We start from the raw sequence: 457,562 nt of genomic DNA on the forward strand, positions 1-457,562 counted from the left end.
GCGGCGAGCGCGGTGACCGCCGCCGCCCACGGCGCCAGTCGGGCCGCGCCCCGCCGGGTCACCACGAAGACGACTGCCAACAGCCCGGCGGACTCGGCCAGCCCCCAGCTGCCGCCGACCAGAAGTCCTCTGCCCGAGCTGAGCACCGTGATACCGAAGGTGACGGCCAGCGAGGCGGTGCCGAGCAGGAGCGCCGCGACGGGCAATGCTCGCGACCCCTGCCGGTGCACGGGCAGCCAGACCGGCACGGTCGCCACCGCGAGCCCCGTGCGCACCACCAGAAGCAGGGCGAACGTCGGGCTCATGCCGGTGAACAGGCCGAAGCGCAGGTCGAAGAGGCCCAGCAGACCCAGCGCCGCCAGGCCCGCGAGCTGGCCCAGCCGTACCCACCATGTCGAGAAAGCCGCCGCGCTCATGGTGACCCAGCGTAGCCAGGTGGCGGGAGCGGTAGATCGGCCGAAAGGCAGACCCGGCGGCGGCGATACCCGGCCCCGGGCCGATGTGCCCACCGGTTGACGGCGGCGACGCTTCCCGGGTCACATCGCAGCCACTGGAGGAACAATGACAACCCACGCCCCGCCGCAAACCAGCCACGCGGCGGTCGCCGCGGTCGACCTGGTGAAGGTGTACGGCAGCGGTGACACCGCGGTCCGTGCGCTGGACGGGGTCTCGGTCGGCTTCGGCCGGGCCGAGTTCACCGCGATCATGGGCTCGTCCGGGTCCGGCAAGTCGACCCTCATGCACTGTCTCGCCGGCCTGGACACGGCCACCTCCGGTCGCGTCCTGCTCGGCGGCACGGACCTCACCGGTCAGTCGGACCGGACGCTGACCCGGGTACGCCGCGACCGGATCGGGTTCGTCTTCCAGTCGTTCAACCTGCTGCCGCAGCTCACGGCCGCGCAGAACATCACCCTGCCGCTGGACCTCGCCGGCCGGGAGCCCGACGGTCACCTGCTGGAGCACCTGGTGCGGGTGCTGGGCCTCGGTGACCGTCTGGGCCACCGGCCCAGCGAACTGTCCGGTGGCCAGCAGCAGCGGGTGGCGCTGGCGCGGGCGCTGGTGTCGCGTCCCGAGGTGGTCTTCGCCGACGAGCCGACCGGCAACCTGGACTCCCGCTCCGGGGCGGAGGTGCTCACCATCCTGCGCGACTCGGTCCGCGACCTCGGCCAGACCGTCGTCATGGTCACCCACGACCCGATCGCCGCCGCGTACGCCGACCGGGTGGTGCTGCTCGCCGACGGCCGGGTGGCCGGCGAGATCGACAAGCCGGACCAGGGCTCCGTGACCGACGCGCTGCGCGATCTGGCGGCCGGCGCGTGAGGGCGACCGTGCTGCGTACCCAGGTGAGCGTCGCCGCCCGCCGCCCCGGCCGGCTGATCCTGACCGGCCTGGCCATCCTGGTCGCGGCGTTCGTCGTCTTCGGCACGGTGCTCGTGCAGGAGATCACCGAACGGACCGTGCGGGACAACCTCAGCGGCACCCCGGCCGCCACCGACCTGGTGATCGGTGACCCGGAGCAGCCGTCACCCACCGCGGCGCAGCTGCAACGCGTCCGCGCCCTGACCGGGGTGGCCGAGGCGGTCGGCCGGTCGGAGATCGGGGTCTCACTCGGCGAGGGTTACCTCAACCTGCGGGCCGACCCGGGCAGTGGCCCACTGGCCACGGTCCGCGTGATCCGGGGCAGCTATCCGACGCGACCCGGGGAGATCGCGATCACCCCGCGTACCGCCGAACGACTCGGACTCGCGGTCGGCACCGCGACCAGCGGGACGGGCGGCGAGCTGACCGCGCCCACCCAACTCACCGTCACCGGCGTGGTCGAGACCGGCTCCGACGGCGGCTCCGACGCGTACGCCCCGGACAACGTCGTGACGGCGTGGGCGCACCTGAACACCGTGGAGCGCATCGACGTACGGGTGACACCCGGCACGTCGCCGGAGTCCGTCCGCGAGGCGGTGACCGCGCTGGTCGGCGCCACGCAGCCGGTGCGCTCCGGCGCCGAGGTGCGCCAGACCGAGGCCAACGCGGCCGCCGAGCAGGTCGGGAGACTCTTCGTCCTGGTCGGCGTGTTCGTCGCGATCGCGGTCATCGCCGCGGCGCTGGTGGTCACCTCGACCTTCCGCATCGTCTTCGCGCAGCGCATGCGGCAGCTCGCGCTGCTGCGGGCGGTCGGCGCGGGGCGGGGCACCCTGGTGGGGGCGTTGACCGCCGAGGGAGCCCTGACCGGGCTGGTCGCCGGCGTGGTCGGTGTCGCCGGCGCACTCGCCCTCGGGTACGCCCTGCCGGCGGTGCTGCGGGCCTCCGGCCGGGCGGTCTCGTCGCCCGGCCTGCCGCTGACCGCGGCCGTCGCGGTGGTGGCCGGCGCCGTCATGATCACCGTCCTGGCCGTGCTGGCCCCGGCGCTCTCCGCCGCGCGGGTCTCCCCGCTGGAGGCGCTGCGTACGGCGAGCACCACCGCCGGCCGGCGCGGCGTCGGCGTCCCGCGTCTGGTGTGCGGGCTGCTGCTGGCCGCGGGCGCGGTGCTCGCCGCCGTCGCGACGATCCGCCAGCTGCCCACGCCGGAGCAGGAGTCCTACGACCCGACGATGCCCCTGCTCCTGCTGGTCGGGTCCGGCGCGCTGGCGTTCTTCGCGCTGGTGGCCCTCGGGCCGCTGCTGGTACGTCCGGTGCTGGCCGTCCTGGGCTGGCCGTTGAGGCAGCTCGGCCCGCACGGGCGGCTGGCGGTCGGCGGGGTCGGCGGGACGCCTCGTCGGGCCGCGGCGGTGTCCGTCGTGGTCGCGCTGGGCGTGACCCTGATCTCCGGGGTGGTCATCGGGGGCGCGTCGATGCGGGTCCTCGCCGACCGTGAGATGGCGCTCTCGGCGCCGACCGACTTCGAGGTCACCACCAGCGACGGGACGCTGCCGGCGGCGGTGGTGACCGGCGCGGAGGTGGCACAGGCACTCGACCGGGTGGTGCCGTACCGGCGCGTCGCCGACGTCACGGTGCTGCGTGGCACCGACCGGCTCGGTGACGTCGAGTCCGGTTACCCGACGAACGACCTCGACGTGGCGGCGTTGCCGACCACCGGTGACCTGGACGTGGCCCAGGGCAGCCTGGCCGACCGTGGGCCCGGCCGGATCGTGCTGAACAGCTGGGTGGCCCGGGACACCGGACTGCGGGCCGGCGACACCGCCACCCTCGCCCGCGCCACGGGCAGGGTCGACGTGCGGGTGGCCGCGGTGCTGCCCGGCGACGGCCCGCTGCACGCCGGCATCCTCGTCGACCCGGCCGACCTCGACCGGCTCGGCGTGCCGGCGGCGTACACCGGTCTGCTGGCCGACGCGGCCGATGCCGGCGAGGACGGCCGCACCGCCGGGGTACGCGCGCTGCGGCAGGCGATCGGCGGCAGCGAGGGGGTGGGGCTCGCGGTGCTCGCCGACGAACGCGACCGCAACGACGCGCTGTTGAGCACCCTGGTCTGGATCGCGGTCGGCCTGGTCGGTCTCACCGTGCTGATCGCGGTCGTCGGGGTCGGCTCCACCACCGCGCTCTCGGTCGTGGAGCGGGTACGCGAGTCCGGCCTGCTCCGCGCCATCGGCCTGTCCCGGGCCGGCCTGCGCACCATGCTGACCGCCGAGTCCGGCCTGTACGGGGTGATCGGTGCGACCATCGGTCTGCTCCTCGGCGTCCCGTACGCCTGGTTGGCGGTCCAGACGCTCGGGATCGACGCACCGTTGACCGTGCCGGTGCCGCCGCTGGTCGGGCTGTTCGTGGCGCTTGTCGCGTTGACCGCGCTGGCCGGGGTTCTGCCGGCGCGGCGGGCGTCCCGGGTCAGCCCGGTGGTGGCGCTGGGGCTCGACGGCTGACCCCGCACCGTGGGTCGGCGTCGAGGACGGCGCCGACCCACGGTGGCCGAGGCCCCGGGTGAGGCTGCCACCGCAGGGCCAGGAGGGCGCGGCCTCGCCGAGCTGGTAGCGGGAGTGGAAGCCGAGCGCCTGCCGCAGCCGCAATGTCTTCGCCGCCACGAATGCCGTTACGGGTGCATGGACGCGCCCTTGAGCACCTTGTCCACCACGGTGCGCCCCGCGTGCAGAGCCAGCCCCACCAGGTCCAGCTTGTCCCGGCCGACCGCCTGCACGGCGGCGCGGTTGTCCCGGTCGTTGCCGGTGGCGAACAGCTCGGACGTGAAGACCGCGAGCCGCAGCCCACGGGCGAGCGCACGCGAGTGCGCGCCGGCCAGCGTCGCCCGGTCGCCGGCGAACACCAGCACCGGCTGGCGGAACATCGGCAGATACCCGGTGCCGTCCGCGTCGCGGTACTCCTCACCCAGCAGCTCCGGCTCGGCGTTCGCGATGCCACTGACCAGGAAGGCCGTGACGTTCAGCCGCTGCCAGCCGGCCAGGTCGTTACGGAGCAGTACGGCGATCTTGGTGGGAAAGCGGATCGGTTCGGTCATGGCGTCGAGCCTGCCCGCCCCGACACCGACCGGTCTTGTACGTTCTCAGCGTGGCCACCCGCCCGGCCGGCTCCCAGGTCAGCGCCTGGCGACCCGCCGTCGCCGGGGTCGCCGAGGTCTTCCACGCCCATTTCGTGGACCACGCGTACCCGCGGCACGTCCACGACGTGTGGACGCTACTGATCGTCGACGACGGCGCGGTCCGTTTCGACCTCGACCGGCACCGGCACGGCGCGCTGCGCACATCGGTCACGCTGCTGCCGCCGTACGTGCCGCACGACGGCCGCTCCGCCACGGCGAACGGTTTCCGCAAGCGGGTCCTGTACCTCGACACCTCGGCGCTCGACGCCGCGTTGGTCGGCCGGGCGGTCGACCAACCGGACCTGGCCGATCCGCGCCTACGAGACCGGATCCACCACCTGCATCAGGCGCTCGGCGACGCGGGGGACGAGTTCGAGGCGGAGAGCCGGCTCGCGCTCATCCTGGACCGACTGCGCCAGCAACTCGGCGCGCGTGCCCCGGCCGGTGTCCCGCCGCCCGCGCGTGGCCTCGCGGTCCGACTCCGGGAGCTGCTGGACGCCCGGACCGTCGAGGGTGTCACCCTGCGCGAGGCCGCCGAGCTGCTGCACGCCCACCCGACGCACCTGGTCCGGGCGTTCAGCCACCTGCACGGGCTGCCGCCGCACGCGTACCTGACCGGTCGGCGGGTCGAGCTGGCCCGTCGCCTGCTCCTCGCGGGGCAGCGTCCCGCCGAGGTCGCCGCGGCCGCCGGGTTCTTCGACCAGGCGCACCTGACCCGTCACTTCCGGCGGTATCTGGGCGTCAGCCCGGCCCGCTACCCGGCCCGGAGCTGATCGGCGGTCAGACGAGCTGGCCGCCGATGACGGCGACGAGCGCGGCGGCCCGCGAGCCGCGCCCGTCGCGGGGTGTACGCCGCGTGCAGGTGTGCCACGAGCAGGCGACTCCGGGTGCAGCTGCCGTGCCGTTGGGTCGGTGAACCAGCGGTGGTGCGCGCTGTGCGCCAACCCGCTGTACCGGGTCTCGTCACCGAGCAGGGCAATGGTCGGCGCGGTCTGCGCCAGGGTTTCGCCGAGGTGGTTCACCACCTGGGCCGGGGTGTCGTGCATCCGGTCGAGGATCCGCATCATTCCCCAGGTTCACGTGGTCGGCCCGCACCGCGTGGCGCGGAACGGCGTGGCCGGTGGTTCTGCTGGCTGATCGCCACCCCGACGAGCGGCTGTAAATGGACGGCCGTTCGGATGCGCCACCGGACGGTCACGAAATCCGGCGGCGAATCGTCACAACTGGCGGTTAGTCTTCCTCGGCGCGTCGTCGTCCTGGTACGCCGCGCCCCGCGCCTGGTCGGCGCGGCATCGCCGCCACCGCCCACCATCGGCCGGCTCAAACGACTTCAGGAGAGTTTGTGACACAGCAATCCGTCGCGACATCGGACAAACTCGACGCCGCAGTGCTCAAGGTGGCCGGCGTCGTGGTCCTCGGCGCGATCATGTCGATCCTCGACGTGACGGTGGTCAGCGTGGCGCTGCCCACATTCCAGACTGAGTTCGACGCGTCCTACGCCCGCGTCGCGTGGACGATGACCGGCTACACCCTCGCCCTGGCCACCGTGATCCCGCTCAGCGGCTGGGCGGCCGACCGGTTCGGCACCAAACGTCTCTACATGGTGGCGTTGGCGCTGTTCACGATCGGGTCCGGTCTCTGCGCCACCGCCGACAGCATCGGCGAGCTGATCGGCTACCGCGTGTTGCAGGGCCTCGGCGGCGGCATGCTCATGCCGCTGGGCATGACCATCATGACCCGCGCGGCCGGGCCGCACCGGATCGGCCGACTGATGGCCGTCCTCGGCATTCCGATGCTGCTCGGCCCGATCGGCGGCCCGATCCTCGGCGGCTGGCTGATCGACACCGCGAGCTGGCACTGGATCTTCCTGATCAACCTGCCGATCGGTGTCGTCGCGCTGATCTACGCGCAGTTCGCGCTGCCGAAGGACGCGCCCGAGCCGTCCGAGTCGTTCGACTTCGTCGGTATGCTCATGCTCTCGCCGGGTCTCGCCCTGTTCCTCTACGGCGTCTCGTCGCTGCCGGAGGCGGGCACGTTCGCCGAGGCGAAGGTGTGGGCGCCGATGCTGGTCGGCGGCGCGCTGGTGGTGGCGTTCGTGCTCTACTCGTTCAAGCCCCGGCACCCGCTGCTCGACCTGCGGCTGTTCCGCAACCGCAGTCTGACCATCGCCTCGCTGACGCTGTTCGTGTTCATCATCGCGTTCATGGGCGCCGGCCTGCTGTTCCCGAGCTACTTCCTGCAGGTGCGCGGCGAGTCGACGTTGGCCGCCGGCCTGCTGATGGCCCCGCAGGGCATCGGCGCGATGATCACCATGCCGATCGCCGGCACGCTGGCCGACCGGGTGCCGATCGGGCGTACCGTGCCGTTCGCGCTGGGGCTCATCGTCGTCGGTTTCTTCGGGTTCACCCAGGTCGACCCGCAGACCTCGTACTGGCTGCTCGGCGGGTCGCTGTTCGTGATGGGTCTGGGCATGGGCGGCACGATGATGCCGATCATGACCTCCGCGCTGCGGACGTTGCAGGCCCAGGAGGTGGCCCGTGGCTCGACGCTGGTCAACATCCTCCAGCAGATCGGCGGGTCGGTCGGCGCCGCCGTGATGTCGGTGATCCTCACCAACGAGCTGAACGGCTCCCGGCCGATCCCCGGCCTGGTGGACGAGAGTGGCAAGCCGGTCACCGAGGCCGGGCTGGCCATCGCCTCCCAGCAGCGTCCGGAGCTGCTCCAGCAGATGCCGGTCGACCCGTCGATCATCGAGCGCGGGCTCGACTTCGCCGCCAAGTCGTTCGCCACCACGTTCTGGGTCGCGTTCGCGCTGGTCGTGCTCACGTTCATCCCGGCCGCCCTGCTGCCGCGCCGACGTCAGCCGGCGCAGCTCGACGACCAGCAGGGCGAGCAGGTCAAGACGCCGGTCGTCATCCACTGAGTACGCCGCCGCCGCGCTCGGCGTCCCTACGGGGAGTCGAGCGCGGCGGCGGATACGGCGTCAGCGCAACGGACCGTCGCCCGGCCCGTTCGGGTCGTCGACCAGGTGGACCGCCGCTTCCTCCGCGCTGGCGGCGCCCGCGTCGATCCCGGCGTCCCACGCCACCGAGTCGGCCTCGTCGTCCTCGCGGACACCCTCGTCGTACGCGACGAGACGGCCCGCGCGGCCCTCGGCCTCGTACCCCCGGCGGGTCAGCTCGTCCTCGTCGTCGCCGCCCTCGGCGTACGGGTCGATGTCCGGTTCCTCCTGGGCGAGGTACTGGTCCAGGGACTCCCCGGCCCGCTCCTCGGCGGGGGTGGTGCCGAACCGGTTCGCCGCCGTCCAGTGGTCCTCGGCGACGATGCCGGTGTCGAGGGGGTCGCCGACCCCGTCATCCAGGGTGTCGGAGGCGTCCAGGACGCCATCGTCCTCGGCCACGTTCCACTCGTCGACGGAATCCATCCGCTCGGTCTGGCTCACGGCGGTCTCTCCTTCGTCACGGCGCAGCGAAGTGCCAAGCCTATGACCACTCAACGTCGCCGCACCCCGAGGGCTGCCCGCTGTGACGAACGGACCTCGGGGCGCGGCGCGCGGGCGGGTCAGCGGGTCAGCAACTCCACCACGGCCTCGGTGAACTCCGCCGGCTGCTCGACGTGCGCGAAGTGCCCGCTCTCCTCCAGCACCACCAGGTGCGAGTCCTTGAGGCCCGCGTGCAGTTCCTCGGCGTAGCGGGGGCCGCAGATGAAGTCGTGCGCGCCCACGATCACCACGGCCGGCGCGGTGATCTCACCGAGCCTGTCCCGCACGTCGAACGGCGTGGGGTCGTTCGAACGGGCCGGCGTCATCCAGACCCGTACGGCCGCCTGGAGTGGGGCGAACTCGGCCTGCCGACCCCAGAAGTCCGCGAAGTACACCGGGATGGCGGCGCGCAGGGCGGTCGCCAGGGCCTCGTCGTCGGCGGCGACACCGTAGCGTTCGAAAGCGTGCGGGACGTCCGTCGCCTCCGGCCGGTCGGGGTGCCGCTGCGGGTACGCGGCGAGGTTGGCCATCGCCTCGGCCCAGAACTCGGCGCCGGTGACGGGTGAGGTGTCGTACAGGACGAGGCCGGCGACCCGGTCCGGGTGGTCCAGCGCGTACCGCTGGACGACGAAACCGCCGTGCGAGTGGCCCAGGAGGTACACCCGGGGCTCGCCGAGGTGCTCGACCACCGCGTCGAGGAACCGGACATACGTCGCGAGACGGTAGTCGTCGGGGTTGTCGAGCCGCCCCGAGGCACCCGTGCCGACCGGCTCGACGTACACCATCGTGAAGTGTTCCTCGAGGCCGGGCGTCCGCAGGTAGGCCCACTCGATGCCGGGGCCGCCGGAGTGCGCCACGCACACCGGGCCGGTGCCCGCGACGTGGTAGACCTGCCGGACACCGTCGACGGTGAAGGTGTGCGCACCCGGGCTGAGCGTGCCGACGTCGTGGCTGGTGGAACCCATGTGCTATCTCCCGATCCGTGGACCCGCGCGCCGTGTGTCGCCGCGCGACTGGTGACTGACACGGACCAGATGCGCGGGTCGGTCGCGAAGTTCGCTCGGTCCGGAAACTTTTCTCAGACCAGCGCCGGAACGGGGTGGAAGAGGGTGAACCGGCCCACCCGTCCGCCGCGCAGTTGCTGCAACCACAGGGCCGCGGGTGGGCAGTGCTCCGGATCGTGGGGCGGGCTGATCAGGTCGGTCTCCCAGATCAGCACGTCGCCGCTGGCCACCACGTTGCGCAGCCGCTGGCGTACCCCGGCTTCCAGGTCGCTGGTCATGCCGCCGATCGCCAGGTCGGGGCCTCCGCGCCGGCGGCCCGGCACGATCATCTCGGCGTCCGGCCACCAACTCTCCCGCACGACCCGGTCGAAGTCGCCCCGCATCGCCGTGGCGATCATGTCGCGGCCCTCCCGCCAGCGGGCGGCGTTGACCGCGCCGAGGTCGGTGTGCGCCGCGGTGGCCGAGGCCCGGAGGCCGCCGGCGAGCGTGCGACGGGCGTGGCTGAGGCGGCTGCGGACGGTGCCGACCGGCACGCCGCACACGGCGGCGATCTGGTCGTACGAGGAGGCGTCGCTGAAGTACCGCAGCAGGGTGACCAGCCGGTCGGGCTCGGACAGTCGGTCGATGGCGTGCCACACCCAGTCACGCAGGACGCCCTGGTCCAGTGCCTCCTCCGGGGTGGGGGTGGCGGCGGGCAGGGTGAACCACTCCGGTTCGGCGACCGGGAACGGCCGGGGGCCACGCAGCGTCATCCGGGCGTTGTTGCGGACGATGGTGCGCAGCCACGGGCCGACCGCCGCCGGGTCGCGGACCTCACCGATGCGCCGCAGCGCCACCACCATGGCGTCCTGCACCGCATCCTCGGCGTCCGGGCCGTAGCCGAGCATGCTCAACGCGACGGCCCGCATCCCGGCCTCGTGACGGGCCAGCAGCACGCCCAGCGCCCCCGCGTCTCCGGCCTGCGCGAGCAGTACCAGATCGGCGTCACCGTGCGTCACGCGCGGTTCCTCCCAGAATCGACGTCGTGGGGATCCGGCGCCCTCATCAAGCGTACGGCGGTCACGCAGCCGCTCCACGTCGCGCCGGCTGTCCCACCCCGGTCGTAGCGTGCCCGCCGTGTCGCCATCGCCTGAGCCAGGATGAGGGGGTGGACATCGAACCGGTCGACCACGAGCCCCGGCAGGCGTTCCCCTGGTCGCTTCTGCGCCAGCGCTGGGAGGACCTCACCTTCCTGCACTGGGCCGTCGCCCCGGAACTCGTCGCACCGCTGCTGCCCGCCGGAACACGCCCGGACACGCTGGGCGGCGTCAGTTACGTCGGGCTGATCGGCTTCCGGATGGTGCGGTTGGGCTTCGGTCGCGGCCCCGGGGTGCCCTACCTCGGCACCTTCTGGGAGACCAACGTCCGGCTCTACTCGGTCGACGACACCGGCCGGCGGGCGGTCGTGTTCCGCTCGCTCGACGCGTCCCGCCTCGTGCCGGTGCTGGTGGCGCGGGTGACGTTGGGTCTGCCGTACCTCTGGTCGTCGATGCGCCTGGACCGCGACGGTGACCGCCGTACCTACCGGTGCCGGCGGCGCTGGCCCGGCCCGGCCGGTACGACGAGCCGGATGACCGTGCGGGTGGGGGAGCGGATCGACGACCCGACACCCCTTGAGCACTTCGTCACCGCCCGGTGGGGGCTGCACACCCGGGCGTACGGGCGCACGCTGCACCTGCCGAACTGGCATCCGCGCTGGCCGCTGCACCGGGCCGAGGTGCTGCACCTGGACGACGAGTTGGTCGCCGCCGCCGGTCTGCCGGCGCCGGTCGACCCGCCGGTCAGCGTGCTGTACTCGCCCGGTGTCGGGGTGCGGTTCGGTACGCCGGTGGCGGCCCGGCGCGGCGGCGCCGGGCCGCCGGCGCCTCAGTAGCGGCTTCCCTCGGGCGCGGGCAGCGCGTCCAGGTCGGCCAGGTCCTCCGCGGCGAGCCGCACGTCGCCGGCCGCGCAGTTGTCCACCAGGTACTTCGGGGTCTTGGTGCCGGGGATCGGTATGACGTGGGGGCCCTGGGCGACGACCCACGCGAGGGCGACCTGCGCGGGGCTGAGGCCCGCCCGGTCGGCGATCTCGCGGACCCGGGCCACGATGGCCAGGTTGGCCCGCAACGCGTCCTGTTGGAAACGCGGCAGGCCACGGCGGAAGTCGTCGGCGGGCAGGTCGTCAAACGAGGTGAACCGGCCGGTGAGGAACCCGCGGCCCAGCGGCGAGAACGGCAGGAAGGCGATGCCCTGCTCGGCGCAGTACGGCAGCACCTCGGTCAACGGGTCGCGGGTCCACAGCGACAACTCGGACTGCACCGACGCCACCGGGTGCACCGCCTGGGCTCGCACGATCTGGGTCACCGTCACCTCGGACAGCCCGATCTGCCGTGCCTTGCCCGCCTTCACGACCTCCGCCATCGCACCCCAGGACTCCTCGATGGGCACCTCCGGGTCGACCCGGTGCAACTGGTAGAGGTCGACGTGGTCGGTGCCGAGCCGCCGCAGGCTGGCGTCGATCGCCGCACGAATGTGCTCCGGGCGGCCGTTGTTGCCGATCGTGGGGGAGTTGCCGGGGCCACCGGTGGACGCGGTGGCCACCAGGCCGGCCTTCGTCGCCAGGACGGCCCGCTCCCGTCGCCCGCCGGCCAGCGCCCGCCCGACCAGTTCCTCATTGGTGTACGGCCCGTACACGTCCGACGTGTCGATCAGGGTGGCGCCCAGATCGAGGGCCTGGTGGATGACCGAGATCGAGGTGTCGTCGTCGCGGGGGCCACTGATGTCGTATCCGTGGGTCATGCCCATGCACCCGAGACCGATGACGCCAACCTCGGGGCCGGTGCTGCCCAGCGTGGTGCTTCGCATGCACCCCACGCTACGCCGGATCGCGAGAAGGCCGGCGCGGCCGGAATGCACGCAGGGTCACGGCCCCGTAGGGTCCGTCGTGGTGACGACTGTCGCTGCCTGCGACCGGAAGGAGCCGCGACATGGCGAGCAAACTGGTGGTGGGGACGTTCCTGTCCCTGGACGGTGTGATGCAGGGCCCCGGCGGGCCCGGCGGGGCTGCGGCTGACCGGGTCGCGCACCACCAAGGCGGGTGTCGTCTACGCCGCGTACGAGGTGGCGGGCCAGCCCGCCTACGGCACCGTCCTGTAGGAGTCGCGCTTGATCCGCGTTCGTGAGTTCGTCTGGTCCGACTACAACCGCGTCGTGGCTCTGTGGACCGCCACCGGACGGGGCGTGCTGCCCCGCGCCGAGCTGACCACCACACTGACGCGGGATCCGCAGCTCTTCCTGGTCGCCGACGTGGACGCCACCGTCGCGGCGGTGGTGCTGGGCACCTACGACGGCCGCCGGGGGATGATCCTGCGGCTGGCCGTCGACCCGGCGTACCGCCGTCGCGGCATCGCCACCCTGCTGGTCGCCGAGTTGGAGCGGCGGTTTGCCGCCCTCGGTTGCCCACGGGTGAACCTGCTGGTGCTGCCGGAGGACACGGCCGCGCTCCGGTTCTGGCAGGCGCTGGGCTACGCGCCCCAGCCCGACGTTCTCTGCACGAAGCCGATGGGTGGTTCGCCGGACCTGTCGCGAGGGGTGGCTCCGGCTTCGACCATGGGGTGAGGGCCGGGCGCACCGGTCCCAGCGACGAGCCGACACGGCACACCGACAAGGAGCGGATCGATGACGAAGGTGACGACCCGGGCGACGATGTCGTTGGACGGCTACATCGCGGACGCGTCCCACGGTGGCTTCGAGTACCTCCTCCAGTGGTACGAGGGCGGCGACGTCGAGACGCCGACGGCCAACCCCGAGTTGACGTTCCGGACGTCCGCCGCGAGCGCCCGGCACCTGCGCGACTTCACCGAGCGGACCGGCGCGCTGGTCGTCGGCCGGCGGCTGTTCGACATGACCAATGGGTGGGGTGGTCGGCATCCGCTGGACGTGCCCGTCGTGGTTGCCACGCACCGCGTGCCCGAGGGTTGGGAGCCGGAGAGCGACTCCTTCGTCTTTGTCACCGACGGCATCGAGAGCGCCGTTGACCGGGCCAGGGCGATCGCCGGTGCCAAGGAGGTCGGTGTCAATGGCGGCACCATCGCGGCGCAGGTCGTCGAGTCCGGCCTGCTCGACGAGGTGCACGTCGACCTCGTCCCGGTGGTGCTCGGTGCCGGCATCCCGCTCTTCGCCCGCCTGAAGATCGCGCCACTGCAGCTGGAGGGCCCGATCAGCGTCGTCGAGGGCGTCGGCGTCACCCACCTGGCCTACCGGATACGCCCATCGGCCTGAGCACCCGGGAAATGCCCCGCTCGGCGTGGGCCGGGATGGGCCGCCGGTCGCCCTAGAATCGATGACGTTCACTGTCTGCGGCGGCGGTGTCGCGGATGGCTGGCACGGAGGGCGGTGCGGGACGTGGGACCGGACGAGCGGGGCAAGCTGTTCGAGCAGGCACGGGAGCTGTCGCGGCGGCAGGCCACCTGGGCGGAGGCGGACCGCGTGTGGGGGCGGGTGATCGACGCCTACCGGCGGGCGGTGGACGGCCCGGGGCAGCCGGACCGCCGCGACCAGCAGCAGTTGGCGCGGGCGTTGTGGCGGCACGGGATGCTGCTGTCCGCGCGCGGCCGGGCCGGGCAGGGCATGGCGCCGGGCGGTGAGGCGGTCGCCATCTTCGAGCGGGTGTACGACGCGGTGGCGGCCGAGGGTGGCAACGTGGCCGCCCCACCCCGCGACGACGCGCTCGCCGAACTGATCACCGCGTTGGTGGACCTCGCAGAGGTCGCGTTCGCCGCCGGTCAGCCCGCCACGCGCAGAGAGTTGCTGGACCGGGCGGTGGCGGTGGGTCTGACCGCCGTCGGCGCTCCGCCGTCGGCCGGGCCCCGCACCCGGGAGGCGATGGGGACGGCGTACCACAACCAGGCGACCGCCTTGCTGCACCGCCACCTCACCCGGCCGTCGTCGGTCGACGGCGTCCGGGAGGCGACCCTCGCCGCGTCACGGGCCTGCGAGCTGCGTCAGGCGTTGCTCGACCCGGCGCGTCCGCTCAGCCTGTGGGAGATGGCGAACACCTACGGGGTGTACGCGCGGTGCCTAGCGATGATCGGCGACACCGATCGCGCCGCCGTGGTGCTGGCGCTGGGCAACCGACTTGTCGAGTTGCTGGGGCCGGCGGCCGAGCAGCCCGCCCAGAACCTGCGCGTGGCCGCCGAGTTGCTGGGCCGGGAAGAGGCCGCCGCCGGTTCGCGGCGCTTCCGGTGGCGGCGGCGCTGACCTGGCTGCCTACACCCGACCCGGCGTCGGGCCCTCGCCCTGATCCGACCCCTGCCGGTGGTCCGCGACGTCGATCCGCATGACCACGCGGCGCAGGGTCGGATGGCTGACCTCGGTGAACCCGGCCTCCTCGAAGACCTGCCGGACCCCGACGTGAGCCTCACCCCAGGTGATCTGCTTGCCGGCCTCGGCGGGCATCGGGTACGCCTCCAGTGACCGGGCGCCACGCTCCCGCGCGAAGTCGACCGCGGCGCGGGCCAGAGGATACGTGAGGCCGCGCCCCCGGTAGCCCTTGCGGACCACCAGGCAGGTCACCGCCCAGACGCCGTCGTCGTCCTTGTCCTCGTCGCGGCCGAGCCAGGGCACCCGTTGGTTGCGCAGCTTCGGGTACGCCGTCGATTGTGCCTCATCGAGAGCACGCCGCTCCAGGCTCCGCCGTGTCGCTGAGCAGTGCGGGCAGAACGGTGCGTCACCTTAACGCGCCGGAAACACCCCCGGTACCAACCCTGGGAACGCTCGTCGGACAGTCGAGACACCGACACGCGAACCGGGGTGACCATGGCCGACAACACCACGAACGCGCCGACGTTCGACGGGGCGCTGGGCCGGTCCGGCAACGGCCTGGCACTGCCCGCACCCCGCCCCAACCCGGCCCCGTCGCTGGACGACGGCGACCCGGCGGACCTGGCCACGATCGGCGTGGAGGAGGAGTTCCACGTCGTCGACCTGCACACCCGGGAGTTGGTGCCCCGCGCCGGGGAACTGCTCGACCGGCTGCCGGCGACCTCGTTCACCGCCGAACTGCACCGCAGCGTGGTGGAGACCAACACCGCGGTCTGCCGCACCTTGGACGAGATCCGCGCCGAGCTGACCCGGCTGCGCCAGGCTGCCGTCGCAGTCGCCGACCGGGCCGGGTTGGGCATCGTGGCGGCCGGCACGGTGCCGCTGCGCGCCGACGGCGACCCGAGCGTCACCCCCACCTCCCGCTACCGGCGGATGCTCGACGAATACCAGATGCTCGCCCGGGAGCAGTTGATCTGCGGCGCGCAGGTGCACGTCGGGGTGTCCGACCGGGACCTGGCGGTGGCCGTCACCCGCCGCGTCCAACCGTGGCTGCCGGTCCTGCTCGCCCTGTCCACCAGCTCGCCGTACTGGATGGGGCAGGACAGCGGCTACGCCAGCGTCCGGTCGCTGGTCTGGCAGCGCTGGCCCACGGCCGGCGACCCGGGCGAGGTGACCAGCGCGGCGGACCACGAGGCACTGGTCGCCGAGCTGATCTCCTCCGAGACCATCACCGACCCGGCCATGATCTACTTCGATGTCCGGCCGTCGGCCCACGTGCCCACCGTGGAACTGCGGATCACCGACGCCAACGCCGACGTGGAGACCATCGTCCTGCTCACCGGCCTGTTCCGGGCAATCGTGCGCCGGGAGGTCGCCGCGCTGCGCGCCGGCGTGGAGCGCACCGCCGTCCGACCGCCGGTGCTGCGCGCCGCCGTGTGGCGGGCCGCCCGCTCCGGGCTGGAAGGCGACCTGCTCGACCTGCCCCGCTCGGCCCGACCGGTGCCGGCCGCCGAGGCGGTCCGCCGGCTGGTGACCGACCTGCGCCCGCAGCTGGAGGCGACCGGCGACTGGGAGCAGATCCGGGACCTGACCGAGTACGCGCTGCGGCGTGGCAGCTCCGCCGCACGGCAGCGGCGGGCGTACGAGCGGCGCGGCCGGCTGGCCGACGTGGTCGACCTGCTCCTCGACGAGACCCGGGGACGCATCCAGGGGCCACTGCCCGGAGCGCCACCCGCGCCGGCCCTGCCCACGTACACCGGCTCCGCCGACGAGGTCTTCGGCCCGGCCGGGCCGGAGCCCGCGTACCGTCCGCTGCTGGCCGCCCTGCGCGGCCTCGGCGCCGGTGGCCTGCGTCAACGCGAGCACGACCGGGACGAGGAGCAGCGCGCACGGGGGGTGACGTTCAGCGTGGCCGGCGAGGCGAGCACCCGACTCTTCCCGGTCGACCTGGTGCCCCGGGTGGTGCCCGCCGCCGACTGGCGGGCGCTGCGCGCCGGCCTCGTGCAGCGCGCCCGGGCCCTCGACGCCTTCCTGCGCGACGTCTACGCCGACCGGGCCGCGGTCGCCGACGGCGTGGTGCCGGCCTGGGTGGTGGAATCCTCGCCCGGGCTGCGCCCCACCGGGGCGCTCATGGGCCGGCGGACCACCCGTGCCCAGGTGTCCGGAACTGATCTCGTCCGTGATCCCGTCGGCGGCTGGTACGTCCTGGAGGACAACCTGCGGGTGCCCTCGGGCATCGGCTACGCGGTGCAGAACCGGCGGTTGACCCGCACGGTGCTGCCCGAGCTGCCGGTGCCCGAGGACCTGCTGCCCGCCGACGAGACGCCCGCGATGCTGTACCGGGCGCTGGTCGCCGCCGCGCCGGCCGCCGCCGATGACCCCGCCGTGGTGGTGCTCAGCAGTGGCTCGGGCGATCCCGCCTGGTTCGAGCACCGGCTGCTCGCCGACGAGATGGGCGTGCCGCTGACCGAGAGCAGCGACCTGCTGGTCTCCGAGGGTCGCGTCCACCTGGTCCGGGAGGGCCGCCGCAGTCAGGTCGACGTGATCTACCTGCGGATGGACGAGGAGGCCCTGCTGCACGCGCCGGGCGCCGACGGGGTGCCCCTGGGCTGGCCGCTGCTCGCGGCGGTGCACGCCGGACGGCTGACCCTGGCGAACGCGCTGGGCAACGGTGTCGGCGACGACAAGGCCCTGTACGCGTACGTGCCCCGGCTGATCGAGTACTACCTGGGGGAGAAGGCCCTGCTTCCGGACGTGCCGACATACCTGTGCGGGTTGCCCGAGCAGCGGGCCGAGGTGCTCGGCCGGCTCGACGAGCTGGTGCTCAAGCCGGTCGACGGGTACGGCGGCGACCGGGTGGTGATCGGCCCCCGGGCCGAGGCGGAGGAGTTGGACGCCGTCCGCGAGCAGATCCTCGCCGCCCCACACCGGTGGATCGCCCAGGAGATGGTGGCGCTCACCACGCACCCGGTCTTCGACGGCACGGCGCTCGCCCCCCGCCACGTGGACCTGCGGGCCTTCGTCTTCCTCGGCGAGACCGCCGAGGTGGCGCCGGTGGCGCTGACCCGCGTCGCGCCGGCCGGCAGCATGATCGTCAACTCGTCGCGCGGCGGTGGGTCGAAGGACACCTGGCTGCTCGGCGGAGACGATCCGACGTCGCCGTAACCCACGCTTGACCCACACGTCATCGGGGCGCAACCCGGTCCGCCAAACCTGGACCGGTCAGCGGCCCGAGCGGACCCGAGCCGATGAGAGGTGCGTGCCATGTGCGGTATCGGAGGCGAGTTCCGCCTCGACGGGGCGCCACCGGACATGGCGGCCGTCGAGCGGATGTTGCCCGCCCTGGCCTCCCGCGGCCCGGACGGCGAGGGGCGGTGGCAACACGGCCCGGCGGCGCTGGTGCACCGCCGGCTGCGCATCATCGACCTGTCCGACGCGGGCGCCCAGCCGATGGTCGACCCCGAGCTGGGTCTCGCCCTGGTCTTCAACGGCTGCATCTACAACTACCGCGAGCTGCGCGACGAGCTGACCGCCGCCGGCTACTCCTTCCGGTCCACCTCGGACACCGAGGTGATCCTCAAGGCGTACCACCGGTGGGGGACGGCCTGCGTCGAGCGGTTCTACGGGATGTTCGCCTTCGCGCTCGTCGAGCTGGCAACGAACACGCTGGTGCTGGCCCGCGACCGGCTCGGCATCAAACCGCTCTACCTCGCCGAGGGGCCGGGCCGGATCCGCTTCGCCTCGACCCTGCCGGCGCTGCTCGCCGCCGGTGACGTCGACACCGACCTCGATCCGGTGGCGCTGCACCACTACATGAGCTTCCACTCGGTGGTGCCGCCGCCGCGCACCATCCTCGCCGGGGTCCGCAAACTCCCGCCCGCCACCGTGCGGGTGGTCACCGCCGACGGCCGGAGCACCGACACCGTGTACTGGCGGCCGGAGTTCACCCGCGCCGCCGCCGAGCCGATGTCCGCCGGCGAGTGGCAGGAACGGATCATGACGGCGCTGCGCACCGCCGTACGCCGGCGCATGGTCGCCGACGTACCGGTCGGTGTGCTGCTCTCCGGCGGCATCGACTCCAGCCTGATCGTCGCCCTGCTGGCCGAGCAGGGCCAGACCGGTCTGGCCACCTTCAGCATCGGGTTCGAGGCGGCGGCGGGGGAGAGCGGCGACGAGTTCCACTACTCCGACCTGGTGGCCCGCCAGTTCGGCACCGACCACCAGCAGATCCGCATCGGTGCGGCCCGGTTCGTGCCCGCCGTGCACGAGGCCATCGCGGCGATGAGCGAACCGATGGTCAGCCACGACTGCGTCGCCTTCCACCTGCTCTCCGAGGAGGTATCGCAGCGGATCACGGTGGTGCAGTCCGGGCAGGGCGCCGACGAGATCTTCGCCGGCTACGACTGGTACCCGCCGATGGCGAACGTCGCACGCGAGGACGCCGTCGAGGCGTACGCCCGGGTGTTCTTCGACCGTCGCCACGACGCGCTCGCCGGGCACCTGGCGCCGGAGTGGATGCTCGATCATGACGCCAGCCTGGAGTTCGTCGCGGCGCACTTCGGCGCACCCGGCGCGGACACCGCCCTCGACGCGGCGTTGCGCCAGGACAGCCTGGTGATGCTGGTCGACGACCCGGTCAAGCGGGTCGACAACATGACGATGGCCTGGGGGCTGGAGGCCCGCGTGCCGTTCCTCGACCACGAGGTCGTCGAGCTGGCGGCCGCCTGTCCGCCGGCGCTGAAGCTGGCCCACGGCGGCAAGGGCGTGCTGAAGGCCGCGAGCCGCGGCATCGTGCCCGACGAGGTGATCGACCGGCCGAAGGGCTACTTCCCGGTGCCCGCCATCCGGCACCTCTCCGGGCCGCTGCTCGACGACGTCCGCGACGCGTTGACGGCCCAGCCGGCCCGTGAGCGGGGCCTGTTCCGCAAGGACTACCTGGAGGAGTTGCTGGACGCGCCGAATGCCCGGCGGACCACGTTGGGCTCCAACGCGCTCTGGCAGCTTGGGCTGCTGGAGCTCTGGTTGCAGCGGATCGGGGTTTAGATGACCGTACGGACCGAGGTGCCGCGTACCACCCGTCGGGCCCGACCCGCCGGCCGCCGGACGGCACCGTCACCGCTGCCTGCCGGCGAGGACTTCGCGCCCGCCCCCTCCCCGGACGCCCGCCGGGTGGCGTTCCTCTCCGACCGGGCCGGGACGCCCGGCGTCTGGGTCCACGAGGTCGGCGCGGGCGCGGCCGTCGCGCTGCCCACCGGCACCGAACCGGTGCTGCGGGTGAGCTGGTCCCCGGACGGGCAGTGGCTGGCCTGCGTCATCGCACCGGGCGGCGCGCCCCGCACCGAGCTGTGGGTGCTGCGTCCGGACGGCACCGGGCGTCGTCAGGTCGCCGGGTTCGGTCGCCGCAGCGCGACGATGTCCGGCTGGCTGCCCGGCGGCGCGGTCCTGGCGGTCACCGAGACCGGCGAGCGGGGCACGGCCGTCCTGATCGACGCGGGCACCGGGCACCGGCGGGTGCTCGCCGAGGGTGACCTGCTCACCCTGCTCGACGTCACCCCGGACGCCGGCACCGCCCTGCTGCGCCGCGGCCCGCGCAACGCCCGCTGGCTGGAACTGCTCGACGTGGCCACCGGGGATCGGCGTCGGCTGCTGCCGGACACCGGTCGGGGCAGCACCGACCAGGGTTGGTTCGGCCCCGACGCGACGAGCGTGCTGGCCCGCACCGACGCGTTCTCCGAACTGGCCGCGCTGGTGCGGGTGGACCTGACCCGACCGGAGCGGACGCCGGCCCGGCTCGCCGGGCGGCCGGACGCCGAGCTGGAGCACGCCGCCGCGAGCGCCGACGGGCGCCGCGCCGCGCTGCTGTGGAACACCTACGGCGGCCGCAGCGAGGTGAGCCTGCTCGACCTGGCCAGCGGTGTGCAGCGGGCCGTCGCCGCCCCGGGCGAGGTGCTCGACGACGCGGTCTTCGCCGCTGGCGGTGACCTGCTCTGCCTCACCGCGCAGGGTCCGGTGCAGCCCCGCGAGGTGTGGCTGGTCGACCCGACGAGCGGGGCGCTACGCCCGCTGCGACCGGACACCGGCGACGCGCGTACGGGCGGCGGCGGTGTCGCGCCGCAACTCGTCGACCTGCGCGCCCGCGACGGGTTGCCGCTGTCCGGGTGGCTCTACCGCCCGGCCGGGCCGGGTCCCTGGCCGACCGCGATCAGCCTGCACGGCGGTCCGGAGGCGCAGGAACGACCGTCCTACAATCCGCTGTTCCAGGCTCTCGTCGCGCAGGGCGTCGCGGTGTTCGCGCCGAACGTGCGGGGCTCGTCGGGCTTCGGTCGGTCCTTCGTGGCCGCCGACAACCTCGCCGGCCGGTACGGGGCCATCGCCGACGTGGCGGCGTGCGCCGACCACCTGGTCGACAGCGGCGTCGCCCGCCCCGGCCAGCTCGGTTGCCTCGGCCGCTCCTACGGCGGCTACCTGGTCCTTTCGGTGCTGGTGAACTTCCCCGGGTTGTTCGCCGCCGGGGTGGCCGAGTGCGGCATCTCCGACTTCCACACCTTCTTCGCCGGCACCGAGCCGTGGATCGCCGCCGCCGCCGTCAGCAAGTACGGCGACCCGGTGCGCGACGCCGAACTGCTGCGCGACCTGTCACCGATGACCCACCTCGACCGACTCGACGTGCCGGTGCTGCTCATCCACGGCGCCAACGACACCAACGTTCCGGCGGGCGAGTCGGCGCAGGTGGCGCAGGCACTCGCCGCCCGCGACGCCCCGTACGGGCACCTGGTGCTGGCCGGCGAGGGGCACGACTTCCTGGGCCGCGACAACGCCGAGGCAGCGCGTACGGCCACCACCGCCTGGCTCACCCGGCACCTCGCCGCGACCACGACCGCCGTCGGCTGAGGCGTTATCCTGCGCCGGTGGACGTCATGGCGCAGGGCGAGCGGTTGGCCGCCGACCTGGGCGATCGGCTCGCCGAGCTGACCTTCGTCGACCTGGACACCGACGAGGTCACCGCGCGGGTCATCGACGAGGTGGCGCGGTGGGCGCAGGCGCAGGGCTGGCGGGTCTACCGGCGCGCACCCAGCGTCGTGCCGTTGCCGCCGCCCATGGAGCAGCGGCACTCGGTCCTCGACGTGGCGTGCGCCCGCCCGGACGGGCCGCCGGTGGTGGTGGAGGTCGACCACACCGACCGGGCCCGTACCGTGCAGAAGTTGACCGCGGAGGCGGACGCCGGCCGGATACCGATCTGGGTGCGGTGGGGCGTCGGGCGTTTCACCGCCCCGCCGCCGCCGGTGCGGATGGTGACCGTCGAGGTGACCCGGCGCGCCGGTCCGGCGGGGCGCGGGCGGCTGCACAGCCGCACCAGCGAGCGCCCCGCGCCGGAGCACTCGGCCGCCGGCGGCACCGTCGCCACGCCGGCACTGCCGATCCCGCTGACCGAGCCGCGTAAGGGCACCTGAAGCGAATCGTAAGCGGGCGCCGGCAGAGTTCTGGGTGTCACCGGAGAACACGACCGACACCCAGGAGATTCCGATGCGCAAGCTCATCAACTCGACCTACATCACCCTCGACGGCGTCATCGAGAACCCGATGTGGACCGCGCCGTACTTCGACGAGGAGGCCATGAGCCTCGCCGGCGAGCAGACCGACGAGGCGGACGCGATGCTGATGGGCCGGGCCACCTACGACGGCATGTCCGTCGCCTGGCCGCAGCAGGACGAGAGCGACTCGACCACCGGCGCGGCGTACTTCAACAACGTCAAGAAGTACGTCGCCTCGACCACCCTCACCAACCCCACCTGGAACAACACGGAGGTGCTCCAGGGCGACCTGGTCGAGGCGGTCACCGCGCTCAAGGCCCAGGAGGGCCGGAACATCATCCAGTACGGCTTCGGCTCGGTCACCGCCCAGCTGATCACCGCGGGCCTGGTGGACGAGGTCCGGTTCTGGATCCACCCCGTGCTGGAGGGCGCGGCGAGCCTGACGATGCCGCTGACCGACTTCAAGGCGTCGTTCGACCTGGTCGACACCCGGGTGCACAAGAGTGGCGTGATCGTCGCCTCGTACCGGCCGAAGACGGCCGCCTGAGCACGGTTCAGAGCTGGGCCCGGGCCTCGCCCGGGCCCAGCTTCGTGCCCTCGGCGACCAGCGCCTCGAAGCGGTCCCGCCCGAGCGTCGCCCGTACGCGTTCGGTCACCCGATCGGTCTCGTCGCGTTCGGCCGGGGAGGCCGGGGCGTCAAGGGTCAGCCGTGCGGCGGCCGCCGCACCGAGCAGCCGGGCGGCGGCCTCCGGCGAGCGCACCGCCGACGCCATCCCCTCCAGGGCGCCGATCCCGTCCCGGGGGGAGGCCATCGCCTCGGCGGCCTCGTACGCCTCGACGTGCAGGGCGAGCGCGGCGTCCGGGTCGCCGCCCTGCTCGACGGCGTACCCCAGCTCCACCAGGATCATCGGCAGGTAGAGCGCGGGCTGCGTCTCGCCGCGCCCCCGCTCGGCGAGGCGGGTGAGGTGGGTGACGGCCAGGTCGAGCTTGCCGTCGTGGCGGGCGGCGAACCCGAGGCCCATCTCGGCGAAGACCAGCGCGCCCGGCGCGTCCTGCTCCACCGCCAGCCGGTACGCGCGCTCGGCCAACTCCCGCCCCTGCGGATAGTCGCGGGTCTGCACCGCCAGCCAGGCCAGCCAGGACAACTCGGTGCACACCTGCGGCCACAGCGCCAGTTCCTCGGCCCAGCGCAGCCCTTCGCGGTGCAGGGCGACCGCGCGCTCGTGCTCGCCGCGCATCTCGGCCAGCCCACCCACCCACTCAGTCGCCTGGAGCCGGCCCCACCGGTCACCGATGTCGGCGAACAGCGCGGCACTGCGCGTCGAGGCGTACTCCAGGGTGGTCTGGTCCCCGGCGGCGTGCGCGAGCATGGCCCGGGAGGCGAGCACCGCCGCCTCGGTCCAGACGTCGGCGGGAGCGCTGGGCAGCAGCTCCGCGGCCAGGGCCAGCTCGCTGTGCCCGATCACCGCGTTCGCCGCGAACCAGGCGCCTCGTCCGTCCGGGTCGGGGGCCAGCGCGGCGCGGACCTCGGCGGGCACGACCGGGTCGCCGCGCAGCAGCGCGAAGCCGACCCGCCACGGCGCCGCCCGGGACTCCTGCGTCCCGTCGCCGGGCATCGCGAGGGCCCGGCGGGCCTCGGTGAGCCGGCCGCGCAGGTACCAGTACCAGCTCAGCGCGACGGCCAGGCGCAGCCCGCCGCCGTGGACCAGCGCGGAGCGCAGGTTCGCCGTCTCCGCGTCCAGCAGCGCCAGCCATCGCTGCTGCTCGGGGCCGCGCAGCTCGGGATCGGCGCGCTCGGCCAGCTCGGTGTAGTACGCGGCGTGCCGCGCCCGGACCTCGTCGGCGTCGCCCAGGCGGTCGAGGCAGAACGCGGCGACCGATTCCAGCAGCCGGTAGCGCGACCCCTCGCCGGTGTCGTCCAGCACCACAAGCGACCGGTCCACCAGCCGGGCGAGGGCGTCCAGGTCGGTCCCGCAGACCCGTTCGGCGGCCTCCGGCGTGGCGCCATCGCTGAACACCGCCAGCCGGGCGAGCACCATCCGGTCGGCCTCGTCCAACAGGTCCCAACTCCAGCCGATCACCGCGGTGAGCGTCCGTTGTCGCGTCGGCACGTCCCGCTGCGATGTGCTGAGCAGCCGGAACCGGTCGTCGAGCCGGTCCACCACGCCCCGCAGACCCAGCGCGCGGACCCGCGTCGCGGCCAGCTCCAACGCCAGCGGCAGGCCGTCGAGGCGGCGGCACAGCTGCGCCACCGCGGGCGCGGTCCGCCCGTCGAGGCGAAAACCGCGCTGCTGCGCGGCGGCGCGCGCGGCGAACAACCGCGCCGCCGCCGAGCGCCGGACCGTGTCCAGGTCACCGCCGTCCGGCACGGTCAGCGGGGGTACCTCCCAGAGCAGCTCGCCGGTCAGGCCGAGCGGTTCCCGGCTGGTGGCCAGCACGCTCACCTCGGGCGCGTCGCGCAGCAGCCGGGCGACCAGCGCGGCCACCGGCTCGATGACGTGTTCGCAGTTGTCCAGCACCAGCAGCAGGTGTCGGTGCCGCAGCGCAGCGACGAGACGGTCCGCCGCCGACAGACTCGTGCCGGCGGCCTCGCGGGCATCCAGCGCACCGAGCACCTGCTCACCGACGCGGGGATCACCGGCCGGCAGCGGCGCCAGCTCGACGAGCTGGATGCCGTCCGGGAAGGACTGCGTACGGGCCGCCTCGGTGGCCAGCCGCGTCTTGCCCACACCGCCCGGCCCGACGAGCGTGACCAGCCGCTGCCGGGGCAGCAGGGCCCGCAGCTCGGTCAGCGCCTCGGCCCGCCCGACCAGCTCGTCGAGCTGGGCCGGCAGACTGTTGCGGATGAGCGCGGCCTTCGGCGGCGCGCTCAGGCCGGCGTCCTGTTCGAGGATCCTGCGGTGCAGGGCGACCAGCTCCGGACCGGGGTCGAGCCCCATCTCCTCGGCGAGCCGGTCACGCAGGTCGGCGTAGCTGTCCAGTGCCTCGGACTGGCGGCCGGCCGCGTACAGCGCGCGCAACTGCACCGCCCGCAGGCCCTCCCGCAGCGGGTGCCGGGCGACCAGCTCGGCCAGGTCGGCGGCGACCAGGTCGTGTTCACCCCGGGACACCCGCGCCTCGGCCAGCCGCTCGTGCACGGCGAGACGCTGCTCGGCCAGTCGGGTCGCCTCGGCGCGGACGAACTCGGCGTCCGCCACGTCGGCGTACGCCTCACCACGCCACAGCGCGAGGGCGTCGGTCAACCGGTCGACGTCGGTGCTGCGGGTCAGCTCGGCGAACCGGTCCGCGTCGACGGCGTCGGCCCGCAGCAGGTAGCCGGGCGGCCGGGACTCGACCAGCTCGCGGGCACCCGGCTCGGCGTCGTTGAGCGCCTTGCGCAACTGGGACACCCGCACCTGCAAGGCGCCGGCCGGGTTGGCGGGGGAGTCGTCACCCCACAGGTCGTCGATGAGGCGGTCGGCCGACACCACCTGGTTGCGGTTGGTCAGCAGGTCGGCCAGCAGCGCGCGAACCTTGGTGCCGGGCACCACCACCGGCTCGCCGGCGTCCGTGGTCACGGCGAGCGGCCCGAGCACCCCGAACTGCACGGCGGACATCCTATCGCCGGTAAGGCGACCTGAAGAGGACCGTAAGCGCGTCGGCGCAGCGTGGGGGCATGGACATCTATCACGAAGCGCACGGCAATGCTGAGGGTCGCCCGCTGGTGCTGATCCACGGCGCGCTCTCCGGCATCGGCACCTCGTTCGGCACGATCCTGCCGTTCCTGGCGAAGACCCGGCGGGTGATCGCCGTCGAGTTGCAGGCCCACGGCCACACCCCCGACGTAGACCGTCCACTGACCGTGGAGCACTTCGCCGCCGACGTCGTCGAGCTGCTCGACCGGCTCGGCGTCGCGCGCGCGGACGTGTACGGCTGGAGCATGGGCGCGGCGGTCGCGCTGCGCCTCGGCACCCACCACGCCGACCGGGTGGGTCGCCTCGTGCTCGCCTCGGTGAGTTTCGACGACGACGGCCTGCACCCCGGACTGCTCGACGGGATCCAGGATCTGCAACCGGAGCACCTGCACGGCTCCGAGTTCCACGAGGAGTACCTGCGGACCGCGCCGGACCCGGCGGGCTGGGCCAACCTGGTCACGAAGATGAAGGTGCTGGACGCGAACCTGCCGCGCTGGACACCCGAGCAGATCCGCGCTCTGGCCGCGCCCACCATGATCGTGCTGGCCGACGCGGACATCATCCAGCCCGAGCACGCGGTACGGATGTTCCGGCTGCTCGGCGGCGCGGTGCCCGGCGACCTGACCGGTCTGCCGTCCTGCCGGTTGGCCGTCCTGCCCGGCACCACGCACACGTCGGTCCCGCAGCGCGCCGACTGGCTGGCCCCAATGATCGACGAGTTCCTAACCGACCTGTAGCGCCCACCCCACCCCGCCCCGCCCTCACACCGCGTCGATCATGGACTTGTGGTGGCCGTTTTGGCAACGAAAGGCCGTTTCGTACACCACCACAACTCCATGATCGACGAAGCGGGGAGGGATTCGGGTGCACGCCTTGCGTGCCGGGTTCGGAGGGTGTTTCGCGGATGGTTGCTTGGGGCAATCAACGGGTTGACGACATCCCCTCCTGAAGGACGGCTTTCGTGGAAATTACCGGCTTCTTCGCCGCCATCATCATCGGACTGGTCGTCGGCGTGCTGGGCCGGCTGGTCGTGCCGGGCAAGCAGAACATCCCGATCTGGCTGACACTGGCCATCGGTGTGGTCGCGGCGATCCTCGGCACGCTCGTCGCCAGCGCCGTCGGCGTCGACGACACCAGCGGGATCGACTGGATCGAGCTGATCCTGCAGGTTGCCTTCGCCGCCGTCGGCGTGGCGATCGTCGCCGGCACCTACGGCCGCCGTTCGGTGCGCTGACCCCGCCACACCATCGCCGAGGCCTGCACTCCGGAGGAGGGCGGGCCTCGGCGCAACGTCGGGCCACAGTGGACCGGTCGGTGACGCGGCTACCGTGCACTGATGGATGCGCCCCGGCTCGACGACAGTCTGTTGGAGTTCGCGATCGGCCTGTCCGAACGCGCGGGCAGCCTGGCCGCCGAGCGGTTCTTCGCGGCGGACTTCGCGCCCGCGATCAAGGCGGACGGGACCGAGGTGACCGAGGCTGACCTCGCCGTCGAGGCGCTGATCCGCGGTGAGCTGACAGACCGGTTCCCCGCCGACGGGATATACGGAGAGGAGGCCGGCGCCACGGCTGGCACGTCGGGCAGGCGCTGGGTCATCGACCCGATTGACGGCACCAGGTATTTCGCCTACCGCATCCCCATCTTCGGTACGAACCTCGCCCTCGAAGACCAGCACGGCGTGGCTCTCGCCGTGATCAACCAGCCGGTGGCCCGGCAGATCATCTACGCGGGCCGTGGCCGGGGTTGCCGGGTCCGTACGGACGGCACCGTTGTGGCGCCGGTGCCGGACTGAGCCGAAGTTCGCCGTCCGTGGTCATGGCGCGCGACCGGCTCAGCGGGTAGAAACATGTCAACCCCTTCGGCGCGACCCACCTTCGGCCGCAGGGATCAGAGAGCGCTCTCACCGCCCCAGCTGTGCCGGGAGTACGCCGCCGGCCAGCGGAGAGGACGAACCGCATGACAACCCCGTCCCGTCGTATCCTCATCCTCGCCCTTCTGGTGACCACCGCCGTCACGACGACCAGCACGGCGGCCACCGCCGGCCGCCCCACGTACGGCGCACCCGACTTCGGCCCGAACGTGACGATCTTCGACCCGACGATGCCGGTCGGCGAGATCCAGCAGACCCTCGACGCCGCGCACGCCCGGCAGGTCGACAACGAGATGGGCACCGAGCGGCACGCCTACCTGTTCAAGCCGGGCTCCTACGGCACGGCCGAGCAGCCGTTGCAGGCCAAGGTGGGCTACTACACCGAGGTCTCCGGTCTGGGTGCCTCGCCCACCGACGTCACCGTCACCGGCAAGCTCGAGGTCTACAACCGGTGCCTGGCCGACGGCGGCACCGGCAACTGCCTCGCGCTGGTCAACTTCTGGCGCACGCTGTCCAACCTCTCGCTCACCATCAACGCCGCCGGCCAGGACGGCTGCCGGTCGTCGGCGAACTTCTGGGCGGTGTCCCAGGCGGTGTCGATGCGCCGGCTGGACATCAACGGCGGTGGGCTGTCGCTGATGGACTACTGCACCGCCGGCCCGCAGTACGCCAGCGGCGGGTTCATCGCCGACTCCCGGCTGCCGGCCACCACCAACGGCTCGCAGCAGCAGTGGCTGACCCGCAACAGCGAGGTCGCCGGCTGGTCCAACGCGGTGTGGAACCAGGTCTTCGCCGGCGTCGAGGGCGCACCGGACGACGCGACGTTCCCCGACCCGCCGTACACCACCCTGGAGGCGACCCCGGTCAGCCGGGAGAAGCCGTACCTCTTCGTCGACGACAAGGGCCGCTACAACGTGCGGGTGCCCGCCGCCCAGCGCGACAGCCGGGGCGTCTCCTGGGCCGACGGCATCACCCCGGGGCGGACCATTCCGATCGGTGACTTCTTCATCGCCAAGCCCTCCGATCCGGTGCGCGTCATCAACAGCCAACTGGCGCGCGGCAAGCACCTGCTGCTCACTCCCGGCACGTACGACATCGCCCGCAGCATCGAGGTGCGCCGGCCCGACACCGTCGTGCTCGGCATCGGGCACGCGACGCTCACCGCGGTCGACGGCGCCATCCCGCTGGACGTTGCCGGTGTCCCCGGTGTGATCGTCGCCGGCGTCACGATCGACGCGGGCCTCGTCGAATCGCCGGTGCTGCTGCGGGTGGGGCGCCAGCACGGCCGCGACGCGAGCAGCCCCACCAACCCGACCACGCTGTCCGACGTGTACTTCCGGGTCGGCGGCCCGCACATCGGCCGGACGAACACCGCCCTGGAGGTCAACAGCGACAACGTGCTCATCGACCACACCTGGGTGTGGCGCGGTGACCACGGCGTGGAGGGCTTCACCGAGGGCGTCAACGGTGACACCGACCGCTGGCGCACCAACACCGGTCGCTACGGCGCCGTCATCAACGGCGACCACGTGACCGCCACCGGCCTGTTCGTCGAGCACTTCCAGCGGTACAACACGGTCTGGAACGGCGAGCACGGCACCACCATCCTCTACCAGAACGAGCTGCCGTACGACCCGCCGACGCAGGCCGACTGGATGAACGGCCCGGTCGAGGGCTGGGCCGGGTACAAGGTCGGTGACCGGGTGCGCCACCACACCCTGTACGGCGGTGGGGTCTACGTCTTCAACCAGAACAACCCGTCGATCCACACCGAGAACGGCTTCGAGGTCCCGAACCGACCGGGTGTGCGGCTGCACCACATCATGACCGTCAACCTCAGCGCCGGCACGATCGACCACGTGGTCAACGGCGTCGGCGAGGCGGCCGACATGACCAAGGTGGGCGTACCGGTCTACCTCGCGCAGTACCCGACGCCGTAACGGGCGGGCGTACCGGGCGGGGGTCGGAGCCGGCATGGCTCCGGCCCCCGCCGACCGTTGTCGGGGTGGCTGGAGAAAGCGCGTCCATGGCCTTGAATTCCTATCGTCCTGATAGGAAAATCGGGGAATGCCGGTCGGTCCGTTCCTCACCTCCCGTCGGGTCGTGGACCTGATGCGGGTCGCCTCCGAGCTCTGTCCGGGCTCGGCGACGACCGACTGAGCGCCGTCGCCACCCGCATCCCCATCCGGCGTCGCCGGCTCGCGGCGCCGACCCGTGGCCCATCCGGTCACCACCCGCGCGCGCCCGCGTCCCACGCTCCGCAACCGGTCCGGCACGGCCGGACCGGTCCATCCCCCTGGAGGTACGCCATGAGCACCGACCCGTCACCGCCCACCCCGGAGACCGCCGGCGAGTCCCGCCTCGCGTTCAACGAGGACTGGTTGGCGACCATTCTCGGCCTCGCCCTGCTCGCCCTGGTCCTGCTCGGTGCCATCCCCGCCGGGCTGGTGCCCTGATGACCACGGACGCGACCCGAGCCGACGACCCGACCCGAGCCACGGATTCGACCCGAGCCGACGGCCGGACCCGTACCGCCGACACGCCCGTCGATGCCGCCGGCCCGACGCCGGAGAGCGGGCCGCCGACGACCGTCGACCCGGCCGGTCCCACCAGGACGGCACGCCACGGCGCGTTCTGGGCCTGGACCGCCCTGGGCCTGCTGGTCGTGCTCGGTCTCGCGGCGCTCACCCGCTACCTGGAGCAGAACGTCCCGACGTGGGCCGAGGGCACCGCCGTGGAGGACATCGGGGCCGCCATCGAGTACCCGGTCTACGCGATCCTGCTCGGCCTGCTCGGCAACGCCGCCGTCACGCTGCTCGGGTGGCGCGACCGGATCGCCGCCGCCTTCCGGACCGAGTTCTTCATCAAGACCGGCCTGGTGCTGCTCGGGGCGTCGATCAACCTGGCCGTCATCGCCAGCGCCGCCGGCCCGGCCATCGCCCAGGCGATCCTGCTGATCAGCGGGGTCTTCCTGTTCACCTGGTGGCTGGCCGGCAGGTTCGGGCTCGACGACAAGCTGCGGGCGTTGCTCGCCTCGGCGGTGTCGATCTGCGGTGTCAGCGCGGCGATCGCCGCCGCGGGGGCCGTCCGGGCGCGCCGGGAGCAGTTGGCGTACACGGCGAGTCTGGTCATCGTCTTCGCGTTGCCGTCCATCTTCATCCTGCCCTGGCTGGCCGACGTGTTCGGGCTCTCCGACGCGGTGGCCGGCGCCTGGATCGGCGGCAACATCGACACCACGGCCGCGGTCACCGCCGCCGGGGCGCTCGCCGGCGAGGAGGCGCTCCAGATCGCCAGCATCGTCAAGGTCACCCAGAACGCGTTGATGGGCGTGGTGGCGGTGGCGCTCACCGCGTACTTCACCCTGCGGGTGGAGCGGCGGCCCGGCGCCGCCCGACCGGGTCTCGGCGAGCTGTGGACGCGGTTTCCCAAGTTCGTCCTGGGCTTCATCGCCGCCTCGGTGATCGCCACCTGGTACCTCGACGCGGCGGGCGCGGACGGCAAGGCCACCATCGCCATCGTCAACGACCTGCGCGTCTGGTTCCTCATCCTGGCCTTCGTCAGCATCGGCCTGGAGGTCCGGGTGGCATCGCTGCGGGAGGCCGGCTGGCGGCCCGTGGCGGTCTTCGCCAGCGCCACCGTGTTCAACCTGGCGCTGGCACTCGGCCTGGCGTCCCTGCTGTTCCGCAACTTCTCGGCCTGACCGGCGGACGCCGGTACGTGCTTCAGCAATGTGCCGCACCGTGTGGAGAGGGCCCCGATCGAGGCCGGGCCCTCTCCACACACGTTCAGCCCAGGGTGCGCGTCACGCGTCGATCGTGGCGCGGGACCGGCGGGACATCAGCCGTGCCGTTGTGCCGGCGATGACCATGACGAGGCCGGTGCCGAGGAACCACCAGAGGTTGGCGGCGCTGTCGCCGGTGACGGGCAGGGTTGGGCTGGCCGTGGGTGCCGGCGGGGGCTGAGTGGGGTCACCGGTCGGGGGCGCCGTCGGTTGGGTCGGTGACGGTGTGGGCTGCGTCGGCGTGGCGGTCGGCGTCGGCGAGGACTGCAGAGGACGCTCGCAGCGGGCCTCGGCCAGGATGACGGAGCCGACGGGAATGTCCAGCAGCGGTCCACCCACGATGGTGCCGGTGAGCCTGATGGTGGCCTGCACAGCGATGGCCGTGGCGCCATCGGCGGTGGTTGTCTCCACGTTGGTGAGCGTGACGTTCAGGCTGGCGCCCGTCAGGCCGGGGACCGTGACGGCGGCGCTGGCCGTGACGCCGGGGGTGTTCGGTAGTAGCTCGACCGGCTCGCCGAACAGTTCCAGCCCGACGAAGGTGGTGTCGGCGGTCTGGGCGCCGACCTGGGGGCAGTTGACCGCCGCCGTGATCACGTCGGCGTCGATCACCGATGTGCCGAGGATGCCCAGCGCGAGGTCGGCGATTTCGGCATTGGCTGAGGAGGCCGTGTCGCCACGAGTGGCGCTGACCTCCACAACGGTGCCGGAGGCGGTGACCCCCAGAGCACCGGGGATGGTGATCGCCAGGGCGGTGTCGCTGTCCGTACCACCGCCCGCCGGGGCCGTCGCGGTGCCAATGACGGCTCCGGCGGTGATCACCGGAACGCCGAGTACCGACGCGGACAGGTCCACCACGACTCCCCGAGCGCTGGCGTCACCGGGTGCCGCAGCAGCCGGGCCTCCTCCGGATAGGAGCATCACTCCCGCGGTCGCCACCGCGACCGCTCCAGTAGCTGCAAGTCGCTGGGAAAATCTCACGTTGTCGCCTCTGCTCAGTCAGCCCCTTCTCGACCGTCGAGAAGGCAACGCCGAGGCTATGTCCGTTTAGTTTCGGATGGGATGGTATCGCCGAAAAAAGCAAGGGCTCGAGCGGTGCTCGCGATTCACAAGCCCACCTTTTCGAAATCTTGACTAAAAATTCCATTGATCAGTATGACTCTTGCGGGGCGGCGACCACTGCTGCCACGATGGCCGTCAATGCCTTCCGTCCCGAAGGAGTGGTCCCCATGGCGGTCTCCCGCCGCACATTCGTCACGTCGGTGCTGGCGTCCTCCGCCCTCGCCGCCGCCTCCACCACCAGACTCCTCGCCAGCCCCGCGCACGCCGCCAGTCCTCCCGGGGACGTGGTCGGCAAGGTGACGGTCGGCTACCAGGGCTGGTTCAGCGCCCCCGGCGACTCCGCGCCGATCGGCGGCTGGTGGCACTGGAGCCGCGACCGTTTCCAGCCGCCCTCGCCCGCCAACACCACCATCGTGTCCTGGCCGGACATGCGGGAGTACACGCGCAGCTATCCCACCGCGTACCCCAACCTCGGCAACGGCTCGCCGGCCACCCTCTTCTCGTCCTACGACCAGCAGACGGTGGACACCCACTTCCGGTGGATGCAGGAGTACGGCTGCGACACCGCCGCGCTGCAACGGTTCAACCCGATGGGCGACGAGGGACCGACCCGCGACGCCATGACGCAGAAGGTCCGCTCGGCCGCCGAACGCTACGGCCGCAAGTTCTACATCATGTACGACGTCACCGACTGGCTGTCCATGCAGTCGGAGATCAAGACCGACTGGACGACGAAGATGTCCGCGCACACCGCGTCGAGCGCGTACGCCCGGCAGAACGGCAAGCCGGTCGTCTGCATCTGGGGCTTCGGCTTCAGCGAACCCAGCCGGCCCTTCACCCCCGGGCCCTGCCTGGAGGTCGTCAACTGGTTCAAGGCGCAGGGCTGCTACGTCATCGGTGGCGTGCCCACCTGGTGGCGCCAGGGCATCGAGGACTCCAGGCCCGGCTTCCTCGACGTCTACCACGCGTTCCACGCGATCTCGCCGTGGATGGTCTACCGGGCCAGAACCGTCGAGGAGCTGGACTCGTACTACAACAACGTCAACATCGGCGACATGGCCGACTGCGCCGCGCGCGGCATCGACTACCTGCCCTGCGTGATGCCCGGTGACCTCGCCGGTGGGCACCGCAAGCACGGCGACTTCTACTGGCGGCACATCTACAACATGGTCCGGCTCGGCTCGCAGGGCCTCTACGTGTCCATGTTCGACGAGTACAACGAGGGCAACCAGATCGCCAAGACGTCCGAGACCCAGGCCACCACCCCGGCCGGTGCGAACATCCGGGCGCTGGACGAGGACGGCGTGGCCTGCTCCGCCGACTACTACCTGCGGATCACCGGCGACGGCGGCCGGATGCTCAAGGGGCAGCTCGCCCTCACCCCCGTCCGCCCCACACCGCCGATGGTCGGGACCCCGCCCCCGACCGGTGGCAACCTCGCTGCCGGACGGGCCGCCTCGGCGAGCAGTCAGAACGGCCCGTTCCCGGCGTCGAACGCGGTCGACTCCGATGCCAACAGCTACTGGGAGAGCGGCGGCGGCGCGTTCCCGCACTGGTGGCAGGTCGACCTCGGCGCCAGCCACCCGGTCAACCGGCTCGTGCTGCGACTGCCGTCCGGCTGGGGCGCGCGTACCCAGACCATCACCGTGCAGGGCAGCGTCGACGGCAGTTCCTTCTCCACCATCGCCGGGGCCTCCGCGTTCACCTTCGACCCGGCGACCGGCAACACCGTCACCCGCGCGCTGACGACCACCACGGCCCGCCACATCCGGCTGAGCATCGCCGGCAACACCGGCTGGCCGGCGGGCCAGCTCGCCCAGGTCGAGGTGTACGCCGCCGGCGGCACCACGGACAACCCGCCGACCGCGCCGAGCGGCCTCACGGCGACCGGCCGTACGGCGAGCAGCGTGTCCCTGGCCTGGACGGCGTCCACCGACGACAACGGCGTGACCGGCTACCAGGTACGCCAGGGCGGCACTGTGGTCGCCACCGCCACCGGCACCACGGCGACCGTGAGTGGGCTCAGCGCGTCCACCTCGTACACCTTCACCGTCACCGCACGCGACGCCGCGGGCAACACCTCGGCGGCCTCGAACGCGGTCACCGTCACCACCGACGCCCCGGCCAACAGCGACCTCGCCCGGGGGCGATCCACCAGCGAGAGCAGCCACGTCCAGAGCTACGGGTCGGGCAACGTCGTGGACGGCGACGCGAACAGCTACTGGGAGAGCGCCAACAACGCGTTCCCCCAGTGGGTCCAGGTCGACCTGGGCGCGACCCGCACGGTCGGGCGGGTGGTGCTGAAGCTGCCGCCGTCGTCGGCCTGGGCCACCCGGACGCAGACCATCGCCGTGCAGGGCAGCACCGACGGAGGCAGCTTCGGCACGCTGGTCGGTTCGGCGGGGCGGACGTTCGACCCGTCGACGGGCAACCAGGTGGCGCTGACCTTCAGCGCCGCGCAGACCCGCTACGTGCGGATCACCGTGACGGGTAACACCGGCTGGCCGGCCGGTCAGGTGTCGACCCTGGAGGTGTACGGCAGCTGACCGCTTGTGGGGGCGGCCGCCGGACGCCGACCGGCGGCCGCCCATCCCACCGCGCTCTCAGCTGGTGGGCGGCAGGCAGGCAACGGCTGGCCCGATGTCCTCAACATTACTGGCGGAAGCTACTGGCCCAGCAGCTCATTGACCGCCCGGTGGGTGCGTTCCTCGTTGGCCGATACGGGCCCGCCGGGTCACCTGCTTCAATTCCACCCGGCCCGCCGCGCCCGAGCAGCACGAGTAGCCCTCATCTGAAGCTCGTTCGCTGGCGTCATCGAAGTGACCTGGACGGAGGTCCCGCGCGGGCGAGCGGCCTGTCGCTGCGAGCGATGTGCTAGGTCGGACCACAAGGCCGGGAGTACCGTCGATGGTTGCAGGACTGGCGGCTGCCGCTATTGCCGCCGTCAAGCCGTGAGGTAGGAGTGCTGCCATGCCCCCACGCGCGACCACACTCGTTGACCCACGTTTTCCGACTGAGCTGCGGCGACTCCGGGAAGCACGGGGACTGTCGCTGCGGCAACTTGCCGCCGCTGTCAACCACGGCAAGAGCCTTATTCATCAACTGGAGGCTGGGCAGACGAAGCCGACGGTCGACGTGACGGTTCGGCTCGACGACGCGTTGCACGCAAACGGCGTGTTGGCGGCGCTGGTCGTCGAAGCGCCGCAGGGTGGCGATCGTCTGGCCTATGTGCGGGCGCATCAAGGGCGGGCCGATCGCGCCACAGCAGATGCGCTCGCCGGTCTCCTCGCGGGCTACCGTCGGTTGGAGGATGCCATCGGATCAGGGCCGATCATGCGGCCGGTACGGGATCACCTCGGTACCGTGACCAGCCTGCTGAGGGACGCTCCCGACGACGTGCGCCCTCGGATGGTCGATCTGGCCGGGCAGTGGGCACAGTTCGCGGGCTGGCTCAGTATCGCGCGGGGCGAGGAGCGTGCCGCCACGGTGTGGAACGCGAGGGCGTTGCAGTGGGCCAGCGAGGCCGGCAACGCGGATCTGGTCGCCACCGTCGTGTCGTTTCAGGGGTATCAGGCCGAGTGCCGACGTGATCTCCCGACCATGATTCGGCTTTCGCGGGAGTCGAGAAGGGATCACACGGTGACTGCCGCTCTGCGGGCGTATTGCGCAGGGCAAGAGGCGAGGGGTCTTGCCATGGCCGGTGCGGAGTCAACTGCGGTGCTCGGGTGTCTTTCGGAGGCGTCGGACCTGTCGGCGCAGGCTGCGGAGGAACCGTTGTCTCCGTGGGGCTACTGGTACACGCCGTCGTTCTTCGCCATCCAGCAGGGCAGTGTGTTGCGGCATCTCGGTGCAACGGACAGCCGTGCCAACGACCGAGCGCTGGGATTGCTGATGGCCGGCGTCGCCGGCGTCAACGAGGAGGCCAACGGCGCGGAGTGGCACGGTCACAACCTGATCCACCTGGCCGTTGCCCAGGCGCAGGCTGGAGACACCGCGGCGGCTCGCGAGACGCTGGCGATGGCAGACGCAATCGCCATAGCCACCGCATCCCAAGACCTCGCTCACAAAGTCATCGAAGCCGTCCATCTGCTTGGGCTGTCCGCTACGCCGTAACGGACGCGCTTCGCCTGGTCAGCCACCCATTGTCGCGCCGACGATGACCGTGGGTGACGGCGATAAGAGCTGTTCGGAGACCTACGTCGCGCCCACTGCCTGACGGAGGTGGCATGCGCGGCGATGGGACGGCGAGCAAGGGTGAGCAGGCCGAGGCGGCCGAGCGGGAGGCTGCCAAGCAGCGCCTCCTGGCGCAAGCCGAGGCGGAGCGCGTACCGGTGGAGGACACGACCCGCGCGGTCCCGGACCGGCGGTGGCGGCGTGACCAGCGATGACCTTCCGATCGGCCGCCGCGTGGCGAGCTGGCGGGTGCGGCGGTCGATGACGCAGCAGCAGCTCGCCGACCGGCTGCGCAGGTCGAAGAGCTGGGTGGACAAGGTCGAGCGGGGTGTGCGTGCCCTGGACCGGTACTCGGTGATCCAGGATCTGGCCGAGGTGCTGCGGATCGACCCGGAGGTGCTGCTCGGCCAGCAGTCGCAGAAGACGCCGGTCGGTGCTCTCGACGGGATGGACGACATCCGGGCCGCTCTCGCCCGCTACGACACCCCGGAAGTCACGCAGCAGACGGCGGAAGAGGTGAGACGGCAGGTCGGATACGCCTGGCTGACCTACCAGCATGCGCACTACGCGCAGTTGGTGCGGGTGTTGCCGAGTCTGCTCGATGTCGTGCAGGGCGTAAGGGCACTGGAGTTGCGGGTGCAGACATACCGGCTCGCCTCCGCGTTGCTGGTCAAACTCGGTGAGGCCGACCTCGGGTGGCTGAGCGCCGATCGAGCGATGGCAGTGGCGGGTGACGATCCGCCTCTCGCGGCGACAGCGGCTATCTCCGTCGGCCAGGCGCTGCGCGCGTCGGGCCGCGACTGCCTCGCCCTGGCCGCGACGCTCGCCGCCGCGAACCGCATCCTCCCGGCCGACCGACGTGGCCCCATTCCGGGTCGGTGATCATGAGGTTGACGGGCCGTGGAGAGATCAAATGACCCGTCAACCTCATGATCACCAAGGCGCGGGTGCGGGTGGGGGTGGGAGGGCTTGGGGGTTGGGGGCGGGGGAGTGGGCCGTGGGCGGGACGTTGCTGGTGCAGGCTGCGCTGGCTGCCGCCGGATGTGGCGAGCATCGTCGCGCCGAGGAGTTGGCCGACCGGGCTGCGGGCATCGCCACCGGCTTGCGGGGGTACGACGATGAGTACCGCACCAGCTTCGGGTCGGTCGCCGTCGAGCTGACGCGGGTGCTGTTGGCAGCGCAGCGGGGTGACGCGAGCGAGGCGGTGCGACGGCATGTAAGCGTCGTTCGGCGGGAGGCGTGGCGACGGCTGCCGGCCGAGTATCGGGGCGCGTACCTGGTGGACGTCGCGCGGGCGTACCTGCACGTGGGGGACCTGCGCGGCGCGGCTCGCGCCCTGGTCGACGCGGACAGCGTCGCGCCCGCCGAGGTCCGGTGGCGGCCGTTGGCGCGTACTCTCATCGCCGATGTAGCCCGCGCGAACCCGGCGCCGGCCGGCGTGGCGCGACTGGCGACGCTGGTTGGCCTCACCCGCTGACGGACGCGCCCCGGCGCAGGTCGTCTGCCGGGTTGATGGTGCGCACCGGGTCCGGGACCGAGCCGCGCCGTCGCCACTCGCGCGGGTAGCCCAGCGAGACCTCCTCGAACCGCACCCCGTCGTAGAACGTGGTGCGCGGGATGTGCAGGTGCCCGTAGACCACGGTCGACGCACCGAAACGCAGGTGCCAGTCGCGGGTGCGTACGGTGCCGCACCACTGGGCGAACTGCGGATACCACAGCACGTCGGTGGGCTCCCGCACCAGCGGGTAGTGGTTGACCAGCACGGTCGGCAGGGCCGGATCACGCTCGGCCAACCGACGCTCGGTCTCGGCGATCCGGGCGTCGCACCACGCCTCGCGGCTCGGGTACGGGTCGGGGTGCAGCAGCGCCTCGTCCGTGCACACCACTCCGGCCGCGTACGCCAGGTCCAGCGACTCCTGCTTCGTGCTCGCCTCGGGCATCCGGAACGTGTAGTCGTACAGCACGAACAGCGGGACGATGGTGGCCGGCCCGCCGTCGCCGTCCCACACCGGGTACGGATCCTCCGGGGTGACCACCCCCAGCCGCCGGCACATCCCCACCAGCTCCCGGTAGCGCGCCTCGCCGCGCAGCTCCACCGGGTCGCCCGGCGGCGTCCACAGCTCGTGGTTGCCCGGCGCCCAGACGACCTTCGCGAACCGGCTGCTCAACAGCCCGAGCGCCCATTCGATGTCGGCGTACCGATCGGCCACGTCGCCGGCCACGAGCAGCCAGTCGCCGTCGTGCTCCGGACGCAGTTCCTGAAGGAACGCGCGGTTCTCCGGATGACTGATGTGCAGGTCGCTGACGGCCCGCAGCCGGGGCGGAAGACTCACGCTCAGAGGTTAGGCCGTCGTCGCCCGGTAGGGACACCCTCTGTCCTGCCGTATCGCCGCGCCAACGGGCGTCGTCAGCAGAACCACCCGTCCTGCACCCAGCCGCGCCGGTTGATGTACCCGTAGGCGAAACCGTAGACGTAGCCGCCGCTGCGCGGACCCTCGACGAGGAACGTCTGACCCTGGTAAAGGGTGCCCATCCAGGCGCCGTTGGGCTGGGTGCGGACGAACAGGTCGCTCGCGCACACCGTCTCCCGCTCGCCGAGCGTGCCGTTGGCCGCCTGCGCCGGGGTCGGCAGGGCGAGCGTCGCGGCGAGGACTCCGGCCAGTAGGCCGGTGGTCACCCGGGTGCTCCGCCGGCTCACCATGAGTCGTACCCGCCGATGCACTCGGCGCGGAGGTAACCCCAGTCGTTCGGGCCGAAGTCGAAGGACGCCGCCCACCCGTTGTAGACCGGGTGCGCGCCCGGCGTGTGGCCGATCTTGTTGCCGTATTCGAGGGTGCGTTTCAGGCCGGTGGGGCCGCCGGCTGAGTCGTAGTTGGCGTAGAAGCTGGCGCTCTGGCAGACCACGATGGCGTGCCGTGGCACCACCGGGTCGGCCTGGGCCGGCGTGGCGCCCAGGGCGGCGGTGGCCGCTCCGGTGGCCAACACAGCGATCCCGGTGCGGATTGGACGGGGCATGCCCACCTCCGAGGTGCCGAAACTTTCCTACCGCCAACCCTACCGACGAGGTCGATAAATGTCGATGGTACTGGCGTGGCTGGCCTGGGACCGGGCGACGTCGGCAGCCCGCATATCCGGCAACCCGACGGGAAAGCGCGTGGCGTTCGACAGCCCGAAACCGGAGCAGGAGACAAACATGCCTTTCATCACCGTGGGGACGGAAAACTCCGCGCCCATCGACCTGTACTACGAGGATCACGGATCCGGCAAGCCGGTGGTGCTGATCCACGGCTTCCCGTTCAACGGGGCGACCTGGGAAAAGGTGACCAACCAGCTGCTCAACGCCGGATACCGGACGATCACCTACGATCGGCGTGGGTACGGCAACTCCGCCCAGCCGACGTTCGGGTACGACTACAACACGTTCGCCGCGGATCTCGACGTGCTGATGACCGAACTGGACCTGCGCGACGCGACCCTGGTCGGTCACTCGATGGGCACCGGCGAGGTCATCCGCTACCTGGGCAACTACGGATCGCAGCGGGTCAGTCGGGCGGTGCTGCTCAGTCCGTTGCAACCGATGCTGGCCAAGGCCCCGGACAACCCGGAGGGCGTGGACACGAGCCTCTTCAAGGGCTTCCAGCAGGCCATCATCAAGGACCGCTTCGCCTACGTGACCCAGTTCTGCGACGCGTTCTTCAACTACAGCGAGAACAAGGGCAAGCTGGTCAGCGAGGAGGCGTACCGGGCGCACTGGCAGATTGGTGCGATGGCCTCCGCGAAGGGCACCCACGACAGCGTGGACGCCTGGCAGGAGGACTTCCGCCCCGACCTGCCGAAGGTCGATGTGCCGCTGCTGATCGTGCAGGGTGACAAGGACAACGTGCTGCCCTACCCGGTGACCGGCCAGCGGCTCGGGCCGATGATGCCCACCGGCCAGCTGATCACGCTCAAGGGCGCTCCGCACGGCATCCCGTGGACGCACGCCGACGACGTCAACAAGGCGATCATGGACTTCATGAAGCAGCCGGCGAAGGCTCGCGCCTGACCCGTACCGGTAGCCGATCGGACGCCAGCGCCGTGCGGCGCTGCGACACCCGGCCCACGGTTCGCACCGGGGCCGGGTGTCGCCGGCTGTCAGGCCCGGCGGGCCACCACCGCGCCGTTGGCCCCGGGCGCGTCGAACGGCACGGTACGCACGTCCACGAAACCGGCGTCGCTGAGCCAGGCCGCGTACTCGGCGCCCGAGTAGTTCCGCCCTCCCTCGGTTTCGACGAGCATGTTCATGCCCATCAGCGCCGCCTCCGGCGGCCCGGTGCGCTCGTCGTTGAGCAGCAGCTCGCAGACGACGATCGCCCCGCCCGGTGGCAGCGCCGCGTGGCAACGGGCCAACAGCGCCCGGTTCGTCGGCTCGTCCCAGTCGTGCAGGATCATGCTGAGCAGGATGACGTCGTGCCCGTCCGGTAGTGCCGGGTCGACGAGGAAGTCACCGGCTACCGCGTCGACCCGACCGGACAGCCCGGCCTCCGCGATCCGCTCCCGAGCGCGGACGCAGACGTGCGGCAGGTCCAGGACGGTCGCCCGCAGTTCGGGCAGCCGCCGACAGAACTCGATCGGGAACGCGCCGGCCCCGCCGCCGACGTCGAGCAGCCGGCGGTGCGCCGAGAAGTCGTACGCGTCGGCCAGCGCGCTGGCGGTGAAGCTGGACGTGGAGAACATCGCGTCCCAGAACTGCGCCAACATCTCCGGGTCGGCGGTGTCGAACATCGACTGTTGGGATTCCGGGTCCCAGGTCAGCGGCCGATCCGTGCGCAGGGCCTCGCCGATGCGGTGCCAGGGCAGGTAGGTGCGCAGATCCGAGTAGCGCACCTGCGCACCGAAGTAGTACGGGCGACCCTCGACCAGGAACTGCTCGGCCAACTCGGAGTTGCGGTAGCCGTCGCCGGCCTTCTCCAACAGGCCGAGCGAGGCACTGGCGGCCATCAACAGGTCCGCGGGCCGGTCGGGCAGCCCGAATTCGGCGGCGACCTCCTCGACGGTGATCGTCCGTCCGCCGGCCAACCTGGTGAACAGGCCGAGTTCGACGCCGACGGCGAGAGTCTTGAACCCCCACACACCGGCGACCAGGCGCATGAGAGGAGTCGGAGTGATCATGCCGACATGGAAGCACAGACCTGGACCGTCCACAGAGGCGTGTCCCATCTGCCAGCGGACGGTCGCTCACCATGGTGACCCCGTCGGGTGATTGCGTGACAGTGCGCAGCGCTGCGGCCATCAGAGCGTCGAGGTCTTCGATGCCACCGCATTCGGCCCAGCGTACGATCGCCGCGGTCGCCGTCGCGATACAGGCACCGGTGGCGACCGATACCTCGAACTCGTTGTCGTCGTCGGCGAGCGCGTCGACGATGTAGCGCTGTGTCTGGTACTGCCCGTCCCACATCCGCGACCACAGTCAGGCCCGGATCAGCGTCACCAACCCGGCGGCCACCAGTACGCCAGCCCAGAGCCGATCCACGTTGAACCACGCCCGACGCAGCACCCCGACCCCGAGCACCTGGTAGACCAGCATCGCCACGGCCAGGGCGGTGCCGAGCATCGCCACGGTGTGCACCCCGGCCGCGGCGAGCCCGGACAGCGCACCCACCGGGGCGGCGGCCAGGTGCCCGGAGTGGCCTCCGGGCACCGGCTCGGCCACCAGCACCGGCAGCAGCATCAGCCCCGCGCCGTGCGCCGACGACATGAGGAAGGACCAGCCGGCGAGCTGCGCCGCGGACAGCCGCATCCCCGCCCAACGGAAGTGTCGCTCCGAGAGCAGGCGCCACAGGCCGAACGCGACCAGCAGCACCCCGCCGACCACCGCGAGGGCGGTGCTCGCCGTCACCGACCGGGTCGCCGTGACCAGGGCGGCGATGATCCCGACCGAGGCGAGATGCCCGGCCGCGATCGGTGGCAGCGCGTGCAGCAGGGCCGCCCGGCTGCGCTCCTGCAGGCCCCGGGCCACCGCGAACAGCCAACCCATCGCCGGGTTCAGGCCGTGGAACGCGCCGAGCGCCGCGAGTGTCGCGAGGGTGGAGACGGTCACGGAAAGCAGTACGAGTCGGAGGACGCGTCCCCACCCTGCAACCGGGTCTGGTGCACCCGCAGGCCCCGGAACTCGTCCCCGTGCGGGAAGAACCTCTCATCGGGGCGGAGCCCGCCGGCCTCGACGTCCACGTCGAGCTTCGCCAGCCAGGCGCCCACCCCGTCGGGGTAGAACTGGTCGTCCCACGCGCCGTACAGCGAGTTGCTGACGTAGACCCGCCGCCCGTCCCGACTCACCTCCACCATCTGCGGGCCGCCGGCCAACGCCTCGTCCGGCGCGGACGGGTGCGCCGTCCGGCGGACGATCCCGCCGAGGTGCACCGAGCCCGTCTGCACCGGGTGCAGCGGGTCGGTGACGTCGTACTGGCGCAGCTCTCCCGTGTCCCAGCAGGAGACGTAGAGAAAGCGGTCGTCGACCGACAGGTCGATGTCGGTCACCAGCGGCGGCACCGCCCCGAACGGCTTGAGCAGGTCGGGCAGGTCCGCCGGATCGGCCGGTTCGGCTGGGATGTCGATCACCTTGGTGACCGCCCAGGCGTCGCCGTCGCGGTGCCACAGCCAGATCGACGCGGACAGGTCCTCGACGCTGATCACGACCCCCACGAACCCGTACGACTTCGACGGGTCGTGCGGCGGGCGCAGCTCCAACGGCATCTGGTACTGATCGCCGAGATCGACCCGCTGGACGTGCCGGCGTTTGGCGAGATCCCAGAAGTGGATGGCGTGCCCGTAACGGCGGCCCAGCAGCAGCTCACCGAGGATGCCGTCCTCGGTGGGTCGTCCGCCGCGGCCCTGCCGGTGGCGGTGCGGCACAGCGACGTCTACCTCACCTGGGGCGAGCCGCCGGCCCTGGTCGCCGACAAGCTGGACCGGGTCCGCGCGCTTGCCGCCGAGGCCGAACGCGAACTGCGCTTCGGCATCCGGCTGCACGTCATCGCCCGGGACACCGCCGAGCAGGCGTGGACGCAGGCGCGCCGCCTGCTCGACGGCATCGCCGAGGCCGACATCCGGGCGGTCCAGGAGGGGCTGCGGCGCAGCGAGTCCGAGGGGCAGCGCCGGATGCTCGACCTGCACGGCGGCTCCCGCGACGGGCTGGAGGTCGCGCCGAACCTGTGGGCCGGGGTCGGGCTGGTGCGGGGCGGAGCCGGCACCGCCCTCGTCGGCAGCCACGCGGAGGTCGCCGACCGGATCGCCGAGTACCACGCGCTCGGCATCGACGAGTTCATCCTCTCCGGCTATCCACACCTGGAGGAGGCGTACTGGTTCGGCGAGGGTGTGCTGCCGATCCTGCGGGACCGAGGGCTGTGGCGGCACCCCGACGGCCCGCAGGGCACGGCGAACCAGGTCGACGTCCCGTTCGCCGGCACACCGACGCCTCGCCCGCGACACGCATCCGTGATCGTCGGCAGCTGAGCTACTCGACACGCCGCCCGCAGCGCTGCTGAGCTGCCAACGATCGCCGCATCGGCTCCTAGGCGGGTCGGCCGGCCATCCGCCGGCCGATCCGCCGCCCGGCGAGGCTCACCAGGGCGCTGCCGACCGCGCCGGCTCGCGATGTCCAGGAAGACACCACCGGCGGGGGAGCCCATCCCGACCAGCACCAGAATCGCCCCGACCGCCCACAGGCCGCTGTCGTCGGTCCCTGCGGCCCGCCACGACCACACCGCCGTGAACGCCACCGTCATCACCGGCGCCACCAGCCACGGGCTGAGCCGCGTCCCGGCGAGCGCGGCCAGCAGCACGAGCGTCACCACACAGCCGACCACCTGCCACGGCTCGTACGGGCCGCTGCTCGCACCGGTCTGCGCGTCGACCGTGTACCGGGTGTCCCAGCCCAGCCAGAGGATCCACGCCCCGACCGTGGCAGCCGCCAGGAACAGAACACCGAGCAGTGCGCGCGTACCCCTCGTCGCCGTCATCCGGCGATCATCCCTCGCGTTTCCGCGTACCGGAATGGGGGCCGGCCTGTTGCCCCGGCCGGCGGCGATCCTCTACGGTCTGCTCAAGCGGTGGGCGGTGCGGTCCGCATCCGACCGGACACCGCCGGGTGCTCGTCGCGCGGGCCGGGATGGTGGAGTCCCGGGACGCCCCGTCGGCGGCGAGCCCGGCGGTCGTGTGACTCCAGCTCGTACCCCGGGTGATGCTGCCCGGCGCGGCTCCGTGCGGAGCCGACGGCGAGCCGGGCACGCCGATCCCCACCGGGAGAGCCCGTGTTCCTCAGCCCGCACGAGCAGGACCGCCTGCTCGTCCACGTCGCGGCCGATGTCGCCCGCGCCCGCCGCGCGCGCGGCCTGCGCCTCAACTACCCCGAAGCCGTCGCGGTGATCACCGCCTTCCTGCTCGAAGGTGCCCGCGACGGCCGGTCCGTGGTCGACCTCATGTCGGCCGGCCGGGCCGTGCTCGGCCGCGACGACGTCCAGGACGGCATCCCCGAGCTGCTGAGGGAGGTGCAGGTGGAGGCGACGTTCCCGGACGGCACCAAGCTGGTGACGGTGCACCACCCGATCCCGTGATCCCGGGGGAGATCCTGCCGGCCGCCGACCCCGTCGAGATCAACGTGGGTCGGCCGGTCACGACCCTGGTCGTGGTCAACACCGCCGACCGGCCGGTGCAGGTGGGTTCGCACTACCACTTCGCCGAGACCAACCCGGCGCTGTCGTTCGACCGGGTCGCCGCCCGGGGGCAGCGCCTCGCGGTGCCGGCGGGCACCTCGGTGCGGTTCGAGCCGGGGGTCAGCCGCAGCGTGGACCTCGTACCGCTCGGTGGCGTACGCATCGTGCCGGGGCTGCGCGGGGAGTGCGCCGGCCCACTGGACGACGCGCCGACGGCCGACGGGCCGGCGCGGTGAGCGCCGTGCGGCGCGACCGCTACATCGACCTGTACGGGCCCACCACCGGTGACCGGATCCGGCTGGCCGACACCAACCTGCTCATCGAGGTCGAGACCGACCACTGCGTGGGTGGCGACGAGGTCGTCTTCGGCGGCGGGAAGGTGATCCGCGAGTCGATGGGGCAGTCCCGCGCCACCCGCGCCGAGGGGGCGCTGGACACCGTCATCACCGGCGCCGTGGTGCTCGACCACTGGGGCGTGGTCAAGGCCGACGTGGGGCTGCGCGACGGACGGATCGTGGCCCTGGGCCGCGCCGGCAACCCGGACACCATGCCCGGTGTCCACCCCGACCTGGTCATCGGCCCGGCCACCGAGGTGATCGCCGGCAACGGTCGGATCCTCACCGCCGGGGCGGTCGACACCCACGTGCACTTCATCTGCCCGCAGATCGTCACCGAGGCGCTGGCCAGCGGCATCACCACCCTGGTCGGCGGCGGCACCGGGCCGGCCGAGGGGACGCGGGCCACCACGGTCACCCCGAACGCCTGGCACCTGGCCCGCATGCACGAGGCGCTGGACACCCTGCCGGTGAACGTGCTGCTGCTCGGCAAGGGCAACACCGTGTCCAGCGAGGCGCTGTGGGAGCAGTTGCGCGCCGGTGCGGGCGGTTTCAAGCTGCACGAGGACTGGGGCACCACGCCGGCGGCGATCGACGCGTGCCTGCGGGTGGCCGACGCGTCCGGCGTCCAGGTGTCGATCCACACCGACACCCTCAACGAGGCCGGTTTCGTGGCCGACACCCTGCGCGCGATCGGCGGCCGGGCCATCCACTCGTACCACACCGAGGGGGCCGGTGGCGGGCACGCGCCGGACATCATCACGGTGGCCAGCGAACCGAACGTGCTCCCGTCGTCGACGAACCCGACCCGGCCCTACACCGCCAACACCCTCGCCGAGCACCTGGACATGCTGATGGTCTGCCACCACCTCAACCCGTCCGTGCCGGAGGACCTGGCCTTCGCCGAGAGCCGGATCCGACCGTCCACCATGGCCGCCGAGGACCTGCTGCACGACCTCGGCGCGATCTCCATCATCGGCTCCGACGCGCAGGCGATGGGCCGGGTCGGCGAGGTGATCCTGCGGACCTGGCAGAGCGCCCACGTGATGAAGGACCGGGTGGGCGCGCTGCCGGGCGACGGGGCCGCCGACAACCACCGGGCCCGGCGGTACGTGGCGAAGTACACGATCTGCGCGGCGATGGCCAACGGGCTGGAACGGGAGATCGGCTCGGTCGAGCCGGGCAAGCTCGCCGACCTGGTGCTCTGGGATCCGGCGTTCTTCGGCGTACGACCGCACCTGGTGCTCAAGGGCGGGATGATCGCGTACGCCCAGATGGGTGACGCGAACGCGTCGATCCCCACACCGCAGCCGATGCTGCCGCGCCCGATGTTCGGCGCGTACGGCGCCGCGGCGGCCGCGACCAGCCTGGCGTTCGTGGCGCCGGCGGCCCTGGACGCCGGGCTGCGCCTAGACGTGCGACGGCGGGTGGTGCCGGTGAGCGACGTGCGGTCGCGGGGCAAGGCCGACCTGCCGGAGAACAACGCGATGCCGCGGATCGAGGTGGACCCGGACACGTTCACCGTCCGGATCGACGGCCGGGTGGTGGAACCGGATCCGGTGACCTGGCTGCCGATGGCCCAGCGGTACTTCCTCTTCTGATGGCGGCGTCCAGCCTGCTCCTGCTACTGGCCGACGGGCGTTTCCCGGCCGGCGCGCACGCCCACTCCGGCGGCCTGGAGGCGGCCGTCGCCGCCGGCCGGGTCACCGACCTGGCGTCGTTGGAGGCGTTCCTGGTCGGCCGGCTGGCCACCGCCGGGCTGGTCGGCGCGGCGTTCGCGGCGGCGGCGCACCGGGCGGCGGTCGCCGGTGCCGTCGACCCGGCCGACCCGGCCCGGTCCGCCGCACGATCGCGCGCGCTGGCCCGGCTCGACGCCGAACTGGATGCCCGGACGGCCGCACCGACCCTGCGGGCGGTCTCCCGTCGGCAGGGCCGTGCCCTGCTGCGCGCGGGGCGGGAGATCTGGCCGCACGCCCCGTTCGGCGACCTGCCCACCGGGCCCGGGGGAGCACACCAGCCGCTGGTGCTCGGATTGCTCTGCGCGGCCGCCGGGCTGAGCCGCACCGAGACCGCCACGGTCTCCGCGTACGCGACGGTGACCGGTGCGGCCAGTGCCGGCGTACGCCTGCTCGGCCTCGACCCGTACCGGGTCCAGGCCCTGCTGGTCGGGCTCGCCGACGCCTGCGACGGCACCGCCGCCGACGCGGCCCGGGCCGCCGACGACCCTCCGGAGCGGCTCCCGGCCGCCGCCGCTCCGCTCGCCGACATCCATGCCGAAGTTCATGCCACCTGGGAGGTGCGTCTCTTTGCGTCCTGACACTGTTGTGCCGACCGCTGTGCCCACGACCGACCCGACCCCACCGCCAACGCCCGCTCTGCCGCACGACGAGAGCGTTCCGCACACCCATCCGGAGCCGGGGGTGGACCCGCATCCGCCGCTGGCGCGGGCTGGCCGGGCGCTGCGGGTCGGCATCGGCGGCCCGGTCGGGTCCGGCAAGACCGCCCTGGTGGCGGCGCTCTGTCGGGCCTTCGCCGGTGAGTTGCGGCTCGGGGTGGTGACCAACGACATCTACACGACCGAGGACGCCGATTTCCTGCGGCGGGCCGGCGTGCTGGACCCCGCCCGGATCCGCGCCGTGGAGACCGGCTGCTGCCCGCACACCGCCATCCGCGACGACATCGGCGCCAACCTGGACGCCGTGGACGAGCTGGCCGAGACGGTCGGCCCGCTGGACCTGGTGCTGGTGGAGAGCGGCGGGGACAACCTCACCGCGACCTTCAGTCGAGGTCTGGTCGACCGGCAGATCTTCGTGGTCGACGTCGCGGGCGGGGACAAGGTGCCCCGCAAGGGCGGGCCGGGGGTCACCGCCGCCGACCTGCTCGTGATCAACAAGACTGACCTGGCCCCCATGGTCGGCGCCGACCTGGGGGTGATGGACCGGGACGCGCGCGCCCGGCGCGGTGACCTGCCGACCATCTTCCTGTCCATCGTGGCCGATCCGACGGCTGGTCGCGTCGCGGAGTGGATCCGGCAGGAGCTGGCTCACCACGCCGCCCTGCATCCGCTCGTCGCGCCGCACGGCCCGGCCTGATGCGGGCACTCGCCCGGCTGGTGGCCCGCGCCGACGGTCAGGGCGGCACGGTCCTGGTGGAGCTGCACGGTGAGACGCCGCTGTTGCTGCGCCAGACGCCGAGCGAGGGTGGTGTCGCCACGGTGCACGTCGTCGGCGGGGCGGCCGGCCCGCTCGCCGGCGACGACCTGCGGCTGGACATCGAGGTGGGGCCGGGGGCCGCCGTCCGGGTGCACTCCGTCGCCGCGTCGGTGGCCCTCCCCGGCCGGCCCGGCGCCGTGTCGCGGATGGCGGTGCGGGCCGTGGTGCACGGCGGGGCGGCGCTGCACTGGCTGCCCGAGCAGCTGGTGGCGGCGGCCGGCTGCGCACACCTCGCCGAGTCGCGCGTCGAGCTGGCCGCCGGGGCGAGCCTGCGCTGGCGTGACGAGCTGATCTGCGGCCGGTACGGCGAGGCGCCCGGCGGCGCGGTCGTGCACACCCAGGTCGACTACGCGGGCCGGCCGCTGCTGCGCCAGTCCCTGGCCGTGGGACCGCACGCGCCGGGCTGGGCCGGACCTGCGGTGCTCGGCGGCGCGCCGGCCACCGGGTCGCTGCTGGTGGTCGACCCGTCCCGGTCCCCCGAAGCGGCGACGGCCGACGGCAGCGTCGCCCGGCTGCCGCTGGCCGGCGGTCCGGCGACACTGTGGACCGCCACCGCCCCCGACGCGCACACCTTGCGCGCCCACCTCACCGTCTAGGAAGCCATCCTGCTGGTCTGGCGTGGTGCTGGGCGCTGGCCTCGGCCACCCGCGCCGCACGTGCGGCGGGTCTTGCTGTCGAGCGTGTTGGTCTGGCGTGGTGCTGGGCGCTGGCCTCGGCCACCCGCGCCGCACGTGCGGCGGGCAATGCTGTCGAGCGTGATGCCTGTGAGTCATCAAGATGACTCACAGGCATCACGCTCGAGGTCCAAGGTCGCGCCGGGAGACCCGGGAGACCCGGGCGGCAGGTCAGCGCTTTGGACCGACCGCGTCGGCGTGCCCCCGTTGGCGGGCCGGGTCGAGCCGAGCGATCAGGTTGTCGAGCTGAACGACGAGGTCAGCGGCCTGGGGCACACCCAACTCGGCGAGGCTGGCCCGGACCCGCTCGTCCAGGCGGGCGTGCTCGCGGCGGCCCCGAGCGGTCAGGTACGCGCGGATCCGTCGACGGTCGAGCGGATCGATCCGGCGGAACACGAGGTTACGGTCGACGAGCTGGTCGACCAGCTTGGTGAGGGTGCCCGGTGGCAACGACGCCTCGGCGGACACTTCGCTCATCGGGTGGCCCTGCCCGTCGGCGAGCAGGCACAGCACCCGCCACGCCTCGATGGTCAGCCCGTCGTCGGCCAGTACGACGCCCAGACGGCGGGAGAGCAGCCGTTCGGCGCGGGTGAGCGAGCGCAGCAGGTCGGCTGGCGCCCCGGGCACGTCTGACATGGAACTCCCTGGTCCGGTGGCGCTGTCATCGTAGCGAGTCGTCCCGGTCCGTGGTGAGCTCTGGTCTTCCGTCGTGGGCCGGGCAATCATGTGCTCATGTCCGAGCCGGCACCCCCGTGGCTCACCGTCGACCGGGCCGTGGTCAGCATCGCGCTGGTCTACCCGATGCGGGGGCCGGCGGGGATGTTCGGGCCCACCTGCGAGCTCTGCGCCCAGCTCGCGGTCGAGGAGATCAACCGGTGTGGCGGGGTGCTCGGCCGGGAGGTACGCCTCGTGCCGGTCGACGGCGGCGCCCCACCCGCCGAGGTCGCCGCGCAGGTCGAGGCGCTGGTGTCGGTCGGGGCCGTGCAGGGGGTGACCGGCTGGCACATCTCCTCGGTGCGGCAGGCGCTGGCCCCCCGGGTGGCGCACCGCGTGCCGTACGTCTACACGGCCCTGTACGAGGGTGGTGAGCGTACCGAGGGGGTCTATCTGACCAGCGAGACGCCGGACGCCCAGCTGTGGCCGGCGATGCGGCTGCTCGCCGGGGAGCAGGCGGTGCGTCGCTGGTTCGTGGTCGGCAACGACTACGTGTGGCCCCGGCGTACGGCCCGGGCCGCCCAGCGGTACGCGCTGCGCGGCGGTGGACGGGTGGTGGGTCAGGCGTTCCTGCCGTTGGAGACGCACGACTTCGACGAGGTGTTGGGCCGCATCGAGCGCAGCGAGGCCGATGCCGTGGTGATGCTCCTGGTCGGCGCGGACGCGGTGCGGTTCAACCGGGCGTTCGCCCGCAGTGGTCTGGACCAGCGGTGTCTGCGGCTGAGCACGCTGATGGACGAGAACATGCTGCTGGCCAGCGGTGTCGGCGCGACCCGTCGGCTGTACAGCACGGCCGGTTTCTTCGCCGGCCTGGTGACCCAGGAGAACCTCGACTTCCACGGCGAGTTCGCCCGCCGGTTCGGGGTGGAGGCGCCGCCCCTGGGCAGCCTGGGAGAGTCCTGCTACGAGGGCGTCATGCTGCTCGCCGCGCTGATCGGGCAGGCCCGCACGCTCGACGTACGGGCGATCGAGACGGCGGCGGACACCGTGGCGTACCACGGGCCGCGCGGGCGGTTGCGGCTACGGCGCCGGCACGTGCGGCAGCGCATCTACCTCGCCGAGGCCGACGGGCTCGACTTCACGGTGCTCGCGCAGCTCTGAGGAGCGGCCCGGTGGGTCGGACCCTTGACAGCCGCACCCGACGCGGCCCTAAGATACTTCCTGCGTGAAGTATCTGCCCTCCGGGTCGGATGCGACCAATGCGCGTCCATGGTCGGCGAAATCGTTCGCCGACCATTGTGGTGGCAATTTTCCCCGAGATTTCTCCAACGGTCGGCACCGTCTATCCGCGACGGTGTCGGCCGTTCTTGGTGTGCGCGTCGCGGTGGTGCGGGAAACAGTCAATTAAGGACCGGGAAACACGAGCGCAATGATGTCGGTCGACGCTTTGCCTGCCCGTATCCGATGCGATGCCCGGGCGGCGTCCACCCGTCGACCCCGGCATCGCCACATCCGCTCCACCGGACCGCACCGACCGTCCAAACGTCACGCGAGTGCACCGCAGGGAGAATAGATGTCACTGTTCCGGGGCCGCCGCATCCTGGCGGGTGCCATGACCCTCATCGCCGCGGCCGCGATGACCGCGTGCGGCAGCAAGACCACCGACGAGAGCGGCGCCGCCGGCGTCAGCGCCGACGTCTCCGGCGACACCGTCAAGGTGGGCCTGCTCAACTCGCTCTCGGGCACCATGGCGATCAGCGAGGTCACCGTCCGCGACTCCATCATGCTCGCCGTCGAGGAGATCAACGCGGCCGGCGGAGTGCTCGGCAAGAAGATCCAGCCGGTCGGTGAGGACGGCGCCTCGGACTGGCCCACCTTCGCGGAGAAGGCCGAGAAACTCATCTCCGAGGATCGGGTGGCCGCCGTCTTCGGCTGCTGGACGTCGGCCAGTCGCAAGGCCGTCAAGCCGGTGTTCGAGAAGAACAAGGCGCTGCTGTTCTATCCCGTGCAGTACGAGGGTCTGGAACAGTCGCCCTACATCTTCTACACCGGAGCGACGACCAACCAGCAGATCGTTCCCGGGCTTGACTACCTCAAGTCGCAGGGCGTGAAATCGGTCTATCTCGTCGGCAGCGACTACGTCTTTCCCCGTACCGCCAACAAAATCATCAAGGCGTATGCGGCGGCGAACGGGATGACCGTGTCGGGTGAGGATTACGCGCCGCTCGGCTCCACCGAGTTCGGCACGATCGTCAACAAGGTCAAATCGTCCGGCGCCGACGCGGTGTTCAACACGCTCAACGGCGACAGCAACGTGGCCTTCTTCAAGGAGTACAAGTCGGCCGGGCTGACCGCCGCCGCGATGCCGGTGGTGTCGGTGTCGATCGCCGAGGAGGAGGTCAAGGGCATCGGTACCCAGTACCTGGAGGGCCAGCTGACCGCCTGGAACTACTACCAGACCACCCCGGGCGCGGCGAACTCGAAGTTCGTGGCCGCGTACAAGGCGAAGTACGGCGCGGACAAGCCGACCAGCGACCCGATGGAGGCTGCCTACGTCGGCGTGTACCTGTGGAAGGCGATGGTCGAGAAGGCCGGCGCCTTCGACGTGGAGAAGGTCCGCGCCGCCTCCGACAGGATCACCTTCGACGCGCCGGAGGGCCTGGTCACCGTCGACGGCAAGACCCAGCACATCGCCAAGACCGCCCGGATCGGCAAGATCGGCGCGGACGGCCTCATCACCGAGGTGTGGAACTCCGGCAAGCCGGTCGAGCCGGACCCGTACCTCAAGACCTATCCGTGGGCGAGCGGCCTGAGCTGACGACGCCGGCCCGGGCGGGGCGCGTCGCCGCGCGGCCCGCCCGGGTCACCCGACCAGCAGTTCGGAGTACCCACCGTGACAGTCCTCTTCGGTCAACTCTTCACCGGTATCAGCATCGGCGCGGTGCTGCTGCTCATCGCGCTCGGCCTCGCGCTGACCTTCGGCCAGATGAACGTGATCAACATGGCGCACGGTGAGTTCATCATGGCCGGCGCGTACACCACGTACGTCCTGCAACAGAGCATCACCGGGGCCGGCCTGTCGCTGGTGGTGGCGCTGCCGGTGGCGTTCGTGGTCGCCGGCGCGATGGGTGTGCTGCTGGAGATCCTGCTCATCCGCCGGCTCTACGCCCGACCGCTGGACACCCTGCTGGTCACCTGGGGTGTGTCGCTGATGCTGCAACAACTCGCCCGGGACATCTTCGGCAGCCCGAACGTGCAGACCCGCGCGCCGGAGATCCTCACCGGCAACGTGGCGCTGCCCGGCGGGCTGACCATCGCCAACAACCGCTTGTTCATCCTGGCCCTGGCGTTGGCCGCCGTCGCGGCGCTCACCCTGGCGCTGCGGCTCACCCCGCTCGGGCGCCGCATCCGCGCGGTGGTGCAGAACCGCGACCTCGCCGCGGTGTCCGGCATCGCCACCTCCCGGGTCGACCGGACGACGTTCTTCGTCGGCTCGGGCCTGGCCGGGCTCGCCGGGGTGGCGCTCACCCTGCTCGGCCCGATCGGCCCGACCATGGGCACCAACCTCATCATCGACGCCTTCCTGGTCGTCGTGGTCGGCGGGATCGGCCAGCTCAAGGGCAGTGTGATCGTCGCCTTCGCCCTCGGCGTGCTCCAGGCCACCGGGGAGTACCTCACCACCCTCAGCGTCGCCAAGGTGATCGTGTTCGTGGCGATCGTCGCGTTCCTCCAGTGGCGGCCACAGGGCCTGTTCACGCTGCGGACCAGGAGCCTCGCATGACCGCCGTCACCCCCGCGCCGCCCGGCACCGCCGTCGACCCGGCGCCCGCCGGCGCCCTACCACCGGGCCGGTCACCGGGCCGCTCGCGGCTGCGGACGGCGGCTGGCTTCGCGTTCGGCGCGGCCCTGCTGTTCGCCGTGGCGCCGCTCGTGCTGTCGGACTTCCGGTTGGCCCTGCTCGCCAAGTACCTCTGCGTCGCCATGGTGGCGGTCGGCATCGGGATCGCCTGGGGTCGGGGCGGCATGCTCACCCTCGGCCAGGGCGTCTTCTTCGGCCTCGGCGGCTACGCGATGGCCATGCACCTCAAGCTCGCCGACGCGGGTCCGGGTGGGATGCCCGACTTCATGCAGCTGTACGGGCAACTCGACGAACTGCCCCTGTGGTGGCGTCCGTTCGCCAGCCCCTGGTTCGCGCTGCCCGCCACGGTGCTGCTGCCGATGGCGGTCGCGTTCGGGCTGGGCTCGCTGGTGTTCCGCCGCCGGGTGCGGGGCGCGTACTTCGCCATCCTCAGCCAGGCCCTCGCGGCCGCGATGGTGATCCTGCTGATCGGGCAGCAGGGCACCACGGGCGGCACCAACGGGCTCACCGACATCAAGGGCTTCTTCGGGTACGACCTGGACGACCCGGTCAACCAGCGGATGGTGTACTTCATCATCGCCGGGACGCTGCTGGCGTTGCTCGCGCTGACCCGTCAACTCATCCACAGCCGCTACGGGGAACTGCTGGTGGCGGTCCGCGACGGTGAGGAACGGGTCCGCTTCCTCGGCTACGACCCGGCGACGGTCAAACTCGTCGCATACGTCGTCGCGGCGGGTATGGCGGGGCTGGCCGGGGCGCTGTTCGTGCCGGCGGTGGGCATCATCTCGCCCGCGTTGATCGGCATCGTCCCGTCGATCGAGTTCGTCATCGGGGTCGCGGTGGGCGGCCGGGCGACCCTGCTCGGCCCGGTGCTCGGCGCGGTGGCGGTGGCCTGGGCGCGTACCGCCCTCTCCGAACGTTTTCCCGGCACCTGGACGTACCTGCAGGGGTTGCTCTTCGTGGTCGTGGTGGCGTTCCTTCCCGGCGGCCTGGCGTCGCTGTGGGCGTTGGCCCGCCGCCGTGACGACGGCGCGGAACCGGCCCCGCGCGGGTGGTCGGTGCTGGGTCGACGACGTGCCGGGCGGACGGAGGTGCCGGCGGCATGAGCGACGGGCGGCTGGACGGGTTGTCCGTCCGGGACGTACGGGTCAGCTTCGACGGCTTCACCGCCGTCGACGGCGTCTCGCTGGAGGTGCCCGCCGGTGACATCCGGTTCCTGATCGGGCCGAACGGCGCCGGCAAGACCACCCTGGTCGACGCGATCACCGGCCTGGTCCGGGCCACCGGCTCGGTCCGGTTCGGTGACGAGGAACTGCTCGGCCGTGCGGTGCACCGGATCAGCAGGCTGGGCATCGGGCGCACCTTCCAGACGTCGTCGGTCTTCGAGGAGCTGTCGGTGCTGCAGAACCTCGACATCGCGGCGGGTGCCCGGCGCGGCTGGGCGACGCTGGCCCGCCGCCGTCGGGGCATCCCCGACGAGGTGGCCGCCGCGTTGGAGACCATCGGGCTGGCCGGGCGCGCCGAGCATCTCGCCGGGACGCTCGCGCACGGCCAGAAACAGTGGCTGGAGATCGGCATGCTGCTGGTGCAGGACGCGCGGCTGCTGCTGCTCGACGAGCCGGTCGCCGGGATGAGCCATGAGGAACGCGACGCCACCGGCGCTCTGCTGGAGACGGTGAGCCGGGACCGCACGGTCGTGGTGATCGAGCACGACATGGACTTCCTGCGCCGGTTCGCGCGCAGCGTCACGGTGCTGCACGCCGGGCGGGTGCTCAGCGAGGGCACGGTGGCGCAGGTCCAGGCGGACCCGCGTGTGCAGGAGGTCTACCTTGGCCACCCGGTCGACGCCGGGTCGGCCCCCACCGGCCGGGAGGCATGATGCTGACGCTGCGCGGGGTGCACGCCGGGTACGGGCGCTCCCGGGTGCTGCACGGGGTGGACCTCGCCGTCCCGCCCGACGGGGTGGCCGCCGTGCTGGGGCACAACGGCGCCGGCAAGAGCACCCTGCTGCGGGTCGCCGCCGGCCTGCTGCGTCCGAGCGCCGGCACGGTCGAGCTGGACGGCGAGGACGTCACCCGCCTCGGCCCGCACGAGCGGGTGGCGCGGGGGATGGCGTACGTCCCGCAGGGTCAGCAGTGCTTCCCGCACCTGACCGCGGCGGAGAACCTGCGGCTGGTCGCCGACGGCCGCCGCGACGGGGCGGTGGCCACGGCGGAGGCGCTGGACCTGTTCCCGGCGCTGCGTCCGCTGCTGCGGCGTCGGGCCGGGCTGCTCTCCGGCGGTCAGCGCCAGCAACTGGCCATCGCCCGCGCGCTGATCACCCGGCCGAGGCTGCTGATGCTCGACGAGCCGACCGAGGGCATCCAGCCGTCGGTGGTCGCCGAGATCCAGGAGCGCATCGTCGAGCTGACCCGGCAGACCGGGTTCGGTGTGCTGCTCGTCGAGCAACACCTGGGCTTCGCGCTGCGGGTGGCGGACCGCTACCACGTGCTGGAGTCCGGCCGGGTCACCTCGCACGGCGACGGGGGTGTCACGGCGGAACGGGAGGTCCGGGCGGCCCTGGCGGTCTGAGCTCGCCCCGTCGCCGCTCAGGTCGTCGGCGCGGGACCGGTCGAGTCGCGGACGACCAGCAGGTGCCCGGTGGGGCGGCGGCGGGGGCGCGCCGAGCGGGGCTTGAGGGCCAGGGCGAGCGCGGTGCGGCCCATCTCGGTCATCGGCAGCCGGATGGTGGTGAGGCTGGGGGCGAGGTCGGCGGCCACCGAGACGTCGTCGAAGCCGACGACCGACATCCGTGTCGGCACCGGCACGCGGCGGGATCGCAGTGTCGACAGCACGCCCATGGCCATCGCGTCGTTGAGGGCGATGATCGCGGTGGTTTCCGGGTGCTCGTTGAGGATCTGCTCGGTGGCCGCCCGCCCGCCTCCCCGGGTGAAGTCGCCGTGCACGACGGCCAGGTCGGCGGCGGGCAGCCCGCGCAGCCGTACGGCCGACGCCACACCGGCGAGCCGGTCGGCGACGGTGGTGAGACCGGCGCTGCCCGCGGCGACCGCGATCCGTCGGTGCCCGAGATCCATCAGGTGCTGGGCGAGCGCGAAACCGCCGGCCTCGTTGTCCGGCAGGACGGCGTCGACGCCGAGCGCGTGCCGTCCGATGGCGGCGACCCGGCCGCCGTGCTCCTGGAACGCCGCCAGCTCGGCGCGGGCCTCGGCCTCCACCCGCGGGTCGTCGTACCCCGAGCCGCCGATCAGGATGATGCCGACCCGCTGGGCGATGAGGTGACGAAGCTGTTGCAGCTCGTAGCCGGGGTCGCGGCCGGACTGGCAGATCTGCACGAGCAGTCCCTGTTCGGCGGCGAGGTGGATGACGCCGGCGGCGATCTCGGAGAAGTAGGGGTCGTCGACCTGGTGGACGATCAGTCCGACCGTGGAGCTGGCGCCCCCGGCCAGGGTGCGGGCGTACGGGTTGGCGACGTAGCCCAGCTCGCGGGCGATCCGCCGGATCCGGTCGGCCACCTCGGCGCTGACCCCGTCGCGGCCGGCGAGGGCACGGGAGGCGGTCGCCAACGAGACGGCGGCGTGTTCGGCCACGTCCACGAGGCGCGGCCGTTGGCTGGCCCTCGGCATCCGCAACTCCCCGGAAACATCCATGTCACCTGATCTATTGCCAGTGACGTTCATCGAAGCCTAGGGTACGTAAGCGCTTACGTAAGCGCTTACGTAGCCGGCACCGCCGTGCCACGAAACGAGGTGAACGCGATGTCCAGGGCCAGACGAGCCGCCGTCGCCACCGTCTCCCTGCTGGCGATCGGCGCGCTGACCGGCGCCGGCGCGCCGCCGGCGCAGGCGGATCGGAGCATCTCGCACGACGTCCACCCGGCCCTGCGAGCGCACCTGGTGGCCGCGTACGACTTCGACCACCCGGTGCCCGGCGACCCCGCGCTGGAGCGCGACCAGGGCCGCTCCGGCACCGAGATCGAACTGATCAACGGTGGCGCCGCCATGCGGGTGCCGGACCGCGCCTACCGGGGCAGCCGCAACGCGGTGCAGACCCGGCAGGTCGACCCGGCGGTCGCCGGCAACGACGACTGGAAGGCCGGCACCTGGTCGGCCAGCGGAGTACGCACGCTGCGCGCGTTCAGCGCCACCGGCGGCACCACCGTGATGGGCTGGTTCAAGCTGAACATGGACAGCCCGCTGCCCAACTCCACCACCGCCGACCCGGACGACCGGTACAACGCGATCGGCCTGGCCGGGGTGCTGACCGGCGACTCGGACGGTCACGGCGTCCGCGCCCTGCTGGAGCTGATCGACGTCGACGGGGACCTGCGCCTCGTCGCGCTCGGCCGACGCCTCGACGGCGGCAACTCGCAGACCTTCGCCGCGAGCCGGGACTGGCGGGAGCTGCTGCCGGCAGGGGAGTGGGTGCACCTCGCCGCCACCTTCGACTTCGGCACCGGCGCGCTCGCCCTCTACCGCGACGGCGAACCGGTGGACGGCTTCTACACCCGCACCGACGACCCCTGGCTCGTGTCGGGGCCCGGCCCGCACGTGACCACCGCCTCCGACCCCCGGGGCATCAAGATCGGCGGGAGCTTTCCGCAGGACACGCTGGAGCGCAACCCGTGCGACTGCCGCATGGACGGCCTGATGTTCCTCGACAGCGTGGTCTCCGCGAACGACGTGCGGAGGCAGTACCGCCACCTGGCCCGCTGACCACCCTCGGCACCGTCCCACCGAGAAGGAGACACGCGTGCGCACCCTGCACCGCCGCGCCGGCAGAATCCGCCGGCCCGCCCTGAGGGCCGGCCTCACCGCCCTCGTGCTGGTCCTGTCCACCCTGGTCGCCACACCCGCCCGGGCCGCCGACGCGGTCTACGACCCGATCCCCGAGATGCCGGTCCAGTCCCGCCTCGGGCTGGTCCTCAGTGAGTACGCCAGCTTCCCGCAGTCGTACCCCACTCCGGCGCCGACCGATCAGCGGCTCATGCGTACCGCCCGGATCAACACGGTCATGGAGCTGCCCGACGGCTCCGGCCGGCGGGCGGTGCCCGACCTGAACGGCAACCTGTACCTGGTCGAGAACGGCGTGCCGCACGTCTACCTGGACGTGGCGGCGACGTTCGCGCCGCGGTTCTTCTCCGGCCGTGGTCTCGGCCAGGGCTTCGGGTACGTCGCGTTCCATCCGGAGTTCGGCGTCAACGGCCGGTTCTACACCATCCACACCGAGTTGGCGTCGGCGACGACCACCGTGCCGGACTACGCCCAGCCCGGCACCGTCTACCACGGCGTCATCACCGAGTGGACGGCCACCGACCCGGGCGCCGCCACCTTCGCCGGCACCCGCCGGGAGGTGCTGCGCATCGGCTTCGGCGGCCAGGTGCACGGCATCCAGGAGATCAACTTCAACCCGACGGCGAAGCGCCACGACCGCGACTACGGCCTGCTCTACCTCGCCGTCGGCGACGGTGGCCTGGGCGCGCGCAACACCGACCCGCAGAACCTCGGCCTGCCGCACGGCAAGCTGCTGCGGATCGACCCCCGGGGCAGCAACTCCACCAACGGCCGGTACGGCATCCCGGCCACCAACCCGTTCGTCGGCCGGACCGGGGCACTCGGCGAGATCTACGCCGTGGGCTTCCGCGACCCGCACCGGTTCAGCTGGGACCGGACGACCGGCCGGATGTACCTCGGGCACATCGGTGAACACGCCGTCGAGGCGATCTACGATGTCCGTGCCGGCGACAACTTCGGCTGGAGCGAGCGCGAGGGGTCCTTCGTGTTCGACAGGACGGCCACCAACCCGTGCGACCGGCTGTTCCCGCTGCCCGCCGACGACGAGCGGTACGGCTACACGTACCCCGTCGCCGCGTACGACCACGACCCCGCCGCGGACTGGAACTGCACCGCGGACGTCGGCGTCGCGGTGGCCGGCGGGTTCGTCTACCGGGGACGCGCGCTGCCCGCGCTGCGCGGCAAGTACGTCTTCGGTGACCTGGTCGACGGCCGGGTGCTCTACACCGAGGCGAACGAGATGCGCCGCGGCCGGGGTCTGGCCCCGATCCACCAGCTCGCGCTGTTCGGCGCGGCGGGTGGCCCGGTGCGGATGCGCGACCTCTCCGGCCCTGGCGCTCCGGGCGATCCCAACCGGGTCGACCTGCGCTTCGGCACCGACGCCGCCGGCGAGCTGTACCTCGTCGCCAAGGCCAACGGGAAGATCTGGAAGGTCACCGGCACGCGGGTCGTCGCCGACGGCGACGTCGGGAACACCACTCTGCGCCGTACCGCCGGGGCCTCGAACTGGGCGCCGGTCACGCCGGCCAAGTGGCAGTTCACCCGCGACGAGGTCATCCTCGCCGAGGCCGGGGAGAGCCGGCCGGGTCCGCGCCGGCCATTCGAGTACGCGGTGCTGACCGCCGGCCCGGCCTGGTCGTCGGTGCAGGTCGACGCCCGGGTACGCCTCGACACTCCGGTGGAGGTGACCAACCGGGACGTGATCATCGTCTTCGGGTGGCGCTCGGACACCGAGTTCTACTACGCCCACCTCTCCACCGACAACACGATCTACCCGCACAACGGCATCTTCAAGGTCAACAACGCCGACCGGGAACGCATCGACCACCAGTGGAACGGCCGGTCCCGTGGCGCCAACCCGGCGATCACCGATGCCGACTGGCACCGAGTCCGGGTGGTGCACCTGCCGGCCACCGGGGAGATCGCGGTCTACGTCGACGGGCACCGCGACCCGCTGATGACGGCGAAGGACACCACCTTCGGCTCCGGGCGGGTGGGCTTCGGCTCGTTCGACAACGTGGGTCGACTGCGGCACCTGACCGTCACCGGCACCCCGGCCTGAGCGCCGTGACGGTGCGACGGCGGCCCCCTTGTCGCCGTCGCACCGTCGTGCGCCCTCAGCGCGCCGCGCCGACTCGGCCCGCGCGGGGCCGTCCGGTTCGTAGAATCCCTGCCATGCCGGAGATCGTCGAGTTGCTGGCCTCGCCCGTGCACCGCTTCCTGGGCCGGCCCGCGGACGGTCCGGCCCAGGCCCCGCCCGGTGAGCTGGTCGACAGGGTCCAGATCCGGGCCGGCCTCGGCGTCGTCGGCGACCGGTACTTCGGCCAGCAGGCGCACCGCGACGCCAGCGTGACGGTCATCGCCCAGGAGTCCCTGCCGCCCGGCATCGGGCTGGCGGAGGTCCGCCGCAACATCCTCACCAACGGGATCGCGGTGGACGAGCTGATCGGCAGGGTGCTCGTCCTCGATTCCGGAGACGGTCCGGTCAGCCTGCGGGTCAACCGCGCGGCGCGACCGTGCGCCTGGATGGACGTCACGGTCGGGCCGGGGGCATGGAAGGCTCTGCGCACCACGGGTGGCATCCGCTGCACACCCCTCAACGACGGCACGCTGCGCGTCGGCCCGGTCGACATCACCGTCGAGCGGGTGCCCGCGTGAGGCCCGCACCGGGCGGGCCAGGACCATCCGGAGGTGGTGGATGACTCCCGATCTGCGTCAGCTCATCGGCGAGCTGCGGGCCGACCTGGTCGCGGACGAGCCGGCGAGCCTGGAGTACGCCGACATCGGCGAGGGCGCCGGCATCGACGTCGTGCCGGCGGGCCTCCCCGCCGACCTGCGAGATCTGCTGCTGGTGGCCGACGGGCTGCGCGCCGGCCGGGTCGAGCTGGCGTCCACGTCGACCCTCGCCGGTCTCCAGCATCACCTCGACCACGCGCCGGACTTCTCGTCCATCCCCGAGGACCGGGCGGGCTGGCTCGTGATCGGCACCCACAGCGACGAGCCGATCTTCATGGACCGCGGCACCGGCGCGGTCTGGTTCTTCCCGCCGACCGGCACCGAGTGGTTCATGTCCGACGCGTTCGAGGAACTGGCCCCCGACCTGGGCTCCTTCGTCGACTACTACGTCCTCGGCCCGGGCTACGTCGAGCTGACCCCGGCCGACGACCGGTGGTTCGCCTTCCTCGACGAGCAGGGCCTGCTCGACGAGGACGAGGACGAGGACGAGGACGACGGCGGGCCGTGACCGGAGTCGGGCCGGTCAGACCGGGCTGATGTGCGCGGCGAGGACCCGCCAGCCGTGCGGGTCGTCGTGGACCCAGGTCCGGGTGTAGCGCAGGCGCGCCGCGAACGCTGCCCCCTCGAACACACCGGCCACCCGGCCCAGGAAGAACGTCACCCCGGTCGAGCCGACGACGAGCAGGTCCAGCTCCTCCTCGACCAGCTCCTCGATCACCGAGATGCGGTCCCGGTATGCGGCGAGGTCGTCCTCCTTGCGGTACGCGCGACCGTCCGGGCCGATGGCGCGCAACTGGTCGACAAGCAACTGGTCGAGGGCGTCGACGTCGCCGGCCCGCTGGGCGGCCTGCAGGGTCCGCTCGGCATCGAGCAGTTCGGCCTCGCGTGCGCTGTCCGGCATGGTGCCGTCCTCCCGGTCGGGTCCAGCCGGCGCCACCATCCGACCGGCTGTCCGCATTGTGGCAGCCGGCGTGGCCCGGACGGGGGCGGATCGGCCTCCGGGCGGCTCGGGTCGACGCGTCGGGGCGTGGGCGGGCGCCCGGCCGGTGACTAGGCTGCTGTCGTGACAGACCGACTCGCGCGGGACGCCGACGCGGCCCGCCCCGTCGAGGCCGTCGTCCGGGAGATCCTCGCGGTCGTACCGGCCGGCTGCACCTGGCTGCTCCCGGTGCACCACGACGGGGTGGTCGCCGACTTCCGGGTCGCGGCCACCAGCGGACAGGGCAACGACATCTACGGCCGCGGAGTCGACCGGGTAGGCGGGTTGCTCAGCGACCTGTACCCGAGCATGGTCGACGGCCCCCTCTGGCAGCTGTACCACGAGGTGCTCGCCACCGGGTCGCCCGGCCGGCTGGCCGACTTCCGGTACGCGGAGAAGCGCGCGGGAGTCGTGGCCGACTCGCAGTTCGACGTGTACGTCGACCGGGTGCTCGATGGCCTGCTCGTCTCCTGGCGACGGCTCGACGAGGACCGGCGTCGGTTGGAGCGCACCGAGCTGCTGGGCAGCCTGGGCTGGGCCGAGTACGACCTGGCCAGCGGGGTCAGCGAGTGGTCGCCCGGGATGTACCGGATCTTCGAACGGGATCCGGCGCTCGGTCCGCTGTCCCGGGCCGAGCAGTCGGCCGCCATGCTCCCCGACGACCAGATGCTGGGCGAGGCGGCCTGGCAGACGATGGACAGCGGGGGGTCCTCGGACGTCACGGTCCGGTTCCAGGCGGCGGGATCGGTGAAGTATCTGCGGATCCTCTCCGGTGCCTCCCGGGACGCGGCCGGCGCACCCCTGAAGATCCACGCCGTGGTGCAGGACGTGACGGCCCGGGTAGATTCGCGGACCGCCATCGAACAACTCAGCGACCAGCTCCGGACGCGGGAGATCACGGCGCTGGCCGAGCATCGGCTGGCCGGGCAGCTGCAGAACCTGATCCAGCCGGTGCCCCGCGACCCGTTGCGCCTGGCCGGCCTGGAGGCGATGGTCACCTACCTGCCGGCGGAGAGCGCCGCCCAGGTGGGCGGGGACTGGTACCACGCCCAGACCCTGCCGGACGGCAAGGTCGTGCTCGCCGTCGGCGACGTCGCCGGTCACGGGCTGGACGCCGCCAGCGGGATGGCGCACCTGCGGTTCGCGCTGGTGGCCTGGCTGGCGATCGACATCCGGGACCCGTCGGTGCTGCTCGGCCACCTCAACCGACTCTGCGTCCAGCTCGCGATCACCGCGACCGCCGTGGTCGCCGTCTACGATCCGACGACCCGGGTGCTCTGCTGGGCGCGCGCCGGGCACCTGGCGCCGCTGCTGTCGCGGGCCGGCGAGACCGGCTCGCTCGACCTTCCGCCTGGTCTGCTGCTGGGTGCCGGCACCGACTCGGCGTACCCGGTGCGTACGCCACGCCTGCGCCCCGACGACCTGGTGCTGTTCTACACCGACGGGCTGGTGGAACGCCGGGTGCCCACCGAGGCGCTGCTGGACCGGGTGGCCGCGACGTTGTCCGCGTTCACCGCCGCGCCGGGGGAGCAGACCCTCGATCGGCTGCGTGAGCTGCTGCACCACCCCAACCCGGACGACGACACCTGCACCCTGGCCGTGCGTGTGCTGCCCTGAGCCGCCCCCGGGCGGGTCACAGACCCAGCCGGATCCGCACGACGGTCCCCTCCGGCGTGCCGAACACCGCGACCTCGTCGCAGACCTGCTCGACGATGGCGAGCCCCCGACCCCGTACCGCCTCGGCGGCCGGCATGGCCCGACCGAACGACCGCGTCGGCCCCTGGTCGACGATGTCGCAGAACAGGTGACCCGCCTCGGCCCACAGCCGGACCTGGCCGCCGCCGGTGGTGTGCTGCAACGTGTTCGTGGCCAGCTCACTCACGGCAAGCGCCAGCAGGTCGACTCGCTCGGGCGGCAGACCCCGGGCCAGGGCACCGGCGCAGACGAACGCGCGCAACGCACGCAGGTCGGTCGCCACCCGGTACGCCATGGTGTCCGTCACCGGGGTGGACGTGGGCTGCTCGGTCACGGTCTCCCGTCGGTCGGCCGCCATCAGCCCGCCAGCCGCGAATCGTCGGCGGGTGGGCTCAGCAGGTCGCCCACGCCGGTGATGTCCAGCAGGGTGGCGACCGCCCCGGCGGCGTTGACCGCGTAGAGCCGCCGGCCGTCCGCGCGCGCCGCCCGATGGGCCGTCACCAGGGTGTGCAGGCCGGTGGAGTCGAGGAACCGCAACCCGCCCACGTCGACCACCACGACCGGTGCGCCGCGTACCGCCGAGGCCAGTACCGTGGTCAGCTCGTCCCGGGCGGCCAGGTCACACTCGCCGATCAGGGTGACCACGATCCGCCCGGGCGCCGTGGACGTCCGGGCCTCGAAGTGGGGCATCGGGCAGCAGCACCCTTCCTCGTCGAGTCGGCTGTTGTCGGCACATCATGTCACCCGCCGCCGGGTGGACCGTGTCGTCCGTTCGGCGGTGATCAACAGCGACCCGTCCGATCCGCTCGGCGCGCTCCCGGTCAGGACCTGGCGTCGAAGACGATGGACTCGCTCAGCTCGCGCCACCGCGCGTCGGAGGCGGCGAGGGCGTCGGCCGCCGCGGTCGCGCCCGCCACGGCGTCGGCGCCGAGCAGCAGCCGCGCCGGCGGGTCGTCGACCCGGGTGATCTGGATGATCGCCTGAGCGGCGCGGGCGGGATCGCCCGGCTGGGTGCCGTTGGCCTGACGCAGGCGCTCGACGGCCGGCTCGATGACCGGCCGGTACGGCTCGCTGATCGGCAACGCGCTCATCGACGATCCGGCCCACTCGGTCCGCAGGGCACCCGGCTCGACCGCGGTGACCCGGATCCCGAACGACCCGACCTCCCTGGCGAGCACGCCGGAGAAGCCGCTCACCGCCCACTTGGCGGCCTGGTACGCGCCCAACCCGATGCTCGCCACCCGGCTGCCGACACTGGAGACCTGGACGATGTGCCCACGCCGCTGCTCGCGCATCGGCGGCAGGGCGGCCCGGGACAGGTTGACCACCCCGAAGAAGTTGGCCTCGATCTGCGCCCGGAACGCGTCCTCCGAGATGTCCTCGATCGCGGCGACGTCGGCGTACCCGGCGTTGTTCACCAGGATGTCCAGTCTGCCGAAGGCGTCCACCGCGTCGCTGACCACGGTCCGGGCCGCGGCGGGGTCGGTGACGTCGAGAGACACCGTCCGGACCTGGTCGCCGTACCGGTCGGCGAGGTCGGCGAGCTGCGTCGGGTTGCGGGCGGTGGCGACGAGCCGGTCGCCGTCGGCCAGCACGGCCTCGGCGAGCGCCCGACCGAGGCCGGTGGAACAACCGGTGATGAGCCAGACTCGCGACACGCCGTCTCCTCCTGTCGGGCGGACCCGCCGCGTGCTACGGGCGGATGTCCAGGGCGCCGATCAGGCCGTCGCGCACAGTGAACCGGTACTGCAGCTCGACCGGACTGCCGGGAAAAGTGCCGCTCACCCGGGCGAGCACCTGATACGAGTCGCCCGCCTGCGGCGTGACCCGCAGCGGTTCGGCCGTGTACGAGTAGCTGTCCATCGTCTTCTGCCGCCAGGCACGGATCGACGCCCGCCCGTCGTAGAGCCGGTCCTCGTCGGCCACACTCGCCGTGTCGGCGAAGCAGGCGACGAAGGCGTCCAGGTCGCCGTCGTCGATGGCCCGGAAGTACCGGTCGATCACGTCGGGCAGGTCGACCGCCATCTGCTCCTCCTGCGCCGCGGGCCGCCCTCGGGCAGCCGCCGTTTCCCGGTCCACCCCACCGTACGAGACGGGGTCGGGGTGGCGCGGAGCAACGAACAGAATGTGCCGGGTTTGTCGCCGCCGGGCTCGGGTAGCCACGCGCCTTACGGACCGAGAGGCGGGGGTATGGCCGAGCTGACGTTCGTCGACAAGGTTGCCGCACGGGCGAATGTGTCGCCGGAGCAGGCGCGTCCGCTGACCGAGGCGGTCCTGCGTACCCTCACCGAGCGACTGAGCGGCGGGGAGGCCGCGGCGCTCGCACCCCACCTGGCCAACGAGCTGAGCCCGCTGCTGGTCAAGGCCGCCGAGCCGCCGGAGGCGTTCGGCTTCGACGAGTTCCTGCGCAGGGTGGCCGACCGCGCCGGCGTCGACCGGCCCGCCGCCGAGCGGGGCACCCGGGCCGTCCTCCAGACGATGCACCGGGTGGTCGGGCACCGGGAGTTCGAGGACGCGCTGTCCCAACTCCCGGCGGACCTGCGGGCGTTGGCGCAGCCGCTGCCGCACGGTCCCTGACCGTCCGGGGCGGGGCCTGACCGTCTGCCGGTCAGACCCCGCCATCGGTGCTAGCTGGCGTTCACCACCCACTTCTGGTGCGCGCCGCCGGAACTGGTGCCGATCTGGATCTGGGTGCCGTCGGTCGTGCCGCCGCCGGCCGCCTCCAGGACCTTGCCCGACTGCGGGTTACGGATCGACCCGTCGGACTGCGGCTGCCACACCTGCGCGCCGGTGCCGTTGCACGTCCACAACTGCACCTTCGTGCCGTCGGCGGTTCCCGCGTTGTCGACGTCCAGGCACTTGCCGAGGACCCGGTAGGTGTCGCCGACCCGGCTCCACGACTGCGCGGCGGTGCCGTTGCAGGTCCAGAGCTGGATCTTCGTGCCGTCGGCGGTTCCCGCGTTGTCGACGTCCAGGCACTTGCCGCCGACGCCGGTGATGCTGCCCGGCACGCCGCTGGCACCGGCGTACACCTCCAGTTCGTAGATGCGGGCGGCCGGATCGGTGGTGCTGGTCGGCGCGGTGATGGTCAGACGGACGTAGCGGGTGCCCGGTGCGACCACGTCGTGTGTGGTGGTGCTCGCCGTGTTGCCGGCCACCGTGGCCCGGGTGGTCCAAGTCGTGCCGTCGGGGCTGGACGCGACCGTGAAGTCCCGGGTGTTCCAGGCGGTGTTCTCACCGCCCGCCCCGGCGTGCTTGACCACGACCCGGTTCACCGCGTGGGTGGTGCCCAGATCGACCTGGAGGTACTTCGCGGTGCCCTTCGAGCACCACTTGTCGCCGTTCCCGCCGGACACGCTGCCGTTGACGGCCTTGGCCGGGCCCTCGGTCGCCGAGCAGGAGCTGTCCGCGGTGGCCGTCTTGTTGAGCGCCAGGTTGGTGCCGGTCGGCGGCGGGGTGACACCCGGGATGGCGTTCAGCGTGTACCACGCCTCGGTGCTCCACAGAGACTGGCCGCTGGTGGAGGTGAACGGGCGCGGCGAGCGCAGATAGACGACCCGCCCGGCCTTGCGGCCGTCCACGGCGAGGGTCACCTTCCGGCCGTCCGCCGAGAGGGTGGCCGAGCTGACCGTCAGCGTCTCCTCGTCGATCTTCGGGCCGCCGTAGCTGGCGGTCGGCTGGTACCGCCACTGCTTGACCTTGTAGTGCGCGGCCAGGTCGGCGGCGGTCTCCGCCGACACGGGCTGGGTGTACTCCACCTCGAAACCGGCGGTGGTGGCCCGCATCGCCAGCATCTCGAACGCGGTGGTGCTGTTCGGGGTGAGCTTCTGCAGGCCGTACGACAGTTTGCCGGTCTGGCCCCAGTTGCCGCCCGCGCCGAGCCCACCGACGTAGATCGCGCCGTCCGGGCCGACGTTGACCTCGGAGACGCCCGCCTCCAGGCCCTGGGTGAGCCGGAACAGGGCACCCTGGTACTCGCCGTTGACCTTCTCCACATTGGCCCGCTGGAGACCGCCGTAGGTGACGTCGCCGATGACGAACTGGCCGGCGTAGCGGCCGCTGGTCAGGTACATCGGCGTGCTCGGCGAGTTGGCGATTTCGTTCTGCGGCATCCAGAGCACCGGGGCGGTGACCGGGTTGGCGTCGAACGGGCCGGCCGGGTCGGTGAAGTGGTTGAAGAAGCGACCCTGCTTGATGTGCAGCAGCTTCGACGAGGGCAGCCAACCGCCCTGGTTGTCGGTGACGAAGATGCCGCCCTCGGGGCCCCATCCGATGCCGTGCGGGGTGCGCAGGCCGCCGGCGACGTAGCTGACCGCGCCGGTGTCCTTGTTGACCTTCAGGGTGGTGCCCCGGTTGACGGCGGGCTGCGGGTTGGTGGTCGCGCCGCCGGAATTGATCGACACCGACAGGTTCAGGTAGAAGAACCCGTCGGCGTAGAGCAGGCCGAAGGCGAACTCGTGGAAGTTGCCGCCGTACGGCCAGGTGGCGACGGTGTCCAGGCGCTCGGCCACCTCGTCACCGGTGGTGCTCACCAGCCGGGTCAGCCGCTGCTTCTCCGAGACGTAGACCACCCCGTCGACGACCTTGAGCCCCATCGGCTCCTTGAGGCCACCGGCGATCTTCTTGGTGGTCACCGCGCCCGGCGTGGTCGTACCGCCGGTGTTGCCGAGGATCCACACCTCGCCGTCCTGGGAGGTGCCGGACTGGTCGCTGCCGCCCCAGGTCGAGATGACCAGCCGGCCGTCGGGCAGCCAGTCCATCCCGGTGACCTTCGGCTGGAAGCCGCTGGGCCGCAGGTTCGTCAACGTGTAACCGGGGTGCACCCCGGTCAGTGGCAGGCCGTCGCCGGGGGAGTCGGTGACCCCCTCGCACTCCTTGCGGCCCGGCGCGGTCACCCGGACCACGCCCGCGTCGGTGCTCAGCACCGAGTTCGGTACGACCACGAACGACGACGAGCCGGGCGTCCTCCACTCCAGGGTGATCTGCTGCCCGCCGTCCCGCTCGAAGTGGTCGATACGCAGCGGGTGCAGGCCGGCCGCGAGGGTGACGGTGCCCTCCTTGGGTGGGGTGGCGCCGTGCAGACCGTCGTGGTTGATCACCACGGTGTTGTCGATCGACAGCGTGGACCCGTCGTCGCTGCTAAGCCGGAACGTGTAGCTGCCGGCCTGGGAGATGGTGATGTTGCCGAGGACCTGCGAGACGAAGTAGTTGTCGAAGCCGAAGTCGGCCGTCGACGTCCAGTTGATCGTGGACATCAGCTTGTCCACGTTCGGGGTCTGCGCGGGCTTGAGCGTGCAGATCTCGGAGAGCGGCACCTGCACGTCGAAGACGCGCAGCGTGACGCCCGGTTCCTGCTCGGGGGCGGCGCTGGCCGGGGCGGCCCAGAGGCCACCCGCGAGGACGGGTGCCAGCGCACCCAGGAGGGGACTGCGGAGTCGGCGTAGCAGCCGTGTGCCCATCGTTCCTCCAGGAGGGGATCGGAGTGTCCGACGGCCGGCGTGCAAGCAGTGGTGTGAGGCGGTGGCCGCCGGCCCGGCTCCGTAACGTCCTCGACGCCGACGAGTGACGATTCGGAAACACCGGGTTGATGGGTCGAGACATTAGGGTGTTTCGATGAGGCTGTCCATGGCTTCGCGTCGATACATCAAAAGTTCCCGATGTCCGTACGAAAGTTCGCGGCTTTGGTCCGCTCATCGCCCGGAACGTCGGTCAGCGAAAGCCCTAGCGTCGGCCACGGCGTGCCGGCTTGCGGCTCGAGCCGCCACGTTGGCGTGAGGTGCCGCCGGACTGGCGGGTGGCGCCCCGGGGTCGACGCGCGGCGCCGGTCGGCCGACCCGGGGCGGGCCTGCGCCGGGCCGCCACCACGATGATCGCGCCCACGACCACCACCAGGCCGGCGGGTAGCAGCCACGGCGGCAGCCCACCCTCGGACGGCGACGGCGCGGTCGGCTCCGCCACCGGCGCACCGGTCGTGGCCGGCGCGGCGGACGCCGAGTGCTCGCCCTCGGCCAGCGCGAGCAGCGCCGGCTCCGGGCCGTTCGTGGGTGCCGTCCAACCGGCCGGCGCCGCCGTGCCCGGGCCCTGGTAGTCGAACGTGACGGCACCCCGCACCTCCTCACCGTCGGAGGCGACGGAGAGGTAGGTCGCGGTGTACTTGCCCTTCGCCGGCCAGTGCGCCACGGTCACCACGGCCGGGAAGCCGGTGTGGTACAGCCGGGGCTCGAACACCCCGTTGACCATGAAGTACTCCGTGATGGGCTTGTCCAGGCGCTTCGGCTCACCGAACGACCAGCCATTGTCCACCCGCGACCCGTTCGGCCCGGTGATGGTGAAGTGGGCGTTGGCGGCCGGCTTCTCGGTGAAGTACAACGCGACCTGTGCCAGCGGCTCGCGCACCACGGTGCCGGTCAGCGGGGTGGAGGTCGCCAACTGGCCGTGTGCGAACGCCGGCGCCGCGGGCAGCAGCAGCGACACCACCGCCGTCGCGGCCACCGCCACCGCGGCTCGGGTCAGGACGTTACGGACAGTGACCAGCCTCGATCGCATTCGTTCATCATGGTCATTTCCCCGCCGGCGAACAAGACGTAGAGTTCTCATCCCCGACGATCTGTCCGACCCCCGTCCCCCTCGCGTCGTTCGGAGTCCGCCCGTGCTCGTCCGTACCCCCGCCGCCCGCACGTCCGTCGTCCTCACCGCTGCCCTGCTCACCGCCGTGCTCGCCACCGGGTGCGGGCAGGACGACGACCCGTCCGTGGCCACCCCCTCGGCGGCACCGACGTCCGCGGCCCCGCCGAGCGCCGCCACCACGGCGGCGGTGAGCCCGACGCCGGCCGCCACCACCAGCACCCCGGCCGTGGACCGGGAGATCACCGTGAAGATCGCGAAGCGGCGGATCGACCCGCCGACCGGGCGGGTCACCGTCGGTAAGGGCGAGCTGGTCCGGATCACGGTCACGTCGGACGTCTCCGACGAGCTGCACGTGCACGGGTACGACCTGGGCGCCCGGCTGCCGGCCGGCGCACCCGGCTCGGTGGAGTTCCGCGCCGACAAGACCGGGCTGTTCGAGGTGGAGACCCACGAGACCGAGCTGGTGCTGTTCCAGCTCGTCGTCCGCTGAGCGGAATGACCGCCACTCCCACGCTGCTGGCGCACGGCGTCGGCGGGCGGCAGGACCTGCCGATCACCCTGCCGCAGCTCGTCGTCGCCGCCGCGTTGACCCTCGTCGTCACGTTCCTCGCGCTGGGTCTGCTCTGGCGAGAGCCGCGACTCGACCGGGACGCGACCGGCGGCCGTCCGGTGCCGCGCTGGCTGGCCGGCCTCGTCGACGCGCCCGCCGTCCGGTGGGCGCTGCGCGGGCTCGGCCTGCTCGCCGCCGCCTGGTTCGGCCTGGGCCTGGCCGGCCCGGACACCGCCGACAACCCGACGGCGGGCGCTCTCTACGTGCTGCTCTGGGTCGGGCTGGCGCCCGCGTCGCTGCTGCTCGGCCCGGTCTGGCGGGCCGTCAACCCGCTGCGAACCCTGCACCTGCTGGCCGCACTCGCGGCACGGCGCGACCCGGAGCGCGGCGTCCGCGACCTGCCGGCCGGCGTCGGGATCTGGCCGGCCGCCGGCACCCTGTTCTGCTTCGTCTGGCTGGAACTGGTCGCACCCGACCGGGCCACCCTGCCGGTGATCACCGCCTGGCTCGCCGGGTACGCCGTGGTCCTGTTGGTCGGGGCCGCGCTGTTCGGTTCCGGCTGGTTCGACCGGGCCGACCCGTTCGAGGCGTACAGCACGCTGATCGGTCAGCTCGCCCCGATCGGCCGGGCCGCCGACGGTGTGCTGGTGTGGCGCAACCCCCTCGACGGCATGGCCGGCCTGCGACCGCGCCCCGGGCTGGTCGCCGTGGTGGTCGTGCTGCTGGGCTCCACCATGTACGACAGCCTTTCCAACGCGCCCGGCTGGCTGCGCTTCACCCAGGAGAACGGCCTGCCCCCGGCGGTCACCGGCAGCGCCGGGCTGACGCTGGTCATCGCCGCCGTCGCCATCGCGTACCTCGCCGCCACCGGCGCCGCGGCCCGTATCGGCGGCGCCGGACCGGTTCAGGCCCGTGACGTGCCGGGCGAGATCGCCCACTCCATCGTGCCGATCGCCGTGGGGTACGTGGTGGCGCACTACTACTCGTTGCTGATCCTGGAGGGCCAGCGCACCGTCGCGCTGCTGTCCGACCCGCTCGGCACCGGTGCCAACTGGCTCGGCACCGCCGGCTGGCAGCCGCACACCGGCCTGGTCACACCCTCCGGGGTGGCCACCCTCCAGATCACCGTCATCATCCTCGGGCACCTGATCGGCACCCTGCTCGCCCACGACCGCGCCCTGTACCTGTTCCCCCGGGCCCGGGCGGTCGCCGGCCAGCTGCCCCTGCTGGCGCTGATGGTCGCGTACACCGTCGCCGGCCTGCTGCTGCTGTACGCGGGATAGACCCGGCTGCGGGCCGGCGCCGTCCGCACGCCACGATGAGGGCGTGGACTCGGATCTTCAGCGCTACCTCGCCGACCTGGTCGCCGCTGCCCGGGACGTGCTCGGCGACGACCTGGTCGGCGCGTACGCGGCCGGCTCGGTGGGGCTCGGCGCGTACCAGCCCGGCCGCAGCGACGTGGACGTGGCGTTGGTCTGCGCCGGGCCGTTGACCGGGGTGGCCAGGCGGGAGCTGGTGGCGCGGCTTCGGCACGAGGCGTTGCCCTGCCCGGCGCGTGGGCTGGAGCTGGTCGCCTACCGACGCGCGGTGGCCGCCTCCGGCACCCCGGAGCCAGGCTTCGAGGTCGAGCTGAACACGGGTGCCACGATGCCGTTCCGGTGCACCCTCGACCCGGCCGAGCGGCCGGCCGCCGACGGCCGATTCTGGTACGGGCTGGACCGCAGCATCCTGCACCAGAGCGGTCTGCCGCTGCTCGGGCCACCGGCGGGGGAGGTCTTCGCCGACCTGGCCCCGGCCGACCTGCGTCGCCTGCTGATCGAGGCGCTGTCCTGGTGGCTGGCGCTACCGACCCCGCCCGACGACCGGCCCGCTCCGGGTGCGGAGGACGCCGTCCTCGGCGCCTGCCGCTCGCTGGTGCGCCACCGCGACGGCGTCTGGTTGGCGAAGGTGGCGGCCGGGCAGCGGTTGCTCGACGCAGGCGTCGCGCCCGGGGTGATCCGCCGGGCGCTCGCCGCGCGGCACGGCGGTCCGCCGCCGACCGGCGGCCAGGCCCGCGCCTTCCAGCAGCGGGTACGCGACGAGATCGCCGGTTGAGGCCGGCCGGCGTCAGCGCACCGGGCGGGCCTGGAGCGAGGCAAAGAGCAGATTGAGGCCCTCGGCCATGGTCGGATGGGTGATGACGGCGTCCCGCAGGGCGGTCCACGGCATCCCGGCGAGCATGGCCACCTGCACCGAGGTGACCACCTCCCCGGCCTCGGCGCCGAGCAGCGCCACGCCGAGGATCCGGTCGGTGCCGGCGTCGATCACCGCCTTCCACATGCCCTCGGTCTGGCGCAGGGTGCGCGCCCGCGGGATCGCGGCGACGGGCAGACGCGCCACCTGGACGTCATACCCGGCGCGGCGCGCCTCGGTCTCGCTGAGCCCGACCCGCGCCAGCTCCGGGTGGTGAAGACGGTGTACGAAATCAGCCGGCCGGCGGTGCTGCGACGCTCGCCCGCGAGGTTCGCCCGGATGATCCGGTAGTCGTCCAGCGAGGCGTGCGTGAACTGCGGGCTGCCCGCGACGTCCCCGGCCGCCCAGGTCCGCTCGGCGGTGGTCCGCAGGTGCTCGTCGACCACCACGAAGCCCCGCTCGCTGAGCTGGACGCCAGCGGTCTCCAGGCCGAGCCCGTCGGTGACCGGTGCCCGACCGGCCGCCACCAGCACGTCGTCCCCGGTCACCACGCTGCCGTCGTCCAGGGTCACCCGGGCGGTGCCGTCGGCGTCACGATCCACCCGGGCGACCGTCATGGCGACCCGTACGTCGATGCCGTCGTCGAGGAAGACCCGCAGCACGGCGTCGCTCACGTCGGGGTCCTCGCGGGAGAGCAGCTGAGGGGCATCAGGCCGGCGGGTCGCCGCCGGTGCGCGACGACCCGCCCAGCCTGTCAGCTCCGAGGAGACCGTCGCCCCGGTTCCGGGCAGAATCCGCCCGCGTTCCCGCTGCGGCTCCTGAGCGTGATCAGGTGCGGAGAAGGAGGTCCCAGGCCCGTTCCTGACCTCCTTTTCCGCACCAGATCACCGAGCATGGCTGCGGGCCCTGCCCGCCGGCGTTCGCCGGCCGAGGTCAGTGTCGGGCCGTGCCGTTCTCGCTCACCGGCTGCCCGAAGGCCAGGAACGGCACCGGCGTGGGCGTGTCGGTGCCGATGCGCCGTGGGTAGGTCGGCCGGACGTCGTCGGCCGCCGGCCCGCCCGACCCGCCGGGCCGCTCGGTGTCGGCCCGGTCATCGACCGGCTGCTCGACGGGTACGGGCTCGACGTGTACGGGCTCGCCGGGTGCGTGCTCGACGGGTGCGTCGTCGACCTGTGCGCGGTCGACGTGTGCGTCGTCCGCGTGTGCGTGGTCGACCACCGGCCGGTCGGCGCGAGCGTGGTCGTCGGCCGGCTGTTCGGCATGCGGGTGGTCGTCGGCCGGCTGGTCGACACGAGCCTGGTCCTGCGCGGGCTGGTCAACGGCGGGGCGGTCGATGGCGATCCGGTCGAGGGCGGGCCGGTCCAGAGTGGGCCGGTCGAGAGTGGGCCGGTCCAGGGTGGGCCGGTCCAGGGTGGGGCGGTCCAGGGTGGGGCGGTCCAGGGTGGGCCGGTCCAGGCGGTCCAGTGTGGGTCGGTCGGAGCGGGTACCCACCATCGGATACTCCGCGGTCTCCGTACCGCCGGCTGCCGCGGCCATGACCGCGGCGGCGGCGAGGTCGGCGACCCGCTTGGCCTCCCGCTGCACCCGGGCACGTACCTCCTTGGCGTGCCGCTCGGCGGAGTCCCCGGCGCGCCGGGCCTCGTCCAGCCGGGCGCTCTCGGCGGTGAGGTCCCGGCGGACCTCGCTGAGCCGCTGCTGCATCCGGGACAGCTCGTTCTCCAGCGCCTCGCCCTCCGCACGGATCTCGGCGAGCTGCTGGCCGGCGGTGTCCACCTCGGCGTTGAGCTGCGCGGCCTCCTGCCGGCGCTCCGCGATCTCCTGCTGCAACGCGGTGAGCTGCTCCTGGTGGCTGGCGGCCTGCTCGTCGGCCCGGTTGCGCAGCTCGGTGACGTGCTGCTGCGCCTCCGCCAGCAGCGCGGCGATCTGCTGCTCGGTGCCGCTGCGCTGCTCGGCCAACTCCTGCTCGGCGGCGGCCTGCTGCTCGGCGATCTCCTGCTCGACGGCGGCCCGCCGTTCGTTGACCTCCCGCTCCACGCCGGCCTGCCACTGCGCCATCTCCTGCTGGTTCTTGGCGCGGGCCGCCTGCAACTCCTGTTGGATCTGGGTACGGGCCGACTTCATCAATGCGTCGGCGGCCACCCTGGTCTGGTTGAGCTGCTGCGCGCTCTGCTCGGTGATCCGCTTCGCCTCGTGCTGGGCGCGCTCGTGTGCCGCCTCACCGTCGGCGCGCAGCTGCTCCGCGTGTTCGCGGATCGCGGTCAGTTCGGCCTCGGCCAGGTTGCGCCGCTCCTCGTGGGCCTGCTCCTGCTCGGTGCGCCGGGTCGCCAGCTCCTCGGCGAGGTCCTGGCGTGCCTGGGCGGCCCGTTCACGGGTGTCGTGGAGGATGCGCTCCGCCTCGGTACGCAGCTCGTTGGCCCGGTCGGTGGCCGACTCGGTGATCATCGCGGCCTGCTTCTCGGCGAGAGCCATGATCTCGCCGACCATGGGTCCCAGATCCTGGAACGAGGCCCGGTCCACCTGCACCGGTTGTTCCTGCAGACCGGCCAGCTCGGCCCGAAGGCGCTGCACCTCGGCGGTCAGTTCACGGACCCGGACGGCCGATTGACCGTGCTCCTTGCTGAGCATGGTGAGCTGACCGTCGAGCTGCTCCAGGTGCCGGTCGACCTGGCGTTTGTCGTAGCCGCGCAGGGCGAGCTCGAAGCTCGGCCGCGAGGCCGCGTCGTCGCGTACCGCGAGCGGCTCAGCGCCGATGGACATGCACCATCCTCCGTACGATCGGGCGCCAGGGCCGGCGGTCCGTGAGTGTGGCGCAACGCTACCGCCGAGCCCACCCTCGTGCGAAGCCCCCGCCCCCGCCAACCCCCGCCTGCGTCGATCGTGGACTTGTGGTGCCCGGAAGATCGTCATCCGCCGGCTTTGTCACCCAGCACAACTCCATGATCGACGCAGGCGGGGGTGGGGTGGGGCTAGCGGCGGCGGGCCAGCAGAACGGCGTCGTGGTGGGTTGTGGTGGTGCCTTCGGGGTTGGTGATCTCGCGGGGGCGGGCCTCGGTGTCCAGGATCTCCCAGCGGGACGGGTCCAGGTCGGCGGCCACGTCCTCGGCCGTGTACATCATGTCCGGCATGTGCAGTCGGTGCGCCGACGCCCACAGGTCCGACGGATGGTGCCCGACGATCAGCAGGACCCCGCCCGGAGCGACCGCGGCGGCCAGCCGGGCGAACAGCTCCCGGCGCTGCACCGGGGGCAGGTGCATGAATTGTGCGGACACCAGGTCGTACGCCGCCTCGGCCGGCGGCTTCTCGCGCAGGTCGGCGTGCGTGAACTCGATGCGGTCGCCGACGCCGGCGGTGTCGGCGTACTCGGCGGCGCGCGCCAGCGCTGTGGTCGAGATGTCCACCGCGGTCACCCGCCAGCCCCGCTCGGCCAGCCACACCGCGTCGGCGCCCTCGCCGCTGCCCACGTCCATCGCCCGTCCCGGGGGCAGGTCGGCGACCTCGGCGACCAGCTGCGGGTTCGGCCGACCGCTCCACACCGCCGGCTTGGACCGGTACCGCTCCTCCCACGCCGGTTGCTCGAACGTCGTGGCCACCATCTGCCGGTAGGCGGCCACCGCCGCGCGGGTGTCCTCGGCGATCAGGTCGGCGTTGATCGCCGCTCCGGCGGTGAGCCCGGCCGCGGCGGACGTGATGACCTGTCCCCGGATGTCGGCGACGTTGCCCGCCACCCAGACGCCCGCGACGGTCGTCGCGCCGGTGGGATCGGCCGGGATCTGGGCGCCGATGACGTGCTCGCCCATCGTCACCTCCTCCGGGGCGAGGCCCAGCCCGACCAGCAGGTCGGCGCGCGGGGTCGTCCGGGTCCCGACGACGACCGCGTCCAGTGCCACGACCCGACCGTCGGCGAGGCGTACGCCGGTGAGCGCGTCCCCGGTCACCTCCAGCGCGGCGACCGGTCCGGGCACCACCGCGACGCCCCGCGCGGCCAGGCGTTCGGCCGTCTCCTCGTCCGGTGCGGGGGCGTCGTGCAGCAGGAGCAGCACGTCGGAACTCCACTGTCGCCACATCTCGGCCTGGTGCGCGGCCATCGGGCCGGTCGCCAGCACGCCGACGCGCCGGTCCCGGACCTCCCAGCCGTGACAGTACGGGCAGTGCAGCACGTCGCGGCCCCACCGCTGCGCCAGCCCGGGGACGTCGGGCAGCTCGTCGGTCAGCCCGGTGGCCACCAGCAGCCGGCGGGCCCGCACCGCGCTCCCGTCGTCGAGCGTGAGCCGGAAGCCGTCGTCGTCGCGGCTCGTGGCCTCCACCCGTCCGGTGCGGAACTGTCCGCCGTACCCGGTCACCTCGGCCCGCCCGATCGCGAGCAGCTCGCCCGGCGGCGTGCCCTCCCGTCCCAGGTAGTTGTGCACGTGGCCGGCCGGCGCGTTGCGCGGCTCACCCGAGTCGATGACCAGCACCGACCGCCGGGCCCGGCTGAGCGCCAGGGCTGCACTGAGCCCCGCGGCGCCGCCGCCCACCACCACCACGTCGTATGTCTCGTCCACCGGTCGCTCCCTTGGTCTGTTGGCTCAACCCACCATCCGTCGACGCCGGCTAGGTGGCAAGTATCCTTGCCGTTATGGCAAACGAGGACTCCGCCGCGCTGGCGGCCGTCGGCCCCCGGCTGCGCGCCCTGCGCCACCAGCGGGGGACCACGCTGACCCAGCTCGCCGACCTGACCGGCATCTCGGTGAGCACCCTCTCCCGGCTGGAGTCCGGCACCCGCCGGCCCACCCTGGAACTGCTGCTCCCGCTGGCCCGGGCGTACCAGGTGGCGTTGGACGAGCTGGTGGACGCTCCGGCCACCGGCGACCCCCGGATACGCCCCAAACCGATCGTCATCCACGGCGTCACGTACCTGCCGCTGACCCGCCGACCGGGCGGCCTGCAGGCGTTCAAGCAGATCTTCCCGCCGGACCCGTCCGCCGGGGGCCGAACCCCACAGACCCATGAGGGGTACGAGTGGCTCTACGTGCTCTCCGGTCGGCTGCGCCTGGTGCTCGGTGACCGCGACCTGATCCTGACGCCGGGCGAGGTGGCCGAATTCGACACCCGCGTCCCGCACCTCATCCTCAACCCCGGCCCCGGCACGGCCGAGGCCCTCAGCCTCTACGGCCCGCAGGGGGAACGACTGCACGTCCGCGCCCGCCCCGCAGCGCCCACGTCCTCCGATTGAGCGATGATCACCGGAATGTCAGCGACCTTGCGGCCCGGTGGGCGGTGACATGCCGCGAGGGCCGGACCGGTTCCCCTCCGGCCCGACCCGTCAGCCGTTGGTCGGCCGACGCGGATCAGCGGGGCGCGGCCAGCGGCCGCGTCGACGACCCGAACGTGGTCAGGAACCGGTCCCGGAAGGTGTCCATCGCCCACACCGGAGCGTCCGGTCCCGGCCGCAGCCCCGGCTGCCAGCCCCAGCCCGCGACCTGGTCCAGCACCGCCCGGTCCCGCGCGACGATGGTGATCGGCACGTCCCGGCTGGCCCCCTCGCCGGTGACCACCGGTGCCGGCTGGTGGTCGCCGACGAAGACCAGCACCAGGTCGTCGTCCCCGTACGTCTGCACGTAGGAGACCAACGCCTCCAGGGAGTACGCGATGGCCTGCCGGTATCCGGCCCGGGCCCGGCCGGTGTCATCGGCGTCGCCGCCGTCTTCCGTCGCCTGGTCGTGGTAGACCGAGCCGTCCCCGACCTGGTCCCAGGCGATCATCCGGGGCACCGCCGTCCACGGGGAGTGGCTGGAGATCAGGGGGATCTCCGCCATGATCGGGCGGTCCGCGTCGGCGCGGACCTGCCGTTGGAAGAACGACAACGTGTACTGGTCGGGCATCGGGGCGTAGCTGAACTTCGGCCCCCGGTAGCCGAGCGCCTCGGCGTCGTAGTAGCGGTCGTAGGAGAAGAAACCCCGCTCCGGCCAGGGCTGGGTGGCCGCCGGCAGCACCCCGACGGTCTGCCAGCCGGCCCGTCGGAACGCGCCGTTGAGGGTGAGCCGGTCACTGGCCAGCAGACTGCGGTGCCGCTGCTCGTTGTCCGTCCACAACCCGGACAGCAGCGTGTCGTGCGCCAGCCAACTGCCGCCGCCGAAGGTGGGGGAGGTGAGAAAGCCACTGCGGGAGTCGTACCCGGCCGCGCGCAGCCGCTCGGTGCCGCCGTCGAGCACCGCGTTGACCTGCGGCGCCAGCTCCGGATCCTCCACGGCGTCGCGTCCGTAGCTCTCCACGAACGCGAGGACGACGTCCTTGCCGCGCAACCCGGTGAGCAGCTGGTCACCGGGCACGTCCTGGAACGGGTCGGCGGCGATCTGGGCGGTGAACCGTCCACGGTCGCGCAGTCGCGCGTCGACCTGGTCGGCGTGCGCGCCGATGAGCGTCGTGACGCCGGCGTCGGCCACCGGCACGCCCGGAACGATCCGCACCCCCACGACGGCGCAGACCACCCACGCGACGGTCAGCGCGGCCACCACCCGGGTCGCCACCCGCTCGTGGCCGACCAGCAGCGCACCGAACCGCCGCAGCGCCACCGTCACCGTCAGCAACAGCACGCCGATCAGCAGCACCGCGCCGACAGCCGCGCCGACCGCACCGGCCCGACCGGCCGAGTCCCGGACGAAACCGAACGCGTCGTCCAGCAGCAACCAGTCCAGCACCAGGTCGAAGGGCCGGTCGAGGGCCGTGCGGAAACCCAGGTCGGCGAGCTTGACGATGGCCAGCAGGCCGAGCAGCGGCCCGCCCACGGCCACCACCACCCGCCGGGGTCGCGCCGGCAGCGCCAGCAGCAGCGCGGCGACGAGCAGCCCCTCCAGCGGGATGCGCAGGAACGCGCCGGGCGTCAACTCGCCGAGCCGGTCCGGGCCGACCAGGACGGCGTACACCAGCACCACCGCCAGCACCGCGCCCACCGGCGCCAGCGCCCGCCGCGCACGGCCGCGCCGCGCGGGCGACACCCCGGGGGTACGCCCAGGCGCGTCGCCGGCCACGGCGGAGCGGGGGCGCAGCCGGCTGGCCAGCCGGCGTAACCGGTCGGGAAGGGTCATCACAGCCTCCAGTCGGAGTGGACCGTAGCGCCCGAGCGGGCCGCCATCGCGCGCACCGGCACCAGCGGCGGCACGACGACCGGCGTGTGCCCGCCCGACGGCAGCAGCGGCAGTGCCACCGGCGCGGGCACGCGCGGCGCGGTGACCCTCGCCGGCGCCACCGTGACGGGGACCGACGCCGGCCGGGGCCGCCGGTGCGCCGGGCGGTGGCGCCACAGCCACGCCACGTCCCGGCCGAACGACTCCACCAGCAGCGCCAACGCCGCCACCAGCACCAGCGTGGTCCACGGCTGCGGCAGCACCCGGGCCGCGGCCACGGCCAGCAGGACGCCCTGCGCGGCGGCCACCACCTTGCGCCAGAAGCGCGGCGGCAGCGATCCATTCAGCCACGGCAGCACCGCCATGGCCGCGACGAACGCGTACCGCATCGCGCCGATCGCCAGCACCCACGCGCCGGTCGACGGTGCCACGTACACGCTGAGCACCAGGATGAGGAACGCGTCGACCTCCATGTCGAAGCGGGCGCCGAGCGCGCTCACCGTGCCGGTGCGCCTCGCCACCTGGCCGTCCACCGCGTCCAGCAGCAACGCCACCGCGCTCACCGCCACCAGCAGGGCCACCGGCGCGGGCCGGACGAACGAGTCGACCACCAGCGCGGTGACCGCGCCGACCAGGACGGCCCGGGTCAACGTCACCCGGTCGGCCGGGCCGAGGCGGGACGCGCCGGCCCGGCGCAGACCCCGACTCAACGCGAGGCAGGTGACCACCGCGTAGCCGGTCCCGACCAGCCAGCCCGCACCGCCCAGCCCCACGGTGGCGGCCAGCGCCACCAGCACGGCCAGTTGCGCGCTCAGCCCGATCGCCGGACCACTTCGAACCGTGGGCACCGTACCTCCGTGTTTATGATCGACGACCCCGACAGGGAACACGGAAAAAGTGGCCGTTCGGTTCGGCCGGGAGCAAAGGTGAGGTGCGCGACGGTGATCCGCGAGGCGTACGCCTGCTGGGTGCGCGAGCCCGGCACGGCCGAGATCCGGCCGGTGTCGCTGCCCACCCCGGGCCCCGACGAGGTGCTGGTCCGGGCGCGCTACTCCGGGGTCAGCCGGGGCACCGAGACGCTGGTCTTCGCCGGTCGGGTGCCCGCCGACCAGTACGCCGCGATGCGCGCGCCGTTCCAGGAGGGTGACTTCCCCGGCCCGGTGAAGTACGGCTACCTGAGTGTGGGCGTGGTCGAGCAGGGTCCGGCGCACCTGCTCGGACGCACGGTGTTCTGCCTGCACCCGCACCAGAGCGCGTACGTCGTGCCGGTCGACGACGTGGTGCCGGTGCCGGATGACGTGCCGCCCGCCCGCGCGGTCCTCGCCGGCACGGTGGAGACCGCCGTCAACGCCCTGTGGGACGCCGCGCCGCTGGTCGGCGACCGGGTCAGTGTCGTCGGTGCCGGGATGGTCGGCTGCTGCGTCGCGGCGCTGCTCGCCCGGTTCCCCGGCGTACAGGTCGAACTGGTCGACACCGACCCCCGCCGGGCCGGGGTGGCCGGCGCGCTCGGCGTCGGGTTCGCCCAGCCGGACGACGCGACCGGCGACCGGGATCTGGTGGTGCACGCCAGTGCCACCGCCGCCGGTCTGCAACGCTCCCTGGACCTGCTCGGGCCCGAGGGCACCGTGATCGAGCTGAGCTGGTACGGCGACCGCCAGGTGCAGGTGTCCCTGGGTGGGGCGTTCCACTCCGGACGGCTGACCGTCCGCAGCAGCCAGGTCGGCATGGTGGCGCCCGCCCGACGGGGACGGCGCAGCTACACCGACCGGCTGGCGCTCGCCCTGGATTTGCTCGACGACCCGGCCTTCGACGCGCTGATCACCGGCGCGTCGAGGTTCGCGGACCTGCCCGACGTCCTCGCCAACCTGAGCACGGGTAACCTGCCCGCGCTCTGCCACCTCATCACCTACGACGACGGGGAGTGACCGTGTTCAGCGTGACCGTTCGGGATCACATGATGATCGCCCACAGTTTCCGGGGCGAGGTGTTCGGCCCGGCCCAGCGCCTGCACGGCGCGACGTTCGTGGTGGACGCGACGTTCCGGCGACCCGACCTGGACGCCGACGGGATCGTCGTCGACATCGGCCTGGCCACCGAGCAGTTGCGCGCGGTGCTCGGCGAGCTGACGTACCGCAACCTCGACGACGAGGCGGCGTTCACCGGGGTGAACACCACCACCGAGGTGCTGGCCCGTACCGTCGCCGACCGGTTGGCCGACCGGGTGCACGCCGGCGAGCTGGGCGCGGGGGCGCGGGAGTTGGCCGGCATCACGGTCACCCTGCACGAGTCACACGTCGCGTGGGCCAGCTACGGGCGGTCGCTGTGATCGTCGCGGGCCGCGTGGCGCCCGCCGGCGGGCCGGTCACGACCGGTCGTACGGTGCACGTCGTCCTGCCCGGTGACATCGACGACCCGGCCACGCCCAGCGGCGGCAACTTTTACGACCGGCGGATCTGCGCGGGGCTCGGCGAGCAGGGCTGGCCGGTACGGGAACATCCGGTGCCCGGCGCGTGGCCGCGGCCCGCCCCGGCCGACCGGGCGGAGCTGGCCGGGCTGCTCGCCGGCCTGCCGGACGACGCCGTGGTGCTGCTCGACGGCCTGATCGCCTCGACCGTGCCGGATCTGCTCGCCCCGCACGCCCGGCGGCTGCGTCTGGTCGTCCTCGTGCACCTGCCGTTCGACGACGAGGCCGAGGCCCGCGCGCTGGCCACCGCGCGGGCCGTCGTCGCCACCAGCGAGTGGACCCGCCGCGCGCTGGTGGCCCGCCATCCGCTGCTCGCCGACCGGATCAGGGCCGCGCCCCCGGGGGTGACGCCGGCGCCGCCCGCACCCGGCTCCGCGGCCGGTGACCGGCTGCTCTGCGTGGCGGCGGTCGCCCGGCACAAGGGCCACGACGTGCTGGTCGACGCCCTGTGTACGCTCGCCGGGCTGAGCTGGACGCTGGTCTGCGCGGGGACGCTGGACCGGGAGCCGGACTTCGTACACCGGTTGCGCGCGCGGATGGCCGGTGCGGGCCTCGTCGAGCGGATCCGGCTGGCCGGACCGCTGACCGGTGCGGCGCTGGACGCCGCGTACGCCGGCGCCGACCTGCTGGTGCTGCCGTCGCGCGGGGAGACGTACGGGATGGTCGTCACCGAGGCGCTGGCCCGTGGCCTGCCGGTGCTGGGCACCGACGTGGGGGGCCTGCCGGAGGCGCTCGGTCACGCCCCCGACGGTGACCTGCCGGGGCTGCTGGTCGCCCCGGGTGACCCGGCCGCGCTGGCCGGCTCGTTGGCCCGCTGGCTGGGCGACGACGCGCTGCGCGCCCGGCTGCGACGCGCCGCCCTCGCCCGACGCGACACCCTGACCGACTGGCCGGTGACGACCGCGTCGCTGGCCGCCGTCCTGGAGGAGGTGGCGGCATGACCGTCGAGGAGACCCTGCCGTTCGCCGACTGGCTGCGGCTGCGCGAGCCCGCCGACGCGGCGGCCCGCGCCGAGGATCTGGTGGACGCCGTGCGACCCCGGCTGACCGGCGGGCGCCCGACGGTGATCCACGACCTGGGCAGCGGCACCGGTTCGATGGGCCGGTGGCTGGCCGCCCGGCTGCCCGGCCCGCAGCACTGGATCCTGCACGACCGGGACGCCGACCTGCTGGCCCGCGCCGCCGCCGACATGACCGGCCTGACCGCCGCCGACGGCGCCGCGGTCACCGTCAGCACCCGCTGCGGCGACCTCACCCGGCTGACGTCCACCGACCTGGCCGACGCCGCCCTGATCACCGCGTCCGCGCTGCTGGACATGCTCACCGCCGAGGAGATCGACCGGGTGGCGGCCGCCTGCGCCGGCCGCCACACCCTGTTCGCCCTCTCGGTGACCGGGCGGGTCCAACTCACCCCGGCCGACCCGCTGGACACGGCGGTGCAGGCCGCGTTCAACGACCATCAGCGTCGTACCGTCGACGGCCGGCGGCTGCTCGGCCCGGACGCCGTCGCGGCCACCGCCGCCGCGTTCGCGCGCCGGGGCGTCGACGTGCGGGAACGGCCCAGCCCGTGGCGGCTCGGACCGCAGCACGCCGACCTGGCCGCCGAATGGTTCCGGGGCTGGTGGGGTGCGGCGTGCGAACAGCGCCCGGACCTGCTCGACCCGACCCGGTCGTACGCCCACCGCCGGCTGGCCGACGCGGCTGCCGGCCGGCTCACCGTGCTGGTGGAGCACAGCGACCTTCTCGCCGGCGGATGAACTGTTCGTGCCCCGGGTACGTGCACTAGGGCAACTGGACGATCTTCAAGGGGAGGCCGGCGCCGGTGGTCTGGGCCTGGGCACGAGTGGTCGGCGGGGTGGGTCTGCTCGCCGTCCTGCTGTGGCAGGTGGGCAGCGGCCCGTTCCTGGCCGGGGTACGGCTCATCGACGCGCCGGCGTTGGCCGCGGCGCTGGTCATCGGTGTGCTCACCACGGTCTGCGCGGCCTGGCGGTGGAGCCTCGTCGCCGGTGGCCTGGGTGTGCGGCTGCCACTGGCGACCGCGGTGGCGCACTGCTACCGGGCCGTGTTCCTCAACGCCACGCTGCCCGGCGGGGTGCTCGGCGACGTGCACCGGGCGGTACGCCACGGCCGCGACGCCGGTGACGTCAGCCGGGGCATCCGCGCGGTGATCTGGGAACGGACCGCCGGCCAGGTCGTCCTCGTGGGTGTCGCGGTGGTGGTGCTCGCCGCGTTCCCGTCACCGGTGCGGTCGTACCTGCCGGTCGCCGCCGCGCTGCTGGTCGGGGGCGGTCTGGTCACCGTGTTGGCGGCGCGGGCCCTGCCCGGTGGCGGTGGGTCGCGCTGGGTGCGGGCACTGCGGACCGCCGTGGCCGACGTGCGCGCCGGGTTGCTGGCGCGCCGCACCTGGTTCGGTGTGGTGGTCGCCTCCGCCGTGATGGTCGCCGGCCACCTGGCCACCTTCCTGGTGGCGGCACGCACCGCCGGCGCGGACGCCCCGCTGTCCCGGCTGCTGCCGCTGACGCTGCTCGCCCTGCTCGCCATGGGCCTGCCGCTGAACATCGCCGGCTTCGGACCGCGCGAGGGCGTCGCCGCGTGGGCGTTCGGCGCGGCGGGACTCAGCGCGGCCCAGGGCGTCGCCACCGCCACCGTCTACGGTGCGCTGGTGCTGGTCGCCAGCCTGCCCGGCGCCGCCGTGCTGCTGGCCCGGCGGAGGATTCCGGTCACCCGGGAAGCCACTGCCGGCGTCGACTGTTGAGCCGGTTGTGAGACGGTACGCGCCGCCGACTGACGGTGGCGCCGGACAAAGGAGTCCCATGCCCGAAGCATTGCCGGTCGCCACGATCCGTACGCAGGTCACGGTGCCGCTGGCGTTTCCGGACGGCTACACCACGACCGTCCGGGTGTTCTCGTTCAAGGGCCTGGTGGACGGTCGGGAGCACCTCGCCCTCGGTCTCGGCGACTGGGCGGGCGCGCTGGACCGGCTCGCCGCCGGTGGCGAAGCCCCGCTGGTCCGGCCGCACAGCGAATGCCTGACCGGGGACGTGTTCGGCAGCCAACGCTGCGACTGCGGTCCGCAACTGCGCGAGGCGGTGCAGCGGATCACCGAGACCGGTGGTTTCCTGCTCTACCTGCGCCAGGAGGGCCGGGGCATCGGCCTGTACGCCAAGCTCGACGCGTACGCGTTGCAGGACGCGGGACTGGACACCTACCAGGCCAACGTCGCGCTCGGCCGGGGCGAGGACGAGCGGGACTACACCGCCGCCGCGCAGATGCTCGCCACCCTGGGTGTGCCACGGGTCCGTCTGCTCAGCAGCAACCCGGACAAGGCCGAGCAGCTGACCCGCCTCGGCGTGGACGTCGCCGAACGGATCCCCACGAGCGTCTTCCTCTCCCCGGCCAACGCCCACTACCTGGCGGCGAAGGCGGCCAAGGCGGCGGAGACCGAGGCGGCCGAGGCGCTGGCGGGCCTGACCCCCGACCTGCCCGACGCCCGGTGAGCTGCCGGCCGGCGCGGCCGTACGTGCTGTTGAGCTGCGCCACCTCGATCGACGGCTACATCGACGACGCCACCGAGCAGCGGCTCCTGCTGTCCAACGAGGACGACCTGGACCGCGTCGACGCGGTCCGGGCCAGCTGCGACGCGATCCTGGTCGGCGCCGGCACGGTCCGCCGCGACGACCCCCGGCTGCTGGTGCGCAGCGCGGCACGCCGGGCCGAGCGGGTGGCGTCCGGCCGATCGGCCTCGCCCTGCAAGGTCACGTTGACCGCCCGGGGTGACCTCGATCCGACCGCCCGGTTCTTCACCGCCGGTGATGCCATCCGCCTCGTCTACTGCGCCACCGGCGCGCTGGACAAGACCCGGGAACGGTGCGGTCGGGCGGCCACCATCGTCGACGCGGGCGAGCCGATCGACCCCGCCTGGCTGCTGGCCGACCTGGCCGCACGGGGCGTACGGCGGCTCATGGTGGAGGGCGGCGGGACGGTGCACGCCCAGTTCCTCACCGCCGGCCTCGCCGACGAGCTGCACCTGGTGGTGGCCCCGTTCTTCGTCGGTGACGGCCGGGCGCCCCGGTTTGTCGGCGAGGGACGTTTCCCCTGGCACTCGGGCCACCGTGCCCGGCTGGCCGAGACCCGGCAGATCGGCGACGTGGTCCTGCTGCGCTACGCGCTCTCCGACCGTTTCGGTGCCGCCTGACGGCGCCGCAGGAGCCAGCTGAGCGCGCTGATCAGGAAGAGCGCCGCGCTGAGCAGGAGCCAGCGCACCAGGTACGGACGCTGGTCCTGGCCGGTCGCCGCGAGGTGGGTGGTCTCGCCCAGGCGGAGGATGCCGGGGGAGTAAACCACGAACAGCAGGGCGCTGCCGAGCGCCGGCACCCGCAGGTGGTTGAGCAGCGTGACGCGGCCGCGTACCAGCGTGCGCAGGACGCGGTCGACGGCCGCGTACACCGGGAAGAGCACCAGGTCGTGGGCGATGACCGCGCCGAGGAACCACAGCAGCATCCGGCCGAACGTCGCCTCGTCGGCCACCCGCAGCGCCACCCAGCCGGCGAGCACGATGGCGGCCGTCACCAGGACCAGGTGCCAGGGCCCGGCGCCGTAGCGGGCGCGCAGCCGGGCGGCCCGCTCAGCCATCGGCCCGGCCCCGGAAGTCGATCTCGGCGACCCATTTCGTGCAGTGCACCCCGGGCAGGGCCGGCACGATGACCCGGGCCGGGTAGCCGTGGTCGGGGGAGAGGTCGACACCGTTGACCCGCAGGGCGAGCAGCGAATCCGGATCGAGGACCTGATTGGACGCGAGGATCGCCGTGCGGAACAGCCCGGCCTGCTCCAGCGACGACACCCGCGCGCTGGCCGGCTCGGCGACACCGGCCAGGGCGGCCAGGTCACGCAGCCGTACGCCGGTCCACGTCTGCCGGGTCGACCAGCCCTCCACGCAGGAGATCGGCAGGGCGGCGGTGTGCTGCGCCATGGCCAGCAGCGCGGGCCGGTCCAGGGTCACCGTCCGGCCGTTGCCGCGCAGGGCCAGCCGCCAGCCGGGGCCGGTCTGCTCGGGGCGTACGCCGGCGGCGGCGACGGTGCGGTTGACCGGGAAGCCGTTCGGCCCGGGGCCGGGCTGTCGTCCCCGGGGCAGCAGCAGCGCGGTGCGGCGCAGCGGACCGTCGAGGCTCTGCCCGATGGTGAGGACGGCGAGCAGCAGCGCCCCGCCTCCGACCAGGCCGACCGCGCCGCGCCGGCTGACGGTGGCCGGGCCGGGTACGGCGGCGACCAGGCCGTCCGGGTCGGGCGGCTCGGGCCGGGTCGCGGCGCGCGACGTCCGTGCCTCCGCGCCCAGCGGTCGGGACCGCAGCGCGGTCACCAGCCGGGGAAACTTGATGACCACGTGCGCCACGAACGCCCCGGTGAAGATCCAGGCGCCGAAGTAGTGGGCGGTGTAGAAGTCGAACCCGAACACGTACGAGTACTGGATGTTGAGCAGGCCGGTGGCGATCTGGAACAGGATCCCGCCGACCAGCAGCAGCAGGGTGAGTCGTTCCAGCGCCTGGGCCAGTGAGCGGGCCGGCGGCCAGTCGAACAGCTTCGGCAGCACCGACCACAGCTTGCCCAGCACCACCGGGATGAGCACGATCCCGAGCGTCACGTGCAGCCCCTGGGTGACTCGGAACAGCCAGGACGGCCGGGTCGGCCAGTCGAAGGCGGGCAGCCGCAGCCAGCCCACGTTCGTCGGGAACGCCTGGTCGAACCGAGAACCGTAGGCGGCGTAGTCGAGCAGCCCAGTGATGATCACCAGGGGCAGCGCGACCAGCAGCGCCGTCCCGTAGATCGCGGTGAGCCAGGGGCCGCGCAGCGGACTGCGCCAGCTTCGCTCGACCGTGTCCACCCCGGGTGGTTTCGGAGACACCGCAGCTCCCTCCTCGTACTGCCGGCAGGTTAGACCGCATCGGTGGCGCGGTTCCGGGTTTGCCGCATTACCGAACGCTTACCGACCGGAATCTGTTGTGAACTCCTTACGGGTCACGCGAACCGGCCCACCGGGCACCCGTCCCGCCCTACCGTGACGGGAATGCGGGTACTGGTCACCGGCGCGGCCGGTTTCATCGGGTCGCAGGTCGTCGACCTGCTCCTCGATCAGGGGCACGACGTGGTGGCGCTGGACGCGCTGCTGCCCCAGGCGCACGGCGGGGAGTTGCCGGCCTGGTCGCGCCGGCACGACGTGGTCCGCGGCGACGTCCGCGACGGCCCCCTGTTGGACCGGCTGCTGGTCGGCGTGGACGCGGTCTGCCACCAGGCGGCGATGGTCGGGCACGGTCTGGACCCGTCGGATGGCCCCGACTACGTCGCGCACAACGACTACGGCACGGCGGTGCTGCTGGCGGCGCTGCACCGCGCCGGGATCGGCCGGCTGGTGCTGGCCAGCTCGATGGTGGTCTACGGCGAGGGGCGCTACACCTGCCCCGCCCACGGGGCGGTGCGTCCCGCGCCCCGCCGGCCCGAGGACGTGGCCGCCGGCCGGTACGACCCGACCTGCCCGCGCTGCGACCTCGGCCTCGACCCGGCGCTGGTGCCCGAGGACGCTCCACTGGAGCCGCGCAGCACGTACGCCGCGAGCAAGCTCGCCCAGGAACACCTGGCGGCGGCGTGGGCGCGGCAGACCGGCGGCGCGGTCTGGGCGTTGCGCTACCACAACGTCTACGGCCCCCGGATGCCCCGCGACACCCCGTACGCCGGGGTGGCGTCGATCTTCCGGTCCGCGCTCGCCGCCGGTGAGGCGCCCCGGGTGCTGGAGGACGGCCGGCAGCGCCGCGACTTCGTGCACGTCACCGACGTGGCACGGGCCAACCTGCTCGCCCTGGCCAGCACCGCGCCGCCGGCCACGCTCACACCGGTGAACGTCTGCTCCGGTGAGCCGCACACCGTCGGCGAGTTGGCGGTCACCCTCGCCGCGGCGATGGGCGGCCCGGCCCCGCGGGTGGTCGGCGGAGCGCGGGCGGCCGACGTCCGGCATGTGGTGGCCGACCCCCGCCGTGCCGCCGAACTGCTCGACTACACCGCCCGGGTCAGCTTCGCCGATGGGGTGGCCGGCTTCGCCACCGACCCGTTGCGCGAACCGGCCGCCGTCGCCGGCTGAACCACCCTCGGTCTCCGCGACCGTCGGTCTCCGCGACCTCGTCCCTCGCCGCCCTCGGCCCTCGCCCCCGGACGGCGCCGCCCGGGCGAGGCATATCTGAATGAGCGTGATGCCTGTGAGTCATCAAGATGACTCACAGGCATCACGCTCAACCGAGTGGTCGCGCCCCGGAGCGCCCCGACCGGTGGAGGTGGCCGAGGATGACGACCGGGTCGGGTGCGGGTGCGGGCTGCGGGGAGCGGGCAGCGGGCAGCGGGCTGCGGGCTGCGGCTAGGACATCGCTAGGACACCGTCCAGACCAGGTGGTTGACGGCCAGCGCGGTGGCCGCCTGCGCGGCCAGCCACCAGCGCCGCGACCCCGTCGGCAGGTGGGCGGCGGCCACCAGCAGCCACACGATGAACGGCAGCCAGATCCGCTCCACCTCGGCCTTGCTCAGCCCGGACAGGTCCGCCCCGAGCACCGCGACCAGGGCCGCGAGCGGCAGCAGCACGGTGGGGCCGGCCGCGCGTACCGCCGCGTCCACGCGGGACGGCAGCGAGCCCTGCGGCGCCGGCCACCGGGACCGGGCGGTCGACAGCACCCGGCGCAGCGCCGGCCCGAGCACCGGACCGGCGCTGAGCAGCAGCGCGGCCAGGTTGGCCCACACCCAGTAGCCGTACGGGCGGTCGGCCGCCCAGCCCTGGTAGTACCGCTCGACGACCAGCTGGTAGCCGACCCACCAGGGGAAACCAGCCGCGACGAAGGCCGCCGTCACGGCGGCCACTCCGGCGCCGGCGGCGAGCAGGGCACCCCACCGATGGGTACGGCGCAGCGCCAGCACGGCCAGCGCCAGCACGCCGACCAGCAGGAACCCGTACGAGAGGTGCAGCGCGAAGCCGAGCAGCGCGCCACCGGCCGCGGCGGTGGCCCGGCCACGGACCGCCAGCAAGGCCAGCCCGGCGGCCACCACGGCGGCGAAGATCCCGTCGGCGGAGGCGCCCACCCAGACCGCACCCGGCAGCAGCACCAGGAAGGGGATGACCGCGCGGGCGGCGTCGGCCGCGCCGAGGGCCCGCAGCGTGACCGGCACCGACACCGCGACGGTGGCCCCGACCAGCACGCACGCCAGCGCGGCGGCGGCACCTCCGCCGAGGCCGATCCGGTCCAGCCAGACGAAGATCAGCAGCGCGCCCGGCGGGTGACCAGCGGTGTGGGTGGACCAGGAGTCCGGCTGGAAGTCCGCGATCCGGTCGGTGAAGCCGGCCAGCATCGCCGGGATGTCGGTGATCCGGGGAACCTCGTGCAGGTACTCGGCCTGCGGCGTCAGTCGCTCCGCCAGACCCGCCGACCAGCCGTCCACCAGGGCCAGCGACAGCGTCCACGCCACCGCCGTCAGCCACGCGGCGACCAGCAGGAGGCCCCAGCGGGCGGTACGCGCCCAGCGCGCGCCCCAGGCCACCACCGCGACCGCGACCAGCACCGCGGCGGGGCTGCCCCAGCCGACGTGAGGGCCCCACGTCGCGTACAGCGGGGCGGCGTCGGCGTGCAGGCCGGCGTCCCGCGCGTTCAGCACCGCGCCCACCAGCACGGCCGCGGCGAGCAGCGTCGCCTCCACGCCCAGCACCAGCAGGTCACCGGGACGGCGGCGGGTCGGCGTCCGCCCGGAGGCGGTCGGGGGAGCGGTGGTCGAGGTCATGACCACCGGACGGTACGGCGACTGCCGGCCTCCGCGCCGTGGAACCGCCGGGCCGTCACCGGACGGTAAGAAATGCCCAGGTGGTAAGGGTTCGGTAAGCACATTTCGGCCTCCGCCCGCCGGGTACCGCCCTAGCGTCGGCGGTATGGCGACTCAGATCGACGTGGTGCTGCCCTGCCTGGACGAGGCGGCCGCCCTGCCCGGCGTGCTGACCGCACTGCCGGCCGGCTACCGGGCCATCGTGGTGGACAACGGTTCCCGCGACGGTTCACCCGAGGTCGCGGCCCGGCACGGCGCCCGGGTCGTCCACGAGCCCCGCCGCGGGTACGGCGCGGCGGTGCACGCCGGACTGGAGGCCGCCGACGGTGACCTCGTGTGCGTCCTCGACGCCGACGGCTCGTTCGACCCAGCAGAGCTGCCCGCGCTGGTGGCACCGGTGGCGGCCGGCATCGCGGATCTCAGTGTGGGCCGACGGCGACCCGTCGGCGCCGGCGTGTGGCCCTGGCACGCCCGGGTCGGCACCGCGCTGGTCGCCGCGCTGCTGCGCCGCCGGGGCGTACCGCTGCGGGATCTCAGCCCGATCCGGGTGGCCCGCCGTGACGCGCTGCTCTCCCTCGGGGTCACCGACCGGGCCTTCGGCTACCCCCTCGAACTGCTGATCCGGGCCGCCGCCGCCGGCTGGCGGATCCACGAACTGGACGTCACGTACGGGCCTCGGGCCGCCGGCACCCGCTCCAAGGTGTCCGGCTCGGTCCGGGGCACCCTGCGCGCCACCCGCGACTTCGCCGGTGTGCTGCGGACCGTGGACGGCTCCCGGTGACGGTCCTGCTGGTGGTCGCCAAGGCGCCCGTACCCGGTGCGGTGAAGACCAGACTCTGTCCGCCGGCCACCGCGGCGCAGGCGGCCCGGATCGCCGCCGCCGCGTTGCGCGACACCCTCGACGCCGTCCGCGCCACCCCGGGCGTGACCCCGGTGCTGGCGTTCACCGGCCGGCTGGCCGAGGCCGAGGACGCCGCCGCGTTGACCACCGCGCTGACCGGATGGGAGGTGCTGGAGCAGCGGGGCGGCGGGCTCGGCGACCGGCTCGCCAACGCGTACGCCGAGGTGGCCGAGGCGTACCCGGGGCGGCCGGTGCTGCAGATCGGGATGGACACCCCGCAGCTGACCCCGGCCCGGCTGGCCGCCGCGATCCGCCGGCTGCGCGCCGCCGACGCGGTCCTCGGCCGCGCGGCCGACGGCGGCTGGTGGTCGCTCGGGCTGCGCGATCCCCGACACGCGGGGGTGCTGCGCGAGGTGCCGATGTCGACGCCGCACACCGGCCGCGACACGTGGGCGGCATTGAGCGGGCGGGGGCTGCGCACCGCGCCGCTGCCGGTGCTGCGCGACGTCGACGAGTGGCCGGACGCCCTGGCCGTCGCGGTGGAGGTGCCCGGCGGTCGGTTCGCCCGGCAGGTCGCGGCGGTCCGCCTCACCCTGGTGCCGGGGAGCCGGCGGTGAACCCGGTCGACACGGCCCCGCGGGTCGCCGTCGCGGGACCGGCCGGCAGCATCGGCGCGGACGGGTTCGCCGCCGTCCTGGCCGACCCCGCGTCCGCCGGGCGGTGGCTGGTGGACGGTGACGGCGTCCGCAGGTCACTGCCGGTGGACCGCTGGCACGGCGACGCCGAGCCGGCGGTCGCGGGGCTGGTCACCCGCTGTGCCGGGCCGACGCTCGACCTCGGCTGCGGGCCGGGCCGGCTCACCGTGGCGTTGACCCGCGCGGGGCTCACGGCGGTGGGTGTGGACGTGTCGGCGGCGGCCGTACGACTGACCCGCGCCCGCGGTGCGGTGGCCCTGCGCCGCGACCTGTTCGACCCGCTGCCCGGCGAGGGCCGCTGGGCGCACGCCGTGCTGATCGACGGCAACATCGGCATCGGCGGCGACCCGGTCGCGTTGCTGCGCCGGTGCCGGGAACTGCTGGTACCCGGCGGCACGGTGCTGGTCGAGCTGGAGCCGGCCGGCGCCGGGCTGTGGCAGGGCCAGGCCCGGGTGGCCGCCGCGCACCGGGCCGGCCGGTTACTGCTCGGGCCCGCGTTCCGCTGGGCCCGCCTCGACGTGCACGCCGTGCACCCGGTCGCCGGCGCGGCGGGGCTCGGCGTGCGGCAGCTGTTCCGTCGGGGCCGGCGCTGGTTCGGTGAGCTGGGGCCGAGCCGCTGACGCCGGCAAGGTCACGCCGCCGGGAGGCGGACCACGAAGCGACAGCCACCGACCACGTTCTGCACGTCCACCCGGCCACCGTGCGCCTCGACCAGCCCCCGCACGATCGCCAACCCCAGCCCGCCGGAGCCGTCCCCACCCGAGTCGGGCGTCCGGGCCGGCTCGCCCCGGAACGCCACATCGAACAGTCGGGGCAGGTCGCCCTCCGGAATGCCACCGCAGGTGTCCGCGACCGCCAGCCAGGCCGCGTCGCGTTCACACCCCGCGTCCACCCGGACGGTGCCGTCGCTCGGTGTGTAGCGCACCGCGTTGAGCAGCAGATTGCCCACCACCCGGGCCAGCTCGGGCTCGCTGGCCAGCACGGTGGGCCACCCCGACTCGGCGGCGACCAGGCGGATGCGTCGGGCCTCGGCCAGCGGTGCGGTGCCGGACAGCGCGTCGGAGACCACCTCGCCCAGCGGCACCGCCGACATCGTCAGCCGCAGCGCGCCCGCGTTGATCCGGGACAGCTCGAACAGGTCGTCGACGAGGCGCGTCATCCGGTCGGTCTGCGTCCGGATACGGCGGTGGTACTCGGCGACCGTCGCCGGGTCGTCGACCACCCCGTCCTCCAGCGCCTCGGCCATCGCCCGCAGACCGGCCAGCGGAGTCCGCAGGTCGTGCGACACCCAGGCCACCAGGTCCCGGCGGCCCTTCTCGACCCGTCGTTCGCGTTCCCGGGCCTGGTCCGCCCAGACCGCGGCCGCCGCCAGCCGCCGCCCGAAATACCAGCCGACGGCGAGACTCACGGCCGCCGCCGCGGCGACGGTGAGCAGCACGACCTGGAGATCGTGCGGGGACAGGAACATCGCCTGCGCGACCACGACGACCCCGGCCACCACGGCGGCGACCGTGATCGTGAGCAGGACGCACACGTGTACGGTGATCGACCGGTCGCGCAGCAGCCGCAGGATCAGCGCGCCGAGCACACCCACACCGAGGGCCGCCGCGAGGGCCGCCGCGAAGATCAGCGCCAGGTCACGCATCGGCCGGCTCGTACCGGTAGCCGACGCCCCAGACCGTGACGATCCGGCGCGGCTCGGCCGGGTCGTCCTCGATCTTCTCCCGGAGCCGCCGCACGTGGACCGTCACCGTGGACTGGTCGCCGAAGTTCCACCCCCACACCCGCTCCAGCAGCTCGGTGCGGCGAAACGCCCGCCGCGGGTGCCGCATCAGGTGCGCCAACAGGTCGAACTCCCGCACCGTCAGGGCCAGCTCGCGGCCGTCCAACCGCGCGATCCGCGGCCCGGTCGCGACCTGCAGGCCCGCGTCGGCCAGCATCTCGGCCGGCGGCCCGGCCGGCTCGCCGGCCCGGCGCAGCACCGATCCGACACGCAGCACCAGCTCACGCGGGGAGAACGGCTTACTCAGGTAGTCGTCGGCGCCCAGTTGCAGGCCGAGCACCCGGTCCGCCTCGTCGCCACGCGCGGTCAACATGATGATGGGTACGCCGTCCGGCCGCTCCCGCAGCCGCCGGCACACCTGCAACCCGTCCAGCCCGGGCAGCATCAGATCCAGCACCACCAGGTGCGGCGCCCGGTCCCGGACGGCCTCCAGGGCGGCCAGGCCGTCCCCGGCGTGGCTGACGTCGTACCCGGCGTGCTCCAGGTAGCGGCAGACCACGTCGCTGACGGTCCGGTCGTCGTCGACCACGAGCACCCGCTGGGTCACCGGTCACCTCCCCGGCCAGCGTAGCCAGCACCGGTACGGCCGGCGATTCCGCAGATCTTGCGGTCTTCTTACGTCCTGCCGTCACCGCCCGGGAGGTCGCCACCGTGATGTGCCGCAGTCGCGGGGTAGGTGGACCCGTGGTCGCTCGATAGGGTGGCCAGGTCGTCGGAGTGTGCCACCTGACCGAGTGATCAGCGGGGCGGCGCGCTCTGCGTACGATGCGGGGTCGAGTTCCCCTGCGGCGCGAAGAAGGACTTCGTCCTGTAGCGCTTCGCCGACGACTGACCGGGCGGGGTCAGGCGCGGGTGATCGTCGTACCGTCGACCGTGATCGGGATTTCGGTCAGGCCCTTCGGGGCGGGACCGTCGAGGCGGGCGCCGTCGGCGACCGCGAAGGTGGACTTGTGCGCGGGGCAGGTGATCACCCCGTCGCGGGGAGCGCCGACCCGTACGCCCTGGTGCGGGCAGGTCGCGTCGTACGCCCGGAACGTGCCCGCCTCCGGTTGGACGACCAGCACGCCGCTGGTCACCGTGCCGCCGCCCACCGGTACGTCGGCGGTCTGGGCCAGCACGGCGCCGGCCGTGGCGGTGGCCTGACCGGCCGGGCTGTCGCCGGTGCCGCAGGCGCTCAGCAGGCTGGCGGCGCCGACCGCACCGGCCCCGGTCAGCAGGGCGCGCCGGCTCAGGCACCAGCGGTTGTCGCGGAGGAACTCCTGCCCGTCGTACACCCTCGTCACCTCTTTCGTCGCGGCCCGGACCGCCGGGGTCCGGTGGCTCGCGGGACCAGCCTGCCGCACGTTCCTGGACGCGCGATGCGACCGCGCTGAACGGTGGCTGGGTGCGGGCGGTGGGCGAGCGCCGGGCCCGTACGATGCTCCGGTGATTCTTCGGGGTACGGTCCGCGCCGATCGTCCGTTGGTGGTGCTCGCCGTCGGGGAGGAGGCCCGCTACCTGCCGCCGGACCTGCCGGTGCTGCTCACCGGCATGGGCAAGGTGAACGCCGCCAGCGCGGTGTCGGCGGTGCTGGCCGCCGGGCCGCGTCCCAGCCTGCTGCTGAACCTGGGTACGGCCGGTGCGCTGCGCCCCGGGTGGGCGGGCATCCACGAGGTCGCCACCGTGCTCCAGCACGACCTGGACACGGCCCTGCTGCGCACGCTCACCGGCGAGACCTACGGTGCACCGCTGGCGTTGGCCGCCGAGGGCGCGGTGCTGGCCACCGGCGACACGTTCGTGGCCGACGACGACGCGCGGGACCGGTTGGCGCAGCGCGCCGACCTGGTCGACATGGAGGGGTACGCGGTGGCGTGGGCCGCCGCGCAGGCCGGCGTGCCGTGCCGGCTGGTCAAGCAGGTCAGCGACGAGGCGGGCGACGGCGCGGCCCGGACGTGGCGGGATTCGGTGGACGCCTGCGCCCGGGACCTCGCCGACTGGGCCGGTCGGCACCTCGCCTGACCGTCGAGGTCATCCGGCGGGTCGTCGCGGTCCGAGCCCTCGCGTGGTTTCCCGGCCGTCGGCCACGGGGACCAGGACGTGCCCGGCCAGCGCGAGGGCCACGATCGCGGTGACCAGCACCGGTGGCCAGCCGCCGGCCCAGGGCAGCATCAGCAGGGGCAGCAGTTGCCACGCAATTCGCTGGTACGGCAGGCGGGCGGACAGCAGATAGGTGAACAGTGCCCGGCCGAACACCAGCGGCCCGCCGATGATCAGCATCAGCCACCGCGCCGGTGTCGGTCCCGTCGGACGGTCGACGACCAGATCGAAGGAGGCCGCCGTGACGGCCACGCCGACCAGCAGCACCAGGTGGGTGTACGGCGCGATCCGGGTGGACCGGCCGGGCACGGACACGGCCGAGGTCTCGAGCAACTCACCGGCCCGAAAGACGTAGATCTGGCGGCACCCGTCCGAGGATCGGCGAATCCCACGGGTGTGACGTCGGCGCGAGGTTGCCATGGCATCGGCCGTCGGGCGATGCTTGTCGCATCCATCAATCTCGATCTCTGCGGAGGTTCGGATGCGCCGCTCCCCGCTCGTCGCCCTCGTCCTGACCGTCCTCCTGCTCGTCGCGCCCGGCGCCGCGCAGGCCGCCGTGCCCGACCGGGCCACCGCCGATCCGGCCGCCGTGCTGGCCGGGGTACGCACCGCGGGTACCGCCTGGGGCCTCGACTCGGCCACCGGCCGGATGACCCTCACCGTCGACGACACCGTGGCACCCGCCGAGCTGACGGCGCTACGGGCGGTGGCCGAGCGGGCCGGCGCGCAGCTGCGCCGGGAGCCGGGGACCCTGCGGCCCCTGATCGCCGCCGGCCAGGCCATCTACGGCGGTGGCGGCCGCTGCTCGCTCGGCGCGAACGTGCGCAGCGGCAGCACCTACTACGTCATCACCGCCGGGCACTGCACGACCACCGCCAGCACCTGGTACGCCGACAGCGCCCAGACCACCGTGCTCGGCACCCGCACCGCCACCAGCTATCCCGGCAACGACTACGGGCTGATCCGCTACACCGGCCGGATCGCCCATCCGAGCGCCATCTACACGTACCCCGGCCTGCTCACCGTCTACGGCACGGGTACCGCGTACATCGGTCAGGCGGTGTGTCGCAGCGGCAGCACCACGGGCGTGCGCTGCGGCACCGTCACCGGCCTCAACCAGACCGTCAACTACTCCACCGGCGTGATCTACGGGCTGATCCGCACCAACATCTGCGCCGAGCCGGGGGACAGTGGTGGACCGCTGTACGTGGCCTCCACCGGCACCATCCTCGGCATCCTCTCCGGCGGTACCGGCAACTGCACGGCTGGCGGCACCACCTACTACCAGCCGATCGCGGAGGTGCTGGCCGCGTACGGGCTGACACTGCCCTGACTGACCCCGTTGCGGAGAGCGCAACGGGTTGCCCACCAGGCGCAACCACGCCTAGGCTCGGTGGCACCCCGGCCCCGAGCCCGTGAGGACGTGCGCCCCCATGCCATCCGACCCCCGGCCCGACCGTCCGCCCGCCCCGGCCGGCTCACCCCCGGTCGAGGTGGCGACGGTGGGGGAGACCATGGTGGTGCTCTGCCCCGCACCCGGTGAGCCGCTGGAGGACGCCGAGCGGGTCGCCGTGTCGGTCGGTGGCGCGGAGTCCAACGTGGCCGGTTACCTGGCCCGTCTCGGGCACCGCGCGGCGTGGGTGAGCCGGGTCGGTGACGACCCGTTCGGTCGGGCCGTCGTGCGGCACGTCGCCGCCACCGGGGTACGCGTGGACCACGTCACCGTCGACCCGGCCGCCCCCACCGGGCTGTATGTCAAGGACCCCGGTCCGGCCGGAACGGCCGTGCACTACTACCGGGCCGGCTCGGCGGCCTCCCGGATGGACACCGGGACACTGGCCGACCCCCGGCTCGTCGGCGCCCGGGTGCTGCACCTGTCCGGGATCACTCCGGCACTCTCCCCGTCCTGCCGGGCGCTCGCCGAGCACGCGGTGACCGACCGGCCGCTGCCGGGCGCGCTGGTCAGCTTCGACGTCAACCACCGTGCCCGGCTCTGGCCCGCCGAGCAGGCCGCGCCGGTGCTACGTGACCTCGCCGACCGCAGCGACCTCGTCTTCGTCGGTCAGGACGAGGCGTACGCCCTGTGGGGCACCACCGATCCGGCGGCCGTACGCCGACTGCTGCCCGGCCCCGAGACGGTGGTGGTCAAGGACGGCGCGCTGGGTGCGACCGCCCTGCGCCGCGACGCCGGGCCGGTGTTCGTGCCGGCGCCCCGGGTGGCGGTGGTGGAGCCCGTCGGCGCGGGGGACGCGTTCGCCGGCGGCTACCTGGCCGGGCTGCTGCGCGGCCTCGACCCGACGCGGCGGCTGCGCCTCGGTCACCTCGTCGCCGCGCAGGTGCTGGGCAGCATCGGCGACAACGCCCCACTGCCGGCGTGGTCGTGGTTCGAACGGCTGCTCGACGCCCCCGACGACACCTGGTCCCCACTGGACCTGGCCGGCGCGCCGGCGGAGGGCTGAGGCGTGTCACAGGGCGTCGACCGGGCGATGCGCGTGCTCGAACTGCTGGCACGGGAGCCGGCCCAGCTCGGCGAGGTGGCCGCCGACCTGGGCGTGCACAAGTCCACCGCGCTGCGCCTGTTGCAGACCCTCGAGGCGGGTGGTTTCGCGCGTCGCCGCGACGGCGGCTGGACCGTGGGCCTGCGGCTGATCGGTCTCGCCCAGCAGGCACTGGACTCGCTGGACGTCCGCACGGTGGCCCGTCCGCACCTGGCGGCGCTCGGCCGCGACTGCGGGCACACCATCCACCTGGCCCAGCTCGTCGACGACGACCTCGTCTACGTGGACAAGATCGAGGCGCGTGGCCAGGTGCGGATGTACTCACGGATCGGCCGCACCGCGCCGCTGCACGCCAGCGGGGTGGGCAAGGTGGTGCTCGCGTACAGCCCGGAGCCCCGGCTGACCCGGCTGGTCAACGGCGGCGAGCTGCGGGCGTACACCCCGGGGACCATCTGCGACCCGGCCGCCCTGCGCGCGGAGCTGGCGACCGTCGCCGAGCAGGGCTGGGCCGCCGACGAGGGCGAGTTCGAGCCGCTGATCACCTGCGTGGCGGCGCCGGTGCGGCAGGCCGACGGGTCGGTCACCGCCGCCGTGTCGGTGACCGCGCCGACCGTGGTCGCCACCCTCGCCGACCTGCGCCGCCTGCTACCCCGACTGCTGGCCACCACCCGGCAGATCTCCCACGACCTCGGATGGAGTGCACCATGACCACAGCGGACTTCGACCACATCTTCGGCGGCGCCCGGGTGATGGCCATCCTGCGCGGCCTGCCGGTCGCCGAGACCGTCCGGCTCGCCGAGCGCGCCTGGGATCTCGGCATCGACGTGGTGGAGGTCCCGGTCGCCACCCCCGAGGCGGTGCCGGCGCTGCGGGCCGCAGTCCAGGCGGGCGTCGAACGTGGTCGAATCGTGGGTGCCGGCACCGTGCTCGACGAGGGTCAGGTCGCGGCGGCGGCCGACGCCGGTGCCGCGTTCACCGTCGCGCCCGGCCTTGACCTCGCCATCGCCGACGCCGCCGCCGCGCGCGGTCTGCCGCACCTGCCCGGCGTGGCCACCCCGACCGAGGCGCAGCAGGCGCTGCGGCACGGCCTCACCTGGCTCAAGGCGTTCCCCGCGATCTCCCTCGGGCCGGCGTGGTTCACGGCCATGGCGGGCCCGCTGCCACAGTTGCGCTTCGTCGCCACCGGCGGCCTGGACGCGGCCAACGCCGCCGCGTTCCTGGACGCGGGCGTACGGGTAGCGGCAGTCGGCTCAGCCCTGTCGGACCCCCACCAGCTGGACAACCTGGCCAAGCTAGCCACAAACCCACGCTGACTCCGTCACGCCCCGCCCCTCGCCCCTCACCCCCTCTCCCGCGCCGATCTTGCGCCTTCTGTCCCGACGACAGTCGCGAATCGGGATCCATCAACAACCGAAAGTGCAAGATCGGCGCGGGGGTGGGACGGGGGCGGGGTGCGGGGTGGGGTGCGGGGTGGGGGTGGCCGGTCTGTGACATGGCATTGATGCGTCGGGCATCGACGGGGATGGGGGGTGAGCTTTGCGTCGATGCTGTGCTGCGTACCACTCCTCGACACAAAGAGGTCATCTTGGCTCTGTCTTCCAGGCGTTGCCGCTCCGGGCTGATCGCCCTCGGCGCCGCCCTCACCCTGGCGGCCGGGTTCACCCCACCCGGCACAGGGGCGTCCGCCGCCCCGCCGAACAACCCGGGCCAGCCCACCGGTCAGCCGCCGGCCGCCCCCGGACACTCGTCCACCGTCACCCTGATCACCGGTGACACGGTCAACGTCACCACCGCGGCCGACGGCAGCACCATCTCGACGGTCCGCCGGCCGGACGGCAGCACGCCGACCTTCCACCGCACCGTGCTCGACGGCGACACCTACGTGTACCCGGACGCCGCGCTGCCGTACGTCACCAGCGGCGTGCTGGACCGGCAGTTGTTCAACGTCACCGAGCTGATCGCCGACGGTTACGACGACGCGCACTCGGACAAGCTGCCGCTGATCGTCACCATGACCGACGCGGCGGTCCGCAACCGCACCCGTCCCTCGGTGGACGGCGCCGAGCTGGTCCGCCCGCTCGAGAGCGTGCAGGGCGCGGCGCTGACCCGTCAGCGGGCCACCGCCGGCACGTTCTGGACCGCCCTCACCGCCGGCACGGCCCGCCGTACGGGCGACGCGCCGACGCTCGCGGGCGGAATCGCGAAGGTCTGGTTGGACGGACGGGTGCACGCCGACCTGGCCGAGTCCACCGCCCAGATCGGTGCCCCGGCCGTCTGGGCCGAGGGCAACACCGCCGCCGGTGTCGACGTCGCGGTGCTCGACTCCGGTGCGGACACCGAGCACCCGGACCTCGCCGGCCAGGTCACCGCGTCGAGCAGCTTCGTGCCGGACGAGCCTGACATCCTCGACTACAAGGGGCACGGCACGCACGTCGCCTCGACGATCGCCGGCACCGGTGCGGCCTCCGGCGGCACCGAGCGGGGTGTCGCCCCCGGCGCCCGGCTGCACATCGGCAAGGTCCTCAACAGTGAGGGCAGCGGGCAGGACTCGTGGATCATCGCCGGCATGGAGTGGGCGGCCCGCGAGCAGAAGGCCCGGATCGTCAGCATGAGCCTGGGCGGCGAATCCACCGACGGCAGCGACCCGATGAGCCAGGCGGTCGACCGGCTCAGCGCCGAGACCGGCGCCCTGTTCGTGATCGCCGCCGGCAACAGCGGCCCGGCGACCATCGGCAGCCCGGGTGCCGCCAACTCGGCGCTCACCGTGGGCGCCGTCGACGCCACCGACCACCTCGCGGACTTCTCCAGCCAGGGCCCCCGCGCCGGTGACGGCGGGCTGAAGCCGGAGATCACCGCGCCCGGTGTGGACATCCTGGCCGCCCGCTCCCACCTCGTGCGTGGTGGTTCCGGGGACTACACGCTGATGAGCGGCACGTCGATGGCCACCCCGCACGTCGCCGGTACGGCCGCGCTGGTGGCCGCCGCGCACCCCGACTGGACCGGCCAGCGCATCAAGGAGGCGCTGGTCAGCACGGTCAAGGCCACCCCGGCGTACACCCCGTACCAGGCTGGTGCCGGCCGGCTGGACGCGGTCGCCGCCGTACACGCCACCGTCTTCGCCACCCCGAGCGCCTACTCCGGCTTCCAGGCCTGGCCGCAGCAGCCGGGGACGACGGTCGACCGGACGGTCACCTACACCAACGTCGGCGGCGCACCGGTCGCCCTGCGGCTGGCTCTCGACGCGCCGACCGCGCCGGCCGGCCTGTTCGCCCTGTCCGCCGGCACGGTCACCGTGCCGGCCGGCGGCACCGCGACGGTGACGCTGCGCGCGGCGTACGACAAGCTGCCGGTCGAGAAGCAGGTCAGCGGCGCGATCATCGCCACCGACGCCGCCGGTACGGTCCGTGGTCGCACCCTGATCGGGGCGAGCAGGGAGGGCCAGCGGCAGAACCTGACGCTGGTCGCGAAGGACCGGGACGGCAGGCCGCTCGCCGGCAAGGTCATTCTCACCGCCGATGGTCTGTTCACCGCCGTGGATCTGCCCGAGAGCGGCACCGCCACGCTGCGGCTGCCGGTGGCGAACTGGAACGGCTGGATCTCCGCGGACGTGCGGGGCCTGAACGGGCCGCACTCCAGGGGCATGGTGATGCTGAGCTTCACCGACGTCATCCTGGACCGGGACCGGACGGTCACCCTGGACGCGCGGGCCGCCCGGCAGGTACGGGCCGAGGTGCCGCAGGAGGCCACCGCCACGTCGCTGCGGATGGACATCCACCGGTCCTTCGGGGCCAGCCTCACCGAGAGCCAGGTGCTACCCGACGACTCGTACGACAGCATGTGGGCGTTGCCGACGAGCCGCGCGGTCACCGACGGCGAGTTCGAGTTCGGTGCCCGGTGGCGCCTGGAGCAGCCGGCGCTGACCGTCGCGGCGGGCGGCCGGTCGTACGCCGATCTGCTGGTGAAGCGGGCGACCCCGGCGCTGCCGGCGGGTCGTCGCCAGCTGGACGCGGTCTACGTCGCCGACGCGTCGGCGGCCGGGCTGGCGAAGCGGCCGGTCCGGGACCGGGCCGTGGTGGTGCGGCGCAGTGACGGCGTGGACATCGCCACCCAGGCGCAGGCCGCCGCGGCGGCCGGGGCCACGCTGCTGCTCGTGGTCAACGACCGCGTCGGGCGGCTCCAGCCGTCGGACGAATCCCTGTGGGGTCCGGAGAACCCGGCCCCGGTGACCGTCGCGACCCTCACCGCCGACGAGGGCGCGCAGCTCATCGCCGCGTTGGCGCGCGGCCCGGTGCGGCTGTCGGTCGAGTCGCACCCGGAGACCACCTACCTGTACGACGTGGTGCACCACTGGACCGGCACGGTCCCGGCCGATCCCACCTACCGGCCGACGAAGCGGCAGCTGGCCCGGGTCGACGTGGAGTTCCGCAACTACCGGCAGGGCAGGGCGCTGGAGTTCCGCACCGACATCTGGAAGGGCCTGGGGTCGAGCAACCAGGAGGCCACCGCGGCGCGGGGCCGACGCACCGACTGGGTGAGCACCGACCAGCGGTGGGTCGACGACGCGTACATCCCCGGTGAGACCGGACAGCACGTGCCGGAGGTGACGACGTATGCGGCCGGCAAGCCGAGCACCGTCACCTGGTTCGGGCCGATCCAGCGCCCCCGGATGGGTGGGAACTACGTGCCGATCCGGTACCTGGACACCCTGTACCTTCCGGCACCCGGCTGGGGTGACGGTAGCGGGCACATCGGGGAGGCGTACGCCAACTTCGACATGGTCAACCGGACCACCCTCTACCAGGGGGACAAGGAGCTGAACTGGGGTAACGCCGAGTACCTCCAGGTCTCCGGCCTCGCGGAGCAGGGGCTGCCGTACCGGCTGGTGGTGGAGAACGACCGGGCGGCGTGGACCAACCCGTACTCCCGGCAGACCCGCACCGAGTGGGGCTTCCGCTCGGCGGCCACCGGGGAGGAGTCGGCGGAGGCGCTGCCGATGATCCAGCTGGACTATCAGGTGGACATCGACGCCGACGGCACGGCGTCGCGGCGGGCACCGCTCACCGTGGTGGCCTCGCACCTGCCGGGCGTGCAGGGCACGATCGGCGCGGTCACCGTCGAGGTGTCCTACGACGACGGCAGGACCTGGCAGAAGCAGCGGCTGATCCGGCACGGCGACGGCTGGGGTACCTCGCTGGCCGCACCGGCGAAGGCCGGCTTCGTGAGCCTGCGCACCACCGCGCGGGACGCCGCCGGCAACACGGTGAGCCAGAGCATCACCCGGGCGTTCGGCCTGCGCTGACGCCGTGGCGGCCGCCGGTCGGGGTGCCTCGCGCACCCGGGCCGGCGGCCGTCCGCTGTCGCCGGCGTCAGCCGACGGGCGGTCGCGTCAGCGGGGCACCGCCGGTCGGTCGAGGAAGAGCAGCCGCGCGCGCTTGTCCGGCAGGTCGATCAACGGTCCGGGCCGGAACCCGGCACGCAGCGAGAGGTTGATCGCGCGGTCGTTGCGGGCGTCGGGTTCCACCACGACCCGCAGTCGGCTCGGGTCGGCGAGGACGAAGTCGAGGATCGCGCCGAACAGCGCGTCGCTGAAGCCCCGCTCGACGGCCACCGGCGGCCCGATGAGCAGGTGGACGCCGACGTCGCCGGGGCGTACGTCGTAGCACTCGCCGACCGGGTCGGCCTCGGGCTGGTAGGTCTGCGCCAGCGCCGCCGGGACCCCGTCGCGGTGCACCAGGTACGCGTGGTGGGTGGCCAGCGAGTCCAGGTACGCGTAGATCTCGTGCACGCGTTCGCGGCTCGCCTCCCGCATGCCCCAGAATCGGGCCCGGTCCTGGGTGACCCAGCCGTGCAGCAGGTCGACGTCCTGGTCGGGCCGGACCGGGCGGATGGTGACCACCCCGAAGCCGCTGACCTCGCTGCGGTAGGTGTGTTGTTCAGTGCGCATCGGTCTCCTCGGTGAGCTGGTCCCAGTCCGTGACCACCCGGAGCAACTCGCCGGACAGCCACGCCGGGCTCTGGTCGTCGTGGTGGCGGTCGTCGGGCACCCCGCACGCGCCCAGCGGGACCACCCAGCGGCTGTCGTCGCGACGGGCCAGGTCCCAGACGAAACGGGCGGCCGGACCCCGGAAGCACCGGTGGGTGACACCGGGCACGCTCGACGTGGCCAGCACGCAGTCGTGGTCACCGTCGAGGCGGGGGCCCGGCCCGCCGTCCGGGTCGGGCAGCGCCCGCCACGGCGCCAGCCGGTGCAGGTCACCCCAGAGCGCCGGCCCGTCCGCCGCGCCGGCGACCTCCTCGGCCGCCGCGCCGACCAGCGCGGGCACGTCGACGCCGGGCAGCCGCCCGGCGCCGAGCAGGTGCTCCAGCGCGTAGCCGACCCGCGGCGTCAGCGCCAGCCAGGGCGTGAACACCTCGGGGTACGCCGGCGGCGCGGCCAGCGTGGCCAGCGACGGATGGGCGGCGATCCGGCGTACGACGGCCGCCCGCAGGAGGGCGAAGTCGGCGGCGTCGGTGCTGTCGGCGGCCATCCGGCGGTCCCAGCGCAGCAGCCGGTCCCGCAGCGCGGCGGCGTCCGGGCTGAGCCCGGTCAACCCGGCCAGCACCACCAGCAGTGGCCCGGCCGAGCCCAGGTGGGTGTCGGTGTGCACGGCGGCCATCTCCCCGGCCGTCCAGTCCCGACCGGCGTCGAGCAGCTCGGCGATCCGGCGCGCGCGGTGCGGCGGTGCGAACTCGACGCCGAGGGGCGCCGCCAGCCCGCGTTCGTTGGCCATCACCGCCCGGCCGGTCACCTCGGCGCGGGGCATCGGCGCGTACCAGCCCCGCCAGGCGTGCCGGGCCTCCCAGGCGGGAACCACCCGCCGGCCGTTGTCCGGATGCCGTACCGGCACCGCCCCGGCGACCCGGTGCAGCAGCCCGCCCGCGGTGTCCGCCGCCTGCACCACGTTGACCGGCTCCATCCAGTGCCGCAGCGCCCGGTCCACGTCGGCCACGGTACGGGCGCGCAGCAGCTCCGGCAGCGCGGCGAACCCCAGCTCGGCCCGGACCCGCGGCGGGTAGCGCAGGCTGATCGCGGCCGGTTCGTCGGGTCCGCCCACGATCACCGGACCCCGCTCGGTCTCCAGCACCTCGACCTCGACCGGGGCCGCCCCGGCCACCTCGATCGTCTCGACGTGGCGGTGCACCGGCTCCCAGCCGTCCGGGCCGAGCGCCCGCACGTCGGAGCCGTCGCGGCGCAGCCGCTCGGCGTACACGTCCTGGTAGTCGGCCATCGCGTTGGTGATCGCCCAGGCCACCGCACCGGTGTGTCCGAAGTGGGCGATGCCCGGTACGCCCGGCATCGCCAACCCGACCACGTCGTACTCCGGGCAGGCCAGCCGAATCTGCTGGTAGACGCCCGGATCCTCGATGAACCGGTGCGGGTCGCCGGCGAGCAGCGCGGCACCGGTGCCGGTGCGCTCGGCGGCGAGCAGCCACCCGTTGCTGCCGGCGACGGCCGGCCCGTCGGTGGCGAACGCCACGACCGCGTCCGCGCCGAGGTGCTCCGCCACGTGCTCGCGCCAGAGCTTGCCGGGGAACCCGGCGAACAGGATGTGCTGGCCCAGCCAGACGGAGAGGGGTGTCCACGGCTCCCACCGGCCGGGGGTCAGCCCGGTGGCGGCGAACTCCGGTGCGCGCGCCGCCCCGACGGCGAGGCCGGCGTTGACCCCGGCCACGTACGCGCCCACCCACGCGGCGGTCGCCTCGTCGAGGGCGGCGTGGCAGCGGCGGGCGGTGTCGTCGAGGCGGACCTGCCGGGCGAACCGGTCCCAGGCGAGCGCGTCGGCGCCGAGGAAGGCCGCGCTGGTGCCCGCCGACCGGTGCCGTTCCACCTCGATCTGCCACGCCCGGTCGTACGCGGTCACCCGACCCTGCTCGGCCGCCAGGGCGAGGGGGTCGTCGGCCCGCAGGTGCGGCACGCCCCACGGGTCGCGGAAGCGTCGGGTGCTCATGCCGGCTCGGCCGCGCGTCGGCGGGCGGCGGGAACGACCAGCGGGGTGCCGGTCTCCGGGTCGTCGATCACCCGGCAGGGCAGCCCGAACACCTCGGCGACCAGGTCGGCGGTGACCACCGTCGCCGGGTCGCCGGCGGCCACCACCCGACCGTCGCGCATGGCGATGAGGTGGGTGGCGTAGCGGGCCGCGTGGTTGAGGTCGTGCAGCACCGCGACGAGGGTGCGGCCCTGCTCCTCGTGCAGCCGGGCGCAGAGATCCAGGATCTCGATCTGGTGGGCGATGTCCAGGAAGGTGGTCGGCTCGTCGAGCAGCAGCAGCGGGGTCTGCTGGGCCAGCGCCATGGCCAGCCACACCCGCTGCCGTTGCCCGCCGGACAGCTCGTCCACCAGCCGGTCGGCGAGGTCGTCGACCCCGGTGGCGGCCATCGACTCCTCGACCACCCGCTCATCCTCGCGCGACCACTGCCGCAGCAGCCCCTGGTGGGGGTAGCGGCCTCGCGCGACCAGCTCGGCGACGCTGATGCCGTCCGGCGCGATCGACGACTGCGGCAGCAGGCCGAGGGTGCGGGCCACCGCGCGGGCGGGCCGGTCGTGGATGTCCCGCCCGTCCAGCAGCACCGTGCCGACGCTCGGGCGCAGCATCCGCGACAGCGCGCGCAGCAGGGTCGACTTGCCGCACGCGTTCGGGCCGATGATCACCGTGAACGACTGATCCGGAACGGCCACGGTCAGATCCTCGGCGATGGTGCGCCGGTCGTAGGCGAGGGTCAGCGCGGTGCCACCGAGCCGGGTGCTGCCGGGGTGCATGGGTGCTCCTTCGAAGGGGTCGCGGATGGTCACAGCCGACCCGCCCGGCGTTCGACGGCGAGCAGCCAGACCAGATAGCCACCGCCGATCACTCCGGTCACCACGCCGACCGGAAGTTGGTGCCCGGTGAACGCGCGCTGGGCCAGCAGGTCGGCGCCGACCAGCAGCGCCGCGCCGACCGCCATCGACGGCAGCAGGTTGGGGCCGGGCGCCCGGGTCAGTCGTTTCGCGACGTGCGGCGCGACGAGCGCCACGAACGACACCGGACCGGCGGCGGCCGCCGCGAACGACACCAGCAGCACCGCCGCGGCGAGCAGCACCAGGCGCAGGCGGCGGACCGGCACGCCGAGGGCGCTGGCCGTGTCGTCGCCCAGTTCCATCATCCGCAGCGCCGGGGCGCAGCCGACGAGCACCAGGGGCGCCAGCACGGCCAGGACGGCGAGCAGCGGCCCGGCGTTCGCCCAGCCGCGCCCGTCCAGGCTGCCGGTGAGCCAGAGCACCGCGCGGGCGGCGTCCATCAGCGGCGCCCGGGTGAGCAGGTAGCCGTTGACGCCGGTGAGGATCGCGGCGACGCCGATGCCGACCAGGATGAGCCGGTAGCCGTGCACGCCGCGCCGCCAGGCGAGCGCGTAGATCAGCAGGCCGGTGGCGAGTCCTCCGACGACCGCGGCGCCCGCGAGGGCCAGGCTGCTGCCGCCGAGGACGACCACCACCAGCGCGCCGGTCGACGCGCCCTGGGTGAAACCGAGGATGTCCGGGCTGCCCAGTGGGTTGCGGACCAGCGACTGGAAGACCGTACCGGCCAGCGCCAGCGCCGCGCCGACCAGCAGGGCGGTGACCAGCCGGGGCAGGCGCAGCTCGGTCACGATGAACTGCTCCGCCGGGGTGCCACCACCGGTCAGGGTGCGCAGCACGTCGGCCGGGCCCATCGGGTAGTCGCCGCTGCCCACGGCGACCAGGCCGAGCCCGGCCGCGAGCAGGGCCGCGCCGGCACCGACGGCCAGCGCGCGCGGGCGGATCCGCACCGACAACCCGCCGGGGGTACGCAGGACGGTCATGGTTGGGCCACCGGTCGCCGGCTGACCAGCCAGAGGAAGAGCGGGCCGCCCAGCACGGCGGTCACCATGCCGACCTGAAGCTCGCCCGGTCGGCCCAGCACCCGGCCGAGCACGTCGGCGCCGAGCAGCAGCACCGGCGCGAGCACCGCGCAGTACGGCAGCAGCCAGCGCAGGTCGGGGCCGGTCAGGGCGCGGACGAGGTGCGGCACCAGCAACCCGACGAACACGATCGGGCCGCAGGCGGCCGTCGCCGCGCCGCAGAGCAGGGTGACCGCGACGATCACGGCGGCGCGGATGAGCGCCGGCCGGGCGCCCAGGGCCCGCGCCGTGTCGTCGCCGAGCGCCAGGGCGTTCAGCGGACGGGCGGCGCCGAGCGCGACCAGCAGACCGACCATGATGAACGGTGCGACCCGGGTCACGGTCGCGGAGTCCGCGCTGGCCAGCGAGCCGACCGTCCAGAACCGCAGCCGGTCCAGCGACGCGGTGTCCAGCAGCATGACCGCGCTCACGTACGAGTAGAGCGTGGCGTTCAGCGCGGCGCCGGCCAGTGCCAGGCGGGCCGGGGTGGCGCCGCGTCCGCCGCCCACGGCGTAGACGAGCGCGGTGACCACCGCCGCGCCGAGCAGCGCGAACCAGACGTACCCGCCGATGGCGGTCACGCCCAGGAAGCTGGCGGCGGTGGCGACGGCGGCGGACGCGCCGGCGTTGATGCCGAGCAGCCCGGGGTCGGCGAGGGGGTTGCGGGTGAGGGCCTGCATGACCGCGCCGGCCACGCCGAGCGCGGTGCCGGCGAGCAGCCCGAGCAGGGTACGCGGCAGGCGCATCCGGTGCACCACGGCGTACTCGGTGGCGTCGCGGTGCAGCAACCCGGACCAGACGTCGGCGAGGGGCAGCGACTTCGCGCCCACCGCGATGCTGAGCAGCAGGAGCACGCCGAGCAGTGCGACGGCGCCGAGCAGGCCGGCGGCACGGGCCGCCTGGTGTCGCACCGGGGGCGGGGCCGTGGACCGCGCCGGCACGTGTGGTGCCGGTCTGGTGACGGTGGGTGAGGCGTCCAGTGTGGGCTCCGGTTTCGTGGCGACACGTCGGTACCGCTGTTGACAACGACCGAGGTTAGGCTAACCTAACCCCGCTGTCCCGGTCGACACCGACCCTCCCTTGATCGAAAGACGACACCATGCCCGATGCACTGTCCTCCCGTCGCCTCTCTCGTCGTGGCCTGCTGGCCGCCGGTGGCGCCGCCACGCTGGCTGCCCTGCTCGCCGGCTGCGGCAAGGACGATGCCGCCAAAACCGCTCCCAGTAACGGAAACGGGCCCTGGTCGTTCACCGACGACCGCGGCAAGAAGATCGAGGCGGCGGCCCGTCCGGCCCGGGTGGTGGCGTTCACCGGAGTGGCGGCAGCGCTGGTCGATTTCGGTCTCGACAAGCAGCTCGTCGGAGTGTTCGGCGAGACCAAGCGCGCCGACGGCACGATCGACCCGCAGGCCGGCGACCTCAACGTCGAGGCCGTGGAGGTCATCGGCAACGTGTGGGGCGAGTTCAGCCTCGAGAAGTACGCGGCCCTGCGTCCCGAGCTGCTGGTCACCCACATGTACGACCCGGACGCGCTCTGGTACGTGCCGGACGAGAGCAAGGACAAGATCCTCCCGCTCGCGCCGAGCGTGGCCGTCACCACCGCCCGGGTGCCGATGACCAAGCCGATCGAGCGGTACGCCGCCCTGGCCGAGTCGCTCGGCGCGGACCTGTCCGCGAAGAAGGTCACCGACGCGAAGACCCGCTTCGACGCCGCCGCCGAGGCGGTCCGTCAGGCGGTCAAGGCCAACCCCGGCATCACGGTGATGGCCTGCTCCGGCAGCCCCGACCTGTTCTACGTCTCGAACCCGAAGGTCAGCACCGACCTCATGTACTTCGCCGAGCTGGGCGTCAACATCGTCGTCCCCACCAAGCTCGAGGCCGGCGACTACTTCGAGGCGCTGAGCTGGGAGAACACCGGCAAGTTCCCGGCCGACCTGATCCTGCTGGACAACCGCAGCACCGCGTTGCAGGCCAAGGACCTCGCCGCCAAGCCCACCTGGCAGCAGCTGCCGGCGGTCAAGGCCAACCAGGTGACCCCGTGGGACGCGGTGCCCCGCTTCTCGTACGCCGGCGCCGCCCCGCTGCTGGAGAACCTCGCCACCGCCATCCGGAACGCGAAGAAGGTCAGCTGACGCCATGAGTACGAGCACCGTCGCGCCCGTCGCCCCGCAGTTCCGCTTCTTCGCCGCGCACGTCGTGCGGTCACGCCGGATCGGCGCCTCGCTGATCCGGGTCACCCTCGGCGGTCCGGAGCTGGTCGACGTCGCTGGCGGTGGCCGGGACCAGAGCGTCTCGCTGTTCCTGCCGCACCCCGGGCAGCACGCCCCGGTGGTCCCGGTCGAGCACGGCGACGACTGGTTCGGCGCCTGGCGGGCACTCCCGCCCGACGTCCGCGCCGTGATGCGCTCGTACACCATCCGGGAGCAGCGCCCGGCCGCCGGCGAGGTGGACATCGACTTCGTCAGCCACGGCGACGGCGGTCCCGCCTCGCGCTGGGCCGCCCTCGCCGGGCCGGGCGACCGGGTGCTGCTGCTCGGCCCCGCGGTGCACGACAATCGCAGCGTCTGCTTCCGCCCCCCGGACGGCACCGACCTCGTCGTGCTGGCCGCCGACGAGACCGCGCTGCCCGCCGCCGCCGGGATCCTCGCCTGGCTGCCCGCCGGCACCCGGGTACGCGCCTGGATCGAGGTGCCGGACGCCGCCGACATCACCGAGCTGCCCAGCGCCGCCGACGCCGAGATCCGCTGGATCGTGCGCGGTAGCACCCCGCCCGGCAGTGACCTGCTGGTCGGCTCGGTGCGCGCGGCCCGGCTGCCCGCCGGCACCCCGTACGCCTGGATCGCCGGCGAGTCCGGCGTGGTGCGGGCGCTGCGCCGGCACCTGGTCGGCGAGCGGGGCTTCGACCGTCGACGGGTGACCTTCGCCGGCTACTGGCGACGCGGACTGTCCGAAGAGGACCTGCGTGCCGAGGCGCTGGCCGGCGTCACCGCCTGAGTAGCGACCCCCATCGAAGGCAGCACGACCCCGTGGCGCGACGGTGCGCCGGGGCCGGTCGCGGCTGCCCATCGTCGAGAACGTGGAGGACATCCGTGACCGTGCCGACGTACCCCGTCGAGACCACCGCGCCGCCACCGGCGCCGGCGACCGCACCGGCCGCCGCGCGGGCACAGCTGCTGCACCAGGGCTCCGTGGAGCAGTACCGGCAGGCCATCGCCGACGGCGTCGACCGGGTCGCCCGGCGGGTGGCCGGCGTGGACCGGCCCGGCACCGGCATCACACCGGCCGAGTTGGCGCCCCTGGTCGACCGCGTGGACCTGGACCGGCCGCTGGGTGACGCCGGGGCCGCCCTGGACGAGCTGGAGGACGTCTACCTGCGCGACGCCGTCTGGTTCCACCATCCCCGCTACCTCGCCCACCTCAACTGCCCGGTGGTCATTCCGGCGCTGCTCGGCGAGGCCGTGCTCACGGCCGTGAACTCCTCGTTGGACACCTGGGACCAGAGCGCCGGGGCCACCCTCATCGAGCGTCGCCTGATCGAGTGGACCGCTCAGCGGATCGGCCTCGGCCCGGACGCGGACGGCGTGTTCACCAGCGGGGGAAGCCAGTCCAACCTTCAGGCGCTGCTGCTGGCCCGGGAGGAGGCGTGCGCCGACGCGCTCGGCCCGGCGGCCCGCGCGGAGCTGCTGCCCCGGCTGCGGGTGCTCACCTCGGCGGCCGGTCACTTCAGCGTGCAGAAGTCCGCCAAGCTGCTCGGCCTCGCCCCGGACGCGGTGATCGCGGTGCCGACCGACGCCCGGCGGCGCATCCGGCCCTCCGCCGTGCGGGACGAGATCGCCCGGTGCCGGCGGGCCGGACTGGTGGTGATGGCCGTCGTCGGGACCGCCGGCACCACCGACTTCGGCTCCATCGACCCGCTCGCGGAGCTGGCCGGGATCTGTGCGAGCGCCGGCGTCTGGCTGCACGTGGACGCCGCGTACGGCTGCGGGTTGCTCGTCTCGCCGACGCGCCGGCACCTGCTCGACGGCATCGAACTGGCCGACTCGGTGACCGTCGACTACCACAAGTCGTTCTTCCAGCCGGTCAGCTCCAGCGCGCTGCTGGTTCGCGACCGGCGGGTGCTGCGGCACGTCACCTACCACGCCGACTACCTGAACCCGGCGCGGATGGTCGAGCAGCGCATCCCCAACCAGGTCGACAAGAGCCTGCAAACCACCCGCCGTTTCGACGCGTTGAAGCTCTGGCTGACCCTGCGCGTGATGGGGCCGGACGCGCTCGGTGCGCTCTTCGACGAGGTGGTCGACCGGGCCGCCGACGCCTGGCGGCTGGTCAGCGAGGACCCGCGCTTCGAGGTGGTGACCCGCTCGCAGCTGAGCACGGTGGTCTTCCGCTACCTGCCCACCGGCCCGGGCCGCGAGCTGGCCGACGCCGCCAACCTGTACGCCCGCGAGGCCCTCGCGGCCACCGGCCTCGCCGTGGTCGCCGGTACCCGGGTCGACGGCCAGCACTTCCTCAAGTTCACCCTGCTCAACCCCGCCACGACCGTCGAGGACGTCGGTTACGTGCTGGACCTGATCGCCACCCACGCCGGCCGGTACGTGCACGACCACACCGCCGCCGAACTGACCTGCCCCGTCGGCTGACGCCGGTGACCACGAACCCGCGCCTGGAGACCCCGATGTCCACCCACGACTTCATCGCCATCGGGCTCGGCCCGTACAACCTGGGCCTGGCCTGCCTCACCGCGCCGATCGACGAGCTGGACGGCGTGTTCCTGGAGGCCCGCCCGAGCCTCGCCTGGCACCCCGGCATGCTGCTGGAGTCGGCCCGGTTGCAGACCCCGTTCATCGCCGACCTGGTCAGCCTCGCCGACCCGACCTCGCCGTACTCCTTCCTCAACTACCTCAAGGAGATCGGCCGGCTCTACCCGTTCTACATCCGGGAGAGCTTCTACCCGCTGCGCAGCGAGTACGACGCGTACTGCCGGTGGGCGGCGGCGAAGCTGCCGAACCTGCGTTTCGGTCAGACCGTGACCAGCGTGGAGTACGACGACACCGACGAGCGGTACGTGGTGCGGGCCAGCGCGGGCACCGGGGAGACCGTGGAATACCGCGCCCGGCACCTGGTGCTCGGCACCGGCACCCCGCCGCACCTGCCGGAGGCGGTCGAGGGGCTGCCCGGTGACGTCGTGCACAACTCGCGGTACCTGGAGAACCGGTCGACGTTGCGGACCAGGCGCAGCATCACCGTGGTGGGCAGCGGGCAGAGCGCCGCCGAGATCTACCACGACCTGCTCGGCGACATCGACCGGTACGGCTACCAGCTGAACTGGGTGACCCGCTCGCCCCGGTTCTTCCCCCTCGAATACACCAAGCTGACGCTGGAGATGACCTCGCCGGACTACGTGGACTACTTCCACGCGCTGCCCGAGGCGACCCGCTACCGGCTGGAATCGGAACAGAAGGGCCTGTTCAAGGGGATCAACGCCGACCTGATCAACGACATCTTCGACCTGCTCTACGCGCACAGCGTCGACGGGCCGGTGAACACGCGGCTGCTCACCAACACCGAGCTGGTCGGCGCCGAGCACCGGGACGGGGCGTACACGCTGAGGTTGCGTCAGGTGGAGCAGGAGCGCGACTTCGCGCTGCGGACCGAGGGCCTAGTCCTGGCCACCGGCTACCGCTACCAGGTGCCGGAGTTCCTCACCCCGGTGTCCGACCGGATCCGCTGGGACTCCCACGGTCGCTTCGACGTGGCCCGCAACTACAGCATCGACCACACCGGGCGGGGCATCTTCCTACAGAACGCCGGCACCCACACGCACAGCATCACCTCACCGGATCTCGGCATGGGCGCCTACCGCAACTCGTGGATCATCCGGGAACTGCTCGGCCGGGAGCACTACCCGATCGAGAAGAGCATCACCTTCCAGGAGTTCGGGGTGTCGTCGTGACAGGCGTCTTCACCCGCCTCGACGAACGGCTCGGCGAGTTTGCGCTGCGTCCGCTCGACCCGGACGCCGACGCGGCGCTGCTGCACACCTGGGTGACCCATCCGAAGGCGTCGTTCTGGATGATGCAGGACGCCGACGAGGCCCAGGTCACCGAGGAGTACCGGCGGATCGCCGAGCACCCGCACCACGACGCGTACCTCGGCCTGTGGCGGGGGAGTCCCGCCTTCCTCGCCGAGCGCTACGACCCGGCCCACGTCGAGCTGGTCGGCCTCTACGACCACCAGCCCGGTGACGTGGGCATGCACTTCCTCAGCGCGCCGGTCGACGCGCCGGTGCACGGCTTCACCCGGGCGGTGATCGGCACCGTCATGGCGTGGCTGTTCGACGACCCCGCCACCGCGCGGGTGGTGGTCGAGCCGGACGTGCGCAACACCGCCGTGCACGCGCTGAACGCGGCCGTCGGCTTCGAGGTCGTCGGCCCGATCGTCAAGCCCGAGAAGGACGCGCTGCTCAGCGTCTGCACCCGAGCCCAGTTTCAGGCCGCCGCCGACCGCGTTGCCGCCATCCGAACCGAAGGAGCCCCGGCGTGACCACCACCGCCGTCCCCACCCACCCGCCCGTCGCCACCGCGCACAGCGCCTCCGGCGACCCGGTCGGGCACCTCACCCCGCAGCGCTGGGCGCGGGCCAACCGGCTGCTGGTGCGTAAGGCGCTCGCCGAGTTCACCCACGAGCGGCTGCTCAGCCCCGAAGCCGTGTCCGGCCCCGACGACCGGCAGTGGTACGAGGTCCGCAGCGACGACGGCACGGTCACCTACCGGTTCGCGGCCCAGGTGCTGACCCTGGCGCACTGGCAGATCGACGCGGACAGCATCACCCGACACCGCGACGGCGCCTCGCTGCCGCCGGACGCGGTGGACCTGATCGTCGAGTTGCGCCACACCCTCGGACTCTCCGCGCGGGTGCTCCCCGTCTACCTGGAGGAGATCACCTCCACCCTCGCCGGCACCGCGTACAAGCTGGCCCAGGCCGCGCCGAGCGCCGCCGAGCTGGCCGAGGCGGACTTCCAGACCATCGAGACGTCGATGACCGAGGGCCACCCCTGCTTCGTCGCCAACAACGGCCGGCTCGGCTTCGGCGTCGACGAGTACCACCGGTACGCCCCGGAGGTCGCCGCGCCGGTACGGCTGGAGTGGCTGGCCGCGCACCGGGACCACTCGACGTTCAGCAGCGCCGCCGACCTCGACTACGACACGCTCATCGAGAGCGAACTGGACGTCGAGACCCGGGCCCGGTTCGCGGCCACGATGGCCGATCTCGGGCTGGACCTCGCCGACTACCACCTGATCCCGACGCACCCGTGGCAGTGGTGGAACAAGCTGGCGGTGACCTTCGCCGGGGAGTTGGCCGAGCGCCGGCTGGTGCACCTCGGCCCGGGGCCGGACGTGTACCTCGCCCAGCAGTCCATCCGCACCTTCTTCAACGTCAGCGAGCAGGGTCGGCACTACGTCAAGACCGCGCTGTCGGTGCTGAACATGGGCTTCATGCGGGGGTTGTCGGCCGCGTACATGGCGGCCACCCCGGCGATCAACGACTGGTTGGCCGACCTGATCGCCGGCGACGAGGTGCTGACCGGCACGGGCCTGACCGTCATCCGGGAGCGGGCCGCGGTCGGTTACCGGCACCGGCAGTACGAGGCGGCCACCGAGCGCACCTCCCCGTACCGCAAGATGCTGGCCGCGCTGTGGCGGGAGAGCCCGGTGCCCGACCTGGCGCCGGGGCGGCGGCTGTCCACCATGGCCGCGCTGCTGCACGTGGACAGCGCCGGTGGTTCGCTGGCGGCGGCCCTGATCGAGCGGTCCGGGTTGCCCGCCGAGGTGTGGCTGCGCCGCTACCTGGACGCGTACCTGACCCCGCTGCTGCACAGCTTCTACGCCCACGACCTGGCCTTCATGCCGCACGGCGAGAACGTCATCCTGGTCCTCGACGAGCGGGACACCGTCGAGCGGGTGATCTTCAAGGACATCGCGGAGGAGATCGCGGTGATGAGCGCCGACCGCGAGCTGCCGGCGGAGGTGGAGCGGATCCGCGTCGACGTGCCCGACGACACCAAGCTGCTGAGCATCTTCACCGACGTGGTGGACTGCTTCCTGCGCCACCTCAACGCGGTGCTGGTCGAGGCCGGGGTGCTCACCGAGGACGCCTTCTGGGGCGCGGTCGCGGCCTGCGCGGTCGACTACTTCGACCGGGTGCCGCACCTGGCCGAGCGGGTTCGCCACTACGACCTGTTCGCACCGGAGTTCACGCTGTCCTGCCTCAACCGGCTCCAGTTGCGCGACAACCAGCAGATGGTCGACCTGGCCGACCCGTCGGCCGCTCTCCAGTTCGTCGGCACCCTGACCAATCCGCTGGCCGCCCACGCCCCGCGTCGGTGACTCCGTCCACGCCTCCTGGTGTTATCGATAACACCAGGAGGCGTGCCGTCCACTGAGCCGTCATGGCCCTGATCGTCGGGGACAAGCCAGTCACCATCTTGAATGAGACCGCCCCTCCGCCGTAACATGCCGGACACGGATGTGAGCGCTAACGCTCGTGTCTGACCGCCCTGTCGAGCCCGTCCCCGCCCGGCTGTGCTCCGTCGCCTGTTGCGCTCTCCGTGGAGGTTCCATGTCCCCCCTGCCCATCAGCCGGCGCCGCGTGCTGCAAGCCGCCGGTGCCACCGCAGTCATGTCCGCGACCGGTACGACGGTCCTCACCGCGGGCCCCGCCGCGGCAGCCGTGGTCCCGCCCGCCCGGCCGGACATCGGGGTGTCGGCGTACCCCTTCGACCCGGGTCAGGTGCGACTGACCGCCGGTCGCTGGCTGGACAACCAGACCCGCACCCTCACCTACCTGCGCTTCGTCGATGTCGACCGCCTGCTCTACAACTTCCGCGCCAACCACCGGCTGTCCACCAACGGGGCCGCCACCAACGGAGGCTGGGACGCGCCGAACTTCCCCTTCCGGACCCACATGCAGGGCCACTTCCTGACCGCCTGGGCGTACGGGTACGCGGTGCTGGGCGACACCACCTGCCGGGACAAGGCGAACTACATGGTGGCCGAGATGGCCAAGTGCCAGGCGAACAACGGCGCTGCCGGGTTCGGCTCGGGCTACCTCTCCGGGTTCCCGGAGTCCGACTTCACCGCGCTCGAGGCACGCACGTTGTCCAACGGCAACGTGCCCTACTACTGCATCCACAAGACCCTCGCCGGGCTGCTCGACGTCTGGCGTTACACCGGCAACACTCAGGCCCGCTCGGTGCTGCTGGCCCTGGCCGGCTGGGTCGACACCCGGACGGCCCGGCTGAGCTCCAGCCAGATGCAGTCCATGCTGGGCACCGAGTTCGGTGGCATGAACGACGTGTTGACCGACATCTACCAGCAGACCGGCGACGCCCGGTGGCTCGCCACCGCCCAGCGGTTCGACCACGCGGCCGTCTTCAACCCCCTGGCCGCCAACTCCGACCAGCTCAACGGTCTGCACGCCAACACGCAGGTGCCCAAGTGGATCGGCGCCGCCCGCGAGTTCAAGGCCACCGGGACCACCCGGTACCGGGACATCGCGAGCAACGCGTGGAACATCACCGTCGGCGCGCACACCTACGTCATCGGCGGCAACAGCCAGGCGGAGCACTTCCGGGCGCCCAACGCGATCGCCGGTTACCTCAGCAACGACACGTGCGAGCAGTGCAACACCTACAACATGCTCAAACTGACCCGGGAGCTGTGGCTGCTCGACCCGAACCGGACGGACTACTTCGACTTCTACGAGCGCGCGCTGATCAACCACCTGATCGGCGGACAGAACCCGGCCGACAGCCACGGCCACATCACGTACTTCACCCCGCTGCGCCCGGGTGGCCGTCGGGGCGTGGGCCCGGCGTGGGGCGGCGGCACCTGGAGCACCGACTACAACTCGTTCTGGTGCTGCCAGGGCACCGGCCTGGAGATCAACACGAAGTTGATGGACTCCATCTACTTCTACAACGGCACGACGCTGACCGTGAACCTGTTCACGCCGTCGACGCTGACCTGGTCGCAGCGCGGCATCACGGTCACGCAGAGCACCAGCTACCCGGTCAGCGACACCACCACCCTCACCCTGTCCGGCACGATGAGCGGGTCGTGGAGCGTCCGGGTGCGCATCCCCGCGTGGACGAGTGGCGCGACGGTCAGCGTCAACGGTGTGGCGCAGAACGTCGCCACCACGCCGGGCAGCTACGCCACGGTCACCCGCACCTGGGCCGACGGGGACACCATCGTCGTACGCCTGCCGATGCGGGTCGTCATGCGGGCCGCCAACGACAACCCCGGCGTCGCCGCCGTCACCTACGGCCCGAGCGTGCTCTGCGGCAACTACGGCAATACCGCGCTCACCGCGCTGCCGTCACTCACCGTCGCGTCGATCGCCCGGACCAGCACCAGCTCCCTGGCGTTCACCGCGACCGCGAACGGCTCCACCGTCACACTCGCGCCGTTCCAGGACGCCCACGGTTACAACTACACCGTCTACTGGAACGCCAGTGGCAGCAGCGGCGGTGGCAGCCACCGGCTGGTCAACGTGGGCACCGGCCTGGTGCTCGGCATCCAGAACATGTCCACCGCCGACGGTGGGCTCGCCGTGCAGTGGGGTGACAGCGGCACCGCCGACCACAACTGGGTGGCGGTGACCGACGGCTCAGCGGTCAGGTTCCGCAATGTCAACAGCGGGAAGGTCCTCGGGGTGGAGAACATGTCCACCGCCGACAACGCCCGCGTCCTGCAGTGGTCCGACAACGGCACCGCCGACCACCGGTGGACCCTGGTGGACAACGGTGACGGCACCTACCGGATCCGCAACGTCAACAGAGGCAAGCTGCTCGGCATCCTGAACGGGTCCACCGCGTGGGGTGCCCAGGCCGTGCAGGATTCGGACAACGGCAGCGCGGACAACCGCTGGCGGCTCGTGGCGAACGCCTAGGACGGCGCGGCCTGGCTCAGTCGGTCGTCCCCGCGCTGCGGAACGCGCGGGCCAGCTGAGCCAGGTCGAAGCCGTCGAAGTGCTGGAGGAACCGTCGGCGTACGGCGGCCAGGTGGCTGGGCCACGACTCTTCCAGGCGGGCGAAGCCCGCGTCGGTGAGGACGGCGTTCCAGCCACGGGCGTCCTCCTCGCACCGTTCCCGCTTCACCAGGCCCTGCGTCTCCAGTCGGATGATCGTGCGGGTCATGCCGCTGAGCGAGAGGTGGCAGAGCGAAGCGAGTTCGTGCATGCGCATCCGCCGGTCCGGTGCCTCGGAGAGGTTCATCAGGGCGGTGTACTCGGTCAGCGGCAGTTGACGATCAGCGATCATGTCGCCGTCGATGGTGCGGGGTAGCACGTGCATCACCTGGCCCAGGGCGCGAACCAGGGCCTCTTCGTCCGGATTGAGAGGAAGCGGACGCTCTGCGGGTGGGCCGGCCATCCCGACATCCTAGTTGCTTGACCGATCAATTGCCCACCACGCGTGTGGGGACGGCCACACCAGGGCCATTTGCTTGACCAAGCAACAACCGGCTAGCGTCGGCGCGTCAGCCCAACCACTTCTGAAAGGCGCCACCATGACCAGGATCGGGATCATCCTCGGCAGCACCCGCCCCGGGCGGAACGGGGAAGCGGTCGCCCGCTGGGTCCTCGAGGTCGCCAAGCAGCGCTCCGACGCGGAGTACGAGCTGATCGACCTGCTGGACTACGAGCTGCCGCACCTCGACGAGGCGTACCCGCCGGCGATGGGTCAGTACACCAAGCCGCACACGCTGCGGTGGGCCGAGACGATCGCCTCGTACGACGGGTTCATCATCGTGACCCCCGAGTACAACCACTCCACGTCGGGCGCCCTCAAGAACGCCATCGACTACCTGTACGCCGAGTGGAACAACAAGGCCGTCGGCTTCGTCAGCTACGGCTCGCTCGGCGGCGCCCGGGCCGTCGAGCACCTGCGTCTGATCGCCGGCGAGCTGCAGATGGCCGATGTGCGTTCCCAGGTGGCGCTGTCGCTCTTCACCGACTTCGAGAACTTCAGCGTCTTCAAGCCCAACCAGTTCCACGAGGACGCGCTGACCACCACCCTCGACCAGGTGGTCGCCTGGAGCGGCGCGCTCGCCCCGCTGCGCCAGAGCTGACCCTTGCTGACCCGGAGCCGGCCGCGGGATGTCCTCCCGCGGCCGGCTCGTGGTTGACGCCCCTCTGGTGCGTACTACTCTCGATCCGGTGAGTCGAGTTGCCAACGCGCGCCATGCGCCGCTGTGGCGGGATCGCACCTTCGGCACGTACTGGGTCGCGCAGTCGCTCTCCGCGGCCGGTGACTCGTTCGCCTACCTGGCGGTACCGCTGCTGGTGCTCCAGGCCACCGGGTCGGTGGCGCAGATGGGCCTGCTCACCGCCGTCGCGGGTGCCGCATCCGTCGTGGCCGGCGTCTTCGGCGGGGTGCTCGTCGACCGGTACGACCGCCGCACCCTGATGATCGCGGCGGACCTGACCCGGCTGGTGCTGTACGGCCTGGTGCCCCTGGCCTGGCTCGCCGGCCCGCAGGTCTGGCTGCTCTTCGTCGTGCTGCCGATCTGCGAGGCGGCCGGCATGGTGTTCCAGGTCGCCGCGGTGACCGCGGTTCGCAACCTCGTCGACCGGGACCGGATCACCGAGGCCAACGGCCGGTTGCAGGCGACGTTCGCGGCGACGGCCGTCCTCGGGCCGCTGCTCGCCGGTGTCGTGTCGGCCCGCTTCGGGCCGGCGGTCGCCATCGCCGTCAACGCGGGCAGCTTCGCGCTCTCCGCGGCCGGTCTGTGGCTGATCCGACTGCGGCCGGTCGAGGTCGACGACGCCGCGGACGCCACGGCCCTCCGGCAGCGCCCGCTGGCCGAGTTCCTGGCGGGGGCGCGGTTTTTGTGGCGGCAGCCCGTGCTCCGCGCGCTGACCGTGCTGCTGTCGGTCTTCATCTTCCTGACCTACGGCTTCACCGACGTGCTGATCTACCACGTCACGCACGACCTGGGCGGCTCCGAGGGCACCGTCGGCACGGTGCTCGGTGTGGCGGCGTTGGGCACGGTCGCCGGCGCGCTGCTGGTCGCGCCGCTGCGCCGTCGGCGCGGCTTCGGCGTCACCTGGATCAGCGCCCACACGGTCTGTGGCTGCGCGGTGGTGGGAGTGGGTGCCGCCACCAGCGTGCCGGCGGTCACCGCGCTGACCGCCGTGTACCTGTGCTGCCTCAGCATCGGCGGCATCTGCTCGATGTCGCTGCGCCAGGAGATCACCCCCGACCATCTGCTCGGCCGGGTCACCTCGGCGTTCTGGAGCATCCACTACTCCCTCGGGCCGGCCGGTGCGGCGGTGCTGACCTGGTCCGCCGGCCGGTACGGCGTCCAGGCCGTCACGCTCGTGGCGGGAGCGGGGTGCCTGCTGGTCGCGATCGGGGGACTGTTCACCCCGATCCGCCGCGCCGGCGCGGAGCTGGCCGCCTCGCGGTCCGGACTTCGCGCCGCCCCGGCCGGGGGCAACCTCAGTGGTTGAGACGCTTCGGAGTTGATGTCGTCAACGAATCACGCCCTGACGGCGGCGCGGAGGTCGGCCGGTGCGCGGTGCGCCGCGGCGGCGCCCACCACCACCATGGCCGCCCGAGCGCCGGGCTCAGAACTCCTGGTACATGACGTGCAGGCCGACCCGGCCGAGGGTGGGGTGGCGGAACGCGCCCGGCACCGTGCCGACCACCGTGAAACCCTCCCGCCGGTACAGCTCGACCGCCGACCGGTTGCTCTCCACCACGGCGTTGAACTGCATGCCCGCGTACCCCTGCTGGCGCGCCCAGGTGAGGGCGTCGCGGCACAGCGCGGTGCCCACGCCCCGCCCTCGCGCGCCAGCGGCGACCATGAAACTCGCGGTGGAGACGTGCGCGCCCGGCCCCGGCCGGTTGGCGCCCATCTTCGCGGTGCCGAGGACCCGCTCCCCATCGACGGCGACGACGGTCCGTCCCGGCGGGGCCTCGGCCCACATGCCGTACGCCGCGTCGGAGGTCATCGCCGGGTCGTAGACGAAGGTCTCCCGGGCCCGGATCACCTCCTCGACGATCGGCCAGACCTGCGACCAGTCCTGGTCGACGAACTCCCGAATCAGCACCGGGCGAGGCTAAGCCCCGGACAGGTTCCGGACAATCCGTTATCCGCAGGTGCATCCGAGGGGCGTTGACGATGCGAAGCATGGGTCGTGACGAGACGTCACGGATCTGTCGCCTCGACGAAAGGCCCGCTGATGAAGATCGCACGACTCGCCGCCCGGGTGGCGGTGGGCACCCTGGCCACCGCGCTCGCCACCACCGCCGTCGCCGTGCCGGCCGCACAGGCCACCGGCAAGAAAAAGCCGTTGGGCACGGCGTCGCTCGCCCAGGTGCTCACCAAGGACCGGTCCGGATTCGATCGCAACGCACGAGACTTCGACGTGCTGACCGCAGCCGTGCTGGCCGTGCTGGAGGCCAAGCCGAACTCACCGGTCAAGGTGCTCACCGACGGCACGGTCGCGTTGACCGCGTTCCTGCCCAACGACGCGGCGTTCCAGCAGTTGGTCCGGGAGATCACCCACGCCCAGAAGCTGCCCGGCGAGAGTGCGGCGTTCTCGGCCGTCGCCGGGCTGGGCATTGACACCGTGGAGACGGTGCTGCTCTACCACGTGGTGCCGGGCGCGACCATCGACCGCAAGACGGCCGTCACGGCAGACGGCGCCGAGCTGACCACCGCGCTCGGCCCGACCGTCGAGGTCGACGTGCGCACCTACTGGCACTACTTCCGTCAGGTACGCCTGGTCGACGCCGACACCAACGATCGCGACCCACGGGTGGTCGCCTTCGACGTCAACAAGGGCAACCGGCAGATCGCGCACACCGTGGACCGGGTGCTGCGCCCGATCGACCTGCCCTGATCGAGGTCGGGTGGCGTGCGACCAGGCGTCGCACGCCACCGGCACGGATCGTCAGACCGGGCTGAGCGCCGTGATCTCCGCGTCGAGCAGGGCCGCCAGCCGCTCGTGCCGCCCCGGGTGGCTGCCCGGGGTCATGCCACGGCTGGGCATCTCCACGGTCATCAGCAGGTACAGGTGCAGCCGGTACAGCGCGAGCCGCCGACGCGCCGAGGCGTCCAGGACCAGCGGCTCGGCGGCGGCGTCCCGGTAACCGCGCAGCAGGGGGTGCTCCGGCTCGTCCTCGACGTGCCGGAACAGCCGGGGCGAGACCAGGTCGAGCAGCGGGTCGCCGTACAGGAACCGCTCGCCGTCGACCAGACCGCGCAGCCGTAGCCGTCCGTCGGCGTCGGGCGCGGTTAGCACGTTGCCGTCCCAGCAGTCGAAGTGCAGCAGCGCCGGGCGGCGGACCTCGTCCAGCACGTCGGCGTGCCGCCGCACCAACGCGCGCAGACCGGCCTCGGTGATCGGCAGCCGCACGTCCCAGTCGGCCGCGTCGGCGAGCAGCGCGTCGAGCATCGCGGAGAACGCCGCCCGCCAGGTCGATCCGTCGGCCCGGTCGCCGTCGTAGCCGAACCGGTCGCCGGTGACCCGGTGCAGCGCGGCGAGCGCCACCCCGAGGTCGTACCGCGCCGGGCCGTCGTCGACCGCGACGCCCGCGCCGGCCAGGTCGGACAGCGACCGGCCGGGCAGCATCGCGGTGACGAGCCATTCGCCGTACGCCGGGTCGGTGCCGTGGTGCAGCACCGGGGGTACGGGCACCTGCGGCGCCCGCTCGGCGACCAGCCGGAAGTAGCGTGCCTCGGCCGCGCAGAGCCCCCGCTCGTAGCGCAGCAGTCGGGTGCCGGCCGGCGGAGCCACCTTCAGCACCACCCGACGGCCGTCGTCGAGCAACGCCCACCACACCGTCGCGTACCCGCCGCCGGTCAACGGACCCGCGTCCCGGACCCGGTCCCGCGGGCCGAACGACGCGCGGACCAGGTACGACACATCGTCCGTCGTGAGGGGACGCTGCGTCGGGCTGACCACGGTCACGACGCGGTGTCAGCCCGACGGGCCCGGGGCGCGGACCCGGTGGTGGTCCGGGCGGCGGGGCCGGTGGTGTCCCGCCGGATCAGCTCCGCGGGGAGCACCTCGACCCGGGGTGACAGCGCCTCCGCGCCTAGCACCAGCGACATCGCGCGCACTCCCATGTCGACAAGCGGCAGCCGCACGGTGGTCAGCGCCGGCGTGACGTCCCGGGCGATCGGCATGTCGTCGAAGCCGATCACGGAGACCCGCCGCGGTACGGCCAGCGAACGGGCCCGCAGGGTGGCGAGCGCGCCGATGGCCATCGAGTCGTTGAGCGCCACGATCGCGGTCAGCTCCGGATCCGCGTCGAGGAGACGGGCGGTGGCCTCGGCGCCGCCGTCGCGGTCGAACTCGGCGTAGCGGATCCGCCGCTCGGGCAGGTCACGGCCCTGCTCGGCGAGCGCCTGCCGGAGCCCGGCCAACCGATCGGTGGTGGTGGTGAGGATGCGCGGGCCGGCGACCACGCCGATCGCCCCGTGTCCCAGGTCGCGCAGCTCCCGGCCGGCGAGGTACCCGCCGGTCCGGTTGTCCGGCATCACCGCGTCGCCGGAGTGCTCGTGCCGGCCGATCACCGCGACCCGTCCGCCGGTGGCCCCGTACGCGGCGAGCTTCTCGTTGAGCTGCCGGGTGAACGCCTCGTCGTGATAGCCGGAGCCGGCGAGGATGAGCGCCGCCACCTGGTGGCCGCGCAGCAGCTCCACGTACTCCAGCTCGCGGTCCGGGTCGCGGTAGCTGTTGCAGATCATCAGCAGCCGGCCCTGGTCGGTGGCGACGCGTTGCAGCCCACGGGTGATCTCGGCGAAGTACGGGTCGGAGACGTCGTGCACGATCACGCCGACCGCGCTGCGGTGTGATCGGGCCAGCAGCTGGGCGTGGGCGTTCGGCACGTACTGCAACTCGGCGACGGCGGCGAGCACCCGCTCGCGCAGCTCGTCGGTGACCGGCTTGCTGCTGCCGTTGATCACGCGGGAGGCGGTGGCGGGCGAGACGCCCGCGCGTCGCGCCACGTCGGACAGGGTCGCCATGGCCGCCCCCTCGATCTGTTGACGGCGTTTCGCCGTGCCGGCTAGCGTCACGGTACCGCAGTGAAAGCCCTTTCCCGCAGGGAGGCCCGGTCATGTCCGATCGCTTCGCGGTGCTCCAACTCGACGACCTTCCCACCAAGCGCTGCTCGTGTGGGACCACCCGCAGGGGCTTCATCGCCGAGAGCGACGGCCAGGCCAGCGTGCACCTGCTCGAGGTGCAGGACGCGGTCACCCACCATCACCGCATCGCCACCGAGTACTACATCGTGCTCGCGGGGGAGGGTGAGATCGAGCTGGACGGGGTGCGCCATCCCGCCCGGCCGATGTCCGCGTTCCTCATCAAGCCGGGTTGCCGGCACCGGGCCATCGGTGACCTCACCGTGCTGCTGGTGTCGCTGCCGGCGGCGGACGACACCGACGAGTACTTCGATGCCTGACCGGTCGGCCGTGCTGCCCGGCGGCATCGGGTTGTCCCGGCTGCGGGTCTACGACACGGCGGCGCCGGACGGCGTGGTCGGCGGCACCCCGCACGTGCACCTGTGCTGTACGGAGGGGTACGTGGTGACCGGCGGCGAGGGCGCGGTGCAAACCCTCACCGCGGCCGGCTACCGGGAGACCCCGTTGCGGCCGGGTGCGGTGGTCTGGTTCGAGCCGGGCACCGTGCACCGTCTGGTCAACGGCGGTGAACTGACCATTGTGGTGCTCATGCAGAACAGCGGGCTGCCCGAGACCGGGGACGCGGTGCTGACCTTCCCGCCCGACGTGTTGGCGGACCCCGACGCGTACCTCGCGGCGGCGGCGCTGCCGAACGGGGGAGCGCCGGGCACGGACGTGTGTGCCGCGTACCGTCGACGGGATCTGGCCGTGATCGGCTTCCAGGCGCTGCGGGCCGGCGGTCCGGCGGCGCTGGCCGCGTTCCACGACGCGGCGGTGGCGCTGCGCCGGCCGTTGCTGACCCGCTGGCGGCAGCGGTGGTCGGCCGGTGCCGGCCGCGCCGCCGCCGGCACCGGCGAACAGCTCGACGCCCTGGAGAGGGGCGATCCCGGCCACCTGGGGGACGCCCGGGTGTACGCGGTGGACGAACCGGTCGAGCGGGGCCGGCTGGGCATGTGCGGCCTGCTGGACACCTACCCGGCGGCGAGCTGACGGCGCGGGCACGGCCCGAATAGATCGAGGAAAGGCCTTGCCCGGTGCGAAGGTGCCGCCTACGCTCCAGGAAAGCGTTTGCCTGATCCGTCGACCGGCCCCCTCCGCGGGTGCTGAGCCGGGCCCCGAGGAGGTTCCGCGTGACCGAGAACTCTTTGGACACGGCGGGCCGGCAGGCCGCCGTCGACATGACCGAAGGCGGGCGGGCAGCCGTGTCCGCGTCCGGTGCCACCGCTTCGTCGGACACCGTCGACGCCCCGGCTCCGTCCACGGTGGCCGGTCCTCCGCCCGGCACCGACGGTCGACCACCACGACCGACGCTCGGCCGCCGCGCGGTGGCGCTCGCCGACTCGCTCTGGCGCCCGGCGCTGGTGCTGGCCGCGCTGTTCGCCGCGTGGTGGTTCGTCGCCGCCCAGGAGTACGTGCCGAACTATCTGGTGCCCACGCCCGGCCAGGTCTGGACCACCATGACCGGGCAGTCGTCCGAACTGGCCCGGCACACCGTGGTCACCCTCTACGAGACGGTGCTCGGCTTCGTGCTGGCCGCCGCGCTGGGGCTGGCCGCCGCGGTCGCCATCGCCTACTCGCGCACCCTGGACAAGGCGCTCTACCCGATCGTCCTGTTCGCACAGGTCATCCCGAAGATCGCCATCGCCCCGCTGCTGGTGGTCTGGTTCGGCCTCGGCCTCACCCCGAAGGTCATCCTCGCGGTGCTCATCGCGTTCTTCCCGGTGGTCATCTCCGGCGTGGCCGGGTTGCGCTCCACCGACCCGGAGCTGCTCGACCTCGCCGCCACGATGGGCGCCGGACCCTGGCGTACGTTCCGCAAGATCCGCTTCCCGAACGCGTTGCCGCACCTGATGGCCGGCCTGAAGGTGGCCGTCACCCTCGCGGTGGTCGGCGCCGTGGTCGGTGAGTTCGTCGGCGCCAGCGAAGGGCTCGGCTACGTCCTGCTGCTGGCCAACGGCAACCTCGACGCCCCACTGCTGTTCGCCGACCTGATTCTGATGTCCGCCATCGGCATCGTCCTGTTCGTCCTCGTCGAGATCGCCGAGGCACTGCTCATCCCGTGGCACGCCAGCCGCCGTGCCGGCGTGTCCCTCACCACCTCCTGACCGACCCCATCACGGAGGCACCGATGAAACGCACCGCCACCACCATCCTGGTCACCGCCGCCCTGCTCGTCGCCGCCACCGGCTGCGGTGGGGACGACTCCGGCGGCGACACCAACGCCGACGGCAGCAAGCAGGTCACCCTCACCCTCAACTGGGTGCCGTACGGCGAGCACGCGCCCTTCTACTACGGCCTGCAGAAGGGCTACTACTCCGCCGAGGGCATCGACCTGAAGATCCTGCCGGGCAACGGCTCGGGCAACACGGTCAAGCAGGTCGCCCAGAAGCAGACCGACTTCGGCTGGGCGGACAGCCCGGTGCTGCTCAAGTCGGTGGCCAGTGGCATGCCGGTGCGCAGCCTCGGCGCGTACCTGGAGAAGGGTCCGTCCTCGGTGGAGTTCTTCACCGAGAAGAACATCAAGACCCCGGCCGACCTCAAGGGCAAGACCGTGGGGGGCACCCCCGGTGACGCCCTCTACGCGACGTTCCCGGCGTGGCTGGAGAAGAACGGCCTGAAGAAGGACGACGTCAAGGTCGTCAACGTGGACGCGGCCGGCAAGATCGCCGCGCTGGCCGAGGGCAAGGTCGACGCCATCATGGGCTTCTTCCACGACCAGGCGCCGACGATCGAGAGCAAGACCGGCAAGAAGGTCGACGTGCTGCTCTTCGCCGACTACGGGATGAACCTGCTCGGCACCGGTCTGATCGCCAACACGCAGACCCTGCAGAAGGACCCGGAGCTGGCCCGCAAGTTCGTCCGGGCCACCCAGAAGTCCTGGGCCGACGCCGCACGCGACCCGGCCGGCGCGGTGAGCGCGATGGTCGAGCTGGCCGAGAACGAGCCTGCCCCCGAGGTGCTCACCAAGCAGCTCACCCTCAACCTGCCGCTGCTCGGCGCCGAAGGCCCGCCCGGGGTGAACACCGAGGCCCAGTGGACCGAGACCATCGACCTGATGTCGCGCTACGCCGAGCTGAAGGATGCGGGCGCGCCCAACGCGTACTGGGACTCCTCGTACGCGGCACAGGGGTGACCCGGTGACCGCAGCGCCGGCCCGCGCCGGCACCGCCATTGGGATGTCCGGCGTGACCGTCCGGTTCAGCTCCCGCCGGTCGCAGACCACCGCACTCGACGACGTGTCGCTGGACATCCAGCCCGGCGAGTTCGTGACGATCGTCGGCCCGTCCGGCTGTGGCAAGTCGACCCTGCTGAAGATCGTCGCCGGGTTGGTCCAGCCGACCAGCGGAGAGGTGTCGCTGCTGGAACGCCCGGTTCGCGGCCCGCAGAAGCAGATCGGCTTCGTCTTCCAGAAGGCCGCGCTGCTGGAGTGGCGCGGCGCGCGGGCCAACATCCTGCTCCAGGCCGAGATGCGCGGCATGGACCGGGCGCAGGCGGCCCGTCGGGCGGACGAGCTGATTGAGATGACCGGCCTGACCGGTTTCGAGAAGGCGCTGCCGCACGAGCTGTCCGGTGGCATGCAGCAGCGGGTGGCACTCTGCCGCGCGCTGCTGCACGCCCCGCCGGTGCTGCTCATGGACGAGCCGTTCGGCGCCCTGGACGCCCTCACCCGGGAGCAGATGAACGCCGAGCTGCACCGGATCTGGCGGGAGACCGGCACCACCGTGGTGCTGGTCACCCACTCCATCGCCGAGGCGGTCTTCCTCGGCACCCGGGTCGTGGTGATGAGCGCCCGGCCCGGCCGGATCATCCGCACCTTCACGGTCGAGCTGCCGACGCACCGCGACTACGCGCAGGTGATGTCGGATCCCCGCTTCGACCGGCTCGCCACCGACCTGCGCGGGTTGCTCGGCAGCGCGGCCGCCAACCACTGAGACGCGGATCGGCACGACCAGCACGACGGAAGGAACACCATGACCCGCAGGTCGATCGGCATCATCGTCAACGGCGTGACCGGAAGGATGGGCTACCGGCAGCACCTCGTCCGCTCGCTGCTGGCCATCCGCGAGGCCGGCGGCGTGACGCTGGCCGACGGCACGACCATCTGGCCGGAACCGGTCCTGGTCGGGCGTAACGAGACCAAGCTCCGTGAGCTCGCCGAGCGGCACGGCCTGACCGACTGGACCACCGACCTGACCTCGGCGCTGGCCCGGGACGACGTCGAGGTCTACTTCGACGCCCAGGTCACCCAGCAACGGGAGAAGGCCATCCGGCAGGCCATCGAGGCCGGCAAGCACATCTACACGGAGAAGCCCCTCGCCGAGGACACGGCCGCGGCGCTCGACCTGGCCCGGGCCGCCGACGCGGCGGGCGTCCGCACCGGCGTCGTACAGGACAAGCTGTTCCTGCCGGGGCTGCGCAAGCTCAAGCGTCTCGTCGACGGGGGCTTCTTCGGCCGGATCCTCTCGGTGCGCGGTGAGTTCGGCTACTGGGTCTTCGAGGGCGACTGGCAGCCGGCGCAGCGTCCGTCGTGGAACTACCGGGCCGAGGACGGCGGCGGCATCGTGGTGGACATGTTCCCGCACTGGCACTACGTGCTGGAGGAGCTGTTCGGCCGGGTGAACGCCGTCTCCTGCGTGATCGCCACCCACGTGCCCGAGCGGGTCGACGAGGCCGGCGGCCCGTACGCCGCCACCGCCGACGACGCCGCGTACGCCACCTTCGAACTCGACGGCGGGGTGATCGCGCAGATCAACTCGTCCTGGGCCGTGCGGGTGTACCGCGATGAGCTGGTGGAGTTCCAGGTCGACGGCACCGAGGGCAGCGCGGTCGCCGGCCTGCGCACCTGCCGGGTGCAGCACCGGGCGGTCACCCCGAAGCCGGTGTGGAATCCGGACCTGCCGGTCACCGAGGACTTCCGCGCCCAGTGGGCCGAGGTGCCCGACAACGAGGAGTTCGACAACGGCTTCAAGGTGCAGTGGGAGGCGTTCCTGCGGCACGTCGTAGCCGGCGAGCCCTTCCGGTGGGACTTCCTGGCCGGCGCGCGCGGCGTGCAGCTCGCCGAACTGGGATTGCGCGCGGCCCGCGAGGGCGTCCGCGTCGAGGTGCCGGAGTTGCACTCGTGAGCGCCGCCGAGGTCGTGCTGCCGGGCGGGCGGCGCCACCGGCTGGCCGGGGGGACCGGGTTCGCCCGCCCGTCGGCGCCCGCGACCAGCCGCATCGCGTACGCCGCCGCGCACGTGGTCGCCGACCCGGGCGCGGAGAACACCCCGGGTGCTCCAGCGGCCGTGGACTGGGACACCACGCTCGCCTTCCGGCGGCACCTGTGGTCGTACGGGCTGGGGGTGGCCGAGGCGATGGACACCGCCCAGCGGGGGATGGGGTTGGACTATCCGGCGACCCGGGAGCTGATCCGGCGCAGCGCGGCCGAGGCCCGCGCCGTGGGTGGACGCATCGTCGCCGGTGTCGGCACCGACCAGCTGCCCGCCGGTCCGGCCACCCTGTCGTCGGTCACCGCCGCGTACCGCGAGCAGCTCGACGACGTCCACGCGGCCGGCGCCCGGCCGGTGCTGATGTGCAGCCGGCACCTGGCCGCCGCCGCCCGCGGCCCGGAGGACTACCTGCGGGTGTACGACGAGCTGCTGAGCGCCGCCGACGAGCCGGTGGTGCTGCACTGGCTGGGTCCGATGTTCGACCCGGCGCTGACCGGCTACTGGGGTGCGGTCGACCTGGACCTGGCCGCCGACACGGTCGTCGAGCTGATCAAGGCCCACCAGTCCAGGGTGGACGGCATCAAGGTGTCACTGCTCGACGCCGGCCGGGAGGTCGCGTTGCGCCGCCGGCTACCGGCCGGGGTGCGTCTCTACACCGGTGACGACTTCCACTACCCGGAGCTGATCCGGGGCGACGAGGTGGGCCACTCCGACGCGCTGCTCGGGGTGTTCGCGGCCATCGCGCCGGCCGCCGCCGCCGCGCTGGCCGCCCTGGACCGGGGGGACGTCTCGACGTACGACGAGGTCTTCGCGCCGACCGTGCCGCTGGCCCGGCACCTGTTCGCGGCGCCGACCTGGCACTACAAGACCGGGATCGTGTTCCTGGCCTGGCTGGCCGGGCACCAGGACCATTTCACGATGGTCGGTGGCGCGCAGTCCGGGCGTTCTCCCGCACACCTGGCCACCCTGCTCACCCTGGCCGACGCGGCCGGCCTGTTGCCCGACGCGGACCTGGCCGCCGCCCGCGCCCGAGCGATGTTCACGGTGGCGGGGGTGGCGCAGTGACCGTCGAGTTCGCGGGTGCGGCACCGTCGGATGGCAGCGGCGACGCGCTGCGGCGCTTCTCGTTCAACCAGGCCACCGCCCAGCGCTGGCCGCTGCCCGACGTGGTGGCCGGTTGTGTGGCCGCCGGCGTGCCGGGCATCGGCCTGTGGCGGGAACCGGTCGCGGAGTACGGGCTGGCCCGCTCGGCGAAGCTGGTCCGCGATGCCGGGCTCACCGTCACCTCGTTGTGCCGGGGCGGGTTCTTCTCCGCCGACGACTGGCTGGCGGAGAATCTGCGCGCCATCGAGGAGGCGGCCACGCTGGGCGCCCCCGAACTGGTGCTGGTCTCCGGTGGGCTGGCGGCGGGCAGCCGGGACATCGACGGCGCCCGCCGCCGGGTCGCCGACGCGATCGGCGAGCTGGCCCCGCACGCGGCGGCAGCCGGCGTACGGCTGGCCATCGAGCCGCTGCACCCGATGTTCGCCGCCGACCGCTGCGTGATCGCCACCCTCGGGCAGGCGTTGGACATCGCCGAACGGTTCGACCCGACGGTGGTGGGTGTGGTCGTGGACGCGTACCACATCTGGTGGGACGACACGGTGTACGCGCAGATCGAGCGGGCCGGCACGCGGATCGCCGCGTTCCAGGTCTGCGACTGGGTGACCCCGCTGCCCGAGGGGGTCTTGCTCGGCCGGGCGCTGCCCGGCGACGGGTGCATCGAGCTGCGCCGGCTGCGCGAGGCGGTGGACGCCGCCGGCTACGTCGGCCCGATCGAGGTGGAGGTCTTCTCCGCGCAGGTGTGGGCGCGTCCCGGCGCGGAGGTGCTGGACGCGGCGATAGCCGGCTACCTGCGCCACGTTGTCTGATCCCGGTCCAGCGGCCGGCGTCGCTCCGGCGTCCGCCGGGCCCGTCGAGGAGGGCCGGGGCCGGCGGTGGCCGGCGGCGGTCGGCGCCTGGCTGGGCATCGGCACCGCGCCGGCCACCCTGGTGCTCGGCGCGGCGATGGCCGGCCGGCACGGCGGCGCGGTGCCGGTGGCCGGGCTGCTGGTCGGCGGGGCGCTGATGGTGGCGCTGCTGTGGGGGCAGGGCCGGATCGGCCTGCGCCGGCCGCTCGGTGACGGCGGCACCCTGACCGCGGTGCTGCCCGCGTACCTGGGGCGGGTCTCCCGCCTGCTGCTGGCGGCGGTGCTGGCCGTGTCGATGGTCGGCTGGAACGGCTTCAACGTCGGGCTCGGCGGCGCGTCACTGGCCGCGTTGACGCACCTGCCGGGCTGGGTCGGGCCGGCGCTGCTGGAGGTGGCGGTCCTCGCCGTCTCCTGGGCGCCCGCCCGGCTCGGCAACCGGATCGCGGTGCTCACCACCCTCAGCGCGGTGGTCCTGGTCGGATGGTGCCTGACCGTGCTGCCGCCGCCCGGCGCGCCGGTCCGCCTCGCCGCCGGTGGGCTCGCCGACGCCGCCGCGCTGATCGGCTACGTCGCGGTGTTCGCGTTGCGGGCACCGGACTTCAGCGTCGGTCTGGCCCGCGGGAGGGACCTGGCCTGGTGCGTGGGGCTGCTGATCGGGCCGGCGCTGCTCGGGGTGCTCGCCGGCGCCGGTCTGTGGCTGCGGACCGGCTCGGCGGACGTGGTCGCGCTCCTCGCCGCCGGGTCGGGGCTGGCCGCGTACGCCAATCTGTTCGTCGCGGTGGCGGTCTTCGCGGCGGCGCTGACCACGACGTACTCCGGGGCACTGGCGATCCGTGGCCTGGCGCCGCGGGTGCCGGCCCGCACCGCGATGCTGGCCGTCGCGGTGCTCGGGGGGCTGCTGGCGGTGGCGCGCTTCGACCGGCTGGTGCTGCCCTGGCTGACCCTGCTGGCCGCCGCGCTGCCGGTGCTGGCCGTGCCGATGGCGACCGAGGCCGCGGCCCGGCGGCGCGGCCGCGCCCCGCGCAGCGTGCCCGCCTGGTGTTGGGTGCCGCCGGCGTTGCTCGCGGTCGCCTGCACCCTCGCCGGGGTGGGTCTCGCGCCGCTGCTCGGCCTGGCCCTCGCCGGGCTGCTCACTGCAGGCTGGCGCCGACACCAGCGCTGATGCTGGCGTGCGGCGGCGCCTTAGCGCTGGGCCACGTCAATGACAATTACCGTGATGTTGTCGTGCCCGCCCTGGTTGACCGCCACGGTCACGAGCTGGTCGGCGATATCCCCTGGACTACCGTCGGAGTCGAGCGCAGCTCGTATCTGTTCGCCTGGTACGTACGAACTCAGACCGTCAGAGCACAACAGGATTCGGTCGCCGGGTTGGAGGTGGAGAGGTGTCAGGTCGGGCGATCGGCCGTCGTTTCGGCCATCGAGAAAGCGGGCCAGCTTCTCGCCCAGATTCGGCACCTTGTCTGCGTTGGCGACGAGATGTTGGTAGGTGTGATCCTCGCTGATCTGGAGCATCGCACTGTCGCGGGAGCCGTGGCGCCGGATCAGGTAGGCGCGGGAGTCCCCGACGTTCGCCACGACCGCCTCGCTGCCGGAGCACAGCAGAGCGACCAACGTGGTCCCCATCCCAGCCAGCTCCGGGTCCGCGCGGACCTTCCGGCGTAACGCTTCGCTCGCCTGGTAGATCGCCTGCCCCAAGAAGTTGGCAAGATCCTTCGCTGGCACCGGACGGTCATACGCCGCCAAGGCGGTTGTGACCGTGCTGCTGGCGATGTCACCGGCGACGTGGCCGCCGAGACCGTCCGCGACAACAAAGAGCCACTGCCCCTGGCTGTGGGAGTCCTCGTTTCGTCTACGGACGAGGCCCTGGTGTGTCCGGCTGGCGGCTTCGACGATGACCGTCACGGCAGTGAGTCACCTCTCGATTCGGCGTCAGACCACGGCTGCTGGGCGTTGTCGGCACGGTGCAGGACGTGGACCGTCTCGACCCGATCGCTCGCCACGACGTACTCGGTCACCTCGACCGGCTTGTTGTCGGCCCCCGAGGTCCCGACCCGCACGATCTCCAGCACGGGCAGGTTGGTGGGGATCTCCAGGAGCGCGGCCTCGTCCTTGTTGGGCATTCGGGCGCGATGAATCTCCATCCAACTGATGGGCCAGTGGCCGGCGTTCTCAATGTGGTGCAACCACTCGCCCGCAGCGGGTTCCGCGTCCAGGTCGGCAACGATGGCGGCGACACGCGGGTGAATCCACGAGACGTTGATCTGGAACGGGGCTTCGGACGCGGGCCCGGTGACCCGGAACCGGCGAAGCACCTCGGTGCCAGGGTCCACGCCGAGAAGCTTGGCGACGCGGGGATCGTCCAGGCGGGCCGGTGCGCTGACGGCCTCGCCGTGGCGAACCCACACCTCCTGGCTGCTGGCCGAGGGGAACGAGTAGCCGGTTGCCTGCTCGTTGCGTTTGACCAGGTCACCGCGTGGTCGACGGGGACGCATAGTGCCGTACCGAACGGCGATGCCCCGGCCTTGGACGGCCCACACATAGCCCTCTGTCTCAAGAAGGGCGATGGCCCGACCGATGGTGTCGCGGTTGGCGTCGTACTCGGCGGCGAGGTCGTTAAGGGTCGGAAGCCGCGCGCCTGGCGCCCACTCCCCGGCTTCGATCCGTTCTCGGATCTTGGACGCGATGCCCAAGTAACGCGAGTGCACCACCACGTCAACACCCCTCGATTGTCCCAGGATAATCCTTGACCTTCGGTCAGATTGTCCCCACACTATCGTCATGCAATTGTCCCAGGACAATCTCGGGCTTGACGGGGTAGGTGCTGCCCCTCGTGGAGAACCAGAGGAGTTGCGGCCGTTGAGTGAGTCGCCGATGCCCGAGATTCCGGAGGTTGTCGTGGCGCAGGTGCCGCAGGTCTTCGTTCTCATCAGAGACGAGAAGGCTGTTGGCTACCTCTTCGACCTGCCGTCCGGAGCAGTGGCCATCCTCGATGGTGCGAGGGAGATCTTCCAATCGGGCTCCTTGGAGGAATTCACCAGGTTCTTCGGCCCCTTGCTGGGGCTGGACGTCGCGAAGGTCAGGCAGGACATCTAGTACCAACGCCGCACGTCGGCGTGCCCGGGTGGCCCGCTCCCTCTGTTGAGGGACAGGGCTCGCTTCCTGAGGGGAGGTGACAGGGTTCGACGGCGCGGATGGTGGGTTTCATGAGGACGAAGCCATGACCCCTACCTCGGCCGGTCCGAGTTGGACGCCAGCCGTGCACACAGGAGTCGAACCGGTGAGCAGGTTCGCTCTCGTCGCAGTGGGGCGTCGGGCTGCTGGTGGCTTCGGCGTCGTACTTCACGTTGACCAGGGCCCCTTGTTCGCGGGGTGCCGTCAGTGCAGAGCCGGTGGTAACTGTTTAGCTCGACGGGGGAGCACCGATGACGAAGCATGCTGTCCGGGCGGCCCGGATGTTCGACGGCGAGCGGCTGGTGGACGGTGGGGTGCTGCTCCTGCTGGATGGCGGTCGCATCACCGACGTGCGGCGAGGGTGGATCGAGGCGCCGGAGGGCTGGCCGGTGCGTGAGCATCCGGACGGCACCCTGCTGCCTGGCTGGATCGACGCGCATGTGCACCTGTGCGCCGATGCCGGGCCCGACGCGCTCGGCCGGCTCGCCGAACGTCCTGAGACGGACCTCGACGCGGTCGTCGAGGCGTCCCTGCGCGCGCACCTGGCGGCCGGTGTCACGACCGTCCGGGACCTGGGTGACCGCCGCGGTGCCGTGCTGCGGTGGCGGGACCGTAAGGTGCGCGACGACCTGCCCACGGTGGTCGCGTCGGGCGCGCCGATCACCAGCGTCGGCGGGCACTGCTGGTGGATGGGGGGCGAGGCGAGCGGCGTCGACGGGATCCGCGAGACCGTGCGTCGGCAGGCGGCGGCCGGCGCCGACGTGGTCAAGGTCATGGCCAGCGGTGGAGTGTTCACTCCCGGCACCGACACCACCCGGCCGCAGTTCACCGACCAGGAACTGACCGCCGCGCTGACCCAGGCGCACGATCTCGGCCTGCCGGTGACCGCGCACGCGCACGCGCTGAGCGCCGTCGAGCAGGCTCTGCGCCTCGGCGTCGACGGCATCGAGCACTGCACGTGTGTGACCGCGTCCGGCGCCCAGGTCCCCGACGAACTCGCGGCTCGCCTGGCCACGTCCGGGGTGGCGGTCTGTGCCACGCTCGGCACCGATCCCGCCGTGATCACGCCGCCGGAGGTGGTGGAGATGGCCGCGCGAGCCGGGCTCAGCGAGGCCGCGCTGCGCGCCGCCGCCGCCACCCTGCACCGGGCCGGGGTCCGCCTGGTGGCCGGTTCGGACGCGGGCCTCGGCCCCGCGAAGCCGCACGGGATCCTGCCGGAGACGCTCGTCGAGTACGTCGCGAGTGGCATCCCCGCGACCGCAGCCCTGGCCGCGGCGACCTCCGTCGCTGCCGAGGTGTGTGGCCTGGGGCGGCGCAAGGGCCGCGTCCGCGCCGGCTTCGACGCCGACCTGCTGGTCGTGGACGGCGACCCGACGCGCGACATGACGGTGTTGCGCCGACCGCTTGCCGTGTACCGCGCCGGGGCGGTGCCGGAAAACATGATCTAGCCGCGACTGATCGATCGTGATCTTATGCGGACCAGTGATCCGTAACACCGTGCAAATCCTCGATTAACCGTCGACGGCTTAGGTGGGGGAGCGCTCCCATTCGCGGATCGCGATCGATGCGGACAGCTCCACAAGGGGCGATCGAGAGGAGACTCGTGGCTACACGCACGAGCGGCAACAGGCTGCGAAGACTAGCGCTACCGACGCTGGTCGTCGCCATGATCACCGGCACAACCGGTGTCGCGGGACCGGCCTCGGCGGCCCCCGGTGAACGGCCCGGCACCAGCGGCCCGGGCTACTTCTCCGCCGGGTCCGACCGGAAGGTCACCCTGACCGACGGGGCCGATCGGCGCCCCGACAGCGACCACGCGGACAGCCCGAAGTCCGCTGTGGACGCGACCGGATCCGGCGTGTACATCGTCGAACTGGCCGAGGACCCCCTGACCACGTACGTCGGCGGGACCTCGGGGCTGACGCGGACCCGTCCGGCGCCCGGCACCCGGCTGGACGTGACGTCGGCGCCGTCGCAGGCGTACCGCCGCCACCTCGACGCGCAGCGGACCGCCGTCGCCACGGCGGTCGGCGTCCACGTCACGGCGGCCTACACCGCCGCCTTCAACGGGTTCTCGGCGACGCTGACCGCCCAGCAGGCGACCGCGTTGCGGGCGGACAAGCGGGTCCGTGCCGTGACCGCGGCGCAGGCGCTCGGCACCCGCTCGACGTCGGCCCTCGCGACCACATCGGCCCCCGCCACGTCGGCCCCTGCCACGTCGGCCCCCGCCACCGCGGCCGGGCCTGACCCGTCGGCGGCGGGCCACACCCCCGAGCCGCCCAAGCCGGTCACGCCAGGTCCCGCCACCGGTGCGGGCCTGGTGATCGGCGTCCTGGACACCGGCATCTGGCCGGAGAGCGCGTCGTTCGCCAAGAAGATGCCGGCTCCCGCCAACTGGCACGGCACCTGCCAGACCGGGGTGGCCTTCGTGGCCGAGCACTGCAACGGCAAGATCGTCGGCGCCCGGTACTTCGCCGACACGTGGCTCGCCGGCGGTGGCTCGGTGCCCGAGGGCGAGTTCCTGTCCCCCCGCGACGCGGCCGGGCACGGCACGCACACCGCGTCCACGGCGGCCGGTCTGCCGGTCTCGGACGTCACGATCGACGGTCGGCGCTTCGACCCGATCTCCGGAGTGGCGCCGGACGCCCAGATCGCCGTCTACAAGGTGCTCTGGGGTGGCATGGGCTACGACGCCGACATCATCGCCGGCATCGACGCCGCCGTCGCCGACGGCGTGCAGGTCCTGAACTTCTCGATCGGCTCGCAGCTCGGCGACTGGGAGGCCAACACCCCGATCGGCATGGCCTTCCTCAACGCCACCCTGTCCGGGGTGTTCGTGGCGGCGTCGGCGGGAAACACCGGCATCGTGAGCGGGGCCATCAGCAACGCGGCACCCTGGGTGACCACGGTCGGCGCGGCGGTGACCAACCTCGACGAGGCGACGCTCAAGCTGGGTGACGGCACGAAGCTGGTCGGCGGCTCGCTGGACGCGTTGCCCGGTGGCGGCTCGCGGCCGTTGGTCTTCGGCGAGCAGGCCGGCTCGCCGGACCTGGGTGCGGTGTACTGCGAGCCGGGCAGCCTCGACGCTGCCAAGATCAAGGGCAAGGTGGTCGCCTGCGCGCTGAACGACACGTTCGGCTCCGCCGCCGAGGTCAAGGCCAAGGGCGGGGCAGCGATGGTGCTGTTCGACCCGGTCGGCAACTACCGGGTCAACTCCATCTACAACTTCCCGGTGGTGTACCTGCCGACCGAGAAGCAGGCCGGCACGGTGTTCAACTACCTGATGCGCCACCCCACCGACGCGACGGTGTCCGTGCGGGCCGGCGGTGACGGCTCCAGCGTCCCGGGCGTACCCAGTGTCGCCGACTTCTCCTCCACCGGCCCAGACAAGGTGACCTACGGCGTCTTCAAGCCCGACCTGGTCGCCCCGGGATCGGACATCATCGCCGCGGTCTCACCGGCGGGCAACTTCGGGCGGCAGTACGACGCGTACTCGGGCACCTCGATGGCGTCGCCGTACGTGGCCGGCGCGGCAGCGGTCCTGCGTGCCACGCATCCGGACTGGTCGCCGGGCCGGGTCGCCTCGGCGCTGCGGACCACCGCCACCGACACCGTCGGCACCACCAACCCCCTGGACCAGGGCAGCGGCTTCATCAACCTGGCCGGTGCCACCGACCCGGGACTGGTCATCGAGCCGACCGCGGCGGAACTGGTCGCCTTCAGCGAGACGGCCCAGCCCGACGGCAAGGAACTCAACCTGCCGGCCATCTCGCTGCGCGAGTACGACGGCACCCGCCCGGTGACCCTCACCCGCACCCTGACCAACGTGGGCAAGGCGCGGGAGACCTACCGGTCGTCGGTGTCCGGCCTGAAGGGCATGAGGGTCACCGTCACGCCGGCGTCGGTGACGCTGGCGCCGGGCGCGTCCGCGACGGTGACCATCACGGTGAGCCGGGGCAGCGCCCCCTGGGACCGGTACGTGACCGGGTCGATCACCTGGCGCGGCAAGGCCCACAGCGCCCGGATCCCGGTCGCCGCCCGTCCGTGGGGGATCACTGCCCGGCCATACGGGGACGACGGCGAGGAGTTCGGCCGGATGGCCAACGGCGCGTTCGGCTACGTCCAGCCGGGCTTCACCGGGCCACTCGCCGGTCGCAGCACCGGTTACACGCCGATGCGGCGCACGTCGTACTCGATGCCGGCCGGCGTCTACGGCGGCGTGTTCGACCCGAAGGCGTCCGGGGTGAAGAAGGTCGACTTCACCGTGCCGGCGAACACCGCCGGCATCGTCGTCGAGGCCAACACCGAGGACCCGAACACGAACCTCGACCTGTACCTGTACAAGGGCGACACCCTGATCTACAGCAGTGACAGGTACTGGACCAGCGCGGAGCAGGCGTACAAGTTCCTGCCCGAGCCGGGGCGTTACACGGCCTACGTGTTCGCGCAGGTGCCCGGTGGCCCGGTCGTCGACTTCGAACTGAAGCACGCCATCATCGGTCGTAACGCCACGTATTCACCCGCCACGCTGACGGTGCCCTCCACGACGGAGCGCGGTCAGAGTGTCAACTTCACGTTGAAGCCGAACAAGCCGCTGGCTGAGGGCGACTTCTGGGCGTACACCGAGTGGAGCACCAACGGGGCCGTGGTCCCGGGCAACCTCGTCTACACCCAGCAGAGTTCCTGGGAGTAACGCAGAACGGGTGTGGGGCGGTGCCGATGGGCACCGCCCCACATCCCGTCGTCCCCCTCACCTCCCCCGGGCAGTTCCCCGCGACGCCTCAGCGGGGCCGATCAATACCCGCCGGACGGATCGACGCCAACGGCGGCGCAGGCGGGCCTGGTCCCGGCCGTGAACGACCACGGCAACGCCTTCGGCGGCCAGCACCGCGGCGATCTCCGCGCCGAGACCGCTGCTCGCGCCGGTAACCAGAGCGCGCTTGCCGGCAAGCTGCAAATCCATCGGTCTTCCCCCGTCAATTCCGGAAAGGGCCGGGCCAGTGCGCGACGCCGTAACGGACTGTGACTCGCAGATAATGGACCGGCAAGTCCAAAAACTGTGGCGGACGAGCCTCTGTCGGCACCTCTCGCGAGCCTGGTCGAAACGCGGTCAGCGAGGTTCGACCGGGACAACTCTGCCCGACCTGACGCAGATCTTGGACAGTTTCCGTTACGCGAGAACGGAAACTGTCCAAGATCTACGTTGCTGGCCCGTTCAGTGAACAAATCCGCAGTGCCGACCGGTGGCGGGCGGTGGGACAAACCCGCCCGCCACCGGCCCGCGCGGTCAGGTGACTGTGATGGTCAGGTTGAGCGAGCGGGTCTGCCCGCTGGTGTAGGTGGTCGTCACCCGGGCGGTGTAGGTCCCCTTGCGCGGGTAGCTGTGACTCGTCGACCGCAGTGTCGCACCGTGCGTGATGGCGCTGTTGTCGCCGAAGTCCCACGCGTAGTCGGTGATGCTCTGCCCGGCCGGCGCCGTCGCGGTGGCGGTCAGCGTCGTGGTCAGCGGTGCGGTGCCGCTGCCCGGGCTGGCCGCGATGGTGAGCGTCCCACCCGGCTCCTGCTTGACACCGGCGCCGTTGAATCGCAGCCAGTCCAGCGAGAGCAGGTCCGGTGTGCCGCCGACCTGGGCGGTGTTGACGAACCTCGCGTACAGGGTGGTGGTGCCGGTGGGCTTGTTGGTCAGGGTGACGGTGGGGGAGACCAGGTTGTCCCACCCGCCGGTCGAGCCGATGCTGGCCGTGCCGATCAGGGTGCCGGTGGGTGAGCCGGTCCGCAGTTCGATGGTGCCGCCGAGGCCACCGTTGGTCACACCGAGCGTCACCGAACCGATGTTGCGCAGGTCCACCGGCCCGTACGCCGCCCAGTCGTTGTGGTCGACGTCGCCGAGCCGCCTGCCGGCGCGGGCGGTGGCCCGGTCGTTCACGGTGAGGCCGGACTGGGCGCTGAAGTGCTCGGCCTCCTTGCTCTTGGGCTGCAACTGTGCCCGGGTCGAGCCGGTCAACGCCGGTACGCCGCCGGCCGCGCCGCCGTCGGTGTACTGGGCGGTGACGACGGTGTAGAGGTTCTGCCCGGGGCCGTGCCCGTCACCCGCGTCGGCCTCGGTGGCGAGCAGCCCCGAGCAGCCGGTGTAGACGTCCAACGGGTGGGCGTGCGAGTCGTGGCCGAGTTGCGTCTGGACGGTCACCTTGGCGCAGTCGATGGTGGCGTCCTCCGGGTCGGTCACCGTCACCGTGTACGGGATCTTGTCGCCGAAGTCGAAGAACCCGCCGTCGGGCACGGTGATGGTCACCGTCGGTCGGGTGTTGCCGACCACCACGTCGGTGACCGCGCTGGCGGTCAACCCGTTACCGCTGTTGCGGACGGTCAGCCGGGCGGTGTGCTTCCCGGCCGACGAGTAGGTGTAGGTGGGGTTCGCCGCGGTCGAGTCGGTGGTGCCGTCGTTGGTGAAGTCCCAGGCGTAGCTGAGCGCCGTGCCGTCACCGGCCGCCGTGCCGGCCGAGGAGAAGGTGACCGTGAGCGGCGCGCGCCCGCTGTCCGGGGTGGCGGCGATCTTCGCGGTCGGCGGTCGGCCGTTGGCCACGTAGTCGATCCGGTAGATGCCGGCGCCGGCGTTGCTGCCGCCCCGCCCGCTGCCGGTGCCCTCGCCGAAGTCGATGACGTAGAGCGACCCGTCCGGGCCGAACTCCGCCTCGAAGGGCTGGATCCAGCTCATGTTGTCGAAGATCCCGTTTATCGACTGGAGGTCGCCCACGGCGGTGGGGCCGAAGCGCGCGTTGGTGAAGGTCTGCGCCGTCTTGTGGATCGAGAGCGTCTTGAACCACCTGCGGGTGAACTCGTAGGTGATCCACTTGCCCTCGAAGTACTCGGGGAACTTCGTGGTGCGGGTGTTGGCCGGGTCGTAGTCGTAGACCGGACCACTCATCGGCCCGCCACCGCCGGTGCCCACCTCGGGGAACTGGCTGGAGGCGGAGTACGCGTACCAGACCAGAGCCGACCGTGCCGCCGGCAGGGTGGTCAGGCCGGTGTTGTTGGGGGAGTTGTTGACCGGTGCGGAGCAGGTGAACTTTGCCCCGGAGGTGCTGGTGGCGTAGTTGTAGTCGTTGAACGCGATGTTGTTGCCCACGCAGTACGGCCAGCCGTAGTTGCCGGCCGTGGTGATCCGGTTGAACTCGACCGTCCCCTCCGGACCACGGTTGGGGTCGGCGGCCCGGGCGTCCGGGCCGTAGTCACCCACCAGCACCGCGTTGGTCTGCGGCTCGATGGTGATCCGGAACGGGTTGCGCATGCCCATCGCGTAGATTTCCGGCCGGGTCTTCGCGGTGCCGGCCGGGAACAGGTTGCCGCTCGGCACGGTGTACGTACCGTCGGCCTGTGGGGTGATCCGCAGGATCTTGCCGCGCAGGTCGTTGGTGTTGCCGGCGGTGCCCTGGGCGTCCCACGCGGCGCGGCCCGAGCGTTCGTCGATCGGGGTGTAGCCGCTGGACGCGAACGGGTCGGTGTTGTCGCCGATCGCCGCGTACAGGCGGCCGGCCGCGTCCATCGCCAGCGAGCCACCCATGTGCGAGTTGGCCCGGCCCTCACCGCGGAACGTGGGTACGGTCAGCAGCCGCTTCTCCGAGGAGAGCGCGACGCTGTTGTTCGCCACCGTGAACCGGGACAGGTTGAGCTGTTTGAGGGTCTTGTCCGACCAGAGCAGATAGACCCAGCCGTTGCTGGCGAAGTTGCGGTCCAGGGTCATCCCGAGCAGCCCGTCGGACTGGTCGGTCATCGCCGAGGTGTACGCGAAGTCGAGCAGCGTGGTGACCTGGAGGGTGTCGGAGTTGACCACCTTCAACGCGCCGGTGCGCTGGATGTAGTAGACCTTGCGGTCCGGGGCGATGGCCAGTTCGAACGGGTCGGCCAGGTTCTCGGTGACCAGCCCCACCCGCTCGAAGGTGCCGGTCTCGGTGGCCGAGCAGTCGCCGGCGACCGCGCCGGCGGCCCACTCGATGCCGTAGCGCAGGTGCTCCAGGAAGGTCGGCGTGCTGAACTGGGAGCTGGCGTGCCCGCCGGCGGTGAACCAGGACCGGCCGCCGTCGTAGCGCTGACACCAGGAGTACGCGTGGTCGACGCCCTCGTCCAGGCCGTTGATCCCGTCGCGCACCTTGATCTGCGCGAGGGTGTGCACGTTGCCGGTCGGGTTGGTCCGCCAGTTGTACCACTCCTCGCTCTGCTCCCAGAGCTCCGGCAGGTTGCGCGTCGACGGGTGCGCCCGGTCGAGCACCTTCACCCGGCCGGGGAACGTGCCGCCGGTGGCGGAGAAGTCGGGGTGGTAGTCGAAGATGGTGCCGACCAGGCCCTCGTACCACGGCCAGTCGCGTTCGCTGGCCGAGGCGGCGTGCAGGCCGGCCCAGCCGCCGCCGTTGCGGATGAACGTCTGCAACGCCGCCCGCTGGCTGGCGTTGAGCAGGTCGCCCGAGGCGGGGGTGGAGTTGGTGTTGTTGAACACCAGGGCGTCGAAGGTGGCGAGGTTGGCGTCGGTGAACGCGCCCGCGTCGGTGGTGGCGACCACCTCGAAGTTGTGAGTGGCGCCGAGCTGCTGGATCGCGGCGACGCCGGCCGGGATCGAGTCGTGGTAGAAGTTGGTGATCTTGGAGAAGACCAGCACCCGGAAGCGGGGGGCGGCCTCGGCGGGCAGGGCGGTGGTGGTGCTCACCACGGTGGCGATGGTGAGCAGGGCGAGGCAGATCGCGCGCAGGAATCGGGGCATGGGGGCGCTCCCTGTCGGACGGTAAGGGTCGGAAAGCGCTTTCTCGCTGCCGCATCACGGTACTGACAGCCAGTGACGACCGTCAATAGGCGCGGGTAAGCGTTTTCCTGGCGGACGGCGGCTGGCTGGCGCGGGGCCACCGCGTCGACGATCGTCGCCTACCATCGATGGCGGTCGACCTGGGGAGGTCACGTGACGACACCATCGGCTTCGAAGGCGTACGGGGCCCGAAACGCCGAACCGATCGACACCACCGTGGTGCACCCGGCCCGCCGCTACACCCGTGCCGGGCTGCGGTCCGCGGCGGCGGCCGGTGCCGCCGCCCCCCGCGATGACGGCCACCGCGACGATTCCCCATCCGATTGTTCTGCGCATGTTCTTCCTCCCGATCCGGCCGCGATCCCGCGGCTCTGCGTTACCTCCACGGTCAGCGATGCGGACGGAAGATCGATCCCCTCCGAGGGGGAAGGCGCTACCTCGCGTACGGGAAAACAGGCCGCCCCGCACCTGGCGACGGGACACCGGTTCGGTGGGCGACGGCGGTCGACGGCGTCGAGGATGGCCTGAAATTCGCCCAGGACGGGCGCCAGGTGTCGGCGGGGAGTGGCGCCAGGCTCGCGACGTGGTCGATGACCGCCCGCAGGCCGGGGTGTGGGTTCGTCCGGCGCAGGATGAGTGAGAGCGGGTACGCGATCGTCGGGTTCACGATCGGTATGCGGCGCAGGTCGTGGTTCGTCGGCCAGATGTACCGGTCGCGTGAGCCGACGAGGGTGGCCACGTCGGCGGAGTCCGCGAGGATGTCGAGCAGCACCTCGTTGCCGAAGTTCGGGCCGGCGGCGTCGATGCGGAGGTCGAAGGCGGTGGCGAGCTGGTCGTAGAAGTCCGCCCACTCGCTTCGCGGCGCGATGCCCGGCACCCAGATCCGGTGTCGACGCAGTTGGGCCGGTGTCAGCGTTCGCGCGGAGCCGAGCGGGTGCCGCGGGCCGACGAGAAGCTCCAGCGGAGAGTCGAACGCGTGGATCATCCGCACGTCACGCGGCAGCATGCCCGGGTCGGTGACCGAACGGAACGAGGCGTCGATCTCGCCCGCCTGGACGGCGGCGACCGCCACGCGCGGGTCGTCGACCCGGAGGGTCACCACGTCGAGGTCGGTCTCGGGATGCGAGCGCCAGTAGTCGTGCAGGACGACGGCCTGCGCCAAGCGCAGGCCGAGGACGTCGATCCGAAGGGCCCGCGACCCTGGCCGGATCGCGGCGATGCCGCGATCGACGCCGGCGACGATGTCCCGGGCGTGCGGGAGGAAGGCCTGGCCGTCGAGTGTCAGCTCGACCCCTCTGGGGGTACGCGTGAACAACCGGATGTCGAGTTCGCGTTCGAGGGCCGCGATCCGCTTCGACACGGCCTGTTGCGTCACGCCGAGTTCGTCGGCCGCGTGTTGCAGCTGCCCGAACTCGGCCGCGCGGACGAACGATCGCACCGCCTCGGTCTCCACCGACCCATTATGCCTGCGCACAACCGATGGTTGTGGCTCGCCCGGACGGTGGTTGTTTGATCACGTGCCCCTGCGAGCGGTGTGCTGCCCGGACCGAACATCGGTTGTCGCGAGGGGGGCGCATGCACGTGCGGTTGGGGCGCGATTTCGGTTGGCTGTGGTCGGCCTACGCCGTCAGCACGTACGGCACGTGGATCGCCTTCGGCGCGTTTCCGCTGATCGCGGTGCGCGTGCTGGACTCGTCGGCGTTCGCCGTGTCGCTCCTGGCGGCGGTGGGGCTCGCCGTCGCCGCGATCGTCGCGTTCCCGCTCGGACCCTGGGTGGAGCATCGGGCCAAGCGCCCGGTGATGATCGCGATGGACCTGGTCCGGTGCGCCGCGATGGCCAGTGTTCCGGTCGCGTACGCCCTCGGTCTGCTGTCCTACGGTCAACTGCTGGTTGTCGCGGTCATCTCCGGGACCGCGAGCATCGCCTTCGTGGCCGCCTCCGGCGCGTACCTGAAGCATCTCGTCGGCGGCGACCACCTCCTCGTGGCGAACGGGAGGTTCGAGGGCACGAACTGGGCGGCGACCGCGGCGGGCCCACCGCTCGGCGGCGTGTTCATCGGGTTGCTCGGCCCGGTCGTCACCGTCCTGGCCGACGCCCTGAGTTACCTGCTGTCCGCCCTCGCCGTCCTCCGCATCCGGGGAGGCGACGTCGCGTCACCCCGTGACCGTGCCACCCGGCTGCGACCCGTCGACCTTCTGCACGGCTGGCGGTTCATCCTCGGCGACCGCGTCCTTCGAGGTCTGTTCCTCAACTCGATCCTGGTCGGCGGCCTCATCATGGCCACCGCGCCGCTGCTGTCCGTACTCCTGCTGGGCCAGTACCACGTCCCGGCCTGGCACTACGGTCTCGCCTTCGGGATCCCGGCACTCGGCGGCCTTCTGGGCGCCCGGCTGTCCGCGCGCCTCGTCGCCCACCACGGCCGGCACCGGGTCATGCTCGTCTCCGGTTGGCTGCGCTCGCTCTTCCCCCTGGGCCTCGCGGTCGTCCGTCCCGGCATCCCCGGGCTCATCACCGTGATCGTCGTCGAGGGCCTGCTGATCACCTGCATGGGCATCTTCAACCCGATCTACGCGACGGAACGCCTGCACCGCACTCCGGCGGACCACACCGCCCAGGTCCTCAGCACGTGGAGTGCCATCGGCAAACTCGTCCAGGCCGCCCTGATGGTGATCGGGGGCGTCCTCGCCACACTCACCAGCCCGCTCACCGCGATCACCGTGTCCGGTGTCCTCCTGCTCGCCACCCCGCTGCTGCTGCCCAGGCGGCTACCCGTGCCCGTTCCTGAGCCGGCCGACGACGTCCGGGTCGCATGAGTGCACCAGACTGTGCGGATGCGCGAGGTCGGCATCACCAGCCTGTGCGGCCGGCACGCCTCGCCGCCCGCGCCGTCGTCCCCGCCCGCCCGAACCGAGGAGCCCGCCGGTGCACATCGGCCTCGCGACGAGCGCCGGTAGCGCCGGGCGGCCGAACGACGACTTCGTCGGCGCGGTCCCCGGAGCTGTCGTGCTGCTCGACGGTGCCGGCATCCCGGGAGCCGAGTCGCTGTGCTCCCACGGTGTCGCCTGGTACACCCGTCGTCTCGGCGACGCGCTGCTCGGCCAACTCTCGCGCGACGACGGGGCCGACCTCGCGGGCGTCCTCGCCACCGCCATCGGCGAGACAGCCGCCGAGCACTCCGACACCTGCGACATCGCGGACCCCGCGAGCCCGCAGGCCACCGTCGCTCTGGTCCGAGCCCATCGGGACCGCCTGGACTACCTCCTGCTCGCGGACTGCTTCCTCGTCCTCGACCAGGCTCACGGCGCCCCGCAGGTGCTCACCGACGAGCGCGAGGTGCTGGCCAGGCGCGACTGCTCCGCGCCCCTGGTGGGCGTTGCGTCCGGAACGCCGGAGTACGAGCGCGTCCGCGACTCCTGCGTCCAGGCGATACGTGCCCGCCGGAACCAGCCGGGTGGCTACTGGATCGCCAAGGATGATCCGCGTGCGGCGTGGGAGGCGGTGACCGGCAGCCGGCCCCTCGCCGACCTGAACGGCGTCGTGCTGCTCAGCAACGGTGCCAGCCGCATCGTCGACCCGTACGGGCTGGCCGACTGGCCCGGCGTCCTGGACCTGCTCGGCGTCGGCGGACCGGCGGACGTCATCAACCGCGTCCGGCAGGCCGAAACCCGGGCCGGCGGCCCCGATGCTCTGGCCCCGGACGACGCCACGGTGGCCCACTGCACGCGCCTGCGCCGCTGAGAGTCGGTCTGGCTCATCCGTCGGGCAGCACCGTCGCAGAGCGCGCGACGTGATGCTCGATGCCCGCGCCCGTCACCGACCGCGACCCGGCCGCCCCCGTGACGTCCTGCTCGGAGAGGGCCGTGTGCCTACCCTTACGTCGAGCCACAGGGCGGCCAGCCGGCTGTCCGCAACCGCCCGTCGGATGCGGATGTACCAGTCGCCGGGGTAGTCGATGGTGAACCGCAGGAACGCATCCCTGCCGCGAACGCGCTCCCGGGTCTGCGGCATCTCGTAGACGACGTCGCCGGCGAGCAGGTCGGCCGGCCCGGGCCAGTCCCGGTACTTCAGACGATCGACGTCGTCGTGCGCGGTCTGCCGGGTCGCGGCGGTGTCGTTAACAGCGTGGAAGCTACCGTCCGCCTGCGACATCGGGCGCGCCGAAGCGAGGTCGGGGTGACGGGCGTGCGGCAGCCGCCGGCGTGCCCACGCCCTGGCGGAGGAGTCAGCTCAGTGTGGCCGCCTTGCGGAGCAGCACCGAGCGCTCGCGCTGGTTGGCACACAACCGGGCCGCCAGCTCCAGTTCGGCGCGCGCCTCCGATAGCCGGCCGAGGCGGCTCAGCAGCTCACCGCGTACGGCCGGGACCAGGTGCGAGTCGGGGAGCTGGTTCGAGGCGATCAGCTCGTCCACGATGGCCAGGGCCTGCGCCGGCCCGGACGCCATGGCCACGGCGACCGCCCGGTTGAGCGCGACCACCGGCGAGGGCGCGACCCGGCCGAGCGCGTCGTAGAGCAGCACGATCCGGTCCCAGTCGGTCGCCTCGACCGAGGGCGCCGACGCGTGCACGGCCGCGATCGTGGCCTGCAGGCCGTACGGGCCGAGGCCGCGGGTGGATGCCCTGGCCAGCGCGGCCAGCCCTCGCCGGATCGCCGAGCGGTCCCACACCCTGCGGTCCTGGTCCTCGAGCAGGATCGGCGTGCCGTCCGGGCCGGTCCGGGCCGGGAAGCGCGCCGCCGTCAATTCGCACAACGCGAGCAGGCCATGCACCTCCGGCTCGTCCGGCTGGAGCGCGGCCAGCGTGCGGGTCAGCCGGATCGCCTCGTACGCGAGGTCGGGGCGCAGCAGGTGATCGCCCGCCGTGGCCGTCGACCCCTCGGTGAAGATCACGTAGAGGACGCTCAGCACGCCGCCCAGCCGTGCCCGGCGCTCGCCGGCCGGCGGCACCTCGAACGGCACCCCGGCCGCGGCGATCGTCTTCTTGCCCCGCGTGATGCGGGACTGCACGGTCGGGACGGGTATCAGGAACGCGCGGGCGATCTCCTCGCTGGAGAGGCCGCCGACCACGCGCAGGGTCAGCGCCACCCGGGCCTCGCGGGAGAGCACCGGGTGGCAGCTGACGAACATCAACGCGAGGACGTCGTCGTCGATCCGGTCGGGGTCGATCTCCTGGTCGACCACGGGGTCGGCGGCGAGCAGCGCGTATCGGGCCTGCAGGGCGGTCCGGCGGCGGATCGCGTCGATCGCCCGCCGCCGGGCCGTGGCCATCAGCCAGCCGGCCGGATTGGCCGGAGAGGCACGCGGCCACGACACCAACGCCTCGGCGACCGCCTCCTGGGCCGCGTCCTCGGCCAGTCCGAAGTCGCCGGTGAACCGGGTCAGCGCGGCGACGATCCGGGCCGACTCGATCCGCCAGACGGCCTCGACGTCGGCCGTACCCATCAGACCTGGCCGTTGCTCTCGCTGCCCGGCGGGACCTCGTCGGCCTCGGCCACCCGCCGGACCTCGATCTTGGAGCCGCGGACCGCCGGAACCCGCGTGGCCCACTCGACCGCCTCCTGCCTCGTGGCGACATCGAGCAGGAAATAGCCACCGAACAGTTCCCTGGTCTCGCCGTACGGCCCGTCCGTGACCAGCGGCGCCTCGCCGCTGAAGTCGACCACGACGCCCTGGCCCGGGTCGTCGAGCCCTTCGGCCGCGACCAGCACCTCGGCCTTCATCATGTCCTCGATGAACCGGTGGGTCCGGGCCATCATCTCGTCGAGACTGGCCATCATCGCCGCGTTCGTCTCATCGGTGCCCCGCATGATCAGCAGGTACTTCGGCATCGCGTTCTCCTCGTCCGGCGGGGCCGACCCTCGGCCCTCGCACCCCCACGTCGAACGAGCGGCTCGCGGATCGACACGGCCCCGGAATAATCTCGCCGCGGCGTGCGGCTCGCCGCCCGCCACGCCGACCCGCGCGTCACCGCGCGCCGCTGCGGGTCCTGCGCTCGTGGGCGATGCTCACCGCTCGCGGTGCGGTGGTTAGCCTGCCGTCATGGCGAGTGCGGAACTGGATGAGCTGATCGTCGCGGACGCCGAGGCGCTGCGCGCGTGGTTGTCGGACCACCACGACACGTCGCCCGGCGTCTGGCTCGCCCTGACCAAGAAGGGCGGCACTGTCACGACGCTGACCTGGCAGCAGGCGGTCGACGAGGCCCTGTGTTTCGGGTGGATCGACGGGCAGGCCCGTAAACGGGACGAGGAGTCGTCCTGGATCCGGTTCACCCCTCGCCGGCCCCGCAGTTCCTGGTCGCAGCGCAACGTCGCCCACGTGGCCCGGCTGGAGGAGCAGGGGCGGATGCGGCCCGCGGGCCGCGCCGCGGTGCAGGCCGCGAAGGCGGACGGGCGGTGGACGGCCGCCTACGCCCCGCCGTCGGAGGCCGAGGTGCCGGCCGACCTGCTCGCCGCCATCGCCGCCGACCCCGCCGCCCAGGCCATGTTCGACGTGCTCACCAAGACCAACCGCTTCGCTCTCATTTACCGCCTCAATGCCGTCAAGCGGGCGCAGACCCGCGAACGGAAGATCGGCGAGTTCGTCGCCATGCTGGCCCGTCACGAGACGATCTACCCGCAGAAGGCCAGGCCCTCCCCGTGAGCGGGGCGCACTGCTCGGCCGTGCTGCCCGACGGTGGCGGAGTTCAACCGCCCGCTTCCGTCAGGCCAGCGGCACCTGCGCCGACCGGTCTCCGTCGCCGGCCGCGCGGGCGCCCTCGGGCGCGGTGATCGGGGCGGTGATGATCCGGCTGGGCAGCACCGGCGCGTCGCGCCCGGTGCCCCGCCGGTCGTCACCGCCGGACGACTGCTCGTGGTAGTCCTGCTCCACGTTGACCGACCAGACGTCGTGCGCGCTGCCGGTGGCGATGTTCTCCACGGTGAGCATCGCGGTCAGCATCGAGTGGTCCTGGTTGTTGTAGCGGTGCATGCCGTTGCGCCCCACCGGGTGCACGTTCGGCACCGCCTCGGCCAGCCAGGCCCGGATGACGTCCACATTGTGCTGGTAGCGCTCGTCGTACACCGGGTAGGCCTTCGGCATGCGCACGACGTAGCCGGCCTCCACCACGCCGGGCCGGACCAACCCCAACCGCTCCAGCTCCGCGGTGGCCAGCGCCACGAGGTCGGCATTCGGGGTACGCCACATCTCGTCGTCCTCGAACACGAAGTACTCCAGGCCGAGGCAGGTGCGGCCGTCCTTGACGAGGTACGGCGACCAGGAGCCGAAGTTCTGGATCCGGCCCACCCGCACCCCCGGGTCGTGCACGTAGATCCAGTTGTCCGGGAACGAGAACTCCGCCGGCACCACCAGCGCGACCGTCAGGAAGTCGCGGTAGCGCAGATCGGCGGCGCAGGCCAGCACCTGCGGCGGTGCCGGCGGGCGCAGCGCGGTCACCAGCTCCGAGATCGGCATGGACGAGATCACGTCGTCGGCCGCTTCGGTGCGCTGGCCGCCCGCACCGTCGACCGTCACGCTGATCGCCCGCCGCCGCTTCGGGTCGCGGTGCACGGTGGTCACCCAGGTGCCGGTGGACAGCTGCCCGCCACGCTTGCGGACCTGCTCGGCGCAGCGCTCCCACATCATCCCCGGCCCGAACTTCGGGTACTGGAACTGCTCGATCAGGCTGGTCACGTCCGTGCGGCGGCGGCCGGGCAGCAGCGCGTTGCGGATCGCCGTGGCCAGCGACAGGTTCTTGATCCGCTGCGCGGCCCAGTCGGCCTGCAACCGGTCCGCCGGCATCCCCCAGACCTTCTCGGTGTACGTCTTGAAGAAGATCGAGTACAGCCGCCACCCGAACCGGGCCGACACCCAGCCCTCGAAGTGCGACTGGTCCCGTGGCGGGCGCAGGCGGGCCCGCGCGTACGAGCCCAGGCACCGGGCCGCCTCCGGCAGCCCGAGGTTGCGCAGCGCGTTCACCGCGCTGAGCGGGTAGTTGAACAGTGCGCCCCGGTAGAAGATCCGGCTCATCCGGGGCCGGGTCAGGAAGTCCTCGTCCGGCAGGATCTCGTGCCAGAACGCCTCGACCCGGGGCACCTTCGTGAAGAACCGGTGCCCGCCGATGTCGAAACGCCAACCGTCGCGCTCGACGGTCCGGCTGATCCCGCCGACCACCTCGTCGGCCTCGAAGACCCGGACCGGCCGGCCGTGCCGGAGCAGCTCGTACGCGGCGGTGAGCCCTGCCGGGCCCGCGCCGATGACTACCGTGCCGTGCTGCTCGCTCATGCCGCCGTACTCCCTGGTCACCGCGATGGTTGAGGCGCGCCGCGTACCCGTTGTGCCCGGAATGTCACCTCCCGGTCGTGGTGATTTCCGCTCCGGCGGGGCGTGCGGCGGCGTACAACCAGAAGGGCGACACCCCCGCGCGGCGGGTGGGCCGGGGGAGCGGGGCGGATGCACGGGTGGCGGCGCGGCGCGGCGGCGCTGGCCACCCGGCTGACCGGTGCGGGCCTCGCCGGCGCCCGGCTAGCCCGGCGGGTGCCGGCACCCTGGCCGTACGTGATCGGCCTGTTCGTCGGCGCGAAGGTGCTGCTCACCCTGGTCGGGTTGCTGGTACTGCACGCCTGGGACGGCGTTCCCGGCGCCCCACCGCCCGACGAGGCGGTGATGTGGGCGCAGCAACGGGACGTGTCCGGGCACCGGTGGATCTCCTTCTGGTTCGCCTGGGACGCGCTGCTCTACCTGCGGCTGAGCGAGCTGCCCCTGACCGGGCGGCCGTGGGGAGACTTCGGCTTCCCGCTGCTGTATCCGTTCCTGGCCCGGCCGGTCGGCGCGCTGCTCGGCGGCGACAACGCCCTGGCCCTGCTGCTGATCAGCAACGTCGCGTTCCTGCTGGCCCTCGCCTACGGCTACCGGCTGGCCGGGCTGCTGCTCGGCGACGCGGACGCGGCCCGCCGGTTCACCCGGTACCTGGTGCTGCTGCCGACCGCGTTCCTGTTCCAGGCCGCGCTGACCGAGTCGCTCTTCGTCTGCCTCGCGCTCGCGGCGTTCTACCACGCCGAACGACGGCAGTGGCTGCTGGTCGGCGTGCTCGGCTATTTCCTCGCGATGAGCCGGTCCGTCGGCCTGCTCGTCGCACTGCCCCTGGCGCTGGTGCTGCTCCGCCAGCACGACTGGCGGCTCGGCCCGCGCGCGCTGCTCGGGTACCTGCGCACCGGCTGGCCGTTGCTGCTGCTGCCCGCGGGATGGTTCACCTTCATGGCGTTCTGTCGCTGGCGGGGCGGCGACTGGTTCGCCTACCAGCACGCCCAGCGGACCGGGTGGGGGATCGAGGTGCAGAACCCGGTGCCGGTGCTGCTGGGCGGCCTGACCGGGGAGCCGCGCGACGCCGCGCGGGTGTGGTTCGCCGTGGCCGTGCTGGGCGTGCTACTCGCCGGGTTCCGCCGCCGGGAGCTGCCGTACCTGGTCTACGGCGTCCTCATGGTGCTGGTGCCGCTGTCGATGGGCCCGGCGGTCTACAAGAGCCTGCTGCGGTACCTGCTGGCCGCCTTTCCGGTGGCTCTGGTGCTGGCCCGCTGGGCCCGCCGCGCCAGCGTCGACGTGTGGCTGACCGCGGCGTTGGCCGTGGTGCAGGGCGCGCTGTTCGTGCTCTGGCTCAGCTACTGGACCCACATGATCATCTGATGGGGGTCGCCGGGGCGTGGCCGGCCGGCCTGTGCGAGCCTGTCAGCCGTTGACGCACGCGCACCTTCGTGGAGGCCCGGTGTTCGCCCTGCCGCTGACCGAGGACGTCGAGCTGCGCCCGCTGGAGCCGTGGCGGGCCGAGGAGTTCCTCGCCCACCTCGACCGGGCCCGCGAGCACATCCGGCCCTGGGTGTCGCCCTCGTTCGTCGCCACCGAGCTGCCCTCGGCCCGCGCGGTGTTGCAGCGGTACGCGGACCGCTGGGCCGACGACGCCGGCGGCATCTGGGGGCTGTGGTGGCGGGGCACGCTGGTCGGCGGCGTCATGCTCGTGTCGTTCGACGTCGCGCTGGGCGTCTGCGAGGTCGGCTGCTGGGTGGAGCCGGCGGCGCAGGGCAGAGGCATTGTCGCGCCGGCGGTCCGCACGATCGTCGACTGGGCCGTGCGCGAACGCGGCATCCACCGCGTGGAGTGGCGCACCAATGCCCGCAACGCCCGCAGCAGGGCCCTCGCCGGCCGGCTCGGCCTGCGCCTCGACGGCACGCTGCGCCAGCTCTACCCGAGCCCGGACGGGCGCATCGACCTCGAGGTCTGGTCGGTGCTGGCCGACGAGTGGCTGGCCCCGCCTTCCGCCCCGGCGCCGACCGTCCACTGACGACGGCGGATTTCTGTCGTACCCGAGCGGCACCATGCATCCATGGCCGTCCCCGCGCTCACCCCGCACCCCGACCCGCCGCGTTCCGTGCCGCTGCGCGAGGCGCGCACCCGGTTCAGCCAGCTCGTCGCGCTGGCCGAGTTGACCGACGCGGTCACCGTCGTCACCCGCGACGGCGATCCCCGTCCGGTCGCCGCGATCGTCCCCGCCGCGGCCGCCCGCAGCGGCGCACAGGCCCGCGCCGACGCTGATCGGCTCGCCGCGGTCACCGCCGGCTGGGCCCGCCGCCTCGACGAGCAGCACCGGCGCAGCAGCCAGCGCCATGCCGCCGAGCTGGGCGCGGTCCGCGCGGCGCTGGCCGAGGCGTGGGCCGAGCTGGACCGCCGAGTCGTCCCGGGCAGCGACCCGGGGCTGGCCCGGCTGCGCGCCGCACACGCGGACCTGCTCGCCGGCTGACCGCCCGCCGCCCCGCTGCCCGCCGGGGCCGGCTGCGCTCGGGCGGGCCCTCGCGGCTCGGGCTCCAGCGGGCCTCGTGGACTCGCGGCTTCGCGCCTTCGCGGGCTTCGCGGGCTTCGCGGGCTTCGCGGGCTTCGCGGGCTTCGCGGGCTTCGCGGGCTTCGCGGGCTTCGCGGCGAGCGTGTGGCGGGGCGTCAGGTCGTGGCCGGGTAGGCGTGCGTCTCGGCCGCCTTGACCGCCACCCAGACCCGCTGACCGGGGATGAGCCGCAGCCGGGCCGCCGCGGCCGGCGTGACGTCCGCGGCCACCCCGATCGGCCCGTCCAGCTGCACCCGCACGTTGTCGCCGTGGCGCTGGACACCGGCGACGGTTCCCGCCCAGCTGTTGCGCGGGCTGCCCTCCGGTCGGGCCGGATGCAGGGCCACCGCCGCCGGGCGGAACGCCACGAACGCCTCGCCGTCCAGCCGGTCGGCGACGGTGAGCGTCAGATCCGGCGCGACGCGTACCCCGTACCCGTCGGCTCGGCCCCGGTAGAGGTTCAACCCGACCAGCCGGGCCACGTAGTCGGTGCGGGGGCGGGCGGTGACACTCGGCCCGTCGCCTTCCTGCACCACCCGCCCACCCTCGACGATGACCAGCCGGTCGGCCAGCGCCAGCGCGTCCAGGGGGTCGTGGGTGACCAGCACGGTCGCCCCCAGATGCGCGGACAGATGCCGGTGCAGCTCCGCGCGGGTGTCCAGTCGGGTGCGGGCGTCCAGCGCGGCGAGCGGTTCGTCCAGCAACAGCAGCGCCGGCGCGACGGCCAGTGCGCGGGCCAGCGCCACCCGCTGCGCCTGCCCGCCGGACAACTGCCGGGGTCGGCGCTGCGCGTGCCCGGCCAGCCCCACCCGATCCAGCCAGTCCCGGGCCGTGGCCCGTGCCACCTGCCGGTCGACGCCGTGCCGGCGCGGCCCGAAGGCCACGTTGTCCAGGGCGCTCAGGTGCGGAAAGAGCAGGTAGTCCTGGAAGACCACGCCGATCGGGCGACGTTCGGTGGGCACCCAGCGGCCCTCCGCCGGCCGGTCCAGGTCGGTACCGTGGAGCGTGACGTGCCCGGCCGTGAGGGGATGCAGCCCGGCCAGCGCGCGCAACGCGGTGGTCTTGCCGGCGCCGTTCGGTCCGAGCAGCGCCACCACCTCGCCGGGGGCGACCCGCAGCGGCACGTCGAGCCGGAAGGCGCCCCGGTCGACGACGATCCGGGCGTCGAGCAGCGCGGTGCTCATGCGCTGGTCATCCAGCGGTCGCGCAGGGCGACCAGGATGCCCACCGAGACGACGAGCAGCACCAGGCTGAGCACGATCGCGGACTCCAGGTCGGTCTCCAACGCCAGGTACACGGCCAGCGGCATGGTCTGCGTACGGCCGGGATAGTTGCCGGCGAAGGTGATGGTGGCACCGAACTCACCCAAGGCCCGCGCCCAGCAGAGCACCGCCCCGGCGGCCAGTCCCGGCGCCACCAGGGGCAGCGTGACGTGGGTGAACGTGGTCCAGCGGCCGGCGCCCAGCGTGGCGGCGGCCTCCTCGTACCGGTGGTCGGCGGCGCGCAGCGCGCCCTCCACGGCGATGACCAGGAACGGCATGGCGACGAACGACTCGGCCAGCACCACGCCGGCGGTGGTGAACGGCAGGGTGACGCCGAACGTGGCGTCCAGCCAACCGCCGAACAGCCCCCGCCGGCCGAAGACCAGCAGCAGCGCCACGCCACCGACCACCGGAGGCAGCACCAGCGGCACGGTGACCAGTGCGCGGACCAACCGCCGGCCGGGAAACTCGACCCGGGCCAGCAACCAGGCCAGCGGCACCCCGAGCAGCAGGCAGAACACGGTGGCCAGCGTCGCCGTCTGCACCGAGAGCCGCAGCGCGGTCAGTGCTTCGGGCTCGGTGAGCCGCTGCGGCAGCGTCGTCCAGGGCGCCCGGAGCACCAGCCCGGCCAGCGGCAGGACGAGGAAGAGCAGCCCCAGCCCAGCCGGGATCAGCAGCGCCGCCGGCACCCGTCCGCGCCGCCGGGGTGCGGCGGTGTCGAGGGTACGACTCACGGCGCCTGGAACCCGGCGTCGGCGAGGACCGCCTGCGCCGGCGCGGAGCGGACGTACGCCACGAAGGCCCGCGCGCCGGCGGGGTTCGGCGCGTCCCGCAGCGCGGCGATCGGGTAGTCGTTGACCGCCCGCGCGGACTCGCCGAACTCGACGCCGGTCACGTCGGCGCTGGCCGCCCGCGCGTCCGTGCGGTACACCAGGGCCGCGTCGACCTCGCCGAGGCGCACCTTGGCCAGTGCGCCCTTGACGTCCTGCTCCAGGGTCACCGGCGTCAGCGCGACGCCGGCCGCGTCCAGGGCCGTCCGGGCCGCCGCTCCGCAGGGCACCTGGTCGGCGCAGAGGGCCACCTTCACCCCCGGGCGGGTCAGGTCGGCCAGCGCGGTCACGCCCTTCGGGTTGCCGTGCGGCACCGCGATCACCAGTTGGTTGCGGGCGAAGACGCTCGGCGTGCCGTCGGCGTTGCCGGCCTCGGTCACCGTGGCCATGTTCTTCGGCGCGGCCGAGGCGAAGACGTCCGCCGGCGCGCCCTGGTTGATCTGGTTGGCCAGGGCGGAGCTGCCGGCGAGGTTGAGGGTGACCGTGGTGCCCGGGTGAGCGGCCTCGAAGTCCTTCCCGATGCGGGTGAACGATTCGGTCAGCGAGGCGGCGGCGAACACCGTCACGGTGCCGGTGACCCGGCCGTCGGCGTCGGCGCTCCCGGACGGCGGGTCGCCGCCGCAGCCGGCCGTCGCCAGCACCGCGAACGCCGCCACGGCGGCCAGGGTCGTACGCCTGCCCCGCCCGCTCATCGGTCGGCGCCGGTCCGGGTCGGGGCGGCGGATGCGGCCCGCTCCACCACCACTGTGGTCGACTTGATCACCGCGACGGCCACCGAACCGACCCGCAGGTCGAGGTCGTCGACGGCCTCCCGGCTCATCAACGACACGACCCGGAACGGGCCGGCCTGGATGTCGACCTGGGCCATCACCGTGTCCTTGCGGACGTCGACGACGATGCCGCGCAGCCGGTTGCGCGCGGAGGAGAACCCGGTGCCGGCGTCCGGATCGGCGGCCTGGGCGCGGGCGAAGCCGGCCAGATCGACGCCGTCGATGATCCGGTGGCCGTGCTCGTCGCGCCCGGCGGGCAGCCGCCCGGTGTCCACCCAGCGGCGGATCGTGTCGGCGCTGACGCCGAGCACCTCGGCCGCCGCGCCGATCCGAAAGGTCGTCACCGGCTCACCTTAGCGCCGCAGGTGCGAGCGTTAAAGCACCGTTCCGGCCGCTTCTGCGTACTCGAATGGGCTTTTGGGTTTGCAGATGAGTGCGGCGGGGTGGGCCCGCCCCGCCGCGACCCGGTTCAGCAGTTGCGCAGCTCGGGGGACTGGTTGAGCAGTTGACCCCGGGTCGACACGAAGTTGCGGTAGCGCTCCCCGTCGACCGCCGACGGGCGGAACGCGGCGACGCGGTGGCAGTTCTGGAAGGCCAGGCGTACGCCGAAGTGCCGTTCCAGGCCGGCCCGGATGGCGTCGCTGGCCAGCGCCCGCAGCAGTTGGCCCCGGTCGGCGTCGGTGGGTGGCGGGACGACGTTGTCGGCCAGGTCGGCGTCGCCGGCCTCCAGGTCGGCCACCACCCGGCTGACGGTGGTCCAGGCGTACGGCAGGGAGTCGCGGACGCAGGCGATGAACGCCTCGTCGTCGACGGGGCCGCGTTCGGCGGCGTCGAGCAGGGCGGGCGGGACGGTGAGTGACATGGTTCTTCTCCTCCGCTTACAGCTAACGATTACCGTTTCCATTAACGGCGTCGGAGTGAGCACACCATGCCGGACGGGTGAGGTCAACGATGTCGCGGCGAGCCGCGCGAACGAGCGCAGCTCAGGGGCGGCGAGGGTGACCCTTGAGGTGCCGGCCCAGTTCGCGGGCGATCTCCCGGTTGGCGTCCCGCTCGGCCAGCGTCTGCCGCTTGTCGTAGGAGCGCTTTCCCTTCGCCAGGGCCAGCTCGACCTTGGCGAAGCCGTTCTCGAAGTACATCGACAGCGGGACCAGGGTCACCCCGCCCTCGCGGACCTTGTCCAGGATCCGGTCGATCTCCGCGCGGTGCAGCAGCAGCTTGCGGTTGCGCCGGGGAGCGTGGTTGGTCCACGTGCCGTAGGCGTACTCGGCGATGTGCAGGCCGTACAGCACGATCTCGCCGTCGCGCTCGTGCGCGAACGCGTCCACCAACGAGGCCCGCCCCTCGCGTAGCGACTTCACCTCGGTGCCGACCAGGACGATGCCCGCCTCGTAGGTGCGCAGCACCGTGTACTCGTGCCGGGCCTTCTTGTTCGAGGCGATCAACCGACGTTCGGGCTGCTTCGACGGGCTCACCCGGCGACGATATCCGGCCGGGCCTCAGCCGGTCGCCGGGCGGTCGGCGCGCAGCCGTGCCATCAGGTCCCGCACGGCCAGGGCGAACGCCTCCTGCGACTCGCACGGCCAGTGCCCGAGGATCGGTGGTGGCACGCTGTCGCTGGGCGGCGCCACCACGTCCTCCGGATCGGTCAACCGGCGGTCGACCGTCGCGGCCGGCCCGGTCAGCGTCTCGGTGTCCCCGGGCCGGTGCCCGGCGAAGATCCAGCCGCCGATCGGGTCGGTGTCCCGCCACAGGTTGATCCACCGCCAACCCACCCGCTCACCGATCTCCCGCAGTGCCGCGTCATCGGCGTACGCGGGGAACAGTCGCGAGTACAGCCGGCACAGTGGCGAGCCGTAGGTCAGCAGGGCGACCCGGTCGGTGATCCGGGGCGGCAGTTGCAGCACCGTCGCGGCGAGCAGCACCGACCCCTGGCTGTGCCCGGTCAGCAGCACCGTCTGACCCTGCTCCACCAGGTAGGAGATCCGCTTGGCCAGCTCCGGCACGGCCCGCTCGGCATAGCAGGGCGGCGCGAAGGGATGCGCGGCCCGGGGCCAGAAGGTGCCCAGATCCCACAGCACGCCCACGTACCGGCGGAACCCGGCCGTCCGGTACGCGAAGATGCCACCGATCACCAGCCCGAGCACGAGCAGGGCGATCGCGTAACTGCCCGTGCCGAGGAAGAAGTTGACCGCGTTCACGGGCACACCGACGTACTCCTGGAGCACGTCGGCCGGATGGAGCTGAAGCAGGCCGAGCAGGCTGGTCGACAGCCCGAACGCGGCCAGCCCGGCGTAGACGACGGTGAGCGGCTCGAACCGTTCGGTGAACCGTGCCCGGGCCACCGCCTGCTCGACCCGGCGTAGCCGGTCCGCGGCCTCCGGCGGGGCGTGCGGGAAGTCGGCGGCGACGATCGCCCGCGCGGCCCGCCACCGACTGCGGTGGGTCAGCACCGTGACCACGCCGCCGACCAGCAGCGCGGTCACCACCGCCAGGAAGAAGCCGAAGATCGCCCACTTGTACGCCAGGGGCGGCGCGTAGCCCAGTCGCTCGGCGGGCACCCCGTGGCGGTCCAACACGTCCGCCATCCGGTAGACCAGCTCGGCGGAGAAGGCGACCGCAAGCCCGGCGGCGATCGTGACGAAGACCGGCGCGCCCAGCGCGCGTAGCCGCGCCGGCCGTGGGCTACCCCGCCGGGCGCCGCTGCGCGCCCGGATCACCACCACGCCGAGGAGACCCACGAGCACGGTCTGACTGACGAACAGCCAGGCGACCGTCGCCCCGTACGCGGGCAGCGCGCCGCTGCGCGGCCACGGCGCCGGGCTGATGATCGTGTCCACGATCACCAGGATGGTCAGACCGAAGGCGATCGTGCGCAACCCTCGAGTGACCGCGTCCACCCAGGGCACCGGACCGGGCCGGTCGATGACCTGCACCAGGGTCAGCAGGACCAGGCAGGCGAGCAGCACCGCCCCGCAGGCCACCAGCAGCACCACCATCACCCACGACGCGTTCGCACTGGCCCGGGCGGCCAGCAGGCTGCCGTCCAGCGTGGCGAACGCGGCCGCCACGTGCACCGACCGCAGGCGGCCGACCAGCGGAGCGCCGTCCCACTGGCCGACACCGCTCAAGCTGTGCACGGACTCGGCCTGCGGCGACCCGGTGTGGAACGCGTCGTACGAGTGACCGGGCCGGCCACCCAGCCACCACAGGAACCCGATGGCGGCCGCCGGCAGCAACGCCAGCACACCCAGGCGTAGCCCGACCGGGCGCCCGCCGAGCCAGGACAGCCAGCTCCGTTCGGCCAGGCAGGTCGGGTTGCCCATGCACCGCCACGCGATCAGATCCAGCGCCACCCCGACGATGGAGAGCACGTAGAGCATGGTGAGGGTGAGCGCGAGCACCCGGCACACCGCGACGATGACGGGCTTCGCGGCGCTGCTCGCCGGGCGCATCCAAAGCGCCACGTTGCAGAGCATGAACGGCAGCAGGAACACCAGCGACAGCGTCCGCACGGCCGTGCCGGACGGCAGGTCGCTCCAGCGGTACGCCTCCAGCGTCACCCCGTCCATCCCGGTCGAGTCCGGGTAGCCCGGGCGCGGCCGGTAGAACCCGCCGCTGCGGTCGCCGGCCACCTGGTGCACGTACGGCCGGTCCAACACCTGGTCCGCCCCGGCCCCGGAGACGCCGTGCACCCGCAGCTCAACGACCTCGCCCGACGTCGTCGGTCCGGTCGGCGACGCGTCCGCCATGGGCCCCCCGAGATGTACGCGGCAGCCGGGCGGGTCGGTCGCACGACCGCCCGCGCGGCGCGGTGGCTTACCCGGGATGGCGCCGGTCAATCGTGCGTCGCCCACCACGCGATGGTGCGGTCGATGCTCGTCAGGTGGTTTCATGGGCGCCATGGCAAACCCGGTGATCCTGAGCGTCGACGACGACCCCGTGGTGTCCCGGGCGGTGGCCCGGGACGTTCGGCGCCGCTACGGCGACCGCTACCGGGTGCTACGTGCCACCTCCGGGCCGGAGGCGCTGGAGGCGCTGCGGGAGGTGAAACTGCGTGGCGAGCAGGTGGCGCTGCTGCTGGCCGACCACCGGATGCCCGAGATGACCGGCGTCGAGTTCCTGGAGGCCGCGATGGACATCTTCCCGGCCGCGCGCCGGGTGCTGCTCACCGCGTACGCGGACACCGACGCCGCGATCGAGGCGATCAACGTGGTCGACCTGGACCACTACCTGCTCAAGCCCTGGCACCCGCCGGAGGAGAAGCTCTACCCGGTGGTGGACGGGCTGCTGGAGGCGTGGGCGGCGACCCCGACTGCGGCGAGCGCCGAGATCCGGGTCGTCGGGCACCGGTGGTCCGCGCCGTCGTTCAAGGTCCGCGACTTCCTGGCCCGCAACCTGGTGCCGTACCGGTGGCTGCTGTCCGACGATCCCGAGGGCGCCCGGCTGCTCGACGCCGCCGGCGCCACCGAGGCGGACGTGCCGTTGGTGGTGACGACCGAGGGCAAGGCGCTGGTCGCCCCCAGCGAGGCCGAGCTGGCGGCCCTGGCCGGGTTGACGGTGGTGCCGGCGTCGGACTTCTACGACCTGGTGGTGATCGGCGGCGGCCCGGCCGGCCTGGGCTCGGCGGTGTACGGCGCGTCGGAGGGGCTGCGCACGGTGCTCGTCGAGCGGCGGGCGACCGGCGGGCAGGCGGGGCAGAGCAGCCGGATCGAGAACTACCTGGGTTTCCCCGACGGTGTCTCCGGCGCGCAGTTGACCGACCGGGCCCGGCGGCAGGCGGTGAAGTTCGGTGCCGAGCTGCTCAGCGCCCGGGAGGTGGTCGGCCTGAGCGAGGCCGGTGGCGCCCGGCTGCTGCGCTTCGGCGACGGGACCGAGATCGCCGCGCACACCGTGGTGCTGGCCACCGGCGTCTCGTACCGGGTGCTCGACGCACCCGGGCTGGCCGACTTCACCGGCCGGGGCGTCTTCTACGGCGCGGCCGCCACGGAGGCGCCGAGCTGCGTCGACCAGGACGTCTACATCGTCGGTGGGGCCAACTCGGCCGGCCAGGCCGCCGTGCACTTCTCCCGGTACGCGACGCGGGTGCACCTGCTGATCCGGGGCGCGGACCTGACCTCCTCGATGTCGCGCTACCTGATCGACCAGCTGGAACGGATCGACCGGATCACCGTGCATCCGCACACGGCGGTGGTCGGCGGGTCGGGGGACGGGCACCTGCAACGCCTCTCCCTCTGCGACACCCGTACCGGGCAGGGCCGCACGGTGGACACCTCCTGGCTGTTCATCTTCATCGGCGCGGAGCCCCGCACCGACTGGCTCGACGGTGTGCTGGTCCGCGACGGGCGCGGCTTCATCGTCACCGGCCCGGACCTGCTGGCCGGCGGGCGACGACCGGCCGGCTGGTCGCTGTCGCGCGACCCGTACCACCTGGAGACCAGCGTGCCGGGGGTGTTCGCCGCCGGGGACGTGCGGGCCGAGTCCGTCAAGCGGGTCGCCTCGGCCGTCGGCGAGGGCGCGATGGCCGTGTCGCTCGTGCACCGTTATCTGGAGGCCCAGTGAGCGCGAGGAGTGAGCCGGGTTTGCGAGCCCCGCAGTCGCGATCGGAGGAGATCCAGTGAGCGCGAGGAGTGAGCCGGGTTTGCGAGCCCCGCAGTCGCGATCGGAGGAGATCCAGTGACCAGCGAAGCGGATCGGCTGACATCTGAGCAGTTGCGCACCCTGTTTCTGTTCGAGGCGCTCGACGACGCACAGCTCGACTGGCTGGCCGAGCGCGGCCGGGTCGAGCAGCGTGCCGGCGGCACCCTCGTGTACGGCGAGGGTGAGCCCGCGACCTGCTTCTTCGTGCTGCTGCGCGGTGCCGTGGCGCTGAGTCGGCAGGTCCGCGGCGACGACGTCGAGGTCTCCCGGACCGACCAGCGCGGGGTGTACGCCGGTGCCACCCAGGCGTATCTGGGTGACCGGGTCGAGCAGATCTACCTGCACAGCCTGCGGGCCCTGGTCGACTCGGACTTCTTCGTGCTGCCGGCGGAGGACTTCGCGGAAGCCCTGCGGACCTGGTTCCCGATGCCCATGCACCTGTTGGAGGGCCTGTTCTTCGGCATGCGGGACAGCCAGACGATCGTCGGCGAGCGGGAGCGGCTGCTGGCCCTCGGCTCGCTCTCGGCGGGGCTGACCCACGAGTTGAACAATCCGGCCGCGGCGGCGGTGCGGGCCACCTCGGTGCTGCGCGACCGGGTTGCCGGGATGCGGCACAAACTCGCGATGATCGCCGACGGTCGGCTCGACGGCAGCGCCCTGCACGGCCTCGTCGCGTTGCAGGAGGAGGCGGTGGCCCGGGTGGCCACCGCGCCGAAGCTGACTCCGCTGGCGACCGCCGACGCCGAGGACACGCTCACCGACTGGCTGGAGGAGCACGGGGTCAGCGGCGCGTGGGACCTGGCGCCGATCCTGGTCGGTGGCGGGCTCGACACGGCCTGGCTCGCGCAGGTGAAGGCGGCCGTCGGCGCGGCCGACCTGGAGGCCGCCGTGCGGTGGCTCACCTACACGGTCGACACCGAGTTGCTGATGCGCGAGATCGGCGACGCCGTGACCCGGATCTCCGGCCTGGTCGGTGCCGCCAAGCAGTACTCCCAGCTGGACCGCGCGCCGTACCGGGTGGTGGACGTGCACGACCTGCTCGACGCCACGCTGGTGATGTTCAAGGGCAAGATCCCCGCCGAGGTCAAGCTCGTCCGCGAGTACGACCGCAGCCTCCCGCCGGTGCCGGCGTACGCCGCCGAGCTGAACCAGGTGTGGACCAACCTGATCGACAACGCGTTGGGCGCGATGGGGGACAAGGGCGTGCTGACCGTCCGGACCGGTCGCGCCGACGACCTGCTCGCGGTGGAGATCACCGACACCGGCCCGGGCATCGCGCCCGAGGTGCGTCCGCGCATCTTCGAGCCCTTCTTCACCACCAAGCCGGTCGGGTCGGGCACCGGGCTGGGCCTGGACATCTCGTACCGGATCGTGGTGCACAAGCATCACGGCGACATCCGGGTGGAGTCCGAGCTCGGGCGGACGACCTTCCGGGTGCTGCTGCCGATCACCGAGGGCCCGACGGACGAGCCACGCGACGCGCCGATTACCTAGAGACAGTGATTGGTTGCTGGCAGTAGTCTCGGGGGCGGCGTTCGTGATCCCCGCCCCCGAGGAGGGTCCGTGGAGTCGGTGGCCCGCCAGCGCACCGCCATTGAGGACGACGACCAGCCGGACGATCCGCCGGCCGGCACGATGTTGCCGGAGTTGGAGGATCGCGACTGGATGCACCACGCGCAGGAGTTCGCGCACACCAGCTTCTGGGCGGTGGCCCGCCGGCTGCCCCGGCTGGTCCGCGAGGCGGTCGGCCTGGCCTGGGCCACCAACCGTCGGGACACGGTCGCCTCCATCGGCCTGAACATCGCCGCCGGGGTGATGACCACGTTCGGGCTGCTCGCCACGACCAGCGTGCTGCGCGAGTTGTTCGCCGCCGGCCCCACCCCGGACCGGGTCCGCTCGGCCCTGCCGGCGCTGATCGTGGCCGCGGCGGCGGTGTCGGCCCGCGGTGGCCTGACGATCGCGGCCGGCTGGGCGCAGGCCCGGCTGACCCCGCAGATCAACTATCAGGTGGAGTTGCGGCTGTTCGAGGCCACCACGGCGGTGGATCTGGCCGCGTTCGACGACGCTGGCTTCGCCGAGGAGATGGACCGCGCGCGCGACCGGGGGATGGCCGAGGCGGCGTGGATCGTCGACCACACCGTCAACCTGGTCACCGGCGTGGTCGGGATGCTCGCCACCGCCGTCGCGGTGACCGTCATCCAACCGCTGCTGCTGCCCTGCCTCCTGCTCGCGGCGGTGCCCCAGGCGGTCACGGCGGTGCGGATGGCCCGCCGGGAGTATCTGGCGATGCTGGCCCGCATCACCCGGCGGCGTCGCATGTGGATGCTGGCCCACCTGATGGCCAACCGGCGTACGGCCGCAGAGGTACGCGCGTACCAGATGCGCGACTTTCTGCTCGCCGAGTACCGCGGGGTGATGGCCGTGGAGACCCGCGCCCAGCTGCGGCTGGTCCGCTCGCAGACCGGCACCCGGGTCATCGGCGCCACGGTGGCGGGGCTGGCCACCTTCGGGGTGTACGCGGTCCTCGGCGGGCTGCTGCTGGGCGGGATGGTCGCCCTCGCCGCCGCGGCGACCGCGCTGCTCGCCCTGCAGTCCGCACGGACCAGCATGGGCGTGGCGGTCATCGCCACCAACTCGCTGTACGAGGACGCCCTCTACTACCAGGACTACCGGGACTTCCTGGCCCGCGCCCACGCCCGGGTGCCGGTCGGCGGCAACCGGTCGACCGACGGCGTCGACGTGATCGAGCTGGACGAGGTCAGCCTGCGCTACCCGGACACCGACACGCCGGCGGTGGACCGGGTCAGCCTCACCGTCCGCCGGGGCGAGGTGATCGCACTCGTCGGCGAGAACGGCTCCGGCAAGACCACCCTCGCCAAGCTGATCGCGGGCCTGTACCAACCGACCGGCGGGATGATCCGCTGGGACGGCGTCGACTCCGCCGAGCTGGACCCGCGCGCCCTCGGTGCGCAGGTGGCCGTGATGACCCAGGAGTGGTGGAAGTTCCCGTTCACCGCCGGGCAGAACATCCGCGTCGGGCGGCACGACCGACCGCCGGACCAGCCCGGCCCCACGGTGCGGGAGGCGGCCCGGGCGACCGCCGCCCACGACATGATCGTCGGCCTGCCGAACGGCTACGACACGTTGCTCGACCGGGAGTTCAAGGACGGCCACGAGTTGTCCGGGGGCCAGTGGCAGCGGTTGGTCGCCGCCCGGGGGCTCTACCGTGACGCCGCCCTGCTGATCTGCGACGAGCCGTCGGCCGCCCTGGACGCCCGCGCCGAACACGCCCTGTTCCAGCACCTGCGCCGCCACCCCGACCGGGCGGTCGTGCTGATCACCCACCGGCTGGCCAACGTCCGGCACGCCGACCGGATCTTCGTGCTCGACCAGGGGCGACTCGTCCAGCACGGCAGCCACGACGAGCTGATGGCGGCCGGCGGCCTCTACCGCGAGCTGTTCGACCTCCAGGCCAGCGGCTACCTGTTGGGTGCCGACAACTCCCAGTCCCGCTGACCCCGCCCCCGCCCGGCCCGCGCTTGCGCCCAGCCCAGCCCGGCCTGGCGCGGGCGGCGCGGGGTCAGGTTGGGTTGCCGGGGGTGAGGAAGTCGGCCAGGACGCGGGTGTGGGTGGAGAACGCCAACTCGACCGGGTCGGTGAGCACCAGCCACTCGGTCGCCTCGTCGGTGGGCGTCGACGGTGGCAGGTCCTCGGCAGCGCGTTCGGGCAGCACCCCGAAGACCATCATGGTGGCACCCGCCGGGGCGCTGTGCACCGCGAACAGGCGGACGTCCGCGGCCGCCGCGACCAGACCGGTCTCTTCCCGCAGCTCACGAACGAGTGCGTCGGACCATTCCTCGCCGTACTCGATGAAGCCGCCGGGCAGTGCGAGCTGCCCCCGGGCGGGCTCGATGTCCCGGCGGACCACCACCACGCCCAGGCCGGCGGCGGTGCGGACCGGCAGCACCGCCACCGCGACGGGCAGCGGGTTGCGCCAGACGGTCTCGCCGCAGACCGCGCAGACGCGCGGCCACCCGGCCGTCGCCGGGTAGGCCGCGCCGCAGGAGGAGCAGTGCGAGTACGGCGTACCGGTCATGCCGCAGCACGTTACCCGGCCGCCGCGGCCGGTCTCAGGCGGCCGGTGCGCCAGTGTAGAAGGCGGTGGTGCGCTCGGCGGCGGCCCTCGCCTCGTCGGCGTCGGTGCCGGCGGCGATGCTCGCCTCACCCCAGAGCCGGCTGCTCAACTCCATGGCCCGCCGGCCCTCGTCGGAGGCCATCCACTCGGCGCTGTCCTCCGGCCGGACGCCGCTGCCGTCGCCGGCCAGGTACGAGGCGAGGCCGAAGAGCCCCAGGTCCCAGCCGACGCCGACGGCGCCCGGCCCGAACTGGGCCCACCGGTCCTGGTCGACGTGGGCGATGTGGTCCAGCTCGAAGCGGGTGTGCTCGTCGTCGACCGGGGTGAGTCGCACCTCGATCCAGCTCACCTCGCCGCCCATCTCCCAGGTGGCGGTGAAGCGGTGCGGCGGCTCGCAGCTCTCGACGGTGCCGCCGGCGTTGCCCTCCAGCTGGTACGTGCCGTGCAGGCGCAGGTCACCGGTGATCGGGAGGAACCAGCGCGGGATGCGCTCGGCGTTGGTGCAGGCGTCCCACAGATCGTCGAGCGTCGCCCGGTAGGTCTGGCTGATGGTGCTCACCCGTGCCGCACCGGCCTCCAGGGTGCGGGTGCCGACCTGGCGTCGCACGGCGTTGATCTGCTCGGTCGCGTCGATCATCAGGGGTTCCTCTCGTCGGGTGTGTCGGCCGACCCGCGGAGCCGACGCTCGCGTCGACCCCGGGCAAGCTCGGTGGCGAGTGCCGCCAGGGGTGGCGTCCAGAACTGGCGGAAGTGCTCCAGCCAGCCGTCGACCTCGCGCAGGGGGCCGGGGTCGACCGCGTAGAGCCGCCGGGTGCCGTCCGGGCGCACGGTGGCGAAGCCGTTGTCCCGCAACACCTTGAGGTGTTGGGACACGGCGGGCTGGGAGATGCCGAACTCGTCGCGGATCACCGCACTGAGGGCGCCGGCGGGCTGCTCGCCGGTGGCGAGCAGCTCCAGGATGCGGCGCCGGACCGGATCGCCCAGCACGTCGAAGGCGTGCACGGCGACAGTTATATCACCAGCAGCTTATTTAAGCTAGTGCTGATGTTCCGATGAGTTTGTCGAGCTGGATCGGCAGGTCGCGGATCCGTACCCCGGTGGCGTGGTAGACGGCGTTGGCGACCGCCGCCGCCGCGCCGACGATTCCGACCTCGCCGATGCCCTTCACCCCGGCCGCGTTCAGCTCGTCGTCGCGCTCGTCCAACCAGTACGCCTCGATGGACTCCACGTCCGCGCAGGCCGTGATGTGGTAGGTGCCCAGGTCGTGGTTGACCCAGTCGCCGTAGCGCTCGTCGAACAGGCCCCCCTCGTGTAGCGCCATCGACACGCCCATGGTCATGCCGCCGATGAGCTGGCTGCGCGCCGTCGTCGGGTTGACGATCCGACCGGCCGCGAACACGCCCAGCATCCGGTTGAGCCGTATCTCGCCGGTGGTCGTGTCCACCCGGACCTCGACGAACTGCGCCCCGTACGCGAACTTGGGCTTCTTGGCCTGGGCGTTCAGTTCGTCGGAGGTGTCCACCTCGGCGCTCACCTCGGCATCCGGCGGTACCCCGTCGCGCAGCTTCCCGCGCAGCGCCTCACCGGCACGGATCACCGCCCAGCTCCAGCTCGACGTGCCCATCGAGGCGCCGGCCACCGGGGCGGCGGGCAGCTCGCTGTCACCGATCCTGATCTCGACCCGCTCCGGCGGCACCTGCAAGGCGTCGGCGGCGACCAGCCACAGCGCCGTACGCGCGCCGGTGCCGATGTCGGTGGCGTTGATCTGGACCAGGAAACTGCCGTCGGGGCGGGCGGTGATCCGTGCCGAGGCCGGGACGGACTCGCTCGGATAGGCCGACCCGGCCACGCCGGAGCCGATGAGGAAACGCCCCTCGCGGCGGGACCGGGGTGTCGGATTCCGGTCGGCCCAGCCGAACCGCTGGGCACCCTCGCGCAGGCAGGCCACCAGATTGCGGCTGGTGAACGGCGCTCCCTGATCGGGATCGATCTCGGTGTCGTTGCGAATGCGCAGCTCCACCGGGTCGATGCCGGTGGCGACGGCCAGTTCATCCATCGCCGACTCCAGGGCGTACGCGCCGGGGCACTCGCCCGGGGCCCGCATCCAGAACGGGGTGGGCACGTCGAGGCGGGTCACCCGGTGGCTGGTGCGGCGGTGCGGAGCCGCGTACATACTGCGGGTGTAGACGGCGACCGACTCGGTGTACTCGAGGATCTGCGAGGTCTGACTGATCGAGTCATGGCTGATCGCGGTGAGCCGCCCGTCGGTGTCGGCGGCGAGGCGGACCCGTTGGATGGTGGGCGTGCGATAGCCGATCGGCCCGAAGATCTGCTGGCGGGTCAGCGCCAATTTCACCGGCCGGTCCACGTGCCGGGCGGCGAGGGCGGCCAGTACCACGGCGGGCTTGGCGTACCCCTTGCTGCCGAAGCCCCCGCCGACATGCTCGGCGATCACCCGGACCGACTCCCGGGGCACGTCGAACAGCTCGGCCAGGGTGGCCCGCACCGATGTCGCGCCCTGGTTGGAGTCGTGCACGAGCAGCCGCCCATCGGTCCACTGCGCCGTGGTGGCGTGCGGTTCCATGGGGTTGTTGTGGTAGGCCGGGGTCTGGTAGGTGGCGTCCACTCGCACCTGGGCGGCCGCGTACCCCGCGTCGAAGTCCCCCTCCGCGGTGTCCGTCGGGTATGCGGGGTTGACGTGGTCGGGCTTGTACAGGCCTGGGTGGTCGTCGGTGAGCACTGTGCTGTGCGGTCCCGCGTCGTACTCGATGCGCACCAACTGGGCACCCTCGCGGGCCGCCTCCAGGGTGGTGGCCACCACCACCGCGACGTACTGCCCCCGGTAGTGCACCGCGGGATCCTGGAGTAACCACAGGTTCGGCCCGGGGGTGGTCGCGAGCCGGGGCGCGTTGCCGTGGTGCACGACGGCCAGCACGCCGGGCGAGGCGAGGGCCTCCGTCGTGTCGATGTGGGTGATCCGGCCCCGCACCACCGCTGCCTGTACCACCCAGCCGTAGGTGACGCCGTCGACCGGGTACTCCATCGCGTAACGGGCCGTCCCGGTGACCTTCGCCCGGCCCTCCAGGCGCGGATGCGCCTGACCGATCGCGCCTGCGCTCACGATTGCGCCCTCCCTGCAAGTCCGTTGAGCACTCGTACGGTGATGGATCGGGTCAGGGGCAGCTTGAAGCCGTTTTCGCTGAGCGGGCGGGCCTCGGCCAGTTCGGCGTCGGCGGCCCGCGCTACCAGCTCGGGGCTGAATGGGTGGCCGCGCAGCTCCTGCTCGGCCCGGTACGCCCGCCAGGGACGGTGGGCCAGCGCCCCGTACGCCAGCCGCACGTCGCGGATGACGTCACCGTCGAGGTCAAGCACCGCGGCCACCGAGCCGGCGGCGAAGGCGAAGGACGCCCGGTCGCGCGCCTTGAGGTACGTCGAGCGGCGCGCGGCCGGTAGCGCCGGCAACCGTACGGCCGTGATCAGCGCACCGCGCGGCAGGGTGGTTTCCCGGTCCGGATGTGCGCCGGGTGAGCGATACAGCTCGGCCAGCGGGACGTCCCGTACACCGTCGGTGTCGTGCACCTCCACCACGGCGTCCAGTGCGGCGAGGGCGACGGCCATGTCCGACGGGTTGGTGGCCACGCACTGCTCGGACCAGTCCAGCACCGCGAGGTCGCGGTTCACGCCGTGCAGGGCGGCGCATCCGCTGCCCGGGTCGCGCTTGTTGCACGCCTTGGTGGTGTCCTGGAAGTACGGGCAGCGGGTGCGTTGCAACAGGTTGCCGCCGGTGGTGGCCATGTTGCGCAGTTGCCCGGAGGCGGCGGAGAGCAGGGCGCGGGTCAGTACCGGGTAGTCGCGGCGGACCGTCGGGTGGGCGGCGAGGTGGCTGTTGCGCACCGTCGCGCCGATCCGCAGCCCGCCGTCGGGCAACTCCTCGACGGTGTCCAGGGGTAGCCGGTTGACGTCCACCAGCACGTCGGGGCGCTGTACCCCGAGTTTCATGAGGTCCACCAGGTTGGTCCCGCCGGCCAGGTAGGCCGCCTGCGGCTCGGCGGCCAGCACGGCGACGGCGTCGGCCACGTCGGCCGGCCGGTGGTAGCGGAACGGCTTCATCGGGCCGCCGCCGTTTCGCGGACGGCCGCGACGATGTGCGGGTACGCGGCGCAGCGGCACAGGTTGCCGGCCATCCGTTCGCGGATCTCCGCGTCGGTCAGCTCGGCCGGTGCGTCGAGGTCTTCGGTGACGGCGCTGGGCCAGCCCTGGTCGACCTCGTCGAGCATTGCCCGGGCGGAGCAGAGCTGCCCGGGGGTGCAGTAGCCGCACTGGAACGCGTCGTGGGCGATGAACGCGGCCTGCAACGGTGACAGTTCGTCCGGCCCGGCCAGCCCTTCCACGGTGAGCACCGACCGGCCGTCCACGGTGACGGCGAGGGTCAGGCAGCTCTTCACCCGTTGACCGTCCAGCAGGACGGTGCAGGAGCCGCACTGGCCATGGTCGCAGCCCTTCTTGGCTCCGGTCAGGTGCAGGTGCTCGCGCAGCGTGTCGAGCAGCGTGGTGCGGTTGTCCAGCGTCAGCTCGTGGGGCACGTCGTTCACGGTCAAGGCCAGCCGGGACGCGTGTCGCTCGTCGGTGGTTGTCTGATTCTCGGATCCTCCAGGCACGTACCCAGATTAGCTTTATGGGGACATAAAGGTGTCATTAACGCGAATGCCACGTGAGGATGGTGGCCGGGATGACCGCTGGGCTGCTGCTGGCCGCCGGCGCCGGACGGCGCTACGGGCGGCCGAAGGCGCTGGTCGAGCTTGCCGGGGAGCCGCTGGTGCGGCGGGGGGTCCGGCTGCTGAACGCCGGCGGCTGCGCGCCGGTGCACGTGGTGCTCGGCGCGGGCGCGGACGAGGTGCCCGACCTGCCGGGTGCGGTGACGGTACGCCACGACCACTGGTCCGAGGGCCTGGGCTCGTCGCTGCGCCGAGGAGTGGCATCGCTACCGCCGGACGTGCCGGCGGCCGTGGTGGTGCTCGTCGACCAGCCGTCGCTCAGCCCGGTGGCGATCCGCCGGGTCCGCGCGGCGCACACGCGCGGCGCGGTCATCGCGGTCGCCACCTACGCCGGCCGGCCGGGGCACCCGGTGCTGCTGAGCCGGGAGACCTGGCCGCTGCTGGACGACTACGCCATCGGTGACCGGGGCGCCCGCGACCTGCTGCGCGCCCGGCCGGACCTGGTGGTCGAGGTGCCCTGCGACGACGCCGGCTCGCCGGTCGACGTGGACACCCCCGCCCACCTGCCGTCGGCGTGAACGCTGCCGACCGGCAGTCGCCGCCCGGGCCGTCAGACCGGCAGTGGCCGCCCGGGGCCGTCGAAACGGCGACCCCGGGCGGCCCGACCTCACCCGCCCCCGTTCAGGCCACCGGCGTGGCGGCGCCGGTCGCGCCGGCGAGACGCTGGTGGGCGCGGATCAGCTCGGCGTAGCGCAGGCCGCTGGCCTTCACCGTGCGGCGCTGGGTGGCGTAGTCCACGTGCACCAGCCCGAACCGCTTGTCGTAGCCGTACGCCCACTCGAAGTTGTCCAGCAGCGACCAGACGAAGTAGCCGTCCAGCGGCACCCCCCGGGCCACCGCCGCCGCGCAGGCCGCCAGGTGCTGTTCCAGGTGGTCGGTGCGCTCCTTGTCCTCGACGGTGTCGTCGGCGGTGACCTCGTCCGGCCACGCCGAGCCGCTCTCGGTGACGATGATCCGGCCCGGCCGGTACTCCTCGTGCACGTCGACCAGCAGCCGCTCCAGCCCGGCCGGGTACACCTCCCAGCCCATCGCGGTCTCCACCGAGCCGGGCACCGGCACCTGGCGGGCGAACGGCGCCGGACCGGACGGGTCGTCGACGATCAGCTGACGGAAGTAGTAGTTCACCCCGAGGAAGTCGGTGGGCGTGGCGATCACCGTCAGGTCGTCGCCGCGTACCGGCGGCTCGACCCCGTAGGTGGCGATCATGTCGGCGGGGTAGCCGCGGCCGTGGATCGGGTCCAGCCACCACCGGTTGACGTGCCCATCGGCCCGGCGGGCCGCCGCGACGTCCTCGGGCCGGTCGGTGGCCGCCTCGATCGGGCTGAGGTTGAGCACCAGACCCACCGAGGCCGGCCGGGCGGCGTTGGCGCGGATCGCCTGGGTGGCCAGGCCGTGCCCGAGCAGCACGTGGTGCGAGGCGTGCACCGCGCGGGTCAGGTCCCGCTCGCCGGGGGCCATGGTGCCCTCCAGGTGCCCGATCCAGCACACGCAGAGCGGCTCGTTGACGGTGCACCAGTCGGCCACCCGGTCGCCGAGGCGGCCGGCGACCACCGCCGCGTAGTCGGCGAACGCCTCGGCGGTGGCGCGCTCCGGCCAGCCGCCGGCGTCCTGCAGGACCTGCGGCAGATCCCAGTGGTAGAGCGTGACGAACGGCCGGATCCCGTCGGCGAGCAGCGTGTCGACGAGCCGGTCGTAGAAGTCCAGCCCGGCGGAGTTGACCCGACCGACGCCGTCGGGCATCACCCGGGGCCAGGCCACCGAGAACCGGTACGCGTCCACGCCGAGCCGGCGCAGCAGCGTGAGGTCCTCCGGCCACCGGTGGTAGTGGTCGCAGGCCACCGCGCCGGTGTCGCCGTTGTCGACGTTGCCGGGGGTCGCCGAGAAGGTGTCCCAGATGGACGGCGCCCGGCCGTCGACGTCGACGGCCCCCTCGATCTGGTACGCCGCCGTGGCGACGCCCCAGAGAAAGTCGGGCGGCAGCTTGGACAGGTCCGGCACGGGAAGGTTCTCCTCTGGGGTTGGGTGACTCACTTGACCGCGCCGGCGGTGAGGCCGGCGACGAAGTAGCGCTGCAGGGCGAGGAACCCGACGACGACCGGGATGCTGACCACCAGCGAGGCGGCCATGATCTGGTTCCAGTAGACGTTGAACTGGGTGGAGTAGCCCTGCAGGCCGACCGCCAGGGTGCGGCTGCCCTCGTCGGTCATCACCGAGGCGAAGAGCACCTCACCCCAGGCGGTCATGAACGCGTACACGGTGACCGCCACGACGCCGGGCACGGCGGCCGGCAGGATGACCTGGAACAGGGTGCGCAGCGGTCCGGCGCCGTCGACCTGCGCCGCCTCGTCCAACCCGCGGGGGATCGAGTCGAAGTAGCCGACCAGCATCCAGATCGAGAACGGCAGCGAGAAGGTCAGGTACGTGATGACCAGGCCGGTACGGCTGGCGTACAGCTCGATGCCGGTGGCGTTGCCCAGGTTGACGTAGATGAGGAACAGCGGCAGCAGGAACAGGATGCCCGGGAACATCTGGGTGGACAGCACGGTCACCGAGAAGACGCCCCGACCGCGGAACCGGTACCGGCTCACCGCGAACGCGGCGAAGATGGCCACCGCCACCGAGCAGACCGCCGCGATGCTCGACACCACGAGGCTGTTCACCAGGTACCGGGCCAGCGGCACGGTGCTCCACATGTCGACGAACGGTTGCAGGGTCGGCCGGCTGGGCCACCAGGTGAAGCCGTTCTGGACGTCCTGCAACGGCTTCGCCGCCGAGGTGACCATCACGTACAGCGGTATGACGACGAAGAGGGTGAGCAGGGTCAGCACGATGCGCCGGCCCCAGCGCTCACCGGCGGTCTCACGCATGGTCGTCCCTCCGGCGGTTGGTGATCAGCAGGTACGCGGCCGAGACGACCAGCAGGAACAGCAGCAGTGCCACCGACATCGCCGAGCCGGACCCGAAGTCCCAGGTCTTGAAGGAGCTGCGGTAGATGTGGATGGAAATCAGGTCGGCCTGCTCGGGCGCCGAGCCGCCGAAGAGCACGAACGGAGTGTTGAAGTCGTTGAAGGTCCAGAGGAACAGCACCAGCAGCAGCACCAGGTTCACCGGCCGCAGCATGGGCAGGGTGACCGAGCGCAGCCGGCGCCAGAACCCGGCGCCGTCGATGGCGGCGGCCTCGTACAGCTCGCCAGGCACGTTCTGCAGCCCGGCCATCAGGCAGAGGAACGCGAACGGCCAGTTGCGCCAGACCGACACCACCAGCAGCGAGGCGAAGCTGTTGTCGCCGATCAGCCAGAACGGCCGGGTGTCCATCAGCCCGAGCTGGTCGACGAGGACGTGGTTGACCAGGCCGGTGTCGCGTTGCAGCAGGAAGCTCCAGGTGATCACGGCGGCGTAGACCGGCAGGGCGTACGGGGTGAGGAACAGCGCCCGCAGGATCGCCCGACCCCGGAAGGGCCGTTGCAGGACGACGGCCGCCGCGATGCCGAGCAGCCAGGCGAACCCGACCGAGAGCAGGCTGTAGACCAGCGTCACCCAGAACGAGTGCAGCAGCTCCTTGCCGGCGGCGCTGTTCAGGTCGAGCGTCGCCCGGTAGTTCTCCAGCCCGACGAAGGGGGCGGTGGACCAGTCGCGGATGTGGAACTGGGTCAGCTCCAGCAGGCTCATCCAGACCCCGACCACCATCGGGATCACGTGGATGGCGAGTTCCAGCACGATGGCCGGTGCGAGCAGCAGGTACGGCAGGAGCGAGCGGCGTGGGCCGCGGGGCCGGCGGGCCGGCACCCGGGCGGGTGACCCGGCCCGGGGTTCGCGCCGGTCGGCGTCCGGCGCGGTGGTGCTGGTTGCCATCGGGGTCCTCTCGGAGGCGGTGGCCGTGGCCGGGCTCAGCGCCCGACCACGGCCACCGGTGACGCCTGGGTCAGCGCATCTTCTGCTGCGCGTCGGTCAGCTTCGCCTTCACCGACGCCTCGGTGACCGGCTTGCCGCTGGCCGCGTCCGCGAACAGCTCCTTCATCGCGGTGCCGACCAGGGTCTCGAAGGTGCTCTCCTCGGGCACCTGCGGCAGCGGGGCCGCGGTGGTGACCAGGGTTTCCTGGATCGTCTTCTGCTCGGTGGCGCTGAACGCCGGGTCGGAGCCCGCGGTCTTCACCGCCGGCAGCGAGCCGTACGTCTTGTTGAGGATCGTCTGCTCCTCGTCGCTGGTCATGAACTTCACGAAGCTCAGCGCGCCGTCCTTGTTCTTGGTGTGCTTGAAGACGGCCATGTTGATCCCGGCGACCATGCTGTTGATCTTCTTGCCGCCGGCCGGCGGGCTGGCCAGGAACGGCACCGGGGCCACCCCGTACGCGTCGGCGGGCATGTTCTGCGTCTTCAGGTTCGAGCCGGCGGACTGCCAGAGCAGCATGGCGGCCTTGCCGTTGGCGAAGTCGGACACCGACTGGTTCTGCGCGTACTCGGCGTTGCTCGGGTTGGTGATCTTGTCGGCGGCCATGAAGTCGATGTAGCGCTTGATCGCCGAGACGTTCTGCGGGGTGTCGAAGGTCGGCTTGCCGGCCGAGTCGAACCACTCACCGCCGTACTGCTGGCTGAAGGTGAAGGCGTGGTGGGCGTTCTCCGACGGGTTGGCCCCCTCGATCGCCAGGCCCCACTTGCCGCCGGTGCTGAGCTTCTTGCCGTACTCGGCGAGTTGGTCCCAGGTGGTCGGCGGCGCGGTGATGCCGGCGTCGGCGAACGACTTCTTGTTGTAGTACAGGCTGTACGCCATGCTGTAGAGCGGCACGGCGGCCGGCGGCTTGCCGGGGGCGCCAGCGGCGGCGAGCGCGGCGGGCACGATCCGGTCCTTGCCGCCGACGGCCTGCAGGGTGGCGTCGTCGAACTCGACCAGCGCGCCGGTGGCCTGCAACGACGCCGACCAGGTGTTGCCGATGTTGACCACGTCCGGGCCCTTGCCCGAGGTGGCGGCCGCGAGCAGCCGGTTGAGCAGGTCAGACCAGGGGACCACCTCGACGGTGACCTTGATGCCGGTCTGCTTCTCGAACTTGTCCAGCTCGGGCTGGAGGATGGTCTTGTCGGCCTCCAGGCTGGCGCCCTGGTTGCTGGCCCAGTAGGTGAGCGTCTTCGGCGAAGCGGCGGAGTCGTCGCCGGAGCCGCCGCAGGCCGTCAGTGATGCGGCGGCCAGTACGGCGGCGGTGAATATCCCGAGGTGTCGTCTCGACACGGTCAGCCCTTCCGGTGCGTGGTGGGGGTCCGCCGGACTCCGTCGTCGATAGGGGTCGGGGCGACGGTCGGCCGGCTGCGGACAGGGTTCGGGGGTGCGCCGTCGGGTGTCCGTCGGCGTTTCCCGGGAGTTACATCACGGCTTAATTTATGTCGTCATTAAAGTTGCTGGCTGGTGGGTCGTCAAGCACGGGGCGGTTACAGTCGCCTCGGACGGCCGACTGGAACGAGGTGACGAGTGGAGCTGGTGCGTGCCACCAACCGCAGCGTGCGGCTGCGCAACCGGTCCGCCCTGCTGACCAAGCTCTTCCTCGACGGCCCGCTCACCCGGCAGGACCTGGTGCGCAGCACCGGGTTGAGCCAGCCGGCGGTGAGCAACGTGGTGGCCGACCTGATCGACGAGGGGCTGGTCGCCGAGGCCGGCGCCGCCGAGTCCGACGGTGGCCGCCCCAGCATGCTGCTGCGGATCGCGCCCCGCTTCGCCTTCGTGATCGGCGTCGACGTCGGCGAGACCCGGGTCCGGGTCGAGCTGTTCGACTTCGCGATGACCCTGCTGGCCAGCATCGAGTACCCCCTCGACCCGGCGCGCACCGAACCCGACCTGGTGGCCGGGCACGTGCTGGCCGGCATCGACGCGGTGACCGGGCAGGCCGGCGTGGCCCCCGCCGACGTGCTCGGGGTCGGCGTCGGCGTTTCCGGCGTGGTCGAGCAGGGCGTCGAGGCGGTCGTGCACGCCCAGGCCCTCGGCTGGGACCGGGTGCCGCTGGAACGCCTGATCGGCGCCGGCACCGACCTGCCGCTGCACATCGACAACGGCGCGAAGACCCTCGGCCAGGCCGAGATGTGGTTCGGCGCCGGCCGAGGTGCCCGGCACGCCGTCTTCGCGCTGGTCGGCTCCGGTGTCGGCGCGTCGGTGGTGACCAACGGAGCCACCTACCGGGGCGCGTCCAGCAGCGCGGGGGAGTGGGGGCACACCACCCTGGTGTACGGCGGCCGGGCCTGCCGGTGCGGCGCGCGCGGCTGCCTGGAGGCGTACGTGGGCGCGGAGGCGATCATCGACCGCTACCGCGAGGCGCGTCGGGGTCGCGCCGTGCCGGGCGAGGACGAGGAGTCGCAGCTCGCCGTGCTGGTCGCCGCCGCCACGTCGTCGGCCACCGCTCGCCGGGTGCTGGACGACACCGCCGGCTACCTCGGCGCGGGGGTGGCCAACCTGATCAACCTGTTCAACCCCGAGCGGGTGGTGCTCGGCGGCTGGGCGGCGATGGCGCTGGGTGACCTGCTGCCGGCGGTCCGCGAGGCCGCCGGGCGGCAGGCGCTGCGCCAGCCGTACGAGCAGGCGTCGATCGAACTGTGCCGCCTCGGCGTCGACGCGGTGGCGCTGGGAGCGGCCACCCTCCCGATCGCCCGCTTCCTCACCGAAGGCGGCGTCCGCCGCTGACCCCCCTTTGGTGATCAAGAGGTTTGCGTCAGGAATCAGGCTCGTCCTGACGCAAACCTCTTGATCACCGGCGGATGGGCGGGGGCCCGGACAGGGCGACGGTGGCGCGGGCGGCAAATTACACAAAAGTGAGCCCTCGGGATAAATAACAGTGTTATAGATCGATCCCTTGACGCCGTCGCAATCTCGCCGCAACACTCCTACGAGAGCGCTCTCCTCCCCGCGGCGCCGCATCGGCGGCACCACCCACGGCACCACGGGCGAGCCTGACCCCCACCCGCGTGGCGTCCGTAACGCCCTATCGACAGGCGATGTCATGACATCTCGTGCTACATCCGTACGCCCGCGTCCCCGGCGTACCACCCGGCACCTCCTCGCCGGACTCGCCGTGACCCTGGTCGCGGCCCTGACCCCCGCCGTCGCCACCGCCCCGGCGCAGGCCGCTCCCACCCTGCTGTCCCAGGGTCGTCCGGCGACCGCCTCGTCCACCGAGAACGCCGGCACCCCGGCCTCGGCCGCCGTCGACGGCAACACCGGCACCCGTTGGGCCAGCGCGTTCAGCGACCCCCAGTGGATCCAGGTGGACCTGGGCGCACGGGCCACCATCAGCCAGGTCAACCTGCTGTGGGAGGGCGCCTACGGGCGCGCCTTCCAGCTCCAGACCTCCGACGACGGCGCCACCTGGACCACCGTCTACTCGACCACCACATCCACCGGCGGCACCCAGAACCTCACCGTCACCGGCGCCGGCCGCTACGTGCGGATGTACGGCACCGCCCGGGGCACCGGCTACGGCTACTCGCTCTGGGAGTTCCAGGTGTACGGCGAGACCGGCGGCAGCACGCCCACCTGCGGCAGCACCAACGTCGCGCAGGGCAGCCCGGCCACCGCCTCGTCCACTCAGGATGCCGGCCTCGCGGCGTCCGCCGCCGTCGACGGCAACACCGGCACCCGGTGGGCCAGCGCCGCCAGCGACCCGCAGTGGCTGCGCGTCGACCTCGGCAGCACCCGGACGATCTGCCGGGTCGTGCTCACCTGGGAAGCCGCGTACGCCCGGGCCTTCCAGCTGCAGACCTCGGCCGACGGCACCACCTGGACCACGATCTACTCGACCACCACGGCCACCGGCGGCACGCAGTCCCTCAGCGTCACCGGCAGCGGCCGGTACCTGCGGATGTACGGCACCGCCCGGGGCACCGCCTACGGCTACTCGCTGTGGGAGCTGGCGGTGAACACGACCGGCGGCGGCACCACCGAACCCCCGGTCGGCACCACCGACCCGTACAACCCCAACCTCGGGCCGAACACGTACGTCTTCGACCCGAGCACGCCGACGTCGACCATCCAGAGTCGACTGAACACGCTCTTCACCCAACAGGAGACCAACCAGTTCGGCCCGCAGCGTTACGCGGTGCTGTTCAAGCCCGGCACCTACACCGCCGACGTCAACCTCGGCTTCTTCACCCAGGTCGCCGGGCTCGGCATGAGCCCGGACGACGTCAACCTCAACGGCCACGTCCGCACCGAGGCGTTCTGGATGGGCGGCAACGCCACCCAGAACTTCTGGCGGGCCGCCGAGAACCTCTCGGTCACCCTGCCCGCCGGGCAGACCGTGGAGCGCTGGGCGGTGTCGCAGGCCGCGCCGTACCGGCGGATGCACCTGCGCGGCGCGCAGAACCAGATCCAGCTCTGGAACGGCGGCGACGGCTGGTCCAGCGGCGGTCTGCTGGCCGACACCCGCATCGACGGCCTGGTCGTCTCCGGCTCGCAGCAGCAGTGGTACTCGCGTAACAGCGAGTTCGGCAACGGCTGGACCGGCTCGGTGTGGAACATGGTCTTCCAGGGGGTCGTCGGCGCGCCGGCGCCGAGCTTCCCCAACCCGTCGCACACCGTCATCGCGCAGACCCCGACGGTCCGGGAGAAGCCGTTCCTCTACGTCGACGGCAGCGGTGAGTACCGGGTCTTCGTGCCCTCGCTGCGCGCCAACTCCACCGGCACGAGCTGGTACAACAAGACCCCGGCCGGGTCGTCCAGCTCGCTGTCGCAGTTCTACGTCGTCCAGCCCGGCACCAGCGCCGCCACCATCAACGCGGCCCTCGCCCAGGGGCGGCACCTGCTGTTCACCCCGGGCGTGCACCACGTCACCGAGCCGATCCAGGTCAACCGGGCCGACACGGTAATCCTCGGCCTCGGCCTGGCCACCATCCAGGCCGACAGCGGCGCGGTGGGCATGCGGGTGGCCGATGTGGACGGCGTCAAGGTGGCCGGCATCATGTTCGAGGCCGGTACGACCAACTCGCCGGTGCTGATGGAGGTCGGGCCGTCCGGCTCGTCCGCCAGCCACGCCACGAACCCGACCTCGCTGCACGACGTGTTCTTCCGCATCGGCGGGCCGCACGTCGGCAAGGCCACCAACACGCTGACCGTCAACAGCGACAACGTGATCGGCGACCACATGTGGCTGTGGCGGGCCGACCACGCCGCCAGCGGCGTACCGACCGGGTGGACGCTCAACACGGCCGACACCGGGCTCACCGTCAACGGCGACAACGTCACCATGTACGGCCTCTTCGTCGAGCACTACCAGAAGTACCAGACCGTCTGGAACGGCAACGGCGGCCGGACGTACTTCTACCAGAACGAGCTGCCGTACGACGTACCGAACCAGGCGGCCTGGATGAACGGGTCGACCAGGGGTTACGCCGCCTACAAGGTCGCGGACTCGGTGACCAGCCACCAGGCGTGGGGGCTGGGCAGCTACAGCTACTTCAACGTCAACCCGGCCGTGGTCGAGGAACGGTCCTTCGAGGTGCCCGTCAACCCGAACGTGCGCTTCACCAACATGGTCACCGTCTCCCTCGGTGGCGTCGGCACCATCAACCGGGTGATCAACAACGCCGGTGGCACCGCGAACGCGGCCAACCAGACGGTGTACCTGACCACCTACCCGTGACCGGGGCGCCCGCGCCGGCCCGATCCGTCTGACGGCCCGGGCCGGCCGGGACGCACCCTGGGCCGAGCCGGCCCGGTCCCGCCGAGACCGGGCCGGCCTCGGTCGTCCCCGTCAACCCGCCAGCACCTCGGCCGCCGCCCGTTCACCGGCGCGCACCGCGCCCTCCAGGTAGCCGCTCCAGCGGGTCGCCGTCTCGGTGCCCGCCCAGTGCACCCGCCCCACCGGCGCCCGCAACGAGGGGCCGTACGTCCGCCAGGCGCCCGGGGTGAGCGCACCGCTGAAACACCCCCGGGTCCACTCGTCGGCCGACCAGTCGTACTCGACGAGGTCCACCGGATCCTCGGCGTGCGGCCCGACCACGGCGGCGAACGCCTCCAGCAGGCACTGCCGCCGCCGCGCGGGGGCCATCTCGCGCAGCACGGCGGCGTCGGAGGAGTAGCTGAACCCGGTCAGCACCCCGAGCGGCGAGGTCGGGGTGGAGTTGTCGACCGTCTCGGTGAGCAGACCCGCGCTGCTGGTGGCCACGCCGGAAAGTCCGTCGGCACGCCAGAACGGCTCCGGGTAGACGGCGTGCACCTTCAGCGCCGAACCCATCGGCATCCGTTGGGTGAGCCCGTCGCGCAGCGCGGGCAGCGGCGGGTCGTACCGGATCCGGCCGGCCAGTGCCGGCGGCACGGCGACCACCGCCGCGTCGGCGTCGACGCGCCCGGTGTCCGTCCACGCCGTCACCCCGTCGACGCTCTGGCCGATCGTCCGCACCGGTGCGGCGAGGGTCAGCGCCCCCGGCGGCAGCGCCGCCGCCATCCGTTCGGCCAGCAGCGGCGGCCCACCCACGATCCGGTCCTGCTGCGCGCCGCCGGCCATCCCCAGCAGCGGTCCGGTGCCGCCGGCGCTGCGCAGGTAGAACAGCAGATGCAGCAGGGACACCTCGTCCGCGCCGGTGGCCAGCAGCCCGCCGGCGAGCAGCCGCCCGAGGTAGGCGGCGGTGTCGTCGTCCCCGGCCGTGCCGCGCAGCCACCCGCCGAGGATCGTCCGGTCCCACTGCGCGGCCTCCGGGGCCTGCCAGGGTGCCGCCGGGTCCAGCCGCGCGGCGTACTCGTCGAGCAGGCCGAGCACCCGGCCGACCTGCGCCGGCGGTTCGGCGCGGCGCTGTCCGGCCCAGAGCAGCACGGATGCGCCGAGCGCCGCCGTGGCGAAGGTGTCCAGTCCGTGCTCGGCGACCAGCGCGTACATCCGGTCCTGGGTCGGGCCGATCCACTGGGCGCCCAGGTCGAGTTGGGTGCCGTCGGCCAGCCGGCGGGTCAGCACCCGCCCGCCGACCCGGTCGCGGGCCTCCAGCACCCGCACCCGGGCGCCGGCGCGACTGAGCGCCAGCGCGGCCGCGAGCCCGGAGAAGCCGGCGCCGACCACGACCACCCGCATGCCGTCGCTCACCGGCGCCGCTTACCCGCCAGCACCCGGCGCATGACTCGCCGACCTGTTTCCCGCCGGCCTGTCGATTCGGGCGGCGGCCGATCGTGTGGAGGATGAGAGGCCGGCGATCGTCCCGGCCGCCACGCGAGGAGCGACGATGACGCTCTACGTCGACGGTGACCTGGTGACGCTGCCCGAGCAGGACCGCGACCGGTGGGAGACCAGCCTGATCGCCGAGGGACAGGCGCTGGTCCGCCGCTGCCTGCGCCGCGACCGGCCCGGCCCGTACCAGATCCAGGCCGCGATCGCCGCCGTGCACAGCGACGCGTCGCGCGCCGCCGACACCGACTGGGCGCAGATCCTTGCGCTGTACGACCAGCTGGCGGTGGTCGCCCCCGGCCCGGTGGTGGCGCTGAACCGGGCCGTCGCGCTCGCCGAGGTGACCGGCGCGGCGGACGCGCTGGCCGAGGTGGACCGCCTCGACCTCACCGGCTACCACGTGTACCACGCGGTCCGTGCCGACCTGCTGGCCCGCCTCGGCCGGGGCGGGGCGGCCGTCGAGGCGTACCGGACGGCCGTCGCCCGGACGGACAACGCGGCCGAACGGGCCTTCCTCACCGCCCGCGCGGCGGCCCTGGCGGCGCGTTTGCCGGCGGGGTGGGCCGGGAAACCGAGGCGCCGGCCGCAGCCGTGCAGGGGAGGGGCCATGGCGTACCGCCCGACCGTCGCCGACACCGTGCCCGACCTGTCCACCCTCACGCTCGGCGTGGAGGAGGAATACCTGCTGCTCGACCCGGACAGCGGGCGGAACCTGCCGGTGGCCGACCAGGTGCTCGCCGCGCTGCGCGGCCCCGTCCGCGACCAGAGCCGCCAGGAGTTCCGGCACAGCATGGTGGAGATGGTCACCCCGGCCTGCGCCGACCTCGGCGACCTGCGCGCACACCTGGTGACGCTGCGCCGCTCCGCGGTCGTGGCCGCCGCGGCGGCCGGGGCGCGGCTGGTGGCGGTCGGCGCGACCCCGATCGCCGAGCCGCACCGGACGGTTCCCGACGAACCGCGCTACCACGCGATGTCGCGCCGGTACGGGCCGGTGGCGCACGACCCGGCGGTCTGCGGCTGCCACGTGCACGTCGGGCTGCCCGACCGGGAACTGGCCGTGCAGGTCTGCAACCACCTGCGGGTGTGGCTGCCGGTGGTGCAGGCCATCACCACCAACTCGCCGCTGCACGACGGGTCCGACACCGGCCACGCCAGTTGGCGGTCGATGCAGCTGGAACGCTGGCCCAGCATCGGCCCGACACCGTACTTCGACTCCGCCGCCGACTACGACCGCACCGTCGACGAGCTGATCGCCGCCGGCATCATGCTCGACGCCGCGATGGTCTACTGGTACGCGCGGCCGTCGTCGGCGTACCCGACGGTGGAGGTGCGCGTCGGCGACGTCTGCCCGGAGGTGGACGACGCGGTGCTGGTCGCCGCGCTGGTCCGGTCCCTCGTCGCCACCCTCGCCGACGAGGTGCGCGCCGGGGTGACCGCCCCGCCCGTGCGGGACTGCCTGGTCGCCGCGGCGCACTGGCGGGCCGCCCACGACGGCCTCGACGGCGAGCTCATCGACCTGCGAGGCGGTGGCACCCAGCCGGCCTGGGACCTCGTCGACGACCTGATGGCGGTGATCGCGCCGGCCCTGCTGCGCCACGGCGACCTGGGCTACGTGCTGGCGCAACTGGCCCGGCTGCGCCGCGACGGCACCGGCGCGACCCGACAGCGGCGCGTGTGGGAGCGCACGGGCGACCTGCGCGCGGTCATCGACGACCTCGCCGCCCGTACCGCCGCCGACTGACCCTCTCGGCGCTCAGCGGACGGCGTGGCTCTGCAGCCACAGCTCCAGCAGACCCAACTGCCACAGCTTGTTGCTGCCGGCCGCCGCCTCGGCCCGGTCCGGCTCGGCGAGCAGCCGCGCCACGTACTCCGGGCGGAACAGCCCGCGCTCGCGCGCCTCCGGCGCCTGCAACGCCTCGGCGACCAGCTCGCGCACCGGCCCGTCCACGTTGCGCAGGGCGGGCACGGGAAAGTAGCCCTTCGGCCGGTCGATCACCTCGCCTGGCAGCACCTCCCGGGCGACCGCCTTGAGCACACCCTTGCCGCCGTGCGCCACCTTGTGCTGCGGCGGGCAGTGCGCCGCGAGGGTGACCAGGTCCTGGTCGAGGAAGGGGGTGCGCACCTCCAGCCCCCACGCCATGCTCATGCTGTCCACCCGCTTCACCGGGTCGTCGGGCAGCATCAGGTGGGTGTCCAGGCGCAGCACGGCGTCCAGCGCCGTCTGCGCCCCGGGCGTGGCGAGGTGTTCGGTGAGCAGGTCCCGGCTGGCGTCGTGCTCCAGCGCGTACGCCGGGCCGACGATGCCGCGCAGCTCGTCGTGGCCCCGGTCGAAGAACGCGGCGGCGAACGTCTCGGCGGCGCCGTGCCGGGGCGCCTCGACCAAGGGCTGGTGGTAGCCGTAGCCGGCGAACACCTCGTCGGCGCCCTGCCCCGACTGGGCCACCTTCACGTGCCGCGCCACCTGCTCGCAGAGCAGGTGGAAGGCGACCACGTCGTGGCTGCCCATCGGCTCGGTCATCGCCAGCACGGCACGGTTCAGGGCGGGCACCAGGTCGTCGTCGGCCAGCCGGATCCGGTGGTGGTCGGTGTCGTACGCGCGGGCCACCAGGTCGGAGTAGTGGAACTCGTCGCCGGCCTCGCCGCCACGGCTGTCGAAGCCGATGCTGAACGTGCGCAGGTGCTGCTGGCCGGCCTCGGCGAGCAGCGCCACGATGAGGCTGGAGTCCAGTCCGCCGGAGAGCAGCACCCCCACCGGCACGTCGGCGACCAGCCGTCGACGCACGGCGGTGCGCAGCGCGTCCCCGATGGCGGCCCGCCACTCGGTGGCGTCCATCCGCGCGTCGGCCGGTTCGCGTACGTAGTCGGGTCGCCAGTACACCTCCTCGCGGCTGCGCCCGTCCGCCTCGACGATCCGCAGGGTGGCCGGCGGCAGCTTGCGGACGCCGCGCAGCACGGTGCGCGGCGCGGGCACGATGGAGTGCCAGGACAGGTAGTGGTGCAACGCCACCGGGTCGATGCCGGTGTCCACGTCGCCGGCGCGCAGCAGCGCGGGCAGGGTGGAGGCGAAGCGGAGCCGACCGGGGGTCTCGGCGAGGTAGAGCGGTTTGATGCCGAGCCGGTCGCGGGCCAGGACGAGGCGCCTGCGTACCCGGTCGACCAGCCCGATGGCGAACATGCCGACGAGGTGGTCGACGAAGCGGTCACCCCAGTGCGCGTACGCGACCAGGATCACCTCGGTGTCGCTGGTGGAGTGAAAGGCGTACCCGGCGCGGATCAGCTCCTCGCGCAGGTCGGAATAGTTGTAGATGCACCCGTTGAAGACCAGGGCCAGGCCCAGGTCGTCGCGCACCATGGGTTGGCCGCCCGCGTCGGACAGGTCGATGATGGTCAGCCGGCGGTGTCCGAGGGTCACCCATTCGTCGGTGAACAGTCCCTCGTCGTCCGGGCCGCGCGAGCGCATCGCCTCGGTCATCCGGGTGACCGCCGCCGCGTCGGGCGGCCGGCCGTCGAACCGCGCCTCCCCGCTGATCCCGCACATCAGGCGGGGCGATGGGTCAGGTGTGGCACCAGCGGCACAGCGTCCTCCTGTCACCTCGTCCCCGAACGGGGCCGCTGGCTACCCGGGTGCGCGGTGGTTATGTGCGCACGGCGCGGGCCGGCTTGGCGTGGTCGGTGTCGCACCGGTGGGCAGGTCAGCCGTGCAGGGTGCGCAGGATGCGGGCCAGTTCGGCGCGGTCGGTGGCGGGCAGGTGGCCGAAGAAGCGGTCCGCCTCGGCCCGCCGGGCGGCCCGGATGGCGGTGCTGACCCGTACGCCCTCCTCGGTGAGCGCGACCAGGGTGGCCCTCCGGTCGGCCGGGTCTCCTCGCCGCTCGACGAGCCCCCGGGCCTGCAGGTCGTCGATGACCTCGGTGGCCGAGCGCGGAGCGATGCGCAGGTGCTCGGCGAGGGTGCCGGGGCGTACCTCACCGTGCCGGGCCAGCACGCCGAGGGACCGGGACTGGCTGGGGGTGATCTCCCAGGGCGCCAACGCCTCGCGCGTCTGGCGGCGCAGACGGGACGCGACGGCCCAGAACGTCTCGGCCAGGCTCTCGTCGTCGCCGCTCTCGGCGGTGTCCTCGGTCACCGGAATACGGTAACAGGCGATACGGTTGTACCCTCATGTTGAGGTAACCTCAGCATATCCCGATCGAGAGGCAGTCCCCCTTGGAACCCACCCCGATGGGCCGCGACCGCGGCCACCGCACCGTCAGCGCCGAAGAGAAGACGCAGGCCCGCCAGGTGTCCCTGCGCCGCATCGGCCGCCTGTTCACCCCGCACCGGCCCGCGCTGGCCGCCGTCACCGCGATCATCGTGCTCTCCTCGATCATCGCGATGGCCACCCCGTTCCTGCTGCGCGCCGTGATTGACCGCGCCCTCCCGCAGGGCGACGTGACCCTGCTGGTCTGGCTCGTCCTCGGCATGGTCGCCGTGGCGGCGGTGACCTCCGCGCTCGGCGTCGTGCAGACCTGGATCTCCACCCAGGTCGGGCAGCGGGTCATGCACCGGCTGCGCACCGACGTCTTCAGCCACCTCCAGCGCCAGTCGCTGGGCTTCTTCACCCGCACCCGCACCGGCGAGGTGCAGTCCCGCATCACCAACGACATCGGCGGCATGCAGTCGGTGGTCACCTCCACCGCCACCGCCGTCGCGGCCAACCTCACCACGGTGGTCGCCACCGCGGTCGCCATGGTCGCGCTCTCCTGGCAGCTGTCCCTCGTCTCGCTCGTCGTGCTGCCGCCGGCGATCTGGCTGACCCGCCGCGTCGCCCGGATGCGCCGCGAGATCACCGCCCAGCGGCAACGCGAACTCGCCGACCTCAACGTCACCGTCGAGGAGGGCCTGTCGATCAGCGGCGTGCAACTGGCCAAGACCCTCGGCACCGGCCCCGCGCTCATTGACCGGTTCGCCGCCTCCTCGGCCCGCCTCGTCGACCTGGAACTGCGCAGCGAGTTGGCCGGCCGCTGGCGGATGGCCTCGATGAGCATCATCTTCGCCGCCGTACCGGCGGTCATCTACCTCGCCGCCGGCCTGCCCGGCACCGCCGGCACGCTGAGCATCGGCACCCTGGTCGCCTTCACCGCCCTGCAGGGCGGCCTGTTCCGGCCGCTGATGGGGCTGCTCAACGTGGGCGTCTCGCTCACCGCGTCGCTGGCGCTGTTCGCCCGGATCTTCGAATACCTCGACCTGCCGGTCGACGTGGCCGACCCCGCCGAGCCGGTCCGCCTCGACCCCACCCGGGTCCGCGGTGACCTGCGCCTGGAGGACGTCACCTTCGGATACCCGGGCAGCGACACCGCCGCGCTCGCCGGGATCACCCTCGACGTGCCCGCCGGCACCAGCCTCGCCCTGGTCGGCGAGACCGGCTCCGGCAAGAGCACCCTCGCCGGGCTGATCAGCCGGCTGCACGACCCGACCGCCGGCCGGGTCACCATCGACGGCGTCGACCTGCGCGACCTGCGCCTCGCCGACCTGGCCGGGATCGTCGGCGTGGTCAGCCAGGAGACGTACCTGCTGCACACCACCGTCCGGGAGAACCTGCGCTACGCCCGCCCGGACGCCACCGACGCCGAGATCACCGACGCCGCCCGCGCCGCCCAGATCCACGACCTCATCACCGGCCTGCCCGACGGGTTCGACACCATGGTCGGCTCGCGCGGCCACCGGTTCTCCGGCGGCGAGAAGCAGCGCCTCGCCATCGCCCGTACGCTGCTGCGCGACCCGCGCATCCTGGTCCTCGACGAGGCCACCAGCGCGCTGGACACCGAGACCGAACGGGCCGTGCAGCGCGCGTTCGACGTGCTCGCGCGGGGGCGTACCACGATCACCATCGCCCACCGCCTCTCCACCGTGCGCGACGCCGACCAGATCGCGGTGCTCGACCACGGCCGCATCGTCGAATCCGGCACCCACGACAACCTGCTGAACCGCAACGGCCGCTACGCAACCCTGGCCGCGTAACCCCTCGCCGCGCGCCGCCGCGCCGCCGTGTGCCGTGTGCCGTGTGCGACCCCATGATCGTTGACGTCTGAGCGACTCGACACGCCGAGAGTTGTGCAGCTGAGCTGCCACCGATCATGGTGGGCTAGCAGACCGGGGGCGCGCGTGGGGGTTTTCCACAGCGGGACCGTTGTCCACAGAGGCACAGGTGGCGTCCTTGCGGACCTTCGGGGCGGAGCCGCACGGTCCGGGGTGTGAACTCGGTGTTGCGGGAACTGGTGGAGCTGTCCGGAGGGCTGGTCACCCGTGCGGCGGCGACGCAGGTGATGCCGGAGTGGGCGCTGGAGCGGGCCTGCCGCGGCGGTGACCTGGTGCGGGTGCTGCCTCAGGTTTTCGTGGCGGCGCACCTGGTGGGCAACCGACCGGGCGCCACGGTCCTGAAGCGGCTCGACCCCCGTGTGGCCCAACTCGCTGCCCTCGCCTGGGCGCAGGGGTGCGCCGCACTCAGTCATCTCAGCGCGCTCGACGCGTGGGGCCTGCGCCCGCAGATCGCGGGAGACCCGCTGCACCTCAGCGCGCCGATGACCCTTGGTCTGCGTACGCGGCCGGGAGTGCTGCTGCATCGACGCAGGGGTTTCGTCATCGAGCCGCCGCACGTGCTCGTTCGCAGAGGCCTGACCGTGACCCGCCTCGAGCAGACCATCGTCGACTCGTGGCCGATGCTGCCGTCCGCCGAGCGGCGGGCTCCGGTGATCCGCGCGGTCAACGAATGGCTGACCACCCCCGAGCGGCTGGCGGTCGCCCTGGACGGTGTGCCGAAGCTGATCGACCGGGCAGCGTTGCGGACGCTGCTGGCCAGGCTCGCCGACGGCTGCCGCAGTCCGCTGGAGATCTGGGGCCACGAACACGTCTTCACCGGCCCGGCCATGCCAGCATTCCGTCGGCAGGTGCCGATGCGTCTCGGGCGGCGCACCGTTTATCTCGACATGTTCGCCGAACGGGAACGGGTCAACATCGAACTCGACGGGGCCACCGCCCACGGGGATCCGCGCCAGCGGGAGATCGACCTGCGCCGGGACGCCTCACTGGCGACCGTCGGGATCCTGGTGGTCCGCTTCGCCCACCGTCGCCTGGTTTACGAGGCCGACGACGTACGCGCGGAGACACGTGCCATCCTTGCGACCCGCAGGGCGGCGTGACCGTCGAGCCGATGGGAGGCGAGACCCGGAACATCCGCTTCCGCCGCTACGACCTAGCCCCGCCATCCGCCAGGGTCAGCGTCCTGCTCGACGAGATCAGCCGCGACCCGACCGGCATCTTCCGGGCTGACGAGATGCCCTGGCGGTGAGGGCCCTCCCTGCCCCGAGTTGATGCGAAGAATGCGAGGCAGGGACGGAGGCCGGCGAGTTGGACGAAGATCTCGCGTTTGGCGGTCGCGTTGCCTCGGCGGTTGATGACGTATCCGGTCAGCCAGACCCAGCCCTGGTACGTCGGCCGGTCGGACACCGAGACCACGCGGAAGGTCAGCACGCGGTCCCCGGAAAACTGCACCGAGGCCCGGCCGTCGATGACGAGCAGGTCGCCGGGGGCAGGGCGCGCGGTCACCAGTGGCCGGAGTTGCGGTGCTGCTCCTGCGACGGCGGGCACTCCCGCGCGTGCATGGTCTGCCAGTCACGCAGTGCCCGCTTGATCCGGTCGTTCTCCTGGCTGAGCAGCCGTACCGTGTCGTTGAGCATGGCGAGCTCGTCGGCCACCCGGGCCTGGAACTCGCGTACCTCATCGGGGTCGACGCCGCGCCGGCGCGCGGCGAACTCGCGGGTCCGCACCTCGTGCGGCGTCAACCGGGCCGGGTAGCCGGCGGGGTAGGGCTGGCCACCTCGATACACCTGAGCCACGACGATCCTCTCTGCGGGCAGGCGGGAGCGCGGAAGGTCCTTGCGGTGGTCTGGGGGCGGGCCGTCCGCGGGCGACCCCGCCCGCTCGGCCGCCGCAGCCCGTTCGGCGGTACGACGGCAGAGCAGTCCGGTGGGTCGGGACGGGCACACGCACCCGCCCCGACCAGGGGGTGAGCCGAACTCGTTGCCACGCGAGGATCGGCCCGGGACAACATGGCTAGACATGCTAGTTGAGTCAACGCTGCTTGTTAGGTGCGTCGCGGTGTGATCAAATCGGGTTGCCACGCGAGGAGTGCCATGCGAGAAGTGCCGGATTACTGGCGCATCGCCGATGATGTGATCGCCGACGTCAGGTCGAAGAAGTTGAAGCCGGGGGAGAAGCTGCCCTCGATCTCTGAATTACGTGCTCGCTACGACGTCAGCCACGGGACGGTGCAGATGGCCTACGCCCGGCTGGAGGCGCTGCGGGTTATCCGGCGGCAGCAGGGCAAGGGCGTGTTCGTGACCGACCCGAAGACGTGGATGCGGGAGCCGTAGATGGCGGCCCGGCTACCTCTCCGAGCACAGGGCGGTAGCTAGGCCAGCTGATCAAGCGTCGGTGCCATGCAGTCGATTGCAGGTCGACGAGTGGCATTGACACGTACCGTTTCGCATTCCATGGTCGATGGACTCATCCCTCTGTCGAAGGGCCGCAGGATGGTCAGCAGCGAACACAGGTACGTCATCGTCGGGGCGGGACCCGCCGGACTACAACTGAGCTACTACCTCCAGCAGCACGGCGCCGATTACCTGACGCTGGAGAGTGGCGACGGGCCCGGTGGTTTCTTCCGGCGGTTTCCGCGCCACCGTCGGCTCATCTCGCTGAACAAGGTGCACACCGACAGCGCCGATCCTGAGATTCGCCTGCGCTGGGACTGGAACTCGCTCCTCAACGACTCGCCGGACCTGCTTTTTCCGCGATTCAGCGAGGAGTACCTGCCGGCCGCCGACGACCTGGTGCGCTACCTCGCCGAGTTCCAACGGGTGCACCAGCTCAACGTCCGCTACGGCACGACGGTCGAGCGGATCACAAGGACGGGCGACGGCTTCACGCTGAGCACCGACCGGGGCGACGTCCGCGCGCGCTGCCTGGTCGTCGCGACCGGCTGGGGCCGGCCCTTCGTGCCGGCCATCAAGGGCATCGAGCATGCCATCGGGTACGAGGACATGGTCGTCGACCCCACGGCGTACGACGGTCAGCGGGTCCTGATCATCGGCAAGGGCAATTCCGCGTTCGAGACCGCGTCGGCCATCCTCGGCCGGGCGTCGATGGTGCACCTTGCCAGCCGGCAGCCGCTGCGGCTGGCGTGGAACACCAAACACCCCGGGGACGTCCGTGGTCAGTACGGCGCGATCCTCGACAGCTACCAGTTCAAGACGCTGCACTCGGTGCTGGACTGCACGATCGACGAGATCCGGCCGGTCGACGGGCGGTTCCGGGTGTCCATCACGTACACGCACGCCGAGGGGGAGACCGCCGAGCTCGACTACCACACGGTGCTGCGGTGCACCGGCTTCCGGATGGACACGTCGATGTTCGACGAGACGGCCCGTCCCGACATGGTGCGCGACGGCCGGATGCCCGGGTTACGCCCGGACTGGCAGTCGAGCAACGTCGACGGCCTGTACTTCGCCGGCACCATCGCCCAGGCCCGGGACGTCAAGCACGCGTCGTCGCCGTTCATCGACGGCTTCCGGTACAACCTGCGCACGTTCACCCGGATGCTGCGGGAACGCTACGAGGACGTGCCGTTGCCGTACACGACGACGCAGGCCGACGCCGCGTCGTTGACGAAGCTGATGCTCGACCGCGTCAACTGGTCGTCGGCGCTGTGGACCCAGTTCGAGTACCTCTGTGACGCCTTCGTCCGCGACGACGCCACCGGCGACTTCCACCACTACGAGGACCTGCCGGAGGACTACGCCGTGGAGCGCTTCGGTGCCGCCACGCACTGGTACACGCTCGCGCTGCGGTGGGGCCGCGACGACTACGGCGACGTCTTCGCCATCGACCGGCACCCGACCCCCGACCGCGCCCGGGAGAGCGCCTTCATCCACCCGGTGATCCGGCGTTACCGCGGTGCGGAACTGCTCGCCGAGCAGCACCTGCTGGAGGATCTGCTGGCCGAGTGGCGGCGCCCGGACCGGCACGTCGAGCCGTTGGTCGAGTTCCTGACCCGGGATCTCACCAGCGGACCATGATCTCGTCGAGGGGCTTGCGGGCCAGGTCGGGCACGTGGGCGTCCAGGGCGGGATAACCGACCGGCATCACCACGTACGGGCGCTCCTCCGGAGGGCGCTCACACACCTCGTTGAGGAACCGCATCGGACTGGGCGTGTGGGTCAGCGTCACCAGGCCCGCGTGGTGCAGCGCGGTGATCAGCAGGCCGACCGCGATGCCGACGGACTCCTTGACGTAGTACGGCTTCGGGCTGTGTGGCCCCTGGTGCACCTCGAAGACGACGATGACGACCGGTGCGGTCTCCAGGAACGGCTTCCGCCAGTCGGTGCCGAGCCCGGCGATCGCACCGAGCCACTCCTGCGAGGCGCGGCGGTCGTAGAACGCGCGTTCCTCGGCCTCCGCAGCCTCGCGGAGCCGGCGTTTGCGGGCCGGATCGGTCAGGACGACGAACCGCCAGGGCTGCACATTGGCGCCGCTGGGTGCGGTCGACGCCGCCCGGATCGCGGCCTCGACCACCCCGTCGGGCAGTGCGTCACTGGCGAAGTCCCGCACGGATCGGCGCTGCGCCATTCGCTCGGCGAACGCCTCCGCCTCCCGCACCATCTCCGCCGGCGGCCTGCGGTGGTGGTGGACCGGGACCTTGGGTAGCAGGTCGGTGTCGTTCACCTGTGGCCTCCCCTGATCAGATGTGCCGGGTCTCGGCGGGGAGGGTGCGCCTGCCGCCGTCATCCGGTCCATCCAGCATTTCGAAGCAGCGGCGGCTTGTCGTTACTGAAGTGTGCTTTCTTCGCCCGTGGGCACGTCGGGCGCGGTTCGGGTGGCGATCTCGTCGACCACGTCGGTCAGGCGTCCGCGCAGCGCCGCGGCGGCCCGCTGGCGGGTCGCCCCGTCGCCGTCCCTGGCGAGCCAGCTCAGCCACGCCTCCACCCGCTCGCGGTCACCCGCCTCGTCGAGTGCTGGTCGGGCGCGTTCGACCAGTCGTTCGGCGAGTGCCGCCGCCGGCAGCAGCCGGCCCGTGGCGACGTCGACGCCGTGGCCGCCCATCCCGTCGCGGGCGGCCCGCCAGTACGCGAGCCGCATCAGCTCGGGGAGCAGCTCCGGCCCCTCGTCGCCCCGGTCCACGGCATCTCCGGCGACCACCACCAGAGCCCGCACCAGGGCGGCGAGCGCCGCGGACTCGGTGGCCGTGACGGGGACGTCGGCCACCCGTACCTCAAGCGTGGGGTGCTTCGTCGACAGGCGCAGATCCCAGAAGAGGGTGCCGTGGTCGACCAGCGCGCCCGCCTCGAGCAGTGCGTCCACGTGGTCGTCGTACTGCTGGGCGGACGTCAGGTACGGCGGCGGGCCGGCCACCGGCCAGCGCCCCCACGTGACGCTGCGCCAGCTCGCGTAGCCGGTGTCGCGCTCCGACCAGTAGGGCGAGTTGGCGGTGAGGGTGAGGAACACCGGAAGGTGTTGGCGCAGGTGGTTGCCGATCAGCACGGCGCGGTCCCGGTCGGGCTCCTCCACGTGGACGTGGACGGCGCAGATCGCGAGTTCGTCGTGCAGCCCACGGAAGGTGGCGGTGCCCCGGTCCTGGCGCGGCCCCTCGGTGATGGGCGGCGGCACGGCACGGCCCAGCACCGGCGAGCCACTGGCGATCACCCGCAGACCCGCCGACCGGGCCGCGCTCTGAATGGCGGCGCGGCCCTCAGCCAGTTGCGCGTCGAGATCGTCGAGGCTCAGGCACGGGTCGGTGCGGGTCTCGATCTGCAACTTGGTGATCTCACCGCCCACCCGGTCACCGAGGGTCGGGCGTGCGCGGTCGACGACGGCGGCCGCCTCCGGCACGACCTCACCCCGCTCGGCGTCGACGACGAGGAACTCCTCCTCGACGCCGAGCGGAGGAATGGGCGATCCCGAGCGCTGTCCCGTAGTCATGCCGACGCCGACCTCTCGCTGCCGGTCGTTCGCCGGCGCCCAGCACGTTACGGGATGTCGTCGATGGGTTGCGATCCGAAACGCTCCATGGTGGACAGCGAGCCGACGAGTCCGGCCAGAAGTGCCGTCCGTTCGGGCATCCGGTCGAGGCAGACGTACTCGTCGGCGGCATGCGCGCCGCCGCCCACCGCACCCAGGCCGTCAAGCGTCGGTACGCCCAGCGCGGCGGTGAAGTTGCCGTCGGACGCTCCAGCGGCGTACGCGCCGGTGGGCTTCGGGATGCCAAGCTGGCAGGCGATCGACTGGGCCAGCTCCAACAGTGGCCGCGCGAGCTCCGGCGACATCGGGTAGCGGTTGATTCCGCCCTGCACGGCCAGCGTGGCCTCGGGCAGCACCGGCACCAGCCCACGGATGGCGTGATCCACGCGTTCGAGTTCGTCCCTGGTCCAGGCCCGGACGTCGACGGCCAGGCTGGCACGCTCGGGCACCGTGTTCGTCGTCGTGCCGGCGGAGAGCAGAGTCGGCGTGACGGAGGTGCCGCCGCTGTCCGCCGCGCCGAGCGTACCCAGCGTGAGAACCTGGTGGGCGACCTCGACGGTGGCGTTGACCCCGCGCTGCGGCTCCACGCCGGCGTGCGCGGCGCGGCCGGAGACGGTGAGGCGGTAGACCGAGCCGCCCTTCCTGGCCACCTTCAGACGCCCCTCCGGGGTGGCCGCCTCGCAGACCAGGACCGCCCCCGAACGCCGAGCCTCACGTTCGATCAGCTGCCGCGATGTGACGGACCCGGTCTCCTCGTCGCAGGTGAGCAGCAGGCCGACCGCGGAGGTGTCCTCGATCAGCCGCAGCGCCGTGACCATCTGCACGATGCCGGCCTTCATGTCGCACACGCCGGGCCCCGTCGCGACGTCCCTGCGGACGGTGAAGGGCCTCGACCGGATCGTGCCCACCGGGAAGACGGTGTCGAAGTGGCCGAGAAGCAGCACGCGCTGGTCGGCGGCCGGCCACAGCAAGTGCGGTAGGCCGTCGATCACGACCCGACGGGCCGGCCGCCCGAGCACCTCCTCCCCCCAGCGGGCGAGCAGGTCGGCACAGGACTCGAGATGGGGCAGCGAGCCCGGTGCCGACTCGCAGGAGACGAGAGCGCTCAGCCGGTCGACCATGTCGGCTCGCAGCTGCGTCGCTGCGTCGAGCAGACAACGTGGGTGGTCCATCGATCCCTCCAACTGCGCGGCTGGCGGGCTTCGCCAGACGCACCCATCGACCATCGCAGAGGGATCGGGGTGTGGTCGTCCTTGTCCGTGCTCAGCTGCTCGGCGGCACGGGGAGAGCCGATCCGTAGCCGACCCCGATGATCCGACGCACGGACTCCGCGTAGGCGTCCTGACCAACAGGTGCGAAGGTGCCGAGCCCGTCGACGTACCGGTTGAACATGCAGAACGCGGCGGCGATCAGCACGGTGTCGTGGATTTCCAGGTCGGTGGCGCCCTCCGCGCGGGCGTCAGCGACCAGCTCGGTGGTGACGTTACGGCCGCTGATCTGCACCGCACCCGCGATACGCAGCAGCGCCCGCAGCTTGGCCGAGATCGGGGCGGTGTCGAGGTCCGCGCGTACCTGGTCGACGAGAGTCATGCCCTCGTCGAGCTGCGCGGCGGCGAACGCCGAGTGCGACGCGCAGCAGAAGGTGCACTCGTTGCGCCCGGAGACGTACGCGGCGATCAGCTCCCGCTCGCCGGCCGGGAGCGAGTGCGGGGCACGCAGCAGCACCTCGGCCAGCTCGTTGAGCGGCTTCGCCGTCTCCGGACGGTACTGCATCGGGCCGGTGATGCCGGGGAACTGCTTCTCGTCGACCCCGAGGTCGATGTGCGCCATGGTGTCCTGCCCTCCAGCCGTGAACCGCGGCCCGACCGGACCACGCCTCAGCCGCAGACGACCGCCCGTGCGGGGCGGCGTGACGAACGCCGCGCAGTCACGATCTCATCCCGTCCGCCGGTCGTATTTCTTCATTCATGCTCAGTCCTGGGTCGGCCGTCCTCCGGGCCGCCTCGTTGAGGGGCACGTCGCGTAGCACAGTCGGCTGGACCGTGGGGCTTCGTCCACAGGTGCCGTCGCTGTCCACAGCGGCCCCCGCCGGGCAGCTCACCGGCGGCTGGTCCGGGCACGGTCGACCCGTGCACGCGACCCTGAGAAGCCTGCTCGATCGGCGGGGCGGCCTGGCCACCCGACGGGACGTTCTGCGCGTGGCGCCACCGTGGACACTCCAGAGCGCCTGCCGGGCCGGTCGCCTGGTCCGGGTCCTCCCGCAGGTCTTCGTCGACGCCACGCTCGTCCAGGACACCCCTACCGAGCTGCCGATTCTCGCTCGGATCGATCCGGAGCTGGCTCGCCGTGCCGCGCTGGCGTACGGAGGCGGACGCGCCGCGCTCAGCCGACTGACCGCGCTGGACGTGTGGGGCCTGCGGCGTCAACCGCCGGGCGAGCCGATGCATCTCGACCTGCCCGTCGGGTCGGGCCTGAGTGGCCGACCGCATCTCGTGGTGCGTCACCGCCCCGGCTTCACCACTGAGCCGCCGCACGCGGTGATACGGCGAGAGGTGCCGGTGACCCGGCTCGACCGGACCCTGGTGGACTGTTGGCCGTTGCTGCCGACGGTCGACCGAGCGGGAGTGCTCATCCGCGCGGTCAACGATCGGCTGACCACCCCGCAGCGCCTCGTGGCCGCCCTCGGCGAGGTGCCGAGGTTGATCGACCGCCCGGCGCTGCGCGCCTTGGTGGATCGGCTCGCCGCTGGCTGCCGCAGCCCGTTGGAGATCTGGGGTCACGACCACGTCTTCACCGGCCCGGGAATGCCGGCGTTCACTCGGCAGGCGCGGGTGCGGGTCGGCGGACGGACGATCTACCTCGACATGTTCGCCGAGGCCGAGCGGGTCGACATCGAGCTGGACGGCGCCACGAGCCACGGCGACCCCACCGAACGCGAGATCGACCTCCGCCGCGACGCCCTGCTCGCCACCAAGGGCATTCTCGTGGTCCGCTTCAGCCACCGCCGGCTGCTGGCCGACCCCGCCCAGGTCCGCCAGGAAACCCTCGCCATCCTCGCCAGCCGCCGCCCCGGCCCCATGATCACTTAACCCTCAGCAGTTGCAAACCACTCCCTACAACTACCCACCATTAAGTGATCTTGAAGGAGGGAGGGAGCGGGAGGGAGTGGGCAGGTGGGAGGGAGGGGTGCGGAGTGGACGGGTCAGGGGGCGGGGCGTTGGTGGGGTGGGGTTGCGTGGTCTGTTGGGGGTTCGGCGTGGTGGTGCAGGAGTTCGGTGATCCATCTCGTCGCTTCGCGATGGGCGTTGAGCAGGTGGTGACGGGCGTCGGCCACGTCCTGGTCGTCGGCGTCGTCGCTCAGGATGGCCATCCATCGTCGACTCAGCTCCTCGGCGTACCGGGCTTTGCGTAGCTGCTCGTCGAACTGGTACTCCAGCTTGACCATCCGGTCGACGTGCGGCTGAAGTGCCGGCATGATCCGTTCGTCGAGGCGGACGGCGGCGTCGGGTCGGCAGGTGATGACGACCTCGCCCCGCTCGTAGGACCACTCCGGTTCGTCGGCGAGCGCCTGCTGTAACGCCACCTCCAGATCGCCCGCCCGGTGCGGCGGCAGGTCCCGGGCGGCGTCGGCGGCGAGCCGGGTCAGCCGTTGGATCGCGTTGGGCTGGAAGTACTGCACGTACCAGCTCAGCACCTCGGACCGCAGGCTCGCCGATGACGACCAGGCGAACGTGGCGCGGATGTGGAACGAGTACACGTAGCCCCGGGCGGGGACCGTGATCAGCCGCGGCGCGTCGCGCTGTTCGACGAGCGGGCCGGAGGGCGTCGGGCCGGCCGCGGAGCCGACGGGTGCCTCGTCCTGGAGTGCGGCGACCAGCCGGTCCCAGCTTCGCGCCCACCACCGCCAACCGCGCACGCTCACGTCGCGGGCGACGGTCATCCCGCGGATGCCCCGACGTCGCCACTGGTCCGCGGGTCTCGGCCTCCCATCGGGGGCGTCCGTCATGGCACCCCTCCACGGTCACGGATCCGCACGTCACGCTAACAACCGGTGACCGATATGCCCGTCGCCACGCCGGCACGGCACGGGCCGACCCGGAGGACACCGCGCCGTCGCCTGAAGATCGTCGAGCGGTCGTGTGCCGGTCAGGCGGGCGCGACATCCTGCCCGGGTGCGCACACTGCCGACCGTCGTCGCGTACCGGCTGCTCGGGGGAGCCGGTGCCACCCTGGTGGCGTCCGCCGGCCTGGCGGCCGGCGCGCTGCCGGTCGGCGCGCACGCCGCCTGGTGGAGCGCGCTGCGGCAGCTCGCCGGGCCGGGGCTGCTCTGCGGGTACGCCGGACTGACCCTGCTCACCGCCGCCTGGTGGTGGGCCGGCCGACAGCCGCACCCGCCGGAGGTCGGGCGGCACCCGCACCCACCCGAGAAGGGGGTCGGTCGGCGCTCCGCGGCGGTGACGCTGGCGTGCTGGGCGGGGCCGTTGCTGGTGGCGCCGCCGTTGTTCAGCCGCGACGCGTACAGCTATCTCGCGCAGGGCGCCATGGTGCTCGCCGACGTCGACGTGTACCGCCACGGCGTCGCGTACCTCGGCGGGGCCCTGGCCGCCGAGGTGCCGCAGATGTGGCAGCAGACGCCCGCGCCGTACGGGCCGGTGTTCCTCGCGCTGGCGGCGGTGGTGAGCGGTGCGAGCGGCGGCACGCTGGTGCTGGGCGTGCTGGGGCTGCGGGTGGTGGCGCTCGCCGGGGTGGCGCTGCTGCTGGTGTACCTGCCCCGGCTGGCCCGGCAGTGCGGCGTCGACCCGGGTGCCGCGCTCTGGTTGGGTGTGCTCAACCCTCTCGTCCCCCTGCATCTCGTCGCCGGCGCGCACAATGAGGCGGTGATGCTGGGGCTGCTGGTGGCGGGGCTCAGTCTCGCCTTCGAGCACCGTCACGGCGCGGCCACGGTGCTGGTGACCCTCGCCGCGCTGGTCAAGGTGCCGGCGGTGATCGGGCTCCTGGTCGTCGTGTCGCTCGCCGCGCGGCACCGGGCGCTGTCGGCCTCGGTGGCGCGCACCGCCGGCATCGCGGTGGGCACCGCCGCCGTGGTCACCTGGGCCACCGGCATCGGGTACGGGTGGATCGGCGCCCTCGGCACACCGATGTACCGGCACAGTTGGTCGATCTCCAGCGCGCTGGGCAGGGTGGCGTCGCGCGCGGCCGGGCGGTTGGGCCTGCACCTGGGCGACGCCCCGATGCGGCTGTGCCTCGCGCTGGGCGTCGCCGCCGCACTGGCCGTGGCGGTCGCCGCGTGGTGGCATCGGCGGCGGCTCGGTCCGGCGTACGCGCTGGGTCTGGTGCTGGTGGCGGCGGCGCTGCTCGGCCCGGCGACCCGGCCGTGGTACGCGCTGTGGGGCCTGGTGGTGATCGCGGCGTCGGCGCCGCACGGGTGGGCGCGGCCGGCGGCCGCGTCCGGCGCGGTGGTGCTCGCGTTCGTGGCGCTGCCCAGCGGCTTCGGCCCGGACGCGGCGCAGGCGGTGGTGGCCGTCGCCGGAGTGCTGGTCGGGTTGCTCGTGGTCGGTTCGCTGCGCCTGCTGCGGCCGATCGCGTCGGTGGAGGTGGCGCGATGACCGCGACCCGGTGGCGGGTGGCGACGGTGGTCGGGTTGGTGACCGTGCTCGCGGTCGTGATCGCGATGGTGCCCGGGCATCGGGGCTGGTTCGACGTCGGGGTCTACCACGGCGCGGTCGGGCACTGGGCGCGCGGCGGTGACCTGTACGGGTGGACCACTCACAACGGGTACGGCTTCACCTATCCGCCGTTCGCCGCGCTCTGCATGCTGCCGATGGCGGCGCTGGCCTGGTATCCGACGATCGTGGCGCACCTGCTGCTCACCGCGCTGGCCGTGGCGTTCCTGCTGCACCTGCTGGTGGACCCGCTGGCGCGCCGGCACGGGTGGAGCCGCTGGTACGCGCTCGCGCTGACGTGCTGCCTGCTGGCCGGGCTGAACCCGGTACGGGACACGGTGAGCTTCGGGCAGGTCAACCTGCTGTTGGTGGCGCTGGTCTACCTGGACCTGTGGCTGTTGGAACGGGGCAGTCGACTGGCCGGCATCGGGACCGGGCTGGCCGCGGCGGTCAAGCTCACCCCGGGTGTCTTCATCGGGTATCTGCTGGTCACCGGGCGGTGGCGGGCCGGCTCTGAGCGACCGGGGCCGGCCGGTGGCGGCCGGCCCCGCGCGGTCACCCCGGGTCAGAACAGGAGGTACGCGATGGTCGACGGGGACGATGGTCGGAGGGGCGCTTGGCTGATCGCCGGCCGCGACGGCGACCTCGACGAGCCGGGTGCGGTGGTGCTGCCCGCAGCGGCGACCCGGACCCGGGCCGGTCTGTTCGCCACGCTGACCGCCGCGCTGGCCCTGCCGGCGTACCTGGGGGACACCTGGGATGCCCTCTCCGACGTGCTGCGGGACCGGCTCGACGCCGGCCCGCTCACCCTGCTGATCACCGACGCCGGCCACCTGCTTGTCGACGAGCCGGCCGATCAGTACGCGCTGCTGCTCGCCGTGCTCGGCGACGTGGCCGCCACCGCCCCGCACCCGATGCGCGTCGTCCTCGACGAGGCCGCGCCCTGCTGACGAACGACACGCCTGCCGCGTCGACTCGCGCCCGCCCCGGCGGCGGCCGATGGCTGTGTCGGTGCTCAGTTCCCGACAGTCGGAGCCTCGTGCGGGCACGGTGACGGTGGCGGTGACGCTCGGGTGACGGCTCCTTCGCGATCCTCGTGCCGAGCCGGGCGGAACGCACCGGCGCGGGCAGCGAGGAGGCCGGTGCGGTGGACTTCGTCGACGGGGTGCTGGTGCGGTTGGCCGATCCGGGCACCCGCGCCGCCGTGTTCGACGACGCGTCGCTGGCCCACCTGGTCGAGGCCGCGTACGACACCGAGGCGATGCCGGTCGCGCCACCGTACGCGGCGGTGTTCGACGAGCTGACCCTCGGCTTCGCCGCCGCGCCGGTGACCGTGGCGGAGGGGGAGTGGCTGGGCTCCGGCGGCACCACCCGCACCGAGTTGCGCGTACGCCTGCACGGTCTCGGCGGCTCGGCGCTGCGCATCGACGCCCTGTGGCGGGGCAGCCTGGTGGTGCGGACCAGCACGGCCCGGGACCGGGTCGAGGACGTCGACGTGGCGGTACCCGCGTTCGACGTCGACCCGCAGATCATCGCCGAGCTGGGCGCGTTGCCGGCCGACCCGGCGGCCCTGGAGACCGAGCGCCGGACCCGGCTGGTGGCCCGGCTACGCGCCGGACTGCACCAGCCGGCCGCGTTCACCGACTCGCACCTGGACCGGCTGCTCGCCGGCGTCGGCGCCGCGAACGCCGGTGACCTGGTGGCGCGGATGCGCGGGCAGGCCGCCGGGGCCACCGTGAAGCTGCGATACGCCGCCGCGCCGGCGGCCCCGCCGACCCCGCGTCCGCTGCCGTTCGCCGCCGCCGTACTGGTCCGCGACAAGGGTTTCTCCCTGGCCGACCTGCTCGTCGAGACCCGTCTGGTACGGGCCCGCGCCGAGGAGTTGGGCCTGGACGTGTCGTCGCCGGACGACGTCCGGCGACGACATCGGGTGGTCGCCGTCTGGGTGGTGCCCATCGAGACGTTCGACGACGACGGCTGGCCCGGCGGCGACACCGGCACCGACGCGCAGAAACGGGCCGCCCGCTTCGCGCGGGCCGGCCAGTGGCTCGCCGGCAGCGGCATCGGGCTCGCCGCCCTGCCGACCTGAGACGCCCGGCCGCCCCAACGACCGCAACGGCCGGCAGCCGCCCATCGACCGAGCAGCAACCTTCGTCCGGGAGGACCCGTGGCACCGACAGCAGCATTCCCGTTCATCGAGGTCCGGATCGTGCCGCCACCGGCGCCGCTGGCCCAGCGCTCGCCGGGCGTCGTCGCCGTGGTGGGCAAGGCGCCGTCCACCGCCGACGGCGGTTCGGCGCCGGCGAACACGCCGGTCCGGATCGAGACCCTGGACGACGCGGTCACCAACTTCGCCCGCCGGCAGGCCGGCAGCGTGGTCCGCAACGCCCTCTACAACTCCCTCGAACTGGCGTTCCTGCAGGACCCGCGCCCGGCCAAGGTGTACGGGGTGAAGGTGGCCGGCGACGACTACGCCGCCGCGCTGAGCGGCCTGGAGGCCGCCGACGACGTGACCATGGTGTCGCTGGCCAACGAGTCGACCGTCGGCAACCCGGCCGGTGCCGGCGCGCCCACCGGGCTGCACGCGCTCAAGGCGCACGTGGAGACGATGTCCGCGGCCGGCCAGCGGCGGATCGGTTTCGCCATGGTCAATCCGGCCACCGAGAAGGGCCCGACCTACGTCACCGACATCACCACCGCCGCGAACCCGCTCAAGAGCAGCACCAGCCGGATGGTGATGATCGCCGCCCGGGGGGCGGACGGCGACGCGGCCACCGCCGCGATGGCGGCCGTGGCCGGGCTGCCGGTGCACCACAGCATCGTGCTGAAGAAGATCCGCGGGGTGGCCATCCCGGTGGCCAAGCAGTACAGCCCGGCGGAGATCAAGGGCCTCTCCGAGGCCAACCTCACGCCGATCATCGATCCCACGCTGATCACCGGGGAGAGCCTGCACTTCGCCGACGGTCGGCTGTTCACCTCCGACGCGAGCCTGCTGCACGTCGACCTGGTGCGCACCCTCGACCAGATCGAGTTCATGCTGCGCGCCGGCCTGATCGGCCTGGTCGGCGACGCGCGGATCACCAAGCCGGGGATGACCCTGCTGAAGACCCAGGTGGACGGCATCCTCGGTCCGCTCAAGCGGCAGGCGGTGATCGACGACTACCAGATCGAGATCCCGGTGCTGGACATCCTCGGCATCCCCGAGGTCGCCCGTACCGCCACCGACACCTCGATCGTCACCGCCGCCCGGGCCGACCGCACCGTCGACCTGGTCGTCACCGTCACGTACGGCCCTGCCGTGAGCCGCCTGCTGGTCACGCTCGTGGCCAAGTTCTGACCCGGAGGAACCAGACCATGGAGTGGAAGACCCGCCTCGCGGTGCAGTACACCAAGGGCACCGAGACCGTGCTGATCAGCCCGATCGACTCGTTCAGCCCGTCCTTCTCGCTCAACGTCGAGGCCCTGCACTCGTGCGAGGTGACCCACCTGGGCGCCATCCACGCGCCGGTGTCGATGAACTTCACGATGACCGTCAAGGCCATCGGGGACGTCGCCGGCCGGCTCACCAAGCTGGCGCTCGACGGCGAGCTGTTCGACATCGCGCTGCTGGAGCACACCGGCGACGACTGGTCGTTCTCGTCGTTCGTGCTGCGGGACTGCCTGATCACCAGTGCGACACCGACGACGGCCACCATCTCGGGCGCACCGGCGGCGACCTTCAGCGGCTTCAGCCTGGCCGCGTCGGTCGACCCGAAGACCGGCGACCCGTCCGTCCTGCCGTGACCCCACCCACGACTGACCGGAGGTAGCAGATGGCGACCGGTGCTGGCCGTGCCGCCCGGGTCACCCGTACCGGGCTGGCCCTGGTGCACGCGGGTGAGCTGGTGCTGCCGGCGGCCGGCAGCGAGGCGGAGGCCGAGCAGGTGGCCGAGGACGACCGCGCGGTCATCGCGTACCACTTCCCGGTGGAGATCGAGGTGGTCGCGGCCGGCGGCGCCCTCGACGCCGACGCGCTGGCCGACCTCGCGCTGGCCCGGCTCGCCGCGCACCTGGACGGGCGGTCCTGACAATGGCCATCTCGGTGCACGTGCCGGTGCGGATCCGGCTGGACGCCCGGTCGGTGACCGCGCGACCGGAGGTGGTGACCGAGGCGCTCGCCGCGGCCCTGACGCGCGCCCTGGAACGCTCCCGGCGCGAGGTGGTCGCGCCCCGTGGCGGCTACCTGGAGGTACGCGCCGGGGCGCCGGAGTTCCGCTGGACCGGCGCGGCGGTGGCGGGGGTGTCCCGGGACGAGCGGCGGGCGTTCGAGGCCCGGCTGCGCCGGCGCGTCGACGAGGTGGTGGCCGGGGCGCGGCTCGATCCGGGGCTGCCCGCCGGTGTGGCCGTGCCGCTGAGCCGGCCGCCGAGCGAGGTGTTCGACGCGTCTCGGATGCGTCATCTGCTGGCCGTCTACCGGGTGCCGTCCTATGACGAGGGTGGTGACGCCGCCGAGGTGCCGGTGGCCGGCGACGATCCGCCGCCGGTGACCTACCAGTGGTTCCTGCGGCCGGCCACGTATCTGGTCGGTCACTTCGCCGAGCTGGCCCGCGAGGCGGTACGCCAGCACGGTGGTCTGCCCTCGGGCGCCCCCCAGGGGATCATCGCCCGGGTGGTCGGCTCCGACGGACGTCAGGTCTGGGCGATCATGGTAACCACGACTCCACTGTCGGTGCTGACGTTCGACACGTTCGGCGAGACGGTGTTCCGGGCCACCCCGCAGCCGCATTTCGAGGTGCAGGCGCGGGTGCCCAGCCCGCAGCCCGGGACGGTGCAGCGCCGGCCGGTCGCCGACCGGGCCGCCCTGGTGGCGATGGTGGACGACGAGCTCAACGCCGACATCCGGCAGCGCCTACGGACCGCCCAGCCGCGCGGTGAGACCACCAGCGTGGCGGAGTACGAGGCACAGCTCGAGCGCGCCGTCGACGCGGAGGTGAACCGGCGGGTCGACGCGATCCTCGCCTCGGTGGGCGGGTCCACACCGAGCAGCCTGGTGGTCGTCCGCGTCGGCGGGGTGTCCCTGCTGCTGGTGAGCACCGCGGAAACCGAGGAGAACCTGCACTGGACCGGCACGGCGAACCTGCTGCCGATCAGCGTGGAGCAGCACCCGACCACCGCGGCGGACCCGAACGCGCCCGCGGGCGGGGGCATCGGCGACGGCACCGGCACGGGCTCGGGCAGCGGTGGCGGGTCCGGCTCGGGCACCGGCAGTGGACCGGGCGGCGCCGGCGTCGGCATGGGCACCGGCCCGGGTGGTGGCGCCGGCGGCACCGGCGACGGCACCGGTGGGGGACGCCGGGGCGGATTCGTGTTCGACCCGAGCAGCCCGAGCGCGCCGGCCGGCGTCGAGGGCAGCCGGTTCCCCGTCGTGGCCGGTGGACACTCCGCGATGCCCGCGTGCGCCCCGCTCAACGGCGAGCCGGAGTTGGACGCGCTCGGCCCGGACGGCGACGAGCTGCGCCGGCTCATGGACGACATCGCGTTCCGGCTGCAGATGGGCGAGCCGTGCCGCTACCCGGCGAACTTCTGCCTCCAGGCCGCCGCCGTGCTGCGCGGTCGAGCGGCGGCGATCAGCCTGCTGGTCGGATCGGCCGAGCGGGAGGCGTTCACCCGGCCCGTGCCGGAGGGCACCGGCCGGCTCGGGCCGCTGGACTTCCGGCCGGTCGCCTCGCCCGCCGTGCAGGTCCTGCGCCACCTGGCCGGGGTCGTGCCCCGCCTGGACCATCTCGCCCAACTGGTCATGGCTCGCTACAGCCAGCCCGAGCACTTCGCCCGGATCCGCGGCGGCTGGATCGACTCGTCGGCGTCCTGGAACCTGCACTTCGTCCAGGCGCTCAGCCCGGCCGTCAAGGGCGCCGTCGGGCAGCTGTTCATCGTCGGCAGCCAGGCCATGCTGGTGCAACTGCTGCTCAGCTCCCGCAGCGGCATCAACGCCCGGATCGCCAACTTCGAGCGGTACGCGCCGATCTTCGAGCGGCTGATCGTCTCCCAGCTCACCGACTACGCCGAACTGCAGGGCCTGCGCGAACGGCTACGCCGCCACGAGGCCGCACGGTGGACCCAGGAGCACACCGACGTCGGCGGCGGCGCCCTCGCCACCGTCAGCATGGCCAACCCGTCGACCGCCTGGTACGGGGCCGCCCGTGCCATCTCCACCGCGTTCCTCGCCGCCGAGGCCACGCTGACCAGCCCCGGCGCGGCCGGTGAGATCGTCGAGCGGGACGGCACCGCGCGGATCCGCGACTCGCACGCGGTGCTCTGGACCCTCGCCGAGATCGAACAGGCGCTGGTCATCCAGCGCGGCGAGGCCGAGGGCGTGGACCCGTTGGTCAAGCAGATCACCGACGTGCCCGACGTGCTGGCCCGCTTCGCCGGCGACCGCTCGGCCATCCGCGACGAGCTGTGGCGGGTGCTGCACGACATGCAGCGCAACAACACCGAGATGCTCGGCCGCGCCCGCGCCGACGCCCGCTTCGCCTTTCGGTCCAGCCGGATCAGCGAGCACATCCCGTCGGCCACCATCCCCGGTGGACAGTTCGCCCTGCAGGGCATCCACCTCGTCACCCACCAGCAGATCGGCGAGTTCTTCGGCGGCAACCTGTACTACGCCACCGGCACCGACAGCCTGTTCAACACCGAACTGGGCCGGGAGGCGCTGACCGGGATCGGCATCATGGTCGGGATCATCGCGCTGTCGGTGCTCTGCCCACCGCTGGGCTTCGTCGTCGGGGTCGCCGTCGCCGCCGTCGACGTGGCGCACGCCCACCAGCGGGCCCGCCTCTACGAATCCCTGCTCGACCCGGAGCTGGTGCTCACCCGCACCGAGGTCGAGGTCGAGCTGTTCGCCGCGTACCTCGGGCTGGCCATGTCCTTGATCCCCGAGGCCGGCACGATCGGCGGCGCGGCCGTGCGCGGCGGCCGGGTCGCCCTGCGCTTCGGCGTCCGCGCGGGGCTGCGCGCCGCCCGGGGGTACGTGGTCCGCCGGGTCACCCGCCAGATCATCGAGGCGGCCTCCCGTGACCTGCTCCAGGCGTTCCTCACCGAGATCCTGCTCAACGAGGTGCTGGAACGGGTGGTGCAGAAGCTGATGGAGCCGGTGCTGGCGTACGTGGAGCGCGAGGCGATGCTCAGCGGCGCGGTCGGTGGCCCCGAGGGTGCCCGGTTCATCCTCATGGTGCTGGACTCGCAGCACGCCGGTGCCGCCACCGGTGGGCCGCGCGTCCCGGTGGTGCGGCCGTGACCGGGCCGCGCCGGTTCCGTGCCGGCCGGTTCCTCGACGCCGCCGCCGTGCACGCCGCCGCCGACGCGAACCCCCGGCTGCGCCGGTTCATGCGGACCATCGCGGAGCACAGCGAGGCCGGCGAGGTCCGCTCGCGTCGGCTGCTGGAGCACCTCATCCGCCGCATCGTCGACGACGTCGGTGACCTGCACCTGGGCAACGCGCTCAACCGGCTGGAACGCATCGCCGTGCTGCGGGACAACATCGCCGCCATCCTCGATCACGTGCTGGAGGGCGGCACCCTGCCCGAGGGCGTGCGGGTGGCCACCCTCGGCGAGTACTTCGACCAGCTCAGCACCGAGATGCGGGAGCTGAGCCGACCCCGCGAGGGCATCGTCGGCGACGCGCCGCTGCGACTGGCCGACGACTCCGCCGCGTACGCCGACTCGCTGCTGCGCGACTTCGACGCCGGCGGCGGCGCGGCCGGCCGGCACGTCGAGCCCACCGCGATCGTCGGTGACGCGTTGCGGGCCATGCCGGCGGACCGGCAGGCCGCGCTGCGCCGCGCCGCCGAGCTGGAACCGGCCGCGCTGTGGCACGCGGTGGCCGCCGAGTCCGAGGCCGGCAAGCGGGCGGCCGTCGCGGACCTGGAGACCCGCCTCGGCGGTCGGCTCACCCCCGACGAACTGGCCCGGCTGCGCACCGCCGTGGACGATCTCGGGCGGGCCCGCTCGCGCGGCCTGCAGATGAGCGAGGCTCGCCTCGCCCAGGCCCTCGCCCGGATCGCCGACCCGGATCTGCGCGCGCTGGTGGCCGGCACCGGTGACGTCTGGCTCACCCAGCAGCTCGCCGTGCACAACCCGGAGGCCCTGGCGACCCTGTGGCGGCGCTTCCGCGAGCGGGGCGGACGCGCCGACGACAGCGCCGGCTTCCGCGCCTACCTGCGCCACGACATGGTCACCTACGGCCGGGGCGTGCTCGGCGAGTACAGCGCGGCGTTCTCGCTGAGCAGCATCGAGCTGTTCCTCAAGGGACCGGACGCCAACGTCAAGGTCGCCGGCACCGACCTCGTCGGCATCGGCCACGACGGCTGGGTGTGGCTCATCGACGACAAGTCGCACCGCGCGCCTAGCGTCGGCGGGGTCAGCGCGCTCACCGACAACCTGGTGACCAACCTGCGCCGCGACGCCGCCGACTTCCGCGACGCCATCGCCCGACTACAGCGCGACGATCCCGGCTTCACCCCCGACCCGCGCATCCTGGACGCGATCTCCCGGATGGAGGACGCCGCCGCCGAGATCGACCGGATCAACCGGCGCGGCTCCGCGTCCACCCGGCCCGCCCGGATCAGCGCGGCACTTCAGGAGCGCCGGCTGCGACTGCGGGTGACCAGCGCCGCGGGCGAGGTCCGCGAGATCACCCAGGCGCTGCGCGACCTGGGCCTGGCCGTCGAACCCACCGGTACGCCGGTGCCGCTGCCACCCACCGGAGGGCGCTGATCATGGCCATCACCAGCAGCTTCATGCGCTACGGCACGGTGCCGTCGGCGATCATCAGCGACGGGGTGCTGCCGATCCCGCTCTGGGCCGTCACCGCCATCTCGCTCGCCCAGACCTACCACCTGCCGCCGATCGGCTCTACCGCGCACAAGGCCATCGTGGCCACCCACGACGACACCATCACGCTGACCGGCGTGCTCGTCGGCGCGGAACGCTACGCCTGGAAGTTCGCCCTGGAGACGATGGCCGAGGCGAGCAAACGCGGCACCGCCCTCGCCGCGTACTCCGGCGGACGGTTCGGCGGGCTGATCCTCGTCACGTCGATGACCATCCGCACCGACATGCAGGTGCAGTCGCTGACCTTCAGCGCCTCCGCCGCCCGCCGGGACGTCCTGGACACCACCATCACCCTCGTCCACGTGCCCCGTCCCAGCCTGCTCGGCAAGCTGCTCGACGTGGCCAGCATCGGAGTCGGCGCGCTCGCCGACGGGTTGGGCAACTGATGCCACCGTTCCCGATCGACCGCTACCTGCTACCGGAGACACCCGTCGAGGTGCCCGACGGGTTCACCGAGGTGCGACAGAGCCTCACCGCCGGCCTGCCGCACCGCGTCGAGCTGGGCGCCGGCGTGCACGCCGTGCTGATCCTGCCCACCGGGCTGGCCCGGCAGTGGCTCGCCACCGACCCCCTGGCGGTGGTCAGCACCTCCGCCGACGACCTGGCCCCGCGACCCGCACCGGCGGCCACGCCCCGGCCACCCGCGCTGGTCGGTCGGGTGCCGCTGCGCCTGGTCGTCCGCCAGGGCACCCGGATCCTCGGCTCGGTGCCCCTCGCCGCAGGCCTGCGCCGGGTGTGCCCCGACGCCGGCCCGTCGAGCGTCACGCCGTCCGCACCGGTGGCCGTCGAGGTGGTGGTGCTCGCCTGGCTGCTGCACGCCGGGACGGTACGCGGCTCCGGCGACTACGGCTCGTCGCTGACCCTGGCCTGGCGGCCCGCCGACCGCGCGGCGGACCACTTCGGTCCGCCACCGATCAACGAGTTCGTCTGGCGTCGCCGCCCGCCCGCGCAGCGCGTCGAGTCCGAGCTGGGCCCCGGCAGGCTGCGCTACCGCTACCTGCTCGACAAGAAGATGCGGAGGGTGCTGCGATGACACTCACGCCGTTCCAGAGCGGCCAGGTGCGCCAGGGCGCGGTCGGCAACGACGCCGGCTGGACGCTGACGCTGCACCGGGAGACCAGCACCGGGATCAGCCCCGACGCGGCGCTGACCCTCTCCAGCGCCGACTACTACGCGGCCATCGACGCGGCACTGCCCGACGGGCTCGGCCCCGGCGCGTACACGATCACCGTGCAGGGGCTGATCGACGAGCACTTCGCCGCGCTGCGCACCGCCGAGGGGCAACCGCCGCTGGTGGCGAAACTGCACCTGTACTGGCGGGACGCCAACACCTCGGTCGGCGCGTTCTTCACCAACCTGGTCGGCGTCAACGCCGGCCCGACGCCGGCCGAACTGACCCAGGCGCTGGTCGCCGTACTGCGGGTGACCAAGGTGCGCCGGCTCACTGGCGAACGGACGTACGACACCGAGCTGACCCTCGTCGAGCAGGCGTACGCGCGGCTCGGGCAGCGGGTGGCCGAGCGGTTCGAGGCGGCGAACTTCAGCGCCGCGGTCCGCGCCATCGCCCAACGGACCAGGGTGGACATCGCCACCTGGGGCGCCAACCCGGACGGCACGATGACCTCCGGCGCCACCGAGGCGGCCGGCGACGAACGGGTCGCCTTCGGCACCGGGCTGCTTTACCGCGCCGCCCTGGAGCGCATCGGTGGCGCGCTGCAACAGTCCCTCAACGCGTACGGGCGGGGGATGCTGCTGATCCGCGACGGCACCGTGCACGTCGGCAAACGCCCGATCCCGTACCCGCAGGGGGAGCCGAAGCCGCTCACCCTCGCCACCGGCCTGCTGGAGTGCACCGAGAACGGCGGCCAGGACAGCGACCCGTACGCGGCCACCGAGGCCGGCGGCACCGCCGCGCCACGCCGCCGGGCGTGGACGTTGACCCTCAAGGGCCGCCCCGACCTGAAGCCCGGCGACCTGGTGCGTTTCGACCCACCGGCGACCGACGAGGCCACCACGCTGGGCAGCGTCGGCGCGGCGCTGCTCGGCTCGTTCGCGGCGCCGTTCGCCCCGTCGACCGGGGAGCTGGGCGCGGGGGCGACGCTGCTCTACCTCAGCGCCGCACGGCACACCCTGTCGCGTACCGCCGGGTTCGTCACGGTGGTGCAGGGCGTCGAGGTCACCTCCGGCGCGCAGGCGTGGGACAGCTGGAGCGACGCCTCCGGCGTGGGCACCGCCGAGCCGGCCGGCCCGGCGTCGTCGCCCGGGGTGGCCGCCGCCGAGGCGGTGCGCCGCGCGGCCCGGGCCGCCCGGGGCGAGACGCGTGGCCTGGAGATCGGCGAGGTACGCGCGGCGGCCACCAACGCCAGCGGCGCCGTCGAGCCGCCCGCCCAGACCGAGACGGTGTGGGAGGGGCTCGCTCGGCCGGACGGCCGGCCCAACGGCGCCCGCCGCCTGCCGGTACGCCGGGAGCAGCCCGCGCCGCTGCCCGGCGTGACCTACCTGACCCCGTTCGCCTGGGGCGGCTGCGGGCTGATCCTGCCCCGCTACCCGGGCACCAGGGTGGCGTTGGCCTACCGCAACGGCGCGCCGGACGACCCGGTGGAGGTGGGCGCGCTCTGGCCCACCGGGCACGCCCCGGTCTCCGAACCGGGGGACTGGTGGTTGTCGCTGCCGGTCGGGGTGGCCAGCAGCAGCCGCTCGTCGATCGGTGACACGGTGGTGCCCGCCGACCACGACGGCAAGGTGACCCACGACCTCACCGACGCCGACGGCAACCGGGTCATCGAGCTGGGTGAGCTGACCGTGCGGGTGGGCCGGGCGCAGCTGCACGGCCGGGGTCAACGCCCGGAACGCGCCGACGAGGCCGACAGCATCACCATCGAGCACGCCGCCGGCGGTTCGTCGATCGTCATGAAGCAGGACGGCTCGATCACCATCACCGCCACCCGGATCGACCTGGACGCCGGCAACGGCGCGGTGAACATCAGCGGCGGCACGGTCAGCATCGCCGCCGACGACGTCGACGTCCAGGTCAGCAACGCGATGAACGTCCACTGAGGAGAGCGACATGGCATTCGTGCTCACCACGTCGAGCAACGTGCACTGCCCCAGCCAGGGCACGGTCACGCCGGCCGGGCAGTCGAAGCTGACGGTGGCCGGCACCCCGGTGGTCCGCCCCGACGGCATCACCGGCAAGTCGGTGACCGGGTGCACGATCACCGACAGCAGCTCCACCGTGCAGTGCAAGAACGTCATGTCGGCGTCTGGTGCCGCGCAGAAGCTGCACGTCGCCGGCGTCGGGGTGGCGCTGGACACGCTCAGCGGCGCCACCAACGGCAGCACCTCCGGCCTGGCCGCCACCGCCGGGCAGAGCACGCTGAGGGCGGTCTGAGATGGGCCGCACCGAACGGGAACGGCAGGCCGCCCAGCGCCGCTACCTCGGCTGGGGACTCGCCTTCGAACCCACCATGCCGGGGGTCGACCTGGCCCGCGACGTCGTCTTCGACGACGGCCCGAACGGCCGGGTGCTGGCCCTCGTCTCCGGCACCGGCAACGTGGCGCAGAGCCTCGCGGTGGCGCTGACCACGTTGCGCGGCTCGAACGTCTTCGACGCCACCTTCGGCTTCGACGGGCTCAACGCCCTGGCCGAGCAGATCGAACCCAACCTCGTCCGCGAGCAGGTCCGCATCGGCATCATCACGCTGCTCGACCGCGACCCCCGCGTCCGCAAGATCGTCGACGTGAACCTCGACGACGGCCGGCTCGGCGCGGGCCGTGCCGACGACGCGGCGGCAGCCGCGCTGCGGTCCTCTCGCACCCTGCAGGTGCAGGTCCAGTTCGAAACCATCACCGACGACCGGCTCTCGGTGCATCTCGGGGAGCTGCCCAGTGTCTGATCCCACCCTCCCGGCCGAGCTGGCCGACGTCCTCGCCGTCGACGCCGCCGCGCTGCGGGCCACCGGCTCGACCGGCTTCGGCATCGTCGAGAGCGGTTTCGTGCCGAAGTCCTTCGCCCGGCTGCTCGCCGAGAAGCTGGCCACCGCCCGGCTGCTCTTCGGCGACGACGTCGACCTGACCAGCGGCGCCGTCCTGCGCAAGGTCCTCGAACTGGCCGCCCTGGAGGACGCTCGACTGTGGGCGGCACTCGGCGCGGTCTACGACAACTCGTACGTGGTGTCGGCGACCGCCGACGCGCTGACCCGCCTCGGCGAGGAACTCGGCATCCCCCGGCCGTACCTGCCGGCGCGCGGCACGGTGAAGCTGACGCTGAAGGCGGCGCTGCCCACCGGCCGCACCCAGCTCACGCTGCCCCGGGGTGCGCGGATGTCGACCCCCGGCGGGCACCACGTCGCGTTGGACGAGACGGTGGTGCTCTCCGCCGCCGTGGGCGAACGGGTACCGGCGGTCGCCGCGTTCTACCCCGGCCCCGCGCACAACCTCGATCCCAGCCAGGCCAGTCAGAAGATCGACAGGTGGAACCGGGCCGACACGCTGCTGGCCGACCTGGACGACGCCGAGCAGGCCGCCGGCGCGGAGCTGGTGGAGATCACCCACACCGTCGCGCTGACCGGGGGCGAGCAGCAGGTTCCCGACGCCCGCTACCGGCAGTTGCTGCTGGCCGCGCCCCGCTCCATCTGGACGGCCGAGGCGATCGGCCTGGCCGTGGCGACCGTGCCGGGCGTACGCCAGGTGCAGGTCTTCGACGGCCGGGGCGGGCTGGACCTCAACCAGTCCATCTTCGGCAACTTCACCTTCATCGAGCGGGTGTTCAGCACCGAACGCGACCTCGGCAACCCGTACTACGTCACGGTCCTCGTCGCGCCGACCGCCGCCGCCATCTGGGACGGCCCCGACGGGCTGCACGCCGCCGTCGAGTCGGTCATCGAGGACCTGCGCCCGGTGGGCATCTTCGCCTCGGTGGACCGGGCCGACGAGGTCGGCATCGGCGTCGAGGCCGACCTGGTCATCCGGGGCCTGCCGCTGCCCACCGGCTCGAAGGAGACGGTGAACGCCTCCACCGCCGCCACCGAACTGCGCGCCCGGCTGCACGCCCGGCTGCGCCGCTACGTCGACGAACTGCCCTTCGGCGAGCCGGTCCGGGCCGCCGAGGTGATCTGGACGCTGATGAACGAGCCGGGCGTCGCCGACGTACGGGAGCTGCGGCTGGTCCGCTTCCCGGCCGACTCGGCCGTGGTGGTGACCGGCAGCGCGCCCACCGGCGACGGGGTGCAACGGCTGCCGGTCGGCGACAACGCGGTGCTCGCCGCCAACCAGGTGCCCGTCTACGTCGACCGGGACGATCCCCGGCCGTTCCGGATCGTCTGAGCGGAGGCGCGATGACCGACATTCGGGTGCCGGTGGACGGCGCCGACCCGTCCGTTGAACGCAACCTCGTCGACCAGTTGGAGGGCCCGTACCCGGGCACCGTCCGGCGGGTCGTGGTGCCGCTGGCCGGCACCGGCGCCGCCGCGGTGGACTGGACCAGTCGGCACCCGCTGCTCACCGTCGTGCTGCGCCGTGACCTGGTCGAGGAGACCGTCCGGGTGACCGTCACCGTGGACCCCGGCGGCACCGGTGAGCGGGTGCTGCCACCGGTGGTCTTCGCGCCCTGGTCGGCCGCCGGGGCGTCGGTGCCCGCGTACGCGCCGGACACCGCCGACGAGCCGCTGGTCGCGCCGTTCACCGTCGCCGTGACCGCCGAGCGGACCGTCGACGCCGCCGCCACGACGGTCACCGGGACGGCGCTCACCGCCCTGGCCGAGCTGGCCGTGGTCGAGGGCAACCTGGGCCGGCTGCTCTACCTGGTGTCGTACGAGAAGCACCGGCTGCGTCGCGCGGCGCGGGAGGTGCACGCGTACCGGACCCTGGCGCACGCTCGGCGCGACGCGCTGGACCGGATCGGCGCGGACGTCGGGGTGGCCCGCTTCGTCGACGAGCTGGTGCACGAGCCGGCCAGCGGCGAGGTGTACGCCCGGCGGCTGGCCGCCCCGGCCCACGAGCCGGACGCCGCGTACGCGCACCGGCTCGGCCTGTACCGGCGGTTCCTGCTGCCCACCCCGGGTGCGGTGCGCCGCCTGCTCAACGGCCCCGGCGCGGACACCGACCCGAACGCCGGACTCTTCGCCGACCTGCCCGGCGGCGCCCGCTTCACCCTGCGCGAGGACGACGACCGGTTCGCGGTGGCGATCCGGCTGGTCGCCGTCGGTGATCCGCAGCACCGCACCAACTTCCTCGCCCACCTGCGCCGCGATCGCCTCGTACTGCCGGCGAACACCCCGCCGAACAACACCGTGCACGCCGGGCGGGCGCTGCCGGCCAGCCGGTTGGCCGAGGTCACCGCGCTGCGGGCCAGCCTGCGCCAGTCGTACGCCTTCGACAGCGCGCACGCGGTGGCGCCGCCGCTGGCCGCCGCGCTGGACCGTGCCGGGCGGGTCTGCCGGGCGCTCGGGTCGTCCATCGTGTGGCAGGTGACCCGCGCCCAGGACGACACCGGTGGCAGCCGCTACGAGCTGGGCCTCGGCGTCGACGTCAGCTGGCCGACCCCCGCGCAGGCCACCGACCTGCGCAACCGGGTGCTGGACACCGCTCGTACGGTCACCGCCGACCGGACCGCCGAGGCGTTGATCGCCGCCGCGCGCGCCGCCGGTGTGCCCACGGTGGCCGCCGACGGTGAGCTGGCCTGGCTGTGGCGGGTGTGCGGGGTGCAGACGGCGCACCGGATCAGCACCACCAGGATGTACCTGTCGCACCTGCCCACCCGGGGGTTGGCGGTGACCGCGCCGCTGAGCGCGGCGGTCGGCGCCGACACGGCGGTCGAGGCGCAGTTCCACGCTCCCGGTGACCCGGGTGGCAACGCGCTGCTGCTGGCCGGGTTGACCGCCGCCGCGCGGGCCTGGACCGACGCCGGGGAGCCGGCCTGGACGCCGTTGACCGACGCGGCGGCCCGGACCCGGTGGGCGGCCGTGCCGACCCGGCCCGCCGGGCAGCCCGTCGATGCGGCCCTGGCCGCCGCCGGTCTGCCCGCGGTACGGGATCCGGCGCCGGTGGTGGCCGCGCTCAACCGGCTCCCCGACGAGCTGGTGGAGACCATCGAGCTGCCGGCCGCGCTGGCTTCCGCGTTGATCGCCGGTCAACCGGCGGCGGCGGACCGGTTGGCCCGGCTGGTCGGCCTGCTGCGCGACCAGCACCTCGCCGCCGCGCTGCCGCTGGTCGACACCGGCAACCGGGTGCTGCTGGTGTGCGGTGTGATCGGGCTGCCGCAGGCCGGGCTGAACCTGGCCGAGCGGCGGGCCACCGGGTTCCGCTGGTACACCGTGGGGCTCGGCGGCGGCACCGCGGAGATCAAGGCGGTCGGCGCGCGGACCACGCTGCGGCCCACCCACGCCGGCCTGGTCGCCGTGGTGGCGCTGTCCTACGTGCGGACCGGCCGGACCGACCCGTACGAGTTCCGGGTGGAGCTGCCCGATTCGGTGGCGTTGACCCTGGCCCAGTACGAGCGGCTGATGAACGCGCTGATGCGGGTCTGCCCGCTCGGCGTGGAGATCAACACGTTCGGCATCCGGCGCGACCACGTTGACCTCGACGCCGACGGCACCGCCGAGCCCCTGCGCCCGGCGGTGGCCCGCACCTTCCGCATCTTCCAGCAGCGCCGGCACCGCGGCGTGTACGACCAGCTCTGAGAGGGACACCACCATGGCGAGCGAGATCAACTACGACGGGATGACCGTCACCGAGCTGTACGAGACGTTCACGCGGCACGGCATCCCGGCCTCGGACGCCAGCGTGCTGGTCTCCTCCTGGATCTACGAGAACGTGGGCACCGCGAAGCGGGTGTTCAGCTACGCGGAGCCGTTCCCGGCGGTGGAGCCGGGCTGCGCGCCGCTGCCGTTCGCCCGGACCTTCGCGCACACCGACTGGGTCGACGGCGAGGACGTCGTCCAGGCCGGGCAGACGCCGGGGGAACAGGGCTTCAACGAGCGGTTCCACCGTATCGAGCACGACCTCGACCACCTCGGCACCGACCTGGCCAAGGCGTTCGCCTGCATGGCCGCGATGCGGGTGAGCCTGCGCCGACTGCTCGACGAAATCCGCGCCGAGATCAACCGCCTGCACTCGACGGTGCACGAGAACAAGGTCGTTCCCGGCCCGTACACCATCGAGCAGATCCCGAACTACATCGGCGCTCTGGACTTCGGCAAGTACATGGGCACCACGATGTTCCTGGACAAGAAGGTCAGCATCTGGCAGACCAAGGCCGGCACCATCGTGCTGCCCGCCGTGGAGACCCTCGGTGTGGATGTGGTCGCCGGGCCGAAGGTCCGCGGCGCCGCCTATCTGGACCGGTACGCCGTCGAGACCCCGGACGTCCGGCAGCGCTTCCCGCGCGAGGTGAAGCTCGTCGAGTTCGTCCGCTTCTTCGGCGAGGACGAGCTGGCCGACGGCCGGACGGTCCGCGACGTGCTCAAGGTGCTGCCGGCGGACAGCAGCTACCCCAGCCTCGACGCGATGTTCGCCGAGGTGAGCGAGCGGGAGGCGGCGATCGTCCGGACCACCGTCGGCGCCCAGTCGGCGGTGGCCGCCGCCCTCGGCATCGAGTCGGAGCTGGAGAACGTCGGCGACGCCGACATCGCCATGCTCGCCGGGGTGCCGACCAGGGCCCGCGCGGCGCTGACCCGCGCCGGGATCGGCACCCTCGGCAAGCTGGCCGAGGCGCCCGCCGAGCGGGTGCTCTCCATCATGAAGGAGGCAGGGGTACGCGCCGAGGTCGGCGACGCCGCCGAGTGGACCTCGTACGCCCGGACGCTGAGCAAGCTTCGCTGAACGGTCGGCGGCGACTCCGGCGAACGGCTGATCCACACCGCTCGCCGGGTCGGTGTGACGACACTGCGCTGGTGCGCGAACCGTCCACACCCGAGCGTGGAACTGCCACGGGGCGATCGGGTGCGAGAGGCGCATGCATGCATGTTCACGAGGTGACGCACGACCTGCACTCCGGGGTGTACGAGGCCGCCGCGGGGCAGCCGCCCCGGTACGCGTTGCGGCTGCTGGGCGGGTTCGGGCTGGAACGCGACGGGCGGGCGGTGGCGGTGCCGCAGGGCGCCCGCCGACTGCTGGCCTACCTCGGGGTACGGCCGCGCTGTGCCCGGTCGGAGGCCGCCGGCACGCTCTGGCCCGGCTCGCACGAGGATCGCGCCCGAGCGAACCTGCGCACCATGCTGTGGCGGCTGCACCGGGTCACCCCCGAGCCGCTCGTCGAGGAGCAGGACCGGCTGACCCTGGCCGCCGGGGTGACCAGCGACGTGGCCACCCTGACCGCGGCGGCGGCGGCCCTGCTGACCGGCGTCACGCCGGTGGACGCCGCGCCGGACGTGTCGGCGCTCGGGACCGGTGAGCTGCTGCCCGGCTGGTACGACGACTGGGTGCTGACCGAGCGGGAGCGGCTCCGGCAGACGCGGCTGTACGCGCTGGAGGCGCTCGCGGAGCGGCTCACCGCGCAGGGCCGCTACAGCGAGGCGGTGCAGGTGGCGTTGACCGCCGTGCAGTTGGAGCCGCTGCGGGAGAGCGCCACCCGGGCACTGATCGCCGTGCACCTGGCCGAACGCAACATCAACGAGGCGGTACGGCGCTTCGAGCTGTTCCGCGCCGACCTGGGCCGTGAGCTGGGTGTGGGGCCGACACCCTGGCTGGAGCACCTGGTGCGGGCCGGCATGGCCGGTGCCACGGTGCCGCATCCCTGATCGACACGGTGGACGGGGCCGGCGGTGCGGGTGGTGCCACCCGCACCGCCGGTCACCCTGGTCAGGGTGTCGCGGGCGGGACGCTCTGTTCGTACTGGAAGACGTTGTGCGGGTCGTACTTCGCCTTGATCTTGCGCAGCCGCTCGACGTTGCGCCCCCAGTAGGCGGTCTCCCACTCGGCCATGCCGATGTTCGGCACGTTGACGTAGGCGCCGTCCACAAAGGGGCGCAGCGCCTGGCTGAACTCGGCGATCCAGGTCTGGGCGATCGGGGTGATGGCGTCGCCGCTGTCGGGCTCCCCGCGGGTGCCCCAGCCGGTGCCCGGCTCGGAGTAGAAGAGCGCGTCGCGGTGCGGGAACGCCGCCCCGCCGAAGGGTTCCTGGCGTTGGGCGCCCGTGCCGAACGCCTGGGTGAAGAAGTTGCTGTCCGGCGACGGCGAGTTCTCCAGGAACTCGCGGATGATGCTGATCGCCTCGGCCGGGAACGGCTCCCTGGTGAACTGGGAGAAGAACTTCCACTTCGCCGGCTCGTCCTCGTTCGGGATCTGGAAGCCGGCGTACGTGTCGCCCCAGCCGCCGATCTGCACGGTCACCTCGGGGTCGCCGATGGAGAGGATCGGCGCCAGCAGCCGCCGCACCTCCGCCTCCGATCCCTCGGCGAGCACCCCGAACATCAGGATCTCGTCCGGGTGGGCCTCGAGTTGGCTGCCGAGGCGGGGGTCGGCGAACGGTGTGGTGCGCTGCCAGGCGTCGAAGACCCGGTGCAGGTCGTCGAGGCCCGGCCAGGTCGCCTGAAGGTAGGCGACGCTCTTCAGCGGGGCCACCTTGTAGGTCAGCGAGGTGACGATCCCGAAGTTGCCGTTGCCGGCGCCGCGCAGCGCCCAGAGCAGATCCGAGTGGTTCCATGGGTCCACCTGGAGCACCTTCGCGCCGTTGGCCCCCGCCGCGACGACGATCTCCGCCCCGATCAGGTTGTCGCAGGCCATGCCGAGGTAACGGGTGAGGAACCCGAAGCCACCGCCGAGGGTCGCACCGGACAGGCCGACGGTCCCCTCCGTGCCGGTCGTCGCCGCGAGGTCGTACTCACCGAGCGTCGTCACCGCCTCCAGCTGGTTGAGGCCCGCGCCGACCTTCGCCGTGCGGGTGGCGGTGTCGATGTGCACGTCCTTCAGCTCGCTGACGTCGATGACGAGGCCGTTGTCGACGTTCGACCAGCCTTCGAGGCTGTGCCGGCCGCTGCGGACCCGCAGCGCGACGTCGTGCTGCCGCGCCCAGGTGAGGGCGTTGACCACGTCCTGGGTCTCCTGGGCGAAGACGATGACCAGCGGATAGCGCACGAACAGCTCGTCCCACCCGAGGCTCGCCTCCGCGTAGTCGGGGCTCTGGGGGCGAACGATGCGCCCGGTCAGCTTCGCCGGTGGGTACGTCGCGTCGGACGGGCCGGGGCCGTCGGCCGCGATCGCCGAGCTGCCTCCGACCATCATGCCCGGCAGAGCGACCGCCCCGGCACCAACGGCGGTCGCCTTGAGCAGATCGCGACGAGAAAGGTCGCGCATGGTCAAATCCTCTCGATCGGGTCACACCAGGCATTTCGACCAAGAGGGCTCTTGGCTCGCATCTGGCGCAAACCAACCGTAAGGCCGGGGTACGTCCCGGAGATCTGAGAAGTTGTCGCGGAACCCGGTCGGGTGATGGGGCTGACCTGGTCAGTGGGAGTCGACCGGCTGGTCCAGGATCGCGCTGAACCGCTCCTCGGCCAGGTCGAGCTGGCCGAAGATGTGCCGCTTCACCGCCGGGGTCAGCGGGGTGTCCGGCCGGCCGATCAGGTCGCGGAACAGCGGCACGAGCGGCCGGTACTTCCGGGCCGAGGACACCACCTTCGGTCCGACCGTGTGGATCACCCCGACGCCGTTGTCGGTGAAGTCCGACACCTTGATCACCCGCGCCCAGGGCTCCCGCTCCAGGCTGACGGCCAGGTGCTCCCGGTACTGCGTGTTCCGGTCGCGCCGCGGGTCGTACACCGGATTGGTGACGGCACCGACGAGCCGGGCCACCCGCGGCCCGAACCGCGCGGCGAGCGCGGCCAACGCGGCTGCGGTCGGGTCGGCGACCTGCTCGCCGCCGGCCAGCTCGGCCGGGTGGTCCTCGACCGAGTCGTGCAGCAGACCGGCGACGATCACGTCCACCTCGCGCACCTGGTAGTGGTGCATCAACCGGATGGACACCCGCAGCAGGTGGTTGAGGTACGGCTCGCGGACGCGCCGGTCGTCGCGGTGCAGGTCGGCGGCCAGGTCCAGTGCGGCGGACAGCCGCGCGCGGGCGTCGACGTCGAACTGCTCGACCTCCAGCCGGAAGCGCTCCAGCAGCCCGGGCTCACCGTGGATCTCGGTGATCGCGTGCATCGGCATGCTGCCCAGGTGCGGCGGGAAGTCCATGCGTCACTTATAGCCGATCTTCTCCACATCGATGGTCCCGCGCGCCGCCGAGGCGTCCGGCAACCGCAGAGTTGATCAACGGGTGGGCGGGCGCTCAGATCGGCAGCCGGTCCGCGCCGGCGAGCGGTCCCACCACGAGGGGGACCAGCGGGGCCGGCAGGACCGGGTCGCGCCGCAGGGTGGGCGTCCAGCCCGCGTCGGCGCCCAGATCGGGGCGCCGCCACTACGCCAGATCCGCGCGGTACGCCGGCGCGGCCCACGACACGCCCTGCTCGCTGGGCAGCGCACCCTGCTCGGCCGCTCGACGCAGCAGGTCGACCACGCCACGGATCCGCACCACCCGCTCGGCACCGTCGCCCACCGCGTCGACAACCTCGCCGTCGAGCAGCCGCGGCTCCGGTGCGGCGCGCAGCGCGTCCAGCAGCGCGGTGAACGGCGCGGTACGGGCCAGCGGCGCGATCAGCGGCACACCGAGCGGATCGGCCCGGTGCGCGAGCAGGTTGTCCAGCAGGCCCTGTCGACCGGGGACCCGGCGGGTCACCACGTCGCCGGGCAGCCACAGCCGGTCGGTCGGGTACTCCAGCACCGCACGACCCGCCGAACCGGTCACCTCCACCTCACCGGCCACGAACTCCTCGGCCGCCAGGGTGACCGCGGCCAGCACCGGCGGGCCGGCACGGAAGCGGATCCGCAGCACCGCGGTGTCCTCCACCTCGATCGGCCGGACCCGGTAGCGCTCCACCTCGATCGCGACCGGCCAGGGCGGCGCCCCGCCGAGCGACTCGGCGACGGCCAGGCACTGCATCACCGCGTGCGCGAGCGGGTTGGCCAGCGCGCCATCCAGCACCGGCCGCCCGTTGAGCGTCCGCCGACCGGCCCACGCGGAGCGGGCGTAGTAGGCGTCCGGGCGCTGCCAGGCGGCGACGGTGGCGATGCCGGTGACCGTGCCGAGGCGTCCGGCGGCCAGCGCGTCGGTCAACGCGGTCAGCGCCGCCGAGCCGAGCGCCTGGAAACCGACCTGGGCGACCCGACCAGCGGTGGTCAACGCCCAGGTCAGCTCGTCGTGCTCGGCCAGCGACAACACCGGCGGCTTCTCCAGTAGAAGGTCGGCGCCGGCGGTGAGGGCGTCGCGGGCGATCGGCAGATGCGTGTGCGGCGGCGTGCAGATGACCACCACCTCCGGCCGGGTGGCGGCGAGCATCGCCCGGTGGTCGGTGAACACCTGCACCCCCGACGGCAGCGGCGCCACCGGATCGTCCCGCACCGGCTGGACGTCGACGAGCGCGACCAGCCGCACCCGGCCGTCGGCGTGCAACGGCGCGATCGCCCGGCGGTGCCAGCGGCCGTGCCCGTTCGCACCGATCACCGCCACCCGCGTCGGCGGCGCCGCCCCGGTCACCGCGCACCGGCCGGCGGTAGGCGCCCGCTCACCGGACACCGGCCAGGGTGGCCTCGACGCCGTGGCGTTTCAGGGCGGTCAGCCAGGCGATCACGTCGGCGCGTACCTCGTCGTCGCCGGCCACCTCGGCCGGAATGACCTCGCGCAGGGCGAAGACCGCGTCCACCGCGCCGGCCGGGCTCTGCGCGCCGGCGTCCAGCGCGGCCCGGATCGGCCCGGCCAGCGGATCCTGGAACGGCAGCGGCCGGCCGTCGTCGGCGTAGCCCAGCGCGAAGCGCAGCCAGGACGCCACGACCAGCGCGCCCCAGCGCGCGGGCCGGCCGGCCGCGCGCAGGTCGGCGATGGTGTGCAGGATCCGCTGCGGCAGCTTCTGCGAGCCGTCCATCGCCACCTGTAGGGTGCGGTGCCGGATCGCCGGGTTGCCGAACCGGGCGAGGACCTGCTCGCCGTAGTCGACCACCCGCACCCCGTCGGGCGGTGTGAAGCTGGCCGCGACGTCCTCGGCGATCAGCCGGCGCAGCACGTCGGCCAGGTGCGGGATCTCCAGCGCGTCGGCGATCGTCTCCCGGCCGGCGAGCGCCCCCAGGTACGCGACGGCCGAGTGCACGCCGTTGAGGCTGCGCAACTTCAACCGCTCCCACGGGCCGGCGTCGTCGGTGAGCACCGCCCCGGCGTGCTCCCAACCCGGCCGCCCACCCGGGAAGTCGTCCTCGATCACCCACTGCGCGTACGGCTCGGCGGCGACCGCCGCCAGATCGGTCACGCCGAGCGCCCGACGGGCCGCCTCGATGGTGTCGGGAGTGCTGGCCGGCACGATCCGGTCCACCATGGTGCCCGGGCAGGTGACATTGCCGGCGACCCACTCGACGAGCCCGGTGGGCACCCCGGCGGCCCGGGCGACCGCCTGGTCGACCAGACCCCGCAGACGTCGGCCGTTGGCGGGCAGGTTGTCGCAGCTCACCAGGGCCACCGGCCCGGCGTCCGCGGCGGCCCGGGCGGCCAGCCCACGCAGCAGCAGCCCCGGCACCGTGGTCGGCGCACGACCGCCGGCCAGATCGGCGGCGAGCGCCGGGTCCGGGCACAGGCCGCCGGTCACCGGGTCGAGGTGGTACGCCTTCTCCGTGACGGTCAGCGTCACCACCCGCACCGCCGGGTCGGCGAGCAGCGCCACCACGGCGTCCGGGTCGCCGGGAGCGTGTCGTACCCCGCTCAGCGCGCCCACCACCCGGGTCGTGCTGCCGGCCGCCGAGAGGGTGCTGACGCTGAACAGGTTGTCCTGCGCGGCGAGGGCCTCCACCAGCGCGGTGCTGCGCGGCGCGACGGCCACGATGCCCCAGTCGCCGCCGGCCGCGCCGACCGCCGCCTCGGTGTAGACGGCCTGGTGCGCGCGGTGGAACGCGCCCAACCCCAGGTGTACGACGCCGGTCGGCACCGTGCCCGGCCGGACGAGCGGACGGGACTCCATGGGTAGCTGGCGCAACACACCCAGGCCGAGCCGGGTGGCGCCGACGGTCACCGCCACGCCGGACCGTCCGGGAAGCGGAACTCGGCCACCGACGCGGGCCGCATGGTGGCGCTGTAGCCGGGCCGCTCCGGCAGCAGGTACCGGCCACCGCGGGTGCGTACCGGGTCGACGAAGTGCTCGTGCAGGTGGTCCACGTACTCGACCATCCGCCCGTCCAGGCTGGTGCCCACCCGCAGGTAGTCGAAGATCGCCAGGTGCTGGACGTACTCGCAGAGGCCCACACCGCCGGCGTGCGGGCAGACCGGCACCCCGAACTTCGCCGCCAGCAGCAGCTCCGCCAGGACCTCGTTGACGCCGCCGACCCGGCACGCGTCGATCTGCATCACGCCGATCGCCTCGGCCTGGAGCAGCTGCTTGAAGATCACCCGGTTGGCGGCGACCTCGCCGGTGGCCACCCGGCACCGCCCGCCGGTCAGCTCGGTGACGGCGCGGGCGATCCGGGCGTGCCCGAGGATGTCGTCGGCGTGCGTCGGCTCCTCGATCCAGTACGGGTCGACCTCGGCGAGGGCGGTCATCGCGGTGATCGCCTCGTCGACGTCCCAGACCTGGTTGGCGTCCATCATCAGCAGCGCGTCGGGGCCGATCTCGGCCCGGATGATCCGGGCCCGGCGCAGGTCGTCGGCGAGCGGACCGCCGACCTTCATCTTCATCGCCCGCCAGCCGTCGTCGTACGCCTGCCGGGTCAGCGCCCGCACCTTGTCGTCGGGGTAGCCGAGCCAGCCGACCGAGGTGGTGTACGAGGGGAAGCCGTCGCGGTCGAGCGTGGCCAGCCGGTCGGTGAGCCCGTCGCGTCCCTTGTCGAGGATCGCGGCGGCGTCGTCCGGGGTGAGCGCGTCGCTGATGTGCCGGAAGTCGACGCTGGCCACGAGGTCGTCGGTGGGCAGTTCGGCGAGGAACCGCCACATCGGTTTGCCCGCGAGGGTGGCCCGTAGGTCCCACACGGCGTTGACCAGCGCGCCGGTCGCCATGTGGATGACGCCCTTCTCCGGACCCAACCAGCGCAACTGCACGTCGGCGCTGAGCGAACGCCAGAACGCCACCGGCTCGGCCGTGATCTCCTCGACGGTGCGCCCCCGTACGTGGTGGGCCAGCGCGTGCACCGCCGCGCAGGTGATCTCGTTGCCCCGGCCGTTGGTGAAGGTAAACCCCGCGCCGATCGGGCCGGCGTCGGTGCCCAGCTCCACGTACGTCGCCGAGTAGTCACCCCGGTTGATCGCGTCGGAGCCGTCGCCCCGGGCAGCGGTCGGGAACCGCACGTCGTGCACGTCGACGGACGTGATGGTGACACTCACTGGTTGTCGCCTCCGAAGTTGAAGACCCGCTTGGGCAGCCGGTACGCCAGGTCGACGATCGTCTCGGCCGCCTCGTCCATCGGCAGCCGGTGCTCGGCGACCAGCCGGGCCAGGAAACCGGCGTCGACCCGGCGGGCGACGTCGTGGCGGACCGGGATGGAGCAGAACGCCCGGGTGTCGTCGACGAACCCGGTGGTGTTGTAGAAGCCGGCGCTCTCGGTGACGGTCTCCCGGAACCGGCGCAGCACCTCGGGGGAGTCCAGGAACCACCAGGGCGCGCCGAGCAGCAGCGCGGCGTAGCCGCCGGCCAGGGGCGCCAGCTCGCGGGTGAAGGTGTCCTCGTCGAGGGTGTAGAGCACGACCCGCAGCCGGGGATCGTTGCCGTAGCGCTCCAGCAGCGGGGCGAGCGCGTGCACGTATTCGGTGACCTGCGGGACGTCACCGCCGACGTCGCGGCCGTGCCGGGCGTGCAGCCAGCGGTTGTGGTTGCGCACGGCGCCGGGGTGCAGCTGCAGGACCAGGCCGTCGTCGAGCGACATGCGGGCGAACTCCATCAGCATGTGCGCCCGGAACGCCTCCGCGTCGGCCGCGTCGGCCTCGCCGCGCCGGCCCCGGTCGTACAGCCGCGCCGCCTCGGCCGGTGACAGGTCCAGGGTGCGCGCGGTGGGATGGCCGTGGTCCGACGAGGTCGCCCCGGCGGCGATGAACGCGGCCCGCCGGGCCCGCAGCGCGGCCAGATAACCGGTGTACGTGCCGGTGTCCGCACCGGTCAGCGTCCCGAGCCGGTCCACGTTGGTCGACCAGCCGTCGAACTCCATGTCCACCACGTCGTCCGGGCGGAACGTGGTGACCACGCGCCCGCCCGGCCCACCCCAGCCGTCGGCCGCGAGCTTGGTGTGCTGACCCAGGTCGTCCAGCGGCGACTCGGTGGTCGCGAGGACCTCGATGCCGAAGCGCTCGAACAGCGCCCGGGGGCGGAAGTCCGGCTCGGCGAGCCTCGCTGCGATCTCGTCGTACACGGTGTCGGCGGTGGCCGGGCCGAGCGGGGTGTGCACCCCGAACACGGTGCGGAAGGTCTGCTCCAGCCACAGCCGCGACGGGGTGCCCCGGAACAGGTGCCAGTGCGCGGCGAGTCGCCGCCAGATCACCCGGCCGTCGGTCTCCACCGGGCTGCCGTCGCGGGTGGGCACACCCAGCTGCGCCGGGGGTACGCCCTGACTGAGCAGCATCCTGGTGAGGTAGTGGTCGGGCACGATGAGCAACTGCGCCGGATCCGGGAAGGGCCGGTCCTCGGCGAGCAGGGCCGGGTCGACGTGCCCGTGCGGCGAGATGATCGGCTGCTCCGCCGCGAGGGCGTACAACTCCCGGGCCAACGCCCGCTGGCCGGGCTCGGAGGGCAGGAGCAGATCGGTGTGGTCGGACGTCGGCACGGGGCTGGGCTCCTCGTCGGTGGTCAGCGGAGGGTGAGCAGGTCGGCGACCCGGACCGGTTGCCCGGTCTCGAAGGACCGGTTGGCGGCCAGGCCGGTGAGCAGGGCCAACGCGCCGTCGTCGGCGGTCGCGGCACGGTCCAGCGGGTCCGGCTGGCCGCCGAGGAGCACAGCGGTCATCCGGGCGTCCGCGCCGCCGTGGCCGTGCCGGGTACGGCCCTGCACCGGGATCTGCCGGGGTGGCTCCCAGAACGGGCGCAGGGTGAGCGTCGCGCGTCCGCCCTCGGCCGGCGCCTCGACCCCGTGCAGGGCGGCGCCCTTGACCGCGCCGGCGGTGCGAAGGTAGACGAAGTCGTTCTCGGTCACCTCCAGCTCCAGGCGGCCACGGCTGCCGTTGACCATCACCCGGTAGCCCTCCCAGGGGGCGTACGCGGTGAGGTGGTAGGTCATCGTCGCGCCGGTGGAGTAGCGGGCCAGCACCGCCATGTCGTCCTCGATGCTCACCCCGGGGGAGAACACGTTGCGGTCGCGTTGGTAGCCGTCCTCGGCCTCGGCGTCGAGGTACAGCTCGCGCAGCCGGGGGTGCGCGTCGAGCCGGAGCGCGAACGGGTCGTCGACGGCGGCGGGGGAGCCGTGCGCCCGGTCGTAGTCGCGGGCGTAGCCGTGCCGGCGGCCGCCGTCGCCGTAGAAGAAGAGCCGGCCGGCCGCGTACACCTCGACGGGTGTGGCGGCCAGCCACCAGTTGACCAGGTCGAAGTGGTGGCTGGCCTTGTGCACCATGAGCCCGCCGGAGGTGGCCTTGTCCCGGTGCCAGCGGCGGAAGTAGCCGGCGCCGTGGCGGACGTCCAGCAGCCACTCGAAGTGCACCGAGCCGATCTCGCCGACCGCGCCGTCGGCGAGCAGCCGGCGGACCTGTTCGTGCAGCGGGTTGTAGCGGTAGTTGAAGGCGACGGTCACCCGACCGCCGGTCTCGCTCACCGCGTCGAGGATGCGCCGGCAGCGCGGGGCGTCGACGGTCATCGGCTTCTCGGTGACGACGTCCCGACCGGCGCGCAGCGCGGCCACCACGTACGCGTCGTGGGTGACGTCCACACTGGTGACCAGGACGACGTCGACGTGCTCCTTGTCCAGCATGGCCGCGAAGTCTGCGGCCGGGTACGTGGGCACCGGGTCGTGGCCCAGTTCGGCCAGCCAGCGGTTGTGCGCGTCCATCCGGGCCTGGTTGACGTCGGCGAAGGCGACCAGCTCGGTGGTGTCGGGGTGATCGAGGACCAGGGCCCGGACGAACATCTCCGCCCGCGCGCCGGTGCCCACGACGGCGTACCGGACCCGCCCGCCGGCTCTCGGTGACATTCGGTGGCCTCCCCGGTGATCCTGCAAAGGTTTGCAGTGAAGTAATCACGGTCGATCCGAATGCGTCAACGTGGAGGCCGCAACCGGCGGCATATGTCCCCCTTTGCGGGCTCATCGATCACCGCTGGGAGCGCTGGCGCAACAGAACCGTCATCATCCACCGTTGACACTGGAGCAACCGTTTGCATTAATTGGCGACACCCACGTGACCGCCGCCACAACGGACGAAGGGGCCGCCGTGCCAGTCACCATCCGGGACGTCGCCCGGGCGTCCGGTGTGCACATCTCCACCGTGTCCCGCACCTTCTCGGCCCCGCACCTGGTCAACCCGGAGACCCGGGTCCGCGTGCTGGCCTGCGCGGAGGATCTGGGTTACCGGCCGAACCGGGCCGCCCGGGCCCTGATCACCGGCCGTACGCACAACATCGGCCTGATCATCGCGGACATCGCGAACCCGTTCTTCCCGCCGCTGATCAAGGCGGCGGAGAGCCAGGCCCGCCACCGCGACTACCACGTCTTCGTGGCCGACACCAACGAGGACCCGACCGCCGAGGAGGAGTTGGTCCACGCCCTCGCCAAGCAGGTGGACGGGGTGCTGCTGTGCAGCCCACGGATGAGCAACAGCCTCATCGAACAGCTCAGCCGCGAGGTGCCGCTGGTGGTGGTGAACCGCCAGGTGACCGGCCTGCCCTGCGTGCTGATGGATGTCGGGCAGGGCGCCCGGGCGGCGATCGAGCACCTCGTCGGCCTCGGCCACGACCGCATCGCCCTGCTCGGCGGCCCGCGCAGCTCATGGACCAACCGGGAGATGCGCCGCGCCGCCGCCACGGCCGCCCGCGCCGGCGGCGCCGAGCTGACCATGCTCGGCCCCAACGCGCCCACCGAGACCGGCGGCTCGGCCGTCGCCGAGCAGGTGCGGCGCAGCGGTGTGTCGGCCGTGCTCGCCTACAACGACCTGATGGCGATCGGCCTCATCGAGGGGCTGGACGCGCTCGGGGTCCGGGTGCCGCAGGAGGTGAGCGTCGTCGGGGTCGACGACATCGCCCTGAGCCGGCTCACCCGCCCCAAACTGACGACGGTGGCCACACCCACCGCGGCCGCCGGCCGGACGGCCGTCGACATGCTGCTGCAACAGGACACCGAGTCACCGCGCGGCGCGCGAGGGCTCGGTGCCGGCACGGCGCTCGGCGTCCGTCGTACCACCGCACAGGTAATGCTCCAGACCGACCTGGTCATCCGCGACTCGACCGGCCCGGGCCCGCACGCCCGACCGGCACGTCCCCTGGCCGCATCGCGTGGCCCGGACCCGCATTGCCCTGCGGGCCCGGGCACCCCGACCGCGGCCACCGGTGACGCCGTCGCCTCCAAATGCTGCAACGGTGGTTCGCAACTTCGGGTGGATGTGGCTCGATAGTCCATTGTGGTTGGCGTTGGGTTGGTTGAGTGGTGGGAAGTCGGGCTGGGTGAGTTGTTTGCCCGGATCGCGGGCCGGTTCTCGCGGGTGGAGCCGCGGAAGCGGGCGTTCGCTTGTGTGCGAGGGCTGCTGTCGCCGTTGGAGCGGCGTAACGGGTGGACTCTCGCGGAGCAGGCTGGTGACCGGTCGCCGGACGGGATGCAGGCGGTGTTGTGTAGCCCGTGTTGGGATGCCGACGCGGTGCGTGATGATGTTCGCGATTATGTGGTGGAACACCTCGGCGATCCTGCTGCGGTGTTGGTTGCCGACGAGACTGGGTTTTTGAACAAGGGGGACCGGTCTGCGGGGGTGCAGCGGCAGTATTCGGGGACGGCGGTCGGAGAACTGTCGGATCGGTACGTTCCTGTGCTATGCCTCTGGCAAGGGGCGGGCGTTGATCACCGAAAGTTGTACCTGCCGAAGTCGTGGACCGAGGACCGGCGGCGGTGCCGGGACGCGGCGATCCCCGATGAGGTGGCGTTCGCGACCAAGCCGCAGCAGGCGCGGGCGATGCTGGAGAGAGCGATCGCCGCTGGGGTGCCGTTCGCGTGGTTCACCGCCGCTGAGGCCTACGGGCAGAACCCGGGCCTACGCGGCTGGCTGCGGGAGCAGGACGTCTCGTATGTGAAAGCCAGCCACTACCGCAGACGACTCGACGCCATCAATAGTGACGAACCTCCACAGCAGTACTGCTGCGGAGGTTCGTCACTTCGTGTGGTTCGCCGCAGCGTTCCGCCGTTGCTGGGGCGTTGATCAGATCCTGAATTGAGGGTGAGTAGCAGGGGCGGGCATCTGTGCCGTTCCTTGGTGCATGTAGGGCGGATTCTGATGCGGGGCTGCCTGCTGCTCTCGGTGTGTTACCTGAATGGTGCTGCTCGTCGTCGCGGCTGTGGCCGATAGCGAAGGAGTGGCCATGAGTGGGACTGGCTGCGACAGAGATCGTTCTGGGTATGCGGCGTACTGCCGCGGCGGCCGGCGCGGAGCCTGTGCCATGGCGGCCTGTCGCGCCAGGTATTCCTGATAACTTCCCCAAAGTTCCGCGCCTGGCGGGCTCAGAGCGTAGGTGAGCCCCGTCTGCGACTGGACCCATTCCCTATAGTGATCCAACCCGGCCACCTTGCCGGAATCAGGAAAACGTTCTTTCAGCAGTTTTTCCACATGGTCAGAGAAGCCGGATGGGGCGTCAACGGCCAATGCCCGCATTTGCTCTACAACGACACCCAAAACAAACGCGTGCCGCGTTTTCATATCCGTAATTCGCCCGCCACGTTCCGGAAACCATGGCGCATCGGTGATCTGTCGGTTTCCGACAGTAGCCCCGAGCGCGTGCAACACTGGCACCTCACGGTCGAAAGCCCTGACATTGTCACCTTGTCTAGCAAGTTTATTGAGGCGACTACCGAGCTTCCTGTGGGGCGAGTAGAAACTGTCGGTTGGCTTAATTCCATCTTTGCCAGCGGGGCTCAGAAGCCACACAAGATAGCAGTCCGAAATTCCGAGCTGGTTATGCGGAACTGACCCACGGGCGGTCGGCCTTCGCTGCATGCCGCTTCCTTTCCTTTGCTGACCTACCTGGATGCCGTGTCACGAAAAACCGGCCAACGGCGTGAACCTGATCGCACTGCAGGGGACCTCATGGATATAGATCCAACGGACCGCCGACTGGTTCGGTTCACTGAGAGGGCGTCCGATTCACATATTTTGCGTGCTTGTGGTTTTAGTCATCTCGCCAGGTTACGGTGGTTTCGGTGGTGAGGCGTTTGGCGAGGTTGTCGATCATGGCCGGTCGAGTCATCCTGCTGACCCTGGCGGCGGGGCTCCTGCTCACCGCCGCCGCCGCGGTGGGTACGGCCAGCGCGGCCGTGCACGACTGGACGCGTACCGGCAGCTGGCCGTCGGCGCGGGCCACCCTGCGCCGGTTCGGCCGCTCGGTGCTGCCCGGCGTGCCGGTGAGCCTGCTCGCCCTGGTCGTGGCCGGCCTCCTCGCCGCCGATCTGACGGCGCTGGCCACCGGCCGGGTGCCCGGCGGCCCGCCGGCTCTGCTGGTTACCGCGCTGGTCACGGCCGGTCTGGCCGGGTACGCCGGCCTGGTCGTCGTCGAGGTGGGCGGCCGCCGACGGTGGCGCGACGCGGCCCGTACCGCCGCCCGCGCCTGCCTGGACGCGCCGATCCGCTGGGCCGCGGTGAGCGGGGTGACGGCGCTGGCCGGGCTGCTCGCCGTCCTGGTCACGCCCGTGGCGGTGCCGATCCTCGCCGGTTACACCCTGGCCGCCCTGCACGCCGTCGCCGGCCGGCTGCCCGTCCCCGCCCGCCCGGAGCTGCCGTGAGCGCCGAGCCCGTGGCCCGTCCTGCCGCCCCGGCCGACGAGCCCGCCCGGCTGCTGGTCGACGGGACGGAGGTGGCCCGCTACGTGCTCGAACCGGCGCTGGACGCGCGGCACGGACCCCGGCCGTACCTGCACCCGGTACGCACCCTCGGCGGCACGGTGGTCACCGACGCGCTGCCCGCCGACCACGTGTGGCACCTCGGCGCGTCCCTGGCCGTGCAGGACGTCAACGGCAGCAACCTCTGGGGCGGGCGCACCTACGTGCGCGACGTCGGCTACACCTGGCGCGACGACCACGGCGTCATCGCCCACACCGCCGAGATCGAGCGCTGCCCGCGCCGGTACGCACACGATCTGCAGTGGCGCGACCGGGCCGGCGGGGTGCTGCTGACCGAGCGACGGCAGCTGACCGCGTCGGTGGTCGCCTCCGACGTCTGGCGGCTCGACCTGGATTCCGTCCTGACCGCCCCGGCCGACCGGGAGGTGCGCCTGGGCAGCCCGGCCACCAACGGCCGCCCCGGCGGGGCCGGCTACGGCGGATTCTTCTGGCGGGCCGCCGCCGACGGCGAACCGGTGGCGTTCACCGCCGACGCCGCCGGGGAGGAGACGGTCAACGGCAGCACGGCGCCGTGGCTCGCGCTGACCGGCACCGGGCCGGGCGGCGGGGCGTACACCCTGGTCTTTGCCGGTCTGGGCCGGGGCGACCGGTGGTTCGTGCGGACCGGGATGTATCCGGGGGTCTGCGTGGCGTTCGCGTTCGACCGCCCGGCGGTGGTCCCGGCCGGCGCGAGCCGGCACGGCCGGTACCGGGTGTGGCTGGCCGACGGGACGCTGGACCGCGACGGTGTCGCCGCCCTGGGCGCGTCGGCGCCGTGAACCGCCCGGCGAGACGACGCGGGCACGGGCGGCCGTCAGTCCCGGCCGGCGGCGCGGGCCGGTAGGGCCGCCGTCACGCGGACGGCCTTGACGATCGCCGGAATCGACCCGATCAGCAGCACCAGCCCCCAGATGATGGCGACCACCGCGAAGACCAGAGCCGCCACGTCGTCGACGATGCTGACCAGGATCACCGGCACCAGGTTGTGCAGGAACTCCAGGACGACCGTGCACAGCAGCGTGGTGCCGATCAGCAGCACGAGGCCCTTGTTCTGCAGGAAGCGCGGCTGGGCCAGCACCAGCAGCCCCGCCCAGAGCAGCTTGAGCAGCAGCACCAACCCCAGCAGCACCGACGCCTCGCCGACCGGGAAGAACCCCCACAGTGCCAGGTACGCCAGGGTGCCGAACGGGACGGCCAGGAACAGCGACACCATGATCATTAGCTCGACGAACGCGATGAGCAACGCCACCAGCCCGACGATGATCAGGATGATCGAGAAGATCAGGCTGGCGATGCCCTGCACCCGACCCTGAACACGTTCGGGCAGCAGCAGGCCCAGACAGAACAGGCCGGTGCTCCAGACCGCCACGGCGTCGATCAACGCCAGGTAGCCGGTGCCCCGACCGGACGGCTCGCTGACCCCGGACACGTCGTCGATCTCCACGTCGAGCGTGCCGGCGCTGTCGGTCAGGGCACTGCTGGCGTCGGCGCCGCCGAGCAGCAGCCCGGCCCCCAGCTCCACCCCGATGGCCAGGACGATGGCGAGCATCGCCAGCAGCAGAAACGGCTTGCGCAGGTCACCCACGGCGGCACCTTCCCAGTCAGGACGTGGTCACGGTGACCGTGCAGCCACCGAGACCGGGACAGGTCACCGCGACCTCGGTGGCCTCGTCGACGGCGACCTTCGCCACCGCGCCGGTGCCGTCCGACGCCGGCTCGACGTCGTCGCGGATGGTGAGGTCGGCGTCCCCGGGCGCCGGAGCGGTCACCCGGAACCGTGCCGGGCTGCGCAGCACGAGGGTGCGCAGCCCGCCGGGGTCGGCGACCCGCAGCACGCAACTGCCCGTGAAGACCAGCCGGCCGGTCTCGTCGGCGCAGTCGGCGCTGACCGTGCCCGGGTCCACCGCCGAACGCTCACCGCCCAGCGCACCCAGTCGATCGACCAGCCCGTGCCTCGCCCCGGGGTCGCCGCGATCCTGCCCGGGGACGCTGACCGCGACCACGAACAGCGCCACCAGCAGCACGGCGAGCACCCCCAGCAGCGCCTTCTGCCGCCCGCTCATCGTGCGACGGCCTGCGCGACCAGCTCGGTGAACCGGATCGTGTCCACCCCGGCGAAGTAGGAGTTGGTGCCCTGCGTCTTGCCGACCACCAGCAGCGTGATCCGGTGCGGCCCCTTGGCCAGCCGGACCGTGCCGACGTCGAGGAACTCCGTCTTCTGCACCGTCGGGGTGAAGCCGAGGAACGTGCCGCCGACCTGGCTGCCGTCGATGGTGAAGACGGTGTTGGCGTAGTCGGGGGCCGTGGTGCGTACCGTGGCGAAGCGCCAGGTGCCGTCGGCCGGGATCTGCACCGTCACGGTGACCTGGTCGCCGATCGCCAGCCCGGTGAAGAACAGCTGTTTGTCCTCGGACCAGGTCACCCCGCAGCAGTTGGGCTGGGCGCCCACGCCCGCCTTGCTCTTCTGCGGCGACTCCACCACCGCGCCGTCCACCAGGCTCTCCGCCTCGACGCTGACCACCCGCGGCTCGCCGGGGCCCGGCTCGCCGTCGCGGGTCAACAGCACCACGCCGACGGTCACCACCACCAGCACCATCGCCGCCGCGGCGGCGATCCACAACCACGGGGTACGCCGGGGTGCGGCGACCGCCCGCACCTCGTAGGTGACCCGACCACTGGACCGGGAGCTCTCCTCCGGCGCGGTGTTCGCCGAGTACGCGAACCCGGTCATGTCGTAGCGCCGGGGCGGGGTGCCGGCCGGTACGGCCAGCTTGACCAGGAACGACACGGAGCCCTGCCCGGGCACCACCCGCTGCGGCTCGGCCACGGTGAACCACGCCCGCTGCGAACCGTCGCCGGGCGCCACGTCGAACACCACCGTGTCCGGCGCGTTGCCCGGGTTGGAGACGGTGAAGGTCAGCTCGCCGCTGTTGCGCGGGTCGAGGGTGAACTGCTCGGCGGCGGCGACGACCGCCCACTCGGTGGTCATGACGACTCCTCTTCCACGACGATCTCGACGGTGGTCGAGGCGGGCTTTTCCGCCTCGACGATGCGGGTGATCACGGCGAGCTGGCCGGCGGCGGTCGCCGGCACCCGAACCACGATGTGGAAGGGCTGCTCGGTGGGCTCGTCGATGACGAAACCCGTCGACCCGGTGGCCAGCTCCAGGGCCCGACGCATCCCGTACGGGGTGCCGCGCCACCGGGCCAGCAGCGCGCCGTTCGCCACCAGGTCACGCAGCCGGCCCACCGGCAGCGGCAGCGGGGCGTCCGGTCGGGGCGAGACCACCACGTGATCCATCGCCACCCAGCGGGTCAACCGCACGACCAGATGGTCCGGCGCCCGGTACGGGTCGAACAGGGCGTCCACCTCGGCGAGGATGGCCTCGTCCGAGGCGTGCAGTCCCTCCATCACGTCCAGCAGCGCCCAGAGCACGCTGCCCGGCACGCACGCCCGCTGGTAGGCGGCGGGCAGCAGCCGCTCAATCGCCGAGCGTCGCATCCTGACGCACCACCTCGATGTCGTGCTCGCCGGAGCAGAGCAGCCACGTGTCCGGGACGGTCACCACGTCGGCGGTGGCCTGGTTGGCGCTGGGCGTCCAGTCCACCGCGTCGGCGCTGCGGTGCACGCCGCGTTCACCACCGGCCAGGATCAGCCGCTCCGCCGGACCGCTGCCCGCCGCCGCGCTGCCCGCCGTCCCGCTGGTCGCCGGGGCGCTGGTCGCCGGGCCGCTCACGGCGATGGCGTCCACCGGCACGAACCGGGTCCGGTCGCGCAGCGGCAACCCGCAGTTGACCGACACCGGCTGCCACTGCGGCTGCGCCGCGAGGGTGTCCAGCCGCAGCACCCCGCCGCTCTGCGTCGCCGCCAACGCCGACTGGCCGGCGAACGCCAGGTCGCGGCAGGTGCCGCCGATCCAGCCGCTCTGCACCGACTGCCACTGCACGTCGGACTCGAACAGCCGGGTCCGGTGGCAACCCTGGCCGGGCTTCTTCGGGTCCGGCTCGCCGGCGCCGCTCCACAGCAGCGTGGCCGGGCCGTCGTACTGCACGGCCAGGACCCGGTTGTCCACGTTGGCGAGCCCGACGTGCGTGAAGCTGCCCGGCCGGCCGCCGGCCGTCGACAGGTACACCCCGAAGCTGGCCTGCGCCGCCACCGCCACACCCGGCGCACCCCGCTCGGAGACGAACGCGCGGACCGCGTAGAACCCCCGGTCGGCGTCGGACGGATCCACCAGGATCTGCAACGGCACCGCCCCGGGCAGCAGCGACACCTCGTACAGGCCGGTGTCGGTGGCCACCAGCAGCGCGCCCGCGCCGTCGCGGTCCAACCAGGCCACGTCGGAGATGCGCGAATCCAGATCGGCGAGCAGCGACCAGGTCTCGCCCAGGTCGGTGCTCAGGTGCACCCGGGAGCCGCCGGACGCGCGCAGCGTCACCACGGCCACCGCGCCGGCCCGGGGCACGATGCCCGGCCGCACCGGCGCGGGCGCGGGCGCCACCCGCAGCACCGTCTCACCGTCGAAGCGGCCGGTCGGCTCCCAGCCGGAGCCCGCGTTGCTGGAGCGGAACAGCACCGCGCCGCGCCCCGCGTACCAGGTGCGCGGCTGGTACTGGTCGACGGCGAGGGCGCGGACGTCGGCGTCGGGCGCCTCGTCCACCACGAACCGGACCGACTCGACGTACCGCACGCCCGGCTCGGCGTGCTCCAGCAGGCGGTACACGTTGGACGCCCGCAGCGGCTCGCCGAACGGCCAGCCGGTCGGATTGAGCGCCGTGGGCAGCGGGCTCAACGTCTGGTGCAGCCGGTCGTGGATCCGCCGGCGGACCGCGTCGACGTCCTCCTCCCGCCGGACCACCACCCGGGCCCGTACCGACACCGCCTTGAACCGGGCCCAGGTCGCCCGGGACCGGATGCCGACCATCCGGCGCTGCTCCAGGTCCGCCTCGACCCGACGCCGAGCCTCGGGCACCTCGTGCTCGCGCAGCACCGCCACCGGCAGCCGGCCACCCGGACGGGCGGTCGCCGGCACGAACGGCACCAGCACCACCTCGACCTCGCCCGGCCGGGCGAAGCTGTACACCGCCGCGCGGGTGAACGCCCGGGCCCGCGCCACCGCGCCGGAACTGGTGGCCAACACCTCGAAGTCGCGGGCGGTGACCGCCCGCTGCTGCGCGAAGAACTCGTACGGGCCACGCAGCAGCACCGACTCCAACGCCTCGATGTCCCGACCACCGGCGGCCGGCGCGGGGTTGTCCACCTTCACGCCGGGAAGCGGATCGCGCAGGCTGGTCAGCGTGCCCGCCGCCACGTTGCCGGTCGGCCCGCCGCCGGCCCGGTACCAGAGCCGGACCTGACGCCCGGCCGGCGGCACCGCGGCCACCGTCACCGGAGCCGGTACGCCGGTCGCGGCCGGCTCGGCCGGCGCGCCCGGCTCGGCGGTCGCAGTCGGCCCGGGCGCCGGAGCCGGCGCGCCCGGCTCGGCCGTGTCGGACGCGGGCTGGACGGGCGGGCGCAGGTCGAGGGCGGGAGCGAAGGTGACCGTGCCCGAGCAGCGGTCCACCAGGTACGCCTTGGCCTGCGGGCCGAGCCCGGCGAAGCTGTCCACCGGTCGCCAGATCTCGAACGTGCGGCCGTCGTGCTCCCGGGCCGCCGCGCCCAACTCCACCGTGCCGGCCGGCACCTCCACGCCGAGCAGCAGGTCCAGCGGCTCGGCCGTGTGCGCCAGGGGAGCGCGCGCCGCCCGCAGCACCTGCCCCGGCTGGCCGGTGCCGACGCCGATCAGCTCCGCCTCGACCAGCTCGCAGTGATGCATCCGGACCAGCACCGACGCCTCGCCGGCGGGCAGCAGCGCCGGTTCGGTGGTGACGAACACGACCGGGCGGGGGTCGGCGCCACGGGCCGCCGCGACGCGCAGCCCCGCCGGGATCCGCACCGCCGCGCGATCGGTGCCGCCGCGGGTGAACCGGACGTCCGCCCAGGCCGCGGTCGGCGCGTGCCGGGTCACCCCGAGCAGGTTCAGAAACGAGACGTACGCCTTGTCCGGCAACTGGTTCAGCCGGTAGATCATCACTTCGGTCAGGTGCGCGAACGCCTCCACCAGCGCCATGCCCGGGTCGTGCGCCGACAGGTCGGTCCACGCCGGGCAGGACTGCCGGATCCGTTCCCGGGCCTCGGTGACCAGGTCGAGGAACCCCCGGTCGTCCAGGTGCGGCACGGGCAGCGTCATGACGATCCTCCCTGTTCGGGTTCGTCGGCGGGGAGCAGGTCCACGGAGAAGACCAGCTGCCCGGGGGTCAGGCTGGCCCGCACCCGGTAGTCCAACCGGATCACCAGCCGCCACGCGTCGTCCGGGTCCGGCCCGGCGTCGACGTCGATGACCTCGACCCGGGGCTCCCACCGGGCGATGGCCTGCCGGACGTAGTGGATGGCCAGCCCGGCGGTCGTGTCGTCGTTGGGCGCGAACACCAGTCGGTGCAGCCGGGAGCCGTACCCGGGGCGCATCAGCCGCTCGCCCGGCGTCGTCGACAACAGCAGAAACAGCGCCTGGCGTACGCTCTCGTCGCCCTCGGTCATGGCCAGGCCGCCGGCCGCGGTGAGCGCCAACCCACCGGTACGGCCGGCGTCGAAGCCCGCGCCGACGAACCGGAACGCCCTCATCGGTCCGCCGCCAGGAACAGTTGGCGCGGATCGCGCACGGTGTGGTGGACCGCGTTGGGAGGTGTCCCGTTGGTGAATCCCTCCAGGTTCGACAGCACCACCCGGTGCCCGTCGACCCGCAGCCAGTCGCTGTAGCCGACGCGCAGGGACTCCGTCTTCGTGCACGGCTTGATGGTCGGGCCGTAGTTCGGACAGGCGATGATCTTTCGTCCCTCCGGGTCGTCGTCCACCAGCACCGGCACGCCGGTGACGGTCACCCACTCCTGCGAGGGCCGGTTCTCGACCCGGCCGTCGTGGTCGCAGGTGATCACCGAGTCGCGGTGGATCCAGCGCATGTCAGCCGCCTCCTTCGTGGTGGGCGCGGGCGAGCGAACGGGCCTGCTCCGCCGCGGTGTCCGGGTCCTCGGTCGCCTCGGCGTGCAGGAAGTCGACGCTGCGGGCGCGTACCACCAGGGCCCGGCCGGGCGCGGAGATCACCAGGTCGGTCGCGGCGTGCAGGGTGGCCAGATCCGGGGTGAGCTCCAACGAGCTGCCGCCCTCGGTGGCCAGGCGCAGGCTGCGCCGCACGTCGTCGACGACGATCGACTGCCCGCCGGCGGTGCGCAGCGTCCACCGACGCGCCCGACCGTCGTCGATGCCCGCGTCGTACGGCTCGACGGCGCCGAACAGCGAGCCCAGCACGATGCCCGAGGCCGGCTCGCCGCCGGGCAGCACCACCAGCACGGTGTCCTCCGGATCGGGCAGCGCCACCAGACCCTTGCCGCGACCCGCCCCGGGGCAGAGCACGCCAAGCCACCCGGCGTCCAGGTCCCCGTACGCCGGCAGGGTCAGTCGCACCCGGCCCAGCCCATCGGGGTCGGCGACGTCGGTGACCGTGCCCAGGGTGACCACCGCGCCGCCGGTCAGGGCCGGCGGGGTGGTCGGCGGCACCGTGGAGAACCGGGTCAGGTGCCCGTCGCCGTCGACGGTGTGCACCACCTCGGTCAGCACGTACGCCCCGGCGACCGGATCCGGCACCCCACTCAGGTCGATCCGCCGGCCGGGGCGCAGCGCCGGATCACCCTCGGCCACCCCCTCGGCGGTGACCAGCGCGGCGGCGCGGGTGTCCAGTCGCGCCTGGGCCAGCGCCGCCAACTCGTCGTCACTACGACCCGGCTGGTCGACGGCGGTGCGTACCCCGTCGGCGCCCACGTCAGCCGGGTCCGGCCGATCACCGGCCGGTCGACCGCACCGCGCCTCGTCGGCCCGCTGGCTGATCGGCTCGGCTCGCTGCGGATGCCAGCCCAGCGCGGCGCTGGCACCGCTGGCCTGGTCGGCGTTGGTGGACAACCGCAGGCTGTGCACACCCGCGCCGAGGGCCAACGCGACCGGCTCCCCGTACCCGGCGAGGGTGACCAGTCGGACCCCGTCGCCGTCGGCGGCCAGGTGCAGCCCGGCCCGGCCGGTCACGTCGCGCAGCAGCTCCAGATCGCTGTGCCGGTGCTGCACCAGCCGCTCCAACCGTGGCCCGTCGGTCTCCGCCGTCACGTCCAGCCCGACCTCGCCGCACAGCTCCCGGGCCAGGTCGGCGGCGGTCACCGACGTGAAGACCCGCAACCCCTGACGCTTGCGCAGCCGGTGCAACGCGTCGTACGCCCGCAGCCGCAGCACTGCCGCGCCGTCCGCGGCGTACTCGACCTCCACACCGGTGACCTCCCCGGTGAACAGGGCGTCAGCGTGGTCGACGAGGCGTACGTCGAGCGTCGTGCCGGGGCGTACCGCCGGGTCGAACGCGCCGACCCCGGCGGTGGTGGCGAGCACCAGTTCGGCCTGGGTGGGCTGGTCCAGGCGGGCCGCCACCCGCAGGGAACGCAGCCGCTGGCGGGCCGTGGCGGTCAGCTCGACGCCGTCCAGCAGGACGATCAGCGCCCGGGGCACGACGCTGGTCACGGCGCACCCGCGGGACTGGTGCCGGTCGGTGCGGCGGTGGCCGGTGCGGGTGTCGTGTCGGCCGGCGCGGCCCAGCCCGCGGTGGCGGTGGCGATCGAGGAGCCGAGGAACGACGCGCCGGCGCCGACCGCGCCGGCCACCGCCCGGGCCATACCGGTCAGCGTCGACGCGCCCGGGGCACTGTGGGGTGGGGGTACGGCGAGGGTGGTGCCGGCCGGCACCGCGAGCGGGTCGGTGATCCGGTTGTGTTCGGCCAGCAGCCGCCAGCGCAACGGCGAGCCGAGCGCGTCGTTGGCGAGCAGGTCGAAGCGCACACCGGAGCGGCCCGGCTCGGCGGCGCCGTCACCGGCGGCGATGACCGCGCTGCCTGGTGCGGCGGTCGGGGTGTTCGCCGCGGCCAGTTCCTCGGCGAACCCGGCCTGCGCCTGATCGGCGGTCTCGGCGGCCCGCACCAGCTTCAACCGCAGCCAGGAGCGCCGAGGTGAGCCGGTGCCGGTGAACGCGTCGAACCGCTCCGCCACCGCGATGATCACCCCGGGCACGTTCCAGGTCTTGCCCCAGACCAGCCGGACCAGCGGTGGCCGCAACCATCCGTGCTCGGAGCTGGAGTTCTCGGCCAGCATCCACAGCGGACGCGTCAACACCCGCACGTCGGCCGGCCGGACCTGCGCCTGGACGAAGTCGACGTCGAACAGCAGGTCGAGCACCAGCTCGGTGCGGCCGCCGCCGGTGAAGACCAGCGGGTCGTCGGCCAGTCCCGCCCCGGTGAGCTGCCCACCGGCCACGCCCCGGTGCCGTACGCCGGCGAGCCGGGTCACCTGCACGGTCTCCGGGTTGAGCAGGCAGTCCACCCGTTCCCCGGAGGAGTCGATGAGGAAGGCCACGCGTTCCATCAGTCGCCCGCCTGTTCCCGCTCCAGTCGGGCGAGCTGGGCCGCGTCCCACGCCGCGGTGGGCAGCGCCCACAGCGGTCCGTCATCCGGCAACGCCGGCCACGGGTCGACGGCCGTCGCCTCGGTGGTGGACAACGGGATCGCCCCGCGCACCGGCCGTCGCCCGCCGCTCGGGTCGCGTGCCACCGCGCCGGCCCAGCCCTCTGCCACCGCGCCGCCCGGCGGTACGCCCCACTGCCCGGCGCGTTGCCCGCCCGGCCGTGCGGTCCGCTGCCCGACGCCCTGCTCGGCCGGCTGCTCGGTCTGCTGGCCCGGCCATGCGCGATCGTCGGGAAGAGCCGGCCACGACCCGTCCCCGACAAGCCCGCCCGCCCGATCCGACCCCACCCCGCCGGCGTCGGCGAAGGCGGCCGCGGATCGTGGCGGGCGAGTGTCCCGGGAGCGGCCGACATCTCTCACGATCTCGGCGGGTGTGCGGGGCGGACGCCGGACTGGCCGGCTGGGCTGACTGGTCGGCTCGCCGGTCCGGCGCGGCCAGTTCGTGTCGGTGGACGCGGTGATGGTGCGCGCGGGCGGCCCTGTCGCCTCGCCCCGCCGGGACGGCGAGCGCAGGCGCCAACGATCCAGCAGCCGCCCGACCACCCCACGGTCCGTGTGCGAGGCCGCCGCCGCGCCTTGGGTGTCGGCGCCTGCTGAGGCGCTGCCGATGCCCGGGTCGCCGGGACCGTCAGCCGCATCGGACGGACGGCCCGACCCGCCGGCCCGGTCCGCCGATCGCCACCCGTCCGCACCCACCGCCGGCGGGCCACCGACGCCAAACGCCCCGCCCGCCGTCCCGGACCCGCCCGCCGCGCCGATCCCGCCCGCTGCGTCCTGCCCGCCGGCCGTGCCGAACCCGCTGGCCGTGCCGAGCCCGCTGGCCGTGCCGAGCCCGCTGGCCGTGCCGAACCTGCCGGCCGTCCCGGACCCGCCCGCTGCGCCGAAGGAGCCTGCTGCGCCGAGGCGCCCCGCGGGATCAGCGCCGCCCGTCGTCCCGGACTCGTCCGTCCACTCGCGGTCGACCGTCGTACCGGAAGCCTGGAAACCGTCCGGACCCGGACCACCGTGCCGCGCGGACGCCGCGGAACCACCCGTGGTGCCATCTCCGCCGTGAGCTTGAGGCTCGACGGTCTGGGCGGCGGGCCGGACCTCCTCCGCACGTCCGGATGGCCGTGCGGCCCCGGACCGCGGCCGCTCCGCAGCGGTCGACGCCGCGTCACCTGCCGACAATCCGTCGTCGCCGCCCCGCGTCTGCTGAATGGCGGTCGGTGGCGGGTCGAGGTCCAGTTCGCGCAGCAGGCCCGGGGCGTGTGCGGCGACCAGGTTCAGCCAGTGCGGTGGTGGCTCCCCGAAGCGACGCGGCACGTCCGCCGGGCGCTCCGCGGGTACGCCGGGTTCCTCGATCCGCCCGGCGAGGCGCTGCGCCGCCCCGGCCGCCGAGCGCAGCCGGTCGGCCAGCCAGTTACGCGGGGGTCGGCGCGGTGGCACCGCCGGTCTCCAGCTCCAGGCCCTCGTAGCGCAGGGTCAGCGACGCGATGGCGATCTCGTGGCTGAGCGTGTTGAGGTGCGCCCCGCGCCACCGGGTGGGCCAGGCGTCGATCAGGTTCCACCGCAGCACCTCGGCGGTGCCCACCGGGTCCAGCAGGACCACCGAGACGTTGCGGCGGTTGACGGTGCCCTGCGCGGTGGCGTTCACCCAGTCCCACAGTTCCCGGGACGCGGTGAGCCCGAAGTGCAGGGTCACCGGCTCGTACTCGGCCTGGCCCGGCACCATCCGCATCCGGCCGACGCCGTGCTCCCGGTACGGCTGCCCGGGAATGTTCACCTCCAGCCCGCTCATCTCGGTGAAGTGGCCGTTGGTGACACCGTTGATGAGCAGCCTGAAGTTGTAGGCCCGGTACGGGTCGACCGGTGCGCCCGGTTGCGGGGCGGCCGTGGTGGGCATGTCAGCCTCCGATCGTCTCGGTCTCGGTGCCGCCGGCCCACTGGCTCAGCTTGAACACCACGAATTCGGCGGGTTTGACGACGGCGATGCCGATGTGGGCGATCACCATGCCCGCGTCGCGGACGTCCGGCGGGTTGGTCTCCTCGTCGCACTTGACGAAGAACGCCTCTTCGGGGCTGCGTCCGAGCAGTGCGCCGTCGCGCCAGACGCGGGTGAGGAACGCCCCGATGTCGCGGCGGATCGAACGCCAGAGCGTGAAGTCGTTGGGCTCGAAGACCATCCAGCGGGTGCCGTTGGCGATGGCCTGCTCGATGGCGATGCTGAGCCGCCGTACGTTGAGGTAGCGCCACTCACTGGCCTCGGCGGCGAGCGTACGGGCGCCCCAGACGCGGATGCCCTCGCCGGCGAAGTAGCGGATCACGTTGACGCCCTTGGGGTTGAGCACGTCGTGTTCGGGCCGGGTGACGAGGTAGCCCAGGTCGACGGCGCCGCGTACCGGCTCGTTGGCGGGTGCCTTGTGGACGCCGCGCAGGGCGTCGGTGCGGGCCCAGATGCCGGCCAGGTGCCCGCTCGGCGGGGTGAGTTCCAGCTCCCCGCTGATCGGGTCACGGACCCGCAGCCACGGGTAGTAGAAGGCGCCGAACTCGGACTGCCGGGGCCGGTACGCCGCCCCGTCCACGCCACCCGAGCCGCCGGGAGCGCCGGAGCCGGCGGCGCTGCCGCCGGCACCCTCGGCGGGTTTCGGAGGCTTGCCGGACGACGGTGTGGCGACGCGGGTCAACGCGGCGATGTCGTCGATGTCGGGCGCCGGGTCGCAGATCGCGACCATCGTGCGGGTCCGTTCGGCCATGCTGAGCAGCGCCTCGTGGGCGACCACGTCGTGGAAGCCGGGCGCGGCGATGATGGAGATCTCGTCGATGGCCTCCAGTAGTTGCAGGCCGCCGCGTTGCTTGCCGGTGCCGGTGATCGCGCCGCCGTCGCCGACGTTGACGATCCAGCAGCGGGCGCCGCCGTTGTCGAGGAAACCGAAGACCGCCCGGGCCAGCGGGGTGCTCTCCACCTGGTCCCCGCCGGCGAAGAGCCGCAGGAACTCGGTCCAGTTGTTGACCGGTACCGCTTTGCCCAGGTGGGCGCCACGGTCCGGGGCGACGCCGACGAACGCGGCGATGCTGGTGCTCGCCGGTCCGATGGGTCGGGCGCCGCTGGGGACCTCCTCGACGTAGATGCCGGGGGAGAAGTAGCTGGGCATCGGTCCTCCTGTGCGGGTGGGCGTCAGTTGGTCGGTGGCGCGCAGACGATGACGATGTCGTCCTCGTCCGCGTCGACGTCGGCGGTGAGCACGAGCCCTCGTCCGGTCAGCCGCAGTCGTACCGGTGCGGGGTGTTCGGGGTCGTGCGGGACGCCGACGATGAGGAACCGGCCGTCGGGGTCGGTGTGGGTGGCCGACGGGCTGCCGGGCAGTTCGACGCGCATCGCCGCCAGTGGTTGGTCCTCGGGGCCGACCACCCGGCCGGCGAGGCTGCGTACCGCAAGTTGGTGCAGCCGCAGCGGTCGCAGCACCGGCGGCGCGGCCGGGGTCGGGTGGTCCACCTGCGCCGGCACGTCGATGAGCAGTGCCGGGCGGGGTGCGGCGCCGAGCGCCGTCCACAGGGTGGGGTCGCCGGCCTCCAGCACCACCGGGTAGCTGCCGTCGCTGGTGGCGGCGGTGAGCACCCGGTCGAGGCGGTCCAGTCCGGCCGGTCCGGTCACGCAGAGCAGGTAGCGGATCGTGAACCGGTACGGTTCGCGGACCGCGCCGCTGGAGCGGGTCTGCCGGGCCGGGCGCAGATCCATCGGCCAGAGGGTGAGCCCGTCGCCGTCGGTGCGGGGCGGGCCGATCGGGACGGGTTCGCCCGCCGCGCCGGTCAGCCAGGTGGCCAGCTCGGTGGTGGCCGTCTCGATCGGTCCGCGCCCGGTCATCGCGGCGGCGTCCCCTGGATCCGGTACGCGATGGCCTCGTTCCACACGTGCGGGTAGACGCCGATCTCGAAGTACCGGGTGAAGCGGTTGATCGGGGCGTTCGTGTGGTCGTGGTAGAGCAGCCACACCGGGGCGATGGTGAACAGCACGTAGTTCGCCAGCACCAGCGGGATGTAGAGCGGGCCGAGCAGGCGCGCCTGGAAGATGTGCACGTCCTCGTGTCGCTGGATGCCCGAGCTCGAGCCGGCGCAGACGGTGCCGATGGTGGTGGCGTAGCGGGGTGAGACGCCCTCCACCACGCTGACTCGGCCACTGCTCAGTGAGGTGGGCCGGTCCAACGAGTGCCCGAAGATCAGGTGCACGGCCAGGTAGATGGCCCCGACGACCGTGTTCAGCAGGCTCCAGGTGTGGTCGACGACGAAGAGGAAGATGCCGCGCGCGTCCGACGCGTACACCCCGGCGGAGGCCACCGCCCAGCCGAAGACCGCGCCGACCAGCAGGCCCACGACGGCGCCGATGAGCAGGCCGACCGGGCCGCCGGTCAGGAGGCCGAGGACGGCGCCGACGCAGACCTGGACCGCCGCGCTGAGAATTCCGAAGATCATGACGTCACCCCTCAGACCCAGGAGCGGAAGACTCGGGGCTCGCGACCGCTCGCGACCTGGGTCGGGGTCGCCTGCCGGTTGCCGGGCGGGAACTGGTTGATGCCGAGCGCGGCGGAGAAGATCACCAGCGCGTTGAAGAACGCGATGACCCACTTCTCGCCGCCGGCCTCGTCGGCGAACGCCGCGGTCACGTAGGACAGCAGCAGTGCGATGGCGATGGCGATCCACTTGCGGAGCTTGTCCCCGCTGGGGCCGATCAGGCCGCCGATGACGTTGGTGGCCAGCAGGGTGGCGGCGCTCGCGCCGGCGATGCTGCCCAGGGCGGCCCAGGTGAAGAGATCGTTCACGGCGATCCCCCTTTTCTGCGATGGTGCGACCGGGATGTGGTGGAGGTGAGGTCCGGTGCCCCCGGGCGGGAGCGCCGGGGCCGGTCGCCGTCGGCGCGGGGCGGCCGGGGCCGGGCGTGGCCGGCAGGGCCGGCCACCGATGGATCAGCCGGGCCCCGCCGCGCCCGGAGACGGACCGGGCGCGGTCGGACCGGGCGCGGCCGGCGCCGTCGGGCGGCGGCGACGCAGCAGGAGTACGCTCACCGCGGCGAGCAGCACCACCAGGAGTACGCCGCCGACGACCAGCAGCCACGGGAACCCGCTGTCGTCGCCGGCGGCTGCCGGCGAGGTCGACGGTCGGGGTGGCGCCTCGGCCACGGCACGCAGTTCGGCCGGCTTGTCCTGGTTGGGGTTCACCTTCCAGCTGACCGAGCGGCCGTTGACCGTGCCATTGCTGTCGATCACCCGGCCCGGAAATGTCACCGAGATCTCGAACGACATCAGTTTCATGAATGCCTGCTGGTTCTGCGGATTCTGCTCGGCGACCTTTCCGCCGTACTTCTTCGGATCAAGTGGCAACGTGAAGCGGTAGAAATCGCCGTCCCGGACCAGTTTCACGCTCTCGCTGTCGAACGTCTTCAGCGGCGCCTTGCGGTAACTGATCTGGGACCCGAAGAGTTGGCTGTCCTCGTAGCCGGTCTCCTCGCCCGGAGGCAGCGCGGGAATGTTCTGCCGCAGCTCCGCGAAGGCCGCCGAGATGTTCTTGTTCCGTGCGGTGAGCACGGACTTCTGGGCCGTCAGCAGCAGCTGCCCGTCGACCGTGTCGTCGGCGTTGACGGTGAGGCCCATGTTGAGTTGCATGCAGCCGCTCAGCGCGGCGAGAAGAACGAGACACACCGCGACGCGGAGTGCCCTACCGCGGTTGACTCTCCTGTTCATGCGCTCAGTGTGTGTGATCGCTTTCACCACGAGCAGTCAGCGATCAGTCACAATGCAGTCGCCGATTGTACCGGCGAACTGTCGTCTTTACCCGGGGCCGCCGACGGCACAAATGGCTATTCTGGAGTTTTGGGCCGACGTGCGGTTCGCCGCCCCTCCGGTGCGAAGATGATGGTGATCGCCGCCGGCCGAGCGCCCACCTTCTCGTGCCCGCCTTCTCGGCCCACCTTCTCGTGCCCGCCTTCTCGTGCCCGCCTTCTCAGCCCGCCGGTGGTCGCCAGTCGACGAACCGGGTCATGCCGCGCAGCACGGCGCCGGCCGGGATGAGTCGCAACGCGGCACCGCGCACCGCGAGGGCAAGAGGGTTGCGCAGCTGTTGGCCGTACCGGCCCGCGCGCAGCGAGGACCGGGCGATGGCCTGGCTGCGGGGACGGCGCTGCTCGTCGTACGCCGCGAGGGCGGCCGGCAGCCCGCGCGCACCACCGGCGCAGGCCGCGCCCAGGACCACCGCGTCCTCGATCGCCTGCCCGGCGCCCTGCCCGAGGTTCGGTGTCATCGCGTGGGCGGCGTCACCGAGCAGCGCCACCCGCCCCCGCACGTACGAGGGCAGCGCCGTGGCCAGGTGGTAGATGTCGTTGCGCAGGACGACCTCGGGCGGGGTCGCCGCCAACAGCGCCGGGATGGGCTCGTGCCAGTCGCCGAAGTGCTGCCGTACGGCGGCCAGCTCGTCCGGGGCGCGGCCGCCGGGCGGGGCGGTGAGCGCGGCGTACCAGTAGACCTGGCCGTCGCCCAGCGGCACCATGCCGAACTCGCTGGCCGGGCCCCAGGTGATCGCGGTCGGGATCGGATCGGGGAACGCGATGGCGGCCCGCCAGGCCGTGGAGCCCGCGTATGCGGGGGCGGGGAGGTGCGGCCAGAGTTGGGCGCGCAGCCGGCTGCGCAGGCCGTCGGCCCCGACCACCAGGTCCGCCCCGAGGGTCTGCGGGCCGCCAGGGCCTCGGTAGTGCACCTCGGCGCCATCCGCGCCGGTGCAGAGCGAGAGCCGCGCTCAGCCCGCCGATGCCACCGCCGACCACCACCGCGTGCGGATCGTTCATGGCGCCCACCCTTCTACACCTGTAGAAGAGCGATACCACCTGCGGACCACCGGAAAGGGGAGGGTGCCGTGACGGCCCGGACGACCCGGATCGCGCTGCTGGCCGACGCGGCCATCGAGCTGATCGCCGACGGCGGCATGCGGGCGCTGACCCACCGCGCGGTGGACGGCCGTGCCGGGATGCCGGCCGGCACCACCTCCGCGTACCTGCGAACCCGGCAGGCACTCATCGAGGCCGTGGTGGGACGTCTCGCCGAGCGCGACCGGGACGACCTCGCCGTGTTCGACCTGCCGACCGGCCCGCCGCCCCCGCCACCCGGCCCCCGGCTCGGCGCCGCCGACCTCGACCGGCTCGCCGGCGGTGTCGCCGAGGTGCTCGACCGGTGGCTGAGCACCGGACGCAGCCGGACCCTGGCCCGTTACGCCTGCCTGCTGGAGGCGGCGCACCGACCGGAGTTGCGCGGCATCCTGCACCACGGCACCGGTCTGCGGACCCAGTCCCGGGACCTGCTGAGCCGGGCCGGAGCCGCCGACCCCGAGCGGCAGGGCGACCAGTTCGTGGCGTTCGTGGACGGTCTGCTCTTCGACCGCCTGGTCGGGGCCGGCGCGCTCACCGCCCCACCACCCGGCAGCCCGGCCAGCCGTGCCGACCTGACCACCGCCGTCCGTACGCTGCTGCGTGCCCTGACCGGAAGCTGACCGGACGGCCGGTGCGGCCGGTGCGCGTCCGGCCTGCGGGTCCGCCGCGTGATGGGCGGCGCGTCGGGCCTGGGGAGCGGCCCGGTGAGCCGGTTCGCCACGTGATGGGAGACGATCAGTTCGGGTACCGGGACCGCCCGGCGCGGCGCGGTGCCGGTCCGTTCGGCTGGAGCGGTGTGCGGGGAGGTGGACGGATGCGGCGGCTCACCGGGCTACGGGTCGCCGGCGGGCGACTGCGGCACGGCTGGCGGCCGGTGCTGGAGGCCACCGTCGCCGCGACCGTCGCCTGGCTGCTCGCCACCCGGCTGCTCGGGCATCCGCAGCCGTTCTTCGCGCCGGCCGCCGCGTTGATCGTCCTCGGGCAGGCGCGGGGGCAGCGCATCCGGCGGGCCGTCGAAGTCATCCTCGGGGTGGCCGCCGGGGTGCTGGTCGCGGACCTGGTGGTGCAGGCGCTGGGGCCGGGCAGCACCTGGACGGTCTTCACCGTCATTCTGCTCACCGTCCTGCTCGCGGTCGCCTTCGGCGCGACCGGCGTGACCCTGGTACAGGCCGCGGTGTCCGCGCTCTACCTGGTGGTGGTCGCGCCGCCGGACGGGACGCTGGTGCCGTTCCGCTTCGTCGACGCGTTGATCGGCGGCGCGGTGGCGCTCGCGGCCAGCCTGCTGGTCGACGCCCGGCACCCGCTCGCGCCGCTGGTCGCCGAGGTGCGGCACACGTTTGACGAACTGGCCGGCCTGTTGGCCGGCATCGCCGACGCGCTGGACCGCCGCGACGAGTCGGCGGCGATGGGCGAACTGACGCGGGCCCGGGGGATGGACGTCCGCGTCGACGGTCTGCGCGACGGGGTGCTCGCCGCCGGTGAGGCGCTGCGGCTCAACGTGCGGCGGCGTCGGCACATCGGCCGGCTACGGTCGGTCGACGAGTCGGTCCGCCAGATCGACTACGCGGTACGCAACGTCCGGGTGCTGGCCCGTGCCGGGGTGACGCTCAGCCGCCTGCACACCCCGGTGCCGCCCGAGTTGGGCGTCGCGCTGCGGTCGCTCGCCGAGGCCGTCCGCGAGGCCGGTGCCGCGCTCGCCGCCGACCTGAACGGCCAGGACGAGGCCGCCGACCGGTACGCCAGCCGGGCGGACGAGTCGGCCCTCGCCGCCGTGCACACCGCCGGGCAACTGTTCGGCTCGACGCAGGCCCTCCCGCTCGCCATGATCATCGGTCAGGTTCGGGCCACGGCTATCGACCTGCTCCGCGGCGTCAACCCCGACGACGACGCCGCCGTCCTCGCCCGCGTCGACGAAGCCCTCGGCCTCCCCGCCCTCTAACCCAGCCCCCGCCCCGGCCCCCCTCTGAACCTGCCCCGGCCCCCCCTCTGAACCTGCCCTGGCCCCGCCCCCGGCCCCGCCCCCGGCCCCGCCCCCTGCCCAGGCCCCGCCCCCTGACCCGGCCCCCGCCGCCCTCCCGAGTCGATCATGGAGTTGTGGTGCCTCTCGTAAGCCGTGTATGGATGCAAAACGCCCACCACAACTCCATGATCGACGGGGAGACGGGGAGACGGGGAGACGCGGGAGACGGGGGAGACGGGGAGACGGGGAGACGGGGAGACGGGGGAGAGGCGGGGCGGGGGAGGGGTGGGTTCGTGGTTAGGGTGGGGTGGTCAGCCAGGTGGTGGCGGCGTCGCGGACGGGGGATGGCACCTCGTGGCCGCCGGGGAACTCTTCGTACCTGACGGCGTAGCCGAGTTCGTGCAGGCGTGGGACGAGCCGGCGGCTGCACACGTCGATGGGCAGCACGCGGTCGTCCACCCCGTGCGAGACGAAGATCCGTGGCCGGCCGTGGGTGGCCGGCGGCGCGGCGAAACCGGGGGAGAAGGCCAGCACCGCGTCGATCAGGTCGCCGTTGGCCAGGCCCAGCGACAACGCGTACGAGGCGCCGTCGGAGAAACCGCCGAGCGTCACGTCCCGCACCGGGTAGCCGTCGTACGCGGTCGCGAGCAGCCCGTCGATGCGCCTGACGTCGACGCCGAAGCCGCCGGCGATCAGGTCCCAGCTCGCCGCCGACGACTGCGGGGCCATCAGCAGCAGGTGGTGCGCGTCCGCGACCGGCAGCAGCAGGTCCAGTGCGTGGCGCGCCGAGCCGCCCGCCCCGTGCAGGAGCAGCACCAGCCGGTACGGCGCGTCGGTGCGCGGCGGGGCGTACGCCATGCCCAGCGGACGGCCGTCGGCGTCGGTCAGCGGCAGGTGCCCGGTGGGCGCCGGCGCCACCGGCGGATGGGGGCGTGTGGTCAGCCGACCTCGCCGAGGGTCCTGCGCCGGTTCCCGGTGTGGCGGCGCGGGGTCGGACACGGATCACCACTCCCCACGGTCGGCGGCACGTGCGACGCGGTTACCCGGCCCGCCCGGCCTTAACCGGCGGGGTGCTCAGGCGCTGGCGCGGGCGACCAGGGCGGACGGGAAGAGGGTCACCGGGGCGGCCGGACGCCCGTCCAGCACGGCGGTGGCCGCGGCGGTCGCGATGCGTCCCACCGGGTGGCTGGCGGTGGTCAGCGCCGGGGCGGTCATCGCGGCGAGGGGGATGTCGTCGAAGCCGGCCACCGCGACGTCGCCCGGCACCCGTACGCCCTCGTCGCGCAGCGCGGCGATCACCCCGAAGGCGGTCTCGTCGCTGATCGCGTAGATGGCGTCGACGTCCGGCCAGCGTCGCAGTGCCTCGCCGGCGGCGCTCCGGCCCCGCGCCGCGGAGAAGTCGCCGGGCAGGATCCGCTCCGGCAGGCCCGCCTGGCGCATCAGCCCGCGGTACGCGTCCACGGGGCGTCGCGAGCAGGGCAGCCACTGCGGGCCGGTCACCATGGCGATCCGGCGGCGACCGGTGGCGTACAGGTGACGCAGCACCTCGCCGGCGCCGGCGGCGTTGTCGACGTCGAACGACGGCACGGCCGACGATCCGACGCCGATGGACACGACCCGGCCCTGCAACGACCGGGGTATGGCGTCCAGCAGCTCGTTGGTGGTGTTGACCAGCACCACGCCGCACACGCTGCGGTCCCGGGCGAGCTGGTCCAGCTCGCCCGGCTGGCCCAGCGGCAACCAGTGCAGCGCCACCCCGACGCCGGCGGGCGTGCAGACCCGCGCCGCCGAGCCGACCACCTGGTGGACGTACGGGCAGTCGAGCACCGCCGCGCTGGCCCCCGCGACCGCCACCACGAGGCGTACGCCGACGCCACGCACCAGCGCACGGGCGGCCGGGTTGGGTATGTAGCCGAGTCGCTCGACGGCCGTCGTGACTCGTTCCCGGGCGTAGGGCGAGGCGAAGCCGGTGCCGGCGATGACCCGTGACGCCGTGGACCGGGACACCCCGGCGAGCCGGGCGACGTCCTCCAGGGTCGCCGGCCGGTGTGCCGCTGTCGTCATACGTCGCCTCCCGCGGCGATCCGCCCGGTCGGACGAACGCCTGTTCGCATCATGCCCGGTCGGTCTGACGTCGGTAAGGGGTGACACCGGCTTGTGGTGGTAGCGCTCTCAGGTGTGCGATCGTGCCAGGAGATCGCCGTCGAGGAAGAGGACCTGCCGTCGTGAGCGCCCCCACCACCCGATCCGTACCCCCGGACGCCGCACCTCCTCCGTCGCGGGCCGTGCTGGTCGCCCGCAACGGCGTGGCCGTCACCTTCACGCTCAACGGACTGGCGGTCGGCACCTGGTTCTCCCGGGTGCCGGCGGTCCGTGAGGCGTTGGACCTGTCCGCCGGCCGGCTCGGCCTGCTGCTGCTGGCGATGAGCATCGGGGCGCTGCTGGCGATGCCCACGTCCGGCCTGCTCGCCCAGCGTCTCGGTGCGGCCCGCACCGTGACCCTGGCCACCGTGCTGGTCGCGATCGGCCTGACCGTGGCGGGGGTGGGTGCCACGCTGACCGGGTCGTTCGTCGTGGTCGCGCTCGGGTTGGCCGCCCTGGGCTACGGGTCCGGGGCCTGTGACGTGGCGATGAACGTCGAGGGCGCGGCCGTGGAACGGCGGCTCGGCCGGACCATCATGCCCCGGTTCCACGCGGGGTGGAGCCTCGGTTCGGTGGCCGGTGCCGGTCTCGGTGCCGGGGCGGCCCGCCTGGACGTGGCCGTCGGCGCGCACCTGACCGCGGTGGCGGTGGTGGTGTTGACCGGCACCGCGCTCGCCGCGCGGACGTACCTGCCGGCCTCCGCCCACGACCCGGCCGGCGACCCGGCGGACGCCACCCCGGCTGCTCGTCGCCGTGCGCAGCTCGCCGCCTGGCGGGAGCCGCGCACCCTGCTGATCGGGCTGTTCGTGCTGGTGGCGGCGTTCACCGAGGGTGCGGCGAACGACTGGCTGGCGGTCGCGTTCGTGGACGGCCGCGACCTGAGCGAGGCGGCCGGCGCGACGGTCTTCGGCGTCTTCGTCGTCGGCATGACCCTCGGGCGTACCGCGGGGACCGTCGCGCTGGACCGGTGGGGCCGGGTGCCGGTGCTCACCGGCACCATCGGGCTCGCCGTGCTCGGCGCGGGCCTGGCGGTGCTGGCCGGCCCGGGACCGCTGGCGATCGTCGGCGTCGCGTTGTGGGGCCTCGGCGCGTCGCTGGGCTTCCCGGTCGGGATGAGCGCCGCCGCCGACGAGGAGGCGCACGCGGCCGTCCGGGTCAGCGTGGTCGCGGTGATCGGCTACACGGCGTTCCTGGGTGGGCCACCGCTGCTGGGGCTGCTCGGTGACCACGTCGGCACCCTGCGGGCGCTGCTCGTGGTGCCGCTGCTACTGCTGCCGACCCTGCTGCTGGTGCCGGTGCTGCGCCCGCCGCACGCCGCCGAACCGGCTCGTCCAGCACAAGAAAACTAACCCAGGCGGCAGGTCAGCGGTATCGGGTGTGCGGCCGACTGCGCCGCGCACCCGGGCTCGTTACGGTCGCCCGATGCCAACCGACGAGATCACCGCCGCCGCGGCGGGCAGCTGGACCCTGGGCGACCGCATCGTGCACCGGATGGGCTTCGGCTCGATGCGCATCACGGCGAACCCCGACCGCGAACGGGCCGTCGCAGTGCTGCGCCGCGCCGTGGAGCTGGGCGTCAACCACATCGACACCGCCGCGTTCTACGTCTCGCCGGGGGGAACGCTGGGCGTGGGCACCGGGCCGGCCCGGTACGCCACCGAGTTGATCCGGGCGGCGCTCGCCCCGTACCCGGAGGATTTGGTGATCGTCACCAAGGTCGGTTTCGGGTACGACCCGGAGGCGGGCTTCACCGAGGCGCGCACCCCGGCGCAGCTGCGCGCCCAGGTCGAGGAGAACCTGCGTCGGCTCGGCCTGGACCAGGTGGACGTGGTGAACCTGCGGCTCGGCCGGGGGCCCGCGACGGTGCCGCTGGCCGACCGGTTCGGCGCCCTGGCCGAGCTGCGAGCCGCCGGCCTGATCCGGCACCTCGGGCTCTCCAACGTGCGGCCCGAGCACCTGGACGAGGTGGCGGGCATCGCGCCGGTCGTCTGCGTGCAGAACAACTACGGGGTGGACGCGTACCGGGAGCAGGACGCGTTCGTCCGGGACTGCGGCGAGCGGGGCATCGCCTACGTGCCGTTCTTCGCCCTCGCCGGCACCGGCCGCGAGGCGGGCGCGAGCGCCGACCAGGGCGAGGCGGTCACGGCCGTCGCGCGGGCCCACGGCGTCACCCCCCATCAGGTACGCCTGGCCTGGACCCTGCACCAGGGCCCCCACGTGCTGGCTATCCCCGGCACCGGAAACACCGCACACCTGGAGCAGAACATCGCCGCCGCAGCGCTGACCCTGACCCCCGAGGACCTGGCCCAGTTGACCCCACCCCGGTGATCATGAGGTTGGCGGCGCCGGTGCCGGTGTGTCGCGCCGTCAACCTCATGATCGACGGGGTGGGGGAGCGGGGTCGGGGTGGAGCCAGACGCGGAGGGGGCCCTGGGGGGAGAATCCGGCTTGTAGGGCGACGGCGAGGTCCGGGCCGGACTCGTAGCCGACCAGGGGGACTCCGGGCAGGGTGGCGAGCACGCCCTGCCACACGTCGAGGGGATCCGCGGTGCGGGTGAACACGTTGGAGACTCCGTGCACGCCCTCGCCGCTGACCACCGCGCCGCCGACGATCCCCCCGCGCTCGTCCTCGCGGGCGAGGATGCGTACCCCGGGGCTGGTCAGCAGTTCCGGTCGGAACAGCTCCCCGCCGCCGTGCGCGCCCGCCCAGGCGGCCAGCCGCTCGGGAGTGGTGACCCGGGTCAGCGGCGTGCCGGGCGGCCCGTGCGTCGGCGGGCGGTGGATCCACTGCGCGTCGAGGAGCACCACGAAGCCGTGGCCGGACAGGTCGAGGTCGGCGAAGCTGTCCTTCACCGACGCGCCGGGACCTTCCTCGATCCGGGCCAGCAGGGCATCCGGGTCGACGCCGGGGCGCAGGGTGACCGCGTCGGGGTACCAGGGTGGCGAGCGGCGGGGGACCGACCAGGCGTCGGCGTCGCTCCGGCCGGTCAACCCGTGGCTGGCGCACACCACGGCGCACCACTCGGCGTTGTCGCGGGCCGCCGCCTCCCGCCCGTCGTGGGGCACGCGATCAGCCTAGAGCCGCTCAGGACCGGGTGAGGACGACCAGTTGCTGGGTTGCCCGGGTCATCGCGACATAACGGTCCACCGCCCCTTCGATGCCGTCGCCGAACGCCTCCGGTTCGACGAGGACGACCAGGTCGAACTCCAGACCCTTGGACAGCTCCGGGGCCAGCGACCGGACGCGGGGCGTCGCCGGGACCGTGGCGTCGCCGATCACGCACGCGATCCCCTCGTCGTGCGCGGCGAGCCAGGTGTCGAGGATGGACCCCAGGTCGGCGACAGACCCGTGGACGACGGGATCACCGTCGCGGATGGACGTCGGCACGTTGGCGTCCGGGAGCACGGTGCGGATGACCGGCTCGGCCTCGGCCATGACCTCCTTCGGCGTCCGGTAGTTGACGGTCAGCGAGGCCAGATCGATCCGGTCGAGCCCGATCCGCCGGAGCCGTTCCTGCCACGACTCGGTGAACCCGTGCCGGGCCTGGGCGCGATCCCCGACGATGGTGAGGCTCCGTGACGGGCAGCGCAGCAGCACCATCTGCCACTCGGCGTCGGTGAGCTCCTGCGCCTCGTCCACGACGATGTGCGCGAACGGGCCGGCGAGCAGGTCCGGGTCGACGCTGGGCATCGCGCTCTGGTCGACCAGGGCGTCACGCAGGTCCTGGTGGCGCAGCATCGTCAGCAGACCCTCACCGTCGTCGTAGACGTCGGCCTCGATCAGGTCGTCGACGACGGTGGACATCCGCGCGCGTTCGGCGGCGAAGGAGGCCGCGTGCCGACGCCGGCGTTCCGCGGCCGCCGGGTCGCCGAGACGCTGCCGGGCCGCGTCCAGCAGGGGCAGGTCGGACACCGTCCAGGCCTGCGCGTCGTCGCGTTGGAGGGTACGGACCTCGTCGGGGCTGAGCCAGGGGGCGCACCGGCGCAGGTAGGCGGGGACCGACCACAGGTCACCGACCAGGTCGGCCGCTTCGAGCAGCGGCCAGGCGCGGTGGAACGCCGTCCGCAGGTCCTCGTTGCGCAGCAGCGCCGCGCGCAGCACGTGCTCTGGTTCGTCGCCGTCGTACCTGTCCAGCAGGATCGTCAGCAACTCCTCCCAGACCTGGTGGCGTGCCTCGTTGTGCGGGGTGCCCGGGTCCGGTGCCGCGAACGCCTCGACCCAGTCGTCGGCGCTCAACCGGATCTCGGCCCAGTCGGTCGCCACCGTCATCCCCGTGCCGGGTGGCTCCTCGTAGAACCGCACGGCCGCCTCGATCGCCGTCACCATCCGCGCGGACGACTTCAGCCAGGCCACGTCCGGGTCGCTCTCCACCGTCGCCGTGGCGCCCTCGGCGACGAGGTCGCGCAGTGTGCAGATCTGCACCTCCTCCTCGCCGAGGCTGGGCAGGACGTCGGCGACGTACGCCAGGTAGGGCTGGTGCGGGCCGACGAACAGCACACCACCCTGACGTTGGCCGAGCCGAGGGTCGGAGTAGAGCAGGTACGCGGTGCGGTGCAGGGCGACGACGGTCTTGCCCGTGCCGGGGCCGCCGTCGACGACGAGCGCGCCGCGGGAGCCCGCCCGGATGATGGCGTCCTGGTCGGCCTGGATGGTGCCGAGCACGTCGCGCATCCGGCTCGACCGGCTGCCGCCCAGGCTGGCGATGAACGCGGACTGGTCGTCGAGCGCGGCGTGCCCCGCGAACCCGTCGGCGGTGAACACCTCGTCCCAGTAGTCGGTGATCCGGCCGAGGGTCCAGCGGTACCGGCGGCGGCTCGTCAGGCCCATCGGGTTGGCGTGGGTGGCGCCGAAGAACGGCTCGGCGGCGGGGGAGCGCCAGTCGAGCAGCAGGCGGCGTCCGGCGCCGTCGGTGAGGCCGCGCCGTCCGATGTACACGGGCTCCGGGCTGTCCGTGCTGACCATGCGACCGAGGCAGAGGTCCAGGCCGTAGCGGCGCAGCGCGCGCAGTTGGGCGCTCAGCCGGCGGACCTCCCGGTCACGTTCCACCGCCTGCCGGCCGGCGCCGCCGGGCGCCCGGCGTTCGGCATCGAGGCGGCCGGACAGATCGGTGTACGTCTGCTCGAGGCTCGCCGCCATGGTCGCGAAGTGCTGCTCGTCGCGGGCGATCAGCGCCGGGTCTGCCTTGGCGCGGAGTTGGTCGGGGAGATCAAAGACGCTGAGGATCAGCGGGTCCACGTCGGGTCGCTCCGATCTGGGTGCGGGTCAGCGCGCGTCTCCGAGCTGTGGAAACGCGGTCCGGCCGGCAATTCTGCGGTACGACCCGGGTCTTGCCACAAGTCCCCCGGTGCGGTATATGTTAAAAGTGGCAGGGATTGAGTGCTTCTTCTCCCTAGGTCATCAGCTCTCCCTTGATCACCCACTCGCCGGCGACGCACCCCGCACCGATCGTCAGGGCTTCCGTTCGGCGTAGACCAGGTCCATGCTGTCGCTGCGCCCGCCCCAGCGCAGGTCGAGGCGCCAGCATCCGGCGCTCGGCATGTCGATGATCGACGGGCCCGGCCCGCCGTCGACCTCCCGGGTCACCCGGGTGCCGGTGCCGTCCAGCGTCGCGGTGATCACCAGGGTGGCCGGCGACGTCGGGTCGGCCGACGCCGTGGCCGGCCGGGACACCCAGAGGATCTTGTTGTTCGATCCGTCCCGCCTGACCTGCGCCAGCGGGTTTCCGAACAGCACCGCGACGATGTGGCCCTGCGCACCGAGCACGTGCGGCGCCCGGGCGTCCCCGTGGAAGCCGGTCTGCGCCCAGTCGGGCAGCGTGCCCGTCTCGACCCGCGAGCGGCAGCCGGTCGCCGCGGCCACCGAGGGCGTGCCGGCGGCCACCGGGGCCGTGCCGGCGCTCCCCGTGGCTGGCGCCGCTCCCGTGCTCGGCCGGTCACTGGTCGCACAGGCCGCCAGCAGGAGCACCGACCCCAGCGTGAATCTGACCCAGGCACCCATGTCACCCTCCGATGCGTCGATGAAGCGAGTTGTGTGTCGCATCATCACGACACCGCTCGGAGCCGCCGGGTTCCTAGGTCATCGACTCGGCGATCTCGATCGCCTCGAGCTTGCCGAGATCACCCTCGAGCCGGTAGCTCACGTCGCCGTCCTGCCAGATCAGGGTCGAGGCGGCCAGCCGGGCGGTCTCCCGGTGGACGCGGCCGGAACGGTCCACGTAGGACAGCACGTGTGGGCTGCCGACCCAGACCGCGAAGTCGCCGTCGACCTGGACCCACTCCGCGTCGGGTCGACTGGTCTCCTTGTGGAAGGCCAGGTTGAGGCGGCCGTCGAAGGCGTCGATGCGCAGCGCGCCCCCGCGGTAGAGCAGCGTCGCCACGCGGTGGCCGCCCGTGGGGTCGGGGTCCGCCACGAGCACCTGCTCGGGCGGCCCCAGCCGTGCCGGTACGCGGATCGGAAAGCGCACCCCCCGCTGCGCCTCGGCGATGGCGGCCGTGCGCTGCGACGGCAGCGGCGACGGAGTGCCGGCGGGCCGCCCCGACGACGGGGCGATGCTGACACCCGCGAAGCGCAGCAGCCCGCCGACGGCGTCGGCGACGGCGGCCCGGGCCGGCGGCAGCACCGCCACCAGCAGGGCGGCGAGAGCCGCGGCCGCGTACACCCGCCACCGTCGGCGCGGTCCGGCGAGCCGTGCGCGGACGCGGACGGTCACGTCGGGCGCGGCGGGCGTGTCCAGCCAGGTGGAGAGGTCACGCAGTTCCCGCTCGAGGTCACCCATGCCGGACCTCCTCGCGGTCGAGCAGGCCGCGCAGCTTCGCCAACGCCCGCGACGTCCGCGACTTCACCGTGCCCCGGGGCCAACCCAACGTCTCCGCGGTCTCCTCCTCGCTGAGGTCGAGGAAGAACCGACAGACGATCACCTCGCGATCGCGTACCGGCAACTGGCGCAACGCGTGTACCAGCGCGCTGCGGCGCTCCCCGGCGAGAACCGCGCCGACCGCCCCGTCCTCGGCGGCCTCCGACGCTGGACCGGCCGCCGCGGCCCGCAGCACCAGCCCGTCCCGCCGGCTGCGCGAGCGGTGCAGGTTGCGCGTCTCGTTGGCGACGATCGCCAGCAGCCAGGAGCGGAAGGACGACTCACCGCGATAGCGGGAGAGCTTGCGGTACGCCTTCACGAACGCCTCCTGGATGACGTCCTCGGAGTCCGGGCCCGCGCCGAGCAGCACCGCCGTCCGGTACGCGGACGCGGTGTGCCGGGCGACCAGGAGGTCGTACGCCTCCAGGTCACCTGCCCGAGCGCGGGTGACGAGCACGTGGTCGTCCAGGGAAACCTCCGCTCCGATCACCCTCATGACACCGCACGGGCGTCGCGGGTTCCACCCGACGCGAATCAGGTTGCTCCCATCCGGCATGCAGCGGATTGCCAGGATTCGGTGCTGCACTGGTGGGAGCGTCGAGGAGAGGGGTGGGCCATGGGCTGGTTCAACCGGCGGTCGCGGGGTGCCGAGACGACCCCGACCAAGCTGGACCGGGAGGCGACCCGCGACGACCTCGCGGCGCTGGAGGCGTTCGTCGCCAGCCGGCGGGGGGTGGAGTTCTACCTGGAGCCGGAGACCACCGCCACCGACACGACCGTGGTGGCGATCGCCCACGACGGTGAGTGGATCCGCCGCCGCACCGGCACGCCACGGGCGGCGGGCGCCATCGCCCGCAAGCACGCGGTGCCGCTGTACGAGGCGGCGCGCACCGGCTACCCGGAGCGGATGCGGGTGTGGAACCGGGCACACCCGGAGCGCCGCGCCCACTGAGACGGTCAGGCCGTGAGCGGGCTCAAGCGGGTTTCACCTGGGTGAGTGATCGCCGGATGAGCGTGAGGACGGGCGGAAGGATCAGCTCGCTGCCACCGATTGTGGCGGCAGCGTTCACGTCGTGGGGCGTGCCGTCGATGTCGACCACCAGCGCGCCAGCCTCTTTGGCGATGACGACGCCCGCGATGGTGTCCCAGGGATTGTTGTTGAGCATGACGAACGCGTCGATCCGGCCGTGAGCCAACCAGGCGAGGTCGATTGCGGCTGACCCGTGCATGCGTATCCGTTGGACGTGTCGGGCGAGCTGCTCGGTGATGGCAAGTCGCTCGGTGTTCTTCCGCCTGGCCTCGGCACCGACTGCATAGTCGCCAATGGCGACGACGGCGTCCCGGAGATCGGTGACCTGGCTGGCGCGGATGCGTCGGTTGTCGGCATAGGCTCCGTGCCCCTGGACGGCGTGGTAGCGGGTGCCGAGGAACGGGAGGTCGATGACACCAAGGACGGCGCGTGTGCGGTGGATGAGGCCGAGGGAGATCGCGCACAGGGGCGAGCCGTGGATGAAGTTGACGGTGCCGTCGACCGGATCGAGTGCCCAGGTCAGTGCGCTGGTGTCGCCGCTGGTGCCGTACTCCTCGCCGAGGAATCCGATGTCAGGCGCCTTGGCGGCCAGGTGCTCGCGAACCGCTCGCTCGATGGCGTAATCCACGTCCGAGGCCATGTCGCGGTCACCCTTGAAGGTCAGCGCACCGGGCTGAAGCGTCCGCATCAGGTCGTGTGCCAGGTCAACGGCCTCCTGTGCGAGGGGGAGGAGGCGGGCGTAGTCGGTCATAGCTGGCGGCTGCGCTCCCATAGCGAGCTGAACATATCGTCGAATATCGGGTAAAGACCGGAGGGGCCGGCGCTGCGCTCGATGACCATGGTCGGGCAGTCGACACCTCGCATCTGCGGTAGGTAGTGCTGGACAACGCAGAGTCGACCATCGATCAGAAGGACGTTGGCGCGAATGGCCGCCAACTACACCGACACCCACGGCGCCAGCGTGGTCGGGTTCGCGTTCACCCACCTGCTCGGCTACCGGCTGCTGCCCCGGCTCAAAAACATCGGCGCCGCCCGCCTCTACCGGCCCGCCGACGGGGCCAGCTACCCCGGGCTGGAGCCGGTGCTGACCAGGGCGATCAACTGGGACCTGATCACCCGCGAATACGACCAAATGATCAAGTACGTGCGGGCGTTGCAGCTCGGCACCGCCGAGGCCGAGCAGATCCTGCGCCGGTTCAACACCCGCGGCCCCAAGCACCCCACCCTCGCCGCGATCGAGGAACTCGGCCGCGCCGTCCGGACGGCGTTCATCGCCGACTACCTCGCCGACCCCGCGCTGCGCCGCGAGATCCACGAGGGCTTGCAGGTCGTCGAACAGTGGAACTCCGCGAACGTGGCCATCCACTACGGCCGCGGGGCCGAACTGCCCGGCGCCGACCGCGAGGCTCAGGAGATCTCCATGCTCTCCCTGCACCTGCTCCAGTCCGCGCTCGTGCTGGTCAACACCCGCATGGTCGACCGCGTCCTGGCCGAACCGGACTGGGCGGCCCGGCTCACCGAACACGATCTGCGCGGCCTCACCCCGCTGTTCTGGTCCAACGTCGCCCTGCACGGCACCTTCCAGCTCGACCTCGACCAACGCATCGACTACGAGCGCGGCACCACCGGCCCCGCACCTGCCAAGGCCGCAGCGGCCTGAGACGCCGCCGGTCCCGCCCCCCAGAGCGGGGACGGGACCGGCGTGCAGCCATCGACGCCGCTTGCGTGGTCGATGCGGCCAAGGTGTCAACGGGGCGTCCGACCCGACGGGGTGGAAGCCGGACTCGACAAGGACGCCGCCGGGCCCGATGAGGTGGGAGCCGGATTCGATGCGGAGGCCACCCCTGGAGTCGCGGGTGCCCTCGTTGAGGTAGTAGCAGCAGCCGTCGTCATGGTCTCCATCCGCATCTGGTCTTCTCGTGATCGCGAAGAGGCGCTCGGAGCCGTTGCGGTCGGGTTGGGCGGTGGAGGCGGCATAGCCGCTTCTCTGAGGTTACGTGATCCTTCGACCCGGCGAAGTGACAAGTTCGCTCCTCTGTAGATGGTTGTACATCTCTTGCAGCGAGGTATCTCGTCCGTAGGTTCACGGTGCTCACGACGAGCCCGGCGACTCGATCTGTTTGTGTCGGCAAAGGACCCTTTGCTGACAGGGCGCCCGATCCGTCCCTTGGACACGCCGCGACCACCGGAAATAGGTCCGCTGATCCGATCCGGGCCGATCAGGGTTGACGACAGGGTTTGCTGACAGGTAGACCCTTGGGTGCCGACAGCGACGGATCAAGGAGACAGCGCGGTCATGGCGGATCTGGTCTATACGCGGGTCTCTACGGACGAGCAGAGCACCCAGCGGCAGACGTACCTGCTCGACGCGGTCGGACTCACCGGCGGCGCCGAGGGGGTGCGGATCTTCAGCGATCCGGCGACCTCCTCGAAGATCCCCGCGCTGGAGCGCGCCGGCTTCCGGGAGCTGACCCGCTATGCCCGGCCCGGCGACCGGCTCACCGTCTCCGAGCTGTACCGGCTGTGCCGCGACCTGGCCGACATCCTCGCCCTGCGCGCCTGGTGCCAGCAGCACCAGGTGACATTGCGTGTGCTCTCCGGCGCCCTGTCGAACATCACCGACCTGGCCGCCACCGACGCGACCACCACCATGCTGGTCAACGTGCTCGTCTCCGTCGGGCAGTTCCAACGCGACCTGCAGAACGAACTCACCCGCGAAGGACTCGCCGCGGCCTGGGCCAGCGGCACGATCTCCGGCCGGCGTCCCCGGCACGCCCAGCTCGGTGTAACCGACCAGATCCGCCAGGCGTACCGGAACGGGGCCAGCATCGCCGCCCTGGCCCGCGAGCACAACGTCAGCCGCGGCGCGATCCGCACCGCGATCGCCGATCTGCTGCCCAATCAACCCGACCAGCCCGCACCCGCCGCAACCACAGCGCAAGCGGTCCGTGTAGAGATTCCCGGCAAGCTTGCCCAGCACCTCGCAGACCACACCGACCTCGCCGAAGCCGAGCAACACGCCCTGCGTCGCGGGCGAACGGTCCGGCGCGGTCAGGGCTACAGCCTGCACGTCACCGCACTGCCCGAGGTCCATCACGCCATGCTGGCCGCCGCGGCCACACTCAACACCGACGGGGCGTCCTCCGCCGACCGCAAGGCGTACCGCATCTACAACGACCGGCTGCGCCTCGCCAGCCAGATCACCGCGTAACCCGCCCACACCCGGCCCGGCCCACCGGCCGTCAGCCAACACGACGCCCTCCTCCGCCGTCACCCCGCGGCGTCGACGAACCGACTCGGCAGCCCGCGACTGCGACGAGAGGCCCCCCGCCGACATCTTCGCGGTTCACTGTGGCGAGCGCCGCCGTCCGATGCAGGCGTGCGCGTTGACCGGCGGCGCGGCGGTGTGGCAGCATTCGCGGCCTGACGGCAGTGAAGGAAGTCGGTGCGAATCCGACGCGGTCCCGCCACTGTCACCGGGGAGTGATCCCCCCTCGTGAGTCACGGCCGTGTGTCTGCGGTTGGAAGGCCGGGGGAGAGCGTCGATCCGGAAGCCAGGATACTTCGGCCGTCGGATGTACCCCAGGGCGTGGACACCCGAGGAGGACCCGATGACGCACGGCGTCTCCGTCACCGACGACCACCGTCGTGACCTGAGCGACGGCCGCTCTGCCGCACCCATACCCGGGCGCTCTCCCGCCGTTCACCGCTGAGTTCCGCACCGCGCCACCCGTCGCCGCCGGCCGCACGCCGGTGAGCCGGCCGGATCGCGGTACCCGCTGAACCCCGCGCCCATCCCACGTCGCCAGGCGCTTCCCGCGAGCGTGCCGACGTTACTGTCCGGAGCCTGCCGTGCGCATCCTGCTGCTCTCCACCGCCGACACCGACCTGCTGGCCGCCCGCGCCAGCGGCGTCGACTACCGCCTGGCCAACCCGGCCCGGGTCGCCGCCGACGAGGTGCCCGCCCTGCTCGACGGGGTCGCCCTCGCCGTCGTACGCCTGCTCGGAGGCCGGCAGGCGTGGCCCGACGGCCTCGCCGCGGTGCTCGCCGGCGGACGCCCCACGGTCGTGCTCGGCGGTGAGTCGGTGCCCGACGCGGAGCTGACGGCCCTCTCCACCGTGCCGTCCGGGGTCGCCACCCAGGCGCTCGCGTACCTCGTCGAGGGCGGGCCGGACAACCTCGCCCAGCTGGCCCGGTTCCTCTCCGACACCGTGCTGCTCACCGGCGAGGGTTTCGCCCCACCCGCGCCCACACCGGCGTACGGGGTGCACGGCGATCATCGCGCCGACCCGGACCGGCCCACCGTGGGGATCGTCTTCTACCGGGCGCACGCGCTCGCCGGCAACACCGGATTCGTCGACGTGCTCGCCGACGCGGTACGCGACGCCGGTGGCGATCCGCTGCCCATCTTTTGCGGCTCGCTGCGCGGGCTGACCGCCGGCGCCGGACCGCTCGGACTGTTCGCCCGCTGCGACGCGCTGCTGGTCACCGTCCTCGCCGCCGGGGGCGCGGTCGCCGCGGACGCCTCCGGCGGCGGTGCCGAGGACGCCTGGGACGTCGGCGCCCTCGCCACCCTGGACGTGCCGGTCATCCAGGCGCTCTGTCTCACCAGCACCCGCGAACAGTGGGCCGGCAGCGACGCCGGACTGTCCCCGTTGGACGCCGCGATGCATGTGGCCATCCCCGAGTTCGACGGCCGGATCGTCACCGTGCCGTTCTCGTTCAAGCGGATCGACGCCGACGGGCTCTCGGTCTACGCCGCCGACCCCGAGCGGGCCGCGCGGGTCGCCGGCATCGCGGTGCGCCACGCCCGGCTGCGCTACGTGCCCCACGCCGACAAGCGGATCGCCGTCGTGCTCAGCTCGTACCCCACCAAGCACTCCCGGGTCGGCAACGCCGTCGGGCTGGACACCCCCGTCTCGGCGGTCCGGTTGCTCGCCGCGCTGGCCGACGCCGGCTACCACCTGGGCGACGCCCCGGTACCCGACGACGGTGACGCGCTGATCCACGCGCTGATCGCCGCCGGGGGGCACGACGTGGAATGGCTCACCCCGGAGCAGTTGGCCGCCGCCGAGGCCCGGATACCGGGGCGGACGTACCGGCGGTGGTTCGACCAGGTCCCGGCCGAGCTGCGCGAACGGATGCGGGAACACTGGGGTGAGCCGCCCGGCGAGCTGTACACCGACGGCGACGACATCGTGCTCGCCGGGCTGCGCTTCGGCAACGTGGTGCTGCTCATCCAGCCGCCTCGCGGCTTCGGGGAGAACCCGATCGCCATCTACCACGACCCGGACCTGCCGCCGAGTCACCACTACCTGGCCGCGTACCACTGGCTGGCCGCGCCGGTCGCCGACGGCGGCTTCGGCGCGGACGCCGTGGTGCACCTCGGCAAGCACGGCACCCTGGAGTGGCTGCCCGGCAAGGGCCTCGGCCTGGCCGCCGGCTGCGCGCCCGACGCGGTCCTCGGTGACCTGCCGCTGGTCTACCCGTTCATCGTCAACGACCCCGGCGAGGGCACCCAGGCCAAGCGGCGCGCGCACGCCGTGGTCATCGACCACCTGGTGCCGCCGATGGCCCGTGCCGAGACCTACGGCGAGCTGGCCAAACTGGAACAACTGCTTGACGAGTACGCCACCGTGCAGGCCCTCGACCCGGCCAAGGTGCCCACCGTGCGGGCGCAGATCTGGGACCTCGTCCGCGCCGCCGAACTGCACCACGACCTGCACGCCGAGGCGATGCCCGACGCCGACGACTTCGACGACTTCGTGCTGCACCTCGACGGGTACCTCTGCGAGGTCAAGGACGTGCAGATCCGCGACGGGCTGCACATCCTCGCCGCCGCGCCGACCCGTGAACCCCGCGTCAACCTCGTCCTCGCCGTGCTGCGGGCGCCGCAGATCTGGGGAGGCGCCCGCGCCCTGCCCGGCCTGCGGCAGGCCCTCGCCGCCGCGTACGGCCTCGACGAGCAGGAGCTGCTCGCGACGCCCGGACAGCGGATCGCCCTGCCCGCGGCGCTGACCGACGCGGTGGACGGCCCGGCCGGCACCGCCGCCGACGCCATCGACCTGATCGAGGCTCTCGCGCGGCGACTGGTCGTCGGCATGGAAACCCTAAGCTGGGCCGTGGACGCGGCCGACGCGGTCGTCGCGGAGGTGACCAGCCAGCCGATCCCGGACGCCGCCGCGGTGCTGCGCTTCGCCGCCACCGAGCTGGTGCCCCGGCTGGAGCGCACCACCGACGAGCTGACCAACACCCTCGGCGCGCTCGACGGCCGGTTCGTGCCGCCCGGCCCGTCCGGCTCGCCCACCCGGGGCCTGGTCAACGTGCTGCCCACCGGCCGCAACTTCTACTCCGTCGACCCGAAGGCCATCCCCAGCCGCAACGCCTGGGACGTCGGGGTGGCCCTCGCGGACTCGCTGCTGGCCCGGCACCTCGCCGACACCGGCGCGTACCCCCGCTCGGTGGGGTTGACCGTGTGGGGCACCAGCGCCATGCGGACGCAGGGCGACGACATCGCCGAGGTGCTCGCGCTGCTGGGCTGCCGGCCCGTCTGGGACGACCGGTCACGGCGGGTCACCGGCATCGAGGTGGTGCCGACCGCCGAGCTGGGCCGGCCCCGCGTCGACGTCACCGTCCGCATCTCCGGGTTCTTCCGCGACGCGTTCCCGCACGTCGTGACCCTGCTCGACGACGCCGTCCGGCGGGTCGCCGCCCTCGACGAGCCGGACGCGGACAACTACCTGCGCGCCCACGTCACCGCCGACCTCGCCGAGCACGGCGACGAGCGGCGGGCCACCGCGCGGATCTTCGGCTCCAAACCCGGGGCGTACGGCGCCGGGTTGTTGCCGCTGATCGACGCCCGCACCTGGCGCGACGACGCCGACCTTGCCGAGGTGTACGCCGTGTGGGGTGGCTACGCGTACGGCCGGGGCCTGGACGGGCGGGAGGCGCGCGCCGACATGGAACGCTCGTTCGCCCGGATCGCGGTGGCCGTGAAGAACCAGGACACCCGCGAGCACGACATCGTCGACTCCGACGACTACTTCCAGTACCACGGCGGGATGGTGGCGATGGTCCGTCACCTCACCGGCAGCGCCCCGCAGGCGTACGTGGGTGACTCGGCGATGCCGCACGACGTGCGGACCCGCACGCTGGGCGAGGAGACCCGGCGGGTGTTCCGGGCCCGGGTCGTCAACCCGAAGTGGATCGCCGCGATGCGCCGGCACGGCTACAAGGGCGCGTTCGAGCTGGCCGCCACCGTGGACTACCTGTTCGGCTACGACGCCACCGCCGGCGTCGTCGACGACTGGATGTACGAGAACCTGGCCGCCGCGTACCTCTTCGACGACACCACCCGCGAATTCCTGGAGCGCTCCAACCCGTGGGCGCTGCGCGGCATCACCGAACGGCTGCTGGAGGCCGCCGACCGGGGGCTGTGGGCCAAACCCGAGCCGGTCACCCTCGACCGGCTCCGCGACACGTACCTGGCCAGCGAGGGTGACCTGGAGGACCGGGTGTGAGCGCGAGGAGTGAGCCGGTTGTGCGAGCCCCGCAGTCGCGAACGAAAGAAGGCCCAGTGACCGTGACCTACCCGTTCAGTGCCGTGCTCGGCATGGACGACATGCGCCTGGCGCTGCTGCTCAACGCCGTCTCCCCGGCGATCGGCGGGGTGCTGGTCCGGGGCGAGAAGGGCACCGCGAAGTCGACCGCCGTACGGGCCCTCGCCGCTCTGCTGCCGCCGGTGCGCCGGGTGGCGGGCTGCCGTTTCGGCTGTGACCCGGCCGAGCCCGACCCGGCCTGCCCGGACGGCCCCCACCCGGCCGACGTCGCCGCCGAGACCCGCCCGGCCCGCCTCGTCGAGCTGCCGGTGGGCGCCGCCGAGGACCGGGTGGTCGGATCACTGGATCTGGAGCGGGCCATCGGCGAGGGGGTACGCGCCTTCGAACCGGGCCTGCTCGCCGCCGCCCACCGGGGCGTGCTCTACGTCGACGAGGTCAACCTGCTGCACGACCACCTCGTCGACCTGCTGCTGGACGCGGCGGCGATGGGCCGCAGCCACGTCGAGCGCGAAGGCGTCTCGGTCAGCCACGCCGCCCGGTTCCTGCTGGTCGGCACCATGAACCCGGAGGAGGGGGAGCTGCGCCCGCAACTGCTCGACCGGTTCGGGCTCACCGTCGAGGTCGCCGCGAGCCGTGACCCGGTGGTCCGGGTCGAGGTGGTCCGCCGGCGACTCGCCGCCGACGCCGACCCGCCCGGTTTCGCCGCCCGGTGGGCCGACGCCGACGCCGACATCGCCCGTCAGGTGGCCGCCGCCCGGCGCCGGCTCCCCGGGGTACGCCTGCCCGACGCGGCGCTGCGCCAGATCGCCGAGGTGTGCGCGGCGTTCGACGTGGACGGGATGCGCGCCGACATCGTCACGGCCCGTGCCGCCCTGGCCCACGCCGCCTGGCTCGGCCGGGACCGGGTCACCATCGACGACGTCCGGGTCGCCGCCCGGCTGGCCCTGCCGCATCGCCGCCGCCGCGATCCGTTCGACACGCCGGGGCTGGATGAGAAGCGCCTCGACGAGGCGTTGCAGCGGGCCCAGGACGCCCACCCCGACGACCCGGACGACGACGGCGGCCCCGATGGTGGTGGCCCGGCTGGCGGCAGCCCGGCCGGTGCCGGTGGCCGGAATGGCGGCGGCCCGGCTGGCGGCGGACCCCAGGACGGTAGCGGCGGCGGCGACCAGGGTGAACCCGAGTCGGGCGGGCACTCGGCGGACCGCCCCGGCACCGGCCCGGATGGGCGCGCCGACAGCCCGGACGGCACCGACGGTTGGCCGCAGCGCCCGACGGGCGACAGGGTCGGCGACGACGGTTGGCCGCAGGGCTCGGCGGACGACCGGCATGGCGCCGGGCGGCACGGCCGTGGCCGGAAACCGGCGGTCGGTGACGACGACCCGACCCGGAGCGGGGAGTCCCAGCCGGTGGCCGTACCCCGGGGTGGGTTGACGGCCCGGCTGCTCACCGCGCCCGGAGTGGGTGACGGGGTGCCCGGCCGGCGGTCGCGGGCCCGCACCGGGCGGGGGCGCACCACCGGCGCGCGGGTGCCGGCCGGACGGGCCAGCGCGCTGCACCTGGCGGCGACGGTCCGTGCCGCCGCGCCGTATCAGGCCGCCCGGGGGCGGCTGACCGGGCCGCTGCGGTTGCGTGGCGACGACGTGCGTGAGGCGGTGCGGGAGGGCCGGGAGGGAAACCTGGTGCTGTTCGTGGTGGACGCGAGCGGTTCGATGGGTGCCCGGCAGCGGATGACCGCCGTGAAGGACGCGGTGCTGGCCCTGCTCACCGACGCGTACCAGCGGCGGGACAAGGTCGCCGTGATCGCCTTCCGGGGTGCCGGCGCGCAGACGCTGTTGCCGGCCACCTCGTCGGTGCTGGCCGCCTCGACCAGGCTGGCCGAGTTGCCGACGGGTGGGCGTACGCCGCTGGCCGAGGGTCTGCTCGCCGCGGCCGACCTGCTGCGCGTGGAACGCCTGCGCGACCCGAAGCGCCGCCCGCTGGTCCTCGTCGTCACCGACGGCAGAGCCACCGCCGGCACCCGCCCGCTGGACCGCGCGGCAGCAGCGGCGAAGGTGCTGGCGGCGATGGGTGCTCCCTGCGTGGTCGTCGACTGCGAGGCCGGCCCGGTCCGCCTGCATCTGGCCACCCGCCTGGCCACCCAGCTGAACGCCCCCAGAACCCCCCTGGAAGCTCTGACCCACCCCCGCGATCGTGCACTTTCTGTCGCCGCATAACGGGGCGAAGCGCGCATATGACCAACAGAAGCTGCACGATCGCGGGAACGTCCGCGGGATGGGGAGATGCTGATGCCGCAGGGACAGCCGAGTCACGTGCCTGCTGACGGGTTGACGACCCGGCAGCGACGACACCGGCCACTGCTGATGGTCCACACCGGACAGATGAAGGGAAAGTCGACGGCGGCCTTCGGGTTGGCGTTGCGGGCGTGGACCGCCGGGCTGCCGGTCGGGGTGTTCCAGTTCGTCAAGAGCGCCAAGTGGCGGGTGGGTGAGGAGACCGCCTTCCGGGCGCTCGGCGAGGTGCACGAGCGTACCGGCCAGGGCGCGCCGGTGGCCTGGCACAAGATGGGCGAGGGCTGGTCCTGGATCCAGCGCGGCGGCGACGCCGACCACGCCGCCGACGCCCTGGAGGGCTGGCGGCAGATCCAGCGCGACCTGGCCGCCGAGCGTTACGGGCTGTACGTGCTGGACGAGTTCACCTACCCGATGACGTGGGGCTGGGTGGACGTCGACGAGGTCGTCGCCACCCTGGCCGACCGGCCCGGCTTCCAACACGTCGTGATCACCGGCCGGGACGCCGACCCGCGTCTGGTCGCCGCCGCGGACCTGGTGGCCGAGCTGACCAAGGTCAAGCACCCGATGGACGCCGGCCAGAAGGGCCAGAAGGGCATCGAGTGGTGAGCACTCACTGGGCGCTGCCCCGGGTGGTGATCGCCGCGCCGGCCAGCGGCCACGGCAAGACCACCGTCGCCACCGGGCTGCTCGCCGCGCTGCGCCGCCGTGGCCTGACGGTCAGCCCACACAAGGTCGGCCCGGACTACATCGACCCCGGCTACCACGCGCTCGCCGCCGGACGCCCCGGGCGCAACCTCGACCCGTTCCTGGTCGGCGCCGAGCGCATCGCGCCGCTGCTGCGCCACGGCGCGAGCCTCCCCACACCCGCCGACATCGCCGTGGTGGAGGGCGTGATGGGCCTGCACGACGGCGCGGTCGGCCGCCGCGACTTCGCCTCCACCGCGCACGTCGCCCGGCTCATCGACGCGCCCGTGCTGCTGGTGCTCGACACCACCGCGCAGGGCCGCTCGGCCGCCGCGCTGACACTGGGCATGGCCGGCTTCGACCCCTCGGTGCGGATCGGCGGCGTGATCCTCAACCGGGTCGGCTCACCCCGACACGAGACGCTGCTGCGCGACGCCCTCGCCGAGGTGGACGTACCGGTGCTCGGGGCGGTCACCCGCGCCGCCGAGGTGGCCGCGCCGGCCCGGCACCTCGGGCTGGTGCCGGTGGCCGAGCGGGCACCCGAGTCTCTCGCGATCGTCACCGCGCTCGCCGAACTGGTCGAGGCCACCGTGGACCTGGACGCGGTGCTCGCCCTGGCCCGCACCGCCGGGCCACTGACCGCCCCGGCCTGGGATCCGGTCGCCGCCGTCGGCGGGCCGGCCGACACCGAGCGACCGCTGGTCGCGCTCGCCGGTGGTCCGGCCTTCACCTTCTCGTACGCGGAGACCGCCGAACTGCTCACCGCCGCCGGTGCGGACGTGGTCACCGTCGACCCGCTGCGTGACCCGGCACTGCCCACCGGCACCCGCGCGGTGGTGATCGGCGGCGGTTTCCCCGAGGCGTACGCCCAGGCGCTGGCCGCCAACGCCACGCTGCGCGCCGACCTGGCCGACTTCGACGGGCCGATCGTGGCCGAGTGCGCGGGGCTGCTCTACCTGGGACGGTCCCTGGACGGTGTGCCGATGTGCGGCCGGCTGGACCTGACCGCCCGGATGACCGGCCGGCTCACCCTCGGCTACCGGCAGGCGCTGGCCGTCACCGACTCCCCGGTGGCCTCCGCGGGCGAGCCGGTACGCGGCCACGAGTTCCACCGCACCACCACCGACCCGCAGCACGGCGACGTGCCGGCGTGGCGCTGGAACGACACCGCGCACGGCTTCGTCGCCGGCCGTGTGCACGCGTCCTACCTGCACACCCACTGGGCCGGCCACCCGGACGCCGCCCGCCGCCTCGTCGAGGCGTGCCGATGAGTGCGGGCACCCGTCGAGCCGCCGGGTCGACCGACGCCACGCTGACCGGGGTCGGCGTCGGACCCGGCGACCCGGAACTGCTCACCGTCAAGGCCGTGCGGGTCCTGCGTGAGGCCGACGTTGTCTTCGTACCCGTCATGGCGGATCGATTCGGGCCGACCGCGACCGCGGGTCCGCCCCCGCCGGGCGCGGGCGTGGCGACCGGGTCCACGGCGGGCGCGGACGTGGCGACCGGGTCCACGGCGGGCGCGGACGTGGCGACCGGGTCCACGGCGGGCGCGGACGCCGGGCGCGCGGAGGCGACCGTGCGGTCCTACGTCGACCCGGACCGGGTGCGGCGGCTGCCGTTCGCCCTGGACGACCGGGGTGGGGTGACCGCCCGACGGGCGGCGGCCTGGGACGCCGCCGCGCGGGTGGTGGCCGAGGCGGTCGACGCGGGCGGACGGTCGCTGGCGTTCGCCACCATCGGTGACCCGAACGTCTACTCCACCTTCGGCTACCTGGCGCAGAGCGTGCGGGCGCTGCGACCGGCGGTGCGGGTGGCGACCGTGCCCGGCGTCACCGCCATGCAGGAGCTGGCCGCGCGCAGCGGCATCCCGCTCTGCGAGGGACGCGAACCGCTGACCCTGCTGCCGGGCACCGCCGGGCTGGCGCTGTTCGCCGACGCCCTCGCCGGGCCGGGCACCGTGGTCGCCTACAAGGGCTGGCGGCGGCATCCGGAACTGCTCGCCGAGCTGCGCCGACAGGGCCGGCTCGACGACGCCGTTCTCGGCCGCAGTCTCGGCCTGCCCGGCGAACACGTCGGCGGAGTCGACGACACCGAGCACGACCTGCCGTACCTGTCGACGCTGCTGGTCCCCGCCCGCCGCCACCATCGAGGAGGAAAGCTGTGACCAGCGACGGCAAGGTGTGGTTCGTCGGGGCCGGCCCGGGCGCGGCGGACCTGCTGACCCTGCGGGCCGCCCGGGTGATCGCCGAGGCGGACATCGTGATCTGGGCGGCCAGCCTCGTGCACGCCGACGTCCTCGACCACGCCCGCCCCGACGCGGAGATCGTCGACTCGTCGCAGCTGCCCATCGAGGGGGTGCTGTCGCTCTACCAGCGGGCGGCCGAGCAGGGGCTGAGGGTGGCCCGCGTCCACTCCGGCGACCCGGCGCTCTGGGGTGCCGTGCAGGAGCAGCTCGACCTGTGCCGGGCGCTCGGCCTGGCCGTCGAGATCGTGCCCGGGGTGTCCTCGTTCACCGCCGTCGCGGCGATCGTCGGGCGGGAGCTGACCGTGCCCGAGGTCGCCCAGTCGGTGATCCTCACCCGCCTCGAAGGTGGCAAGACCCCGATGCCGCCCGGCGAACGGGTCCGCGACTTCGCCCGGCACGGCACCACCATGGCGCTGTTCCTCTCCGCCGCCCGCTCCGGGCAGGTGCAGGCCGAGCTGCTGGCCGGCGGCTACCCGGCGGACACCCCGGCCGTCGTGGCGTACCAGGCGACCTGGCCCGACGAGCTGGTGGTGCGCTGCACCGTCGGCACCCTGGAGGCGACGGTCAAGCAGCACAAGCTGTGGAAGCACACCCTGTTCCTGGTCGGGCCGGCGCTCGCCGCCGAGGGCACCCGCTCGCACCTCTACCACCCCGGGCACTTCCACACCTTCCGCCGGGCCGAGCCGGCCGCCCGCGCCGAGTTGCGCCGCCAGAGCGGCGCCCCCGCCGGGGAGGCAGGCACACCGTGACGTACGCCGAGCCGCCGCTGCGCGAGCCGGACCTGCCGCGTACCGCGAAGGTCCGGCCCACCGCGCTGCGCACCGGCTGGACCACCGGCGCCTGCGCGACGGCGGCGGCGAAGGCCGCGGTCACCGCGCTGGTCACCGGTGTGCCCCAGCCGGAGGTGGAGATCGGTCTACCCGCCGGCCGGCGGGTGCGCTTTCCGGTGGCCCGGTGCGAGGTGACCGGCACCCCTCCGACCCGCGCCGAGGTGGTGGTGGTCAAAGACGCCGGCGACGACCCGGACGTCACCCACGGCGCCGAGTTGACCGCGACCGTGCACTGGGCCGACGTTCCCGGTCTGCGGTTGGCCGGTGGGCCGGGCGTGGGCACGGTCACCAAGCCCGGCCTCGGACTCGCGGTCGGTGGCCCGGCGATCAACGACACGCCCCGCCGGATGATCGGCGAGGCAGTGGCCGAGGTGGTCGACCTCGGCGAGGTCGGCGTCCACGTGGTGATCAGCGTGCCCCGGGGCGAGATCATGGCCCGCAAGACCACCAACCGGCGGCTCGGCATCCTCGGTGGCATCTCGATCCTCGGCACCACCGGGGTCGTCCGTCCCTTCTCCACCGCCTCCTGGCGGGCCAGCGTCGTGCAGGCCGTGCACGTGATGGCCGCCCAGGGTGAACGGACCGTGGTGCTGTGCACCGGCGGACGCACCGAGCGGGCCGCCCGCGCGCTGCTGCCCGACCTGCCCGAGGTCTGCTTCGTCGAGGTCGGCGACTTCACCGGCGCCGCGGTGACCGCCGCCGTGGGTGACGCGATGACCGGGGTGGTCTTCGTCGGCATGGCCGGCAAGCTGGCCAAACTCGCCGCCGGTGTGCTGATGACCCACTACACCCGCTCCACGGTGGACCTCTCGCTGCTCGGCGCGGTGACCGCCGACGCCGGTGGCGATCCGGCGCTGGTCGCCGCCGTGACCGAGGCGAACACCGGTCGGCACGCGTACGAGCTGTGGGAGGCCGCCGGGCTGCTCGGCCCGGCCGGTGACCTGCTCTGTCAGCGGGTCCGCGACGTGCTGCGACGGTTCGCCGGGCCGACGGTCACCGTCGACGTGGCGATGGTCGACTTCGCCGGCGCGCGCGTGGTCGCCTCCTCGGGCCGGTGGCCCCGGTGACGCCGACCGAGCCGGTGCCCCCGGTGACGCGGACCGCGCGTGTGGCGCCGCTGACGCCGTCCGAGCCGGTGGCGCGGACGGAGCCGGTGGCGTCGGTGACCGTGGTCGGGCTGGATGCCGCCGGTGCACCGCCGCACCCCGCCCTCGCGTCCGTGCTGGCCGCCGCCGGGCTGGTGGTGGGTGCCGCCCGGCACCTGGCCGCGGTGCCCGTGCCGGCCGGCGCGGACACCGTCACCCTCGGACCGCTCGCCCCCGCCGTGCGTCGCCTGGCCGAGGCCGTCGCCGCCGGGGTGCCGGCCGTGGTGCTGGCCAGCGGGGATCCCGGCCTGTTCGGCATCGTCCGGCGGCTACGCGCGGCCGGGCTGCCGCTGCGGGTGGTGCCGGCGGTGTCCAGTGTGGCCGCCGCGTTCGCCCGCGCCGGGCTGCCCTGGGACGGCGCCGCCGTGGTCACCGCGCACGGACGCGACCCCCGAGCCGCGCTGAACGCGTGCCGGGCACTGCCGCTGGTCGCGGTGCTCACCGCCCCCGGTGCCGGCGCGGCGGAGTTGGGCGCCGGCCTGGTCGGCTGGTCGCGTCGCCTGCTGGTCGCCGAACACCTGGGCACCGACGCGGAACGGATCCGCGCGGTGACCCCCGAGCAGGCCGCCGCCGAGAGCTGGGCCGACCCGCACGTCCTGCTCAGCCTCGCCGAGCACGCATCGACCGGCTGCGGCGTCGGTACCGCGGGTGCGGGTCAGTCCGCCCCCGCGACCGGTGGCATGCGGGTGGACAACCAGCCCGCCGCCGCGCCGGCCGGAGGATGGGCGCTGCCGGAGACCCGGTACGCCCACCGCGACTCGATGATCACCAAGTCCGAGGTGCGGGCTCTCGTCGTCGCCCGGCTGCGCCCCCGACTGGGCCGGTTGATCTGGGACGTCGGGGCGGGCAGCGGCTCGGTCGGCATCGAGTGCGCCCTGCTCGGCGCGGCCGTGCTCGCCGTCGAACAGGACCGGGGCGCCGGCGCGACCATCCAGGCCAACGCCGCCGCGCACGCGGTGAACGTCCGGCTCGTCGCCGCACGGGCACCGGAGGCGCTGGCCGGGCTGCCCGAGCCGGACGCGGTCTTCGTCGGCGGTGGCGGCGTCGACGTCCTCGCCGCCGTGGCGGCCCGCCGGCCCGAGCGGGTGGTCCTCACCCTGGCCGCACTGGACCGGGTCGCACCAGCCGTGGGCCTGCTGCGCGCCGCCGGCTACACGGTCGAGGGTGTCCAGCTCTCCGCCGCCCGCCTCGCCGACCTGCCCGGCGGGTCGATCCGCCTCGCGGCCACCAACCCGGTGGTCGTCCTCACCGGGGAGCGCCCGTGCACGACCTGACCGTGACCACCCGCGTCGGCCTGGTGGCGACCACCGCCGCCGGCCGCCGGCACGCCGACACCCTGGCCGCCGCCTGGCCGCACGCCCGGCTGGTCCAGGCGGAGACCGTCGCCGACGCGCTGCGGACCGCCTGGGCCGAATGCGACGCGGTGATCGCGTTCCTGGCCACCGGAGCGGTGGTACGGATCCTCGCGCCGCTGCTCGACGACAAGCGCACCGACCCGGCCGTGGTGGTCGTCGACGAGGCCGCCCGGCACGCCGTGGCCCTGCTCGGCGGGCACGCCGGCGGGGCCAACGCCCTCGCCGAGCAGGTCGCCGCGCTGCTGGACGCCCGGCCGGTGATCACCACCGCCACCGACGCGGTCGGCCTGCCGGGGCTGGACACCCTCGGCTGGCCCGTGCGGGGTGCGGTCGCCGCGGTGTCCCGGGCCATCCTGGACGGCGAGCCGGTCCAGCTGATCGCCGACGCCGACTGGCCGCTGCCCGCCCTGCCGCCAAACGTGCGCGCCGCCACCCGTTTCGAGTCCACCGCCGACGACACCACCGGCAGCGCCGCCGACGACACCATCGGCAGTGCCGCCGACGACACCACCGGCAGTGCCGCCGGGTACCGCCTGCTGGTCACCGACCGGGTGGTGCCGCTCGACGACCGGACCGCCGTGCTGCGACCCCCGTCGCTGGTCGCCGGGGTGGGCGCGAGTCGGGGCGTACCCGCCGCCGAGGTGGCGGAGCTGCTGCACCGGGTGCTGGCCGACGCCGGCCTCGACCCGGCGAGCCTGCGCTGCCTGGCCAGCGCCGACGTCAAGGCCGACGAGGCGGGCATCCGCAGCACCGCCGACGCGCTCGGCGTACCCCTGGTGACCTGGCCGGCGACGCGGCTGGCGGCCATCGACGTGCCGCACCCCAGCGAGGTGGTCCGCGCCGCGGTCGGCACGCCGAGCGTGGCGGAGGCCGCGGCGCTGCTCGGTCCGGACGGCCGGGCCGACGACGCCACGCTGCTGGTGGGGAAGACCGCGTCGGCGATGGCCACCGTGGCGGTGGCGCGGCACGCGCCGTGCGGCCGGCTGGCCGTCGTGGGGCTCGGGCCCGGCGCCGCCGACCTGCGCACCCCCCGCGCGGTCGCCGAGCTGCGCCGCGCGGCCGTGGTGGTGGGCCTGGACCAGTACCTCGACCAGGTGCGCGACCTGCTCCGTCCGGGCACCCGGGTGCTGTCCAGCGGGCTGGGCGCGGAGGAGGCACGGGCCCGCGCCGCCGTCGCCGAGGCCGCCGCCGGCCGGGCGGTCGCGCTGGTCGGGTCCGGCGACGCCGGGGTGTACGCGATGGCCAGCCCCGCCCTGGAGTACGCCGACGAGCGGATCGACGTGATCGGCGTGCCCGGGGTGACGGCCGCCCTCGCCGCCGGCGCGCTGCTCGGCGCGCCGCTGGGTCATGACCACGCCTACCTGAGCCTGTCGGACCTGCACACCCCGTGGGAGGTCATCGAGCGGCGGGTGGCGGCGGCTGCCGAGGGTGACTTCGTCACGGTGTTCTACAACCCGCGCAGCCGGGCACGCGACTGGCAGCTCGGCACGGCGCTCGGCATCCTCGCCGCGCACCGGCCAGCGGACACCCCGGTCGGCGTGGTGCGCAACGCGAGCCGCCCCGGCGAACGGGTGCACCTGGCCACGCTGTCCACCCTCGACCCGGCCGTGGTGGACATGTACAGCATCGTGCTGGTCGGCAACAGCGACACCCGGCTGGTCGGCGGACGGATGGTCACACCCCGGGGGTACCGGTGGCGTTCGTGACCATCGACGCCTGCCAGGGCTGCGGCGCCTGCCTGCTCACCTGCCCCACCCACGCGATCCGGCCGGTCGCCGGCGGCCTGACGGTACGCGCCGACCGCTGCACCGGCTGCCTGGAATGCCTGGAGATCTGCCCGGTCGACGCGATCCGCGTCACCGGCCCGGACATGTCGGAAGGAGCCCGATGAGACGGGTGGTGCACCCGATCGAGGCGGAGTCGTACCGCATCCTGCGCGAGCGGGTCGACCTGTCCGACCTGCCGCCGCTGAGCCGTGCGGTGACCGAACGGGTCGTGCACGCCAGCGCCGACCTCGCGTACGTCGACGACCTGGTCTGCGACGAGGCCGCCCTGGAGTCGGGGCTGGCCGCGCTGCGCGCGGGCGCGCCGGTGGTGACGGACGTGGCGATGGTCACCGCCGGCATCACCCGCGCCGGCCTGGAACTGGTCTGCCCGGTCGCCGAGCCGGCCGCCGCCGAGCTGGGCCGCTCGGCCGGCATCACCCGGTCGGCGGCGGCCGTGCGGATCGCGCTGGACCGGGTCGGGCCGGGCGCGGTCTGGGTGGTCGGCTGCGCGCCCACCGCGCTCGTCGAACTGCTGACCCTGGACGCCGCGCCGGCGCTGGTCGTCGGTCTGCCGGTCGGTTTCGTGGGTGCCGCCGAGTCGAAGGCGGCGCTGCGGGCCAGCGGCCTGCCCGCCGTGTCCAACGTGGGGGAGAAGGGCGGCTCGGCGGTCGCCGCCGCCGCCCTCAACGCCCTGCTCTACGTCGAGGAGAAGCCATGACCGGGTTGGTCATCGTCGGGCACGGTACGCGCAGCGCGGCCGGGGTCGACCAGTTCGCCGCGCTCGTCGAGCGGGTCCGCCGGCGCGGCGACGTCGCCGACGTCGAGGGCGGCTTCATCGAGCTGTCCCGGCCGCCGCTCACCGACGCGGTCGGCGCCCTCGTCGCCCGCGGGCACCGGGCAGTCGTGGCGCTGCCGCTGGTGCTCACCGCCGCCGGGCACGGCAAGGGCGACATCCCCGCCGCCATGGGCCGCGAACAGCAGCGCCACCCCGGGCTGACCTACCGTTACGGCCGCCCGCTCGGCCCCCACCCACTGCTGCACGACGCCCTGGAACAGCGCATCGACGCCGCACTGGCCAGTGCGGACCACACCGACACCGCGCAGCGGGCCGGCACGTGGGTCGCGTTGATCGGGCGGGGGTCCACCGACCCGGACGCCAACGCCGAGGTCGCCAAGGTGGCCCGACTGCTCTGGGAGGGGCGCGGCTACGCCGGCGTCGAACCGGGGTTCATCTCCCTGGCCCAGCCGTCGGTGCCGGCGGTGCTGGAGCGGCTGCGCCGCCTCGGCGCGCGGCGGATCGTGGTGGCGCCGTACTTCCTGTTCGCCGGGGTGCTGCCCGACCGCATCGTCGCGCAGTCGGCGCAGTTCGCCGCCGCGCACCCCGACCTGGACGTCCGCGTCGCCGAGGTGATCGGTGACTGCGACGCCCTCGCCGACCTCGTCCTCGAACGCTACGCCGAGGCGCTGGGCGGGGACATCCGGATGAACTGCGACACCTGCGCGTACCGGGTGCTGATGCCCGGCTTCGCCGACAAGGTGGGCCGTCCGCAACGCCCGCACGACCACCCCGACGACCCGGTCGGCCACCACCATCACCACGGACACGACCACGACCATCACCACGAGCACGAGCACGGCTCGGTCGCCGTGGTCGGCGGCGGGCCGGGTCCCGACGACCTGATCACGGTACGCGCGAAGGCGTTGCTCGACGCGGCGGATGTCGTGGTGGTCGACCGGCTCGCCCCGCAGGGTCTGCTCGCCGGGCTGCGCCCCGACGTGCTGGTGATCGACGCCGCGAAGGTGCCCCGTGGCCCGTCGATGTCGCAGGACGCCATCAACGCGGCCCTGGTGGCACACGCCCGCGCCGGGCGCCGGGTGGTGCGGCTCAAGGGCGGCGACCCGTACGTCTTCGGGCGCGGCCACGAGGAGGTGCTGGCCTGCCGGGCGGCCGGCGTGCCGGTGAGCGTGGTCCCCGGGGTGAGCAGCGCGATCGCCGCACCGGCCCTCGCCGGCGTTCCGGTCACCCACCGGGGCGTGGCGCACGACGTCACGATCGTGTCCGGGCACCTACCGCCCGGGCACCCTGACTCCCTGGTCGACTGGGCGGCGCTGGCCCGCGCCCGGGGCACCGTCGTGCTGCTGATGGCCGTCGACACCATCGCGAAGATCGCGGCCGAGCTGGTCGAGCACGGGCGCGCCCCGGACACCCCGGTGCTCGCCGTCCAGGACGCGGGCCAGCCGGACCAGCGGTCGGTGCCGGCCCGGCTGGACGAGATCGGCGCGGTCGCCGCCCGGGAGGGCATCGGCCCGCCCGCCGTCTTCGTCCTCGGCCCGGTGGCCGCCCTCACGAGCACCGGGCCGACGAACTGACTACTCGCTGCGGGCGGTCTCCGGCCCGGTGATGCGTTCCAGCAGCGGCAGGGTGGAGGCGATGACGCCGAGGCAGGTGACCAACCCGACGACGACGATCACGTAGAAGCGCGGCTCCGGTGCGATGAGCCGGTAGTCCATCTGTGCCCGCAGGAACAGGTGCGCGGCGAGCAGGCCCATCCCGATGGCGACCGCGGCGACGGCGAGCATCGGTATGGCGCTCTCCAGCGCGACCACCCGGCGCAGGACCCGTACCGGCGCGCCGCTGAGGCGCAGCAGGCTGAATGGGCGCCGGCGTTCGGTGAGGCCGCCGATGACGCTGACCGCGAGGCTGCACCCGCCGAGCGCGAGGCTGGCGATGATGACGACGTTGGCCAGTTGTTCCCAGCCGCGCAGCGTGTTGGCGAAGTCCGACTCGAAGTCACCGGGCACGTTCGGCCCCACCCAGAAGGTCGGGTAGGCGATCTCCAGCACGGTGCGGACGCGCTCGACGGCGGAGGCGGACCCGTCCGTGCCGACGACGATCGACACCACCGGCAGCCGCTGGAGATCGTCGAGGGTGAGCGGGGCGGCGGGCCAGACCGTCGCGGGCGACGCCGACTCCCGCCAGCGGCTGAGACCCATCGGCACCTCGATGACGGTGGCGCCCTCGGCGCACCGGCCGTACGCGCTCGGAAGGTCGGTGCACGCGATCACCCCGGCCTCGCCGCCGGTCATCATGCCCGGGTTCTCCCGGACGGCGGTCGCGGACCGCACACCGGTGATCGCGTGCAGCTGGGCGAACAGCGTGTCGGGCACCGACGGTGCCTTCTCATCGAAGACGGTGCTGACCGTGCCCGCGTCGGTCGAGCCGGTCGGCGCCGGGCCGCGGTTGTCGACGATCGTGGTGATCACGCCGACCGCCACGCTCGTGACGAAGAGCGCGAGCATGATGCCGCTGACCGCCCGGAAACCGGCCTTCGGGTTGTCGGCGAGGCGTCGCGCGGCGATGAGAGTGGCGGGGCGACTCGCGTGCCGGGCCATCACCCGGGCGCCGACCATCGTCAACCACGGGCCGGCGAAGACCAGGCCGGCCATGATGAGCAGCAGGGCGGGCAGGAACACCGCGGTCTGGCCGTCGGAGGTCGCGGGCCGGAAGCCGATGGTGAAGAACAGCACCGCGACACCGAGCAGGGCCGGGATCAACCGGTACGCGCGCGGGGCGCCGGGAGTGACCCGGCGGGTGACGCCCAGCGGCGAGATCCGCACCCGGCGCAGCGAAACCTGGGCCGCCACCGCCGCCCCGGCCGGAACGCCGAGCGCCACGAGCAGGCCGTCCAGCACGCCGAGCGACATGTCGCTGGGGAAGAACGGCATGCCGGTGAACGGGATGCCGGCTAGTGGGTCGCGGAAGGCGTAGAACAGTCCGAAGCCGACGGCGGTGCCGGCGACGGCGGCGGCGGCCGCCTCCACGGCGGCGACCAGGGAGATCTGCCTCGGTGTCGCGCCGACCAGGCGCATCGCGGCGAAGCGCTGCTCACGGCGGGCGGCGCTGAGCCGGGTGGCGGTGCCGATGAAGATCAGCACCGGGAACAGCAGCCCACCGGCGATCACGCCCAGGATGAGGTTCACCGCGGCCTCAGGAAGCGTGGGCTTGTCACCGAGGTCGCCGACCTGCCTGGCGTTGGGCAGCTCGCCGACGCTCTCCGGCGTGCCGCCCACGATGGCGAGCAGGGTGTCCGGTGAGGTCAGCCCGGCGGGGCCGACGGTCCCGAGTTCGCGCCCCGGGTAGCGGTCGCCCAGCTGGTCGGCCGGGTGGGCGGCCAGCAGGTCGCGCAGCGCGGGCGAGGCGTAGAACTCGCCGGGGCCGGGGATGGTCGGGACGCCGACCGGGGTGGGCGAGCTCGGCCCGGTCGCGGCGACGTCGATGCGGAGGATCGGTCTGCCCTGGAAGAAGTCGTCCCGGGTCGACCACCACAGCGGGTCGGCGTCGCCGCCCGTCGAGGCGTTGGGGTGGATCGACGCGAACCGGGTGAGCTGGGCGTCGACGGCGTTGACTCCGGCCAGGGTGGTCAGCAGCAGCCCGCTGCCCACCGCGACGGCGGCGGCGATGACGAGCAGGCGGGTGAGCGCCTCGCGGCCGCCGGCCACGGCGAGGCGGAGCCCGAAGCGGATCACGAGGCGATCCGGTCCGGCGCGTTGACGCGCCCGTCGCGGACCATGACCTCACGGTCGGCGTACGCCGCGATCCGGGGTTCGTGGGTGACCAGGATGACCGTGGTGCCCTGCTCGCGGGCGGCGCTGACCAACAGGTCCATCACCTGCTCGCCGGTGAGCGAGTCGAGTGCGCCGGTCGGCTCGTCGGCGAAGAGCACCTGCGGCTCGGCGACCAGCCCGCGGGCCAGGGCGACGCGCTGCGCCTGCCCGCCGGACAGCTCACCCGAGCGCCGCTGCTCCAGACCGTCCAGGCCGAGGCGCGCGAACCAGGCACTCGCCTTCGGCAGCGCCTGCTTGCGGTGTATGCCGTTGAGCAGCAGCGGCAGGGCGACGTTCTCCACCGCGGTGAGCTCGGGGACCAGCTGGCCGAACTGGAACACGAAACCGAAGCGGTCCCGGCGCAGGCTGCTGCGCTGGGTCTCGGTCATGGCGTCGACCCGGACCCCGTCGAAGAGGATCTCGCCGGAGTCGGGCACCAGGATGCCGGCCAGGCAGTGCAGCAGGGTGGATTTGCCCGAGCCGCTGGGGCCCATGACGGCGAGGATCTCGCCCGCGTCCACGGCGACGCTGGCGCCGCGCAGCGCGGCGGTCTGGCCGAAGGCGAACGTCACGTCGCGTGCCTCGATCACGACGCTCATGGCCGCACCTCCTTGCGCAGGGCGTCCAGTCGGGCGCCGGTCATCTCGATCCACCGGAGGTCCGCCTCCAGGTGGTACAGCCCGTGGTCGGCGAGCAGCGCGTCGACCAGGCTGCCGGCGCGCTTGATCTCGGTCAGCTCACGCATCCGCCGCAGGTGCGCGCTGCGCTGGGTGTCGAGGTACTCGGCGGCCGGCCGGTCCAGCATCAGCGCGAGCACGACCTTCGCGAAGAGCACTGTCTGCAGGTGCGGCTCGGGATCGACCGGCTGGGTCAGCCACTGCTCGACCTCGGTCGCGCCGACGTCGGTGATGATGTAGCGCTTGCGGTCGGGGCCGGACCCGGGGGCGACGTCGCTGATCACCACCTTGCCGTCGCGGGCCAGCCGGCTGAGGGTGGAGTAGACCTGGCCGAACGGCAGCGGCTTGCCCCGGCCGAAGAAGGCGTCGTAGTCGCGCTTCAGGTCGTACCCGTGGCTGGGCTCGCGTTCGAGGAGGCCGAGAAGGGTCAGTGGGACGCTCATGAGGGGAGACTACACCGAGAGTATACCTCGCGTATATACCCTCGGTGTGGTCAGCCGGTCAGAGCGCGGCCCAGGGCGTATCCGACGGAGGCGGCGGCGAGCCCGGCGGCGACGCTGCCGAGCACGTTGGCCAGGGCGAGCAGACGGTGACCGCCCCGGGTCAACCGCAGCGTCTCGTAGCTGAACGTGGAGTAGGTGGTCAGCGCGCCGCAGAACCCGGTGCCGACCAGCGCGGTCACCGCCGGGCCGGCCGGCGACCCGACGAGGGCGCCGAGCAGCAACGATCCGATCACGTTGACGGTCAGCGTGCCCCAGGGAAACGCGGAGTCGTGCCGGGACTGCACGGCCCGGTCGGTCAGGTAGCGCAGTGGCGCGCCGACGGCCGCGCCCAGGGCGATGAGCAACACGGTCATCGGGCGGCCCTGCGCCGCAGCAGTCCTGCCGTGACGGCGTCGCCCAGCCCGACCGCGACGAGCGCACCGAGCACCGTCGCGGCGAGATACGCCAGCGCGGTGCCCGGTGCGCCCTCGACGAGGGCCTGCTGGACGTCCACCGCGTAGGTGGAGAACGTGGTGAACCCGCCGAGCACACCGACCCCGAGGAACGGGCGGGCCAGGGGGTGCCCGCCGCCGAGGTGCCCGAGCACCGCCATCAGCACGCCGATCAGCAGGCAGCCGGACACGTTGACGCCGAACGTCGCCCAGCCGAAGCCGGTCGGCGGGTGCGGGGCGGCGTGCTGCAGGCCGGCTCGGGCCAGCGCACCGAGCACCCCGCCGGCCGCGATCGTGGCGAGAATCGTCGCGGGGTGCGCGGTCAGCTCACTCCGGTCGGCGGGGACGCGGAGATCGACGTCGGGATCGGTGCGCTGGTCCGGCGGCTCTGACACGGGTCCTTAGCGTACTGCCGCGACGGCCGCGTCCGGGCCGCCCCGCCACACCGTGCCGACCTCGCCGAACCCGGCGGCGGTGAGCGCGGCCAGGTGCCAGGAGGCCGGCGGGTTGAAATCCGGGCTGTGCCCGCTCGGGTAGATGGCCTGCCGCTGGGCGACCAGCGGTGCGAGCTCCGGATCGGCGGCGGCCCGCGCCCACCAGTCCGACCAGGACAGCACCGAGCCGGCCGCGTACCGGGCGTTGCGCCGGTCGCGCGCCCGGTCCGTCAGTCGTTTGGTCAGCTCCGGCAGGGTGTCGTCGGGCATGTGGTCGGCGTTGACGAGGATTCCGCCCGGTCGCAGCACGTCGCGCAGCTCGGCGTAGAGCTGGCCGAGCCGGTCGGCGGGCAGCCAGTGCAGGGCGGTGGCGGTGAGCACGGCGTCGTACTCGCGGTGGGGGAGCGCGGAGCGCCAGTCGGGGGTGCCGAGGTCGGCGGTGACGATCGTGGCCCGGTCGGCGAGGGAGGCGCCGGCGATGGCGAGCAGCGCCGGGTCGAGGTCGACCAGGGTCACCTCGGCGCCGGGGAAGCGGGCCAGCGCCCGCAGGGTGATGGTGCCGGTGCCGCCGGCCAGGTCGAGCAGGCGCGGCGGCCGGCCGTCGAGGACCGCGTCGACCGCGTCGAGCATGGCGGTGAGGCGGTGGTCCCGGTCCGGCATGAACGCCTCCTGCTGGCGGTCCCAGCTCTCCTGCCACGCCGACGGATCCGTGATGTAAGGACTCATGACGATCAGGCTAGTTACCTGAGTGGGCCAGGTCCAGACCTTGTTGCACATGTTTTGCAATTAAGGGATGCTCGCGGGGGGATGATCAGAGCGACGCCGGGTCGGATGTTCCGCCCGACCCGGCGCCCCACACGTCGATGGCTCAGACCGGCGCCGGCGTCCGGTCCGCCTCGGCCGTCGCCGGCGTACGGCGGGCCAGCCGCAGCGCGCCCAGCAGGACGCCCAGGCCGACCAGGGTGAGCGCGGCACCCGCCCAGATGGGCGCGGTGTAGCCGAGCCCGGCGGCGATGGTCACCCCGCCGACCCAGGCGCCCAGCGCGTTGCCGAGGTTGAACGCCGCGATGTTCGCCCCCGAGGCGAGGGTCGGCGCCTCCTGGGCGTACCGCATGATCCGCATCTGCAGCGGCGGCACGGTGGCGAACCCGAAGCCGCCCATCAGCACCAGCGAGACGACGGTCAGCGCCGGGCTCGTCGCGGTCAGGGCGAACCCGACGAGCACCACGGTGAGCGCGGCCAGCACGGTGACCAGCGTGCGCGACAACGACACGTCCGCCGCCCGGCCGCCGAGCAGGTTGCCGGCGAAGAGCCCCACTCCGAAGAGGACGAGCAGCCACGGCACGGTGCCGGCGGCGAAGCCACTGACCTCGGTGAGCGTGTAGGCGATGTAGGTGAACGCGCCGAACATGCCCCCGAAGCCCAACACCGTGATCACCAGTGAGAGCCAGACCTGCGAGTGGGTGAAGGCGCGCAGCTCGCCGCGCAGCCCGCCGGCCGGACCCGCCCCGTCGACGGCACCGCGACCGGGTACGAGCAGCGCCAGCCCGATCAGGGCGACCACGCCGATGCCGGTGATCGCCCAGAACGTGGACCGCCAGCCGAGGTGCTGGCCGAGGAAGGTGCCGAACGGCACGCCCAGCACGTTGGCGATGGTCAGCCCGGCGAACATCATGGCGATCGCGCCCGCCCGCCGGGCCGGCGCGACGAGGCCGGCGGCCACCACGGCGCCGATGCCGAAGAACGCGCCGTGGCAGAGCGCGGCGACGATCCGGCCGGCCATCATCACGGCGTAGTCGCCGGCGACCGCGCAGAGCAGGTTGCCGATGATGAACAGCACCAGCAGGCCGAGCAGCACCGGCTTGCGCGGCAGTCGGGTGACCGCGGCGGTGAGGGCCACCCCGCCGACGGCCACGCTGAGCGCGTAGCCGGAGATCAGCCAGCCGGCCACCGGCTCGGTGACCGCGAAGTCGTCGGCCACCTCGGGTAGGAGGCCCATGATCACGAACTCGGTGAGCCCGATGCCGAAGGCGCCGAGGGCCAGCGCGATCAAACCGGGCGGCAGGGACGGGTGGCGTACGGACATGGTCTTCCCATCGGGGAGGGGTCAGATAGGCGGCGTATGCAACTAAGCGCGCCAGCAACGAAATACTTGCACACGCTTTATGTCGGCGCAAGCGTGGTAGCCTGGGGTCGTCCAGATCACCACCCGGGAGGCCGGCATGGGCATCGCCGACGATGCGGTCGAGATCCGCGCGCAGGGCTGGCGCACCCTCGCCGCGCTGCACGGGCTGATCGAGACGTCCCTGGAACGGGCGTTGCAGTCCGGTCACGAGCTGTCCGTCGTCGAATACACGGTGCTCGACGCGCTCTCCCGACAGGACGGCTGGCACATGCGGATGAGCCAGCTCGCCCGCGCGGCCGCGCTCTCCAGCAGCGCCACCACCCGCCTCGTCACCCGCCTCGAACAGCGCGGCCTGCTCACCCGGATCCTCTGCGCCGGCGACCGGCGCGGCATCTACACCGAGCTGACCCCGGCCGGCTCCGACCTGCTCGCCCGTGCCCGACCCACCCATGACCGGGTGCTCACCGGCGCGCTGGCCGAGGCGGAGGCCACCCCCGAGTTGGCCCCGCTGGTCGACGCCCTGCACCGCCTGCCAGCGGCCCGCTGACCGACCCGGGCGTACGGTGACCGGCAGTCCCGGCCGGGGACCGTCGCGAAGGAGGCAGGCGATGCAGGACCGCACCCCTCGTCCCGAGGAGCTGGAGCCGATCGAGCGCGCCGGCGTCGACGAGCTTCGCGACCTGCAACGTGAGCGGCTGCGCTGGTCGTTGCGGCACGCGTACGACAACGTGCCGCACTACCGCCGCGCGTTCGACGCCGCCGGGGTGCACCCCGACGACTGCCGCGGCCTCGACGACCTGGCCCGCTTCCCGTTCACCGGCAAGGCGGAGCTGCGGGACAACTACCCGTTCGGCATGTTCGCCGTACCCCGCGAGCGGGTCGCCCGGCTGCACGCCTCCTCCGGCACCACCGGCCGACCCACCGTGGTCGGCTACACCCGCGACGACCTGCGTACCTGGGCGCGCCTGATGGCCCGGTCGATCCGTGCCTCCGGCGGCCGTCCCGGCGACCGGGTGCACGTCGCGTACGGCTACGGGCTCTTCACCGGCGGACTGGGCGCGCACTACGGCGCCGAGGAACTGGGCTGCACGGTCATCCCGGTCTCCGGGGGCATGACCGAACGTCAGGTGATGCTGATCCGCGACTTCGAACCCGAGGTCATCATGGTCACGCCCAGCTACATGCTCGCCATCGTGGACGAGATGCAGCGCCAGGGTCTCGACCCGCGCGCCACGTCACTGCGGGTGGGCATCTTCGGGGCGGAGCCGTGGACCGAGGACATGCGCCGGGAGATGCAGCAGCGGCTGGACATCCACGCGGTCGACATCTACGGGCTCTCCGAGGTGATGGGTCCGGGCGTGGCCACCGAGTGCGTCGAGACCAAGGACGGGCTGCACCTCTGGGAGGACCACTTCTACCCGGAGATCATCGACCCGCTCACCGGGGCGGTGCTGCCCGACGGGGAGCGGGGCGAACTGGTGCTCACCTCACTGACCAAGGAGGCGATGCCGGTCGTGCGGTACCGCACCCGCGACCTGACCCGGCTGCTGCCCGGCACCGCGCGCCCGATGCGCCGGATCGAGAAGATCACCGGCCGGACGGACGACATGATGATCGTGCGTGGGGTGAACGTCTTCCCCACCCAGATCGAGGAGCTGATCCTGCGGACCCCGCAGTTGTCGCCGCACTTCCAGTGCGTCCTCGACCGGCACGGTCGGCTGGACACCCTGACCGTGCGGGTGGAGCGGCGTGCCGGCGTCGCCGTCGACGCCGCCGAGCGGGCCGGCGCCACCCTGGTCGAGCTGGTCAAGAACACCGTCGGAGTGAGCGTCGCGGTGGACGTGCTCGCTCCGGACTCGGTGGAGCGGTCGATGGGCAAGATGCGCCGCATCGTCGATCAGCGTCGAGCCGGCTGACCCGCGACGACATAGGACCCGGTCCATGCGTGTGCTGGTGGTGTCCGCCCCGCTCGTCGGGTACGTCTTCCCGCTGGTGCCGCTCGCCGTCGCGCTGCGCGACGCGGGCCACGACGTCCTGATGGCCACCGGTGGTGGTGGCCTGGCCGCCGCCGACGCCGGCCTCGCCGTGCACGACGTCGCGCCGGGCTTCGACTTCGGCCGGATCGCGCTGCGGGTCTTCCCCCGCCATCCACTGATCGCGCGCGCCGAGCGGGCCGGCACCGCCGGCACCCGGGCGCCGGCCTGCTCTTCGGCGCGCTCAACGATGAGCTCACCGACCCGGTCGTCGCGCTCGCCGCCGAGTGGCGGCCCGATCTGGTGCTGCACGAGCCGTTCGCGGTCGCCGCCGCCCGGCTGGGCGTGCCGGCCGTACGCCAGGAGAACGCCCTCTTCGACGGCCGGGACCTGGTCCGCGCCACCGTCGCACGCCTCGGCGCCGCGCTGCGTCGACACGGCCTCACCGAGCTGGCCGCGCCGGCCGCCGCCATCGCCGTCGCCCCACCCAGCGTGGCCACCCAGGACGGCTGGCCGATGCGGTACACGTCCTACGTGGGCGGCGGGAAGCTGCCCGCCTGGCTACGGGAGCCGGGGGAGCGTCCCCGGCTCCTGGTCACCCGCAGCACCCTCACCGGCCCCGGCGACCGGGGGCCGATGCCCGCCGTGGTCGCGGCCGCGGCCGGCGTGGACGCCGAGATCGTGCTGGTCCGGCCCGACCGGCGTTCGGTTCGTGACCTGCCCGGCAACGTCCGGGTGGTGGACTGGATCCCGCTCGACGAGGCGCTGCCGTCGAGCGCCGCGCTGGTGCACCACGGCGGCGCGGGCAGCGCTCTCGGCGCCCTCGCCGCCGGCCTGCCGCAGCTGGCGACGGTGGGGCCGGGGGACCGGCGGCACAACGCCGAGCTGGTGGCCCGCCGGGGCGCGGGCCTCGCGCTGCGCCCGGCCGACATCACCCCGCACACGCTGACCCGGCTGCTCACCGACGACAGCCTGCGGGCCGCCGCCGTGCGGGTCGGCGAGGAGATCGCCGCGATGCCCCCGCCGAGCGCCCTGATACCCCGGCTGGCCGCACTGGTCTGACCCCCGCCCCGCGTGGCCGGGCCATCCTGCCGCCCCCCTGCGGCAGGATGGCCCGATGCGACACGTCGTGCTGTTCCACTCCGTGTACGGGTTGCGGCCCGCCGTCCGCGCCGCCGCCGACCGGTTGCGCGCCGCCGGGCACCAGGTCACCGCCCCCGATCTGTACGGCGTCCCGGCCACCGACGTCGTCGAGGAGGGCTTCGCGCTGCTCGACAAGATCGGCCACGAGGTGGTGCTCGACCGGGCCCGCGCGGCGCTGCACGACCTGCCCCCGCAGACCGTGCTCGCCGGCTTCTCGATGGGCGCCGGTGTGGCCGGGGCGCTGCTGGCCGAGCGCCCCGACGCCGCCGGCCTGCTCCTGCTGCACGGCACCGGCGGCGCACCGGACGCGGTCCGCCCGGGGCTGCCGGTGCACCTGCATCTCGCCGACCCTGATCCGTACGACGCGCCGGACGAGGTCGACGAGTGGCGGCAGGCGATGACCGACGCCGGGGCCGACCTGACCGTCTACCGCTACCCCGGCGTCGGGCACCTGTTCACCGACCCGGACCTGGCCGAGTACGCCCCGGACGCCGCCGCCGCGGCCTGGGCCCGGGTGCTGGCCTTCCTCGCCGCCGACTGAGCGTCGAGGTCCGCCGGCCGCCGTGGCCCCGGGCTCACCGGGCGCCAGCGCCGACGCGTGGCGGCGTGGCGGTGCCGTAGACCCGCTTGGCGTGCGCGGCGTACGACCGGGGCGCGATGACCGGCATGAGCAGCCGTGCCGGCAGTGGGGCGTGCGCGAGCACCGCCTTGATCACAGCCGGGTCGCCCTCGTACATGGCCATGCCGAAGCTCAGCGGCAGGACCTTCTTCGGGAGGTCGCGCATCGTGTGCTCACCGAGCTGCGCCCACTCCGCCGCGGTGACGTACTTCTCCGCCAGCGGCAGGATCTCGGCCTCCTCCATGGCCATGTGCTCGGTCGCCGCGGCGCCCAGACGCTCCAGGGCGTCAGCCAGGATGTTCCCGTCGCGGGCCGTCCGGCGCCAGGCGGGGAGCAGGGCGACGACCGCCGTGTAGGCCTGCTCGATGGCGTGGTGCTGCGCCTGCATGGTGGGGACGACGGCAGCCGCCTCCGCGCCTCCGCGCTCGGCGAGCAGCGGCCACAGGTACACGTCCTCGCCCTCGTGGTGCAGGTGCAGCTGCTGGCACATGAGCGCGGCGTGGGCACCGACGACCTCCGCGCGCTTCACATCATCCGGCCGCACGTCGCGGACGAGCTGCGGAAGCAGGCCGAACTCGCGACGGAACACGATGTGCACCATGTACATGTCGCGCACGTCGGCCATGGCTTGCTGGTGGTTCTGAGTCACGGTGACCCTTTCCGAGGGCATCAACGGGCACAGTCCTCTTGATCATCCGCAGTGCCACTTGGAACCGACTTGGAACCGGCTGACGCGACGATCAGGCGGTCAGCGCGGCGGTGGCCTCGGCCAGCCAGTGCGGTGCCCCCCACCGCCGGGCCACCGTGGCCGCCAGCGTGAAGTGCCGCCTCGCCTCCTCGGTGCGCCCCAGTAGGCGGAACAGCTCCCCGAGCGTCAACGCGACCGGACGCAGCGCGAACGATGTCGTGCAGTAGCCGGCCAGTTGGTCACGAACCGGCAGCAGCAGGTCGATCAAGGGCTCGGCCAGGTCCCGCAGGCCCAGTGCGACGACGGCCATCGCCCGCGCGGTGAGCAGCAACGACTGGAAGTAGTCGGGACGGTACGTGTGCCGCCCCACGATCGCGCGCGCCTCGTCCACCTGCCCGCTCTCGACCAGCGCCAACGCCAGCAGGTCGTCGACGATCGGACCGAGGATCCGGCGCGCCGCCCGGGTCGGCTCCACGTGCTCGGCCAGACGGCCCTGGCTGATCAGCAGCGTGGCCGTGGCGAGGAACTGGAACGCCTCGGCGTGCAGCGAGCCCTGCCGCCGCATCTGCCGGGCGACCTCGGCGTAGCGCTGCTCGGCCGCCACGAGGTCGCCGGCGACATGGGCCTGGGCGGCGAGTGAGCTGAGGTGGATCACCTGCGCCTCGCTGAGCTGGTACGCCTGCGCCAACGCCCCCTGCCGCGTGAGGCTGGCCCGTAACCCGTCCGGCTCGTTGAGCGCTGCCGCGGACTGCCCGATCACCTCTTCGGCGAACCAGCGGTAGGTGACCAGATCGTGGTCGTCGGCCAGATTCCGCAGTTCGAGTGCCAGCTCGCGGCGCTGCGTGGCCTCCAGGTCGTAGCGCATGGTGCGGACGCGGGCCAACAGCCCGACGGCCCGCAGCTCGGGGTCGTCCAGCCCCCGCGAGATGGCCAGCGCCTCCCGACCGGCCGCCGTGCCCCGCGGGTCGGACTCGCCCACCAGCTCGGCGGACAGCGCCTCCAGCAGCCGGCAGCGGTCGACCGGGCCCAGGGCGTCGGCGCGCAGCAATCGGGTGAGCAGCTCGACGACCTGATGGTCCAGGATGCCGTACACGTGCGGCGGCCAGAGGGTGGGCACCGTCCAGGCGGTGAACGCCGCGACCAGCAGCTCGTCCCGGCCGGACGCGAGGGCGACCTCGATCGCCCGGCCGCGGGTCCGCCGGGCGGCGACCATCGCGCCGGCGCGAGCCTGAGCGCGCAGCAGCCGACCCAGCAGGTCGACGCGCAGCGCCTCGCGATCCCCGGGAACCGTCGCGGCGGCGTCGACGGCGTTGCCGAGCAGCTCGATCGCGGCGTCGTACGCGTAGCGCCGCTCGGCCAGCTCCGCCGCGCGCACCGCGTAGTCGACGGCGAGCGGCGCGGTCTCGGCGGACGCGGCGCGGGCGTAGTGGTACGCCAACGCCGGGTAGTCGTCGGGGTTCACCCGGCGGGTGGCGGCGGCGATCCGGGCGTGCAGCTGGGTCCGGCGCAGCTGGGACAGGTCGGTGTAGATGGTGTCCCGGACGAGCCCGTGCACGAACCGCACCCGCCCCGGCGCCGGTTCGGTGAGCAGCCCGGCGGCCAGCCCGGTCTCCACGGCGTCGAGGACCGCGCCCTCGTCCGTCTCGGCGGCGTCGACCAGGGTGGCGACGTCCGCCTCCCGCCCGGCGGCGGCGGCGAGGCGCAGCACCGACACCGCCGACGGTGGCAGTCGGGACAGTCGTCGGCGCAGCACGTCGCGGACCCCCTCCGGCACGTCGGAGGTGGCGACGAGGGTGCCCTCGGCGGCGAGCAGCCGGGCCGACTCCCGCACGTAGAAGGGATTCCCGCCGGTCCGCTCGGACAGGGCGGTGATGGTGTCCGGGTCGACGGTGCTCCGCGCCAACGCCCCGACGAGGCGCCCCACCTCGGCCGGCGTCAGGCCGTCCAGTTCGATCCGGCGGGGTGATCGGCGGGCCAGCACGGCCATGGTGTCGACGAGCCGGTCGCGGTTGTCGGCGGGTCGCAGCGCCGCCACGAACAGCACGGCGCCGTCCGTCAGGTCGGTGACGCTGCTCAGCAGGAGCAGCGTCTCGGCGTCGGCGGCGTGCAGGTCGTCGAGGACGACGGCGACCGGCCGGTCGGCCGCGGCGGCGCGCAGCCAGGCGGCGACGGCGCGGTGCAGCCGGAACCGTCCGGCGGTGACATCGCCGGCCGACTGCCCGTCGGCGTCCCCGAGCAGGGGGGCGAGCGCCGGGGCGAGCGTCCCGGGCGGTGCCTCCTCGGCGAGCTGCCGCAGCGCCTCGACCCACGCCCAGGCCGGCGGCGCGCCGTCCACCTCGGGGCAACGGCCAACGGCGACCAGCCAGCCGCGGGTGGTGAGCTCCGACCGGAATCGGGCGAGCAGACTGGTCTTGCCGGCCCCCGCCTCCCCGTAGAGCAGCACGGTGCGCGGCCCGTCCGCCCGCGCCTCGGCGGCTGCCTGCCCGAGAGCCGTGAGTTCGGCCTCCCGGCCGATGAAGACGTCCTCCGACGCCGGCTGCTCGACGTCGGCGCGTACCCCGGTGGCGGTCACCGGCGGGAGCAGGTCGAGACGCTGGCCCAGGATCGCGGACTCCAGCTCGACCAGCGCCGGGCCGGGATCCAGGCCGAGCCGCTCGACCAGGATCGCCCGTGCCCGTCGCAGGGCGGCGAGCGCGTCCCCCTGGCGACCGGTACGCCACAGGGCCAGCGCCAGCAGCCGCCAACTCTCCTCCCGCAGTGGCGCCTGCCTGGTCAGCACCTCCGCCTCCGGCACCGCCTCCGCCGCGTCGCCGGAGTCCAGCGTCGCCTGCAGCAGCAGTTCCCGTGCGACGAGGCGCAGCTCCTCCAGCCGCGTCACCTCCGGCTGTGCCCACGGCTCCCCGGCGAACTCGGCGTACGCCGCACCACGCCACAGATCCAGGCCGGTGCCGAGCAGCCGCCGGGCGCGAGCCGGGTCGATGGCGCCGACCGCGCGCGCCTCGCCGAGCAGCGACTCGAACCGGCCGGCGTCCACGGTGTCGGTGGGCACCCGCAGCGCGTAGCCGGGCGGCGCGGTGACCAGCACCCGGGCGGGCGTCCGGGGTTCCCGGTCCGGCTCGAGCAGGCGGCGCAGGTGTGAGACGTACGCCTGGAGGGACGCGATCGCCCGAGGTGGCGCGTCGCCCCGCCACAGGTCGTCGATCATCCGGTCGACGGAGACGACGTGGCCCCGGGCCGCCAGCAGCAGCGCGAGCACGGCGCGTTGGCGGGGGCCGCCGAGGTCGACCGGTCCGCCTGTGTCGACCTCGACCTCAAGCGGCCCGAGCACCCGTAGCAGCATGACTGCACCAATCCTAGTCGTCCCGGTACGGGCCGTTTGCCGGCCCTGCCGGACACGTGTCGTCCGATACCGGGTCGCCATCGTCAAGATCCTGGGGTGAAGGGTGCGGTAGTGACGACAGCCTTCGATGACCATGAGCGTTCGGGCTGGGCCGGGCGTACGTCCGCGTACGACGGCAGCTTCGCGATGCTCTGCGCTCTGGGGTGAGGTCCTCGCCGCCGTCGGCGTGGACCGTCCGACCGCCCTGCCGAGGATGGTCGGGGACCGGGTCATGCTGCGCGCACAGGTTCCGGATTCCCTCGATCACTTAGTGCTGGGTAGTCGTTGAGGGGTCGAATTGACTTCTGGGCGTCAAGTGATCACCGGACGTCCGACGCACCGACGGAGGCCGACGGTCTCCGGTGGACCCTCAGGCGGAGGCGGCCAGGCCATCCGGGCGGATCAATGGCGGAGGCCAGTGACCGCCCGCACTGCTCGACCTCACGGACGACGCTGCCCCCGGGGTCGGCGGCACGTCGCCCGCCGACGCGACGGCCCGGAGCCGACGGAAGCCGGGCGGAGCGTTGTTGTCGACGGTCTGCACGGCGGGCCGGGTGGCCATCGTCGGCGTGGACACGCGCCGACGCAGCGGCGCCGGGCCGGTGGAACCGTCCGGCCGCGCCGGGCCCAGTGCCGCGAAGACCGCGTCGAGACGGCCGGCCCGGGCGCGAGCGGCGTCGAGGCGCACGACCGCACCGCCCCTCGCCGCCGAGCCACCCACGCCGACGCCAGCAGCACGATCGGCGCCAACGGCGCCAGCGCGGACGGCGGCCCCGCGGACGGCGGCCCCGCGGACGGCGGGCAGGGCGGCGGGCAGGGCGGCGGGCTGGGCGGCGGGCTGGCGGACGGCGTCGGGGTGGGGGGCGTCGGCCGCCCGGCGGGCGAAGACGGCTCTTAGCGCACGGGGTAGCCGCTCGGTGGCGACCTGGCGCAGCGCGGGCGCGGCGAACGCGTACCCGCCGGCGCGGCGGGGGAGCAGCAGCCCGGCGGTGACCAGGCCGTGCAGTGCCGGTGTGGACCGGCCGGACCGCCAGCCGAGTACCCGGTCGACCGTCGCGCCGCAGATCACGCCGCCGAGGACGCCGGCGGCCATCAGGACCGCCCGCCGCTCGCCGTCGAGGTGGTCCAGTTCCGCGCCCACGGCACGGCGTACCGCCTCGGGCAGCGCCACCGGGTCCGCGCCCGCCGCGACCGACGCCACGTACGCGGCCGCGTGCCCGGGTCGTCCGCCCACCAGTGGCAGTAGTCGGTCGACCAGGGCCACCGGCTGACCGGCCCGGGTCAGCAGGTGGCGCAGCAGCCGCCCGGACTGCACGGTGGCCAGGGGTCGGATCGCCACCCGTCGGGCAGGGCCGGGTCGGGTGTCGGCCCACTGCGGCTGGTGCACGGTGAGCACGGCCAGCGGCAACCCGCGCGTCGTGGCCGCGGTGAACAGGGCGTGCAGGAACCGGCTCACCTCGGGCGCGGCCCGGTCCACGTCGTCCACGGCGACGATCAGCGGCCGGACGGCGGCCAGGCGCAGCAGGGCGTCCCGGCAGATCGCCGCACCGGCCAGCGCCTCGGTCGAGCCGTCCGGGGTGGCCAGCAGCCGCTGCAACGCCGGAACCGCCTCCACGACCCCGGCCGGCGGGAGCAGTGGCGTCAGGGCGGTGACCAACCGGTCGCGGACCAGCGCCGGGCCGTCGCCGTGCCGGATTCCGGCGAGGCCGCGCAGCAGTTCCGCCACCGGCGCCAACACCTGGTCGGGGTACGGCGGGCAGCTCACCACGCACCAGTGCACCGCGCGACCGTCCACCGTGTGCAGTGCCCGGGTCAGTTCGTGCAGCAGCCGGCTGCGGCCGCTGCCGCTCGGCCCGACCAGCGACACCCAGCGCGGCCGGTGCTCGCGGATCGCCCGGCTCACCTGGTCGGTGAGGGTGGCCAGTTCGCGGCGACGGCCGATCAGCGGGCCGTCGTGCCGGTCGGTGCCGGCGCGTACCGGGCCGACGGCGTGCCAGACCGGCATCGGGGGCACCCGGCCGGCGACCGGCACCGGAGCGAGGGGGCGCTGGGCGATCAGCCCGGCGGTGGCCCGGGCGGTGGTCGCGCACAGCGCCACGGCGCCGGGTGGGGCGTACTCCTGCAGGCGGGCGGCGGTGGTGATCACCGCGCCGCTGGCCACGCCGTGGCCGCCGCTGACGGCGCCACCCAGGTCGACGACGACCTCACCGGTGGCGACACCGACGCGGACGCGAAGTCGGACGTCGCCGACCATTGGCCGGCGGTCCAGTGCGGCCTGGATCTCCAGTCCGGCGCGCACCGCCCGGTACGCGTCGAAGCCGTCGGAGTGCCGGGCGCCGAAGAGCGCCATGACCGCGTCGCCGACGTACTTCTCGACCACCCCGTGCCAGCGGTGCAGCACCGCGGCGACGGTGTCGAAGTAGGCCCGTTGCAGCGCCCGCACGTCCTCCGGGTCCAGTCGGTCCACCAGCGCGGTGGAGCCGACGATGTCGGCGAAGAGGACGGTGACGGTGCGTCTCTCCTCCGGCACCGGCCAGTGCGTGCCCGAAGTCGGCTGCGCGTCGACGATGGTGGTGGTCATGGGTAAGCGCACCGGCCTTTCCCCCCGCTGACGGCTGACGACCTGGAGATTGGCATTCCTGGGCCGACGGGGGATCGGCAGAACGACGTATGTCGGCCACTCGCAACCTTTAGTCGCAATGTCGACGCGAGGAGTACCACAAGCGGCAGATGGCCGTAGAACGGTGCGGGGACCTGTGATTAGGCTGCGTCCCATGGCCAGCGATGTGGACACCGCACCGCTCGTGGGTCGGGCCGAGCTGGTGCGGACGATTCAGTCCGCGCTGCTCGGTGACGCCGCGCACGGGCAGACCGCCGCCGTCTTCCTGACCGGCGAGAGCGGTGTGGGCAAGACCCGGCTGCTCGGCGAGATCGGCGACCGGCTGCGTGACCAGGGCGCGCTGGTGCTCACCGGCAGTTGCCTGGACATCGGCGACGCCTCACCGCTGCACCCGCTGCTGCAGGCGTTGCGCCGCTTCGACGCCGACCTGTCCGCGTCGCGGGCCCGCACGTCCTCGGCGGTGCGGGGGCTGTTGCAGATGTTCGCCGACGAGACCGCCGGCCCGGACGGCGCGGGCGCGCTGCTGGAGCGGGTCGCCCGGGGGCTGCACCTGATCGCCGAGGGTCGGCCGCTGGTGCTGATCCTCGACGACCTGCAGTGGGTCGACCGCAGCACCCGGCAGTTGCTGCTCTATCTGCTGGCCGGCCTGGGTGACCTTCAGCTGTCGGTGCTGGCGGCGGTCCGCGCCGAGTCGCTGCAGGGCGCGCATCCGCTGCGCCGGGTCCTCACCGAGCTGCGTCGGTTGCGGACGGTGCGGGTGCTCGACCTGGCACCACTGGACCGCGCCGGCACCGAGGAGCTCGCCGCGGCGGTGGTCGGCCGGACGCTTCCCGCCGAGGCCGCCGAGCAGGTGTGGCAGCGCAGCGGCGGCAACCCGTTCGTCATCGAGGAGTTGGCCCGCGACCTGCGCGACGGCCGCGACGGGCTGTCCGAGACTCTGCGCGAGATCTTCCTCGACCGGGTCGACGCGCTTCCCCAGCACGCCCACGCGGTGGTGCACGCGGTGGCCGCCGGCGTCGAACCGGTGCAGCACTGGCTGCTGGCCGAGGTGCTCCGGCTGCCCGAGGACGAGCTGATCGAGGCGGCCCGCGCCGCGGTGGCGCACCGGCTGCTGGTGGGCGCCGACGACGGGTACCGGCTGCGGCACCGCCTCGTCGCCGAGGTGCTGGCGCACGAGTTGCTGCCGGCCGAGCGTTCCGGGCTGCACCGCCGCTACGCCGAGGCGTTGACCGCCGCGCCGGGCGAGCTGCACCAGGCCCGGCTGGCGCACCACTGGCGGCTGGCCGGCGAGCCGGCGCGGGCGTTGCCGGCGGCGGTGGCCGCCGCGCAGGAGGCCGAACGGCTGCACGGTTACGCCGAGGCGCACCGGCACTGGTCGGCGGCGTTGCAGCTGGCCGGAGACTCCGGCTCGCTGGCGGTGGACCGGGTCGAGCTGCTCGGCAACGCGGCCGAGGCGGCGCACCACTGTGGGGAGCACGCCCGGGCGCTGGCCCTGCTGGAGGAGCTGGTCGCCGTGCGCGGCGGCGAGCCGAGCTGCGAGCTGCACATCCGCCGGGCCCGCTACCTGGCCGCCGCCGGGCGGTCGGCGCTGGCCGAGGAGGAGTACCAGCGGGCGCTGGAGGCGGCGGACTGCTCCCCGCGCGACCGGGCCACCGCCGCCGCGCGGTTGGCCGAGCTGCTGCTGCACCTGGGCCGCTACGCCGACGCCGGCCGGCGGGCCCGCGAGGCGTTGGCGTTGGCCGTCGACGTCGAGGGCTCCGCCACCGAGGTCGTCCTGGCCAGCTCGGCGCTGGGCTTCAGCGACGCCTACCTGGAGGACCCGGACGCCGGCCTCGCCGTGATGCGCGACGCCCTCGACACCGCCGAACGCGCCGGCCAGCCCGAGGATGTGGCGTGCGCGTACCTCCACCTGGCGGAGCTGTTGACCGGTCCGCTGAACATCCTCGAGGAGGGTGTGGTCGTGGCCCGCCGCGGCGCCGAGCGGGTGGCCGAGCTGGGTCTGGGCCGCACCTGGGAGACCCGACTGCTGGCCATCGCGATCAACGGGCTGTTCCGGGTGGGGCAGTGGGCTGAGGCGGAGAAGGTGGTCGCCGCCGCGCTGCGGCACCGACCGTCCGGTGCGGACGCCGTCGAGCTGCTGCTGGCCCGGTGCCGGCTCTCGGTGGGCTACGGCGACATCGACGCCGCCAGCCGGGACCTCGACGCGGTGGCGACGCTGCTCGCCGGCGGCGGGGCGCGACACGTCATCCCGCTGCTCACCCTGCGCTCCGGGCTGGCCATGTGGGAGGGCCGGCACGACGTGGCGCGGCAGGCGGTGCAGCGCGGCCTGACCGAGAGTCGCTCCGACGACGTGACGATCCTGTCCGCGCTGGTCTGGCACGGCCTGCGCGCCGAGGCCGAGGCGCACGCCAGCCGGAGCGTGGCGGTGGACCCGACGGCGGTACGCCGGCTGCGGGACGTGGCCGAGCGGGTGGCCCGCAAGAGCGCGTCCGCGGCCGGGCCGGTGCGGTCGGTGGTGGACGGGTTCCTGGCGCTGTGCGCCGCCGAGGTGAGCCGCCTCGACGGCAGCGATCCGGAGCTGTGGGCGGCCTCGGTCGCCGAGTGGGACCGGCGCAACCACCCCTATCCGGCGGCGTACTCGCGGCTGCGGCAGGCCGAGGCGCTGCTGGCCCGGCGTAGCCGGGTGGCCACGGCGGGCAAGCTGCTGCGGGCGGCGTACCAGGTGGCGCAGGGGTTGGGCGCGGTGCCGTTGACCTCCGAGATCCGCGAGCTGGCCGGGCGGGCCCGGGTGTCGCTGGAGGAGCGCGAGCACACCGACACCGGCCGGGGCGCCGCGGCCGGCGAGGCCACCGACGACGAGTTGGCAACGCTCACCGTGCGCGAACGTGAGGTGCTCGCCCTGGTCGCCGAGGGGCTGACCAACAGGGAGATCGGGCAGCGGCTGTTCATCAGCGAGCGGACCATCGGCGTGCACGTGTCGCACATCTTCGACAAGGTGCAGGTCCGTACCCGTGTGCAGGCCAGCGCGATCCACCTGCGCAACCGGCGCGGCTGACCGACCGGTCCGTCAGCGGGCGCGTGTGCGCGCCGGGATACGTCGTTCTACTGATTCGGCGATCGGGTGTCGGCTGAGAGGCTGAGCCCCGTCGACGGCGGCACGGGGGTGTCGCGGACCACCATGGAGGAGAGATGACCGAACCGGTCTGGGGGCCCGTGCACCGGGACATCGTCGACCTGCTCGCTGACCATCCCGCGGACGTGCCGGCCGTGGTCGATCACCTCACCAAACTTCAGGACCTGCTGGTGCGGCTGCCTCCGCTGGAGGACAGTTGCCCGTTGGCCGACTTCAACAGGCTCTACCTGACCATCACCAGCAGCGTGCTGGACGGCCTGTACGACGACCGTTTCGTCGACCCGGTGTTCCTCTCCCGGTTGGACGTCGAGTTCGCGGCGCGCTACTTCGACGCGATGCGGATGTGGACCGACTCCAGCCCGGGTACGCCGAAGGCCTGGTCGTGCCTGTTCGAGCGGATGCGGGGGCCGGACGCCCGGCCGTTGCCCTCGGCGGCGGCGGGTGTCAACGCGCACATCAACTTCGATCTGCCGTTCGCGTTGGTGACCACGTTCGACCACCTGGAGTCGGAGCCGGTCGACGGCAGCGACCAGCACCACGACTACCTAGAGATCAACAACATCTTCGCCGACAAGATCCCCGGGCTGCGCCGGGGCTACCTGGAGCGGTGGCAGCTGCTCATCGACATGCTCAACGGCGACATCGACGACTGGTACCAGGGGGAGCTGGTCGAGTACACCCGCGATGTCGCGTGGCGCAACGCGCAGAAGATCTGGCGGTGCCGGCACGATCCGGAGGCCCACGAGTGTGAGCGCACGCGGCTGGACGACAACGCCGCGGCGCTCGGCCGGTTGCTGCTGTCGCCCCTCGGGGCGTTCCTTCAGTAGCCGGGACGGGGGGCTCCCGCGCTCCGCCCCGTGGGGGGCGGCGGAGCGCGGGAGCGCGTCCCGCCCCGCCAGTTCCGCCCACCGCGCGGCCGGCCGCCACACCGGCCGCCGGGGGAGCAGCCGGTCGGCCCGGGGGGTGTCGACCGTCTGCCACCGTCGGCCGGCCCGGGGGGTGTCGGCCGGCGGTGGGGGCGGGACGGGCGGGTGGGGTACGGCGACGACGCCAGATCGGGGGTGTCGGCCGGCCCGAACGGGGTACGCCCGCGCCATGACCGTCCTGGCCCGGCGCCGGCCCGCCGCCCGACCTCGGCCCGCGCGGCCCGGCCCCCTGCGGCCGGGTGGCCCGGTGCCGCGACCCACCGTCCGCCCCGGTGCGGCATGAGCGGCACCGCGACGCGCTTGCCGTTCCGCTTCGACCGGGTGTTCCGCCCGGCGCTGGCGGTGCTGGGCGTCCGGCCGGCGACGGCCTGGGTCGAGGTCACCGGCCGGGAGCTGCTGATCCGGTACGGGCCGTGGCGGTTGCGGACCGGGCGGGAGAACGTGACCGGGGTCGAGGTGAGCGGACCGTACCGCTGGTGGCGGGCGATCGGCCCGCACGTGTCGCTGGCCGACCGGGGAGTGACCTTCGGCAGCAGCACGGCCGGCGGGGCCTGCGTGCGCTTCGGCGTGCCGGTGCCGGCGCTGGCGCTCGCCGGGTGGCTACGACACCCGGCGGCCACGGTGACGGTCGCCGATCCGCCCGCCCTGGCCCGGCTTTTCGCCGACCCGGATCTGCCCTGAGCAGGCCGTCGGCCTGCCCGGTTCGGCCGGTCGGGCGGCGGGCTACCGCCTACCGTCGGGGCAGAACCTGCGAGGGTAGGACGGGCGATGTCTGACGAGCACCGGGCGAAACCGCGACGCTGGAACGGACGCCGCCACGCGCCGACGGGGCCGGACCCGGAGCTGCGGGCGGCCCGCGACCCGGCCCGCCCGCACCGGGGCGGCCGGCAGGGCGTCGTGGTCCCCGATCGGGTGCCCAGCCCGGTCCGCGCCGCGCCGCCGGCCAGCCCGCTGCGCCGGTGGCTCTTCCAGCACCAGGTGCAGCCTCCCGGCCCGGAGGCGGGCGAGGGACAGAACCGCCGGCACGCCTGGTGGCAGGTGATGTGCCTGACCGGCGTGGACTACTTCTCGACCCTGTCGTACCTGCCGGGCATCGCGGCGGTCGCCGCCGGGGCGTTGTCGCCGCTGGCGACCCTGTTGATCGTCGCGCTCACCCTGTTCGGCATGCTGCCGATGTACCGGCGGGTGGCGCAGGAGAGTCCGCACGGGCAGGGGTCGGTGGCGATGCTGGAGCGGTTGCTGCCGTTCTGGCGGGGCAAGATCTTTGTGCTCGTCCTGCTCGGGTTCGTGGCGACGTCCTGGATCATCACGATCACCCTCTCCTCGGCCGACGCCACCGTGCACCTGTTGGAGAATCCGTACCTGCCCGACGCCCTGCACGGTTCCGCCGTCCCGGTCGTGGTCACCGTCGTGCTGCTGCTCGTCCTCGGCGGGGTGTTCCTGCTCGGCTTCCGCGAGGCGGTGGTGGTGGCCATCCCACTGGTCGCCGTCTTTCTGCTGCTCAACGCGGTGATTGTGGTGGACGCGGTGGTCCGGATCGCCGCCGACCCGCGGATCGTGTCGGACTGGACCGCCGCGCTGACCAGCGGCGGCGCCGGGCCGGGCCACGTGCTGCTCACGGCCGTGCTGGCGTTCCCGCTGCTGGTGCTGGGCCTGTCCGGGTTCGAGACGGGGGTCAGCATGATGCCCCTGGTGTCGGCCGACGGGCCGGACAAGCCGGCCCGGCTGGCGGCCCGGATCCGCAACACCCGCCGGCTGCTCACCACCGCCGCGTTGATCATGTCGGTGTACCTGGTCTCGACCACGTTCGTGACGACGGCGCTCATCCCGGCGCAGGAGTTCCGGCCGGGCGGCGCGGCGAACGGTCGGGCGTTGGCCTTCCTCGCGCACACCAACCTCGGCGAGGTGTTCGGCACCGTCTACGACGTGAGCAGCGTGCTCATCCTCTGGTTCGCCGGCGCCTCGGCGATGGCCGGACTGATCAACATCGTGCCGCGCTACCTGCCGTCGTACGGGATGGCGCCGGAGTGGGCGCGCGCCGTGCGGCCGGTGGTCATCGTCTACACCGTGGTCAGCGTCGCCATCACGATCGCCTTCCGGGCCGACGTCAACGCCCAGGCCGGGGCGTACGCGACCGGCATCCTGGCGATGATGGTGTCCGGGGCGGTGGCGGTGACCATCTCCGCGGCCCGGCACCGCCAGCGCGCCGCCGCGATCGGCTTCACCGTGCTGACCCTGGTGCTGCTGTACGCGCTGCTGGAGAACGTCATCGAGCAACCGGACGGGATCACGATCTCGGCGTTGTTCATCCTCGGCATCATCGCGGTGTCGCTGGTCTCGCGGGTCACCCGGACCACCGAGCTGCGTGCCGAGCGCATCGAGTTCGACGAGCCGGCCCGCCGGTTCATCACCGAGTCGCTGGCACATGACGGGCAGTTGCACCTCATCGCGAACAAGCGGCAGAGCGGCTCGGTGAAGGAGTACACCGTCAAGGAGCGGGCGCAGCGGGGGATGAACCCGGTGCCCGGCGCGGCCGACGTGCTGTTCCTGGAGATCGATGTGGTCGACCCGTCGGAGTTCAGTCAGGTGTTGCGGGTGCACGGGGTCGGGGTGGGCGGCTTCCGGGTGCTGCGGGCCAGCAGCCCGGCGGCGCCCAACGCGATCGCGGCGATCCTCCTCGCCCTGCGCGACGCGACCGGGGTCCGGCCGCACGCGCACTTCGAGTGGTCCGAGGGAAGTCCCATCGCGCACCTGCTGCGCTACCTCATCCTCGGCCGGGGCGACACCCCGCCGGTGGTGCGGGAGATCCTGCGCCGTACCGAGCGGGATCCGCTGCGCCGGCCCGGCATCCACGTCGGCGGTTGACCGAATACTGCGGTGTCTGATCCGGTTAAAGATGAATAGCAGCACTATTCACGTTCACACCTTCCTGTCCGTATTGCGGCCCTATCGTGACCTTTGGTGGTCGGCGGCACGTCGAGCCCCCCGCGCCCGGATCGGCGCGGTCACGTCAGGCAGGCAGGCAGGAAGGCAGGCACCTTGATGTCCACGTACCGAAGGGGAGACCGCGCGACCCGACCCAGGCGACGGTCCCGATGGGTCTTAGCCGGCGGCTTGCTGGCCGGGAGTCTGGTCGCGAGTGCGGCCGGCGTCGCCGGCGTCGCCGCCGCCGCCGACCGTGACCTCTCCCTCCCGGGACTGGCTCGGCTGAGCGCGGCGGCCCGGGACGACGACGACCGGCGCGATCCGCAGCGTGACCGTGACGACGCCGAGCACGCCCGCCCGGACACCCCGGGCACCGGCAAGCGGGGCGTCGTGGCGGTGCCGTGCGACTCGGCGAAGCTGATCGCGGCGCTGGTCGCGGCCAACGCCGAGGGCGGCGCGGAGCTGCGGCTCGCCCCCAAGTGCCGCTACGTCCTCACCGAGGCGTTCCACGAGACCGACCAGTACGACGGCGGGATCCGCGACGCGCGGGAGGCGGCCGACGCCGCGGAGACCCCCGGTGACGCCGACGCGCCCCCGCACAACCCGGCCGACGACACCGCCGGCCTGCCGGTGATCTACCAGCCCATCACCATCGACGGCGCGGGCGCCACCATCGCCCGCGACGCCCAGGCCGCCGCCTTCCGCTTCTTCACCGTCCGCGACGGTGGCGAGCTGACCCTGCGCGACATGGAACTGCACAACGGTCGCTCGGCCATCGAGGGTGGCAGCGTGCACGTGGTGCACGGCGCCACCGCTGTGGTGGAGCGGGTCACCGTCACGCAGAGCACCTCGCTGTCCCCCGAGGGTGGCGGCGGCGGGATCTTCAACGACGGGAACATGGTGGTGACCGACTCCACGTTCGTCGGCAACAGCGCCTCCGGCGCCGCGGGCAAGGGCGGGGGCCTGCTCAACGGCGGCGTGCTGACGCTGAAGCGCTCCGAGTTCCACCACAACAGCGCCAACGCGTACGGCGGTGGGCTCGGCAACTACCGGGGCGCGGCGGACGTGGAGAGCACCAGCTTCCGGCAGAACAGCGCGGCCCAGGGCGGCGGGTTGGCCAGCTTCTCGGCGCGTACCAAGGTCTCCGACACGGAGCTGCTGGACAACACCGCCCAGGTCGGCGGCGGCGCCGCGAACTCCGACGCCGTGCTGGTCATGCGCACCATGACCATCCGCGGTAACACCTCCACCGTCAACGGCGGTGGCATCTCGACCATGAAGGGCCTGACGCCGCTGGACGACAGCGTGGTGGAGGGCAACACCACCCACGGCGTCGGCGGCGGCATCTACGCCGAGAAGGCGAACCTGCTGGTCCGGGGCAGTGACGTGACCGGCAACGAGGCGGTCGGCGCGACGTCCAAGGGTGGCGGCGTCTACGCCGCTGCGGGCTCGGTGGCGATCTACACCAGCAAGGTCACCGGCAACGCGGCCTCGGTGAAGCCCGGCGGCATCTTCGCCGAGCACGCCCAGGTCAAGCTCGACGACGAGAGCGTGGTCGTCGAGAACGAGCCGACGAACTGCGAGGGCAGCGCGGTACCGATCGCGCACTGCTTCCGCTGACCGTCGACCCGCGCACGGATCCATCCTGAGCGCGCCCGCCCGGACGATCGTCCGGGCGGGCGGGCGCCGTGTTCACGGACGCTCAGCAGGTCGAGCGCGATCCGGGATGCGCACACCAGCCTCCTAGGACGCTGTACGGGGTGTGCGGTGCCCGCGCCCGGCCGTCCCGACCAGATCCGAACAGGTGGGTGACCAGGCCGAACACCCGGTCCGATCGCCGTCGACGACACCTCCACCAGCCTGCCCGCCGAGCTGAACTGGGAGTCCAGCGGCGGCACCCAGTACCGCTGGACGGAGGTCTGGGTCTGTCTGGGCTACGCCCACCCCGACGACGGCAGCGGCCGTTGCGCCCTGGTCGTCTACCACACCTGAGCGGCCGCACCGGACGCACAACGGCCCGTGCCCCGGGCCAGGGGCACGGGCCGTCGTACGGTCGTCCTACTTGGACGGCTCGGGCAGCTTGCAGTCGACCTTGGGGTTGGCGCCGATGTAGTTCAAGGGCCCGGCCACGATGGTGACCAGGATCGTACCGGCCTCGGCGCAGTTGGTGTCGTCGCCGCTGTAGTAGCCGCGCTGGCCGCCGGCGATCGCGCCGATCACCAGCCAGATCACGACGATGACTCCGAGTATCGAGGTGCCGCGCATCGCTGCCTCCTGAGAAATGTGGTGAGAACTGAGGTGCAGGCGTTGTACCCCATCCGTGGGAGCGGCCAAACGGTTGTCGGGGTCGGCCCACGGATCGTCCGTCCGGCCGGTGTCAGCCGCCGTCGGTACCGCCCGGACATCGGCCACCCGCACCGCGTAGCGCGGGCCGGCTATCGGATCGACGACCGACCCTGCCCTGGTACGGGTCGCCGGACGTAGAACTGCCTCACGGCCCCGCCGAGGAGGACTCATGGACGCCCCGACACCGCCCCTGTACATCGACCGCCCCGAGGACGTCGCGGTCGCGGCCCGTGCGCTCGCTCGCGGCGCGGTCGTCGCGGCGGCGTTCGCCAACTTCTACGTCATCGTCACCCGCCCGGACGCGGCCACGGTCCGCCGGGTCAACCTGGCCAAGGGTCGTCCCATCCAGCAGGTCGGCAGCATCACCACGGCGGTCGGCCGGATCCCGGGGATGTTCGACTGGTCGCGGATCTCGCCCCGGCTGCCGGCCGGTCGGGTGCGTGCGCTGATGGACGCGCTGTACGGCGCGGGGCCGTTCGGCTTCCGCGGGCCGGCGGCGGACCGGTTGCCGGAGCACCTCACCCAGGTCGACGAGGGCCTGCGGACCACCCAGGTGATCGCCCCCGGGTTGACCTGCCCGTCCAACGCCTTCTTCGAGCGGGCGCTCGCCGAGACGGGGTCGGACCACCTCTACATCACCTCGGCGAACCGGTCCCGGCACCTCACCGGCGCGGCCGAGGAGCCGGCGCACTGGAAGGCGGGCGCCCTCGCCGCCGACTTCGCGCACCTCGACGACCTGGTGGTGCTCGCCCACCCCGACGAGGCCGCGGCCCGCGCCGCCTACCCCGGTTACCTCACCACCTCGGTCACCCTGCTCTCCTTCCACGCGCCCGTCGGCGAGCTGGAGGAGCCGCCGGTGCTCACCGTCGACCGGCACGGGTCGCTGCACCTGGACGAGGTCCGCCGGGCCGCCGCGCCGCTCGGCCTCCAGGTGCGTCTCGGTGGCACCGCCGGTCGGCGGTTGCAGGTGCGGGGGTACGCGGGGGCGCTGGTGTGACCGGTTACCGGATCGGCCTGGTGGTGCCCAGCTCGAACACCACCATGGAGACCGAGATCCCGGCGATGCTGCGCCGGCGCGAGACGGTCGACCCGACGGTCCACTTCACCACCCACGCCAGTCGGGTGCGGCTGCACCAGGTGACTCCCGACGAGCTGGCCCGGATGAACCGGTCCGCCGTGCGGTGCGCCGCCGAGCTGGCCGATGCGCGCTGCGACGTGCTCGCGTACGCCTGCCTGGTGGCGGTGATGTGCGCGGGCGCCGGCGCGCACGAGCGGGCCGAGCTGCGGTTGGGTCGCGCCGCCGGTCGGGCCGGGCACGGCATGCCGGTGGTGACCAGTGCGGGCGCCCTCGTCGCCGGACTGCGGGCGCTGGGCGCCCGGCGGGTGGCGCTGATCGCGCCCTACCTGCCGCCGTTGACGGCGACCGTCGTCGCGTACCTCGCCGGGTACGGCGTCACGGTGACCGAGGCGGTGAGCCTCAGCGAGCCGGACAACGTCGCCGTGCGCCGGATCCCGACCTCCCGACTGCTGGAGCTGGCCGAGCGGCTGGACGTCACCGACGTGGACGCCGTGGTGTTGTCCGCCTGCGTGCAGCTGCCGTCGCTGGCGGCGGTACCGCAGGTCGAGGCGCGCCTCGGTCGTCCGGTGCTCACGGCGGCCACCGCCACCGTGCACCAACTGCTCACCGGCCTCGGCGTCGAGCCGTACGTGCCGGACGCCGGGCGGCTGCTGGCCGGGCCGACGCCCCGCTGAGCCGGCCGGGCGGTGTCAGTGCGGCGGGGCCGGCATCTCCGGCGGCTTGCCGTGACTGCGGCGGAAATCGGCGTAGGCGACGCCGGCGAGCACCAGCATGGCGCCCAGGGAGGCGACCAACGGCGGCAGGTAGAGAACGCCGGGCGCGATGGTCAGCAGGGCCAGCACGCCGCCGGGCCGGGACCACGACACCCGGCTGAACACCTCGTACTCGAAGGAGGCCCGGCCGGCCAGGAACAGGGCCGGGCCGCCGAGGATGACCGCCAGCCAGGCCGGCGGCGTCCGGCCGGTCGGTTCGTGCAGCACCAGGTGGAAGCCCGAGGCCGTGGTCACCACGCCGGAGATCATCAACAGATGGGTGTACGGCGCGCTGAACAGGAACTTGCTCGGCGACTGGGCCGCCTGGATGGCCTGCGGCAGCAGTTGGCCGGACTTGTGCACGTAGATCCGCCAGAGCAACAGGGTGGTCAGGAACGCCACCGCGAAGGCGCCGATGTTCTCCGCCTCGTTGTGCTCCATGCTGAACATGGTGCCGATGGTCAGGATGGCGTCGCCGAGAGCGATGATGAAGAACTGCTGGTAGCGCTCGGAAAGGTGCTCGGCGGTCACGTTGCGCTGCTTCTCCGGCACCACCCCGAGCCCCGGCACCGGGTACGCGAGCCGGAATCCGATGTAGTCGATGGCGAGCGCGATGGCCCAGCAGATGATCCGGGCGTCCCCGCTGACGAACGCCCCGATGATCCAGGGGATCGCCGACACCACGAACCAGACGAAGATGCGCGCCGCTCGACGCTGGGTCTGCGGTTCGCGGCGTACGGCCGGCATGAGGAACAGCCCGCGTCCCAGGTGGATCGCCACGTAGGTGCCGGCGAAGACGAGCCCTCGGTCGTTGAACGCCTCCGGGATCGCCGTGGTCATCAGCAGCGCGCCGAACATCACGGCACTGATCAGCAGTTTGATCTCGGTACGGGCCGGGTTGTACAGGTCGGTGACCAGGGTGGTGATCGTCCAGGTCCACCAGACGGCGGCCAGCATGATCAGTGCCTGCCCGGCTCGGTGCCAGTCGAGCTGTTCGACCATGCCCCGCGAGATGAGCGCGAGGGCCACCACGTACACCAGGTCGAAGAAGAGTTCGAGCAGTGTCACCCGGCGCGGGGCCTCCGGGTCGCGGACCGGGGGTTGGGACCTTGGGGACCCGGGCTCCGGCGCGGCGAGGTGCACGGGTCGCTCCTGAGGTGCCGGTCGACGCGGCGGACCGTCCGGCCCACCCTCGACCGACGGTAGCGAGCACCGTTCGGCGTCACCCGTGCTTCGTCCGGTTTTCTCCCGACCGGGGATGATCGACTCGCGGTACCCGGACGGTAGGGGTGTCCCGGTCGGGTCGATGGCGCGCGGTTTCCGCGACGGCGGGTCGATCACGCCGGGGCGGTGCTCGGTCGGTGCGCCGACAACGGCCGAGCCCCCGGCCGACCGTCGCGTTCGACGGCCGCCGGGGGCTCGATCGTCCTTGCTCAGCCCTGGCCCGGGTCGGGCAGCACGGCGACGGCGTCGTCACCGGCGCCGGCCAGCACACGGGCCTGCTGCGGCCAGGTGGCCAGTGCGGGCGCGGCACGCAGTCCGGCGGCACGGATCAGGTCCCGCAGCGCCGGCTCGTCCAGCTCACCGAGCTGGCCGTAGGTGCGCACACCGGCGGCCTGCAGCGCCGCCGCCATCTTCGGCCCGACCCCCTGGATCCGGCGGAAGTCGTCGGCCGGGCCGGACGAGTCGACCTCCGTGCTGTCGGGCACGGTGTCGGAGTGCGGACGTACCGGCGGGGTGGCCCGCACCGGCTCCGTGTCGGCGTCCGGCGCCGCGCCGGCCGTCGGCGTCGGGTCGGTCGCCCTGGCCACGGCCGGGCTGCCCTCGTCCTCGGCCGGCGTGGGCTCGGCGTCGATGGCGTGGGCTGGAGCGACCTCGGCCGGCGTGGTGTCGGCCGGAGCGACCTCGTCCGGCGTGGTGTCGGCCGGCGTGGTGTCGACCGGCGTGGCCTCGGCCGGGGTGGTGTCGGCCGGGGTGGTGTCGACGGGCGTGGCCTCGGCCGGGGTGGTGTCGACGGGCGTGGCCTCGGCGTGCGGGGCGTCGGTGGACGGGATGTCGTCCGCCGGCGGGCGGGGGGCGATGACCCTGGCCGGGGCGGCCTGCTCCTCGGCCGCGAGCGGCTCGGGTGCCGGTGCCGCGGCGGTCTCGGTGGCGTCGGCCGGGTCGACGGCGGGTACGGGCGGAGGCGCTTCGGTCAGCGCCATGTCGGCCGGGTCGACGGTGGTGTCGGCGTCCGCCGGTGCGGGACGGTCCGGCGTGGTCACCGCGGCCGGCGCGCTGACGGTGTCGACCGGCGTCGGCTCGTCGGCGACGGCGGTCGGCGTCGGGTCGATGGTCGCCGCCGGGCGGGCCTCGTCGGTGGTGGCCGGCGGTGCCGGCGTGGCGATGTCGGCCAGGCCGACGACGGGATCACCGTCCACGATCGACGGACTGTGCCCGCTGTCCCGCCGGCTGCGCAGCAACCACCCGGCCGCCACGCCGAGCAACAGTGCCAGGACCACTATCAGCGAGTGTCCGATAGACCACGCCACGGCGAACCTCCCTCTCACATCGTCGGAAAAGTCACGAGAAAAACTCGCCGCAGCTTCGCACATGCGTCATGACGACGACAGAGAGGACTGCCTGGCAGCGGCACGGGTGGGACGGTCACCGCGCCCGGTGCCCGACGGGTGACGCAGCGTCGCGCCGGACACGAGGAAACCCGGGCCCGGCAGTGGATGCGGGCCCGGGTCGGTGACGCCGGGTCAGTCCTGGTCGCCCTCGTAGGTGTGGAAGTCGTCGACGAAGCGGCGACGTAGCCGGGGCACCCGGCTGGTCACCCCGAAGTAGCCGCGTGCGCCGAGCAGCGCGAGCCGGCCCACCACCGGTCGGTACATCCGGTCCTCGCCGCTGGTGCCGCTGCGGTTCAGCGATTCGGTGACCCGCGCGAAGCCGTACGGCACCATCACCGCCTCGTAGTCGGCCACCGCCTGCACCAGCGTCTTGTCTCCGGCGGCGGCGTGGACGAGCTGCCGACACAGCAGGCGGGCGTCGCGCAGCGCGGTGTTCGCGCCCACGCCACGTCCCGGTGTCATGGTGTGGATGGCGTCGCCGAGCAGGGTGACGGTGCTGCTCTTCCACGGTGGCACCGGTTCGGACGTGGTCACCCTGATCGGCAGGGCGCTGTCCGGGTCGCTCAGGGTGAACAGCTCGCGGAGGTGCGGATGCCAGTTCGGCGTGAGGTCCAGGGCGACGCGCTTCAGGTCCTCGCCGCGGCGCTGCATGACGTCGGCCGGGAACCGGCGGGCGGCGCTCCAGATGATCAGGTTGATGTTGTCGGTGGTGGTGTCGTGGGCGAGGCCGGGCCAGTCCCGCAGCAGATCGGCGTCGGCGTCGCTGACGCCCGGCTTGATCGCCCGCTCGGTGTCCCACCGGAACTCCATCACGTGCAGCACACCCATCGTCCCGCCGGCGCCGAAGATCAGCGAGATGCCCTGGCGGACCCGCTCCGGGACGAGGTCGCGGGTGTGCGCGGTCAGCGGGATCCGGGTGGCGATGTTGATGGTGCCCGCGTCGCGGGTGACGGCGTGCGGCAGGTACTGGTGTCGTACGGCGGAGTGGGTGCCGTCCGCCGCCACCAGCAGGTTGCCGGTGGCGCTGCTGCCGTCGGCGAAGTGCGCGGTGACCGTGCCGTCGTCGCGTTGCTCGTACCGGATGAAGGTCTTGTCGAAGTGCACCACGTCGGTCAGGCCGGTCAGCAGGACCTGGCGCAGCACCATCCGGGCCACCGAGTGCTCGGTGTGCTCCGGTTCGGCGTCCGGCCGCAGTTCGAATGAGGCGGTCTGGCGCAGCCCCTGCGTGACGACGTTGAAGTAGCGCGGCGGTCGGGCGCAGGTGGCCAGGAAGGTGGCGAACAGCTCGGGTGGAAGGCATTCGCGCAGCGCCCGGCTGCCGGTGGGGCCGATGCCCACCCGGTAGCCGAGCAGCCCTTCGGCGCGGTGGCGGTGCCGTTCGTAGACGGCGACGCTGATCCCGGCGCGCCGCAGCCCGTGTGCCAGGCACAGGCCGCCGGTGCCGGCGCCGATGATCAGGACGTGCGGCGCGCTGGACATGTCAGCCGGCCGGGTGCGCCGCGGGCGCGTCGGCGGCGTCCCACCGGTAGAAGCAGCCCGCGATCGCGTCGCGGGGCGATCGCCAGGTCGGCAGATACGGCGAGGTGTGCGCCGAGAGCCGTTCGTTGACCTGCTGAAAGAGCGGGTGGTTACGGGCGGCGGCGAGCGCGTCCGGGTCGACGTCGGAGGTCTCCATCAGGTGGACGTACAGGTCGTGCAGGCAGTACAGAGACCGGTGCGTGACACCGGTCAGGCCGGGTAGTTCGGTGGCGTCGGATTCGGCGAAGATCTGCGCGACCCGCCCCTCCGCGCCCGGGATGATCCGGCTGACGATCAGTAGACGACTCATGGGACCCCTTCCGCCGGTGGCTGGCCCGATCCTCGGGATCGGTGGCCACGTGCTCTGTGCGCCCACCGTGCCGCAGTGCCTGTCACATCACCGTCACGTGCGCCGCCCGGCCGGTGACGGACGGTCGGCGGACTCCCGGGTGGCCTGGCGGATCGGCGCGAGTGTGTCGTCGAGCAGGGCGCTCATCGCCGGGCTGGGCTCCAGGCGCAGTTCCCGGCGCAGCAGGTCGCGGTAGACGTAGAAGGCGTGCACCGCCTCGAACGCGTTGCCTTCGGCGAGGTGGATGCGCACCACCAGTCGGTGCGGGGTCTCGCGCAGCGGCTCGGCGGCCATCGCCTCCAGCGCTGCTTCGAGGGCCTCGCCGTGCCGGCCCGCGGCGAGGTGCTGCCCGGCCACCTGCTCCAGCATGTGCAGGCGCAGTTGGCGCAGCCGCTCCCGGTCCAGCAACACCCAGTCGTCGTACCAGCCGGGCAGCAGATCGTGTCGGCCGGCGGCGAGGGCCCGGGCGGTGCACGGGTCGTCGCCGTCGCGGACCCGGGCGGCCGTGCCGACCAGTTCGTCCACGTCGAGGCGGACGGCGGGGCCCAGGCGTACGGTGTCGCCGGTCACGGTCATCGGGCAGCACGGGTCCTGCCGCAGCCGCCACAGGGCGGTGCGCAGCGATGACAGGGCGCGCTCCTCGGAGGCGTCGGGCCAGAGCAGTCCGGCGAGCTGGCTGCGGGTGGCGCCGGGGCGCAGCCCGATCAGCGCGATCACCCGTTGCAGCCCGCGTGGCACCACGACGGGCGCGGTGCCACGTAGCAGTCGGAATCCGCCGAGCAGGTGCAGTGCGACGTCGCTCTCCGGCGGGTCTCCGGCGGTCGGCACGGACGGATCAGCGGCCACGGCGGCACCCCCTGCGGAACGCTCGTCCCGACTGTCTGCTGTGTCCCGGATCGGCTGCCCGTGACGCCACTGTCGACCTCACCGGCGGGGTGCGACCACGGCCGTACGGGCGCGGCCCCGCCCGCCGGGGCGGCCGGGCTTACCACGGTGAAGATTATCAATAGCGGTCACGGTGAGTCAACGGCTCGGTGGACCTTCTATCCGTGACGGTCAACCATGAGATCGCTTCTGAACTGCACAAACGCACGCAGTTTCTCGTGTCAGATGGAGCGGGCGCATAGCTGATGCACAGGTTGCGTCAACGCAGCGTCACCAGACAGCGTCGCCGACCGACCCGGCGTGGTGACGCCGCTGTGACGAGGACTCCCGCATCGTGTCGGCAGTCGTCCAGCGCGTCCGGGGCCACCCGCCGCCGGCCCGGACGCCGTGGGGGGAGGCCCAGCCATGGACCGATCGCTGATCGTCGCGAAGGTGGTCCCGACCGCCGAGGAGCGGGTCGCCGAGATCTTCGCCGAGTCGGACGCGACGGAGCTGCCGCGCCTGGTCGGCGTCCGGCACCGCTCGCTGTACCGGCTGCACGACCTCTACGTGCACCTGCTCGAGACCGACCAGCCGGCGCAGGGCGCGGTGGAGGCCGCCCGTGGCCATCCCGAGTTCATCCGGGTCAGTGACCGGCTGCGACCCTACGTCTCGCCGTACCTGCCGACGTGGCGCTCGCCGCGCGACGCCATGGCGCGGTGCTTCTACCGGTTCGACGCCGCCGACGCCGGGCGGCGGCCGTGACCGCGACCGCGCCGCGAGAGGCGCTCTGGTCGCGCTGCGCCGGCTGCTCCAGCCTGCTCTACCGCAAGCGGCTGCGGCGCAACCTCGACGTCTGCCCGGAGTGCGGCGCGCACACCCGGCTCGGCGCCCCGGAACGTCTTCGCCAACTCGTCGACCCGGGATCACTGCGTCCGCTGCCCGACCGGCTGCCCGAGGCGGATCCGATCGACTTCGTCGACGTGCTGCCGTACCCGCACCGGCTCAGCGCCGCGCGGGCCAGCACCGGCCTGTCCGAGGCGGTCGTCTGCGGCACCGCCACCATCGGCGGGCACCCGGCCGTGCTCGCGGTGATGGACTTCCGCTTCCTCGGCGGCAGCCTCGGCTGCGCCGTGGGGGAGCTGATCACCCAGGCCGCCGAACGGGCCCTGGACGACGGCGTTCCGCTCATCCTGGTCACCGCCTCCGGCGGGGCGCGGATGCAGGAGGGCGCCCTGTCGCTGATGCAGATGGCCACGGTCAGCCAGGCCATCGCGGCCCTGCGCGAGGCGGGTGTGCTCACCGTCAGCGTGCTCACCGATCCGACCTACGGCGGGGTGGCGGCGTCGTTCGCCACCAACACCGACCTGGTGCTCGCCGAGAGCGGCGCCCGGATGGGCTTCGCCGGGCCCCGGGTGATCCGCCAGGTCACCGGCCGGGCGTTGCCGGAGGGTTTCCAGACCGCCGACTTCCTGCTGCGCCACGGCCAGGTCGACATGGTGGTGCAGCGCCGGTCGCTGCGGGGACGCCTCGTCGCGTTGCTCGCCGCGACCGGCTCCGGCCGCCCGCCCCGCCCGGCCGTACCGCGCCAGGAGGTGGCGGCGCGCCGCGAACGCCTCGCCGACGACCCCGTCGTCGTGCCGCCGCCGGCGGGGGACGCCCCGGCGGATCGTGACGCGTGGGACACCGTGCGGGTCGCCCGCCATCCGGGCCGACCGACCACGCTGGACTACCTCGACTCGGTCTTCGACGGCTTCGTGGAACTGCACGGCGACCGGCTCGGTGCGGACTGTCCGGCCGTCGTCGGAGGCGTGGCCCGGCTGGACGGGCGGCACCTGATGGTGATCGGCCACCAGAAGGGGCACACCACCGCCGAACTCGTGGCGCGCAACTTCGGCATGGCCAGCCCGGCCGGGCACCGCAAGGCGCTGCGGCTGATGCGCCTCGCCGCCCGGCTCGGCCTGCCGGTGGTCACCCTCGTCGACACCCCGGGCGCGGACCCGGGCGTCGGCGCCGAGGAACAGGGTCAGGCGGCGGCCATCGCGGAGAACATCCTCACCCTCACCATGCTGCCCACCCCGGTGCTCGCGGTGATCACCGGTGAGGGTGGCAGTGGTGGCGCGTTGGCCCTCGCCGTCGCCGACCGGGTGCTGATGCTGCGCAACGCCATCTACTCGGTGATCAGCCCGGAGGGCTGCGCCGCCATCCTCTGGCGGGACCGGTCCGCCGCGCCGCAGGCCGCCCGCGCGCTGCGGCTGACCGCACCCGACCTGCACCGGCTCGGGGTGATCGACGAGGTCGTGCCGGAGCCGGCACCGGCCGCGCACCACGACCCGGCGGAGACGGCGCGCCTGCTGCGCGCCGCCCTGCTGGCGAACCTGCTGCCCCTGCTGGACGTTCCGACCGCGACCCTGGTCCGCCGCCGCCGGCAGCGCTTCCGTCGCTTCGGCGCGGCGCGCGGCCTCTCCCGGGCGGGTGTCCGGTGACCGCCAGCGACCAGGCGGTGTCGACGAACGGGCACGGCGGGACGCGGCTCGACGCGCAGCGGCCCGACGAGACGATCGGCGACGAGGAGGTGCTGGCCGGGCTGCGCCGGCAGGCACGGCAGCTCGTCGCCGAGCTGACCGGGCCGGTGCGCCGGATCCGGCTGCGCAGCGGGTCGGCGGTGCTGGAGGTGGAGTGGCACCCCGCCGAGGCGACGCGACCCGACGTACCCCCGGATCCGCCGCCGGTGCGGGCGGCGCCGGCACCGCCGGTCGCGACGGCGCCCGGCCCGCCGGCGGCGCTGATCCGGCCGCCGGTACCCGGCCGCGCGACGGTGCGGGCGCCGATCGTCGGCACCTTCTACCGGGCGCCGGAGCCCGGCGCGGCGCCGTTCGTCGCGGTGGGCGACCTGGTCCGGCCGGGCCAGCCGATCGCCATCGTCGAGGCGATGAAGCTGATGAACGAGGTCGTCGCCGACCGCGCCGGCCGGGTGTCCGCGATCCTCGTCGAGGACGGCCACCCGGTCGAGTACGACCAGCCGCTGCTCGAACTCGAACCGGCCTGACGGCGGGTGGGTGACCATGTTCGAGACCGTGCTGATCGCCAACCGGGGCGAGATCGCGCTGCGGGTGCTGCGGGCCTGCCGGGAGCTGGGCGTCCGCACGGCGGTGGTCTACTCCGCCGCCGACGCCGATTCGGCGGTGGTCCGCCTCGCCGACCAGGCCGTCCGGATCGGACCGGAGTCGAGCCGGCGCAGCTACCTCAACGCCGCCGCCATCGTCGAGGCGGCCCGGCAGGTGGGCGCGCAGGCCGTGCACCCCGGCTACGGGTTCCTCTCCGAGGACGCCGACTTCGCCGAGATCTGCGCCGACAACGGGCTGACCTTCATCGGCCCACCACCGGCGGTGATGGCGGCGCTGGCCGACAAATCCTCGGCGCGCGCCCTGATGAGCCGCGCCGGCCTGCCGCTGCCGGCGGGCAGCGTCGCGCCGGTGCCGACCGTCGCGGCGGCGACCGAGGTGGCCGACGCCGTCGGCTACCCGGTGATCGTGAAGGCCGCCGCCGGGGGCGGCGGCCGGGGAATGGCCGTCGCGCATACCCCGGACGAGCTACCCCGGGTGTACGCCCGCACCCGCGCCGCCGCGCAGGCCGCGTTCGGCGACGACCGGGTGTACGTCGAGCGGTACCTCACCGAGGCCCGGCACGTCGAGGTGCAGGTGCTCTGCGACTCGCACGGCAACGGCGTGCACCTGGGCACCCGGGACTGCTCGGTGCAACGCCGGCACCAGAAGCTGGTGGAGGAGGCGCCCGCGCCGGCGCTGCCCACCGGTGTCCTCGACGCCATCGCGGACACCGCGCTGCGCGGCGCGCTCGAGGTCGGCTTCGTCGGCGCGGGCACGCTGGAGTTCCTGGTCGACGCCGAGGAACGGTTCCACTTCCTGGAGATCAACTGTCGGATCCAGGTGGAGCACCCGGTCACCGAGATGGTCACCGGCATCGACCTGGTGCACGAGCAGCTGCACATCGCCGCCGGGGTGCCGCTGCGCTGGCGGCAGGAGGAGATCCGCCTGCACGGCGTCGCCGTGGAATGCCGGGTCAACACCGAGGACCCCGAACGCGGCTTCGCACCGACCCCCGGCCGGTTGGAGCGGTTCACCCCGCCCGGCGGCCCGTTCACCCGGGTCGACACCCACGCCAGTGCCGGCTACGTGGTCGGCCCCTGGTACGACTCGCTGCTGGCCAAGGTGATCGTCTGGGCGCCCGACCGGGAGTTGGCGCTCAACCGGCTCGAACGCGCCCTGGAGGAGTTCGACATCGCCGGGCCGGGCGTGCGCACCACCATCCCGTTCGTCCGGCGGGTGCTCGACGACGCCGCCTTCCGCAAGGGCCGCTACACCACCGGCCTGGTCGACCGCCTGCTCGCCGCGCCCGGACCGGCGCCCGCGCAGCGCTCGACGCCCACCCCCGCACCCCGCCCCGCGCCCGCCGCGGAGCCCGACGTACCCAACCGGAGGAACCGATGACCGTCACCCATGGTCGACCGCTGACCGCCGAGATCACCGACATCCTGGTGGCGCACTGCGGACTCGACGCCGACGTCGCGGCGCGGGCGCCCGCCGCGTCGCTGGAGGAACTGGGCATGGACTCGCTGGCCCTGCTGGAGTTGTCCGCGGTCGTCGCCGACCGGTGGCAGGTGGCGATCCCCGAGCAGGCCGGGCAGCTGAGCATCCCGGCGGTCGCCGACCTGGTCGCCCGCCGCGCCGACCCGCCCGGGCACACCGAGAACGGCGTGTTCATTGACGCGCCGCTGCCGCTGGTGTGGGAGGTCACCAACGACGTGGCGAACTGGACCGAGCTGTTCACCGAGTACGCGGTGGTGGAGATCCTGCACCGCGACGGCCACACCGTGCGGTTCCGGCTGACCATGTACCCCGACGAGAACGGGGTGGCGTGGAGCTGGGTCAGCGAACGCACCGCCGACCCGGTGAGCCGCCAGGTGCGGGCGCACCGCGTGGAGACCGGGCCGTTCGAGTACATGCGGATCCACTGGCGCTACACGGAGGACTCCGGCGGCACCCGCATGACGTGGACCCAGGACTTCGCGATGAAGCCGACCGCGCCGGTGGACAACGCCGCCATGACCGAACGGATCAACACCAACAGCGTCATCCAACTCGCGGTGATCAAGGACCGGGTGGAGCGGATCGCCCGGGAGCGCGCCGAGCAGGACGGTCCGACGGCCGGCGACGAGTCGACGGAGGCCGGCGATGAGTGACGTGAGCACCAGGCCGATCGCCGCGCAGGACGTACCCGCCGACCGTCGGCGCGGTGGTGAGCTGCGGGTGCTGCTCGGCCCCCGCACCGTCGGCAGCACCTCCGGTTTCCTCGGGGTGGCGAGGCTCGCTCCGGGGGAGCGCATCGCCGAGCACTACCACCCGTACAGCGAGGAGTTCCTGTACGTGTCCCGCGGCGCGATCACCGTCGACCTGGACGACCAGCCGACCCTGCTGGCCGCCGGCGAGGCGCTGTTCGTACCGGTCAACGTGCGACACCGGCTGCGCAACACCGGCGTCGAGCCGGCCGAGGTGGTCTTCCACCTGGGTCCGCTGGCACCCCGCCCGGAGCTGGGGCACGTCGACACCGAACTGGCCGAACAGCGGGGCGGATCATGACCGGGCGCCGTACGGTGGTGACCGGCGTCGGGGTGGTCGCCCCCGGCGGCGCCAGCCGGGACCGCTTCTGGAAGACCATCACCGAGGGGCGTACGGCCACCCGGCGGATCAGCTTCTTCGACCCGTCGCCGTTCCGCTCCCAGATCGCCGCCGAGTGTGACTTCGACCCGGTCGCCGCCGGACTCACCGATGCGGAGCGGCACCGCGCCGACCGGTACGTGCAGTTCGCGCTGGCCTGCTCCGCGGAGGCGGTCGCCGACGCGCAGCTGGTGCTCACCGACGCCGAGCGGGACCGGGCCGGGGTGGTGCTCGGCACGGCCGTGGGCGGCACGATGGCCCTGGAACAGGAGTACGTCACCGTCAGCGACCACGGCCGGCGATGGCTGGTCGACGCGTCGCGCGGCGGACCGTACCTGTATCAGGCACTGGTGCCCAGCAGCCTGGCCGCGGACGTGGCGTGCCGGCACGGGCTGCACGGCCCCGCGCAGGTCGTCTCCACCGGCTGCACCTCGGGCATCGACGCCATCGGCTACGCCCACCAGTTGATCGTGGACGGTGAGGCGGACGTGGTGCTGGCCGGCGCGGCCGACTCGCCCATCTCACCGGTCACCGTCGCCTCGTTCGACGCGATCAGGGCGACCAGCCCGGACAACGACGATCCGGCGCACGCCTCCCGCCCCTTCGACGCCGACCGGCACGGGTTCGTGCTGGCCGAGGGCGCGGCCGTGCTGGTGCTGGAGGAGGCCGGGCGCGCCCGGCGGCGCGGCGCGCACATCTACTGCGAGGTCGCCGGCTACGCCAGCCGCAGCAACGGCTATCACATGACCGGGCTGCGCCCGGACGGACTGGAGATGGGCCTCGCCGTCACCGACGCGCTGCGACAGGGCCGGATCGCACCCGAGCAGGTCTCCTACATCAGCGCGCACGGCTCGGGCACGAGGCAGAACGACCGGCACGAGACGGCCGCGTTCAAGCGGGCGCTGGGCCAGTCCGCGTACCGGGTGCCGATCAGCTCGATCAAGTCGATGGTGGGGCACTCGCTCGGCGCGATCGGGTCGATCGAGATGGCGGCGTGTGCCCTCGCCATCGAGTTCGGGGTGGTGCCGCCGACGGCCAACTGGAGCACCCGGGATCCGGAGTGCGACCTGGACTACGTACCGAACGAGGCGCGGGAGGTCCCGGTGGACGTGGCGCTGTCGGTGGGCAGCGGTTTCGGTGGTTTCCAGTCGGCGATGGTGTTCCGCCGGTTGCCGCCGGCGGTGGCGGCGTGACCGGCCGGCTCGGGCATCCGGCGGTGACCGGATGACGGCCCGGGCCGTGGTGACCGGCATCGGCGTGGTCGCGCCCAGCGGCGTCGGCGCCGACGCGCACTGGCGCACCGTGCTGACCGGCACCCGCCGCACAGGGCCGATCACCCTGTTCGACCCGGCCGGCTACCCGACCCGCTACGGCGGGCAGGTGCCCGACTTCACCGCCGAGTCCTACGCCGACAGCCGGCAACTGGTGCAGACCGACCGGTGGACGCACCTCGGCTTCGCCGCCACCCGGCTCGCGTTGGCCGACGCCGGCCTGCCCGAGCGGGCCCCCGACCCGTACGGCTACGCGGTGACCCTGGCCAGCTCGTCCGGGGGCAACCTGTTCGGCCAGCGTGAGCTGCAACGACTCTGGGGTGGCAGCTCACGCACCGTCGGGGCGTACCAGTCGATCGCCTGGTTCTACGCCGCCAGCGTCGGGCAGCTCTCCATCCATCACCAGTTCAAGGGCCCGAGTGGCGTACTGGTCGCGGAGACGGCCGGAGGGTTGGACAGCCTGGCGCACGCCGCCCGCGCGGTGCGTCGGGGCACCCCGGTGGTGATCGCCGGGGCCACCGAGTGCCCGCTGAGCCCGTACGCGCTGGCCTGCCAACTGCGCTCCGGGCTGCTCAGCGACGTCGCCGACCCGCAGCGGGCGTACCGGCCGTTCGACGCCACGGCCAGCGGCTACCTGCCGGCGGAGGGCGGCGCCGTGTTCGTGGTGGAGGAGATGGGACACGCGGTGGCACGGGGAGCCCGGATCTACGGCGAGGTGAGTGGGTGGGGCTCCACCCACGACGCCGCGCACACCACGGCGGACAGTGCCGGCGACGTGGGGCAGTACGCGCGGGCGATGCGGCTGGCCCTGGACCGGGCCGGCGTGGCGGCGGCCGGGATCGACGTGGTGCTGCCCGACGCGCTGGGCGTGCCCCGCTACGACCGCAGCGAGGCCGAGGCGCTGCGGGCGGTGTTCGCCGACCGTCCGCCGCCGGTGACCACGCCCAAGCCGCTGACCGGACGGGCACACCAGGGCGGGTCGGCGCTGGACGTGGCCACCGCGCTGCTCGCCTTCGCGCACGACACCCTGCCCGCGTCCGCCGGCCCGGACGAGGTGGCCGACGGATGTGAGCTGGACTTCCTCCGCGAACACCGCCGGCCGCGCAGCCGGCTCGCGCTGGTCTGCGCGCGCGGATTCGACGGGTTCAACAGCGCGCTGGTCCTGCGCGGGGCAGCGCCGACGAGGAAAGAGACGCCATGACCGAACAACGGGCCCGGGTGGTCTTCCTGGTGCGGGTGCCGGTGCCGCGCACCGAACAGTTCCTCGCCGCGTACGAAGAGGTGCGGCACCTGGTCGCCGACGGTGTGCCGGGGCACCTGGTCGACCAGGTCTGCCGCTCGTCGACCGACCCGGAGCAGTGGCTGATCACCAGCGAGTGGGCCACCCTCGCGGACTTCGAGAACTGGGAGCGCACTCCCGAGCACCGGGACCTGGTGCGCCCGATGCGGGAGTGCTTCACCGACGCCCGCTCGCTGCGCTTCCACATCCACGCCCAGACGCCGGAGCTCGCGATCGCGCCGGCACCGTCGGGGTGATCCCGCTAGCGGTGGCCGACATGCTCGCGCTGTCGCCGCCGGCATGATCGCGCTCGATCCATGATGTAGTGGCCTCGCCCTCGGGTGGAGGCCACTATTTCGTGGTACGAGCATGATCTCGCCTCGCGCCCGCCGGCGGTGCTTCCACGCACTCGTCCTGTGCTCGCACACCTCCCGGCACGGGCATCCAGCTGGCACGCACCCCTGCCCGTGCTGCCGTCCGGAGGATCCCGTTGAGGCCCTCCTCGAACGGCAGGTCGTCGTCCCACCGGGTGTCGTCGAGATGGCCGGAGGCGTTGAGGGTCGGGTAGGCGTCGGCGCTGGTGGCGACATGCTCGCGGGCCGTGGCTCTCGCGTCGGGGCTCATGCTCTGGAGTCAGGTGGCTTCGGTGAGGGCGGCATCGATGACGTCGTTCGCAGCGTTCGTGTGGTCATGGCGAGCTGAAGGCCACGGCAGCCGCCGCGCACGAGTGCCTTTTGCAGGAACTCCGTACGGGCCAGGACGTTGGGTCCGAGCATGGGGCGTCCGACCAGCCGTGGTGCCCAGGGATGGCTCAGCATGGCACCGCGCCAGCCGAACGAGGACGCGGATGTCCTCCAGCCAGTCGTCGGTCACATCCGGAACCTGTAGCCAAATCGACGGTGGGGCAGGGCAGGGTCCATCGTGCGCAACCAGGCATTTCTCGCAGATCCGACCGGTTCTGCCGCACCCGCATGAGGTGCCGGTGACGGTGGGCACCGGTATGTGGCAATCGGTCCGGGCGCTCAATTTGATCTAGCCATTTGCATCTAGCGATGTTCCGCGCGGCTGTCGTAGGGTTCCCGCAGCACCCGAAAAGATGTCCACAAAATGGCTTCTATGCCCTGCTTTGCGCTGCGCGTCGATCGGTGGGGGCAATGGATGATTCTGCAGGAAACGTTACGGTGAGCGACCCCGGTTGGGTGGACGAAGTGCTGTTTGCCGGCCGTCCGACCGACATGTGTCTCCGACTGCCCGAGCCCATCGACCGGGCCACCCTGCACCAGCTCGTCACCGCCGCGCAGGACCGGCTCAGCGCGGCCGGACTGCGCCCCGGCGGCGCCGCCGCGCTGCGGATGCCGCCCTCGTTGGCGTACGTGGTGAATCTCCTCGCGACGTGGCGCGCAGGGGCGCAGGCGATCCTGCTCGACCACCGGCTCACCGACCACGAGGTGGACCGGGCGCTGGTCCGGCTCACCCCGCAGGTGGTGGTCGCGCCGTTGCGGACCGGCGCCGGCGCGTTGAAGGTCTTCGTCGACGTCACCGAGAGCATCACCCGGTACGCCGACCGCCCGGCGGTCAGCGGCCACGCCGTGATCCAGCTCAGCTCCGGCTCCACCGGACCGTCCAAGGTGATCGGTCGCACCGCCGCCGACCTGGTCGCCGAGGTGCGCCGCTACACCCGCATCGACGGGGTGGCGCTGCCCGGCGAGCGGATCATCCTGCTGCCGTCGATGGTGCACGTACTCGGCCTGGTCGGCGGGCTGCTCTACGGCCTGCACGCCAGCGTCGAGCTGGTGCCGCCGCAGCGGCTCAGCGGGGACGCCGTGCTGGCCGCGATCGACGCCGAACCGACGCCGGCCACCGTGCTGGGCGTACCGTTCCACATCGGACTGCTCGCCTCCACCCGGCCTGCCGGCCCGCTGCCCCAGCTTCGGCGGATGACCACCGGCGGCGAGCTGGTGCCGGCCGCGGTGGCCAACGCCTTCACCGACCGGTACGGGGTGCCGCTGGGCAACATGTACGGGATGACCGAGGTCGGGGTGATCGGCACCGACCTGCACGGATCGCACCGACCGTCGATCGCTCCGGCCCCCGGCATCGAGGTCCGCGAGTCCGGTGGTGAGTTGTGGGTCTCCTGCCCGGCGTCGCCGTACGTGGGGTCGAGCGACCCGACGCGCTGGGCCGACGGCTGGTTGCACACCCGCGACGCCGGCACGGTCGATGAGGTCACCGGCCTGGTCACCGTGCGCGGCCGACTCGACTCGCAGGTGTCCGTCGGCGGCCTGAAGGTCGACCTGACCGAGGTGGAGAGCACCGTCGCCGAGCTGCCCGGGGTGGCCGCCGCGGTGGTGGTCTGGGACGACGGCATCACCGCGTACGTGCAACCCGACGGCCCGCTGTCCGAGGAGGTCCTGGACAAGCTTCTCGCCGAACGGTTGGCCGGCTACAAACGGCCCCGCGTGCTGCGGCTGCTCGACCAGTTGCCCCGCACCACCACCGGCAAGCTGGTCCGCTCGACCGACGCGCTGCGGTCGGCGGCCACGCCGTGACCGGCCCCCTGCACCACCTCGACGTCGACCTGCGTCCCCGCGCGCACCGCGACCGCTGCGACGAGATCCCCACCCAGCTCCGGATGCCCGACCCACAGTGTCTCGTCGCCCGGCACGGGCCGCAGCGGCAGCCCGGGCGGGGGCATCAGCCGGCGCAGCCCGCCGTCTCGCAACCCGAGCCCGAGCGCCTTGCCGACCGCCTCCTTCGCCGTCCACAGCCGCAGGAAGTCAACCCCTCGTTCGGCCTCGGGCCGCCCGGCCAGCCAGGTCAGCTCGGCTGCGGCAAACCAGCGGCCGGCCAGCGCGAGAGCGGGCACCGGGCGGATCCGCTCCACGTCCACCCCGACCGGGCCGGCGAGGCGGACGGCGACCACCACGATTCCGGGGCAGCGGCTGACGCTGACCGGCAGGTTCACCCGCTCGTCGACCCGGACGACCGGCCTCCCACCGGGGTCGTGCGTCAGCACCAGCTCGTTCCCGGCGCGACCGAGCAGCGCGCTGCCCGCCCGCCGCAGCAGCGAGACGGCCGGATCCGGCGGACCGCCGGCGTCCCGGCCGACCCACACGTACACGGTGTCCCGACCGGGCACCGTCAGCTGGACCACCCAGAGAGGGTAACCATGAGAGCCGAGGTCCGTGCCTTCGTCGTCGAGCAGCTCGCCGACATGAACTACGACGTCGAGGGGATCGACGACGACACCACACTCGGCCCGTCCGGCGTCGACCTGGAGTCGCTCGCCCTGGCCGACCTGTCCGTCCGCGTCGAGGACCGCTACGGCGTGACCTTCGCCGACGACGAGTCGGAGAAGCTGGCGCTGATGACGGTCGGTGAGTTCACCACCATGGTCGCCGGCCGCGTCGCCGAGGCGACGAGCGACCACGCCTGATGGCCGGTCAGCCCGACCTGGGGCGAGCTGACCTGCTGACGATGCTCGCCGAACTCACCGCGAAACCGGCCGCCGAGGTGCCCGACCGGATCGGCTCGATGGAACTCGCCTGGCTGGTACACCTCGTCGAGCAGCGCTACGAGCGGCGCCTCGACCTCACCGACGACGACCTGGCCGGCATCCGTACCGTCGACGACGCCCTGGCGGTGTTCCGGGCGTCGTTGACCGCTCCCGCTGATGGCTGAGCCGCGCGTCGTCCAGCTCACCGGCGTACACGCGGTCAGCGCCCTCGGCCGTGGCGCGCAGGCGCAGCTGGCCGGCACGCCGGCCTTCGGGCCGGTCCGCCGCTTCGACACGACCGCCCGCCGGGTCACCGTGGCGGCCACGCTGCCCGACGCCGGTACGCTCGCCGACGAGCTGGCCGCCGCGATCGACGCGGCCTGCCGGGTGGCCGGCCTGGATGCCGCGCGGCGGACCGGGTGCGCGCTGCTGCTCGCGGTGCACGGCGGCCCCGCCGCCTCGGCGCTCGCCGACCAGCTGGCCGTCCGGTGTGGACTGGGTGGTCGTACCCGGGTCTACACCAGCGCCTGCGTGTCGGCGAGCACGGCGGTCGCCGACGCCGCCACCCTGATCACCAGGGGTGACGTCGACCGGGTGGTGGTGGCCGCCGGCTACCTGGTGGAGCCGGACCAGTTCGCGCTCTTCGACGCCGGGAGGGCGCTCGCCGACGACGGGGCGGTCCGCCCGTTCAGCACCCGCCGCCGTGGTCTGCTGCTCGGCGACGGGGTGGCCGCCGTGGTCCTCGAATCCCGCGCGGAGACTCGGCGCGGCGTCGAGCCGGTGGCGACCGTGGCGGGCTGGGGGCGCGCCGGGGACGCGTTCCACCCGTGCCAACCGGACCCGACCGGCGCCGGGCTGGCCCGCGCGATCGGCGCGGCGTTGCGCCGGGCCGGTCTGCCACCGCAAGCCGTCGGGTACGTCAACGCCAACGCCACCGGCACCGCGCAGAGCGACGCCGCCGAGGCGGCGGCGTTGCGGCAGGCCCTCGACGGGTACGCCGGGCAGGTGCCGATCAGCTCCACGAAGGCGCTGCACGGGCACGCGTTGGAGGCGTCCGGGCTGCTCGAACTGGTGGTCACGGCCCTGGCGCTGCGACACGGGGAGCTGCCGGTCAACGCCGGCTGGGCGGGCCCCGACGAGGCGTGCCCCCTCAACGTCATCCTCGAACACCCGCGACGCGCGACGGCGACGCACGCCCTGACGCTGAACGCCGCCTTCGGCGGCGCCAACACGGCCTTGCTGGTCGGCACCCCGTGACCGCCACCGACAGCCCGCGATCTTGCACTTTCTGTCCCGACGAATCCGGCGAAACACGTGAACCATCGACAGAAACCGCAAGATCGGCGCGGGAGGGAGTGCGCGAGGGAGCGGAGGAGCTTGCTCGGGCTAGGTGGCCGGAGGGTGGGGACGGGGACGTGCCGGGGGTTCCCGGGTTCGTTCTCTCGGGGTTCGCTCCGGTCGTGGTGGCTGTCGCGGAGCGGTGTCTGCGGCGACGGTACGGGACGGGGCCGGTGCCGTCGCAGACCCGGACCGGGGTCGTGCTGGTCAGTGCCAGCGGCGATCTCGTCAGCGCCGAGCACGTGCGGGAGACCGTCGAGTCCGGTGGGCGGGTCGGGCCGCTGTTCTTCTTCCAGTCCGTGCCCAACAGCGTCGCCGGGCACATCGCGGCCCGCTGGGGGCTGCGCGGTCCGGTGGTCTGCCTGAGCCCGACCGGCGACCCGTACGCCGACGGCGTCGCCGAGGCGGACCTGCTGCGGTACGACGGCGACGCCGACGAGGTGTTGCTGATCCTGATCGAACAGGCGCCCGACACGCCCACCGAGGCGGTCGCGGTGCTGCTGGGTGGAGGAGCACAACCATGAGGACAAGGGGACTGCGCGGCGCGTTGGCCGCCGACACCGAGCTGGGGGCGGGCAACATGCTGGCCCGGGTGCTGGCGCACGGCGCCGACCCGGACGGACCCGGGTTGACCTTCGACACCGCCGTCGACGGGCACCCGGCGGAGGCGCCGCTCACGCTGGGCGGGCTCGACGAGCGGGTCGCCGCCCGTGCTGCCTGGCTGCACGAACGCGGGGTACGCCCGCGCGACCCGGTCGCCGTGTGGGCCACCGCCGCCGCCGACATGGTGCTCAGCTTCCTGGCGCTGGCCCGGCTCGGCGCGATCCCGGCGCTGATGAACGGCAGGCTGCGCCCGGAGATCGCCGCCGAGTACATCCGCCGGCTGCGGGGCGTGGGTGTGCTCGCCGACGACGCGCACACCGCGCTGCTGGCCGGGCACGACCTCGGCGTACCGCTGCTCGGCACCCCGGCCCAGGCCGGCGCGGGCGACCCGGCCGCCGCGCCGGCGCACTACCGGCACCACCCCGACGACCCGATCGTCATCACCCACACCTCCGGGACCACCGGCGTGCCCAAGGCGGTGCTGCACTCGCACGCCAGTCTCTTCGCCGCCACCCGGCACCTGCTCACCATGCCGCAGGCGCAGGGCACCAGCCGCATCCTCAACGCGCTGCCCGCCCCGCACACCGCCACCGTGCTGATGGTCAACCAGGCGCTGGGCAACCGGGCGCAGATGTACCTGCTGTCTGAGCAGGGCGGCGAGCGGGTGCTCGACGCGATCCAGCGGTGGCGCCCGGACGGGGTGTTCGGCTTCTCGGTCACCTGGGCCGAGCTGGCCCGCTTCGACCTGTCCGGGTACGACCTGGACTCGGTGCGGCTGTGGTTCAACACCGGCGACGCCTCGCACGAACCGCACATCCGTCGCCTGGTCGCGGTCGGCTCCCGGGACACCGTCACCCGCGACGGGGTGGTGCGGGTGCCCGGTTCGGTCTTCATCGACGGGCTGGGTTCCAGCGAGATGGGGCACTCGATGTTCCACATCACCCACCGCGCCGACACCGACCGGTACGGCCGCTGCATCGGCCGGCCGTACGAGTTCACCCGGGTCGCGGTGCTCGACGCCGACGGTGAGCCGGTGCCGGTCGGCGAGGTGGGTTTCCTGGGCATCGACTCGCCGTCGTTGTTCCGCGGCTACTGGAACGACTCGGCCACCACCTACCGGTTCCGTCAGCGCGGCTGGTATCTCACCGGCGATCTGGTCCGCGCCGACGCCGACGGCCGCTACTACCACCTGGACCGGGCGGTGGACTCGGTCGACGCCGGCGACGGGCGGCGGTACTACACGGCGCTGTCCGAGGAGCGGATCCTCGCGGCCTGCCCGGACGTCACCGACTGCACGGTGGTGATCGTCGCCGAGGCCGGCCGGGTGGTCACCGACGTGCTGCTGGAGCTGACCACCGGCGCCGACGAGGGCGAGGACCGCACCGAACGGGTCCGCGCCGCGCTCGGCCCGGACGTCGGCGCGACGCTGCGTCGGGTGGTGCCGGTACGCTCCGCCGACATCCCGGTCACCGTGACCGGTAAGGTCCGCAAGGTCGCCCTGCGCGAGCGCTACCTCACCGAGGCGTCGTGGTGAGCGGGCGAACCGGAGCGTCGTCGTGAGCGGGCGAACCGGAGCGTCGTGGTGAGCGGGCGAACCGGAGCGTCGTCGTGACCGCCCTGATCACCGGGATGGGTCTGTTCACGCCGGCCGGTCGGGGCGTCGAGGAGACCTTCGACGCGCTGACCACCGGCCGGTCCGGGCTGACCCGCCCGCCCGAGGGGCATCCGGCACGGGACTCGTTGGAGGTCGCCGGCCTGCTGCCCGACATCGACCCGCGCACCGTCGCGTCCGGGCCAGAGACCCGGGTGCTGGACCGGATCGTGGTGCTCGCGTTGCTCGCCGCCGCCGACGCGCTCGCCGACGCGGGCATCGAGGTGGGCCGCGACGTCGACCCCGAGCGGATCGGGGTGATCGTCGGTGGGGTCGGCGGGATGGCCACCCTGGAGGCGCAGGTGCTGGCCCGCGCGGCCCGGGGGCGCGCGGCGGTCAGCCCGTACCTGCTCACCGGCATCCTGCCGAACATGCCGGCGGCGCGGATCGCCATCGCGCACGGCATCCGGGGCTACAGCTCGTCGGTCGGCACCGCCTGCGCGTCCGGTGCGCAGGCGGTCGCCGACGCGGTGCGGCTGATCGCCACCGGGGAGGCCGACGTGGTGCTCTGCGGGGCCAGCGAGGCGCCGCTGTTCCCGACCTTCGCCGACACGTTCGGCAACGCGCGGGCGCTGGCCCGCGCCGGCGCCGATCCGGCTCGCGCGAGCCGGCCGTTCGACACCTCGCGCAGCGGGTTCGTGCTGGCCGAGGGTGCCGCGTTGCTGGTCCTCGAACGCGCCGAGCACGCCGAGGCGCGTGGCGTCACCGGGTACGCCGAGGTGGCCGGGTTCGGGGCGACCACCGACGCGTACCACCCGACGGCGCCGCGCCCGGACGGCGCCGGCGCGGCGGCGTGCATCCGGCGCGCGCTATGCAGCGCGGGCGTGCCCGCCGCGGCGGTCGGCTACGTCAACGCGCACGGCACCGGTACGAAGCTCGGCGACATCGCGGAGACCATCGCCCTCGCCGACGTCTTCGGTGCCGGTGGTGTGCCGGTCAGCTCCACCAAGGCGCTCACCGGCCACCTGCTCGGCGCCTCCGGGGTGCTGGAGGCGGCGGCCACCGCGCTGGCGCTCGGTCGGGGGCTGCTGCCACCGACGTACCACCTCGACGACCCGGACCCGGCCTGCCCGGCGGACCACATCCGTGGCGCGCCCCGCAAGGCCGACCCGGAGTACGCGGTGACCAACTCGTTCGGGTTCGGCGGCCAGAACGTGAGCCTGCTGCTCGCGCGGGTCGCCGAGCCGAGGGGGTGATCGACGCGGCATCCCGGGCGGGGCGCCCGGACGGCAACACGGGGGGAACCGTGGGAAGGGTTTCAGGGGACATGGACATCCGTGGTATCGACCACATCGAACTCTACGTGGGGGACGCCCGGCAGGCGGCCTTCTATTTCAGCACCGCCGTCGGCTTCCAGGTGTGCGGGCAGGGTGGCCCGGAGACCGGGCTGGAGGGGCAGCGTTCGTTGCTGCTCTGCCACGGTGACATCCGGCTGGTGCTCACCTCCGGTTTGAGCGCCGAGCATCCGGCGGCGCGGTACGTGCAGCGGCACGGCGACGGCATCGCGGTGGTCGCCGTCGAGGTCGACGACGTCGCGGCCGCGTACGCCGAGCTGCTGGCCCGGGGTGCGACCGGGGTGACGCCGCCGACCACCCGCACCGGCGCGGACGCCGAGGTGGTGACCGCCGAGGTGGACGGCTTCGCCGACGTGCGGCACCGCCTGGTGCAGCGCAGCGGCGAGGGGGGCGACTTCCTGCCCGGCGCGATCACACCCGGACCGGCCACGATGCACCGTCATCCGCCGGTGCTCGCCGAGGTCGACCACCTGGCGGTCTGCGTGCCACCGGGGCAGCTCGACGAGACGGTCCGGCACTTCGAGCGGCTGTTCGACTTCACGCAGATCTTCGAGGAGTACATCGAGGTCGACGGGCAGGGGATGAACTCCAAGGTGGTGCAGAGCCCGTCCGGGCGGGTCACCGTGGTGCTGCTGGAACCGGATCGGGCCCGCCGTCCGGGCCAGATCGACGCGTTCCTCGACCAGCACGCCGGCGGTGGGGTGCAGCACCTGGGGCTGCGGACCGACGACATCGTCGCCGCCGTGGAGGAGCTGGGTCGGCGTGGGGTGCGGTTCGCCGGCACCCCCGGCAGCTACTACGACGCCCTGGAGGCACGGGTCGGCCCGGTGGACGCGCCCCTGGACCGGCTGCGCGAGCTGGGCGTCCTGGTCGACTCCGACCACGACGGTCAGCTGTTGCAGATCTTCGCCGAGTCGATGCACGTGCGCCGCACGCTCTTTCTGGAGCTGATCGAGCGGCGCGGCGCACGGGGCTTCGGCAGCGGCAACATCAAGGCGCTCTACGAGGCCAAGGAGCGGGAGCTGGCCGCGGTGGCGGCCACACCACAGGGGGTGGGGGCATGACCGCGACCGGGTACGAACCGACGCTGACCGCCGAGGAGCAGGCGCTGCTCCCGTCCGACGACGATGTGCGGCACTACGCCGAGCACGGCTGGTACCTGTCGGGGAAGCTGTTCACCGACGACGAGGTGGACGCCCTCGCCGCGGCCACCCAGCGCTACTACGACGGCGAACGGGACCGTCGGCTGCCGGTCCGGCCGCCGAAGCTCGCCTACTGGGAGCCGTCCAAGGGGTCGGTGCAGCGGCACAACGACTACGTCCACCACGAGCACGACGGGCTCGGCGCGATCCTGCGCAAGCCGCTGATCGGCGCGGTCGCCGCCCGGCTCGCCCAGGCCGACGAGATTCGCGTCTTCCAGTCCACGCTGATCTACAAGCCGCCGATCTCCGGCGAGCCGAGCAACATCGTGCCCTGGCACTTCGACAAGCACTACTGGGCGTCCTCGTCGTCGGACACGATGCTCACCGCGTTCATCCCCTTCCACGACTGCGGGGAGGAGATGGGCACGATCACCATGGTCGACGGCTCGCACCGGTGGCGGGAGATCGGCGCCGACGACACCGTGGTGCGGCACTTCGCCGACCGGGACCGCGGCCAGCTGGAGGAGATGCTGGCCGAGAACGCCGCGTACAACGGCGCGGAGATCCGCAAGATCCCCATGGTGATTCCCAAGGGGCACATGAGTTTCCACCACTGCCGCATCTACCACGGCAGCGGTCCCAATGTCAGCGGACGCCCCCGGCAGGCGATCTCGCTGCACCTGCAGGACGGCGACAACACCTGGCGGGCGTACCCGCTCTCCGACGGCACCCTCGCCTCGTACAACCACGACGTGCTGGTCCGCCGCACCCACGACGGACGGCCCGACTACGCGGACCCCGACTACTGCCCGGTCATCTGGCGCGACCGCGCCCAGCAGGGAGGCTGACAATGTCACGGTACGACTGGGGTAAGACGCACCCGGGGATCGAGCGGCTGGAGCGGGCGGTGACCGACCGGCGCGACGTCGTGGTCAAGCACCCCCTCTACGCCAACCTGGACACCCACGAGGCGCTGGTCACCTTCATGCAGCACCACGTCTTCGCGGTGTGGGACTTCATGTCCCTGCTGAAGTCGCTGCAACGGCAGCTCACCTGCGTCACCGTGCCGTGGATCCCGACCGGCCCGACCGGCAGCCGCCGCCTCATCAACGACATCGTGATGGTGGAGGAGAGCGACGAGTTGGGCGAGGGCTACATCAGCCACTTCGAGCTGTACGTGCAGGGCATGGCCGAGGCCGGCGCGGACACCACCGCCGTGGACGCCCTCATCGACCTGTTGCGCGCCGGCCGACCGGTCACCGACGCGCTCGCCGAGGCCGGGGTGCCGGAAGCGTCGGCCGCGTTCGCCGCCACCACCTGGCGGATCATCGAATCCACCCCGGTGCACTGCCAGGCGGCGGCCTTCGCGTTCGGCCGCGAGGACCTCATCCCGGACATGTTCACCCAGGTCGTCGCCGTCAACGAGCGCAGCAACCGGCTGCACACGTTCGTCGACTACCTGGAGCGGCACATCGAGGTCGACGGCGAACAGCACACCCCGATGGCCATGCAGATGCTCGCCGACCTGTGCGGCGACGACGACACCAAGTGGCAGGAGTGCGCCGACACGGTCAACACCGCCCTCGCCGCCCGTGCCCGGCTCTGGGACGACATCCTGGCCGCCATCAAGGGTCCGGCGTGACCGACGCCGATCCGGTCCGGCTCTACCGCACGGTCCGGCTGATCCGCCGGTTCGAGGAACGTGCGGTGGAGCTGGTCCACGGCGGGCAGATCGTCGGCGGCATCCACCCGTACCTCGGTCAGGAGGGGATCGCCGCCGGCGTCTGCGCCGCCCTGGGTGCCGACGACGTGGTCGCCGGCACCCACCGCGGGCACGGGCACGTGCTGGCCCGGGGCGCGGACCCGGCCCGGATGCTCGCCGAGCTATGCGGACGGGTCACCGGCCTCAACGCCGGCCGGGGCGGCTCGATGCACGCCGCCGACTTCAGCCTCGGCGTGCTCGGCGCCAACGCGATCGTCGGCGCCTCCGGGGCGATCATCACCGGCGCGGTCTGGGGCCGGCGACGGCAGGGCCGCGACACCGTCGGGGTGAGCTTCTTCGGCGACGGCGCGGTCAACGAGGGGATGCTGCTGGAGGCGTTCAACCTGGCCGCGCTCTGGCGGGTGCCGGTGCTGTTCGTCTGCGAGAACAACGGCTACGCGACCACCATGCCGATCGCCGGCGCGGTGGCCGGCAGCATCGCGGGCCGGGCCGCCGCGTTCGGCATCCCGGCCGCCCGAGTCGACGGCCAGGACCCCGAGACGGTACGCGCCGCCGCGGCCGCCGCCGTCGACCGGATGCGCGCCGGCGGCGGCCCCGAGCTGATCGAGGCCCGCACCTACCGCTTCGACGCCCACCACACCTTCGAACACGCGGTACGCCTCGACTACCGCCCACCCGACGAGGTGACCCGGGGCCGAGCCCGGGATCCGGTACGCATCCAGGGTGAACGCCTTCCCGACGCCGACCGTGCCGCCGTGGACGCCGAGGTCGAGGCGACCCTCGACGCGGCGGTGCGGTTCGCCCTGGACAGCCCGCGACCCGACCCGGCCGACGCCCTCGCGTACCTGTACGCCAGCGGCCTGACCGGCCGCACCGGAGGTGGTTGAGGTGCCCCGACTGTCGTACCGCCGCGCACTGACCCGGGCCCTCGCGGACGAGTTGGCCCGCGACGACGCGGTGTTCCTGCTCGGCGAGGACATCCAGGTCGGGGCGTCGATGGTGACCACCGGGCTGGCCAAGCGGTTCGGCGCCGACCGGGTCCGCGACACCCCGCTGTCGGAGCAGGCGTTCACCAGCTTCGCCACCGGGGCGGCGCTGGCCGGGCTGCGGCCGGTGATCGAGTTCCAGATCCCGTCGCTGCTGTTCCTGGTCTTCGAGCAGATCGTCAACCACGCCCACAAGTTCCCGCTGATGACCGGAGGGCAGTGCGCCGTGCCGGTCACCTACCTGGTGCCCGGTTCCGGATCGCGCACCGGGTGGGCCGGGCAGCACTCCGACCACCCGTACAGCCTCTTCGCCCACGTCGGCGTGGTCACCGTCGTGCCGGCCACCCCGGCCGACGCGTACGGGCTGCTGGTCACCGCGATCCGGCACGACGACCCGGTGGTGGTGTTCGCCCCGGCCGCCGCCATGGACGTCCGCGACGACGTGGACGACCTGGTGCCGGTGCCGCTGGGTCGGGGCCGCATCCACCGTTTCGGCGACGACGTGACCGTGGTCGCGGTCGGGCACCTGGTGCACGACGCGCTCGCGGTCGCCGAGGAACTGGCCGACCAGGTCTCGGTGGAGGTCTTCGACCCGCGCACCCTGTACCCGTTCGACATCGACGGTCTCACCGAGTCGGTGGCCCGCACCGGACGCCTCGTGGTGCTCGACGACGGCAACCGGTCCTGCGGGATCGCCGCCGAGATCATCGCCTCGGTGGTGGAGCGGGTCCGGCTGCTCGCCCCACCACGACGGGTTACCCGACCGGACGGGGCGGTGCTGCCGTTCGCCCCGGCACTGGACCGGGCGGTGCAACCCGGCCGGGACCAGCTCGCCACCGCCATCCACCTCACCATGAAGGACGGCTCATGATCGACCCGAACTACGCGTGGCCGGCCCCCGACCGGGCCTGGGCCGACCTGCCCGAGCCGGCCCGACGGGCCATGGTGGACAGCGGGGCAGCGGCCTGGGAGCAGGTCTTCCACGGCCGGGCCACCTACAACAAGCAGTGGCGGCTGGCCCGCCCCCCGGTCCTCGACGCGGACGCCTGGCGGGAGCTCAACGAGGTCTGCGACCGGCTCGCCCAGCTCGTCCTCGACGCCTGCCGGCGTCGGGCGGGCACCGCCGGTGAGCTGCGCCACCTGCTCGGCGTACCGGCGGGGGAGACCCGCCTGCTGGACGAGTCGGAGCCGCTCACCGAGGCGCTGCTGGCCGCGTATCGGCCCGATGTGATCTTCTCGGCCGGGGTGCCGAAGTTCGTCGAGTACAACATCGACAGCAGCCTCGGCGGCGGGTTCGACGCCGACACCGTCATCCAGCGGTTCGCGCGCCTCTACCGGGAGAGGGGCATCCTCGACGACCTGCCGGTGCGGGCCGCCCCGTCACTGCTGGACCAGCGTTTCGTGGCGATCCGCGAGGAGTTGCGGCTGCCCGACGGCGCCCGGGTGGCGCTGTTGATGGACTTCGACGCGGACTATCCGGGCCTGGACGACCCGCAGACGTTCATCCGGATCCTCGACCCCCTCGCCGTACGGGCCCGGGACTTCGGCATCGACCTGGTCATCGCCCCGGTGTCCAGCGCGACCCTGGACGACGACGACCGCCTCGTCGTCGACGGCGCGCCCGTCGACGCGCTGTTCCGGCTGTTCGTGCCCAACCGGGTCACCCCGACCGCCGGCCTGGACGCGGTTGCCGGGGCTCTCGCGGCCGGCACACTGCCGATGTTCGTGTCGGCGGCGGCGTGGCTGCTCGGCAACAAGACCACCTTCGCCTGGCTGTGGGAGGACGTGGACGGGCTGGCCGCCGACGACCAGACGCTGATCCGCCGCCACGTGCCGTACACGGTGCCGTTGACCGCCGCGGTGCTCGACCGGGCCATCGCCGGGCAGGCCGAGCTGGTGGCGAAGCCGGCCGACGGCTCCGCCGGTCACGGCGTGCTGCTCGGCCCGGAGCTGAGCCCGGCGGACTGGGCCGACGGCGTCCGCGCCGCCGTCGACGAGGGTGGCGCGATCCTGCAGGAGTACCTGCCGACCGACCGCGTGCCGATGGATTTCGTGCAGATCGAGACCGGTGAGACGGTGACGGCGGAGGTCCCGTACTCCCTGGCACCGTACCTGTTCGGCCGGACGGCCTCCGGCGGCCTGGCGAGGGTCGGCTACCCCGGCTGCGACGGCGTCCTCAACCTGGCCCACGGAGTCCTCCTGACCGGAATCCTCCTGCGCGACTGACCGGACCCGCGCCGACCCCGCGCCGGCCCCGGACGCCCCCCGGTTGATCATGAGGTTGCCGGCCTGCCACGCCGTGTTCGGCCCCGTCAAGCTCATGATCAACAGGGTCGGCGCGGGGTGGGTGCGGGGGTTAGCGTGGGGGTTGGTGGGTGGACAGGGCGCGGAGGGTTTCCGCGGTTGCGACGGCGTCGCTGCGGGCGCTGCCGTGGCGGCCGTCGGTGCTGTAGAGGGTCGGGTCGGCCGTCAGGGGATGGTCGGTGAGGTGCACGTGGATCGTGTGCAGGCGTTCGGCGAGAGCGGCCGTGTGTGCGGAGAGCCGTTGCATCCGTTCGTGCAGGCCCGGGCGTAGCGCCTCGGGGACCGCCGGGCTGTGCGAGACGTCGAACATGCCCACCGTGATCACATCCGCGCCGGCGTCCCGCAGCGCACCGATCATCGCGGTCAGCTCGGCGTCCACCGCGTCCGCGTCGTACGCCGGGTGGAACGCGTCGTTGCCGCCGCAGACCACCAGCGCCAGGTCCGGCTCGAAGGCCAGCGCCGCGGCGAGCTGACCGGCCCGCACCTGGTGCGCCCGCAGCCCGCGCCGACCCAGATTCCGGTACGCCAGCTCGGGGCGCACGGCGGTCAGTTCGGCGGCGATCCGGTCGGCCCACTGCACGTCGGGGTAGCCCGGTGTCGGCTCGCACATGCCCTCCACGACACTGTCGCCGAGCGCCACGAACCGCCGCCACGGGTGCCCGCGTAGCAGGTCGGCGGCCTCCCCGGGGCGGAGGCAGTACGGGTCCGTCGATTCGGTAAGCGTCGATGGCATGCCGGCACGCTAGCCGACCGCCGACCGCTCGGCCAGGCTCACCTCGGCCAGGTACACGCAGGTCCGTCCCTCGTGGGAGGAGTAGTAGCTGACCCACAACAGGTCGTCGTGCCAGACCAGGCCGGGGTAGCTGGTGTCTCCGCCGGAGGGCAGCGCGACGAGTTCGGTCAGCTCACCCCGGTCGACGTCGACGGCGCAGATCGCCGTGCGGACCTCGCCGTCGAGCAGGCGTACGCCGGCCAGCAACCGCCCGCCGGGCAGCCGCAGCAGCGTCGGCCCGCCCACCTGGACACCCAGGTCGGTCCAGCTCCAGTCCCGGTACGGCGGCGCGGCCCGGCCGAGGTGCGCGGCGGCGTCGTCCCCGTCGCGGCGCAGCAGGCAGAAGGCCGTGCCGTCCGGGTCGAAGACCAGCCCGGACTCGTTGGGGTAGCCGCCCTCGAACAACGTCGGCACCCACGGCCGGAGGTCGACGCCGTCGGTGCTGCGGTAGAGCCGCGCGAACCTCGGGTCCCGGGTGGCGTAGCCGACGCCGTACAGGGCGTCGTCGTGCCACGCGGCCCGCCACACCCAGACCCCCTTTTCGCCCACCGGGATCGCCGCACCCCAGCTGTACCCGTCGACGGAGAGCCAGGTCACCGTCTCGAACGTCTTGGCGGTCGCACCGGTGGCGGCCGCCGCCAGCAGTTGCAGCCGCCCGTCCGGCCGGGGGACGAGGCGCGGGTCGCGCAGGTCGGCGCCGGCCTGCCGGACGACCGCCGCGGATGTCCACGACCGTCCGTCGGTCGACGTCAGCACCCGGATCACGCCGTCGTCGGAGAGATGGGTCCGTGCCTCGCGGAAGACGCAGAACCACCGGCCGGCATGCCGGACGAGGTCGGTGAACGCGCTGTGCGGCGCGGTGTCGCCGATCCGGTGGACGGCGGTGACCTCGGCGGTGACGCGGCTGGTGGGTGACGACGTCATGCGCGGCGGCCTCCTGATGGGGTGACGACGGCCGACGCTAGACCCTCGCGCCGACGGTCGTGCGGCGACGAGACGAACGCTCGACGAACTCCCCGGGCGTGCGGTACGGGCTCAGCGGGCCACGCTGTGCTCGGCGAGGAGTTCGTCGAGCACGTGCCGGGCCCCGGCGGCCTTGGCCTGGTGCGGGTCGTCCAGGGTGATCAGCGCCTTCCACAGTGCCCAGCCTCGTCCTCGGGCCCAGGTGGCGTCGTCGAGACCGAGCGCGGCCCGGAAGGCGGCCCGGCTCGGACCGTGCAGCAGGGTCCAGGCGATCACGGTGTCACAGGCGGGGTCGCCCACGCCGCAGCAGCCGAAGTCGATGACGGCGGCGAGCCGGCCGTCGCGGACCAGCAGGTTGCCGTCCGCCACGTCGCCGTGAAACCAGACCGGCGGCCCGGCCCAGGTGGCGTCGAGAGCGGCTTGCCAGATGTCGGTGACCACGTCGACGGGCAGCCGTTCGCGGTGCGCCTCGATCGCCGCCCGGGTCTCCGGGTCGTACGTGGACAGCGGGCCACCTCGCCAGGCGCTGTGCGGGCCGGCCGCCGGGCCGTCGGTGGTGTCGACGCCGTGCAGGGCGCGCAGGAAGGCAGCGAGGTCGGTGGCGAAGACGGTCAGCTCGTCGATCCGCTCGGGGCGCGCGGTCCGGCCGTCGATCCATCCGTAGACCGACCACGGGTACGGATAGCCGGCGCCGGGTCGCCCGTGGGCCAGCGGGGTGGGTATCTCCAGTGGCAGTCGCGCGCCGAGCCACGGCAGCCAGCGCTGCTCCTTGGCGACCTGCGACGCGTAGCCCTCGCCGCTGGGCAGCCGCACGGTCATGTCCTCGCCCAGGTGGAAGGTGCGGTTGTCCCAGCCGCCGACCTCGACCGAGCGTACCGGCAGCTCGGCCCACCGGGGAAACTGCTCGGCGACCAGTCGGCGGACCAGGCCCGCGTCGATGCGCCGGGCCGTCGTGTCGTCGGTGCGCCGGGCCGTCGTGTCGTCGCTGTGCGGTACGTCGGGTACGGGCTGTGCGCTCATCCGCCCGAGCCTGTGGGCTTCGACGGCCGCCCGCAACCGATTTGCGCCGACAGGGGGGCCGTTGGGCCGGCGCTCGGACAGGCGTGCGGGAGGTGCGGGCCCGCCGTCCCTCAACCGCACGAGGGGGTCGCAATCCGCTGGCAGCGGGAACGTCAGGCGGTGGCGGCAGGTGTGGGCCGTGTCGGTGACGTCGGGTCGGACGCCCTGGCCACCAGCGGGAACGCGGTCACCAGCAGGCATGCCGACGCCATGGCCAGCAGCGCCGGGGTGAGCCCGAGTGCGTCCACCGACCAGCCGCCGAGCAAAGCGCCGACCGGCAGACCGATGAAGGCCAACGACCCGGCGATGCCGATCACGCGGGTCTGCAACTCCGGTGGCACCCGCTCGTAGAGCGCGACACCGAGCAGCGGATTGACCGCCGCGATGCCGATCCCGGACAGGAAGGTCACCACGAGCACCACCGGCAGCTCGTCGCTGATCGCCAGCGCGACCAGCCGGGGTGTGCCGGCGACCAGCGCCCCGACGAGGAAGGTCGACCGGGCCGGCAGTCGCGGCCCGAGCGCGGTGAACGCCACATTGCCCAGCAGCGCGCCCGCCGAGAACGCCGCCAGCACCAGGCCCAGCCCGCTCGGGCCGTGCAGCTCCCGGGCGACCCACACCGGGATGTAGACCGCCACGCTGGCGTTGGCCACCATGTTGAGCGCCGAGACGACCACCAGCATGCCCAGCAGGGGCCGGTCCCGGGCGAGATAGCCGAACCCGCCGCGCAGCGCCCGCAGGTAGCCCTCCGGCTGGACGGGCCGCGCCGCGGCGGTCGGAGGCCGGACCAGGACGCCGATCAGCAGCGCGCAGACGCCGAAGGTGGCCGCGTCGATGAGGATCGCCTCGGTCACCCCGAACGCGGCGATCAGCACCCCACCCACCGCGGCGCCGAACAGCGTCACCAGCCGGCTCAACCCGTCGTACGCGGAGGTCAGCCGGATCAGCGGCACCCCGGCCGCCTCGGCGACCGGCCGGAACATCACGTGCTTGACCCGGTCACCGATGCCGCGCAGCGCGCCGGCCACCGCCACCAGCGCCACCAGCGGGGCGAACCCCAACCACGGGGTCAGCGCGACCACCACCATGGCCACCGCGCTGCCCGCGTCACAGAGGATCGAGGTGCGGCGCAGTCCGATCCGGTCCGCCCACGGCGTGCCCAACGCGCTGGACAGCAGGTAGGGCAGGGTCTCGGCGAACGCGACCAGGCCCATCTTGGTCGGGCTGCCGGTGGTGACCAGTACCAGCCACGGGATGGTCACCACCGAGATGCGGGTGCCCAGGTTGGAGATCAGGTCCGCGCCGACCAGGACGATCAGCTGCCGGCGGGGTGTCACGCCCCGACCGCCGCCGCCCGACGCGCCGCGTACCGCTCGCGCAGCGCCCGCTTGTCCACCTTGACCGACCGGTTCACCGGCAGCCGTTCGACGAACTCCACCCCCGCCGGCGCCCACATCTCGTTGAGTTCGGCGGTGACCAGGTCGATCAGCTCCGCGCCGGTCACCGTGGCGTCCGGAGCCGGCACCACGTAGGCGTACGGAACCTCGCCGACCGTCTCGTCCGGCACGCCGATCACGGCGGCGGCCCGCACCTGCGGGTGTCCGGCCAGCACATCCTCGATCGGACGGCAGAAGATCGCCCAGTTCCGCCGGTGCGTGACGATCATGTCGTGCGCCCGGTCGACCAGGTAGAGGTAGCCGTCGTCATCGAGGTGACCGATGTCGCGGGTGCGTACCCAACCGTCGACGAGCGTCTGCGCGGTCAGCTCCGGTTGGCCGTGGTAGCCGGCGAAGCTCAGTCGGGTGTGCACCCACACCTCCCCGTCGCGGCCCGCCGGTATCACCACGCCGTCGTCGTCGCGGATCTCGATCCGCACGTCGCCGTAGGGCCGCCCGCAGGAGCGCAGCCGCTCCGGGTGCTCCGGGTCGTCGGTCAGGCCGGGCAGCGCGGTGATCACCACGGCCTCGCTGAGGCCGTACACGATGCGCAGCACCGGGCCGAACCGCGCGATGGCCTGGCGCAGCCGGGCGGGCGCGGCGGGCCCGGCGCCCACGTTGAACATGAACATGGCGGAGAAGTCCGCGCCGACCAGCGCCGGATGGTCCAGCAGCTCGTAGAGCATCGGCGGGGTGACGAAGGTGGAGTTGATCTGCTCCCGCTGCACGGTGTCCACGAAGGCCACCGGATCCCAGTCGTCGCGCAGGAACAGCACCCCGCCGGTGAACAGGTTGAACAGCGTGGTGATCTGCCCGCTGGCCAGCCACATCGGCGAGTGCGACAGGTGCCGCAGCAGCGGGAACCCGGCGGCGCGGAAGTCGGCGGCCAGGGCGAGGATCTGGGTGTAGAAGCTCTCCCGGTGGTGCACCAGCTTGGGACTGCCGGTGGTGCCGCTGGTCTGCAGGAACGACTCCGGCGCGGGCACGGACTCCGGCAGGCCGACCGGGTCGGCGTCGGCGGTCAGATCCGGCCCGGCGCCGCCCGTGCCCAGGCAGCACACCGGCGTGCCGGGCAGCGCGGCGGCCAGCTCCGGGCCGAGGCTGGCCGGGTCGCGGGCGTCGTAGACGAGGGCGTCGGGGCGGGCCAGGCGGATGAACTCGTCGACCTCCCGGCGGGACGTGACCGGGGCGACCCACATCGTCCGGCAGCCGATCAGGTGCAGGGCGAGTTGGAGCAGCGGGCCCTCCACCGCGTTCGCCACCGTCACCAGCACCGCCGCTCCGGGGCGTACGCCGTGCCGGGTCAGGGTGGCGGCCATCGCGCGGACCAGAGCGGCGGCCTCGGGGTAGGTGAGCCGGCGGTCCCCACCGACCAGTGCCTCCCGGTCGCCGAACCCGGCGAAGAGGCCCAGCACCGTGTCCACGTAGGTCGTCGTGTGCCCGGGTCCGTCAGTCATCCGGCAGCCCCCATCCGAGATAGCGGCGGCCCCGGGCCGCTCCCCGGTGAACGAAACGACCGCATCGCCGCCGCCTGCGAGCCTAGGCCGACGAGGGCTCGCCGGAACCCGGCCGAAGGGCGATCTGGCAGGCCCGGCGGACATTTGATCGCGTCGATCAGGTTGATTGACGCCCGTCAGCGGCGGCGGCTAGGTTTCTGGACCATCGTCCAGGCGGGCGCCGTCAGCGGACGGCCCTGGGCTGCCACACGATGGAGGTTCCATGTCGACCCCGAAGAGATGGCATGTCGTCGCCGCCGCGGTCGCGGTGCTGGTCACGGGCACACCCGCCGTCGTCGCCAGCGCCGATCCGTCCGGGACCGCCGCCGGCCGACCCGACCGTTCCGAGTGGGCGGGCAGCTGGGCCACCGCGGTGACCCGGGGCAACTCGGTCGGGCTGACGAACACCGGCCTGAACGACCAGAGCGTCCGGATGGTCGTGCACGTCTCGGTGGGCGGCCCGGCGCTGCGGGTACGCCTGAGCAACCTGTACGGCGAGCAGGCCGTGCGCGTCGGCCGGGCCACCGTCGCCCGACCGAACACCGCCACCGCCGAGGATCTGTCCGACATCGACGCGGCCTCGCTGCGTCCACTGACCTTCACCGGCGCCGCCTCGGCCACCATGAACCGGGGTGCCGAACTGCTCAGCGACCCGCTGACCTTCCCCGTCGCGGACGACAGCGACCTGGTGGTCACCCTGCACTTCCCGACGCCGACCGGCCCGACCACGTTCCACGGGCAGTCCCAGCAGGCCAACTTCATCGGCGCCGGCGACCTGACCGGCGCCGCCGAGGGCACCGGGTTCACCACCCGCCCCACCTGCTGCTGGTTCTTCCTCTCCGGCATCGACGTGCAGCGCAAGGCCAGCCCCGGCGCGCTGGTGGTGCTCAGCGACTCCATCGGTGACGGCAACGGCAGCACCGTCAACGCCAACCGGCGCTGGCCCGACCTGCTGTCCGACCGGCTGCTCGCGGCCCGCCCGGACGCGCGCACCCCGGGCGTGCTCAACCTGAGCCTCGCCGGCAACCGGCTCAACCACGAGGGCACCGAGCCGGGCGACGGCAACTACCCCGGCTACTTCCAGCTCGGCCCGAACGCGGCGGCCCGGCTCAACGAGGACGTCTTTCCCCAGACCGGGGTGCGCACGGTCGTCACCCACCTGGGCATCAACGACATCTGGATGTCGAACGACCCGCCGGAGGCGATCATCGCCACCCTGCGCCAGATCAACCAGCAGCTCCAGCAGCGCGGGCTCACCAGCCTGGTGGCCACGCTGACCCCGTACGAGGGGCACGGCGCACCGGGTGTGTGGACGCCGCAGAAGGAGGCCACCCGGCAGGCGGTGAACGCGTACCTGCGCGGCAGCCGGGAGTTCGACGGGCTGCTCGACTTCGACCGGGTGCTGCGCGACCCCGCGCGGCCCAGCCAGCTGTCGCCCGCGTACGACTCGGGCGACCACATCCACCCGAACGACGCCGGTAACCAGGCTCTCGCCGACGCGGTGCCGCTGCGGCTGCTCGGGTTGTGACACCGGTCGGGGGTGGCGGGCGATCCTCGCCGCCCCCGGCACCGACATCCTGGGGAGGAGTACGTCGTGACGGTGCAGGATCTGCTCACCGGCCTGTACAGCGAAGAGGGCCGCCAGAATCCGTACCCGTGGTACGCCGGACTGCACCGGTTCGGGCCGGTCAGCGCGGTGCCGGCCCGCGCCGAGCATCGCACGGTGGCGGCGGTGGCGGTCGGCTACGACCTGATCGACGGGTTGCTGCGCGATCCGGAGTGGACGAAACAGCCGCCGCCGGGCTGGCAGGAGCACCAGATCCTGCGGACCTTCCAGACCTCGATGATGTTCGTGAACCCGCCCGATCACACCCGGATGCGGCACGTCTTCTCCCGCACCTTCACCCCGCGCCGGTTGGGCGCGCTGGAGCCGGTGATCGTGCGGGTCGTCGACGAGTTGCTGGACCGGATGGCCGACGCGGGGAGCGATGTCGTCGACTTCGTGGCGGATTTCGCGTACCCGATCCCGGCTCTGGTGATGGCCGAGTTCATCGGCATCCCGGTGAAGGACCTGGCGTGGTACCGCGAGCGGGTGGAGCGGATCGACGAGTTCCTGGATGTGGCGGGCAAGACCCCGCAGCGGTTGGCCGCGGCCAACGCCGCGGCGGAGGAGCTGCGGGTCTTCTACCGGGAGCTGCTGGCCCACCGCCGGCGGTCGCCCGGCGACGACCTGCTCAGCGGACTGGTCGAGGCGCTCGACTCCGGTGAGGTCGAGCTGACCGAGGAGGAGCTGGTCAGTAATCTGATCGTGTTGTTCAACGCCAGCTTCGTCACCACCGTCTACATGTTCAGCAACGGACTGCCGCTGCTGCTGGCCCACCCGGAGACGGTCGCCGCGCTGCCCGGCGACCAGGAGTTGACCACGGGTTGCGTCGACGAGGTGCTGCGGCTGGAGAGCCCGGTGCACTTCCTGGCCCGCGCCGCCCCGACGGACACCGTGCTCGACGGCGTGCCGGTCGCCCGCGACGACAACGTCCTGATCATCATCGGGGCCGCCAACCGGGATCCGGCGCGCTTTGCGGATCCGGACGCCTTCGACCCGACCCGACCCGGGCCTCCGTCGCTGGCCTTCGGCGTGGGCCCGCACTTCTGCCTCGGCGCGGCGGTGTCCCGGCTGGAGGGGCGCCTCGCGCTGCCCCGGCTGTTCGCCCGGTTCCCCGACCTGACGGTCACCGAGACGCCGACGTACAGCGGCAGCCTCTTCCTGCGTGGCATCGACAAGCTGCTGATCAGCACCGGCGGTTAGGAGACCGGCATGGCCCTGCACCCGGAGGTGGCGGCGTACCGGGCGGCCCGCGCCGCGGCCGGCACCCCACCGCTGTACGACCAGACGTTGGCCGAGGCCCGCGCCGCGGATCTGGCCGCCATCCGCGCCGGCGCCGGCGCGGTCGAGCAGGTCTTCGAGGTACGCGACGAGCGGATCCCCGGTCCCGCCGGTGACCTGCCGCTGCGGGTGTACCGGCCGGCCGGCTCCGGTGCGCTGCCCACCCTGCTGTACTTCTTCGGCGGCGGGTGGACGCTCGGCAGCATCGACACCGCCGACGGCATCTGCCGGCGGCTGGCCAACCTGGTGCCCTGCCAGGTGATCACCGTCGGCTACCGGCTGGCCCCGGAGCACCCGTTCCCGGCGGCGGTGCAGGACTGTCACGCCGCCACCGTGTGGATCGCCCGGCACGCCGACCGGCTGGGTGCCGACCCGGGCCGGCTGGCGGTGGGTGGGGACAGCGCCGGCGGGAACCTGGCCGCCGCGGTCACCCTGCTCTGCCGTGCGGACGGGCCCGCGCTCGCCGCTCAGCTGCTGGTCTATCCGAACACCGACCAGAGCGGTGCGCCGGCCGGCCCGGTCGGCGACGACTCGACGCTGTTCAACCGCCACTCGGTCGCCTGGTACCGGACGCACTACCTCACCGACCCGGCGCAGGCCCGCGACCCGTTGGCCTCGCCGCTGCTCGCCGACGACCTGTCCGGCCTGCCCCCGGCGCTGGTGGTCACCGCCGAACTGGACCCGCTGTGCGCCGAGGGGCAGCGCTATGCCGAGCGGCTGCGCGAGGCCGGTGTGCCGACCCGGCTGGCGCACTACCCGCAGATGATCCACGGCTTCTTCGCGATGCCCGGTGTGTTCACCGACGGGCGGCGGGCGCAGGCGGGCGCGGCGGCGTTCCTGCGGGAACACTTCGGGCTGCCGGACCGGGCGGCCGCCAGCCCGACCGGCTCGGCGGTGCGCGGTGGGTGACCCGATGCTGACCGACCTGCCGGCCGTGTCGCTGGACGACTACGCCGAGCGGGCCCGTGCGGTGCTGCCGCCGGACGTGTGGGACTACGTGGGCGGTGGCAGTGCGGCCGAGGTCACCCTGGCCGCCAACCGTCGCGCGCTGGACCGGGTCGCGGTGCTGCCCCGGGTGCTGCGCGGCGTGGGCAGCGTCGACCTCGGCACCCGACTGCTCGGCCGACCGTACGCCATGCCGGTCGGGGTGGCGCCGATGGCGTACCAGCGGCTGCTGCACCCCGACGGCGAACTGGGCCTCGCGGCGGCGGCCGGCGCGGCCGGGGTTCCCTACCTGGCGAGCACGCTGGGCAGCACGCCGATCGACCAGGTGACCCGGGTGGGCGCGGACGTCTGGTTCCAGCTCTACTGGCTGCGCGACCGGTCCCTCGTCCGGGACCTGCTGGACCGGGTCGTCGCGGCCGGCTGCCGGGCGCTGGTGGTCACCGTGGACGTGCCGGTGCTCGGCCGCCGACCCCGGGACCTGCGCAACGCGTTCCGGCTGCCGGACGACGTCATCGCCGCGAACCTGCCCGACGGCCGGGACGCCCTGGCGCACACCGGCGCCCCCGGCGTGTCCGCGATCGCCGCGCACACCGCCGCGTCGTTCGCCCCGGCGCTGCGCTGGGCGGACCTGGCCTGGCTGCGGGCGCAGGTCGACCTGCCGCTGGTGGTCAAGGGGGTGCTGGATCCGCGTGACGCGGTCGAGGCGGTACGGGTCGGCGCGGACGCGGTGGTCGTGTCCAACCACGGCGGCCGGCAGCTCGACGGCGCGCCGGCCAGCGTCACCATGCTGCCGGAGGTCGTCGACGCGGTCGGCGACGGCTGTCAGGTGCTGCTGGACAGCGGCATCCGCGGCGGAACGGACGTGCTGCGGGCGCTGGCGCTGGGCGCGGCCGGTGTGCTCGTGGGCCGGCCGCTGCTGTGGGCGCTGGCCGTCGGTGGTCGGTCGGCGGCCCGGGACGCGTTGGCGCTGCTCGCCGCCGAGCTGACCGACGCGCTCACCCTGGCCGGTTGTGCCGACCCGACGGCGGCGGCCGAGCTGCGGACGCTCGGGGCGGGCTGAGCGGTGACCGTCACCGACCCGGTCGATCTGCGCCTCGTCGACCTGCACCCCGCGCTCGGTGATCCGGCGCTGACCTCGATGAACTTTCTCAACGAGGTGTCCGAGCGCTATCCGGCGGCGGTGTCCCTGGCCGCCGGCCGCCCGTACGAGGAGTTCTTCGACGTCGCGTCGGTGCACCGGCACCTGGACGCGTTCCACCGGCATCTCGTCGACGAGCTGGCGTATTCACCCGAGCAGGCCCGGCGGCTGCTGTTGCAGTACGGCCGGACCAAGGGCGTCGTGCACCACCTGATCGCCCGTCACCTCGCGGTCGACGAGGGGATCACGGTCGACCCGGAGGCCGTCGTCGTCACCGTCGGTTGCCAGGAGGCGATGTTCCTGGTGCTGCGGGCACTGCGGGCCGGACCGACGGATGTGCTGCTCGCGGTCGCACCGACCTACGTGGGGCTGACCGGGGCGGCCCGGCTGGTGGATCTGCCGGTGTGGCCGGTCGCCGGTGGGCCGTCCGGGGTGGACCTGGCGGACCTGCGGGCGCAGGTGGGTCGGGCCCGGGCCGCGGGGCTCCGGCCGCGCGCCTGCTACGTGATGCCGGACTTCGCCAACCCGTCCGGCGTCAGCATCGACACCACCGAGCGGCGACGTCTGCTGGCACTGGCGGCCGAGGAGGACCTGCTGCTGCTGGAGGACAACCCGTACGGGCTGTTCCACCTCGACGACGGCGCCCGCCCGCCCACCCTCAAGGCGTTGGACACCGAGCGGCGGGTGATCTACCTGGGCTCGTTCGCCAAGACCGTGCTGCCCGGCGCGCGGGTCGGCTACGTGGTCGCCGACCAGCGGGTGGCCGACGCGGACGGCCGGATCGGCCCGCTCGCCGACCAGCTCGCCATGATCAAGAGCATGGTCACGGTGAACACGTCACCGATCGCGCAGGCGGTGATCGGCGGCCGGCTGCTGGAGCACGGGTGCAGCCTCGTCCCGGCGAACACCCGCGAGCGGGCGGCGTACTCCCGGAATCTGCGCCACCTGGTGGCCGGGCTGGCCCGGCGGTTCCCGGATCGCGGCGACGGGCCGGCGCCGGTCCGGTGGACGGTGCCCGCCGGCGGGTTCTTCGTGGTGGTGACCGTGCCCTTCCCGGTCGACGACGCGTTGCTGGACCGCTCGGCGCGCGACTACGGGGTGCTGTGGACGCCGATGGCGCACTTCTACGACGACACGGCGCAGGTGTGCGCGTTGCGGCTGTCGGTGAGCGCGGTGACGCCGGAGCAGATCGACGTCGGGCTGGACCGGCTGTCCGCCCTGATCATCGACGAGCTGGCCCGCCAACCGCCTGATCTCACTTGTGGACGGTCATAATGGGCCGCATGGTTGCCTGGGAGTACGCCTTGCTCGTCCGCCGCTATCAGGGACAGGGCCGCAATTTCCACGTCTCGTTCGTCTGGTACGCCCCAGACGGCTCTCGCAAGGACATCACCGCCTTCGGCGACACCGCCATCGCGCACCTCAACCGCGCCGGCCGGGAGGGCTGGGAGCTGGTCTCCGCCGCCGAGGACGTGAACAACGTCCAGGGCAGCACCGAGGTCCACCGCTACCACCTCAAGCGCCCCCTGACCTGACCCGCCCCGCCCCGACCGGCCTGACCGCGACCGGCCTGACCGCGTCCGGCCTGACCGCGTCGATCATGGAGTTGTGGTGGTGGACGAAAGCCGCCTACCGGCCCGTACCGGGCACCACAACTCCATGATCGACGGGAGTGGTCGGGGTCAGGCCAGGTCGATGCCGGGGTAGAGCGGGTGCGGGGCCAGCAGGTCGGTGGCCTGGCGGGCGATCTTGTCGGCCAGGGCCGGGTCCAGCGCGTACTTGGCCTTGGACGGGGTGCCGTCGGTGTTGGCGGCGGCGGTGGTCTGGGTGAGCACGGTGTGGATCAGCTCCGCGGTCTGGTCCATCTCGATGGTGCCCAGGCCCCGGGTGGTCAGCGCCGGCGTGCCGATCCGGATGCCGGAGGTGTACCAGGCCCCGTTCGGGTCCTGCGGTACCGAGTTGCGGTTGGTGACGATGCCCGAGTCCAGGAGCGCCTGCTCGGCCTGCCGTCCGGTGAGCCCGTAGCCGGACACGTCGATGAGCACCAGGTGGTTGTCGGTGCCGCCGGTGACCAGCGTCGCGCCCCGGCGCAGCAGCCCCTCGGCGAGGGCCTGCGCGTTGTCCACGATCCGCTGGGCGTAGTCGGCGAAGTCGGGGCGGCGGGCCTCCGCGAGCGCAACCGCCTTCGCGGCCATCACGTGCGGCAGCGGACCACCGAGCACCATCGGGCAGCCCCGGTCCACCTGGTCGGCCAGCTCCGGCTGGCAGAGCACCATGCCACCACGCGGGCCGCGCAGCGACTTGTGGGTGGTGGTGGTGACGATGTGCGCGTGCGGCACCGGGTCGAAGTCGCCGGTGAACACCTTGCCCGCGACCAGGCCGGCGAAGTGCGCCATGTCGACCATGAAGGTGGCGCCGACCGAGTCGGCGATCTCCCGCAGGATCCGGAAGTTCACCTTCCGCGGGTACGCCGAGTAACCGCCGACCAGGATCAGCGGCTTGAACTCGCGGGCCGCCTCGGCCACCCGGTCATAGTCGATCAGGCCGGTCGCCGGGTCGGTACCGTAGCTGCGCTGGTCGAACATCTTGCCGGAGATGTTCGGCCGGAAGCCGTGGGTGAGGTGACCGCCGGCGTCCAGCGACATGCCGAGCATCCGCTGGTTGCCCAGCTCACGGCGCAGCGCGAACCAGTCCGCCTCGGTGAGGTCGTTGACCTGGCGCACCTGCGCCTTCTTCAGCGCGGGAGACTCCACCCGGTCGGCGAGAATCGCCCAGAACGCGACCAGATTGGCATCGATGCCCGAGTGCGGCTGCACGTACGCGTGCGCGGCGCCGAACAGCTCGCGGGCGTGCTCGGCGGCGAGCGCCTCGACGGTGTCCACGTTCTGGCAGCCGGCGTAAAAGCGACGCCCGACAGTGCCCTCGGCGTACTTGTCGCTGAACCAGTTGCCCATCGCCAGCAGCGTCGCCGGGGACGCGTAGTTCTCGCTCGCGATGAGCTTGAGCGACTCCCGCTGGTCGGTCAGCTCGGCGCCGATGGCATCGGCCACCCGCGGTTCGACAGCACGGATCACCTCGAGGGCGCTCCGGAATGCGGTGGACTCGGCGTTGCGCGACATGCGACCTCCAACAGACGTGCGGGAAGGCCCAGGCGCTCGGCAAACGTCCTCGTGACGGGGCCGCTCCCCGATGGTTGTCCATCCCCACGCGCCAGTAACGGCCCGTGCCGATCCTACCGGGCCGGCCACGGCGGTCCCGGCCGACCTCCGGACGCGACCCGCCGGGGGACGCCGAAGGGCCCGGCGGGTCGCCGGGCCCTCGGTGTGCGCGGGGTGACTCAGGCGGTCACCGCATCGAGCGCCTTCTTGATCGCCTTCGGGGCGGTGGGGGTACGCGGCGCGTCCGCGCGCAGCGCGATCATCTTCTCGCCGATCTCCTGGAGCTGCTTACGACCCAGCGCGTCGCGCACCTTGGGGAACCACTCCTCCTCTTCCTCCTCGACGTGGTGCAGAACGTTCTCGATCAGCACGGTCGTCTTGGCGTTGAAGCGCTCGTCGCCGGCGTCCATGCTGGCCAACTCGGCGCAGAGCACATCGGCGACGTGGTGTTCCTCGTACGACTCGAGGATGTCGTCCTCCAGGTCCGGCAGCAGCCGGCGGACCTCCGGGTACATCACCTCGTTCTCCAGATAGGTGTGCACCGTGAGGGCCTCCAGGATCTGGTCCACCAGCTTCTGCCGCTGGCTCGCCGGCCCCTCCTCGGCGTCCTGGAAGGCCTTGAACAGGCGGCGCATCTCCTTGTGGTCCTCTTTGAGCAGGACGATGGCATCGGTCGACACCGGCATGACCTCCCTGAAATCTCGTCTGGTGTGGTTCCGGTACCCCCACGCCGACAGCGGAAACAAGGTGAAATCGCCTCAGACCATGGCCAGTGTCCGGGGGATCTCGTCGAGCAGTTCCCGGGCCAGGAAGCCGATCCGGCCGTAGCGGGGAATCAACCGCTGGCCGCTCACCGCGTGCGCGAACGAACCCCAGCAGGCCGCCTGCGCCGGGTCCGCACCCCGGGAGAGCAGCCCCGCCAGCAGCCCGGCGAGCACGTCACCGCTGCCGGAGGTGCCCAGACCGGCGTCGCCGCTCTCCTCCCGCCATCCCCGCCCGTCCGGTGCGGCCACGTGCCCGTACAGCGACACGACCGCCTCGTAGCGGGCGGCCAGCTCCGCCGCGTCGGCGTCCAGGTCGTCGCCCGGATCGCGGCCGAGCAGGTGACCCGCCTCGGTGACGTTGGGGGTGAGCACCACGGGCCGGCCCGAGCCGACCAGCAGGCCGGGGTCGTGGCTCAGGGCGCCGAGGGCGTACGCGTCGAGCACCAGCGCGGTCTGCGGTCGGGCCGCGTCGAGGACGAGGCCCAGCAGGCGGTTCGTCTCGTCGATCGCCTTCAGTCCGGGGCCGAGGGCCACCACGTCGGCCTGCCCGACCAGCTCGCAGAGTTGGCCGTCGGGGTCGGCGGCGACCGCGCCGTCGGGTGTCTCCGGCAGCCCGACCACCAGCGCCTCGGGCACCTGGATGCTCAGCGTGGCGGCGGTGGACTCGGCGGCGGCGAGCTGGAGCACCCCGGCGCCGGCGCGCAGCGCGGCCACCCCGGCGAGCAGCACCGCGCCGGGGGTGAAGCGGGAACCGCCCACCACCAGCACGGTGCCCCGGCTCTCCTTGCCGCCGACCGGAACCGGCAGCGCCCAGTCCCGCAGCAGTCCCGCCGTGATCACCTTCACCTCAGACCGGCTCGGCATGGATCTCGTCCTCCCTGGTCGCCTCGGCGCCCTGCCGGTGCAGGTGGCCGACCTCGTTGAATCCGCCCAGCGTCAGCCGGTCCCGCGCGTCTGCGGACCAGTCGGTGATCGAGCAGTTGGCGATCACGTGTTCCCGGGTCAGCGCCATCAGCTGCGCCTCGGTCAGCCCCTCCACCAGGTACCGCAGCAGGAAGACCAGCGCGTCGTGGCCGAAGAGCAGCACCCGCTGGCCCTCCTGGTCACGGCGCAGGTCACCCAGCAGCGTCCGCAGCCGCAGCGCCACGTCGGTCCAGGACTCGCCGCCCGGCGGCCGGTAGTAGAACTTGCCGAGCCGGGTCCGGCGTTCGGCCTCGTCCGGGAACCGCCGTCGCACCCCGTGCCCGGTCAGACCGTCGAGGATGCCCAGCTCCCGGTCGCGTAGCCGCTCGTCACGGCTCACCGGCACCCCGGTGCCGTGCAGCGCCAGCTCGGCCGTGGAGACCGCCCGCAGGTACGGCGACACCACCGCCACGTCCGGTCGGCGGTCCGGTGGCAGCCCGGCCAGCCACCGTCCGGCGGCCCGGGCCTGGTCCTCGCCGGTGGGGGAGAGCGGCACGTCCGCGTCACGGTGGCTGAGCCCGATCAGCTCCTCCCCGGAGGCCTCGGCCCGGCTCGCCGCCACGTTCGCGGTGCTCTCCCCGTGTCGGATGATCCACAGCGTTGCCAGTTCCGCCATGCCGACCCCCTACCCGGGCGCCGCCGGCGGTAACCGCCCACCCCGGCCGCCGTGCGGGCCCGCCGACCGGCGGGAGCGACGCCGGCGCCGTCGTCGGGTTCGGGGCAGCGCCGCCACGGGTCGATGGGGAACAATGTCCGCCGGTGGGAGGTGATCGTCGATGACGGTCGTGCGCGGTCTACGGGAAGCGCTGGTGTTGTTCGTGGTCGCCGCGGTGCTGGTCGCGGTCGCGGCGGCGGTGTGGGTGGCGGTGGCCGGCGGCGACTACACCGCCCGGCTGGGCATCGCGTTGATGGTGGTCGGCGCGCTGTTCGGTGTGACCGGCGACCTGACGCTGAGCCGGATGGGCATGCTCGGCCCGCGCGCGACCTTCGGTGTCGCGCCGGAGCGCGAGGAGGCCGGCGGCGGGCGGGTGCTGACCGGGGTCGGCATCTTCCTCTTCGTCGGACTGCCCCTGATCCTCGCCGGCGTCCTGCTGATCAGCTGACCGAGCCTGCCGCGTCGTCGCTCCCACGCGTCGTACCCTCAGGGGCGTGGCCACGGCGGCGGAGGAGATCCGGGTGGGGGAGCGGCTGGTCCGCGTCTCCAGCCCCGACAAGCCGTACTTCCCGGAGCGCGGGCTGACCAAGCTGGACGTGGTGCGCTACTTCCTGTCGGTGGGCGACGGCATCCTGCGCGCGTTGCGGGACCGGCCCACGATGCTGGAACGTTGGCCGCGCGGCGTGTTCGAGGGTGCGACGATCGCCACCCGGCAGACCAACCGGGGCGACGCCTTCTACCAGAAGCGGCTGCCGGCGGGCGCGCCCGAGTGGGTGCGGACCGCGCACATCACCTTCCCCAGTGGCCGTACGGCCGACGAGGTCGCGCCGAGCGAGCTGGCCGTGGTGATCTGGGCGGCCAACCTGGGCACCCTGCGTTTCCACCCGTGGCCGGTCAGCGCCGCCGACGTGGAACGCCCGGACCAACTGCGCATCGACCTGGATCCGATGCCCGGTGTCGGGTTCGAGCAGGTGGTGCCGGTGGCCCGGGAGGTGCGGGCGTTCCTCGCCGAGCTGGGTCTGACCGGCTACCCGAAGACCACCGGCGGCCGTGGCCTGCACGTCTACCTGTCGATCGAGCCCCGGTGGAGCTTCGGCGAGTGCCGCCGGGCGGTGCTCGCGTTGGGTCGGGAGATGCAGCGGCGGCTGCCGGAGCTGGTCACCACGACCTGGTGGCGTGACCAGCGGGACCGGCCGGTCTTCGTCGACTACAACCAGATGTCGCGGGACCACACGATGGCCTCGGCGTACTCCATCCGGCCGACGCCGCGGGCGCTGGTGTCGGCGCCGCTGGACTGGGCGGAGCTGGACGACGCCCGGCCGGAGGACTTCGACGTGCTGTCCATGCCGGCCCGCTTCGCCGAACGCGGCGACCCGCACGCCGGCCTGGACGGCGACCGGCACTCGCTGGAGCCGCTGCTGGAGCTGGCCGACTCCGAGGGGCTGGAGGCCCCACCGGTGCGCTGAGCCGGTCAGGCCCAGGGGCTGCCCGCCCCGTCGAACTCCTCGAAGACCAGCCAGGTGCGGGTGGACAGCACCCCCGGGATGCTCTGCACCCGACCCAGCACCACGTCCCGCAGCGCGGCGTTGTCCGGCGCGCGGACCAACGCGAGGACGTCGTGGTCGCCGCCGAGCAGCGCGGCGTGCTCGATGTAGCGCACCTGAGCCAGCTCCGCGGAGACCTCCCGCCAGGTGTTCTGCTCGATCGTCAACGCGATGTACGCCGAGGTGCCCAGCCCGGCCGCCTCGGGTGCCACCTGGGCGTGGAAGCCGGTGATCACGCCGTCGCGCAGCAGCCGCTCCACCCGGGCGTACGCGTTGGTGCGGGAGATGTGGATCCGCTCGGCCAGGGTGCGCACCGAGGTCCGACCGTCGCGGACCAGCTCGTCGAGGATCCGCCGGTCCACCTCGTCGAGGTGCCGAACCGATCGTCCCGATCCGCTCGCCCGGCTCACCTCGTCCGCGGCCTCCTGGCTCACCGAAGCTCCCTCAGCATGCCAATCGTCCCGCCTTCCTGATGGATCTTGAGTCAATCATCCGACAGGCGGAAGCATAGGCTCACCACACGTCCCAGGAGGTTCCGCCGTGACGACCACTCCCCAGGCGGTCCGCAGGGCATCCCCGCGTCCCCGTCGGGCGGTCACCCCGCCCGACCCGGCGCGCCCGCTGCTCCCGGACGCCGAACCGGTCCGCCTGCTCGACCCGACCGGCACGCCGCTGCCCGCCCGCACCGACTACCCGGAGCCGCCCGTCGAGGCCCTGCGCGAGCTGTACCGCCGGATGGTGCTCGGCCGCCGCTTCGACACCCAGGCGACCGCGCTGACCAAACAGGGCCGGCTCGCCGTCTACCCGTCCTCGCGGGGTCAGGAGGCGTGCCAGGTCGCCGCGGTGCTCGCGGTCCGCGACACCGACTGGGTGTTCCCCACCTATCGCGAGTCGATGGCGTTGGTCGCCCGGGGCATCGACCCGGTCGAGGTGCTCACCCTGCTGCGCGGCGACTGGCACTGCGGCTACGACCCGACCGCCGTACACACCGCGCCGCAGTGCACGCCCCTGGCCACCCAGTGCGTGCACGCCGCCGGCCTCGCCCACGGCGAGGCGTACCAGGGCCGTGACACGGTGGCGCTGGCCTTCATCGGCGACGGCGCGACCAGCGAGGGCGACTTCCACGAGGGGATCAACTTCGCCGCCGTGTTCAAGGCGCCGGTCGTCTACTTCGTGCAGAACAACAGGTACGCCATCAGCGTCCCGCTGTCCCGGCAGACCGCCGCGCCGTCGCTCGCGTACAAGGGCGTCGGCTACGGCGTACCCAGCGAGCAGGTCGACGGCAACGACCCCGTCGCGGTGCTCGCCGTGCTCACCCGCGCGGTCGCGCACGCCCGCGCCGGCAACGGGCCGTTCCTCGTCGAGGCGCACACCTACCGGATGGAGCCGCACACCAACGCCGACGACGCCAGCCGCTACCGCGACGGCGCCGAGGTCGACGCCTGGCGCGACCGCGACCCCCTCGCCCGCCTGGAGACCTACCTGCGGGCGCGCGGCGTCCTCGACGACGCCGTGATCGCCGAGATCGCCGAGCAGGCCGAGGCGTACGCGGCGGACCTGCGGACCCGGATGAACGAGCAGCCCACGGTCGACCCGCTGAGCCTCTTCGACCACGTGTACGCCGAACCCACCCCGCAGCTGATCGAGCAGCGGGAACAGGTCCGCGCCGAGCTGGCCGCGGCGAGTGACGAGGACGGTGCCGCCTGATGGCCACCACCATGGCGAAGGCGCTCAACACCGCGCTGGCCGACGCCCTCGCCGCCGACGAGCGGGTCGTCGTCTTCGGCGAGGACGTCGGTGCGCTCGGCGGCGTCTTCCGGATCACCGACGGCCTGCAGGCCCGCTTCGGCGAGAAGCGCTGCTTCGACACCCCCCTCGCCGAGGCCGGCATCGTCGGCTTCGCCGTCGGTCTCGCCATGTCCGGGCTGCGGCCGGTGGTCGAGATGCAGTTCGACGCGTTCGCGTACCCGGCGTTCGAGCAGATCGCCTCGCACGTCGCCAAGCTGCGCAACCGCACCCGGGGCGCGCTGAGCGTGCCCATCGTCATCCGCGTGCCGTACGCCGGTGGGATCGGCGGGGTGGAGCACCACTGCGACTCGTCCGAGGCGTACTACGCACACACCCCGGGCCTGAAGGTGGTCACCCCGGCGACCGTCGAGGACGCGTACTCGCTGCTGCGCGAGGCGATCGACGACCCCGACCCGGTGGTCTTCATGGAGCCCAAGAAGCTCTACTTCGCCAGCGCCGACGCGTCGCTGCCGGCGCGTGCCGAACCGTTCGGCCGGGCCGTCGTGCGCCGGCCGGGGCGCGACGCCACCCTGGTGGCGTACGGGCCGGCGGTGCCGGTGGCACTGGAGGCCGCCGAGGCCGCCCGCGAGGAGGGCTGGGACCTGGAGGTGGTGGACGTGCGCACCATCGTGCCGTTCGACGACGCCACCATCACCGCCTCGGTGCGGCGCACCGGCCGGTGCGTGGTGATCCAGGAGGCACCCGGCTTCGCCGGCGTCGGCGCGGAGATCGCCGCCCGCGTGCAGGAGCGCTGCTTCCACGCGCTGCACGCGCCGGTGCTGCGGGTCGCCGGGCTGGACATCCCGTACCCGGCGCCGATGCTGGAGCACACCCACCTGCCCGGCGTGGACCGGGTCCTCGACGCGGTGGCCCGCCTGCAGTGGGACGACCAGCCGGACGCGCGTTGGGCGGCGGCATGACCACCGTCGAGCGGACCCAGGTCTTCCTCCTGCCCGACCTGGGCGAGGGGCTGAGCGAGGCCGAGATCGTCGAGTGGCGGGTCGCCGTGGGCGACATCGTCACGGTCGACCAGAGTGTCGTCGAGGTGGAGACCGCCAAGGCGGTCGTCGACGTGCCCTGCCCGTACGCCGGACGGGTCGTCACCCTGCACGGCGCGGCGGGTGAGGTCCGCCCGGTCGGCCAGCCGTTGATCACCATCGCGCCGCTGGACGGCGGCGACGAGCCCGCCGGGCACGCCACCTACCGCGAGGAGGAGCGGGCCGGCTCCGGCAACGTGCTGATCGGCTACGGCACCGGCCACGGCGGCGCCACCCGCCGACGGCGCCGGAGCCGCCTGGCGGTGGCCCCCGAACCGACCGACCCCGCACCGTCGGATGCCGCCGAGACCGGCGGGCCCAGCGGGGCTGGTGCGACCGCCGCCGTTGGCCTGGTCGGGAGCGCGACGACCCCTGGGCCGGCGGCCCTGGTCATCTCGCCGATCGTGCGCCGGCTGGCCCGCGAGCGCGGCGTCGACCTGGGCACGGTCCGGGGCACCGGGCCCGGCGGCGTGATCCGCCGCGCGGACGTGGAGGCCGTGCTGGCCGTGCCCGCCGCCCGGCTCGCCGCCGTGCCGGACCCGCACGTCACCCCGGCCCCGGCCCCGGCCGGGGACGGCGACGTGATCATCCCGCTCACCGGTGTGCGCAAGGTGATCGCCGACAAGCTCTCCCGCAGCCGGCGGGAGATCCCCGAGGTGACCATCTGGGTGGACGTGGACGCCACCGGGCTGCTGGAGACCCGCGCGGCGATCAACGCGGCCACCCCCGACGCGCCGGTCAGCATCCTGGCCCTGCTGGCCCGGATCTGCCTCAGCGGCCTGCGCAGGTTCCCCCAGCTCAACTCCCGCGTCGACACCGAGGCGCAGCGGATCGTCCAGTCCGCCGGGGTGCACCTGGGCATCGCCGCGCAGACCGACCGGGGCCTGCTGGTGCCGGTGCTGCGCGACGCCCAGCGGCTCACCACCGCCGAGCTGGCCGCCGAACTGGCGGCGACCACCACCGCGGCGCGGGCGGGCACCCTGCCGCCGGCCCGGCTGACCGGCGGCACGTTCACGCTGAACAACTACGGCGTGTTCGGCGTCGACGGCTCCACGCCGATCATCAACCACCCGGAGGCGGCGCTGCTCGGGGTCGGGCGGATCGTGGACAAGCCGTGGGTGGTCGACGGGCAGCTCGCGGTCCGCAAGGTGACGCAGCTCAGCCTCACGTTCGACCACCGGGTCTGCGACGGCGGGGTGGCCGGTGGCTTCCTGCGGCACGTCGCCGACTGCGTGGAACGCCCGGCGCTGCTGATCGCCGCCGTCTGAGGCGCGTACCCCCCGGCCCTGGCGTCGCCCGTGCGGCGCCGGGGCCGGCGCGTCATCGGGCCGGGGTTTCCCGGCGGTGTCATCGGGAAGTCGGCCCCGCCGGAGCGCACCAGACGCGTCGAAGGGAGCCGGCCCGTGGCGAACGAGCTGCTACTCAACTCCGTCCGGGTACGACGACCCGCCGCGGCCGGCGCGCCGCTGTACTGCGACGCGCTGGAGTACGGGCTGACCGGCGACGGCGCGACCAACGACCAGCCGGCGCTGGCCGCCCTCGTCGACCGCCTCGGCGCCGGGTACGCCTCGGACGGACGGGCCCGGGTCATCTACTGCCCGCCGGGCATCTACTCGATCCGCGACGCCGGCACGGTGTGGCGCAGCGGGGTCTCACTGATCGGGGCTGGTCCGGCGGCGACCCGGTTCATGCTCAGCAACGAGGGCAACCGCGCCGACCCGACCCCGCTGGCCTTCTGGACCACCGTGCAGCACGGCGCCGACCGGGACCGGCACCTCGCCGACTGCACGTTCGCCGACTTCCAGATCGACGGCTCGGGTGTGGCGATGGCCGAGTACAACTACCTGGCCAAGGGCCTCGGCCTGCAGTACGTGGTGCGCGGGGTGTTCCGCAACCTCTACATCCACCACACCGCCGCCACCGGGCTCGGCTGCGACTTCCTGCAGGACTCCCTCATCGACGGCGTGGTGGTCGTCGGCTGCGGCCGCCTCGACAACGGCGAACAGTTGGGTGGCGCCGGCATCGGGGTCGGCATCGGCGGCTGGGGAACGGTGGAGCGGCTGACCATCGCCAACTGCACCGCCCTGGCCAACGGCACCAACGGCATCTTCCTGGAGCTGCAGAAGGACTATTGGCCACCACCGCGCGGCATCCGCATCATCGGCTGCCACAGTCAGGGCAACCGGTTCGGCATCTCCGACTGGGGCGCCGACGGCCTGATCGTCTCCGCCTGCACGATGACCGGCAACCTGGAGACCGGCTTCGACGTGTCGGCGCAGGGCACCTCGTCCGTGGCCGGCCGGGGTGGGCTGCTCACCGACTGCGTCATCGACGGCAACATGCGCGACGGGGTCAGCATCGGCAACAGTCCCGGCCCGTACACCGTCCGGGGCAACCGGATCAGCGGCAACGGTCGGCACGGCTATCACGCGCTCGACCTCGGGCGCGGCTACCAGGGCTCGATCCGGGACGTGGTCGTCGAGAGCAACGAGTTCTGGGGCAACGGGCTGGATGCCGTCCGGATCGACCACCAGATGACCGACGCCGTGCTGCTCAACAACCGGATCCGCAACAACGGCCGACAGTACGCCCAGGCCGCCGGCGGTACGGGCGACGCCGTCCGCTACGGCGAGCGGTCCCTGGTCGACCGGTCGGCCACCTGGCCGCACGACGGCCACCGGGGCAAGGTGCTGCGGGTCGGCCGTGCTGTCGCCATGGTGGCGTCCAACACCGGCGACGAACTGACCCTCGCCCCGGTCCGCCCGGACGGGATCAGCGCCTGGAGCGGGGACGTGCCGTCACCGGGAGGTGCCTACGAGCTGTCCGCCGCACCGGCGCGGCGGGCCGGTATCACCATCGACGCGCCGTTCGACTCGGCCACCATCCGGGGCAACCGGATCTGGGACAACCACGACTCCCGCACCCAGACCCACGGGCTGTGGATCACCGAGCGTGGCAGTTGCGTGGACTGCCGGGTCGAGGACAACGACCTCGCCGGCAACGCCGAGGACGGGCTGCTGCTCGACACCCCGCCGGTGGGCGGACGCTGGCGCGACAACCACGTCGACAGCGACTGGAGCTGACCGGCCGGGGGTGGACGACGTGCGGCGGCGGCCGGAGTGATCCGGCCGCCGCCGCTGTCACCGTGCGCTGGTCAGCCGGCCAGGCCGGCCACCGCCGGGGTCGGGTCCAGCACCACCGTGGCCGAGGCCGACTGCGGCGGTACGCCCGGCTCGGTCGGCGCGTCGGTGTAGTCCGCCACGAAGACCGCGGTCAGGTTGTCCGCGCCGCTGTGCCCACCGTCCACGAAGGTGGGGATGGTTCCGGAGCAACCCGTCGCCGTGGAGAGCGGGTGCCCGTGCTCGTCGTGCCCGAGCACGTAGGTGACCTTCGCCCGGGAGCAGTCCACCGGCAGATCGTCGGTGACCTTCACCTCGTACGCGACCGTCTGCCCGAACTGGAAGGGCTGCCCGGTCACCGGGGCGACGAACTCGATGATCGGCGCGGTCGGCCCGACCACCAGCGGCAGGGTCGCCGAGGCGGAACGTCCGGTGCGGTCGGTCACCTTCACCGTCGGGGTGTACGAGCCGTTCTCCTGGAACGTCCAGCTCGGGTTCGGATCGGTGCTGTCCACCGAGCCGTCCGCGTTGAAGTCCCACGCGTAGCTCAGCTTGTCGCCGTCCGGGTCGGTGGTGCCGGCGCTGGAGAACGCGACGGTCAACGGCGCCTGACCGACGGTCGGGGTGCCACTGATCTTCGGGATCGGCGTCCGGTTGCCCCGGACGAAGTCGATCCGGGACAGCTGGGCGTCCGGGTTCTCGGCGAAGTAGCCGTCGCCGTACTCCAGCACGTAGAGCGCCCCGTCCGGGCCGAACTCCATGTCCATCGGGTTGTCCACCACCAGCGACGGCGCCACCGGACGGATGTCCGCCACGTCGCCGTCCTCATCGAGGCGGAACTCCTTGATGTAGTCGCGGGTCCACTCGTAGAACAGCGGCACCCCGTCGTAGTAGGCCGGCCAACGGGTCCGCGACGTGCTGGTCCCGTCGTAGTCGTACGCCGGGCCGCCCATCGGGGCGATGCCGCCGGTGCCCAGTTGCGGGAACTCGGCCGAGGCGGCGGCCGCGTACCAGACCTCCGGCTGCTCGACCGGCGGCAGCACGCGCTTGCCGGTGTTGTGCGGTGAGTCGTTCACCGGACGCGCGCAGTTGAACTTGGCACCGGACTCGCCGGTGGCGAAGTCGTAGTCGCGGTAGGCGATCGTCGGCGTCACGCAGTAGGGCCAGCCGTAGTTCGCCGGCTTGTCGACACGCATCCACCGGCCGTGCCCGGCCGGCCCGCGCTGCGGGTTCGCGGTGGAGGCGTCCGGCGAGTAGTCGCCCACGTACACGTCGTCGGTACGCCGGTCGACGGCGAACCGGAACGCGTTGCGCAGCCCCATCGCGTAGATCTCCGGACGGGTCTGCGCCGTGCCCGGCTTGAACAGGTTGCCGGCCGGCACCGTGTAGCCACCACCGGCCTTCACCTTGATGCGCAGCAGCTTGCCGCGCAGGTCGTTGGTGTTGGCCGCGGTGCGCTGGGCGTCGTACGCCGGGTTGCGGTCGGCCCGCTCGTCGATCGGGACGTAGCCGTCGGAGGCGAACGGGTTGGTGTCGTCACCGGTCGACAGGTACAGGTTGCCCTTGCTGTCGAAGTCGATCTGCCCGCCGACGTGGCAGCAGATGCCCCGGTCGGTGGGCACGTCGATGATCTGCTGCTCGCTGGCGAGGTTCAGCTTCATCCCGTCCAGCTTGAACCGGGACAGCCGCAGCGCGCCCTTGAACCGCTGCCAGTCCGCCTCGGTGCCGGTCTCCGGCGCGTCCCCCTCGTTGACGCCGGGGGTGGCGGGGTCGTCCACGGGCGTGTTCAGCGGCGGCGAGTAGTAGAGGTAGACCCACTTGTTCTGGGCGAAGTTCGGGTCGATGGCGACCCCCTGCAACCCCTCCTCGTCGTGCTCGTACACCGGGATGTCGGCGGCGAGGGTGTTCAGCCCGGTGCGCGGGTCGTGGATGCGGACCTCACCGGTGCGGGAGGTGTGCAGCACCCGAAGGTCGGGCAGGACGGCGAGGCTCATCGGCTCGCCGGGGAAGTCGTTCAGTGTCACTTTCTGGAAGCTGCTGTCCGGCGGCGCGGCGGCCGGGGCGGCGGCCGCGGCCGCCGGCGGCACGGCCAGGCCGGCCGTCACCAGCAGCAGCGCGGACGCGAATGCGGTCCTGTTCATCAGGTCGTCCCCCGAAGTGGTTTTCAGTACCGGAGTGAGGCGAGATAGTCGAAGCCGACCCGGGCGGTGTCCAGGGCGTCGGCGGGGGCGCGCGGCGTGGTGCCCGCGTCGTCGCGCTCCACGATGTACTCCTCGATGCCCGCTTCCCGCTCGTGGGCGAAGATCCGACCGAAGTCGATGACACCGTCACCGAGGTCGGCGAAACCGCCCTCGACGTCGAGGTCCTTGACGTGCACCTGGCGGATCCGGCCACGGTTGGCCCGGATCACGTCGACCGGGTCGTGCGCGCCCCGCCAGGTCCAGTAGAGGTCGAGTTCGAAGTGGACCAGCCGTGGGTCGGTCTGCCCGGTGAGGATCTCGAAGCCGGTCGAGCCGTCGGTCAGCGGCACGAACTCCAGTTGGTGGTTGTGGTAGCCGAAGTCGAGCCCTGCGCGCTCGGCGAGCCGGCCAGCGCGGTTCAGGTCCCGTGCCAGGGCGCGGTAGACGGCGGGATCCCGGATCGCCTGGCCGTTGGCGTCCCGACCGAAGTACGGGTGCACGATCTTCTTGCTGCCGACGACGTTCGCGTCCTGGAGGGAACGCTGCCAGGTGGCGTCGTCGAACGGTTGCGGGATGCCGGTGTGCCCGGAGGTGGCGCGCAGCCCCGCCGCGTCGAGCGCGGCGCGGAACTGCGCGGCGGTGCGTCCGACGAAGCCGGCGTGCTCCACCCGCCGGTAGCCGATCCGCCGCAGCGCGTCCAGGGTGCCGGGCAGGTCGGCGGCCAGTTGGTCGCGCAGGGTGTACAGCTGGATGCTGATCCGGTCCACCGGCACCCGGCGACGTCCGCCGGACTGCCCGCTCTGCCCGCTGGGTGCCGCGGCGGCCGGGCCCGCGAGCAGGCCGGCGGTGCCGACGGCGGCGGCGGATACCGTCGCCGCGCGAAGCAGGCCGCGTCGGCTGACCGCCTCGAACGCCGGTGTCGGCTCCGTAGGGTTGGTCTGTTGATCCATGGTGGTGGTCCCTTCCTGACGGCGGGGCACGCCGTCGACGGCGGTCGACCGGCTGCCGCCGCCCGGGCGCGCCGAACCGGCCGGAGACGGGCTCCGGCGGAACGGTGAGGGACGGCGCGCGGGGCACGACCCGGACCCATCGGGCGGGACGCGGCGACCCGGCAGGGTGGCGGCAGGCTGATCGACGAATGGGCAACCCTCTATCTAGATCCGGACCCTACCCTTGCCTCCGGACGAAGGCAAAGCTTCGTCGCGTTCGGCAGAAGTTTCGCTCCAACTGACAAAAGTCCGCGCCCGGGGTGCGTCACCGGCCCCAACCTCCCGCCGGTACGCGTCCGGGCGATCATCCGGTCGCCCCGCCCCGCCCCGGCCCGCCCCGCCCCGGCCCGGCCCGGCCCGGCCCGGCCGGGACGGCCCGCCGGCTATCCGGACACCCGGTGCCGCGCCCGCTGAAGCGGAGCAAAGGACGCCACGACGGTCGGGCGGGCCCTTGCTCCGCCAACTGGCGCAGCGCCGGAAAATGCGCCGATAAATGCGCCGCCGATTATTCGTGAATGGCGTGGACGCTCCCGGCGAGGCGGCAAGAATGTGACAGAGGGAAGCCAAAAACGGGGGGACAGAACATGACGTCGAGGCGGCGACTGACGCTGTTGGCGGTAACCATCGCAGCCGCACCACTCGTCCTGGGTGGGTGTACCGCCGACCGGGACGCGGCGACCGGGTCGGCCAAGGGGCACGCCGCCCCACCGGAACTCACCGTGACGCCGGGGGACAAGGCCCGGGAGGTCCCGGTCAGCGCGGAGGTGGGCACCACGGTCAAGGGCGGCCGGGTCACCGGCGTGCGGCTCACCGACGACAAGGGGGCGCAGGTCAAGGCCGAACCGCGCGAGGACGGCTCGGGCTGGGTGCCGAGCGTGCCGCTGGCGCCCAAGCGGACGTACACCGCCGAGGTGACCGCGACCGGCGACTCGGGCGCCACCACCACGCGCACCACCACGTTCACCACGATGGCCAAGTCCACCAAGCCGCAGATCACCAGCACCCTCTATTTCGTCGGCAACCGGACGTACGGCACGGCGATGCCGGTAACCGTGGCGTTCGACCCGGGAATTCCGAAAGAGGCCAGAGTAGATGTCCAACGGCGGTTGTTCGTAAAGACGAATCCGCCGCAACCGGGTACGTGGTCGTGGCTCGACGACGGATCGCAGGTCTATTACCGAGCCCCCGATTTCTGGAAGCCGGGGACGACCATCAGCGTGCGGGCCGGCCTGGAGGGCCTGCCCATCGGCAAGGACCGGGTCGGCGACGCCGAGCGCACCGCGACCTCGAAGATCGGCCGGCAACTCGCGCTGGAGATCGACAACGCGACCAAGCAGATGACCGTGCTGCGCGACGGCAAGCAGATCCGGCAGATCCCGGTCAGCCTCGGCAAGCCGAGCACACCCAGCTCCAGCGGCAAGATGGTGATCATGGAGAAGCACGAGCGGACCACCTTCGACACCCGGGGTGAACCCAACGGCGGCTACGTGGTCGACGTCGACGACGCCCAGCGCTACACCTGGGGTGGCGAGTTCATCCACTCGGCCCCGTGGTCGGAGGGGGACCAGGGCAACACCAACGTCTCCCACGGCTGCGCCAACGTCTCCGCCACCGCGGCCGACTGGCTGATGGGTGTGACCCAGGTCGGTGACCTGATCACCGTCAAGGGCACCGAGGTGGAGTTGCAGCCGGGCAACGGCTGGACCGCGTGGAACGTGAGCTGGGACGAGTTCGTCCGGGGCAGCGCCCTGCCCGTGCCGTCCGGGCTGAAGCCCGCGCCGCCCGCACCGGCGCACCCGGGCGCGGTGGCCGGGGGATCACCCGCCCCGGCACCCTCGGTCAGCGGTCGCTGAGACACCGCCGACGGCCGTCGGGGTCGGCCCGCCAACGCGGCGGGCCGACCCCGCGTCATCAGTTCAGGGGTACGCGGGCCACACCCGGCCCGATCAGGCTGCCCAACCAGAGGTGGGCGCCGTGCTGGCGTACCCCGGTGATCATCCAGTAGTGCCCGGCCGGACCGTGCAGCGTCCGGCGGACCGTTCCGTCTCCGTCGACCAGCGCGACCAGCCCGTAGCGGCGCGGTTGCGGCTGCATCGCGTCGGGCAGCAGCGCGGCGATCTGACGCAGTCGCGGATGCGGCAGCAACCGCTCGGCGACCGGCACCCGGGGGCTGGGCAACGCGATCCAGTACGTCCCGTCGCCCACCGCGGAGAGATTGTCCGGGTATGCGGGCAGGTCGGCCAGCACCCGCACCCCACCGCCCAACTCGACGCGCAGCAGCCGGTGGGTGGTGGTCTCCACCAGCATCAACGCCGACTCGTCGGGAGTCAGCGCGATCCCGTTCGGGAAGTACAACCCGTCGGCCACCACGTCGGTGCGTCCGCTGCCCGGGTGGTACGCCAGCACCCGGCCGTTGGGGCGGTGCTCCAGCAGGTCCCGCTTCCAGTGCGAGACCGGGAACCGGTCCGAGGAGTCGGTGAAGTAGATGGTGCCGTCGCGGGCCACCGCCGCGTTGTTGGCCAGGTGCACCGGCGGCGCCGTCCCGGTCAGCTCGCGTACCGCCCCGTCCGGCGTGACCCGCAGCACCCCCCGGTACGCGTCGCAGACGATCAGCGCCTCCCCGGACGGGTCCGACTCGATGCCGAGCGGCCGGCCGCCGGTCTCGGCCAGCAGCCGGGGCTCGGTGCCGGCGGGCGCGTCGGCCGGCCACCACCAGAGTCGGCCGTCCTCGTCACCGCTGATCACCCGCCCAGCCGGGTCGACCAGCACGTCCTCCGGGCCGACCGCGCCGTCGGGCAGCGGCAGCAGGTCGGCCCGGTCGAGGCGGCTGTCGGTGGCGGCCCACGCCCCGGTGAGCGGGGGAGGCACGGTGGCGGGCTCGCGTACGGGCCGGATCAGCCGGGGCGGCCGGGGCCGGGGGATCACCATCGGTCCATTGTCACCCGCCGATGTCAGCCGTTCCCGCATCTCCGCACCCGCCGCGCGCCGCCGCCATGGTCGACTCCGAGGGAGTCGGGGCACCCGCCGGGGCGATCGGCCAGGGCGGGTGACCCAGCGCACCGCACCCCGGGCCTCCACCCCGAGAGGGACCCGGGGTGCCTCCGGGGATGACCCTGGACGTACCCGGAATCACTCCGGCGAGGGGCGAAAGTGTCGGTGGTGGGGGATAGGTTCCTGGGCATGGGAGAGCGCAGCGACCGGTTGGACGTGCAGGTCAACGTGGGTGACCGGGTGGTCCAGGTGCGAGTGGCCGGCGAGGTCGACATCGCCACCGTGGCCGCGTTCCGGTCCGCGCTGTGGTCCGCTCCGGCGGGCTCGGTGCTTCAGCTCGACATGTCCGGCCTTCGGCTGCTCTCCGCCGCCGGTGTGCGCACGCTGCTCGCCGCGCACCTGCGCGTCCGGGCCTGCGGCGGGGAGTTGATCCTCGTCGACCCGACGCCGGTGGTCGCCCGGGTGCTGCGCGCCACCGGCCTGCACCGGGTCATGACGGTGCTGGAGCCGACCCGCGTCGTCGAGGCCGCCCGTCTTCCGGCCACCCCGACCGCAGACCTGATGCTGGCCGCCTGACCGCGGCTCCTCGCACGTCTGTCCGTGAGGCGGTGCGGGGGCCGCCGGCGTCGGCCGGCGACCCCCTCTGGAGAGTCGGTCAGCGCACGTCGAGCAGGTCGACGACGAAGACCAGGGTCTCGCCCGGCTTGATGACGCCGCCCGCGCCGCGGTCGCCGTACCCGAGGTGCGGCGGAATGGTGAGGCGACGCCGGCCGCCGACACGCATGCCTACCACGCCCTGGTCCCAGCCGGCGATGACCTGGCCGCCGCCGAGCGGAAACTCGAACGCCTCGCCACGGTTCCACGACGAGTCGAACTCGTTGCCGCTGGAGTGCGACACGCCGACGTAGTGCACGCTGGCGAGCTGACCCGGCTGCGCCTGCGGGCCCTCGCCCACGGCGATGTCCTCGATCACGAGGTCGGCCGGCGGCGCACCCTCGATCGGACCCACCTCGGGCTTGCCCGAACGGGCGCCTGCTGCCTGGTTCATGCGGGGATCTCCTGCCGTGTTGGGTGATGTGTCCGGTCACCGTCGATCCTGCCGGATCACACCCCGCCAATGTGCAGCGGACCCACCACCCCGCCGCTCCCGCCCTGATGAAGACCGGTCGGCCCGCCAAGATCGCGCAGCATCCTGGATGTAGTGGCGTCCGCGCGTCGACGATGCCACTACATCCAGGATCGAGCACGATCTTGGCGCGGGGCGCGGGGCGCGGGGCGCGGGGCGCGGGGCGCGGGGCGCGGGGCGCGGGGCGCGGGGCGCGGGGCGCGGGGCGCGGGGCGCGGGGCGCGGGGCGCGGGGCGCGGGGCGCGGGGCGCGGGGCGCGGTTTGGCGGGCGTCGCCCGGATGGGGACGCCCGCCGTGTAGTGGTGGGTCAGCGAAGCCAGGGGAGGCGGTGCACGATCGGCAGCTTCGCCCAGAGTCGCCCGAGGCCCCACGTGTCGCCGGCGTTGACCAGTGCCAGCACCGCGAGCACCGCGGCGTAGATCAGGTGGTCGTCCATGAAGGGGTTGTTCTCCGGGGGCAGCACGGCGGTCCACATGAGGACCAGCAGCAGCCCACCGGCCACCGCGGCGACCCGCATGCCGATGCCCAGCAGGAGGGCGACGCCGATCCCGGCCAGACCGATCATGAACAGCCAGTCCGCCCAGGCGGCCCCGGCGATCCCGGCGTAGAGGTCCTGGAACGGACCAGCGACGCCGAAGGTGAGGAAGCCCTTGGTGGGGCTGCCGCCGTTGATCCAGGCGTTCTTCGACTCGGTGGCCAGTCCGAGGCCGAACAGCTTGTCGATGAACGCCCAGAGGAAGATCCAGCCGAGCGCCAGCCGGGTGCCGGCCAGGACGTACCGGACGGCCCTCTCCCGGGTGCCGGCTGCCGGAGTGTTGGCGGTGACCCGCTCGATCGTCGCGGTCATGGTGTCCACGTCCCTTCTCTGCCTCGCACCGCGCTTCCCGGTGGCACCTTCAGTGCACTCCCGCCGCGCCGTGCGCGGCAGGGCCGACCGGACCGCGGCGATCCGGGACCTTGGACCCGGTCCGGCCTGGTCCGGTGCCTCTGACCGCGACCGTCGTACGGCCGTAGCGTCCGAGGTGGATGACGAGAGGGAGGTCGTGATGAGGACCTGGCAGGTGGGTGACGTGATGACGCGGGAGGTCACGACCGTGGTGGCCGACACTCCGTACCGGGAGATCGTCGACGTGTTGCTGCGCCGCGGCGTCAGCGCGGCGCCGGTGATCGACGGGTTCCGCAGGGTGCTGGGTCTGGTGTCCGAGGCTGACCTTCTGCATCGCATCGAACATGCCGGGGAGCCAGCGCAGCGGCGCGTCTTCGAGAGCCGCCGCCGGCGGGGTGCCCGGGGCAAGGGTGCGGCGCTGTTGGCCGGTGACCTGATGACGGCGCCGGCGGTCACCACGTACCCGGAGGCGACGCTGTCGGCGGCCGCCCGGCTGATGGACCGCGAGCAGGTCAAGAGGTTGCCGGTGCTCGACGACCTCGGCCGGCTGGTCGGCATCGTGAGCCGCGCCGACCTGCTGCGGGTGCATCTGCGCTCGGACGCCGAGATCCGGGAGGACGTGGTGCAGGAGGTGCTGCGTCGGGTGCTCGCGGTGCGGGACGGCCTGGTCACCGTGGAGGTTCGCCATGGTGAGGTCACCCTCGCCGGTCGGGTGGACCACCGCTCCGCCGTCGACCTCGCCGGCCGGCTCGCGGCCCAGGTCAGTGGCGTCGTCCGGGTGACCAACGCGATCGCGTACGACACCGACGACACGGTCACGGACCCCGGCCCGGTGATGCCGGTCGCGTGAGCACCACGCCGGCCCGGCGACCCGCCCGCCCGGGGCCGGGGGCGGGGATGCACAGGTCGAGTTGCTCGGAGCGCCGACGTCGGGCGGGTCGCTCGCCTAGGCTCGGGAGCGGCCGGCCGGCATGGTCGCGGGGCGGCGCGCGGTGGTCGATGCCGGGGGGCGCCGGGTGGGTGAGGCGACGGTCGCGGTGCCCCTGTGGGCGTGGGCGGCCGTCGGCGCGGTGATCGCCGTGATGCTCGCGGTCGACGTGCTGTCGCATCGGGACAACCACGTCATCGGGCTGCGTGAGGCGCTGCTGTGGAGCGCCGTCTGGGTGGGGGCGGGCCTGCTGTTCGGGCTGGTCGTCTGGTTCGGCCTGGGTGGCGACCCGGCCATCGCGTATTACTCCGGCTACCTGCTGGAGAAGGCGCTGTCGGTGGACAACGTCTTCGTCTTCGCGCTGCTGTTCGGCTACTTCCGGGTGCCCGACGGCTATCAGCACAAGGTGTTGTTCTGGGGCGTCGTGGGGGCGCTCGGCTTCCGACTGCTGTTCATCTTCGCCGGTGCCGAGTTGTTGGAGCGGCTCACCTGGGCGGGGGTCGTGCTGGGGGCGTTTCTGATCTGGACCGGTTGGCGGCTGGCCGTACGCGGGGAGCCGGACGTCGCCCCGGACCGCAACCCGGTCGTGCGGCTGTTCCGGCGAGTGGTGCCCACCGACGCCCGGTACCACGGCGACCGTTTCACCGCCCGGGTCGACGGGCGGCGGGTGGCGACGCTGCTGCTGGTGACGCTGGTCGCGATCGAGGCCACCGACATCGTCTTCGCGATCGACTCGGTGGCGGCGATCCTGGCCATCACCACCAACACGTTCCTGCTCTGGACGGCCACCGCGTTCGCCGTGCTGGGGCTGCGCAGCCTGTACTTCTGCCTGGCCGGTCTGTTGCGGCACTTCGCCTACCTGCGTTACGGGCTGGCCCTGGTGCTCGCGTTCGCGGGGGCGAAGCTGATCCTGGCCGAGACGCCGGTGGGCAAGCTGCCGATCTGGCTGACCCTCGCGGTGGTGGTGCTGAGCCTGGCCGCGTCCATCGGCGCCAGCGTCGTGGCCGCCAGACGCCCCCGCGCCGCCGGCTGAGAGACGCCGGGTCAGCGCCCGTGCCGCCGGCTGAGAGATGCCGGGTCAGCGCCCGCGCCGCCGGCTGAGAGACGCCCGACCCGCGCCGGCGGAGGACGCCGGGTCAGCGGGCGCGGACTGGCCGGGACAGCTGGTCGGCCAGCAGCGCGGGCGCCTCGGCCAGGGACGGGCCGTACCAGGTGAGGTGCCGGCCGGAGACCAGAGCGCAGGGTACGTCCGGGAACGCCTCCGGCCCGTCGTCGGCGGTGAAGAGGTACGGCTCGTCGGGCAGCACCACCAGCTCCGGTGATCGGTCGCGCAGATCGTCGAGGCTGGGGCGGGGATAGCGGTCGGGATGCTCGTCGTAGGCGTTGATCACGCCGAGCCGGCGCAGCACGTCGCCGGCGAACGTGTCGCCGCCGAGCACCACCCACGGCCGCCGCCAGACCGGCACCACCGCCCGGCGGGCAGGTGCGAGCCGGGGCGGGTCGGCCCAGGCCTGTCTCGCGGCCGTCAGCCAGGCCGGTTCGGCCGGCGCGCCGAGTTCGGTCAGCAGCTCGCCCAGTTCGGTCAACGCCCCGGGGACGGTGCGCGGATAGGTGACGCGTACCGGCACGCCGGCCGCGCGCAGGGCGTCGGCGTCGGCCCGCCGGTTCTCCTCCACGTTGAGCAGCACCAGGTCGGGTCGGAGGGCGCGGACCCGGTCCAGGTCGGGGTATTTGCTGCCGCCGACGCGGGCGACGTCCAGATCGGCCGGGTGGCTGCACCAGTCCGTGGCGCCGACCAGTGTCCCGGGGAGGGTCGACGCGACGGCCTCGGTCAGTGACGGCACCAGCGACACCACCCGCACCCCGCGTACCTCCGTCCGCCGCCCGTGCACCGATCATGCCCGGCGGGTCGGCGTGGCGCCGGTCAGGGTCGTCCGGTCTCGATCCGGGCGGTCACGTCGAGGTGCGCGGGTTGGCAGCCGGCGGTCGCGGCGAACCGGCGGACCGCGGCGTGGACGTGCTCGCGTACGCCGGCCGCCCTGGCGTCGGCGGTCAGGTCCACCCGGATCCACACGTCGGGGTGGGGTGGCGCGCCGGTGAGCACCACGCGGGCCGCTCGTACGGCGGGGTCGCCGGTCAGGTCGCGTTCCAGCGCCTGGGTGAGGAGGTCGGCGGCCAGCCGGGTGCGGCCGGGGCGGCGGCCGGGGCGGCTCAGGGTGCCGCGCAGCGCCTGCCCGCGCAGTTCCCGGGCCAACAGGCGCTGTCCGGCGAGGGCGAGCAGTGTGCCCGCGACCACCACGGCCAGGGTGCTGAACGGCGCGGCCAGGCGCCACCGGTCCCGCAGACCGGCGGGGAGCAGCGGCGCGCCGGGGTCACCGCCGGGCAGGTCACCGAAGCTGGCCGCCAGTGCCACCGCGCCGCCGGCCACCAGCAGCAGCGCGATGACCGTCCACAGGAGTCGGTGTGCGGCGTTGCTCACGCCGGTCGTCCGCGCTGGAGCAGCCGCACCTGGATCCGGCCGGTCCTCGGCGCGGCGAGTCGGCGCAGTTCCTGACGGACCGCGTACTCGACCTCGCCGCGGGCGGCCGGGTCGCCGCTGGCCCGCACCCGGGGCCGCCACTGGCCGCCGTGGCGGCGAATCCGGACCCGGGCCCGGTGGACGCCGGCGACGGCGGCCGCCGCGTCGGCCAGCCGTCGTTCCAGGCAGCGGCGGTGCAGGTGCCAGCCGTCGGGCTCGTCGGCGCTCAGTCGTACCGGCGTCCACCGGCGCACCTGGGCGACGAGGATGAACAGGCCGAGCAGCAGCGCCGCGCCGGCCACCGCCCGCACCGACGGGTCACGCCATCGGGTGCCGGACAGCGTGGCGTACCAGGCGTCGTGGTCGAGCAGCGGGCGGTCCAGGGTGGTCAGCAGCGCCTGCGCGGCGAGCAGGACCCCGCCGGCCAGCAGGACGACGGCCAGCAGCAGGGAGGCGACGCGGTTGGCGGCGCGCATCTCAGCCGCCGGCTCTCTGGCCGGTCGATCCGGCGCCGTCGACCCCGGGGACGAGCAGGTCGTCGACCGTGACCGTCACCGCCGCCACGGTGAGGCCGGTGTCGGCGTGCACGCGGTCGGCGACCGCCGCCCGGACCGCCTCGGCGACCGCCGGGACGCTGTGGCCGTACCAGGTGATGAGGTGCAGGTCGAGGCCCACGGACCGGTCGTCCAGGCGGACCAGGGCCGGGCGGACGCCGCACACCCCGGGCACCCGGCCGGCGGCCTCGACCGCGATGCGGGTGACCTTCGCCGAGTCGGGCGGGACGAGGCCGCTCGCGGTCCCGGTCGTCGGGCGGGCGGTCATCGGTGCCGCCGAGGGCCGACGCGGTCGCCCAGCCCGGTGACCGCGACGTCGCCGTCGAGCACCCGGACGACCAGCCAGCCGAGCAGGCCGGCGAGCACGGCGAGGCCGGCGGTGCCCGGGCCGGCGAGCGCCCAGACCGACACCACGAGGAACCCGGCGAGGAAGCCGAACTGTTGTCGCGACATGGCGTCACCTCCCGGCCGGTGCGGTACCGGCGATGCCGCTGGATACCCGGCGGCCACCCCCGGAACGTCGCACGACTGTGATCCCGGTCACAGCGCGGCGCGAAGCGCCATGATCGACCACCTAGACTCGGCCCGGCCCGACCGACCGGCGGATGGATCAGGCAGATGACGAGCACCGGCAGCGACGACCGCGGCTGGCTGCGGGCGGCGCCCGCCGACGGCGGGGGGACGTTGCTCAGCCGTGCCGGCCACCGGGTGTATCCGGCGCGTCGACTCAGCGACCTCGTCCAGGGACGCCCGCCGGGGGTCACCGGCAGCCAGTGGAGTTCGGCGAGCCGGGCCGCGTTCGACTTCGTGGTCTGCGCCGCCGACACCGGGCGCCCGGTCGTCGCCGTGGAGATCGGCCCGGTGCCGCCCGCGGGTTCGGCGGAGCAGCGCGCCGAGCGGCTGAAGGATGCGGTGAGCGCGGCGGTCGGTCTGCCGGTGCTGCGGATCGGGTCGCCGACGTTGCGGGCCGGCGAGCACGGCCGACGCCTGGTGGAGTACGTGATCGACGCGCGGGACTACGCGGCGGGCGCCACCGGGTCGAGCGCCGGCGCGGACGAGCCAGCCCCGGTGGGCTTCCGGGACATCCTCGGCCGGCTGCCGGACGGCCGTACCGGGCCGGTGAACGACCTCGGCGCGCTGACCCGGGCGGCCGCGGTCGAGGCGTACGTGGCCGGGCGGCTGGCCGACCCGATCGTGCGTGGGCTGCACGTGCGCTGGGCGGACGGGCCGGCGCAGGGGTGGAGCTGGGTGCAGGTGCGCCCGGACGTGTGCCTCGTCGAGCGGGTCTCGGTGATCGAGCACCGGTTCTCCTGCGGTATCGGCGCGGCCCGGCTGGCCGAGGACCTCGCCACGGTCGCTGTCGGTGAGCGGCTGCGCACCGCCGGGGCCGACGGCGCGGAGCTGGTGCCGCGCGCCGAACTCACGGCGCGGATCGCCGACCTGAGCCGGCGCCGCGACGAACTGGTCGGCGGGTTCGCCTTCGACCACCTGTGCGCCGACTGACCGGCGTCCGTTTTCCCAGCTGATCCGGCTCCGCGCTGGCTCGCGACAATTTTCCTGTGCGGTGGTTGAACCATCCCCGTCGCGGTCCCGTACTCCTGCGCGAATGAAGAGGATCTCCCCATCCGCGTCGACCTGACGCGGAGGACGGTGCGGAAAGGGCATCGTCGGCCGTCGACACATCACCGGGTAGGTCGTGGTGGCCGCCGTTGACGCGTGCCATCTCAAATCCGTCGGTCCGCCGAGGGCAGGAATCCAGTACCGGATCGAGAAGGAGAGCAATTCGATGCGCAGGTCCACACGGGCGCGCCGGTCTTCCGGCAACGCGCGGAGCAAGCGTCTGCTGGCCGTTGTCGGCACGCTGGTGGTCTTCGGCGGAGTTGTCGCCGTGACCCAGATTTCCTCGGCCCAGGATCGGCGGACTAACAAGCCCCGCCCGGCTGCCGGGCAGTGCGTGGAACCGAGTCCGGGCGCGACCGCGCCGAGTGGAAACGGTTCGACCAGCCGGACCTGGCAGAACGGCCGGTGGGTGCGCAATCACTGGGGTGACGGGCAGCAGTCGGTCCCCGAGTGCGAGGACGGCAAGGACGGCACGGTCGGCACCGGTTCCGCCGTCGCCTGCCCGGACGTGGCGTCGAAGCTGCCGCAGGTGCCGGAGCGGGCGCGGGGCGAGGTGGACCGCAACCTCGCCCAGTTGACGACCCAGATCGCCGAGGCCGACCGCCGGCTCGCCGCCGAGGGCAACAAGGGTGAGGCGTTCATCCGCAGTGCGATCCTCCAACCGCTGGCCGGCAAGCGCCGCGCGGTGCTGGACCGCATCACGACCGCCATCGACCGGGTCGGGCCCCGCCCGCAGGGCCTGTCGCAGCTCGCCGAGTGTCAGGTGCAGCCGACCGGCAGCAACGGCGGAAACACCGGCGGCGGGAACACCGGTGGCGGCAACAACAACGGCGGCAACAACAACGGCGGTGGGAACAACAACGGCGGCGGGAACACCGGTGGCAACGCCCCCGGTGCCGGGCTCGGTGTGCTGGCCAACGACTGTGACGAGAGCCAGCTTCAGCCGCACGACGGTTTCCAGAACGGCAACCGCTGCGTGAGCACCGAGTTCGGTGAGGTCGGCGCGGCCGCCAACAACCCCTCCCTGCTGATCACCCAGTTCCCCCAGCAGGTGGGCCGCAACCAGGCGTTCACCCTCCGGGTCAGCACCCGCAACCTGGTCCGGGACCGCTTCCTGGCCGCCGGCCAGGGCGGGTACTACGTGGAGAGCTCGCTGCTCAACGACCAGGGCCTGGTCCGGGGCCACTTCCACACCGCGTGCCGGATGCTGGACAGCCTGACCACCCCGCCGGAGCCGCAGGAGGTGCCCGCGTTCTTCGTGGCCACCGAGGACGGTCGCGGTGGCGCCCAGCCGGACGAGGTGACCATCCAGATCCCGGGTCTGCCGGAGTCGGGCACCGCGCAGTGTTCGGTCTGGGCCGGTGACGGTTCGCACCGCCTGCCGATGATGGAGCGGGCCAACCAGACGCCGGCGTTCGACTCGGTGCGTATCGCGGTCAACTGAGTCGCAGGACGACGGGCGACGGCCGGTCACCCCGGGGCGACAGCCCGGGGTGACCGGCCGCCGCCCGTCGTATCGGTGCTCCGACAATCTGACGGGGCCACGCCGTTTGAGGCGGGACCCCGTCCGCGTGTCGTCCAGTCAGCGGTTCTTGTACGCCTCGACGACCTCAACCGGGATCCGGCCCCGTTCGGAAATCTTGTAGCCGTTCTTGACGGCCCATTCCCGGATGGCCCGGTTCTGCTCCCGATCCATTCCCGCGCCGCTGGGCCGGCCCGGCCGCCGAACGGTCCGGGTGTTCTCCACGGCACCTCGCCCGATGCGCCGTCCCGCATTGATGTACGGATCCAGCGCCTTGCGTAGGACGCCGGCATTCTCGTCCGAGACGTCGATCGTGTAGGCCACGCCGTCGAGACTGAACTCGACCGTCCGGTCGGCCTTCCCGCCGTCGAGGTCGTCGGTCAGGACCGTGATTACTTTTCTCGCCATTGCCGATTACTCCCTGTGTGTGGCGGGATGTGTCCAAAGTCTGACCTACTACCCGGGGAAACCGCAACAATATGCGTCGCTTTCATTTCGGCGAGTCGTGATTCGGCACGTCGGGGGAAAACCGGAATCGGCGCCGAATCGCGGGGTGGCGGTGGCTCATTCGCCGAGCAGGCCGGCCCGACCGGCCACGGCGGCCGCCTCCGCCCGGTTGGACACCCGCAGCTTGCGCAGTAGCGCGGCGGTCATCCGTTTCACCGTCCGCTCCGAGACGTGCAGTTCCTCGCCGATATCGACGGTGTTGCGGCCGGCGGCTATCGCGCGCAGCAGCCGGCGCTCCCCGCCGTCCAGGTCGACCGGTGTGGCGCGCGAGGGCCCCAGCAGGACGCGCAGCAGTTCCGCCGGCAGCACCGCCCACCCATCGAGGATGGCCAGCAGCGGAGGCAGCAGTTCCTCCGGCTCGCTGGTCTTGGGCAGATATCCCTCGGCGCCGGCCCGCAGCGCGTCGAGTGTCGGTGCCGAATCGGCGGATCGGGACATCGCGACCACCCGTACCCGTGGGGTGGTGCGTCGGATCGCCGCCACCGCCCCGACGCCACCGGGTGGTGGCAGGTGCAGGTCGACCAGGACGAGGTCCGGGTGGCAGCGGCTGACCAGGCCCGCCGCGGCGGTGGCGTCGCGGGTCGAGCCGACCACCTCGACGCGGCCGTCGGTGGTCACCGGGAGCAGCAGTTCCAGGCCGCGGACGAAGAGGGGTTGGTCGTCCACGACCGCGAGTCGAATGGTGGTGCCGTCCGGCATGTCTGCGCCGTTCCCCGACGGGTGCCGATCATGCCGCGACGCCCCGATGGGTGGAACGGGGCCGGTTGCGACGCCTGCCCGGTGTGCCGATCCGACGGGCTGGGGAGTGGTCTGGGTCACAGCCCGGAACAAGGGGAACGCTTTGTTACTTGAGTGAGACACGCTCAACTCAACGCGATAGCAGGTGTTCGATGGCAACTCTTCCGGTACTTCCCCTGACCGACGCCGTGCTGCTGCCCGGCATGGTCATCCCGGTGACCCTCGACCCGACCACCCAGGCCGCCATCGACGCGGCACGGGCGACCGGCGACCGCAAGCTGCTGGCCGTGCCGCGTATCGACGGCGAGTACGGCCCGGTCGGCGTGGTCGCCACCATCGAGAAGGTCGGCCGACTGCCCGAGGGTGAGCCCGCCGCCGTCATCCGTGGCCTGTCCCGGGCCCGGATCGGCTCCGGCGTGCCCGGCCCCGGCGCCGCACTCTGGGTCGAGGCGACCGAACTCGACGAACCCGCCCCCGCCGGCAAGGCCCGCGAACTCGCCCGCGAGTACCGCGCCCTGGTGACCTCCGTGCTCCAGCAGCGGGGCGCCTGGCAGGTCATCGACGCGGTGGAGCGGATGACCGACCTGTCCGAGCTGGCCGACTCGGCCGGCTACGCGCCCTGGCTGACCCTGGACCAGAAGACCGAGCTGCTCGCCGCGCCGGACGTCACCGCCCGGCTGGAGCTGCTGGTCGGCTGGGTCAAGGACTACCTGGCCGAGCAGGAGGTCACCGAGCAGATCAACAGTGACGTCCGCGAGGGGCTGGAGAAGTCCCAGCGGGAGTTCCTGCTGCGCCAGCAGCTCGCCGCGATCCGTAAGGAGCTGGGCGAGGACGAGCCGGACGGCTCGGCGGACTACCGCAGCCGGGTGGAGAGCGCCGAGCTGCCGGACAAGGTCCGCGAGGCGGCCATGCGTGAGGTCGGCAAGCTGGAGCGGGCCAGTGACGCCTCCCCGGAGGCGGGTTGGATCCGCACCTGGCTGGACACCGTCCTCGAGATGCCGTGGGGCACGCGTACCGAGGACAACACCGACCTGGCCGCGGCCCGGGCGGTGCTCGACGCCGACCACGCCGGCCTGGCCGACGTGAAGGACCGCATCCTGGAGTACCTGGCGGTGCGCAACCGTCGCGCCGAGCGCAACCTCGGCGTGGTCGGCGGTCGCGGCTCCGGTGCGGTGCTCGCCCTCGCCGGTCCTCCCGGAGTGGGCAAGACGAGCCTCGGCGAGTCCGTCGCCCGGGCGCTCGGGCGCAACTTCGTCCGGGTCTCCCTGGGCGGTGTCCGCGACGAGGCGGAGATCCGCGGTCACCGGCGCACCTACGTCGGCGCGCTGCCCGGCCGGATCGTCCGCGCGCTGCGCGAGGCCGGCTCGATGAACCCGGTCGTGCTCCTCGACGAGGTGGACAAGGTGTCCGCGGGCTACGCCGGTGACCCGGCCGCCGCCCTGCTGGAGGTGCTCGACCCGGCCCAGAACCACACCTTCCGGGACCACTACCTGGAGGTCGACCTGGACCTGTCCGACGTGCTCTTCCTGGCCACCGCGAACGTGGTGGAGTCGATCCCCGGCCCGCTGCTGGACCGGATGGAGCTGGTCATGCTGGACGGGTACACGGAGGACGAGAAGGTCGCCATCGCCCGGGACCACCTGCTGCCCCGGCAGCGGGAGCGGGCCGGGCTGACCGCCGACGAGGTGACCGTCGCCGACGAGGCGTTGGCGCTGATCGCGGGGGAGTACACCCGCGAGGCCGGTGTCCGGCAGCTCGAACGTGCCCTCGCGAAGATCCTGCGCAAGGTGACGGTGACGTTGGCGACCGACCCGACGCCGGTACGCGTCGACACCGACAACCTCACCGGCTACCTGGGTCGACCGAAGTTCACCCCGGAGTCGGCCGAGCGGACCGCGGTGCCCGGCGTGGCCACCGGCCTCGCCGTCACCGGCGCCGGCGGGGACGTGCTCTTCATCGAGGCGACGAGCATGGAGGGCGAGCCGGGGCTGACCCTGACCGGCCAGCTCGGCGACGTCATGAAGGAGTCGGCGCACATCGCCCTGTCGTACCTGCGCTCCAACGGGCGCCGGCTCGGCATCGACCCGAACGCCCTGGCGGGACGCCGGATCCACCTGCACGTCCCGGCGGGCGCGGTGCCCAAGGACGGCCCGAGCGCCGGCATCACCATGGTGACGGCACTGGCGTCGCTGGTCACCGGCCGCCCGGTCCGCCCCGAGTTCGGGATGACCGGTGAGGTGACGCTCTCCGGTCGGGTGCTGCCGATCGGTGGGGTGAAGCAGAAGCTGCTCGCCGCGCACCGGGCCGGCCTCACCGAGGTCATCATCCCGGCGCGCAACGAGCCGGACCTGGACGACCTGCCGGCCGAGGTGCGCGAGGCGCTGACCGTGCACACCCTGGCCGACGTGGCCGACGTGCTCGCCCTGGCGCTGCGCCCGGCCGGCGTCCAGGCACTGGACGGTCCGGCGCTCTTCACGGTCTGACGCTCCGAACCCGATGACCCCCGCCGTCTTCCGACGGCGGGGGTCATTGATGTACGCGCATGGGGGCTACTGTCTCGCGTGAACGCTCAGCTGCCTCTCCGCCGCGAGGCGGTCCCCCTGGAGGAAACCCCCGTGAACGTCGTGCTCTGGGTCATCCAGATCCTGCTCGCCGTCATCTTCGCCGGCGTCGGGCTGGCCAAGCTGACCCAACCCAAGGACAAGCTGCGCGACCCCATGCGATGGGTGGACCCGGTGCCGCCGTCGCAGGTCAAGGCGCTCGGCGCGGTCGAGGTGCTGGCCGCCGCCGGGCTGGTGCTGCCCCCGCTCACCGGCATCGCCACCGTGCTGACCCCCCTCGCCGCCGTCGGGCTGGTCATCGTCATGGTCGGGGGCATCCTGGTGCACCTGCGCGACCGGAAGAAGCGCGACACGGCGGCGGAGCGTCGGATGGAGATCCAGGGCGCGATCACCTGCGCGGTCCTGCTCGTCCTCGCCGCGGTGGTGGCGTGGGGCCGCTTCGGCCCGTACTCCTTCTGATCGACAGCGCCGGCGACCGTCGTACCCCGGCGGTCGCCGGCGGCGTGCTCAGCGCTGGTCGCCACCGCGGTCGCGACGCACCGTGGCCTTGCGGCCCTTGATCGTGCTGGAGCGCAACCCGGAGATCACCTCGTCGGCCACCCCCTGCGGCACCTCCACCAGCGAGAACCGGTCGGCGATCTCGATCGAGCCGATGTCCCGGCCGCGGATCCCGGTCTCCCCGGTGATGGCGCCGACCAGGTCCTGCGGGCGTACGCCGGCACGTCGGCCCAGGCCGACGAAGACCTGGACGGTGTTGCCGCCGGCCGACCGCGGCCGCCCTCCGCCGCGCCGGTCGCCGCCCCGGCCGCCGGTCTCCGGTCGACCCTCGCGCGGCCCGCGTACCGGCGCCTGCGGGATCTCCTCCTCGTCGTCGGAGCCCGGCGACGTCACCTCGTGTGCCAGCTTCACGGCGGCGAGCGCGACCTCCATCAGGTCGAACTCGTCGGTCAGCGTCTCCACGATCACCCGGAACGGGTCCAGGTCGTCCTCCAGCAGGCTCTCCCGCAGCGCCGCCTGGGTCAGCTCCAGCCGACGGGTACGCATGTCCGCCACGGTGGGAATCTTGTCGATGGTGATCCGCTGGCCGGTCACCCGCTCGATGGTCTTGAGCATCCGGTGTTCGCGCGGCTCGGCGAGGGTGATCGCCACACCCTCCCGCCCGGCCCGGCCCACCCGGCCGATGCGGTGCACGTACGACTCCGGGGCCGACGGCACGTCGTAGTTGACCACGTGGGTGAGCTGCTCGACGTCCAGCCCGCGGGCCGCAACGTCGGTGGCCACCAGCAGGTCGGCGGTGCCGGCGCGCAGCCGGCCCATCACCCGGTCGCGCTGCTCCTGGCTCATCCCGCCGTGCAGCGCCTCGGAACGGTAGCCCCGGCCGTTCATCGTCTCGGTCAGCCGGTCCACCTCCTCCCGGCTGCGGCAGAAGACGATCGCGGCGGTCGGCGACTCGACGTCCAGAACCCGGCCCAGCGCGGCCGGTTTGTGCGCCCGCGTCACGATGTACGCGCTCTGCCGCACCCGGGGCGCCTCACCGGCGACCGTCTGCTCCCGGCCGATCTCGATCCGGACCGGCTCGCGCAGGTGCTGGCGGGCCATCCCGTCGATCCGCGACGGCATGGTTGCCGAGAAGAGCACCGTCTGGCGCTGTGCCGGGGCGTGCTCCAGGATCGCCTCGATGTCCTCGGCGAAGCCCATGTCGAGCATCTCGTCGGCCTCGTCGAGCACCACCGTGGCCAGGCCACCGAGACGCAGGGTGCCCCGCGCGATGTGGTCGAGGGCTCGACCCGGGGTGGCCACCACCACGTCCACGCCGCTGTCGAGGGCCCGCAGCTGCCGCCCGATCGGCTGCCCCCCGTAGATCGGCAGCACCCGCGCACCCAGGTCCTTGCCGTAGCGGTGGAACGCCTCGGACACCTGCACCGCCAGCTCCCGCGTCGGCACCAGCACCAGCGCCACCGGGTCCCCACCGTCACGGTGCGCCACCATCCGGTGCAGCAGCGGCAGCGCGAACGCCGCCGTCTTGCCGGTGCCGGTGGCCGCCTGACCCAGCAGGTCCCGGCCGTCCAGCAGCGGCGGGATGGCCTCCCGCTGGATGGGGGTCGGCTCCTCGTAACCGAGGGCGGCCAGGGCGCCCAGCAGTTCGGCGCGCAACCCGAGCTCCGTGAAGGCGTTCGCCTCGTCGGTGCCGTCGGGGGTGGTGTCGGTCGGTGCGTCGTGCTGTGCAGGTGCGGAACTCATGGGTCAAGCCTTTCATCACGCCGTCGGGGCCGCTGCGCCGACCGGCACAAGAGCGTCCCGGCCGCCCCCGGCACCCCGCACGATCCGCGCAACTTCGGTGATGGTGCTGCCTCTGTGACGCCTGAGGCAGCCCATCACCGGAACTGCGCGGATCGTGGCGGTGGTCGGCGTCCGGGTCAGGTGGTGGTCAGGATCGCCAGGATCATCCCGCCGAGGGCGGCGTCGAGCACGAGGGCGGCCACCTCCGGCCGGGCCAGTGCGCCGGCAACACCCAGGGCCGTGCCGGCCACCTCCCAGAGTGGCCCGAGCAGCACCATCCCGGCGACCATCGCCAGCGCCATCTCGGCGAGATGCCACAGCAGCCGCCGGGTGCCGTGGGAGGGCGCCGCGTCGGAGGGTGCCGACTGCGCGGTGGGCACCGACCCGACCGGCTACCGGGATCGCGCCCAGGCGACGAACCGGTCGTCGAGGTCGGCCGCCGTCGTGCCGTGGTGCTGCTCGGCGGTCTCGTCCCGCAGGGTCATCAGGTAGGCCACCACCCCTACCGCCGGAGCCGATCCCGCTAGCGTGTCGGGGTGCGCACGGTGGAACTGGTCTGCTCAGCGGGGTTGGACGCCGCGATCCGGACGGTCTGGAGTCGGTTGGCGGCCGCCAGGTTGCCCAGCCTCGCCCGCACCATTCATCCGACCAACCGGCCTCATCTGACCCTCGCCGCCGTCGACGACTTCCCGGTCGGCGTCGGACACCGCCTGGCCGAGCTGTTCGACGCCGCGCTGCCGGTGCCGGTCACGCTCGACCGGGTCGTCGTCCTCGACGGCAGCGCCCCGCTGGTCTGGCTCGTACGACCCACACCGGCGCTGACCGCGCTGCACGCCGCGGTCTGGGACGTCCTCGCCGAGGCCGCCGGGCAGCGCCCCTGGCACGCTCCGGGAGCGTGGGTGCCGCACCTCAGCCTGGCGCTGCGGTTCCGCGACGCGGACCTGCGGCTGGCCCGCGCCGTGACCGGTGGTCAGCGCCCGACGGGCTCGTTCGACGCGGCGCGCAGCTACGACGGCACGGACCGGACGGTGACCCGGCTGACCCGGCTCCGTTAGTCGGCGCGCGCGTTATCGATGCCTGTCGCACCGTGGCCATCGTCCGTGCCGAGGGGTCACGTGGTGCGGGTAGTTGCGCACCGTCTCCTCGCCCAGGTCCAGCGTCACGGTCGTCTCCGCGACGTAGTCGCCGCGCGGGGCGTCACGCAGCAGCACGCCCGCCGTGTTGCCGGTGCCGGTCAGGTCGGCGGCCCGCACCGGCCAGCGCAGCGCGCCGTCGGCCACGGTCGCCGCCGGGTCCTCGCGGACCCACTGCCAGCCGTCGTCCAGCCCGTCGCGGAACTCGTCGGAGTACGCCGGCAGCGGCGCGCCGACCCGCGGCTCGGGCACCGGCCGTCGAGCCGGCTGGTACAGCCGCGCCACGCTGACGTTGTCGAACTCGGCCGTGCCGCCGGTGGCCGTCAACCCGGGTCGGCCGGCCGCCGGGCGGTCCAGCCGCAGCGACACCACGGCGAGCTGGTCACCGAGGCGGGCGGGGCTCAGCTCGGCGGTGACCTGCTGTCCGCGTACCTCGATGGCCCGGTTGTGTCGGGTGCCCAGGTCGAGCCCGGCAGGCAGCGGCGTGCTGGCCTGGCGGCGGCCGTCGCGGGCGACCAGCCGGCCGGCGGCCGCGTCGACCCGGACCTCGACCCGGTCGCCGAGGGTGACGCCGGTGAGCCGCAGGTCGGCTTCCGCGCGCACGTCGCCGCCGACCGTGGTACGGCTGGTGAGCGCGCCGCTGCCGCCGAGTCGGCCGTCGCGGACCCGCCACTGGCCGGCGCGCTGCCAGCCGACGAGGCTCGCGCTGTCGAAGCGCTCACGGGCCGGCGGTGAGAGTCCGCGGCACTGATTCGTTGACGACATCACCACCAAAGGCGCTCTACCCGAGGCCCTCACCCCGCCGCGTTCAACCCTCGTACGCGGATCGGCGAGTGCGACCTCCCGCTCCGTTCGAGGGGAGATAGGAGGATTGTTCGGTCGGTTCCGGTCCCGATGATTACGGTGTGTTTCAGGGCGAACCACCCAGTGCCGTGACCGGAGAAAGGGACCCCGTCATGCGAGTGCCCAGCCGTAGCCCGGGCCAGCAGCCCGGTCCGCCCGTGTCGCCCACCGCCCCGAACCGACGTCGGCCCTCCGGGACCGCCCCTCGGCGCCTTCCCGCTGCCGCACCCGATCTCGCCGCCTACCGTGGCGCCGTCGCCGAGTTGCTGGTCGAGGTCGGTGCCCTGGCCGACGCGACCAGCACCCGCGCCCGGCAGGTGCTCATCGACGAGCGGCTGCGCGAACCGGCACTCGCCGCCGTCCTCGACGCCACCCCGCAGGGCCTGATCGGCGCCCGCGAGACGCTGCTGCTGGAGATGGCGCGCTACCAGCCGAACGACCGGACGTCCGCGCGTGACCTGACCGCGCTGGTCCGCATCTACCTGCTCTCCCGCATCGACGTGCTCTGGTGGCAGGACGCCCCGACCTTCGTCACCGACGACCAGGTCAACGGCAGCGCCGAACTGGTCGACCTGGAGTGGCTGCGTCGCCGGGATCTGCTGCGCTTCCGCTACCAGGAACAGCCCGCCACGATGGTGGGCCGGGCGGCGCGCGGTCTGCGGCGCCGGCTGCGACCCGACGCCGCCCCGCGCACCGCCGGGCTGCTGTTCCGCCGCGCCCGGCGCGAGGTGGTGGCGCTGCTCAACGACCTCGGACGCGAGTTCGCCGCGGCCGTGCCGTCGAGCACCCCGCCCCTGTGGGTGACCAGCCTCGTGCGCAGTACCGAGCACCAGTACCGGCTGCGCCGCCTCGGCTACGCCGCGATGCTGCCCAGCGGGCACTGCCTCGGCTACTCCGTCGACGTCGAGCTGGCCTGGTTCGAGCGGTTCGGTGCGCGCGACACCCTCGCGGAGCTGCTGCTCGCCCGGCAGGAAGCCGGCGAGATCAGCGTCATCGACGAGGGGCAGGCCTGGCATCTGTGTCTCGCGCCCACCGCCCGGCGTCGGCTGCGCCGGGCGTACGAGGCCGAGATGGGGGTCTGAGCCCATGTGCGGCATCGCGTTGAGCATCGGCCCGGAAGCCGACCCGGCGACGTTCCGGCGGATGCTCGCCGTCCTCGCACCCCGAGGCGAGGTCACCGAGACACGGGCCGAGAGTGGTCTGCTCGCCGGCACCCGCCGGCTGCGGGTCGTCGACCGCGATCGGGCGGTGCAGCCGTGGACCTCCACCGACGAACGCTGGCTGCTCTGCTTCAACGGCGAGATCTTCAACCACCCGGAGTTGCGGGCGCAGCTCACCCGGCTCGGGCAGGTGTTCCGCTCCGAGAGCGACACCGAGGTGCTGCTCGCCGCGTTCCAGCAGTGGGGCGAGGCGGCGGTGACCCGGCTGCGCGGCGAGTACGCCTTCGCCGTCGTCGAACGCGCCACCGGTCGGGTGTACCTGGCCCGCGACCCGCTCGGCGTGAAGCCGCTGTACTGGTCCCGGCGGCCCGGCTGCCTGCACCTCGCCTCCGAGGTCAAGGCGCTCGTCGGGCACCGCGCCCCGATCAGCGAGGTGCCGCCCGGGCACCACGGCTGGGCGGAGGCGGACGGACACGTCCGCCTGCGGCCGTACGTCGACCTGCTCACCATCGGCGAGGGCCTGCCGGTCATCGACGACCCGGACGAGGCCGCCCTGCTCGTCCGTGCCGCGTTGAGCGACGCCATCCGGATGCGGGTGGACACCGACCTCACCGTCGGGGTGGTCCTCTCCGGTGGGCTGGACAGCTCGCTGACCCTGCGCCAGGTACGCGACATCCACCCGGACTGTGTCGCGGTGACCGTCGGGGTGCCGGACAGCCCCGACGTGGCGTACGCGCGGCGGCTCGCCGCCGACCTCGGCGTGCCGCACGTCGTGGTCGAGCTGCGCCCGCGCGACATCCGGCTCGCCGACGTGCGCGAGGCGATCCGGATGTCGGAGCTGACCGAGTACGGCGACATCATCAACGCCGTGGTCTCGGTGCCGATCTTCCGGCGGCTGCGGGACCTGGGCATCAAGGTGGTGCTCACCGGCGACGGCTCCGACGAGTTGTTCGGCGGGTACCCGATGTACCACCAGGTCGGTCCGACCGCGGCCCGTCGGCTGTTCCTGCACCGGATCCGCAACCTGTGCCGCACCGAGTTGCAGCGGGTCGACCGGACCGCCATGGGGCACGGGGTGGAGGCGCGGGTGCCGTTCCTCGACCTCAGCGTCGTGGAGCTGGCGATGCGCCTGCCGCTGGAGCTGAAGCTGCGCCACGGGCAGGAGAAGTGGATCGTCCGGCGGGCGTTCGCCGACGTGCTGCCCGACTACATCCTGCGGCGGCCGAAGAACCCCATGTCGTACTCCTCGGGGTTGCACGAACGGGCACGGCTGTACAAGCCGCTCTTCGCCCGGCTGCACCGCGCCTTCGGCTACGACCTGTTGGAGCCGGTCCGCCGCGACTTCGACACCCTGCTCACCCGCTGCGGCAACGACCTGGACCGGGCCATCGCCGTCGGAATGAGCCGGCCCGACTACACCGTCCTGGAACACGCCCGCGATTTGGTCGGCGCGGCGAAGTGGAACGCCGCGCCGATGGTCCGCCGGCTGGTCGGCCCACGCCCGGCCCGCCCCTGAACCCGCCCCCCCGACGACGCTTGACTCTGACACCGTGTCAGGGGCGAGCGTGAGGGGACCATGTTCACCATCGGAGACTTCGCCAGACTCGGCCGGGTGTCGGTGCGGATGCTGCGCCACTACGACAGCATCGGCCTGCTCCGTCCTGCCACCGTCGATCCGCACACCGGATACCGGTTCTACCGGGCCGACCAACTGCGCCGGCTCAACCGGGTGATCGCACTCAAGGACCTGGGTCTCACCCTCGACCAGGTGCGGACGATCCTCGACGACGCCGTCGACGTGGTCGAACTGCGGGGCATGCTGCGACTGCGTCGCAGCCAACTGGCGGCGCAACTGGCCGCCGACACGGCCCGGCTCGCGGCCGTCGAGGCGAGGCTCCGGATGATCGAATCGGAGGGTCGGATGACCACCCAGGACGTCGTACTCAAGGAGATCGCGCCGGTTCGGGTCGCGGAGCTCACCGCTGTCGCGCCCAGCTACCAGACCGAGGACATCGGTCCGGTGATCCAGCCGCTCTACCCGGAGCTGTTCCGTCGACTGGCCGACGGCGGGATCACGCCGACCGGCCCGGCCATCGCCTGGTACGAACCGGCTCCCGACGATGACGGCGACGCGGTGCTGGTGCACGCCGGCGTGACCGTCGCCGCCGGGGTGTCCCCGGCCAGCGACGTCGTGGTGCGGGACCTGCCGGCGGTACGCACCGCGGCGACGATCATCCATCACGGCTCGATGGACGATGTGGAGTCGAGCATGCAGGCGCTCGCCCGGTGGATCGAGGAGAACGGTTACCGCACCGACGGATACGCTCGCGAGGTCTACCTCGAATACTCCCAGGACACCCCGGAGAAGGGCGTCACCGAGCTTCAGCTCGCCGTCGACCGAGCCTGACCGGTCAGCTCACCAGCAGCAGCGCGCCGACCGCGGCGAGCGTGCCGGTGATCGCGAGCACGGTGCTGCTCAGCACGAACCGGCGCACCGGCACGCTCACTCCGGCGGCGCGGCACCGCTCGAACCACAGCAGGGTGGCCAGCGACGCCCACGGGGCGGCCAGCGGGCCCACGTTGGTGCCGATCAGCAGGGCGAGCAGGCGGGCGTGGTCGCCGACCGGCAGCACCGACTCGCCGGCCAGGTAGGCCGGCAGGTTGTTCACCGCGTTGGCCAGCAGCGCGCCCGTGCCGCCGGCGCGCAGCGCGCCCCACGCCCCGCCGTCGACGCCGAGCAGGCCGCCCACGACATCGTCGAGCCCGTGTCGGCCGAGAGTCTGCACCACCAGGAACAGGCCGGTGACGAAGAGCAGCAGCCGTACCGGCACCAGCCCGGGGCGCAGCGTCGCGGGCGAGCGGACCACGAAGCCGAGCAGCACCAGGGCGAGCGCGACGGTGGAGGCGAGCCCGATCTCCACCCCGGCGAGGATGCCGGCGACGAAGAGCAGACAGCCGGCGAGCGCGGTGCGGTGCAGCACCGGATCGGCCGGGACGTGCCGGGCCGGCGGAACGAAGCGCCCGCCGGCCGGTCGGTCGCGCCGCCACCAGACGTACCAGAGCAGCACCATGGTGACCACCACCGCGGCGAGCTGCGGCAGCGCCATCCGCTGCGCGTACGCCAGGGGCGCCAGGCCGACCCGGTCGGCGGCGAGCAGGTTGGTCAGGTTGGACACCGGCAGCAGCAGGCTCGCGGTGTTCGCCAGCCAGACCGTGGTGACCGCGAGCGGACCCGCCGGCACGCGCAGGGTGCGGGCCAGCGCGAGCAGCACCGGGGTGAGCAGCACGGCGGTGGTGTCGAGGTTGAGCGCCAGGGTGGTCACCGTGGCCAGGCCCCCGCAGAGCAGGAACAGCGCCGCCCAACTGCCGCGCGAGGCGATGGCCAGCCGGCTGGCGAGCACGTCGAAGACACCGGCCACGGCGGTCAGCTCGGCGAGCACGATCACGGTGCCGAGGAAGAGCAGCAGCGGCAGGATCCGGTGCAGGGTGTCGGTGGTCTCGGCGCGCGGCAGCAGCCCGCTCAGCGCGCAGGCCGTGCCGACGACGGCGAGGACGACCGCCACCAGGTCGAGCGGGTGCGGACGCCAGCGCACGGTGGGCTCGGGCGGGGCTGCGGGCTTCACGTCTGACCATGCTCGCACAGCGTCCGACCCGCCGGACCGCCGCCCCCGCCCAGGTGACCGGCCCCACGGGAGGCGTGAACCACGGCGGTGGACAACCGTCGATCGGTCCCATAGCGTCCAACGAATATGCGGAGGATCCTGCCGGCCGTCACGACGGCCCTGTTGCTCGTTCTGACCTCCTGTGCCGCCTCGACGCCCCCGCAGCGCTCACGCGCCGGGGAGTCGAGCGCCACTCCGTCCGCCTCGCGCCAGGACACCGCCCAGGCCGAGCAGACGATGGCCAGTCTGCGCCGGGTCGACGACCTGCCGCTGTACGAGATGACGTACGTCGGGGCGTACGACCCGACGGTGGGCACCGACGCGGCTCCGCCCAGCCCGTTCGGCTGCTCGCTGTTCGTGGCCGCCGGTGATCCGGCCCGGCCGCTGTTCGCGCGCAACTTCGACTGGGACGCCAACCCGGCTCTGGTGCTGCGGACCGACCCGCCGGACGGCTATGCGGCCGTGTCGCTGGTCGACATCTCCCACCTCGGCGTCGGCGCGGACCCGACCGACGACCGCCGGCTGCTCAACGCGCCGCTGCTGCCCTTCGACGGGATGAACGAGCGGGGCTTAGCCGTGGGGTTGGCGGCGGACGACGCGGCGACCGCCCGCCCGCAGCCGGGCCGACCCACCGTCGGTTCGGTGCGGATCCTGCGACTGGTGCTGGACCGGGCCGCCACGGTCGACGAGGCGGTGGCCGTGTTCGGTCGGCACAACCTCGACTTCGACGGCGGCCCGCCGCTGCACTATCTGGTGGCCGACGCGACCGGCGCGTCCGCCGTGATCGAGTTCGTCGATGGGGCGATGCGGGTGGAACGGGGCACGGGCCGCTGGCAGGCGCTCACCAACGTGCCGGTCGCCGGGGTGCCCGAGCAGCGCCGCCGGGAGGACCGCCGGTACGGGCAGATCGCCGCCGCGCTGACCGACGCGGGCGCGGTGGTGGACGCCGAGGCGGCGCATCGGATCCTCACCACCGTCCGGCAGGGGCACACCCGCTGGTCGGTGACGTACGGCCTGCGCAGCGGCGAGGTCAGGCTGGTCACCGCCGCCGGTGGCGTCCGGGAGTACCGGCTGCCGATGAGCTGACGTGGCCGGGCCCGGCCCCTCGACGAGGGACCGGGCCCGGGTGGCGCCTCGGTTCTACCGGCCCAGGTAACCGGGCTGGGTCTGCACGTTCAGCTCACGGAACCGGGTCAGGTTGGCCGTCCAGGTCCGCCAGTCGTTCAGCTCCAGGACGTCCAGGCCCTTCTGGATGTCGTTGGAGTAGATGGTGCCGTTGTAGTAGTACGTCGACCAGGCGCCGCCGGTGAGGGCCTGGGTCGCGGAGAGCGGACCGCGCTCCCAGTAGGCGATCTCCTTGGGGTGGCTCGAGTCGGTGAAGTCCCACACCGAGATGCCGCCCTGATACCACGCCTGCACCATGATGTCCCGTCCGAGCACCGGGATCAGCGAGCCGTTGTGCGCCACGCAGTTCTCGGTGTCGGCGTTGGTGCGCGGGATCTTGTAGTAGCTGCGGAACTCCAGCGTCCGGGAGTTGCCGCGACCGGCGATGTCGTAGATGGCGTCCGCACCCCGGTTGGGTCCGACGGTCTCGTTGCAGGTGGCCGCCCCGCCGCCGCCCAGCTCGTCGGTGAAGACGACCTTGGTGCCGGCGTTGTTGAACGTGGCCGAGTGCCAGAAGGCGAAGTTGACCGTGTCCCGGACCTGGGTGATGACCCGGGGCGCTTCCCGGTTCTTGATGTCGAGCAGGATGCCGTCACCCATGCAGGCGCCGGCGGCCAGGTCCTTCGACGGGTACGCGGTGATGTCGTGGCAACCGGTGGTCGCCGAGCCGGTCCCGCTGCCCGGGAAGCCGCCGTCCGGGAAGAGGTTCGGCGTCGAGATGACCGACGCCTGGGTCGGCTTCTTCACCGGCACCTTGACGATGGAGATGGAGTCGTGCGGCGGCTGGCAGTCCGGGAATTCGGCCCGCGGGCTGTACGACGAGACGTACAGGTAGACGTTCTTGCGGTCCTTGCCCGGCACCAGCGTGTGGGTGTGCGACCCGCAGGCGGTCTCCACGGACTTGATGTACCGCGGGTTGGCCTTGTCGCTGATGTCGAAGATCTTGATGCCCTCCCACGACTCCTTGACGGACGCGGGCTGCGTGACGCTCGCGCACGAGTCGTCGCTGCGCGACGAGTCGGTGGACACGAACAGCAGGTTGTCGTAGACGGAGATGTCGTTCTGCGAACCCGGGCAGTTCACCTGCGAGGTGATCTTCGGGGCGCTGGGACGGGAGATGTCGTAGATGACGAACCCGTTGTAGTTGCCGGCGAAGGCGTACTTGCCCTGGAAGGCCATGTCGCTGTTGAGTGCCGCCGTGGTGTCGAACGGGGCCTGCTTGGGCAGGTTGGCGATCAGGCGCAGGTTGGGGCTGCTGCGGATCTCGTCGACGCCCGGGATGTCGCTGGCGGCGGACGCCGCCGGTGGCGCCGCCTCCTGGGCGTTGCTCGGCGTCGCGACGGCGACGCTGGTCAGCAGGAGGGCCGCGGCGGCCAGGCTGACGATCCGGAGTTGTCGAAGCCGGGGGGTGATGAGTTTGATCATCGGCGACGCCCTTCGAAAGGGGGATGGCGATGTCCGGTACCTTACCGACCCTCGGAGATCATCGATGTGACCCGGGTCACATCAATGCGGACTCGTCAATCGATAAGATCGCTGCGACCTCGACCTGAGGGGGGTGCGGCATGACCGTCCGACGTGGCCGGTTGCTGACCGTCGTCATATCGATGGCCGTGTTGGTGGTGCTGGTGGTGGTGGCCGTCCGGGCCGCCGACGACACACCCCGTCCGGCCGCCGCGCCGGCGTCGCCCACCCCGGCCTCGCCCACCCCGACCGGCCCCGAGCCGCCGCCGGTGATCGTCCCCGGCCGACCGGGGGAGGCCGCGGTCACGCGGCCCGCGCACGAGGTACGCGACGACAGCGCGCCCCGCTACAACGCACTGGACACCGTCTTCGTCCAGATGATGATCCCGCACCACCAGCAGGCGCTGGAGATGACCGAGCTGGCCGACGAGCGGGCCTCCGATCCCCGCATCCGCGCCTACGCCGACCGGATCAGGGCCGGTCAGGGCCCGGAGATCGCGGTGCTGCGCGGCTGGCTCAGCACCCGCGGCCTGCCCGCGTCGGCGCCCGGGCACGACCACGGCGGCATGCGCGGGATGCAGTCGCCCGAGGCGATGCGCCAACTGGCCGACGCGCGGGGCACCGAGTTCGACCGGCTCTTCGTGCGGATGATGAGTGACCACCACCAGGGTGCGGTGACCATGGCCACCGACCTGCTGTCGGTCGGCCTCGACCTGACCCTCAACGAGATCGCCACCTCGCTCGCGACCGAGCAGGCCGTCGAGATCGCCCGCCTGCGCGAACTCACCCCACCCTGACCGGCCGCGCCACGGGCCGCGTACCGCTCGACACGTACGCTGGGTGACCGTGAGACGCACGATGTTCGGTCGCCCGCTGCGCGGCGTCGCCTTCGACGTGGCCGTCTCCGCCGTGGTGGCGCTCGTCGGCCTGGCCTCCGCGGTGGCCCAGCCGGGCGGCTGGTGGGCCACCCTGGTCGGCGTGGGGATGGCGGCGGCGCTGCTGTTCCGCCGTACCCACCCCAGCGCGGTGACCGTGGTGGTCGCGGCACTCGCCCTGGTGCAGGTGATCGCCCAGTGGGGTCCACTCGCCTACGACGTGGCCGTCCTCATCGCCCTCTACAGCGTGGTGAAGTACGGCGAACGGCTGCGCGACGGTGTGCTCGCCGGTGCCGTCGCCGCCGTGGGCGTGCTGCTCGCCGCCGCGCAGACCCCCGGCGTCATCCAGTGGTGGGTGACCGCGCTGTGGTACGCGCTGGTCACCGGCGCGGTCTGGCTGGTCGCGCTGAACGTGCGCACCCGACGGCTCTACGTGCTCAGTCTGGAGGAGCGGGCCAGCACCCTCGAACGCGAGCGCGAGGCCGAGTCCCGGGCCGCGGTCGCCGAGGAACGCACCCGCATCGCCCGCGAGCTGCACGACGTGGTGGCGCACAGCATGGCCGTGATGATCGTCCAGGCGGACGGCGCGCGGTTCATGCTCGATCGGGACCCCGAGCAGGCCCGTACCGCCGTGAAGGTCGTTGCCGACACCGGCCGGCAGGCCCTCGAGGAGATGCGCCGGCTGGTCGGCGTCCTGCGCGACGCGGGCCCGACCGGCGCCGGCGGACCGGGGGTGCCCGCCGACCCGGAGCACCGCCGGCTGGCCCTGACCGACCTGCCCGACCTGTTGACCCGGTTCCGCGACGCCGGGCTGCGCATCGGGCACACCGTCACCGGCGAACCGCCGGTCCTGCCGCCGGGGCTGGAGCTGACCGTCTACCGGGTCGTGCAGGAGGCGCTGACCAACGCGCTCAAGCACGCCGGCGTCGGCGCCCACGTCGAGCTGACCCTCACGTACACCACCGACGCCGTCGTGGTCCGGGCCGTCGACGACGGTCGCGGCCGCCCGGTGGTCGGCCCGGCGCCGTCCGGCGGTCACGGTCTGCTCGGCATGCGCGAGCGGGCGACGGTGTACGACGGCAGCCTCACCGCCGGGCCCCGGCCGTCCGGGGGCTGGCAGCTGGAGGCCCGGCTACCGCTACCGTCGGATCCCGCAACGGAGGTGATCGCGGCATGACGATCCGCGTGGTGATCGTGGACGACCAGGCGCTGGTGCGCGCCGGGTTCCGGATGGTGCTGGACTCGCAGCCCGACCTGGAGGTGGTCGGGGAGGCCATCGACGGCGCGGACGCCCTGCGGGTGCTCGCCCGCACCGAGGCCGACGTCGTGGTGATGGACGTCCGGATGCCGACCATGGACGGGGTGGAGGCCACCCGCCGGCTCTGCGCCGACCGGCCCTCGGGGCCGCCCCGGGTGCTGGTGCTGACCACCTTCGACACCGAGGCGGACGCGTTCGCCGCGCTCCAGGCCGGGGCGAGCGGGTTCCTGCTCAAGAACGTCCCGCCGGAGGAGCTGCTGGCCGCGATCCGGGTCGTCGCCCAGGGTGACTCGGTGGTGGCGCCGTCGATCACCCGGCGGCTGCTGGACCGGTTCGCCGGGCAGCTCGGTGCCGGCCCGACCGCCGATCCCCGGCTCACGCAGCTCACCGACCGGGAGCGGGAGGTGCTGCTGCTCGTCGCACAGGGCCTGTCCAACGCGGAGATCGCCGCCCGGGTGCACGTGGCCGAGGCGACCGTGAAGACCCACGTCGGGCGGATCCTGGCGAAGCTGCACCTGCGCGACCGGGTCCAGGCGGTGGTGCTGGCGTACGAGAGCGGGCTGGTCACGCCCGGCGGATGAGCCCGCGTACGACCTGGGTCGTACCGGTCGACGGGCACACCGCGACCCGGGACGCACACAGGTCGAGCGCACAGGTGGAGATCGACTGACCGGTGCCGGCCATAGCGTCGGAGGGGTCCGATCCGCACCGCCACCGGGGAGCCCCGCATGATCCGCCTGACCCTGCGCTCGCTGCGTGCCGAGGCACTGCGCATGCTGCTCTCCGCGCTGGCCGTCGTGCTCGGCGTCGCGTTCATCGCCGGCACCCTGATCCTCGTCGACGGGATGCGCGCCGGCGCGTACGAGCGGGCCGGCACCTTCGACCGGCACACCGCCCTGGGCGTGTACGCCACCGGCACCAGCCCGCTGCCCGCTGCTCTGGTCGACCGGGTCCGGGCGGTCGACGGGGTGGCCGCCGCCGACGGCGAGCTGACCGGCACCGGCGGGGTCGTCGGCGCCGACGGCCGGCCGGTGCTCGGCTTCGCCGTGCTCGCCGCCATCCCCACCGAGCCCGCCCTGCGCTCGTACGACGTGGTCGCCGGACGGCTGCCCGACCGCGCCGGCGAGGTGGTGCTCGACGCCGAGACGGTGGCCGGGGAGGGTTTCACCCTCGGCGCGCCGGTCCGCATCGGTGGCTCCGGTGGGCAGGCCCGCCCGTACACGCTGGTCGGCACCGTCGACGTGGCCGGCACCGTGCGGGACATCGGCGGGCCGTTCATCGGTCTGGTCGGGCCGGACGCCCTCGCCGTCACCGGGGAGGCCGGCTACGGCCGGATCATGGTGGCGGCCCGGCCGGGTGTCGCGGCGGGCGCGCTCACCGAACGGGTACGCGCCGTCGCCGGCCCCGACGCCAGCGTGAAGGGTCGCCAGCAGATCCTCGACGAGGCCGTCGACGAGGCGGTCCGCAGTCTCGACCAGTTCACCATGCTGCTGCTGATCTTCGTGGCGGTCGCCGTGGTGGTGGCCGGTTTCGTCATCGCCAACACCTTCGCGATCGTGCTGGCGCAGCGCACCCGGCGGACCGCGCTGCTGCGTCTGGTCGGCGCCACCCGCGGTCAGGTCTTCCGCTCGGCGCTGCTGGAGTCGGCGGTGGTCGGGGCGGTCGCCTCCGCGCTCGGGGTGCTGCTCGGGGTGGCTCTCGCCGGCGGGATGCGGCTGCTGTTGACCCGCCTCGACGTGCCGGTCTCCGGCGGGCTGCGGGTGACCGGGTCGACGGTGCTGACCGCTCTGCTGCTGGGCACCGTGCTCACCGTGGGTGCCGCCCTGCTCCCGGCCTGGCGCGGCACCCGGGTCGCGCCGGTGGCCGCGTTGACCGACGCCGCGGTGCAGCCCAGTCGGGGCGCGGGTCGTCTCCGGCTGGTCTCCGGCGCGGTGGTGCTGGGCGCCGGGGTCGCCGCGCTGGCCGGTGCTGCCAGCGCCGGTCAACTGCTGCTGGTGGCCGCCGGCGGGGTGCTGGCCTTCTTCGGGATCGTCCTGTTCGGACCGGTGCTCGTGCCGGCGCTGGTCCGGGTGTTCGGTTGGCCGGTCCGTCGCCTGCTCGGAACGGCCGCCACCCTCGCGGTGGCCAACGCGGTCCGCAACCCGCGCCGGGTCGCCGCGACCGCCACGGCCCTCGTGATCGGAATCGGACTGGTGTCGGCGTTCGTGGTGGGTGCCCGCAGCACCAAGGACGGCATCGAACGCAGCGTGGACGCCGAGGTCGGCACCGACTTCGTGGTCAGCGGGATCGGTCAGGACCTGCCCGCCGCGCTGACCGGTGAGCTGGCCGCCCGACCCGAGCTGGGCGTGGTGCACGAACAACGCAGCACGGTGAGCGCCGACATCGAGATCCGCGCCGCCCACCCGGCGCTGGTCGGCCGGACGATCACCGGTGTGCTCGCCGGCGACGCGACCCGGCTCGGGCCGGGACGGGTGCTGGTGCACCGGGAGTTGGCCCAGTCCAACGGCTGGACGGTCGGCTCACCGGTCACCGTCGGCGGGCGCCGGTTGCAGGTGGCCGCCGTGGTCGCCGACGACCGGCCCGCCATGGTGGCCGGCGCCGCCCCCGTCGGGCACGTCATCGACATGGCCGACGAGGACTTCGCCGCGCTCTTTCCCGACCGGCACGGCTTCCTGACCGAGATCGATCCCGCCGCCGGCGTCGACGCCGACCGGGCCCGCGACGCCATCGAGGCGGTGCTGGCCGCCTACCCGACGGTCACCATGATGGACCAGGGGGCGTACAAGAAGATGCTCACCGGCACGGTCGACATGCTGCTGGCGTTCGTCACCGCGCTGCTCGGCCTGGCCGTGGTGATCGCCCTGGTCGGCGTGGCGAACACGCTGAGCCTGTCGGTGGTCGAACGGACCCGGGAGAACGCGGTGCTGCGGGCCGTCGGCATGACCCGGGCCCGGATGCGCGCCATGCTCGCCGTGGAGGCGGTGCTGATGGCGATGGTCGGCGCGGTGCTCGGCATCGGGCTGGGCACCGGGGTGAGCGCCGCCGCGATGGCGCTGCTGGATCGCCTCGGCGGGGACTTTCACGTGGTGCTGCCACTCGGCCAGCTCGGCCTCATCCTCGCCGTGGCGGTGCTGGCCGCCCTGCTCGCCTCGGTGCTGCCAGCCCGTCGGGCGCTGGCGCGGCCCGTCGTGCAGGCACTCGCCGACCAGTGACCCCCTCCGCTTGCCGCACACACGGACATCCGCTGGCCGGTCCTGCCATCTTCCTGGCGGCGGGACCGGCCAGCGGTGCCGGGTCTACAGGCGCTCGACCATCGGGCCGGTGCACCGATTGCGGGTGTCGAAGACGTAGCGGGCGTGCTCGACCACCAGGTCGTAGTCGAAGGTGTCGTGGTCGGTGACCACCACCACCGCGTCGGCGGCGCGCACCTCCCGCTCGGTCAGCCCCACCACGGTCACCCCGGCGGGGATCTGGTGGGCCTCGGCGTACGGCTCGACCGCGTGCACCTCGGCGCCGAGGTCCTGCAGCCGACGGGCCACGTCGACGGCGGGGGAGTCGCGCATGTCGCCGGTGTTCTTCTTGTACGCCAGTCCGAGCAGCAACAGCCGGGCTCCGCTGACCGCGCGGCCGCTGCGGTTCAGCCCGGCCATGATCCGTTGCGCGACGTGCTCGGGCATCTCGTGGTTGACGTCGTTGGCCAGCTCGATGAACCGGAACTGCCGGCCGAGGCGGCGCTTGACCTGCCAGGACAGATAGCACGGGTCGATCGGCAGGCAGTGCCCGCCGACACCCGGGCCGGGCCGGAACGGCAGGAAACCGAACGGCTTCGTCTCGGCGGCCTCGATCGCCTGCCAGACGTCGATGTTCAGCGGATGCGAGAGCATCGTCAACTCGTTGATCAACGCGATGTTGACCTGGCGGAACGTGTTCTCGATCAGCTTGGTCAGCTCGGCGACCCGGGTGGAGTCCACCGGCACGGTGCGCTCCACCAGGCGCCGGTAGAAGCCGTCCACCCGCGCCAGCGACGTGGGGTCGACACCGGACACCACCTTCGGCGTGTTCTCCAACCGCCAGGTCGGGTTGCCCGGGTCGATGCGTTCCGGGCTGTAACCCAGGTGGAAGTCGCCGGGGCTGTGCAGCCCGCTGGCCGACTCCAGCAGCGGACGTAGCAACTCCTCGGTGGTGCCCGGGTAGGTGGTCGACTCCAGGATCACCGTGCAGCCCGGTCGTACGTACGGGCCGATGCTCACACCGGCCTGCTCGACGAAGCTCAGGTCGGGGGTGCCGTCGCGCAGCGGGGTGGGCACGGTGATGACGCAGAAGTCGAAACCCTCGGCGTCGGTGTACTCGGAGCTGGGCCGGTAGCGGCCGCTGCCCAACGCCCGGCCCAGCCGGTCGGCGGGGATGTCCTCGACGAACGACTCGCCCGCGGCGAGCCGCTTCACCCGGTCGGTGTCGACGTCGAGGCCGACCACGTTCAGGCCCGCCTCGACGGCCCGCATGGCCAGCGGTAGCCCGACATACCCCTGGCCGATCACGACCAGCTTCTCAGCGCTCACGCTCACGCAGGCTCCCGCAGCAGACGGTGGAAATGACCTGCGGAGAGCCTAGAGGTGTATTCGGCGACGTAAGTCCGTTTTGGGGATATCGGTGCTGGTGGGTCGGCTGTGTCGCCCGCTCAGCCGCCCGGCGGTCCCTCCGGGTCCGTCGCCGGCGCGGTGGTCGGGGTGGGATCGGGCGACGGGGTGGTGGGGTCGCTCGACGGGGCATCCGTGGTCGGCGTGCTGCTCGCCGTCGTCGACGGCATCGGCGCGCCGGGCGTCTGACTCGGCTGCGTGCTCGGCGTCGTGCTCACCGTGGCCGATGGGCTGGTCCCATGGGAGCTCGGCCGGTTCGGACGCGACGGATCCGCCGTGACCTGCTCGTTCGCCGCCGGCACATCCACCTGACCGGTCGGCGCCACGGTCGGTGAGGTGGTGGGCAGCTTGACCGCCGGGGCGTCCGCATTCTCCGCCGCGCCCAGCGCCGCGATCAGGCCGGTGACCGCCACCAGTACGGTCGCCGCCGCGCCGACCAGAGCGCCCCGCCGGCCGCGCCGACGGCCCGCCGGGGCGACGGCCGCGCCGACCGGCACGTCGGTGCGGGTGCCGGGCCCGGCGTCGCGCAACGGCACGGACGCCGCCATCGCGGTGGGTGGTTCGCCGCCGGTCACCGCGGTCCGGGCCGCCTCGGCCATTGCCGCGCCACTGCTGAAGCGGTCCAGTGGATCCTTGGCCAGAGCCCGCGAGACCAGGGCGCGGACCGCCTCCGGGATCTCGTGCGGCAGCTCCGGCGGCTCGTCGTCCAGGTGCCGGACGGCGACCTGGAGCGGATTGTCGCCGGTGAACGGTGGGCCGCCGGTGAGGCAGCAGTAGGCGACGGCGCCCAGCGCGTAGATGTCCGTGGCCCCGCTGACCGGCCGGCCGGCGGCCTGCTCGGGTGCCATGTAGAGCGCGGTGCCGGGCACCGCGTTGGTGCTGGTGATGCTGGTGACATTGGTGGAGCGGGCGACGCCGAAGTCGACCAGGACGACCGTGCCGTCCTCCTGCACCAGCAGGTTGCTGGGCTTGACGTCGCGGTGCACGATGCCGCCGAGGTGGGCCGCGTTCAGCGCGTGGGCCGCCTGGGCCACGATCGACATCGTCTCGGACACGTCGAGCCGGCCGGCCGCCTCGATCCGCTTGGACAGCGGCTCGCCGTCGACGAACTCCATAACCAGGTAGTCGGCCCGGCCGCCGTCGGGCAGGTCGTCCTCGCCGCAGTCGTAGACCTGCACGATGCCCGGGTGCCGAAGGGCCGCCATGATCCGCGCCTCGGCGCGGAACCGGGCGATGAAGTCGGGATCGGAGACCAACGCCGGCAGCAGGACCTTGACCGCGACCTGCCGGCCGAGGACCAGGTCCGAGGCACGCCAGACGTCGCCCATGCCGCCGGTGGCGACACGTTCGTCCAGGCGGTACCGACCGCTGAGCACGACCTCCGATGACAACACAGCATTACCGTACCTAGAGTGGCGCGGAACGGCGCGCTGCGGCCGACCCACCGGACGGCCCGCACCGCCGCCCCTTCCGGTCTGACCTTCATCGACATCGTCGCTCTGTGACGGGCCGACAGCTCGCCGTGACGAAACCCGACGCATTCGCGCGACGTGTCCCCGAGCGAGGCTCACCAACAACCGCGGGCACGGTAAGCGTCACCTGGTCACCGCCCGTTACGACGACGCGCCGGCCGGACGGTTTGATAATTGTCACTCTTCCGTGACGCGATGCCGACTTGTCGCCCGGTTGGTCCGCTCCTAGCGTTGGCGCGGCTCGGGCCCCGCCCGGTGGCCCCGACGGGTCGACACGTCGAGAGCCGACCGTCGCGGCGCTGGCCCAGACCCCCGTCCCGGCCAGTGCGGTCGCGGGCGTAATCTGATCAACTTCGGTGGAGGGCGGTGTGGTGCGGGAGCTGGTCGGGCCGTCGCATCGCGCCACGTCGGGTGCTCCGACGCCGCAGCCCAGGGCCGGGCGTCCCGCGGGCCGTCGATGACCCACGAACTGACCGAGGCGGTCACCGCGGCGCAGGCCGGCGACGAGGACGCGTTCCGCTTCCTGTACCGCACCCTGCAGCCGGGCCTGCTGCGCTACCTGACCGCCCTGGTCGGCGGGGACGCCGAGGACGTCGCGTCGGAAACCTGGCTGCAGATCTCCCGTGACCTGCCCACCTTCACCGGCGGGGAGTTCCGGGCCTGGACCGTCACCATCGCCCGCAACCGGGCGATGGACCACCTGCGGAAGCTGCGCCGCCGACCGTCGCTGCCGGTTCCGGTGCAGGCGCTCGCCGATCTGGCCAGCGACGCGGACACCGCCGAGCGGGCCGGCGAGACGATCGGCACCGAGGCAGCCCTGGCGCTGATCTCCACCCTGCCGCCCCGCGAGGCCGAGGCTGTCCTGCTCCGGGCGGTGATCGGCCTGGACGCGGAATCGGCCGGTCAGGTGCTCGGTCGCCGTGCCGGCGCCGTCCGGACCGCCGCCCACCGGGGCCTGCGCCGGCTCGCGGCCCTCCTGGAACGGCCGGCCGAGCCCAGCACGCCCACCGTCGACGCCGACCCGCCGGTCGGAGCCGAGGGCGCGGCGCCGACCGGCGAGGCGGCCGCGCGGCCGCCCCGTCCGCGCGGCGGCCGGTCCCCTCGGACGTCACACGCCGAGCCGGCGGATGGCTGACGTGAAGGGATTCCGGATGAACCCGAACCGGCCGGACCGGCGGGCCGACCGCGCCGAGATCGAACGGCTGCTCGACGCGGCCCGCGCCGCCGCGCCCACCGACCCGACGCCGACCACGGAGCAGCTCCGCTCGGCGATCCCCGCCGACCCGGCCACCGCGATCCACGCCGGCGACCCGGGTGACCCGCTCGCCCGGCTGCTTGCCGCCGCCGCCGCTCCGGCCCGCCCCGGTGAGCTGGCCGGCGAGCAGGCGGCACTGGCCGCGTTCCGGGCCGCCCGGGCCGACCCGCGGCCCGCCGCGGCCCACCGCTCGCGCCGCCGCCGGTTGACCACCGGCGCGGTGGCCTGGATCGGCGCGCTGGCGGCCACCGCCACGGCGGGCGCCGCCTTCGCCGCCGTCACCCTGGACCGGGCGCCCGACCCGGCGCCCCCGGTGCCGAGCAGCCCCCGGCCCAGCCCCACCGACGCCGGCGCGAGCCCGTCCGGCGACCGCGGTGCCGAGTCCACCCGGGAGGTGACCGGCACGGCGTCGGCGGCCGGCCCCACACCGGCCGGCACAACACCGGCCGGGTCGGCCCCCGCCGGCCAGCTGACCGGGCTGTGCCGTGCCTGGCAGGCCAAGAAGCCGCAACAGCGGGAGCAGGCCCTGCGGACCCCGGCCTTCGCGCAGCTGGTGACCGCCGCGGGTGGCGTAGGCCAGGTCGGCGCGTACTGCCAGCGGCTGGTGCCCGGGCCGACGCCGACGCCGTCGTCCACCCTGTCGCCGACCCCGACCCGGTCGGCGAAGGTCAAGCCGTCGCACTCGGCGAAGGGCCGGCCCACCGGGGACTGACCCGTCGCGGCCCGGTTCCGCCCTGCGCCGGGGAAATTCGTCTGTTAGACAGAGGTTGGAGGCGCCGTGGACGCCTCCCGACGGTGTCGGGGGGCGGGTTTACGGTGGCACAGTGTCCCGAAGCCGGCTCACGGAAAAGGGGGCCCCGACCGGTGGTGACGTCACCCGAACTGGACCGCAGCGCGATTCTGCGCGAGTCCGCAGCCGCAGTCCGGCACCTCGCCCGGATCTGCTTCAAGACCGGCCCACCCACGCACACCGGCGTCGAACTGGAATGGACCGTGCACGACGCCGCCGATCCCGCCCGACCGGTCGCCCCGACGCGACTGCGGGCGGCGCTGGGGCGGCACAGCCCCGTCACCCTGGACGCGACCAGCTCGGCCGAGCCGCTGCGACACGGCGGCACGGTGACGTTGGAACCGGGTGGCCAGCTCGAAATCTCCACCCCGCCGCGCTCCTCGACCGGCACGCTGATCGAGGCCACCGAGGCCGACATCGCCCAGGTCACCGACCTGCTGGCCGCCGCCGGGCTGGTCCTCGGCCGCAGCGGCATCGACCCGCACCGACGGCCCCGCCCGGTGGTGGAAACTCCCCGTTACCGCGCCATGCGCGGCGCCTTCGACCGGCGCGGTCCGGCCGGCCGGACGATGATGTACAGCACCGCCGGCCTGCAGGTCTGCCTCGACGCCGGCGAACCGGACCAGGTCGCCGCGCGGTGGGCCGCCGCCCACGCGGTCGGCCCGCCGCTGCTCGCGGCGTTCGCCTCCGCCAGCCGGCACGCCGGGCGTCGCACCGGCTGGGCCTCCGCCCGGATGGCAGCCTGGCTGGCCATCGATCCGGCCCGCACCCGCCCGGTCTGGACCGCCGGCACCGCCGCCGACGACCCGACCGACACCTGGATCCGGTACGTGCTCGCCGCGCCGTTGCTCTGCCTGCGCCGGCACGGGCCGGACTGGGCCGCCCCGCCCGGGGTCACCTTCGCCGACTGGCTCGATGGCGCGTTGCCCCGCCCACCCACCACCGACGACCTCGACTACCACGTCAGCACCCTCTTCCCACCGGTACGCCCACGCGGCTACCTCGAGTTGCGCTACCTGGACGCCCAGCCCGGCGCGGACTGGCGGCTTCCGCTGGCGGTGCTGACCGCCCTGTTCGCCGATCCGGGCACGGTGCGTGCGGCGTACACGATCGCCGCGCCGGTGGCGCACCGCTGGTCGACGGCCGCTCGGCACGGGCTGGCCGACGCGGCGCTGGGCACCGCCGCGACAGGGCTGCTCGACCTGGCCCTGACCGGGCTGCCCCGGCTGGACCTGCCAGCCGACACCCACGACGACATCGCACGAGGCATTCGGCGGCGGCTCTCCGCCGCGGAGAGGGGAGACCGGTGACCGCGAGCACGACGGGACACACCGACGGGGAGCGGCTGCGCGGCCGGATCGCCGCGGAGCTGGCGCGGGCCCGCTCCCGGACCACGCTGCTGACCGAGGCGGTCGACGACGCCGACCTGATGCGCCAGCACTCGCCGCTGATGTCGCCGCTGGTCTGGGACCTGGCGCACGTCGGCAACCAGGAGGAGCTCTGGCTGGTCCGGGACGTCGGGGGCCGCGAGCCGGTCCGGCGCGACATCGACGAGCTGTACGACGCGTTCAAGCAGCCCCGCCGCGACCGCCCCGCGCTGCCCCTGCTGCCCCCCGCGGAGGCCCGCGCCTACCTGGGCACCGTCCGCGACAAGGTGCACGACCTGCTCGACGCGGTGCGGTTCACCGAGCGTCCGCTGGTCGCCGACGGCTTCGCCTTCGGGATGATCGTCCAGCACGAGCAGCAGCACGACGAGACGATGCTCGCCACCCACCAGCTGCGGGCGGGGTCGGCGGTGCTGCACGCCCCGGCGCCGCCCGAGCCGACCGCCAGCGTCAGCGGCGAGGTGCTGGTCCCGGCCGGTGCGTTCACCATGGGCACCGACACCGACCCGTGGGCTCTGGACAACGAGCGTCCCGCCCACCGTGTCGACCTGCCGGCGTACGTCATCGACGCCGCGCCGGTCACCAACGGTCAGTACGAGGCGTTCATCGCCGACGGCGGCTACACCGACCCGCGCTGGTGGAGCCCGGCCGGCTGGGCGCACCGGGTCCAGGAGCGGCTCGACGCCCCGATGCACTGGCACCGCGACGGCGACGGCTGGTCGTACCGGCGTTTCGGCCGGTGGGACCGCGTCCGTCCGGACGAGCCGGTGGTGCACGTGTGCTTCTACGAGGCCCAGGCGTACGCGGCGTGGGCCGGCAAACGGCTGCCGACCGAGGCGGAGTGGGAGAAGGCGGCCCGCTGGGATCCGGCGACCGGCCGGTCCCGCCGCTTCCCGTGGGGCGACGACGACCCGACCGAGGCGCACGCCAACCTCGATCAACGTCACCTGCGGCCGGCCCCGGTGGGCGCGTACCCGGCGGGCGCCTCACCGCTGGGCGTGCACCAGCTGATCGGCGACGTCTGGGAGTGGACGTCGACGACCTTCCGGGGGCATCCGGGCTTCACCGCGTTCCCCTACCGGGAGTACTCCGAGGTCTTCTTCGGCGACGACTACCGGGTGTTGCGCGGCGGCTCGTTCGGCACGGACCGGTCGGCCTGCCGGGGCACCTTCCGCAACTGGGACTATCCGATCCGCCGGCAGATCTTCAGCGGCTTTCGGTGTGCCCGAGACGCCCGGCCGGATGAGTCGCACCGGTGAGCCGCCCCGCGTCCGGCCCGCCGGTGGGTGGGGTTCGCTGATGTGTCGTCACCTGGCCTACCTGGGTCCGCCGGTCACCCTGGCCGAGCTGCTGTTCGACCCCGTGTACTCGTTGGCGCGCCAGTCCTGGGCGCCGCGCGACATGCGCGGCGGCGGCACGATCAACGCGGACGGTTTCGGTGTCGGCTGGTATCCGGGCGACGGCGAGCCGGTGCGGTACCGGCGGGCCCAGCCGATCTGGAGTGATCCGACGATCGCGGATCTCGCGGCGGTGACCCGTGCGGGCGCCGTTCTCGCGGCGGTCCGTTCGGCCACCGTCGGGATGGCGGTGCTCGACGGCGCCGCCGCGCCGTTCGCCCAGGGCCGGTGGCTGTTCAGTCACAACGGTGTCATCCGTGGTTGGCCGGACGCCGTGGTGCCGCTCGCCGCCACGCTGCCGGTGCGCGACCTGCTGACCCTGGACGCCGCCACCGACTCGGCGCTGCTCTGGGCGCTGGTGCGGCATCGGCTGCGCGCCGGCGACGACCCGGCGGAGGCGGTCGCCCGGACGGTGGCCGAGGTCGCCGCGGCGGCACCGGGGTCGCGGTTGAACCTGCTGCTCACCGACGGGCGGCGGGTGGTGGCCAGCGCGGCCGGGCACGCGCTGTCGGTGCGCGCGGCGCAGGGCTCGGTGCTGGTGGCCTCCGAGCCGCACGACGACGACCCGGGATGGCGGCCGGTGCCCGAGGGGCACCTGGTCGTCGCCACCGTGAACGAGGTGCGGGTACGCCCACTGCCGACCCGGTGAGCCGCACCGGTCGGGCATGCGAGTGTGGACTGAGCAGAGAGGCAGGGCCGATGACCGCGGAACCGTTGGAGATCTACCTTGAGCAGCAGGACGTGGAGCGTGGCCTGCGCGAGGACGTCCGGGCGGGGTTGACCGCCGAGGCGAAGTGGCTGCCGCCGAAATGGTTCTACGACTCGCGGGGCAGTGAGCTGTTCGAGGAGATCACCCGCCTGCCCGAGTACTACCCGACCCGGGCCGAGCGGACGGTGCTGGCCGAACACGCTTCCGACATCGCGGCGTTGACCGGCGCCAAGACCCTGATCGAGTTGGGCTCCGGCTCGTCGGAGAAGACCCGGTTGTTGTTGGACGCGTTCACCCGCCGGGGCGGGCTGGGCACGTTCGTCCCGCTCGACGTGTCGGTGAGCGCGCTGCTGGGGTCCACCGCGCAGATCGCCGCCGACTATCCGGGCCTGCGGGTGCGGGGCATCGTGGGCGACTTCACCCGCCAGCTCGACCGGTTGCCGACCGGTGGCCGGCGGCTGGTGGTGTTCCTCGGTGGCACGATCGGCAACCTGCTGCCGGCCGAGCGGGCCGAGTTCCTGAGCGCCATGCGTTCCGCGCTGGAGGTCGGGGACTGGCTGCTGCTCGGCACCGACCTGGTCAAGGATCCGTCGGTGATCGTGCCCGCGTACGACGACGCGGCCGGGGTGACGGCCGAGTTCAACCGCAACGTGCTGCGCGTGATCAACCGGGAGTTGGGCGCCGACTTCGACCCGGCCGCGTTCGAGCACGTCGCCCTCTGGGACCCGGACCACGAGTGGATCGAGATGCGGTTGCGCGCGACCCGGCCGATGAGTGTGCGGGTGCTGGACCTGACCGTGGACTTCGCGGCGGGGGAGGAGTTGCGCACCGAGGTGTCGGCGAAGTTCCGTCCGGCGGGCATCGCCGCGGAGCTGGGTACGGCGGGCTTCACCGTGGCGGAGTTCTGGACCGACCCGGACGGGCTGTTCGGGGTCACGCTGGCCCGGGCTCGGTGAGCCTGTTCACCCACCCCGGGCGGTCTCCGGGGTGATCCGATAGGGTTGGTCACGCGAAGGGGAGTAGCCCCCAATGTCGTGGTCGACATACTGGTGCGTTCCGCATCCGGCCACGCGGCCCCGGTCTCCGGGGCGGGCGAGACCTTCGACTCAGGCTGTTGCAGCCGGGTCGAGGGCGCCCCTGTACCTCCTCCCGGTGTGAAAACGGGAAGGATGTCATGGAGGGATTTCTCGCCGCGCTGGTTGTCAGCTTCGGCGTCATCTTCGTCGCCGAACTGGGGGACAAGTCCCAGTTGATGGCGTTGACCTTCGCCACGCGGTTCAAGCCGATCCCGGTGCTGATCGGCATCACCGTGGCGACGGCGGTGGTGCACCTGGCGTCGGTCGCGATCGGCGCGGGTCTCGGGGCGGTGCTGCCCACCGAGTGGATCTCGCTGGTGGCCGGTGTGGCGTTCCTCGGCTTCGGCGCGTGGACCCTGCGGGGGGACAAGCTCACCGACGAGGAGAAGCGCAAGGCGGAGAAGACGAACAAGACCGCGCTGGTGGCGGTGTCGGTGGCGTTCTTCCTGGCCGAGCTGGGCGACAAGACCATGCTCGCGACGATCACCCTGGCCACCAAGTACGGCTGGTTCGGCACCTGGCTGGGCTCCACCATCGGCATGGTGGCGGCGGACGCCCTGGCCATCCTGGTCGGCCGGATGCTCGGCCGCCGGCTGCCGGAGAAGACCATCAAGTACGGCGCCGCGATCCTCTTCGCCATCTCCGGTCTCTGGCTGATCCTCGAGGCGGTGAACGAGCTGACCTGAGTGTCGACTAGCCGCTGCGTGCGCGGGTAACGGCCCGGGGTGGGGCCGGCGGAGCTGTTGCGCCACGGCGACGAGGTGCTGGTCGCCGTGGTGGAGGCCGCCGGCGCTCTGGTGATCTTCGTGGGTGCGGTCTGGGCGGCGGTGCGATTCGTGGTCGAGGGGCTGCGACATCGCACCGCCGCTGTCTTCACTCCGATCCGGCTGAGCCTGGGCCGGTTCCTGACCCTGGGTCTGGAGTTCCAACTGGCGGCCGACGTGCTGCGGACGGCCGTGTCGCCGTCGTTCGCCCAGATCGGCCAGCTGGCGGCCATCGCCACGATCCGGACGGCGCTGAACTACTTCCTGGGTCGGGAGATCCGCCAGGAGCAGCGGCAGGTGGCCGAGGGCGAGCGCCGGTCGTGACAGGCGCGTTGGCCGTGGCGGTCACCGCGCTCGCTCTGGTCGTGGGTGTGGTGACCGTGCTGCTCACGGGTGCCGGCCGCGCCGCGATCCGGATTCTGCTGGATCTGCTGACCGCGGCGGCCCTGCTCCGGCTCGCCGGCGGACCGGGCTGGACCGACCTGGCCGGCGTGGCGGTGATCGTCGCGTTGCGCCAACTGCTCGGGGCGGCGCTGGGCACCACGCCCCCGTGGTCGGGTGGACAATCGTCGGCGTCCTGCGCCACGAACGATCACCACTTACCGTTGGCGGTGAGAGGCGAAACGGGCGAAAGCGGGAGGATCACGAGATGAGCCGGCACGACGAACCCAACGAGTACGGCTACTCCGGGGGCGCCACCGCGCCCGAGCCGCCTCCCGGCGGGAAGCCCGACGAGCAGGACGAGGCCGAGGCGGTGGCGGTGCCGGGCGACGACCTCACGGCACCGGCGGCCGAGGCGCTGGCCGAGGAGACCGAGGAGCAGCCGCCTGCCGAGCGCCGTCGCTGAGCCCGCGACTCCGGTCAGCGGCCGGCGGGGCGCTGGTAGACGTCCGGCACGCCGTCGCCGTCGGCGTCCAACCGCTCCCGCTCGGCCACCCGGCGGTACGCGGCGTTGCGGCGCAGCAACACGACGGCGGCCAGCCCGGCGGAGATCACCGACCCGGCGAGCACGGCGGTCTTCACCCGGTCGTCGGCGACGCTGCCGGCGCCGAACGCCAGGTCGCCGATGAGCAGCGACACGGTGAAGCCGACACCGGCGAGCAGCGCGATGCCGAGCAGGTCGGCCCACCTGATGTCCTCGTCCAGTTCGGCGCGCGTGAAGCGGGCCAGCAGATAGGTCGAGCCGAAGATGCCGACGCTCTTGCCGAGGACCAGGCCGGCGACGATGGCGATCACCACCGGGTCGGTCAGCAGGGCGCCCACGTCGGTGCCGCGCAGTGTGACGCCGGCCGCGAACAGGGCGAAGATCGGCACCGCGAATCCGGCGGACACCGGCCGCCACCGGTGTTCCAGGTGCGCGGCGAGGCCACCGGCGTCGGTGTCGGCGTCGGCCGGTGGGGCGGCGGTCGAGGCGTCGCCGGTGCCGCGGCGGCGCGCCAGCACCGGCACGGTGAAGCCGAGCAGGACGCCCGCCACCGTGGCGTGCACCCCGGAGGCGTGCACCAGCGCCCAGGCGGCCAGCGCGAGGGGGATCAGCGCCCACCACCTGGTGCGTCCGCGTCGCACCAGCAGCGCGAAGAGCCCGATCGGCACCAGCGCGGCCAGCAACGGTACGGGATGGAACTCGGCGGTGTAGAAGATCGCGATGATGGTGATCGCGAACAGGTCGTCGACCACGGCGAGGGTGAGCAGGAAGGCGCGTAGGCCCTGGGGCAGGTGTGAGCTGACCACCGCGAGCACGGCGAGGGCGAAGGCGATGTCGGTGGCGGTCGGGATCGCCCAGCCGCGGAGCCCCGGCCCGCCCCCGGCCAGCACGACCGCCACGTAGATCAGCGCGGGCAGCAGCATGCCGCCGAGCGCGGCCACCACCGGCAGCGCGGCACGCCGCGGGTCGCGCAGTTCGCCGACGACGAATTCCCGCTTGAGTTCGAGCCCCACCACGAAGAAGAAGACGGCCAGCAGGCCGTCGGCGGCCCAGGTGGCCATGGACAGGTCGAGATGCCAGCGCGCCCCGCCGGGCCAGGGCACCCAGTCGCCGAGCCGGACGTACGAGTCGACCCAGGGGGAGTTCGCCCAGATCAGCGCGAGCACGGCACCGAGCAGGAGCAGCGCGCCGCCGACGGTCTCGGTCCGCAGGACGTCGGCCAGGTGCCGCGCCTGCGGCCAGGACGATCGCGAGAAGAGCCGGAACCGGTCGGACGGTGGGGTGTGGTCGGCCATGTGTGCGGCTCACCTCGGGTGTGGGGACGGCAGGAATCCACTCGCCGACCAGACTTCCCGGCACACCACTGTCGACCCTATCCGGGACCGCGCGTCGCCGCGACCACGGGGCGGAAGGGGGGCCGGCCGATCGGTTGTCGACTTTCCCCGGATATCGCCGCTGCCGAATGGCCTTCTGTCGGGTTGGTCATGCGGGCACACATGTTCGCCGCTGAAAGTACATAACTCCGGACATAAGCCGTATGAGCAGCTTTAATGGTTTCACGAGTTTAAGACGACCTTGGGGGTTTTCGTGAAGTTCTTTGGCGTAACCGGACCGGCACGGAGGCGCTCCTGATGGACCTGCTCCGCCAACTGCGGCACGTACGTCGGCACTGGTGGCTCGTGTTGGTCACGGTCATGGTCGCCCTGGGTCTCTCGGCGTTCGTGACCGTACGGGCCCAACCCCGGTACGTCGCCTCGGTGACGTTCTTCGTCACCACCCCCAACCAGGGCATCAGCGACGCCTATCAGGGCGGCCTCTTCCTTCAGCAGCGCGTCAAGTCGTACGCCGATCTGCTCACCAGCGACCGGCTGGCGCAGAGCGTGGTGGCCGAGACCCCGGTCGGGCTCACCGCGGACGAGGTGCAGCACCGGGTGGCGACCTCCACCGAGACCGGCACCGTCCTGCTGCGCGCGTCGGTGACCGACACCGACCAGACCCGGGCCCTGCGAGTCACCGAGACCCTGGCCGCGAAGTTCGTCGAACTCGTGCAGAAGGTCGAGACGCCACCCGACGGCAAGGCTCCGATCAAGATCGAGGTGGTGAGCGGCCCCCGGGTCAGCGCCAGCCCCGTATCGCCGCAGCCGGCCCGCAACCTCACCCTGGGCGGGCTGCTCGGCCTGGTGCTCGGCGTCGCCCTGGCGATCCTGCGCGGCGTGGCCGACGTCCGGCTGCGCGACGCCGCCGGGCTGCAACGGGCCACCGGCAGCCCGCTGCTCGGTGAGATCCCGTTCGAGAACAGCGCCCGCACCGCGCCGCTGATCGTCGGCGACGCCGCGACCTCGGCGCGCGCCGAGGCGGTCCGCAAACTGCGCACCAACCTGCGCTTCGTCGACGTGCACGAGCCGGCCCGGGTCATCGCCGTGACCAGCGCCCTGCAGGGAGAGGGCAAGACCACGCTCTCCTGCAACCTGGCCATCGCGCTGGCCGAGGCGGGCTGGCGGGTGCTGCTGGTCGACGCGGACCTGCGCCGCCCGAAGATCGACGAGTACCTGGGCATGGACGCCGGGGTCGGGCTCACCGACGTGCTGGTCGGCGACGTCCAGGTCGGTGACGTGGTGCAGCGCTGGGGCGACAAGTCGCTGCTGGTGCTGCCCAGCGGCTCGGCGCCACCGAACCCGAGCGAACTGCTCGGCTCCAAGGCGATGGCCGACCTGCTGCTCGCCCTGCGCGAGTCGGCGGACATCGTGATCATCGACACCGCGCCACTGCTCGCGGTGACCGACGGTGTCGTGGTGGCCGTCCAGGCCGACGGCGCGCTGCTGGTGAGCCAGCAGGGTCGTACGTCGCGGACCCAGGTGGCCGCGGCGGCCCGTTCGCTGCACTCGGTGTCGGTGCGGCTGCTCGGCTGCGTGCTGAACATGGCCAAGGTGGCCAAGGCCGAGGCGTACCAGTACGAGGCCTACCGGGTGGTCGCCTCGACGGCCACGCCGTCGGTGCCGACCGACCGGGTCAGGTCGGCGGCCAGGCACAGCGAGGGCAGCGGGGTCAACGGCGTCAGCGACCGCACCCAGGAGCTCACCCGGCTGCCCCGATGAGCGCGGCGAGGGGTCGCAACGCCCGTTCGATCTCCTCCGCGCACCGTCGGAAGTCGGCGGCGGTGCCGCCGATCGGATCCCGCAGGTCATCCGCGTCGGGGGCGGCGGGTTGCAGCCGCCCCCGGGCGCGGGTGGCGGCGGCGATCGCGGCCCCCAGCGGGTCGTCGGCCCGCTCGGTGGCCGGCTCGGCCGCCGCGGCCAGCCGGCCGAACTGGAGCATGGTGAACGTGCGGTGCAGCGCCGCCGGTGCCAGCGCGGTGCAGACCGATCGCTGGCGCCGGGTCGCGGTCAGCACCAGCGTCGCGTCGGTCAGGTACTCGGCGCGCAGCGTCCGGCTGCGGAACTCCGCCGGGTCCGCGCCGCCCTCGGCCGCGACCCGCTGGGCGTACGGGTGCATGGCCAGCCCGTCCATCGCGTCGGTGCCGGCGCTGGACACCGCGACCGGCTGGTCGGCGAGCAGCCGGCGGGCCAGGTACTCGGCCATCGGCGATCGGCACAGGTTGGCGTGGCAGACGAACAGCACACGGTCGGCCATGGTGGCCCCTTCCGTCGGTGCGGACACGGCCGGCCGCACCGCGAGGGCGGTGCGTCGACGCCGGTGGCCGCGCGGGGAGGGGTTGTCGGCATCGTACGCGGGCCGGCTGCCCGCCGGACGTGCTGCCGCGCCGACCGGGGCCGATCCGTGGTGGACGGCGGTGCCCCGGTGAAGATCGGCATCCTGTCGTACCACTTCCCGCCCGAGCCGGCCTTCATCCCGGGCAGCCTCGCCGAGGCCCTCGCCGCCCGCGGGCACGAGGTCCGGGTGCTCACCGGCTTCCCGGACTATCCCGGCGGGCACGTCTACCCCGGCTGGCGGCAGCGGTGGCACCACGAGACGCACAGCGAACGGCTGACCGTCCGGCGGGTGCCGAGGTACACGGGGGCCGGCACGTCCACCGGCGCGCGGATGGCCAGCTACCTGTCCTTCGCGGGCAGCGCGACGATGACCGCGCGCCGGGTCCTCGGCGATGTCGACGCGCTCTACATCTTCCAACTGCCGGCCACCACGTTCGCCGCGGCCGGAGTGCTGCGACTGCTCGGGCGGGTTCCGGCGGTGGTGCACGTGCAGGACGTCTGGGCGCGCGACGGCGACGGCGAGGCGGGCGACGGACGGTGGGCGACGCGGATGTCCACCGCGATGACCCGGATCTACCGGTCCGCCGCGCGGGTCGCGGTGGCCGCGCCGTCGATGCGGGACCTGGTGGTCGCCGCCGGCGCCGATCCGTCCCGGGTCCGGGTGGTGCTGAACTGGACCGACGAACGGATCTTCCACCCGGCGACGCCGGACGCCGCGGCCCGCCAACTGGTCCGCCGCGACGGACGGTGCGTGGTGATGCACGCCGGCACGATCGGCGCCCGACAGGGGCTGGAGACGGCGGTACGGGCGGCCGCGGCGTTGGACCGGACGATGGATCTGGTCCTGGTCGGTTCGGGTGCCGAGGAGCGGCGGGTGCGGGGGCTCGCCGCCGAGCTGGGCGCGGAGAACATCCGCTTCGTGGAGCGGCGCTCGCCGGTCGACATGCCGCAGTTGTACGCCGCCGCCGACTACCAGCTGGTCATGCTGCGCGATCTGCCGGAGCTGCGGGGCATGGTCCCGGGCAAGCTGCAGGCCGCGCTCTCCTGCGCCGCGCCCGTGGTGGCCTCGGCCGGGGGAGACACCGCCGAGTTGGTCGAACGGGCCCGGGCGGGACTGTCCTGCCCGCCCGAGGACTGGGCCGCGCTGGCCGACCGGTTCTGGCTGGCCGCGACCATCCCCGCCCCGGCACGCGTCGAGATGGGTCGCCGTGGCCGCGAGGCGTACCTGCGGGAGATGTCGTTGCCGGCCGGCGTCGACCAGATCGAGCGGCTGCTGCACGAGGCGGCGGGCCGCGCCGCGGAACCAATTGCTTCACGAATGAAACTCGCCTAAAGGACGAGAAGCGCCAAAACGGTACGGGATGGTGCTTTGCGTGCTAAGAACGGTCAGGGGAAATCGGATCTTCTGTCCGGTTCCTGGGATGGAGAGTGGTGTGACGGAGAGCGAACGACCGCACCGGCGGCGCAGCCGGTCCCGGCGCCGGCGACGCGCGCGACTGCGACGGGCGCTGCTTGGCGCCCTGGTGGTCTGCTCGCTGCTGCTGACGATCGGAGGGTGGATCGGTTTCCGTGGTTGGCAGGCGCGCTCCCACCTGCTCAACGCCGCTGGCCTCGCCCGCGAGTTGAGCGCCCAGGTCGTCGGCGGGGACACCGACCGTGCCCTGCGAACCCTCGCCGCCCTTCAGGAGCAGTCCGGCGCGGCCCGAGCCGCGACCGCCGACCCGGGCTGGGCGCTCGCCCGGCGTACCCCGATCGCGGGCGACGACCTCGACGCGGTCCGCCAGATCTCGGTCGCCATCGACGAGTTGGCCCGGCAGGCGTTCCCGGCCCTGCTCCGGACGGACCTAACCAGCCTCGTGCCGTCCGGCGGCCGACTGGATCTGGCCCGGCTGACCTCGGTCTCCGCCGAGTTGTCCCGGGTGAGCGAGGCGGTGCAGCGCACCCGCCGGGACCTGGCTGTGGTGCCCGCCGACCGCCTGGTCAACCAGATCCGCCAGGCGCTCACCGACCTGCGGGCCGAGATCGACCGCCTGGCCAGCCTCACCACGGCCGCCGACCAGGGAGCCCGGCTGCTGCCGCCACTGCTCGGCGCGAACGGCCCGCGGCGCTACCTGCTGGTCTCACAGAACCTGGCCGAGCTGCGGGCCACCGGCGGCATGTTCGGCGCGTACGCCATGATCGAGGCCGAGAACGGCGCGGTCCAGATGGGTAGGCAGGGCAGCAGCGCGTCCCTGGGCCACTTCACGCCGGCGTTGAAGCTGCCGGCCGAGACCCGGGCGCTTTGGACCGACCTGCCCGGCATCTATCCCGCCGACGTCAACCTGACCCCGCATTTCCCGACCGCCGCCGCGCTGTACCGGGAGATGTTCCGGCGCAAGACCGGCACCACCGTCGACGGCGTGCTCGCCGTCGACCCGGTGGTGCTGTCCTACCTGCTCAAGGCGACCGGTCCGGTGCTGGTGCCCGGTGGGGTCCCGCTGGCCAGCGAGAAGGTCGTGCAGACCCTGCTCAACGACAGCTACCAGCGGCTGAGCGTCAAGCAGCAGGACGACTTCTTCGCGGCGTCGGCCGCCGCGGTGTTTGACGCCTTTTTCAAGAAGAATGTCAACCCACGGGTGTTGTTGTCCGCATTCGACCGTGCTATCACCGAACGCCGGATATTGTTCTGGAGTGCCCGACCTGAAGAACAGCGGACATTCGGCGACAGCCGGATGGCCGGGACGCTTCCGGAACAGGACACCGTGCCGACGGTCGGCGTGTTCCTCAACGACGGCAGCGGCGCGAAGCTCGGCTACTACCTGCGGCCGGCGGCGAACCTGACAGTCGGCGATTGCCGGCCCGACGGTCGCCGTGAGCTCCGGCTGCGGGTGACCTTGCGCTCGACGGCGCCGAAGTCCGGACTCAGTGAGTCGGTACTCGGCCTCGGCCTGGCCGGCGATCCGTACACCGCCCGCACCTTGGTGTCGATCTTCAGCCCGGCTGGGGGCGCGGTACTGGAGGCCCGGCTCGACGGGGCCCAGACGGCGCTCGGTAGCGGCACCGAACGTCGCCGCCAGGTCGCGACGGCCAACGTCGACGTCGGCCCCGGCTCCGAACGGGTGCTGGAGGTCACCGTGCTGACGGCCAAGACCGGCGTCGGGCGAGCCGAGCTGTGGCTGACCCCCACCGCCAGCCCGTGGACCACCCAAGTTCATTCCGCACCAAGCTGTGACCAGTAGGAGGGAACCAATCATGCGGCTATCCCGCATCATCATGGCGCTCACGGTCGGCCTGGCCGTGGTGGCCGTGCCGACGGCAGCGGGGGCGGCTCAGCCGCAGCCGGCGCCCAGCGCGACCACAGACCCGCCCCAGCCGCCGCCCTACCCGCCGACCGGCCCGTCATTGACCGTCAACCGGCCGACGATCTTCCTCGGCGAGACGGTCGTGCTGACCGGCACCGGATTCGGTCCGAACGAGACTGTCGACATCGTGGTGTCGGTGACCCCGCTGGCCGCTCCGGCGGCCGGCCAGGCGCCGGCGCGGCGCAGCGACGGTACGACGGTCGCCATGGCACCCGTGGCATACCAGGCGAGCGCCCCGCTGAGCTTCACGGCGTTCACCGACGCCCAGGGTCGCTTCACCAAGAGCTACAAGCCGTCGGTGACGGGTCTGCTGACCTTCACCGCCACCGGTCGGGAATCCGGCCGGACCGCCAGCACCGAGCTGCGGGTGCTGCACAAGAAGCAGCCGCTGCCCGTCACGGGTGACAGCATCGGCACGCCCATGAAGCTCGGCGGCGGCCTGGTCGGCGCGGGCGCGATCATGCTGCTGCTGACCCTGGCCTGGCGTCGCCGCCAGCGCTTCGGCGGGGCTGCGCACTAATCGGTGTCACCACCGGGCAGTGCCCGGACTTCACCTGGGGCTGGTGCCCGTCGGACCTGATCCGACGGGCGCCAGCCCGTCCTGTATGCCCAGCCCGACGTTGCGATCAACTCGGCATCAATGAAACCGGGGTGTCACCCCGTCTCGGATACCGCGTTTTCGCCGAACCTGAGTGGATTACCCGGTGATTGCCCGACGGGGGGTCGTGGCCGGTCGCGTCGGGTGGGTGGTTTGTCCGGTGGTGGGGGGTTGTGGGGTGTGACCGGCTGCACCCGGGTGGTGGAATGGTGGCTGGCCGGGGGTCGTTACATCCCCTGACGATCGCAGGACCGCCGCGGCCGGCTCGACCCTGGTGCGGGGTGGGAATGCCCGGCCTGGTGCGGTCGTTGCAGACCCGGCCAGCGACCAGGCGCCGCCGTGATGCGGGCGCCGATGGATGGGTCCGCCCCCCGGGAATGACCCCCGGCAGCTGGTCGTTACATCCGGTCCCGGCGCCCCGAGCCCCCGCGCTTGGTAGGCCGCCGACATCGGCGCCGCGAGCCCCCGGGCTCGTAGGCCCCCAGACTTTTCTCCCGTGTGTTTGTGCAGCGCCGGATGAGGTGCTCACACCCTGCCCGCCGTTTTCCCCCTTTGGCGGTGTGGGTGTTTCTACCCCCGAAGGAGCTACCCCCATGACCACGATCTTCCGTAAGAGTGTGCTGTCTGTTGCGGGTCTCGCGTTCGCCGGTGGTGTGTTCGCCGGTCCGATCGCCGCCCACGCCAACCCGGTCGACGTCAAGTCCGTCGCGGTGGCGGTGCAGACGGGTGCGCCGAAGCCGCAGGGCGAGCAGTCGCACATCACCCTCAACGGTGAGCAGACCGCGAACGTCAAGGCGATCATCGCCGCGACGAAGAAGGCCGGCCTGCCCGAGCGCGCCGCGGTGATCTCGATCGCGACGAGTTTGCAGGAGTCGAAGTTGGAGAACCTGGGTCACCTGGGTGACGCCAACGATCACGACTCGTTGGGCCTGTTCCAGCAGCGTCCGAGCTCCGGTTGGGGCACGCCGGAGCAGATCACCGATCCGGCCTATTCCACCACCGCGTTCCTCAAGGGCCTCACGCAGGTCGACGGTTGGCAGGACATGGCGCTGACCGACGCCGCGCAGACCGTGCAGGTGTCGGCCTACCCGGACGCCTACGCCCAGTGGGAGCAGCAGGCCACCGACCTGGTCGGCCAGTACTGGAACAGCTGACCCGCAGAACAACACCGAAGGCCGGCACCCGCACAGGGTGCCGGCCTTCGCCGTACCCCTGGGGTCGTCAGCTCTTGTGGACGATGTCGATCAGCGCCGCGATCAGGGCGAGCGCGATGATGCCGGTGGCCAGCACGAGGGACGTCTCGAAGGCCCTGGTCCAGTCGCCGTGGCTGTCGGTCAGGGTGGAGAAGAACAGCGAGCCGACGGCGGCGATGCCCGCCGCGGCGCCGATCCGCTGACCGGTCTGGAGCATGCCCGCGCCGCTGCCCGCCTGTTGTACGGGGACCTGCGCGAGGGTGAGCGTCTGGTTGGGAGCGATCACCAGTCCGCTGCCGATACCGGCGATGAGCAGGGGACCGGCGGTGACCCAGGGTGCCGGCGCGTGCGGCGCCAGGCGGAGCGCGACCACCGTGGCGGCGAGGCCGATCACCACCGCGAGCAGTCCGATGCCGACCAGCGGCCGGCCGAAGCGGTTGACGATCCGGCCGCCCAGCGCGGACGCGGCGGCCGAGCCGAGCGCGAACGGGGTGATGGCCAGGCCGGCGACGAGCGCGCTGTAGCCGAGGCCGTTCTGCAGGTACAGGGTGAAGACGAAGAAGATCGCGGTGAAGCCGCCGAAGTAGATCAGCGCGATGAGCGACCCCAGGGTGTATGACTGGAAGCTGAACAACCTCAGGTCGAACAGGGGCTCGTGGTGGCGTGCGTACGACCGCTCCCAGAGCCCGAACGCGACGAGCACCGCCAGGCCGGCCGGGATGAGCGCCCACTTCCACGGGGTCCGCCACTGCTGCTCCTGCACCAGCGGCAGCAGGATGAGCACCACGCCCACGCCGAGCAGCAGCACGCCGACAGGGTCGAGCCGGCGCCGGCTCGGCTGCCCATCGGGGCGACCCGGCAGCAAGCGCCAGCCGAGGATCACCGCGAGGATGCCGACCGGCACGTTGACGAAGAAGACCCACCGCCAGCCGTGTTCCTCGCCGCCGATGGCGATGAGCAGTCCACCGAGCAGGGGACCGACGGCCGTGGAGATACCGATGGTGGCCCCGAGCAGACCGAACGGGCGGGCTCGTTCCGGCCCCCGGAACAGTTGCTGGATCAGCCCGATCACCTGCGGGTTGACGACGCCGGCCGCGGCGCCCTGCAAGAGCCGGGCGGCGACCAGCCACGTCGGGGAGGTGGCCAGGCCGGCGAGCGCGCTGGTCAGCGTGAACAGGGCGATGCCGAAGACGAACGCGTTGCGCCGGCCGCGGGCGTCGCCGAAGCGGCCGGCGGGTACGAGCACCAGGCCGAAGGTGAGCGCGTACCCGGACAGGATCCACTGCAGGTCGCTCGGCGACGCGTGCAGCGCCCGGTCGATGGACGGCACCGCGACGTTGACGATGCTCACGTCGAGCAGCGTCATGAACGCGGCGACCAGGCCGACGCCCACGGCCTGCCAGCGGCGGCGGTTCTCCGCCGCGTCGAGCGGCTGCGGCGTCTGCGCCGCGCTCATCCTGGCCCCCGCTGACCGGTGATCATCCATTTTTGGTCGCTACCCCGGTCGTCGGGGTGCGAACCGTCGCGGGTCACGCCATCTGACGGGCGCAGAATCGGGGACCGAAGTCGAGGCCGGCCATCGGCGAGTCCTCGCGGTGCAGCAGGCCCTTCTCGGTGAGCAGGTGCAGCGGCGCGCGCACCTGTTCCTCGCTCAGTCCGGCCTCCTCGCCGATCAGGTCCGGGTACGGCACCTGTCCGCGTTGCTCGAGGGTGGTGACCGCCTGGTACACCCGTTGCTCGACCTCCGACAGTTGCACCTGCTGCATGATCTCCTCCTTTGGTCGTCCGCTCGCGCGGACGTTTGCGCTGCGTCGGGTACCCGCTGGTGGAGCGAAAATGCCCACCCGATCGGGCGGTCGAGGTGGCGTGCCGTGCCCGGTCCGCGCCTCGCGCGGTGCCCTAGGCTGCAACCGTGATCATCTGGGATCTCATCGTCGTCGGCGCCGGCCCCGCTGGGCTCTCCGCGGCACACGCCGCCGCCCGCGCCGGCGTTCGCACCCTTGTTGTCGAACGGGCCGCCCATCCGCGGTACAAGACCTGCGGTGGTGGTCTCATCGGCACCTCGCTGGCCGCCGTGCGGGACCGGATCGAGGTGCCGGCGCACGACCGGGTGGACCGGGTGACGTTCACCCGGGATGGCCGCCGTGAGTTCACCCGCCGGCACGACAGCCCGGTGGTGACCATGGTGCGCCGCGAGGAGTTCGACGACCGGCTGCGCGCGGCGGCTGTCGCCGCCGGCGCGCACATGCGGGAGCGGGTCGCGGTCCGCGCGATCGAACAGGACCCTGAGCAGGTACGCGTGCGGCTGGCCGACGGTACGACGCTGACAGCCCGCGCGGTGATCGGCGCGGACGGGTCGTCCGGGGTGACCGCCCGGCACGTCGGAGTGCGGTACCGGCAGGTGGATCTGGGCCTGGAGGTGGAGGTGCCGGTGCCGCCCGCCGAGCAGGAGCGGTGGCGGGGCCGGCTGCTGCTGGACTGGGGTGCGATGCCGGGCTCCTACGCGTGGGTGTTCCCCAAGAATGATCGCCTGACGGTTGGCGTGATCGCCGCACGGGGCGCGGGGGAGGGGACGCGGGAGTACCTGCGGCAGTTCGTGGACCGGCTCGGGTTGACCGGGTTGCCGGCCGAGCACGACTCCGGTCACCTGACCCGCTGCCGGGATGAGGATTCGCCGCTGCGTGCCGGCCGGGTGTTGGTGGCCGGGGACGCGGCGGGGCTGCTGGAGCCGTGGAGCCGGGAGGGCATCAGCTTCGCGTTGCGTTCCGGCGAGTTGGCCGGTGCGGCGGTCGCCGCCGGTGACCTGTCCGGGTACGAGCGGGCGGTGGCCGAGCGGCTGACGCCGGAGATGCGGGCGGGGTTCCGGCTGCTCGACGTGTTCACCCGCCGCCCGGGGGTGTTCCACGCCCTGTTGGCGACGCCGCCGGGGTGGCGGATGTTCGTCCAGTTCTGCCAGGGCCACGCCAGCTTCGCCGAGATGCTGGAGCGCCGGCCGATCCGGGCGGCCCTCGCCCTGCTGGACCGACGGGCCCATTCCATTCACCCAGGATCCTAGGACGCCCTACGCGGTGTGCCCCCTCTCGCACCCGAACGTCGGGCGGGCGACGGCGAACCGGACGCTGGTGCGCGGTGGTCCGCTCGCCGGACAATGGTGGGCAGCAGCGGGAGGTGCTGATGACCGAGCAGCCGTTCACCGACGACGAGTACGCGTTTCTGCGCCACGTCCGGTTCGGGGAGTTGCCACCCGCCGTCCGCCCCGACGAGCGGGTCGCCCTCACCGAGACCGATCCCGGGCGTGACCAGCCGGGAAAGGCCGAGGACCCGGTCCGGTGGAACGTGCAGGGCTGAGAACGCGCGAACGGGCCGGGGGTGTCGCCACCCACGGCCCGTCCGGGATCCGCTTCGGTCAGAAAACCGGCACGCCCTCGCGTACCAGCCGCCAGTTGGGCTGGAAGAAGTCGGCCGGGTTGATGGTGCCCCTGGCCTGCGCCCAGTCGATGAGCAGCTGGCGGATCTCCTGCTGCTCGTTGTAGATCGGCGTCTGCACGATGCCGGGGAAGTTGCCGCCGCCGCTGCGCCGGTAGTTGTTCACCGCGACCACGAACTGCGCGTTGTCCGCGACCGGGGTGTCGGTGCCGGGCAGCACCAACCGCGTGATCCGCTGGCCCACCGGCCTCGAGATGTCGATGTCGTAGTCCAGGCCGGAGATCACGTCGTAGTTGTAGTCCGGCACCGCCGGCGAGTCGCTGATCTGTTCCGGGTCGACCGGGGCACCGGGGGCGAAGGTCCGGAAGTACTTCGCCGAGTACTCCAGGTAGGCGCGCACCTCGGCGCCGCTGAGCACGACCGCCTCAAGCGTGTTGTCGTAGACGTACAGCCCTGCCACGTCGCGAATCTTCACGTCCCCGGCGGGGAAGACCGCGGTGCGGCTGAACGGTGACGCCTGCGACAGCACCGGCAGGGCGGCGTACTGCGTGCCGGCCAGCGCCTTCGTGACGGTCTCGGCCTGGACGTGGTTGATGAAGTCCAGGATCGGCGTGTCCTTGTAACGCGACTCGCCGGTGGACATCTCCACGGTGGCCTGCGCGACCACCTGGTTGACGTACGCGATGGTCTTCTGGTGCTGGGCCCGTACGGCGGCGAGCACCTTCGGGTCCTCGACCACCGTGTTGGTGTTCAGCATGCTGGCGGCCTTCTTGGTGATCGTCCAGCGGCCGTGCTCGCGGGCGAGCGTGAAGTCCATCCGGGTGAGCCGCTGGCCCCACTTCGACGGCTCGGAGAGCAGCACCTGCGCGCCGGTCCGCTCGTTGGTGACGAACCGCTCGACCACCTCGTTGTGGGCGTGACCGAAGAGGATCGCGTCGATCCCCGGCACCTGCTGGGCGATCAGCGCCACCGGGTTCTCGTTCGGCAGCTCCGGGCCGTAGCTGGAGGTGCCGCTGTCGCCGCCGTGCGCGGAGATCAGCACGACGTCAGCACCACGGGCGCGCATGATCGGCACCCACTTCGCGGCGGTCGCGACCATGTCGTCGAAGCGCAGCCGGCCCTCGACGTTGCCCCTGTCCCAGATGGCCACGCCGGGGTTGGTGAGGCCGAGGATGCCGACCCGCAGAGTCGGCGCGGCGAAGCCGAGGGAGACCTTCTTGATGACGTACGGCAGGAAGGCCGGCTTGCCGGTCTTCGCGTTGATCGCGTTCGCGGCGAGGGCCGGGAAACCGAGCTGGCGGATCCACAGCTCCAGCAGCGGTAGGCCGTAGTTGAACTCGTGGTTGCCCAGCGTCACCGCGTCGTAGTCGATGACGTTCATGGCCCGGGCCATCGGGTGCTTCTCGCCGGTGGCCGTGATCGGCTCCTGCTTGGCGTAGAACGTGGCCAGGGGCGTGCCCTGGATGGTGTCGCCGGCATCGAGCACCAGCGTCGCCTTGCCGCGCCGCTCGGCGCGGATCTGGTTGATCAGAGTGGCCAGCTTCGCGACGCCGATGTCGTTGTGCTTGCTGTCGTCGTACTCGGCGTCGCGGTAGTAGTCCCAGTTGTAGACGTTGCCGTGCGTGTCCGACGTGCCCAGGAGGGTGAGGTCCCAGGTGCGCGGCCGGGCCGGGCGCGCCGCCTGCGCGGGGGCGGCGGCGATCAGCGGGGCGGTCGCCGCCGCGGCCGCGACGGCGAGCACCTGGCGGCGCGACGGGCCGGAGGGAGAGGTCATGACGTGCCTTTCCGTGGGGGTGGACGCGCCTCGTGAGCGCCTCGCGCACCATAACCAGCGGTTGTCACTCCCGCCACGTCAGCCCCGACCGTTGCAGCGGTTCGGCACCGACACCCCGGAAGGTCGCCTCGGCCAGCCGGCGGAGTCAGCGTGGCCAGGTGGTGAAGCGCTGCCTCACCCGGGCGACGTCGTCGGCGCTCAGGCCGTACCGGCCGAAACGCTTGTCGGACAGGCGGTCCAGGTAACGGCCGGCGGCTCGCACGTCGTCCGGATCCAGCACGGGATCGACCTGCCGGGCCAGCACCAGCAGCTCGGTCACGTCGTAGTGCTCCAGCGCCGCCGCCACGTCGATGAAGTCGCGGACCTCCCGCCGGTTGACCAACGCCGCGATCTTGTTGGCCACCAGGTCGCGGACGTCCATCACCGGCCCGAGGTCCATCACCACCGGGCTCTGCTGCCGGTCCAGCCGAGCCAGGCTCAGCCGGATCTGGCGCCCGTCCCGGCTCACCACGAAGTCCTTCATGTCCCGGTCGTACCCGTCGAACAGCTCGGCGAGGTCGCTGTCCGGGTCGGCGTCGGTCACGGTGAACCCGGCGCGCTCCAACGCGACCCGCACCCCGGCGGAGGCGGCCGCGGCGGCACCCTCCACGTCGGCGAAGAGGTCCACATCCTCCGTCGGGCGGGCGACGAGACCGTGTGCGGCCCAGGCCACGCCGCCACCCAACACGAACCGGTACGGGCCGGCGGCGGCCAGCGCCACCCGGGCCACCTCCCGGTAGAACTCGTGCAGGTGCGGCGCGATCACGCCGCCCGCAGGCCGCGGTGCCGGCTCTCCCACGCCAGGCGTACGCCTCGGGGCAGGTTCAACAACCGCCACACCCGCCGCAGCGTCCGCCCGTTGATGAGAACGCGCAGGTCCTCGGCGCGGGTGGTTTCCCGCAGCACGTTCTCGTACATCCACAGCAACTGGTCGGGGTCGCCGAGGTCGAAGGCGCGTTCCGTGTTCCACATCAACCGCACCGGCAGTTCCACCACCCCCCGGGTGGGGCCGGCCAGTTCGGCGAGCGTCCGCGCCACCACGGCGGGGCGACCCGGGCGGGCCAGGAAGGCCACGCCGGTCGCGGTGGGGGAGACGGCCTGCATGGTGTCAGGGTAACGCCCGGCGGACCCGGTGTCGCCGAGGACGTTCCGAGCGCGTCCCGCCCGGTGCCGGTGTCCGTCGGGTGATCGACTCGACTTCCTGGAAACCGGGGTGTCACCCCGTCTCGGATACCGCGTTTTCGCTGAACCTGAGTGGATTACCCGGTGATTGCCCGACGGGGGGTCGTGGTCGGTCGCGTCGGGTGGGTGGTTTGTCCGGTGGTGGGGGTTGTGGGGTGTGACCGGCTGCACCCGGGTGGTGGAATGGTGGCTGGCCGGGGGTCGTTACACACCCTGACGATCGCAGGACCACCGCGGCCGGCTCGACCCCGGTGCGGGGTGGGAATGCCCGGCCTGGTCCGGTCGTTGCAGACCCGGCCAGCGACCAGGCGCCGCCGTGATGCGGGCGCCGATGGATGGGTCCGCCCCCGGGAATGACCCCCGGCAGCTGGTCGTTACATCCGGTCCCGGCGCCCCGAGCCCCCGGCTTGGTAGGCCGCCGACACCGGCGCCGCGAGCCCCCGGGCTCGCAGGCCCCCAGACTTTTCTCCCGTGTGTTTGTGCAGCGCCGGACGAGGTGCTCACACCCTGCCCGCCGTTTTCCCCCTTTGGCGGTGTGGGTGTTTCTACCCCCGAAGGAGCTACCCCCATGACCACGATCTTCCGTAAGAGTGTGCTGTCTGTTGCGGGTCTCGCGTTCGCCGGTGGTGTGTTCGCCGGTCCGATCGCCGCCCACGCCAACCCGGTCGACGTCAAGTCCGTCGCGGTGGCGGTGCAGACGGGTGCGCCGAAGCCGCAGGGCGAGCAGTCGCACATCGACCTGAACGGTGAGCAGACCGCGAACGTGAAGGCGATCATCGCCGCGACGAAGAAGGCCGGCCTGCCCGAGCGCGCCGCGGTGATCTCGATCGCGACGAGTTTGCAGGAGTCGAAGTTGGAGAACCTGGGTCACCTGGGTGACGCCAACGATCACGACTCGTTGGGCCTGTTCCAGCAGCGTCCGAGCTCGGGTTGGGGCACGCCGGAGCAGATCACCGACCCGGCCTACTCCACGACGGCGTTCCTCAAGGGCCTCACGCAGGTCGACGGCTGGCAGGACATGGCGCTGACCGACGCCGCGCAGACCGTGCAGGTGTCGGCCTACCCGGACGCCTACGCCCAGTGGGAGCAGCAGGCCACCGACCTGGTCGGCCAGCACTGGAACAGCTGACCTACGAACAGCACGAACAGCACCACAGCAGGACCCGACCGCTGGCCGGCACCCGCAATCCGGGGTGCCGGCCAGCGGTATTTCCGTTTCGCCCGTAGGTGTGTGGCGTGTGGGTCACTGGCTGCCTACGGCGGATGCCGCCCGGTGCGCCAGCGGATGGTGTGTGGTTCGGTCGGTGGCTGCCGGCGGATCTTGGACAGTTTCCGTTCCGCGCGAACGGAAACTGTCCAAGATCTGCCGGCGTGTGGTCGAAGCGCGGCGCGACGGTGGGTGGGTGTGGTGGTCGTGAAGCAACCGCCGGTGCGGCGAGGCGGCCACCGGCCACCGGCCACCGGCCACCGGCCACCGGCCACCGGCCACCGGCCACCGGCCACCGGCCACCGGCCACCGGCCACCGGCCACCGGCCACCGGCCATCGGCCATCGGGTCTCGGCCACGGTTTGGCGGTGCGACCGACGCGTGGGATGGAACCCCGCAAGGCCAGCCAGGCAGCCAGCCGGGCGATGCGATCGGGTCGGCGCGGCGGGGTGGGGGAACAACGTCGGGGGCGGGCTGGTTGTGGTGGGTGTCGGTGTGACTCAGTGTCCCCGGGCCTCACCTAATATTGCCGTCGCGGATTTCCGTTTGGCTGGAGCCGCGTCGCGCCACTCGCCGAGAGGCGACCTGCACACCGACACCAGCGCCGCCCCCGACCCACCGGCCGGGGGCGGCGCTGTCTGCGTTCTCGGTTCGCGAACCTGGCTCAGTTGACCTATCTTCGAGGGGTCGCTCGCGTGGGAGGGGGTGTCGGGGATGGGGCTGCGGACCTTTATCGAGGGTTGGCCGGTCTACCGGCAGCTCACCGGCACCGACCCGCTGGGCCGGGGCGTGGCGGCCAAGTCCGCTGGCTCCCGGGCGCTGAGCGCGCGCACCGAGACGGCCGATTCGGTGGCCCGGTCCGTCTGTCCGTACTGCGCGGTGGGCTGTGGCCAGCGGGTGTACGTGAAGGACGGGCAGGTCAGTCAGATCGAGGGTGATCCGGACAGCCCGATCTCGCGGGGTCGGCTGTGTCCGAAGGGTTCGGCGAGCAAGAGTCTGGTGACCAGTCCGCTGCGGCAGACGACGGTCCGCTACCGCCGACCGTACTCGACGCAGTGGGAAGACCTGGAGCTCGACACCGCGCTCGACATGATCGCCGACCGGATGCTCGCCGCACGCGAGCAGACCTGGGAGGACGCCGACACGCAGGGCCGGCCGCTCAACCGGACGCTGGGGATCGCCAGTCTGGGTGGGGCGACGCTGGACAACGAGGAGAACTACCTCATCAAGAAGTTGTTCACCGCGATGGGGGCGTTGCAGATCGAGAACCAGGCCCGTATTTGACACTCCGCCACCGTCCCCGGTCTGGGGGCCAGTTTCGGTCGTGGCGGTGCGACGGATTTCCAGCAGGACATCGCCAACGCTGACGTCATCGTCATCCAGGGTTCGAACATGGCCGAGGCGCATCCGGTGGGTTTCCAGTGGGTGATGGAGGCGAAGCGGCGGGGTGCGAAGGTCTTCCACGTGGACCCGCGGTTCACCCGGACCAGCGCTCTGGCCGACGCGTACCTGCCGATCCGGGCGGGCACCGACATCGCCCTGCTCGGTGGGGTGATCCGCTACATCCTGGACAACGACCTCGACTTCCGGGAGTACGTGCTCGCGTACACCAACGCGGCGACGATCGTCAGCGACCAGTTCATCGACACCGAGGACGGCGACGGCTTCTTCTCCGGCTTCGACCCGGAGACCGGCACGTACGTGCAGGACAGCTGGCAGTACGCGGGGCATGAGGGTTCGTCCGGCAGCGGGCACACCGCTCAGGAGCGGGACAGCGCCTCGGGGTTGGCGCACGAGTCGCACGGCGCGCAGGTGGGCGGGCAGACCGAGCGGGACGAGACGTTGCAGCATCCGCGCTGCGTCTACCAGATCCTCAAGCGACACTTCGCCCGCTACACGCCGGAGATGGTGGAGCGGGTGTGCGGCATCCCGCAGGAGCAGTTCCTCGAGTTGGCGCAGGCGTGGACGCGCAACTCCGGCCGGGAGCGCACCGGGATGCTGATCTACTCGGTGGGGTGGACGCAGCACAGCGTGGGTGTGCAGTACATCCGTACCGGCGCGATCATCCAACTGCTGCTGGGCAACATGGGTCGCCCGGGTGGCGGGGTGATGGCCCTGCGGGGGCACGCCAGCATCCAGGGCTCGACGGACATTCCGACGCTGTTCAATCTGCTGCCGGGCTACCTGCCGATGCCGCATCACGCCGAGCACCCGAGCTTCGATGAGTGGGTGGACAGCATCCGGCACCCGGGGCAGAAGGGTTTCTGGGGTAACGCCCGGACGTTCGCGGCCAGCCTGCTGAAGGCGTACTGGGGTGACGCGGCAACCGCCGAGAACGACTACTGCTACGGCTATCTACCCCGGCTCACCGGCGATCACGGCACCTACCAGCAGGTGCTCAACATGATCGACGGCAAGATCAAGGGCTATTTCCTGTTGGGGCAGAACCCCGCGGTCGGGTCGGCGCACGGTCGGGCGCAGCGGCTGGGCATGGCGAACCTGGACTGGCTGGTCGTGCGGGACCTGTTCATGATCGAGAGTGCGACGTTCTGGCAGAACGGCCCGGAGGTCGCCACCGGCGAGATCGTCCCGCAGGAGTGCCGAACGGAGGTGTTCTTCCTGCCCGCCGCGTCCCACGTGGAAAAGGAAGGGACGTTCACGCAGACGCAGCGGTTGTTGCAGTGGCGGGAGAAGGCCGTCGACGCCCCGGGCGACGCCCGCTCCGAGCTGTGGTTCTTCTACCACCTGGGCCGCAAGCTGCGGGAGAAGCTGGCCGGCTCGGCGCTGCCGCGCGACCGGGCGCTGCTCGACCTCACCTGGGACTACCCCACGCACGGTCCGCACGCGGAGCCGAGCGCCGAGTCGGTCCTGCGCGAGATCAACGGGTACGACGTGGCGACCGGCCGCCCGCTGTCGAGTTTCGCCGAGGCCCGCGCGGACGGCTCCACCGCGATCGGTTGCTGGATCTACACCGGGGTGTACGCCGACGGCGTCAACCAGGCAGCCCGGCGCCGGTCCCGCCATGAGCAGGACTGGGTGGCCGCCGAGTGGGGCTGGGCGTGGCCGGCGAACCGGCGGATGCTCTACAACCGGGCCTCCGCCGACCCCGACGGCAACCCGTGGAGTGAGCGCAAACGCTACGTCTGGTGGGACGCGGACAAGGCCGAGTGGACCGGCTACGACGTGCCGGACTTCGAGAAGGGCAAGCCGCCGTCGTACCGGCCGCCGGAGGGCGCGTCGGGGCCGGAGGGCATCGCCGGCGACGACCCGTTCGTCATGCAGGGCGACGGCAAGGGCTGGCTGTACGCGCCCAGTGGTGTGCTGGACGGGCCGTTGCCGACGCACTACGAGCCGGTGGAGTCGCCGGTGCGCAACCCCCTGTACCGGCAGCAGGCCAACCCGACCCGCAAGATGTACGCGCATCCGGTGAATTCGGTGAACCCGAGCCCGCCGCAGGAGCACGGTCAGGTGTTCCCGTACGTGTTCACGGTCAGCCGGCTCACCGAGCACCACACTGCCGGCGGGATGAGCCGTACCGTGTCGCCCCTGGCCGAGTTGCAACCGGAGATGTTCGTCGAGGTGTCACCGGAGCTGGCGGTCGAGGCCGGGCTGGAGCATCTGGGCTGGGCCCATCTGGTCAGCGGCCGGGCGGTGATCGAGGCGAAGGTGCTGGTGACGGATCGGCTCGCCCCGTTGCGGGTGGATGGTCGGATCATCCACCAGGTGTGGTTGCCGTACCACTTCGGTTTCGAGGGTCTGGTGACCGGCGACTCGGCCAACGACCTGTTCGGCATCAGCCTCGACCCGAACGTGCTCATCCAGGAGAGCAAGGTCGGCACCTGCGATGTGCGGCCCGGCCGCCGGCCCACCGGGCCGGCGCTGCTCGACCTGGTGGCCGACTACCAGCGGCGGGCCGGGATGATCCCGGGCGGGCACGCGCCGGCGGTCACCGGCGACAGCGAGGGGGAGCGGCGCGGTGATTCCTGATCCGAACAGTCTGTACGGGCCGCTGGATCCGGCGCCGGACGCCGGTTACGAGGACGCGCCGCCGCGGATGGGGTTCTTCACCGACACGAGTGTGTGTATCGGGTGTAAGGCGTGTGAGGTGGCGTGCAAGGAGTGGAACGGTGTGCCGCAGAGCGGGCTCGACCTGCTCGGCATGTCGTACGACAACACGGGCGCGTTGACCGCGAACTCGTGGCGGCACGTCGCGTTCATCGAGCAGCCCCGCCCCGCCGCCGACGTGCTTGGTGAGCCGGCCGACACCGGCGCGGGCCCGCAGTTCCTCGGGATGCCGGGGGCGCAGCCGCCGGGTCGGGCTTCCGGTGCCGAGGGCCGCTCGGACTTCCGCTGGCTGATGATGTCCGACGTGTGCAAGCACTGCACCCATGCGGCGTGTCTGGACGTCTGCCCGACGGGTTCGCTGTTCCGCACCGAGTTCGGCACGGTGGTGGTGCAGGAGGACATCTGCAATGGCTGCGGTTACTGCATCTCCGCCTGCCCCTACGGCGTGATCGATCAACGCAAGGGTGATGGTCGGGCGTGGAAGTGCACCCTCTGCTACGACCGGTTGGGCGCGGGGATGACCCCGGCCTGTGCCCAGGCGTGTCCCACCGAGTCGATCCAGTACGGGCCGGTGGACGAGTTGCGGGAGCGGGCCGCCGCGCGCGTCGAGACGCTGCGCGAGCGGGGGGTCCCCGAGGCACGCCTGTACGGGCATGATCCGACCGACGGGGTGGGTGGTGACGGGGCGTTCTTCCTGCTCCTCGACGAGCCCGAGGTGTACGGGCTGCCACCCGACCCGGTCGTGACCACTCGCGACCTGCCGAAGATGTGGAAACGCGCCGGCCTCGCCGCGCTGGCCATGGCGGCGGCGACCGTCGCCGCGTTCGTCGGAGGTTCCTCGTGAGCACGGACCGTCCCCCGGTCGGTGACCTCTTCCGCCGCTTCCGCGACCGGCTTGCCGCCGACGATCGGGCAGACCTGGTCTCGCCGCCGCAGCGGACCGCCGACCTCCCCGGCCACCGGCCTGGCCGCCGGGGTGGGCGGCGTGGCGGCGGCGAGGAGTTGCGGGTGCCGGAGGCCGAGTTCACCTCGTACTACGGCCGGCCCGTCCTGAAGCCGCCGGTGTGGAAGTGGGACATCGCCGCGTACCTGTTCACCGGTGGCCTGGCCGCCGGCTCGTCGCTGCTCGCCGCCGGTGGGCAGCTCACCGGCCGGCCCGCGTTACGCCGCGCCGGACGGAGCACCGCGCTGGCCGCCGTCGGCGCCAGCACGGTCTTCCTGATCCGGGACCTGGGCCGGCCGGCACGGTTCCACCACATGCTGCGGGTCGCCAAGCTGACGTCGCCGATGTCGATGGGCACCTGGATCCTCAGCGCGTTCGGGCCGGCCGCCGGTGTCGCCGCGATCGCCGAGACCGCCGGCCTGCTACCCCGCCACGGGGTGCTCGGCGTGGCCCGTCGGGCGTTGCCGCCGGTCGGGCACGCCGCCGGGCTGCTCGCCGCGGGCACCGCGCCCGCGCTGGCCACGTACACCGGGGTGCTGCTCGCCGACACGGCGGTGCCGTCGTGGCATGAGGCGTACCCCGAGTTGCCTCTGATCTTCGCGGGTAGTGCGCTGGCCAGCGGCGCCGGCGTGGGTCTGCTCGCCGCGCCGCCGGCGCAGACCGGGCCGGCCCGCCGGATGGCGGTGGCCGGCGCGGCCCTGGAACTGTACGGCGCGCATCGGGTGGAGACCCGCCTCGGCCTGCTCAGTGAGCCCTACCGGCAGGGCCGGCCCGGTCGGCTGCTGCGCGCCGGTCGGGTGTTGACCGCCGCCGGGGTGGCCGGTGCCCTGCTCGGCCGTCGCAGCCGGGTGGTCGGCGCGGTGTCCGGCGCGGCACTGCTGGCGGCGTCGGTCGCCACCCGGTTCGGCATCTTTTACGGCGGTGTCGCCTCGGCCCGCGACCCCCGGTACACGGTGGTGCCGCAACGCGAGCGGGTGAACGCCCGGCGGAGCGGCGGTGGATCCGACGGCTGACTGAGCGGCCGCTCGGGCGTTGTGATCGAATGTCCGATGGAGGCGTTCAGGCGGCTGGTGCCCCTCCCGGTCTTCAAAACCGGTGTGGTCCGGGACCCGGGCCAGGCGGGTTCGATTCCCGTCCGTCTCCGCCAACCGGCATCAGGAGATGACGCGATGGGCGACGCTCCGGTGGACCCGCGACGTCGGGTGCCCCGCACCGACGCGCTGCTCGCCGATCCGCGACTGGCCGCGGCCGCCGCCACGCTCGGCCGGGACCGGGTGAAGGCGGTCGTCGCCCGGGCGCAGGAGCGGGCCCGGCGCGGCGAGATCGCCCCCGAGGACGTCCGGGACGCCGCCGTCGCCGCGTTGCCCGCGTCCGGGCCCCGCCCGGTGCTCAACGCGACAGGTGTCGTGCTGCACACCAACCTGGGTCGCGCGCCGCTGTCGCCGGCCGCTGTCGCCGCGGTGGTGGCCGCCGCCGGGCACACCGACGTGGAACTGGACCTGACCACCGGTCGGCGGGCCCGTCGTGGCCGCGACGCGCTCGACGCGCTCGCCGCCGCCGTGCCCGACGCCGGGGCCGTACACGTGGTCAACAACGGCGCGGCCGCGCTGGTGCTGGCCGCGACCGGGCTGGCCGCCGGTCGGGAGATCGTGGTCAGCCGGGGCGAACTGGTCGAGATCGGCGACGGTTTCCGCCTGCCCGACCTGCTGGAGAGCACCGGCGCACGACTGCGGGAGGTGGGCACCACCAACCGCACCACCCTCGCCGACTACGCCGCCGCGATCGGCCCGCGGACCGGCTTCGTGCTCAAGGTGCATCCGTCGAACTTCCAGATCACCGGGTTCACCTCGGCCACGACGGTGCGGCAGCTCGCCACCCTCGATGTGCCGGTGGTCGCCGACATCGGCTCCGGGCTGCTGCGCGCCGACCCGCTGCTGCCCGACGAGCCGGACGCCGCCAGCACCCTGCGCGCCGGTGCGGCGCTGGTCACCGCCAGCGGCGACAAGCTGCTCGGCGGCCCACAGGCCGGGCTGCTGCTCGGTGCCGCGGACCTGGTCGACCGGCTGCGCCGCCATCCGCTGGCCCGGGCGGTACGCGTCGACAAGCTCACCCTGGCCGCGCTCGCCGCCACCCTGCACCACCCGCAGACACCGACGCACACCGCGTTGCACGCCGACCCGGGCACCCTGCGCCGCCGGGTGGAGCGGCTGCGCGACCGGCTCGGCGTCGACGGCCGCAAGGCCGAGGTGGTGCCGGCGGTCGCCGTGGTCGGTGGCGGTGGCGGCCCCGGCGTCGAGTTGGACTCGTGGGCGCTGAGCCTGCCCGAGCGGTACGCGACGCCGCTGCGCACCGCAGACCAGCCGGTCCTCGGCCGGGTGGTGCGCGGGCGGCTCCTGCTCGATCTGCGTTGTGTGCCCGCCGACGCCGACGAGGCGCTCCGGGCGGCCGTCCTGCGCGTCCCCGACGGGGACGACTGAGCATGTTCGTCGTCGCCACCGCCGGGCACGTCGACCACGGCAAGTCGACCCTGGTCCGGGCGCTCACCGGGATGGAACCCGACCGGTGGGCCGAGGAACGCCGCCGGGGGATGACGATCGACCTGGGCTTCGCCTGGACGACACTGCCGTCCGGTGGCACGGTCGCGTTCGTCGACGTACCCGGGCACGAGCGGTTCGTGCCGAACATGCTCGCCGGGGTCGGCCCGGTGCCGGCGGCGCTGATCGTGGTCGCCGCGGACGAGGGGTGGATGCCGCAGTCCGCCGAGCATCTGGCCGCGCTCGACGCCCTCGGCGTCGGGCACGGCCTGTTGGTGGTGACCCGCGCCGACCTGGCCGATCCGGGGCCGGCGGCGGCGCGGGCGCGGGCCGAGATCGCGGCGAGCAGTCTCGGCGCGGTGGACGCGGTGGCGGTCAGCGGCGTGACCGGCGCCGGCCTGCCCGAGCTGCGTGCCGCCCTGGACCGGCTCGCGGCCGGCCTGCCCGCGCCCACCGTGGACGGACCGGTCCGCCTCTGGGTGGACCGCAGCTTCACCGTGCGGGGCAGCGGCACCGTGGTCACCGGCACCCTCGGCGCCGGACGGTTGCGGGTGGGCGACGAGCTGGAGTTGGCCGGCGCCGACGAGCCGGTCCGGGTCCGGGGCCTGCACTCCCTCGGCGAGGCCCGCGCCGAGGCGACGGCGGTCGCCCGGGTGGCGGTCAACCTGCGCGGTACGCCCCGCGACCGGCTGGGCCGTGGCGACGCCCTGCTCACCCCGGGGCGGTTCCACCGCACCGACCTCGTCGACGTGCGGCTCACCGGTGACCCGGCAGCCGACCTGCCCGCCACCCTCACCCTGCACGTCGGCTCGGCGGCGGTGCCGGTGCGGGTGCGCCCGCTCGGCCCGGACACCGTCCGGTTGCGGCTGGCCCGGCCGTTGCCGCTGCTGGTCGGCGACCGGGCGCTGCTGCGCGACCCGGGCCGGCACCACGTGGCCGGCGGGGTACGCGTGCTGGACGTGGCGCCGCCACCGCTGTCCCGACGGGGTGCCGCTGCGGCCCGCGCGCTGGTCCTCGCCGACCTGGACGGTCGACCCGATCTCGCCGGTGAGCTGCGCCGCCGACGGCTGGTCCGCGCCGACACGATGATCCGGATGGGCGTGCCGGTGCACGTCGCGCCGGTGGCCGGTGACTGGTTGGCCGACCCGGCGCACTGGCGGCGGCTCGGCGAGCAGCTGACCGAAGAGGTCACCCGCTACACACGGGAGCACCCGCTGGAGGCCGGGATGCCGGTGGACGCGCTGCGGCAACGCCTCGCCCTGCCCGACCGGGCGCTGGTCGAGGCGCTGGTCCGCCCGCCGTTGCGCGTCCGGGCCGGACGGGTCGGGACGGCGGGCGGCGACGCGCTGCCCGAGCCGGTGGCCCGGGCCGTGCAGCGGGTCCGCGCCGAGTACGGCGATCGACCGTTCCGCGCCCCCGAGGCGGACCGTCTCGTCGATCTCGGTCTGGGCCCCCGCGAGATCGGCGCCGCGGTGCGGGCCGGCGCGCTGCTGCGGCTGGCCGACAACGTGGTGCTGCTGCCCGACGCGCTCGACGACGCGGTCCGGGTGCTGGCCGGGCTGCCGCAGCCGTTCACCCTCTCCGCGGCCCGGCAGGCGTTGGACACCACCCGCCGGGTGGCGGTGCCGCTGCTGGAGCTGCTGGACCGTCGGGGGGCGACCCGTCGACTGCCCGACGACGCCCGGATCGTCGTCGGTTGAGCGCCGCACCCGGCTCGGGACGGGGCTGACAGAGGAGGGCGCCGACTGGGGTAAACCGGCCGGGACCGCGGTTCGCGACGCGGGGCTGGATGCTCGTGTGGACCGTGCCGGACGGGCAGACCCGGTACGCCCTCGTCGATCCGCCCGCCGCGCAGTCGTACCCCGTTGAGCCAGGTCCGCCCGTCTCCGGCGCGCGGGACGCCCGGCTCGCGGCGGCCGCGGCCCCGTGGGGTACGGCGGGCGCCCCCGCGCACCGCATCGCGGACGCCGCCGCTGTGCTCGCCGTCGTGCTGAGCCTGCTGTGGCTGGGGCGGATCACCATGTTGGTCTTCGTCGCCCGCCTGTTGCTCGGCACGGCGGTGGTGCCGGGCTAACCGGCCCCCGGACCGGGGGCGGTCACCTACGGTGACGCCATGGACCCTTCGGCGGTCTGGCGGGACCGGCAGCACCAATGGCGGATCGAGGCGTACCGCGCGCCGGATCTGCGGTTCGCCATCTACGCGACCAACGGCCCCACCGAGTCGGTGCCGCTCTGGCTGTTCGGTATGTCGGCGCTGGCCCGGTGGTTGATGACCCACTCGATCTCGCTGGACGACCTGGAGGTCGACTGAGCCTCGGACCGGCCGGAAACCGGGTCACGGCCTGCTCGGCTGCGGTTGAGTGACCTCAGGTGGTGGACGGGGGTGCGCGATGGGCGGTCAGCTCGGGCAGGTGGTGCTCGTGGCCGTCCTGGTGCTGGTCAACGCCGCGCTCTCCGGCAGCGAGATGGCCCTGGTGACGTTGCGTGAGGGGCAGTTGCGGCGGTTGGGTCGGCGCTCACGTGCGGGCGACCGTCTGGTGCGTCTCTCCCGCGAACCGAACCGCTACCTGGCCACCATCCAGCTCGGCATCACGCTGGCCGGCTTCCTCGCTTCGGCGGCGGCCGCGGTGTCGCTGGCCGGGCCGCTGGTCGGTCCGTTGGGCTTCCTCGGCGCGGCGGCCCGTCCAGCCGCGGTGCTGGTGGTGACGGTGCTGCTGACGTTCGTCACGCTGGTGCTCGGGGAGTTGGCCCCGAAACGGCTGGCCATGCAGCGGGCGGAGCGCTGGGCGCTGCTCAGCGCCGGCCCGCTCGACCTGCTCGCCCGGCTGTCCCGACCGGCGGTGTGGCTGCTCAGCCGGGCCACCGACGCCGTGGTGCGGTTGGCCGGCGGCGACCCGCGCGCCAACCGGGAGGAGATGACCGAGGAGGAGCTGCGCGAGATGCTGGTCAGCCAGCGGGGCCTGTCGGCGCAGCAGCGGGAGATCCTGACCGGCGCTTTCGACATCGCCGGGCGGACCCTGCGGGAGATCCTGGTGGCCCGGCGGGAGGTGACCGCCCTGCCGGCGAGCCTGAGCACCGACGAGGGGGTCCGTCGGCTGGCCGCCGCCGGCCGGTCCCGCGCGCCGGTCACCGGCCCCGGTGGCCTGGACGAGGTGGTCGGTGTGGTGCACATCCGGGACCTGGTGCGGGCCGGTGCCGGCACGGTGGGGGAGCAGGTGCGAGCGCCGCTGCTGCTGCCGGTCACGCTGCCGGTCGCCGACGCGTTGCGCCAGCTTCGTCAGGAGCACCAGCAGTTGGCCCTGGTGGTCGACGAGCACGGCGGCATCGACGGCATGGTGACCATGGAGGATCTGCTGGCCGAGGTGGTCGGCGAGCTGTACGACGAAACCGACCGCGACGTGCACGGGGTGACCCGGGAACCGGACGGGTCGCTGCTGGTGCCCGGTGACTTCCCGCTGCACGACCTGCCCGACCTGGGGGTGCGGCTGAGTTTCCCGCTGTCCCGGGAGTACACGACGGTGGCCGGTCTGGTGTTGGCGCGGCTGCGGCACCTGCCCCGTGAGCCGGGGGAGACCGTGCGGCTGCCCGGGCTGACGCTGGAGGTGGTGGAGGTCGCCGACCGGGCGGTGCGTCGGGTACGCCTGCGCGGGTTCGTCGCGGACCGTTGAGTGTGTCGCCCAACAGGGGGACAATTGCCACGAAACCGGTCCGGAGCGGTTGAGGGTCACCTACGGTGCGGTACGTGAAGGACCGAGGGTTGCGTACGTTCGTCACGGTGCTGGCCGGCCTCGCCGTGATCTACTTCGGCAGCGCCGGCCGCAGCCCCGAGGAGGGCCGTGGCATCTCCGGCGGGGTGGTGGTGCTGGCGCTGCTCGCCGCGCTGCTGGTGTGGCACCTGACCCGACCGGGCGACAAGACGGTCAAGTGAGCGCCTCAGCGGGCCGCCACGCGGGTGACCTCGCCGGCGGACTCCTCACCGAGCGCCACCCGGACCAGCGCTGAGGCGAGCCGGCCGAAGTCCGGCTCGTCGACCAGCCCGGCCAGCCCGTCGGGTGAGCCCGGCAGACCCAGCCGCTTCGCCCCGGCCAGGGCCCGACGGTCGGCGTACGGGCGCAGGTCGGACCAGACCGTCTGCGCCTCCCGCAGGTAGATGTCGGCGCCGGTGGGGCCGATGCCGGGGAACTCGGTGAGTCGTCGGCGCAGCCCGGCCGGGTCACCCTGGGCCTCGTGGTGCAGCCGCCGCAGGTCGCCGTGCCAGCGGTCCAGGCACAGTCGGGCGCCGGTGCCGAGCATGGTGGCGGTGCGCTCGTCGTAGCGGCGGTAGTGGCCCCGGCCCAACGCGTCGACCCGCTGCTGCCAGCTCGCCGCCTCCATCGCCTGCGGCGTGCGGTAGCCGGCGGCGAACAGCTCTCGCGCCGCGTCCACGGCGATACACGCGCGGATCCGGGTGCTCAGCAGGGTGGCCAGCACCAGGAGTTGGTACAGCGGCCCGGGTCGGTCGGAGAGCCGGATACCGGCCTCCTCCGCGTAGGTGCGGCCACGCCGGTCCAGCAGGACCCGCACCACCGTTCGATCGTCGCCCACACCGACGGGGTACCCACTCCGCGGCCCGCTAGCCGCTCCCCGGTGGGCGGGGCCGGAATGCCGCCGGTGCCCGCGGGTATGCCGCCGGTGGAGGCGGTCGATGCCGCCTGCCGTACCCGGAAGGGAGACACCCCGTGACGAACCCGCAGCAGCAGGAGTTCCGGCGCAACGCCCTGGGTGGCACCAGCCAGGACAACAAGGGTCCCGCCCCCGGCGGGCATCCGGCCAACCGTGGCACGTCGCGCGGTGACCAGGGCCGACCGGTGCCCAAGGGGCAGGTGTCGCCGTACGGCCCGGCCGGTGAGCTGGTGGCCGAGGACGACAGCGACACCCGGGCCTAACGACCTCGACCGGACGGCCGCCGCAACCTGTTCCAGGTGGCGGCGGCCGTCAGGCCGTACGCCAGGTGCGGGATGATGTCGGAAATCCAGTCGGAGCGCCGCCAGGTGCGCGGGTCGCTGATGCCCAGCGCGGTGATGGACCCGTCGGTCATGGTCATCACGCCGGCGCCGAGGATGCCCGCCGCCATCGGCAGCGGCTGCCGCCGGCCGCCGGCGTAGAGCGCGAACGCGACTCCGGCGGCGATGCCCAGGCCGTAGCCGATCAGCGGGCCGAGGCCCGAGCGGCGGTTCGCCGCCCGGGCCCCGGACCCCAGGTTCACGTGCGCGATACCGGCCAACCGGTCGACGGTCTCCGCGGGGACGCTGCTCTCGGGCCGCGCCCGTAGCGCCACGTCGAGGTAGCTGACCACGTTCAGCGCCGTGCTGCCGACGGCGCCCGCGATGGCGCCGTCGGCGAGGTCGACCCTCCTCATTTCGGATCGCCCGGTTCGCGCTCGCTCTTGGGGCCGTACGTGCGCTCGCCGCGCACCACGCCCCGCTGGCCGCGATCCTCCTGCAGGATCCTGTTGGCGACCTGGTTGGCCTTGCCGTCGGGCACCCGCCGTCCGGAGTCGTCGATCGCGTTGCGCAACCGCGCCCGCTGCTTGTCGTACGCGTTACTGCCCGGCCGTGGTCCTGGCATGTGCTGCCTCCTTCGTCGCCGTTGGCGTACCGCGGCCGTCTACCCGTCTGGCGGCGCGCCAACCCCGGGGTGTCAGCGGGGTGCGCGGACCACGGCGACGGGGCAGCGCGCGTGGTGCAGCACCGACTGGCTCACCGACCCCAGCAGCAACCCACTCACCTCGCCGCGCCCCTGCCCCCCGACCACCACCAGTTGGGCGGCATCCGACGCCTCGGCGAGCACGGCGCCGGCGCGGCCGTGCACCGCCTGCCAGGTCAGCCGCAGACCGGGGTGCCGCTCGGCGAGTCCGTCCAGGGACTCGGCGAGGTCGCGTTCCTGCTCCTCGCGCAGCCGCGTCTCGTCGTACACCAGGGGTTGCATGTCGCCGGGGCCGCTGCTGCCCGGATGCCGGTAGGCACGCACGGCCCGCAGCGGCACGCCGCGCGCCTCGGCGGTCTCGGCGGCGAACTCGGCGGCCAGGCGGGACGCCGCCGAGCCGTCCATTCCGACCACGACCGGTCCGTCCGGACGGTGCTCGCCGCGGGCCACCAGCACCGGGCAGTCGGCGTACGCGGCGACCTGCACCGCCACCGAGCCGAGCACGAGCGCGGCGAAGCCGCCCAGCCCCCGGTCGCCGAGCACGATGAGCGCGGCGGTGGGGGATTCGCCCACCAGCACCGCGGCGGCCTCACCGTCGATGATCTCGCCGGAGATCGTCAGCCCGGGCACGGTCGCCTCGGCCTCGGCCACGGCCGCCGCGACGATGTCCTCGGCCTGGTGGCGCAGCCCGCCGCCGGGCGGGGCGTCCGGCGCGGGGGAGTCCGGTACGTGCAGCAGCGGCCAGATGAACCCGTGCACCACGCGCAGCGGCCGGTGCCGGCGGGTGGCCTCGGCGGCGGCGAGGCGCACCGCGCGCAGGGAGGGCTCCGAGCCGTCCACGCCGACCACCACCGCCGCGCTGTTCGCCGAGTTCACCGGCCACCTCCCGCCGTCTTCCACTATCGCAGCTCGCGGGGCGCGCGGCGCAGCGATACCACGGCGCGTGCCCGGGTCGGTAGGCTGACGCCACCGAAGGAGGAGGGAGCGTCGTCGATGGGCGAACCGGATCAGCCGAGCACCGCACGCATGATCGACTACTGGCTCGGTGGGGCCCACCACTTCCCGGTCGACGTGGCTGCGGCGACCGCCTTCGAGCAGGCGTACGGGCCGTGCGCGCCGGTCTTCCGGGAGCTGCGGGCCTTCCTCGGCCGGGCGGTGCGGGCGATCGCCGCGCAGGGCGTGGACGGTTTCCTGGTGTTCGGCGCGGGGGTGCCCACGATGGGCAACGTGCACGAGGTCGCCGCCGAGGCCACGGTGCTCTACACCGACGTCGACCCGGTCACCATCCGGCTCGGACAGCGCATCCTCGCCGGCAGTGACCGGGCCGGCTACGGCTTCGGGGATGCCACCGACATCGGCACCATCGACCCGGCGCAGTTGCACCGCTTCGTCCCGGGGTGGGGGCGCCGGCCGGTGGGGGTGGTGTTCCTCGGGCTGGCCGCGTTCCTCGACGACGACACGCTGAGCCGTACCCTCGACGAGTTGTACGCGGCGGCGGCACCGGGCAGCCTGCTCGCCGTGGACTTCGACACCGAGGAGTTGGCGGCCCATCCGCAGGCCCTGGCGATGATGGGGCCGGCGTTCCGGATGCGCCCGCCGGCGGCGTTCGCGCCGCTGCTGGGTCGCTGGGCGCCGACCACGGACGGGATCGTGCCGGTCAACCGTTGGCGTCCGGACGGCGTGCCGGCCGAGGTGCCCGACGCGTTCCACGGCGTGCTGGCGACCCGCGGCGACGACTGACCGCGACGTCGGGCTCCGCGCGGGCGTCCGTATGATGCTTGCTCTGTAGCAAGTTTCTGGAGGACGCATGGTGGACGGGCCGGACGTGGTGTCGCGCGCGCTGCGCGAGGCTCCGCCCGACCAGCTGGCGGAGGCGGCGGACGAGGCGATCCGCTCGGCGCTGGGTGCGGTACGCACGGACGTGTTCGTGGCCGACTACCGGATCAGCGGCCTGTGGGCGGTGCTGGATCCGGACCTGCCGGCGGCCGGGTTCCTCGCCTGTCACACCGTGGCGCAGCGCTGTTTCAGCAGCCAGCAACCGGTGCGGGACATCGCCGACGACGGCACGTGCCGGTTGTATCTGCCCCTGACCGTGTGGGGGGAACGGTTGGGCGTCCTGCTCATCGAACTGCCGGCCGTGCCGGGCCCGGCGCTCACCGGCCGGGCCACCGACATCGCCGGTGCGCTCGCGGTGGCGATGCGCGCGGCGGATCGGGAGACCGACCGGTACCGGCGGGCCCGCCGCCGTGAGCGGCTGAGCATGGCCGCCGAGATGCAGTGGGACCTGCTGCCCGGGCGCAGCGTGTCGCACCACGCGTTTCACCTGGCCGGTCAGCTGGAGCCGGCGTACACGGTGGGTGGTGACCACTTCGACTGGTCGCTCGACGGTGACCGGCTCACCCTGACGGTGCTCAACGGCGAGGGCAACGGTCTGGCCGCGTCGATGTTGACCGCGGTCACGGTGAACGCGATGCGCAACGCGCGCCGCTCCGGCGGTGGCCTGGTGGAGCAGGCGGAGTTGGCGTCGGACACCGTCTTCTACCAGCACCGGGGGCGCCGCTACGTGGCGACCCTGCTGCTGGAGGTGGACACCCGCACCGGGCGGGTGCGGGCGGTCGACGCGGGTTCCCCGCATCTCCTGCGGATGCGCGGGGCGGTGGTCGAGCCGATGAAGCTGGACCAGCAGATGCCGCTGGGCATGTTCGCCGAGACCCGCTACGAGCTACAGGAGTTCCAGCTCGAGCCGGGTGACCGCGTCTTCGTGGTCAGCGACGGGGTGTGGGCGGCCGAGCCTCCGGGCCAGGAGCCGTACGGGCAGCGGGCGATGGCCCGTTCCCTGCGCGCCACACGGTTGCAGCCGGCGCCCGAGGCGGTTGGTACGGTGATGCGCGAACTGCACGCCTACCACGCGGATTCCGATCTGCGCGACGACGCCGTCGTGGTCTGCCTGGACTGGCACGGTCCGCGCGAGCGGAACGGCGGGTGAGGATCGCCGCCGCTTCGTCGGGCGGGCACCAGCGCGACGACGGCAGGGGACATCGGGTGGAGCGACCTGGGGATCTCGCCGCGGCGATCGACGCGGCCGCCGAGACGATGGTCGCCGTGCTCGAGTCGGCGGCCGCGCGCCATCAGGTTCCGCCGACCCAGTTGCGGGTGCTGATGCTGATCAGCGCTCGGTCGGAAACCAACGTCAACCGGCTGGCGGAGCTGCTGGACGTGGTGCCGTCCTCGGCCAGCCGGCTCTGTGACCGTTTGGAGGCGACGGGTTTGCTGCGTCGGGTGGCTGATCCCCGGGACCGGCGTGAGGTGCGCCTGGTGCCGACGGCGGCCGCGCAGACCCTTCTGCGGGAGTTGGCCGAGCGGCGGCAGCGGGCGGTGCAGGCGGTCCTGGACCGGATGCCGCCCCGGATGCAGCACGACCTGTTGGCGGCGCTGCTGGCGTTCGGGCGGGCGGCGGCTCAGTCGGCGCCGGAGCAGCAGTCCGACCCGGCGGTGCAGACGGCCTGACCGGGTCACCCCCTCCACTAGTATCCTAGGACGCTCTACACGTGGTGATCCACGCCACAGTGCGGCACAGCCGCACCGACCACCGAGCGGCGGCACCCGGGAAGCGGACAGCAGCCCGATATAGTGGCAGCGCACTTACCCGGCCCGCGATCATCGAGATCGCGGGCCGCGTCAGGGAAGAGGTCCCGTCCGGGGCCGCAGGGGGAGCCGGCGCTGTGCCGGCCCGACAGCGCGTACGACCTCGCCCGCGCCCGACGACGGCCGGGTGGATCGGAGCGTGCCGCGGAGGAGGTTCGGTGTCGCGTCGGCCGGCTCGGGCAGAGCACCCGCGGGACACCGGAGAGCAGGCTCCCGGCGACCAGGTGCTCACCCTGCCCAACCTGATCAGCTTCGGGCGGCTGCTGGGCGTACCCCTCTTCCTCTACCTGTTCCTGGTGGCCCGCGCGGACGTCGCGGCGGTCGTCGTTCTGGCCATCGGCGGCACCACCGACTGGGTCGACGGGTGGATCGCCCGCCGGCTGCGACAGGTGAGCCGACTGGGGGAGCTGCTCGACCCCCTCGCCGACCGGCTCTACATCCTCGCCACGCTGATCGCCTTCACCGTCCGGGAGGTGGTGCCGTGGCAGTTCACCGCGGCGCTGCTGGCCCGTGAGTTGCTGCTGCTCGGTTCGCTGGCGGTGTTGCGTCGCTACGGCTACGGTCCGCCGCCGGTGCACTACGTCGGCAAGACCGCCACGTTCCTGCTGCTCGCGGCGTTCCCGGTGTTGCTGCTGGCCACCGAGTGGAGCGCGGCGGCGACGGCGACGGCCGCGATCGGCTGGGGGCTGGCCTGGTGGGGGTTGGTGCTCTACTGGGTGGCCGGCGGCATGTACGTGGTGCAGGCCGCCCGGCTGGTGCGCGCGGCGCGCGGCCCGGGAGCGGTGGCGTGAGCGCGCCGCGGCCCGGGGGGCCTCGCCAGGATCGGGTGTACGCGCCGGACTTCCTCACCGAGCTGTTCCGCAACCCGTTGGATCCGGGGTACGCCGACGCGGCGGCTGCCCGTCGGCGTGCGGCGCCGGCGGAACCGGTTCGGGGCTGGCGGGCCTGGCCGACGCGGACGGTCAGCCTGGTCGTGGTGGTGATGCTGGGTTTCCTATTCGCGGTCGCGTACCGGCAGACGATGGCCGATGAGCCGGGGCGTAGCCAGGCCCGTTCCGGGTTGGTGGCGCAGATCAAGGAGCGGGAGCGGCAGACCGACCGGTTGTCCACGCGGGCCGACGAGCTGCGCGAGGAGGTCAGTCGGCAGCGTGACGCGGCGTTGAGTGGGTCGGCGGCGGCACGCCTGCGGGACATGGAGGCGAGCACCGGGCTGGGTCGGGTGCGCGGTGACGGTGTGGTGGTGCGGTTGGCCGACGCGCCGGACAAGGCGGATGCGGTCACCGGCGCGGGTGCGGGGCCGCCGCGGGTGCTGTACAGCGATCTGCAGGGGGTGGCGAACGCGTTGTGGAGTGCCGGCGCGGAGGCTATCTCCATCAACGGGCAGCGGTTGACGGCGACGTCGACGATCCGGTCGGCGGGTGAGGCGATGCTGGTGGATTTCCGGCCGGTGACGGGGCCGTACGAGGTGTCGGCGATCGGTCCGGGGTCGATGCGGGACAAGTTCGACGACAGTCGTAACGCCGCGTTGATGCGGGAGGTGGCGCAGAAGACCGGGCTGTCGTTCGGTGTGCGGGATGCGGATGACCTCACCCTGCCGGCGGCTCCGGAGCCGCAGCTACGCTACGCCAAGCCGTCGGTCAGTCCGAGCCCTTCCGTGTCGGGTGGCCGGTCCGGCAGTCCCGGGTCGTCCGGTTCTCCGGCGACCGTCAGCCCCTCCGGAGGTGGTCGATGATCGCGGTGCTGGCGTTGCTCGCCGGTGTGGTGCTCGGTGTGTGGCTTGACCCCACAGTGCCGGCGGCGTTGCAGCCGTACCTGCCGATCGCGGTGGTGGCCGCATTGGACGCGGTGTTCGGTGGGGTGCGGGCCAAGCTGGACCGGATCTTCGATGACAAGCAGTTCGTGGTGTCGTTCATCTCGAACGTGCTGGTGGCTGGTCTGATCGTGTATCTGGGTGACCAGTTGGGTGTGGGCGGGCAGTTGTCCACCGGTGTGGTGGTGGTGCTCGGTGTGCGTATCTTCGGCAACGTGGCGGCGATCCGTCGGCACCTGTTCCGGGCGTAGGTTTGGATGCGATGAGCGACGAGCAGACCGAGACGGGGACGGGGTGGCCGCAGCCGGCGGGTCCGGTGCGGCCGGGTGGGCCGGCGGGTGAGCCGGATCCGCGGCCGGATGCGCCGGATCCGGACGAGCTGAGCCCGTTGGCGCCGCAGGAGCCGGTGCCGGCGGATGACGAGCCGGGGGTGGCGCCGGTCGACGACGGTGCGACGGTGGATCTGAGCGCGGTGTCGCGGTCGGCGGAGCCGGACGGGTCGGAGGCGCGGCGGGTCGAGGAGTCGGCGCCGGTCGTGGAGTCGGCGCAGCCGGGTCGGTCCCGGTTGAGTACGGCCGGTGTGATGATCGCGGCGTTGTTGGCGTTGTTGGGTTTCACGCTGGTGGTGCAGTTGAAGACGACGTCGACGGATCCGACGTTGGGGGCGACGCGTCAGGAGGACCTGGTGCGGATCCTGTCGGATCTGGATGCGCGGGAGAGTCGTCTGCAGCAGGACATCCGGGCGTTGGAGGACAGTCAGCGGCAGTTGCGCTCGGGTGAGCAGGGTCGTCAGGCGGCGTTGGACGAGGCGACGCGGCGGGCGGACGAGGTGGGCATTCTGGCGGGGACGTTGCCGGCGGTGGGGCCTGGTCTGACGGTGCAGTTCTCCGCCGGTGGTAAGCCGATCTCGGCGAACCGGGTGTTGGACGCGGTGCAGGAGCTGCGGGGCGCGGGCGCGGAGGCGATGCAGATCGCCGGTGGTGACCGGGCGACGGTGCGGATCATCGCGTCGACGTTCTTCCTGGATGGGGAGAACGGGTCGTTGGTGGTGGAGGGGCGTCGGTTGGTGGGGCCGTTCACGATCACGGTGATCGGTGATCCGGCGACGATGCGTACGGCGTTGAACATTCCTGGTGGGGTGGTCGCGTCGGTCCGGGGTGACGGCGGTAACGTGACGTTTGGGGAGCGTGAGGTTGCCGAGGTTTCGGCGCTGCACGTGCCGATCAAGTTGGAACACGCCCGTCCGGTCTCCTGATCGGGCGCGGCCGCGCCGGGCCTGGGTGGTCCGGGGCACCGATGGATGAAGGACGCGTCTGGTGATTCCCGAGGATCTGCGATACACCGCCGAGCATGAGTGGGTGGCGGGTGACGGCACCGGTTCGGTTCGGGTCGGCATCACGCACTTCGCGCAGGACGCGTTGGGCGACATCGTGTACGTGCAGTTGCCGGAGGCGGGTGCGGTGGTCGCGGCCGGTGACTCGTTGGGTGAGATCGAGTCGACCAAGAGCGTGTCGGAGATCTACGCCCCGGTTGCCGGTACGGTGGCGGCGCGTAACGAGGCGTTGGGTGACACACCGGAGCTGATCAACACTGATCCGTATGGTGCGGGTTGGCTGGTGGAGATCACTCCGAATGATCCGACGGCGGCGGACGGGTTGCTGACGGCGGCTGCGTACCAGAAGATCACCGAAGGCTGAGTGTGCTTGATCCGGTGCGTGTGATGTCTGCGCGCGTCCGGTTGCCCTGCATTTCGGCGCTGGCTAGGCTCGCCCAGTCGACCGAGAACCCAATAGTTGAGCGTTGCGGAATTGCCTTCCCGGGCACGGGGAGCCAGCCGCCGGGTGTGCATGTGCCCGGCGGCCAGACCCGCCATTACCCGACGCCGACCGAACAGATCCGTGAGGTGGTCCCATGACGCGCCCAGACGACGAGTTCCCCCCACTCGACGTCACTTCGACGCTCAATCTCGGTTCGCTCGACGAAGTGCTGGAGGGGCCGGACACCGATGTGGTGCCGAGCCGGATGTCCGGTTCGTTGCCGCCGGGTATGGCGCTGCTGGTGGTTCGTCGCGGCCCGAATGCGGGTGCCCGGTTCCTGTTGGACCACGATGTGACGACGAGTGGCCGGCACCCGGACAGTGACATCTTCCTCGACGATGTGACGGTGTCGCGTCGGCACGCGGAGTTCCACCGTGATGGTGGGACGTTCACGGTGCGGGACGTGGGCAGCCTGAACGGCACATACGTGAATCGTGAGCGGGTCGAGGCGGCCACGTTGAGCAATGGTGACGAGGTTCAGATCGGTAAGTTCCGGGTGGTGTTCATCGCCGGTCCGCGCCCGGAGGAGGAGGCCGGCCGGGGGTGAACGAGCCTGCGGCCTCCACGCCACCCGGGGCGGCCCGGTCTCAGCCGCTGATGAGCATCGGTGAAGTGCTGGGTCAGTTGCGGGTGGATTTTCCGGACACGACGATTTCGAAGCTGCGGTTCCTTGAGGCCGAGGGTCTGGTGGAGCCGCAGCGGACGACGGCGGGTTACCGGAAGTACAGCTGGGACGATGTGGCGCGGTTGCGGTTTGTGCTGACCGCGCAGCGGGACAGGTATCTGCCGTTGCGGGTGATCCGTGAGCAGTTGGCCCAGTGGGATTCGTCCGGTGAGCAGCCGGGGCGTTCGCGGCCGGCGTTGGTTGCGGTGGGTCCGGATGGTGCGGTGCCGGGTCGTGAGTCGCCGGAGCCGGCCGAGTCGTCGCAGGTGCGGCTCGGCCGGGCGGATCTGGTGGCGCGCAGTGGCGTCGACGAGTCGACGTTGGTGGAGTTGGAGCGGCTCGGTGTGCTGGTGTCGGATCCGCCGGGGTGGTATGACGCGGATGCGTTGATCATCGCTTCGGCGGTGGCGGGGTTGGCGGCGTACGGGTTGGAGCCGCGGCATCTGCGGGGTTATCGGACGGCGGCGGACCGTGAGGTTGGTTTGTTCGCGCAGTTGGTGGCGCCGTTGGTGCGGCAGAGTGATCCGGCGGCGCGGGCGCGGGCTGCGGAGACGGCGCGGGAGTTGGCGGCGTTGTCGGAGCAGTTGCATGCGGCGTTGGTGCGGGTGGGTCTGCGGTCGACGTTGGGTCGGTGAGGGGGCCCCGGTGGGCGGTGGCGGAGCGGAAAGATCTCTTCTCCGAAGCGTGCCGTAGGCTTGCCGGGGTAACCCCTTTCTGGCGCGGGCGTGGTGCTGTAGCGCATGGGACGGCCGTGTCGCGGTCCGTGTACCGTGCAGGGAAGGGCGCGGTGCGTAGGTTGACGACGACACGGAGGCGGCGGTGCGCGAGCTGAGCGTGGTCGGAGTTCGGGTGGAGCTGCCCAGCAACCAGCCGATCGTCCTGCTCAGGGAGGTCGAGGGGGACCGCTATCTGCCGATCTGGATCGGTGCGGTCGAGGCGACGGCTATCGCTTATGAGCAGCAGGGGGTCAAGCCGGCCCGGCCGTTGACGCATGATCTTCTGCGGGATGTGTTGGCGGCGTTGCAGGCGCCGTTGCAGGCGGTGGAGATCACCGAGCTCAAGGAGAACGTCTTCTACGCGGATCTGTTGATCGGTGATGGCGTGCGGGTGTCGGCGCGGCCGAGCGATTCGATCGCGTTGGCGTTGCGTGTCGGGGCGCCGATTCGTTGTGCGGAGCAGGTCCTCAGTGAGGCGGGGATCATCATCCCGGACGAGCAGGAGGACGAGGTGGAGAAGTTCCGCGAGTTCTTGGAGCAGGTGCGTCCGGAGGATTTCGCGGGCTGATCGGTCCCGCTCGTGGGTGGGTGTCACTGTCGGTGATGCCTGGGTGTGGTTGGTGATCTTTCTCGGTGGCTGCGCGGCGTGTCGCGTCGGTTCCTCCGTGGTAACCCCTGAAGGTGGCTATAGGGTTGCCGTGTCGAGGGGTGCGCGTCGGAGGAAACGACGCGTTGCCGCACTGACGGGGAGGTTGTCCGGATGCACGAACCGCGGGATCCTGATCCGGGTACACAGTTGGACGAGCCGGGTGCCTCGTCGCCGGGTGTGGCGACTGAGGGTGACGGTTCGGTGGGCTACCGGGGTGTGACGGCATGTCACGCGGTGGGCATCAGTTACCGGCAGCTGGATTACTGGGCGCGTACGACGCTGGTGGTGCCGAGCGTGCGCGACGCGTCGGGTTCGGGGACGCAGCGGTTGTACTCGTTCCGGGACCTGGTGGTGTTGAAGGTCGTGAAGCGGTTGTTGGATGCGGGGGTGTCCCTGCAGAACATCCGTAAGGCGATCGAGGCGTTGCGGTCGCGTGGTGTGGAGGATCTGGCCGGGATCACGCTGATCTCCGATGGGACGACGGTGTATGAGTGCCGGTCTCCGGAGGAGGTGGTCGACCTGTTGCAGGGTGGCCAGGGTGTCTTCGGTATCGCGATCGGTGGGGCGTTCAAGGAGATCCAGGGGTCGTTGTCGCATCTGCCGGCGGAGCCGGCGGCGAGCGGTCCGGTGGAGCCGGTGGTGGGGTCCGGGTCGGATCCGGTGGGTGACGAGTTGGCCGCGCGGCGGGCGCGGCGGCGGGCGGGCTGACCGCCGGGTGCGTGTTCCGGGTTGTGGACTCGCCCGGAGGTGCGGCCCACTTTTTGGGCGCTGGTCGGTGACTGTGGGTCAGTGTGATCGGCGTGTGGTGGGGGTCGTGAGGTGGCCCGTTCCCCTGTGGATCACTGTGGGTGTCGTCGTCGTGGCCGATTGTGGACGGTCGGGTCGGTGGTGGTGACGGTGCGTGTCAGCGTGTTGTCGGGAATCCGATAGGGGGGCGCTGACCGGAGCCCGTCGGCACGCTATGGTCCGTCACGGTCCCCGGTGTGTCGCCGTGGCACGACGGTGTCGCCCGGTGGGCCGTTGCCCCTCCGCGCTGAGCCCGCGCGACACCTCACCCCGGAAGGAACGACCGTGACGGTTACGGAAGAAACCGCTGCCGCTTCGCACTACGACCGCATCGGCGGTGCCAGTTCGGTCAAGGCGGCCGTGGAGCTGTTCTACGACAGGGTGCTTGCCGATGCGGAGTTGGCGGGCTATTTCGCCGATGTGGACATGGTGGGTCAGCGGCGGCACCTGACGTTGATGTTGACGGTGGTGCTGGGCGGGCCGAACGAGTACGCCGGTCGCGGGTTGGCCGAGGCTCACCAGCCGCTGAACATTCCGGTGGAGCACTACGCGAAGGTGGGTGAGCACCTGACGGCGACGCTGACCGAGCTGGGTGTGCCCGCCGACGTCCTGGCCCATGTGCAGACGGTGCTGGGTCAGGTGCAGGACCAGGTCGTGGCCTCCGGGAACCGTCCGGGCGTCTGAGCGTGGACGCGGCCCGACTCAAGCAGAGCTGGTCCCTGGTCGCCGGGCACGGCGACCAGGTGCCGCTCTACTTCTATTCGACGTTGTTTCTGGCCCATCCCGAGACGCGGCAGATGTTCCCCACGAACATGGCGGGGCAGCGTGATCGTCTTGTCACGGCGTTGGGGCACATCGTGTCCAACGTGGACCAGGTGGATCGGCTGGTCGGTTTCCTGCAGGATCTCGGCGCGGATCACCGCAAGTTCGCGGTGCGCGCGGAGCATTATCCGGCCGTGGGTGAGGCGCTGCTGGCGACGTTGCAGCATTTCCTGGCCGAGCAGTGGACCGACGATCTGGCGCAGGATTGGGCGGCCGCGTACGGGCTGGTCGCGCAGGTGATGACCGAGGCCGCGCAGGCCGCCGAGGCGGTGAATCCGCCGTGGTGGGTGGCGGAGATCGTGGCGCATGAGCGGCGGGCGTTCGACGTGGCGGTGCTGACGGTGCGTCCGCAGTACCTGTTGCCGTTCACCGCGGGTCAGTCGGTGGGGGTGTCGCATCCGTCGGTGCGGTCGTGGCGGTACTACTCGCCGGCGAACGCGCCGCGTGCGGACGGCACGTTGGAGTTGCACGTGCGGGCCGCGCCGGGTGGCGCGGTGTCCTCGCGGCTGGTGTACGGGTCGTCCGTGGGCGATCGGATCCACCTGGCGGCGCCGGTGGGGGATCGGTTGGGGTTGTGGGCGGCGGGTTCCAGTGATCTGCTGCTGGTGGTCTCGGGTACCGGCTGGGCGCCGGTGAAGGCGTTGGTGGAGCAGGTCGCCGCGGAGGGTTCGCGTCGGCGGGTGGATCTGTATGTGGGTGCGCGCTCGCGTAGCGAGTTCTACGACAGCGACGCGATCGACAAGTTGGCGTCGTCGTACCCGTGGCTGACGGTGACCTATGTGGTGGGTGCCGATGTGGGTCGGCCGGGGGAGTTCGTGCACGCGGTGGATCGGGCGCTGGCCGACGGTGACTGGCGGTCGCGGCACGTGTACGTGTGCGGGTCGGACGAGATGGTTTCGCACGCGGTGCAGACGTTGGTCCGGGCGGGTTACCACGCGGGTCAGGTGCATCACGAGGGCCTGGGCAAGCAGTGGTACGGCCCGGCTTGGCGGACGGCGGTGGATCAGTCGACCGTCGGTGACACTTCCGGAGGTGGGCACAGGTGAGCGCGAGGAGTGAGCTTGCGGGCCCCGCAGTCGCGAACGGAGGCGAGCACAGGTGAGCGCGACGCCTATCAGTCGGTACGACGGGGTGCAGGTTTCCGGCGGTGTGCAGGTGCGGATGACGGCGGACCGGGTGCGGCGGTGGGAGTTCGGGACGGCGCCGTTCGCGCGGCGTGGTTACGACAACGCCGACGTGGACCGGTTCCGGGTGCAGGTCGCCGACGAGTTGGACCTGCTGGCGACGCAGGTCGCGAATCTGCGTGCGGAGAATGAGCGGCTCACCGATCGGGTGGAGTTGCATCGGCACGGGGTGATCCCGAGTACGTCGGCGGCGGCGAAGGTGCCGGCGGTGAAGGAGGTCAATCTGCTGTCGGCGGCGCAGCGGGAGGCCGAGCAGATCATCGCGCAGGCGCATGACTATGCGCGGCGGGTCGCCGAGTACGCGCGGGTGCAGTACGAGAGTTACATGCGGGCGGCGGCGGAGGAGGCGAAGCAGGAGGCTGAGCGGGCGGTGGCGGATTACCGCAGCACGGCCGGGGCGAGCTTCGACGACTCGGTGGCGACGCGGGAGGCGTTGCGGATTTTCGGCGAGATGATGGTGTCGCACATGCAGGCGGCGGCGCGGCATCTCGACGACGGTAGTGAGCAGTTGGCGCGGACGATGGACCGGATCGCGAAGGAGACGCCGGGGGCGCCGTTTGCGGCGGGTGCGGCGGCGGGTCAGACGGCGTTGCCGCGGCACCAGCAGCGGTGACCGGCGGCGGGTGGGGTCAGCGTGGCTGACCCCACCCGCCGTGTCGGTTGAGGCGTTGGTCGGGGTGGACGGTGACCGTCGCGCCGGCGCCGTCCTTCTCCGGCGGCGGGTTGAACCGGATGTCGAGTGGTTGCGGTGGCGCTCAGGGGGTCGCCGCCGACCGGACGGCGTCGGCGATGGGTGTCGGCCCGTCGACGAGTTCGAGGGTCGCGCCGGCGGTTCGTGGTTCGTCGAGCAGCGCGGCGAGGACGTGGGCGACGTCGGCGCGGCTGATCGCGCCGCGGCCGGCGTGGCGGGTGAGGGTGACGCGCCCGGCGGGGTCGTCGTCGGTGAGCCGCCCGGGTCGCAGGACCGTCCAGGCCAGGTCGCGGGCGCGGAGGTCGTCCTCGGCGGCCCGTTTGGCGCGCAGGTACGCCGCCCACACGTCGTCGGTGCCGACGGCGGGCGGGTCGTCGACGCCCATGGAGGAGACCAGCAGGTAGCGGTGGACGCCGGCGCGGGTGGCGCCGGCGGCGCGCAGCGCGGCGGCCTGCCCGGGGTTGCGGATGAGGCCGACGGCGGTGTCGCCGCGTCCGGCGAGGTGACGTTCCAGCAGCAGGGCGATCTTGCCGTGGCCTCCGGCGATGACGACACGCATGTGCTCAACCTACCGTCGGCGAGGTCCGGGAGCTTGACCTTGACCTGTGGGCAACCCCCAGTCTGGTGTGTGCCGGTCGCCGTGACCGGCACGAGGAGGATGTCGACGTGGGGTTGGTGACTATCGGGGCGTTCGCCCGGGCGGCGGGTCTGACGCCGAAGGCGTTGCGTCTGTACGACCAGGTGGGGGTGCTGGTGCCGGCCGCGGTCGATCCGGAGTCCGGGTATCGGCTCTACGACCCGCAGCAGGTGCCGCTGGCCCGGCTGGTCGCCCAGCTTCGTCGCATCGGCATGCCGTTGGCCACGATCCGCGCCGTGTGTGACTTGGAACCCGCGGCGGCCGCTGACGCGATCACCGCGTACTGGCGGCAGGTCAGCGCGGACACCGCGGCTCGTGCGCGGCTCGCCTCCGTCCTCGTGGAGCACCTGTCCGGAGGGAGCACCACCGTGTCCGTACCCAATTCCACCCTTGCCGTGCGGTACGCCGCCGGCTGCGACACCGGGGCGGTGCGCGTCAGCAACGAGGACGCCGCGTACGCCGGTGATCGGTTGTTCGCCGTGGCCGATGGCATGCGCGGGCCCGGCGGCGCTGCCGCCAGCGCCGCCGCGATCGACGCTCTGCGCCCGTTGGAGCTCGTCGACGTGCCGGCCGTGGAGCTGCTGACGATGCTGGCCGGTGCGGTGACCGGCGCCGATGACGTCGTGCGGGCGCTGGCGACCGATGAGCATCAGCCGGGCACCACGCTGACCGCGTTGCTGCGCAGCGGTTCGCAGCTGGCCCTGGTGCACGTCGGTGACACCCGGGCGTATCTGCTGCGCGGCGGCGAGTTGTCCCTGCTCACCCAGGACCACACGTGGGTGCAGACCCAGGTGGATCAGGGCCTGCTCGACCGGGACGAGGCGGCCGCGCATCCTCAGCGTGCGCTGCTGGTACGTGCGCTGGGCGGCGGTCAGCAGGTCGAGGCCGATCTGGCGCTTCGCACCGCGCTGCCCGGTGACCGGTACCTGCTGTGCTCCGACGGGCTGTCCGCCGTCGTCGACCGGGCGGCCCTGCACGCGGCGCTCAGCGAGGGGGCCGACCCGAAGCACACGGTGACCCGCCTGATCGCCCTGGCGCGGGCGGTGGGGGCGCCCGACAACGTGGCCTGCGTCGTCGCCGACGTCGTCGCGGTGTCGACACCACCACAGGCCCGCCGAGGGGTCGGCGACGGCGGGTGCGGTGAGGCAGCATGAAGGGGTGACGGAGAGCCTGGACGCGTTGACCTCGCTGGTGGCCGGGGGTGGGGTGGTGGTGCTCAGCGGCGCCGGCCTGTCCACCGAGTCGGGTATCCCGGACTACCGGGGCCCCAGCGGGGTCGCGCGCCGGCACACCCCGATGACGGTGCAGGCGTTCACCCGCGACCCCGTCGCGCGGCGGCGGTACTGGGCGCGTAGCCACCTGGGGTGGCGGTTGATCGCCCGTGCGGCGCCGAACGCCGGGCATCGGGCGGTGGCGCGGCTGGAGCACGCCGGTCTGGTCGACGCGGTGATCACGCAGAACGTCGACGGGTTGCACGGCGCGGCGGGCAGCGCGTCGGTGGTCGAGTTGCACGGTCGCCTGGACGAGGTGACGTGCCTGGACTGCGGCAACCTGACCTCCCGGGAGGAGGTGGACCGGCGGCTGCGCGAGGCCAACCCGGATTTCGTGGCGCGGGTCGCCGCGGTCAACCCGGACGGTGATGTGGATCTCCCCGATGAGCAGGTGGCGGCGTTCCGGCCGGTGGACTGCGGGATCTGCGGCACCGGGATGTTGAAACCCGATGTGGTGTTCTTCGGTGAGACGGTGCCGCCGCAGCGGGTGGCGCGGTGCTTCGCGCTGGTGGAGCGGGCGCGGGCGGTGCTGGTGTTGGGGTCGTCGTTGACGGTGATGTCGGGTCGCCGGTTCGTGATTCGCGCCGCGAAACGGGGCATTCCGGTGGCGATCGTCAACCAGGGTCCGACCCGTGGTGACGGCTACGCCACGGTGTGCGTCGACGCGCCGTTGGGGGCGCTGCTGCCGGTGCTGGCCGAGCGGGTCACCGGCGGCGCGGCGGTGGCCACGCCGGCCGGGGTGTGACACCTGCGCGGGGGTAGGACATCTGCCGGAAACACCGGCGCTGGTAGCGTTGACCATGCCGGTACCACCCACGTGGGAGAGACCGCCCGGCAGCAGTCAGGGCGGCGCCGAAGGGGCAAATCCTCCCCGGAACCTCTCAGGCAAAAGGACCTCGTGGGCAGGCACTGTGGAGCGCTCCTGCGGGGTGCGACAGAGGGGGAGGCCGACACGTCGACCTCGCCCCGGGAGTGCCCCTGATGAGCGTAGAGCAGTTCGCCACCCGTCACATCGGTCCCGGCCCCGACGACGAGCGTCGGATGTTGGAGGTCGTCGGGCATCACTCGATCGACGAGCTGATGGACGCCGCGATCCCCGAGGTGATTCGCTGGCACGGCACCCTGGACCTGCCGGACCCGGCCACCGAGGCCGAGGCGCTCGCCGAGGTGCGGGCCCTCGCGGCACGCAACACGGTCGCCGTCTCCATGATCGGCCTGGGCTACCACGGCACGCACACCCCGGCGGTGATCCGCCGCAACGTCCTCGAAGACCCGGCGTGGTACACGGCGTACACGCCGTACCAGCCGGAGATCAGCCAGGGCCGCCTCGAGGCGCTGCTGAACTTCCAGACCATGGTCACCGACCTGACCGGCCTGGCCACCGCGAACGCCTCGATGCTCGACGAGGGCACCGCCGCGGCGGAGGCGATGACCCTCGCGCGGCGCGCGTCCAAGAGCACGAGCCGGGTGTACGTGGTCGACGCCGACGCCCTGCCGCAGACCATCGCCGTGATCGCCAGCCGGGCCGAGCCGCTCGGCATCGACGTGCGCGTCGTCGACGTCGAGCGCGACGAGCTGCCCGCGGAGTTCTTCGGCCTGCACCTGCAGTACCCGGGCGCGTCCGGGGCGGTGCGCGACCACGCGGCCCTCGTCGAGGCCGCGCACGCCGTCGGTGCCCTGGTGACCGTGGCGGCGGACCTGCTGGCGTTGACGCTGCTGCGGGCACCGGGGGAGATCGGCGCGGACATCGCCGCCGGCACCACCCAGCGCTTCGGCGTACCGATGGGCTTCGGTGGGCCGCACGCCGGCTACCTGGCGGTGCGTTCGGGCCTGGAGCGGATGCTGCCCGGGCGTCTCGTCGGGGTGTCGCGCGACGCGGACGGCAACCCGGCGTACCGGCTGGCGTTGCAGACCCGTGAGCAGCACATCCGGCGGGAGAAGGCGACCAGCAACATCTGCACCGCGCAGGTGCTGCTCGCGGTGATGGCCGGCATGTACGCCGTCTACCACGGCCCGGACGGGCTGCGGGAGATCGCGACGCGTACCCATGCCGGGGCGGCACGGCTCGCGGCCGGGCTGCGCGCCGGCGGCGTCGACGTCGCGGACGTCGCGTTCTTCGACACCGTCACGGCACGCGTGCCGGGCCGGGCGGCGCAGGTGGTGGCGGCCGCCGCCGAGCGGGGCGTGAACCTGCGGCTGGTCGACGCCGACCGGGTGGGGATGTCCTGCGACGAGACGACCACCGACGCGCACCTTCAGGCG

422 protein-coding genes, 1 tRNA gene, 7 pseudogenes and 3 riboswitches (2 of these 433 cut by a window edge) are annotated in these 457,562 nt (G+C 73.0%); of the genes and pseudogenes, 259 read left to right on the plus strand and 171 right to left on the minus strand.

Annotated elements, in window-relative coordinates; all coding sequences use genetic code 11:
* Window positions 1-416, minus strand: the 5' end (the start) of a protein-coding gene (locus tag O7620_RS06595; RefSeq protein ID WP_278122308.1) for a histidine kinase. 775 nt of this gene lie to the left of the window's left edge; 416 of the gene's 1,191 nt are visible here — the first part of the coding sequence; it begins with the start codon at window positions 414-416; its stop codon lies beyond the left edge, outside the window.
* Window positions 417-561: 145 nt separating this feature from the next.
* Between O7620_RS06595 and O7620_RS06600 the strand changes: the two genes are divergently transcribed.
* Both O7620_RS06600 and O7620_RS06605 read left to right on the plus strand, forming a co-directional pair.
* The gene (locus O7620_RS06600; protein ID WP_278122309.1) at window positions 562-1,320 is read left to right on the plus strand and encodes an ABC transporter ATP-binding protein; all 759 of its coding nucleotides are present in this window, start codon (window positions 562-564) and stop codon (window positions 1,318-1,320) included.
* On the plus strand, window positions 1,317-3,848 hold the full coding sequence (locus tag O7620_RS06605) for an ABC transporter permease (RefSeq protein WP_278122310.1): 2,532 nt from the start codon (window positions 1,317-1,319) through the stop codon (window positions 3,846-3,848). Before O7620_RS06600 ends, O7620_RS06605 begins: the two co-directional genes overlap by 4 nt.
* A gap of 167 nt (window positions 3,849-4,015) precedes the next feature.
* On the opposite strand, the gene O7620_RS06610 is transcribed toward O7620_RS06605, so the two are convergent.
* Window positions 4,016-4,438, minus strand: a complete 423-nt coding sequence (locus tag O7620_RS06610; RefSeq protein ID WP_278122311.1) for a DUF2000 domain-containing protein — start codon at window positions 4,436-4,438, stop codon at window positions 4,016-4,018.
* Between the two features lie 50 nt (window positions 4,439-4,488).
* On the opposite strand from O7620_RS06610, the gene O7620_RS06615 reads away from it, so the two are divergent.
* From O7620_RS06615 to O7620_RS06625, 3 genes are all read left to right on the plus strand, one after another.
* Window positions 4,489-5,292: an AraC family transcriptional regulator gene (locus tag O7620_RS06615; RefSeq protein WP_278122312.1), complete on the plus strand. Its 804-nt coding sequence runs from the start codon at window positions 4,489-4,491 to the stop codon at window positions 5,290-5,292.
* 114 nt (window positions 5,293-5,406) lie between these two features.
* The gene (locus O7620_RS06620; protein WP_278122313.1) at window positions 5,407-5,865 is read left to right on the plus strand and encodes a hypothetical protein; all 459 of its coding nucleotides are present in this window, start codon (window positions 5,407-5,409) and stop codon (window positions 5,863-5,865) included.
* The gene (locus O7620_RS06625; protein WP_151489856.1) at window positions 5,862-7,442 is read left to right on the plus strand and encodes a DHA2 family efflux MFS transporter permease subunit; all 1,581 of its coding nucleotides are present in this window, start codon (window positions 5,862-5,864) and stop codon (window positions 7,440-7,442) included. Before O7620_RS06620 ends, O7620_RS06625 begins: the two co-directional genes overlap by 4 nt.
* 60 nt (window positions 7,443-7,502) lie before the next feature.
* Here O7620_RS06625 and O7620_RS06630 read toward each other — a convergent pair whose 3' ends face one another.
* The 3 genes from O7620_RS06630 to O7620_RS06640 all read right to left on the minus strand — a co-directional run bounded on the left by O7620_RS06630 (window position 7,503) and on the right by O7620_RS06640 (window position 10,002).
* The gene (locus tag O7620_RS06630; RefSeq protein ID WP_225854470.1) at window positions 7,503-7,961 is read right to left on the minus strand and encodes a DUF5709 domain-containing protein; all 459 of its coding nucleotides are present in this window, start codon (window positions 7,959-7,961) and stop codon (window positions 7,503-7,505) included.
* 119 nt (window positions 7,962-8,080) lie between these two features.
* Complete coding sequence (locus tag O7620_RS06635) at window positions 8,081-8,965, minus strand: alpha/beta hydrolase (RefSeq protein WP_278122314.1); 885 nt, start codon at window positions 8,963-8,965, stop codon at window positions 8,081-8,083.
* A gap of 113 nt (window positions 8,966-9,078) precedes the next feature.
* Window positions 9,079-10,002: a sigma-70 family RNA polymerase sigma factor gene (locus O7620_RS06640; protein WP_278122315.1), complete on the minus strand. Its 924-nt coding sequence runs from the start codon at window positions 10,000-10,002 to the stop codon at window positions 9,079-9,081.
* A gap of 149 nt (window positions 10,003-10,151) precedes the next feature.
* Here O7620_RS06640 and O7620_RS06645 point away from each other — a divergent pair, with 149 nt between their 5' ends.
* A complete protein-coding gene (locus O7620_RS06645; RefSeq protein WP_278122316.1) occupies window positions 10,152-10,916 on the plus strand; it encodes a DUF2071 domain-containing protein in 765 nt (254 codons plus the stop codon).
* Here O7620_RS06645 and O7620_RS06650 read toward each other — a convergent pair.
* A complete protein-coding gene (locus O7620_RS06650; protein WP_278122317.1) occupies window positions 10,910-11,887 on the minus strand; it encodes an aldo/keto reductase in 978 nt (325 codons plus the stop codon). The genes O7620_RS06645 and O7620_RS06650 overlap by 7 nt on opposite strands.
* Window positions 11,888-12,187: 300 nt before the next feature.
* Between O7620_RS06650 and O7620_RS06655 the strand changes: the two genes are divergently transcribed.
* The 3 genes from O7620_RS06655 to O7620_RS06665 all read left to right on the plus strand — a co-directional run bounded on the left by O7620_RS06655 (window position 12,188) and on the right by O7620_RS06665 (window position 14,281).
* Window positions 12,188-12,640: a GNAT family N-acetyltransferase gene (locus O7620_RS06655; protein WP_278122318.1), complete on the plus strand. Its 453-nt coding sequence runs from the start codon at window positions 12,188-12,190 to the stop codon at window positions 12,638-12,640.
* A 60-nt stretch (window positions 12,641-12,700) separates the two neighbouring features.
* Window positions 12,701-13,303, plus strand: coding sequence for a dihydrofolate reductase family protein (locus tag O7620_RS06660; RefSeq protein ID WP_278122319.1), 603 nt, complete (start codon window positions 12,701-12,703; stop codon window positions 13,301-13,303).
* A gap of 114 nt (window positions 13,304-13,417) precedes the next feature.
* Entirely contained in the window at window positions 13,418-14,281 is an 864-nt protein-coding gene (locus tag O7620_RS06665; RefSeq protein ID WP_278122320.1) for a hypothetical protein, read from the plus strand.
* A 9-nt stretch (window positions 14,282-14,290) separates the two neighbouring features.
* Here the strand turns inward: O7620_RS06665 and O7620_RS06670 are convergent, their stop codons facing one another.
* On the minus strand, window positions 14,291-14,647 hold the full coding sequence (locus O7620_RS06670) for a GNAT family N-acetyltransferase (RefSeq protein ID WP_278122321.1): 357 nt from the start codon (window positions 14,645-14,647) through the stop codon (window positions 14,291-14,293).
* 192 nt (window positions 14,648-14,839) lie between these two features.
* Between O7620_RS06670 and O7620_RS06675 the strand changes: the two genes are divergently transcribed.
* The 5 genes from O7620_RS06675 (at window position 14,840) to O7620_RS06695 (ending at window position 22,423) form a co-directional block, all read left to right on the plus strand.
* Window positions 14,840-17,509: a carboxylate--amine ligase/circularly permuted type 2 ATP-grasp protein gene (locus O7620_RS06675; protein WP_278122322.1), complete on the plus strand. Its 2,670-nt coding sequence runs from the start codon at window positions 14,840-14,842 to the stop codon at window positions 17,507-17,509.
* Between the two features lie 99 nt (window positions 17,510-17,608).
* Entirely contained in the window at window positions 17,609-19,387 is a 1,779-nt protein-coding gene (locus O7620_RS06680) for an N-acetylglutaminylglutamine amidotransferase (RefSeq protein WP_278122323.1), read from the plus strand.
* Window positions 19,388-21,235 (plus strand): prolyl oligopeptidase family serine peptidase, encoded by a 1,848-nt coding sequence (locus tag O7620_RS06685; RefSeq protein ID WP_278122324.1) that lies wholly within the window; start codon window positions 19,388-19,390, stop codon window positions 21,233-21,235.
* A 17-nt stretch (window positions 21,236-21,252) separates the two neighbouring features.
* A complete protein-coding gene (locus tag O7620_RS06690) occupies window positions 21,253-21,795 on the plus strand; it encodes a hypothetical protein (protein WP_225854480.1) in 543 nt (180 codons plus the stop codon).
* A gap of 73 nt (window positions 21,796-21,868) precedes the next feature.
* Window positions 21,869-22,423, plus strand: coding sequence for a dihydrofolate reductase family protein (locus O7620_RS06695; RefSeq protein WP_278122325.1), 555 nt, complete (start codon window positions 21,869-21,871; stop codon window positions 22,421-22,423).
* A 7-nt stretch (window positions 22,424-22,430) separates the two neighbouring features.
* On the opposite strand, the gene O7620_RS06700 is transcribed toward O7620_RS06695, so the two are convergent.
* On the minus strand, window positions 22,431-25,472 hold the full coding sequence (locus O7620_RS06700) for a BTAD domain-containing putative transcriptional regulator (RefSeq protein WP_278122326.1): 3,042 nt from the start codon (window positions 25,470-25,472) through the stop codon (window positions 22,431-22,433).
* Window positions 25,473-25,531: 59 nt separating this feature from the next.
* On the opposite strand from O7620_RS06700, the gene O7620_RS06705 reads away from it, so the two are divergent.
* The 6 genes from O7620_RS06705 to O7620_RS06730 all read left to right on the plus strand — a co-directional run bounded on the left by O7620_RS06705 (window position 25,532) and on the right by O7620_RS06730 (window position 31,120).
* The gene (locus O7620_RS06705; protein ID WP_278122327.1) at window positions 25,532-26,287 is read left to right on the plus strand and encodes an alpha/beta hydrolase; all 756 of its coding nucleotides are present in this window, start codon (window positions 25,532-25,534) and stop codon (window positions 26,285-26,287) included.
* 224 nt (window positions 26,288-26,511) lie between these two features.
* On the plus strand, window positions 26,512-26,784 hold the full coding sequence (locus O7620_RS06710; RefSeq protein ID WP_151492723.1) for a GlsB/YeaQ/YmgE family stress response membrane protein: 273 nt from the start codon (window positions 26,512-26,514) through the stop codon (window positions 26,782-26,784).
* A gap of 102 nt (window positions 26,785-26,886) precedes the next feature.
* Complete coding sequence (locus O7620_RS06715) at window positions 26,887-27,342, plus strand: inositol monophosphatase family protein (RefSeq protein WP_278122328.1); 456 nt, start codon at window positions 26,887-26,889, stop codon at window positions 27,340-27,342.
* A gap of 164 nt (window positions 27,343-27,506) precedes the next feature.
* Window positions 27,507-29,360, plus strand: coding sequence for an adenylyl cyclase (locus tag O7620_RS06720; RefSeq protein ID WP_278122329.1), 1,854 nt, complete (start codon window positions 27,507-27,509; stop codon window positions 29,358-29,360).
* Between the two features lie 369 nt (window positions 29,361-29,729).
* Window positions 29,730-29,876 carry a hypothetical protein gene (locus O7620_RS06725; protein ID WP_278122330.1) on the plus strand — a complete coding sequence of 49 codons (147 nt, stop codon included), beginning with the start codon at window positions 29,730-29,732 and terminating at the stop codon, window positions 29,874-29,876.
* Window positions 29,876-31,120, plus strand: a complete 1,245-nt coding sequence (locus O7620_RS06730; protein WP_278122331.1) for a putative sulfate exporter family transporter — start codon at window positions 29,876-29,878, stop codon at window positions 31,118-31,120. The genes O7620_RS06725 and O7620_RS06730 overlap by 1 nt, the downstream gene beginning before the upstream one ends.
* Window positions 31,121-31,222: 102 nt before the next feature.
* Here the strand turns inward: O7620_RS06730 and O7620_RS06735 are convergent, their stop codons facing one another.
* On the minus strand, window positions 31,223-32,053 hold the full coding sequence (locus O7620_RS06735; RefSeq protein ID WP_278122332.1) for a hypothetical protein: 831 nt from the start codon (window positions 32,051-32,053) through the stop codon (window positions 31,223-31,225).
* Between the two features lie 374 nt (window positions 32,054-32,427).
* Here O7620_RS06735 and O7620_RS06740 point away from each other — a divergent pair, with 374 nt between their 5' ends.
* The 5 genes from O7620_RS06740 to O7620_RS06760 all read left to right on the plus strand — a co-directional run bounded on the left by O7620_RS06740 (window position 32,428) and on the right by O7620_RS06760 (window position 37,910).
* A complete protein-coding gene (locus O7620_RS06740) occupies window positions 32,428-34,806 on the plus strand; it encodes a discoidin domain-containing protein (protein ID WP_278122333.1) in 2,379 nt (792 codons plus the stop codon).
* Between the two features lie 424 nt (window positions 34,807-35,230).
* Window positions 35,231-36,373, plus strand: coding sequence for a helix-turn-helix domain-containing protein (locus O7620_RS06745; protein ID WP_278122334.1), 1,143 nt, complete (start codon window positions 35,231-35,233; stop codon window positions 36,371-36,373).
* Between the two features lie 113 nt (window positions 36,374-36,486).
* The gene (locus O7620_RS06750; protein ID WP_192580483.1) at window positions 36,487-36,648 is read left to right on the plus strand and encodes a hypothetical protein; all 162 of its coding nucleotides are present in this window, start codon (window positions 36,487-36,489) and stop codon (window positions 36,646-36,648) included.
* Window positions 36,635-37,315 (plus strand): helix-turn-helix domain-containing protein, encoded by a 681-nt coding sequence (locus O7620_RS06755; protein ID WP_278122335.1) that lies wholly within the window; start codon window positions 36,635-36,637, stop codon window positions 37,313-37,315. Before O7620_RS06750 ends, O7620_RS06755 begins: the two co-directional genes overlap by 14 nt.
* A 115-nt stretch (window positions 37,316-37,430) precedes the next feature.
* Window positions 37,431-37,910, plus strand: coding sequence for a hypothetical protein (locus tag O7620_RS06760; RefSeq protein WP_278122336.1), 480 nt, complete (start codon window positions 37,431-37,433; stop codon window positions 37,908-37,910).
* Here the strand turns inward: O7620_RS06760 and O7620_RS06765 are convergent.
* The 3 genes from O7620_RS06765 to O7620_RS06775 all read right to left on the minus strand — a co-directional run bounded on the left by O7620_RS06765 (window position 37,900) and on the right by O7620_RS06775 (window position 39,448).
* Window positions 37,900-38,772 (minus strand): metallophosphoesterase, encoded by an 873-nt coding sequence (locus tag O7620_RS06765; RefSeq protein WP_278126886.1) that lies wholly within the window; start codon window positions 38,770-38,772, stop codon window positions 37,900-37,902. The two genes, O7620_RS06760 and O7620_RS06765, sit on opposite strands and share 11 nt — an antisense overlap.
* A 68-nt stretch (window positions 38,773-38,840) precedes the next feature.
* Entirely contained in the window at window positions 38,841-39,110 is a 270-nt protein-coding gene (locus tag O7620_RS06770; protein WP_278122337.1) for a hypothetical protein, read from the minus strand.
* A 17-nt stretch (window positions 39,111-39,127) separates the two neighbouring features.
* Window positions 39,128-39,448 carry a hypothetical protein gene (locus O7620_RS06775; protein ID WP_278122338.1) on the minus strand — a complete coding sequence of 107 codons (321 nt, stop codon included), beginning with the start codon at window positions 39,446-39,448 and terminating at the stop codon, window positions 39,128-39,130.
* Window positions 39,449-39,626: 178 nt separating this feature from the next.
* Here O7620_RS06775 and O7620_RS06780 point away from each other — a divergent pair, with 178 nt between their 5' ends.
* On the plus strand, window positions 39,627-40,478 hold the full coding sequence (locus O7620_RS06780; protein ID WP_278122339.1) for an alpha/beta hydrolase: 852 nt from the start codon (window positions 39,627-39,629) through the stop codon (window positions 40,476-40,478).
* A gap of 89 nt (window positions 40,479-40,567) precedes the next feature.
* On the opposite strand, the gene O7620_RS06785 is transcribed toward O7620_RS06780, so the two are convergent.
* The 3 genes from O7620_RS06785 to O7620_RS06795 all read right to left on the minus strand — a co-directional run bounded on the left by O7620_RS06785 (window position 40,568) and on the right by O7620_RS06795 (window position 43,324).
* Window positions 40,568-41,584, minus strand: coding sequence for a methyltransferase (locus O7620_RS06785; protein WP_278122340.1), 1,017 nt, complete (start codon window positions 41,582-41,584; stop codon window positions 40,568-40,570).
* 298 nt (window positions 41,585-41,882) lie between these two features.
* Window positions 41,883-42,512 carry a hypothetical protein gene (locus tag O7620_RS06790; protein ID WP_278122341.1) on the minus strand — a complete coding sequence of 210 codons (630 nt, stop codon included), beginning with the start codon at window positions 42,510-42,512 and terminating at the stop codon, window positions 41,883-41,885.
* Window positions 42,509-43,324 carry a selenium-binding protein SBP56-related protein gene (locus tag O7620_RS06795; protein ID WP_278122342.1) on the minus strand — a complete coding sequence of 272 codons (816 nt, stop codon included), beginning with the start codon at window positions 43,322-43,324 and terminating at the stop codon, window positions 42,509-42,511. The genes O7620_RS06790 and O7620_RS06795 overlap by 4 nt, the downstream gene beginning before the upstream one ends.
* Here O7620_RS06795 and O7620_RS06800 point away from each other — a divergent pair.
* The 7 genes and pseudogenes from O7620_RS06800 to O7620_RS06830 all read left to right on the plus strand — a co-directional run.
* Window positions 43,283-43,924, plus strand: a pseudogene (locus tag O7620_RS06800) (LLM class flavin-dependent oxidoreductase); the annotation flags it as partial. The gene O7620_RS06795 and the pseudogene O7620_RS06800 overlap by 42 nt on opposite strands.
* Before the next feature lie 797 nt (window positions 43,925-44,721).
* Window positions 44,722-45,024 carry an urease subunit gamma gene (locus O7620_RS06805; protein ID WP_151491366.1) on the plus strand — a complete coding sequence of 101 codons (303 nt, stop codon included), beginning with the start codon at window positions 44,722-44,724 and terminating at the stop codon, window positions 45,022-45,024.
* On the plus strand, window positions 45,021-45,359 hold the full coding sequence (locus O7620_RS06810; protein WP_347403755.1) for an urease subunit beta: 339 nt from the start codon (window positions 45,021-45,023) through the stop codon (window positions 45,357-45,359). Before O7620_RS06805 ends, O7620_RS06810 begins: the two co-directional genes overlap by 4 nt.
* Entirely contained in the window at window positions 45,356-47,059 is a 1,704-nt protein-coding gene (locus O7620_RS06815) for an urease subunit alpha (RefSeq protein WP_278122343.1), read from the plus strand. Before O7620_RS06810 ends, O7620_RS06815 begins: the two co-directional genes overlap by 4 nt.
* The gene (locus O7620_RS06820; protein WP_278122344.1) at window positions 47,059-47,775 is read left to right on the plus strand and encodes an urease accessory UreF family protein; all 717 of its coding nucleotides are present in this window, start codon (window positions 47,059-47,061) and stop codon (window positions 47,773-47,775) included. The genes O7620_RS06815 and O7620_RS06820 overlap by 1 nt, the downstream gene beginning before the upstream one ends.
* Complete coding sequence (ureG, locus tag O7620_RS06825; protein ID WP_278122345.1) at window positions 47,765-48,550, plus strand: urease accessory protein UreG; 786 nt, start codon at window positions 47,765-47,767, stop codon at window positions 48,548-48,550. Before O7620_RS06820 ends, ureG begins: the two co-directional genes overlap by 11 nt.
* Window positions 48,550-49,266, plus strand: coding sequence for an urease accessory protein UreD (locus O7620_RS06830; protein WP_278122346.1), 717 nt, complete (start codon window positions 48,550-48,552; stop codon window positions 49,264-49,266). Before ureG ends, O7620_RS06830 begins: the two co-directional genes overlap by 1 nt.
* A 249-nt stretch (window positions 49,267-49,515) precedes the next feature.
* Here the strand turns inward: O7620_RS06830 and O7620_RS06835 are convergent, their stop codons facing one another.
* Window positions 49,516-49,980: a MarR family transcriptional regulator gene (locus O7620_RS06835; RefSeq protein ID WP_278122347.1), complete on the minus strand. Its 465-nt coding sequence runs from the start codon at window positions 49,978-49,980 to the stop codon at window positions 49,516-49,518.
* Window positions 49,981-50,076: 96 nt separating this feature from the next.
* On the opposite strand from O7620_RS06835, the gene O7620_RS06840 reads away from it, so the two are divergent.
* From O7620_RS06840 to urtE, 7 genes are all read left to right on the plus strand, one after another.
* Window positions 50,077-51,159, plus strand: coding sequence for a substrate-binding domain-containing protein (locus O7620_RS06840; RefSeq protein ID WP_278122348.1), 1,083 nt, complete (start codon window positions 50,077-50,079; stop codon window positions 51,157-51,159).
* Between the two features lie 64 nt (window positions 51,160-51,223).
* Window positions 51,224-51,406: a hypothetical protein gene (locus O7620_RS06845; protein ID WP_278122349.1), complete on the plus strand. Its 183-nt coding sequence runs from the start codon at window positions 51,224-51,226 to the stop codon at window positions 51,404-51,406.
* A gap of 165 nt (window positions 51,407-51,571) precedes the next feature.
* On the plus strand, window positions 51,572-52,816 hold the full coding sequence (urtA, locus tag O7620_RS06850; protein ID WP_278122350.1) for an urea ABC transporter substrate-binding protein: 1,245 nt from the start codon (window positions 51,572-51,574) through the stop codon (window positions 52,814-52,816).
* A gap of 75 nt (window positions 52,817-52,891) precedes the next feature.
* The gene (urtB, locus tag O7620_RS06855; RefSeq protein WP_151491349.1) at window positions 52,892-53,779 is read left to right on the plus strand and encodes an urea ABC transporter permease subunit UrtB; all 888 of its coding nucleotides are present in this window, start codon (window positions 52,892-52,894) and stop codon (window positions 53,777-53,779) included.
* Entirely contained in the window at window positions 53,776-54,963 is a 1,188-nt protein-coding gene (urtC, locus tag O7620_RS06860; protein ID WP_278122351.1) for an urea ABC transporter permease subunit UrtC, read from the plus strand. The genes urtB and urtC overlap by 4 nt, the downstream gene beginning before the upstream one ends.
* Window positions 54,960-55,736 carry an urea ABC transporter ATP-binding protein UrtD gene (gene urtD, locus O7620_RS06865; RefSeq protein WP_278122352.1) on the plus strand — a complete coding sequence of 259 codons (777 nt, stop codon included), beginning with the start codon at window positions 54,960-54,962 and terminating at the stop codon, window positions 55,734-55,736. The genes urtC and urtD overlap by 4 nt, the downstream gene beginning before the upstream one ends.
* The gene (gene urtE / locus O7620_RS06870; RefSeq protein WP_278122353.1) at window positions 55,736-56,428 is read left to right on the plus strand and encodes an urea ABC transporter ATP-binding subunit UrtE; all 693 of its coding nucleotides are present in this window, start codon (window positions 55,736-55,738) and stop codon (window positions 56,426-56,428) included. Before urtD ends, urtE begins: the two co-directional genes overlap by 1 nt.
* A gap of 17 nt (window positions 56,429-56,445) precedes the next feature.
* Here the strand turns inward: urtE and O7620_RS06875 are convergent, their stop codons facing one another.
* On the minus strand, window positions 56,446-57,480 hold the full coding sequence (locus O7620_RS06875; protein ID WP_278122354.1) for a LacI family DNA-binding transcriptional regulator: 1,035 nt from the start codon (window positions 57,478-57,480) through the stop codon (window positions 56,446-56,448).
* 132 nt (window positions 57,481-57,612) lie between these two features.
* Between O7620_RS06875 and O7620_RS06880 the strand changes: the two genes are divergently transcribed.
* The 4 genes from O7620_RS06880 (at window position 57,613) to O7620_RS06895 (ending at window position 61,891) form a co-directional block, all read left to right on the plus strand.
* Window positions 57,613-58,569 (plus strand): LamG-like jellyroll fold domain-containing protein, encoded by a 957-nt coding sequence (locus O7620_RS06880; protein ID WP_278122355.1) that lies wholly within the window; start codon window positions 57,613-57,615, stop codon window positions 58,567-58,569.
* A gap of 37 nt (window positions 58,570-58,606) precedes the next feature.
* Window positions 58,607-60,709, plus strand: a complete 2,103-nt coding sequence (locus tag O7620_RS06885; protein ID WP_278122356.1) for a PQQ-dependent sugar dehydrogenase — start codon at window positions 58,607-58,609, stop codon at window positions 60,707-60,709.
* Between the two features lie 113 nt (window positions 60,710-60,822).
* Window positions 60,823-61,305, plus strand: a complete 483-nt coding sequence (locus O7620_RS06890) for a molybdenum cofactor biosysynthesis protein (protein ID WP_151491958.1) — start codon at window positions 60,823-60,825, stop codon at window positions 61,303-61,305.
* Between the two features lie 40 nt (window positions 61,306-61,345).
* Window positions 61,346-61,891 carry an SUKH-4 family immunity protein gene (locus O7620_RS06895; protein ID WP_278122357.1) on the plus strand — a complete coding sequence of 182 codons (546 nt, stop codon included), beginning with the start codon at window positions 61,346-61,348 and terminating at the stop codon, window positions 61,889-61,891.
* A gap of 15 nt (window positions 61,892-61,906) precedes the next feature.
* On the opposite strand, the gene O7620_RS06900 is transcribed toward O7620_RS06895, so the two are convergent.
* Window positions 61,907-62,284, minus strand: a complete 378-nt coding sequence (locus O7620_RS06900) for a nuclear transport factor 2 family protein (protein ID WP_278122358.1) — start codon at window positions 62,282-62,284, stop codon at window positions 61,907-61,909.
* A 162-nt stretch (window positions 62,285-62,446) separates the two neighbouring features.
* Between O7620_RS06900 and O7620_RS06905 the strand changes: the two genes are divergently transcribed.
* Window positions 62,447-63,979, plus strand: coding sequence for a PP2C family protein-serine/threonine phosphatase (locus tag O7620_RS06905; protein WP_278122359.1), 1,533 nt, complete (start codon window positions 62,447-62,449; stop codon window positions 63,977-63,979).
* Window positions 63,980-63,995: 16 nt separating this feature from the next.
* Here the strand turns inward: O7620_RS06905 and O7620_RS06910 are convergent, their stop codons facing one another.
* The 4 genes from O7620_RS06910 to O7620_RS06925 all read right to left on the minus strand — a co-directional run bounded on the left by O7620_RS06910 (window position 63,996) and on the right by O7620_RS06925 (window position 66,082).
* Entirely contained in the window at window positions 63,996-64,415 is a 420-nt protein-coding gene (locus tag O7620_RS06910; protein WP_151491954.1) for an ATP-binding protein, read from the minus strand.
* A complete protein-coding gene (locus tag O7620_RS06915; protein ID WP_151491953.1) occupies window positions 64,415-64,747 on the minus strand; it encodes an STAS domain-containing protein in 333 nt (110 codons plus the stop codon). The genes O7620_RS06910 and O7620_RS06915 overlap by 1 nt, the downstream gene beginning before the upstream one ends.
* 131 nt (window positions 64,748-64,878) lie before the next feature.
* The gene (locus O7620_RS06920) at window positions 64,879-65,715 is read right to left on the minus strand and encodes an oxidoreductase (RefSeq protein ID WP_151491952.1); all 837 of its coding nucleotides are present in this window, start codon (window positions 65,713-65,715) and stop codon (window positions 64,879-64,881) included.
* Window positions 65,716-65,749: 34 nt separating this feature from the next.
* Window positions 65,750-66,082 carry a nuclear transport factor 2 family protein gene (locus tag O7620_RS06925; protein ID WP_278122360.1) on the minus strand — a complete coding sequence of 111 codons (333 nt, stop codon included), beginning with the start codon at window positions 66,080-66,082 and terminating at the stop codon, window positions 65,750-65,752.
* Between the two features lie 165 nt (window positions 66,083-66,247).
* Here O7620_RS06925 and O7620_RS06930 point away from each other — a divergent pair, with 165 nt between their 5' ends.
* Entirely contained in the window at window positions 66,248-66,634 is a 387-nt protein-coding gene (locus O7620_RS06930; RefSeq protein WP_151491950.1) for a DUF2267 domain-containing protein, read from the plus strand.
* 50 nt (window positions 66,635-66,684) lie between these two features.
* Here the strand turns inward: O7620_RS06930 and O7620_RS06935 are convergent, their stop codons facing one another.
* Window positions 66,685-69,516 (minus strand): ricin-type beta-trefoil lectin domain protein, encoded by a 2,832-nt coding sequence (locus tag O7620_RS06935; RefSeq protein ID WP_278122361.1) that lies wholly within the window; start codon window positions 69,514-69,516, stop codon window positions 66,685-66,687.
* Between the two features lie 262 nt (window positions 69,517-69,778).
* Window positions 69,779-70,603: a copper resistance protein CopC gene (locus tag O7620_RS06940; RefSeq protein ID WP_278122362.1), complete on the minus strand. Its 825-nt coding sequence runs from the start codon at window positions 70,601-70,603 to the stop codon at window positions 69,779-69,781.
* Window positions 70,604-70,706: 103 nt separating this feature from the next.
* On the opposite strand from O7620_RS06940, the gene O7620_RS06945 reads away from it, so the two are divergent.
* From O7620_RS06945 to O7620_RS06955, 3 genes are read left to right on the plus strand one after another with little or no spacing between them, the layout of a single operon-like run.
* Complete coding sequence (locus O7620_RS06945) at window positions 70,707-71,174, plus strand: hypothetical protein (protein WP_278122363.1); 468 nt, start codon at window positions 70,707-70,709, stop codon at window positions 71,172-71,174.
* Between the two features lie 5 nt (window positions 71,175-71,179).
* A complete protein-coding gene (locus O7620_RS06950) occupies window positions 71,180-72,517 on the plus strand; it encodes a hypothetical protein (protein WP_278122364.1) in 1,338 nt (445 codons plus the stop codon).
* Window positions 72,518-72,560: 43 nt separating this feature from the next.
* Window positions 72,561-73,328 carry a nucleotidyltransferase domain-containing protein gene (locus tag O7620_RS06955; protein WP_278122365.1) on the plus strand — a complete coding sequence of 256 codons (768 nt, stop codon included), beginning with the start codon at window positions 72,561-72,563 and terminating at the stop codon, window positions 73,326-73,328.
* Window positions 73,329-73,340: 12 nt separating this feature from the next.
* Here O7620_RS06955 and O7620_RS06960 read toward each other — a convergent pair whose 3' ends face one another.
* From O7620_RS06960 to O7620_RS06975, 4 genes and pseudogenes are all read right to left on the minus strand, one after another.
* Entirely contained in the window at window positions 73,341-73,814 is a 474-nt protein-coding gene (locus tag O7620_RS06960) for a hypothetical protein (protein ID WP_347403788.1), read from the minus strand.
* Window positions 73,815-73,822: 8 nt separating this feature from the next.
* A pseudogene (locus tag O7620_RS06965) lies at window positions 73,823-74,080 on the minus strand (FAD-dependent oxidoreductase); the annotation flags it as partial.
* A 259-nt stretch (window positions 74,081-74,339) separates the two neighbouring features.
* Window positions 74,340-76,163, minus strand: a complete 1,824-nt coding sequence (locus O7620_RS06970; RefSeq protein WP_278122366.1) for a hypothetical protein — start codon at window positions 76,161-76,163, stop codon at window positions 74,340-74,342.
* A gap of 209 nt (window positions 76,164-76,372) precedes the next feature.
* Window positions 76,373-77,947, minus strand: a complete 1,575-nt coding sequence (locus tag O7620_RS06975; RefSeq protein ID WP_278122367.1) for a bifunctional NAD(P)/FAD-dependent oxidoreductase/class I SAM-dependent methyltransferase — start codon at window positions 77,945-77,947, stop codon at window positions 76,373-76,375.
* Window positions 77,948-78,021: 74 nt separating this feature from the next.
* Between O7620_RS06975 and O7620_RS06980 the strand changes: the two genes are divergently transcribed.
* Window positions 78,022-78,618: an XRE family transcriptional regulator gene (locus tag O7620_RS06980; RefSeq protein WP_278122368.1), complete on the plus strand. Its 597-nt coding sequence runs from the start codon at window positions 78,022-78,024 to the stop codon at window positions 78,616-78,618.
* A 115-nt stretch (window positions 78,619-78,733) separates the two neighbouring features.
* Here the strand turns inward: O7620_RS06980 and O7620_RS06985 are convergent, their stop codons facing one another.
* Together O7620_RS06985 and O7620_RS06990 are read right to left on the minus strand one after the other, a co-directional pair.
* Window positions 78,734-80,470: a sulfatase-like hydrolase/transferase gene (locus O7620_RS06985; RefSeq protein ID WP_278122369.1), complete on the minus strand. Its 1,737-nt coding sequence runs from the start codon at window positions 80,468-80,470 to the stop codon at window positions 78,734-78,736.
* Window positions 80,471-80,667: 197 nt separating this feature from the next.
* Window positions 80,668-81,357, minus strand: a pseudogene (locus tag O7620_RS06990) (CDP-alcohol phosphatidyltransferase family protein); the annotation flags it as partial.
* 93 nt (window positions 81,358-81,450) lie between these two features.
* Here O7620_RS06990 and O7620_RS06995 point away from each other — a divergent pair.
* From O7620_RS06995 to O7620_RS07025, 7 genes are all read left to right on the plus strand, one after another.
* Window positions 81,451-82,434 carry an NAD(P)-binding protein gene (locus tag O7620_RS06995; protein ID WP_278122371.1) on the plus strand — a complete coding sequence of 328 codons (984 nt, stop codon included), beginning with the start codon at window positions 81,451-81,453 and terminating at the stop codon, window positions 82,432-82,434.
* Between the two features lie 2 nt (window positions 82,435-82,436).
* Window positions 82,437-82,835 (plus strand): 6-carboxytetrahydropterin synthase, encoded by a 399-nt coding sequence (locus O7620_RS07000; RefSeq protein WP_151490277.1) that lies wholly within the window; start codon window positions 82,437-82,439, stop codon window positions 82,833-82,835.
* Complete coding sequence (locus tag O7620_RS07005) at window positions 82,835-83,914, plus strand: glycosyltransferase family 4 protein (protein ID WP_278126891.1); 1,080 nt, start codon at window positions 82,835-82,837, stop codon at window positions 83,912-83,914. The genes O7620_RS07000 and O7620_RS07005 overlap by 1 nt, the downstream gene beginning before the upstream one ends.
* Entirely contained in the window at window positions 83,911-84,729 is an 819-nt protein-coding gene (locus tag O7620_RS07010) for an SAM-dependent methyltransferase (RefSeq protein WP_278122372.1), read from the plus strand. Before O7620_RS07005 ends, O7620_RS07010 begins: the two co-directional genes overlap by 4 nt.
* Window positions 84,730-84,794: 65 nt before the next feature.
* Entirely contained in the window at window positions 84,795-85,727 is a 933-nt protein-coding gene (locus O7620_RS07015; RefSeq protein ID WP_278122373.1) for a lysylphosphatidylglycerol synthase transmembrane domain-containing protein, read from the plus strand.
* A gap of 58 nt (window positions 85,728-85,785) precedes the next feature.
* Complete coding sequence (ribA, locus tag O7620_RS07020) at window positions 85,786-86,469, plus strand: GTP cyclohydrolase II (protein WP_278122374.1); 684 nt, start codon at window positions 85,786-85,788, stop codon at window positions 86,467-86,469.
* Window positions 86,466-87,167, plus strand: a complete 702-nt coding sequence (locus O7620_RS07025) for a dihydrofolate reductase family protein (RefSeq protein WP_278122375.1) — start codon at window positions 86,466-86,468, stop codon at window positions 87,165-87,167. Before ribA ends, O7620_RS07025 begins: the two co-directional genes overlap by 4 nt.
* On the opposite strand, the gene O7620_RS07030 is transcribed toward O7620_RS07025, so the two are convergent.
* Both O7620_RS07030 and O7620_RS07035 read right to left on the minus strand, forming a co-directional pair.
* A complete protein-coding gene (locus O7620_RS07030) occupies window positions 87,134-87,604 on the minus strand; it encodes a hypothetical protein (RefSeq protein WP_278122376.1) in 471 nt (156 codons plus the stop codon). The genes O7620_RS07025 and O7620_RS07030 overlap by 34 nt on opposite strands.
* A pseudogene (locus O7620_RS07035) lies at window positions 87,597-88,835 on the minus strand (molybdopterin-dependent oxidoreductase); the annotation flags it as partial. The gene O7620_RS07030 and the pseudogene O7620_RS07035, both read right to left, overlap by 8 nt.
* A gap of 198 nt (window positions 88,836-89,033) precedes the next feature.
* Between O7620_RS07035 and O7620_RS07040 the strand changes: the two are divergent.
* Window positions 89,034-90,098: an NAD-dependent epimerase/dehydratase family protein gene (locus O7620_RS07040; RefSeq protein WP_278122377.1), complete on the plus strand. Its 1,065-nt coding sequence runs from the start codon at window positions 89,034-89,036 to the stop codon at window positions 90,096-90,098.
* Between the two features lie 281 nt (window positions 90,099-90,379).
* Here O7620_RS07040 and O7620_RS07045 read toward each other — a convergent pair whose 3' ends face one another.
* Window positions 90,380-91,774, minus strand: a complete 1,395-nt coding sequence (locus tag O7620_RS07045) for a hypothetical protein (RefSeq protein ID WP_278122378.1) — start codon at window positions 91,772-91,774, stop codon at window positions 90,380-90,382.
* A gap of 145 nt (window positions 91,775-91,919) precedes the next feature.
* Here O7620_RS07045 and O7620_RS07050 point away from each other — a divergent pair, with 145 nt between their 5' ends.
* The 3 genes from O7620_RS07050 (at window position 91,920) to O7620_RS07060 (ending at window position 93,969) form a co-directional block, all read left to right on the plus strand.
* A complete protein-coding gene (locus tag O7620_RS07050; RefSeq protein WP_278122379.1) occupies window positions 91,920-92,594 on the plus strand; it encodes a glycosyltransferase family 2 protein in 675 nt (224 codons plus the stop codon).
* Window positions 92,591-93,271 (plus strand): TIGR04282 family arsenosugar biosynthesis glycosyltransferase, encoded by a 681-nt coding sequence (locus O7620_RS07055; protein WP_278122380.1) that lies wholly within the window; start codon window positions 92,591-92,593, stop codon window positions 93,269-93,271. The genes O7620_RS07050 and O7620_RS07055 overlap by 4 nt, the downstream gene beginning before the upstream one ends.
* A gap of 77 nt (window positions 93,272-93,348) precedes the next feature.
* Window positions 93,349-93,969, plus strand: coding sequence for a class I SAM-dependent methyltransferase (locus O7620_RS07060; protein WP_225854539.1), 621 nt, complete (start codon window positions 93,349-93,351; stop codon window positions 93,967-93,969).
* Window positions 93,970-93,980: 11 nt separating this feature from the next.
* Here the strand turns inward: O7620_RS07060 and O7620_RS07065 are convergent, their stop codons facing one another.
* From O7620_RS07065 to O7620_RS07075, 3 genes are all read right to left on the minus strand, one after another.
* Window positions 93,981-94,994 (minus strand): HAMP domain-containing sensor histidine kinase, encoded by a 1,014-nt coding sequence (locus O7620_RS07065; protein WP_151490266.1) that lies wholly within the window; start codon window positions 94,992-94,994, stop codon window positions 93,981-93,983.
* A complete protein-coding gene (locus O7620_RS07070) occupies window positions 94,987-95,679 on the minus strand; it encodes a response regulator transcription factor (RefSeq protein ID WP_151490265.1) in 693 nt (230 codons plus the stop codon). Before O7620_RS07070 ends, O7620_RS07065 begins: the two co-directional genes overlap by 8 nt.
* Window positions 95,680-95,974: 295 nt before the next feature.
* Window positions 95,975-96,406, minus strand: a complete 432-nt coding sequence (locus O7620_RS07075) for a Rieske (2Fe-2S) protein (RefSeq protein WP_278122381.1) — start codon at window positions 96,404-96,406, stop codon at window positions 95,975-95,977.
* Window positions 96,407-96,557: 151 nt separating this feature from the next.
* Between O7620_RS07075 and O7620_RS07080 the strand changes: the two genes are divergently transcribed.
* Window positions 96,558-97,130 carry a nucleosidase gene (locus O7620_RS07080; protein ID WP_278122382.1) on the plus strand — a complete coding sequence of 191 codons (573 nt, stop codon included), beginning with the start codon at window positions 96,558-96,560 and terminating at the stop codon, window positions 97,128-97,130.
* A 9-nt stretch (window positions 97,131-97,139) separates the two neighbouring features.
* On the opposite strand, the gene O7620_RS07085 is transcribed toward O7620_RS07080, so the two are convergent.
* Window positions 97,140-97,523 carry a low temperature requirement protein A gene (locus O7620_RS07085; protein ID WP_278122383.1) on the minus strand — a complete coding sequence of 128 codons (384 nt, stop codon included), beginning with the start codon at window positions 97,521-97,523 and terminating at the stop codon, window positions 97,140-97,142.
* A gap of 166 nt (window positions 97,524-97,689) precedes the next feature.
* Here O7620_RS07085 and O7620_RS07090 point away from each other — a divergent pair, with 166 nt between their 5' ends.
* From O7620_RS07090 to O7620_RS07110, 5 genes are all read left to right on the plus strand, one after another.
* Complete coding sequence (locus O7620_RS07090) at window positions 97,690-98,541, plus strand: S1 family peptidase (RefSeq protein ID WP_278122384.1); 852 nt, start codon at window positions 97,690-97,692, stop codon at window positions 98,539-98,541.
* A gap of 100 nt (window positions 98,542-98,641) precedes the next feature.
* Complete coding sequence (locus O7620_RS07095) at window positions 98,642-99,667, plus strand: sugar kinase (protein WP_278122385.1); 1,026 nt, start codon at window positions 98,642-98,644, stop codon at window positions 99,665-99,667.
* A 3-nt stretch (window positions 99,668-99,670) separates the two neighbouring features.
* Entirely contained in the window at window positions 99,671-100,414 is a 744-nt protein-coding gene (locus O7620_RS07100; protein ID WP_278122386.1) for an IclR family transcriptional regulator, read from the plus strand.
* Window positions 100,411-101,019, plus strand: a complete 609-nt coding sequence (locus O7620_RS07105) for a bifunctional 4-hydroxy-2-oxoglutarate aldolase/2-dehydro-3-deoxy-phosphogluconate aldolase (RefSeq protein ID WP_151493330.1) — start codon at window positions 100,411-100,413, stop codon at window positions 101,017-101,019. Before O7620_RS07100 ends, O7620_RS07105 begins: the two co-directional genes overlap by 4 nt.
* Window positions 101,020-101,291: 272 nt before the next feature.
* Complete coding sequence (locus O7620_RS07110) at window positions 101,292-105,005, plus strand: S8 family serine peptidase (protein ID WP_278122387.1); 3,714 nt, start codon at window positions 101,292-101,294, stop codon at window positions 105,003-105,005.
* A gap of 87 nt (window positions 105,006-105,092) precedes the next feature.
* On the opposite strand, the gene O7620_RS07115 is transcribed toward O7620_RS07110, so the two are convergent.
* From O7620_RS07115 to O7620_RS07135, 5 genes are read right to left on the minus strand one after another with little or no spacing between them, the layout of a single operon-like run.
* Window positions 105,093-105,650: a GNAT family N-acetyltransferase gene (locus O7620_RS07115; protein WP_278122388.1), complete on the minus strand. Its 558-nt coding sequence runs from the start codon at window positions 105,648-105,650 to the stop codon at window positions 105,093-105,095.
* The gene (locus O7620_RS07120) at window positions 105,640-107,694 is read right to left on the minus strand and encodes a penicillin acylase family protein (RefSeq protein ID WP_278122389.1); all 2,055 of its coding nucleotides are present in this window, start codon (window positions 107,692-107,694) and stop codon (window positions 105,640-105,642) included. Before O7620_RS07120 ends, O7620_RS07115 begins: the two co-directional genes overlap by 11 nt.
* Window positions 107,691-108,503 carry an ABC transporter ATP-binding protein gene (locus O7620_RS07125; RefSeq protein WP_151488815.1) on the minus strand — a complete coding sequence of 271 codons (813 nt, stop codon included), beginning with the start codon at window positions 108,501-108,503 and terminating at the stop codon, window positions 107,691-107,693. Before O7620_RS07125 ends, O7620_RS07120 begins: the two co-directional genes overlap by 4 nt.
* Window positions 108,504-108,532: 29 nt before the next feature.
* Window positions 108,533-109,561 (minus strand): iron chelate uptake ABC transporter family permease subunit, encoded by a 1,029-nt coding sequence (locus O7620_RS07130; RefSeq protein WP_278122390.1) that lies wholly within the window; start codon window positions 109,559-109,561, stop codon window positions 108,533-108,535.
* Window positions 109,558-110,580 carry an iron chelate uptake ABC transporter family permease subunit gene (locus tag O7620_RS07135; protein ID WP_278122391.1) on the minus strand — a complete coding sequence of 341 codons (1,023 nt, stop codon included), beginning with the start codon at window positions 110,578-110,580 and terminating at the stop codon, window positions 109,558-109,560. Before O7620_RS07135 ends, O7620_RS07130 begins: the two co-directional genes overlap by 4 nt.
* Window positions 110,581-110,738: 158 nt before the next feature.
* Here O7620_RS07135 and O7620_RS07140 point away from each other — a divergent pair, with 158 nt between their 5' ends.
* The 7 genes from O7620_RS07140 (at window position 110,739) to O7620_RS07170 (ending at window position 120,591) form a co-directional block, all read left to right on the plus strand.
* Window positions 110,739-111,770 (plus strand): ABC transporter substrate-binding protein, encoded by a 1,032-nt coding sequence (locus O7620_RS07140; RefSeq protein WP_278122392.1) that lies wholly within the window; start codon window positions 110,739-110,741, stop codon window positions 111,768-111,770.
* 4 nt (window positions 111,771-111,774) lie between these two features.
* Complete coding sequence (locus O7620_RS07145) at window positions 111,775-112,632, plus strand: siderophore-interacting protein (RefSeq protein ID WP_278122393.1); 858 nt, start codon at window positions 111,775-111,777, stop codon at window positions 112,630-112,632.
* Between the two features lie 101 nt (window positions 112,633-112,733).
* Window positions 112,734-114,278 carry an aspartate aminotransferase family protein gene (locus O7620_RS07150; RefSeq protein ID WP_278126893.1) on the plus strand — a complete coding sequence of 515 codons (1,545 nt, stop codon included), beginning with the start codon at window positions 112,734-112,736 and terminating at the stop codon, window positions 114,276-114,278.
* A gap of 35 nt (window positions 114,279-114,313) precedes the next feature.
* Window positions 114,314-115,591, plus strand: coding sequence for a SidA/IucD/PvdA family monooxygenase (locus O7620_RS07155; protein WP_151488845.1), 1,278 nt, complete (start codon window positions 114,314-114,316; stop codon window positions 115,589-115,591).
* Window positions 115,588-116,181, plus strand: a complete 594-nt coding sequence (locus O7620_RS07160) for a GNAT family N-acetyltransferase (protein WP_278122394.1) — start codon at window positions 115,588-115,590, stop codon at window positions 116,179-116,181. The genes O7620_RS07155 and O7620_RS07160 overlap by 4 nt, the downstream gene beginning before the upstream one ends.
* Window positions 116,178-118,025, plus strand: a complete 1,848-nt coding sequence (locus O7620_RS07165; protein ID WP_278122395.1) for an IucA/IucC family siderophore biosynthesis protein — start codon at window positions 116,178-116,180, stop codon at window positions 118,023-118,025. Before O7620_RS07160 ends, O7620_RS07165 begins: the two co-directional genes overlap by 4 nt.
* A 232-nt stretch (window positions 118,026-118,257) precedes the next feature.
* Window positions 118,258-120,591: a beta-L-arabinofuranosidase domain-containing protein gene (locus tag O7620_RS07170; RefSeq protein ID WP_278122396.1), complete on the plus strand. Its 2,334-nt coding sequence runs from the start codon at window positions 118,258-118,260 to the stop codon at window positions 120,589-120,591.
* Window positions 120,592-120,607: 16 nt separating this feature from the next.
* Here the strand turns inward: O7620_RS07170 and O7620_RS07175 are convergent, their stop codons facing one another.
* Window positions 120,608-121,072: a MarR family transcriptional regulator gene (locus O7620_RS07175; RefSeq protein ID WP_151488822.1), complete on the minus strand. Its 465-nt coding sequence runs from the start codon at window positions 121,070-121,072 to the stop codon at window positions 120,608-120,610.
* Between the two features lie 136 nt (window positions 121,073-121,208).
* On the opposite strand from O7620_RS07175, the gene O7620_RS07180 reads away from it, so the two are divergent.
* Together O7620_RS07180 and O7620_RS07185 are read left to right on the plus strand one after the other, a co-directional pair.
* Window positions 121,209-121,769 carry an NAD(P)H-dependent oxidoreductase gene (locus tag O7620_RS07180; protein WP_151488823.1) on the plus strand — a complete coding sequence of 187 codons (561 nt, stop codon included), beginning with the start codon at window positions 121,209-121,211 and terminating at the stop codon, window positions 121,767-121,769.
* 88 nt (window positions 121,770-121,857) lie between these two features.
* Window positions 121,858-123,153 (plus strand): MFS transporter, encoded by a 1,296-nt coding sequence (locus O7620_RS07185; protein ID WP_278122397.1) that lies wholly within the window; start codon window positions 121,858-121,860, stop codon window positions 123,151-123,153.
* A 117-nt stretch (window positions 123,154-123,270) separates the two neighbouring features.
* On the opposite strand, the gene O7620_RS07190 is transcribed toward O7620_RS07185, so the two are convergent.
* Window positions 123,271-123,756 carry a GNAT family N-acetyltransferase gene (locus O7620_RS07190; RefSeq protein WP_151488825.1) on the minus strand — a complete coding sequence of 162 codons (486 nt, stop codon included), beginning with the start codon at window positions 123,754-123,756 and terminating at the stop codon, window positions 123,271-123,273.
* Between the two features lie 132 nt (window positions 123,757-123,888).
* Here O7620_RS07190 and O7620_RS07195 point away from each other — a divergent pair, with 132 nt between their 5' ends.
* Window positions 123,889-124,551, plus strand: coding sequence for a fasciclin domain-containing protein (locus O7620_RS07195; RefSeq protein WP_278122398.1), 663 nt, complete (start codon window positions 123,889-123,891; stop codon window positions 124,549-124,551).
* A 51-nt stretch (window positions 124,552-124,602) separates the two neighbouring features.
* On the opposite strand, the gene O7620_RS07200 is transcribed toward O7620_RS07195, so the two are convergent.
* Window positions 124,603-125,622 (minus strand): phosphotransferase, encoded by a 1,020-nt coding sequence (locus O7620_RS07200; protein ID WP_278122399.1) that lies wholly within the window; start codon window positions 125,620-125,622, stop codon window positions 124,603-124,605.
* Window positions 125,619-126,683 (minus strand): LacI family DNA-binding transcriptional regulator, encoded by a 1,065-nt coding sequence (locus O7620_RS07205; protein WP_278122400.1) that lies wholly within the window; start codon window positions 126,681-126,683, stop codon window positions 125,619-125,621. The genes O7620_RS07200 and O7620_RS07205 overlap by 4 nt, the downstream gene beginning before the upstream one ends.
* Before the next feature lie 92 nt (window positions 126,684-126,775).
* Here O7620_RS07205 and O7620_RS07210 point away from each other — a divergent pair, with 92 nt between their 5' ends.
* The 9 genes from O7620_RS07210 (at window position 126,776) to O7620_RS07250 (ending at window position 135,159) form a co-directional block, all read left to right on the plus strand.
* Window positions 126,776-127,120, plus strand: coding sequence for a cupin domain-containing protein (locus O7620_RS07210; protein ID WP_278122401.1), 345 nt, complete (start codon window positions 126,776-126,778; stop codon window positions 127,118-127,120).
* Window positions 127,113-127,829: a cupin domain-containing protein gene (locus O7620_RS07215; protein ID WP_278122402.1), complete on the plus strand. Its 717-nt coding sequence runs from the start codon at window positions 127,113-127,115 to the stop codon at window positions 127,827-127,829. The genes O7620_RS07210 and O7620_RS07215 overlap by 8 nt, the downstream gene beginning before the upstream one ends.
* A 140-nt stretch (window positions 127,830-127,969) precedes the next feature.
* Window positions 127,970-128,944 (plus strand): ABC transporter permease, encoded by a 975-nt coding sequence (locus O7620_RS07220; RefSeq protein WP_225854207.1) that lies wholly within the window; start codon window positions 127,970-127,972, stop codon window positions 128,942-128,944.
* 23 nt (window positions 128,945-128,967) lie between these two features.
* Entirely contained in the window at window positions 128,968-129,972 is a 1,005-nt protein-coding gene (locus O7620_RS07225) for an ABC transporter substrate-binding protein (protein WP_151488831.1), read from the plus strand.
* A gap of 4 nt (window positions 129,973-129,976) precedes the next feature.
* On the plus strand, window positions 129,977-130,771 hold the full coding sequence (locus tag O7620_RS07230; protein WP_151488832.1) for an ABC transporter ATP-binding protein: 795 nt from the start codon (window positions 129,977-129,979) through the stop codon (window positions 130,769-130,771).
* Between the two features lie 39 nt (window positions 130,772-130,810).
* On the plus strand, window positions 130,811-131,962 hold the full coding sequence (locus tag O7620_RS07235) for a Gfo/Idh/MocA family oxidoreductase (RefSeq protein WP_278122403.1): 1,152 nt from the start codon (window positions 130,811-130,813) through the stop codon (window positions 131,960-131,962).
* Complete coding sequence (locus O7620_RS07240) at window positions 131,959-133,113, plus strand: dihydrodipicolinate synthase family protein (RefSeq protein ID WP_278122404.1); 1,155 nt, start codon at window positions 131,959-131,961, stop codon at window positions 133,111-133,113. Before O7620_RS07235 ends, O7620_RS07240 begins: the two co-directional genes overlap by 4 nt.
* Window positions 133,110-133,958 carry a sugar phosphate isomerase/epimerase gene (locus tag O7620_RS07245; protein ID WP_278122405.1) on the plus strand — a complete coding sequence of 283 codons (849 nt, stop codon included), beginning with the start codon at window positions 133,110-133,112 and terminating at the stop codon, window positions 133,956-133,958. The genes O7620_RS07240 and O7620_RS07245 overlap by 4 nt, the downstream gene beginning before the upstream one ends.
* Entirely contained in the window at window positions 133,951-135,159 is a 1,209-nt protein-coding gene (locus tag O7620_RS07250) for a hypothetical protein (protein ID WP_278122406.1), read from the plus strand. Before O7620_RS07245 ends, O7620_RS07250 begins: the two co-directional genes overlap by 8 nt.
* A gap of 20 nt (window positions 135,160-135,179) precedes the next feature.
* Here the strand turns inward: O7620_RS07250 and O7620_RS07255 are convergent, their stop codons facing one another.
* Window positions 135,180-135,899 carry a protein phosphatase 2C domain-containing protein gene (locus tag O7620_RS07255; RefSeq protein WP_278122407.1) on the minus strand — a complete coding sequence of 240 codons (720 nt, stop codon included), beginning with the start codon at window positions 135,897-135,899 and terminating at the stop codon, window positions 135,180-135,182.
* Entirely contained in the window at window positions 135,896-136,924 is a 1,029-nt protein-coding gene (locus O7620_RS07260) for a GntR family transcriptional regulator (protein ID WP_347403756.1), read from the minus strand. Before O7620_RS07260 ends, O7620_RS07255 begins: the two co-directional genes overlap by 4 nt.
* Here O7620_RS07260 and O7620_RS07265 point away from each other — a divergent pair.
* From O7620_RS07265 to O7620_RS07275, 3 genes are all read left to right on the plus strand, one after another.
* The gene (locus O7620_RS07265) at window positions 136,869-137,090 is read left to right on the plus strand and encodes a hypothetical protein (RefSeq protein ID WP_278122408.1); all 222 of its coding nucleotides are present in this window, start codon (window positions 136,869-136,871) and stop codon (window positions 137,088-137,090) included. The genes O7620_RS07260 and O7620_RS07265 overlap by 56 nt on opposite strands.
* A gap of 329 nt (window positions 137,091-137,419) precedes the next feature.
* A complete protein-coding gene (locus O7620_RS07270; protein ID WP_278122409.1) occupies window positions 137,420-138,616 on the plus strand; it encodes an amidohydrolase family protein in 1,197 nt (398 codons plus the stop codon).
* Between the two features lie 218 nt (window positions 138,617-138,834).
* Window positions 138,835-141,861, plus strand: a complete 3,027-nt coding sequence (locus O7620_RS07275) for a S8 family serine peptidase (RefSeq protein ID WP_278122410.1) — start codon at window positions 138,835-138,837, stop codon at window positions 141,859-141,861.
* Window positions 141,862-141,918: 57 nt separating this feature from the next.
* Here the strand turns inward: O7620_RS07275 and O7620_RS07280 are convergent, their stop codons facing one another.
* The 3 genes from O7620_RS07280 to O7620_RS07290 all read right to left on the minus strand — a co-directional run bounded on the left by O7620_RS07280 (window position 141,919) and on the right by O7620_RS07290 (window position 147,412).
* A complete protein-coding gene (locus O7620_RS07280) occupies window positions 141,919-142,131 on the minus strand; it encodes an SDR family NAD(P)-dependent oxidoreductase (RefSeq protein WP_278122411.1) in 213 nt (70 codons plus the stop codon).
* 324 nt (window positions 142,132-142,455) lie between these two features.
* Window positions 142,456-145,920, minus strand: coding sequence for a ThuA domain-containing protein (locus tag O7620_RS07285; protein WP_278122412.1), 3,465 nt, complete (start codon window positions 145,918-145,920; stop codon window positions 142,456-142,458).
* Window positions 145,921-146,392: 472 nt separating this feature from the next.
* Window positions 146,393-147,412, minus strand: coding sequence for a LysR family transcriptional regulator (locus tag O7620_RS07290; protein WP_278122413.1), 1,020 nt, complete (start codon window positions 147,410-147,412; stop codon window positions 146,393-146,395).
* Window positions 147,413-147,534: 122 nt separating this feature from the next.
* Between O7620_RS07290 and O7620_RS07295 the strand changes: the two genes are divergently transcribed.
* Window positions 147,535-148,773, plus strand: coding sequence for an MFS transporter (locus tag O7620_RS07295; protein ID WP_278122414.1), 1,239 nt, complete (start codon window positions 147,535-147,537; stop codon window positions 148,771-148,773).
* Window positions 148,774-148,882: 109 nt separating this feature from the next.
* Window positions 148,883-149,698 (plus strand): protein phosphatase 2C domain-containing protein, encoded by an 816-nt coding sequence (locus O7620_RS07300; RefSeq protein WP_278122415.1) that lies wholly within the window; start codon window positions 148,883-148,885, stop codon window positions 149,696-149,698.
* 72 nt (window positions 149,699-149,770) lie between these two features.
* Here O7620_RS07300 and O7620_RS07305 read toward each other — a convergent pair whose 3' ends face one another.
* From O7620_RS07305 to O7620_RS07315, 3 genes are all read right to left on the minus strand, one after another.
* A complete protein-coding gene (locus tag O7620_RS07305) occupies window positions 149,771-150,109 on the minus strand; it encodes a nuclear transport factor 2 family protein (RefSeq protein WP_278122416.1) in 339 nt (112 codons plus the stop codon).
* Between the two features lie 73 nt (window positions 150,110-150,182).
* Window positions 150,183-151,397: a sigma-70 family RNA polymerase sigma factor gene (locus O7620_RS07310; RefSeq protein WP_278122417.1), complete on the minus strand. Its 1,215-nt coding sequence runs from the start codon at window positions 151,395-151,397 to the stop codon at window positions 150,183-150,185.
* Window positions 151,397-151,783: a YciI family protein gene (locus tag O7620_RS07315; RefSeq protein WP_278122418.1), complete on the minus strand. Its 387-nt coding sequence runs from the start codon at window positions 151,781-151,783 to the stop codon at window positions 151,397-151,399. Before O7620_RS07315 ends, O7620_RS07310 begins: the two co-directional genes overlap by 1 nt.
* Window positions 151,784-151,994: 211 nt before the next feature.
* Between O7620_RS07315 and O7620_RS07320 the strand changes: the two genes are divergently transcribed.
* Window positions 151,995-152,594 carry a YdeI/OmpD-associated family protein gene (locus O7620_RS07320; RefSeq protein ID WP_278122419.1) on the plus strand — a complete coding sequence of 200 codons (600 nt, stop codon included), beginning with the start codon at window positions 151,995-151,997 and terminating at the stop codon, window positions 152,592-152,594.
* Window positions 152,595-152,654: 60 nt separating this feature from the next.
* On the opposite strand, the gene O7620_RS07325 is transcribed toward O7620_RS07320, so the two are convergent.
* On the minus strand, window positions 152,655-154,214 hold the full coding sequence (locus tag O7620_RS07325; RefSeq protein ID WP_278122420.1) for an NAD(P)/FAD-dependent oxidoreductase: 1,560 nt from the start codon (window positions 154,212-154,214) through the stop codon (window positions 152,655-152,657).
* Between the two features lie 168 nt (window positions 154,215-154,382).
* Here O7620_RS07325 and O7620_RS07330 point away from each other — a divergent pair, with 168 nt between their 5' ends.
* The 3 genes from O7620_RS07330 (at window position 154,383) to O7620_RS07340 (ending at window position 156,720) form a co-directional block, all read left to right on the plus strand.
* The gene (locus O7620_RS07330; RefSeq protein ID WP_278122421.1) at window positions 154,383-155,612 is read left to right on the plus strand and encodes a hypothetical protein; all 1,230 of its coding nucleotides are present in this window, start codon (window positions 154,383-154,385) and stop codon (window positions 155,610-155,612) included.
* Window positions 155,613-155,691: 79 nt separating this feature from the next.
* Entirely contained in the window at window positions 155,692-156,264 is a 573-nt protein-coding gene (locus tag O7620_RS07335; RefSeq protein ID WP_278122422.1) for a GNAT family protein, read from the plus strand.
* 42 nt (window positions 156,265-156,306) lie between these two features.
* Window positions 156,307-156,720, plus strand: coding sequence for a type II toxin-antitoxin system Phd/YefM family antitoxin (locus O7620_RS07340; RefSeq protein ID WP_278122423.1), 414 nt, complete (start codon window positions 156,307-156,309; stop codon window positions 156,718-156,720).
* A gap of 194 nt (window positions 156,721-156,914) precedes the next feature.
* Here O7620_RS07340 and O7620_RS07345 read toward each other — a convergent pair whose 3' ends face one another.
* The 7 genes from O7620_RS07345 to O7620_RS07375 form a co-directional block, all read right to left on the minus strand.
* On the minus strand, window positions 156,915-157,982 hold the full coding sequence (locus O7620_RS07345) for an ABC transporter ATP-binding protein (RefSeq protein WP_278122424.1): 1,068 nt from the start codon (window positions 157,980-157,982) through the stop codon (window positions 156,915-156,917).
* Window positions 157,979-158,794 carry an ABC transporter permease gene (locus O7620_RS07350; protein ID WP_278122425.1) on the minus strand — a complete coding sequence of 272 codons (816 nt, stop codon included), beginning with the start codon at window positions 158,792-158,794 and terminating at the stop codon, window positions 157,979-157,981. The genes O7620_RS07345 and O7620_RS07350 overlap by 4 nt, the downstream gene beginning before the upstream one ends.
* Window positions 158,791-159,582, minus strand: coding sequence for a molybdate ABC transporter substrate-binding protein (gene modA, locus O7620_RS07355; protein WP_278122426.1), 792 nt, complete (start codon window positions 159,580-159,582; stop codon window positions 158,791-158,793). Before modA ends, O7620_RS07350 begins: the two co-directional genes overlap by 4 nt.
* Window positions 159,579-160,004 (minus strand): TOBE domain-containing protein, encoded by a 426-nt coding sequence (locus tag O7620_RS07360; protein ID WP_278122427.1) that lies wholly within the window; start codon window positions 160,002-160,004, stop codon window positions 159,579-159,581. The genes modA and O7620_RS07360 overlap by 4 nt, the downstream gene beginning before the upstream one ends.
* A 125-nt stretch (window positions 160,005-160,129) precedes the next feature.
* Window positions 160,130-160,522, minus strand: coding sequence for an SCO5389 family protein (locus O7620_RS07365; protein ID WP_151491853.1), 393 nt, complete (start codon window positions 160,520-160,522; stop codon window positions 160,130-160,132).
* A 121-nt stretch (window positions 160,523-160,643) separates the two neighbouring features.
* Window positions 160,644-161,135 (minus strand): SsrA-binding protein SmpB, encoded by a 492-nt coding sequence (gene smpB, locus O7620_RS07370; protein ID WP_145788735.1) that lies wholly within the window; start codon window positions 161,133-161,135, stop codon window positions 160,644-160,646.
* A 24-nt stretch (window positions 161,136-161,159) separates the two neighbouring features.
* Window positions 161,160-163,412, minus strand: coding sequence for a hypothetical protein (locus tag O7620_RS07375; RefSeq protein WP_278122428.1), 2,253 nt, complete (start codon window positions 163,410-163,412; stop codon window positions 161,160-161,162).
* 142 nt (window positions 163,413-163,554) lie between these two features.
* Here O7620_RS07375 and O7620_RS07380 point away from each other — a divergent pair, with 142 nt between their 5' ends.
* From O7620_RS07380 to O7620_RS07390, 3 genes are all read left to right on the plus strand, one after another.
* Window positions 163,555-165,222 carry an FAD-dependent oxidoreductase gene (locus tag O7620_RS07380; protein ID WP_278122429.1) on the plus strand — a complete coding sequence of 556 codons (1,668 nt, stop codon included), beginning with the start codon at window positions 163,555-163,557 and terminating at the stop codon, window positions 165,220-165,222.
* A gap of 114 nt (window positions 165,223-165,336) precedes the next feature.
* A complete protein-coding gene (locus O7620_RS07385) occupies window positions 165,337-166,794 on the plus strand; it encodes an ATP-binding protein (protein ID WP_278122430.1) in 1,458 nt (485 codons plus the stop codon).
* 69 nt (window positions 166,795-166,863) lie between these two features.
* Window positions 166,864-168,816: an ABC transporter ATP-binding protein gene (locus O7620_RS07390; RefSeq protein ID WP_278122431.1), complete on the plus strand. Its 1,953-nt coding sequence runs from the start codon at window positions 166,864-166,866 to the stop codon at window positions 168,814-168,816.
* A 64-nt stretch (window positions 168,817-168,880) separates the two neighbouring features.
* On the opposite strand, the gene O7620_RS07395 is transcribed toward O7620_RS07390, so the two are convergent.
* From O7620_RS07395 to O7620_RS07420, 6 genes are read right to left on the minus strand one after another with little or no spacing between them, the layout of a single operon-like run.
* Entirely contained in the window at window positions 168,881-169,396 is a 516-nt protein-coding gene (locus O7620_RS07395; RefSeq protein WP_151489797.1) for an NUDIX domain-containing protein, read from the minus strand.
* A 34-nt stretch (window positions 169,397-169,430) separates the two neighbouring features.
* Entirely contained in the window at window positions 169,431-170,072 is a 642-nt protein-coding gene (locus O7620_RS07400; protein ID WP_278122432.1) for an SRPBCC family protein, read from the minus strand.
* Window positions 170,072-170,437, minus strand: a complete 366-nt coding sequence (locus O7620_RS07405; RefSeq protein WP_278122433.1) for a metalloregulator ArsR/SmtB family transcription factor — start codon at window positions 170,435-170,437, stop codon at window positions 170,072-170,074. Before O7620_RS07405 ends, O7620_RS07400 begins: the two co-directional genes overlap by 1 nt.
* A gap of 28 nt (window positions 170,438-170,465) precedes the next feature.
* Window positions 170,466-172,556, minus strand: a complete 2,091-nt coding sequence (locus O7620_RS07410) for a xanthine dehydrogenase family protein molybdopterin-binding subunit (protein ID WP_278122434.1) — start codon at window positions 172,554-172,556, stop codon at window positions 170,466-170,468.
* A complete protein-coding gene (locus tag O7620_RS07415) occupies window positions 172,553-173,545 on the minus strand; it encodes a xanthine dehydrogenase family protein subunit M (protein ID WP_278122435.1) in 993 nt (330 codons plus the stop codon). Before O7620_RS07415 ends, O7620_RS07410 begins: the two co-directional genes overlap by 4 nt.
* On the minus strand, window positions 173,542-174,039 hold the full coding sequence (locus O7620_RS07420) for a 2Fe-2S iron-sulfur cluster-binding protein (RefSeq protein WP_278126896.1): 498 nt from the start codon (window positions 174,037-174,039) through the stop codon (window positions 173,542-173,544). The genes O7620_RS07415 and O7620_RS07420 overlap by 4 nt, the downstream gene beginning before the upstream one ends.
* Before the next feature lie 125 nt (window positions 174,040-174,164).
* On the opposite strand from O7620_RS07420, the gene O7620_RS07425 reads away from it, so the two are divergent.
* A complete protein-coding gene (locus O7620_RS07425) occupies window positions 174,165-174,728 on the plus strand; it encodes a nucleotidyltransferase family protein (RefSeq protein ID WP_278122436.1) in 564 nt (187 codons plus the stop codon).
* A 103-nt stretch (window positions 174,729-174,831) separates the two neighbouring features.
* Here the strand turns inward: O7620_RS07425 and O7620_RS07430 are convergent, their stop codons facing one another.
* From O7620_RS07430 to O7620_RS07445, 4 genes are all read right to left on the minus strand, one after another.
* Window positions 174,832-176,208: a GH1 family beta-glucosidase gene (locus O7620_RS07430; RefSeq protein ID WP_278122437.1), complete on the minus strand. Its 1,377-nt coding sequence runs from the start codon at window positions 176,206-176,208 to the stop codon at window positions 174,832-174,834.
* A gap of 29 nt (window positions 176,209-176,237) precedes the next feature.
* A complete protein-coding gene (locus tag O7620_RS07435; RefSeq protein ID WP_088989328.1) occupies window positions 176,238-177,077 on the minus strand; it encodes a carbohydrate ABC transporter permease in 840 nt (279 codons plus the stop codon).
* Window positions 177,070-178,062, minus strand: a complete 993-nt coding sequence (locus tag O7620_RS07440) for a sugar ABC transporter permease (RefSeq protein WP_278122438.1) — start codon at window positions 178,060-178,062, stop codon at window positions 177,070-177,072. The genes O7620_RS07435 and O7620_RS07440 overlap by 8 nt, the downstream gene beginning before the upstream one ends.
* 70 nt (window positions 178,063-178,132) lie before the next feature.
* Complete coding sequence (locus O7620_RS07445; protein ID WP_278122439.1) at window positions 178,133-179,431, minus strand: sugar ABC transporter substrate-binding protein; 1,299 nt, start codon at window positions 179,429-179,431, stop codon at window positions 178,133-178,135.
* A 237-nt stretch (window positions 179,432-179,668) separates the two neighbouring features.
* On the opposite strand from O7620_RS07445, the gene O7620_RS07450 reads away from it, so the two are divergent.
* Both O7620_RS07450 and O7620_RS07455 read left to right on the plus strand, forming a co-directional pair.
* Window positions 179,669-180,868, plus strand: a complete 1,200-nt coding sequence (locus tag O7620_RS07450) for an ROK family transcriptional regulator (protein ID WP_278122440.1) — start codon at window positions 179,669-179,671, stop codon at window positions 180,866-180,868.
* Between the two features lie 316 nt (window positions 180,869-181,184).
* Window positions 181,185-183,821, plus strand: a complete 2,637-nt coding sequence (locus O7620_RS07455; RefSeq protein ID WP_278122441.1) for a discoidin domain-containing protein — start codon at window positions 181,185-181,187, stop codon at window positions 183,819-183,821.
* Between the two features lie 111 nt (window positions 183,822-183,932).
* Here the strand turns inward: O7620_RS07455 and O7620_RS07460 are convergent, their stop codons facing one another.
* Complete coding sequence (locus O7620_RS07460; RefSeq protein WP_225854453.1) at window positions 183,933-185,255, minus strand: FAD-dependent oxidoreductase; 1,323 nt, start codon at window positions 185,253-185,255, stop codon at window positions 183,933-183,935.
* 151 nt (window positions 185,256-185,406) lie between these two features.
* On the opposite strand from O7620_RS07460, the pseudogene O7620_RS07465 reads away from it, so the two are divergent.
* Window positions 185,407-185,850, plus strand: a pseudogene (locus tag O7620_RS07465) (RNA polymerase sigma factor); the annotation flags it as partial.
* 90 nt (window positions 185,851-185,940) lie between these two features.
* Entirely contained in the window at window positions 185,941-187,074 is a 1,134-nt protein-coding gene (locus O7620_RS07470) for a glutamate--cysteine ligase (protein ID WP_278126899.1), read from the plus strand.
* Between the two features lie 12 nt (window positions 187,075-187,086).
* Here O7620_RS07470 and O7620_RS07475 read toward each other — a convergent pair whose 3' ends face one another.
* On the minus strand, window positions 187,087-188,871 hold the full coding sequence (locus O7620_RS07475) for an N-acetylglutaminylglutamine amidotransferase (protein ID WP_278122442.1): 1,785 nt from the start codon (window positions 188,869-188,871) through the stop codon (window positions 187,087-187,089).
* A gap of 154 nt (window positions 188,872-189,025) precedes the next feature.
* Entirely contained in the window at window positions 189,026-189,457 is a 432-nt protein-coding gene (locus O7620_RS07480; RefSeq protein WP_278122443.1) for a MarR family winged helix-turn-helix transcriptional regulator, read from the minus strand.
* Window positions 189,458-189,552: 95 nt separating this feature from the next.
* On the opposite strand from O7620_RS07480, the gene O7620_RS07485 reads away from it, so the two are divergent.
* From O7620_RS07485 to O7620_RS07495, 3 genes are all read left to right on the plus strand, one after another.
* The gene (locus O7620_RS07485; RefSeq protein WP_278122444.1) at window positions 189,553-191,331 is read left to right on the plus strand and encodes an ABC transporter ATP-binding protein; all 1,779 of its coding nucleotides are present in this window, start codon (window positions 189,553-189,555) and stop codon (window positions 191,329-191,331) included.
* A 233-nt stretch (window positions 191,332-191,564) separates the two neighbouring features.
* Window positions 191,565-192,509 carry a DUF559 domain-containing protein gene (locus O7620_RS07490; protein ID WP_278122445.1) on the plus strand — a complete coding sequence of 315 codons (945 nt, stop codon included), beginning with the start codon at window positions 191,565-191,567 and terminating at the stop codon, window positions 192,507-192,509.
* Window positions 192,510-192,520: 11 nt separating this feature from the next.
* Window positions 192,521-192,658 (plus strand): DUF3024 domain-containing protein, encoded by a 138-nt coding sequence (locus O7620_RS07495; RefSeq protein WP_278122446.1) that lies wholly within the window; start codon window positions 192,521-192,523, stop codon window positions 192,656-192,658.
* A 253-nt stretch (window positions 192,659-192,911) separates the two neighbouring features.
* Here O7620_RS07495 and O7620_RS07500 read toward each other — a convergent pair whose 3' ends face one another.
* Window positions 192,912-193,151, minus strand: coding sequence for a DivIVA domain-containing protein (locus O7620_RS07500; RefSeq protein ID WP_347403789.1), 240 nt, complete (start codon window positions 193,149-193,151; stop codon window positions 192,912-192,914).
* Window positions 193,152-193,502: 351 nt separating this feature from the next.
* Here O7620_RS07500 and O7620_RS07505 point away from each other — a divergent pair, with 351 nt between their 5' ends.
* Together O7620_RS07505 and O7620_RS07510 are read left to right on the plus strand one after the other, a co-directional pair.
* Entirely contained in the window at window positions 193,503-193,742 is a 240-nt protein-coding gene (locus O7620_RS07505) for a winged helix-turn-helix domain-containing protein (RefSeq protein ID WP_151489812.1), read from the plus strand.
* Between the two features lie 159 nt (window positions 193,743-193,901).
* Entirely contained in the window at window positions 193,902-195,446 is a 1,545-nt protein-coding gene (locus O7620_RS07510; protein ID WP_278122448.1) for an NAD(P)-binding domain-containing protein, read from the plus strand.
* Here O7620_RS07510 and O7620_RS07515 read toward each other — a convergent pair.
* The 4 genes from O7620_RS07515 to O7620_RS07530 form a co-directional block, all read right to left on the minus strand.
* A complete protein-coding gene (locus tag O7620_RS07515) occupies window positions 195,430-196,029 on the minus strand; it encodes a nitroreductase family protein (RefSeq protein ID WP_278126901.1) in 600 nt (199 codons plus the stop codon). The genes O7620_RS07510 and O7620_RS07515 overlap by 17 nt on opposite strands.
* A 165-nt stretch (window positions 196,030-196,194) precedes the next feature.
* Window positions 196,195-197,346, minus strand: coding sequence for a glutamate--cysteine ligase (locus O7620_RS07520; RefSeq protein ID WP_278122449.1), 1,152 nt, complete (start codon window positions 197,344-197,346; stop codon window positions 196,195-196,197).
* Window positions 197,347-197,393: 47 nt separating this feature from the next.
* On the minus strand, window positions 197,394-198,557 hold the full coding sequence (locus O7620_RS07525) for a M20/M25/M40 family metallo-hydrolase (protein WP_151489815.1): 1,164 nt from the start codon (window positions 198,555-198,557) through the stop codon (window positions 197,394-197,396).
* Window positions 198,558-198,648: 91 nt separating this feature from the next.
* Entirely contained in the window at window positions 198,649-199,215 is a 567-nt protein-coding gene (locus O7620_RS07530; RefSeq protein ID WP_278122450.1) for a carboxymuconolactone decarboxylase family protein, read from the minus strand.
* Between the two features lie 299 nt (window positions 199,216-199,514).
* Between O7620_RS07530 and O7620_RS07535 the strand changes: the two genes are divergently transcribed.
* Window positions 199,515-200,474: a DUF559 domain-containing protein gene (locus O7620_RS07535; protein WP_278122451.1), complete on the plus strand. Its 960-nt coding sequence runs from the start codon at window positions 199,515-199,517 to the stop codon at window positions 200,472-200,474.
* Between the two features lie 113 nt (window positions 200,475-200,587).
* Here O7620_RS07535 and O7620_RS07540 read toward each other — a convergent pair whose 3' ends face one another.
* Window positions 200,588-201,325 carry a hypothetical protein gene (locus tag O7620_RS07540; protein WP_278122452.1) on the minus strand — a complete coding sequence of 246 codons (738 nt, stop codon included), beginning with the start codon at window positions 201,323-201,325 and terminating at the stop codon, window positions 200,588-200,590.
* 232 nt (window positions 201,326-201,557) lie between these two features.
* Here O7620_RS07540 and mptB point away from each other — a divergent pair, with 232 nt between their 5' ends.
* The 17 genes from mptB to O7620_RS07625 all read left to right on the plus strand — a co-directional run bounded on the left by mptB (window position 201,558) and on the right by O7620_RS07625 (window position 221,656).
* Window positions 201,558-202,991 carry a polyprenol phosphomannose-dependent alpha 1,6 mannosyltransferase MptB gene (mptB, locus tag O7620_RS07545; RefSeq protein WP_278122453.1) on the plus strand — a complete coding sequence of 478 codons (1,434 nt, stop codon included), beginning with the start codon at window positions 201,558-201,560 and terminating at the stop codon, window positions 202,989-202,991.
* Entirely contained in the window at window positions 202,988-203,998 is a 1,011-nt protein-coding gene (locus O7620_RS07550; RefSeq protein ID WP_278122454.1) for a glycosyltransferase 87 family protein, read from the plus strand. The genes mptB and O7620_RS07550 overlap by 4 nt, the downstream gene beginning before the upstream one ends.
* 146 nt (window positions 203,999-204,144) lie before the next feature.
* Window positions 204,145-205,137 carry a hypothetical protein gene (locus O7620_RS07555; protein ID WP_278122455.1) on the plus strand — a complete coding sequence of 331 codons (993 nt, stop codon included), beginning with the start codon at window positions 204,145-204,147 and terminating at the stop codon, window positions 205,135-205,137.
* A 78-nt stretch (window positions 205,138-205,215) separates the two neighbouring features.
* Entirely contained in the window at window positions 205,216-206,385 is a 1,170-nt protein-coding gene (locus tag O7620_RS07560; RefSeq protein ID WP_151489579.1) for a hypothetical protein, read from the plus strand.
* Between the two features lie 17 nt (window positions 206,386-206,402).
* Window positions 206,403-206,831 carry a hypothetical protein gene (locus tag O7620_RS07565; RefSeq protein ID WP_007460824.1) on the plus strand — a complete coding sequence of 143 codons (429 nt, stop codon included), beginning with the start codon at window positions 206,403-206,405 and terminating at the stop codon, window positions 206,829-206,831.
* Window positions 206,832-206,860: 29 nt separating this feature from the next.
* Window positions 206,861-207,115, plus strand: a complete 255-nt coding sequence (locus O7620_RS07570) for a hypothetical protein (RefSeq protein ID WP_151489580.1) — start codon at window positions 206,861-206,863, stop codon at window positions 207,113-207,115.
* A gap of 2 nt (window positions 207,116-207,117) precedes the next feature.
* A complete protein-coding gene (locus O7620_RS07575; protein WP_278122456.1) occupies window positions 207,118-210,324 on the plus strand; it encodes a hypothetical protein in 3,207 nt (1,068 codons plus the stop codon).
* The gene (locus O7620_RS07580; RefSeq protein WP_278122457.1) at window positions 210,321-211,802 is read left to right on the plus strand and encodes a hypothetical protein; all 1,482 of its coding nucleotides are present in this window, start codon (window positions 210,321-210,323) and stop codon (window positions 211,800-211,802) included. The genes O7620_RS07575 and O7620_RS07580 overlap by 4 nt, the downstream gene beginning before the upstream one ends.
* A 2-nt stretch (window positions 211,803-211,804) precedes the next feature.
* Window positions 211,805-212,305 (plus strand): hypothetical protein, encoded by a 501-nt coding sequence (locus O7620_RS07585; RefSeq protein ID WP_151489582.1) that lies wholly within the window; start codon window positions 211,805-211,807, stop codon window positions 212,303-212,305.
* The gene (locus O7620_RS07590; RefSeq protein ID WP_278122458.1) at window positions 212,305-212,952 is read left to right on the plus strand and encodes a hypothetical protein; all 648 of its coding nucleotides are present in this window, start codon (window positions 212,305-212,307) and stop codon (window positions 212,950-212,952) included. The genes O7620_RS07585 and O7620_RS07590 overlap by 1 nt, the downstream gene beginning before the upstream one ends.
* Window positions 212,949-214,976, plus strand: a complete 2,028-nt coding sequence (locus tag O7620_RS07595) for a hypothetical protein (protein ID WP_278122459.1) — start codon at window positions 212,949-212,951, stop codon at window positions 214,974-214,976. The genes O7620_RS07590 and O7620_RS07595 overlap by 4 nt, the downstream gene beginning before the upstream one ends.
* A 10-nt stretch (window positions 214,977-214,986) precedes the next feature.
* On the plus strand, window positions 214,987-215,310 hold the full coding sequence (locus tag O7620_RS07600) for a hypothetical protein (RefSeq protein ID WP_151489585.1): 324 nt from the start codon (window positions 214,987-214,989) through the stop codon (window positions 215,308-215,310).
* A 1-nt stretch (window position 215,311) separates the two neighbouring features.
* Entirely contained in the window at window positions 215,312-215,815 is a 504-nt protein-coding gene (locus tag O7620_RS07605; protein WP_278122460.1) for a hypothetical protein, read from the plus strand.
* Window positions 215,808-217,244 (plus strand): baseplate J/gp47 family protein, encoded by a 1,437-nt coding sequence (locus O7620_RS07610; protein ID WP_278122461.1) that lies wholly within the window; start codon window positions 215,808-215,810, stop codon window positions 217,242-217,244. Before O7620_RS07605 ends, O7620_RS07610 begins: the two co-directional genes overlap by 8 nt.
* Before the next feature lie 11 nt (window positions 217,245-217,255).
* Window positions 217,256-219,598, plus strand: coding sequence for a hypothetical protein (locus tag O7620_RS07615; RefSeq protein ID WP_278122462.1), 2,343 nt, complete (start codon window positions 217,256-217,258; stop codon window positions 219,596-219,598).
* Window positions 219,599-219,611: 13 nt separating this feature from the next.
* Entirely contained in the window at window positions 219,612-220,739 is a 1,128-nt protein-coding gene (locus O7620_RS07620; protein ID WP_278122463.1) for a hypothetical protein, read from the plus strand.
* Window positions 220,740-220,876: 137 nt separating this feature from the next.
* Entirely contained in the window at window positions 220,877-221,656 is a 780-nt protein-coding gene (locus O7620_RS07625; RefSeq protein ID WP_278122464.1) for a BTAD domain-containing putative transcriptional regulator, read from the plus strand.
* A gap of 61 nt (window positions 221,657-221,717) precedes the next feature.
* Here the strand turns inward: O7620_RS07625 and O7620_RS07630 are convergent, their stop codons facing one another.
* From O7620_RS07630 to O7620_RS07660, 7 genes are all read right to left on the minus strand, one after another.
* Window positions 221,718-223,211, minus strand: coding sequence for an FAD-binding oxidoreductase (locus O7620_RS07630; RefSeq protein WP_278122465.1), 1,494 nt, complete (start codon window positions 223,209-223,211; stop codon window positions 221,718-221,720).
* 150 nt (window positions 223,212-223,361) lie between these two features.
* Window positions 223,362-224,090 (minus strand): HD domain-containing protein, encoded by a 729-nt coding sequence (locus O7620_RS07635; RefSeq protein ID WP_278122466.1) that lies wholly within the window; start codon window positions 224,088-224,090, stop codon window positions 223,362-223,364.
* Window positions 224,091-224,313: 223 nt separating this feature from the next.
* Entirely contained in the window at window positions 224,314-225,489 is a 1,176-nt protein-coding gene (locus O7620_RS07640) for a Gfo/Idh/MocA family oxidoreductase (protein ID WP_278122467.1), read from the minus strand.
* A gap of 28 nt (window positions 225,490-225,517) precedes the next feature.
* The gene (locus O7620_RS07645) at window positions 225,518-227,011 is read right to left on the minus strand and encodes a mannitol dehydrogenase family protein (RefSeq protein ID WP_278122468.1); all 1,494 of its coding nucleotides are present in this window, start codon (window positions 227,009-227,011) and stop codon (window positions 225,518-225,520) included.
* Entirely contained in the window at window positions 227,002-228,306 is a 1,305-nt protein-coding gene (locus O7620_RS07650; protein ID WP_278122469.1) for an enolase C-terminal domain-like protein, read from the minus strand. The genes O7620_RS07645 and O7620_RS07650 overlap by 10 nt, the downstream gene beginning before the upstream one ends.
* Window positions 228,303-229,736 carry a glucuronate isomerase gene (gene uxaC / locus O7620_RS07655; RefSeq protein ID WP_278122470.1) on the minus strand — a complete coding sequence of 478 codons (1,434 nt, stop codon included), beginning with the start codon at window positions 229,734-229,736 and terminating at the stop codon, window positions 228,303-228,305. Before uxaC ends, O7620_RS07650 begins: the two co-directional genes overlap by 4 nt.
* A gap of 23 nt (window positions 229,737-229,759) precedes the next feature.
* Entirely contained in the window at window positions 229,760-231,088 is a 1,329-nt protein-coding gene (locus O7620_RS07660; protein ID WP_278122472.1) for a Gfo/Idh/MocA family oxidoreductase, read from the minus strand.
* Window positions 231,089-231,326: 238 nt separating this feature from the next.
* Here O7620_RS07660 and O7620_RS07665 point away from each other — a divergent pair, with 238 nt between their 5' ends.
* From O7620_RS07665 to O7620_RS07685, 5 genes are all read left to right on the plus strand, one after another.
* Window positions 231,327-232,502, plus strand: a complete 1,176-nt coding sequence (locus O7620_RS07665) for a LacI family DNA-binding transcriptional regulator (RefSeq protein WP_278122474.1) — start codon at window positions 231,327-231,329, stop codon at window positions 232,500-232,502.
* Window positions 232,503-232,589: 87 nt separating this feature from the next.
* Window positions 232,590-233,294, plus strand: coding sequence for a transposase (locus O7620_RS07670; RefSeq protein ID WP_278126903.1), 705 nt, complete (start codon window positions 232,590-232,592; stop codon window positions 233,292-233,294).
* A 345-nt stretch (window positions 233,295-233,639) separates the two neighbouring features.
* The gene (locus O7620_RS07675) at window positions 233,640-234,059 is read left to right on the plus strand and encodes a hypothetical protein (RefSeq protein WP_278122475.1); all 420 of its coding nucleotides are present in this window, start codon (window positions 233,640-233,642) and stop codon (window positions 234,057-234,059) included.
* 260 nt (window positions 234,060-234,319) lie between these two features.
* The gene (locus O7620_RS07680; protein ID WP_278122476.1) at window positions 234,320-234,868 is read left to right on the plus strand and encodes a hypothetical protein; all 549 of its coding nucleotides are present in this window, start codon (window positions 234,320-234,322) and stop codon (window positions 234,866-234,868) included.
* Complete coding sequence (locus tag O7620_RS07685) at window positions 234,865-235,743, plus strand: PmoA family protein (RefSeq protein ID WP_278122477.1); 879 nt, start codon at window positions 234,865-234,867, stop codon at window positions 235,741-235,743. Before O7620_RS07680 ends, O7620_RS07685 begins: the two co-directional genes overlap by 4 nt.
* Window positions 235,744-235,778: 35 nt before the next feature.
* Here the strand turns inward: O7620_RS07685 and O7620_RS07690 are convergent, their stop codons facing one another.
* The 17 genes from O7620_RS07690 to O7620_RS07770 form a co-directional block, all read right to left on the minus strand.
* Complete coding sequence (locus O7620_RS07690; RefSeq protein WP_151492364.1) at window positions 235,779-236,549, minus strand: hypothetical protein; 771 nt, start codon at window positions 236,547-236,549, stop codon at window positions 235,779-235,781.
* Window positions 236,550-236,565: 16 nt separating this feature from the next.
* Entirely contained in the window at window positions 236,566-237,027 is a 462-nt protein-coding gene (locus tag O7620_RS07695; RefSeq protein WP_151492365.1) for a hypothetical protein, read from the minus strand.
* On the minus strand, window positions 237,024-237,953 hold the full coding sequence (locus O7620_RS07700; protein ID WP_278122478.1) for a hypothetical protein: 930 nt from the start codon (window positions 237,951-237,953) through the stop codon (window positions 237,024-237,026). The genes O7620_RS07695 and O7620_RS07700 overlap by 4 nt, the downstream gene beginning before the upstream one ends.
* Window positions 237,950-238,465 carry a phage tail protein gene (locus O7620_RS07705; RefSeq protein WP_278122479.1) on the minus strand — a complete coding sequence of 172 codons (516 nt, stop codon included), beginning with the start codon at window positions 238,463-238,465 and terminating at the stop codon, window positions 237,950-237,952. The genes O7620_RS07700 and O7620_RS07705 overlap by 4 nt, the downstream gene beginning before the upstream one ends.
* Window positions 238,446-241,193, minus strand: coding sequence for a putative baseplate assembly protein (locus tag O7620_RS07710; protein WP_278122480.1), 2,748 nt, complete (start codon window positions 241,191-241,193; stop codon window positions 238,446-238,448). The genes O7620_RS07705 and O7620_RS07710 overlap by 20 nt, the downstream gene beginning before the upstream one ends.
* Window positions 241,190-241,624, minus strand: a complete 435-nt coding sequence (locus tag O7620_RS07715; protein ID WP_151492369.1) for a GPW/gp25 family protein — start codon at window positions 241,622-241,624, stop codon at window positions 241,190-241,192. Before O7620_RS07715 ends, O7620_RS07710 begins: the two co-directional genes overlap by 4 nt.
* A complete protein-coding gene (locus O7620_RS07720; RefSeq protein ID WP_151492370.1) occupies window positions 241,621-241,959 on the minus strand; it encodes a hypothetical protein in 339 nt (112 codons plus the stop codon). The genes O7620_RS07715 and O7620_RS07720 overlap by 4 nt, the downstream gene beginning before the upstream one ends.
* Window position 241,960: 1 nt before the next feature.
* Window positions 241,961-243,553, minus strand: a complete 1,593-nt coding sequence (locus O7620_RS07725) for a contractile injection system protein, VgrG/Pvc8 family (protein ID WP_278122481.1) — start codon at window positions 243,551-243,553, stop codon at window positions 241,961-241,963.
* Window positions 243,550-244,446, minus strand: coding sequence for a hypothetical protein (locus O7620_RS07730; RefSeq protein ID WP_278122482.1), 897 nt, complete (start codon window positions 244,444-244,446; stop codon window positions 243,550-243,552). Before O7620_RS07730 ends, O7620_RS07725 begins: the two co-directional genes overlap by 4 nt.
* Window positions 244,446-245,972, minus strand: coding sequence for a hypothetical protein (locus tag O7620_RS07735; protein WP_278122483.1), 1,527 nt, complete (start codon window positions 245,970-245,972; stop codon window positions 244,446-244,448). Before O7620_RS07735 ends, O7620_RS07730 begins: the two co-directional genes overlap by 1 nt.
* Entirely contained in the window at window positions 245,947-246,429 is a 483-nt protein-coding gene (locus O7620_RS07740) for a phage tail protein (protein WP_151493007.1), read from the minus strand. Before O7620_RS07740 ends, O7620_RS07735 begins: the two co-directional genes overlap by 26 nt.
* A gap of 1 nt (window position 246,430) precedes the next feature.
* Window positions 246,431-247,678 carry a phage tail sheath subtilisin-like domain-containing protein gene (locus O7620_RS07745; RefSeq protein ID WP_278122484.1) on the minus strand — a complete coding sequence of 416 codons (1,248 nt, stop codon included), beginning with the start codon at window positions 247,676-247,678 and terminating at the stop codon, window positions 246,431-246,433.
* A gap of 23 nt (window positions 247,679-247,701) precedes the next feature.
* Window positions 247,702-248,388 carry a carboxypeptidase regulatory-like domain-containing protein gene (locus O7620_RS07750; protein WP_278122485.1) on the minus strand — a complete coding sequence of 229 codons (687 nt, stop codon included), beginning with the start codon at window positions 248,386-248,388 and terminating at the stop codon, window positions 247,702-247,704.
* Window positions 248,385-248,993: a glycine zipper family protein gene (locus tag O7620_RS07755; RefSeq protein WP_278122486.1), complete on the minus strand. Its 609-nt coding sequence runs from the start codon at window positions 248,991-248,993 to the stop codon at window positions 248,385-248,387. The genes O7620_RS07750 and O7620_RS07755 overlap by 4 nt, the downstream gene beginning before the upstream one ends.
* An 11-nt stretch (window positions 248,994-249,004) precedes the next feature.
* Window positions 249,005-249,340 (minus strand): hypothetical protein, encoded by a 336-nt coding sequence (locus tag O7620_RS07760; RefSeq protein ID WP_151493011.1) that lies wholly within the window; start codon window positions 249,338-249,340, stop codon window positions 249,005-249,007.
* 144 nt (window positions 249,341-249,484) lie between these two features.
* Window positions 249,485-250,258 carry a DUF3153 domain-containing protein gene (locus tag O7620_RS07765; RefSeq protein WP_278122487.1) on the minus strand — a complete coding sequence of 258 codons (774 nt, stop codon included), beginning with the start codon at window positions 250,256-250,258 and terminating at the stop codon, window positions 249,485-249,487.
* A 259-nt stretch (window positions 250,259-250,517) separates the two neighbouring features.
* Window positions 250,518-251,267, minus strand: a complete 750-nt coding sequence (locus tag O7620_RS07770; protein WP_278122488.1) for an FAD-dependent monooxygenase — start codon at window positions 251,265-251,267, stop codon at window positions 250,518-250,520.
* Between the two features lie 156 nt (window positions 251,268-251,423).
* Between O7620_RS07770 and O7620_RS07775 the strand changes: the two genes are divergently transcribed.
* Window positions 251,424-252,053, plus strand: coding sequence for a TetR/AcrR family transcriptional regulator (locus tag O7620_RS07775; protein WP_278122489.1), 630 nt, complete (start codon window positions 251,424-251,426; stop codon window positions 252,051-252,053).
* A 194-nt stretch (window positions 252,054-252,247) separates the two neighbouring features.
* Window positions 252,248-253,372 carry an FUSC family protein gene (locus tag O7620_RS07780; RefSeq protein ID WP_278122490.1) on the plus strand — a complete coding sequence of 375 codons (1,125 nt, stop codon included), beginning with the start codon at window positions 252,248-252,250 and terminating at the stop codon, window positions 253,370-253,372.
* Window positions 253,373-253,690: 318 nt separating this feature from the next.
* On the opposite strand, the gene O7620_RS07785 is transcribed toward O7620_RS07780, so the two are convergent.
* Window positions 253,691-254,311, minus strand: a complete 621-nt coding sequence (locus O7620_RS07785; RefSeq protein ID WP_278122491.1) for a phospholipase — start codon at window positions 254,309-254,311, stop codon at window positions 253,691-253,693.
* Window positions 254,312-254,467: 156 nt separating this feature from the next.
* A complete protein-coding gene (locus O7620_RS07790) occupies window positions 254,468-255,457 on the minus strand; it encodes a LacI family DNA-binding transcriptional regulator (protein ID WP_278122492.1) in 990 nt (329 codons plus the stop codon).
* Window positions 255,458-255,618: 161 nt separating this feature from the next.
* On the opposite strand from O7620_RS07790, the gene O7620_RS07795 reads away from it, so the two are divergent.
* Window positions 255,619-256,884, plus strand: coding sequence for an MFS transporter (locus O7620_RS07795; protein ID WP_151493184.1), 1,266 nt, complete (start codon window positions 255,619-255,621; stop codon window positions 256,882-256,884).
* Window positions 256,885-256,957: 73 nt separating this feature from the next.
* Entirely contained in the window at window positions 256,958-257,863 is a 906-nt protein-coding gene (locus tag O7620_RS07800) for an aldo/keto reductase (protein ID WP_278122493.1), read from the plus strand.
* A gap of 45 nt (window positions 257,864-257,908) precedes the next feature.
* On the opposite strand, the gene O7620_RS07805 is transcribed toward O7620_RS07800, so the two are convergent.
* From O7620_RS07805 to O7620_RS07825, 5 genes are all read right to left on the minus strand, one after another.
* Window positions 257,909-258,601, minus strand: coding sequence for a hypothetical protein (locus O7620_RS07805; RefSeq protein WP_278122494.1), 693 nt, complete (start codon window positions 258,599-258,601; stop codon window positions 257,909-257,911).
* 19 nt (window positions 258,602-258,620) lie between these two features.
* Window positions 258,621-260,762 carry an RNA polymerase recycling motor ATPase HelR gene (gene helR / locus O7620_RS07810; RefSeq protein WP_278126904.1) on the minus strand — a complete coding sequence of 714 codons (2,142 nt, stop codon included), beginning with the start codon at window positions 260,760-260,762 and terminating at the stop codon, window positions 258,621-258,623.
* 222 nt (window positions 260,763-260,984) lie between these two features.
* Window positions 260,985-261,533 (minus strand): hypothetical protein, encoded by a 549-nt coding sequence (locus O7620_RS07815; RefSeq protein WP_278122495.1) that lies wholly within the window; start codon window positions 261,531-261,533, stop codon window positions 260,985-260,987.
* Window positions 261,534-261,606: 73 nt separating this feature from the next.
* Window positions 261,607-262,311 carry a hypothetical protein gene (locus tag O7620_RS07820; RefSeq protein ID WP_278122496.1) on the minus strand — a complete coding sequence of 235 codons (705 nt, stop codon included), beginning with the start codon at window positions 262,309-262,311 and terminating at the stop codon, window positions 261,607-261,609.
* Window positions 262,304-262,885, minus strand: coding sequence for an RNA polymerase sigma factor (locus O7620_RS07825; protein ID WP_278122497.1), 582 nt, complete (start codon window positions 262,883-262,885; stop codon window positions 262,304-262,306). The genes O7620_RS07820 and O7620_RS07825 overlap by 8 nt, the downstream gene beginning before the upstream one ends.
* A 120-nt stretch (window positions 262,886-263,005) precedes the next feature.
* On the opposite strand from O7620_RS07825, the gene O7620_RS07830 reads away from it, so the two are divergent.
* Window positions 263,006-263,341, plus strand: coding sequence for a hypothetical protein (locus O7620_RS07830; RefSeq protein ID WP_278122498.1), 336 nt, complete (start codon window positions 263,006-263,008; stop codon window positions 263,339-263,341).
* A gap of 22 nt (window positions 263,342-263,363) precedes the next feature.
* Here the strand turns inward: O7620_RS07830 and O7620_RS07835 are convergent, their stop codons facing one another.
* Complete coding sequence (locus O7620_RS07835) at window positions 263,364-264,170, minus strand: inositol monophosphatase family protein (RefSeq protein WP_278122499.1); 807 nt, start codon at window positions 264,168-264,170, stop codon at window positions 263,364-263,366.
* Window positions 264,171-264,344: 174 nt separating this feature from the next.
* Between O7620_RS07835 and O7620_RS07840 the strand changes: the two genes are divergently transcribed.
* The 14 genes from O7620_RS07840 to cobA all read left to right on the plus strand — a co-directional run bounded on the left by O7620_RS07840 (window position 264,345) and on the right by cobA (window position 283,668).
* Window positions 264,345-265,079 (plus strand): Tn3 family transposase, encoded by a 735-nt coding sequence (locus O7620_RS07840; protein ID WP_278122500.1) that lies wholly within the window; start codon window positions 264,345-264,347, stop codon window positions 265,077-265,079.
* A gap of 636 nt (window positions 265,080-265,715) precedes the next feature.
* Entirely contained in the window at window positions 265,716-266,630 is a 915-nt protein-coding gene (locus tag O7620_RS07845; RefSeq protein WP_278122501.1) for a recombinase family protein, read from the plus strand.
* Between the two features lie 224 nt (window positions 266,631-266,854).
* Window positions 266,855-266,984, plus strand: a riboswitch (cobalamin riboswitch).
* Between the two features lie 287 nt (window positions 266,985-267,271).
* On the plus strand, window positions 267,272-270,940 hold the full coding sequence (gene cobN / locus O7620_RS07850; RefSeq protein ID WP_278122502.1) for a cobaltochelatase subunit CobN: 3,669 nt from the start codon (window positions 267,272-267,274) through the stop codon (window positions 270,938-270,940).
* Window positions 270,937-273,195 (plus strand): VWA domain-containing protein, encoded by a 2,259-nt coding sequence (locus tag O7620_RS07855; RefSeq protein ID WP_278122503.1) that lies wholly within the window; start codon window positions 270,937-270,939, stop codon window positions 273,193-273,195. Before cobN ends, O7620_RS07855 begins: the two co-directional genes overlap by 4 nt.
* 72 nt (window positions 273,196-273,267) lie before the next feature.
* On the plus strand, window positions 273,268-273,879 hold the full coding sequence (gene cobO / locus O7620_RS07860) for a cob(I)yrinic acid a,c-diamide adenosyltransferase (protein WP_278122504.1): 612 nt from the start codon (window positions 273,268-273,270) through the stop codon (window positions 273,877-273,879).
* Window positions 273,873-275,228 carry a cobyrinate a,c-diamide synthase gene (locus O7620_RS07865; RefSeq protein WP_151489256.1) on the plus strand — a complete coding sequence of 452 codons (1,356 nt, stop codon included), beginning with the start codon at window positions 273,873-273,875 and terminating at the stop codon, window positions 275,226-275,228. The genes cobO and O7620_RS07865 overlap by 7 nt, the downstream gene beginning before the upstream one ends.
* Window positions 275,225-276,121 carry a precorrin-2 C(20)-methyltransferase gene (locus tag O7620_RS07870; protein WP_278122505.1) on the plus strand — a complete coding sequence of 299 codons (897 nt, stop codon included), beginning with the start codon at window positions 275,225-275,227 and terminating at the stop codon, window positions 276,119-276,121. The genes O7620_RS07865 and O7620_RS07870 overlap by 4 nt, the downstream gene beginning before the upstream one ends.
* Complete coding sequence (gene cobM / locus O7620_RS07875) at window positions 276,118-276,951, plus strand: precorrin-4 C(11)-methyltransferase (RefSeq protein WP_278122506.1); 834 nt, start codon at window positions 276,118-276,120, stop codon at window positions 276,949-276,951. The genes O7620_RS07870 and cobM overlap by 4 nt, the downstream gene beginning before the upstream one ends.
* Window positions 276,948-278,099, plus strand: coding sequence for a cobalt-precorrin-5B (C(1))-methyltransferase (locus O7620_RS07880; protein ID WP_278122507.1), 1,152 nt, complete (start codon window positions 276,948-276,950; stop codon window positions 278,097-278,099). The genes cobM and O7620_RS07880 overlap by 4 nt, the downstream gene beginning before the upstream one ends.
* A 41-nt stretch (window positions 278,100-278,140) precedes the next feature.
* The gene (cbiE, locus tag O7620_RS07885; RefSeq protein WP_347403790.1) at window positions 278,141-279,451 is read left to right on the plus strand and encodes a precorrin-6y C5,15-methyltransferase (decarboxylating) subunit CbiE; all 1,311 of its coding nucleotides are present in this window, start codon (window positions 278,141-278,143) and stop codon (window positions 279,449-279,451) included.
* Window positions 279,439-281,238 (plus strand): precorrin-3B C(17)-methyltransferase, encoded by a 1,800-nt coding sequence (gene cobJ, locus O7620_RS07890; protein ID WP_278122508.1) that lies wholly within the window; start codon window positions 279,439-279,441, stop codon window positions 281,236-281,238. Before cbiE ends, cobJ begins: the two co-directional genes overlap by 13 nt.
* Window positions 281,226-281,423: a 4Fe-4S binding protein gene (locus O7620_RS07895; protein WP_151489251.1), complete on the plus strand. Its 198-nt coding sequence runs from the start codon at window positions 281,226-281,228 to the stop codon at window positions 281,421-281,423. The genes cobJ and O7620_RS07895 overlap by 13 nt, the downstream gene beginning before the upstream one ends.
* Window positions 281,420-282,016 (plus strand): precorrin-8X methylmutase, encoded by a 597-nt coding sequence (locus O7620_RS07900; protein ID WP_278122509.1) that lies wholly within the window; start codon window positions 281,420-281,422, stop codon window positions 282,014-282,016. The genes O7620_RS07895 and O7620_RS07900 overlap by 4 nt, the downstream gene beginning before the upstream one ends.
* Window positions 282,013-283,668 carry a uroporphyrinogen-III C-methyltransferase gene (cobA, locus tag O7620_RS07905; RefSeq protein ID WP_278122510.1) on the plus strand — a complete coding sequence of 552 codons (1,656 nt, stop codon included), beginning with the start codon at window positions 282,013-282,015 and terminating at the stop codon, window positions 283,666-283,668. The genes O7620_RS07900 and cobA overlap by 4 nt, the downstream gene beginning before the upstream one ends.
* Here the strand turns inward: cobA and O7620_RS07910 are convergent, their stop codons facing one another.
* The 7 genes from O7620_RS07910 to O7620_RS07940 form a co-directional block, all read right to left on the minus strand.
* Window positions 283,669-285,825, minus strand: coding sequence for an FtsX-like permease family protein (locus tag O7620_RS07910; RefSeq protein WP_278122511.1), 2,157 nt, complete (start codon window positions 285,823-285,825; stop codon window positions 283,669-283,671).
* Window positions 285,822-286,502 carry an ABC transporter ATP-binding protein gene (locus tag O7620_RS07915; protein WP_278122512.1) on the minus strand — a complete coding sequence of 227 codons (681 nt, stop codon included), beginning with the start codon at window positions 286,500-286,502 and terminating at the stop codon, window positions 285,822-285,824. Before O7620_RS07915 ends, O7620_RS07910 begins: the two co-directional genes overlap by 4 nt.
* Window positions 286,499-287,023 (minus strand): PadR family transcriptional regulator, encoded by a 525-nt coding sequence (locus O7620_RS07920; RefSeq protein ID WP_151489246.1) that lies wholly within the window; start codon window positions 287,021-287,023, stop codon window positions 286,499-286,501. Before O7620_RS07920 ends, O7620_RS07915 begins: the two co-directional genes overlap by 4 nt.
* Window positions 287,024-287,073: 50 nt before the next feature.
* Complete coding sequence (gene crcB, locus O7620_RS07925) at window positions 287,074-287,436, minus strand: fluoride efflux transporter CrcB (protein WP_278122513.1); 363 nt, start codon at window positions 287,434-287,436, stop codon at window positions 287,074-287,076.
* The gene (locus tag O7620_RS07930; RefSeq protein WP_278122514.1) at window positions 287,433-287,909 is read right to left on the minus strand and encodes a CrcB family protein; all 477 of its coding nucleotides are present in this window, start codon (window positions 287,907-287,909) and stop codon (window positions 287,433-287,435) included. Before O7620_RS07930 ends, crcB begins: the two co-directional genes overlap by 4 nt.
* A 6-nt stretch (window positions 287,910-287,915) precedes the next feature.
* Window positions 287,916-288,674 carry a class I SAM-dependent methyltransferase gene (locus tag O7620_RS07935; RefSeq protein ID WP_278122515.1) on the minus strand — a complete coding sequence of 253 codons (759 nt, stop codon included), beginning with the start codon at window positions 288,672-288,674 and terminating at the stop codon, window positions 287,916-287,918.
* 142 nt (window positions 288,675-288,816) lie between these two features.
* Window positions 288,817-290,034: an MFS transporter gene (locus tag O7620_RS07940; RefSeq protein WP_278122516.1), complete on the minus strand. Its 1,218-nt coding sequence runs from the start codon at window positions 290,032-290,034 to the stop codon at window positions 288,817-288,819.
* 136 nt (window positions 290,035-290,170) lie between these two features.
* Here O7620_RS07940 and O7620_RS07945 point away from each other — a divergent pair, with 136 nt between their 5' ends.
* From O7620_RS07945 to O7620_RS07960, 4 genes are all read left to right on the plus strand, one after another.
* Window positions 290,171-290,620, plus strand: a complete 450-nt coding sequence (locus O7620_RS07945; RefSeq protein ID WP_278122517.1) for a MarR family transcriptional regulator — start codon at window positions 290,171-290,173, stop codon at window positions 290,618-290,620.
* Window positions 290,621-290,681: 61 nt separating this feature from the next.
* A complete protein-coding gene (gene paaK, locus O7620_RS07950; protein WP_278122518.1) occupies window positions 290,682-291,989 on the plus strand; it encodes a phenylacetate--CoA ligase PaaK in 1,308 nt (435 codons plus the stop codon).
* 285 nt (window positions 291,990-292,274) lie between these two features.
* Window positions 292,275-293,108 (plus strand): nucleotide disphospho-sugar-binding domain-containing protein, encoded by an 834-nt coding sequence (locus O7620_RS07955; RefSeq protein ID WP_347403791.1) that lies wholly within the window; start codon window positions 292,275-292,277, stop codon window positions 293,106-293,108.
* Window positions 293,109-293,163: 55 nt separating this feature from the next.
* Window positions 293,164-293,730, plus strand: coding sequence for a dienelactone hydrolase family protein (locus O7620_RS07960; protein ID WP_278122520.1), 567 nt, complete (start codon window positions 293,164-293,166; stop codon window positions 293,728-293,730).
* Between the two features lie 34 nt (window positions 293,731-293,764).
* Here O7620_RS07960 and O7620_RS07965 read toward each other — a convergent pair whose 3' ends face one another.
* From O7620_RS07965 to O7620_RS07975, 3 genes are all read right to left on the minus strand, one after another.
* Window positions 293,765-294,457: a hemerythrin domain-containing protein gene (locus O7620_RS07965; RefSeq protein WP_151489240.1), complete on the minus strand. Its 693-nt coding sequence runs from the start codon at window positions 294,455-294,457 to the stop codon at window positions 293,765-293,767.
* A gap of 91 nt (window positions 294,458-294,548) precedes the next feature.
* Window positions 294,549-297,836, minus strand: a complete 3,288-nt coding sequence (locus tag O7620_RS07970; protein ID WP_225854292.1) for a BTAD domain-containing putative transcriptional regulator — start codon at window positions 297,834-297,836, stop codon at window positions 294,549-294,551.
* Window positions 297,837-298,245: 409 nt separating this feature from the next.
* A complete protein-coding gene (locus O7620_RS07975; protein WP_278122521.1) occupies window positions 298,246-300,456 on the minus strand; it encodes an adenylate/guanylate cyclase domain-containing protein in 2,211 nt (736 codons plus the stop codon).
* 193 nt (window positions 300,457-300,649) lie between these two features.
* Here O7620_RS07975 and O7620_RS07980 point away from each other — a divergent pair, with 193 nt between their 5' ends.
* From O7620_RS07980 to O7620_RS08000, 5 genes are all read left to right on the plus strand, one after another.
* Window positions 300,650-303,550, plus strand: a complete 2,901-nt coding sequence (locus O7620_RS07980) for a LuxR family transcriptional regulator (RefSeq protein WP_278122522.1) — start codon at window positions 300,650-300,652, stop codon at window positions 303,548-303,550.
* Window positions 303,551-303,684: 134 nt separating this feature from the next.
* The gene (locus O7620_RS07985) at window positions 303,685-304,455 is read left to right on the plus strand and encodes a DUF5995 family protein (RefSeq protein ID WP_151493078.1); all 771 of its coding nucleotides are present in this window, start codon (window positions 303,685-303,687) and stop codon (window positions 304,453-304,455) included.
* A gap of 378 nt (window positions 304,456-304,833) precedes the next feature.
* Window positions 304,834-305,235, plus strand: a complete 402-nt coding sequence (locus O7620_RS07990; protein ID WP_278122523.1) for a hypothetical protein — start codon at window positions 304,834-304,836, stop codon at window positions 305,233-305,235.
* A gap of 87 nt (window positions 305,236-305,322) precedes the next feature.
* The gene (locus O7620_RS07995; RefSeq protein WP_278122524.1) at window positions 305,323-307,419 is read left to right on the plus strand and encodes an amino acid transporter; all 2,097 of its coding nucleotides are present in this window, start codon (window positions 305,323-305,325) and stop codon (window positions 307,417-307,419) included.
* Window positions 307,420-307,596: 177 nt separating this feature from the next.
* Window positions 307,597-309,099: a hypothetical protein gene (locus O7620_RS08000; protein ID WP_278122525.1), complete on the plus strand. Its 1,503-nt coding sequence runs from the start codon at window positions 307,597-307,599 to the stop codon at window positions 309,097-309,099.
* A 438-nt stretch (window positions 309,100-309,537) separates the two neighbouring features.
* On the opposite strand, the gene O7620_RS08005 is transcribed toward O7620_RS08000, so the two are convergent.
* Window positions 309,538-309,744, minus strand: a complete 207-nt coding sequence (locus tag O7620_RS08005; RefSeq protein ID WP_007460667.1) for a hypothetical protein — start codon at window positions 309,742-309,744, stop codon at window positions 309,538-309,540.
* A 250-nt stretch (window positions 309,745-309,994) separates the two neighbouring features.
* On the opposite strand from O7620_RS08005, the gene O7620_RS08010 reads away from it, so the two are divergent.
* Together O7620_RS08010 and O7620_RS08015 are read left to right on the plus strand one after the other, a co-directional pair.
* Window positions 309,995-310,822, plus strand: coding sequence for a hypothetical protein (locus O7620_RS08010; protein WP_151492752.1), 828 nt, complete (start codon window positions 309,995-309,997; stop codon window positions 310,820-310,822).
* The gene (locus tag O7620_RS08015) at window positions 310,819-311,577 is read left to right on the plus strand and encodes an Asp/Glu racemase (protein WP_278122526.1); all 759 of its coding nucleotides are present in this window, start codon (window positions 310,819-310,821) and stop codon (window positions 311,575-311,577) included. Before O7620_RS08010 ends, O7620_RS08015 begins: the two co-directional genes overlap by 4 nt.
* Window positions 311,578-311,592: 15 nt before the next feature.
* On the opposite strand, the gene O7620_RS08020 is transcribed toward O7620_RS08015, so the two are convergent.
* From O7620_RS08020 to O7620_RS08040, 5 genes and pseudogenes are all read right to left on the minus strand, one after another.
* Window positions 311,593-312,798, minus strand: coding sequence for a low temperature requirement protein A (locus O7620_RS08020; protein ID WP_278122527.1), 1,206 nt, complete (start codon window positions 312,796-312,798; stop codon window positions 311,593-311,595).
* 290 nt (window positions 312,799-313,088) lie between these two features.
* Window positions 313,089-314,156: a hypothetical protein gene (locus O7620_RS08025; RefSeq protein WP_278122528.1), complete on the minus strand. Its 1,068-nt coding sequence runs from the start codon at window positions 314,154-314,156 to the stop codon at window positions 313,089-313,091.
* 243 nt (window positions 314,157-314,399) lie between these two features.
* Window positions 314,400-315,746 carry an NAD(P)/FAD-dependent oxidoreductase gene (locus O7620_RS08030; RefSeq protein ID WP_278122529.1) on the minus strand — a complete coding sequence of 449 codons (1,347 nt, stop codon included), beginning with the start codon at window positions 315,744-315,746 and terminating at the stop codon, window positions 314,400-314,402.
* Window position 315,747: 1 nt separating this feature from the next.
* A complete protein-coding gene (locus O7620_RS08035; protein WP_151492945.1) occupies window positions 315,748-316,095 on the minus strand; it encodes a TcmI family type II polyketide cyclase in 348 nt (115 codons plus the stop codon).
* Window positions 316,092-316,980: pseudogene (locus tag O7620_RS08040) on the minus strand (BTAD domain-containing putative transcriptional regulator). The gene O7620_RS08035 and the pseudogene O7620_RS08040 overlap by 4 nt, the downstream one beginning before the upstream one ends.
* Window positions 316,981-317,424: 444 nt before the next feature.
* Between O7620_RS08040 and O7620_RS08045 the strand changes: the two are divergent.
* The 10 genes from O7620_RS08045 to O7620_RS08090 all read left to right on the plus strand — a co-directional run bounded on the left by O7620_RS08045 (window position 317,425) and on the right by O7620_RS08090 (window position 327,832).
* A complete protein-coding gene (locus O7620_RS08045; RefSeq protein WP_151492947.1) occupies window positions 317,425-317,763 on the plus strand; it encodes a TcmI family type II polyketide cyclase in 339 nt (112 codons plus the stop codon).
* Window positions 317,760-319,484 carry an acetyl-CoA carboxylase carboxyltransferase subunit alpha gene (locus O7620_RS08050; protein ID WP_278122530.1) on the plus strand — a complete coding sequence of 575 codons (1,725 nt, stop codon included), beginning with the start codon at window positions 317,760-317,762 and terminating at the stop codon, window positions 319,482-319,484. The genes O7620_RS08045 and O7620_RS08050 overlap by 4 nt, the downstream gene beginning before the upstream one ends.
* Window positions 319,485-319,558: 74 nt before the next feature.
* The gene (locus O7620_RS08055) at window positions 319,559-320,047 is read left to right on the plus strand and encodes a biotin/lipoyl-containing protein (RefSeq protein ID WP_225854834.1); all 489 of its coding nucleotides are present in this window, start codon (window positions 319,559-319,561) and stop codon (window positions 320,045-320,047) included.
* 16 nt (window positions 320,048-320,063) lie between these two features.
* Complete coding sequence (locus tag O7620_RS08060; protein WP_278126907.1) at window positions 320,064-321,506, plus strand: acetyl-CoA carboxylase biotin carboxylase subunit; 1,443 nt, start codon at window positions 320,064-320,066, stop codon at window positions 321,504-321,506.
* Window positions 321,503-322,258: an SRPBCC family protein gene (locus O7620_RS08065; RefSeq protein WP_278122531.1), complete on the plus strand. Its 756-nt coding sequence runs from the start codon at window positions 321,503-321,505 to the stop codon at window positions 322,256-322,258. Before O7620_RS08060 ends, O7620_RS08065 begins: the two co-directional genes overlap by 4 nt.
* Entirely contained in the window at window positions 322,251-322,655 is a 405-nt protein-coding gene (locus O7620_RS08070; RefSeq protein WP_278122532.1) for a cupin domain-containing protein, read from the plus strand. Before O7620_RS08065 ends, O7620_RS08070 begins: the two co-directional genes overlap by 8 nt.
* Complete coding sequence (locus O7620_RS08075; RefSeq protein WP_278122533.1) at window positions 322,652-323,926, plus strand: beta-ketoacyl-[acyl-carrier-protein] synthase family protein; 1,275 nt, start codon at window positions 322,652-322,654, stop codon at window positions 323,924-323,926. The genes O7620_RS08070 and O7620_RS08075 overlap by 4 nt, the downstream gene beginning before the upstream one ends.
* Window positions 323,927-323,957: 31 nt before the next feature.
* On the plus strand, window positions 323,958-325,205 hold the full coding sequence (locus O7620_RS08080) for a beta-ketoacyl synthase N-terminal-like domain-containing protein (RefSeq protein ID WP_278122534.1): 1,248 nt from the start codon (window positions 323,958-323,960) through the stop codon (window positions 325,203-325,205).
* Window positions 325,202-325,540 carry an antibiotic biosynthesis monooxygenase family protein gene (locus O7620_RS08085; protein ID WP_278122535.1) on the plus strand — a complete coding sequence of 113 codons (339 nt, stop codon included), beginning with the start codon at window positions 325,202-325,204 and terminating at the stop codon, window positions 325,538-325,540. The genes O7620_RS08080 and O7620_RS08085 overlap by 4 nt, the downstream gene beginning before the upstream one ends.
* A gap of 978 nt (window positions 325,541-326,518) precedes the next feature.
* Complete coding sequence (locus O7620_RS08090; RefSeq protein WP_278126909.1) at window positions 326,519-327,832, plus strand: class I adenylate-forming enzyme family protein; 1,314 nt, start codon at window positions 326,519-326,521, stop codon at window positions 327,830-327,832.
* Here O7620_RS08090 and O7620_RS08095 read toward each other — a convergent pair.
* A complete protein-coding gene (locus O7620_RS08095) occupies window positions 327,727-328,422 on the minus strand; it encodes a 4'-phosphopantetheinyl transferase superfamily protein (RefSeq protein ID WP_347403792.1) in 696 nt (231 codons plus the stop codon). The two genes, O7620_RS08090 and O7620_RS08095, sit on opposite strands and share 106 nt — an antisense overlap.
* 30 nt (window positions 328,423-328,452) lie before the next feature.
* On the opposite strand from O7620_RS08095, the gene O7620_RS08100 reads away from it, so the two are divergent.
* From O7620_RS08100 to O7620_RS08155, 12 genes are all read left to right on the plus strand, one after another.
* A complete protein-coding gene (locus O7620_RS08100; protein WP_151491228.1) occupies window positions 328,453-328,719 on the plus strand; it encodes an acyl carrier protein in 267 nt (88 codons plus the stop codon).
* Window positions 328,719-328,964: an acyl carrier protein gene (locus O7620_RS08105; RefSeq protein ID WP_278122537.1), complete on the plus strand. Its 246-nt coding sequence runs from the start codon at window positions 328,719-328,721 to the stop codon at window positions 328,962-328,964. The genes O7620_RS08100 and O7620_RS08105 overlap by 1 nt, the downstream gene beginning before the upstream one ends.
* Window positions 328,957-330,036, plus strand: a complete 1,080-nt coding sequence (locus tag O7620_RS08110) for a beta-ketoacyl synthase N-terminal-like domain-containing protein (RefSeq protein ID WP_278122538.1) — start codon at window positions 328,957-328,959, stop codon at window positions 330,034-330,036. Before O7620_RS08105 ends, O7620_RS08110 begins: the two co-directional genes overlap by 8 nt.
* 98 nt (window positions 330,037-330,134) lie before the next feature.
* Complete coding sequence (locus O7620_RS08115) at window positions 330,135-330,641, plus strand: beta-ketoacyl synthase chain length factor (RefSeq protein ID WP_278122539.1); 507 nt, start codon at window positions 330,135-330,137, stop codon at window positions 330,639-330,641.
* Window positions 330,638-332,254 (plus strand): class I adenylate-forming enzyme family protein, encoded by a 1,617-nt coding sequence (locus tag O7620_RS08120; RefSeq protein ID WP_278122540.1) that lies wholly within the window; start codon window positions 330,638-330,640, stop codon window positions 332,252-332,254. The genes O7620_RS08115 and O7620_RS08120 overlap by 4 nt, the downstream gene beginning before the upstream one ends.
* Window positions 332,255-332,328: 74 nt before the next feature.
* Window positions 332,329-333,567, plus strand: a complete 1,239-nt coding sequence (locus O7620_RS08125; protein ID WP_278122541.1) for a beta-ketoacyl-[acyl-carrier-protein] synthase family protein — start codon at window positions 332,329-332,331, stop codon at window positions 333,565-333,567.
* 71 nt (window positions 333,568-333,638) lie between these two features.
* Window positions 333,639-334,730, plus strand: a complete 1,092-nt coding sequence (gene hppD / locus O7620_RS08130; RefSeq protein ID WP_278122542.1) for a 4-hydroxyphenylpyruvate dioxygenase — start codon at window positions 333,639-333,641, stop codon at window positions 334,728-334,730.
* Window positions 334,727-335,656, plus strand: a complete 930-nt coding sequence (locus O7620_RS08135; RefSeq protein ID WP_151491235.1) for a phytanoyl-CoA dioxygenase family protein — start codon at window positions 334,727-334,729, stop codon at window positions 335,654-335,656. The genes hppD and O7620_RS08135 overlap by 4 nt, the downstream gene beginning before the upstream one ends.
* Window positions 335,657-335,658: 2 nt before the next feature.
* Complete coding sequence (locus O7620_RS08140) at window positions 335,659-336,450, plus strand: DUF3050 domain-containing protein (protein WP_151491236.1); 792 nt, start codon at window positions 335,659-335,661, stop codon at window positions 336,448-336,450.
* Complete coding sequence (locus tag O7620_RS08145) at window positions 336,447-337,418, plus strand: thiamine pyrophosphate-dependent dehydrogenase E1 component subunit alpha (RefSeq protein ID WP_151491237.1); 972 nt, start codon at window positions 336,447-336,449, stop codon at window positions 337,416-337,418. The genes O7620_RS08140 and O7620_RS08145 overlap by 4 nt, the downstream gene beginning before the upstream one ends.
* Before the next feature lies 1 nt (window position 337,419).
* Window positions 337,420-338,388, plus strand: a complete 969-nt coding sequence (locus O7620_RS08150) for a transketolase C-terminal domain-containing protein (RefSeq protein WP_278122543.1) — start codon at window positions 337,420-337,422, stop codon at window positions 338,386-338,388.
* A complete protein-coding gene (locus O7620_RS08155) occupies window positions 338,385-339,743 on the plus strand; it encodes a hypothetical protein (protein WP_278122544.1) in 1,359 nt (452 codons plus the stop codon). Before O7620_RS08150 ends, O7620_RS08155 begins: the two co-directional genes overlap by 4 nt.
* Before the next feature lie 130 nt (window positions 339,744-339,873).
* Here the strand turns inward: O7620_RS08155 and O7620_RS08160 are convergent, their stop codons facing one another.
* The 5 genes from O7620_RS08160 to O7620_RS08180 all read right to left on the minus strand — a co-directional run bounded on the left by O7620_RS08160 (window position 339,874) and on the right by O7620_RS08180 (window position 345,508).
* Window positions 339,874-340,554 (minus strand): SGNH/GDSL hydrolase family protein, encoded by a 681-nt coding sequence (locus tag O7620_RS08160; protein ID WP_278122545.1) that lies wholly within the window; start codon window positions 340,552-340,554, stop codon window positions 339,874-339,876.
* A gap of 9 nt (window positions 340,555-340,563) precedes the next feature.
* Complete coding sequence (locus O7620_RS08165; protein ID WP_278122546.1) at window positions 340,564-341,517, minus strand: exo-alpha-sialidase; 954 nt, start codon at window positions 341,515-341,517, stop codon at window positions 340,564-340,566.
* A gap of 111 nt (window positions 341,518-341,628) precedes the next feature.
* On the minus strand, window positions 341,629-342,576 hold the full coding sequence (locus O7620_RS08170) for an aminoglycoside phosphotransferase family protein (RefSeq protein WP_278122547.1): 948 nt from the start codon (window positions 342,574-342,576) through the stop codon (window positions 341,629-341,631).
* A gap of 152 nt (window positions 342,577-342,728) precedes the next feature.
* Window positions 342,729-343,952 carry an MFS transporter gene (locus O7620_RS08175; RefSeq protein WP_278122548.1) on the minus strand — a complete coding sequence of 408 codons (1,224 nt, stop codon included), beginning with the start codon at window positions 343,950-343,952 and terminating at the stop codon, window positions 342,729-342,731.
* Window positions 343,949-345,508 (minus strand): AMP-binding protein, encoded by a 1,560-nt coding sequence (locus O7620_RS08180; protein WP_278122549.1) that lies wholly within the window; start codon window positions 345,506-345,508, stop codon window positions 343,949-343,951. The genes O7620_RS08175 and O7620_RS08180 overlap by 4 nt, the downstream gene beginning before the upstream one ends.
* A gap of 262 nt (window positions 345,509-345,770) precedes the next feature.
* On the opposite strand from O7620_RS08180, the gene O7620_RS08185 reads away from it, so the two are divergent.
* The 6 genes from O7620_RS08185 to O7620_RS08210 all read left to right on the plus strand — a co-directional run bounded on the left by O7620_RS08185 (window position 345,771) and on the right by O7620_RS08210 (window position 352,049).
* Window positions 345,771-347,075: an SGNH/GDSL hydrolase family protein gene (locus O7620_RS08185; RefSeq protein ID WP_278122550.1), complete on the plus strand. Its 1,305-nt coding sequence runs from the start codon at window positions 345,771-345,773 to the stop codon at window positions 347,073-347,075.
* A gap of 66 nt (window positions 347,076-347,141) precedes the next feature.
* Window positions 347,142-348,353, plus strand: a complete 1,212-nt coding sequence (locus tag O7620_RS08190; RefSeq protein WP_278122551.1) for a cytochrome P450 — start codon at window positions 347,142-347,144, stop codon at window positions 348,351-348,353.
* A gap of 9 nt (window positions 348,354-348,362) precedes the next feature.
* Window positions 348,363-349,340, plus strand: a complete 978-nt coding sequence (locus O7620_RS08195) for an alpha/beta hydrolase (RefSeq protein WP_278122552.1) — start codon at window positions 348,363-348,365, stop codon at window positions 349,338-349,340.
* A gap of 4 nt (window positions 349,341-349,344) precedes the next feature.
* A complete protein-coding gene (locus O7620_RS08200; RefSeq protein ID WP_278122553.1) occupies window positions 349,345-350,436 on the plus strand; it encodes an alpha-hydroxy acid oxidase in 1,092 nt (363 codons plus the stop codon).
* A 3-nt stretch (window positions 350,437-350,439) separates the two neighbouring features.
* On the plus strand, window positions 350,440-351,789 hold the full coding sequence (locus O7620_RS08205) for a PLP-dependent aminotransferase family protein (protein WP_278122554.1): 1,350 nt from the start codon (window positions 350,440-350,442) through the stop codon (window positions 351,787-351,789).
* Entirely contained in the window at window positions 351,789-352,049 is a 261-nt protein-coding gene (locus O7620_RS08210) for a hypothetical protein (protein WP_151491973.1), read from the plus strand. The genes O7620_RS08205 and O7620_RS08210 overlap by 1 nt, the downstream gene beginning before the upstream one ends.
* 147 nt (window positions 352,050-352,196) lie before the next feature.
* Here O7620_RS08210 and O7620_RS08215 read toward each other — a convergent pair whose 3' ends face one another.
* From O7620_RS08215 to O7620_RS08230, 4 genes are all read right to left on the minus strand, one after another.
* Entirely contained in the window at window positions 352,197-353,633 is a 1,437-nt protein-coding gene (locus O7620_RS08215) for a glycine hydroxymethyltransferase (RefSeq protein WP_278122555.1), read from the minus strand.
* Between the two features lie 19 nt (window positions 353,634-353,652).
* Window positions 353,653-353,742: riboswitch (ZMP/ZTP riboswitch) on the minus strand.
* A gap of 109 nt (window positions 353,743-353,851) precedes the next feature.
* Window positions 353,852-354,352 (minus strand): hemerythrin domain-containing protein, encoded by a 501-nt coding sequence (locus O7620_RS08220; protein WP_151491971.1) that lies wholly within the window; start codon window positions 354,350-354,352, stop codon window positions 353,852-353,854.
* A 78-nt stretch (window positions 354,353-354,430) separates the two neighbouring features.
* A complete protein-coding gene (locus tag O7620_RS08225; protein ID WP_278122556.1) occupies window positions 354,431-355,300 on the minus strand; it encodes an NAD(P)H-hydrate dehydratase in 870 nt (289 codons plus the stop codon).
* On the minus strand, window positions 355,284-356,015 hold the full coding sequence (locus O7620_RS08230; RefSeq protein WP_278122557.1) for a histidine phosphatase family protein: 732 nt from the start codon (window positions 356,013-356,015) through the stop codon (window positions 355,284-355,286). Before O7620_RS08230 ends, O7620_RS08225 begins: the two co-directional genes overlap by 17 nt.
* A 160-nt stretch (window positions 356,016-356,175) precedes the next feature.
* On the opposite strand from O7620_RS08230, the gene O7620_RS08235 reads away from it, so the two are divergent.
* Together O7620_RS08235 and O7620_RS08240 are read left to right on the plus strand one after the other, a co-directional pair.
* On the plus strand, window positions 356,176-356,502 hold the full coding sequence (locus O7620_RS08235; RefSeq protein WP_151491969.1) for a hypothetical protein: 327 nt from the start codon (window positions 356,176-356,178) through the stop codon (window positions 356,500-356,502).
* 46 nt (window positions 356,503-356,548) lie between these two features.
* Window positions 356,549-357,520 carry a DNA primase small subunit domain-containing protein gene (locus O7620_RS08240; RefSeq protein WP_278122558.1) on the plus strand — a complete coding sequence of 324 codons (972 nt, stop codon included), beginning with the start codon at window positions 356,549-356,551 and terminating at the stop codon, window positions 357,518-357,520.
* 5 nt (window positions 357,521-357,525) lie between these two features.
* Here O7620_RS08240 and O7620_RS08245 read toward each other — a convergent pair whose 3' ends face one another.
* Entirely contained in the window at window positions 357,526-358,032 is a 507-nt protein-coding gene (locus O7620_RS08245) for an Lrp/AsnC family transcriptional regulator (protein ID WP_278122559.1), read from the minus strand.
* A gap of 73 nt (window positions 358,033-358,105) precedes the next feature.
* Here O7620_RS08245 and pdhA point away from each other — a divergent pair, with 73 nt between their 5' ends.
* The 4 genes from pdhA to O7620_RS08265 all read left to right on the plus strand — a co-directional run bounded on the left by pdhA (window position 358,106) and on the right by O7620_RS08265 (window position 363,506).
* Window positions 358,106-359,305 carry a pyruvate dehydrogenase (acetyl-transferring) E1 component subunit alpha gene (pdhA, locus tag O7620_RS08250; protein ID WP_278126911.1) on the plus strand — a complete coding sequence of 400 codons (1,200 nt, stop codon included), beginning with the start codon at window positions 358,106-358,108 and terminating at the stop codon, window positions 359,303-359,305.
* Window positions 359,302-360,306, plus strand: coding sequence for an alpha-ketoacid dehydrogenase subunit beta (locus tag O7620_RS08255; RefSeq protein ID WP_192580420.1), 1,005 nt, complete (start codon window positions 359,302-359,304; stop codon window positions 360,304-360,306). Before pdhA ends, O7620_RS08255 begins: the two co-directional genes overlap by 4 nt.
* Complete coding sequence (locus O7620_RS08260) at window positions 360,291-361,691, plus strand: dihydrolipoamide acetyltransferase family protein (RefSeq protein WP_278126912.1); 1,401 nt, start codon at window positions 360,291-360,293, stop codon at window positions 361,689-361,691. Before O7620_RS08255 ends, O7620_RS08260 begins: the two co-directional genes overlap by 16 nt.
* Window positions 361,692-361,826: 135 nt before the next feature.
* On the plus strand, window positions 361,827-363,506 hold the full coding sequence (locus O7620_RS08265) for a right-handed parallel beta-helix repeat-containing protein (protein WP_278122560.1): 1,680 nt from the start codon (window positions 361,827-361,829) through the stop codon (window positions 363,504-363,506).
* Between the two features lie 71 nt (window positions 363,507-363,577).
* Here O7620_RS08265 and O7620_RS08270 read toward each other — a convergent pair whose 3' ends face one another.
* Together O7620_RS08270 and O7620_RS08275 are read right to left on the minus strand one after the other, a co-directional pair.
* Entirely contained in the window at window positions 363,578-365,683 is a 2,106-nt protein-coding gene (locus tag O7620_RS08270) for a PQQ-dependent sugar dehydrogenase (RefSeq protein WP_278122561.1), read from the minus strand.
* A 23-nt stretch (window positions 365,684-365,706) separates the two neighbouring features.
* A complete protein-coding gene (locus tag O7620_RS08275; RefSeq protein ID WP_278122562.1) occupies window positions 365,707-366,672 on the minus strand; it encodes a sugar phosphate isomerase/epimerase in 966 nt (321 codons plus the stop codon).
* A 623-nt stretch (window positions 366,673-367,295) separates the two neighbouring features.
* On the opposite strand from O7620_RS08275, the gene O7620_RS08280 reads away from it, so the two are divergent.
* Window positions 367,296-368,564 (plus strand): Ig-like domain-containing protein, encoded by a 1,269-nt coding sequence (locus O7620_RS08280; RefSeq protein ID WP_278122563.1) that lies wholly within the window; start codon window positions 367,296-367,298, stop codon window positions 368,562-368,564.
* Between the two features lie 58 nt (window positions 368,565-368,622).
* Here the strand turns inward: O7620_RS08280 and O7620_RS08285 are convergent, their stop codons facing one another.
* Window positions 368,623-369,639: an SMP-30/gluconolactonase/LRE family protein gene (locus O7620_RS08285; protein ID WP_278122564.1), complete on the minus strand. Its 1,017-nt coding sequence runs from the start codon at window positions 369,637-369,639 to the stop codon at window positions 368,623-368,625.
* Window positions 369,640-369,891: 252 nt separating this feature from the next.
* On the opposite strand from O7620_RS08285, the gene O7620_RS08290 reads away from it, so the two are divergent.
* The gene (locus O7620_RS08290; protein ID WP_151493238.1) at window positions 369,892-370,278 is read left to right on the plus strand and encodes an STAS domain-containing protein; all 387 of its coding nucleotides are present in this window, start codon (window positions 369,892-369,894) and stop codon (window positions 370,276-370,278) included.
* Window positions 370,279-370,357: 79 nt separating this feature from the next.
* Here O7620_RS08290 and O7620_RS08295 read toward each other — a convergent pair whose 3' ends face one another.
* Window positions 370,358-370,750 (minus strand): FKBP-type peptidyl-prolyl cis-trans isomerase, encoded by a 393-nt coding sequence (locus tag O7620_RS08295; protein WP_151493237.1) that lies wholly within the window; start codon window positions 370,748-370,750, stop codon window positions 370,358-370,360.
* 385 nt (window positions 370,751-371,135) lie between these two features.
* Window positions 371,136-371,684, minus strand: a complete 549-nt coding sequence (locus O7620_RS08300) for a DoxX family membrane protein (protein ID WP_192580550.1) — start codon at window positions 371,682-371,684, stop codon at window positions 371,136-371,138.
* Window positions 371,685-371,874: 190 nt separating this feature from the next.
* On the opposite strand from O7620_RS08300, the gene O7620_RS08305 reads away from it, so the two are divergent.
* Complete coding sequence (locus tag O7620_RS08305) at window positions 371,875-372,564, plus strand: CBS domain-containing protein (protein ID WP_278122565.1); 690 nt, start codon at window positions 371,875-371,877, stop codon at window positions 372,562-372,564.
* A 166-nt stretch (window positions 372,565-372,730) separates the two neighbouring features.
* A complete protein-coding gene (locus O7620_RS08310; RefSeq protein WP_278122566.1) occupies window positions 372,731-373,675 on the plus strand; it encodes a TerC family protein in 945 nt (314 codons plus the stop codon).
* A gap of 103 nt (window positions 373,676-373,778) precedes the next feature.
* On the opposite strand, the gene O7620_RS08315 is transcribed toward O7620_RS08310, so the two are convergent.
* The 5 genes from O7620_RS08315 to O7620_RS08335 form a co-directional block, all read right to left on the minus strand.
* Window positions 373,779-374,504, minus strand: coding sequence for a helical backbone metal receptor (locus tag O7620_RS08315; RefSeq protein WP_278126913.1), 726 nt, complete (start codon window positions 374,502-374,504; stop codon window positions 373,779-373,781).
* 62 nt (window positions 374,505-374,566) lie between these two features.
* Window positions 374,567-375,121: a hypothetical protein gene (locus O7620_RS08320; protein WP_278122567.1), complete on the minus strand. Its 555-nt coding sequence runs from the start codon at window positions 375,119-375,121 to the stop codon at window positions 374,567-374,569.
* Window positions 375,118-375,636, minus strand: a complete 519-nt coding sequence (locus tag O7620_RS08325) for a DUF6286 domain-containing protein (protein ID WP_278122568.1) — start codon at window positions 375,634-375,636, stop codon at window positions 375,118-375,120. Before O7620_RS08325 ends, O7620_RS08320 begins: the two co-directional genes overlap by 4 nt.
* Window position 375,637: 1 nt before the next feature.
* Window positions 375,638-375,982 (minus strand): Asp23/Gls24 family envelope stress response protein, encoded by a 345-nt coding sequence (locus O7620_RS08330; protein ID WP_278122569.1) that lies wholly within the window; start codon window positions 375,980-375,982, stop codon window positions 375,638-375,640.
* On the minus strand, window positions 375,979-376,167 hold the full coding sequence (locus O7620_RS08335; RefSeq protein ID WP_151490862.1) for a hypothetical protein: 189 nt from the start codon (window positions 376,165-376,167) through the stop codon (window positions 375,979-375,981). Before O7620_RS08335 ends, O7620_RS08330 begins: the two co-directional genes overlap by 4 nt.
* A 165-nt stretch (window positions 376,168-376,332) precedes the next feature.
* On the opposite strand from O7620_RS08335, the gene O7620_RS08340 reads away from it, so the two are divergent.
* Complete coding sequence (locus O7620_RS08340) at window positions 376,333-377,217, plus strand: DUF2726 domain-containing protein (RefSeq protein ID WP_278122570.1); 885 nt, start codon at window positions 376,333-376,335, stop codon at window positions 377,215-377,217.
* A gap of 283 nt (window positions 377,218-377,500) precedes the next feature.
* Complete coding sequence (locus O7620_RS08345) at window positions 377,501-378,778, plus strand: hypothetical protein (RefSeq protein WP_278122571.1); 1,278 nt, start codon at window positions 377,501-377,503, stop codon at window positions 378,776-378,778.
* A gap of 138 nt (window positions 378,779-378,916) precedes the next feature.
* Here the strand turns inward: O7620_RS08345 and O7620_RS08350 are convergent, their stop codons facing one another.
* Together O7620_RS08350 and O7620_RS08355 are read right to left on the minus strand one after the other, a co-directional pair.
* Window positions 378,917-379,264, minus strand: a complete 348-nt coding sequence (locus tag O7620_RS08350; protein ID WP_139586539.1) for an Lsr2 family protein — start codon at window positions 379,262-379,264, stop codon at window positions 378,917-378,919.
* Window positions 379,265-379,420: 156 nt separating this feature from the next.
* Window positions 379,421-380,029 (minus strand): response regulator transcription factor, encoded by a 609-nt coding sequence (locus tag O7620_RS08355; protein ID WP_255473706.1) that lies wholly within the window; start codon window positions 380,027-380,029, stop codon window positions 379,421-379,423.
* 224 nt (window positions 380,030-380,253) lie between these two features.
* Between O7620_RS08355 and lon the strand changes: the two genes are divergently transcribed.
* The gene (lon, locus tag O7620_RS08360; RefSeq protein ID WP_278122572.1) at window positions 380,254-382,584 is read left to right on the plus strand and encodes an endopeptidase La; all 2,331 of its coding nucleotides are present in this window, start codon (window positions 380,254-380,256) and stop codon (window positions 382,582-382,584) included.
* A 132-nt stretch (window positions 382,585-382,716) separates the two neighbouring features.
* Window positions 382,717-383,121: a DoxX family protein gene (locus tag O7620_RS08365; protein WP_278122573.1), complete on the plus strand. Its 405-nt coding sequence runs from the start codon at window positions 382,717-382,719 to the stop codon at window positions 383,119-383,121.
* A gap of 48 nt (window positions 383,122-383,169) precedes the next feature.
* Here the strand turns inward: O7620_RS08365 and O7620_RS08370 are convergent, their stop codons facing one another.
* Both O7620_RS08370 and O7620_RS08375 read right to left on the minus strand, forming a co-directional pair.
* On the minus strand, window positions 383,170-384,903 hold the full coding sequence (locus O7620_RS08370; RefSeq protein WP_278122574.1) for a DEAD/DEAH box helicase: 1,734 nt from the start codon (window positions 384,901-384,903) through the stop codon (window positions 383,170-383,172).
* A 176-nt stretch (window positions 384,904-385,079) separates the two neighbouring features.
* Window positions 385,080-385,322, minus strand: a complete 243-nt coding sequence (locus O7620_RS08375) for a hypothetical protein (RefSeq protein WP_278122575.1) — start codon at window positions 385,320-385,322, stop codon at window positions 385,080-385,082.
* A gap of 156 nt (window positions 385,323-385,478) precedes the next feature.
* Between O7620_RS08375 and O7620_RS08380 the strand changes: the two genes are divergently transcribed.
* Window positions 385,479-385,997, plus strand: coding sequence for a 2'-5' RNA ligase family protein (locus O7620_RS08380; protein WP_278122576.1), 519 nt, complete (start codon window positions 385,479-385,481; stop codon window positions 385,995-385,997).
* 12 nt (window positions 385,998-386,009) lie between these two features.
* Here the strand turns inward: O7620_RS08380 and O7620_RS08385 are convergent, their stop codons facing one another.
* Window positions 386,010-386,840, minus strand: a complete 831-nt coding sequence (locus O7620_RS08385) for a hypothetical protein (RefSeq protein ID WP_278122577.1) — start codon at window positions 386,838-386,840, stop codon at window positions 386,010-386,012.
* 191 nt (window positions 386,841-387,031) lie between these two features.
* Between O7620_RS08385 and O7620_RS08390 the strand changes: the two genes are divergently transcribed.
* From O7620_RS08390 to O7620_RS08400, 3 genes are read left to right on the plus strand one after another with little or no spacing between them, the layout of a single operon-like run.
* Window positions 387,032-388,000, plus strand: coding sequence for a DUF5715 family protein (locus tag O7620_RS08390; RefSeq protein ID WP_278122578.1), 969 nt, complete (start codon window positions 387,032-387,034; stop codon window positions 387,998-388,000).
* A gap of 4 nt (window positions 388,001-388,004) precedes the next feature.
* On the plus strand, window positions 388,005-389,594 hold the full coding sequence (locus tag O7620_RS08395) for an asparagine synthase-related protein (RefSeq protein ID WP_278122579.1): 1,590 nt from the start codon (window positions 388,005-388,007) through the stop codon (window positions 389,592-389,594).
* A 60-nt stretch (window positions 389,595-389,654) separates the two neighbouring features.
* The gene (locus O7620_RS08400) at window positions 389,655-390,485 is read left to right on the plus strand and encodes a MerR family transcriptional regulator (protein WP_278122580.1); all 831 of its coding nucleotides are present in this window, start codon (window positions 389,655-389,657) and stop codon (window positions 390,483-390,485) included.
* A 4-nt stretch (window positions 390,486-390,489) separates the two neighbouring features.
* Here the strand turns inward: O7620_RS08400 and O7620_RS08405 are convergent, their stop codons facing one another.
* The gene (locus O7620_RS08405) at window positions 390,490-391,701 is read right to left on the minus strand and encodes an SLC13 family permease (protein ID WP_278122581.1); all 1,212 of its coding nucleotides are present in this window, start codon (window positions 391,699-391,701) and stop codon (window positions 390,490-390,492) included.
* Between the two features lie 126 nt (window positions 391,702-391,827).
* Here O7620_RS08405 and O7620_RS08410 point away from each other — a divergent pair, with 126 nt between their 5' ends.
* Window positions 391,828-392,826, plus strand: coding sequence for a linear amide C-N hydrolase (locus O7620_RS08410; RefSeq protein WP_278122582.1), 999 nt, complete (start codon window positions 391,828-391,830; stop codon window positions 392,824-392,826).
* Between the two features lie 54 nt (window positions 392,827-392,880).
* Here O7620_RS08410 and O7620_RS08415 read toward each other — a convergent pair whose 3' ends face one another.
* Window positions 392,881-394,329 carry a hypothetical protein gene (locus O7620_RS08415; RefSeq protein ID WP_278122583.1) on the minus strand — a complete coding sequence of 483 codons (1,449 nt, stop codon included), beginning with the start codon at window positions 394,327-394,329 and terminating at the stop codon, window positions 392,881-392,883.
* Window positions 394,330-394,469: 140 nt separating this feature from the next.
* On the opposite strand from O7620_RS08415, the gene O7620_RS08420 reads away from it, so the two are divergent.
* The 4 genes from O7620_RS08420 to O7620_RS08435 all read left to right on the plus strand — a co-directional run bounded on the left by O7620_RS08420 (window position 394,470) and on the right by O7620_RS08435 (window position 399,713).
* Entirely contained in the window at window positions 394,470-395,165 is a 696-nt protein-coding gene (locus tag O7620_RS08420) for a DUF305 domain-containing protein (RefSeq protein ID WP_278122584.1), read from the plus strand.
* A gap of 43 nt (window positions 395,166-395,208) precedes the next feature.
* Window positions 395,209-396,420 carry a sensor histidine kinase gene (locus O7620_RS08425; RefSeq protein ID WP_278122585.1) on the plus strand — a complete coding sequence of 404 codons (1,212 nt, stop codon included), beginning with the start codon at window positions 395,209-395,211 and terminating at the stop codon, window positions 396,418-396,420.
* A complete protein-coding gene (locus O7620_RS08430) occupies window positions 396,417-397,082 on the plus strand; it encodes a response regulator transcription factor (RefSeq protein ID WP_278122586.1) in 666 nt (221 codons plus the stop codon). Before O7620_RS08425 ends, O7620_RS08430 begins: the two co-directional genes overlap by 4 nt.
* Window positions 397,083-397,229: 147 nt before the next feature.
* Window positions 397,230-399,713, plus strand: a complete 2,484-nt coding sequence (locus O7620_RS08435) for an FtsX-like permease family protein (protein WP_278122587.1) — start codon at window positions 397,230-397,232, stop codon at window positions 399,711-399,713.
* 84 nt (window positions 399,714-399,797) lie between these two features.
* Here the strand turns inward: O7620_RS08435 and O7620_RS08440 are convergent, their stop codons facing one another.
* Together O7620_RS08440 and O7620_RS08445 are read right to left on the minus strand one after the other, a co-directional pair.
* A complete protein-coding gene (locus O7620_RS08440) occupies window positions 399,798-401,060 on the minus strand; it encodes a nucleotide sugar dehydrogenase (RefSeq protein ID WP_151492749.1) in 1,263 nt (420 codons plus the stop codon).
* A 119-nt stretch (window positions 401,061-401,179) separates the two neighbouring features.
* Window positions 401,180-402,532 carry a protein kinase gene (locus O7620_RS08445; RefSeq protein WP_278122588.1) on the minus strand — a complete coding sequence of 451 codons (1,353 nt, stop codon included), beginning with the start codon at window positions 402,530-402,532 and terminating at the stop codon, window positions 401,180-401,182.
* A 535-nt stretch (window positions 402,533-403,067) separates the two neighbouring features.
* Between O7620_RS08445 and O7620_RS08450 the strand changes: the two genes are divergently transcribed.
* The 10 genes from O7620_RS08450 to O7620_RS08495 all read left to right on the plus strand — a co-directional run bounded on the left by O7620_RS08450 (window position 403,068) and on the right by O7620_RS08495 (window position 410,833).
* Entirely contained in the window at window positions 403,068-403,745 is a 678-nt protein-coding gene (locus O7620_RS08450) for an RNA polymerase sigma factor (RefSeq protein ID WP_151492748.1), read from the plus strand.
* Entirely contained in the window at window positions 403,738-404,577 is an 840-nt protein-coding gene (locus tag O7620_RS08455) for a hypothetical protein (protein WP_278122589.1), read from the plus strand. The genes O7620_RS08450 and O7620_RS08455 overlap by 8 nt, the downstream gene beginning before the upstream one ends.
* A gap of 152 nt (window positions 404,578-404,729) precedes the next feature.
* A complete protein-coding gene (egtA, locus tag O7620_RS08460; protein ID WP_278122590.1) occupies window positions 404,730-405,965 on the plus strand; it encodes an ergothioneine biosynthesis glutamate--cysteine ligase EgtA in 1,236 nt (411 codons plus the stop codon).
* On the plus strand, window positions 405,962-407,299 hold the full coding sequence (gene egtB, locus O7620_RS08465) for an ergothioneine biosynthesis protein EgtB (protein ID WP_278122591.1): 1,338 nt from the start codon (window positions 405,962-405,964) through the stop codon (window positions 407,297-407,299). The genes egtA and egtB overlap by 4 nt, the downstream gene beginning before the upstream one ends.
* A gap of 40 nt (window positions 407,300-407,339) precedes the next feature.
* Entirely contained in the window at window positions 407,340-408,086 is a 747-nt protein-coding gene (gene egtC / locus O7620_RS08470) for an ergothioneine biosynthesis protein EgtC (protein ID WP_151492351.1), read from the plus strand.
* 50 nt (window positions 408,087-408,136) lie between these two features.
* On the plus strand, window positions 408,137-409,102 hold the full coding sequence (gene egtD / locus O7620_RS08475; RefSeq protein WP_278122592.1) for an L-histidine N(alpha)-methyltransferase: 966 nt from the start codon (window positions 408,137-408,139) through the stop codon (window positions 409,100-409,102).
* A gap of 218 nt (window positions 409,103-409,320) precedes the next feature.
* Window positions 409,321-409,908, plus strand: coding sequence for a TMEM165/GDT1 family protein (locus O7620_RS08480; RefSeq protein ID WP_278122593.1), 588 nt, complete (start codon window positions 409,321-409,323; stop codon window positions 409,906-409,908).
* A gap of 39 nt (window positions 409,909-409,947) precedes the next feature.
* Window positions 409,948-410,310 (plus strand): DUF1622 domain-containing protein, encoded by a 363-nt coding sequence (locus tag O7620_RS08485; protein WP_278122594.1) that lies wholly within the window; start codon window positions 409,948-409,950, stop codon window positions 410,308-410,310.
* On the plus strand, window positions 410,307-410,639 hold the full coding sequence (locus O7620_RS08490; RefSeq protein WP_278122595.1) for a hypothetical protein: 333 nt from the start codon (window positions 410,307-410,309) through the stop codon (window positions 410,637-410,639). Before O7620_RS08485 ends, O7620_RS08490 begins: the two co-directional genes overlap by 4 nt.
* Entirely contained in the window at window positions 410,636-410,833 is a 198-nt protein-coding gene (locus tag O7620_RS08495) for a hypothetical protein (protein ID WP_151492344.1), read from the plus strand. Before O7620_RS08490 ends, O7620_RS08495 begins: the two co-directional genes overlap by 4 nt.
* A gap of 14 nt (window positions 410,834-410,847) precedes the next feature.
* On the opposite strand, the gene nhaA is transcribed toward O7620_RS08495, so the two are convergent.
* Complete coding sequence (nhaA, locus tag O7620_RS08500; protein WP_278122596.1) at window positions 410,848-412,206, minus strand: Na+/H+ antiporter NhaA; 1,359 nt, start codon at window positions 412,204-412,206, stop codon at window positions 410,848-410,850.
* Window positions 412,207-412,542: 336 nt separating this feature from the next.
* On the opposite strand from nhaA, the gene O7620_RS08505 reads away from it, so the two are divergent.
* Window positions 412,543-414,006, plus strand: coding sequence for a polysaccharide biosynthesis tyrosine autokinase (locus O7620_RS08505; protein ID WP_278122597.1), 1,464 nt, complete (start codon window positions 412,543-412,545; stop codon window positions 414,004-414,006).
* Here the strand turns inward: O7620_RS08505 and O7620_RS08510 are convergent.
* Window positions 413,987-414,541 carry a low molecular weight phosphatase family protein gene (locus O7620_RS08510; protein WP_278122598.1) on the minus strand — a complete coding sequence of 185 codons (555 nt, stop codon included), beginning with the start codon at window positions 414,539-414,541 and terminating at the stop codon, window positions 413,987-413,989. The two genes, O7620_RS08505 and O7620_RS08510, sit on opposite strands and share 20 nt — an antisense overlap.
* A gap of 168 nt (window positions 414,542-414,709) precedes the next feature.
* Between O7620_RS08510 and O7620_RS08515 the strand changes: the two genes are divergently transcribed.
* The 4 genes from O7620_RS08515 (at window position 414,710) to O7620_RS08530 (ending at window position 419,714) form a co-directional block, all read left to right on the plus strand.
* Window positions 414,710-415,954, plus strand: coding sequence for a glycosyltransferase family 4 protein (locus O7620_RS08515; protein WP_278122599.1), 1,245 nt, complete (start codon window positions 414,710-414,712; stop codon window positions 415,952-415,954).
* 100 nt (window positions 415,955-416,054) lie between these two features.
* Entirely contained in the window at window positions 416,055-417,839 is a 1,785-nt protein-coding gene (locus O7620_RS08520; protein WP_278122600.1) for a DUF4012 domain-containing protein, read from the plus strand.
* Window positions 417,840-417,852: 13 nt separating this feature from the next.
* Window positions 417,853-418,482 carry a hypothetical protein gene (locus tag O7620_RS08525; RefSeq protein WP_278122601.1) on the plus strand — a complete coding sequence of 210 codons (630 nt, stop codon included), beginning with the start codon at window positions 417,853-417,855 and terminating at the stop codon, window positions 418,480-418,482.
* A 671-nt stretch (window positions 418,483-419,153) separates the two neighbouring features.
* A complete protein-coding gene (locus tag O7620_RS08530) occupies window positions 419,154-419,714 on the plus strand; it encodes a hypothetical protein (protein ID WP_278122602.1) in 561 nt (186 codons plus the stop codon).
* Between the two features lie 67 nt (window positions 419,715-419,781).
* Here the strand turns inward: O7620_RS08530 and O7620_RS08535 are convergent, their stop codons facing one another.
* Together O7620_RS08535 and O7620_RS08540 are read right to left on the minus strand one after the other, a co-directional pair.
* On the minus strand, window positions 419,782-421,209 hold the full coding sequence (locus O7620_RS08535; RefSeq protein ID WP_278122603.1) for an MFS transporter: 1,428 nt from the start codon (window positions 421,207-421,209) through the stop codon (window positions 419,782-419,784).
* A gap of 73 nt (window positions 421,210-421,282) precedes the next feature.
* Window positions 421,283-421,519, minus strand: coding sequence for a hypothetical protein (locus O7620_RS08540; protein WP_151492975.1), 237 nt, complete (start codon window positions 421,517-421,519; stop codon window positions 421,283-421,285).
* 146 nt (window positions 421,520-421,665) lie between these two features.
* Between O7620_RS08540 and O7620_RS08545 the strand changes: the two genes are divergently transcribed.
* Complete coding sequence (locus O7620_RS08545; protein ID WP_278122604.1) at window positions 421,666-422,808, plus strand: geranylgeranyl reductase family protein; 1,143 nt, start codon at window positions 421,666-421,668, stop codon at window positions 422,806-422,808.
* A 74-nt stretch (window positions 422,809-422,882) separates the two neighbouring features.
* Window positions 422,883-423,101 (plus strand): hypothetical protein, encoded by a 219-nt coding sequence (locus tag O7620_RS08550; protein WP_278122605.1) that lies wholly within the window; start codon window positions 422,883-422,885, stop codon window positions 423,099-423,101.
* Window positions 423,102-423,159: 58 nt separating this feature from the next.
* Here the strand turns inward: O7620_RS08550 and O7620_RS08555 are convergent, their stop codons facing one another.
* The 3 genes from O7620_RS08555 to O7620_RS08565 form a co-directional block, all read right to left on the minus strand.
* Window positions 423,160-424,953 carry a 5'-nucleotidase C-terminal domain-containing protein gene (locus O7620_RS08555; RefSeq protein WP_278122606.1) on the minus strand — a complete coding sequence of 598 codons (1,794 nt, stop codon included), beginning with the start codon at window positions 424,951-424,953 and terminating at the stop codon, window positions 423,160-423,162.
* A gap of 145 nt (window positions 424,954-425,098) precedes the next feature.
* Window positions 425,099-425,758, minus strand: coding sequence for a nucleotidyl transferase AbiEii/AbiGii toxin family protein (locus O7620_RS08560; protein ID WP_151492979.1), 660 nt, complete (start codon window positions 425,756-425,758; stop codon window positions 425,099-425,101).
* Window positions 425,755-426,096, minus strand: coding sequence for a hypothetical protein (locus O7620_RS08565; RefSeq protein WP_151492980.1), 342 nt, complete (start codon window positions 426,094-426,096; stop codon window positions 425,755-425,757). Before O7620_RS08565 ends, O7620_RS08560 begins: the two co-directional genes overlap by 4 nt.
* 646 nt (window positions 426,097-426,742) lie before the next feature.
* Here O7620_RS08565 and O7620_RS08570 point away from each other — a divergent pair.
* From O7620_RS08570 to O7620_RS08620, 11 genes are all read left to right on the plus strand, one after another.
* The gene (locus O7620_RS08570; protein ID WP_278122607.1) at window positions 426,743-427,303 is read left to right on the plus strand and encodes a hypothetical protein; all 561 of its coding nucleotides are present in this window, start codon (window positions 426,743-426,745) and stop codon (window positions 427,301-427,303) included.
* 792 nt (window positions 427,304-428,095) lie between these two features.
* A complete protein-coding gene (gene fdh / locus O7620_RS08575; RefSeq protein ID WP_278122608.1) occupies window positions 428,096-431,368 on the plus strand; it encodes a formate dehydrogenase in 3,273 nt (1,090 codons plus the stop codon).
* Window positions 431,361-432,290 (plus strand): 4Fe-4S dicluster domain-containing protein, encoded by a 930-nt coding sequence (locus O7620_RS08580; protein ID WP_151489630.1) that lies wholly within the window; start codon window positions 431,361-431,363, stop codon window positions 432,288-432,290. The genes fdh and O7620_RS08580 overlap by 8 nt, the downstream gene beginning before the upstream one ends.
* On the plus strand, window positions 432,287-433,402 hold the full coding sequence (gene nrfD / locus O7620_RS08585) for an NrfD/PsrC family molybdoenzyme membrane anchor subunit (RefSeq protein ID WP_278122609.1): 1,116 nt from the start codon (window positions 432,287-432,289) through the stop codon (window positions 433,400-433,402). Before O7620_RS08580 ends, nrfD begins: the two co-directional genes overlap by 4 nt.
* 38 nt (window positions 433,403-433,440) lie before the next feature.
* A tRNA-Sec gene (locus O7620_RS08590) sits at window positions 433,441-433,536 on the plus strand.
* Window positions 433,537-433,558: 22 nt separating this feature from the next.
* On the plus strand, window positions 433,559-434,866 hold the full coding sequence (gene selA, locus O7620_RS08595; RefSeq protein WP_278122610.1) for an L-seryl-tRNA(Sec) selenium transferase: 1,308 nt from the start codon (window positions 433,559-433,561) through the stop codon (window positions 434,864-434,866).
* 2 nt (window positions 434,867-434,868) lie between these two features.
* The gene (gene selB / locus O7620_RS08600) at window positions 434,869-436,623 is read left to right on the plus strand and encodes a selenocysteine-specific translation elongation factor (RefSeq protein ID WP_278122611.1); all 1,755 of its coding nucleotides are present in this window, start codon (window positions 434,869-434,871) and stop codon (window positions 436,621-436,623) included.
* An 89-nt stretch (window positions 436,624-436,712) separates the two neighbouring features.
* Window positions 436,713-436,997: a hypothetical protein gene (locus O7620_RS08605; protein WP_278122612.1), complete on the plus strand. Its 285-nt coding sequence runs from the start codon at window positions 436,713-436,715 to the stop codon at window positions 436,995-436,997.
* Between the two features lie 39 nt (window positions 436,998-437,036).
* On the plus strand, window positions 437,037-437,234 hold the full coding sequence (locus O7620_RS08610) for a hypothetical protein (protein ID WP_088989536.1): 198 nt from the start codon (window positions 437,037-437,039) through the stop codon (window positions 437,232-437,234).
* A 79-nt stretch (window positions 437,235-437,313) separates the two neighbouring features.
* The gene (locus O7620_RS08615; protein WP_278122613.1) at window positions 437,314-438,591 is read left to right on the plus strand and encodes a hemolysin family protein; all 1,278 of its coding nucleotides are present in this window, start codon (window positions 437,314-437,316) and stop codon (window positions 438,589-438,591) included.
* 74 nt (window positions 438,592-438,665) lie between these two features.
* Window positions 438,666-438,851: a hypothetical protein gene (locus O7620_RS08620; protein ID WP_036410487.1), complete on the plus strand. Its 186-nt coding sequence runs from the start codon at window positions 438,666-438,668 to the stop codon at window positions 438,849-438,851.
* A 5-nt stretch (window positions 438,852-438,856) separates the two neighbouring features.
* On the opposite strand, the gene O7620_RS08625 is transcribed toward O7620_RS08620, so the two are convergent.
* Window positions 438,857-439,507, minus strand: a complete 651-nt coding sequence (locus tag O7620_RS08625) for a hypothetical protein (protein ID WP_278122614.1) — start codon at window positions 439,505-439,507, stop codon at window positions 438,857-438,859.
* 134 nt (window positions 439,508-439,641) lie between these two features.
* On the opposite strand from O7620_RS08625, the gene O7620_RS08630 reads away from it, so the two are divergent.
* Window positions 439,642-439,848, plus strand: coding sequence for a hypothetical protein (locus tag O7620_RS08630; protein ID WP_278122615.1), 207 nt, complete (start codon window positions 439,642-439,644; stop codon window positions 439,846-439,848).
* On the opposite strand, the gene O7620_RS08635 is transcribed toward O7620_RS08630, so the two are convergent.
* The 3 genes from O7620_RS08635 to O7620_RS08645 form a co-directional block, all read right to left on the minus strand.
* A complete protein-coding gene (locus tag O7620_RS08635) occupies window positions 439,845-440,321 on the minus strand; it encodes a hypothetical protein (protein WP_278122616.1) in 477 nt (158 codons plus the stop codon). The two genes, O7620_RS08630 and O7620_RS08635, sit on opposite strands and share 4 nt — an antisense overlap.
* The gene (locus O7620_RS08640) at window positions 440,318-440,530 is read right to left on the minus strand and encodes a phosphatidylethanolamine-binding protein (RefSeq protein ID WP_088948250.1); all 213 of its coding nucleotides are present in this window, start codon (window positions 440,528-440,530) and stop codon (window positions 440,318-440,320) included. The genes O7620_RS08635 and O7620_RS08640 overlap by 4 nt, the downstream gene beginning before the upstream one ends.
* Window positions 440,531-440,602: 72 nt before the next feature.
* On the minus strand, window positions 440,603-441,484 hold the full coding sequence (locus O7620_RS08645; protein ID WP_278122617.1) for a universal stress protein: 882 nt from the start codon (window positions 441,482-441,484) through the stop codon (window positions 440,603-440,605).
* A gap of 117 nt (window positions 441,485-441,601) precedes the next feature.
* On the opposite strand from O7620_RS08645, the gene O7620_RS08650 reads away from it, so the two are divergent.
* From O7620_RS08650 to O7620_RS08720, 15 genes are all read left to right on the plus strand, one after another.
* Complete coding sequence (locus O7620_RS08650; RefSeq protein WP_278122618.1) at window positions 441,602-442,348, plus strand: SAM-dependent methyltransferase; 747 nt, start codon at window positions 441,602-441,604, stop codon at window positions 442,346-442,348.
* Window positions 442,349-442,415: 67 nt separating this feature from the next.
* The gene (locus O7620_RS08655) at window positions 442,416-443,594 is read left to right on the plus strand and encodes a PP2C family protein-serine/threonine phosphatase (RefSeq protein WP_278122619.1); all 1,179 of its coding nucleotides are present in this window, start codon (window positions 442,416-442,418) and stop codon (window positions 443,592-443,594) included.
* A 56-nt stretch (window positions 443,595-443,650) separates the two neighbouring features.
* Window positions 443,651-444,115 (plus strand): MarR family transcriptional regulator, encoded by a 465-nt coding sequence (locus O7620_RS08660; protein ID WP_278122620.1) that lies wholly within the window; start codon window positions 443,651-443,653, stop codon window positions 444,113-444,115.
* A gap of 296 nt (window positions 444,116-444,411) precedes the next feature.
* The gene (locus O7620_RS08665) at window positions 444,412-445,044 is read left to right on the plus strand and encodes a CDP-alcohol phosphatidyltransferase family protein (protein ID WP_151489614.1); all 633 of its coding nucleotides are present in this window, start codon (window positions 444,412-444,414) and stop codon (window positions 445,042-445,044) included.
* Window positions 445,041-445,985 (plus strand): DUF881 domain-containing protein, encoded by a 945-nt coding sequence (locus O7620_RS08670; RefSeq protein ID WP_151489615.1) that lies wholly within the window; start codon window positions 445,041-445,043, stop codon window positions 445,983-445,985. The genes O7620_RS08665 and O7620_RS08670 overlap by 4 nt, the downstream gene beginning before the upstream one ends.
* A complete protein-coding gene (locus O7620_RS08675; RefSeq protein ID WP_007460356.1) occupies window positions 445,982-446,314 on the plus strand; it encodes a small basic family protein in 333 nt (110 codons plus the stop codon). Before O7620_RS08670 ends, O7620_RS08675 begins: the two co-directional genes overlap by 4 nt.
* Window positions 446,315-446,325: 11 nt before the next feature.
* A complete protein-coding gene (locus O7620_RS08680; protein WP_278122621.1) occupies window positions 446,326-447,318 on the plus strand; it encodes a DUF881 domain-containing protein in 993 nt (330 codons plus the stop codon).
* Window positions 447,319-447,379: 61 nt separating this feature from the next.
* The gene (gene gcvH / locus O7620_RS08685) at window positions 447,380-447,760 is read left to right on the plus strand and encodes a glycine cleavage system protein GcvH (protein WP_151489617.1); all 381 of its coding nucleotides are present in this window, start codon (window positions 447,380-447,382) and stop codon (window positions 447,758-447,760) included.
* 214 nt (window positions 447,761-447,974) lie between these two features.
* The gene (locus tag O7620_RS08690) at window positions 447,975-448,427 is read left to right on the plus strand and encodes an FHA domain-containing protein (RefSeq protein WP_007071101.1); all 453 of its coding nucleotides are present in this window, start codon (window positions 447,975-447,977) and stop codon (window positions 448,425-448,427) included.
* Window positions 448,428-448,477: 50 nt separating this feature from the next.
* The gene (locus tag O7620_RS08695) at window positions 448,478-449,179 is read left to right on the plus strand and encodes a MerR family transcriptional regulator (RefSeq protein WP_192580243.1); all 702 of its coding nucleotides are present in this window, start codon (window positions 448,478-448,480) and stop codon (window positions 449,177-449,179) included.
* Between the two features lie 184 nt (window positions 449,180-449,363).
* Window positions 449,364-449,828: a bifunctional nuclease family protein gene (locus O7620_RS08700; RefSeq protein WP_151489619.1), complete on the plus strand. Its 465-nt coding sequence runs from the start codon at window positions 449,364-449,366 to the stop codon at window positions 449,826-449,828.
* Between the two features lie 192 nt (window positions 449,829-450,020).
* Entirely contained in the window at window positions 450,021-450,617 is a 597-nt protein-coding gene (locus O7620_RS08705; RefSeq protein WP_151489620.1) for a MerR family transcriptional regulator, read from the plus strand.
* A gap of 363 nt (window positions 450,618-450,980) precedes the next feature.
* The gene (locus tag O7620_RS08710) at window positions 450,981-451,379 is read left to right on the plus strand and encodes a group 1 truncated hemoglobin (protein WP_151489621.1); all 399 of its coding nucleotides are present in this window, start codon (window positions 450,981-450,983) and stop codon (window positions 451,377-451,379) included.
* Between the two features lie 2 nt (window positions 451,380-451,381).
* Window positions 451,382-452,563: a globin domain-containing protein gene (locus O7620_RS08715; protein WP_151489622.1), complete on the plus strand. Its 1,182-nt coding sequence runs from the start codon at window positions 451,382-451,384 to the stop codon at window positions 452,561-452,563.
* A gap of 52 nt (window positions 452,564-452,615) precedes the next feature.
* On the plus strand, window positions 452,616-453,314 hold the full coding sequence (locus tag O7620_RS08720; protein WP_278122622.1) for a DivIVA domain-containing protein: 699 nt from the start codon (window positions 452,616-452,618) through the stop codon (window positions 453,312-453,314).
* A 142-nt stretch (window positions 453,315-453,456) separates the two neighbouring features.
* Here O7620_RS08720 and O7620_RS08725 read toward each other — a convergent pair whose 3' ends face one another.
* Window positions 453,457-453,951 (minus strand): NAD(P)-binding oxidoreductase, encoded by a 495-nt coding sequence (locus O7620_RS08725; RefSeq protein WP_278122623.1) that lies wholly within the window; start codon window positions 453,949-453,951, stop codon window positions 453,457-453,459.
* 107 nt (window positions 453,952-454,058) lie between these two features.
* Between O7620_RS08725 and O7620_RS08730 the strand changes: the two are divergent.
* From O7620_RS08730 to gcvP, 3 genes and pseudogenes are all read left to right on the plus strand, one after another.
* Window positions 454,059-455,114: pseudogene (locus O7620_RS08730) on the plus strand (MerR family transcriptional regulator); the annotation flags it as partial.
* 73 nt (window positions 455,115-455,187) lie between these two features.
* Window positions 455,188-456,045 carry an NAD-dependent protein deacetylase gene (locus O7620_RS08735; RefSeq protein ID WP_151489626.1) on the plus strand — a complete coding sequence of 286 codons (858 nt, stop codon included), beginning with the start codon at window positions 455,188-455,190 and terminating at the stop codon, window positions 456,043-456,045.
* Window positions 456,046-456,108: 63 nt separating this feature from the next.
* Window positions 456,109-456,207: riboswitch (glycine riboswitch) on the plus strand.
* A 74-nt stretch (window positions 456,208-456,281) separates the two neighbouring features.
* Window positions 456,282-457,562 carry the start of an aminomethyl-transferring glycine dehydrogenase gene (gene gcvP / locus O7620_RS08740; RefSeq protein ID WP_278122624.1) on the plus strand. The gene runs 1,542 nt beyond the window's last position, so 1,281 of the gene's 2,823 nt are visible here — the first part of the coding sequence; the start codon lies at window positions 456,282-456,284; its stop codon lies beyond the right edge, outside the window.

Origin of the sequence: Micromonospora sp. WMMD710 (genome assembly GCF_029626045.1) — a bacterium.
Classification (GTDB): domain Bacteria; phylum Actinomycetota; class Actinomycetes; order Mycobacteriales; family Micromonosporaceae; genus Micromonospora.

What these genes read in the sequence shown, in the direction of transcription:
- O7620_RS06780 (WP_278122339.1), top strand. Translation starts at nt 39,627, where the DNA reads ATGCCTTTCATCACCGTGGGGACGGAAAACTCCGCGCCCATCGACCTG.
- O7620_RS07595 (WP_278122459.1), top strand. Translation starts at nt 212,949, where the DNA reads ATGACACTCACGCCGTTCCAGAGCGGCCAGGTGCGCCAGGGCGCGGTC.
- O7620_RS07040 (WP_278122377.1), top strand. Translation starts at nt 89,034, where the DNA reads ATGCGGGTACTGGTCACCGGCGCGGCCGGTTTCATCGGGTCGCAGGTC.
- O7620_RS08235 (WP_151491969.1), top strand. Translation starts at nt 356,176, where the DNA reads ATGACGGTCGTGCGCGGTCTACGGGAAGCGCTGGTGTTGTTCGTGGTC.
- O7620_RS07485 (WP_278122444.1), top strand. Translation starts at nt 189,553, where the DNA reads ATGGGCCGCGACCGCGGCCACCGCACCGTCAGCGCCGAAGAGAAGACG.
- O7620_RS08170 (WP_278122547.1), bottom strand. Translation starts at nt 342,576, where the DNA reads ATGAGCGCACAGCCCGTACCCGACGTACCGCACAGCGACGACACGACG.
- O7620_RS07495 (WP_278122446.1), top strand. Translation starts at nt 192,521, where the DNA reads ATGGGAGGCGAGACCCGGAACATCCGCTTCCGCCGCTACGACCTAGCC.
- O7620_RS07505 (WP_151489812.1), top strand. Translation starts at nt 193,503, where the DNA reads ATGCGAGAAGTGCCGGATTACTGGCGCATCGCCGATGATGTGATCGCC.
- cobA (WP_278122510.1), top strand. Translation starts at nt 282,013, where the DNA reads ATGACCGGGTTGGTCATCGTCGGGCACGGTACGCGCAGCGCGGCCGGG.
- O7620_RS07995 (WP_278122524.1), top strand. Translation starts at nt 305,323, where the DNA reads ATGTCTGACGAGCACCGGGCGAAACCGCGACGCTGGAACGGACGCCGC.
- O7620_RS07115 (WP_278122388.1), bottom strand. Translation starts at nt 105,650, where the DNA reads ATGCGCACTGAACAACACACCTACCGCAGCGAGGTCAGCGGCTTCGGG.
- O7620_RS08615 (WP_278122613.1), top strand. Translation starts at nt 437,314, where the DNA reads ATGGGCGGTCAGCTCGGGCAGGTGGTGCTCGTGGCCGTCCTGGTGCTG.
- O7620_RS07120 (WP_278122389.1), bottom strand. Translation starts at nt 107,694, where the DNA reads ATGAGCACCCGACGCTTCCGCGACCCGTGGGGCGTGCCGCACCTGCGG.
- O7620_RS08105 (WP_278122537.1), top strand. Translation starts at nt 328,719, where the DNA reads ATGGCCGGTCAGCCCGACCTGGGGCGAGCTGACCTGCTGACGATGCTC.
- O7620_RS07900 (WP_278122509.1), top strand. Translation starts at nt 281,420, where the DNA reads ATGAGACGGGTGGTGCACCCGATCGAGGCGGAGTCGTACCGCATCCTG.
- O7620_RS07065 (WP_151490266.1), bottom strand. Translation starts at nt 94,994, where the DNA reads ATGCGTGACCTGGCGCTGATCTTCGCGGCGGCCCTCGCGGCGGCCCTC.
- O7620_RS06970 (WP_278122366.1), bottom strand. Translation starts at nt 76,163, where the DNA reads ATGTCCATCGGCGCTGAGCCGCTCGCGGTACGCGACGACGCGGCCTCG.
- O7620_RS08370 (WP_278122574.1), bottom strand. Translation starts at nt 384,903, where the DNA reads ATGAGTTCCGCACCTGCACAGCACGACGCACCGACCGACACCACCCCC.
- O7620_RS06930 (WP_151491950.1), top strand. Translation starts at nt 66,248, where the DNA reads ATGGCCGAGCTGACGTTCGTCGACAAGGTTGCCGCACGGGCGAATGTG.
- O7620_RS07515 (WP_278126901.1), bottom strand. Translation starts at nt 196,029, where the DNA reads ATGGTGCGGGAGGCGGAGGCGTTCGCCGAGCGAATGGCGCAGCGCCGA.
- O7620_RS07265 (WP_278122408.1), top strand. Translation starts at nt 136,869, where the DNA reads ATGCCCGAGATTCCGGAGGTTGTCGTGGCGCAGGTGCCGCAGGTCTTC.
- O7620_RS07475 (WP_278122442.1), bottom strand. Translation starts at nt 188,871, where the DNA reads ATGTGCGGGATCAGCGGGGAGGCGCGGTTCGACGGCCGGCCGCCCGAC.
- O7620_RS08075 (WP_278122533.1), top strand. Translation starts at nt 322,652, where the DNA reads ATGACCGGGCGCCGTACGGTGGTGACCGGCGTCGGGGTGGTCGCCCCC.
- O7620_RS07605 (WP_278122460.1), top strand. Translation starts at nt 215,312, where the DNA reads ATGGGCCGCACCGAACGGGAACGGCAGGCCGCCCAGCGCCGCTACCTC.
- O7620_RS07970 (WP_225854292.1), bottom strand. Translation starts at nt 297,836, where the DNA reads ATGCTGCTACGGGTGCTCGGGCCGCTTGAGGTCGAGGTCGACACAGGC.
- O7620_RS06915 (WP_151491953.1), bottom strand. Translation starts at nt 64,747, where the DNA reads ATGCCCCACTTCGAGGCCCGGACGTCCACGGCGCCCGGGCGGATCGTG.
- O7620_RS07710 (WP_278122480.1), bottom strand. Translation starts at nt 241,193, where the DNA reads ATGACGCTGCCCGTGCCGCACCTGGACGACCGGGGGTTCCTCGACCTG.
- O7620_RS07305 (WP_278122416.1), bottom strand. Translation starts at nt 150,109, where the DNA reads ATGTCGCAGGCGGACGGTAGCTTCCACGCTGTTAACGACACCGCCGCG.
- O7620_RS08060 (WP_278126907.1), top strand. Translation starts at nt 320,064, where the DNA reads ATGTTCGAGACCGTGCTGATCGCCAACCGGGGCGAGATCGCGCTGCGG.
- O7620_RS07730 (WP_278122482.1), bottom strand. Translation starts at nt 244,446, where the DNA reads ATGGAACGCGTGGCCTTCCTCATCGACTCCTCCGGGGAACGGGTGGAC.
- O7620_RS07195 (WP_278122398.1), top strand. Translation starts at nt 123,889, where the DNA reads ATGAAGATCGCACGACTCGCCGCCCGGGTGGCGGTGGGCACCCTGGCC.
- O7620_RS06950 (WP_278122364.1), top strand. Translation starts at nt 71,180, where the DNA reads ATGACCGCCACTCCCACGCTGCTGGCGCACGGCGTCGGCGGGCGGCAG.
- O7620_RS07330 (WP_278122421.1), top strand. Translation starts at nt 154,383, where the DNA reads ATGCACGGGTGGCGGCGCGGCGCGGCGGCGCTGGCCACCCGGCTGACC.
- urtD (WP_278122352.1), top strand. Translation starts at nt 54,960, where the DNA reads ATGAGCGACGGGCGGCTGGACGGGTTGTCCGTCCGGGACGTACGGGTC.
- O7620_RS07575 (WP_278122456.1), top strand. Translation starts at nt 207,118, where the DNA reads ATGGCCATCTCGGTGCACGTGCCGGTGCGGATCCGGCTGGACGCCCGG.
- O7620_RS08155 (WP_278122544.1), top strand. Translation starts at nt 338,385, where the DNA reads ATGATCGACCCGAACTACGCGTGGCCGGCCCCCGACCGGGCCTGGGCC.
- O7620_RS08005 (WP_007460667.1), bottom strand. Translation starts at nt 309,744, where the DNA reads ATGCGCGGCACCTCGATACTCGGAGTCATCGTCGTGATCTGGCTGGTG.
- selA (WP_278122610.1), top strand. Translation starts at nt 433,559, where the DNA reads ATGGGCGACGCTCCGGTGGACCCGCGACGTCGGGTGCCCCGCACCGAC.
- O7620_RS07310 (WP_278122417.1), bottom strand. Translation starts at nt 151,397, where the DNA reads ATGGGTACGGCCGACGTCGAGGCCGTCTGGCGGATCGAGTCGGCCCGG.
- O7620_RS08330 (WP_278122569.1), bottom strand. Translation starts at nt 375,982, where the DNA reads ATGACCGCCCGCCCGACGACCGGGACCGCGAGCGGCCTCGTCCCGCCC.
- O7620_RS06840 (WP_278122348.1), top strand. Translation starts at nt 50,077, where the DNA reads ATGTCCGAGCCGGCACCCCCGTGGCTCACCGTCGACCGGGCCGTGGTC.
- O7620_RS08225 (WP_278122556.1), bottom strand. Translation starts at nt 355,300, where the DNA reads ATGCCGAGCCGGTCTGAGGTGAAGGTGATCACGGCGGGACTGCTGCGG.
- O7620_RS06835 (WP_278122347.1), bottom strand. Translation starts at nt 49,980, where the DNA reads ATGTCAGACGTGCCCGGGGCGCCAGCCGACCTGCTGCGCTCGCTCACC.
- O7620_RS08640 (WP_088948250.1), bottom strand. Translation starts at nt 440,530, where the DNA reads ATGCCAGGACCACGGCCGGGCAGTAACGCGTACGACAAGCAGCGGGCG.
- O7620_RS08335 (WP_151490862.1), bottom strand. Translation starts at nt 376,167, where the DNA reads ATGTCGCGACAACAGTTCGGCTTCCTCGCCGGGTTCCTCGTGGTGTCG.
- O7620_RS08285 (WP_278122564.1), bottom strand. Translation starts at nt 369,639, where the DNA reads ATGGTGATCCCCCGGCCCCGGCCGCCCCGGCTGATCCGGCCCGTACGC.
- O7620_RS08045 (WP_151492947.1), top strand. Translation starts at nt 317,425, where the DNA reads ATGGACCGATCGCTGATCGTCGCGAAGGTGGTCCCGACCGCCGAGGAG.
- O7620_RS08435 (WP_278122587.1), top strand. Translation starts at nt 397,230, where the DNA reads ATGATCCGCCTGACCCTGCGCTCGCTGCGTGCCGAGGCACTGCGCATG.
- O7620_RS06875 (WP_278122354.1), bottom strand. Translation starts at nt 57,480, where the DNA reads ATGCCGAGGGCCAGCCAACGGCCGCGCCTCGTGGACGTGGCCGAACAC.
- O7620_RS07565 (WP_007460824.1), top strand. Translation starts at nt 206,403, where the DNA reads ATGGAGTGGAAGACCCGCCTCGCGGTGCAGTACACCAAGGGCACCGAG.
- O7620_RS08160 (WP_278122545.1), bottom strand. Translation starts at nt 340,554, where the DNA reads ATGCCATCGACGCTTACCGAATCGACGGACCCGTACTGCCTCCGCCCC.
- O7620_RS08385 (WP_278122577.1), bottom strand. Translation starts at nt 386,840, where the DNA reads ATGTCGTCAACGAATCAGTGCCGCGGACTCTCACCGCCGGCCCGTGAG.
- O7620_RS07630 (WP_278122465.1), bottom strand. Translation starts at nt 223,211, where the DNA reads ATGCGCGACCTTTCTCGTCGCGATCTGCTCAAGGCGACCGCCGTTGGT.
- O7620_RS07380 (WP_278122429.1), top strand. Translation starts at nt 163,555, where the DNA reads ATGGGCGCCATGGCAAACCCGGTGATCCTGAGCGTCGACGACGACCCC.
- O7620_RS08110 (WP_278122538.1), top strand. Translation starts at nt 328,957, where the DNA reads ATGGCTGAGCCGCGCGTCGTCCAGCTCACCGGCGTACACGCGGTCAGC.
- O7620_RS07510 (WP_278122448.1), top strand. Translation starts at nt 193,902, where the DNA reads ATGGTCAGCAGCGAACACAGGTACGTCATCGTCGGGGCGGGACCCGCC.
- O7620_RS07530 (WP_278122450.1), bottom strand. Translation starts at nt 199,215, where the DNA reads ATGGCGCACATCGACCTCGGGGTCGACGAGAAGCAGTTCCCCGGCATC.
- O7620_RS07830 (WP_278122498.1), top strand. Translation starts at nt 263,006, where the DNA reads ATGGGCTGGTTCAACCGGCGGTCGCGGGGTGCCGAGACGACCCCGACC.
- O7620_RS07215 (WP_278122402.1), top strand. Translation starts at nt 127,113, where the DNA reads ATGCCTGACCGGTCGGCCGTGCTGCCCGGCGGCATCGGGTTGTCCCGG.
- O7620_RS08195 (WP_278122552.1), top strand. Translation starts at nt 348,363, where the DNA reads ATGGCCCTGCACCCGGAGGTGGCGGCGTACCGGGCGGCCCGCGCCGCG.
- O7620_RS06775 (WP_278122338.1), bottom strand. Translation starts at nt 39,448, where the DNA reads ATGCCCCGTCCAATCCGCACCGGGATCGCTGTGTTGGCCACCGGAGCG.
- O7620_RS07790 (WP_278122492.1), bottom strand. Translation starts at nt 255,457, where the DNA reads ATGACGACAGCGGCACACCGGCCGGCGACCCTGGAGGACGTCGCCCGG.
- O7620_RS07600 (WP_151489585.1), top strand. Translation starts at nt 214,987, where the DNA reads ATGGCATTCGTGCTCACCACGTCGAGCAACGTGCACTGCCCCAGCCAG.
- O7620_RS06685 (WP_278122324.1), top strand. Translation starts at nt 19,388, where the DNA reads ATGACCGTACGGACCGAGGTGCCGCGTACCACCCGTCGGGCCCGACCC.
- O7620_RS07720 (WP_151492370.1), bottom strand. Translation starts at nt 241,959, where the DNA reads ATGCGCTGGATCCACCGCGACTCGGTGATCACCTGCGACCACGACGGC.
- O7620_RS08510 (WP_278122598.1), bottom strand. Translation starts at nt 414,541, where the DNA reads ATGGCCGACCGTGTGCTGTTCGTCTGCCACGCCAACCTGTGCCGATCG.
- O7620_RS07525 (WP_151489815.1), bottom strand. Translation starts at nt 198,557, where the DNA reads ATGGACCACCCACGTTGTCTGCTCGACGCAGCGACGCAGCTGCGAGCC.
- O7620_RS07840 (WP_278122500.1), top strand. Translation starts at nt 264,345, where the DNA reads ATGGCCGCCAACTACACCGACACCCACGGCGCCAGCGTGGTCGGGTTC.
- O7620_RS08420 (WP_278122584.1), top strand. Translation starts at nt 394,470, where the DNA reads ATGACCGTCCGACGTGGCCGGTTGCTGACCGTCGTCATATCGATGGCC.
- O7620_RS08705 (WP_151489620.1), top strand. Translation starts at nt 450,021, where the DNA reads ATGCACGAACCGCGGGATCCTGATCCGGGTACACAGTTGGACGAGCCG.
- O7620_RS06750 (WP_192580483.1), top strand. Translation starts at nt 36,487, where the DNA reads ATGCGCGGCGATGGGACGGCGAGCAAGGGTGAGCAGGCCGAGGCGGCC.
- O7620_RS07440 (WP_278122438.1), bottom strand. Translation starts at nt 178,062, where the DNA reads ATGGCAACCAGCACCACCGCGCCGGACGCCGACCGGCGCGAACCCCGG.
- O7620_RS07635 (WP_278122466.1), bottom strand. Translation starts at nt 224,090, where the DNA reads ATGGACTTCCCGCCGCACCTGGGCAGCATGCCGATGCACGCGATCACC.
- O7620_RS07975 (WP_278122521.1), bottom strand. Translation starts at nt 300,456, where the DNA reads ATGACCACCACCATCGTCGACGCGCAGCCGACTTCGGGCACGCACTGG.
- O7620_RS07155 (WP_151488845.1), top strand. Translation starts at nt 114,314, where the DNA reads ATGTCCACCCACGACTTCATCGCCATCGGGCTCGGCCCGTACAACCTG.
- O7620_RS07625 (WP_278122464.1), top strand. Translation starts at nt 220,877, where the DNA reads ATGCATGTTCACGAGGTGACGCACGACCTGCACTCCGGGGTGTACGAG.
- O7620_RS07175 (WP_151488822.1), bottom strand. Translation starts at nt 121,072, where the DNA reads ATGGCCGGCCCACCCGCAGAGCGTCCGCTTCCTCTCAATCCGGACGAA.
- O7620_RS08270 (WP_278122561.1), bottom strand. Translation starts at nt 365,683, where the DNA reads ATGAACAGGACCGCATTCGCGTCCGCGCTGCTGCTGGTGACGGCCGGC.
- O7620_RS08530 (WP_278122602.1), top strand. Translation starts at nt 419,154, where the DNA reads ATGACCACGATCTTCCGTAAGAGTGTGCTGTCTGTTGCGGGTCTCGCG.
- O7620_RS08350 (WP_139586539.1), bottom strand. Translation starts at nt 379,264, where the DNA reads ATGGCGAGAAAAGTAATCACGGTCCTGACCGACGACCTCGACGGCGGG.
- O7620_RS08610 (WP_088989536.1), top strand. Translation starts at nt 437,037, where the DNA reads ATGGACCCTTCGGCGGTCTGGCGGGACCGGCAGCACCAATGGCGGATC.
- O7620_RS07715 (WP_151492369.1), bottom strand. Translation starts at nt 241,624, where the DNA reads ATGAGGGCGTTCCGGTTCGTCGGCGCGGGCTTCGACGCCGGCCGTACC.
- O7620_RS07660 (WP_278122472.1), bottom strand. Translation starts at nt 231,088, where the DNA reads ATGTCACCGAGAGCCGGCGGGCGGGTCCGGTACGCCGTCGTGGGCACC.
- O7620_RS07585 (WP_151489582.1), top strand. Translation starts at nt 211,805, where the DNA reads ATGGCCATCACCAGCAGCTTCATGCGCTACGGCACGGTGCCGTCGGCG.
- O7620_RS07765 (WP_278122487.1), bottom strand. Translation starts at nt 250,258, where the DNA reads ATGAACAGGAGAGTCAACCGCGGTAGGGCACTCCGCGTCGCGGTGTGT.
- O7620_RS07470 (WP_278126899.1), top strand. Translation starts at nt 185,941, where the DNA reads ATGGCGTACCGCCCGACCGTCGCCGACACCGTGCCCGACCTGTCCACC.
- O7620_RS06910 (WP_151491954.1), bottom strand. Translation starts at nt 64,415, where the DNA reads ATGGCGGCCGACCGACGGGAGACCGTGACCGAGCAGCCCACGTCCACC.
- O7620_RS08280 (WP_278122563.1), top strand. Translation starts at nt 367,296, where the DNA reads ATGACGTCGAGGCGGCGACTGACGCTGTTGGCGGTAACCATCGCAGCC.
- O7620_RS06705 (WP_278122327.1), top strand. Translation starts at nt 25,532, where the DNA reads ATGGACATCTATCACGAAGCGCACGGCAATGCTGAGGGTCGCCCGCTG.
- O7620_RS08450 (WP_151492748.1), top strand. Translation starts at nt 403,068, where the DNA reads ATGACCCACGAACTGACCGAGGCGGTCACCGCGGCGCAGGCCGGCGAC.
- O7620_RS08415 (WP_278122583.1), bottom strand. Translation starts at nt 394,329, where the DNA reads ATGATCAAACTCATCACCCCCCGGCTTCGACAACTCCGGATCGTCAGC.
- O7620_RS06715 (WP_278122328.1), top strand. Translation starts at nt 26,887, where the DNA reads ATGGATGCGCCCCGGCTCGACGACAGTCTGTTGGAGTTCGCGATCGGC.
- O7620_RS06725 (WP_278122330.1), top strand. Translation starts at nt 29,730, where the DNA reads ATGAGCACCGACCCGTCACCGCCCACCCCGGAGACCGCCGGCGAGTCC.
- O7620_RS07435 (WP_088989328.1), bottom strand. Translation starts at nt 177,077, where the DNA reads ATGCGTGAGACCGCCGGTGAGCGCTGGGGCCGGCGCATCGTGCTGACC.
- O7620_RS08010 (WP_151492752.1), top strand. Translation starts at nt 309,995, where the DNA reads ATGGACGCCCCGACACCGCCCCTGTACATCGACCGCCCCGAGGACGTC.
- O7620_RS06980 (WP_278122368.1), top strand. Translation starts at nt 78,022, where the DNA reads ATGGCAAACGAGGACTCCGCCGCGCTGGCGGCCGTCGGCCCCCGGCTG.
- O7620_RS07915 (WP_278122512.1), bottom strand. Translation starts at nt 286,502, where the DNA reads ATGAGCGTCGTGATCGAGGCACGCGACGTGACGTTCGCCTTCGGCCAG.
- O7620_RS06610 (WP_278122311.1), bottom strand. Translation starts at nt 4,438, where the DNA reads ATGACCGAACCGATCCGCTTTCCCACCAAGATCGCCGTACTGCTCCGT.
- O7620_RS08180 (WP_278122549.1), bottom strand. Translation starts at nt 345,508, where the DNA reads ATGACTGACGGACCCGGGCACACGACGACCTACGTGGACACGGTGCTG.
- O7620_RS07815 (WP_278122495.1), bottom strand. Translation starts at nt 261,533, where the DNA reads ATGGGTGCCTGGGTCAGATTCACGCTGGGGTCGGTGCTCCTGCTGGCG.
- O7620_RS07825 (WP_278122497.1), bottom strand. Translation starts at nt 262,885, where the DNA reads ATGAGGGTGATCGGAGCGGAGGTTTCCCTGGACGACCACGTGCTCGTC.
- modA (WP_278122426.1), bottom strand. Translation starts at nt 159,582, where the DNA reads ATGAGCGGGCGGGGCAGGCGTACGACCCTGGCCGCCGTGGCGGCGTTC.
- O7620_RS08650 (WP_278122618.1), top strand. Translation starts at nt 441,602, where the DNA reads ATGGGCGAACCGGATCAGCCGAGCACCGCACGCATGATCGACTACTGG.
- O7620_RS07870 (WP_278122505.1), top strand. Translation starts at nt 275,225, where the DNA reads ATGAGTGCGGGCACCCGTCGAGCCGCCGGGTCGACCGACGCCACGCTG.
- O7620_RS08565 (WP_151492980.1), bottom strand. Translation starts at nt 426,096, where the DNA reads ATGCAGGCCGTCTCCCCCACCGCGACCGGCGTGGCCTTCCTGGCCCGC.
- O7620_RS06820 (WP_278122344.1), top strand. Translation starts at nt 47,059, where the DNA reads ATGGCGGCGTCCAGCCTGCTCCTGCTACTGGCCGACGGGCGTTTCCCG.
- O7620_RS06600 (WP_278122309.1), top strand. Translation starts at nt 562, where the DNA reads ATGACAACCCACGCCCCGCCGCAAACCAGCCACGCGGCGGTCGCCGCG.
- O7620_RS06940 (WP_278122362.1), bottom strand. Translation starts at nt 70,603, where the DNA reads ATGCGATCGAGGCTGGTCACTGTCCGTAACGTCCTGACCCGAGCCGCG.
- O7620_RS08535 (WP_278122603.1), bottom strand. Translation starts at nt 421,209, where the DNA reads ATGAGCGCGGCGCAGACGCCGCAGCCGCTCGACGCGGCGGAGAACCGC.
- O7620_RS06740 (WP_278122333.1), top strand. Translation starts at nt 32,428, where the DNA reads ATGGCGGTCTCCCGCCGCACATTCGTCACGTCGGTGCTGGCGTCCTCC.
- O7620_RS07210 (WP_278122401.1), top strand. Translation starts at nt 126,776, where the DNA reads ATGTCCGATCGCTTCGCGGTGCTCCAACTCGACGACCTTCCCACCAAG.
- O7620_RS08070 (WP_278122532.1), top strand. Translation starts at nt 322,251, where the DNA reads ATGAGTGACGTGAGCACCAGGCCGATCGCCGCGCAGGACGTACCCGCC.
- O7620_RS08305 (WP_278122565.1), top strand. Translation starts at nt 371,875, where the DNA reads ATGAGGACCTGGCAGGTGGGTGACGTGATGACGCGGGAGGTCACGACC.
- O7620_RS08215 (WP_278122555.1), bottom strand. Translation starts at nt 353,633, where the DNA reads ATGTCGCGCAACGCCGAGTCCACCGCATTCCGGAGCGCCCTCGAGGTG.
- O7620_RS07835 (WP_278122499.1), bottom strand. Translation starts at nt 264,170, where the DNA reads ATGACCGACTACGCCCGCCTCCTCCCCCTCGCACAGGAGGCCGTTGAC.
- O7620_RS07845 (WP_278122501.1), top strand. Translation starts at nt 265,716, where the DNA reads ATGGCGGATCTGGTCTATACGCGGGTCTCTACGGACGAGCAGAGCACC.
- O7620_RS08030 (WP_278122529.1), bottom strand. Translation starts at nt 315,746, where the DNA reads ATGTCCAGCGCGCCGCACGTCCTGATCATCGGCGCCGGCACCGGCGGC.
- O7620_RS07105 (WP_151493330.1), top strand. Translation starts at nt 100,411, where the DNA reads ATGACCACAGCGGACTTCGACCACATCTTCGGCGGCGCCCGGGTGATG.
- O7620_RS07140 (WP_278122392.1), top strand. Translation starts at nt 110,739, where the DNA reads ATGCCCGATGCACTGTCCTCCCGTCGCCTCTCTCGTCGTGGCCTGCTG.
- O7620_RS07740 (WP_151493007.1), bottom strand. Translation starts at nt 246,429, where the DNA reads ATGCCCACCACGGCCGCCCCGCAACCGGGCGCACCGGTCGACCCGTAC.
- O7620_RS08210 (WP_151491973.1), top strand. Translation starts at nt 351,789, where the DNA reads ATGGGCCGCATGGTTGCCTGGGAGTACGCCTTGCTCGTCCGCCGCTAT.
- O7620_RS08430 (WP_278122586.1), top strand. Translation starts at nt 396,417, where the DNA reads ATGACGATCCGCGTGGTGATCGTGGACGACCAGGCGCTGGTGCGCGCC.
- O7620_RS08725 (WP_278122623.1), bottom strand. Translation starts at nt 453,951, where the DNA reads ATGCGTGTCGTCATCGCCGGAGGCCACGGCAAGATCGCCCTGCTGCTG.
- O7620_RS07145 (WP_278122393.1), top strand. Translation starts at nt 111,775, where the DNA reads ATGAGTACGAGCACCGTCGCGCCCGTCGCCCCGCAGTTCCGCTTCTTC.
- O7620_RS07540 (WP_278122452.1), bottom strand. Translation starts at nt 201,325, where the DNA reads ATGACCGTCGCCCGCGACGTGAGCGTGCGCGGTTGGCGGTGGTGGGCG.
- O7620_RS07800 (WP_278122493.1), top strand. Translation starts at nt 256,958, where the DNA reads ATGCCAACCGACGAGATCACCGCCGCCGCGGCGGGCAGCTGGACCCTG.
- O7620_RS07590 (WP_278122458.1), top strand. Translation starts at nt 212,305, where the DNA reads ATGCCACCGTTCCCGATCGACCGCTACCTGCTACCGGAGACACCCGTC.
- O7620_RS07705 (WP_278122479.1), bottom strand. Translation starts at nt 238,465, where the DNA reads ATGCGACGCTCGGCGATTGAGCGGCTGCTGCCCGCCGCCTACCAGCGG.
- O7620_RS07125 (WP_151488815.1), bottom strand. Translation starts at nt 108,503, where the DNA reads ATGCACCCCGGCAGCACCCGGCTCGGTGGCACCGCGCTGACCCTCGCC.
- O7620_RS07205 (WP_278122400.1), bottom strand. Translation starts at nt 126,683, where the DNA reads ATGGCGACCCTGTCCGACGTGGCGCGACGCGCGGGCGTCTCGCCCGCC.
- O7620_RS07260 (WP_347403756.1), bottom strand. Translation starts at nt 136,924, where the DNA reads ATGAGAACGAAGACCTGCGGCACCTGCGCCACGACAACCTCCGGAATC.
- O7620_RS06635 (WP_278122314.1), bottom strand. Translation starts at nt 8,965, where the DNA reads ATGGGTTCCACCAGCCACGACGTCGGCACGCTCAGCCCGGGTGCGCAC.
- egtC (WP_151492351.1), top strand. Translation starts at nt 407,340, where the DNA reads ATGTGTCGTCACCTGGCCTACCTGGGTCCGCCGGTCACCCTGGCCGAG.
- O7620_RS08200 (WP_278122553.1), top strand. Translation starts at nt 349,345, where the DNA reads ATGCTGACCGACCTGCCGGCCGTGTCGCTGGACGACTACGCCGAGCGG.
- O7620_RS07680 (WP_278122476.1), top strand. Translation starts at nt 234,320, where the DNA reads ATGGCCGGTCGAGTCATCCTGCTGACCCTGGCGGCGGGGCTCCTGCTC.
- O7620_RS07415 (WP_278122435.1), bottom strand. Translation starts at nt 173,545, where the DNA reads ATGAAGCCGTTCCGCTACCACCGGCCGGCCGACGTGGCCGACGCCGTC.
- O7620_RS07340 (WP_278122423.1), top strand. Translation starts at nt 156,307, where the DNA reads ATGGCCGTCCCCGCGCTCACCCCGCACCCCGACCCGCCGCGTTCCGTG.
- O7620_RS07820 (WP_278122496.1), bottom strand. Translation starts at nt 262,311, where the DNA reads ATGGGTGACCTCGAGCGGGAACTGCGTGACCTCTCCACCTGGCTGGAC.
- O7620_RS07520 (WP_278122449.1), bottom strand. Translation starts at nt 197,346, where the DNA reads ATGACTACGGGACAGCGCTCGGGATCGCCCATTCCTCCGCTCGGCGTC.
- O7620_RS08410 (WP_278122582.1), top strand. Translation starts at nt 391,828, where the DNA reads ATGCGGAGGATCCTGCCGGCCGTCACGACGGCCCTGTTGCTCGTTCTG.
- urtC (WP_278122351.1), top strand. Translation starts at nt 53,776, where the DNA reads ATGACCGCCGTCACCCCCGCGCCGCCCGGCACCGCCGTCGACCCGGCG.
- O7620_RS08100 (WP_151491228.1), top strand. Translation starts at nt 328,453, where the DNA reads ATGAGAGCCGAGGTCCGTGCCTTCGTCGTCGAGCAGCTCGCCGACATG.
- O7620_RS07320 (WP_278122419.1), top strand. Translation starts at nt 151,995, where the DNA reads ATGGCGAGTGCGGAACTGGATGAGCTGATCGTCGCGGACGCCGAGGCG.
- O7620_RS07935 (WP_278122515.1), bottom strand. Translation starts at nt 288,674, where the DNA reads ATGAGTCCTTACATCACGGATCCGTCGGCGTGGCAGGAGAGCTGGGAC.
- crcB (WP_278122513.1), bottom strand. Translation starts at nt 287,436, where the DNA reads ATGACCGTGTTGCTCATCGCCCTGGGCGCGGCCGTCGGCGCGCCACTG.
- O7620_RS07315 (WP_278122418.1), bottom strand. Translation starts at nt 151,783, where the DNA reads ATGCCGAAGTACCTGCTGATCATGCGGGGCACCGATGAGACGAACGCG.
- O7620_RS08570 (WP_278122607.1), top strand. Translation starts at nt 426,743, where the DNA reads ATGACCACGATCTTCCGTAAGAGTGTGCTGTCTGTTGCGGGTCTCGCG.
- O7620_RS08555 (WP_278122606.1), bottom strand. Translation starts at nt 424,953, where the DNA reads ATGACCTCTCCCTCCGGCCCGTCGCGCCGCCAGGTGCTCGCCGTCGCG.
- O7620_RS08455 (WP_278122589.1), top strand. Translation starts at nt 403,738, where the DNA reads ATGGCTGACGTGAAGGGATTCCGGATGAACCCGAACCGGCCGGACCGG.
- egtD (WP_278122592.1), top strand. Translation starts at nt 408,137, where the DNA reads ATGACCGCGGAACCGTTGGAGATCTACCTTGAGCAGCAGGACGTGGAG.
- hppD (WP_278122542.1), top strand. Translation starts at nt 333,639, where the DNA reads ATGGACATCCGTGGTATCGACCACATCGAACTCTACGTGGGGGACGCC.
- O7620_RS06830 (WP_278122346.1), top strand. Translation starts at nt 48,550, where the DNA reads ATGCGGGCACTCGCCCGGCTGGTGGCCCGCGCCGACGGTCAGGGCGGC.
- lon (WP_278122572.1), top strand. Translation starts at nt 380,254, where the DNA reads ATGGCAACTCTTCCGGTACTTCCCCTGACCGACGCCGTGCTGCTGCCC.
- O7620_RS07235 (WP_278122403.1), top strand. Translation starts at nt 130,811, where the DNA reads ATGACCCGCAGGTCGATCGGCATCATCGTCAACGGCGTGACCGGAAGG.
- O7620_RS08390 (WP_278122578.1), top strand. Translation starts at nt 387,032, where the DNA reads ATGCGAGTGCCCAGCCGTAGCCCGGGCCAGCAGCCCGGTCCGCCCGTG.
- O7620_RS07375 (WP_278122428.1), bottom strand. Translation starts at nt 163,412, where the DNA reads ATGGCGGACGCGTCGCCGACCGGACCGACGACGTCGGGCGAGGTCGTT.
- O7620_RS08275 (WP_278122562.1), bottom strand. Translation starts at nt 366,672, where the DNA reads ATGGATCAACAGACCAACCCTACGGAGCCGACACCGGCGTTCGAGGCG.
- O7620_RS06895 (WP_278122357.1), top strand. Translation starts at nt 61,346, where the DNA reads ATGACTCCCGATCTGCGTCAGCTCATCGGCGAGCTGCGGGCCGACCTG.
- O7620_RS07745 (WP_278122484.1), bottom strand. Translation starts at nt 247,678, where the DNA reads ATGCCCAGCTACTTCTCCCCCGGCATCTACGTCGAGGAGGTCCCCAGC.
- O7620_RS07365 (WP_151491853.1), bottom strand. Translation starts at nt 160,522, where the DNA reads ATGTCACTCACCGTCCCGCCCGCCCTGCTCGACGCCGCCGAACGCGGC.
- O7620_RS06785 (WP_278122340.1), bottom strand. Translation starts at nt 41,584, where the DNA reads ATGATCACTCCGACTCCTCTCATGCGCCTGGTCGCCGGTGTGTGGGGG.
- O7620_RS06745 (WP_278122334.1), top strand. Translation starts at nt 35,231, where the DNA reads ATGCCCCCACGCGCGACCACACTCGTTGACCCACGTTTTCCGACTGAG.
- O7620_RS07345 (WP_278122424.1), bottom strand. Translation starts at nt 157,982, where the DNA reads ATGAGCACCGCGCTGCTCGACGCCCGGATCGTCGTCGACCGGGGCGCC.
- O7620_RS07400 (WP_278122432.1), bottom strand. Translation starts at nt 170,072, where the DNA reads ATGATCGACGCGACCGAGCAGATCAACGCCGTGCGACGCCAGGTCGGC.
- O7620_RS07270 (WP_278122409.1), top strand. Translation starts at nt 137,420, where the DNA reads ATGACGAAGCATGCTGTCCGGGCGGCCCGGATGTTCGACGGCGAGCGG.
- O7620_RS07755 (WP_278122486.1), bottom strand. Translation starts at nt 248,993, where the DNA reads ATGATCTTCGGAATTCTCAGCGCGGCGGTCCAGGTCTGCGTCGGCGCC.
- O7620_RS08120 (WP_278122540.1), top strand. Translation starts at nt 330,638, where the DNA reads ATGAGGACAAGGGGACTGCGCGGCGCGTTGGCCGCCGACACCGAGCTG.
- O7620_RS06700 (WP_278122326.1), bottom strand. Translation starts at nt 25,472, where the DNA reads ATGTCCGCCGTGCAGTTCGGGGTGCTCGGGCCGCTCGCCGTGACCACG.
- O7620_RS07615 (WP_278122462.1), top strand. Translation starts at nt 217,256, where the DNA reads ATGACCGACATTCGGGTGCCGGTGGACGGCGCCGACCCGTCCGTTGAA.
- O7620_RS08290 (WP_151493238.1), top strand. Translation starts at nt 369,892, where the DNA reads ATGGGAGAGCGCAGCGACCGGTTGGACGTGCAGGTCAACGTGGGTGAC.
- O7620_RS06935 (WP_278122361.1), bottom strand. Translation starts at nt 69,516, where the DNA reads ATGGGCACACGGCTGCTACGCCGACTCCGCAGTCCCCTCCTGGGTGCG.
- O7620_RS07325 (WP_278122420.1), bottom strand. Translation starts at nt 154,214, where the DNA reads ATGAGCGAGCAGCACGGCACGGTAGTCATCGGCGCGGGCCCGGCAGGG.
- O7620_RS08090 (WP_278126909.1), top strand. Translation starts at nt 326,519, where the DNA reads ATGTGTCTCCGACTGCCCGAGCCCATCGACCGGGCCACCCTGCACCAG.
- O7620_RS07920 (WP_151489246.1), bottom strand. Translation starts at nt 287,023, where the DNA reads ATGAGCGTCCCACTGACCCTTCTCGGCCTCCTCGAACGCGAGCCCAGC.
- O7620_RS06890 (WP_151491958.1), top strand. Translation starts at nt 60,823, where the DNA reads ATGCCGGAGATCGTCGAGTTGCTGGCCTCGCCCGTGCACCGCTTCCTG.
- nhaA (WP_278122596.1), bottom strand. Translation starts at nt 412,206, where the DNA reads ATGGCCGACCACACCCCACCGTCCGACCGGTTCCGGCTCTTCTCGCGA.
- O7620_RS07050 (WP_278122379.1), top strand. Translation starts at nt 91,920, where the DNA reads ATGGCGACTCAGATCGACGTGGTGCTGCCCTGCCTGGACGAGGCGGCC.
- cobO (WP_278122504.1), top strand. Translation starts at nt 273,268, where the DNA reads ATGCCGCAGGGACAGCCGAGTCACGTGCCTGCTGACGGGTTGACGACC.
- O7620_RS06985 (WP_278122369.1), bottom strand. Translation starts at nt 80,470, where the DNA reads ATGACCCTTCCCGACCGGTTACGCCGGCTGGCCAGCCGGCTGCGCCCC.
- O7620_RS06680 (WP_278122323.1), top strand. Translation starts at nt 17,609, where the DNA reads ATGTGCGGTATCGGAGGCGAGTTCCGCCTCGACGGGGCGCCACCGGAC.
- O7620_RS08345 (WP_278122571.1), top strand. Translation starts at nt 377,501, where the DNA reads ATGCGCAGGTCCACACGGGCGCGCCGGTCTTCCGGCAACGCGCGGAGC.
- O7620_RS06695 (WP_278122325.1), top strand. Translation starts at nt 21,869, where the DNA reads ATGCGCAAGCTCATCAACTCGACCTACATCACCCTCGACGGCGTCATC.
- O7620_RS08675 (WP_007460356.1), top strand. Translation starts at nt 445,982, where the DNA reads ATGATCGCGGTGCTGGCGTTGCTCGCCGGTGTGGTGCTCGGTGTGTGG.
- O7620_RS07940 (WP_278122516.1), bottom strand. Translation starts at nt 290,034, where the DNA reads ATGTCCGTACGCCACCCGTCCCTGCCGCCCGGTTTGATCGCGCTGGCC.
- O7620_RS08065 (WP_278122531.1), top strand. Translation starts at nt 321,503, where the DNA reads ATGACCGTCACCCATGGTCGACCGCTGACCGCCGAGATCACCGACATC.
- O7620_RS07010 (WP_278122372.1), top strand. Translation starts at nt 83,911, where the DNA reads ATGACCGTCGAGGAGACCCTGCCGTTCGCCGACTGGCTGCGGCTGCGC.
- O7620_RS08605 (WP_278122612.1), top strand. Translation starts at nt 436,713, where the DNA reads ATGCTCGTGTGGACCGTGCCGGACGGGCAGACCCGGTACGCCCTCGTC.
- O7620_RS07780 (WP_278122490.1), top strand. Translation starts at nt 252,248, where the DNA reads ATGCGGCGGCTCACCGGGCTACGGGTCGCCGGCGGGCGACTGCGGCAC.
- ribA (WP_278122374.1), top strand. Translation starts at nt 85,786, where the DNA reads ATGCCCGAAGCATTGCCGGTCGCCACGATCCGTACGCAGGTCACGGTG.
- O7620_RS07045 (WP_278122378.1), bottom strand. Translation starts at nt 91,774, where the DNA reads ATGACCTCGACCACCGCTCCCCCGACCGCCTCCGGGCGGACGCCGACC.
- O7620_RS08495 (WP_151492344.1), top strand. Translation starts at nt 410,636, where the DNA reads ATGAGCCGGCACGACGAACCCAACGAGTACGGCTACTCCGGGGGCGCC.
- O7620_RS08690 (WP_007071101.1), top strand. Translation starts at nt 447,975, where the DNA reads ATGACGCGCCCAGACGACGAGTTCCCCCCACTCGACGTCACTTCGACG.
- O7620_RS08035 (WP_151492945.1), bottom strand. Translation starts at nt 316,095, where the DNA reads ATGAGTCGTCTACTGATCGTCAGCCGGATCATCCCGGGCGCGGAGGGG.
- O7620_RS08480 (WP_278122593.1), top strand. Translation starts at nt 409,321, where the DNA reads ATGGAGGGATTTCTCGCCGCGCTGGTTGTCAGCTTCGGCGTCATCTTC.
- O7620_RS08400 (WP_278122580.1), top strand. Translation starts at nt 389,655, where the DNA reads ATGTTCACCATCGGAGACTTCGCCAGACTCGGCCGGGTGTCGGTGCGG.
- O7620_RS08140 (WP_151491236.1), top strand. Translation starts at nt 335,659, where the DNA reads ATGTCACGGTACGACTGGGGTAAGACGCACCCGGGGATCGAGCGGCTG.
- O7620_RS06730 (WP_278122331.1), top strand. Translation starts at nt 29,876, where the DNA reads ATGACCACGGACGCGACCCGAGCCGACGACCCGACCCGAGCCACGGAT.
- O7620_RS06650 (WP_278122317.1), bottom strand. Translation starts at nt 11,887, where the DNA reads ATGCGAAGCACCACGCTGGGCAGCACCGGCCCCGAGGTTGGCGTCATC.
- O7620_RS07550 (WP_278122454.1), top strand. Translation starts at nt 202,988, where the DNA reads ATGACCGCGACCCGGTGGCGGGTGGCGACGGTGGTCGGGTTGGTGACC.
- O7620_RS06900 (WP_278122358.1), bottom strand. Translation starts at nt 62,284, where the DNA reads ATGCCGGACAGCGCACGCGAGGCCGAACTGCTCGATGCCGAGCGGACC.
- O7620_RS08000 (WP_278122525.1), top strand. Translation starts at nt 307,597, where the DNA reads ATGTCCACGTACCGAAGGGGAGACCGCGCGACCCGACCCAGGCGACGG.
- O7620_RS06925 (WP_278122360.1), bottom strand. Translation starts at nt 66,082, where the DNA reads ATGGCGGTCGACCTGCCCGACGTGATCGACCGGTACTTCCGGGCCATC.
- O7620_RS07225 (WP_151488831.1), top strand. Translation starts at nt 128,968, where the DNA reads ATGAAACGCACCGCCACCACCATCCTGGTCACCGCCGCCCTGCTCGTC.
- O7620_RS07700 (WP_278122478.1), bottom strand. Translation starts at nt 237,953, where the DNA reads ATGACCACCGAGTGGGCGGTCGTCGCCGCCGCCGAGCAGTTCACCCTC.
- O7620_RS08540 (WP_151492975.1), bottom strand. Translation starts at nt 421,519, where the DNA reads ATGCAGCAGGTGCAACTGTCGGAGGTCGAGCAACGGGTGTACCAGGCG.
- O7620_RS08340 (WP_278122570.1), top strand. Translation starts at nt 376,333, where the DNA reads ATGACGAGCACCGGCAGCGACGACCGCGGCTGGCTGCGGGCGGCGCCC.
- O7620_RS08295 (WP_151493237.1), bottom strand. Translation starts at nt 370,750, where the DNA reads ATGAACCAGGCAGCAGGCGCCCGTTCGGGCAAGCCCGAGGTGGGTCCG.
- O7620_RS08635 (WP_278122616.1), bottom strand. Translation starts at nt 440,321, where the DNA reads ATGAGGAGGGTCGACCTCGCCGACGGCGCCATCGCGGGCGCCGTCGGC.
- O7620_RS06675 (WP_278122322.1), top strand. Translation starts at nt 14,840, where the DNA reads ATGGCCGACAACACCACGAACGCGCCGACGTTCGACGGGGCGCTGGGC.
- O7620_RS07455 (WP_278122441.1), top strand. Translation starts at nt 181,185, where the DNA reads ATGACATCTCGTGCTACATCCGTACGCCCGCGTCCCCGGCGTACCACC.
- O7620_RS07170 (WP_278122396.1), top strand. Translation starts at nt 118,258, where the DNA reads ATGTCCCCCCTGCCCATCAGCCGGCGCCGCGTGCTGCAAGCCGCCGGT.
- O7620_RS08655 (WP_278122619.1), top strand. Translation starts at nt 442,416, where the DNA reads ATGGTGGACGGGCCGGACGTGGTGTCGCGCGCGCTGCGCGAGGCTCCG.
- O7620_RS08505 (WP_278122597.1), top strand. Translation starts at nt 412,543, where the DNA reads ATGGACCTGCTCCGCCAACTGCGGCACGTACGTCGGCACTGGTGGCTC.
- O7620_RS07945 (WP_278122517.1), top strand. Translation starts at nt 290,171, where the DNA reads ATGGGCATCGCCGACGATGCGGTCGAGATCCGCGCGCAGGGCTGGCGC.
- O7620_RS07280 (WP_278122411.1), bottom strand. Translation starts at nt 142,131, where the DNA reads ATGGATTTGCAGCTTGCCGGCAAGCGCGCTCTGGTTACCGGCGCGAGC.
- O7620_RS07090 (WP_278122384.1), top strand. Translation starts at nt 97,690, where the DNA reads ATGCGCCGCTCCCCGCTCGTCGCCCTCGTCCTGACCGTCCTCCTGCTC.
- urtA (WP_278122350.1), top strand. Translation starts at nt 51,572, where the DNA reads ATGTCACTGTTCCGGGGCCGCCGCATCCTGGCGGGTGCCATGACCCTC.
- O7620_RS07295 (WP_278122414.1), top strand. Translation starts at nt 147,535, where the DNA reads ATGCACGTGCGGTTGGGGCGCGATTTCGGTTGGCTGTGGTCGGCCTAC.
- O7620_RS08085 (WP_278122535.1), top strand. Translation starts at nt 325,202, where the DNA reads ATGACCGAACAACGGGCCCGGGTGGTCTTCCTGGTGCGGGTGCCGGTG.
- O7620_RS07570 (WP_151489580.1), top strand. Translation starts at nt 206,861, where the DNA reads ATGGCGACCGGTGCTGGCCGTGCCGCCCGGGTCACCCGTACCGGGCTG.
- O7620_RS07960 (WP_278122520.1), top strand. Translation starts at nt 293,164, where the DNA reads ATGCGACACGTCGTGCTGTTCCACTCCGTGTACGGGTTGCGGCCCGCC.
- O7620_RS07750 (WP_278122485.1), bottom strand. Translation starts at nt 248,388, where the DNA reads ATGACCGGGCGCGGACCGATCGAGACGGCCACCACCGAGCTGGCCACC.
- O7620_RS07695 (WP_151492365.1), bottom strand. Translation starts at nt 237,027, where the DNA reads ATGAGCGGGCGGCAGAAGGCGCTGCTGGGGGTGCTCGCCGTGCTGCTG.
- O7620_RS08135 (WP_151491235.1), top strand. Translation starts at nt 334,727, where the DNA reads ATGACCGCGACCGGGTACGAACCGACGCTGACCGCCGAGGAGCAGGCG.
- O7620_RS08525 (WP_278122601.1), top strand. Translation starts at nt 417,853, where the DNA reads ATGCGGCTATCCCGCATCATCATGGCGCTCACGGTCGGCCTGGCCGTG.
- O7620_RS07620 (WP_278122463.1), top strand. Translation starts at nt 219,612, where the DNA reads ATGGCGAGCGAGATCAACTACGACGGGATGACCGTCACCGAGCTGTAC.
- O7620_RS07285 (WP_278122412.1), bottom strand. Translation starts at nt 145,920, where the DNA reads ATGCCCCGATTCCTGCGCGCGATCTGCCTCGCCCTGCTCACCATCGCC.
- O7620_RS07030 (WP_278122376.1), bottom strand. Translation starts at nt 87,604, where the DNA reads ATGGCTGAGCGGGCCGCCCGGCTGCGCGCCCGCTACGGCGCCGGGCCC.
- O7620_RS07395 (WP_151489797.1), bottom strand. Translation starts at nt 169,396, where the DNA reads ATGACCGGTACGCCGTACTCGCACTGCTCCTCCTGCGGCGCGGCCTAC.
- O7620_RS08395 (WP_278122579.1), top strand. Translation starts at nt 388,005, where the DNA reads ATGTGCGGCATCGCGTTGAGCATCGGCCCGGAAGCCGACCCGGCGACG.
- urtE (WP_278122353.1), top strand. Translation starts at nt 55,736, where the DNA reads ATGCTGACGCTGCGCGGGGTGCACGCCGGGTACGGGCGCTCCCGGGTG.
- O7620_RS07990 (WP_278122523.1), top strand. Translation starts at nt 304,834, where the DNA reads ATGAGCGGCACCGCGACGCGCTTGCCGTTCCGCTTCGACCGGGTGTTC.
- paaK (WP_278122518.1), top strand. Translation starts at nt 290,682, where the DNA reads ATGCAGGACCGCACCCCTCGTCCCGAGGAGCTGGAGCCGATCGAGCGC.
- O7620_RS08680 (WP_278122621.1), top strand. Translation starts at nt 446,326, where the DNA reads ATGAGCGACGAGCAGACCGAGACGGGGACGGGGTGGCCGCAGCCGGCG.
- O7620_RS06720 (WP_278122329.1), top strand. Translation starts at nt 27,507, where the DNA reads ATGACAACCCCGTCCCGTCGTATCCTCATCCTCGCCCTTCTGGTGACC.
- O7620_RS07095 (WP_278122385.1), top strand. Translation starts at nt 98,642, where the DNA reads ATGCCATCCGACCCCCGGCCCGACCGTCCGCCCGCCCCGGCCGGCTCA.
- O7620_RS08695 (WP_192580243.1), top strand. Translation starts at nt 448,478, where the DNA reads ATGAGCATCGGTGAAGTGCTGGGTCAGTTGCGGGTGGATTTTCCGGAC.
- O7620_RS08325 (WP_278122568.1), bottom strand. Translation starts at nt 375,636, where the DNA reads ATGCGCGCCGCCAACCGCGTCGCCTCCCTGCTGCTGGCCGTCGTCCTG.
- O7620_RS07275 (WP_278122410.1), top strand. Translation starts at nt 138,835, where the DNA reads ATGATCACCGGCACAACCGGTGTCGCGGGACCGGCCTCGGCGGCCCCC.
- O7620_RS08230 (WP_278122557.1), bottom strand. Translation starts at nt 356,015, where the DNA reads ATGGCGGAACTGGCAACGCTGTGGATCATCCGACACGGGGAGAGCACC.
- O7620_RS07180 (WP_151488823.1), top strand. Translation starts at nt 121,209, where the DNA reads ATGACCAGGATCGGGATCATCCTCGGCAGCACCCGCCCCGGGCGGAAC.
- selB (WP_278122611.1), top strand. Translation starts at nt 434,869, where the DNA reads ATGTTCGTCGTCGCCACCGCCGGGCACGTCGACCACGGCAAGTCGACC.
- O7620_RS07425 (WP_278122436.1), top strand. Translation starts at nt 174,165, where the DNA reads ATGACCGCTGGGCTGCTGCTGGCCGCCGGCGCCGGACGGCGCTACGGG.
- O7620_RS08165 (WP_278122546.1), bottom strand. Translation starts at nt 341,517, where the DNA reads ATGACGTCGTCACCCACCAGCCGCGTCACCGCCGAGGTCACCGCCGTC.
- O7620_RS07985 (WP_151493078.1), top strand. Translation starts at nt 303,685, where the DNA reads ATGACCGAACCGGTCTGGGGGCCCGTGCACCGGGACATCGTCGACCTG.
- O7620_RS06880 (WP_278122355.1), top strand. Translation starts at nt 57,613, where the DNA reads ATGTCCAGGGCCAGACGAGCCGCCGTCGCCACCGTCTCCCTGCTGGCG.
- O7620_RS08080 (WP_278122534.1), top strand. Translation starts at nt 323,958, where the DNA reads ATGACGGCCCGGGCCGTGGTGACCGGCATCGGCGTGGTCGCGCCCAGC.
- O7620_RS06660 (WP_278122319.1), top strand. Translation starts at nt 12,701, where the DNA reads ATGACGAAGGTGACGACCCGGGCGACGATGTCGTTGGACGGCTACATC.
- O7620_RS07980 (WP_278122522.1), top strand. Translation starts at nt 300,650, where the DNA reads ATGGCCAGCGATGTGGACACCGCACCGCTCGTGGGTCGGGCCGAGCTG.
- O7620_RS07130 (WP_278122390.1), bottom strand. Translation starts at nt 109,561, where the DNA reads ATGACCGTCCTGCGTACCCCCGGCGGGTTGTCGGTGCGGATCCGCCCG.
- O7620_RS08185 (WP_278122550.1), top strand. Translation starts at nt 345,771, where the DNA reads ATGTCGACCCCGAAGAGATGGCATGTCGTCGCCGCCGCGGTCGCGGTG.